The organism is Nocardioides sp. GY 10127 (assembly GCF_004919085.1).
In the GTDB taxonomy this organism is placed as follows: Bacteria; Actinomycetota; Actinomycetes; order Propionibacteriales; family Nocardioidaceae; genus Nocardioides.
The window spans coordinates 402,649-783,123 of the sequence record NZ_STGL01000003.1 but is presented as its reverse complement, the minus strand read 5'-3'; the positions used below and the strand labels follow the sequence as shown (position 1 = coordinate 783,123).

Genomic DNA, 380,475 nt, shown 5'->3' with positions numbered 1-380,475 from the left:
CTCGACCGGCTACTGTCCCACCCACCAAAACATGGTGTTGCAGACGCGGGTTGAATCCACCGCCTCGGTGACGTTGCTGAGCCACCGCTGGTCGGTTGGGCTGGGGTGGGCGGTGTGTGAGCAACCTTTGGCGGGCGCGGCGGGGTTGCTGGGGCACCGCCGGTCGGTCTGCCGCGAGGACATCCCAGCGACCCGCCGGGACGTCATACGAATCGGCCCTGGGGCACCTCGGTTCGTATGACGTCCGGGGTGGGCGAGCCGGGACGTCATACGGAGCGGACGTCCACTCCCTCAGACGTATGACGTCCGCGGCCACCGCTGGCCGCCGGCCGCCGGCTGCCGGTCGACCATCGCCGCGCCGGCGCACCGGCCGCCCGCGCACCAGTTGACCGATCGGCCGACGTCCGGCCACCCCACCCCCACCCAAAAACCAAGCACCCACTCGGGTTCCGTTGACACCCGGTGCGGCAGCGGTCACACTCGTGGTGAATCATCCACGCACTAGTGAATGGATATGCAGATGCTGGCTTGCGACGAGGCGCGGACCGCGTCCTGGCGCGACGCGCGGGCGCGGTTCGAGAAGGCGACCCCGGAGGAGCAGGTCGAGCTGCTCGCCGAGCAGGCACGCCTCACGCGGCTCGACGTCCTCGAGACGATCTCCGGGGCGAACCTGGGTCACATCGGCGGCGACTACTCCGTCACCGACCTGCTCACCACGCTCTACTTCGGCGTCCTCAACGTCGACCCGGCCCAGCCGCGGTGGGACGAGCGGGACTTCTTCGTCCTCTCCAAGGGCCACTGCGCGGCGGCGCTGTACACGACGCTCTCGCACGCGGGGTTCTTCCCTCGCGAGGAGCTGCCGACGTTCGCCCAGCCGCTCTCCGACCTCAACGGCCACCCCAACCGCAACAAGGTGCCGGGCGTGGAGACGAACACCGGTCCGCTGGGCCACGGCCTGCCGGTCGCGGTGGGCTGCGCGTACGGCGCCCGCCTGCGCGGCACGGGTGCCCGGGCCTTCGCGATCATGGGTGACGGCGAGATGCAGGAGGGCTCCAACTGGGAGGCCATCATGTCGGCGGCCCAGCTCGGCCTCGACAACCTCACGCTGGTGGTCGACCGCAACCGCCTCCAGCAGGGCGCGCGCACCGAGGAGACCAACGCCCTCGACCCGCTGGACGAGAAGCTCGCCGCCTTCGGCTGCGAGGTCCGCGTCATCGACGGCCACGACTTCACCCAGATCCTCGCGGCGCTCGCGCCGTCGACGACGGGCAAGCCGGTCGCGATCGTCGCGAACACCGTCAAGGGCAAGGGCGTCTCCTTCATGGAGGACCGCGTGGAGTGGCACCACAAGGTGCCCTCGGCCGAGCAGGTCGAGCAGGCGAGGCAGGAGCTGGCAGGAGCATGAGCACGACCATCGACACGGTGCAGGCCCCCGACCGCACCGCCACCTACGACAACCGCCAGGCGTTCGCCGACACCCTCGTCGAGCTGGCCCGCACCGACGAGCGCATCGTCGCCGTCTGCAACGACTCGGTGAGCTCCTCCAACCTCAAGGCCTTCGCCGCCGAGTTCCCCGACCGCCTGGTCAACGTCGGCATCGCCGAGCAGAACATGGTGGGCGTCGGCGCCGGCCTCGCCAACGCGGGCCTCGTCCCGTTCGTGTGCTCGGCCTCGCCGTTCCTCACCGGCCGCTCGCTCGAGCAGGTCAAGGCGGACGTCGCCTACAGCCAGCACCCGGTGGTGCTGTGCGGCATGAGCCCGGGCATGTCCTACGGCGAGCTCGGCCCCACGCACCACTCCATCGAGGACCTCTCGTGGCTGCGCGCCCTGCCCGGCCTCGACATCGTCTTCCCGGCCGACCGGCAGCAGACCGCCGAGACGGTCCGCCTGGCCGTCGAGCTGCGCCGCCCGCTGTTCCTGCGGGTGGGCCGCTACAAGGTCCCGGACGTCACGCCCGCCGGCGCCACCCTCGAGCGCGGCAAGGTCCAGGTCGTCCGGGACGGCTCGGACGTCGCCCTGGTCGCCACCGGCACGCTCGTGAGCGTCGCGCTGGACGCTGCGGACCTGCTGGCCGCCGAGGGCGTCTCGGCCCGCGTGGTCAACGCCGCCTGGCTGGCCCCGTTCGACGAGGCTACGATCCTCGCCGCCGCCGCGGAGACCCGTGCCGTGGTCACCGCGGAGGAGGCGAATCCGTCCGGCGGGCTCGGCGCGGCGGTGACCGGTCTGCTCGCACAGTCCGGTCCGTCCGTCCGCCGGCCCGTCCGGGTCCTGGGGGTGCCCACCTTCGCACCGACCGGGTCGAACGCGTTCCTGCTCGAGCACTTCGGCCTCACCGCCGCCGGGCTCGCGCAGGCCGCGCGCGACGCGCTCGCCGAGGGCTGAGCGGCACCGGGGAGCAACGGGGGAGCAGCGGAGCCGCACCATGAGCAGCATGAGCGTCACCACCGGGCGGGACGTCGTCCTCGCGATCGACCAGGGCACCGGCTCGACCAAGGCCGTGGCCGTGGACGCCGCGGGCGCGGTCGTCGCCCGCTGCGGCGTGCCCGTGGGCAAGTCCCACCCGGCCCCCGGCCACGTCGAGCAGGACCCGGGCGAGATCCTCGCCTCCGTCCGCGAGGCCGTGGCCGGGGCGCTGGCCGCGCTGCCCGGGGGCGGGGCTCGCGTGGCCGCCCTCGCGCTCAGCACCCAGCGCGAGTCCGCGCTGGTGTGGGACACCGCCACGGGAGAGCCCCAGGGCCCGATGCTCTCGTGGCAGGACAGGCGCACCGCGGGCACCGCGCGCAGCCTCCTGGACGCCGGCCACGGACCGCTCGTGGAGAAGACCAGCGGCCTGCCGGTCGACCCCATGTTCTCCGCGCTCAAGCTCGGCTGGCTGCTCGACCGGGTCGACCCCGACCGCAGCCGGTCGGGCGCCGGCCTGCTCACCGTCGGCACGCTGGACTCGTGGCTGGTCGCCCGCCTCACCGGCGAGCGGCGGATCGAGGTCGGCAACGCCAGCCGCACCCAGCTGCTGGACCTCGACGCGGCCGACTGGGACGCCGGGCTCGCCGCGCTGTTCTGCGTCCCGCTCGCGGCCCTGCCGCCCGTCGTCGCCTCGGACGCCCCCACCGGGCCCGTCCGCGACCTGGCCGGCCTCGAGGGCGTGCCGATCGCCGCGGTGCTGGGTGACAGCCACGCGGCCCTCTTCGGCCACGGCGTCCGCGGCCCCGGGGCGGTCAAGGCGACCTTCGGCACCGGGTCGTCGGTCATGGGTCTCGAGGTCCTGGGCACCGGCCCGGTCGAGGGGCTCGTGCGGACGATCGCCTGGCAGGTCGGCGGCGCCGCGCCGGCCACCGCGTTCGAGGGCAACGTGCTGGCCACCGGCGCGACCCTCGTCTGGCTCGCCGACCTCCTCGGCACCACCGTCGGCGAGCTCGCCGACCTCGGCCACGGAGCCCGGCCCGACCACGGCCTCAGCCTCGTCCCCGCGTTCGCCGGCCTCGGCGCCCCCTGGTGGGACGAGGCCGCTGAGGGCCTGCTCACCGGGCTCACCCTCGGCGCCGGCCGCGCGGAGGTCGCGCGGGCCGGGCTGGAGTCCGTCGTCCTCCAGGTCGAGGACGTGCTGGCGGCGGCGGACGGCGCGGGCGCCCGCGTCGAGGCCGTGCTCGTCGACGGCGGGCCGACCGGCTCCGACGCCCTCGTCCAGCTCCAGGCCGACGTCTCCCGCCGGACGCTGCGGCGCTCCGCCGCGCCCGAGCTGTCCGCGCTCGGGGCCGCCCGGCTGGCCGGCACCGTGGTCGGGCTGTGGGACGACGCGGCCGCGCCCCTCGACGTCCACGACCCCCGTGTCTTCGACCCCGCGCCCCTGGCCGCGGGGGAGGACGACCCGTTCGCCGCCACCCGCGCACGCTGGCGCACCGCCGTCGCCAAGGCGCGCAGCCACCCGCAGACCTGACGCCCGCACCTCCCCGGCAGCACCCACCAGCACCACCAGGGCGCCACTCGGCACCACCCCGTACGACCAGGGCAGAACCCTCGAAGGAGAGACATGAGCAGCACGCAGCGCTTCGGCGCCGGCATCTGGCACTTCGCCACCTACGTGGACCGCTACGCCACCGACGGGTACGGCGAGCCGCGCTCGATCCTGGAGGCGATCGACCTCGCCGGGCAGGTCGAGGACCTCTCCGTGGTGGACCTGAACTGGCCGTTCTTCGGCGAGAGCGTGAGCACCGAGGACGTGAAGAAGCGCCTGGCCGCGAACGACCTCGAGGTCATCGGCATCACCCCGGAGATCTACACCCGCCAGTTCGCCAAGGGCGCGTTCACCAACCCCGACGCCGGCGTGCGCGAGCTGGCCCACGACTTCGTGACCGAGGCCTGCGACGTCGTCCGCGACTTCGGCGCCGACTACGTGAAGCTGTGGCCGGGTCAGGACGGCTGGGACTACCCGTTCCAGACCGACTACAAGCAGCTGTGGACCTACTCGGTCGAGGGCATCGCCCGCCTGGCCACCGAGAACCCCGACCTGAAGTTCGTCATCGAGTACAAGCCGCGCGAGCCCCGGGTGCACATGAGCTACGACTCCGTCGCCCGCACCCTGCTCGGCATCGAGCGCATGGGCGTGCCGAACGTCGGCATCCTGCTCGACTTCGGCCACGCCCTCTACGGCGGGGAGAGCCCGGCGGACTCCGCCCAGCTCGCCATCGACCACGGTCGCCTCTTCGGCATGGACGTCAACGACAACCTCCGCGGCTGGGACGACGACATGGTCGCCGGCACCGTCCACCCGATCGAGCTGTTCGAGTTCTTCCACGTCCTGCGCAAGAACAGCTGGGAGGGCGTCTGGCAGCTCGACCAGTTCCCGTTCCGCGAGGACTCCGTGGAGGCCGCCACCCACGCGATCGACTTCCTCAAGACGGTCGAGCGGGCGCTCGACGTCCTCGACACCGAGGCGCTCGCCGCGGCCCAGGCCAAGCAGGACGCCGTGGGCGCGCTCAAGATCGCCCAGAAGGCGCTCTACTCCAGCTGGTGAGTCGCCTCGTCGGCCCGGCGCCCACCCCGCGCCGGGCCGACGGCACCCGCCACTCAGCCGCCGCCCAGCCGCCACCCAGCCGCCACCGGATAGCCTCCGCACCGTGCCCGCCACCCCCGCCCCCGACCCGCTGCCCGGCCAGCAGCCAGGCCAGTTGCCCGGTCAGCTGCCCAGCCCCGGCACGGGCGTGCGCGGCGCGCGCTCGGGCAGCCGGATGTCGCTGCTGACCAAGGTGGCGCGGCTCTATCACGACGAGGGCGTGCGGCAGCCGGAGATCGCCGCGCGGCTGCACATCTCCCAGTCGCGGGTCTCGCGGCTGCTCAAGGAGGCCGTCGAGATCGGCGTGGTGCGCACGGTCGTGGTCCCGCCGTCGGGCGTGCACCCGGACCTCGAGGACGCCGTCCGCGACGCCTACGGGCTGGCCGACGTGGTGGTCGCCGAGGCGACCGCGCCCGACGACGAGCGCTCCGTGACCGCTGCGATCGGCAGCGCGGGCGCGGCCTACCTGGAGTCGACGCTGGGCGCCGCGGACCGGGTCGGCCTCTCGTCCTGGTCCTCCACGCTGCTGGCGTGCGTGGACGCGATGATGCCCCGCACCGTCCGGCTGGCCAGCGAGATCAGCCAGGTCATCGGGGGCGTCGGGCAGGCCGCCGTCCAGGTGCAGGCCACCCAGCTCACCTCCGACCTGGCACGCATCGCCGGCGCCACCCCCCGCTTCCTCCCGGCCCCCGGGATCGTCGCCACCGCCGCCGTGCGCGACGGGCTGCTCAGCGACCCGCAGATCGCCGACCTGGCCGCCTCCTGGGCCGACCTCACCACCTGCCTCGTCGGCATCGGCTCGCTCGAGCCCTCGCCGCTGCTGGCGATGTCCGGCAACGCCGTGCCCGAGGACGAGCGCGCCACGCTGCGCGAGGCCGGGGCGGTCGGGGACGTCTGCCTGCGCTTCTTCGACGCCGACGGGGAGCAGGTGGACGCCGGGCTGGCCGACCGCGTCGTCGGCATCGACCCGGCCACGCTCAAGGCCATCCCGCGCGTCATCGGCCTCGCCGGTGGCCGCCGCAAGCTGGACGCCGTGCGCGCCGCCGCCCTCGGGGGCTGGGTGCACGTGCTCATCACCGACGTGGTCACCGCCGAGGGGCTGCTCGCGCGGCGATAGTCCCTGACGAACGGACCCCATTTCGGGGCCGGATCGGGTCCGTTGGTCAGGGACTATCTCGTGGTGGGCTCAGAGCTCCACGGACTCGCCGTCGGCGAGCGCGGGGACCTCCATGCCGGTGATCCGCTGGAGGAAGGTGCCGATGGAGCCCTTGCCCTGCGGGCTGAGCATGAGGTCGTGCAGCTGGATGCAGCGGCCGGGCTTCACGGCGCGGACGAAGTCGGCCGCCTTGCCGGTGACGGACCAGGGGCCGCTGGTGGGCACGAGGAGCAGGTCGACGTTGCCGACGACGCCCTCGGGGGCGTGGTAGCTGTCGCCGGGGTGGTAGACGCCGCCCACCAGGTAGGCGACGTTCTCCGGCACCTCGACGTCCGGGTGGATCTCGGCGTGCTCGTGGCCGTGGGCGGTGACGGTGAGGCCGGCCGCCTCGAAGGTGTCGCCGTCGGAGGCGGCCAGGGTGCCCTCGAGGGAGGCGGCGACCGAGGCCGGGACGTGCACGGGCAGCTCCGGCCGCCGGGCCATCTCGGCGCGCAGGGCGTCGACGTCCAGGTGGTCGGGGTGGTCGTGGGTCACCAGGACGGCGTCGGCCTCGGCCAGCAGCGCGGCCGCGTTCGCCGTGAAGCTGCCGGGGTCGATGAGCAGCATGCCGCCGTCGTGGTGCAGCGTGACGGTGGCGTGGGTGTGCTTGACCAGGCGCACGGAGATCTCCTCGGAAGTCGTTGACGCAATCAACCACGAGTGTAGGAGGGACGGCCTCGCCCGGACGGGCGGGTGCGCGGGGCTCAGCCCTCGGCGGGCACCCCGAGCGACTCGAGCAGCGCCAGGACCCGCTCGCGGATCTCGTCCCGGATCGGGCGCACGGCCTCGATGCCCTGGCCGGCCGGGTCGTCGAGCTTCCAGTCCTCGTAGCGCTTGCCCGGGTAGAAGGGGCAGGCGTCGCCGCAGCCCATCGTGATGACGACGTCCGAGGCCTGCACGGCCGCGTCGGTGAGCACCTTCGGCTGGTTGGCGGCGATGTCGACGCCGCGCTCGGCCATCGCCTCGACGGCGACGGGGTTGATCTGGTCCTTCGGCGCCGACCCCGCGGAGAGGACCTGCACGCGGTCGCCCGCCAGGTGGCTCAGCCAGCCCGCGGCCATCTGGGAGCGCCCGGCGTTGTGCACGCAGACGAAGAGGACGGTGGGGGTGGTGGTCATGCGGTCTTCTCCTGGGTGCTGGGCTGGATGTCGGGCTGGATGTCGGGCTGGGCGTCGGTGTGGGAGTCGGCGTGCGGCGGGGCCGGCGGAGCCGGGTCCGGCAGGTCGGCCGGGCTGAGCGTGGGGTAGAGCAGCCGCACGAGCCCGAGGGCGAGGGCTCCGCCGAGCAGCTGGCAGGCGATGAACGGCAGGACGGACGCGGGGGCGATGCCCGCGAAGGTGTCCGAGAGCGTGCGCGCGAGGGTCACGGCCGGGTTGGCGAAGCTGGTCGAGGACGTGAACCAGTAGGCGGCGGTGATGTAGCCGCCCACCGCGAACGCCACCACCTGCGGCCGCCCGGAGCGCACGGTGCCGAACACGACGAGCACCAGCCCGACGGTGGCCACGACCTCCGCGAGCCAGTGGGCGCCGCTGCTGCGGTCGTGGGTCGAGATCGTCACGGCCGGCAGGTCGAACATGAGGTTCGCGACGACGCTGCCGAGGGCCCCGCCGACGACCTGGCAGGCGATCAGCACCGCCGCGGTCGCCGGGCGCACGAGCCCCAGGACCAGCTCGACCAGCGTCACCACCGGGTTGAAGGCGGCCGAGACCGGCTGGAGCGCCAGGATGAGCGCGACGAGCACCGCGCCGGTGGCGAGCGTGTTCTCGAGCAGCTGGAGCCCGACGTCCTCGCTCATCGAGGCGGCCGCGATGCCCGAGCCCACCACGGTGGCGACCAGGAACGCGGTGCCGACCAGCTCCGCGACGCCCTGCCGCACGAGGTGCAGCCGCTCGGGGCTCACGCGCCGCACCCCGTGGCGGGCGCGAGGGTGCCGGCGGCGGTGCCTGCGGGCGCGCTGAGCAGCCCGGCCACGGCGCCCAGGGCGTCCGGCTGGACCCGGTAGTAGGCCCACGTGCCGCGCTTCTCGCGCGTGAGCACCCCGGCCGTGTGGAGCACCTTGAGGTGGTGGCTGATCGTCGGCTGCGCGAGGTCGAAGGCCTCCTGCAGGTCGCACACGCACGCCTCGCCGCCCTCGTGGGCGGCCACGAGGGAGACCAGGCGGAGGCGGACCGGGTCCGCGAGGGCCTTGAGCAGTGGGACGACGGCCTCGGCGCTCTCCGGGGAGAGCGGCTCGGCCGTCAACGGGGCGCAGCAGGCGGCGGCCCGGGCCGCGGGCGCCGCGGGGGCGGGAGGCATCGACACGCGCCGATATTGACGCATGTCGATGGCCGTGTCACGTCCTGGCGGTGAACAGCCGGGGCGCCCACCGTTCTCAGCCGGGCAGCCTCAGCCGGGCAGCCTCAGGCCGAGAAGCCTCAGGCCGGGCAGCCTCAGGCCCGGCCGCCCTCGTGCCCGTCGCGCCGGGCCAGCCCCTGCAGCATCCGGTTGTACGCCTCGAGCTCGGCGTCCCCGTCGGCGTCCGCACGCCGGTCCGCCCGCTTGGCGGCGCGCTGGTCGGAGGTGAACCACTGCGCGAGCACGACGACGAGGACCATCACCATCGGCACCTCGCCCAGGCCCCAGGTGAGCGCCCCGCCGAGCCGCTGGTCGTCGAGGAGGGAGGGGACGTAGGGGAGGTCGAGGATCGAGTAGTAGTCCTGCCCGATGACGTCGTCGGCGCCCATGACGGTGACGGCGAAGAACGCGTGGAAGGGCATGACGACGAGCAGCAGCCCGATCCGGGTGAGGTAGCCGATCCGGTGCGGCAGCGGTGCCGAGCCGACCATGACCTCGAAGAACAGGTAGCCCGCGAGCAGGAAGTGCAGCTCCATGTAGGCGTGCCCGACGTGGGACTCCATGAGGGAGTTGAACAGGCCGGAGAGGTAGATGACGTAGAGGCTGGCGACGAAGTTGATGCCGGCGACCACGGGGTGGGAGAAGAACGCCACCCAGCGCGAGCGCAGCAGGTCGCTGAGCAGCTGGCGGGGGCCGCGGCCGCCCGGCACGTCCGCCCCGGGGAGGGCGTTGAGGGCCAGGACCACGGGGTTGCCCAGCACGAGCAGGATCGGCGCCATCATCGAGATGACCATGTGCGAGGCCATGTGGGCGCTGAACATCACGTGGCTGTAGACGCCCAGGCCGCCGACCGTGGCGTAGCCGACCATGAGCAGGCCGAGGAACCAGCAGATCGTGCGCCACACGGGCCAGCGGTCGCCGCGGCGGTGCAGCGTCAGGAGGCCGGCGACGTAGAGGGACGTGCCGAAGCCGAGCACGGCGAAGCCGACGCCCGAGGACTGGAAGCCGGTGAGCAGCTCGTGCACGCTCGGGGCCGGCGGCACCGGGCCGCCGAGGAGCGACTCCGCGGCCGAGCTGTAGGGCTCACCGACCGGCGGGGGAGTGCGGCTCAGCGCCACGCCCAGCGCCACGGCCGCCGTCATGATGACCAGCTCGATGCCCGTGAGCAGCGCCAGCGGCTTCCAGGCGGGGGACTCGGCGGGGTCGCCGTCCTCCTCGGCCGCGGCGGCGGCCGCCGTCCGGGCCTCGACGAGGGCGCGCAGGCGCTGGGCGACGAGGCCCAGGGCGACGAGCGCGAGGACCTTGAGCAGGGCCACGCGGCCGTAGTCGCTGGTGAACCAGTCGCTGACGGAGGTGAGCCGCACCTGGGCGTTGACCACGCCGGTGGCCGCCACCACGAAGAAGCACCAGGCGGCCAGGGCGGAGAAGCGCCGGGCGGCGATGGCCCGCGGCCGGGGCCGGTCCACCAGGTACCACCACAGCGCGAGGACGCCGCCGCACCACACGCTCACGGCCGCCACGTGCAGCACGAGGCTGACGATGGCCGTGTCGTGGCTGCCCGACGCGCTCGAGTGGCCCGTGAAGGCCGGCGGGATCATCGCGACCACCGCGACGAACAGGCACCACAGGGAGCCGCGGACGGTGAAGACGAAGCGGGAGGCGACGACGAGGACGCCGGCGAGCGCGGCCTGCACCAGGAGCGCCTGCCCCTGGTCGACCTGGGTCGCGAACCCCCACACGGCGGTCCAGTTGAACCCGCTGAGCGGGATGGCGAACTGGTCGGACCAGGTGAGCACGTTCTCGAACAGCGCGAGCAGGGCCCAGAGCAGGGCCAGCAGGCGCACGTTGAGCACGGCGCGTACCGCGCGCCCGGTCAGCTCGCTGGCCGGGCCGGGCAGCGCCAGGACCGGCACGAGCAGGGCGCCGACGGTGGCCACCCCGACGAGGTTGGCCAGGAAGGTGACGACCGGCAGGGCCCAGCCGGTGAACGGGCCCGGGTCCGGGATGCCCGTCGGGGCCGCGACCCAGGCGCCGCCGGCCAGCTCGAGGGCCAGCCAGAGGACGAGCAGGCCGAGCACGACCACCGCGGCCGCGAGCGGGCCGCGGGGCCGTCGGGGCGCCGCCGCGGGGGCCGGCGCCTCGGGGCTGTCCGGGGTGGTCGTGCCGCTCATGAGGAGGACCGGCGGGAGGCGAGCAGCAGGCCACCCGCGACGAGCACGAGGACGACGGGCACGCCGACGGTCAGCGCGTGGTCGGCCAGCCAGGAGCCGCCGTCGCTGCTGTCGGTGCTGCTGTCCGTGCTGCTGTCGGAGGACGCCTCGTCGTCGGTGGCGGTGCCGGTGGAGGCGGACGCGCTGGCGGACGCGCTGGCGGAGGCGGTGGCGGAGTCGGTGGCAGCGGCGGTGGCGGAGGCCGATGCACTGGCCGAGTCGCCCTCCACCGTGAACGAGATCTGCCCGGTGACGGGGTGCCCGTCCTCGGAGACCGCCCGGTAGGCCATCGTGAACGAGCCGGTCTGCCCGTCGTCGGTGAGCTTCTGGGTGACGAGGTTGTCCTTGACGACCGGGTCGCCGTCGGAGAGGTCGGTGCCGTCGGGCGCGGTGACCACGACGTAGGCCGGCGCCGACATGTCCTCGTCGAACTCGAACGTCACCGTCGTGGGGATCGCCTCGAGCGTCGCACCGTCCTCGGGGTCGGTGCCGATGAGGGCCGCGTGGGCGGACGCGGGGCCGGCCAGGAGGCCGACGCCCAGCCCGGCGCCCAGCAGGAGGAGCGCGGGCAGGGCGAGGAGGGCGGCCAGGGTGTGGCGGGTGCGGCTCGCGCCGCGGTGGTGCAGGGTCACAGCAGGGTGCTCCAGTAGCTCCAGAAGGCCTCGAGGATCGCCACGATGAACACGACGTACCAGGCAAGGACGATGGGAAGACGCCACGCCCAGAGGGTGTGGACGAGGGGGCTCGCGGACGACAGGCGCGCGGCGGACAGCGTGGACCACACGAAGAGCGGGATCGTCACGGTCCACACGACCATGCAGTAGGGGCACAGCGCGTGGATGTCGTAGAGGCTCTGCCAGGCGAGCCAGTGGATGAAGATGAGGCCGAGGAAGGTGCCGAGGGCCAGGCCCCAGTGGATCCAGACCGGCAGCCGGACGCCCGAGGCGAGGATGACGCCGACGGTGACGACCACGGAGAAGCCGAGGATGCCGAGGAACGGGTTCGGGAACCCGAAGAGGGCGGCCTGGTCGGTGACCATCACCGAGCCGCACGACAGCACCGGGTTGATGTTGCAGGACGGCACGTAGCTGGGGTCGATGAGGATCTCGACCTTCTCCACGGACAGCGTGAAGGCGGCCAGCAGCCCCAGGGCGCCGAGGACGGTGACGAGCAGGCCGCCGGCGCGCGTCGGCCGCAGGGCCGCCTCGATGGCCTCGTCGTCGAGCTCCAGCTCGTCGTGCTCGAGGTCGTGCTCGTGCTGGTCGCCCGGCTCGGTGGTGTCAGTGGACACGGGGGGTCCTCTCGGGATCAGGGATCAGGTCGCCAGCAGGCGCTGGGCGACGGCCTCGCCCTCGGCGGCACCCGGCGGGACGGCGTAGACCGCCGAGCCGATCGTGGTGATCCACTCGTTGAGGCGGTCCTGCTTCGCCAGCCGGCGCTGGACGGGGACGAACTGCTTCACCGGATCAGCAGCGTAGGCGATGAACACCAGCCCGCTGTCCTCGCCGGTGGAGGTGGACGGGTCCGGCACCGTGTAGTTGAAGGGACGTCGCAGGAACACCTCGTCCGGGGTCTGGGCGTGCGCCCGGGCGATGTGGCTCGCCGGGTCGATGACCGGCAGGCCGAGGTCGTCGGTCGCGCCGAAGTCCGCGGTGTCGGTCTCCTTCGTGCCGGTGAGCGGGGCGCCGTTGTCGAGCGTCCTGCCCACCACGTTCTCGCGGGAGACCCGGTCCACCTTGTCCCAGAGGTCCATGCGGGCGCGGATGCGCCGCACGACCATCACCGTGCCGCCCTCGAAGCCGCTCTCGGCCGACCACAGCAGCCGGTCGTAGTCGGTGTCGGTCTCGGCGGGGTTGACCGTGCCGTCCACCTGCCCCATCACGTTGCGCATGGTGGTGCCGGTGGGCTCGGTGCCGATTGCCCGCCGGTAGCCCTCCTGCAGCCAGCGCACGTCGGCGAAGTCGCGGGCGTCCTTGAGGATCATCCGGCGGCAGTGGGCGAGGGTGAGCGGGTCGTCGCAGCAGAGCTGCACCGCGACGTCCGTCTGCCCCCACTCCTCGCGCAGCTCGTCGGTGGAGAAGGCGGGCAGCGGCTCGAGGGTCATCGACGTGCCGGTGAAGAGGTCCCGGACGACCCGCGGACCGAACCCGAAGGTGACCGTGAGGCTCGAGGGACGCTCCGCGAGCTCCGGCTCGTTGTCGGCCAGGGCGGCCTCGCCCTGGGTGAGGCGGGCGGCGTCGTCGCTGAGCAGGTTCATCATCCGGGCCAGCGCGGCGCGGTCGACGTCGTCGTGCAGGTCGAGGCCGACGAGGGTCAGGTACGCCTGTGGCGTGGTGGAGACGCCCGCCTGGTGGGCGCCGTGGAAGGCGACGGTGCGCAGCCCCTGCTCGGGCTGGACCGTGAGGGTGGCGTCCGCGGAGTCCTCGTGGGACCCGGCGGCGGCCGCGGCGGAGCCCGCGGCCCAGCCGACACCGGTGCCGCCGAGGGCGGCGGCACCGGTGCGCAGCAGCTGACGCCGTCCCCAGGCCCGGGGGCTGTGGGAGGCGTCGGTCATCAGGAGTCGCTGCCCTCGCTGGACATGTCCATGCCGCTCATGTCGTCGCTGGAGTCGTCCGAGCCGTCCGAGTAGCTCTCGTCGGCGCCGGAGTAGTCCTTCACCGTCGCGTCCACGTCGAGCGTGGAGTCGTCGGAGAAGGTGAGCGTCAGCGTGACGGTGTCGCCCGGCTCGAGGGCGTCCGTGACGTCCATGAACATGATGTGGTCGCCGCCGGGGCTGAGCTCGTGGTCGCCGCCGGCCGCGATCGTGAACCCGCCGTCCTTCTCCTGCATCTGCATGGTGCCGTCCTTCTCGACGGTCTCGTGCAGCTGGATGGTGTCGGAGGCGTCGCTGGTGACGCTGACCAGCGTGGCGTCGCTGCCGCCGCTGTTCTCGAGGGTGCCGAACGCGGCGGTCATGCCGGAGTCGACGGCCTTGACCCAGGGGTCCTCCATGGTGATCTCGGAGGCCATGGTGGCGTCCGCCGAGGCGCTGCTGGAGGCGTCGGAGGAGGCCTCGGAGTCGGAGCCACAGGCGGTGAGGCCGGTGCCGAGGGCGGTGACCAGCAGGGCCGTGGACGCGAGCGTGCGCAGGCGCGGTCGGGTGCTGGGGATGAGGGTGAGCATCGGGGTCCTTCGTCGTGTGGGTGGCGACGCCGCGGGCGGCGGGGGCGCGCGTGGCGCGTGGCGCGCTGTGCGTCAGGTGGACGCGGGCGCGGCGCGGTGCTGCCCTGTGCTGCTCGATGGGGTCGCTGGTGGTCGGGGCCACCGGCCACGGCGCGGCACGAGGAGCCGACCGCCGGGAGGTGGTGCGGCTGCGCGGGGTGGCTCGGTCAGGCGGGCAGCGGTGGCCCGCGCAGGACCGGGACCGACCGGGCCCACGACGAGAGGGCCAACGGACGCTTCAGCGCCGGCAGGGCGGGGGCCGGCGGGCGGGGGAGCAGGACGGCGCCGAGCGTCGCCGCCCGGCGGCACAGGGCCACGGGCAGGACGAGTCGGCGACCCGTCAGCGCGAGGACCGTGAACAGGGCGCGCTCGCCGAGGGCCAGCCACAGCCCGACCAAGGCCGCGGCGACCGTGTGGGCCAGCATCATCGGGGCGTGCGCGGAGGCGTCCGCCACGAGGTGGGACAGGCCGAGGTCGGAGACGGCCGGCGTCCCCTGCGCGGTGGCGGCCGAGTAGGCCTGGGCCAGCGAGCCGACGCGGTGGCCGTCGACCACCGGCAGCGTCGGGCCGGTGCCCGCCAGGGCGGTGGTGGTCGCGGTGGTGGCCGCGGCGTCGCCCCGGTGCCCCGCGGTGAGGGAGAGCGCCAGGTGGACGCCGGTCTGACCCAGCACCGTGAGCACCACGACGCGCAGGGCGGACGCCGGTCGGGCCAGCGCGGGCGCCGAGAGCAGCACCGCGCCGGCTGCGATCGCCGCCATCGTGCCGGGCCCGGGCAGCAGCCCGTCCGCGCTCACGTGGCCGACCGAGCCGAGCAGCACCACCAGGAGGCCGAGCAGCCCCGCGCGCGCCCACAGGACCGCGGGGCCGACCTGGCCCGCGCGGCGGTGGGTCCGCGTGCTGCTCACGGGCAGCAGTGTCCCACGCGGGGGTGGCCCCGGCTGAGTCGACGGGGTACCCCCGGACCCTGGCAGCCGCCCGTGAGCGGGGCGTCCGCGGCCCGGGGTGAGCGGTGGCTGAGCAACCTCCCACCGGGACGATTCGGTTGCCGGCACACCGCCGGTGGGCTCGGCCGGGGGTGGGCGGTGGCTGGGCAACCTCCCACGGGCGCGATCCGGTTGCTGACACACCGCCCACACCGGCCCGGGAACAGCACACGGCCGGCACCCGCGTGAGCAGGTGCCGGCCGTGGTGGGACCGGGAGCGGGACGGGGTGCGCGCTGTCCCCTGCGCGGCCCCGGCGGCTCCCGGCGACGGGGTGGCCGCCGTCAGACGGCCATGGCGAGCAGCTCGGCCAGGTGCACGACCTTGGTCTTCAGCTTCCGCTTCCGGATGCCCGTGATGAGCTGCTGGTGGCAGACGACGTTGAGCGAGACCCAGTAGTCCAGGTCGGCGGCCTCCACCTCGTCCACGTGCATGTCCAGGATCGCCCGGGACTCCTTCTTCCGCAGCAGCGAGTAGGTGCCGGCCGCGCCGCAGCAGCGGCCGGACGAGCCAAGCTCGACGTACTCGCCGACGCGGCCGATCAGCTCGCGCGGCGGCAGCGTGACGCCGAGGCCGTTGCGCAGCTGGCAGGAGTCCTGCAGGCCGATCCGGGCCGGCCGGCCGTCGACGGTGAGGGTCGACAGCGCCGGTGCGTCGGGAGCGGAGAACAGCTCGAGGAGCACCTCGGAGATCTCCTTGACCCGCTCGCGGCCGATGCCGTGCGCCAGGTGCGCGCCGCAGCCGCCGGAGGTGGTGACGACGGTGCCGGGCATGACGTCGCCCAGCCGGCGCGCCATCTCCTCGCCGCCCTCCTTGTCGCCGTTGTGACCGAGCACGGCGCCGCAGCAGCCCTGCCCGGACGGCACGTCGACGGCGTCCCCGAGGAGCTTCACGGCCGCCCGGGAGATCCCCGGGAAGGTCGCGCGTTCGGCGCACCCGAGCATGAGGTGGAGCTTCCCCTCCTGCGCCGCCCCCGTGGTGCGGGCCGCGCCGCGGACGGTGCCGGCGGCCGTGATCGCGGGGGTCACCTTCATGGCGGCCCGGGCGGCCCGCGCGATGAGCGGGTCGTCCTTGCCCTGCCACTGGTGGTCGCGCCACTGCTCCAGCAGCTGCCCGTACTGGACGCCGGCCGGGCACACGGTCTCGCACGCACGGCACCCGAGGCACTGGCTGGCCTGCTCGACGAGCACGGGGTCGCGCTCGTCGAGGCGGCCCTCCTCCAGCGCGCGCATGAGCGTGATGCGTCCGCGCGGGCTGGAGCGCTCGTCCTGGGTCAGCGCGTACGTGGGGCAGGCCGGGAGGCAGAAGCCGCACGAGATGCACGCGCTGAGCAGGTCGGGGTCGAAGATCCCACGGGTGCCCGTGGGCTCGGGGACCCCGTGGGCAGCGGGGGAGGCGGAGGAGGGGGCACTCATCAGGAGCCGAGCTTTCCGGGGTTGAGGATGCGGGCCGGGTCGAACGCGGTCTTGATCCGGGACAGCAGCTTGAGCTGGTCGTCGCCCAGGCGGGCGGCGAGCCACGGACGCTTGGCGGCGCCCACGCCGTGCTCCCCGGTGATGGTGCCACCGAGGTCGAGGGCGGCCGCGAAGATGTCGTCGAACGCCTTGACCGCCCGGACCTGCGCGTCGCCGTCGGCCGGGTCGAAGCAGATCGTCGGGTGCAGGTTGCCGTCGCCGGCGTGGCCGAAGGTGGCGCACACCAGGTCGTAGCGCTCGGCGATGGCGTCGATGCGGCGCACCATCTCGGCCAGCTTCGGCCGCGGGACGGTGACGTCCTCGAGCATCGTGATGGGCGCGAGGCGGGCGAGGGCCGGCAGCGAGCAGCGCCGGGCCTCGAGCAGGGCCGTCGCCTCGGCGACGTCCCGGGCCCGGGTGACGCTGCGGGCGCCGACCTCGGCGCAGATCGCGCTCATCCGCTCCAGCGACTGCTCGACGGCGTCGCCGCGGCCGTCGTCGCCGAAGAGGAGCAGCGCGCCGGCGGTGCGGTCCAGGCCCAGGTGGGCGAAGTCCTCGACCGCGTTGATGCACTTGTTGTCGAGGAACTCCAGCGTCGCCGGGAGGGTGCCCGCCCCGATGATCGCCGCGACGGCCTTGCCGGCGGTCGCGAGGTCGTCGAAGTAGGCCACGCCCGTGCTGGACGTCGCGGGGGCCGGCAGGAGGGCCACGGTGACCTCGGTGATGACCGCGAGGGTCCCCTCCGAGCCGGTGAGCAGCCGCGTCAGGTCGTAGCCCGCGACGTCCTTCCAGAGCCGACCGCCGGTGCGGATGACCTCGCCGGTGGCGAGGACGGCCTCGACGCCGAGCACGTAGTTGCGGGTGACGCCGTACTTCAGGCCCCGCAGGCCGCCCGCGCACGTGGCGACGTTGCCGCCGACGGTCGAGACGGTCCGGCTGCCCGGGTCGGGGGCGTAGAGCAGCCCCCGACCCGCGCAGGCGTCGGCCATCTGGGCGGTGGTGACACCGGCCTGGACGACGGCCAGCAGCTCGTCCGAGGAGACCTCGAGGATCTTGTTGAGCCGCGTGAGGACGAGCACGATCCCGCCGTGCTCGGGCACCGTCGCGGCGGCGAGGTTGGACCCGGCCCCCCGCGGGGTGACCGGCACCTGCGCGGCCGTCGCGAGGGCCAGCACGCGGCTGACCTCGTCGGTGGAGCCGGGCAGGACGACGGCGTCCGGGCGCGCCCGGAACAGCGGCGTCGCGTCGCGGCTGTAGGGCTCGACGTCCCCCTCGGAGACGAGGACGTGCTGGGCGCCGACGATCTCCCGCAGCTGGGCGAGGAGGGCGTCGTCGAGGTGGCCGCCGGGCAGGTCCGTGCTCGTCGCGGTCACGGGAGCATCCAGCCCAGGACCGGGGTGCTCTGCAGGAAGACGAGCACCATGAGGAAGGCGAGGAGGCCGAGGCTCCACGGGAGGACGAGGCGCAGGATGCGCGACTCCTGGCCGTCGAGGCCGGCGGAGCTCGCCGCGATGGTGAGGTTCTGCGGGCTGATCATCTTGCCCACGACACCACCGGTGGTGTTGGCGGAGACGAGCAGGGTCGGGTCGATGCCGGCCTTGGCGCCCGCGGTGGCCTGGAGCTTGGCGAACAGGGCGTTCGCGGAGGTGTCGGAGCCGGTGACGGCGGTGCCGATCCAGCCCAGGACCGGGGAGAGCAGCGCGAAGGCGGCGCCGGTGCCGGCGATCCAGGTGCCGATGGCGGTGGTCTGGCCGGACTGGTTCATCACGTAGGCCAGGGCCAGCACGCTGGCGACGGTGAGCACCGCGAAGCGCAGCTTGACGACGGTGGTGACCCAGTCGCGGACGGCGGCGGAGAGCGAGACCCGGTAGAGGAGCGCGGTGAGCACGCCGGCGACCAGCAGGCCGGTGCCGGGGCTGGAGAGCCACTGGAAGTTGTAGACCGTCGAGGTGATCGGGGTGCCGGCCGAGGAGATCACGTGCCCGTTGAGGCCGGGCCACTCGATGAGCCGGTCGGTGGTGCCGAGGAAGGTGGTGACCGGGGTGACCAGCTTCTCGACCGAGAACAGCACGATGACGATCAGGTAGGGCGCGAGGGCCATGAGGACGCGGCCGCCGGTGAGCTGCGCACCGCCGGTGCGCTGCGGGCGGGTGGTGGTGAGCGTGTCGCCGGACGGCGCGGCGGGGGCGGAGCCGCCGGTGCCCGAGGTCGCCTCGTCGCCGAGGTCGGAGGAGCGGGGCTTCCACACCTTCATGAAGGCGACGGTGGCGGCGAGGCCGACGAGCGCGGCGACGATGTCGGTGAGCTCGTAGGAGAGGAAGTTCGAGGTCACGAACTGGGCCAGGGCGAAGGAGAAGCCGGTGACCAGGGCGGCGGGCCAGACCTCGCGCAGGCCGCGGCGGCCGTCGACGACCAGGAGCAGCAGCAGCGGGACGAAGAGCGCCAGGATCGGGGCCTGACGGCCGACGACGGCGGCGATCTCGGTGGCGGGGATGCCGGTGAGCGTGCCCGCGGTGGTGATCGGGATGGCGACGGCGCCGAAGGCGACCGGGGCGGTGTTGGCCAGGAGGACGGCACCGGCGGCGCGCAGCGGGGCGATGCCCAGCGCGAGCAGCATGGTCGCGGTGATGGCCACCGGGGCACCGAAGCCGGCGAGCGCCTCGAGGAGGCCGCCGAAGCAGAAGGCGATGAGGACCGCCTGGACGCGGGTGTCGTCCGAGACCGTGTCGAAGACCGCGCGCAGGTCCTCGAAGCGTCCGCTGGTCACCGTGAGCTGGAAGAGCCACAGCGCGCTCGCCACGATCCACATGATCGGGAAGACGCCGAAGACCGCGCCCTGGGTGGCCGAGAGCAGCGCCAGCTGGGCGGGCATCGCGTAGGCCAGGACGGCGACGAGCAGGGCCGTCACGAGACCGGCGAGGGCGGCCACGTGGGCCGGCAGGCGGAAGGCGCCGAGCAGGACGAAGACGACCAGCAGCGGCAGCAGGGCCACGAGGGCCGAGGCAGCCAGGCTGCCCCCGACGGGGGCCAGCTCCTGGGTGAAGTCGGTCGCGAGGAGACCGACGAGCACGGTTGGGGACACGGGTGGGCCTTTCGGAACGCACCGCCAGGCTCAGCCGTGGCGGTCGGGACGACGGTGGCGTCGCACTGTGATCGGCAGCACCATACATGTGGTCTGACCACACAGTGACGGGGAGCACTGTATGAGCGCCGTCACAGGAAAAGCCAGTCGGGGTCCGGGATCCGTGCGTCCGCGCTCGGTGAGCGGTGTCCTGGGCGCGACGAGCGGTCCTGGACGTCGCGACACGGCCGGGTCTGCCGCCTCGGGCTCGCGGCAGCGTCGCCCGCGGTGCACAATCCGGCCCGTGGACCGGCTCGCCCAGGACGTGCGCCCCGGCGACCCCGACTGGTCGCCGGTCGTCCGCACGCGCACCTACGAGCTCGTCCTCGACCGGATCGAGGAGCAGATCGCCGCCGGGCGGCTCTCCATCGGTGACCGGCTGCCGGGGGAGCGGGAGCTCGCCGCGTCGCTGGGGGTCAGCCGCTCCGCGGTCCGCGAGGCCATGCGCGTCCTCGAGGCGATGGGGCTCATCACCCAGGGCACCGGCTCGGGCAAGGACGCCGGCACGGTCGTGACCGCCACGCCCGGGGACGCCCTCACGCGACTGGTCCGGGTCCACGCCCTGCTCAACAGCGTCGCCGGCCGCGACGTCGTGCGCGCGCGCATCGCCCTCGAGCGGGAGTCCGCGCGGCTCGCCGCCGGGCACGCGTCGGCGGCCGACCTCGCCGAGATGGACGAGCACCTCGCGGTGATGGACGACCCGGCCACCGACGTGGCGGAGTTCAACGAGCGGGACACCGCCTTCCACGTGGCGGTCGCGCGGGCGAGCGGCAACGCCCTGGTCGCGGACCTCACCACGGCGCTGCGCACCGCCATGCGCGGGACGCTCCTCACCGCGCTCCAGCAGGCGCCGGACGTCGAGCCGGTGCGCCGGCGGCTGTGCTCCGAGCATCGGGCCATCGCGGACGCCGTGCGCGGCGGCGACCGCCTGCTGGCCGCCGACCTCGTCGAGCGGCACATCGCCGACTTCTACGTCTTCGCGGCGGACGGGCCCGACACCGCCGACACCGCCGACACCGTCGACACCGCCGACTGAGCCGCCGCGGCTCGCTACCGAGGCTCGGGACAGGGGGCGCGTGACCAGGGCCGTGCGGCCGGTGGGCGCCGCGGCCGGAATCTTTCCGGTCCCGACCGCGGCGTCCTCGATCACCCCTGCGGGTGGAGGAACCACCCGGATGTGGTGACTCACTCGAGGACACCTCGACGGTGCCCCGCTGCGACCCCTTCGAACTCACCCGGTCGGGTAGCGGTCCAGTCCGGCGGACGAAACCGACCGCAGAGGTCCCGCCGTCGGTGCACGTCCTGCCGGGTCTTGTGAGAGCATGGACGGCAGTCGCAGCCCGGCACCTCGGGAGGGGTGCCGCCGACTCCGCCCCCGGGAACCTCCGTGGGCGACCCCGGACCTCCACGGCGCCGTTCGAGCCCCCCGGTCGGACGACGCCCCAGGCCCCGCCACCAGCAGGTGGCTTCGTCGATGCTGCGCATGTCCGGCCTGCGGTGGCCAGGGAGAGACCATCGCGGCTGTCGAACGCCTCGGCCTGCCCCGCGCGGCCGACGAAGGAGGAGCCAGTGGCTCGACGAGCCCAGCGACGCTCGCAGAACGGGCGCACCCAGCGCCGCGTGCGCGACCTGGACAACGAGGGGATCATCCCCGTCCTGGCCCGCGCCGTCCGCGAGGTGGAGGGCGCCGCCCAGCGCGGCCCCGTCAACGGCCAGGGACGGATGAAGTTCCAGGTCGTGGCGCTGCTGGTGCGCGAGGAGCGGGCCCGGCTCAAGGCCGACACCGAGTCGAGCGAGTCGCAGCGCAACGAGCAGCTGAAGCGGCTGGACGGGATCGCCACGATCCTCGCCAAGACCGGCACCCGCGACACCTCCCTCCTCCAGCTCCTCGCCGAGGACGCCGAGATCGGGCCCGACGCCCGGGCGCTGCGCCGCGAGATGATGGAGCGCGCCGGCCTCGAGGTCCCCGACGAGCCCGCGCCCGTGCGTCGGTCCACCGAGAACGGGGACGCCGAGCACCGCCGCGTCACCCCGCCGTCCGTCGTGGCGCGCAAGCTCTCCAACCCGTTCCTGGTGCCGGACTTCTCCGGCGTCGCCCTCACCTCCCGCCCCCGCCGCCTCGCCGGCTGGGAGCTGCTCGGCCCGCTGTTCCGCAGCTTCGAGTACGGCGGAGCGTCCGCCTGCATGCCCCTGCCCGAGCCCGAGTCGCTCACCGCCCCCGGCGGGCACACGCTGATGAAGCACCAGGCGCAGCTGATCAACGCCGCCGGCGAGGGTCACCGCACGTTCCTGCTCGCCGACGAGCCGGGCCTGGGCAAGACCGCGCAGGCGCTGCTCGCCGCGCAGGCCGCGAACGCCTACCCGCTGCTCGTGGTCGTGCCCAACGTCGTGAAGACGAACTGGGCGCGCGAGGCCGAGCGCTGGACGCCGACGCACCCGGCCACCGTCGTCCACGGCGACGGCGACGACATGAACGGCTTCGCCGACATCGTGGTCGTCAACTACGAGATCCTCGACCGGCACGTCGGCTGGCTCTCCGACTTCGGGTTCAAGGGGATGGTCGTCGACGAGGCGCACTTCATCAAGAACAAGACCTCCCAGCGCAGCCAGCACGTCCTGCACCTCTCCGAGAAGATCCGGGCCCGGGGCGGCCGACCGCTGCTCATGGCCCTCACCGGCACCCCGCTCATCAACGACATCGAGGACTTCCGGGCCATCTGGCAGTTCCTCGGCTGGATCGACGACAAGGTGCCGCTCGGCCCGCTCATGGAGTGCCTGGAGGAGACCGGCCTCAACCCGGCCGACGGCCCCCAGTTCTACGGCGCCGCCCGCACCTGCGTGGTCAACCAGGGCATCGTGCGCCGCCGCAAGGTCGACGTCGCCGCCGACATCCCGGCCCGTCGCGTGGCCGACCTCCCGGTCGAGCTCGACGACGCCCTGGGCCGCTCGATCAAGGCCGCCGAGGCGGACCTGGCCAAGCGGATGGTCCACCGGTACAACACCGCCCTGGAGACCCGCATCTCCGGGCGCACGGTCGAGGGCATCGACCACGAGCTCGTCCGCCGCGTCGCCGGCTGGGAGCTCGAGGACTCCTCCTCCAGCTCCGACGGCGAGAACGTGTTCTCGATGGTCCGCCGGATCGGTCAGGCCAAGGCCGGCCTCGCGGCCGACTACGCCGCCCAGCTGGCGCGCAACGTCGGCAAGGTCGTCTTCTTCGCCAAGCACGTGGACGTCATGGACACCGCCGAGCGGCTCTTCGACGAGCGCGGCCTGCGGTACTCCTCGATCCGCGGCGACCAGACGCCCAGCGTCCGGCAGAAGAACATCGACGCGTTCGTGGAGGACCCCGACGTGTCGGTGGCGGTCTGCTCGCTCATGGCGGCGGGCGTCGGTCTCAACCTGCAGGTCGCCTCCAACCTCGTCCTCGCCGAGCTGTCGTGGACCGACGCGGAGCAGACCCAGGCGATCGACCGCATCCACCGCATCGGCCAGGACGAGCCGGTCACCGCCTGGCGCGTCATCGCCGCGCACACGATCGACACCCGCATCGCCGAGCTCATCGACTCCAAGGCCGGGCTCGCGGCGGTGGCGCTCGACGGCTCCGACGCGGAGGTCGGCTCCTCCTCCGACGTCCAGCTCGAGGCCCTGGTCTCGCTGCTCACCTCCGCCCTCGAGGCGGAGGAGAAGGCCCAGGCAGGACGCCGCCGCAAGCGCTCCGTCATCGCGCGCTGACCCGCTGCTGACCCGCTGCTGACCCGCTGCTGACCCGCTGCTGACCCGCTGCTGACCCGCCCGGCACGTCGGGCGGGTCGGCTAGCGTGGCGCCCATGCCGCTGCTGCCGTCCGCGCCCCCGCTGGTGCTGCCCGACCTGACCGGCTCCACCTACGTGGTCACCGGCGCGAACTCGGGCCTGGGCCTGGAGTCCACCCGCGCCCTCGTGGCCGCCGGCGCGCACGTCGTGATGGCGGTGCGCGACCCGGGGCGTGGGGAGCAGGCCGCCGCCCAGGTGGCTGCGGGGGCGGCCGGCGCGGGATCGACGGAGGTCCGCGCGCTCGACCTCGCCGACCTCGCCTCCGTGCGGGCCTTCGCCGACGCGTGGGAGGGTCCGCTCACCGGGCTCCTGTGCAACGCCGGGATCATGATGACCCCGCAGGGGCGCACGAAGGACGGCTTCGAGCTCCAGGTCGGCACCAACCACCTCGGCCACTTCGCGCTGACGAACCTGCTGCTGCCGCACGTGACCGACCGCGTCGTGGTGGTCTCCTCGCTGCTGCACCGGGGCCCGCAGCTCGACCCCGACGACCTCGACGTCACCCGCGGGTGGAGCCCGACGCGGGCCTACCAGGTCTCCAAGCTGGCCAACCTGCTGTTCGTCCTCGAGCTGGACCGCCGGCTTGTCGCCGCGGGCTCACCGGTCCGGGCGCTGGCCGCGCACCCCGGGTACGCCGCCACCCACCTCCAGAGCCACCACGCGAGCCGCTTCGCCGTGGCGGCGATGAGCCTGGGCAACCTCGTGCTGGCGACCCCGGCCGCCGAGGGCGCGCGACCCAGCCTGCTGGCGCTCACCGCTGACCTGCCCGGCAACACGTTCGTCGGCCCGACGCGGCTCGGCGGCTTCCGCGGCGCCCCCGGCCCCGTCGGCCGCTCGCCGCAGGCGCTGGACACCGCCACGGCCACGCGGCTCTGGGACGTCTCCGAGGAGCGCACCGGGGTGCACTGGCCGCTCTGAGCCCTCTGAGCCCTCTGAGCCTTCTGGGCGGCCGGCTCAGTCCCGCTGGAGGGCCGCGCCGAACACGAACCGGCACCCGGTGAGCCGCAGCGCGACCCGGGTCGGGTTCTCCCGCGGCACCCGGTAGCGCTGCGCGTACCGGTCGACGGCCCGCGCGACGTCGTCGGGGTCGTCCGTGACCTCACCGACCGCCTCGAGGGTCGACCAGCGTGCCCCGTCCACCTGGCAGGCGGCGACGAGCCGGGCCGTGGGGTCGGGGGAGGACGCGGCGGCCCGCAGGTTGCGCACCTTGCGCGAGGTGACGCCGGTGATCACCCAGGCGCACTCGCGCTCGGGGTCGAGGGCGACGCCGACGGGCACGACGTGCGGACGGCCGTCGGGGCGGCGGGTGGTGAGCGTGCACAGGTGCCGCTCGGTCCAGAAGGCGGCGAGCGGGGCCGGGAGGTCCCAGCCGTCGCGGTCGGTGCGGTGCAGGGCCATCAGATCCACCTCTCGAACCAGATGCGGGTCAGCCACTGGGCATGGGTGAGCAGCGCGTTGGTGTAGATGGGCCAGAACCACGCGAAGTTGAGGATCGTCAGGACGACGAACGACCCGCCGACCACCACGCCGACCGTCCGCCGGGCCGAGGGCGTGCGTGAGGGCCCGATGAGGTGGCCGATCCCGAGCACCACCGAGGTGACGAGGAACGGCAGCGTGAGGATCGCGTAGAAGATGAAGATCGGTCGGTCGTCGTACATCAGCCACGGGAGCCAGGTGGACGCCGTGCCGACGACCGCGACGCCGTGGCGCCAGTCCCGCGCCAGCACCCACATCACGCACGAGAAGATCAGCGCGACGCAGCCGCCCCACCACAGCACCGGGGTGCCCAGCAGCAGCACCTGGCGCAGGCAGTCGCTGTCCGCGGGCGCGGTGCAGCCCCGCGTCCCGGGCTCGATCCCGGTGTCCGCCGCCACGCCCACCGGCCGGTTGAGCAGCAGCCACCCGGACGGCATCGAGGCATAGGTGTGGGTGGCGCAGTTCAGGAAGTGCGTGTGGAACGTGTAGACGTCCTGGTGGTAGTACCAGAGCGAGCGCAGGGACTGGACGACCTCGCCCAGCCCGGTCGCGTCCGGCTCCGTGGCGGTGGGCCAGCGGGCGTCGGTGTCCGGGTCGTCCGACACGTAGGTCTCGCCGTCGCAGTGACCCGAGCCCGTGTACTGCGTGTACTGGGTGGAGGAGAGGTACTCCTCGTACTGGTCGGCGTGGACCAGCCAGCCCGTCCAGGACGCGACGTAGACGAGCAGCGCGACGACCACGAGCTGGAGGAACGCGCCGAAGCCGTCCACCACGACCGAGCGGAGCCGGGCGGCGCGCACGCCGAAGCTGCGCCGGGCGCCCGCGCTCCACAGCCACACCATGACGCCGAACGCGGCGAGCGGGTAGACCGCCGTCCACTTCGTGCCGCACGCCAGGCCCCAGCAGACGCCCGAGACGAGCAGCCACGGACGGAAGAGCAGGCTGCGGACCGGCCCCCAGCCGCGCAGGCCGCGCCCTTCCACCCGGCCGTCGAGCTGGTCGGCGATCCGGTTGCGGAACCAGTCCCGGTCGACCAGCAGCGCCGCCACGGCGCAGAGCATCCAGAACGCGATGAAGATGTCGAGCAGCGCCAGCCGGGACAGCACGAACTGCATGCCGTCGAACATCAGCAGGACGCCGGCGACCAGGCCGAGCGCGGTGGAGCGGGTGAGTCGACGGACCATCCGGACCATCACGACGATCATCAGCGAGCCGATGACCGCGGCGGCGATGCGCCAGCCGAACGGGTCCATCCCGAAGAGCTTCTCGCCGAGGCCGATCATCCACTTGCCGACCTCGGGGTGGACGATCATCGACGGCTCGCCGTCCCACAGGCCGCGGGTGGTGCCGTCCAGGATCTTGTCGTTGGCGTCGTCGACGTAGCCCATGACGTAGCCGTTGTTGATGAGCGACCACGCGTCCTTGGCGTAGTACGTCTCGTCGAACTCGAACTCCGCGGGCTTGCCGAGGTGCCACAGCCGCAGGAAGAAGGCGAGCAGGCCCAGCGCGAACGCCGCGGCCCAGGCCATGACCGGGTCCTCCCAGCGCAGCCGGTGCCGCGCGCGCTGCCAGGCCGAGGGGACGACGAGGCCGGAGGCGGTCCGCGAGAGCGTCTGCTCCCCGGCGGGGCCGCCCGAGACGTCCTGCCCGTCGCGGTTCTCCCAGCCGTCGGGCTCCCGCTCGAGGTCCGGCTCCCGCTCGTACGGGTCCGGCTCGAGAGAGGGGTCCTCGGGCGCCTGCGTGCTCACGGCGGGCATGGTACGCAGCGCAGGCGTCCGCGGCGGGCACCGCGGGTGCGCCTGCGCGGCGGCCGCAGGGGCGGCCTCACGGGCGGCCCCACGGGCGGCCCCACGGGCGGCCCCTCGACCGACCCACGGGCTCGGGGCCCCGCGTCCGGTGCGGCGCCGGGCCCGGGAGGAGGCAGGATGGGCGCGTGCCAGACCACGAGAACGCCCCCCGGGCCCCGCAGTCGGCCGCGTCGTCGGGCCGCCGGCCGGACCCGGAGCACGGGCGGCTGGTGCTCGCCGCCACCCCGATCGGCCGCGTCGACGACGCCCCGCCGCGCCTGGCCGCGGAGCTCGTGCGTGCCGACGTCGTGGCCGCCGAGGACACCCGCCGCCTCACCCGGCTGCTGCGCGAGCTCGAGATCGAGGCGCCCGGCCGGCTGGTCTCCTACTTCGAGGGCAACGAGGCGGCCCGCACCCCCGTCCTGCTGGAGGCGCTGCTGGCGGGCGAGCGCGTCGTCCTCGTCACGGACGCCGGGATGCCCAGCGTGTCCGACCCCGGCTACCGCCTCGTGGCGGCCGCGGTGGAGCACGACGTCCCCGTCACCGCGGTGCCCGGCCCGAGCGCGGTGCTCACCGCACTCGCCGTCAGCGGCCTCCCGGTGGACCGGTTCTGCTTCGAGGGCTTCCTGCCCCGCAAGGCCGGGGAGCGCGGTCGCCGTCTGGGCGTGCTGGCCGCCGAGGAGCGCACGATGGTGTTCTTCGAGGCACCGCACCGCACCGAGGCGGCCCTGGCCGCGATGGCCGAGGCGTTCGGCGGGGACCGCCGCGCCGCGGTCTGCCGCGAGCTGACGAAGACCCACGAGGAGGTCGTCCGCGGGCCCCTCGCCGACCTCGTCGCCTGGGCCGCCGACGGCGTGCGGGGCGAGGTCACGCTCGTCGTCACGGGCGCCGAGCCGGTCGCGGCCGTCGGGGACGACCCGGACTCGTTGCGCGCCGCCGTCGCCGAGGCCGAGGCCGCGGGGACGCCCCGCAAGGACGCCATCCGCGAGGTCGCCCGCCTCGCCGGCGTCCCCAAGCGCGTGGTCTACGACCTCGTGCACCAGTCCTGAGCCGCACCCTCCACCCCACCCACCAGCCCCATCCACCAGCCCCACCCCACGGGAGGTTCCGATGACCCGACTGACCGAGGTGCCCACGCCGGATGGCCTGGTGCTCGACGTCGACGACGCGGGCCCGCTCGACGGGGTGCCCGTCGTGCTGCTGCACGGCTTCCCCGAGCGGGCGACGTCGTGGCGGCTCGTGGCCCCGCTGCTGCACGCGGCCGGGCTGCGGACCTTCGCGGTCGACCAGCGCGGCTACGCGCCCCGCGCCCGTCCCCGCGGGCGCCGGGCGCACGCCCTGGAGCACCTCGCGGACGACGCGGGCGCGGTCGTGACGGCCGTCCGGGCGCTCACCGGCCGCGACGTGCACCTCGTCGGTCACGACTGGGGCGCGATGGTCGCCTGGGCGCTCGCCGCCCGCCCCGGCGCCGTGGCCACGCTGACGGCGCTCTCGGTGCCCCACCCGGCCGCGTTCCTGCGTGCGTTCACCCGCTCCGACCAGGCCCGGCGCTCCTGGTACATGGCCGCGTTCCAGCTGCCGGCGCTCCCCGAGGCGCTGGCCCGCCGCCAGGGCGGCCCGCTGGACCGTCTGCTCGCCCGTGCCGGGATGACCCCGGACGAGCTGTCCCGCTACCGCGCCGAGGTCGTCGAGGACGGCGCGCTGCCCGGTGCGCTCGCCTGGTACCGCGCCCTCCCGCTGGCGCCCCCGCGCGTCGGCCGGGTGCGCGTGCCCACCACCATGGTGTGGTCCGACGGGGACTCCGCGATCGGCCGCACCGCGGTCGACGGGTGCGAGGCGTTCGTGCGGGCCGAGTACGAGCTCGTCGTCCTGGCCGGGGTGACCCACTGGCTGCCCACCCAGGCGCCCGAGGCGGTCGCGGAGGCGGTCGTCGAGCGGGTGCTGGGCAGGGCCGACCAGGGCTGAGCGGGGCTGACGAGGGCTGACCACGGCACGGCAGAGCAGAGGAAGAGCAGAGGAAGAGGAGAGCGATGAGCGAGGGGCCGGTGCGCAGCCGCGCGGCGACGAGCGAGGACGGCAGCCGCCGCAACCGGGAGCGGCCGCCCGCGCCGGAGCCGCTGCCGCACCCGGTGGTCGACAACCACTGCCACCTCGACATCGCCGACGGCGACTGGCTGGAGACCACCGAGGCGCTGCGCGCGTCGGCCTCGGTGGGGGTGCCCCGGATCGTCCAGATCGGCTGCGACCTGCCGGGTGCGCGCTGGGCCGTGGAGGCCGCGGCCGAGCACGAGGACCTCGTGGCCGGCGTCGCGATCCACCCCAACGACGCGGCGACGCTGGCCGAGCGCGGCGAGCTCGGGGCGGCGCTGGCCGAGATCGAGCGGCTGGCGGGCGCGCACGACAAGGTCCGGGCGGTGGGGGAGACCGGGCTCGACTACTTCCGCACCGGGCCGGAGGGGGTGGCGGCGCAGAAGGAGTCGTTCGCCTTCCACGTCGACCTGGCCAAGCGGCTGGACCGGACGCTGGTCATCCACGACCGGGACGCCCACGCCGACGTCCTCGACCTCCTGGACGCCGAGGGGGCGCCCGAGCGCTGGGTCATGCACTGCTTCTCGGGGGACGCGGCCTTCGCCCGCGCCTGCCTGGACCGCGGGGCCTACCTGTCCTTCGCGGGGCCGGTGACGTTCAAGCGCAACGACGACCTGCGCGAGGCGCTCGCGGTGGCCCCGCAGGACAGGGTGCTGGTGGAGACCGACGCGCCCTACCTGACCCCGCACCCGTTCCGCGGCCGGCCGAACGCCTCCTACCTCGTGCCCGTGACGCTGCGGGTGATGGCCGAGACGCGCGGGGAGGACCTGGGCGAGCTGTGCGCCGCCATCGACGCCTCGACGGACCGGGCGTTCGGGGGGCCCTGGGGGTCGGCGCTGAGGCCGACTCAGTAACCCCAGAAGTCACACTCTTCACACGCGTCACAGCAGGTGGGGCCGCGTGTCGCCCGTGCGGGGCCTGAGAAGCCGTGAAGCGCGCGTGAAGATCCTCACCGGGCAACCGTTTGTCCCGGCTGTGTCGCGGGCGTGGATCGACGCCACGACCCGGCGCGCCGCCGGGCCCGCGCGGCCTCCGTCCTCGCAGGTCGGGCCAGGGGTGGGGGTGTTCACCCAGGTCACGACGGCGTGTCCGGACGGCCCACGGCTGGCCGAGGGGCTGTCCACAGCCTGTCCACATCGACTTGCTTCCCGCCGGGACCGCTGGTCTGCTGGGTCATCGACAGCCGGGAGGGCACGCCACGCGCGCCCCTCGGCAGCGGGCCGCCGCCCACGTCGTCCGGGGGACACCTCCCGAGCGCCGCCGGTGGCCTCGGCCGAGGGCGACCGCCCGGGGCCGGACGCTGCCGGACCGCCCTGCCCGGGGACGCCGACGTTCGGAGAACCGTGCAGCACTCGCTCATGATCCTGGCCCGTAGCCGAGCCCTCCTCGTGACCCTCGCGGTCGTGGCGGTGCTGGCAGTCGCAGGGACCACGGTGGGCTACGCAGCCCTCGGGAAGACCGTCACGCTCAGCCTGGACGGGCACACCGAGACCGTGGACTCCAGGGCCGGGACGGTGGGTGAGCTCCTCACCGCCGAGGGCGTCGAGGTCGGACCGCACGACGTCGTCGCCCCGGGCGTCGACGAGCAGCTCGAGGACGGGTCCTCGATCACCGTCCGCTACGGCCGGAAGCTGACGGTCGACGTCGACGGCGAGAAGCAGACCTACTGGGTCACCGCGACCGACATCGGCTCGGCGCTGGACGAGATCGGCAAGAGCTTCACCAACGCCGACCTCTCGCTCTCCCGCGGCGGCGAGCTCGACCGCTCCGGCGCGACGCTCGCCGTCGTGACGCCGAAGAAGGTCACCCTCCGCGTCGGGGCCGGCAAGGCCCGCACCACCACGCTCACCGTCTCCACCGTCGGCGAGGCGCTGAAGGCGGCCGGCGTGAAGCTCGGCAAGCGCGACTCGGTGACCCCCAAGGCCTCCTCCGAGGTCGAGACCGGCGACACCATCAAGGTGACCCGGGTCGACGTCCGCCTGCGGACCGTCTCCGAGTCCGTCGCCTACTCCACCGTGGAGAAGAACGACTCCTCCTCCTACGAGGGCACCTCGACGGTGAAGACCGCCGGCGTCAACGGCACCCGCGACGCCACCTACCGGGTGGTGACCCGCAACGGCAAGGTCGTGAAGCGGACGCTGGTCAACAGCGTCGTCACCCAGGAGCCCGTCGACGAGGTCGTCGCCGTCGGCACCAAGGCGCGGCCCACCACGTCGTCCTCGTCGTCCTCCTCGTCCTCGAGCAGCGGCTCGTCGGTGTGGGACCAGCTCGCGCAGTGCGAGGCGGGCGGCAACTGGGCCACCAACACCGGCAACGGCTACTACGGCGGTCTCCAGTTCAGCCTCGGCACGTGGCAGGCCTACGGCGGCACCGGGCTGCCGAGCGACGCCAGCCGCGAGACCCAGATCGCCATCGCCACCAAGGTCCGCGACGCGTCCGGCGGCTACGGCGCCTGGCCCGGGTGCGCGGCCGCGCTCGGCCTGCCGACCTGATCGCTCGCCGCTCGCCGGTTCGGCCCCCCGCCTGGTCGGCACTAGCCTTCACCCCATGACAGACACCTCCGCCGGTCCGAGCCTGCTCGGGCCGGCGGAGGTGCGTCAGCTCGCGGACGAGCTCGACCTGCGCCCCACCAAGCAGCGCGGCCAGAACTTCGTCATCGACCCCAACACCGTCCGGCGGATCGTCCGGGAGTCCGGCGTGGGCGCCGACGACGTCGTCGTCGAGGTCGGGCCGGGTCTCGGGTCGCTCACGCTGGCCCTGCTCGAGGTCGTCGGTCGCGTGGTCGCCATCGAGCTGGACGACGTCCTGGCCGGTCGCCTCCCGCGCACCATCGCCGAGCGCGCACCGGGCCGGGAGGACGACGTCGTCGTCGTGCTCTCCGACGCCCTGCGCGTCACCGAGCTGCCCGGCCCGGCCCCGACCGCGCTCGTCGCGAACCTGCCGTACAACGTCTCGGTGCCGGTGCTGCTGCACCTGCTGGCCCTGCTGCCGTCGCTGGAGCGCGGGCTCGTCATGGTCCAGGCCGAGGTGGCCGACCGCCTCGCCGCCCGGCCCGGCTCGAAGGTCTACGGCGTCCCGTCGGTGAAGGCGGCCTGGTTCGCGGACGTGCGCCGCGCCGGCGCCATCGGCCGCAACGTGTTCTGGCCGGCCCCCAACGTCGACTCGGGCCTCGTGGCCTGGGAGCGCCGCGACCCGCCCCTCGGCCCGTCCGGGAGCCCGGTGGAGCGGGAGGCCGTCTTCGCGGTCGTCGACGCCGCCTTCGCGCAGCGTCGCAAGGCCCTGCGGGGCGCGCTGCGGGCGCTGGCACCGGCCGAGCAGGTGGACGCCGCGCTGGCCGCGGCCGGCGTGGACCCGTTGGCCCGCGGTGAGAGCCTGGTCGTCGAGGACTTCGTCGCGGTCGCCGAGGCGCTGGTCGGCACCGGGTGGTCCGCGACCGCCAGGTCGGGCAAGGCCCGCCGCGCGGCCCGGGACGAGGGCCGGGACAAGGCCGCCCAGGACAAGGCCGCCCAGGACGGGGCCCCCCAGGACAAGCACAGCCAGGAGAAGAGCCCCGGGTCGCCGGGGGAGGAGAACGCGTGAGCCTGCTGACCGACGAGCCCCTCGGACCCCAGGTCACGGTGCGGGCGCCGGCCAAGATCAACCTCTTCCTCGGGGTCGCCGCCCTGGCCTCCGACGGGTTCCACCCGCTCACGACCGTCTACCAGGCCGTGGGCCTCTACGACGACGTCACGGTGAGCGAGGCCGGCGAGTGGTCGCTGCGGCTGCTCGGCGACCCGCGGGTGGACCTGGACGCCGTGCCGACCGACGACTCCAACATCGCCCTGCGCGCCGCCCGGGCGCTGCTCGCCCACCACGGCATGGAGCACCGCGCCCTGGCGATGACCATCCACAAGTCGATCCCGGTGGCCGGCGGGATGGCGGGCGGCTCGGCCGACGCCGCCGCCGCGCTCGTCGCCACCGACCGGGCCCTGGACCTCCAGACCCCGGACGAGGACCTGCTCCGGATCGCGGCCTCGCTGGGCAGCGACGTCCCGTTCGCGCTCTTCGGCGGCACCGCGCTGGGCCGCGGTCACGGCGAGGAGGTCGAGCCCCTCGAGGACGCCGGCGGCTGGTGGTGGGTGGTGGTCGAGAGCGACCTGGGCCTGTCCACCCCGACCGTGTACCGCGCGTTCGACGACCTGCACGCCCAGGCGGGGACGAGCGGCCCGGCCGACGCGCCGGCGCTGCCGGCGTCCCTGCTGGAGGCGCTGGTCAACGCCGACGTCGACACCCTCGCGGCGGCCCTGCACAACGACCTCCAGGCGCCCGCCCTGCACCTGCGGGCGGACCTGGGCCGCACCGTCGAGCAGGCGGAGGCGGCCGGCGGCCGGGCGGCGCTGCTCTCCGGCTCCGGCCCGACCGTGCTCGTGCTGTGCGCGAGCCGCGACGAGGCAGACGGCGTCCGTGAGCGGCTGGTCGAGGCCGGCCACGAGCGGGTCACCGCGGTCCCGGCCCCCGTGGCCGGCGTCCACGTGGTGGAGCACGCCTGATGGCCGCGCCGCTCAACCTCCTCAACCTGGAGAAGGTCTCGAAGTCCTACGGCGTCCGGCCGCTGCTCTCCGAGGTCTCCCTCGGCGTCGGCGCCGGCGACCGGATCGGCATCGTCGGTCGCAACGGCGACGGCAAGTCCACGCTCCTGCGGGTCATGACCGGGCAGGAGGAGGCGGACTCGGGCCGCGTCTCGCAGCAGCGCGGCCTGCTCATGGGCTTCCTCCACCAGGGGGACACGCTGGACGACACCCACACCGTGCGCGAGGCGGTGCTGGGCGGCCGGGCCGACCACGAGTGGGCCGCCGACCCGCGCACCCGCGAGGTCGTCACCGAGCTGCTGGCCGGGATCGAGCTCGACCGCGCGGTCGTGGGGCTCTCCGGCGGCGAGCGGCGCCGCTGCTCGCTGGCGTCCCTGCTGCTGGGCGACGACGACCTCATCGTGCTCGACGAGCCCACCAACCACCTGGACGTCGAGGCGGTCGCCTGGCTGGCGCAGCACCTCGCCCGGCGTCCCTCGGCCCTCGTCGTGGTGACCCACGACCGCTGGTTCCTCGACGAGGTCTGCCAGTGGACGTGGGAGGTGCACGACGGCGTCGTGGACGTCTACGAGGGCGGGTACGCCGCCTTCACCCTGGCCAAGGCCGAGCGGGCGCGGCAGGCCGCCGCGACCGAGGAGAAGCGGCAGAACCTGGTGCGCAAGGAGCTGGCGTGGCTGCGCCGCGGCGCGCCGGCCCGCACGTCGAAGCCGAAGTTCCGGATCGAGGCCGCCAACGCGCTCATCGAGGACGAGCCGCCGCCGCGCGACCGCCTCGAGCTGGAGCAGTTCGCCACCCAGCGCCTCGGCAAGGACGTCGTGGACCTGGAGGACGTCGACCTGGTCCGCGGCGAGCGCCGACTGCTCGAGCGCTGCACGTGGCGGCTGGGCCCGGGGGACCGGGTCGGGCTCGTCGGCGTGAACGGCGCCGGCAAGACGTCCGTGCTCAACCTCGTGGCCGGCTCGGTGCCGCCCACGGCGGGTCGGGTCAAGCACGGACGCACCGTCGCGCTCGCCCACCTCACCCAGGCCATCGACGAGGTGGACCCCGAGGCGCGGGTGCTCGGCACCATCGAGCGCACCCGCTCCGAGGTGCGGACCCTCGGCGGCCGAGACCTCTCGCCGACCGCGTTGCTGGAGCAGTTCGGGTTCACCGGCGACCGGCTCACCGCCCGCCTCGGCGACCTCTCCGGCGGCGAGCGGCGCCGGTTCCAGCTGCTGAAGCTGCTGCTGGAGGAGCCCAACGTCCTCCTGCTCGACGAGCCCACCAACGACCTCGACATCGAGACCCTCCGCGTCCTCGAGGACTTCCTCGACTCCTGGCCCGGCACGCTCGTCGTCGTCTCCCACGACCGGTACTTCCTCGAGCGGGTCACCGACGCCACCTGGGCGCTCCTCGGCGACGGGCAGGTCTCGCTGCTGCCCCGCGGGGTGGACGAGTACCTCGAGCGGCGGTCGGCGATGCTGGCCGCGGCGGAGGCGGCTGCGTCCGCGCCGTCCGTGGCGTCCGCTGCTCCCGCCGCTTCCTCTGCCGCCTCGGCGCCGACGGCCGCCCTGCGCGCCAAGGCCGGCTCGGCCGAGGAGCGGGCCGCCCGCAAGACCCTCGCCCGCCTCGACAAGCGGCTGGAGAAGATCGCCGAGCGGGAGGCCGAGCTGAACGCCGCCGTCCTCGAGGCGGCCAGCGACCACGAGGCGCTCGCCCGCATCTCCGCCGAGCTCTCGACGCTGGCTGCGGAGAAGGACGACGTCGAGGCCGAGTGGCTCGAGGCGGCCGAGCTGCTGGAGTGACGCCCGCGGCTGGGAGCTGGACGTCCTCAGACCGGAACAACGGGGCCGCCCCGGGTCCGGGTGCAGGTCGGCAGGCCGATGACCTGCGGCGACGGTGTGCCGCGACGGTGCGTCGCCGGCGTTGTTCCGGTCTGAGGACGGGCCTGCCCGGACAAGAGCCGAGCAAGCGTGTGCGCCGCGTCTCAACCGCCCCGAGCCGCCGCCGATGAGCCACCTGGACCGACCACACCCGCCAGGAGGTGCCCCGTGAAGATGAACCGTGACGTCCTCGTGCTCACGGGCGGAGCCTCGCGCGGCGCCGTCCAGGTCGGGATGATGCAGGCGCTGGTCGATCGCGGCGTCCGCCCGGCCGGCTTCGTCGGCACCTCGGTCGGCGCGCTCAACGCCAGCTACCTCGCCGGGCACGACCCGGTGGACGGTCCGGAGGAGCTCGCCGAGCACTGGCTGCGACTGAGCTCGCGCGACGTCTTCCCGGGCAGCCACTGGGCCCGCCCCTGGCACGTCCTGCGGCACCGCACCTCGCTCTACCGCACGGACGGTCTCGAGCGGCTGGTCGACGACTGGACCGAGCACCGCCGGCTCGAGGACCTCCCCGTCCCGCTGCGCGTGTGCACCACGCGGCTGGAGACGGGCGACGCGGTCTACCACGACACCGGGCTGCTGCGCTCGGTGCTGCTCGCCTCGACGGCCCTGCCGAGCGTCTTCCCGCCCGTCGTCCTGCCGGGCGACGACGGCGAGCCCGGCACGCACGTGGACGGCGGCATCGCCGCCCTCGTCCCGCTGGCCGGCGCCGAGGCGTTGGCGCCCACGCGGGTCTTCCTCCTGGACGCCAGCGTCGGCCCGCGCCGGAGGCAGCTGCGGCACCCCATCGACGTGCTTCTGGCGGCCCTGGCCGTCTCCATGCGCATCCGGCCCGGGGCGGATCTCGGCGCCGGGGTCGAGCTCGTCCACCTCACGGCCCCGGACCTCGACGTCCGCATGCACGACTTCAGCCGGACGGCGGAGCACATCGCCCTCGGCCGCGAGCACGCGGCGGCCGTCCTGGACTCGCGGCTGCGGCTGGTCGCCTGAGGCGGGTCAGCCCCGGTCGGCGGGGCCGGTGCCCTGGCCGGCGCTCGGGCTCGAGAACGGCACCAGCAGCGTCCGCAGGAGGTCGCCGAGCTCGTCGCGGCGGTCGTCGCTGAGCGCGGCCAGCAGGGTGCGCTCGGCGTCGATGAGCCGGGTGAACGCGCGGTCCACGACGGTGCGTCCCTCGGGGGTCAGGCGCACGAGGACGCCGCGGCGGTCCGCGGGGTCCGGGTGCCGCTCCACGAAGCCCTGGGCGGCGAGCCGGTCGACCCGGTTGGTCATCGTCCCGCTCGTCACGAGCGTCTCGCGGATGAGCCGGCCGGGGGAGAGCTCGTAGGCCCCGCCGGCCCGGCGCAGGGCCGCGAGCACGTCGAACTCCCAGGCCTCGATGCCCTCGGCGGAGAACGCCTCGCGGCGGGCGAGGTCGAGGTGGCGGGCCAGGCGACTGATCCGGCTGAAGACGGCGACGGGGGCCAGGTCGAGGTCGGGACGCTCGCGGGCCCAGGCCTCGCTCAGCTCGTCGACTTCGTCCCGCACCCCGTCAGTGTAGGCCAGGCAGACCCGTCGAGATTCTCGATGTCGAGATTTCTTGAGGACGCTCGGAGCGCTCGTTCCGGAGCCTGGAAGCCCTGGAGCAGAGCCGGGTCCGTGTGGTGCTGTCGGCTACCCTCGGCTGTCGTGAGATCCTTGTCGCACGCCTTTACCGTCCGCCTCGGCGGGCGTACAACCCAATACTGGGGAAATTCGCTCAAATCCCCTCCGGGGTACCCGATGGGTGGGCAGGCTGGGGTCACTGTCGTTCGGGCGACAGGTGCACACTGACGGGCGAGTAATTCCATGCCCGGCTGGGCATAACGTCCAGCGACACCAGCCGTTGGAACAAGAGTCGAGAGTCGCCCCGGAGAACGTCACGGGGGAGTGCGGGAGAACGGGACGACCGCTCGACCGCCCACGTAGCCCGTGGGTGCGCAGCACCTCATCCCGCATGCAAGAAAGGCAGTCATCGATGGACAGCAAGCCTGAGCTCGTCAGTGTCGTCAACCGTCTGCGCCGCGCGCAGGGTCAGCTGGGGGGCGTCCTCCGGATGATCGAGGAGGGTCGTGAGACCGACGACGTCCTGAGCCAGCTCAAGGCCGTCTCGCGGGCCCTCGACCGCGCCGGCTTCGCCCTCATCGCCACCGAGCTCCGGCGTTCACTCGCCGACCTCCCGGAGGACGAGGTGGCGCGCCTGGAGCGCAGCTTCCTCTCCATGACCTGAGCCCGGGCCGCGAGACCCGGGGCAACGGCAAGTTACCGATCGGTAGATCCGCTGTACCCTGGGTCACATGAGCCAGGTCCACGCCATGTGGCGCACCACGACGTCCCTGCCGATCGTGGGGCCCACGCTGGGCAAGACGGTCTTCAGCCTCCTCTTCGGCCAGAAGGCCCCCTACTTCGCCACCGTGCGCCCGCGCTTCACGGTGCTCGAGCCCAACCGGGCCGAGCTCGTCGTGAAGCTGCGGCGAGGGGTGAAGAACCACATCGGGACGCTCCACGCCATCGCGCTGTGCAACGGGCTGGAGGCGGCGATGGGCGCGCTCGCCGAGGTCACGATCCCCGCCGACAAGCGGTGGATCCCGCAGGGCATGGACGTCCGCTACACCGCCAAGGCCAGCAGCGACGTCACCTGCATCGCCGAGACCGACCCCGAGCAGTGGACCAGTGACGAGCCCGCCCTCGACGTCCGGGTCAAGGGCGTCCGGGACGACGGGACCGTCGTGATCGAGGGCGTCATCCACCTCTGGGTCACCCCGAGGAAGCCGCAGGGCTGACGTCGCGGCACGCCCGCCGATCGCCAGGCGCCGAGTCGCCGCCGACGGAGACCCGCGCGGAGCGTCCTGACGATTCCCGCTCGTCTGCCGGGGCTCTTACCCTGGTGAGGCCATGACGACCACCGCCGACACCGCCGCCCGCACCTACGAGGTCAAGACCTACGGGTGCCAGATGAACGTCCACGACTCCGAGCGCCTCACCGGGCTCCTCGAGGACGCCGGCTACGTCGCCGCGCCGGACGGCGAGCAGGCCGACGTGGTCGTCTTCAACACCTGCGCGGTGCGCGAGAACGCCGACAACAAGCTGTACGGCAACCTCGGCCACCTCGCGCCGGTCAAGGCGGCGAAGCCGGGTATGCAGATCGCCGTCGGCGGCTGCCTGGCGCAGAAGGACCGCGACACCATCACGGCCAAGGCGCCCTACGTCGACGTCGTCTTCGGCACCCACAACATCGGCTCCCTGCCGGCCCTGCTCGAGCGGGCGCGGGTGAACGAGGAGGCCCAGGTCGAGATCCTGGAGAGCCTCGAGGTCTTCCCGTCGACGCTGCCGACCAAGCGCGAGTCGGCCTACGCCGCCTGGGTCTCGATCAGCGTCGGCTGCAACAACACGTGCACCTTCTGCATCGTCCCGAGCCTGCGCGGCAAGGAGAAGGACCGCCGCCCCGGCGAGATCCTCGCCGAGATCGAGGCGCTGGTCGCCGAGGGCGTCACCGAGGTGACCCTGCTCGGCCAGAACGTCAACGCCTACGGCGTCGAGTTCGGCGACCGCCAGGCCTTCTCGAAGCTCCTGCGGGCCTGCGGCGACATCGAGGGCCTGGAGCGGGTCCGCTTCACCAGCCCGCACCCGGCCGAGTTCACCGACGACGTCATCGAGGCGATGGCCGAGACGCCGAACGTGATGCCCAGCCTGCACATGCCGCTGCAGTCCGGCTCCGACCGCGTGCTCAAGGCGATGCGGCGCTCCTACCGCTCGACGAAGTACCTCGGGATCATCGAGAAGGTCCGCGCGCTCGTCCCGGACGCCGCGCTCACCACCGACATCATCGTCGGCTTCCCCGGCGAGACGGAGGAGGACTTCGAGGAGACCCTCCGGGTCGTCGCCGCGTCCCGCTTCACCAGCGCCTTCACCTTCCAGTACTCCATCCGCCCCGGCACCCCGGCCGCGACGATGCCCGACCAGGTGCCGCCGGCGGTCGTCAAGGACCGCTACCAGCGCCTCGTGGCCCTCCAGGAGGAGATCTCCTGGGAGCTCAACAAGGAGCAGGTCGGCCGCACGCTCGAGGTGATGGTCTCCGAGGGGGAGGGGCGCAAGGACGCCGAGACCCGCCGGCTCTCCGGCCGCGCGCCCGACAACCGGCTCGTCCACTTCGCCGTGCCCGACGCCTCGCTCGGCGAGGTCCGCCCCGGCGACATGGTCACCGTCGAGGTCACCTACGCCGCGCCGCACCACCTCGTCGCCGACACCGTCCTCGGCCTCCGGCGCACGCGCTCGGGGGACGCCTGGGAGCGCCGCACCGCCCAGCCCGCCCAGCCCGCGGGCGTCTCGCTGGGCATGCCGGCCGTCGGCGTCCCCGCGCCGCTGCCGCCCGCCCCGGCCTGCGGCTGAGGCCCGCCACCGGGCCGCGTGGCCGGTCCGGTGCGCCGGCGTGAGGAGACTCCCGGGCACCGCTCGCGACGCCACGTCAGGTGACGGGGTACGGTCGTGCCACTCGACGGCCTGACTCGGAAGGACCGCCCGTGCCTGCTGACGCACCCACCATCCTCGCGACCTCCGGAGGTGCTGTCATGGGCAGCCGCGTCCGCTGGGAGCCCGGCCCGCTCACGGAGCTGGCCGTCGACCTCGCCGGAGTCACCGGGCGTGCACCCAAGGTGTGCTTCCTGGGCACCGCGTGCGGCGACTCGCCGGGCCTGATCCGCGACTTCTACGACGCGGTGCAGAGCCGCGGCTGGACGGGCAGCCACCTCCAGCTGTTCACCATGCCGAACGTCGAGGACATCACCGCGCACCTCCTCGACGCCGACGTCGTGTGGGTCTGGGGCGGCTCCGTCGCCGGCCTGCTCGCCCTGTGGCGCCTGCACGGGGTGGACGCCGCGATGCGCACCGCCTGGGAGGCCGGCGTCGTGCTCACGGGCGTCTCGGCCGGCTCGATCTGCTGGCACACCGGCGGCACCACCGACTCCTTCGGGCCGCAGCTGCGCCCCATCACCAACGGCCTGGGCCTGGTGCCGTTCAGCAACGGCGTCCACTACGACTCCGAGCCGCAGCGGCGTCCGCTCTTCCAGTCGCTCGTCGCCGACGGCACCCTGCCCACCGGCTACGCCACCGACGACGGGGCCGGCGTCCTCTACCGCGGCACCGAGATGGTGGGCGCCTACGCCGAGACCGCCACCGCGGGCGCCTACCTGGTCGAGCAGGACGCTGCGGGCGACGGCGTCGTCGAGACCCCGCTCGACGTCACGCGGCTCTGACCGCGTCCGTCCTCAGACCGGAACAACCGGCCGACCTCAGGGCGGCCGGCGGGGCGGCAGCTCGCTGACCTGCGGCGATCCCGCGCCCGGGTGCGGGATCGCCGGCGTTGTTCCGGTCTGAGGACGGACCTGTGGACGACGCCCGCGCCGCCGAGCCACCGTGGGCAGGCTGGCGTCGTGCCGGTCACCGAGGAGCTCGAGCGACTCGGTGGCGTCGCGCCCTGGGCACGTCTCGTCGCGCTGGTCGGCCGGGCCGAGGCCGAGCGCGCCCGCGACGCCGGTGACGTCGTCCGGGTGGCGCGCGGCCGCTACGCGCTGCCCGGTGCCGGGGCCGCTCGGGTGGAGGCGATGCGGCTGACCGGCGCCGCGTCCCACCTCAGCGCTGCCCTCCTGCACGGCTGGGAGGTCCACCGACCGCAGCCGACGCCGGTCGTCACCGTCGAGCGCCACCGCAGCCTCCGGGGCCTGGACCGTCGCGGGACGCAGGTGCGGTGGGCGCCGCTCTCGCCGCGGGAGCTGGCCGACGGGCTCACCAGCCCGGAGCGCACCCTGCTGGACTGCCTGCGCACGCTGCCGTTCGACGAGGCCCTCTGCGTCGCGGACTCCGCGCTGCGCGCCGGCCTGGCGCCCGAGCGGCTGACCGCGGGGGCGGCCGCAGCCCGTGGCCCGGGGAGCGCCGCCGCCCGGCGCGTGGCCGCGGCGGCGGACGCGCGGGCCGCCAACCCGTTCGAGTCGACCCTGCGCGCGCTCGTGCTCGACGTCCCGGGCCTGACCGTCGTGCCCCAGGTGCCGATCTGTGCGCCACGGTGGCTGGGCCGCCCCGACCTGGTCGACGCCCGCCTGAGGATGGTGCTCGAGGCGGACTCCTTCGCCTTCCACGGCGACCGGGCGGCCCTGGCCCGCGACGCGCGTCGGTACAACGACCTGGTCGTCCACGGGTGGCTGGTGCTGCGGTTCAGCTGGGAGGAGGTCATGCTCCACCCGGCCCGGGTGACGGACGTCGTCCGCCGGGCCGTCGAGCTCCGCACCGCCCGCTGAGGGTCACTCCGGGGCCTGTCGGGAGCGGAGGGTCAGGCCGGCGGGTCGGCCAGCAGCGGGAGGGTGCCGCCGGCGTCGAGGGCGTCCACCCCGCCGGGGGCGACCACCGGCGTCTGCGCCACCGGGTCCGGCATCGGGCCGAGCTCCTCGGCGGCCGCGCTGATCGCGCTCCCGTCCAAGCCGCTGACCAGGTCGTTGCCCAGGCCGCCGTCCGCCCTGTCACTCATCTCGTCCCCCGTCCGTGAGCCGGCCGCGAGGGTCGGCTCAGAAGCCGTGCGTCGTGTACGGCTCCAGCGTGCGCTCGCGCAGGGCCTCCAGCACCACCCGTTCGTGCGGGACGACGGGTCCGGGAAGCGAGTCCAGCGCGTCGAGGGGGCACCACCGCAGGTCGGCGGCCTTGCCCTCCTGGAGGGCGGGCTCGCCCGACCAGGTCCGCGCCGCGAAGAAGAAGTCGACCCGCTCGTCGATGGGCTCCCCGCCGCGCGTGCGCTGCATGGTGGTGAGGAACTCCAGCACCAGGTCGCGGACGCCGATCTCCTCGGCCGCCTCGCGGTGGGCGGCGTCCACGGCGGACTCGCCCCGCTCCACGTGCCCGGCCGCGCCGGCGGCCCAGTGGCCGTCCATGAAGCCGGTGTCCTGACGCAGCTGGAGGAGCACCTCGAGCCCGCTCACGCCGTCGCGGAGCAGGAAGACGTAGGAGGCGGGGACGACGACGAAGCGCCCGCCCACCTCCGGCACGGGGCCGTCGCTCACTGGCTGGGCTCGCCGGTCTCCGACTCCTCGGCGGCGTCGAGCCGCGCCTCGGCGGGCGCGTCCGGGGTGGCGTCGGCGTCGTCCGGGAGGTCCGAGCCGTGCTCGCCGGGCGGGACGATCCCGTCGATCGAGTCCTCCAGGGGAGCGGCGTCGCGGTCCTCGGGGATGGGGGCGGTCATCAGCGGTCCTTCGCGGTCGAGGAGGTCGAGGTGCCGCCGTCGGGGCGGCGGCCGAGGTAGGAGACGCCCTTCTTGGCGCCGGCGACGCCCTGGGCGATGCGGCCCTGGTACTTGCCCTTGGTCCGCTTGTCCGCGGCCGCGGCGGCCTTGTCGAGGCCCTCGCCGATCTTCGCCTCGTTCTTCGCCACCGCGTCGGCCACGCTGCCGCGCAGCTTGAGCAGCCGCTCGCGGTTCTGCGGGGTGTCGATCTGGGCGCGGGCCTTGTCGAGGAAGCCCATGGTGTCCTCCCGGAGGTCTGCTGGTCGGGCGACCGGCGCGATGGGGGCGCCTGGCCGAGGGCTTGCCACACTAGCCACATGACCGGCGCCGAGGACTCGCCCGCACGGGTGCCCGTGCCCGCGCCCGACCCCGCGCTCGCGTCCGTGCCCGTCGTCGCGGTCGTGGGTGCCACGGCGTCCGGCAAGACGGCGCTGTCGCTGGACCTGGCCGAGCGCCTGGGCGGGGAGGTGCTCAACACCGACGCGATGCAGCTCTACCGGGGCATGGACGTCGGCACCGCGAAGCTCCCGGCGGCCGAGCGCCGCGGGGTGCCGCACCACCTCCTCGACGTCCTCGAGGTCACGGAGCCCGCCAGCGTGGCGGAGTTCCAGGGCTGGGCGCGCGGTCTGATCGACGACCTGCGCTCGCGCGGGGTCCCGCCGGTGCTGGTGGGCGGCTCCGCCCTCTACACCCGCGCGGTGCTCGACGAGTTCGAGTTCCCCGGCACGGACGCGGGCGTCCGCGCACGCCTGGAGGCCGAGCTCGAGGACGTCGGGAGCGGCGCCCTGCACGCCCGGCTGGCCGAGGTGGACCCCGCCGCCGCGGCGAGCATCCTGCCCGAGAACGGTCGCCGGGTCGTCCGCGCGCTGGAGGTCGTGGAGCTGACCGGCCGCTCCTTCACCGCGACCCTGCCGCGGCTGAAGTACCACGTGCCCGGGGCCGTGCAGGTCGGCGTGGACATCGACCGGCCGACGCTCGACGCGCGCATCGAGGCGCGGGTGGAGCAGATGTTCGCCGACGGGTTCGTCGAGGAGGTCGCCAGGCTCCTGGACGCCGGGCTGGCCGACGGTCGCACCGCCGGCCGCGCCATCGGGTACCGCGAGGTGGCCGACCACCTGGCCGGCGTCCTGGGCCTGGAGGAGGCGAAGGAGCGGACCGTGATCGCGACGCGGCGGTTCGCCCGGCGTCAGGACGCGTGGTTCCGCAAGGACCCGCGGATCACCTGGGTCCGCTTCGACGACCCCGAGCGCGTCGAACAGGCGCTCGCGGCGGTCGCCGCCGGCTGAGCCGCCTGCTGAGCCGCCGTCCCGGGCCGCCGTCCGGGGTGCCGGGACGAGCCACCCCGGACACGACGAACGGGCGTCGAGACCTCCCCCTTGAGAGGTCCCGACGCCCGTCCTGGTCGGTGCTGAGCCGCGGTGCTGCTGCGGGTCAGCCCATCGCCCGCGCGGACGCGCCGCGCATGGTCTTCTTCGTGCCCTGCGGGTTCTTCGGGCCGGAGTAGACGTTGGTCGGGTCCGAGCCCTTCTTGACCTCGACCAGGTCGGAGCGGCCACCGCGGTCGGTGTCCCAGTGGGTCGGGTCGGTGGCCTTCTTCTTCCAGGCCTTGTTCCGGGAGCCGGTGACCTCGGCCTTGTCGCCCAGGCCGTCGCCGTCGGTGTCCTTGACCAGCGGGTTGCTCTTGCGGACCTTGATCACGTACGAGCCGCTCCGGGTGATCACCTTGGTGCCGATCTTCGAGCCCTTGACCTCGCGGCCGTCCTTGAGCCCGTCCTTGTCGGTGTCGGCCCTGCACGGGTTGGTCCGGACGGTGCGGATCTTCTTCGTGCCGTTCTTGCGGTGCACGGTGAGGCCGATCCGGACGCCCTTGGTCTCGGCGCCGTCCTTGAGCCCGTCGCTGTCGGTGTCGGCGACCAGCGGGTCGGTGGTGCACCCCGGGAAGTTCTTCGGGTGCCCGTTGACCTCGCGGCCGTCGGAGAGGCCGTCGCCGTCGGTGTCGGCCTTGTCCGGGTCGGTGCCGAGCGCGGACTCCTCGCTGTCGGTCAGCCCGTCCCCGTCGGTGTCGGGGTCGACAGGGCCGCCGCCGAGGTCGTCGGAGGCGTCGTTCGGGTCGGTGCCGGCGTTGACCTCGTCGCCGTCGTCCACGCCGCCGCCGTCGGTGTCGGCGACCAGCGGGTCGGTGCCGTAGGTGTTGAGCTCGGCCCCGTCGCCCAGGCCGTCACCGTCGGTGTCGGGGTTGTTCGGGTCGGTGCCCAGGACGGCCTCGGCGTCGTCGGAGAGCCCGTCGCCGTCGGTGTCGGTGGCGACCGGGCCCGCGCTGCCGTCGTCGGCGCCGTCGAGCGGGTCGGTGCCGACGGCGAGCTCGTCGCCGTCCTCCACCCCGCCGTCGTCGGTGTCGGCGTCGAGCGGGTCGGTGCCGGTGGTGTTGACCTCGTCGCCGTCGGTGAGCCCGTCGCCGTCGGTGTCGGCGACCAGCGGGTCGGTGCCGGTGGTGTTGACCTCGTCGCCGTCGGAGAGGCCGTCGCCGTCGGTGTCGGCGACGTCGGGGTCGGTGCCCAGCACGTCCTCGGCGGCGTCGGTGAGGCCGTCGCCGTCGGTGTCGGTGGTGTCCGTCGGGTCGACGCAGCTGACCCCACCGGCCGGCGCCGTGGCGTCGGCGGTGAGGGCGCCCAGCCCGGCGTGCACCGAGGCGACCTGCGTGACGAGCGTGTCGACGGTGAGGTCGATGGAGAGGACGTCGTCCACGACGCCGCTCGCGGTGGCCCCGCTGCTGGAGTCGACCGCGTCGTTGAGGGTGAGCGAGACGTCGGCGCTGAGCAGGCCGAGGTCGACCGGGATGTCGGTGGTGCCGCCGGCCAGCGTGATCGGGGTGGCCTGCCCGGCGACCGTCACGGTCACGACGGGGGCGTCGTAGGCCACGGTGCCGCTGGCGCCGTCCGAGCGGGCCGTGAGCACGGCCGGGCTGCCCACCTGGATCTGCACCGCGCCGTCCAGCAGGGAGACGTCCCCGATGGTCGCGGTGGTGGTGGAGACGAGGTCGTGCTGCCCGCCCGAGTCGACGAGCGAGGTGGCCGCCTCGGTGCTGGAGGCCTCGGCCTCGAGCAGGGTGCCCAGGCCCTCGACACCGAGGACGTCGAGCCCGGCCAGCGTGGTCGTGGACCCACCCAGCTGGCGCACCCCGCCGGACTCGGCCACGCAGGTGCCGTCCGCGTTCCAGGTGGCGGCCGTGTCGCCGGTGATCACCCCGAGCGTGAGCAGGGGCGAGGCGTCGACGGGGAGGAGGGTCTCGGACGCCGGGTCGCTGCTCGGCGGAGCGGTGGCCGTCTGGCTGTCGACCGTGAGCGGGCCGCCGGCGAGGCTGGGGTCGAGGTTGGAGCTGGTCGCGGTGACGACGTGCGTCTGGCCGGAGTCTGCGACCGACTTCGCGTGGCCGACGACGAGGCCGGCCAGGCTGCCGCCCAGGACGTCCACGTCCACGTCCACGATGTCGCCGTGCGCCGAGCTGGTGAACGTGCTGCTGCCCGCGGCGGAGGCGGGGGCCGTGGGCAGCAGCGCGACGGCGGTGAGGCTGGTCAGGGCGGCGGTGGTGAGGGCCACCTGCCGGACGACCGCGCGGCGGGCACGGGTGCTCCGCCGGGAGGTCGTGGGCTGGGAAGGCATAGGGGGGGTTCTCCTTCTGGGGGTGGGGAGGCGCGCGCCATCGCCGGCGACGGGGGAGTCGGCGACGGCGCGACGGGCTCCGGCGGAGGGAGCGGGGGAGCGGCGCCGGGGAAGCGCTGGTCGGGCCCGTCGTCGTCGACCTTACGGAGAACACCGGTGCTCGCGGAGCGGTGGAACGGTCGCGGATGCGTAGTCCGTTCGGGCCATGTCGGCGTAGTCGTTCGGGTGGGCGCTCGTGGACGGGGTGGCCTCGGGATCGGGCCGGGCGGACGTCGTCCGGCTACCGTGGAGCGGTGAGCTACCCGATCCTCAAGGGCCACGGCACCGAGAACGACTTCGTCCTCCTGCCGGACCCCGACCTGCACCTGCACGGCGAGCTGCCGGCGGAGCGGGTCCGGGCGCTGTGCGACCGCCGGGCCGGCCTCGGCGGCGACGGCGTCCTGCGCGTGGTGCGTGCCCGGTGGGTCGAGGGCGCCGATCCCAGCGCCGAGTGGTTCATGGACTACCGCAACGCCGACGGCTCGATCGCCGAGATGTGTGGCAACGGCATCCGGGTGTTCGCCCGCTACCTCGCCACCGAGGGCCTCGTGGACGCCGCGGCACCCGTCCCGGTCGCCACCCGCGACGGCCTCAAGACCGTCGTGTTCGCCGGCGGCGACCCCGAGGGCGAGATCAGCGTCGACATGGGCGTGCCGAAGCTGCTCGGCGACACGAGCGTGAGCGTCGAGGAGCACCGCTGGGACGCCACCGGCGTCGACATGGGCAACCCGCACGCCGTGGCCTTCGTCGACTCCCTCGAGCCGGCCGGCCCGGTGGGCAGCCTGCTGGAGGAGCCGGTCTTCGACCGGGAGCTCTACCCCTCCGGCGTCAACGTCGAGTTCGTGGTGCCGGTCGGCCCCGGGCACGTCGCGATGCGGGTGCACGAGCGCGGCAGCGGCGAGACCCGCTCCTGCGGCACCGGCGCCTGCGCCGTCGCGGTGGCCGCGGCCCTGCGCGACGGGCGCAGCCCCGACGCCGGCGGCGAGACGGTCGGCTACGACGTCGACCTGCCCGGCGGTCGCCTGCACATCGACTGGACGGCCGAGGGCCGCATCGTCATGACCGGCCCCGCCGTGCTCGTGGCGCGGGGCGAGTCCTCGCTGTAGGCGCTCCCGCTCCCGGCGTCGCTCGCTCCAGGGGCCGCTAGAGCGCCGAGGCCACGACGGCCCCGAGCTCCACGGCACCGAGCACCACCACGGCCCCCGCGACGAGCGCCGGGCCCACGGCCGGCGACGGCGACAGGCCTGCGGCCCGGCGACCGGTGCGAGCCGCGGCGCCGCGCGCGAACCAGCCCAGCAGGGCGAGCGCGACCACGAGGTCGACCAGCGCGAGCGGGCCGATCTCGACCCAGGCCAGCCGGGTCGCGGCCACGGCCGCCACCGCCACGGAGAGCCCCGTGCGCTGCCACGCCAGGCCGGTGCGCTCGTGCTGGGCGCCCGGGTCCCGAGGGACCCCGACGGTGGGGTCCGGGCGGCGGGCGCCGCTCGCTGGGTCGCCCACGGGGTCGCCCACGGGTCAGGACGCCACGGCGACGAGGACGACGAGCACGACCGCGGCGACGACCACGACCCCGCCGGTGAGGCCGACCCCGACCCGGTTGTCCGGCAGCGGCTCGCCGCGGCGCATGGCGCGCTCGCCGCGGGCCCACCGCGTCCAGGCCACGGCGGCTCCCGCCATCCCGAGGAGCGCCAGGACGCCGGCCAGCGACTGCTCTGCCCAGCCCGGCAGCCCGAGGTCCAGCGCCCGGACGCCGACCGCGCCGGCCAGCAGCGCCAGGGCGGTGCGGATCCAGGCCAGGAAGGTGCGCTCGTTGGCGAGCGTGAACCGGTAGTCCGGCTCCTCGCCCTCGTCGTAGACCCATCGCGGCCACCGCTGCACTCCGCCAGCCTAGGGGCAAGCCGCCCCGGACGCGGGCGGTCTAGGGTCGGTCCCGTGGACGAGCCGGGCAGCCAGCACGCCCCGCGCGCCGGTGGGGCCGGTCACTGCTGTGCGCCGGCGCGGTCGGGTGCAGGCGGAGCGCCCGCGGCCGGCACCACCGCGGCCGGCGCGCCCGCGGACGGTTCGCCGGGGGTGCACCGCGTCGAGCAGGCGCGGGTGCCGGCCGGCGTCCTGGAGATGGGGGACGCCCGCGGCGACCAGAACCCCGGCGACGGCGAGGTGCCCGTGCACCCCGTGCGCCTGAGCGCGTTCGAGATCGACGCGACCACGGTGACGGTCGCGGACTTCGCGGCGTTCGTCGCGGCCACCGGTTACGTCACGGACGCGGAGTCCTTCGGCTTCTCCGCCGTCTTCCACCTGCTGCTCGACGAGGGCGTGGCCGGCTCGGCGGCCGTGGTCGGGCCGTTCCCGGGCGTCCCGTGGTGGGTCGGGGTGCGGGGTGCCGACTGGCGCCGCCCGGGCGGCCGCGTGGAGCGCACCGACGAGCTCGCCGACCACCCGGTCACGCACGTGAGCTGGCACGACGCGCTGGCCTACTGCCGCTGGGCGGGCCGGACGCTGCCCAGCGAGGCCCAGTGGGAGCTCGCCTCGCGGGGCGGGCTCGTCGGGGCCCGCTACCCGTGGGGCGACGACCTGCTCACCCCGGACGGCGCCTGGCGCTGCAACATCTGGCAGGGCCGCTTCCCGACCGTGAACGCCTGCGAGGACGGCTACCTCGGGACCGCCCCGGCGCGCAGCTACGAGCCGAACGGGTACGGGCTGTGGCAGACGGTCGGCAACGTGTGGGAGTGGACCGCGGACGCCTGGGACCCGCACGCCCACCACCGCCGCGCCCGCGCTGCCGAGGCCGCGGGCGAGCCGCTGCTCGACCCGGTCGGGGGAGCGTCCGCGCCCCTCCTCGGCGACCTGCTCGGCGGCGGCCCGCAGGCGTCCGCGGACGTGCCCCGTGTGACCCGCGGCGGCTCGTTCCTGTGCCACGACTCCTACTGCAACCGGTACCGCAACGCGGCGCGGACGCAGAACACGCCGGACTCCTCCTCGTCGAACACCGGCTTCCGGACGGTCGCGGTGCGCGAGGACCTCGGCCTCAGCGGCTGACGAGCCCCCGCACGCCGCCGCCGACCAGCGTGGCGACGTTGACCATGGCCGTGGGGAAGGCCAGGCCGGGGCGGGTGACGACGTAGCGGGACTCCCACGTGGGGTGGAAGCAGTCCTTGAAGTGCCGCACGCCCTGGAAGTTGTAGTACTTCTCGCCGCGGGTGAAGACGAGCGCGCCGAGGCGGTCCCAGACGCTCGCGCCCTCGCCGGTGGCCAGGCCCGCGAGCGGGGCCATGCCGAGGCTGAAGGTGCGCATGCCCTGCTCCTGGCCCCACTGCATCAGCCGGACGAAGAGGAAGTTCATGACGTTGGCGGGGCCGCCGGAGCGCTGCCGCATCAGGTCGACGGCCAGCGAGCCGTCCTCCTGCCCGATCCACAGCGTGGCGAAGGCGAGCAGGCGGCCCTCGAAGCGCACGGTGGCGACCGGGAAGCGGCGCACGTACTCCTCGTCGAACGGGCCGAGGGAGAACCGCTTCTCCTTCGCGTTGCGCTCGGCGAGCCACTCGTCGGAGACCTGGCGCATCTCGGCCATGAGGGCGTCGGTGACCTGCTCGGGGGCGAGGATCTCGACCTCGGAGCCGGCGGTGACGTTGATGTTCACCCAGCGCCGCATCTTCGCGTAGCGCTTGCCGGTCATGGCGAAGGTGGTGAGGTCGACGACCGCCTCCTCGCCGAGCTTGGTGAGGGTCATCCCGAGCTCGCGGTAGAGGTCGGCGTGCTCCTCGCCGACGCTGTAGAGGACCGGGCGGCCGTCGTGCCGCTCGGCCAGCCGGACGAAGTCGCGCAGCAGGTCGGGGAACGTGCCGGGGTCGCCGACGGGGGCGCCCATGGTGATCCAGCTGCGGCCCTCGACCTGGTACATGAGGAAGGAGGCGCCGTCGGCGGAGAAGAGGAGGCGCTTGTCGCCGGTGAAGGCCAGGTGGGACGTCGCGCGCCCGCGCGTCGAGACGATCTGCTCGGCCTTGGCGAGCTCGTCGGGGCAGCGGGTGGTGCGGGGGCCGGGCACCAGCGGGCGCAGCAGCCGCACGCCGAGGGCCACGACGCCCAGCGTGCCGAGCAGCGCCGCCAGGCGCACGGAGAACGGGTGCTCGGCGCCGATGCTGAGGAGCACGGTGCCGTCGTTGCCCCAGTCGGCGCGCTGGTGGGCGTAGAGGGCCACCGCGACGAGGCCGACCGCCGCCGCCGTCCAGCTCAGCCCGCGCGGGTGGTGGAACGAGCCAGACCTGCGGTGGAAGACGCCGCGGGCCGGAGCGAGGAGGGCGAGGAGGGCCAGGCCCGCGAGGCCCGGCACGGTGGCGTCGAGGACGAGGCACAGGGCTACCTGGCCCAGCAACAGCGCCCGGGTGACGACCCACGCCTCCCGCAGGCGGCGGTGCAGGCCGCGGGCGAGCAGGAGGAGGGCGACCCCGACCAGGCTGACCGAGAACGCCGACCCCGCCGGCAGGGAGACCAGCCACGGGACCTCGCCGGTCGCGACGAGGACCACGCCCAGGCCGGCGACCAGGAGCGCCAGCACGGAGGGCGTGAGGACGCCGACGAGCTCGACGGTCTGGCTGCGGGAGGCGCCCGTCTCGACGTCCCGACCGCGGCGCGCCTCGAGGCCGACCAGGAGGACCGCCGCGACCAGCAGCGGCACGAGGAAGTAGACGACGCGGAACGCGACGAGGGCGGGGGCCAGGGCCAGCGGGTCGATGCTGGTGGAGAGGAGGACGACGAGCACGGACTCGAACACCCCGACGCCGCCGGGCACGTTGCTGACCAGGCCCGCGACCGTGGCGATCGCGAACGCGGCCACGAACGCCACGAAGCCCACCCCGGCGCCGAGCGCGAGGCTCGGGGGCAGGAGGAACCACAGCGCGGCGGCCATGAGCGCGACCTCGACCGTGGAGAGCGCGACCTGCGCGAGCGCCAGGCGGTAGCCCGGCTTGCGCAGCTCGTGGCCCTTGACCACCAGCGGGCGACGTCCCAGACGGGACCACGCGAGGTAGCCGAGGACGGGCGCCAGCACCGTCACCGCGAGGCCGGTGACCACCGGCTCCGGGAGGTGCAGGGCCTGTGCGGCGCGGCCGGGCTGGAACAGCACGCCGCCGCCCGCCAGGACCGCGAAGCCGAGGCCGAGCGTGAGCAGGTTGAAGCCGATGATCCGCTGGATGGCGGCCGCCGGGATCTGCCAGGCCGAGTAGACCCGGGCCCGCAGCGCCGCCCCCACGATCGCCGACGCGCCGAGGCTGTTGCCGAACGCGGTGGCGACCAGCGAGGCCGAGGCGTACCGGCGCCACGGCAGCCGGTCCGGCACGAGGTCGGCGACGTAGCGCAGGGCCAGCGCGTCGTAGCCGGTCATCGCGAGGTACGACAGGGCCGTCGCGGCCAGCGCGGCCGCGACGTGACCGACCCCGATGTCGCTCAGGTCGGCCGGCAGCCGATGCCAGTCATAGCCGCCCATCGAGCGGTGCAGGAACGTCAGGGCCAGCGCGAGGACACCCAGGACACCGAGCGGCGCGAGGACGCGCCGGACCGGCCGGGACGACAGGATCTGCAACGTGTTCATGGCACCTCTGCCATCGGCCCGGTGCTCGGGTGACCCAAGCGTTTGCCCCCTGTCCTTCATGGCGGCTTCACGGGTGGGACGTGGGTCGGCGGCTGTGTCTGCTGCCGGCTGGTGGGACGTCATGCGTCTGGTGTGTTCTGGGGCGAGTTCGGATGACGTCCGGTGCGGACCGCGGTCGGGTGGGCGGTGTGTGGGCAACCGGTGGCGGCCGCCCGGAGGTTGGTGGGGCACCGCTGGTTGGTGGGGCTGGGGGTGGGCGGTGTGTGGGCAACGTGTGGCGGCCGCCCGGAGGTTGGTGGGGCACCGCTGGTTGGTGGGGCTGGGGGTGGGCGGTGTGTGGGCAACGTGTGGCGGCCGCCCGGAGGTTGGTGGGGCACCGCTGGTTGGTGGGGCTGGGGGTGGGCGGTGTGTGGGCAACGTGTGGCGGCCGCCCGGAGGTTGGTGGGGCACCGCTGGTTGGTGGGGCTGGGGGTGGGCGGTGTGTGGGCAACGTGTGGCGGCCGCCCGGAGGTTGGTGGGGCACCGCTGGTTGGTGGGGCTGGGGGTGGGCGGTGTGTGGGCAACGTGTGCGAGTGGCCAGCGGGTTGGTGAGCCACCGCCGGTCGGCACCCGGGACGTCATACGCCCTGGCGCGTCCTGGGGCCGGTTCGGATGACGTCCGGGGCGGGGCGCTGCCGGCGCCGCCGACCGGAACCGGGATGAAAGTGGTTCGCGGGGGCGTTGAAGCGGACCTACTCTGGGACGCACGAGGCGTCCCGCCACGGGAGCCGAGACACCACCGATGCCACGGAGGCACATGAGCAACGCACGCGACTTCTCCCTCGACGCCGAGCTGGCCGAGACGGCCACCTGGGAGGACGACTCCACCGAGACCGCCGACGCCCTCGAGGACGACGGGTTCGAGTCCGGCTACGCCGACGACGAGCCGCACGACCTCGTGGACGCCTCGGGCGACGACCCGGAGGAGGCCGACCCGACCGTCGGCGCCATGGAGCTCGCCGAGCGCTACCAGCTGCGCCGCGTCGCCGGCCTGCGGACCGAGCTCGAGGACATCACCGAGGTCGAGTACCGCCAGCTGCGGCTGGAGCGGGTCGTCCTCGTCGGCGTGTGGACGTCGGGCAGCGTCACCGACGCGGAGAACTCGATGGCCGAGCTCGCGCTGCTGGCCGAGACCGCCGGCTCCGAGGTGCTCGAGGCGATCTACCAGCGCCGCACCTCCCCGGACCCGGCCACCTACATCGGCCGCGGCAAGGTCGAGGCGCTGAAGGAGATCGTCGGCGTCACCGGTGCTGACACCGTCATCTGCGACGGCGAGCTCGCGCCCAGCCAGCTGCGCAACCTGGAGGACCGCCTCAAGGTCAAGGTCGTCGACCGGACCGCGCTGATCCTCGACATCTTCGCCCAGCACGCGAAGTCCCGCGAGGGCCAGGCGCAGGTCGAGCTCGCGCAGCTGCAGTACATGAAGCAGCGACTGCGCGGCTGGGGTGGCAACCTCTCCCGCCAGGCCGGCGGCCGGGTCGCCGGCGGCGCCGGCATCGGCGGCCGCGGCCCCGGTGAGACGAAGATCGAGACCGACCGTCGCCGCATCAACACCAAGATCGCGAAGCTCCACCGCGACCTGAAGCAGATGAAGGTCACCCGCGACGCCAAGCGCGCCGAGCGCCGCCGCCGCGAGGTGCCCAGCGTCGCGATCGCCGGCTACACCAACGCCGGGAAGTCCAGCCTGCTCAACCGGCTCACCTCCGCCGGCGTCCTGGTGGAGGACGCGCTCTTCGCGACCCTCGACCCGACGGTCCGCAAGACCACCACGGCCGACGGACGCGTCTACACGATGAGCGACACCGTCGGCTTCGTCCGGCACCTGCCGCACCAGCTCGTCGAGGCGTTCCGCTCCACGCTGGAGGAGGTGGCGGACGCCGACCTCATCCTGCACGTCGTCGACGGCTCCCACCCCGACCCCGAGGGCCAGCTCACCGCCGTGCGCGAGGTGCTCGCGGAGATCGAGGCCGGCGACGTGAAGGAGCTCGTCGTCATCAACAAGGCGGACGCCGCGGACCCCCTCGTCCTCGCCCGCCTCACCGCCCGCGAGCCGCACTGCGTCGTCGTGTCCGCCCGCACCGGGCAGGGCATCGAGGACGCACTGCGCGTCATCGAGTCGGAGCTGCCGCGGCCCGCGGTGACCTTCCGGGTGCTGCTGCCCTACGAGCGGGGCGACCTGCTCAACAAGCTGCACCAGGGCGGCGAGATCGACTCCCTCGAGCACACGGCGGAGGGGACGGTCGTGGCCGGCCGCGCCTCCGAGCAGCTGGCCGGCGAGCTGGCCCCGTACGCGCTGGACGTCGCGCCCGCCTGAGCCCCGCCTCAGCCCACGTCCGGGCCCACCTGGCCGGCCGCCGAGCGCGCCGGCCAGGTGGTCTGGTCCACGATCCGGTAACGGATCGTCACCGGTTCGTGCACACGCCTGTGGCGGCCCCGGACCGGGTCGCACCATGGTGCTCGTGCCCCTCTCGGACCTCTCGGGTCGCCTCCCCACGCCCTCGCGTCGCCTCGGCGTCCTGCTGGGCGTGCTCGCCCTGCTCGTGGCCGGGCTCGCGGTCGGGGCGGACGTGTGGGGCGGAGCGGCCACGGGCTCCCGGCCCAGCCGCTGTGCGGTGTACGCCACCGACTCCACGGCCCGCGCGGCGACCGTGACCGGGCAGGGCTCCGACGTCCTCGTGGTCGGCGACTCCTGGTCGGCGGGGCTGGGCCTCGCGGACCCCGCCACCAGCTGGCCCTCCCAGCTCCCGGGCCGCGTGCACGTCGCCGCCTTCTCGGGGTCCGGCTGGTCGTCCGGCGCCAGTGCGTGCGGACCGAGGTTCTCCTTCCCGGCCCGGCTCACCGACGCGCTGCTGGGCGTGGCCCCCGAGGCGCCCGTCGTGGTCGCGGGCGGTCTCAACGACTACGACATGAGCGACGCGGCCGTCGCCGCGGGCTTCGCCCGGGTCGTCCGGACCCTCACCGCCACCGACCACCCGTTCGTGGTGGTCGGCCCGGCTCCCGCGCCCTCGCGCCTGGCCGGCGCGGAGCGGGTCGACGCGCTGCTCGCCCGTCTCGCCGCCGATGCCGGCGTCACCTACGTCTCGGTCATCGACGTGGACGACCTGGACTACCTCGACGACGACCTGCACCTCCAGGCCGCCTCACATGTGCGCTTCGGACGGCTAATTGCGCGGCGGATCGCTGGCGCCGGAGTCGCGCTGGGTTGATCGGGCTGGGTTGATCGGGCCGTCATCCCTCCACCACCCGCAGGGCCAGCCGCGGGCAGGCCCGTGCGGCGGTCCGGGCGTCGGCGAGCAGCGCGTCAGGAAGCGGCTGCGCGTCCAGGACCGGGTAGCCCCACTCGTCCAGGCTGACCACCTCCGGGAGCACCTCGTGGCACAGCCCGTGGGCCCGGCAGGCGGGCCAGTCGACCCGGAGCCTCGCCTGCCGGCCGCTCACGACGCCACCCCGCGCAGGCTCGGCCGACCCGGAGAGACCGCCGGAGCAGCTGCCGAGCACCCGCCCCGCTCGTGTGCCTCGATCTCGCGGGGCAGGGCGAGGAGGAGGGAGCGGACGAGCCGGGCCGTCCCGTCCGGGTGCGCGCACGCGCCGCGCCCCGGGAGCAGCCCCGCCAGCGCCTCGGCTCGCTGCCGGGCACCCTCGCGTCCGTGGAGCATCCCGACCACGGCGTCGGCGAGCGCGGGCAGTCCGTGCACGCACGGCCCGCAGCGTCGGGCGCTCTGCCCGGCGAGGTGCTCGACGATCCCGGCGGTCAGCGCGAGGGGGCAGCGACCCGGTCTCTGGACGAGCACGACGCCTGCGCCCAGCGGCGTGCCGTCGACGCGGGAGACCCGGGCCCGGGCGACCTGGTCCGGCGCGAGCCAGGTGCCGTGGAAGCCGCCGAGCAGGAGCGGGGCCTCGACACCCTCGGTGGGCGCCTCGCCGGCGCCCAGCACCTGCGGGAAGGGGGTGCCGTGCTCGGCCTCCACCACCGTCGTGCCCTCCGCGCCCACGACGGACAGCAGGGTCGTGCCGGGCTCGTCGGGGGTCCCGAGCGCCCGGTACGCCTCCGGACCCGACCGCGCCAGCACGGCTAGCTGTGCCCACGTCTCGGCGTTGGAGAGCAGGGTCGGGCGTCCACGCAGGCCGCTCACCGCGTCCGGCGCCCACGCGGTGACGGGCAGCCCGGGGCGGCCGGAGAGCAGCTGGACGACGGCCGTCGACTGCCCGGACACGAACCGCGGCGCGGCCGTGCTGGTCCGCCAGCGCGGCCCCGTCCGGGCGGCCACCGCGGCCGCGGCCACCGCCGCCGTGGCGGGGCGGTCGCCGGGGAGCACCACGTGCACCTCCCGGGCGCCCAGCGCGCGGGCGGCGACCTCGGCCCCGTCGAGGACCAGGTGCGGGTCCCGCGCCAGCAGGACGGCGTCCTTGGCGCTGGCGGGCTCGCCCTCGGCGGCGTTGACGACGACGACCGGACGGCGCCCCCGGCCCGCCGTCGCCAGCTTCACCGCGAACGGGAAGCCCGCGCCGCCGCGGCCGCGCAGCCCGGCGTCCTCGGCCCAGGCGACGAGCGTCGCCAGGTCGAGCGTGGGGACGGCGTGCCGGCGCCCCGCGTCGGCGGAGAGCAGCCGCGGACCCGGCTCGACCCGGAGGTCGTGCGTTCGTGCGGCCGGGTCGAGGGGGCGCAGCGGCAGGCGGGTCATCGCAGGGCTCCCGCGGTGGGGGTGGGGTCGAGGACGTCGCCGGCCGGCCGCCGGACGACCCGGACGCCGACGGCCGCGACCACGAGGGCGACGCCGACGAGGAACGGCGCCTGGGCCCACGAGGGAGCGGTCAGGGACGACCACCCGAGGTCGGTGCCGATCCCCAGCCCGTGCAGGGTGCCCAGCAGCCAGGCGGCGTAGGCGGACAGGTGGACCGCTCGCCACGACCGCCCGCCCAGCCGCGCCCGCAGCCCGGAGGTGACGGCGACGACGAGGATCAGGTCCGTCGCGATCGTCCCCAGCCCCAGCCAGAGCGGTTCCCACCTGGCGACGCCCGGCAGCACGGCGTCCACGAGCCGGATGTCCACGTACTCGTGCGCGACGGCGAGGAGCACGTGCGCCGCCAGGAGCGCCAGCGAGACCAGCGCGAGGTTGCGGTGCAGCGCCTGCGTGGCGAACCGGGGGAGCCTCCCGGCGGGCCGGCCGCCCGAGGTGAGGACGCCGAGCGCGGTGACCGCGCCGAGGAGCAGCACGAGCAGCAGCCCGGTGCTGCGGTCGAGGTACCAGAGGAGGGTGGGGTCCATGGGGGTGTCCGATCCGGAGGGGTGGTGGGGGTCTCGGGGAGAGGGGGCTCGGGAGGGGCGTACTCAGGCCGCGACCTCGCGCGGCCACGAGCCGAGGCGGTGGACCTGGCCGTCGTGCCCCACGAGCCGGGCCGCCACGGCCAGGTGGGGCCGTGCGGTCAGCCAGGGGGCCGCGTCCGCACCGAGCACGAGCGCGGCGGTGGTGGCGGTGTTGGCCGCGACCGCCGTCGGAGCCGCGACCGTGGCCGTCCGCCACGGCCCGGACACCGGCAGCCCCGAGCGCGGGTCCAGCAGGTGGTGCCGCTCGACGCCGCCGAGGCGCCAGCGACGCACGGTCGTGGTGGACGTCGCGAGCCCGCCGTCGGCCAGGCCGAGCGCGTCCTCGGGCGGGCCGTCCGGCGCCTCCGCCACGGCGACCTCGAACGCCCGCTCCCCGTGCACGCGGACGTCGCCGCCCACGGACACGACGGCCGGGCCGAGCCCCGCCGACGCGAACGCCGAGGCGGCGAGGTCGGCGCACCAGGCCTTGCCCGTCGCCCCGAGGTCGAGAGCCGTGCCCGACGGGACCCTCAGCGCCCCGTCCTGGTCGAGGCCGATCTCCTCGTACGACAGGAGCGGGGGCGGGCTCGGTCGGTCGCGGTGGGGCAGGAGGGTGACGTGCCCGTCGGGGCGGGCCCGGACGACGCCCAGGTCGGCGTCATACCCGAGCTCGGCCAGGGGCCGGCCGAGCAGGGGGTGGACGAGCCCGTCGGTGAGCCGGGCCGCCTCGACCGCGACCTGGGTGGCGGCCACGAGCAGCGGGTCGACGGGCACCCACCGGCCCGCGGCCGCGTTGGCGCGGGACAGGTCGCTGTCGGCCCGGAACCTGCTGGCGACCTCGTCCACGTCGCGGAGCACCTGCTCCACGAGTCGTCGAGCCGCCGCCAGCTCTCGATCGTCCAGGACGACGAGGTGCACACCGCAGCCCAGCGCCGACCAGCGCGCGTGCCCGGTCACGAGCCGCTCGTCGTCGGCGGGGGCGGCGCGGGAGCCGGTGCGGGAGCGGGGGCCGGCGCCGGGGCAGGAGCGGGGGCAGGTGCGGGCGCCGGGGCGGAGCCGCCCGAGCTGCCCGCGGACCCGGATTCCGTTGACCCGGAGGAGCTGGAGCCGGAGGAGCCGGACCCGGAGGTGCCGGACCCGGAGGTGCCGGGCGCTGCCGGGGTGACCACCGTGCTGCCGCCCGCGCCTGCGGCGGTGACGTACCGGGTGGTCACGCGGGTCCGGGTGGGGTGGCGGCGCCACACGACCTGCACGCGGCCGCGGTCCTCCACACTCTCCCTCCGGCCCTCCTGGCGGGTCTCCCGCTCGCCCTCGCGCCTGCTCCGCCGCTCGTTCGCGTGCTCGTCAGCCCGGTCCTTGGCCCGGTCCTTGGCCCGGTCCTTGGCGCGGTCCTTCGCGCGGTCCTTCGTTCGGGGGGTGCCGGACGTCGGGTCGTCGGACGGTGCCGGCCGGTCCTGCTGCTCGTCCTGGTGCTGCTGGGCGGCGGCGCCTGCGAGCGCGCCGGTGCCCACGAGCACGCCGGCGGAGGCGAGGCCGGTGAGCACGGTGACCGCGAGGCGGTAGCGGTCGCGGTGGTGGGGGGTCCAAGGCATGGCGCCAGCGTGGGTGGGGGCGCGCCAAGACGTCCTCATGCCGTTGATAAGTCCAGGTCAAGGGATTCCTTGACCTGGACTTAGGGTCCGCGCGAGGTGCGCCTGACGCCCCGCCACGCAGGCTGCGGCCATGACCTCCCAGATCACCCGCCACCTCGGTGGCCTCGCCCGGCGGCTGCGGCTCGCCACCACCTCCGTCGTCGTCCTGACCACCGGCGTCGGCCTCGCCGGCGCCGTCGTCGCCTACCGCGCCACGGCCGGGGAGCAGGCCGTCGCCGGCTCGTCCGCCACGTCGACGTCCGCCTCCTCCGCGGCGGCCGCACCGGCTGCGGGTGCCGCCGGTGACCGCGCCGGCGAGCAGGACGTGCGCACCGTCGTCCGCTTCCGACCCTGTCCACGCGGCCACGAGCTCGAGCACGGGGTCTGCGTGAAGGACGTCGTCCGTACCGTCGTCGTCCCGCCCGCGGCCGCGGCGGGCGTCGCGGTGGCCCGCTCCGGCTCCTCGGCCGGCGGCTCCTCGACCGGTACGTCGGGCGGGGGCAGCGACGACCCCGCCGGCGACGACCACTCCACCGGCTCCACGGGTCACTCGACCGACGACTCGGCGGACGACTCGGTCGACGACTCCGGCCACGACGCCGGCCACGACGCTGGCGACGACCACGGCGGCACGCGCTCCGGTGGCTCCGACGACCCGGCCGGCGACGACCACGGCGGCCGCACGGGCGGCGACGACAGCGGCGACGACTCCGACGACGACAGCCAGGACGAGGCCGACGACGACTCGGGCCACTCCGGCGACGTCTCCGACGTCTCCGACGACTCCGACGACTCCGACGAGGACGAGGGTGACGACGACTGACCTCGGCGTCGCCTCGCGGACCGGCTCAGCCCGGGAGGCGGGGGAGCACGACGTGCACCACCGCGCCCGGGCCGGGCAGCCGGACCAGGCGGCCGCCGACCGACGCGGCCGTCCGGCCGGCGAGATCGAGCCCGAGGCCGGTGCTGCCGGGGCGCTCCTCCCGCACGGGGGAGAACCCCGGCCCGTCGTCCGCGACCTCGATCCGAACGGCCTCGCCCCCGCCCGGCTCCACCGCGCTGCTCACCGCGACGCGGAGGGCCGTGCCGTCGGGGGTGTGGGCGAAGACGTTGTCGAGCAGCACGTCCAGCAGGTCGCGCAGGTCGTCGACGGGCAAGGGCACCCACAGCTTGACGCCGGGCAGCTTCACGTCGGCCAGCGTGCCGTCGGGCAGCGTGACGTCGAGGGGACGCGCTTGGTCCTCGGCCAGGGGCCCCCAGAAGGCGAGCCGCTCGCGCACAACCGAGACCGCGTCGCACCGGGCGGCAAGGTCGGTCCGCACCGGTCGCCGGGCCTCGGCGACCACCGCGTCGATCCCGCGCTGGAGGACGGCGATGTGCTCCTGCAACCGGTCGGCCAGCTCCGGGTCCGCGACCTGCTCGGCATCGAGGCGGAGCGCGGTCACGGGCGTCCGCAGCCGGTGGGAGAGGTCGCCGACGGCGGCCCGCTCGTGGGCCAGCAGCTCGGTGGTGCGTTCCGCGAGCCCGTTGAGCGCGCGGGCGAGCTCCTGTGTCTCCTCGGTGCCGACGACCTCCGCCCGGGCGGACAGGTCGCCCTCGCGCAGCCGGTGGGCCGTCGTCGCCACCGACAGCAGCGGCCGACTGATCCGCCGGCCGAGCCGCATCGCGATCGCGACCGAGGCCGCCATCAGCAGCAGCCCCAGGCTCACGATGCCGATCCAGGCCTGCGTCACCCCCTGGTGCAGCTGCTCGGTGGTCACCGTGGTGCGCACGACGCTCGTGCCGTCGGTCGTGAGCACCGGCTGGTAGACCCGGACGCCGGCGTCGTCCTGGACCCGGAAAGCGGCCCCGGCGAGCGCGCGCTCGACCTCCGCGCCGGTCATCGTCGCGCCCCCGCCGAGCTGCGTCCCGCTCGCCGTGAGGACGCTCGTGGTGGGTCCGTCGGCGGCCAGGCCGCCCAGCATCTCGGCGACCTGGGTGTCGTCGTCCAGGGTCGGCAGCAGCAGGGCCACGTTGCGAGCCTCCTGCTCGGCGGCGGCCACGCCACGGTCCTCGGCGAGCGTGGCCACGAGCAGGCACAGCGGCACGACGAACGAGACGACCACCGCCGACGTGGTCGCGACGACCAGCCATGAGATCCGACGTCGCATCAGCCCGCGTCCCCGCCCGCTTCCTGCTCCGGGGTGGGCTCCTCACCCTGGTCACCTCGGTCGACCTGGTCGGCGGGGTCGACCAGGCGCACGCCGACGCCGCGCACGCTGTGGAGGTACCGCGGTTCGGCCGCGGTCTCGCCGAGCTTGCGGCGCAGCCAGGAGAGGTGGACGTCCACCGTGCGGTCGCTGCCGCCGTACGCCTGCTGCCACACCTCCGCCAGCAGCTCGCGCTTGGTCACCACCTGGCCCCGGCGCTGGGCCAGCAGCAGGAGGACGTCGAACTCCTTGCGGGCCAGCTCCACCGGACGTCCGTCGAGCGTGACGGTGCGGGCGCCCTCGGCGATGACGAGGCCGCCCACCCGGAGCGCGGCCGGAGCGGCCGGAGCCGACGGGCCCCCGCCGCGCCGCAGCACTGCGCGGATGCGGGCGGCCACCTGGTCGGTGCCGAAGGGCTTGACCACGTAGTCGTCCGCCCCGCCGTCGAGCGCCCGGACCATCGTGGGGTCGTCGTCCTGCGCGGTCAGCACGATCACGGGCACCTGGCTGGCCGCGCGGATCATGGAGAGCAGGGTGAGGCCGTCGACGTCGGGCAGGCCGAGGTCCAGCAGGACGACGTCCGGGTGCTCGCGCAGCACGTGCTCCAGCCCCGCCAGACCGGTCGGGGCCGAGGCCACCGCCAGACCGCGCTCGCGCAGGCCACGCGTGACCGCGGTGCGGATCGCCTCGTCGTCCTCCACCAGGAGGATGCTCGTCATGGACGGCAACCTAGCGCCCAGGACAGGATCAGCCCGTGAGGTTCCGAGGCAGGGTCGTCGGACTCGTCGCGATCTGGCTGCTCGTGGTCGCGTTCGGGTCCGGCTTGGTCTGGGGCGTCATCTCCCGCGCGGGTGATGGCGTGCTGAGCTCCGTGGACGCGCCGTCAGCCGTGGGCGGCAGCGCGGGGTCCGGTGGGGCGGCAGCCGGGTCCGAGGGGCCGACGGTCGCCGCGGGGGCGAGCCTGACGAGGTCGGCGAAGCCCCGGCCGTCCCGCCGACCGACTGCCTCCCGACGTCCGGGAGCGACCGCCTCGCCCACGCCCGCGCCCACCGCCGCGGCCAGCACGTCAGCGGGCTCCGGCTCCGGCTCGGGCCCCGGCGGCACGGCCACCGCGACCCGCAGCGCGTCGGCCGCCTCCGGCACCTCCACCAGCGGCTCGGGCTCGGGTTCAGGCAGCGGCTCCGGCAGCGGGTCCGGCGGGTCCGGCAGCGGGTCCGGCAGTGGGTCCGGCAGCGGGTCGAGCAGCAGCGCCGGCACGTCGACGACGTCGGTGCAGCGGACGTGGTCGGGCACGGCCGGGACGGTGACGGTGCGCTGCACGGGCGCCTCCGCCTCGCTGGTCGGTGCGTCGCCGGCATCGGGGTGGTCGGCGCAGGTCGACGACACGGGCCCGGAGCGGGTGGAGGTCGAGTTCGAGCGGACGGGCGAGGCCGAGGGCGAGGCACGGGTCCGGGCGAGCTGCTCTGGGGGCACCCCGCAGTTCTCCGTGGAGACCGGCTGATCGCCGCGACATGAGCCCGACGGGCGGAGGCGCTCAGGCCTCGACGACCCGCAGGGCCAGCCGCGGGCAGGCGCGCGCGGCGGCCCGCGCCTCGCGGACCCGATCGGGCGGGACCGGGGCGCCGTCGACGACGGGGTAGCCCCACACGTCCAGCCCGATGACCTCCGGCAGCAGCTCGTGGCACAGTCCGGCGGCGCGGCACGACGAGAAGTCCACCTCGAGCGTGACGCCCCCGCGTTGGGCACGGCGGTTCAGGAGGCCCATCGGTGCTCCTCCCCGGCGCCCGGGTTGCCGGGGGAGCCGGGTCGCGGGCTGGAGAAGGGGCGCGACTCGGCGGGCGGGCAGCTCCCGGTGGAGTGGGCGTCGATCTCGTCGGCCAGCGCCTGGAGCGCGGAGACCACGAGGCGTGAGGTGCCGTCGGGGTGCGCGCACGCGCCACGGCCGACGACGACGGCGGCGAGCTCGGCGACCGGTCCGCTCGGCACCTCGCGCCCGGAGGTGACCTCGCCGAACGCGGTCGCCAGGGAGCCGAGCCCGTGGACGCAGGGGCCGCAGCGGCCCGCGGACTGCTCGGCGAGGTGACCGAGGATGCGGTCGGTGAGGCCGAGCGGGCACACGCCGGTGCCGGGCACGAGCAGGACGCCGGCGCCGAGGTGGGCGCCGAAGCGGGCGAGGTCGGTGCTGCTCACGGTCGCCTCGGCGGCCTCGGCCGCGGTCAGCCAGGCCCCGTGGAACCCGCCGACCAGTACCGGCACGGGGGCGCTCGCCACCTCGGGCGTGGCCCCGGGCACGGGCAGCAGCGAGGCCACCGAGGTGCCGAACGGCACCTCGCGCACGACCGGGTCGGCGCACCCGTCCTGCGTGACGAGGACGGTGGTGACGAGCGTGGTGCCGGGCTCCTCGGCGGTGCCGTGGGCCAGGGCCGGCTCCGCGCCGTGCAGCGCCAGCAGCCCGACGTGGGCGAAGGTCTCGGCGTTGGACAACAGGGTGGGCCGGCCTCGCACGCCGCGCACGGCGGCGGGCTCGCGGCGGTGCACGGGCAGGCCCTCGCGACCGGCGATGAGCTCGAGCACGGCGCTCTCCTGGCCGGCGACGAACCGGGGCGCGGCCACGTGCACCTGCCAGCGCAGCGGGCTGGCGTCGGCGGTGACGTCCGCCGGGTCGCCGGTCTCGCGGCGCTCGGCCAGCGCGGCGGCCAGCGCGGTGACGACCCGGTGACGCTCGGCGGGCACGACCACGTGGACCTCGTGGGCGCCGACGGCGTGCGCGGCGGCCGCCGCCCCGTCCAGGACGAGGTGGGGCACCGTGCGGAGGAGGGCGGCGTCCTTGTGGCTGGCCGGCTCGCCCTCGGCGGCGTTGACGACGACCACGGGCGGACGCCGGCGACCCCCGCGCTCGGCGACCCGGCGCAGCTTGGTGGCGAACGGGAAGCCTGCGCCGCCGCGTCCGCGCAGGCGCACCTGCTCGGCCAGGACGGCCAGGGCCTCGGCGTCCGGGAAGCCCTCCTCGTGCGGCACCAGGAGCCCGTGCCGTCGGCGGTGCACCGCGAGGCCCGGCCCCTCCTGCACGCCGGCCAGGAGGAGCGGGCCGGGCGCGACCACGACGTCCTCGCCGCAGGGCACCGGGCTGGGGTGCTGCGGCCCGGACACCCCGGGGAGCCGGCGACGGGAGCGCGGGGCGCGGTCGGCACGCTCGGAGCGGCGGCGTCCGCGGCTCATCGGGCGCCGTCCAGCCACTCGAGCGGGGCCTCGTCGACGGGGACGGGGCGGGTGACGGCCGGGCCGGCAGAGGGTCCGGCGGAGGGTCCGGCGGACGGGCCGGCCGGCTCGCCGGTGGGGGCCGGGGACGGGCCGGTGCCGCGCGCGGCCTCGAGCGCGGGTCGCCCCCGCGGCGGCAGGTCCCGGGTGGGGACGGCGGAGCCGGAGGAAGCGGACGCTCCGGGGCGGTGGCCACGGGCGACCACGCGCCCGGGCGCGGGCAGCACCCGGCGGCCACGTCCGCGCAGGACCAGGCGCCAGGCCGCGGCCAGGGCCACGAGCAGGATCGACAGCGCGGTCGGGACCGAGGCCCAGGTGACGCTGCTCAGGGGGTGCGCGAGGTCCGTGCCGACCAGCAGCCCGTGCCCGACCCCGGCGGCCCAGGCGGCCCACGAGAGCAGGTGGACGGCCTGCCAGCCGCGGCGGCCGAGCCGGCCGCGCAGCGCGGTGGTGAGGAGGACGAGCAGGACGAGGTCGGCGGCCAGGGTGCCCAGGCCGGTGCCCAACGGGCGCCAGGCGGCGAGGCCGGGCACGACGGCGTCGAGCCAGGTCAGGCCCACGAAGTCGTGCACCACGGCCGTGACGACGTGCACGACGAGCGCGACCAGGGCGAGCAGGGCGGTGTTGCGGTGCAGGTCGCGGGTGACGAACCGGGGGACGCGCGCGCCCCCGTCGCCGCCCGCCCGGCTTCGCTCGCTGCCGAGGGTGAGGACTCCGAGCGCGGTACTGAGGCTGAGCAGCACCAGGAGGGTCACGCCCGAGCCGCGCTCGAGGATCCACAGGACGGGGCCGTCGGTCATCGGGCACCTCCGCTGCGGGGCAGGTCGGTCCAGCTGGGCTCCGCGGGCGCGGGCCAGCCGGGAGTGGTGACGACCCGGCCGTCGTGGTCGACGAGCCGGGCGGCGCGGCCCTCGGCGGTCAGCCGCGCCACGGCGTCCTCGCCGAGCACGAGCGCCTCGGTGCTGGCCACGTTGGCGGCCACGGTGGTGGGTGCCGCCACGGTCACCGTGCGCCACGGCCCGGTCGTGGGGCGGCCGGTGCGCGGGTCGAGCAGGTGGTGCCGCTCCTCGCCGCCGCGGCGCCAGCGGCGCTCGAGCACGGACGAGGTGGCCAGGGCCCCGACGGCGTCGACGAGCTCGGTGCGCCCCGCGGCGTCCCCGACGAGCCCGGGCCGCTCGGCGACCCGCACCGTCCAGGAGCGCTCACCGAACGTCCGCAGGTCGCCGCCCACGCTCGCCACCGCGCCGCGCAGGCCAGCCGCCGCGAACGCGGCGACCGCGAGGTCGGCGCACCACGCCTTCGCCGTGGCGCCGAGGTCGAGGGTGGTGCCCACCGGCACGCGGATCGCGTCGTCGTCCAGGCCCACGTCGCGCCAGGAGTCCAACGGCGGCGGGGCGGGGAGGGCGCCCAGCCCGGCGTCCCCCGTCTCCTCGCGCAGGCGGACGAGCCGCAGGTCGGCGTCGTAGCCGAGCTCGACCAGGGAGCGCCCGAGCAGCGGGTGGACGAGCCCGCCCGTCGCCTCCGCGGCGTCCAGCGCGACCTGGACCGCCGAGACCAGCAGCGGGTCGACCTGGACCCAGCGGCCGGGGGCGGCGTTGGCGCGGGAGAGGTCGGAGTCGGGGCGGAAGCGGCTGGCCACGTCGTCGACGTCGCGCAGCACCTGGGCGAGCAGGGTGGAGGCGCTCGCGAGGTCCTCCGCGCGCTCGGTGCGCAGGTCGACCGTGCAGCCCAGCGCGCTCCACGACAGCGCGCCGCACGGCCGGACGGGCACGTGCGGGTCCGACAGCGCGACCGGGGTGACGGCCGGCGGGGGCTGGGGGAGGCGTCGGGCGGGGGTCACGGGGCTGCTCGCTGGGCTGCTCACTGTTTGGGTCGCTGGGCGGGTCGTCGGGTGGGTCGCTGGGTGGGTCACGAGGCGCTCGTCGTCGGCGGGGGAGGCGGAGGCGTGGGTGCCGGGGGCGGGGTGGACGTCGAGCCGGAGCCGCCCGAGGACGAGCTGCCGCCCGAGCCGCCGGGGGTGCCCCCGGACGACGTGCCGCCCGAGGAGCCGCCGCTCGAGGAGCCACCGGTGCCGCCGCTCGAGCCGGCGGAGGAGCTGCTGCCGGTCGAGCCGGTGCTCGTGCTGGTGCCCGTGCTGGTGCCCTGGCTCGTTCCCGTGCCGGCGGAGCCGGAGACGCTGCTCGGGCCCCCCTGGGCGGCCGCCTGGACGTAGACGGTGGTGACCCGGGTGCGGGTGGGACGCTCGCGCAGGACGACGCGGGGACGCTCGGCCCGCGACTCCTTGGCGTCGGCGCGGTCCGCCTGTCCACTCGCCTGCCCGCCCGCCTGGTCAGCGGCCTGGTCAGCGGCCTGGGCGGCGGCGGCCACCTGGCGCTCGTACCGCGCGACCTGCCGGGCGTAGCGGCGCTCGGCGCGGGCCTGCTGGGCGGCGGACTGACGGTCGGCGCGGGCCTGGTCGGCCTGCTCGGCGTCGTGGTCACGGGCCGCGACGCCCGCCGCGGCCGCGGTGCCGACCATCGCGCCCGCGGCGCCCAGCCCGGTGAGGGCCGAGACGAGCACGCGGAAGCGGTCCCGCGTCGCGGACGAGTAGGTCATGCCTTCAGTGATCGGCCGTTGCCCGGTCCTGCCCAGCGTCCGTCGGACAAGTTTGGGAGAAGAACCGGGCAGGACGTGCCCGGGTGCTGCACGGATCGGGTCGGCTGCCGATGGGGGAGACGTGCCCGAGACGAGCGACCTCCCGCCGCGCCCCGCCACCGGCGGAGGCGTCGCGCCCGCGCGTGCGGCCGGGCCTGCGCCCTCGACCTCGTCGGCGGTCCCGCCGGCGGCCATGGCCTCGCGCGGCCGCGGTGCGCGCTGGTGGGGGCCGCTCTCGGCGGTCCTGGTCCTCGGCCTGAGCGGCGGCGGGGTGGCCGCGGCCGCGGTCGTCTTCTCGGCCGCGCGGGGGGTCCCCGAGACCTCTGCGCCCCTGCCCGCCGGGCCGCTCGTGGCCGGTGGCCCCGCAGCGCCGGCCGGCCCCGGCGCGCCCTCCACCCGGGGACCCGGCGGCGCCTCCCGCGCCGCGGCGACCACCGCGACCCCCGCGGACCCGGCACCGAGCACGCGGGTGCGGTACGCGCCCTGCCCGGCAGCCGCGGTGCTCGAGGACGGGGTGTGCGTGACGGACGTCGTGGTGACCGTCGTCCTGCCCCCTCCGGCGGGTGGCCCGCCGCCGCCCCCCGACCTGGCGTGGGGCGAGCGCGACCTCGCCTGGGCCGAGGGCGACCTCGGCTGGGCCACCGTCACCCCGGCTCCCACGCCCGACTCCGCGACCGGCGCATCGGCGTCTCCGCCGGCGACCGCGACGAAGCCGAGCCGCCCGGCCGACCCCACGTCGTCTGCAGAGCCCACGTCGTCCGCGGAGCCCACCGTGAGCGCCGAGCCCTCCGTGAGTGCCACGCCCGACCCGACGCCCACCCCGGCGTCCACGCCGGCGCCCGTCCCCACCACTGACCCGACCCCCACCGAGCCGGACCCGAGCGGCCTGCCCACCGAGCCCACCGACGAGCCGACCGACCAGGCCACCGATCAGCCCGCCGCGAGCACCACGCTCGACCCGAGCGCGCTGCCGACGGGGCTGGCGGAGGTCACGCTCACGCCGGAGCCGACGGTCGTCGACCTGCTGCCGGGCGGCTGAGCAGCCCCCGTCGTCCACAGGCGAGGGCGGCGATGCCACCCACCGTCGGTGCCGCGTTCTAGGGTTCTCGGGTGCCCGACGAGCCCACCGACGAGCAGCCCGACAGCCCTCGCCCGCAGAAGCGGTCCGTGGCGTCACCGGAGTCCACCCGCGACTCCGTGGCGGCGCTGCTCGCGCGCGCCGTGGCGCAGCTCGGCGGCGCGGAGCGCGCGGGCCAGGTGGCCATGGCGCAGGCGGTCGGGGAGGCGCTGGTCAGCGAGGAGCACCTGGTCGTCCAGGCCGGCACCGGCACGGGCAAGTCCCTGGGCTACCTCGTGCCGAGCCTGCTGCACGACGACCGCGTGGTGGTCGCGACCGCCACGCTCGCGCTGCAGCACCAGCTCGTGGAGCGCGACCTGCCCCGCCTGGTCGACGCCGTGAAGGACGTCCCGGGCCTCGACACCTCCTACGCCGTCCTCAAGGGCCGCTCCAACTACGCGTGCCTGCACCGCGTGCGCGAGGGCGTCCCGGACGACCAGGGCGCGCTGGTGCAGCTGCCCGAGGGGTCGATGGGGGCGAAGATCCTCGAGCTGCGCGGCTGGGCCGAGAAGGAGGCCGAGGAGGGCGGCACGGGCGAGCGCGATGCGGCCCCCCGCCACACCGACCGCGAGTGGCGCCAGGTCTCGGTCAACCACCGCGACTGCCTCGGCGCGAGCCGCTGCCCGTTCGGGCAGGAGTGCTTCGTCGAGCTCGCCCGTGAGAAGGCGCAGCGCAGCCACCTCATCGTCACCAACCACTCGCTGCTGGCCATCGACGCCGTCGAGGGCGTCCCGATGATCCCGGAGTACGACGCGGTGGTCATCGACGAGGCGCACGAGCTGGTCGCGCGGGTCACCCAGGCCGCCACCGACGAGCTCACCGCCCTCGACGTCGACCGGGCCGCCAAGCGTGCGCAGCGCTACGTGGACGGGGACGCGGCCCACGACCTCGCGGACGCCGGCGACGCGCTGCGCGACGCGATCGCCGCGGCCCCGACCGGTCGCTTCGAGGCGCTGCCCGAGCAGCTCTCCGACGCGCTCCAGCTGGTCCGGGACGCCTCCCGCGCCTGCGTCTCGGCGTTCCCCAAGGAGCAGTCCTCGGACGGCGAGGGCGACCCGGGCCGCCAGCAGGCCCGCGGCGGCGTGCAGGAGCTGTTCGCCACGGCGGAGCGGATGGCGGCCGGGTCGCAGGCCGACGTCCTGTGGCTCACCGACGGCGGCGACCGCGGGCCCCAGCGCCTCTGCGTCGCCCCGCTCCAGGTGTGGGGGCAGATGCGGGACAAGCTGCTCACCGAGAAGACGGTCGTCTTCACCTCCGCCACGCTCATGCTGGGCGGCGACTTCTCCTCCGTGGCCACCAGCGTCGGGCTCAAGCCGAGCGAGCGGGTGGAGGTCGGCTCGGGCGGGCACGACGTGCCGGACGGCGTCCTGCCGTGGCGCGGCCTCGACGTCGGCAGCCCCTTCGACTACGGCCAGCAGGGCATCCTCTACGTGGCCCGGCACCTGCCGCCGCCGGGCCGCGACGGCCTGGTGAAGGCGCAGCTGGACGAGATCGTCGAGCTCGTGGACGCCGCCGACGGCCGCGCCCTCGGGCTCTTCTCCTCGCGGCGGGCCGCGGAGGCGGCGGCCGAGGAGGTCCGCAAGCGGCTGCCGCACCTCACCACGCTCGCGCAGGGCGACGCGCAGCTCTCCGAGCTGTCGGCGCAGTTCGTCTCCGACCCGCACACGGTGCTGTTCGGCACCCTCAGCCTGTGGCAGGGCCTGGACGTCCCGGGCGACACCTGCCAGCTCGTCCTCATCGACCGTATCCCGTTCCCGCGCCCCGACGACCCGCTCATGTCCGCTCGGCAGAAGGCCGCCGACGACGCGGGCGGCAACGGGTTCATGCAGGTGGCGGCCACCCACGCCGCGCTGCTGATGGCGCAGGGCGCGGGCCGGCTGATCCGCACGACGTCCGACCGCGGCGTCGTCGCGGTGCTGGACCCGCGCCTGGCCACCGCCCGCTACGGCGGCTTCCTCAAGGCGTCCCTGCCGCCGATGTGGACCACCACCGACGGCGGCGTCGTGCGCCAGGCGCTCAAGCGGCTGGCCGCCTCCGCGACCTCCTGAGCCGCGCCCGGGCGGGTCCCGGCCCGCACGCAGACAGTCCCTGACCCGCGGACCCTCCCGACGGCGTGTCGGGGGTCCGTGGGGCAGGGACTGTCGGGGAACGGGGCGCTGAACGCCTCAGAGGCGGCGCAGCACGGCGGTCACGACACCGAGGATGCTGGCGTGCGTGCCGTCGATCGGCTCGAAGGCCTCGTTGTGGGGGAGCAGCCAGACCTGGCCGTTCTTGCGGGAGAGCGTCTTCACGGTGGCCTCGCCGTCGATCATCGCGGCCACGATCTGGCCGTTCTCGGCGGTGTTGGCCTGGCGGATGACCACGTAGTCGCCGTCGCAGATGGCGGCGTCGATCATCGACTCGCCCTGGACCTCCAGCAGGAAGAGCTGGCCGTCGCCGACCAGCTGCTTGGGCAGCGGGAAGACCTCCTCGACCTGCTCCTCCGCCAGGATCGGCGCGCCGGCGGCGATCCGCCCGAGCACGGGGACGTAGGTGGCGCTGGGCAGCGCGTCGCCGACCCCGGTCTCGTCGAACTCGGAGTCGTCGGCCGAGGAGATGGCGCGCGGCTTCGCGGACTCCTGAGGCAGGAAGATCTCCATCGCCCGCGGGCGGTGGGGGTCGCGCTTGATGAAGCCCTTCTCCTCCAGCACCTTCAGCTGGTGCGCCACGCTCGAGGTGCTGGTGAGGCCCACGGCGTCACCGATCTCGCGCATGCTGGGCGGGAAGCCCCGGGCCTCGACCGCCTTCTTGATCGTGGCGAGCACCTTGAGCTGGCGCTGCGTCAGCCCCGCGGTGGAGGTGGGACGGTCCGGCAGCTCGGTGACCTTGCCCCGGCTGCCGCGGCCCCGCGTGCCCGTCTCGTCGGCCATCTGCTGCCTTCCTTCGCGCTCGTGGGTGCGTGCCCTCCGGCCGGTACCGGGAGGCTGCGCGCCTGGTGGTGGCCCCGCCGAGCGGGGCAGTGGCACCACCGTAGGGGGTTCGCGGCTCCGACCTCAAACATCTGTTCGAACGGGCGTGTCGGGGTGTCGGCCGTGGGGCCTGCTGGGTCCGTTCGCAGGTCCCGCGCTCGGCTTCGAACACCCGACCATCGAAAATTCGTTCGGTCAGGCCCTTGCGAGTGTTCGAACACCTGCTCTACCTTCGTACCTGTGTTCGATCGAACGCACGATCGAGCGGGACGCCGGCAGGGCCGGTCCAGACAGCCAGTGGCTGCTCCGGGACCCACTGTCGGTGGTCGCGAGTAGACCTTCCTCCCGCACGGCCGAGCACCAGAACGAGACGACCGCCCCAACGCCCCGCGACCGCGGGGCACTTCCCCAGGAGGCACCCAGATGAGCACCGCCACGATCGCCCCGCAGCACGTCACCCGCGTCCAGCGGCCCCGCGCCCCCCGCTCCACGCAGCGGCCGGCCCAGGGCGAGCTGCGGCTGACCCGCCGTGGACGGGTCGTCGTCGTGCTCCTCGGCCTCCTGGTCGCCGCCGCCGTGGCGGTCGCCTTCTCGGCCGTCTCGGCCGCCACCGACGAGGCGATGCCGACGCAGGAGATCGTCGTCGGGTCCGGGGACACCCTGTGGGACATCGCCGGCGAGATCAGTGCGGAGACCGGCGAGAGCGTCACCTCCACGATCTCGCTCATCGAGGACCTCAACGGCCTCGACAACGACATGCTGCTCGCCGGTCAGACGCTCGTCGTCCCGGCGAGCTGACCACCCGCGGCCACCCGGCCGCCGCGGCGCCCTGCGCCGCCCATCGACGTCGCCGGTCGCTTCGACCCCGGCCGGCGACACCAGGGGAACGCCGAGGGGCGGGCCGCGTCACTCACCCGACGCCGTCCGCCCCTCGCGCAATTCGCGGTCGGTGGTCGAGGTGCGGGGCCGGCCACAACCGAGCCTCGGGACGGGTCGGTGGTCGAGGTGCGAGGCCGGCCACGGCCGAGCATCGAGACCGCCCTACTTCTTGCGCCGCCCGCCCGGCGGGGTGCGCCGGACGACGGGGAGCGCCTGGGTCTCGTCGCTGACGGCGGGCTGCTCCGCGGTGGTGTCCGCCCCGCCGGGGGAGGAGTGCCGCCAGCCGCGGTGCCCGGCCGAGCGGTGCCCCGCCGCGCGGTGCCCGGCGGACCGGTGCCCGTTGGTCTCGACTCGGGGCGCGGGCTGCGTGGGTTCTGCCGCCGTGACAGGCGTGGGTGTCGGGGGAGTGGGGGGTGTGGGAGTCACGTACGGGTTCTCGAGCACCGTCGTCGCGTCCCAGCCACCCTCGACGGTCTGGGTCGCCGGGACGACGGCGGGGCCCGAGGTCGCGGTGGAGTCCTCGACTGACTCGGTGGCCGGTCGTGCGCCGGGGAGCGCCGTGAGGGTCCGGACGAGCCGGGCCAGGAGCATGAGCCCCACGAAGAGGCACGCGACGGCGCCGAGGCAGGCCAGTCCCAGGAAAGGCAGCGCGCTGGTGTCGCCGTCCCGCGCCGTGCGGCCGAAGTCGATGGCCGCCCAGACGAGGTAGCCCCACGCGGCGACGGCGAGGGTCATGCCGAGCGCGGGCAGCGCCAGGGCGCGGGCGCTGTTCCGCAGGCCACTCTCGCTGGAACGTGACGTGTCACCAGCGGACTCGTCCGCGGGCGGCGCGGGGGTCGTGGCGCCCTCGGGCTCGGCTCGGCGTGCTCCCCGACGGCGTCCCTCGCTACCCACGGGCCTCATTGTGACTGACGAGGCCAGAGGGCGGGTTGGTGATGGTGGGGACGGGTGTCGTACACCACCTGGGGTACGGCCAGCCCTGTCAGACGCGGGCGCCCCGCCCGGCGTCCGCACCTCCTCCGCGCCGGCTGGCCAGGTCACGACCTCGACACGATGTCAGGGCCGTCGGATGCACATCCGTGCCTCGCGCGCTAGGTTGCCGAGGTGCCCGGACTGCGGTGGGAGGAGTCTGCGCGCGGTGGGAGCACCCCGCGCGCGCCTCTGGGGCGCCTCTCCCGGCTGGACGAGGCGCTGGTCACGGCCGGCGACGTCGACGACGTCGCCCGGGCCGTCCTGCGCGACCTGGGCGCCCTGCCCGGCGTCCGTCGCGTGGGCATCGGCCTGACGGAGGGCGGGGGCCGGCGCGTCCGCTTCTGCGCGCAGGAGCACCTGCCCGCGGCCGGCGAGCCGATCCCGTGGTGCCACATCGACGCCTTCGAGGACGTCCCGGTGACCGCGGTGGTGCGCAGCGGCGAGCCGGTGCTGGCCGCCCTGGACGACGTCCGCGACCGCTTCGCCGCCCTCGTGGAGCGGGAGCTGGACGCGGGGTCGCAGTCCCTGGCCGCCCTGCCGCTGCCCGGCACGGGCTCGCCCATCGGGGCGCTCGTCCTCTTCTTCGACTCCACCGAGGGCTACGCGGGGGTGCGGCGCGAGCTGCTCCTCGCGCTGGCCGAGGGCGTCTCGGACGCCGTGCACCGCATCCACTCCCTGCACGACCGCGAGCAGGCCGCCGAGCTGTCGGAGGCCGAGGAGGAGCTGGAGGGCGACGCGCTGCGCGCCGCCGTCACGCTGCCCCGCGACGTCCGCGCGCCCGGGGTCGCCCGCTCCTTCCTCCGCGACGAGCTCGACCGCTGGGGCCTGGAGGAGGAGGTCGTGGAGAGCGCGCTGCTCTGCGTCTCCGAGGTGGTGACCAACGCGGTCAACCACGCGCACTCGCGCTCGCTGCTGCGGGTGAGCCTGCTCCACGGCGTCCTGACCGTGCTGGTGCGGGACCGGGGCTCCGTCGGCGAGGTCCGGCCCCCGGACGACGTGGACGACCCGCTGGCCGTGTGGGGCCGCGGGCTGATGCTGGTCGAGGCGGTCGCGGACCGTTGGGGCTCCGAGCGCGACGCCGCCGGCACGACCGTGTGGTTCGCCCTCGACGCTGCCTCCTGAGGCCCGCCTGCGCCTGCCCGGGTTCCCTGATTCGCCGGGTCCTCGGCGCGATCTGATCGGTCCACAGGTCCAGTCCCCACCCCGCTGGGTGTCGCGGGGCCTCCTCCACAGCCCGTCCGGGGTCGATCGGGCGTGCCCGAAGGGGTGCCCGCGTCGTCCTGGAAGAGGCGTGACCTGCGGCTTTTGACTTCCTTGACCGCGACGCGCCGAACAGGTTGCACGAGTGGTGGGGCGGAACTAGTGTTCCCACTACATCTAGTACTTACACGGATGTAGTTATCCACATCTAGTTGCACAGCAACCGGGGGATAGCCCACAGGACGGACGAGTTTCTCCACAGAGGAGGGGCTGGTCATCCACATCCGGGTCGAGTCTGGACCGCTCACCCCCCACGCGACGGCTCCCCGCCGCGTGACCCACCAGGACCTGTCGAGGAGGCTCCGAGATGCACTGCCCCTTCTGCCGCGCGAACGACACGCGCGTGGTGGACAGCCGCGTCACGGAGGACGGCTCCTCGATCCGTCGCCGGCGCACCTGCTCGGCCTGCGGCCAGCGGTTCACCACCGTGGAGCAGATGCAGCTGACGATCGTGAAGCGGTCCGGGGCGAGCGAGCCGTTCGAGCGGGAGAAGGCGGTGGCCGGCGTCCGCAAGGCGTGCAAGGGCCGCCCCGTGGACGAGGACCAGCTCGCCTGCCTCGGCCAGGCCGTCGAGGACGCGCTGCGGGCCTCCGGCTCCGCGGCCATCCCGGCCCACGAGGTGGGCCTCGCGATCCTCGGGCCCCTGCGGGAGCTCGACGAGGTCGCCTACCTCCGCTTCGCCTCCGTCTACCGCGCCTTCACCAGCGCGGCGGACTTCGAGGACGAGATCGCGCAGATGCGCCGCGACGGTGCGGCACGTCCCGCCCACGCTCCCGACGAGGCGCCGAGCGCCGACCGGGAGCCCCAGCCCGCCTCGACGGGCTGACCTGACCGCCCGGCCGGGAGTGGGGAAGCTGTCGGCCGGGCGCACCACGAATCCCCCTTCCTCCACCACGCAGCACGCGGACGAACCCCCGCTGTCGGTGGCCTCCGCTAGACCTGGACCCCTACCGGGGCCACGGCGGCGGCCCGCCGGGAGCGGCACCAGCAGGACCAGCACGAACACCCCCCACCAGACCCGGTGGCACGGCACCGGGACACGCACACGCGGGACAGAGGAGAAGCAGGCATGACGGAGACGCAGAGCGGACGCGCCAAGACGGGCACGCGGTCGCGCAAGACCGCTGGCGGTCTGAGCATCCAGCGGGTGTTCAGCACCGAGGGTGTGCACCCCTACGACGAGATCGAGTGGGAGCGCCGCGACGTCGTCCAGACGAACTGGAAGACCGGCGCGACCGTCTTCGAGCAGAAGGGCGTCGAGTTCCCGACGACCTGGTCGCTCAACGCGTCCACCATCGTCACCACCAAGTACTTCCGCGGGGCCGTCGGCTCCGACGTGCGCGAGTGGAGCCTCAAGCAGCTCATCGACCGCGTCGCCCTCACCTACGTGAAGGCCGGCAAGGACTTCGGCTACTTCAAGACCGACGCCGACGCCGAGGTCTTCGAGCACGAGCTCACCTGGCTGCTGGTCAACCAGTACTTCTCCTTCAACAGCCCCGTCTGGTTCAACGTCGGCACGAAGTCCCCGCAGCAGGTCAGCGCCTGCTTCATCCTCTCGGTGGACGACTCGATGGACTCGATCCTCAACTGGTACAAGGAGGAGGGCTTCATCTTCAAGGGCGGCTCCGGCGCCGGCCTGAACCTCTCCCGCATCCGCTCCTCCAAGGAGCTGCTCTCCTCCGGCGGCACCGCCTCCGGCCCGGTCTCCTTCATGCGCGGTGCCGACGCCTCCGCGGGCACCATCAAGTCCGGCGGCGCCACCCGTCGCGCCGCGAAGATGGTCGTGCTGGACGTCGACCACCCCGACATCGAGGAGTTCGTCGAGACCAAGGCCAAGGAGGAGGACAAGATCCGCGTCCTCCGCGACGCCGGCTTCGACATGGACCTCGGTGGCGACGACATCACCTCGGTCCAGTACCAGAACGCCAACAACTCCGTGCGCGTCTCCGACGAGTTCATGCGCGCCGTCGAGGAGGGCACCGACTTCGGCCTGCGTGCCCGCATGACCGGCGAGGTCATCGAGAACGTCGACGCCCGCTCGCTGTGGCGCAAGATCGCCGAGGCCGCCTGGGCCTGCGCCGACCCGGGCCTGCAGTACGACGACACCATCAACGACTGGCACACCAACCCCGAGACCGGCCGCATCACCGCGTCCAACCCCTGCTCGGAGTACATGAGCCTGGACAACTCGTCCTGCAACCTGGCGTCGCTGAACCTGCTGAAGTTCCTCAAGGACGACGACACCTTCGACTCCGAGCGCTTCGCCCAGGCCGTCGAGCTGATCATCACCGCGATGGACATCTCCATCTGCTTCGCGGACTTCCCGACCGAGCCCATCGGCCAGACCACCATCGACTACCGCCAGCTCGGCATCGGCTACGCCAACCTCGGCGCCCTGCTGATGGCGATGGGTCTGGGCTACGACTCCGACGGTGGCCGCTCGATGGCCGCGACCATCACCTCGCTGATGACCGGCACCTCGTACAAGCGCTCCGCCGAGCTCGCGGCCGTCGTCGGCCCGTACAACGGCTACCAGCGCAACGCCGAGGCGCACAACCGCGTCATGCGCAAGCACCAGGCCGCCAACGACAGTGTGCGCACCCTGCACGGCGCCGACGCCGGCGTCCACAAGCTGGCCACGCAGATGTGGGCCGACGTCGTGAAGCTGGGCGAGAAGAACGGCTTCCGCAACGCGCAGGCCTCGGTGCTCGCGCCCACCGGCACCATCGGCTTCATGATGGACTGCGACACCACCGGCATCGAGCCCGACTTCTCCCTGGTGAAGTTCAAGAAGCTCGTCGGCGGCGGCTCCATGCAGATCGTCAACCAGACCATCCCGCGGGCCCTGCGCAAGCTCGGCTACCAGGACGAGCAGGTCGAGGCGATCGTCGACTACATCTCGGAGAACGGGCACGTCGTGGACGCCCCGGGCCTGCGCCCGGCCGACTACGAGGTCTTCGACACCGCCATGGGCCAGCGCTCGCTCAAGCCCATGGGCCACGTGCGGATGATGGCGGCCTGCCAGCCGTTCCTCTCCGGCGCGATCTCGAAGACGGTCAACCTGCCCGAGTCCGCCACGGTCGAGGAGATCGAGGAGGTGTTCTTCCAGTCCTGGAAGCTCGGCCTCAAGGCGACCGCCATCTACCGCGACAACTGCAAGGTGGGCCAGCCGCTCGCCGACGCCAAGGCGAAGAAGGCGGACGCCCCGGCGGACGTCGAGACCGCCGAGGTCGTGGAGAAGGTCGTCGAGAAGATCGTCTACGCCCCGACCCGCAAGCGCCTCCCGAAGTCCCGCGTCTCGCGCACCACCTCCTTCACCGTGGGCGGCGCCGAGGGCTACCTGACCTCGGGTGCGCACGACGACGGCGAGCTCGGCGAGATCTTCCTCAAGCTCGGCAAGCAGGGCTCGACCCTGGCCGGCGTGATGGACGCGTTCTCGATCGCGGTCAGCATCGGCCTCCAGTACGGCGTGCCGCTGGAGACCTACGTCTCGAAGTTCACCAACCTGCGCTTCGAGCCCGCCGGCCTCACCGACGACGCGGACGTGCGGATGGCCCAGTCCCTCATGGACTACGTCTTCCGTCGCCTCGCCCTCGACTACCTGCCGTTCGACGAGCGCCAGGGCCTGGGCATCTACTCCGCCGACGAGCGCCAGCGCTACCTCGAGACCGGCTCGTACGAGCCCGCCGAGGAGACCGGCTCCGCCGCCGAGCTGCTCGAGACCCCGCCGACCGCCAAGGGCGCCCCCGTCGACGCCCCGGCCCCGGTGGTCGAGGAGACCCACGCCGTCCACGGCGAGAAGGCCCCCGAGGGCGCGGCCAAGAAGGCCCACACCTCCGCGGAGCTCCTCGAGGCCATCACCGGCACCGCCGTCGACAGCCCGCTGTGCTTCACCTGCGGCACCAAGATGCGCCCCGCCGGCTCGTGCTACGTCTGCGAGGGCTGCGGCAGCACGTCTGGCTGCAGCTGATCGGCTAGCAGTCACGGTCGGCCGCCCGACGCCTTACCGGCGTCGGGCGGGCGACCGTTGCGGCGTCGTCGCGGACCTTGGCCAGGTAGCGGGCAGGTTCGTCGGTAGTGCGCGCATCGAGATCGGTGCGCCGAGGTGCGGGGTGCGAGTGATGGTGTCTGCAGGCTGGTACGAGGACCCCGAGGACGCGACGCGGCTTCGTTACTGGGACGGTGCGAGATGGACGGAGCACCGTAGCCCTCGCCCTCCTGGGCGCGTCCCGTCGGCTTCAGGGCCGTCCGGCAAGTGGTACTTCGTGACGACCCTGCTGAGCATGGGTGTCCTGACCATCGTCCCGTTCTTCCACGCCGCCTCGCACCTGGGGCGGCCTGCGTTGCAGAAGGCGGGCGTCGCGCTCTCGTCCGTCGCGTTCATCTCGTTCGTGCTGGTGGGCCTGGCTCCCGAGGACGCAGAGGGAACCCCGACGGGCGTGCTGTCCACCATCGGGGCCTCGCTGATCCTGGCGGTGCTCGGCATCGCGTGTGCGTGGCTGATCGGGCTGCGCCGGGAGGTGTACTCCCGAGCGCCCGACGCCCCGAGCGTGCCCGCCGCCGATCCCAATCGCGAAGCGGTGGCACAGGTGGAGGCGCAGCGGCGAAAGCGCGCCGAGGCTCGACTGCTGGCCCAGCGAGACCCCGCGATGGCGCGCGAGCTCGGAGTGGGGGACCCAGGCCGGTCTGGGTATGACGACGGCGGTCTGGTCGACCTCAATGTCGTCTCCGCTGCGGACCTCGTGACCCGGTGCGGACTGTCGGCCGAGGTTGCGGGCAGGATCGTCGAGGCACGGGCAAGGCTCGGCCGCTTTCTCCAGGTGGAGGATGCCGTCCTGTTCGGGGACCTGGAGGAGCGGGAGGCGGCCGCGCTCCGGGAGCGCGGTCTCGTGATCGAGTGACGATCGGACCCTCGGCCAAGATATCTTGTGCGGCATGGACCAGGAGGACGCGCTCTTCGGGACCCCGAACGAGCCCCGCCAGCCCCCTTCGACGGGCCCCACGCCTCTGCCTGAGTGGCAGGTCTCCCTGTTGAGGAAGGCGTTGGACGCTCGCGGGCTGACCGGCATGGCTGAGCGTCAGGCCCTTGTCGAGGAGGTCGTGGGTCGACCGGTCACGTCCTTGCGTGACCTGACCTCCCGCGAGGCGACGGGAGCGCTGGAACGACTGGGGGAGGACCGGCGCCGGGCCGACACGGGGTCGAGCTGGGACGACCGGGTCGAGGACACCTGGATCGACAGGCTCTAGGGACGCCTATCGCTTCTCGATCAAGAAGAAGGGCTCCAGATCCGCGTCGTTTGCGACGACGCGCCACACGTTGCTCATGTCGTGGGACCGCACGTCGGGCCCAGCAGGTTCGAGACCCACGCCCAGGTCGTTGACGACCTCTCGCACGACGACCGCGTCGCCGAGGTCGGGCTCGCTGGCGGCCAGGACCTGGGTGACGGTGTCGGTGGTGGTCGTCTGCCACCAGCTCCGGCGAAACTCCTCGAGGGCCTCCTGCTCGGAGCGGGCCATGACCAGTCCCGTGACCAGGGTCCTGGTCGTCATCGAGATCTCGTACGTCGTGAGGTCTGCTGCCAGCTCGATGATGTCGTCATCCATGCGCGTAGCGTGTCAGACCTCTCGTCGCGTGCGACGCCCGGCCCGGTCCGGCACGTCGTGCGGTCGCTGCCTCCTAGCGCAGCCCCAGCTCCTCGATGCGTGAGCCGAGCGCGACGAGGTCGGGGTGCAGCGGTCGGCCTTCCACCTGCATGGTCAGGACGGCCTGGGCGACGGCTTCATCGATCTGCTTGGGGTCCTGGGGTAGGAGCTTGCGCCTGGTCAGCCACTTCTTGATGTTCCTCGGTCCGTCCGGGCCGGCCTCGCCGTGCCACTGGTCGATGAGGTCCGGCCACGGTCGTGGGGACGACAGGATCGTGTCGGGGTCCAGGTAGCAGATGACGTCCGGCAGGCTGAGGCCGTGCACCCTCACCCGGTCCAGGCGACCGAGGCGCTCGGCCCTGGATGCGAACTGGTGCAGGAAGAGCATCGAGTCGTTGGTCCGACCCAGCTGTCGGACCTCTTCGAGGGCTCGCCTCAGAGTCACCGGGTCATCGTCTCTGGCGGCCAGCGCGATCTGAGCAAGCGCATCGTTGCCCTGCTCACGGTCGAGGTCGTCGAGGACGATGAGCACGGGGGCGTCCGTGCCGTCGATGACGAGACGGGCGTCGGCGAGCGACCCGAGCCGTGTGCCGCCGTGGATGGGGAGGACCCCGGCCAGCGCGGAGTCCAACGAATCGCGGATCAACCCGGTGAACACTGCTTCGTCATGGATGCCCTCGACCACGAGCGTGAGCCTGCTGAGCGAGAGAAGGTCTCCGACCGAGAGCCCCGTGTCCGAGGCGCTCCGTCTGGTCGCGGTTCCGTCGACGAGGCTGAGCGCGTGCGTGACGGGGCGGACCGCGATGTCGTACGTGGCCTCAGGCATCGACACGAACATGGTGCTCACGGACGGGGAAGCAAGTAGCTCTGCCGAGTGCGTGGCGACGACGGCGGCGCCGTCGCGTCCCTGGGTCCAGCGGGTCAGGGCTGTCGGGAGGTGACGCTCCAGGTTCTTGTGGAGACCTGCCTCGGGTTCGTCGCACAGGAGGACGAACGGCACGGGTCGCTCTGCGCGGCCCGTCCACAGACGAAGCTGGCGTGCGATCTCGTGCCGGTGCACGGTGAGTGCCGTCAGGGCGGCGATCCCCGCCCACCGGCGCCGGGCGAACGAGAGGTCCTCCAACGCAGTCGACTCCGAGGACCAACGTGGCAGGCGCCCTCGTATCCAGTCCTCCGGCGTCAAGAGGTCCCAGGTCAGCGACCCCCACGTGGGCTGCAAGCACGAGACCAGCTCGTTGACAGAGGTCTCGATCTGGCGCATCGCCTCTGCTATGTCCTCCATGAGAGCAGTCCCGCTCTCGTCGAGAAGCTCCTCGTGTACGGGGTCCTCCAACGACAGCATGAACGCACGCGTGATCTCGTCAGCGTCCGGCAGGTCGGTGGTGACGTGGACGACGTCGGCGAGCGACATGCCGGCGACCTGGCCGAGGAACAACGAGGGGACCTGGAACGAGCGAGGCAGGGCGGCGAGCGTGCACGGTCGCGCATCGGTGCCCCAGTACGCCGGGTGGAAGCGGTCGTCGAAGGCTCGCGGGTCCGAGGACCGGGGCGAGCGTCGGTGCTGCCACGTCTGGTCCGTGCGGCGGAGAGCCTCCGATCCGAGGGTCGAGGCGGGCGAGCAAGCCAGGAACACCCCCCACGAGGGCGATTCTGAGCCCACCGCCCGGAACGTCAGCCGGCGCTCCGAGGCGGCTTCGCGCCATGCGCCCAGGAGAAGGTCGTCAGTGGGGTCATCGCGCTCCGCCCGGCCGTGAGCTTGGCAGATTCTCTCCACCAGGAGCTGCAGCAGGTCCTGGTCGGGCTCAGGGAACACCTCTCGTCGGTACAGGGCATCCAGCAGGGTCTGGCGCAGCGGGTCCCGTCGCACGCCGTCGCCGTCGGTCACCGGCATGAGGAACCGGGTGTGCACGTCCATCACGACGACGGTGCTGTCGCCGGGACCAGTCTGGTCCCACGGATACGTGCTCCGGCCCTGGAGCGTCATCGCGAGGAGGTTCAGGAGGGTGGACTTGCCAGCACCGTTCTCCCCGTAGAGAGCAGTGACCGTGTCGTCCAGCGGCAGGTGGGTGACCTGCTCCACGGGACCGCACCTCGCGAGCGTCACTCCGATGATCTCCAGCTGCGGTCCCGCGATCGGCATGCGGCGACCCTACCGAGACGTCTTCACGACCCTGACGGCCGGCCGGCCGCGTGGCGAGCCTTCGTGTCGCTGTCGGTCGTGCCGCATACCCTTCGTCACGTGTTCGACTTCGTGGACCTCTTCTCGGGCGTGGGCGGGTTCCACTCCGCGCTCGCCGGGCTCGGTGGCCGGGCGGTCCAGGCGTGCGAGATCGACGATCGGGCGGCCAGCGTCTACGAGCGGTCCTGGGGGCTCGCACCCGACAAGGACGTCCGCGTCCTGGCTCAGGACCCAGCCTCCAAGGTCCCGGACCACGCGGTGCTGACCGGTGGCTTCCCGTGCCAGCCGTTCAGCAAGTCGGGCCGCCAGCTCGGGATCAACGAGGAACGAGGGACTCTGTTCCAGGACGTCCTGGAGATCCTGGAGGTCAAGCAGCCCGCCGTGGTCATGCTGGAGAACGTCCGGAACCTCTCCGGGCCCAGGCAGCGGGGCGCCTGGGAAGCCATCCTCGCGGGGCTGCGGGACGCCGGCTACAAGGTCAACGACCGGCCTCTGGTGTTCTCCCCCCACCTCCTGAGGCCTGAGAGCGGCGGGGCTCCGCAGACGCGGGACAGGCTCTACATCATGGGCGTCCGTGTCGGCGTAGCTCGTGCCAAGGACGAGACCAGCTTCAACAACGCCGTGCTGCACCAGCCCGAGGATGGATGGAACCCAGCGGACTGGGAGATCGAGGGCTTCGTCGCCCGCGCGAGTCGCCACGGTGGTGACGTGGGGAGCTACAAGCTGGAGCCCTGGGAGGACCGCTGGATCGATGTCTGGGACCTCTTCGTCCAGATCCTCGACTCGCGTGGTGTACGCCTTCCCGGACATCCCCTGTGGGAGAAGTTCTGGTACCCGTCGTGGCCCCAGGACGAGCCGCCCTACGAGTCGATGCCGGACTGGAAGAAGCGGTTCGTGGACCTCAACCTGGATTTCTGGATGAGCAATCGTGCGGCGATCGACTTGTGGCGTGAGAGCGCCCCTGTCGAGCTGGCGAGCATGCCGAAGACGAAGCGCAAGCTCGAGTGGCAGGCAGGTCACGACGACGAGCACGGCAACCGCGTCCCCTACTCGATGCGCGAGGACAAGCTTGTCCAGTTCCGGCCAAGCGGAATCCGGGTAAAGAGGGCGAACTGGGCGCCGGCGCTGGTGGCGATGAACCAGACCTCGATCCTTGCGCAGCGGAGTCGGAGGCTCTCGCCCCACGAGGTTGCCCGTCTACAGGGATTCGAGCCTGGCGAGCTCGACTTCGGCGACCAGCCGGACAGTCAGAGCTACAAGCAGCTCGGCAACGCGGTGAACGTGGGCGCGGTGCGCCACGTGCTCCGCGAGTTCGTCTGGCAGAACCGCGACGACCTCCGAGATGCCGACCAGGGCGGCAAGGAGCTCTTCGCGACCCTGTTTCCCGACGAGCCGGCCGAGAGGCAGCGCCGCGGGGCGGCCTGCTGACGGTCAGCGCATGTTCGCGCGGATGATCCGCACGAGCTCCTCGCACGTGTCGAGGTCCAGCTGCACCGTCTGGCTCACCTTGGGCTGGCTCTGTCGCGTGTCGCTGCCGTAGGTGCTGAGCTGGAGCAGCAGCTCGCCCGAGGACGAGCGGACCACCTGCCACTCGCAGTCGACCTCGGTCGGGTGGGCTCGCCCCTGGGCGCTGGACATCTTCAGGCTTCTCACTCGTGCCACGAGCGTGAGGCTAGCCCCGTCCATGAGGTCTCGTGAGTGCTTCCAGCAACCGCCGTCGCTCAGCCTCGACGATGACCGCCGCCAGACTCGGGTCCTCGTGCTCCCAGAAGCGGAGGACCGTCCAGCCGGCCGCCTCGAGCGACGCGGTCGTGTCTGCGTCGCGGGCCCGGTTCCGCTCGATCTTCCACCGCCACCAGTCGGAGTTCGCTCGAGGAGTGCTGCCGTGCTCCGGGCACCCGTGCCAGAAGCAGCCGTCGACGTAGACGGCCAGCCTGACCCGGGTGAGAGCGACGTCGATGGAGCGGCGGCGGTTGCCAGGCACCTTCATCTGCACCCGGTAGCGCAGGCCGCGCGCGTGCAGGGCACGCCTGAGAGCCAGCTCTGGAGCGGTGTCCCTGCGTGCCAGTGTCGACATCTTGCGTGAGAGCGCGCCTCCGGGACTCACCCGGTCCGGCTCCTGCTGAGACATCCCGCCCAGTGTGCCGTTTGTGCTGAACATCGGTGCCCGGACCTCGTAATGTCGTGCCTGCTCCGCCGACGACGAGGGAACGCAGTGACCGACCAGCAGATCAGCATCCGTCCCGGGGTCGGCATGCTCGGCCTCTTCCCCCACATGAAGTACCAGCCCTGGTACGCGCTGGGAGAGCTCGTCGACAACGCCATCCAGAGCCACCTGGCGCACAAGCAGGCGCTGCTCGAGGTGGACCCCGACCACCGCCTCCGGGTCAGCATCCAGATCGACCGCCAGAACAACACGATCACCATCACGGACAACGCCGCCGGCATCGCGGCCCGAGACTGGGAGCGCGCCTTCCGGGTCGCCGAGCCGCCTGAGGACGCCACGGGGCTCTCGCAGTTCGGGGTGGGCATGAAGGCCGCCTGCTGCTGGTTCGCCAAGGTCTGGCAGGTGGAGTCCGTGGCGCTCGGGGAGTCGACGTGCCGGTCGGTGGACTTCGACGTGCCGCGGATCATCGCCTCCCGGGACGAGAGCATCGACGTCGTCGAGACGTACGCCGACATGCGCGACCACTGGACCCGGGTCTCGATGCGCGACCTGCGCCGGCCCGTCGCGGCGCGGACCCTGGGCAAGATCCGCGAGTACCTCGGCGGTATCTACCGCCAGTTCCTCCGGGACGGTGAGCTCGAGCTCACCGTCAACGGCGACCTGGTGCAGCACAAGGACCCTGCGGTCCTGGAGGCTCCCCGGTACAACGACCGAGGCGGGGAGCCTCACCGCTGGTCGCAGGACGTCGACATCACCCTCGACTCGGGTCGGCGCGTCAGAGGTTTCGTCGCGATCCGCGAGAAGGGGGCAGCGAAGTCCGCCGGTCTGGCGCTGTTCTACCGGCGCAAGGTCGTCACCGGCTCCGGCGAGGAGTTCTACAAGCCGGACGACATCTTCAAGGGCGGCAACAGCTTCGAGTCCCAGCGCGTGTTCGGCGAGCTGCACATGGACGACTTCAACGTCACCTACACCAAGGACGCGCTGGTCTGGTACGACGAGGAGGAGGAGTTCCTCGAGAAGCTCCGTGCCGTCATCGACGCCGAGCCCTGGCCCCTGCTCCGCCAGGCCCGGGAGCACCGGATGAAGACGCCGGAGCAGGCGGCTGGCGAGGTGGCGAGCAAGGCGCTGGCCCAGATCGCGACGGCGTTCGTCGACGTCGAGCACGAGGTCGAGCCGGCGACCAGCGAGGAGACCAGTGGCGAGCGCGGCCTGGGCCTGGAGCACCAGGCGCAGACCCTCCCGGTGCCGGGCGAGACCGCCGAGCCGCCCGCCGATCCCATCAGCCGCACCATCGAGCTGTCGGTGCAGGGGAGCACGTGGACGGTCGAGCTGCGGCTCGTCGCGGACGACGCCGTGTCGCGCTGGCTCACGGTCGAGCGGCCGGCTGACGACACCGTGGTGATCACCCTCAACCAGTCGCACCCGTTCATGCGCGCCTGGTGCGAGCTGCCCAGCCAGGAGCTCGAGCCCGTGTGGCGGGTCGCTGTCGCGCTCGGCCTGGGGCAGGAGATGGCGCGCATGTCGGGCGCCGTCATGCCCGGGCTCGTCACCGAGAACGTGAACACGGTGCTCCGCACCGTCCTGTCCCGCAAGAGCTGAGAGAAGAGCAGTGACCCAGCAGCACGCAGAGATCGTCCAGCCGGCCCCGGGCAACCCGCAGGTGCGGTGGTCGCCCGTGGTCGGTCCCGAGACGGAGCGGCTCCTCAAGAGCGTCGGGCTGGACCCCGAGGGCGAGGCGAACATCCGCAAGGAGTCCGTCGGTGTCCTGAGCCGGTGCGCCGACCCCGCGACGCCCGAGTGCCGCACCGGCCTGGTCGTGGGCTACGTCCAGAGCGGCAAGACGCTCTCCTTCACCACGGTGACGGCCCTGGCCCGAGACAACGGGTTTCCGCTGGTCGTCCTGCTGGCCGGCACCAAGCAGAACCTCCACGAGCAGACGGCCAAGCGGCTCTCCTCCGACCTTGGGGGTGGACGCGGGTGACGGCTTCTCGGCGTGGGAGCTGTTCGAGAACCCGAAGATCTCCGGGGCCGCGGACGTGGCCGCCAACGTCGCCTCCATGCAGGACCCGGACCTCCCCGAGCAGTTCCGCAAGGCCACGGTCATCACGGTGATGAAGAACCCGGCCCGCCTCCGCCGGGTGCGCGACCTGATCGACCAGCTGCCGCAGCACGGGGTGGACCTGGCCCAGCTGCCGGTGCTCGTCATCGACGACGAGGCGGACCAGGCGGGTCTCAACGCCGCGGTCGGCGACGACGACGTGTCGGCCACGTACGAGGCCATCCTCGAGCTGCGTGACGCTCTGCCACGGCATACGTACCTGATGTACACGGCCACCCCGCAGGCCAACCTCCTCATCAACCTCGCGGACGTCCTCAGCCCGGACTTCGTGTCCGTGCTGACGCCCGGTCAGGGGTACACGGGTGGCAAGTACTTCTTCGAGACCCACCGCGACCGGTTCGTCCGCCGGCTCACGCCCTCGCAGGCGCAGGAGGCGCTCAGCGCCACGACGGAGCCCCCGGAGACCCTCAAGAGGGCCCTGGCCTCCTACTACCTGGCGCGCGCCCAGCGCGACAAGGGCAGGATGTCGATGCTGGTGCACCCCAGCCACACCCAGGACCTCCAGGGCACGTACGGCGCGTTCGTGAAGACGCTGAGCAGCGCCTGGAAGCTGCTGCTCGCCACGCCGGGCCCCGACCGCGATGAGCTGGTGGCGGAGATCTTCGACCCCGCGTTCCAGGACCTCGTCGACGGCGGAGCGGTCATGAAGCCGCTGGAAAGCCTGCTGACCGGGGTGCGTCACTGGATCGGCGCGACACGGATCAAGGTGGTCAACAGCCAGGCGGACGTCGACTCGGAGGTCAACTGGTCCGCCAGCCCGAGCTGGGTGCTGGTCGGGGGAAACAAGCTGGACCGCGGCTTCACGGTCGAGGGCCTCACCACCACCTACATGCCGCGCGCCATCGGGGCTGGCCAGGTCGACACCGTCCAGCAGCGTGCCCGCTTCTTCGGGTACAAGAGCGCCTACGCGGACCTGTGCAGGGCCTGGCTCAATGCGGACACCGCGATGGCCTTCGAGCACTACGTGCACCACGAGAAGCTGCTGCGCCGCGAGCTCGTGGAGGCTGACGCCGCGGGCATCAGCCTCAAGCAGTGGAAGCGCAAGATGCTGCTGGACCCGACCTTCAAGCCCACGCGCAAGGCCGTCATCGACATCGACTACTTCCACGACCGCGTGCGCGGCGACAGGTGGATGTCGATGGACCGGGTCCCGGCAGCGGCCGGGTCGCGCGGAGGCGCGCTGGAGGGGCTCTGGTCGAAGGTGGCAGGCGCCGCGGAGGTCGACGGCCGCGACGGACGGTCCGGCGAGCACCGCAACAAGCGGGCGGCCGTCCCGATGCAGCTGGTGGTCCGCGCGATCCTGGACTGGGTCACCCCGGAGGACGGCAGTCCCGCCGTGCCGGCGCGCGAAGACGTCGCCCTGCTCAACCAGGTGGCGCTGCTGCTGCAGGCCCGCGTCGACGAGGACCCGTCGCTCACCGTGGACCTCTACTCCATGGACGATGGCCAGGAGCGCTCCCGTACGCCCAACGCCGGTGGCTCGGTCGACCTGCCGACCGGTCGCAGCGCGAGCTACAAGGGCGACGACCACTTCTGGACGGAGGGCGTCACGTCCCTCCAGCTGCACCGAGTCACGGTCATCGGGCAGCACAGGTCGATGCTCGGCGTCCGCTTCCGCGTTCCCCGAGCGCTGGCCGGCGGCGTCCTGGTGCAGGCATGACCACGGTCACCGGGCGCGACCTGGTCGACGAGCTCGCGAAGGTCGTGGCCCCGACCTCGTCGGGCTTCTCGGTGCGCGACGTCCCCTCGGCCCCGGGCTACAAGGTCGGACGCGGCGCCGACGGAGCCGTCGCGCTGCTCACCCCGCCCGACGCCGCACCCGAGCCGCCGACGCGCCTGCGCACCCTCCAGCTGGAGCCGCGGGCGCTCGTGCGGTTCGACGCGGAGGACGGGAGCAGCGTCGAGGCCGAGCACGGTGTGGTGCAGCTGTGGCTTCAGAGCGACGAGCTGCTCGAGCCGTTCCTCGGGGTGGCCGCGACGATCGTCCGCCTGCTCGGGCCGGACCCCGCGCCGGGCGAGGTCAGCGCCGGTCTGCGGCGCCTCGTCCGGATCTTCGACCCCGCCCAGCCGCCGCGCAGCAGCGTCCTGGGGCTGTGGGCCGAGCTGCTGGTGATCGACCTCGCGCGCGACACCGCCGCGATGGTCGACGCCTGGCACGCGCACGTGGACGCACGCTTCGACTTCTCCGCCGACGGCTCGCGCCTGGAGGTGAAGGCGACCAGCAAGGACGTCCGTGTGCACCAGGTCAACCTGCGCCAGCTGCTGCCCGTCGTCGGCGCGGAGACGATGCTGGCCTCGGTGATGACGACCGAGACGAGGGCCGGTACCTCGTTGGCGGCGCTGGTGGACCGGATCGAGCAGCGCCTGGTGGGGGACACCCCGCGGCAGGTCGTCCTGCACGAGGTCGTGGCCGACACCCTCGGCACCGACTGGGTGCGGCACGTCGGCCGCCGCTTCGACGAGAAGCAGGGGCGGGAGTCGCTGGCGTTCCTGGACCCGGCGACGGTCCCGCAGGTCGGCGACGTGCCGCCCGAGGTGCTCGAGGTGCTCCTCACCGTGGACTGCACCGACGTGCCCCAGGTGCGCCCGACGACCGGCTTGGCAGCGTTGGTAGCGTCCCGCCCAGCATGACGAGGACAGAGGGGCAGCACGGCCGTGCGCAGTGACTCGAACCGGTGGGTCGAGGTGGCGCGCTCCGAGCACGCCCACGAGCGCGCGGGGCTCGAGCACGTCCGTGACGCCCTGCCCGACGCCTGGCCCTACTTCGCGTGGAGCAACGTCGAGCTCGTCGCCGTGGACGGGACGCCCTACGAGATCGACCTGATCGTCCTGGGGCCGGCAGGGTTCCACCTCGTCGAGCTCAAGGCGTGGTCGGGCGTCATCGAGATGGACCGCGCGGGCGGTGAGCACGACTGGCTCGAGAACCAGCCGGGCCGCGGCAGGCCGCTTCGCCGCCGCAGCCCCCTGCCGCTGACCCGGCGCAAGGCGCAGGCCTTCCGCTCGTGGCTGGAGCACCATGCCCGCGGCACCGGTACGCGCATCCCGTGGGTCGCCGAGTCGCTGTTCCTCCACGGCGCGAACGTCGACTGCCGACTGCCCGCCCGCATGAAGCAGCGGGTCTTCGGCCTGGAGGGCGCGCAGGGGGACGACGACGGCCTCCTGCCCCTCGTCACCGCCCGTCTCAGCGCGGCGCCCGAGCGTGGCCCCGCCGTCGACGCGGCCTGGGCCAAGGGCCTCGTCAACCTGGTCAGCGCGGGGGGCCTGCGACGCCCGACCGTGGTCCCGCGCGTCGGGCACTGGGTGCTCCAGGGCGACGGCGCCATCGACACCGGCTGGGGCTGGCGCGACGACCTCGCCCACCACGAGCGATTCGCCGACGAGGTCGTGCGGGTGCGCCGCTGGTTCGTGCCGCCGGGCACCTCGGCCACCGACGAGGCGGCGGTGCGACGTGCCGCCGACCGTGAGTACAGCACCCTGCGGGGGCTCGACCACCCGGGCCTCGTCGTCCCGCGGGACTCGTTCGAGGTCGAGGGCGCCGTCGCCGCCCTCGTCTTCGACCACGACCCGGCGGCCGTCCCGCTGCGCACCTGGGTCGCCTCGCCCGACCTCACCCTCGAGTCCCGGCTCGACCTGCTGCGCAGCCTCGCCGAGGTGGTCCGCTACGCCCACGGCCACGGGCTGGCGCACCGCGGCCTCGACCCCGAGGCGGTCCTGGTGGACGTGTCGGGAGCCTCCCCGGCCGCGCGGGTCAAGGACTGGCAGCTCGGCGGCGGCCTGGAGCCGGCGAGCGCCACCGCCACCACGCACGCCCGCGACCTCGTCGTCCACGAGAGCCGCGAGGCCATCGTCTACGCAGCCCCGGAGGTGATCACGGGTGCCGTGGTCGACCGACGCGCGGCCGACGTGTGGTCGCTGGGGGCGCTGGCCCACCTCGTCCTGACCGGTCATGACCCGGCCAGCAACCTCGCCAAGCTCTCCGAGCGCCTGGGGCGGGAGGACGGCCTGGACGTCTCGGTGCACCTGGACAGCCCGCCCGACTCCCTCGTGCTGATGGTCCAGATGGCCACGGCGCCGGTGGTCGGGCGCCGGCTCGGCACCGTCGAGCAGCTGCTCGACGCGCTCGACGCCGTGCTCGACGAGCTGACCCGGCCCGACGACGTGGCGGAGGAGCCGCCTCGCCTCGCCCTGGACCCCTTCGACGCGGCCCCGGGCGACGAGCTCGAGGGCGGGCTCGTCGTCGAGCGGCTGCTCGGGGAGGGCGCGACGTCGCGCGCCTACCGCGTCCGTCGCACCGACGGCAGCACCGCGGTGCTCAAGGCTGCCCGGGACGACGCCCGAGCGCCGCGCCTGCACGAGGAGGCTCACGTCCTGGCCGGGCTGCCCGCGGACCGCGAGCTCGTGCACCTGCTCGACGGCCCGGTGCTCGTCGGCGGCCGCACCTGCCTGCTCGTCGAGCACGCCGGCGACGAGACGCTCGCCCAGCAGCTCGGCGGCCGCAGCCTCACCCTCGACCAGCTGCGACGCTGGGGCGCGGACCTGCTGCGCCTGCTCCAGGTGATCGAGCGGGCCGGCGTCTTCCACCGCGACCTCAAGCCCGCCAACCTGGGCGTCCGCCTGCGCAGCGGCGACGGCCAGAAGCACCTGGTGCTCTTCGACTTCTCGCTCGCCGCCGTCGGCATCGACGACCTCGCGGCCGGCACGGCCGGCTACCGCGACCCGTTCCTCGGTACCGGTCGGCGCCGCGTCTACGACGCCGCGGCCGAGCAGTTCGCCGCCGCGGTCACGCTGCACGAGATGGCCACCGGCTCCCTGCCCACCTGGGGCGACGGCCGCACGCCGCCCGAGCAGCAGGACACCGAGGTCACCCTGCGGCACGGCGCGTTCGACCTCGCGGTCGCCGACGGGCTGCTGGCGTTCTTCCGCCGGGCGCTCGCCCGCGACGCACGCTCCCGCTTCGACAACGCCGAGCAGATGCTCACCGCCTGGGAGCGGCTGTTCGCGGACGCCGACGAGCGGCAGGCCCGCCGCCTCCCGGACGAGCTGGCGAGCGCCGCCACCCTCGCCACCCCCCTGGCCCGCAGCGGCCTGACCCCAGCGGCGGTCTCCGCGGCGGCCGAGCGGCACGGCGTCTCGACGGTGGGCGACCTGCTCGGCGTGCCGGTGTTCGACCTGGCACGCACCAAGGGCGCCACGCAGTCCACCAAGGACGAGCTCACGAGCCGCGTCCGCGCGTGGCGCGAGCGTCTGCTCAGCACCAGCGGCCCCGCGACCCGCTCCGTCGACGCGGTCGTCGGCAGGCTGCTGCCGGCCGGCGACGACGAGGGCGCCCGCGCGGTCCGGCTGATGCTCGGCCAGGACGACCCGGTCTCCGGCGCCTCTGCGCTGCGCTGGCCCACCCAGCAGACCGTCGTCGACGAGGTGCTGTGCGACCGCAAGGTCGTGGCGGAGGCGTGGGCGGCCTTCCTCGGTGCCGTGCCGGAGGCGGAGACGCGCGAGCTGCGTGACGACGTCTCCCGACTGCTCGGTGAGCTGGGCGGTGTGGCGACGGCCGACGAGCTGGCCGCCCGGCTCCTGGACGCTCGAGGCAGCTACGCCGACGAGCCGCTGCGCACGGCCCAGGCGCAGGCGCTGGTGCGCGTGGTCGCCGACGCCGACCAGGGCACGCTGGCCTTCGGTCGCTCGGGCGACACGGTGCTGCTGGCCGGCGGCGACGACCTGCCGGACGGCACGAGCAGGCAGGACGCGCTCGACGTGCTCAAGCGGCTCGGCCACGCCGCCACCGACCTCGCGGCGCGCACGGTGCTCGTCCCCGCCGGCGCCGCACTCGAGGAGCTGCGCGCGGTCGCCCGCCGCGGCCCCCTGGAGGACCTGCCCGACGAGCGGCTCCGCGACGTCGCCGCGGCCGCGGGAGGTGTGGCGGTCAGCGGGCGCGGCGAGCTGTACCCGCGGGGCATGGCGGCCGACCGCGCCGTGCTGCTGTGCGCGCAGTCGCTGGTGCCGGGCCCCGCGGGCTTCTCCGAGGCCTCGGTGGCGCAGCGGGTGCGCGCGCGGTTCCCCCAGGCCAGGCCTCTGCCCGGCCGCCCCCGGCTGGACGAGCTTCTGGCCGTGGACGCGCTCCAGCTGCGCTGGGACGGCAGCGTCTACCGCTCCCGCGTCGCCAGCGCCGGCCACACGACCGGCACGCTCACCAGCACCAGCCACCACGGCGGCGGTGCCGCGGAGGTCGACCGGACCTCGGCCCGTCTCGCCGCCAGTGCCGCGGAGGGTTCGTTCCTGGCGCTGTCGGTGCCGCTGCGCGAGGCGCGCCGCGTCGTCGCCCGGCTCGCGGCGGAGCACGGGGCCGAGGTGCTCGACCTGGGCGTGGCCACGGCCGCCCGGCTGCACGAGCTGGCCGCCGCCAACCGCGCGGACTGGCCCGCCATGGTCGCGCTCGACGCTCCCGGCGCCCCCGTCGACCAGCACCGCCAGCTGGGCTCGCACCTGCGGGCGGTCGCCGAGCGGCTGCTCGCCGAGCGACTGACGACCGACGGGCCGGAGGCGCCGGGGCGGCCGCTCGTGGTGACCGGCGCGGGGCTGCTGGCGCGCCACCGCGCGACCGACCTGGTCAAGCCGCTCGCCTCGCTCCAGCGCGCGCCGGGCCGGGCGGTGTGGCTCGTGGCCCCGCAGCCCACCCGGACCACCACGCCCACGCTCGACGGCGCCGCCCTGCCGCTCGACTCGCCCACCAGCCAGTGGCTCGCGGTGCCCCGCACCTGGGCCTCGCCCGGCACGCTCCTCACCCCGTCGGCCGCGGCCGACCGCACCTGAAGGACCCCGACATGCCCGTCGACCAGCGCGCCCTCCTCGCCGACCTCCAGCGCCAGGTCCGCCTCCTCGAGGACGACGTCCGCGACCGCGCCGCCGCGGACGCCGAGGTGACCGCACGGCTCCAGCGCGAGCACGCCGAGGCCCGCCGGGTCGGGCGCACCGCCACCTCGTTCGGGGAGTTCCGCGACGGCCAGGTGACCCAGGCCGCCGTCGCGTGGGTGCTCGCCACGGTGTTCGTGCGGTTCTGCGAGGACAACCGCCTCGTCGACGACGCCTGGATCAGCGGCCCCGGCGACCGGCTGCGCGAGGCCGGCGAGCGGCAGACCCACTGGTTCTCCCAGCACCCGGCCGACAACGACCGCGACTGGCTGCTCCAGGGCTTCGCCCACCTCGCCGGCCTGCCTGCGCTGGCGCCGCTGTTCGACGAGCGGCACAACCCGCTGTTCCGGCTCGACGTCAGCGCGGACGCCGCCGAGGCGCTGCTCCGCTTCTGGCGCGAGCGGGACGGCGACGGGGCGCTGGTGCACGACTTCACCGACCCCAGCCTCGACACCCGGTTCCTCGGGGACCTCTACCAGGACCTCTCCGAGGCCGCCCGCAAGCAGTTCGCCCTGCTCCAGACGCCGGAGTTCGTCGAGGACTTCATCCTCGGCCTCACCCTCGACCCCGCGATCGACACCTTCGGGCTCGAGGGCCTGCGGATGATCGACCCGACCTGCGGCTCCGGTCACTTCCTCCTCGGCGCCTTCGACCGGCTGTTCCAGGCGTGGTCGCGCGAGCGGCCGAGCCTCCCGACGCGGGAGCGCGTGCGGCTCGCCCTGGACTCCGTGCACGGCGTGGATGTCAACCCCTTTGCCACGGCCATCGCGCGTTTCCGGCTCACTGTCGCGGCGCTGCGTGCGGAGGGCATCACCCGGCTGCGGGACGCCCCCGGCCACCCGATGCACCTCGGCACCGGCGACTCGCTGCTGCACGGCAAGTCCGACCTCGCGGACGGCCAGCTGGACCTGGGTCTGGGGGACCACTCGTTCGCGAGTGAGGACCTGTTCGAACACCCGGACATGCTCAAGGCAGGCACCTACCACGCAGTCGTCGGCAACCCCCCGTACATCACGGTGAAGGACTCGGCCCTCAACGAGGCGTACCGGCAGATCTACAAGTCGTGCGGCGGCACGTATGCCTTGTCAGTGCCGTTCGCGGAGCGATTCTTCGAGCTCGCAGTGATGGACGTCGAACGGCCCGGTTTCGTCGGTCAGATCACCTCGAACAGCTTCATGAAACGGGAGTTCGGCAAGAAGCTCGTCACCGAGTTCCTTCCTCGACACGAGCTGACCCACGTCATCGACACCTCCGGCGCCTACATTCCCGGTCACGGAACGCCGACTGTGATCCTGATCGGGAGACGCAGGTTCCCGCGACGTGACGCGATCAAGGCAGTGCTGGGCGTGAGGGGCGAGCCGTCGGCCCCAGCAGACCCGGCGCAGGGGCTCGTGTGGACGGAGATGGTGTCGAGGCTGGCGGAGACTGACTACGACGGTGACTACATCTCCGTGCGGGACCTTCAGCGCGAGGTGCTCAACGTCCATCCTTGGTCGCTGTCGGGCGGCGGCGCGGCCGAGCTCGTGACGGCGCTCGAGCAGGATTCCCCTAGGCTCCGCTCGGTCATCGCACCACCCATCGGGGGCGCCATCAGAGCGGGCGCGGATGAAGCGTTCATGCGACTGTCTGGGAGCCGGCCCGGCAAGGCGCCGGCAGCGCTGCTCAAGGGCCTGCTGACCGGTGACGTCGTTCGTGACTGGCAGGCGAATCTTGCCGAGACGATCTGGTACCCGTACACGGAGGAGCAGCCTGACGCGCGGGTGGCTGACGAGCTGTGGCCCTGGCGCTCAGTGCTCGCCGCGAGGCGGACGTTCCAGGGCACCATGGAAGAGGCAGGTCTCCGCTGGTTCGAGTACATGCAGCACACCAAGACCCCCTACAGGACTCCGCTCTCCATTACCTTCGCCTTCGTCGCCACGCACAACCACTTCGTCCTGGACCGGGGCGGGAAGGTGTTCAACCGTTCCGCGCCGGTGATCAAGCTGCCGGAGGGGGCGACCGAGGACGACCACCTGGCGCTGCTGGGGGTGCTCAACTCGTCCACCGCGTGCTTCTGGTTGAAGCAGGTGAGCCACAACAAGGGGAGCACGGTGGACCAGCGCGGTGCTCGTCAGGCCACCATCGACTGGGAGAACTTCTACGAGTTCACGGGTACCAAGCTGCAAGAGCTTCCGCTGCCTGCCTCCCTGTCCGCCGAGAGGGCACGCCAGCTGCAGGTCCGAGTCGAGCGTGCGGCGCAGTCCACCCCGGCCGCCCTCGTCGCCGAGGGCGTGGTCGACCGAGCGTCCCTGGCATCGTCCCGGGAGACCCACGAGCAGCGACGAGCCCACTGCATCGGCACCCAGGAGGAGCTGGACTGGGAGGTCTACCGCGCCTACGGATTGGTCGACGAGGACCTGTTCGTCCCGGTCGGGTCCGAGCCCGAGGTGCGGCTGGGGGAGCGGGCGTTCGAGATCGTCCTGGCGCGCAAGGCCGCCCGGGGCGAGGCGGACACGGTCTGGTTCGAGCGGCACCGGTCCACGCCGATCACCGAGGTGCCCGAGCACTGGCCGGCCGACTACCGCGCGCTGGTGGAGCGACGGATCGCGCTGATCGAGTCCGACAAGCAGCTCGCGCTGGTCGAGCGCCCCGACTGCAAGCGCCGCTGGGCCAGCGACCCGTGGGAGACCCAGCAGGAGCGCGCCCTGCGCGGCTGGCTGCTCGACCGGCTCGAGGAGCCGTCCCTGTGGAGGCAGGGCCGCGGCCCGGCGACCCAGTCCGTCGCACAGCTCGCGTCCCGCCTCGCCGACGACGCCACGTTCCTCGAGGTGCTCGAGACCTGGGCGGGCAAGGCCGTCACCGATCCCGCCAAGGAGCTCGCCCGGCTGCTCGCCGACGAGCACGTCCCGTACCTCGCCGCGCTCCGCTACAAGGCCCCCGGCCTGCGCAAGCGTGCCGAGTGGGAGGAGACCTGGGCGCTCCAGCGTCGCGAGGACGCCGGCGAGCCCGTCGAGGTGCCCGTGCCGCCGAAGTACACCTCGGCCGACTTCCTGAAGGCGTCCTACTGGAAGCACCGCGGCAAGCTCGACGTGCCCAAGGAGCGCTTCGTCTCCTACCCCGGCGCCGAGAAGGGCGCCGACACCAGCCTGGTGCTCGGCTGGGCCGGGTGGGACCACGCCGAGCAGGCGCAGGCGCTCGCGATCCTCGTCGGCGACCGACAGTCGCGCGAGGGCTGGCCCGCCGAGCGGCTCACGCCGCTGCTCGCCGGGCTCGCCGAGCTCGAGCCGTGGCTGCACCAGTGGCACGCCGAGCCAGTCCCCGGTGCCCCGCAGGGCCCGGCCGGCGCGATCACCGGCATGCTGGAGCAGCGGCTCGGCCAGCTCGGCCTCCCCCGCGAGGACCTCGCCACCTGGCGGCCGCCGGCACCCACCCGCGGGCGCCGCGCCCGCTCCTGACCCGACCCACCCCGGCTCCGACCAGCGACCCCACCTGGAGACCCCACCCGTGACCATGCTCCGCGACGTCATCACCATTCCCGAGCGGCTCTCGGCCAGCGACTTCGTCGTCGGCCTCGCCGAGGGCGTGGCGGCACGCGAGTCGACCCTGTCGACCTACGTGGTGACCCCGCAGCTGGCCGAGGCGTTCGACCAGGCGCTCGGGCTCGTCGCCGGCGCGCTCTCGTCGCGACGCTCGGCCGCCGCGTTCCTGCACGGCTCCTTCGGGTCGGGCAAGAGCCACTTCATGGCCGTGCTCCACCTGCTGCTCGCCCACGACGCCGATGCCCGGGCCGTGCCCGAGCTCGCTCCGGTGGTCGCCAAGCACGACGCGGTGCTCTCCGGCACCACCGTCCTGCCGCTCGACTTCCACATGATCGGCGCCGAGTCGCTCGAGGCCGCGATCCTCGGCGGGTACGTCAAGCAGGTCGCCGCCACCCACCCGGACGCGCCGCTGCCCGCCGTGCACCGCAGCGACGCGCTGCTCGACAACGCCGACTCCACTCGCCGCAACCTCGGCGACGAGGCGTTCCTCCGCGTGCTCAACGCGGGTGCGTCGCCGGCCGAGCCCGCCGGCGGCGGGATCTTCGGCGACCTCGGCCTGGCCACCGGCGTGGGCGGCGGCAGCGCCTGGAGCGCCGAGACCTACGACGCCGCCCGCCGACAGCCGCAGGGCCACCCAGACCGCGACCGGCTGGTCAGCGACCTCGTCCGCACCCACTTCCCGGCGTTCACCAGCAGCACCGAGTACGTCGACCTCGACACCGGCCTCGCCGTCGTCTCCCGGCACGCGCAGCAGCTCGGCGCCGACGTCGTCGTCCTCTTCCTCGACGAGCTCATCCTCTGGCTCGCCTCCCACCTCGGCGACCGCGAGTTCGTCACCAACGAGGGCGCCAAGCTCGCCAAGCTGGTGGAGTCGCAGGACGCGTCCCGCGCCATCCCGCTCGTCAGCCTCATCGCGCGGCAGCGGGACATCACCGAGTTCCTCGGGGAGCACGTGCCCGGGGCGGAGCGGGCGGCCTTCCGCGACGTGTTCGGCTGGTCGCGCGGCCGCTTCGACGACGTCCGACTGGAGGACCGCAACCTCCCCGTCATCGCGCAGAAGCGCCTGCTCAGGCCTAAGAACGCCGCGGCCGGTGCCGTGCTGGACGCCGCGTTCGCCGAGGTCGACCGACGCCCCGAGGTGTGGGACGTGCTGCTCACCGGCGGCCAGGTCGAGGGCGGCGGCACGGGCTCGGACCAGGCCGCCTTCCGCGCCACCTACCCCTTCAGCCCGGCGCTGCTCTCCACGCTCGTGGCGCTCAGCCAGGTGCTCCAGCGCGAGCGCACCGCGCTCAAGGTGATGCTCCAGCTGCTCGTCGAGGGCCGCGACGAGCTCCAGGTCAACGACCTCGTGCCCGTCGGCGACCTCTTCGACGTGCTCGTCACCAGCGACGTCGAGGCCGTCACCGGAGAGCTCAAGCACCAGTTCGAGACCGCCCGACGCCTCTACACCACCAAGATCCGGCAGGCGCTGCTCGACCGGCACCAGCTCACCGACGCCCAGGCCCGCGACCTGCCGCGCGACCACGCCTTCGTCACCGACGACCGGCTCGCCAAGACGGTCCTCCTCTCGGCGCTCGCCCCCGACGTCCCCGCCCTGGCGAACCTCACCGCCGAGCGCCTCGCCGCGCTCAACCACGGCACCATCTCGACCTGGATCCCGGGCGAGGAGGTCGCCGTCGTCCTCCAGGGGATGAAGGACCTCGCGGCCGCCGTCGGCGAGGTCACCGTCTCCGAGGACGACGACCCCCGGATCAGCGTCGAGCTCACCGACGTCGACCACGAGAGCGTGCTCGAGCGCGCCAGGAACGTCGACAACGAGGGCAACCGCAAGGTGATGCTCCGTCGGCTCGTGTGGGAGCAGCTCAAGGTCGTCGAGGAGAGCACCATCGACGGCGCGCAGAGCCAGCAAGTGGTCTGGCGGGGCCGCCGCACCGCGCTCGACCTCGTGTTCGGCAACGTGCGTGACACCACCGAGATGCCCGACTCGGTGCTCATGGCGGAGGGGGGCCGGTGGAAGGTCGTCGTCGACTACCCGTTCGACACCCAGGGCCAGAACCCCCGCAGCGACCAGGCACGTGTCGAGGGCCTCCAGGGGCGGGGCGTGCGGTCGCAGACGTTGTTCTGGGTTCCGGCGTTCCTCACCGAGCAGCGGATGAAGGACCTCGGCACCCTCGTCGTCCTCGAGCACGTGCTGGCCGGGCAGGGCGACCGGTTCCACCAGTACGCCGCCCACCTCAGCCCGGTCGACCGCGAGCAGGCCAGGAACCTCCTCACCCAGCGGCGCAGCCTGCTGCGCGAGCGCCTCGTCGGCTGCCTGCGCCAGGCCTACGGCGTCGCCGCCCGGCAGGAGGCCGACATCGACGACTCCAGCGCCCTGGCCAGCCCCTTCCTCACCCTCGAGGAGGGCTTCCGCCCGGTCCCGCCGGTCGGCGCCACCCTCGCGGACGCCCTGCGGCACCTCGCCGACCAGGCGTTCTCCCACACCTGGCCCAAGCACCCGCGCTTCGAGCCGGGCGATGTCGAGGTCAAGGTCGGCGACGTCCGCAAGCTCCTCGAGGCGTGCCGCGAGGCCGTGACCCAGCCCGCCGGCCGGCTCAGCCTCGAGCAGCCGCAGCGCGCGCCGTTCCGACGGATCTGCGGCCCGCTCGAGGTCGGACAGGTGCACGAGAACCACCTCCTGCTCGACACGACCACCTTCCCGTGGGCCCGCCGCTTCGACCAGGCGGCGGCCCGCGAGGGGCTCGGCGACGCCCTGCCCGTGGCACGACTCCTGGCCTGGCTCGACGAGCCCGAGGCCCGCGGGCTCGACCGGGCCCTCGCGGGCCTGGTGGTGCACGTGCACGCCTTGCTGGCCGACCTGGCCTGGTACCGCGACGGGGTGCCCGTCGCCGCGCCGGACGTCGACCAGGTCAGTGCGGCCCACGAGCTGCGGCGCCCCGTCCGGCTGCCCGACGACGTGTGGTCCGCCGCGGCCCGTGCCGGCCGCGAGGTGCTCGGCCTGTCCGTCACCGACCTCCAGACCTCGGAGAACGTCGCGCGTCTCGTGGCCGGCGCCCGGGCGGCGGTCACGCAGCACCAGGCCGCCGTGAGCGCGCTCCACCGCGCCCTGCTCGAGCACGAGGCGGCGCTCGGCGCCCGCCCGGACCCGTGGCCGCGGCTGGTCACCGCCGACGAGGTCGGCACGCTGCTCGCGCGGCTCGGCGAGGCGTCCGACGCCGACGTGCCCACCGTGCTCGCCGCCGCTGCCTGGACGTCGTCGGCCGCCGCCGCGCGTCGCTCGATGGAGCAGGCCGGCGCCGTGACCCGGGTGCTCGAGCAGGCCCAGTGGCACGTGTTCGTCAGCCTCGGGGCCATCACCGACGAGCGTGCCGACCGTGCCCGCGACGTCCTCGGCCGCGCGCGCGACCTCCTCGCCCACGACGAGCTGGCCGCCTCCGTCGTCACCGGTCTCGCGGCGCTCGACCGGGAGGCGGTGCGGCTGCTGACCACGGCACCGCCGCCGCCGGTCACCCCTCCTGGCCCGCCTGTCAGCCCGCCCGTCACCCCGCCTGTCCCGCCTCGGCCGGGGGCACAGGTGCGCGAGGTCGACGCCGACAGCGTGGAGCGGGTGCTCGACGAGATCCGTGCCGCCCTCGGCGACGGACGCCTGCGCATCACCTGGGAGCCGACCGAGTGAGCAGCCAGGCACCCGAGCTCGGGCCGCGGGACGTCCGGGCCGTCGTCGACAGCGCCTGGGGCGCCGACGCCCGGCACGAGGCGCCCGACCTCGTCCTGCTCCGGGGGCGGCCGACCTGGACGGGCGACGACCTGCTCGCCGGCCCGAGCGGCCCCGTGCGGGTGTGCACCGCCACCTCGCCCCTCGCCGTCCTGGACCTGATCGGCCAGCACGCGGGGGAGCGGCTGCTCGTCCTGACGGACCTGGAGGAGGCCGAGCTCGGCTCCGACCTGCTCGCCCGGGCGCACCGCGCCAAGGTCGTGCGGCCCGAGCCCTGGGACGCCGTGTCGCTGGCCTTCCGCGTCACCCGCTCGGGAGCGGTCGACCCGCTGCTGGTTCGCGAGGGCGCGCCGGTGGCGCAGGCCCTGCTGGAGATGGCGCCGGCCGAGGGCTGGCCGCCCCCGGCGTCCGGGATCGTGACGCGGGACCACGCGCTGCGCTGCCTCACCACCCACGTGCTCGGCACGCCCCGCGAGGTGGACGCCGCAGGCATCCTCGACTGGAGCACCCGCCCCGAGGGCGGCCTCGCGCTGCGCGACCTGCCCGAGGAGGTGCGAGCCTCCCTGGTGAGGTGGCTCGTCGAGCGCGCGGGCCCGGCCGTCCGACCCGTCCTGCGTCTCGCCGAGAAGGGCGAGGGCCCGGCCGCCGTCGTGCTGGGCCTGGTCTCCCACCTCGCGCTCCAGGCTGCCGGCGGCGGCTTCGCCAAGGGGTCGGTGAGCGCCCGGCTCGGGCAGCCCGCCCTCGGCGACCACGAGCTGCGCGCCTGGGCCGAGCTCGCGCAGGGGTGGACGCTGCGGCAGCTGGCCACCCGGCCGGCCGTTGCCGCCCAGGTGCTCGCCGATGCCGACGAGGAGGCGCGCCAGCTGCGCCTGGAGCAGGCTGTGGCCGAGAGCGACCTGCTGCCCTCGGGCCTCCTGGTGCGGCTCCAGGAGTGCGCGGACGCGCTCGCCGAGGCAGCCGGCCAGCCGACGTCGGCGCGGGTGGCACGTGTCGAGCGCGCGCACGCGCGGGTGGCACGGCACGTCCTGGCGTCCGAGGACCCGGCGTCCGCCGCGGTCCGGATGGCGGTCCGGCTCGTCCGCTGGCTGGCCACCCGACCGGAGCCGGCCGGCGACCTCGGCGCCGCGCTCGTCGGCCACGTCGCCGGCGGCGGGTGGGTGGACCTCGCCCGCCAGGTGGTCGCGAACGGCGTCGCCGACGGCCGGGTGGCTGCCGGTCTCGCGACCGTGCACCAGGCCGCCAGCGCGTTGCGTTCCGCCCAGGACCGTGCGGCTGCGACGCAGCTCGCGGCCTCCGTTCGCGACGACGCCCCGCCCGGCGGCGTCGTGCCTGTCGAGGAGGCAGCCGAGCGGCTGGTGCGCCCGCTGCGCAGCGTCCAGCCGGTGCTCCTGGTCGTGGTCGACGGCATGTCGGCCGCGGTGGCCGCCGAGCTCGTCATGTCCGCGCAGTCGCGCGGGTGGCGCGAGCTGCGACCCGACGCGGCACCCCAGCGCGCCGCCCTGCTGGCCGGGCTGCCGACCGTCACCGAGGTCTCGCGGACCAGCCTGCTCACGGGCAGGCGGGCACGCGGGACCCAGCGCGAGGAGCGGACCGGCGTCGAGGACGCCTTCGGGCGAGGGACCGTCGTCCTGCACCTGGGCGACCTCGAGAGCACGCCCGGGGAGCAGCTGCCGTACGAGGTGCGCGCCACCGTGCAGTCCGGGGAGCACCAGGTCGTGGTCGTCGTCCTCAACGGGGTCGACGACTCGCTCTCCGGCGGCGATCCCGCCCGCACCCGGTGGACCGTCGACGCCGTCCGCCACCTCGGTCCGCTGCTCGAGGGCGCCCGGACGATGGGTCGCGCCGTCGTCCTCACCTCCGACCACGGGCACGTGGTCGACCAGGGGCCGGGCGCCGACGTGCTGTTCCAGCGCTCCGGCGCGGGAGCTCGCTGGCGCGCGGGCGCCGGGGCCGACGTGGGCGAGGACGAGGTCCGTCTGGCCGGCCCGCGGGTCCTGCTCGGCGACGGCGACGTCGTCGCGGCCGTGGGGGAGCGGCTGCGCTACAAGCAGCGCAGCGAGGGCTACCACGGCGGCGCCGCGCTCGCGGAGCTCGCGATCCCGTTCGTCGTGCTCGCGCACTCCAACGTCGAGGTCGAGGGGTGGAGAAGCGCCCCCGCCTCAGCGCCGGCGTGGTGGGACGCCCCGGTGGAGGTGGAGGAGTCGTCAGATTCGGACGACCAAGGTCGGCTGTTCGGCTGAACCGGTGGGGGCCCTCGCCTACGCTGACCCACGTGCACGACGACGTGGGGCCCGAGGGGCAGGACGAGGGAGCATGAACCGGCCTGGAGCCGAACCTCGTGGTCGGGGAGCGCGAGTGAGCAGCGTGGTCGTCGGCGAGCTGTACGACCCGACTCGCACGAGCTGGCCGCACACGGACCAGCTGCGCCTCGGCCCGAGGCTCACGGAGCTGGTGCGGTTCGTCCCCGGCGTCTCCGCCGAGGAGGTGCACCAGCACCGGTACGGCCCGCTGGCCATGGCGGCGGTGGACCTGCGGCCGTTCCAGCTGGTCGTGGCGTTCAAGTTCGGCGAGGAGCCGTGGTGCGACACGCCCTTCGAGGCGCACCGCTTGAACGCCGACCTCCGGGGACGGGTCAGGCTGGACGACGAGGGGTGTCTCGTCCTGAGGACGGTGCTCGTCGACGCCAGCACCGGGATCGTCCAGGTGGTCCGTGTCGACCGACTCTCCCGAGACCTCTCCGGCGTTCTGGCCGACAACGTGGCTGCGCAGCTGGCTGCCCCGTACGACGACGCCAGGGCAGGGAGGCTGCTCGAGCGTGTCTACCAGCGGTGCGCCACCTCCGAGCTGATGGTGCGCGAGATGGCGGACGTGGTGATGTCCGGCAGCGAGCCGTTCGCCCCCGAGGCCGTCCATGACGTCTTCTCGCTGGTGGAGGAGGACCGGGCCGTGGCCATCCTCGACCCGGACGGCTCGGTGACCTGGCTTCCTCACGTCCCGAGCCCCTCGTGGCTGGAGCGGAGGCTCGGTTGCGAGGAGCTGGTGCTGCACCGGCCCGACGACGCCAGCGAGGTCGTGCTCGCGCTGGGGGACGACCTCCAGCCGCCAGGAGCCGCCCCGGAGAACGACCTGGCCGGGTTCTTCGTCTACGCGCTCACCGACGGAGAGGCCCGGCTGCGTCTCCGAGGTGCAGTGGCGGTGATGGGGCTGGCCGACGGCAGGCCCGCGCCGCTGGAGGCATGGGTGTCGGCCGGTCTGGACGGGGTGCTCGACGCGGTCGCGGAAGGCTGAGGAGCGATCTGGGTGCCTCGGACCACGAGCAGCCCGCGGTCTCGGGGCCTGGTCGCGCGAGGCCGCCGACGTCGACCTGCCTGCCGTGGCGGTGGCTCACGTCGCGTGCAGGTAGCCCGAAGCGTCCTCCTTCAGGCGGCCGTGCGCCACGGCGTGCGCCACCCCCGCCTCGAGCCGCGCTGAGGCGGCGGGAGTCATCCGGGTGCCGCCGAAGAGGCGCAGCACCTCCAGGGGCAGGTCCGAGGTGCGGACACCGGCGGAGACCGCGCACAGCGCGACCATCGCGTTGCCCAGCTCCCGCAGGCTCACCTGTGCCACCGGCCGGCTCCCGCCCGGACCTGGCAGCGCGAAGTCGGCCCAGTGCTCCCGGTCCAGGTCGCGGGGCCAGACGAAGCCGTCCTCGTCGACGCGACCCGGCGCCACCGCCAGGATCGCCGCCTGGCGCTTGGCGCTCACCCTGCCCAGGTCGAAGGACGCGGCCACCAGCCGTGCGAGCCGTTCGGCCTGCACCGGTCCCTCGGCCTCCAGCACGTCGCGAGCCACCCCTTCCACGAGGAGGGAGGCCCAGCGGGAGGGCAGCGAGTCCAGGACCTCCCGGTCACCCTCGGCGCGCGGCTCGAAGGGCCTCCAGGAGACCTGGCCAGGCAGGTCCGAGGGAGCCCGCTCGGGTGCGGGTGCGAGAGGCACCGGGGGGGCCTCGTGCGCGATCCGCTCGATCGCTGCGTCGACCAGGTCCTCCAAGGCAGCGAGGGCACCGGTGTCCCCGCTCGTCGCCGCCTGCACGAGCGCGACCTCCTCATCGACCGGCTGCGGCTCGTCGGCCGGCAGGGGCTCCCCTCCTCGGGCGTGCTCGACTGCGTCGACCAGGCGGTCGAGAGCACCCTCCCGGTCCTGGAGCCACGTCGGCAGCCACACCCGCTCCACGCCCGGCCAGCCCATGAGGTTGCGCAGGACCTCGACGGGGAGCCCGTCCCGGTCGCCGACCGTGCGTCGCGCGGCCCACTTGTCACCGTCCAGCAGCACCGCGACCAGCAGCTCGTCAGGAGCCTCGGCGTGGCTGAGCGCGAGGTCGACGCGGAAGTCGGACAGGCCGACGTCGGTCCGGACGACGAGCCCGCGGGCGCGCAGCGCGTCCGCCACGTCGTCGCGGTGCCGGTCCGTCTGGCGTCGCTCGAAGCCCTTGCCGGCCTGCCAGCTCTCCGCGCCGCGGGCCGCGAGCTCGAGGTAGGACTGCAGGTCGCGCATGCCCTGGTAGGACCCCTCCTTCACCGGCATCTGGCCGGGGTCGAAGGAGGTGAAGAGCACGACCTGCTTGCGGGCGCGGGTGATGGCGACGTTGAGGCGCCGCTCACCGCCGGCCCGTGACAGCGGGCCGAAGTTGCCGGGGAGCACGCCCTTCTCGTTGACGCTGAAGGCTGTGGAGAACAGGATGACGTCCCGCTCGTCGCCCTGCACGTTCTCCAGGTTCTTCACGAACAGGCCGTCGGGGGCGTCGAGAGCCTCGGCCACCCGCTCGTCAGCAGCCTCGCGGAGGAGCTGCTCGACCAGGGCGCGCTGCTGCGCGTTGAAGGTGACGACGCCGACGGACGGCACCTCGTCGGGGCTGTCGGAGAACCGGTCGAGGACCTCCGCGACGATCGCCTCGGCCTCGACGGGGTTGGTCCTCAGCGCAGCGCCCTTGCCGCTGCGCAGGAAGGTGCCGTCCACCTTGCGCAGACTGATGCCGAGGCCCCTGGTCGCTGCCGTGGCGGGGGTCGTGGGCGAGGGAAAGGTCGAGAGCTCGTCCCCGTAGTAGAGCGCGTTGGAGAACGCGATGAGGCTCTCGTCCTGGCTCCTGTAGTGCCATGTCAGCGTGCGTCGGCGGACGCGCGCAGCCACGGCCTCGGAGAGGATCGACTCCTGCTCGGCCGGGGCGCGCGAGACGACCGGCCCCTCGTCACCGTCGACCTCGTCGGGCTCCTCGTCCTCGAGCGAGGCGTCCTGCACGGCCGAGACGCCGACCTGCGTGGGGGGCATCTGCTTGCTGTCACCCACCACGACGACGGCGCGTCCCCGGCCCATGGCGCCGACGGCGTCCGCGACCCGGACCTGGGACGCCTCGTCGAAGACGACGAGGTCGAACGTCGTGCCGCCGACGGGGAAGAACCGTGCGACGGAGTCCGGGCTGACGAGCACGCAGGGCATGACCTGCGTGACCAGGTCGCCGAACTGCTCCATGAGGGCGCGCACACCGAGGCCGCCGCGAGAGAGCCCGAGCTGGTAGCTGAGCTCGCCGACGCGTCCCCGCGCCCGCTCGGGGTCGAAGGGGCGCGCCTTCTTCACGTCGTGCGGCAGCACGTCCCGCAGGTGCTGGCGCACCTTGGCCGTCGAGCGGGAGAACTGGGCGACGGACCGCTCGTGGCGGGCTGCGTCGAAGCCGTCGATGCCGGTCGCCTGCGCGCGCTCGACCAGCGAGACCTGGGCGAGGCCGCGTTCCCAGCCGTGCGTCGCGCCCTCGACGTCGCCCTGCTCGCGCAGCAGCCGCCAGGTGTCCGCGACACCGTGCTGGCGCAAGGGGTCGATCGCAGCGAGGAAGGCCGTCCAGCGCACGAGGGTCTGCGGCTCGGGCTGACCCTGGCCGCGCCCCGGTGACGTCGTCGTCCACCGATCGAGGAGACCCTCCTCCCCGCGCCACCTCTCGACCTCCAGCTCCGCACCCGGCCCCGCCTCGGCGACGAGGTGCTCCACGGCCTCGGCCAGGGCGACGAGCCGGGCGGCGACGTCGTCCGGCACGGTGGCCGCCCCCGACTGCAGACGGCCCAGCCACTCGCGGGCGGCGAGGCAGAAGCCGTCGTCGCTCGCCAGCCAGGCACCGCCTTGGTGCAGCAGCTCGGCACGCTCCCGGACGCTGGCCAGGTCTTCCCCGCGCAGAGGGTTCCAGCCCTCGGGAAGGACGATCCCGGGCAGCGCGCTGGCCCGAGCAGCGATCTCCCGTGCCGCGTGCTGGGCGTTCACGAGGCTGGCCAGCAGGGCCGGCAGCTCCTTCGGCCTCACCTCGGCGGCCGGGACCAGCACGGGTGCGAGGTCCTCCAGGACGGCGGAGAGTCGCTTGCCGCGACCGAAGATGCTGGACTCGGCCGCCTCGACGGCACGGGCGTGGAGCTCCTCCAGCGGCAGGCCCAGCACGTCGGGCGTCGTCCTCTCGGTGCCCGGGAGGCTGGTGCCAGCGAACGACTCGAGAGCGCGCAGCAGGTCGGCGCGGGTGGTCTGCCACGCGACGTCCTGCGTGGTGGCCAGGAGCGCGGGGTCGGTGAGCCCGTGGGACAGGAGCCAGGCGAGCGACCGGACCTCCGCCGAGCCCCCAGCAGAGCCGACGAGTCGCGCGAGCTCTGCGTCGGCCCCGAGCGCGGCGGTAGCGGCGTCCAGCTCCGCGGCTGCCCGCACCAGCGGCCCGCACGTCGTCTCCGAGGTGTCGACCCGGGTGACGAACCCCCACGCCCTCCGCACCGGGTGCCCGGGGTCGGTCTCGGCGACCGACCTGATGGCTTCCCGCAGGACGTCGTGGACGGCGGGCGGCTGAGTCAGCAAGGACCGCGGGACCTGCAGCGTGAGCTCGTCCTCGCCGCGGGAGAGCTGCTTCTCGCGCGCGGCGTAGTAGGAGAGCCCAGCGAGGTTCCGCTCGTGGAGCCGCTCGTGGTAGCGGAGCAGCGACCCGCGGGCTGCACGGAGGTCGTCCCTGTCGGTCTCGAGGCCCTCAGCATCGAGCAGGACCTCGTGCGCCAGGGCGGCGCGCAGCTGCGACCGGACCTCGGCCGGCTTGGCCCCCTTGTCGTGCAGGTCCAGGCAGAAGGGCTCCAGCCCCACCGAGCGCAGGCGCGCCGAGACGACGTCCAGCGCCGCTCGCTTCTCGGCGACGAAGAGGACCCGCTTGCCGCTGGCGACCGCCCGGGCGAGGAGGTTGGTGATCGTCTGGGACTTGCCGGTGCCGGGCGGGCCTTCGAGGACGAACGTCTCCCCGGCCACCGCGGCCTCGACCGCCTCGAGCTGCGAGGCGTCCGCCGGGATGGGGCAGAGCGCGTCGAGCGCGTCGAGGTCCCCGACCTGACGGTCCGCCGGGACGGCGTCCTCGAACGCCTCCGTCGGAGTCTCGACCAGGTGCCGGACCAGGCGGTTCTCCAGCAGCTGCTCCCAGTGGTCGTCGAGGTCCTTCCAGAGGCGGTACTTCGCGAAGTCGAGGTGCGCCAGCTGCGCGGACTCCTCGACACGGGCGTCCATCCCCGCCTCGAGCAGCTGCTCGCGCACCCGCTGGAAGGCTCCGGAGACGTCGACGCCGTGCTCGTCGGCCTCCAGCTGGGAGAGGCCGGTGAGGTCGACCCCCATGTCCTGCTTGAGCTTCTCGAACAGGCAGTAGTTGGGGGTGCTCAGACCGGAGTCGTCGACCACGACCTGGTAGGTGCGTCCGCGGTCGCGTGCCACGAGGCGCACGGGGACCAAGATGAGCGGGGAGGAAAGGTCCCGCGTCGACGAGGCCGTGCCGTTCGGGTCCCGGTAGGTCCAGTGCAGCATGCCGAGGGCCAGGTAGAGGTTGTTCGCGCCCGTCTGCTCGACCCCCGTGCGCGCCTTGTTGGCCAGCGATGCGAGCGTCTTCTGGTACGCCTCGGAGGACAGATCCACGTGGAGGACGCGGTGCCTGGAGAGCTCCTCGGACAGGACGTGGTCGGGCAGGTCGAAGGCATTGCCGAGCCCACGTGCGAGGTGGACCTCGTCGAGGGCGTCGCGAGCAGCGAGCGTGACCGGGACCTCGGCGTGCACGAGGTCCTCCAGGTCCGCCAGTCGGCCGTCGGGCACCCGGAGGGCCAGGCCACTGGCGGGCTTGTAGCTCAGCAGCCGGTTGCGCAGGGTGAGGTCGAGCAGGGCGCTCTTCCAGGTCTGCACCCGGCGGGGCACGTTCGTGGCGTCCTGGGCCGGCCGGCGACGGCTGGTGGGCAGCTGGATCGCGGTGCTGTGCTGGCCCGCGTGGTACTCGTGGACGGTCACGGCGCCGTCCTGCTGCACGCGGCGCGCGGGCAGAGGCACGATGCCGTTGCGCCTGGCGGCGACGACGTCCACCACGGCCAGGACGTCGTCGCGTCGCTCCACCAGCCACTTCCGACGGGTGCGCTCGTGGGCGGCCTGCCAGTCGACCGGCCCGCCTCCGGGCACCAGGGTGGTCTCGACGAGCCGCAGCCTTCCGGTGTCCACGAGGTTGGTGACCAGGTTGAGGTCCGTGGTGACGGTCCTCTCCAGCGAGACCTCTTCCGTGCTCCACGAGAGGAACGCGTGCCCCTGGACGACCCACATCTGCGGGAACAGCCCCGCCTGCTCCAACGCCGCCGCGAGCGTGGTCGTGGTGTCGAGGCACGTGCCGGCACGACCCTCCAGGACCTCGGCGGGGGTGCGGACCTTCTGGCCCTTCTCGTGCCAGCTGGCCGGCGGGTTGGTGTAGTGGATGTCGCGTGCCACGGCCGCGTCGAGCACGGCGTCGACGATCAGGCGAGCTCGCTCGGGCCCGGACTGGTACCCCTGCACCGAGCCGCTGCCGGTGCGCTGCTGGAGGATCTCGGAGGCCTCCGCGAGAAGCTCCTCGACGGCGGGGTCGTTGGGCTGCACGTGCGCGGCGAGCATCTCCATCGACAGGTCGCGACCCACGCGCAGCCACTGCCTCGGGGCCAGCACCGTCACGGCCTCGTCCACGGACACCAGCTGCCTGCCCTCGTGCTGGAGGCTGACGCGCACCGTGCCCGGTCGTCTCTCGTCGACCTGGAGCAGCGCGGCCGGGTCGAGCCGGACGTGGGCACGGGCAGGTGTCGCCACGGTGCCGGTGGGCAGGTCCAGGCTGAGGCGAGCGACGTCGCTCAGTGGACCCTCGGCGTCGGCGACCCCCACGACCAGGACGGCTCCGACGAGCGGCGCCCCGGCGTTCGTCACCGAGACGTCGAGGAACGGCGCGCCGTTGTGGGCGAGGGCGTAGCTGAGGAAGCCGGAGGTGCGGACGTCGAGGCTGACGGGTGACGACAAGGGTGCTCCATGATCTGTGCGCTGGCCGCGCGACTGTAGCCCTCCTGGCAGGTGGGACGGTCCGGAACGTGGCTGCTGCGAGATTCCTGACACCGCGTCCTCATCCGGCCAGGAAGACATCTGGACCAGTCGGGCGGGTAAATGTCGGGTCCAGGCGCCCCTGTCAGTGGGCCGACCTACAGTCCAGGATCGTGAGCAAGGTCATCACTGACGCCTGGAGCGAGTACCTGTCCTGGAACGAGGCCATCGCCGAGGTCCTGTTCCCCGAGGTCGACGACCCGCAGCCCGTCTACCTCGACCTCGAGGACGAGGCTGTCGAGCAGCTGGGCCTCGTCATGGACGTTCCCGTCGAGGACGTGCGGGCCCGGCTCGCGGACTCCGTCCGGTCCACCCTCGGCGTAGGGGGCCCGAGCGCGGTCTTCCACGCGCACGAGCGGCAGCTCGCGCGCTGGGTCGGCTCCGGACGGCGGACCGTCCCCCCGTTCCTCGGCGTCCTGGCTGTCTTCTGCGAGGCGGCGGAACAGATGGCGGCGGCCGACGGGATGTCGAGCAGCAACTTCCTCGGACGGCTCCAGACCGTCCTGGGCAGGCCCGGGGACAAGTCGGTGGACCAGGCGTACCGCCGGGTCGCGGAGCTCTGGTGGGGACACCTCAACCGGTGGCTCGTCGACCAGGACGGTGCCCGTGGCATGCCCACGGCGTTCGCACTGAGCCATCGGTTCGTCGGGCTGACGGTCTCGCAGGCGCTGGTCCGCAGCGCGGACCGGGAGAACCTCAAGGACTTCTTCACGCAGTTCGGCCTGGCGCCGGGAGCAGAGCTGCCGCCCTCGGAGCTGACCGGGCTGATCGACACCTGGATGCACCAGGTGCCCTGCCCAGTCTCGGGCGGGCTCTTCCAGCTCTGGCAGAAGAAGGACGCGCGGGAGCGGATCGCCCAGTCGACCTCGGTCGCGCTCAGCACGTGGGACGGGCGCGGGAGGCAGCACGTCGGCCATGTCGGTGGCGGGCCTGGCTCCAGGCCGGCTGCGGCTGGCATCCAGCTCACGCTCAAGATCGACACGTTCCCGCGCAAGAGGCTCGGTCTCGGTATCCAGGTGAGGTTCCCCCGGGCGGACGAGCCTCGGGAGGCGAAGATCGTCACGGCGGAGCCCCCCGTGGCCGTCGACCTCGTGCCTGACCTGCCCGGCAGCCTCAGCATCGGCAGAGGGTCGTCCGTGAGCCCGGCGGACGCGCTCAGGGGGCTCCTGCGGCTCGAGGACTCGCTGACCGGGGCCAGCGCGGAGAGGAAGCCCAAGCGCCTGGTCCTCTTCCGTGAGGACGCCCTGACCCGTCAGTGGGTGGAGGCCCCGCAGGTGATGCTGGGCGAGGACGTCCAGCTGCTGGTCCACGACAGCGTCCGGCCGCGCCTCCTTGAGGTGCTGGTCCAGGTCGCTCGTCCAGGGTGGGTGGTCTCGGACCCCCTGCCGGGACAGCCTGACGACTGGTCCCGTGTGGAGGGCGTCCAGGTGATGACGCCTGTGGGTGACCTGGTCCACCAGGACAGGGTGGACGACCTCCAGCCCTTGGTCCCGCTCACCTCCAGCTCGCTGAAGCTGGCCGGGGGCTTCGCCCTACCTGGGCAGCTGCGGAGCAAGTGGCACGTGTGGGGTCCCCCGGAGATCCGGGCCATCAGCGACAGCGCCAACGGCTTCGTGGTCCGGGTCATCGACCTCGGCCGTTTCGAGGACGGGGACGTCCAGGACCCGGAGACCGTGCTCGAGGAGTGGGTGAGCGACGGCGCCCTGCTCGTCAGGTCCATGGCCGACCTCGACCTCGCCGACGGTGACTACCGGGTCGAGCTCCTGGCGCGTGGGAAGAAGGACCCGCTGACGGCGTCGACGGTGCGCCTACGTTCCTCGGACACCCCGGACCGCCGGCAGTGGTCCCGCGCTGCGGGGGTGTCCTACACGGCGGGTGGAGCAGGGGTCCTGGGAGTCGAGGGGCCGCGCGGCGCCAGGGTCTCCGGGCACGTGGTCGACGGCGAGCGCAGGTCGGCTCCTGACGGGTTGCAGGACCTTCCTCCCGCGGCACCGTGGTGGCGCGCGGGCGAGGGCCCCCGGAGCCACCGGCCGGAGGTCGAGGTCCGGCTGACCACGGTCGACCCGAGCTCGTGCCTCTACACGGGCAGGCACCGAGTCCACGTCGAGACCCCGGACTACCGGAACGGCCGGCCCGTCCAGAGCCGCACCTGGGGAGAGTGCCTCGGGTGCGGGATGCGACGGCTGTACCCCACTGGCCACAGGCAGGCAGTCAAGCTGGAGGTGACCGCCGGTCCCGCCGGCACCCGACACGACGTGACGGAGCTGCCTCCGCGACGCGACTCGGACAACGACCTGACGACCGCGTTCGACGCGCTCCTCCACACAGGGCGAGGCTCGTGGGCCCAGCTGGAGCGCATCCTGTTCCAGGTCGAGCCCTCGGGGCTCTTCGTCGACCAGGTGGCGCGCACGCTGGAGGTGCTGGGGCACCTGGACGTCCGGCGTGATGCGCGGACGTTGGAGCCCGTCGCGTGGGAGGTCGCCCCCACCAGCCTCGTCGGGACCGAGCACGGGACCCTCTTCGGCGGGTTCTGGCCAACGGCGTTGTACACGCTGGTCGGGGAGGAGCTGAGCCGCCGGGGGGCCCAGTTCGACGAGTGCCCGTCCACCGAGGGGGTCACGGGCTACTTCGTGGACCTGGGCGCGGAGCAGCTCCGCACCCCCACGGTGGTCGAGCAAGGGGTGAGCGTCGTCGACACCGCCTGGCGCGACCTCGTCCAGGTGCTGCCGCCGCTCAGCGAGGTCCTCAGGTCGTTGCCGAGGACGACCAACCTTCCGGTGGGCCAGGTCACGCAGTTCGCCGTCAGCGACAACACCTGGCGGCAGGCCGACGGGGCGCACGACGCCGGTGCCTACCGGGTGCGCAAGTTCGCGACCACGGACCTGTTCAGGGCGCCGTCCGACGTGGAGGCAGGCACCTGGGCCCGCTCGACGGTGCAGCTGAGCAAGCACCTGGCTGCACATCTCGTGGGACGTTCGCTCGTCGCGTGGCACCCCGAGGCCCGACGACTCACCGTGCCGCTCGGCGCGGACCTCCCGGGCCTGTACGGCCGCGTGGTGGTCGCCGCGTCCGGTCTCCCACCCGTCGCCGAGCGCAAGGCTCGGCTGCTCCACTACGAGGACGTGCCGGATGAGCTTGCCCGTGCCCTCCAGCACCTCCTCACGCACTGACGCACCCCTCGAGAGGCATCACCGAATGACCCACGTCCCCCCGCCCCGCCAGGTCCTCGACGAGGTCCAGACCGCAGTCCTCAGCTACGTCGACACAGCCTTCTGGCTCCGGGACCGGAACATAGCCGACGAGCGACGTCGGCTCCTGGAGCAACCGGGGGTGCTGTTCCAGGAGCCTCTCCTCGAGCCGGTGCTCCCGTATCCCGGCACGGTCCCGGCCCTGGAGGCCGCGCAGCTGGTGGGCCTCTCCGAGAGCGAGATGGATCTGCTCACCCGAGGACTGTTCGGCCTGCCTGCGCGGGAGATGTCCTTGCGGCAGCACCAGGCTGACTCGTTGGTGACCTCCCTGCGAGGCTGGAAGGGAAAGCGCCACCCCGTGGTGACCTCGGGGACCGGCTCGGGCAAGACGGAGAGCTTCCTGCTGCCAGTGCTCGCGCGGCTGCTCATCGAGTCCAGGTCCTGGAAGCAGGACGGTCGTGCGAACCCGTGGTGGGACGCCGGGTCCTGGGCGCCGAGCAGGCCGCCAGGCCGTCCTGCCGCGGTCCGGGCCATCGTGCTGTACCCGATGAACGCGCTCGTCGAGGACCAGATGAGCCGGCTGCGGAGGTCCCTCCGGCGAATGACGTCGCTCGGGGGGCCCGACCTGTGGTTCGGGCGGTACACGGGGGCCACGATCGGCACGGGCGAGGTGCCGGTCCGTGGAGGGGCCAACGCCAAGGTCAAGGAAGCAGCCGAGCAGCTCCGGGAGATGGTGGCGGAGCGCGACGAGGTCGGGAGCACGGACGAGGAGCTCGACGCCCAGCTGAGCGACCCCCGCGCCGGTGAGATGCTGACGCGCTGGGACATGATCGCGTCGCCGCCTGACGTCCTCGTCACCAACTACTCGATGCTCAACGTGATGCTGATGCGCGAGCGGGAGCAGCCCATCTTCCAGCGCACCCGTGACTGGCTCGCCGAGGACCGCTCGCGGGTGCTCACGCTCGTGGTGGACGAGCTCCACCTGTACCGGGGGACGCAGGGGGCTGAGGTCGCGATGATCGTTCGCAACCTGTGCGACCGGCTCGGCCTGGAGCCCGATGACCCCCAGCTGAGCATCGTGGCCACCTCCGCGTCGCTCGACGAGGACAGGGGCGACTACCTGGAGGGCTTCTTCGGGGCACCCGCCGAGACCTTCCGGCCCATCTCTGGACAGCCCCTCGTGCCCGACGCGTCGATCCCGGTGCAGCCGCAGGACGTTCGCGGCGCTCTCCAGTCAGGTCAGGTGGCTGGGCTCGACCGAGCGGTCGCCGCCTCGTGCCGCGGGGACGACGACTCCGGTCCGCTGCGCGCCACACCGCTGAGCCTGGTCGCACGTCGGCTCCTCGGCCCCGGGGCGGACGAGTCACTTCTCGACGACCTTCTCGAGCTGCTGGGGCGTGGATCGGACGGCCAGGTGCCGTTCAGGGCACACCTCCTGCTCCGCTCCATGCGAGGGATCTGGGCGTGCAGCGACCCGTCCTGCCCCGGTGTCCCGGAGAACGACGGGTCCCGGAGGATCGGCCGGCTGTACACGACTCCTCGCCAGCTCTGCTCCGCCGACCTGGACGGCGTCCCCTGCGGTGCGCGCGTCCTCGACCTCCTGTACTGCGACCACTGTGGCGAGGTCGGGCTAGGAGGGTGGGTCGTCAGCTCGCAGGACGGCGGGGAGTACCTCGCCACCACGCCGGCGGAACCGGAGGCTGAGCTCGAGCTGCCGGTCTTTCGACGACCACGCAGCGCCTACGCCTGGTACGCGCCCGGGGTCGACTCGACCGAGCGGTGGGAGCACCCCGGCCCCGGGGGGAGCAAGGTCGCCTTCGCCTTCGCCCCGGTCGAGCTGCACCCGCGGCTGGGCTACCTCGCTCCCGCCTCACGGGGAGAAGCCACGGGAGTGACCCTGCGGGCCCAGGGCGGGCCGGACGGCTGGCACGCACCGGCGCTGCCCAGCAGGTGCCCCTCGTGCCACCACGCCGACAGGCAGGACAAGATCGCCCACGGGGCCGTGAGGTCGCCCGTACGTGCTCACACGCAAGGCCTGCACCAAGCAGTGCAGCTGTTGGTGTCCCGCATGGTGCGGGCGGTGTCCGCCACCGACGAGACCGAGCGCACCATCGTCTTCACGGACAGCAGGGACGACGCGGCGAAGACCGCCATGGGCCTCGGCGAGAACGGCTTCGCCGACCTGGTGCGGCAGCTCCTGCGTCGTGAGCTGGCGAAGGACGACGAGGTTGTCAGGCTGCTCCGGTCGGGGGGTGTGCCGGGGCGCCTCGACCCTGCGGACATGGCGATCTGGGGCCAGCTGGGCGTGGTGCACCAGCAGGAGGCGGTCGCCTACCAGCGCATCGCGCTCGGTGTGGGCACTGCCGAGGACGAGCTGATGGTCAAGCAGTTCGAGGAGCTGCGAGCCGACAACGCTGTGACCTCGTGGCCCAACCTGGTCGAGTCCCTGGTGGGAGAGCTCGTGAGGCTGGGGGTGCCGCCGGGTGGGCAGAGGGCCTCGGCTCAGTACCTGCACGACGACGAGACCCCCTGGCACGTGCTCTACGACCCTCCGGTCCCCGGGGAGTGGGACCCCTTGCCGGCTGACGACATGACTCGAAAGTCGCAGGCGGAGCGTCAGCGGCGGCTGCTGATCATGGCCCTGGGCGACGCGTTCCTCGGTGGGCGGGGCCGAGACCTCGAGATGAGCCTGGTCGGTCACCTCGCCCTCACCGGGACCGCGGATCTCGAGCCCGTCGAGAACGAGGTGGTGTGCTCGGTGCTCCGCCTGTACGGCCTCAGCAACCGGTGGTCACCCGGTCACAGCGCGGACAGCAAGGCTCGGCCGCGGCGCGTCAAGGACTACGTGGCTCGCGTCGCTGCCGGGGGAGCGCTCACCGCGGAGCGCGTCGAGGACCTGCTGACTGCATGGGTGAGCCCTCTCCTCGAGGCTCAGTCGCTCCCCCTCGACCGGCCGGGTCTCGCGATCGGGGTGCGGGCGCACGGCGACACGGTCTGGGTGTGCGACGTCTGCTCGACCAGGCACCTCCACGGGTCGGCAGGTACGTGCGTGCGCGAGAAGTGCCGCGGGACGCTGCACCCCTCCGCGGTGGAGCCGTTGGCCGAGGGCGACTACTACGTGAGCCTCTCGAAGCTCCGGCCGGCTCGCATGAACGTGGCAGAGCTGACCGGTCAGACGAGCCCACCCAAGAAGGCGCGTGACCGGCAGCGTCGGTTCCGGCGGGCTCTGCTGCCGCCCCCACGGGAGAACGCTCGAACTACTCCCATCGACGTGCTGAGCGTGACCACCACGATGGAGGTGGGTGTCGACATCGGCTCGCTCAGCAGCACGGTGATGGCCAACATGCCGCCGCAGCGGTTCAACTACCAGCAGCGTGTCGGTCGCGCAGGCCGACAGGGACAGCCGTTCTCCTACGCGGCGACGCTGTGCAGGGACCGCTCGCACGACGACTACTACTTCGGGCAGAGCATGCGGATCACCGGCGAGGTCCCGCCCCAACCGTTCCTGGACATGCAACGCGAGGCGATCCTGCGCCGCGTGGCCACGGCGGAGGTCCTCAGGCAGGCGTTCGCCCTGCTGGCGGACAAGCCGCGAGGAAGTGGCTCCGTGCACGGATCCTTCGGCTACGCGGAGCAGTGGCACCAGGTCAGGGACCAGGTCGGCCTGTTCCTCAGCAGATCTGGCGAGGTCTCGCGCGTGGTCGAGCGGCTCGCCGTCCACACCGGTGTGGAGACCCACGTGCGGAAGGCCCTGGTCGACTGGATGCGGTCGGGGCTGGTCGCTGCCATCGACCAGGCGTGCGAGGACCCGCTCCTCACCCACCGGGAGCTCTCGGAACGACTGGCGAACGCTGGCATCCTCCCCATGTTCGGGTTCCCCACCCGGGTCAGGGAGCTCTGGTACACCCCGGGCGGAGGGCAAAGGGCCGTGGAGGTCTCGCAGAGGCCGCTGTCCATGGCGGTCTCCCTGTTCTCGCCGGGCTCGAAGGTCGTGAGCGACGGCTGGGTCTACACCGCCGACGGTCTGGCCACCTTCGCCAGGTTCGGGCAGCGGGCCAACCCCCTCGGCGCCCGAGTCTCGCTGACCAGGTGCGAGCGCTGCACCTTCGCGCGCTCCTCCGAGGGGGAGGAACCGGTCACGTCGTGTCCGGTCTGCAAGCACCTCGTCTCCACCGTCACGATGTACCAGCCTGCGGGCTTCCGCACAGGGGATCGGGACGACCGGCTGGGCGATGACGACGTGTCGACCTCAGCATCCCGCCCCGTGCTGGGCTGGGTCGAGGCGCCGGCGGTGCCGGACCGCGTCGGGAACATGGACACCTGGGTCATGGACCAGGGCAAGCTGCTCACCGTCAACGACAACGCTGGTCGGCTGTTCCGTTGGGCCAAGGAGAAGGACGGCAGCTACGTCGCCAGCGACGACCCGAGCTCAGGCTTCGAGTCGGCCATCGGCGAGGTCCGGGTCACGGATGCTCTCATGGTCCTGCCCAACGGTCTCGACCTCGAGGGCGGGTCGGTCGCGGTCCTTCGCGAGTGCGTCAGCGGGCAGGCAGCCATGACGTCCTTCGCCGAGGCACTCAGACGGGGTGCTCAGGCCGAGCTGGACATCGACTCGAACGAGATCACCGTGGGTCTGCAGCACCGCAGGGTGGGCGACCTCGTCACCTCGGGCATCTTCCTCGCGGACACCCTGGAGAACGGGGCCGGCTACGCCTCAGAGCTGGGCCGGCCCGACCGGTTGCTGCGGGTCGTCACCTCGCTGCTCGACGAGCTGGGCGCCAGCTGGGCGTCCCCGCGCCACTCGTCCGCCTGCGACTCGTCCTGCCCGGACTGCCTGCGGTCCTACGACAACCGGCACATCCACCCGCTCCTCGACTGGAGGCTGGCCCTGGACGTGGCTGAGCTCGCGCTGGGTCGACCGTTGACGGAGTCCAGGTGGCTCTCGGGCGCCTCGTCGGTCGCCCGGTCCTTCGGTCGCGCCTTTGGCGAAGCGTTCGCCGAGCTTCGCATCGAGGACACGGACGGGCTCGTGCACCTGGAGTCAGGCAGGCGTGCGGTGCTCCTTGTCCACCCGTTGTGGCGGACGGACGAGCCCGGGCTGACACCCAGGGTCCGAGCAGTCAGGGACGGGATCGCCGGGAGCGGCACCAAGGTCCGGCTGCTCGACCTACGGACGGCGTCGTTGCTGCCCGAGTCGATCTACAGCGGACTGGTCGGTTCGTGAGCATGACGAACGACGGGACTGCGGGGCACGTGCCAGCCGTCACGATCTCCAGGCTCGTGCCCGTCTCCATCAAGGAGACCTGGCCCACGGAGCCTGGCGGCTTCACCCCGTGGCTGCTCGACCATGCCGATCTCCTGTCAGAGGCACTTGGGATCGAGGTCGAGCTGACGGCCAAGGAGCACTCCGTGGGGCCCTTCAGCCTGGACCTGATCGGGCAGGTCGCAGGCTCGGAGGACAAGGTGATCGTCGAGAACCAGTACGGAGACACGGACCACCAGCACCTGGGCCAGGTCATGACGTACGCCGGGGGCACTGACCCCAAGGTCGTCGTGTGGATAGCCGAGCGGTTCCGGGAGCAGCACCGGGCCGCTCTGGAATGGTTGAACGACATCACCGTGCCTGATGTCAGGTTCTTCGGCATCGCGGTGTCCGTGGTGAGGATGGAACGTGGCGACGACCGGTTGGTGGCGCCCCGCATGGAGCTCGTCGTGAAGCCGAACGACTGGGAGAAGATCGCGAAGATGGAGGCCGCCAGCGCTGCGGCCGGAGTGACCTCGCCCAGCTCCGTGCAGGCGCTCTACAAGCGGTTCTGGGAGCAGCTCGAGGCGCGACTCAAGGCGAAGCAGTGGACGAGTGCCACCGCCCCCGCGCAGAACTGGTGGAGCATGCCCGCCGGCACCACGTCGATGAGCTGGGGCATCTCGTACGCGACCTTCGGGTGTCGCAGCGAGCTCTACTTCCAGCACACGGACGCCAGGGTCAACAGCCATCGGCTGTCAGAGCTCGAGCGACGCCAGCCTGCGCTTCAGGAGGCATTCGGACCCGGAACGCTCCTGTTCGATCACGTGCCGGGCAAGACCGGCGCCCGGATGGAGGTCCGTCTCGAGGGGCCGAAGATCCAGGACGAGTCGAGCTGGGGCGAGGTCCAGGGGTGGATGCTGGACGTGCAGCAGCGGATGCGGTTCGCGGTGTCGTCGACCGGAGGCCTGCCGATGACGGTCCCGAACGACTTCGAGTGATGGTGAGCGGGCTGGCGGCTGTGATCTTCCAGGGACGCGTGCAGGTGAGGGTGGGGACGTACAAGCCCGGCCCGTGGGTGGCCCTGCCGGAGCACGGAAGGCTGTCGGCGGGGCGGACACCGGGCTACGCCCTGCACCTGCCGAGCTCGTGGATACCGCAGAAGCTCTGCCGGTTCCTGCCGTACGAGCTCGGCTGGGTCGTGCAGGTGGGGCCCAGCCCGCGCATGAACGTGCGCTACTCGAGCATGAGCCAGCAGCTCTACCCGCGCCGGGCGGCTGTCGCGCTCCAGCGCGGCACCAGCGTCCTGACCTTCCCCGAGCTCGACGACTTCCTGTCCATCGCCGTCGTCATCGGGCCGGACGCGGCGGTGGGGGCCGAGCAGCGGTGGGACCAGGTCGACGAGTCGGACCTGCCCCGGGTCGGCACGCGCTACGCCGTCGTCGCGGCCGAGCTCACGGACAAGCAGCGGCTGGTCGTCGAGACCACCTACCGCCACCTGGTCACCCGCGAGCCCACGCCGGCCAACATCACCGCCGCGGCTGCGCAGAACCTGGGGACCTCGGAGCAGTCGGTGAAGAACCAGCTCAACGCGGTGATGAAGAAGATCAACAAGGAGCGCTGGGGGCCGGCTCTCCAGACCTGGGAGCAGCTGGGCTCATACCTCTGGATGAGCCACCAGCTGCCCGGGCGCGAGGTCCGGTGACGGGGGCGGGGTTACCCGGGTAACCCCCTGGTCAGAGGCGGTTTCGGCAGCCTTCTGCCATGCGGTCACCGAGGCCGCAGGCAAGGAGGCCCCACCATGATCGACCTGCACGTGGGTCGCGGCACCAGCCGCGGCGCGATCACCGTGTTCCCCCTGTGGAGCGCGACCCCGGCACCCGCCGGCACCAGCGTCCAGTACACCGCGGACCCGCGTCACCTCGACGTCCGCGAGCTCGCCGACGGACCGCAGGTCTCGCTCCTGGACGTCGGCAACACCGCGTCCCGCCCGGCGCTCGTGCTCGGCGGGCAGCTCTTCGAGGGCGGCTGGCAGCACCGGATGGCCCGCCGCTCGACGCTCATCGCGGCGGGGGAGCGTCAGCAGGTGGAGGTGGCCTGCGTCGAGGCAGGACGCTGGAGCGGCGAGTCCGCGCAGCGCAGCCTCGGGCGCCGGGCGACCCCGCTGGTGCGGGACGCCGTCCGCACAGGCCGCGACGTCCAGTCCGAGGTGTGGGGCCGCGTCGCTCGGCACACGGGCCGCCTGCCGGGCGCCGGCAACGAGACCGGCTCGCTGGTCCGTCACCTCGACGCGAGCGAGCTCGACCGGGCCGCGCTCGTGCCCGACGTCCTGCCCCTGCCCGGGCAGGTCGGCGTGCTGATCGGGCTCGGCGGGCAGCCCTACCTCGCCGAGGTCTTCGACAGCCCGGACACCCTCGCCGTCCAGCTGCCCGCCCTCCTGGCCGCCGTGGCCGCGGACGCCGCCCTGGCCCCGCAGGTGCCCACGCCAGGACGTCGCGCGCGCCGCTTCGTCGGACGCGCCCTGCCGCTGGAGCTGCGGGAGACCGGCCCGGCCGGTGTCGGTACCCGGTGCGAGGCTGCCCACGAGCACGTCGTCGCCGAGGCCCTGCGCCACCTGGACCGTGACCTCCACCTGCTCCTGACCAACCCCCGCCACCCGCTGCTCACGCGGCCGATGGCCTGACCGGAAGGCGCTGCGATGACCCTGCGACTCACCTTCGTGCAGCACGACCGCGCGGCCGGCGTCCTGCTCGCGACCGCCAGCGGCGACGCCCTGGGCGTCCCCTACGAGTTCTCCAGCCCGCCCGGGCCCGGCGAGCTCGCCGTCATGAAGGGCGGCGGCCTCGGGCCGTTCGCGCCGGGGGAGTGGAGCGACGACACGTCGATGGCGATGGCCATCGCCCGCGTCGCCGCGGCCGGCGCCGACCTGACCAGCGCGGACGCGCTCGACGCGATCGCCGAGGGGTTCCTCGAGTGGCTCGCGGACGACCCTCGCGACATCGGCATCCAGACGAGCCACGTGCTGCGCTCGACCCACCGCCGACTCGCACCCGGGGACAGCGTCGCCGAGGTGATGAGCACCGAGGCCGCCGCCTACGCTGCCGACCACCGGCACTCCGCCGGCAACGGCGCCCTCATGCGCACCGCGCCCGTCGCCCTCGCCCACCTCGACGACCGCGACCACCTCGCCCGCGCTGCCCGGCTCGTCGCCCGCCTCACCCACGCGGACCCGCTCGCCGGCGACAGCTGCGTCCTCTGGTGCGAGGCGATCCGGGTCGCCGTGCTGGAGGACCGCATCGACGTGCCCGCCGGGCTCGACCTGCTCCCCGACAGCCGCCGCGCGCAGTGGGCCACGTGGCTCGACGAGGCGCTCACCGGCGACCTCGCGAGGTTCACGCCGAACGGCTTCACCGTCACCGCGCTCCAGGCCGCGCTCGCCGCCATCACCGCCACACCCGTGCCTGCGGTGCTGCCGGCGCGCCACCTCGAGGACGCGCTGCACGCCGCCGTCCGCATCGGCGACGACACCGACACCGTGGCCGCCATCGCCGGCGGCCTCCTCGGCGCCCGCTGGGGCGCCAGCGCCGTCCCGTGGACGTCGCGTCGGGCGGTGCACGGCTGGCCCGGCTGCGACGGGCGCGACCTGGTCGCCCTCGCCACGCTCACCGTCCGCGGCGGCGAGCCGGACGGCAGCGGCTGGCCGCTGGCCGACGACGTCGACTACGGCTGGGTCGCGCCGTTCGCGGCGGTGCCTCACCCGCACGACCCGGGCGTCCTGCTCGGCAACGCCGGCACCCGCGGCCACGGCGCCGACGCAGTCGTCTCGCTCTGCCGGGTCGGCCGCGACCAGGCGTGCCTCGACGGCGCGGAGGTGGTCGTGGAGTCCCGGCTCCTCGACACCGAGGACGACGCGGCCGACCCCAACGTCCTGCTCGAGCTGCTCGACGCGGCTCGCGCGGTGCAGGGTCTGCGGGCCGAGGGGCGCACGGTCTTCCTGCACTGCGTCGCTGCTGAGCAGCGCACGCCGTCCGTCGCCGTCGCGTACTCGCTCCTGCTCGGGCACCCGCTGGAGGACGCGCGCGCGGCCGTGCGCCGGGCGCTGCCCGGGGCGCGGGGCCGCGGGCGGGTGTGGGACGCGGCGGGTGACCTCGGCGAGGTGGTTCCGGACCAGTCGTCGGCGCCCTGACGTAGGTTGGCGCCAGCGCACGGGACTGCGGGGTCCGGCCGTGCGGTGAGCGTTCGGGGACGATGCCCCGAGGCGGTCCGGACCCGGGACGACGGAGAAGGGGGACAAATGGACGAGGGCGAGCGGTCGGGTCGGTACGAGGTCGAGCTGGTGGCTGACGATCGGGGCCTGGCCGTGCTCGGGTCGGAGTCCGACGTCGAGCTCTTCCTCGCGTCCGAAGGCCTCGTCGCCACGACGGCGCCGCAGCTGGGGCTGGGGCGGATGAGTCGGCTGCTCGGCACGGGATCGGCCTCCGCGCAAGCGGCTTCCGAGGTGGCCGCCGCCTCTGGCAGGTGGGTGAAGCTCACCGAGGAGTCCGCGGGTGCGGTGAAGAAGTACGGCCTCCGCGAGAGCTCGCGGAGCGGGCTGTCCACCGGCGTCCTCAAGGGGGACAAGGGACGGGTCAAGGGGTTCGTGGAGTTCTCCCGGGGTCCCGGGACAGCGTTGACGAACCCCGCGCTCCTGGCGGGTGCCGCGGGCATCATGGCCCAGCTCGCGATGCACCAGACCATGGAGGAGATCACCGACTACCTGGAGAGGATCGACGCGAAGCTGGACGACGTCCTGCGTGCGCAGAAGGACTCGGTGGTGGCGCGGCTGACGGGCGCGGGGATGGTGATCGACGAGGCCGTGACGGTCAGTCGCGCCCGGGGGCGCGTGGACGCCACGACCTGGTCCAAGGTGCAGGTGCTCGCCTCGACCGTCGCGGAGGTCCAGGGCTACGCGCTCGCCCAGCTCGACGGGCTCGCGGCCCGGCTGGAACGCGCCACCCGCGCGTCGGACGTGGCGGGCGCGGCCACGGACGCGGCCGGGACGACCCAGGAGTGGCTGGCGGTCCTGGCGAGGTCCTTCCAGCTGCTGGAGGCCCTCGACGTCCTCGAGCTCGACCGCGTGCTCGACACCGAGCCCGAGGCCGTCGACGAGCACCGACGTGGCCTCGAGGCGGCACGGGCGAAGCGGGTCGCCGACATCGGCACGGCCACCGTCCGCCTCCTCGGCCGCATCGCGGACGCGGCGGACCTCGCCAACGAGAAGGTCCTGCTGAGCCCGTTCGACCAGCGACGGACGTTCCAGGCCGGCAGCCGGGTCAACGACTCGATCGGGGAGTTCCACCACCTCCTGGGGCTGGAGACGGGCCATACCGAGCTCGAGGCTCGGAGGTGGTCGGCCGCCGCCGGCGAGGTCCGGGACCACCTCCTCGACGCCGGTGCCGAGGGCGTGGCGGGTGCGCGCCGGGGCGGCGGCATCCTCGTCTCGCAGACGCAACGGGCGACCGTCGCGGTCCGGGGCAGGCTGCCGCGGCTGCGCGGTCGGGACAGTGTCCGCGAGCCAGTCAACGAGCCTGTCTCCGACCCGGGTGCGGGAGCCGGCGCCGAGGACCCTCTCGACTAGTGCCTGCACCACCCGCGCGACGTCCGTACCCAATAACGGTGAGAAAAACCGGTTCCGGACTGGGCGGGAACCCCCCGTCCTAGTGTCCCTGTCGCCCCCGGCGCGCCACAGACAGGACGACACGCATGCTGATCCTCAAGCTCCTCAAGACCGTCATCGGCATCGTGGTCGTGCTCGCCGTGGTGTGTGCGGCGTGGGTGGTGGTCTCGGTGACCGGCATGTTCAACCTGCCCGCGCTGCCGTTCCAGACCACGACGATCGACCGCACGGGGCCGTCCGTGCTGAAGTCCCTGACCGACCTGAGCGACTACCACGCCGCCAGCGGCCACTACGAGACCGTCGTGGACCTGGAGAACGACACGTCCTTCATCCCGTCCTGGGTCTCCGGCGAGCGCATCCTCTACGTCGGCAAGGGGGACGTGGACGCTCTCGTGGACTTCTCCGGCCTCGGCCCGGACGCGGTGGCGGTCTCCTCCGACCGGCTCTCCGTGTCGCTGACCCTGCCCGCACCCACCCTCGCGGACCCCGTCCTGGACGTCGAGGACAGCTACGTCGCCGACGACGACAAGGGAGTCGCCACCGCCTTCTCCGGGTCCGACCTGGAGCACGAGGCCCAGGTCAAGGCGATCGACCAGATGGCCGAGGCGGCCGCCGCCGAGGACTCCCTCACCGACCTGGCCGAGACGAACACGACGGACATGCTCACCGGGCTGCTGGAGGCCCTCGGGTTCACGGACGTGACCGTCACCTACGAGTAGGCACGGCGTTCGGTCCCCGGTGTCGGAACCCGCCCCTAGGGTGAGCGCGCCCTAGCCAGCCGACCCAGGAGGCCCCCGTGACCGCACGCTGCATCCCCGAGCACCCGACGTTCGTGACGGGCTCCGAGCGACAGGTGTGGGAGCGGCTGCGCGACACGCTGCCGCCCGACTGCGTCGTGCTCGCCAACGTCCGTCTCACCGACGAGGACAAGGACCACGAGGCCGACCTCGTGGTGCTGATCCCCGAGGCGGGCTTCGTCGTCCTCGAGGTGAAGGGCGGCTCGGTCTGGCACGACGGCGCGGGCTGGTGGATCAGGCGCGGCGAGCACGACGAGCCCTGCTACCCCGTCGAGCAGGCCCGCGACGCCAAGCACGCCATCAAGCGGTACGTCGAGAACGACCCGCGCTGGGGCAGCCGCGGGCACGTCGCGTGGGCGCACGGCGTCGTCCTGCCGCACACGGACCTCGGCAACGACTTCAGCGTCCCCGAGCTGCCCCGCTGGGCGTTCCACGACAAGCACGAGCAGGACGACCTGGCGGACCGCGTCACCACCAACGGCTGGGGCCTCGCCCACGGCCAGCCCGCGCCGAACCACGACGACGTCGAGATCCTGGCCGAGATCCTCGCGGGTCGCTCGCTCCCTCTGCCTGACGTCAACGCCGGCGCGCAGGAGCGTGAGGCCGAGGTCGAGCGGCTCACGCAGGAGCAGATGGTGATCCTGCAGGTCACCCGCATGTTGCGTCGGGTCGAGGTGCGCGGGGGAGCGGGATCGGGCAAGACCGTCCTGGCCCTGCAGAAGGCCAAGGAGCTGGGACGTGGCAGCGCCGGCCGGCCCAGCGAGCGCGTGGCGCTGCTCTGCTACTCGATCGGCCTCGCCGAGTACCTCAAGCGCGTGACGTCCACCTGGAACCGCAAGCACCGCCCGGCCTTCGTCGGTACCTTCGAGGACCTCGCCCGCTCCTGGGGCCTCACCTTCTCCGACGACGCCCCCAGCGAGTTCTGGGAGGAGCGGCTGCCGCTCCTCATGGCCGACGCGGCCCGGCAGCTGCCGCCCGGTCAGCGCTTCGACAGCGTCGTCGTCGACGAGGCGCAGGACTTCGCGGACTCGTGGTGGGCCGCGATCCTCGAGAGCCTGCGGGACGAGGCCGACGGCGGGGTCTTCCTCTTCTCGGACGAGAACCAGCGCCTGTTCGCCCGGTTCGGCGCGCCCCCGGTCCAGCTGGTCCCGCTCGTCCTCGACCACAACCTCCGCAACACCCGGCAGATTGCGGGCTCCTTCGGGCCGCTCGCGCCGTCCCGGATGAAGGCGCTCGGGGGCGACGGCCCGCAGGTCCGCTTCGTCGAGGCGTCGCCCTCCGAGGCGCTGGGGCTGGCCGACGACGTCGTCGAGGAGCTCCTCGAGACGGGCTGGGATCCCTCCCGCGTCTGCCTCCTCACCACCGGCTCGCGCCACCCGGAGCAGAAGGCGCAGGTCGAGCGGCACGGCAAGACCGGGTACTGGCGCTCGTTCTGGGACGGCGACGACGTGTTCTACGGGCACGTGCTCGGGTCGAAGGGGCTCGAGCGGTCGTGCGTCGTGCTCTGCGTGAACGAGGACGGCTCGCGCGACCGCGCCCGTGAGCGGCTCTACGTCGGCATGTCGAGGGCCACCCACGTCCTCGTCGTCGTCGGCGACCCCGCCGTCATCCGCGAGGTGGCCGGGCAGGACGTCGCGCGGCGGCTGGGCTGCTGACGTCCCCCGCACCGGTCTCCAGGTAGCCGAGCCAGAGCCCGTCCCTGGCCCTCGTCATGCCGACGTAGCGCTCGTGGCGCCACCGGTCGACGCGCTCGCGGTGACTCTCGGCGGGCTCGCCGGGTTCCTGCGCCGGGGGCTGTTCCGACAGGTAGGGCAGGAACACGTAGGGGAACTCCAGCCCCTTGGCGCGCTTGACGGTGCCGACCTTGACCTTGTTCGTCGCCGTCCCCCGGTAGGAGTCGAGCAGCTGGCAGGGGACCTTCTGCGCGCGGAGAAGCCTCACCACCCGGTGGGTGTCTGCCCTCGTCTCGGTGAGGACCGCGAAGTCGCCCCAGGGGCGTCCGCGGTGGGCGTGCGAGCGCTCCAGGATGCTGGCGAGCCCGGCCTCGAGGTCGCGCCTGCTCCTGGCGCGGGTGACGATCGGGTCGGGGCCCTCGCGGACGACGTCGACCTCCTCCCCGCCGGCGAGCTCACCGAGGTCCTCGAAGACGTCCCCGTCCAGGACGGCGTGAGCGTGCTCGAGCACCTGGCGGGTGTTCCGGTAGTTGGTCGTCAGGACGGCGGCGCGTCCAGCCACCGACAGGTCGGCCTCGGCCAGTGAGAAGCCACCCGGGTACACGGACTGCCGTCCGTCCCCGACCAGCAGCAGGGACCCGGGGGCGTGCTCCGCGACCGTGGCGAGGAGGCGCATGCCGGCGAGGTTGAGGTCCTGGACCTCGTCCACGACCACGGCTGAGTACCGGAAAGCCTCCGGCGTCCGCCCGACGACGTCGGTGGCGCTCAGCAGCAGGCCCGTGAAGTCAGTCAGGTCCTCGGCCCGCAGCTCCTCCTCGTAGGCGAGGGTCAGGGCCCACACCACCGCCCGCGCCGATGCCCGCAGGGGCGTCACCCGCCCGACTCGGCTCAGCGCGAGGTAGGCGTCCAACCCAGGGAGACGCCGAGGGCGGACGACGTGGTCGACCTCCTCGCGCCAGTAGGACTCACGAGGGTCGATGTCCAGCAGGAGGGCCGCCTCCGGGCAGCTGCGCCACGCGCGGCGGAACGCGGCGTCCGCGCCCGGTCGGCTGACCGAGGGCGGCTCTCCCGCCTGGGCCAGGATCGATCGTGCGAAGGCGTGGACGCCGGTGAATTCGATCCGCTGGGCGACCTCGGGGGCGAGGCGCTGCGCAAGCCCCTCGAAGACCTGAGGAAGCGTTTTCACGAAGCTCACGAACAGGACCGGATCGGTGTGCTGCCGGGCGAGGTGGACCGCACGGTGCAGCGCCACGACGCTCTTCCCCGTGCCCGCCGGACCCCGGATACGACCAGGCCCGCTCCAACCGATCTGGACGAGACGGTTCTGCTCCGGGTGGAGGAAGGTCATCCAGTCCTCCAGCGGCGCAGCCAGCGCCTGGTCGAGCAGCGCTGCGCCCAGGTCGTCCGCGCTGTCGCCGGGAGGGTCGACGTCCTCGCCGACGGCGGGCCGCGCCTCGACGGGCAGAGCCGCGACGGCCTCTCGGTCGGCTGAGGGTGGCATCGGCGGGCTCACGTCCTGCACCGCCGCGAGCAGTTCCGAGACCTGGTCGGCGGACAGGCGACGCGGCAGACGCGCGAGCCAGCCGGCCACCTCGCGCGCGCCCAGGATGGCCAGGTCGTCGAGCCTCTTCGAGACGCGGTGACGGCTGAAGACCAGGGCGGCGCCGACCGCGGCCCGGGTCAGCCCCGTGGGGGCCAGGTGGTCGGCGAAGGTGTCGGCGAGAGCACGGATCTTCGCCACCTCGTCGTCCTCGCGTGCGTCCCCGCGGAACAGCGTTCCGTCCCGCACCTCCAGCTCTCGCCAGTCCTTGACGTCCAGGACCACCACTCCGCCCGGACCGACCATCACGAAGTCGACGTTGGCTCGCCGGGAGCCTGGCCAGCGGCGGTCCTCGAGGACGTGCCACTCCAGCTCGGTGAGCGCAGCGAGGACCGGGCCCAAGCGGTTCTCCGCCCCGCCCCCACGCAGGTAGGACTCCGCCTGACGCCGCTTCACGAGCGCGAGCGCTTCGAGGTCGGCAGCCTCCGCCGCCAGTTCCTCCGCGTGCCTCAGGGCCGAGCCTCCAGCAACCACGAGGACTCCTCCCAGGCGACAGTAGTGACCTGACGGATATCGGCCCGCGGCCCCGGCGGTCTGAGCGGAAGGTAAAGATCCCTCGATCTCGGTATGGGCGGGACTCCCCGCGGACTGGTCTCAACGGCCGCCACCGCTCGACTCCGGCGCCGCTGTCGGCGGCGTCCTCTAGGTTCGTCACTGGCTCACGAGCAGCGACCACAAGCCCTCCGGCTGGTCGCTCGGCTACCTGCCCCCGCGCAAGGTGCCCCCGGAGGAAGAGCCGGCGTCCGCCGTCCGGCGGAGGCAACGCGGGGCCTCGTCGAGGTCCCAGACCTCGAAGGAGAACCGTCATGGGCTGCTGCCCGATGTACCCCGAGCCCGGCGACCCGGTGTCGATGGAGCCGGGTCACTTCCCCACCCTGCACCAGCAGGTCTTCGCCGTCGTCGAGCTCGACGACTGGGTCGACGTCCTCGTCGAGGAGGTCGAGGGCTACGCGCTGCGGATCGCGTCGCTCGCCGGTGAGCGAGCGGTGCTGTGGCACCACCATCCGTTCGACGGATTCGTCGTGCCCGGTCACGCCGCGCGCTACCACCGCACGGCGCACCTCCTGGGCTGGCCCGGGATCGTGCTGAACGTGCGACTGGTCCACGGCGACGTCCCGTCGCTCCAGGTGCCCTCTCCGGGGGCGCCCCTGAAGGTGGACGGCAAGTGGAGCCCGGCGCTGCCGTTCGACCCGGACGGTGACACCGGGCCTCGGATGCCCTGAGCCGACGGCGTCGACAGCGGTGGTCTCGACCATCGGACCGCCGCTGTCGGTGCCGGTGTCTACGGTCCCTGACATCGGGTGGAGGGTCCGCCCGAGGGAAGAGGTGAGGGTGCCCGACGGGGTCGAGGACGAGGGTGCGTGGCACGAGCTGCGCACCCGGCTGGCGCAGGCGCTGGCCATGGTGAGCGGGACGCAGGGTGAGCTGCTCCTGCTGGAGGTGGAGCACCACCCGGACGGCGGGGTGGGGCCCTACGCGCAGGTGCTCGTGCTCCCGGGTGGCCGGCTGCGGTGCGAGGTGGTGAGCAACCACTACCTCGCGGACAGCCACCGACTGGACGACGCCCAGCGAGCGGCGCTGGCCGACCTGGGCTTCCGCGACCCGGACGAATCCGCCGGCACCGAGAACCACTGGATCGACCTCACGTCCGCGGACGTGGAGCGGGTCGCCGACATGGTGGTTCGCGCCCTGCACGAGGTGCACGGCGTGCTCCACCCGGCGTTCCTCACCAGCGACCGCCTGGACCTCGAGGGTCTCCAGTCGGACGAGCCCGACGTCTCGCCCCTCCCCGCGGCGCCGCCGCCCACGATCCCCGCAGGTCCGGAGCACCTCCGCAGCCTGATCGGGTCAGCCCTCGCGTCGGTGTGGGGGAGCGCGCCGCCCCTCAACCGCCTGGGTGCCTTCCCCGTGCCCACCGGCGACGGCGTGGTCTTCGTGAGCCCCGACGAGACGCGGCCGATCGTCCACCTGGTCTCGTACCTGGTGCTCGACGTGGTCGACACCCGCGGGCTGAAGCGGGACCTCGCGGACGTCGCGGCGCGGCTGCCCTTCGTCAGCCTCTCGCTGCTCGGAGCGACGCTCGAGGCCCGCGCCGAGATCCCCGCGGACCCGTTCACCACCCAGCACCTCACCTTCTGGGTCGACCGGTTCGACCGCGAGGCCCAGGCCGTCGCCGACGAGGTCGCGGCGCAATACGGCGGGCGACTGTTCCGGGAGCCGGCGTCCAGCGTCCCCGCTGCGGCCGACACGGAGCCGCAGGAGCGCTCCGAGGAGAGTGCCGAGGCGGCGGGCTCCCACGCCGGACCGCCGGAGCAGGACGCCGGGGAGGCCCGCGAGGTCCGTGTGCTCCGCGAGCAGGACCCGGGCATCACGGCACTCGTCGAGCTCCTCCAGGACGCCGACCTGCCCCCGCGCCACGTCGCGGCGCTGTTCGAGGACGACCGGCGGCGGCTGATCCAGGCCATCGTGCTGCTGCGCACCGGCCGAGGCAGCACGGCGTCGATCGCCCCGGAGACGGTCGTGGCTGCACTGCGCCGCGGGCTCCACGACGCGCTCGACCGGCAGGTCCGACCGTCGTCCGAGAAGCCGCGCTCGAGCCGACGCGACCGGAGCCAGCAGCTCTCCCTCCTCGACGGCCCCGCCGACCAGGACGGACTCTTCGCCGGTGACCCGCCGCTCGACGACGGCGCCGACGGGGACCCGCCCCGCGGACACGCCGTCTAGCCCCACGCCGACCCGATCCCTGAATCGGGCCCGGCTGGTCCGAAGTCGTCGAAAGCCTGACGCCTGTGACCTGGATGACGTACGTTCCGCTCGCCGGCCCGCAAGGTCCGATACGCCCTCTACCTCAGGAGCACCCATGACTGACCAGACGTCCTCGGCTCCCGAGCCGACCGCCTCGGCGCCGGCCCCCGTGCCGGCCCCTCCCGTCGCCCCGCCGATGGCACCTGCCGTCCCCGCGCCGCCGGTGGGTCTGCAGCCCGCCACCGCGTACGCCCCCGCCATGACCCTCGGCCCGGTCGGCAAGCAGCGCAGCACCGGTGTGGCCTTCCTGCTGTCGATCGTCACGCTCGGCATCTACTCGCTGTACTGGTACTACGCCACCAGCGCCGAGATGAAGCGTCACTCCGGCCAGGGCCTCGGCGGCGGCGTCGCGCTCCTCATCGCTTTCTTCTTCGGGATCGTCTCGCCGTTCATCTCCTCCAGCGAGGTGGGTGGCCTCTACAGCCGTCGCGGCCAGGTGCCGCCGGTCAGCGGGGCCAGCGGCCTCTGGGTCCTGCTGCTGGGCTGGTGCCTCGTCGGCTGGATCGTGTGGTTCGTCAAGACCAACAGCGCCCTCAACGCGTACTGGGCGTCGGCGACTCCTCGCTGAGGCAAATGCGGCCCGCCGGACGGACGTCCGGCGGGCCTGTGTGCGTGCCCGGTGACGGTGGCGTCCCGGGCCCGAGTTGCGTCCGTCTCGACGAATCCCACGCGTCCGACCGGGCGGATCTGTTCGCTGAGCGGTGATGCCGCGAGCCCGCCCGTCCCGTGCTGGGTTCATGACCCGGCCACCCTCTCGCGCCGACTGGCGGTGTCGGAGCAACCCAGCTGGCGTGCGGATCGGTTGCTGGGCCACCGCCCACAGCTGCCCGCGGCCACCGGCGGTGTCGGAGCAACCGACGCGACGCCTGAGTCGGTTGCTGACGCACCGCCCATGCCCGCCGCGGCGATCCGCGGTGTCGGAGCAACCCGCCTGACGTCGGATTCGGTTGCTGACGCACCGCCCACAGCTGCCCGCGGCCACCCCAGCGCAGGGGACGTCATGCGAACCGGACGTCCCTCCCCTCAGGCGTATGACGTCCCACGCCGGGGGAGCGGGACGTCATACGCCCTGGTCAGAAGCAGGGTCGTTTCGTATGACGTCCCGAGCTCCCACCAGTCGAGCAACAAGTCCGGGCAGCACAACCGCAGCCCCGCCGAGCACCACGACACCAGCGGGTCGGTGAACACCCGCGCCACCCGGAGGGGTGAGTAGAGGCGTCCGCTGAGCGGGCAGGAGAGTCCGCACAGCGTCAGGTGTGACGGTTGACACAGGTGGTCTGGTCCGGCAAGGTGCCACCTGTCCGCACCTTGTAACCGGTTACAGATACCGGTTACATCCACGAGAGGAGCAGCCGGTGGCCACGATCCGCGACGTCGCCCGCGAGGCAGGCGTGTCCATCGCGACGGTCAGCCGCACGCTGCGCGACCCCGACGTGGTCAAGCCCGACACCCGCGCCAAGGTGCTCGCGACCGCCGAGCGGCTCGCGTTCCGCCCCAGTCACCTCGGCCGCCAGCTCGCCGAGCGCCGGCACGCGGCGGCCGGCGTCGTCTTCCCCGACCTCTCCGGCCCGTACTACGCCGACGTGGTGATGGGGTACGAGTCCGTCGCCGCCGAGGTGGGCCGCTCCGTCCTCATCTGCTCCACCCGGGGCCGCGCGGACGTCGAGAAGCAGGTCACCGAGATGGCGGGACGCTGCGACGGCCTGGTCGTGCTCGGGCCGGCGATCCCCGACGCGCTGCTGCGCGACCTCGCCCGCCAGCACGTCCCGCTGGTCCTGGTGGCTCGCCCGACCAGCCCGGAGCAGGACTCCGTGAGCACCGCCGCCACGGCGAGCGGTCACGCGCTGGTCCGCCACCTGCTCGAGGACGGCGCCCGCCACCTCGTCTTCGTCGGCGACCCGAGCACCAGCCCCGACGTCGCCGACCGCCTGGCCGCGGTCCGGCAGGCGCTGGAGGCGAGCCCGGAGCCCACGACCCTCACGATCCACCCCGTCGACGACCTCGACGAGACCCACGGCCGCGCCGCGGCCGACGCGCTGCTCGCGCAGCCCACCCACGGCGGGGAGCCGGGCACGCTGCCCGACGCCCTCGTCTGCGCCAACGACGAGCTCGCCCTCGGCGTCCTCACCCGCCTCACCGAGGCGGGGCGGGACGGCGAGGTCCGCGTCACCGGCTGGGACGACGTGATGGCGGCCCGTTGGGCCGGACTCACGACCGTCCGCCAGCCCGTGCGCGAGCTCGGTGCCACCGCCGCCCGGCTGCTCGAGGAGCGCTTGGCCGGCACCCGGACGACCCCCCGGCACGAGGTGCTCGAGACCGAGCTCGTCGTGCGCACCAGCAGCACCCTCCTCGGGAAGGACCACGCATGACAACGCACCGGCCGACGACGCCCGGCACCAGCCCCACGCAGAGCCCCACCAAGACCACCCGGAGCACCAGCAAGAGCACCAGCAGGAACAGGAGGCGGACGCTCGTCGCCCTCACCCTCGCCGGCCTGACGCTGAGCAGCCTCGCCGCCTGCGGGCGCGACGCGACCAGCGCCGGCGGCGAGGCCCAGTCCGACGCCATCGACGACAGCCCGGCCACCGGCACGATCGAGGTGTGGGCGATGGGCGCCGAGGGCGAGGCCCTCGACGACTTCACCCAGGCCTTCGAGAAGGAGAACCCCGACGCGGACGTCGAGGTCACCGCGATCCCGTGGGACTCCGCCCACGACAAGATCCAGGGCGCCATCACGTCCGGCCAGGGTCCGGACGTCACGCTCGTCGGCTCGACCTGGATGGGCGAGTTCGGCGCCTCGGGCGGCCTCATGCCGACCCCGGAGGGCCTCGTGGACTCCGGCGACTTCTTCACCGGCGCCTGGGAGGGCAACCAGGTGGGCGGCACCCAGTACGGCGTCCCCTGGTACGTCGAGACCCGCGTCCTCTACTACCGCTCCGACCTGGCCAAGAAGGCCGGGTGGACCTCCCCGCCGCAGACGTGGGACGAGCTCAAGCAGTTCGCCTCCGACCTCCAGACCAAGGCCGGCGTCGACTACGGCATCAGCCTCCAGCCCGGCCAGACCGGCTCGTGGCAGACGTTCCTGCCGTTCGCCTGGTCCGACGGCGCCGAGCTCGCCAACGACGACGGCACCGAGTGGACCCTCGACTCCGACGCCATGAAGGAGTCCCTGGACTACTACTCCTCCTTCTTCACCGACGGCCTCGCCCAGACGCACGTCATGGACGCCGGCGAGCTGGAGTCCGGCTTCGCCGACGGCACCTACGGCTCGTTCGTCTCCGGCCCGTGGCACGCCGCCCTCGTCGAGGACGCCGGCGTCGACCCGTCCGACTACGCCGTCGCCCCCATCCCCGGCCCCGACGGCCCCGGCTCGAGCTTCGTCGGCGGCGGCAACCTGGCCGTCCTCACCGACGCCGAGAACCCCGACGGCGCCTGGAAGCTCGTCCGCTGGCTCGAGCAGCCCGACGTCCAGCAGGACTTCTACGACACCGTCGGCGACCTCCCCGCCAACTCCACCGCGTGGAAGTCCGGGGACCTCGCGGACGACGAGCAGCTCGCCGTGTTCGGAGACCAGCTCGACCGCGCCGTCTCGCCGCCGGCCGTCCCCACCTGGGAGCAGGTCGCGGACGTGATCGACGGCCGCGTCGAGCGCACCACCAAGGGGCTCGAGGACGTCGACCAGGCCGTCGAGGAGATGCAGTCCGAGGCCTCCAGCGTCGGGACGGGTCTCTGAGGCAGTCGCCTCGGGCACCCACCCCGGCTCCGTAGCCACCAGCAGGGAGATGACGACGATGTCCTCCACGCACGCACCACGCCCCACCAGCAACGACAACAGCAACGACGGCAACGACGGCAAAGACAAGACGCCCGGCCGGTCCGGCGCCACGTCCCCGCACCCCTCGCCCGAAGCCCTCGACCTCCCGCGCGCCACCGGCGCCGGGGGGACGGGGACGGCTGAAGCGCAGGGCAGCAAGGGCCGGCAGGGCAGGCCCCGGCGCCGCCACGACCCCACGGCCCGGTCCCAGACCGTCGCGGCCTGGGTGCTCGCCGTCCCGTTCATGGCGGTGTTCCTCGTCTTCACCGCCGGCCCGGTGCTGGCCAGCCTGGGGATGAGCTTCACCGACATCCGCTCCACCGACGCCCGGCACCCGCTCGCGGTCTCGTTCGTCGGCCTGGAGAACTACACGCGCCTGCTCGGCGACGAGCTGTTCCGCAAGGTCGCCCTCAACACGCTGCTCTACCTGCTGCTGGGCGTCCCGCTCACGCTGGTGGTGGCGATGGCGGTGGCGGTCGGCCTCAACCGGGTCACGCGGTTCAAGGGCTTCTTCCGAGTGGGCTTCTACCTGCCGGTCGTCACCTCGATCGTCGCGGTCTCGGTGGTGTGGAAGTTCCTCCTGCGCGAGAACGGCGGCCTGGTGAACTCCGCGCTCGAGGCGGTGGGCCTGCCCGGCCAGGCGTGGCTCGACGACACCCACCTCGCGCTGCCGTCCCTGGTCGTCATGGCCGTGTGGCGCAACTTCGGCACCATGACCGTCATCTTCCTGGCGGCCCTCCAGACCGTGCCCACCGAGATCACCGAGGCCGCCGAGTCCGACGGCGCCGGTGCGTGGGCCCGCTTCCGGCACGTCACCCTGCCGATGCTGCGCCCGACGATCCTGTTCGGCGCCGTCATCACCGGCATCGGCTACCTGCAGTTCTTCGAGGAGGCCTTCGTGATGACGTCCGGCGGCCCGCTCGACTCGACCCGGTCCATCAGCTACTACACCTACGACCAGTTCGGGTTCGGCAACTACGGCCTCGCGGCCGCCGCGAGCTACCTGCTCTTCCTCGCCATCGTGCTGCTGACCCTGCTGCAGTTCCGGCTGCTGCGCTCGAAGGACTGATCCGCATGGCCACCCTCACCGCACCCACCTCGCACGAGGAGCAAGGGAACAAGAAGAAGGGACGCCGGCCGGGCGGCCGCGACGACGCCCGCCTGCGCACCCCGGCCTGGCTCTACGCCGTCATGGTCGCCGGGCTGTTCCTGGTCGTCGTCCCGTTCCTCTGGATGATCGTCTCCTCGGTCAAGCCCAACAGCGAGCTGCGCCAGGTGCCGCCGACGCTGCTCCCGCACGCCCTCACCCTCAGCAACTACGAGGCGCTCTTCACCGACCTCGACTTCCCGCGGTTCTTCCTCAACTCCGCGCTGGTCAGCCTCGGGACGATGGCCGGCAACATGGTCTTCTGCTCGATGCTCGGCTACGCGCTGGCGAAGCTGGAGTTCCGCGGCCGCAACGTCCTGTTCGCGCTGGTCGTGGGCACCCTCATGGTCCCCGGCGTGGTGACCTTCGTGCCCCTGTTCGTGCTCACCACGAACCTCGGCCTCACCAACACGCTGCCGGCGATGATCCTGCCGTTCATGGCCGGCCCGTTCGGGGTCTTCCTCATGCGGCAGTACATCCTCTCGATCCCCGACGAGCTGATCCAGGCCGCCCGCGTCGACGGCGCCGGCGAGCTGCGGATCTTCTTCTCCGTCGTCCTGCCCCTGTGCGGGCCGGCGCTGGCCACCCTGGGCGTGCTCACGTTCCTCTCGTCCTGGAACAACTTCCTCTGGCCGCTCGTCGTGGCCACCAGCGAGGACAAGTACACGCTCCCCGTCGCCCTCGCGCTCTACGCCGTGGGCCAGAACTCCACCGACTACGGCCTGCTCATCGCCGGTGCCGTCGTCGTCGTGCTGCCCGTGCTCGCCGTCTTCCTCGTCCTGCAGCGCCACATCATGCAGGGCGTCGCGAGCACCGGCATCAAGTGACCTGACCCCCCTTCCACCTACCTCAGGAGTCCTCATGCGCAGCTCGGTGCGCACACCGATCCTGGGCGCGCTCTCGGCGCTCGCCCTCACGCTCCCCGTCCACGCCGCGGCCACCGCCGCGCCCGCCACCAGCGCCGGCACCGCCGGCGTGACGACCTCCCAGCAGGACGCCGGCTTCCCGACCGCCCGCAAGGCGGTGCTGCAGCGCTACGTGACCGACACCTGGCACTCGTTCGAGGCCATGGTCGACCCGGCCACCGGCCTGCCCGCCGACAACATCGGCGGCGACCTGACCGCGTCGAGCCGGTCGTCCTACACCTCGCCGACCAACATCGGCGCCTACCTGTGGTCGACGGTGGTCGCCCGCGACTCGGGCCTGATCACCGACGCCGAGGCGCGGCAGCGGATCGGCCAGACCCTCGACACGCTCTCGCGGCTCGACCGGCACGAGGCGTCCGGGATGTTCTACAACTGGTACGACCCCGCCACCGGCGACCGCGTGACCACGTGGCCCGACGACGGCAGCCAGGTCAAGCAGTTCCTCTCCTCCGTCGACAACGGCTGGCTCGCCACGGGCCTGCTGGTCGCCGAGAACGCCGTCCCGGCGCTGCACGACGAGGCCCACGCCCTGCGCACGCAGATGAACTTCGGCTGCTTCTACGACCCGGCCGAGAACCAGCTGCGCGGCGGGTTCTGGGAGACCGACCCGCAGGATGGCGCCGCCGTCACGGGCGACTACTGCGGCATGGGCACCGACGTCTGGTACACCGGCCACCACTACGGCGCGTTCAACACCGAGCCGCGGATGGCGTCCTACCTGGGCATCGCGGCCGGCCAGATCCCGGCCCGCCACTACTGGGGCATGGCCCGCACGTTCCCCAACGAGGGCTGCGACTACGACTGGACCGAGACCCGGGCCGTCGGCGAGTGGAAGACCTACGACGGCGAGCGCGTCTTCGAGGGCGCGCTGCCCTACCGCGGGATGGACATCGTGCCGACGTGGGGCGGGTCCATGTTCGAGGCGCTCATGGTGCCCCTGTTCGTGCCGGAGGAGACGTGGGGCCCCCGCTCGTGGGGCGTCAACCACCCGCTCTACGTGCAGGCCCAGATCGAGCACGGCCTCGACGAGGCCGGGTACGGCTACTGGGGCTTCAGCCCGTCGGACGACCCGGCCGGCGGCTACCGCGAGTACGGCGTGGACCAGCTCGGCATGGACGGCCCCGGCTACACCTCCGACGAGGAGCGCACCACCGTCGACCAGGCCTACGAGGGCTGCCACGACGGCACCGGCGTCTCCGGGGAGTACGGCGACGGCGTGGTCACGCCCCACGCGTCCTTCCTGGCCCTGCGCTACAAGCCGGGCGCCGCGCTGGCCAACCTGCGCAAGATCCGCACCCACTTCGACGCCTACGGCGAGGGCGGCTTCTACGACGCGGTCGCCACGCAGTCGGGCCGGGTCGCCCACGAGTACCTCTCGCTGGACCAGGGGATGATCATGGCCGCCCTCGGCAACGCCCTCGACGGTGACGACGTCCGCGGCTACGCGGCCACCCGCCAGATGCGCGACGCGCTCGAACCGCTCATGCGCCAGGAGGTGTTCGCCTCCGCGCCCCGCGAGGAGTGAGACCCGCACGCCCTCCGAGGTCGTGTGCCTGGACGCCGCCCTGAGCGCCCGCCCAGGCACACGACCTGCCCGAGAAAGACCCTGACCCTCCCCGGAACAGGAGCAACCCCCTCATGACCAGCACGCAGAACCCGACCACCGGACGCAGCACCGGACGCAGCACCGGACCCAGCACCGAGTCCACCCGCACCGACGGCCGCGCGGACGCCCGCGCCGACTGGGAGGCCCGGATCGGCCAGGCCTCGGGCACCGCGTTCGGCGGCAACGCCCCGCGCCTGGACCCGCCCACCGGCCTCGCCGCCACCCCCGGCGGCCACCAGGTGAGCCTGACCTGGGACCTCGTGGACGGCGCCATCGGCTACCAGGTCCACGTCGCCGACTCGCCCGACGGCCCGTGGGGCCCGCTCGACCACGCCGGCCGCGACGTCCTCGCCGTGCCCCACCCGCCCTACGTCGACACCACCGGCACCCCCGGGGAGACCCGCTGGTACGCGGTGACCAGCCTGTCCGACGTCCACGTGGAGGGCCCGCGCAGCGCCGCGGTGACCGCCGCGCCGCTGGCGGCTCCGGTCTCGCTCACCACGGTCGAGGTGGACGCCGGCGGGGACGCCGGTCCGCTGGCCCGGCCGTGGCGCCCGATGATCGGCGCCGAGCACCTCTCGCACGCCCTCTCCACCGACACCACGGGCGGCCGCTCCATCGGCGGCGAGCTCTCGTCCGCGCTCAAGGCGGCGCACGACGAGCTGGGGGTCCGCACCGTCCGCGCCCACGGCATCCTCTGCGACGACAACGCGGTCTACCGCGAGGTCGACGGGGAGCCGGTGCACGACTTCACCGGCGTCGACCGGGTCTACGACCACATCCTCTCCCTGGGCCTGAAGCCGGTCGTCGAGATCAGCTTCATGCCGCGCGACCTGGCCACCGACCCGGACAAGACGGTCTTCGACTACGACGCGATCATCTCCCCGCCGAAGAGCTGGGACCGCTGGTACCAACTGGTCCGCGACCTCACCGCGCACCTGCTGGAGCGCTACGGCGAGGAGGTCGTCACCGACTGGTCGTTCGAGGTGTGGAACGAGGCGAACCTCGAGGTCTTCTGGTCCGGGACGCCGGAGCAGTACCTGCGGCTCTACGACGTCACCGCGGCCGCGGTGCGCGACGTCGACCAGCGGCTCGTCGTGGGCGGGCCCTCCTCGGCCGCCGCCGGCTGGGTCGAGGAGCTGCTGGCCCACGCGGAGCGCACCGGCTCGCCCGTCGACTTCGTCTCCACCCACACCTACGGCAGCCCGCCGCTGGACTTCCGGCCGATGCTCGAGCGGTACGGCCGCGGCGGCACCCCGATCTGGTGGACCGAGTGGGGCGTCACCCCCACCCACTTCAACGAGGTCTCCGACGCGGTCTTCGCCGGGACGTTCCTGCTGCGCGGCATGGCCTCGGCGATGGACCGGATCGAGGCGCTCTCCTACTGGGTCGTCTCCGACCACTTCGAGGAGCTCGGCCGCCCCGAGCAGCTCACCCACGGCGGGTTCGGCCTGCGGACCGTCGGCGAGCTGCGCAAGCCCCGCTGGTGGGCGCTGGCCATGCTGGAGCGGCTCGGCGACACCCGCCTCCCCGTGACGCTGGGCGGGGACGGTGGCGGCTCGCTCGTGGAGGCGGTCGCGGCGAGGCAGGACGACGGGGTGCTCGGCGTCCTGGCGTGGAACCTGACCCTCGACCAGACGAAGGCGTCCGGCGACCCCGCGCTCGCCCGCGAGACCTCCGTGCGGCTCACCGGCCTGGTGCCCGGCGCGCGGTACACGCTGAGCCACGAGCGGGTCGACGCGGACCACTCGGACGTGACCGGCCGCTGGGGCGCCATGAAGGACCCCGACCAGGCCTGGCCGACCGAGGCCCAGTGGTCCGAGCTGCGCGCGCACGACCATCTGGAGCACCTCGAGCCCACCCGCAGCGTCACCGTCGGCGACGACGGCTCGCTCGAGGTGACCACCGAGCTGCCCATGCCGTCGATGTCGCTGCTCACCCTCACCCCCGAGGGCTGAGGGTCGGGGGTGCGGCGCACCTGGTGACCGGGGACAGCGTCGTCCCCGCGCCGCACCACCCGGGCGAGGCCCGGTCCACCGTCTCGGGGTGGACCGGGCCTCGTCGCGTCCTGCCCCGGGGGCGACTGGTGGTGTCGGAGCAACGTGCTTGACGCGCCGATCGGTTGCTGACACACCTCCCCACAGCTGCCCGGGACACCCGGGACGTCATACGAACCGGACGTCCCTCCCCTCAGACGTATGACGTCACGCGCCGGGGGAGCGGGACGTCATACGTTCCGGTCCGGAGAGTGACCGACTCGTATGACGTCCCGAGCCGCCCGAAAGCACAGCGAGCCGCCCCGCAGCAGCCCCGAGGCACCGCTGGAACCAGATGTGGTCACGACGACAACCACAGGCATGAGGGGACGCGGCCGCGACGGTGGTTGGATCGCCACGTGTCCGCCCTGACCCGCCGCGCAGTCGAGTCGCTGCCGGACACGCTCGTGCGGCTGCTGCTGGAGGTGCGCGACCGCGTCCGGGTCAGCGACCCCGGGATGGGTCGGCTGCGGCAGGGCCTGTCCGCGGCGGTGTGCGTCGGCGGCACGATCCCGCTGCAGATGGGCGTGGCGCGAGCGCTCGACTACGACGCCGCCACCTCGCTGGGCGTCGTCATGCTCGGCGCGATCGTCGGGATGCTCGGCTCCAACGCCGTCTTCGGCACCAGCCGCGGCTATGCGTTCCGCACGGCGGTGTGGTTCCCCGTGGCCGTCACGGCGGGGCTGGTGCCGGCCAGCCTCATCGGCGACCGCCTCACCCAGGGCATCGGGTTCGCCGTCGTCCTCTTCGCCGCGGTGTGGGTCCGACGCTTCGGCGGCGCCTGGTTCTTCTACGGCTTCCTCGGCTGGATGGGCTTCTTCGCGGGGACGTTCCTGCAGGTCAGCCCCACGCAGGTGCCGCACATGGCGCTCGCGGCGGCGATCAGCGCCCTGTGGATCGCGACCGTCACGGCCACGATCCTGCACGCCGACCCCCGCCGCGTCCTCCAGGCGACCCTCGCCGCCTTCTTCGCCGGCGGGCGGGCGGTGGCCCGGGAGGCCGCCGACCTGCTCGAGGTCCCCGCCGGCGCGAGCGGTCGCGAGACCCGCGCCGACCGCGCCCTCGGCGCCCGCGTCGCCGCCCTCGGTGAGTCCGCCCTGCTGGTGGAGGCGTGGTCCCAGCAGGCGCACGCCATGCCGGAGGGCTGGTCGGCCAGCGCGCTGCGCCGCCGCACCCTCGAGGCCCAGCAGGCGGCCGAGCGGTTCGCCTCCTCCGCCGAGCAGCTGCACCGCCTCGCCGTCTCCGAGAAGGGCGTGGACGCCGAGCTCCTGGACGAGGCCCGTCGCGCGCTCGACCACCTGGCGGCCCGGCGCGACCTGGCCGCCGTCACGGCAGCCGAACGGCTGACCCGGCGAGGGACCGAGGTGCGGGAGGCCGGGGGAGAGGGCTGGTGGCAGGCCCGCCACCTGGCGCACGGCGTCCGCGAGCTGCTCCGGTTCGACGCGGCCGCCGACGACCCGCCCGAGGTCGACCCCGGCGAGGAGGAGTTCGAGGCGGCCGCCGGGCTGGTCTTCGGCGGGCTGCCCGGCAGCCCCGCCGTCGCCCGTGACGTCCAGGTGCGGGGGAGCCGGCTCAACCCGCTCACCCGCGTCTCCATGACCACCCGGCAGGCGGTGCAGATGGCCGTCGCCGGCGTCCTCGCCCTGCTGCTCGGCACCATGCTCTCGCCCACCCGCTACTACTGGGCGGTGGTGGCGACCTTCGTGACGGTCACCGGCACCGGCACCCGCACCGAGACCGCGCTCAAGGGCACCGCCCGCGTCGCGGGCACCCTGGTCGGCATCGCCGTGGCGATCGGCCTGGCGCACGTGACGGTCGGCGACACCCGCCTCGTCCTCACCGTCATCCTGGTGAGCATCTTCCTGGCGATGTACTTCGTGAAGGTCTCCCAGGCCGCGACCGCCTTCTTCATCACCCTCGTCCTCGGCGAGCTCTACACGGTCCTCGGCACGTTCAGCGACGACCTGCTCGCGCTGCGCCTGGGGGAGACGCTCGTCGGGGCCGTCACCGGCGCGGTGGTCGCCCTCGTCCTCGCGCCCCTCTCGACCCGCGACACCGTCCGCGCCGCCCGCGACGAGCTCTACGACGCCATGGCGGACCTGCTCGAGGGCGTCGCCGCCTACGCCCGCGCCGCCGACCCGCGGCACCCCGCCCACGCGCCCGGCTCGCCGGCCCCAGCCGGCGGGACGGCCCGGCCCGTCGGCACCCCGCTGCGCCCCGACCTCGACGCGCTCGTCCGCGTCGTCGACGACAAGGCCCGCCGGGTCGCCCTCGTCGCCCGGCCGCTGGCGCGGTCGCTGCCGTCGGGCACCGTCAGCCGCGGCACCCGGCGGCGGCTCGGCCTGTACGTCGCCGCCGTCAGCCAGTGCCGGGCGCTCGTCCTCTCGCTCCAGGAGGCGCCGCCCGCGCACCCCGGCGCCACCGCCTCGGCCGCCACCGCGCTCGCCGAGGGCCTGCGCGCGCTCACCGCCACGCGGATCGGCGAGAAGGCGCCGGACGCCGAGGAGCCGCTCTCCCGCGGCGGGCTGGTGCTCTTCGCCGGCCCCGACGCCGACCGCGACGACGACCCCGTCGTCCGGCACCTGCACCACCTCACCTCCAGCCTGGGCGAGCTCGCCGGCGTCGGCGGGTCCGTGGGCTGGCGCAGCTCCTGGAGCTGATCCGTCCCCGCGCCGTGCCACGGAGCGGATAGTCCCTGACGAACGGACCGGTTTCCGGGCGCGTCGAGGGTCCGTTCGTCAGGGACTATCCCCTCGGCCGGCGCGGGTCAGGAGCGCCGCAGGGCCGCCAGGGCGGTGAGCCCGGGGAGGCGGTCGCGCAGGCGGTCGCCATCGGCACCGTGGACGACGGGCACGCCGGCGGCCCGGGCGGCGGCGGTGGCCCGGCGGCGGGCGAGGACGTGGCCGGGGCGGCTGCGCGTGGCGGCCTCGGCGGGCGGCAGGTCCCGCAGCAGGACGGCCGCGACGCGGTCGGGGTGCTCGACGGCCAGGTCGGCGTAGGTCTCCGGGTCGTGCTGCCCGTCGTCCCCGACGAGGACCCAGGTGAGGTGCGGCAGGTCGGCGAGCAGCCGGCGCAGCTCGTTGCGCTTGTGCGCGGTGCCGCTGCGGAACCACCGCCCGGCGGTGGGGCCCCAGTCCGTGAGCAGCATGGGGCCTGCGGGGTAGCGGTGCCGGCGCAGGAAGCGCTCGATGGCGGGGGCGACGTTCCACGCGCCGGTGGAGAGGTAGACGGCGAAGGGCCGCTCGTGGCCGCGCAGGAGCTCGGCGTAGAGGTCGGCCATGCCGGGCACGGGACGGCGGCTGTCCTCGCGGGAGAGGAAGGCGTGCTGGAGCGCCTGGAGCCGGCGGGGGAGGACGGTGACGATGACGGTGTCGTCGAGGTCGCTGACCAGGCCCAGCCGCGCCTCGGCCGCCACGACGTGCAGGGTGGTGGCGACCGGATCCCGGCCGGGCACGCAGAAGGTGACCTCGCAGGGTCCGGCCGGCAGGGGCACCTCGACCCGGGCGTCCACGTAGCCCTCGCGGTTGGTCCGCAGCAGCACGGTGCGGTCGCCGACCCGGGCCGTCACCTCGACGTCCGCGACCGACTGCACGGTGAACCGGCGCCAGCCGCGCGGGGCCTGACGGTCGCCGTCGGCACCCGCCGCACCAGTGGACGCCTGCACACCCGAGGTCTCGTCGGTCGAGCTGTCGGGCTCCGCGGGGGCCGGGGCCAGCAGCACGCGGGCGAACAGTCGTACCCACGCGCCCTCGAGCCCGTAGCCCGGGAAGGCGACGACCCGCTCGGTCCAGCCGCGGCGCCGCAGCGCCCCGACGAGCACGGTGTCCACGGCGTCCTCGAGGCGCGCCGGGAGGCCGAGCGGGACGGGCTGGTCGGGCTGCGTCGTCACGCCCGCATGCTTGCGCACCTGGCGCCCGGGCGCGACCTCCCCCCGGCGCTGTCCCGGGTGCCGGACGGCCGCGCCGCCGGTGGCGGGGCCGCGTCGGAGGGCTCCCTGCCGGGCCGGCCGTCACACCGCCCGGCGGCCACCCCGCGACAGCCCCTCGGCGACCCCTCATCGCCCCCGCGAGGGACCCGCGAGGAGCCGAGGATCGCCCCCGGAGAGCGGTCCGGGCGCGAGCCGGCACCCTCCGCGATGAGACGGGCACCACGCCGGATCGGGCGGATTCTCAGGTTTAGCCCAGAGATGCCCCAGACGGTGGATGCGGAACAGATCACGTAACGCGTTCGACGGTGCGCGTCTCCCACGCCTGGATCCGGCCCGGCGCCCCTCACCCCCGCGGTCCGGAGGCCCAGGTCACACGATTCGTGACTTGATTTGGCCCCGCGCGGCTCGGGAACGTGGTCGAGCCGACGGATCTCGGGCCCGTTCGCCAGCACCACCTGAGCAGCACGCCGCACCACCGCAGCACCACCCCAGCACCACCCCAGCACGCAGCCACCAGGCACCCACCAGTCACGCAGCACGCAGCCAGCGCGCTCCAGCAGACCGCCAGCAGCACACGGACCTGACCACCCACCCCGAACCTCTCGGGACAGGTCCCGGGCCGACGCACCCCTCGCTCGAGGGGCGGCCCCCGCAGCACCCGTGACGGGCCCGAACACCCCCTCGGCGTCGACGACGACGCCCGGGGTCCCTCGGCGTGCCCGTCACCCGCCGTCGCCTGCACCGTCGCCGTCCGGGGCCCCGAGGCCCCCACGTCGCGGTCGCCGCGTCGCACCGTGAGAAGCAGAGCAAGAGGAGCACCAGGAGTACTCGTGTCGATCGAGATCGTCATCCCCGCGCACAACGAGCAGCACCGCATCGGCCAGACCCTCTCGGCGTACTCCGAGCTGGTCGACCCGTCCCTCGTCATCACCGTCGCCCTGGACGACTGCACCGACGGCACCCGCGACATCGTCGCCGCCCACGCCGCCGCCGACCCGCGCATCCGGTTCACCGAGTACCCCCGCCTGGGCAAGGGCGGGGTGCTGGCCGAGGCCATGCGCGCCAGCACCGCCGACCAGGTGGCGTTCGTCGACGCCGACTGCTCCACCCCGCCCGAGGAGATCGCCCTCCTCGCCCGCACGCTCGACGAGACCGCGGCCGACGTGGCCATCGCGTCCCGCTTCCACCCCGCCTCGGTGCTGCCGCGGCCCCGCTCGCTCAAGCGCAAGGTCACCAGCGTCGGCTTCCAGACGGCCGTCCGGCGCCTCTTCGACCTGCCGTTCTTCGACACCCAGTGCGGCGCCAAGGTGCTCACCCGCACCGCGGCCGAGCGGATCATGCCGCTCGTCTCCAGCCGCGACTTCGTCTTCGACGTCGACCTGCTCGTCACCGCCCGGGCCCTCGACCTCACCGTCGCCGAGATGCCGACCGTGTGGATCGACCGGGACGGTTCGCGGGTCGACGCGCTGTCCGACTCGCTGCGCATGGCCGCCTCGCTGGGGCGGCTGTGGCTGCACCACCGGGTCGTCCCGGTGCGGATGCCGGCCAAGCCGCTGGTCGAGTCGCTGCCCGCGGGGGCGGGGGCCTCCTCGCCGTCCACCGGAGCGATGCCCGCGCTGGGACGCCTGCCGGAACCCCTGCCGGAGCACCTGCAGGGACACCTGGCCGCGTCGCAGCACCAGCCCCAGCCCGACCCCCACCGAGAGGAGACCGTCCGTGCCTGATCCCGCCACCGAGCGCCCCGACGTCGCGCTCGTCAGCCTCTACCCGCGCCTGGGCGCGCGCCACGACGGCGAGTCCGGCGTGGCCTCCTACACCGGCAACCTGGCGCACGCGCTGGCCGAGCAGGGCCTGCGGGTCTGCGTGGTCGCGCCGACGCTCGAGGGCGAGCCGGACGTGGGGCACGACGGTCCCGTCGAGGTCCGCCGCGCCTTCACCAGCGGTCGGCCGACCGCCGTCCGCGACGCCCTGGCCGCGGCCCGCGCCACCGGCGCCGCGCAGGTGCACCTGCAGTTCGAGCTGTTCCTGTACCACGGCCCCAGCGGCCTCCCGGTGACGCTGGCGGCCCTGGCCCACCACCGCCGCGTCGGCCCGCCGCTCACCCTGACGATGCACCAGGTCGTCGACCCGGCGAAGGTCACCGCGGACTACACCCGCATGCACCGCATCGCCGTCCCGCCGCTCGCCGCGCGCGCCGCCATCGCGGGCGTGCAGCGCAGCCTGCCGCGGCTGGCGAGCACGACGATCGTCCACGAGCCGGCCTTCGCGCCGCTGGTGCCCGGCGCAGTGGTGGTGCCGCACGGCATCGAGAGCCCGCCGGCAGGCTCCCGCGACGCCGCCCGGCGCCGCCTCGGGGTCGAGGGCGACGCCCTGGTGGCCATGAGCTTCGGCTTCGTGGCGCCCTACAAGGGCCTGGAGACGGTGCTCACGGCCGCCACCCTCACCAAGCAGGACGTCGCGATGGTCGTGGCCGGCGGCACCCACCCGCGGCTCGCCGCGCAGGGCGACGACTACGAGCAGCGGCTGGAGGCCACCTACGGCCACCGGGCCCGGTTCACCGGCTTCGTCCCGGACGGCGACGTCGCCGACTGGTTCCGCGCCGCCGACGTCCTGTGCCTGTCCTACCCCGAGCCGCACGCCTCGTCGGGGCCCCTGGCCCTCGCCCTGGCCCACGGCACCCCGATGCTGCTCAGCCCGCGGCTCGCCGAGGTCGTGGGCGCACCGGAGCTCGCCGTCCGGGCGAGCGGCCCGACGCCCGGCGACCCGGCCGTCGCCGAGGCCGCCGCGTGGGCCGACCGGCTCGACCGGCTGGCCGCCGACCCCGGCGAGCTGGCCCGCCTGCGCGCCGTCACCGACGCGATGGCCGCCGACCGCACCTGGCCCGCCGTGGCCGCCCGCACCGCCGACCTCTACGAGGGGGTGACCCGTGAGCACCGCACTGATCCTGCAGACCACGCCGTGGCGTGAGAACGCCGACGACGCCGCCCTGGCCGTCCTGGCCCGCGAGCTCGAGGGCGTCGACGGCATCGACGTCGTCGCCGCGACGGCCGAGCCCGCCCGCACCCGCCGCGTCACCGGCCTGCCCACCGTCCCCGTCGACCTCGCGCACCTGCTCCGCGTGGCGCCGCGCACCCAGACCCTCGTGGTCCTGGGCGGCCGGCCGCTGGCCGGGCGCCGGGAGTCCCTGCTGTCGCTGCGGGCGCTGACCGCGCTCTCGCACGCCTACCGGGCCAGCGGCCGACGCACCGCCTTCGTGGACGTCGGGGCCGGCCGGCTCTCGGCGCGCCGCGCCACGGCGGCCCGTCGCCTGCTCGCGGGCTCCTCGCTCACGGTGCTCGACTCCGCGGAGTCGGCAGCCCGGCTGGCGGCCATCGGCCTGCCGACGCCCATCCGGGTCGGCGCCCACCTGGGCTGGTTCCTCCTCCAGGACCTGCCCCGGCGCGAGCGCACCGCCGGCCCCCTCGTCGTCGTGGACGACGGCACCCTGCTCGCCGGCGGCGGGCCGGCGGTCCTGGCCGACCGCATCGCCTGGGAGCTGGGTCGCGCACCGGCGAACGGGCTCGCGGGTGCCCCGGACCCGCGCCGTGTCTGCGTGCAGGCGCGCCGCCCCGGCGCCGCGGCGGGGGCCGACCTCGACGCGGCCCAGTCGCTGGCCCTGGGCCTGCGGCACAAGGGCCTGGCGCCGGTCGTCCTGCCGCCCTCGGCGTCCCTGGTCGCCCAGCGCGACCTGCTCGCCACCGGCACCCGCGTGCTCGGCGCCGACGCCGAGACCCTGCTCGCCGCCGCGGCGGCGCAGACGCCCGTCACCAGCTGGCCCACGGGCCAGCGCGCGGGCGGGCTGCTCGCCCACCTCGGCGACCGCGGCCCGTCGGCCGTCCGCGAGCAGGTGGCCGCGGCGGGCGAGGTGCTCGACCTCCTCGTCCTGCTGCTCACCGAGGGCGTGGGCACGACCGCGCACCCCAGCCACCGCTCCCACCTCCAGGCCTCCCGCCTGCGCCCGACGGGGGTGACCCGATGACCGTCGCCGCCACCCCGCGCGCCGAGGCGGGCACCACCCGCGGCCACGCCGGCACCGCCGGACGCCGCCAGGTCGCCGTCCTCGCCGGCCAGCTCACCGCCGGCGTCGGCAACCTCGTCGTCTCGGTGCTCCTGGCCCGGCTCCTGCTGCCGGGCGAGTACGCCTCCTACACCGCCTTCCTCGGCGCCTACGTGCTGCTGCACACCGTCGCCTCGTCGGTGACCGCCGCGATCGCGCTCGACCCGAGCCTGCACGGCCGGCTCCTGCGCCGGGCCCTGCTCGGCTCGCTGGCCGTGGCGGCCCTCGTGGTGGCCGCGTCCCCGTTCGTGTCCGGCGCGGTGGGCCTCTCCACCCTGCTCGTCGCGATGCTCGGGCTCGCCGCGCCGTCTGCGGTGCTGCTCGCCCTGGCCCGCGGCCGGCTCTACGGCACCCACCGCAGCACCGGCGCCGCCCTGACCCTCGCGACCGAGCCCTTCGGCCGCGCCCTGGTCGGGCTCGCGCTCGTTCCCGTCCTCGGCGACGGGGGAGCGGCCATCGGCACCGTCGCCGCCGGGTACGCCGCCCTGACCGTCGCGCTCGTCGCCGGCCGGGGCGCGACGCTGCCGGTCGCGGACGGCGCCGGGGCCCCGGCCGCCGCCCGGCGCGGCCAGTGGGGCACGGTCCTCACGTTCCTGCTGGTCGCCGTCGTGGCCGCCCAGGACGTCCTCGTCGCCAACAAGGTGCTGCCCGGCGGCGAGGCGGGCGTGGTCGCCGCGATCTCCACCATCGGCGGCGCCGCCTACTTCGCCACCGCCACCATCCCGCTCGTGCTCATGCCGAGCCGCGGGGAGGCCCAGCGCGGCTCGCTGCTCGTCGCCCTCGGGGCGGCGGCCGGCATCTCGCTGGCCGCGCTGCTCGTGGTCGCCGCGATCCCGGCGGACGGCTACGCCCTCGTCGTCGGCGAGGCCTACCGCGACGCCGCGACCTACGCCCCGGCCTACGTCGGCGCGATGGCGGCCCTCGGTGTGGCCAAGGTGCTCCTCGCCCGCCTCTGCATGAACGGGAGGGCCTGGGCCGCCGCCGTCCTCGTGGCGCTCGGCGTGGTGCTCCAGCTCGCGCTGCTGCTGCGGGCCACGGACGCCTACGGGATCGTCCTGGCGACCTTCTCGGCCTGCCTCTTCCTCCTGCTCGCCACCGCGGCCGCCAGCCCGTTCGCCCGCCCGTTCGCCCGCCCGTCCACCAGCCCGTCCACCAGCCCGGGCCCGGTGACCGCGACGGTGGGGGCCGTCGGGGCCGCCGGCACCACCTCGACCCCGGCCCCCGACACGATGACGCTGACCTCCGGCACGACCGACCTGCACGGCGCCGCCCCCGGCCCGTCCACCGGCCCGTCCACCAGCCCGACCGACACCCCGACGGGCACCCCGACCGGCACGCCGACCGGCACCCCCGCGCGGCGGCCCGGCCTGCGCGGCCTGCTCGCCGAGCACGGGGTCTTCCTCGTGGCGCTGGCCGTGGGGATCACGCTGCGCCTCCTCGTCACGCGCTCCATCTGGATCGACGAGGCGATCAGCATCAGCCAGGCGCAGATGAGCTACCGGGGGATGATCCACGACCTGGCCACCGCCGACGTGCACCCGCCGGGCTTCCACACGATCCTCTGGGCGCTCGTGCACCTGACGGGCTCGACCCAGGAGTACGTCGTCCGCCTGCCCTCGCTCGTGGCCGGCACCGCGCTCATCGGCGTCGCCTACGGGTTCGCCCGGGACATGTGGGACCGCCGCACCGCCCGGATCGCCGCCGTGGTCTTCGCGGTCGCCCCGGTGGCCGTGTGGTACGCCCAGGAGGCGCGGATGTACGCGCTCTGGATGCTCTTCGCGGCGCTCTCGGCGTGGGGCCAGGTCCGGGTCCTGCGGGACGTCGCGCGCGGTGAGCGCGAGGGCTCGGCCGGCCGCGGCCAGTGGCGCGACTGGCTGCTCTTCTCCGTGGCGGGCGCGATCACGGTCTACCTGCAGTGGTTCGCCATCCTGCCGGTGGTCACGAGCCAGGCGCTGATGCTCCTGTTCTGCCTGCGCCGCTCCTTCCGTCGGATGACCCGACGCTGGGTGCTCTCCGGGCTGCTCGCCGTCGCCCTGGTGCTGCCGCTCGTCCCCTTCGGCCTCGAGCAGCTCGGCACCGTCGTCGCCTCCGGCGCCGGCACGGCGAGCACCCCCAGCCAGGTCGGCGCCGACGCCACCTCGATCTCCGGGGAGGCCCCCAACGTCTACGCCGTCATCGCGAACGCGATCTGGGCGATCTGGGGCTACCACGCGGACAACGTGATGGTGATGATCGCGGCGCTGTGGCCGGTCGTGCTGATCGGCGCCCTGCTCGGGCTCGGCCGCGGCCGCTCCCGCGAGGTGTGGGTCCTGGCGATCGTCACGATGGTGCCCGTCGCGATCCTGTTCGTGATCGGCTTCGAGCGGCGCTCGCTGTTCGAGCTGCGCTACTTCACGGCCGCGGTGCCGCTGACGCTGCTCCTGCTGAGCCGGATCACGGCGAGCTGGGCCCGCGGGCCCGTCGTGCGCGTGCTCCTGCCGAGCCTGCTGGTGGGCACCCTGCTCCTCGGCCTGGCCGACCAGCAGGTCAACCAGTCCAACCCGCGCACCTACGACTTCTCCTCCGCGGTCTCGTGGGTGCGGTCGGAGTCGACCTCGAGCAACGACGTGCTCGTCTACGACCCGATCTACCTCAAGGACGAGATGGACTACTACTCCTCCGGCCTGGCCGCGATCAACGGCGGGAAGATCGACCCCGACTCCGACGACGCGGGCCTCACCGAGGCGGTCGCCGCGCAGGAGAGCGGGGCCGGGACGGCGGTCTCCGCCGCCGACGTGACCACCCCGCACAAGGTCTTCGTCCTCGGCTCCTTCCTCACCGAGAAGGACGTCGCCGCCGACGTCGGCTCCGTGCTCGCCACCCTCAAGCAGCACGGCTACCGGGTCGAGGACACCTACGTCAGCACCAACGTCCGCGTCTGGGAGCTGGTGCGCAAGGCGTCCGGGACCACCGGCCAGGAGACCGGCGCCCAGACCAGCCAGAACTCCGGCCAGAAGACCAGCAGCAAGGAGGGCAGCCGATGACCCCCGCACCGACCTCCCCGTCCGGCTCCGCCGAGCCGGCGCTCACCACCGGGCCGACACCGGGCCTGTCGAGCCAGGTGCTCGGCGAGCAGCGTCCGTGGCTCGTGCGGCTGCTCGTGGCGGCCGCCGCGACGTCCGCCGTCTGGTACTTCGGCTGGCTCCTCGTGCCCGGCCGCGTCGGCAACCCCTGGCTCTACGGGCTGCTGCTGGTCGCCGAGGTGTTCAACCTCGTGCAGGCCGTCGGCTTCTGGTGGACGCTGCTGCACGACCGCAAGGTCCGCCCCGGCGCACCCATCGCGCACTACATGACCGTCGACGTGCTGGTCCCGCGGTACAACGAGCCCGTCTCCGTGGTGGAGCCGGTGCTCGTGGCAGCGAAGCGGCTGCGCGGCGCGGACGTCACGGTCCACCTCCTCGACGACGGCGACGACCCCGAGATGGAGGCGCTGGCCGCCCGCGTCGGCGCCCGGTACGTCACCCGCGAGGTCCACTCCGGGGCGAAGGCCGGCAACATCAACCACGCCCTGGGGCTCGTCGACGGCGAGGCGGTCCTCGTCCTGGACTGCGACCACGTGCCGCACCCCGAGATGCTGCGCCGCACGCTCGGTCACCTGGCCGACGAGCGGATCGCCTTCGTCCAGACCCCGCAGTACTACGCCAACGCCGACCGCAACCCCGTGGCCGCCGCCGCGTGGGCGCAGCAGGCGCTGTTCTTCGGCTGCATCGCCCGCGGCAAGGACGACATGGGCGCGATGTTCTGCTGCGGCACGAACGTCGTGTTCCGGCGGGCCGCCCTCGACGACGTCGGCGGCTTCCCGCAGCACAGCGTCACCGAGGACTTCGAGCTCTCGCTCATGCTGACCCAGCGCGGCTGGCGCACCGCCTACGTGCCCGAGGTGCTCGTGCAGGGCCTCGGCCCGGACGACATGGCCTCCTACGTGGGCCAGCAGCTGCGCTGGGCGCGGGGCTGCCTCTCCGCGCTGGGCCGCGCGCTGGTCTCCCGGGTGCCGCTGCGGGTCAAGGCGCAGTACGCGCTGTCGTCCATGTACTTCCTCTCCGGCTGGACGGTGCTGATCTACCTCTCGCTGCCGATCATCCGCATCCTCACCGGCGAGCAGGCCGTCGCCGCGGCCACCGCGGACTCCTTCCTGCTGCACTTCGCCCCCTACTTCCTCCTGGCCCTCAGCCTCGTGGCCGTCGGCGGCGGGGGCAGCTACACCTTCCAGGCGTTCGCGCTGGCCGCGGCGTCCTCGTGGATCCACGTCGCCGCGACCCTCCAGGTGATCCTGAGGAAGGGCGGGAGGTTCGTGGTCACGCCCAAGGAGGGCGGCGGCATGTGGCAGCCGCTGGCCGTGTGGCCGGGGCTGCTGCTGTGCACCGCGCTCACCGCCACGGGCGTCTACGGCCTCGCCACCGACCGCAGCGCCGGCATGCTCAACAACGTCGCGTTCTGCCTGCTGCACCTGGTCGTCATCGGCACCGGCATCTCGTGGGCCCTGCGCCCGAAGCGGCTCGAGCGCGCCGCGCTGGCCGGGCTGCCGGTGGGCGAGGCCCGCTGGGGGACGCCGGACGGGCTGCCGCCCGAGGAGGACGTGCTCGTCGGTCTGGGGGCCACCCGATGAGCGCCCGGCAGGTGCGTTCCCGCCGGTTGGGCGTCCGGGACCGCACGTGGGCCGCGTTCCGCACGGTCAACGCGTTCGGGGGCCTGCGTCTCCCGCTCGAGGACGACGTGCGGGCGCTGCTGCGCGAGCTGGCCGTGCGCGAGCCGACCCACCCGATCCTCTGCGTCCTGGAGCGGACCCGCACCGGGCCCCGGCTGCGGCCCGCCGCGCCGGCCGGGGGAGCGGAGCTGGAGGCCCACCTCGACCGCGTCCTGGCGGTCACGGACGAGACCGACCCCGGCGCGCTCTCGGACCGGCTCCAGGCGGCCCCCGTCCACGACCTGCCGGTCGTGGTCGTGCTGGGCGTCGACCCGGCCTCCGAGTCGTGGGCGCCCACCGGGGTGCTGGCCTGCTCGGTCGCGCACGTGGTCGGCGACGGCGCCACCAAGAACCGCTGGTTCCGCGGGCTCGCGGGCCTCGACCTCGACCTGCTGCTCACGGAGGGCCAGGCGCGGTACCCGCTGCTCCGCGCGGTGGCCCGCACGTGGGGCCGCCGGCCGCTCGACGCCGTGCGCGCCGTCCGGGCCGCCCTCCCGCTGGGGCCGGGCTCCGAGCCGCTGGCCGAGCCCCGGGTCCCCGGGCCGGTGGGCTCCCCGGTCACCCGCAGCGTCCTGCTGCCGACGGAGGCGGTGGACGCCGTGCGCGCCGAGCGCGACCGCTCCGGCACGACCGCCTCGGTGGCGTCGGTGCTCATGAGCCGCACGGCGTCCGCCCTGGCGGCCGAGGGCCTCACGGGCGCCGGGGTGAAGGTGATGGCCGACTGCCGTGCCGGCCTCGGCCCGGACGCCCGGGTCGGCGGCAACTTCGCCACCGGGCCCTGGCTCGACGTCGACCCCACCGACCCCGTCGCCCTCGGCTCCGCGCTCAAGCGGGCGACCGCCGCCGGCGTGCCGCTGGTGCTGCTGGGCGCGGTGACGCTGCGGACCGGCGTCCGCGCCGCCCTCGCCGGCCTCGGCGCCCTCGAGGTCGCCGGGCTGCCGGGGGAGGGGCGAGGCCAGCGCCTGGACGGCCCCGTGCCGCGCCGGCTCACGCTCACCTACCAGGGCCGGACCGGCTTCGACCGGCTGCCGTGGGTCGACCCGGCCCGCGCCCGCACCGTCATCGCCACCCAGCCCGACGGCCCCGGCGGGCTCACCGTCGCGTTCGCCGGGGGCACGGCCGGGCTGCAGGTGGACGTGTCGTTCCACCCCACGGTCGTCGACCCGGCCGCGGTCGAGCGGGCGCTCGCGTCGCTGGCGGCGGGCGCGGCCGGCACCCGTCCGGCGTCGCCGGTGGGGCAGGGGGCGCGCAGCGCCTAGGGTTGCCCCTCGTGCAGTGCGACTACTTCGACGCGGGGGCGTGCCGCTCGTGCGCGTTCATGGGCGAGCCGCACGCCGCCCAGCTCGCGCGCAAGGACGCGGCGGCCCGGGCGCTGCTGGCCGAGGCACGGCCGGGCGTCGCGACCGCCTGGGAGGCGCCGTTCGCGCCGCCGGAGAGCGGGTTCCGCAACAAGGCCAAGATGGTCGCGGGCGGCACGGTCGAGGCGCCCACCCTGGGCATCCTGGACGCCGAGGGCCACGGCGTCGACCTGCGCGGCTGCGGCCTGCACGAGCCGGCGATCGTCACCGCCCTGCCGCTGCTCGCGTCCTTCGTGACGACGGCCGGGCTCACGCCCTACGACGTGCCGAGCCGCCGGGGCGAGCTCAAGCACGTCCTGGTCACCTGCTCGCCCGACGGTGAGCTGATGGTCCGCTGGGTGCTCCGCTCGACCGAGCCGCTGCCCCGGCTGCGCAAGCACCTGCCCGCGCTCGCGGCGGCGCTCGAGGCGGCCGGGACCCCGCTGCGGGTGGCGTCGGCCAACCTGCAGCCGGAGCACAAGGCGGTGCTGGAGGGGCCCGAGGAGGTGCTGCTCACCGAGGCGTCCACCCTCCCGATGCGGCTCGACGGGCTCACCCTGCACCTGCGCCCGCAGGCTTTCTTCCAGACCTCCACGCCGGTGGCGCGGGCGCTGTACGCGACCGCGGCCGCGTGGGTCGCCGACGCCCGGCCGGCCTCCGTGGTCGACCTGTACTGCGGCGTCGGCGGGTTCGCCCTGCACCTGGCCGCCGCGGGGGCGCCGCGGGTGCACGGCGTGGAGATCGCCGCCGAGGCGGTCGCCGCGGCCCGGCGCTCCGCGCAGGAGGCCGGGCTGAGCGGCGTCACCTTCGCCGCGGACGACGCCACGGCCTGGGCCGCCGAGGGCACCCCGGACCTCGTCGTCGTCAACCCGCCCCGGCGCGGGCTGGGTCCGGCGCTGTGCGGCTCGATCGAGGACGCGGCCCCGCCGCTCGTCCTCTACTCCTCGTGCCAGGCCACGACCCTGGCGCGCGACCTGGGGGACCTGCCCTCCTACGACCCCGTGCGGGCCCAGGTGCTCGACATGTTCCCGCAGACCGCCCACCACGAGACGCTCGTGCTCCTGCGGCGCCGCCCGGGACGCCCGTGAGGCCAGTGACGCCCGTGACGTCGACGCCGCCTCGCCGCCGGGCCGGTGCGCCAGGTAGCGTGCGCACGTGAGCTCCGAGGCTTTCTGCGACCTCTGCGACCTCCCGCTGTCGACGTGCGTGCACGGCATGGCCGCGCCGCCGCCGTCGCCGCACGCGCGGGTGACGCCCCCGCCCAAGGCGACGCCGGTGACGCGCAAGCGGGTGGCCTCGACCGAGCCGAAGGCCCCGCGCGCGCCGCGCGCGAGCACCTCGCGGCCCGCCGCCCCGCCGGCCCCGCCGCGCGCCCTGCGCCGCACCCCGACGGTGGACTTCAAGCCCTACCTGCTCCTGCTGCTCCAGGAGGCCGGCGGCGAGCACGAGGCCGACCTGCTCTACGACGCGCTGCCCGAGCGGATGGCGGAGATCCTGCGTCCCGGGGACCACGAGACCGGCCCCACCGGCGAGCTGCGCTGGCGCACCGCCGCCCGCAAGGCCCGCAAGGAGCTGGCGGACGAGGGGTTCGTCCAGGCGCCGCAGCCCGGCGTCCTCGAGCTCACCGAGCGCGGCCGCGCGCTGCCCCCGGTCTTCGAGGCCTGAGGCCTCAGCCGACCGCGAGCTCGTCGCCCAGGGCGTAGCCCTCGAGCAGCTCCAGGTCGTCGCCCGACCAGAACCGGCCGGGGTCGTAGTAGTTGGTCGGCCTGGCCGCGTCCAGCAGCCCCATCGCGGTGTAGGTGGCGGCCACGACCTCCGCGCAGTAGGTGAGCTCCGGCCCGGCTGCCCGGCGCGCCCGTCCGCGCAGCCAGCGCCCGGCCAGGGCGGCGGTGGAGGGGAACGGGGTGCCGTCGAGGCGGGCCACGGTGCGCAGCACGGCGTCCTCCATCGCGCCGGTGACCTCGGGGCTGAGCTGGCGCATCCAGGCGTCCTGCTCGTAGCGGCCGGTCCACTGGACGACGGCCTCGCGCAGGTCGTGCAGCTGGACGCCGCGGTGGTGGCTGTCGGTCCACACGTCGCGCAGGCCCTTGCCCAGCTCGGCGTGCCACATGAGCGGGGGCAGGTCGTCCAGGACGACCGCCATGCCGACGTGGTTCACCGGCGCGTTGGTGAGCGCCCGGATAGCGTGGTCCGCGGCGGAGTGGCCGCGGAACAGCCACAGGTCTCCGGTGCGGGTCAGCTCGACGGCCTCCTCGAGACCCAGCCGCGTGTCAGGGGTGCTCACGGGGAGGAGTCTGGTCCATGAAGGCCGCGACGGTGTGGAAGCTGGTGGGACTGGCCGGGGTGGCGGGCGTCGCCGCGGGCGGCGCGGTGGTCGCGCGCGACCAGCGCAAGCGGGCACAGCTGAGCCCGGAGCAGGTGCGCGACCGGCTGCACGAGCGGCTGGCGCGGGCCGAGGAGACCGGGGAGGCCGAGGAGGCCACGACGGGCGAGGGGGCCGCGGGCGCGGCGCCGGAGGACGGGCCTGTGGAGGACGCGCACGACGGTCGGTGGTCCCGCCTACCCTGGCGGTCATGGACGTGGGGGACGCCGTCGCGCTGGCGGAGGAGCTCGTAGCCCAGCACGGGCTGACGGGCTGGCGGGTGGAGCTGGACCGGGCGAAGCGCCGGGCGGGGATCACCCGCTTCGGCTCCCGTGTCATCGGGCTCTCCGCGCCGCTGACCGCCCTGGCGAGCGAGGACGAGGTGCGCGACACGATCCTGCACGAGATCGCCCACGCCCTGGTCGGCCCGCACCACGGGCACGACGCGGTGTGGCGGCGCACCGCGCTGTCGATCGGCTCCTCGGGGCGCCGCTGCGTCGACGAGGGCTCGCCCCGCCCCCTCGAGCCGTGGCAGGGCACCTGCCCGGCGGGGCACACCGTGGGTCGCCACCGGCGCCCGGAGCGGGTCTCGACCTGCTCGCGGTGCTCGCCGGGCCGCTTCGACCTCGACCACTTGCTCACCTGGAGCCACCATGGGCGGCCCGTCCCCGCCGAGATGCTGCACCCCAACTACCTGGCCGAGCTCGAGCGGCTGGCCGCCGGGCAGCGGATGGCGGTGCTCGGCCCCGGCCAGCGTGCGCGCATCCTGCTGTCCGGTCGCTACCAGGGGGTCACCGGCACGGTGGTCAAGCGCGGGCGGACCCGCTACCACCTCAAGGTCGGGCGCCAGGTCCTCACGGTCCCGTTCGCGGGCGTGGAGCCGGCCTGACCGACCCGGCCGGCCCGCTCAGAGCGAGGTCATCGCCCCGACGGTCTCGGGGGTGAAGCCCGGGAAGACGGTGGCGGCCGAGGCGCTCGTGCGGGTCGTGACGACCTCGGCGAGCACCGAGCGGTAGTCGGTGGTGACGGTGAGGTCGGCGTCCGTGGTGTTCGCCAGCCCGGGCCACGTGCCGTAGTAGGAGCCCCCGCGCACGCCCGCGCCGAGGAGCAGCATCACGTTGCCCCAGCCGTGGTCGAGGCCGTAGTTCGCGTTCTCCTTGACCCGCCGACCGAACTCGGAGAGCACCACGACGGTGGTGCGGGAGGCGGCGTCGCCGAGGTCGTCCATGAAGGCGGCGAGCGCGGCCGAGAGCCGGCGGGCGTTCGTCCGCATCCCGCCCCAGGAGAGCGTCCCGAGGTCGGTGTGCATGTCCCAGTCGCCCTGGTCGACGGTGAACACGCGGGCCCCGACGTCGCCCTTGATCGTGCGGGCCACGGTGGAGAGCGCCCGCGCGAGGTCGGTGTCGGGGTAGGCCGTCCCGGCGGGGACGTCCTTGGCCGCCTGGAGGTTCGCCACCGCGCCCATCGCGTGCCGCACGGAGGACGCCAGCGGGTGCTTCGAGCGCCCCCACATGCGACGCAGCGAGCGCAGCCGGTCGTCGGTGGGGTCCCACTCGTCGTCCCCGGCGATGACGGCGTCGTCGAGGGAGCTGAACGAGAGGTGGGCCTCGGGGCCGAAGATCTGGGTGGTCTCGTCGCCGACTGCCACGCCCTGGAGCGTCCCGCTGCCCGGCAGGTCGCCGAGCAGCCGGTTGAGCCAACCGATCCGCTCGGTGCTGCCGGGGTTGGCGTCCTCGACCTCCTCCATCGCGGAGAAGTGGGACCGGTTCGGGGCCGGCAGGCCCGTGGCGTGGACGGCCGCGAACGAGCCCGCCTGCCAGTACGGCAGCAGGGGCTCGAGCTCGGGGTGCAGGCCGAAGAAGCCGTCGGAGGCCAGAAGCGAGGACGTCGGCACCGCGATCCGCGGCCGCGCGGCCGCATAGACGGGGTCGCCGTGGGGGACCACCAGCGACAGCCCGTCGGCGGCACCGCGCAGCGAGAGCACGACGACCGTGCCGTCGCGCTCGCCCGCCGCCACCGCCAGCGCGGGGGAGGCCTGGACGACGGCCGAGCCCACCGCGTAGGTCAGCCCGGCGACGCCGAGGCCGCGCAGGACGCCGCGGCGGGTGAGCGCGGTGGCGTCCGCGAGCTCGGAGCAGCAGGCGCTGCGGTGCGGGCTGGTCATCGTCGGCCTCACCGGGAGTAGTGGCGGGGGTGGTCGAGGAGCGCGCCGAGCAGGCGGCTGAAGCGCCAGGTCACGGCCGCGTGGGAGGAGGTGACCGTCGTGTCGGGGTCGGCCTGGACGGCCTCGCAGGCCGCGCGCAGGAGGTTCGCGTTCGACGCGCGGCCGTGGACCTGCCGCGCCAGGTGGTCGACGAGCTGGTCGAAGCGCACCGGCAGCGTCGGGGCCCACTCGGTGGCGGTGCGGTAGGTGATGCCCTTGTTCGGCCACCAGCCGCCGGCGAGGACCCAGTGGATGCTCATCGAGGCCATGGCGCGGCCGGTGGTGGCCCAGGGCTCGTTGTCCAGCGGCTGACCGTCGGGACGGGGCCAGGTCATCGGGACCAGCCCGATCTCCTGGCACTGCCAGATCATGGCGTTGGCGGCGTCGTTGTTCGCGGACGGCTCCGCGAGCTGCACGCCCAGCGCGCGGTAGGTGGCCACCAGGTCCTCGGCGGGGTCGCGGAGCTTGGCGTCCACCGACTCCTTGAACGCCTTCGTGCGCAGCAGCGCGCGGACGACGGGGAGGATCTCGGTGTCGTGGGCCAGGTACACGGCGGCGAGCCGGTCGACGACCGCCTGGTCGACGTCGTCGGCGATGAACTTCGTGCAGAGCTTGCGGGCGAGGCGCTGGGCCGTCTCCGGGCGGCGGGCCAGGTGGCGCAGGAACCGCTCGACCACGGCGCGCCCGTCGACGTCGGTGTTGGCGTCGGTGAAGTCGCCGACGGTGACCCGGCCCGTCCAGTGCTGCGCGGTGTCGTAGTAGGCCGCGAACGTCGTCCACGTCTTCACGCGGTAGCCGGTGAGGATGCGGGCGGCGTTCTTGACGTCGTCCTCGGTGTAGTGGCCGACGCCGACCGTGTGCAGCTCCAGGAGCTCGCGGCCGAGGTTCTCGTTGGGGGCGGACTTCGACGAGGTCGCCTGGTCGAGGTAGAGCAGCATCGCCGGATGGGTGATCGCGGCGACGAGCATGTCGTCGAAGGCGCCCAGGGCGTGGGCGCGGATGGTCTCGCCGTAGTCGGCGCGCCAGGTGGCCTGCGCGTCCCCGGACGCGGTGACGTGCAGGTGCGCCTCGAAGAACTCGGTGAGCACCTCGAGGACCTGGAGGTCGGAGTGGACTCGCCGGGCCAGGAGCCGTCGGGAGTAGTCCCACATGACCTCCCACATGCCCCGGACCTCGTTGGCCTGGTTCTGCCAGACGGTCTGGGCGTCCAGGTGCAGGTCGGGCCACCAGTCCATCAGGACGTCGGCGTCGTCGGCGCGCGTGCGGGCCGCCTCGACCTGCGCCTCGAACCACGCGAGCCCGCCGCCCGCGGCACGCACCTGCTTCGCCAGCGCCGGCGTGACGCCGTAGCTGAACCGGCTGGCCACGTGGCGGGCGCCTCGGCCGAGCACCGGGACGCCCCGGTAGCGGGCAGGGGTGTAGTCGGTCACCGGGTCTCCGGGCTGGCTCAGGGGTCGGGGAACCTCGGCAGGGGCCCGAGGAACGTCCATGGTGGACAGCCCTGATCGGCCGCGGGGGCCGTTCCCTGAGAAGCGGCTCGAAAGGAGCAGGAGGGCCCGGACGCCCGTGGCCCGCCCGGGCCGGGTCGTCTGGTCCGGACGGGCTATGCCCCTGGGGGTGTTCCTGTGCCGGGTCGCGGAGGTGTCAGTCGAGCACTGTCAGTCGAGCACCGTGCGGTAGACCTCGAGGGTGCGGCCGGCGACCGCCGTCCAGGAGAAGTGCGCCTCGGCCCGCTCGCGACCCGCGCGTCCCATCGCCGCCGCCCGGTCGCGGTCGGCGAGCAGCTCGGTGAGCGCGCCGGCCAGGTCGGCGACGTAGCGCTCCGGCTGGAGCGGGGTCCCCGTGCCGTCGTCCGCCTGCTCGATGGGCACGAGCAGGCCGGTCTCGCCGTGGACGACGACCTCCGGGATGCCGCCGGTGGCCGTGGCGACCACGGCCGTCTCGCAGGCCATGGCCTCGAGGTTGACGATGCCGAGCGGCTCGTAGATGGAGGGGCACGCGAAGACGTCGGCCGCGGTGAGCAGGGCCGTCACGTCGGCGCGGGGGAGCATCTCGGCGATCCAGACGACCCCGTCACGCGAGGCGCGCAGGTCGGCGACGAGGCCCTCGACCTCGGCCATGATCTCCGGGGTGTCCGGGGCCCCGGCGCAGAGCACGAGCTGGACCTCCGGCGGGAGGGCGGCGCAGGCGCGCAGGAAGAGCGGCAGGCCCTTCTGCCGGGTGATCCGGCCGACGAACACGACGGTCGGACGGTCCGGGTCGACGCCCAGCTCGCGGACCCGGTCCGGGGCGTGGTGGGGCGCCCAGTCCGCGGTGTCGATGCCGTTGTGCACGACGTGGACGCGGGCGGGGTCGACCGCCGGGTAGGAGCGCAGGACGTCGTCGCGCATCGCGGCGGAGACGGCGATGACGCCGGCGGCCGCCTCGTAGGCGGTGCGCTCGGCCCAGGAGGAGAGCCGGTACCCGCCGCCGAGCTGCTCGGCCTTCCACGGGCGCAGCGGCTCGAGGCTGTGGGCGCTCACCACGTGGGGCATGCCGTGCAGCAGCGAGGAGAGGTGGCCGGCCATGTTGGCGTACCAGGTGTGCGAGTGGACCAGGTCGGCGCCGCCGGTGGCGGCCGCGATCTCCAGGTCGACCCCGAGGGTGCGCAGCGCGGCGTTGGCGCCGGCCAGGCCGACCGGCTCGGCGTAGGAGGACGTCCCGGCCTCGTCGCGGGGGGCGCCGAACGCGTGGACGCGGGCGTCCACCCCGTCCAGGCCTCGCAGGGCCCGGACCAGCTCGGCCACGTGGACGCCGGCCCCGCCGTAGACCTCCGGGGGGTACTCCTTGGACAGCACGTCGACTCGCACGAGCCGGAACCTACTCGCAGACCCACCGGTTGAGTAGGCACGCCCCACCTCATCTGGACGAATGTCACCTCCGGCTCTGCCGCGCGAGCCCTCCGGGGGATAGCGTGCGCACCATGCGCAGAAGCGGGAAGAAGGTGCTGGCCATCGTCCTGGCCGGCGGCGAGGGGAAGCGGCTCATGCCGCTCACCGCGGACCGGGCCAAGCCGGCCGTGCCGTACGCGGGGATCTACCGGCTCATCGACTTCGCCTTGTCGAACGTCGTGAACTCGGGCTACCTCAAGGTCGTCGTGCTGACGCAGTACAAGTCGCACAGCCTCGACCGCCACATCTCCTCCACCTGGCGCATGTCGAACCTGCTCGGCAACTACGTGACGCCGGTGCCCGCGCAGCAGCGCCTCGGCAAGCACTGGTACCTCGGCTCGGCCGACGCGATCTACCAGTCGCTCAACCTCGTGCGCGACGAGCAGCCCGACATCGTGGTCGTGGTCGGTGCCGACCACGTGTACCGGATGGACTTCTCGCAGATGGTGGCGCAGCACGTGGAGTCCGGTGCCGCGTGCACGGTCGCCGCGATCCGCCAGCCCATCGCGCTGGCCCACCAGTTCGGCGTCATCGACGTCGTGCCGGACGAGCCGACCCGCATCCGCGAGTTCCTGGAGAAGCCGACCGATCCGGTGGGCCTGCCCGACGCCCCGCACGAGGTGCTGGCCTCCATGGGCAACTACGTCTTCGACGCGCAGGCGCTGGTCGAGGCGGTCACCCGCGACGCGGCGATGGAGGGCTCCAAGCACGACATGGGCGGCGACATCGTCCCCGCGTTCGTGGACGACAAGGAGGCCGGCGTCTACGACTACCGGGAGAACGAGGTGCCCGGCAGCACCGAGCGCGACTCCGGGTACTGGCGCGACGTCGGGACGCTGCGCAGCTACTACGAGTCCCACATGGACCTCGTGAGCCCGCTGCCGGTCTTCAACCTCTACAACTACGACTGGCCGATCTACACCGCCTACGGCCCGCAGCCGCCGGCCAAGGTCGTCCAGGGCGCCGACGGGACGCCGGCCAGCGCGGACGAGACCGTGCTCTCGCCGGGCGTCGTGCTCACCGGCGGCCACGTCCTGCGCTCGGTGCTCAGCCCGTCCGTGCGCGTCGAGGACGGCGCGGAGGTGACCGGCTCGGTGCTGCTCGACGCCGTGCGGGTCGGGGCCGGCGCGGTCGTGCGCAACGCGATCGTCGACAAGAACGTGATCGTGCCGCCGGGCGCGCAGGTGGGCGTCGACCCCGACGCCGACCGCGCGCGTGGCTTCGTCGTCCAGGAGGGCCTCACCGTCGTCGGGAAGGGCCAGGTCTTCCCGGCCTGACCCGGTACCGGACGCGCGCTGGTCCGCTCAGAGCAGCCCGGCGGCGCGTCCGACCTCGGCGTAGGCCCGCGCCAGGCTGTCCACGGTCTCGTGGGCGTTGAGCCCGGACGGGTTCGGCACCACCCAGAGCTCGTGGGGGTGGTGGGTGCCGGGCATCGGCTGCGGCTGGCGTCCCTGCTGTGCCTTCCGCTCACCGAACGCGGAGCGGTAGGCGGTCACGCCGGCCACCGCGACCACCCGGGGCCGGGCGTCGTCGACGAGCCGGGCCAGGGCCTCGCCGCCCTCCCGGAGCTCCTCGTCGCTGAGCTCGGAGGCCTTCGCGGTGGCGCGGTGCGCCAGGTTGGAGATGCCGATGCCCCGGGCGCGCAGGCGGTCGCGGTCGGCGTCCGTCATGCCCTCGGCGGGGTCGACCGGTTCCGTCAGGACCCCCGCCCTCAGCAGGGCCGGGTAGAACCGGTTCCCGGGGTGGGCGAAGTGGGTCTGCGTCGCCGCCGTCCACAGGCCAGGGTTGATGCCGACGAACAGGAGCCGCAGCTCCTGGTCGGGGCCGGGCAGCAGGTCGGGCACCGAGGTGTCGCGGAACGACTCCAGCTCGGCGCGGGTGAAGCGGGCCACGGCGCCACCGTACCTGCGGCGCTACTTCGTCCAGGTGACGACCAGTGCGTTCGCGACCGCCCGCTCCCGCCCGTCCGACGGCGTGTTGATCGTGCGGAGCCTGCCCTGGCGCCGGACCACCATCGTGGTCGAGCCGCCGCCGTCGAGGTTGAGGGCCTCGTCGGCGCCGAGCTGCTCCATGATGCTCACCAGCTCGTCGAGGGTGAAGCCGCGGCTGCGCGTGGAGCGGCCGTCGATGGCGAGCATGAGGAGCTGACCGGTGTCGCGGTCGATGCCGACGACGGTGCGGGGTGCCGTCTCGGTGTCGTCGAGGGTGGAGAGGCCGACCCCGTCGTTGATGAAGATGCGTCCGCCGGTGAGGGCCAGCCGCGGATGGCCGACGAGACCGCGGCGCACCGTCACCCGCTGGCCGACCTCGAGCGCCCGGAGCGCGGTGGCGCCCGAGCCGCGGCCGATCAGGATGGAGCCCTTGATCGTGCGGCCGGAGACGATCCGGGGGCGGTTGGCGGTCACGCGTCCGTTCTGGATGACGACCATCCGCACGTGCTTGCGGTGCCCCTCCACCACGGCGTAGCCGGGCGAGCCCGAGCCCCAGTGGCGGGTGTAGAGGCCGATGCCCCCGGCGATGACGGTGGCGCTGTTGACGTTGGTGAGCTGCCCGTGCCGGATGCCGACGACCCGGCCGTACAGCTGCACCTTGTCGAAGACGACCCGGCCGCGCCGGTTGACCATGAGGGTCTGGTTCCAGTCCTGCGAGCGCGCGTTGAGCAGCCCGGTGGTGGGGGAGTAGGCGGTGCCGAGGGGCGCGTTGGTGCCCTCGATGTCGAAGAAGTCGCCGTTCACCGCCGCCACGTAGCGCTTGGTGGAGCCCATGAGGGAGCGGACGCTGGAGAGGCCCGTGAGGCTGCTGCCGTCCACCACGTCCAGCCCGATGTGCTTGTTGCGCAGGTCGACGGTGAGCAGGGTGGCGCGGGTGGTGCCGCGGGAGGACGACGAGACGAGCTTGGTGTAGGTGACGCCGGGTCGGACGCGGGAGAGCCTGCTGGTCCGGGCCGAGGTGCCGGAGCCGCCGAGGCCCAGCACGACGTCGTTGCGGCCGCTCACCTCGGTGCCGGACTCGCCGGTCGACGAGATCGCGTCGTGGTCGAGCACCAGGGCGCCCGTGCGGGAGGCGGACCCGCCCGCCGACCCGTCTGCCGACCCGCTCGCCGACACGGCGGACCCCGCTGACCCGGCCAGCGCCGCCGACGCCAGCGCCCCCGCCGCCACCAGCGCGGCCAGCCGGCGCCCGATCGGGCCCCGGTCTGCCCGTCCTGCCCGGGCCGCGCGTCCGACACGCGCCCGGCGCGGGGCGCGTGGGACGCGTGGGGCTGGCGAGAGGGGTGAGGCGGTCACTCGGTGAGGGTAGGTGGGTCCTGGTGGCGACACGCGGTTTTTGCGGCGAGCCGTGTCGTCAGCACTCTCCTGTCGCGGGCTGCTGCCGGGTGGGCGGTGTGTGAGCAACGTGCCTGGTGGGTGGTTCGGTTGCTGGGCCACCGCTGGTGTGTGGCCGGCTGGGTGGGCGGTGTGCCAGCAACGTTCGGGGGCGGTGGATCGGTTGGTGGGGCACCGCTGGTGGGCGGCCGGCTGGGTGGGCGGTGTGTGAGCAACGTGCCTGGTGGGTGGACCGGTTGGTGGGGCACCGCTGGTGGGCGGCCGGCTGGGTGGGCGGTGTGCCAGCAACGTTCGGGGGCGGTGGATCGGTTGCTGGGGCACCGCCGGTGGGCCGGCCGGGTGGGCGGTGTGCCAGCAACGTCCGAAGGCGCCGCACCGGTTGCTGACGCACCGCCACCCCGCCCACCAGCCGCACCCGCCCCGCCAACCCGCCACGCGCCGGCCCCGCAGCAACTAGCCTGCCGACGTGCGGGCGACGAACACGTTCCTCGAGGGCGACAACCTCGACGTGCTCGGTCGGCTCGCGGCACAGGGCCAGCGCTTCGACCTCGCCTACCTCGACCCGCCGTACAACACCGCGAGCGACCTGGTCTACGCCGACGACGTCCGCGGCGACGAGGGGCGCAGCCGCCACGAGGCCTGGACGGCGGACCTGCGACCCCGGCTGGAGGCGGTGCTCGCCCTGCTCGAGCCGACCGGTGCCCTGGCGGTCAGCATCGACGATCACGAGGTCGCCCACCTGCGGCTGCTGCTCGACGACCTGCTGGGGGAGGAGAACCTGCTCGCGCAGGTGGTGGTCAACCTCAACGCGAAGGGTCGTCAGCTCGGACGGGGGTTCGCGCTGAGCCACGAGTACCTGCTCGTCTACGCGGTCGACGCGGCGTCCTGCGTGCTCGACGCGACCACCCGCGACACCGTCGACGAGCGGGACTTCGGCCACCTCGACGACGCCTCCGGCCGCCGCTTCCGGCTGCTGCCCCTGCGGAACACGAACAAGCGGTTCAACCCGGTCAGCGCCCCGACGATGCACTACCCGCTGCACGGCGACCCGGCGACGGGGCGGGTCGCGGCGTCCCCGTTCGAGGGCTCCCGCGAGATCACGCCGGTCTTCGGCGACGGCCGGCCCGCGGTGTGGCGGTGGAGCGCCCCGCTGGTCGAGCAGCGCCCCGACGACCTGGTCTGCCGCACCGTGCGCGGGCAACGCGGCGAGCGCGTCGACGTCTACCAGCGCGACTGGCTGCACGACGGCCGGCGCAAGAAGCTCACCACGCTCTGGCTGGCCGAGGAGGTCGGCTCCACCGACACCGCGGTCGCCGAGCTCAAGGACCTCGTGGGGCACGTCTTCTCCCACCCCAAGCCCACCGGGCTGCTCCGCCGCCTCCTCGGCACGATGCCGGACGACGTGCGCGTGCTCGATCCCTTCGCCGGCTCCGGCACCACCGGCCACGCGGTCGCCCTGCTCAACGCCGCGGACGGCGGCACCCGCACCTGCACCTCGATCGACCGCGCGGTGCCCGTGCGGGCCGACTCGCCCGCCGGGGTCAACGCCCTCGCGGCCGGTCTCGCCACCGTCGCGGACGTCACCCGCGCCCGGCTCCGCGCCGTCGACGCCCGCCTCGGGGGCGGGCTGGTCGAGGGCTGAGCCGGGCCCGAGAGCGAACCGAGCGGGGCGAGGGCGCCTCAGGCCACCCCGACCGCCCGCTCGAGCTCCCCGAGCTCGGTGTCGAGGTGCGTGAGCATCCGCTGGAGCGAGGGGACGGTGCGCCGGCAGCCCGTCACGCCGAACGCCATCTGGCCCGTGTAGGAGGTGCAGGTGATGTTGAGGGCCATCCCCGAGATCGGGATGGAGAGCGGGTAGGTGCCCACGAGCCGCGCGCCGTTCCAGTACAGCGGCTGGCGCGGCCCCGGCACGTTGGAGATGACCAGGTTGTAGGGCGGCCGCACGAGGCGTCCCAGCCCGAGCATCGGCGCGAGGATCGCGGGCGCCTGCCCGAGCGCGCTCATCGCCAGGATCTGTGTCGGCGTCATCGTGGCGAGCGCCCGCTTGCCCTCGCTCATCGAGGCCGAGACCTGCGCGAGCCGGTCGGCCGGGTCCGCGAGGTGCGTGCCCAGCGGCGCCATCACGGCACCGATCGCGTTGCCCCCGCCGGTGGCGGAGAGGTGGGAGCGCGCGGCCCGCAGCGCCACCGGCACCATCGCGACCAGCGGGGTCGGCGGCAGCGCGTCCTGCTCGAGGAGGTAGCGGCGCATGGCGCCGCTGGTCATGGCGAGGACGACGTCGTTGAGGGTCGAGCCGGACGCCTTGCCGACCGCCTTGAGCCGCTCGACCTCCCAGTCGTCGGCGGCGAAGCGGCGCGAGCCGGTGATGGGGCGGTTGAAGAGGGTGCGGGGGGCGTGGAAGCTGAGCGCGCCCGTGTGGTTCGTCGCCCCCTGCAGGACGCCGCGGGCCAGCGCGCCCGGCAGCCCGGCCGCCTCGGTCAGCACGTCCAGCCCGGCCCGTAGGCCGCTGCCGAGCTCCTCGAGGACGTCGCGGGAGGCCAGTGCCGCGTGCAGCAGCGTGTCCGTCCCGGCCGGGAGGGGCTGGACGCCCGGTTCGAGGTCGAGGTCGTGCTCGTCGGGCACCTCGTCCAGCCCGTGCGGCGCCGCGTCGTGCCCTGCGTCGTGCCCAGCGGCGGGGGAGGCGGGGGTGTCCGGGCGGGGAGGCGTGGCCCCGAGGTGCGGGCGGCCGGCCTGCATCGACCAGGGGGCGGGGACGTCGCGGGCGTCCGGGTCGGGGGAGAGGACGCTCTGCAGCAGCCGCATCCCGGCGACGCCGTCCATGAGCGAGTGGTGCAGCTTGGTGTAGACGGCGACCCGACCGTCGTCCAGGCCCTCGATGACGTGGCTCTCCCACAGCGGCCGCTCCCACGCGAGCCGCTGGGAGTGCAGCCGCGAGCACAGCTCGAACAGCTCGCGGTAGCGGCCGGGCCGGGGGAGGGCGTTGTGCCGGACGTGGTGCTCCAGGTCCAGCTGGTGGTCGGGCAGCCACACGAGCTGACCGGCGGTGCGCAGCGACCGGTACGGGTGCCGCACGAACAGGTCGGAGACGTCGCCGGCGTCCCGCAGGGCCTCGTACATGCCGCGGGTCCAGTCGGGCCCCGCGTCGGCGGGCGGCTCGAACAGCTGCAGTGCGCCGACGTGCATCGGCATGGACCGGTTCTCGGCCAGCAGGAACGCGGCCGCGGTCGGGTCGATGAGGGTGGCCACGGGTCCCTTTCCGGTGGCGGGCGGACAAGCGGGTGCTGCGGTGGGGAGCCTGCTGACGATCATGGCGAACCTGTGAGCCCGGCCACAACACCCTCGGCCGTGCAGGGACCGCCTGACCAGTCCGGTCCGGAGGGAGCGTGAGCGGCCGTGACGGCCACGAGGCGTCCACAGGGACGCCGGTCGGGGCGGTCGTCCCCAGCCGGCACCGACCCCGGCCACCGGCGGCCGCCGTCTCCCTAACGTCCTGCTCACCCGCCGGGACCCGCCCGGCACGCGCTTCTCGGGAGGAAGCCATGCTCCGTCGACCCACCGCCGCCCGCACCGCCCTGGCACGCACCGCCCTGCCACTCACCGCTCCGTCACGCACCCCGCGCCACCGCGCGCCCGCGACCCGGACCTCCCCGCGCCGCCGCGGCGGGCTGGTCGCGGCGCTCGCCGTCCTCGCCTCGCTGGTGACGTTCCCGCTCGGGCTGGCCACCGCCGCCGACGGGACCACCGAGGAGGTCCCCGGCGACACGATCGTCCGCGTGACCGGTGACGCCGAGAACGGCTTCGGGGTGAAGTACTTCGACGGCTCGTCGGTGTTCCCGCCCACCCTGAGCGAGGCGCTGGCGGAGTGCTCGGAGTACCACCGGGCCACCCGCCGCGTCCGCTGCCGCACCGAGGTGGTCACCTGGTACCGCGACCTCGGCGACCTCCAGCGGGCGATCGCCTACGCCCGGGCGGACGAGGCGGGCCGGCTGGTGTGAACCTGCTCGCGCCACCCCGGCGGGGCTCCGGCGACCCGGGTCCGGGTGAGAGGATCGGCGGTCGTGGACCTGCGCACGCCGGACGTCTCCCTGCCCTCGGGCGCCGAGGTGCTGCGCCGCAGCCGCCTCTCGTGGCGGGCCCGCCGGGCCCGGCTCAAGGCGAAGGGCTGGCAGGTGGCGCAGTGCGCGCTCGCCGCCGGGGCGGCGTGGCTGATCGCGCACGACCTGCTCGGCCACTCGGCGCCCCTGTTCGCGCCGATCGCCGCGGTCCTCGGCCTGGGCACCACCTACGGCCAGCGGCTGCGCCGGATCGCGGAGGTGACGGCCGGGGTCGCCATCGGCGTGCTGCTCGCGGACCTGCTGGTCGCCTGGATCGGCGCGGGCTGGTGGCAGATCGTCGTCGTGGTCGGGCTGGCCATCTCGGTGGCGGTCCTGGCCGGGGGCGGGGCGCTGCTGGTCAACCAGGCCGCGGTGCAGTCGATCTTCGTCATCGCCCTGCTGCCCACCACGGGCGCCTCGTTCACCCGGTGGATCGACGCGGTGGTCGGCGGCGGCGTGGCGCTGGTGGCGGCGACGCTCGTCCCCGCGGCCCCGCTGCGGCGACCGCGCGAGCAGGCCGCGCGGGTGCTGCGGAAGGTCGCGCTCCTCCTGGGCAACGCGGCGGCGGTGCTGCGCGACGCCGACGCCGAGGGGGGCCTGGCCCTGCTCTCCGAGGCCCGTTCCACCGACGTCCTGGTCCGCGAGCTGCGGGCCGCCGCCGACGAGGGCATGGCGGTGGTCAGCTCCTCGCCGTTCCGGGTGCGCCACAAGGAGGGCATCCGGCAGATGGCCGAGCTGGTCGGGCCGCTGGACAACGCCCTGCGCAGCACCCGGATGCTGACCCGCCAGGTGATGGTGGCGACCCACCGGGACCGGCACGTCCCGCCCGCCTACGTCGAGCTGGTCGACCAGCTGGCGCACGCGGTGGACGCCGTCGTCGCCGAGCTGGCCGCCGACCGGATGGCCGTGGCCGCCCGCCCGGCCCTGATCGCGGTCGGGCGTGCCTCGGGCGAGGTGCCGCGCTCGCAGGAGATGACGGCCGAGGTCGTCCTCGCCCTGCTCCGCTCGGTGGTCGTGGACCTGCTCATGATCACCGGCATGGAGCAGCTCGAGGCCACGGAGACGCTGCCGCCGACCCCGCGGTGAGCGCCTAGAGCCCGGCGCGCAGCTCGGCGACGACCGAGTCGACGACGGCGACGAGGTCCCCGCCCGTGGCGGCGGAGACGGCCCGCTGCCGCTGGTAGGACGCGCCGCGCTCCACGAGGCCGTGCACGCCGGCGAGCTCGGCGGAGCAGCCGAGCCGCTCGGCGACGGGCTCGAGGCGCACGAGCAGGTCCGCGAGGTCCTCGGTGACGAGGCGCTCGCGGGAGTCGGCGTCGAGGATGACGATGGCGTCGAGGCCGTAGCGCGCCGCCCGCCACTTGTTCTCCTGCACGTGCCAGGGCGGCATGGTCGTGAGGGTCTCGCCGGCCGCCACGCGGGTGTCGAGGTCGACCACGAGGCAGTGGCACAGCGCGACGAGGGCGGAGAGGTCCTCGAAGCTCGAGACCCCGTCGCAGACCCGGTTCTCCAGGGTCCCGAGGTGGGCGGCGGGACGCACGTCCCACCGGATCTCGTCGAGCTGGTCGATGACGCCGGTGGTGAGCTGGTCGTGCGCGAACGACTCGAACTCCTCCCAGCGCTCGAACTGGAACGGCAGCCCGGCGGTCGGGAGCTGCTGGAACATCAGCGCGCGGTTGGAGGCGTAGCCCGTGTCGACCCCGGCCCAGATCGGCGAGGAGGCCGACAGCGCCTGGAGGTGCGGGTAGTAGGTGAGCAGCCCGGTGAGCACCTGCATCACCCGGGACTTCTCCGGCAGCCCGACGTGCACGTGGACGCCCCAGATGAGCATCTGCCGCCCCCACCACTGGGTGCGGTTGATGAGCTCGGCGTAGCGGTGGCCCTCGGTGAGCTGCTGGGCGCTCCAGGAGGCGAACGGGTGCGTGCCGCCGCCGTAGAGGTCCAGGCCGAGGGAGTCGGCGGCCGGGACGACGTCGGCCAGCGTCCTGCGCAGGTCGTCGACCGCCTCGCCGGTGGTCCGGCAGATGCCCGTGACGGCCTCGACGGTGTTGCGCAGCAGCTCGGAGTGGAGCTTGTGCGGCTCGGCCATCCGCGGCGTCGCCGCCTCGAAGAGGGCCGTTGCGTCGTTGCGCAGGTCGCGGGTCGTCCGGTCGACCAGGGCGAGCTCCCACTCGACCCCCAGGGTCGGCTCCGGCGAGGCGTGGAAGTCGATGCGCACGGGCCCAGCGTTCCACACGCACGGGCGCGGGCGCCGGGTCCTGCACGATTCGGGGCGCGGCGGTCCTTCCTGCCACGATCGAGCGGTGGTCGATCCAGTGAAGGAGAACGAGGGACGCGGCCGCCAGGAGCGCGACCCGGACACCCGCGAGCTCACGCACCTGGCCGCCATCAGGGAGGCCCAGCAGCGGGAGATCGCCCTGGGCCTCGACCTCTGCCTGCGCATCGGCGAGCTGCTGCTCTCCAGCGGCGCCGGCGCGGCGGACGTCTCGGCGACCATGCAGTCCGTGGCGGCGTCCCTCGGCATCCGCGGGGTCGACGTGGACGTCACCTTCACCTCCCTCCAGCTCACCGCCCAGGGCGCGCCCGACGAGCCGCCCGTGGTCGGCAACCGGCAGGTGCTGCGGCGGGCCCTGGACTACGACCAGCTGACCTCCGTCGACCACCTGGTCCGGACGCTGCTGCGCAAGGAGGTCACCCTGCGCGACGCCCGCGCCGAGATGGGGCGGATCACCTCCACGGGCCGCTCGCGGCCCCGCTGGGCGGTCACGGTCGCCTGGGCCGTCATGTGCGCCGGCGTCGGCCTCCAGCTCGGCGGTGACGCCACCGTCGTCGGGCTCGCCGCGCTGGCCGCCGTCCTCATCGACCGCGTGCAGCTGCGGATGCAGCGCCGCCGCCTGCCCAGCTTCTACCAGCAGGTCGCGGGCGGCCTGGTCGCCACGCTCCTGGCCCTGGCCGTCGCCGCCTCCCCGCTCGACGTCAACGTCTCGAAGGTCGTCACCGCGAACATCATCATGCTGCTCGCGGGCGTCGGCTTCGTGGGCGCGCTCCAGGACGCCCTCACCGGCTACTACGTGACGGCCTCGGCGCGGCTGATGGAGGCCTTCCTCGCCACCGCCGGCATCATCGCCGGCGTCTCCGGCGCGCTGTCCCTGGGCGGGCTGCTCGGCCTCCCGACGCCCCAGCTCAACCCCGGCTCGTACAGCCTGCAGACGGTCGGGATGCTGGCCCTCGGCTCGGCGCTGGCGGCCGCGGGGTTCGCCTACGCCAGCTACGCGCCCCGGCGGGTGCTGGCGCCGATCGCGGTCATCGCCGCCGTCGCCATCGTCATCAGCAGGACGCTGGGGGCGGCCGACCTGGCGCGCGCCTGGTCGGTGGCGCTGGCCGCGACCTTCGTCGGCCTCGTGGCCTATCACGTGGCTGCCCGGCTCCGGGTCCCGCCGCTGGTGGTCGTGGTGTCCGGGGTCGTCCCGATGCTGCCGGGCCTGTCGATCTACACCGGGCTGGCGCTGCTGAGCGAGGGCGACGGCTCGGTCTCGGCCGGGCTGCTGGCGATGGTCGGGGCGGTGTCCGTGGCCATCGCGCTGAGCTCCGGGGTCATCCTCGGCGAGTACATCGCCCAGCCGCTGGGCCGGGAGGCCTCGCGCCTCGAGCAGAGACTCTCCGGGCCGCGCCTCGTCGGCCCGCTCAAGGTCGTCCGGCCGCACCGGCGCCGGCGCGGGTCCGCCTGAGCCCTCCGCCGAGCGGGCGGGCCCTGCGTCAGCGCTTCTTCGCGGGCATGGCGCGCCGGGCCACGGCGGCCACGACGTCCTGGTAGCGGGAGCCGAGGGCGGTGGAGAAGAGGTGCAGGAGGTGCGCGTCGGCACCGACCAGCACCCGCGCCCGGTTGCGCTCGACGCCCCGCAGGATGGTCTCGGCGGCGTCCTCCGGCGTGGTGCGGGCGAGCTTCTTGTCGAAGTAGGCGGCGGTGGCCGCCTGGTCCTCGCGCGCGGAGACGCGCGCGCTGCGGGCGATCGCGGTCTTGATGCCGCCGGGGTGCACGGCGGTGACCCCGACCGGGTGTCCTGCGATGAGCATCTCCTCGCGCACCGCCTCCGTCATCCCCCGCACCGCGAACTTCGCGGCGTTGTACATCGACTGCCCCGGCATCGACATCAGCCCGAAGAGGGAGGAGATGTTGACGAGGTGCCCCTCGCCGGAGGCGATGAGGTGGGGCAGGAACGCCTTCGTCCCGTGCAGGACGCCGGAGAGGTTGATCCCGAGGATCCAGTCGATGTCGTGCCACTCGAGGTCGACCAGGTCGCCCGCCAGCGCGACGCCGGCGTTGTTGACGACCAGGTTGACCCGACCGAACGACTCCGCCACCTCGTCGGCGTAGGCGAGGAACGCTTCGCGGTCGGCGACGTCGAGGCGGTCGGTGCGGACCTTGGGCGCGCCCGCGGCCTCGGCGAGCCGACCGGTCTCGGCCAGCCCCTCGACGTCCACGTCGGAGAGCGCCAGCAGGCTGCCGCGCCGCGCGCAGGCCACGGCGAGGGCGCGGCCGATGCCGGAGCCGGCGCCGGTGATGACGACGACCTTGTCGGAGAGGTCCTGCACGCTGATCACGTCCTTGCTGGAGGGGGAGCGGGGGCCGGGGAGGCCCGTCCCTGGACGGTAGTGGCGTTATTGAACGTCAGTCAATAGACTCCGGGCCATGAGCGCCACTGCGGGTACCGACCGCGACCCCGGCCGTGATCCCGCCAGTGTTCCCAGCCGCGATCCCGCCAGTGACCCCAGCCGCCAGGACGGCCGGGGGGAGGAGGGTCGGGGCGAGGCGGAGAGATCCGGGCGCCGCGTCCGCCTCTCGCCCGAGCAGCGGCGCGCGCAGCTGCTGGACCTGGGCGTCCGGCTGCTCGGCACGCGCCCGCTGGACCAGCTGAGCATCGACGTCCTCGCCGAGGAGGCCGGCATCTCGCGCGGCCTGCTCTACCACTACTTCGGCAACAAGCACGACTTCCACGCGGCCGTCGTGCGCCGGGCCGCAGAGGACCTCCTGGCCCGCACCGAGCCGCCGGCCGAGGGCGAGCCGGCCGAGCGGCTCCGGGCGTCCATGGCCGCCTACCTGGACTACGTCGACGACAGCTACGCCGGCTACCTCTCGCTGGTGCGCTCCGCCGCCGGCGGGGCCGAGCAGCTGCGCGCGATCTACGAGGAGACCCGCGAGGCGCTCGTCGACCGGGTGCTCGCGGGCGAGCCGGCGCTGGTGGCCGACTCCCCGGCGGCCAGGCTGGCCGTGCGGGGGTGGGCCGCCTTCGTCGAGGAGGTCGTGCTCGCCTGGAAGGCGGCGCCCGTGAAGGTCGGCTCGGGCGCGGCGGGGGCGGGTGGACGTCGCGCCGGCCTCACCAGGGACGACCTGGTCGGCCTCGTCAGCGACGCGCTGCCGGCCGTGCTGCTCACGCCCGCCGTCACGGCCTGACCCGCTCCGTCGGCCCCCACGGGCGGCGGCCCGCAAGCGGACGCCACACGCGCCCGGAGGAGTCTCAGGACTCCGGGAGCAGTGTGGCGCCCGCGTCTGCGGGCGCGGGATCGTCGGGGTCTGCGCGTGCCCCGGGCGGCTGGGGAGCCTCGGGGCGAGCCGAGCGTAGCGCGAGCCCGCCCCCACGGGGACGGGCTCGCGGCGAAGGGCTCGGGTGGTCCGGACCTGGTCCGACGGGCGGCCCCACGGCGGGGTCCGTCGGCGGCCGGGCCCGGCCGCGTCGGCGGCGGGTCAGGCCCCGCGGACGACGGCCTCGAGCTGGTCGAGGCCCCAGGTCAGGTCCTCCTCGGAGATGACCAGCGGCGGCGCCAGGCGGATGGTCGAGCCGTGGGTGTCCTTGGCCAGGACGCCGCGGGCCATGAGCGCCTCGCAGACCTCGCGGCCCGTGCCGACGGCCGGGTCGACGTCCACGCCCGCCCACAGCCCGCGCACGCGCACCGCGAGGACGCCGTGGCCGACGAGGGCCTCCAGGCGGGAGCGCAGCACCTCGCCGAGGCGGGTGGCGCGCTCCTGGTACTCGCCGGTGCGCAGCATCGCGACGACCTCGGTGCCGACGGCGCAGGCCAGCGCGTTGCCGCCGAAGGTGGAGCCGTGCTGGCCGGGGCGCAGGACGCCGAGCACGTCGGCGTCCGCCACGACGGCCGAGACCGGGACGACGCCGCCACCGAGGGCCTTGCCCAGGACGTACAGGTCCGGCACGACGTCCTCGTGGTCGCACGCGAAGGTGCGGCCGGTGCGGCCGAGGCCGGCCTGGATCTCGTCGGCGGCGAACAGCACGCCCCGCTCGCGGGTGAGCTCGCGGACGCCGGCCAGGTAGCCGGCCGGCGGGATGACGACGCCGCCCTCGCCCTGGATCGGCTCGATGAGGACGCCGACGGTGTGCTCGTCGATCGCCGCGGCCATGGCCTCGAGGTCGCCGTAGGGGACCATCGTGAAGCCGGGGGCGAAGGGGCCGAAGCCGTCGTGGGCGTCGGGGTCGTCGGAGAAGCCGACGATGGTGGTGGTGCGGCCGTGGAAGTTGCCGGCGGCCACGACGATGGTGGCCCGGCCGGGCTCCACGCCCTTGACCTCGTAGCCCCACTTGCGCATGACCTTGATGGCGGTCTCCACGGCCTCGGCGCCGGTGTTCATCGGCAGGACCATGTCCTTGCCGCACAGGTCGGCCAGGGAGGCGCAGAACTCGGCGAACCGGTCGTGCACGAACGCGCGGCTGGTGAGGGTGAGCCGGTCGAGCTGCTCGTGGGCCACGCGGAGAAGACCCGGGTGGCCGTGGCCGAAGTTGAGGGCGGAGTAGCCGGCGAGGAGGTCGAGGAACCGGCGGCCGTCCACGTCGGTCATCCACGCGCCCTCGGCGTGCTCGAGCACGACGGGGAGCGGCTTGTAGTTGTGCGCGGTGCGCGCCTCGGCGTCCTGGAACGCCCGGGTCGTCCGGTTCTCGGTGGCGGGAGCGGTCATGTCGCACCTCCTGCGTCGGGGCCGGCCTGTGGCCGTGGTCGGGGAGCGGCCGCGGCGTCGCCGGGGTGGCGGGCGCCGCGGGTCGTACCTCCACCAGAGCAGAGATCGGCCGCGAAACCAAGATTGTCAGACAATCTGACGATCTGCGAGTCCTGGACGCGACAGCGCCCTCCCCGCCTCGTGCGGGGAGGGCGCTGGTGGCCGTCGGTGCCCCTCCTCGTGGCGGGCGCGGGGGCGTCAGGACGTGCGGGGCAGCCGGACCTCGATGGTGGTGTCGCCCGGGACGCTGTGCAGGCTCACCGCCCCGCCGTGGGCGGAGACGATCGCGCGGACCAGCGACAGGCCCAGGCCGGCGCCGCCCTCGCGGTTGCGGGCCTGGTCGCCGCGGACGAACCGCTCGAAGGCGTGCCCCACGAGGTCGGGCGGGAAGCCCGGTCCGTCGTCGTGGACGCGGAAGCCGTCGGGCAGCGCGGTGACCGTGATCGTCGAGCCCTCGGGGGTGTACTTGCGGGCGTTGGTGAGGAGGTTGGTGAGCACCTGGTGCAGGCGCATCTCGTCGCCGACCACCTCGACGGCCTCGTCGGCGAGCTCGAGGCGCCAGTGGTGCGAGGGCGAGATGACCCGCGCGTCCGAGACGGCCTCCAGGAGCATCCGGGTGACGTCGACCGGACGCCGCTCGAGCGGACGGCCCGCGTCCAGCCGAGCCAGGAGCAGGAGGTCCTCGACCAGCGCGGTCATCCGCGCCGACTCCTCCTCGACCTTGCTCAGGGCCAGCCGCTGCGCGCCCGCGTCGTCGGGCCTGCGGCGGGCGAGCTCGGCGTAGCCCGCGATCGTGGCCAGCGGAGTGCGCAGCTCGTGGCTGGCGTCCGCCACGAACTGGCGGACCTGCTGCTCGCTGCGGTGCCGGGCCGACAGGGACGTCTCCACGTGCTCGAGCAGGGTGTTGAGGGCGGCGCCCACCTGGCCGACCTCGGTACGGGCGTCGGTGAGGTAGTCCGGGACGCGCTCGTCCAGGTCGATCTCGCCCGAGGACAGCGGCAGGGTCGCCACCGTGTGGGCGGTCTCGGCGACCTCCTTGAGGGGCCGGAGCTGCCTACGCACCAGCAGCAGGCCGGCCGCCGTGGCCAGCACCGCGCCGCCCAGGATGAGGACGATCTCCCACATCACGAGGGTGTGCACCACGTCGTCCACGTCGCCCATGGGGAGGCCCACGACGACGACGCCGATGGCGGTGCTGCTGAGGTAGAAGTCGCCGGCGGCGATCCGGTAGGTGCCGGCGCCCTTGAGATCGACGGTGACGGGGTCGCCGTCCTCGGCGACCTTCTCCAGCGCCTTCATCGCCTCGTCGGAGAGCTGGCTCAGCACGGCGTCGCCGTTGGAGTCCTGGAGGACGATGAACCCGTAGGTGCTCGTCCCGGTCTGCTCGGCCTGGTAGCCGTCGTCGAGGAAGTAGGCCTTGAGCGAGCCGAAGCCCTGGCCGAACCCGCGGTCGTCGTCCGGGATGTCGTTCTTGTCGCCCGGGGTGGCGCCAGTCGGGTCGAAGGCGCGGTTCGAGCGCTGGAGCTGGGCCGCCACGTCGTCGTCCAGCTGGCCCATGAGGTAGGCGCGGACCGCGACCGTGGTGATGCCGCCGATGAGGACGCTGATGGCGACCACGAGCGCGACCGCCGTGAGCACCAGGCGGGTGCTCAGCGGCGCCAGGCGTCGGCGTTGCGCCCACACGGCGCGCGCCGGGCGGGCCAGCGGCGAGGTCGCCAGCGCGGCCGTCAGCCGCTCCCGCCGCGAGACGGTGGGGGAGGGGGTCGACGGGGTCGCGTAGTCGGCGAACGGGGGCGGGGTCGTCGGGCCGCCCGCGCCCGTCGTCACGTCCGTGGGCGGGGCGACGGGGTGCTGGACGGGGTGCTCGGCGGGGTCGGGGTTCTGGTCGGGCACGTCAGGAGTGTGGGGTCGCGGGGGTGGGGGGCGCGAGCCGGCGGCGTCAGGCCGCCGGCTTGAGCACGTAGCCCGCGCCGCGCATGGTGTGGATCATCGGGTCCCGGCCCGCGTCGATCTTCTTGCGCAGGTAGGAGATGTAGAGCTCGACGACGTTGGCCTGGCCGCCGAAGTCGTAGTTCCACACGCGGTCGAGGATCTGCGCCTTCGAGAGGACGCGGCGCGGGTTGCGCATGAGGAAGCGCAGGAGCTCGAACTCGGTGGCGGTCAGGGAGATCTCCTGGCCGGCGCGGAACACCTCGTGGCTGTCCTCGTCGAGGGTCAGGTCCCCGACGCTGAGGACGGAGGACTCCGCCTGCTGCTGGGCGCCGGCGCGGCGCATGAGGCCACGCAGCCGGGCGACGACCTCCTCCAGGGAGAACGGCTTGGTCACGTAGTCGTCGCCACCGGCGGTCAGGCCCGCGATCCGGTCCTCCACCGCGTCCCGCGCGGTGAGGAAGACGACGGGGACGAGGGCGTCGAAGCCGCGGATGCGGCGCAGCACCTCCATGCCGTCGAAGTCGGGGAGCATCATGTCGAGCACGATGGCGTCCGGACGGAAGTCCTTGGCGGTCTGCACCGCCTTGGTGCCGGTGTGCGCGGCCTGCACCTCCCAACCCTCGTAACGGAGAGCCATGGAGATGAGCTCGGCGATGTTCACCTCGTCGTCGACGACGAGGACACGGAGGGGCGTGCCGTCGGGGCGGGTCAGGTCCATGGGCGACACTGTGAGACTCCTGTCTGTGGGATGTCTGTGAAAGTATGCTCCCGTCGCTGAGAAGCCTGTGAGATCCAGACCAGCGCGGGCGGTCGTGCTCCACGTGGTGAGGGGTGGCGGACGCTGCGGGCCGGCCGCTCCCAGCGAGCCGATCAGTGGCGCACAGTGCCACCACAGACCGGGTGAGCACTGTCGAGCCATGGACATCGCGGCGGCACCATCTGCGCCCGAGACGCAGCTGCGCACCGAGGACCGGGACCCCACGCGGTCCCGCCTTCGTACGCAGCTGCGGCGGATGCGCGCCTGTGCCGCGGTGGCCGTTGCCGGAGTGGTGCTGGGCGGACTGGGGGGTCTCGCCCTCGGCATCACGACGGAGAGTCGGGATCCTGGGGGGACGGGTGGTCCAGCCCTCCAGGGTTCCGACCAAGTCTCCACTCGGGTGTCGCTCGGCGGTGCTGCTTCTGCGGCTCCTTCTGAGGCCGGCGCCGAGTCGGTGGCCGCTGTGCTCACGAGCGCCCGGACGGCTTCGGTCCTCGTGACCACGAGGACCGAGGCGCCCTCCGGAGCGGAGAGCTCCGGCTCTTCTGCCTCCGGTGACGATCCCGCTGGCGAGCGCCAGCAGCCCGTCCGCGCCGTCGCCACCCTGCCGACCGTCGAGCCGGCCGCCCGCGTCCGCCCCGAGTCCGAGGGCACCACGACCTCCGCTGCCTGAGTCGACCGGCCGCTGCTGATGGGCGGTGCGTGAGCAACGTGGCCGGGGGCGCGGTCGGTTGCTGGGACACCGCCGGTGCGGCTGTGGCTGAGGGGCGGTGTGTGAGCAACCGTCCGGGTGCGTGACTCGGTTGCTGGGACACCGCCCACTCACGGCTGCCGGCTATGGCAGCGGACGTCATACGTGCTGGCCCTGTGGTGGGCCCAGTCGTATGACGTCCCACGGTCAGCCGGCGAGACACCCTCCCCGAGGTGGCAGCGCACCGGTCCGTGAGTCACGATGGCCTGCGAGATGAGCGACGCCCCCACCCCGCAGGCAGACGCGGTCACCGCCGCCGCCCCGGCCGACCCCGCGGCAGCCGCAGCAGACGCAGCCCCGGCCGCCGCGGACGCCCCGGCCGCCGCGAACGCAACCGCCGACGCAGCATCCGCCGCCGAGACCCCCCAGGCCGCCGCCGAGCACCCCAGCACCCCAGCAACCGACCTGCTCATCACCTACCCCGAGCACCTCCCGGTCTCGGAGCGCCGCGACGACATCGCGGAGGCGATCCGCGACCACCAGGTGGTCGTGGTGGCGGGCGAGACGGGGTCGGGCAAGACCACGCAGCTGCCGAAGATCTGTCTCGAGCTCGGCCGCGGGCGCCAGACGCAGCACACGGCGCGGGACGGCAGGACGCGGGCCCGCGGCGGGCTCATCGGCCACACGCAGCCGCGTCGGATCGCCGCGCGCTCGGTCGCCGAGCGCATCGCCGAGGAGCTGGGCCAGCCGCTGGGCGGCGAGGGCAGCGTCGTCGGCTACCAGGTCCGGTTCACCGACCGCACCAGCCGCGACACCCGCGTGAAGCTGATGACCGACGGCATCCTGCTGGCCGAGCTCCAGCGCGACCGGATGCTCTGGAAGTACGACACGATCATCATCGACGAGGCGCACGAGCGCTCGCTCAACATCGACTTCCTCCTCGGCTACCTCAAGCAGCTCCTCCCGCGCCGCCCCGACCTCAAGCTCGTCATCACCTCCGCCACGATCGACGTCGACCGCTTCGCGCGGCACTTCGCCGACCGCGAGGGCAACCCGGCCCCGGTGGTCGAGGTCTCGGGGCGGACGTTCCCCGTCGAGGTGCGGTACCGCCCGCTGATGGACCTCGACGGCGCGGACGACGCCGACGGCGAGGGCGACGTGGTCGTCCGCGACCAGACCGAGGCGGTCGTCGAGGCCGTCCAGGAGCTGGCCCACGAGGGGCCGGGCGACGTCCTCGTCTTCCTCCCCGGCGAGCGCGAGATCCGCGACACCGCGGACGCCCTGGCGGAGGCCACCGGGTCCGGCGTCCTCGCCCGCGGCGGGGGCACCGAGGTCGTCCCCCTCTACTCGCGCCTGTCGGCCGCCGAGCAGCACCGGGTCTTCGCACCGCACACAGGACGCCGGGTGGTGCTGTCCACCAACGTCGCCGAGACGTCCCTGACCGTCCCGGGCATCCGCTACGTCGTCGACACCGGCGTCGCCCGCATCTCCCGCTACTCCGTGCGCACCAAGGTGCAGCGGCTGCCGATCGAGCCCGTCAGCCAGGCCAGCGCCAACCAGCGCGCCGGCCGCTGCGGCCGCGTCGCGCCGGGCATCGCGATCCGCCTCTACAGCGAGGAGGACTTCGAGGGACGCCCCGAGTTCACCGACCCCGAGATCCTGCGCACCAACCTGGCCAGCGTCATCCTCCAGATGCGCTCGCTCGGCCTGGGCGACCTCGGCCGGTTCCCGTTCGTCGAGCCGCCGGACAAGCGCAACGTCACCGCCGGCGTCCAGCTGCTCGAGGAGCTCGGCGCGATCCGGGTCGGCGAGGCGCGCGCGCCGCAGCCGGCCCCCGCCCGCCGCGAGCGGGGCTCCCGCCCCGAGCGGAACGGCGGCCGCGGACGCGGCAGGAACCAGCGCGAGGACGACGGCCTGACCCCCACCGGGCGCCGGCTCGCCCGCCTGCCCATCGACCCGCGCCTGGGGCGGATGATCCTCGAGGCCGACCGGCTCGGCTGCGTCCGCGAGGTCCTCGTCATCGCCGCGGCGCTCTCGCTGCAGGACCCGCGCGAGCGGCCCGGCCAGGACCACCCGGCCCAGCAGGCGCAGGCCGACCAGGCCCACGCCCGCTACAAGGCCGACGGCTCGGACTTCCTCACCTGGCTCAACCTGTGGCGCTACGTCCGCAAGCAGCAGAAGGAGCTCTCCTCCTCCGCGTTCCGGCGGATGTGCAAGGCCGAGTTCCTCAACTACCTGCGGGTGCGGGAGTGGCAGGACTACGAGTCCCAGCTGCGCCAGGTCTGCAAGGAGATGGACATCGCGATCGGGACGCCGGCCGACGTCCCCGACGCGGACGGCATCCACACCGCCCTGCTCTCCGGGCTGCTCTCGCACATCGGCATGCTGGAGGAGCGGGAGAAGCCCGCGCCGGGCAGCAAGCAGAAGGACCGCCCGCGCGGTCCGCGCGAGTACCTGGGCGCCCGTGGCGCCCGCTTCGCGATCTTCCCCGGCTCGGTGCTGCACCGGAAGAACCCCGCGTTCGTCATGTCCGGCGAGCTGGTGGAGACCAGCCGCCTCTGGGCGCGGCAGAACGCCGCGATCCAGCCCGAGTGGGCCGAGAAGCTGGCCGGCGACCTGGTCAAGCGCAGCTACTCCGAGCCGCACTGGAGCCGCAAGCGGGCCGCGGTGATGGCCTACGAGAAGGTGACGCTCTACGGCGTCCCGCTCGTCGCCGACCGGCTGATCCAGTACGGCACGGTCGACCCGGTGGTGGCCCGCGAGATGTTCCTGCGGTCCGCGCTGGTCGAGGGGGACTGGGCGACGCTGGAGTCGGGCCGGCAGAAGTTCTACGAGCACAACCGGCGCCTCCTGGAGGAGGCCGCCGAGCTCGAGCACCGCGCCCGCCGCCACGACATCGTCGTGAGCGAGGACGCCCTCTTCGACTTCTACGACGCCCGCGTGCCGGCCGACGTGGTCTCCGGCGCGCACTTCGAGCAGTGGTGGAAGAAGGAGCGCCAGCGCAACGCGCGGCTGCTCGACTTCGACCCGGCGATGCTGACCCTCGACACCGCCGACGAGGTCTCCGCCGCCGACTACCCCGAGACGTGGGAGGACGAGGGGCTCACCTTCTCCATCGCCTACCACTTCGAGCCGGGCCACGAGGACGACGGCCTCACCATCGACGTCCCGGTCGCCACGCTCAACCGGGTCGAGGCCGGCGACTTCTCCTGGAACGTCCCCGGCCTGCGCGAGGAGCTCGTCACGAGCCTCATCCGCAGCCTGCCGAAGAACCTCCGGGTCTCCCTGGTCCCGGCCCCGGACAAGGCCCGCGAGTTCCTGCGCACCGTCCCGCCCGGCTCGGAGCCGCTGCTGGACGCCCTGGAGCGCTGGGCGCGCGCCACGACGTCCGTCGTGATCCCCCGCGAGGCGTGGGGCTGGGAGCGCGTGCCCGAGCACCTCAAGCCGACGTTCCGCGTCGTCGACGAGGACGGTCGCGAGCAGGCCCGCGGCAAGGACCTGGAGGCGCTCAAGGAGCCGCTGCGCCCGCAGTTCAGCGAGGCCATGAGCGCGGTGGCCGCCGACTCCGGCCTGGCGCGCACGGGGGAGCGGACCTGGGTCTTCGGCAGCGTCCCCGCCGAGATCACCCAGAAGCGCGCGGGTCACGAGGTGACCGCGTTCCCCGGGCTGGTCGACGAGGGCACGAGCGTGGGCCTCGAGGTCGTCGGCTCCGCGGTCGAGCGGGACGCCCGGCACCGGCTGGCCGTGCGTCGCCTGGTCCTCCTGGCACTGGACGGCGCGGGAGGCGGGCCGGTCGACGACTCGGTCAAGCGGGTGCTCGACGGCCTCGGCAACGCCGAGAAGCTCGGGCTGGCGGGCTCGCCGTACCGCACGGTGGCCGACCTGCTCGAGGACTGCCGCGCCGCGGTCGTCGGCGAGGCCGTGGACGCCCGCCCGGCGGTGCGCGACCAGGCGGCCTTCGACGCGCTGGTGGCCGCCGTCCGCCCCGAGGTGCACGCCCGGCTCAAGGGTCTGCTCGGCGACGTCCTGCGCGTCCTCGACGCGTGGCGGCGCACCGAGAAGGAGCTCTCGGGGCGCACCGAGATGGCGATGCTGCCCGCGCTGGCGGACCTCAACGCCCAGCTGGCCCGGCTCGTCCACGAGGGGTTCGTGGCCGAGGCCGGCCCGACGCGGCTGCGCCGCTACCCGGTCTACCTCCAGGCGATGCGGGTCCGGCGCGAGAAGCTCGGGGAGGGCGCCGGGGCGGTGGGGCGCGACCGCCAGCTCATGGACGCGGTGGCCGGCCTCCAGGAGGCGCACCTGCACCAGCTGGCGGCCCTGCCGGACGGCACCCCGCCGAGCGAGGCCATGAGCGCGGTGCGCTGGATGCTCGAGGAGTACCGCGTCTCGCTCTGGGCCCAGCAGCTCGGCACCGACGGCCCGGTGAGCGACCAGCGGGTGCGCAAGGCGCTGGCCGCTGCCTCCGCGGGCTGAGGCGGACCCACCACCGGGTGGGCGGCCCCGGCGTAGCCTCGTGCGGTGAGCTCACCGCAGTCCCCGCGCCCGCACCACCGGCCGACCCAGAAGACGGCGGCGTTCTTCGAGACCGTCGAGGGCGGCCCGGACCCCATGGTCGTGGGGGAGGCCGCCGACCGCGCCGCCTCCCTCCTCGTCCGCGGCGCGCGGGAGGTCGGGGACGACGAGGTGGCGGACCGGGTCCTGCACCTCGCGGACGCCGAGGGGCTGGAGACCCTCGCCGACCTGTGGGCCGGGGCCCCCGCCGACACGCTCGCCGGCTGCCTGTGGCGGCTCTACCTGCTGCGCTCCTGGGTGCACGCCGACCCGATCGGTGCGGCCCGCGACTTCGAGGCCGGCCGCGCCTCCGCCCAGGTCGCCCGGGTGGTCGCGGGCGTCGCCGACCCGCCCGGACCCGAGGCGCTCAAGGCGATGGTGGACGAGGTGCTGCGCGGCATCGCCACCGGTGACTTCGCCGACGTGCTGTTCCGCGCAGCCGCCTTCGCCCGGGTCGTCGCCGCCGGCCGGGCCACCCGTGAGCAGGCCGAGGACGGTTCCGGCTCGGCGACCAGTGCCGGCGCCGACGTCCGCCGCGTCCTGGCCCTCTCGGAGCAGCTGGAGTCCGCCGGTCACCACGAGCTGCGCGAGCCGCTGGCCTGACCGGGCCACCCCACCGGGGTGCCAGGTGGACGGCGGGGGATGAGATCCCCCCACAGGGGGTTCGGCCCGCACGGCCTTGAGCCCGTGAGGACGTGTCCTAGAATCGACCGGGTACGCCGGGTCGTGGCAGCCCCGGGTCCCAAAATAAGCCGCTTCGAGCGGCCACGCGCCGTGAGGCGCTCCCGGCCCGGCGTACACCTCTCCCACCGGCCCGAGGGCGCCGCGCGCGACGTCGGACGTTGCGGACCCCACCCGTCCGGGTGTCAGTGCCCCGGACTCGCCCCGCGATCGCGACGAGCGACCTAGGCTCTTGCTGTGAGGTCCCTCCTGCGCCGCTCCGCCACCTCCTCGTCGCGCGCTGCGGGCAGCACCGGCAGCACCGGCAGCACCGGCCGGGGAGGATCGCTGGGGGAGCGCCTGCGCCGCGCGGTCGCCCGCCCGCTGCGTCGACCGGTGGATCGCGTGGCCCGCGGCCTCGTCGTCACCTACGCGCCGCGGCCCGACGGCCGGCCGGACCCGGGCGAGGTCGTCTGGGCCTGGGTCACCTACGAGGAGGACCCGCGCCAGGGCAAGGACCGGCCCGTCCTCCTGGTCGCCCGCGACCGCAAGCGCCTCTACGGGCTCATGCTCACCAGCCAGGACCACGATCGGGACGCCGCCCAGGAGGCCCGCTGGGGCCGCTACTGGATGGACGTCGGGTCGGGCGCCTGGGACCGGCAGCGACGCCCCTCGGAGGTCCGGCTGGACCGGCTCATCGAGATCGAGGAGACGTCCGTGCGGCGCGAGGGCGCGGCGCTGGACCGGGCCCGGTTCGACGCCGTCGTCACCGAGGCCAGGCGCTTCCACCGCCTGCTCTGAGCCCGGCGTCACGTCCGCGACGATCCGTCGGCCCCTGGCCCGCCTGGGTATGGTCGGCGTGCCCGGAGCACGCGACGATCACGTCGCCGGCTGCCGTCGGGCACGAGCACAGGAGGACACACTGGTGGGCGCAGCACCCAGGCGCAGGCGGACGACCGCGGCCGTGGCCGTACTTCTCACCGGGCTCCTGCTCGCGGGCTGCACCGGCACGGGCGGCACCGGTGGCAGCGGCGACGCGGACGGCTCCGCCTCCGCCTTGACGTCCGCGTCCTCGTCGGCCTCCACCGCCACGGGGGAGCGCGCCGAGCTCACCCTCGGCCTGTGGGGCGCGAAGCCCGTCGTGCGCGCCTACCGCCGCGCGGTCCAGCGCTACAACGCGCAGTCGGTGCTCGCCCACGTCACCCTCACGGTCTGGAAGGACCGCGAGGACGCGATGTCCGACATCGAGGCCGGGGACGTCCCCGACATCTACCTGGCCAGCCGCCGGGACCTCGCGTGGCTCCTGGACCACGACCTCACGAAGCCGGTCGACGAGCTCCTCGACGAGCGGTTCGTCGACTTCGGTGACGACTACTCCCGCGACGCCCTCGAGGCCTTCTCCTCCGACCGCCGGCTCCAGTGCATGCCGACGACGGTCGACCCGCAGGTCGTCTACTACAACACCGACCTCATCGACTTCGAGGAGATGGCGGCCAAGGGCAAGGACGTGCCCTCGGACCCGTACACCAGCTGGACGTTCGACCAGGCGCTCGTCGCCGCCCGCTGGGCCACCAGCCCCCGGCACGGCGACGCGGAGGCCGGGATCTACATCGACCCCAGCCTCGGCGGCATCGCGGCGTTCCTGTACTCCGGCGGCGGTCAGCTCTTCGACGACGAGGACTCCCCGACGTCCCTCGCCCTCTCCTCCGACTCCGACGTGGACGCGCTCGAGCGCATCCTCAAGGTCATGCGCAGCTCGCGGCTCTCGCTGCCCGCCGACGAGGAGAACCAGGCGGACGCCGTGAAGGCCTTCGAGAAGGGCGACCTGGCGATGATGGTCGGGACCCGCTCGATGGTGCCCGAGCTGCGGAAGTCCGGCGTCAGCTTCGACGTCATGCCGATCCCGGGTCTCGACTCCCAGGCGACGGTGGGGGAGACCCAGGCGTTCTGCCTCGACCCCGGCACCAGCTCGCTCGCCGGCTCGGCCGACCTGCTGGCCTACCTGGTCTCCGACGAGGTCATGCGTCCCGTCGCGGCGACCGGCTACGTGGTGCCCGCCAACCAGTCCGTGGCGCTGAGCAACTCGTTCGTGCAGAAGAGCCAGCAGCCGGCCCACGCCTCGACGTTCACGTACACGCTGCGCCACCTCAAGACGGCGCCGCTGCTCACCGAGTGGGACGAGCTGCTGAGCTCGGTGAACCCGCTCATCGAGGGCATGGTCACGCAGACCGACAAGGTCGACGTACCGCTCCAGACGAGCATCATCGACAGCCTGTCCCGCGAGATCCTCCCGCAGCCGGAGTCCAGCGAGGAGTCCTCCGACGGGGCGAGCGCCGGCTCGGACGGGTAGCCCGGGGCCCTCGGGTCCGCTCCGGCGGTGGGGTCCGCTCAGTCGGTGGGCTCCGCGGGGGGCTCCTCGCCCCCGCGCGGGGTGCCCGGGCCGGACCCGTGGCGCTCGTGCCGGCGAGCGGCCGCCTCGTCGGCGTCCAGGATGGCCTTGACCATCACCGGGCCGATGAGCTCGCGCTGCCAGCGGCGCGCACCGAGCTCGACCAGGCGGCCGTCGACGGCCACCGCGAGGTCCTCCGGGTCGCGCGTGCGCGGCGGGGACCACAGCACCCGACGCAGGTAGTCGGGGGTCAGCAGGTTCTCGGCGGGCACGTGCAGCCGCTCCGAGATCGCGGTGACCTCCTCGCGGGCCTGGTGGAGCCGGTCCGCGGCCACCGGGTCGCGCTCGGCCCAGGCCCGCACCACGGGCGGCCCGTCGCCACGCAGGGCGCGGGGCGGGAGCTCGTCGTCCTCGAGGGAGAGGGTGCGCTGCAGGGCCTCGACCCATCGGGTCGCGTAGCGCTCGGCGCCCCGACCGTTGAAGCCCTTGAGGGTCAGCAGGGACGAGCGGTCCTGCGGCAGCGAGGCGGCGGCGGCGGTGATCGCCGAGTCGGGCAGCACCCGGCTCGGGGTCACGTCCCGCCGCTGGGCGATGCCGTCGCGGGCCTCCCACAGCAGCTTCACGGCGGCCAGGGCCCGGCGTCCACGGAGCCGGTGCACGCCGGAGGTGCGGCGCCAGGGGTCCTCGCGGACGTTCGGCTCGAAGTCCAGCAGCGCCGCGAACTCCTGGGCGGCCCACTCGGCCTTGCCCTGCTCGACCAGCTCGCGGGCGAGGACCTCGCGCAGCTCGACCAGCACCTCGACGTCCAGGGCGGCGTACACGAGCCAGGGCTCGGGCAGCGGACGCGTGGACCAGTCGACGGCGGAGTGCTCCTTCTTCAGACGGCGCCCCAGCAGCTCCTCGACGATGCTGGCCAGGCCCACGCGGGCGTGGCCCAGCAGGCGGCCGGCCAGCTCGGTGTCGAAGAGGGCGTGCGGGTGCAGCCCCTCGGCGCGCAGGCAGGGCAGGTCCTGGGTGGCCGCGTGCAGGATCCACTCGGCCTCGCCGATGGCCTCCTGGAGGGGGCTCAGGTCGTCGAACGCGGTGGGGTCGATGAGGTGCGAGCCGGACCCGGTGCGACGCAGCTGGATCAGGTAGGCGCGGCTGGAGTAGCGGTAGCCGGAGGCCCGCTCGGCGTCGATGGCGACGGGCCCGGTGCCGGCCGCCACGGCGGCGCAGGTCGCGGCCAGCGCCTCGGGGGTGTCGACGACCCGGGGCAGCGGGTCGCGCAGCTCCAGCAGAGGGACGGCGACGTGCTCCGGGTGCGGGGCGTCGGTGTGCGGGGCGTCCGGGTGCTGCGGCTCCGTCTGCGCAGTGGGCTCGGGCTGGTCCGTCGTCCCGCTCATCGGTCGGAGCCGCGACGGATCGGGAGCAGCGCCACGCCCTCGGGCAGCGGCGGGAGGCCCGCCGCCGAGCACAGCAGCTCGCCCCAGGCCGAGACGTGGGCCGCCAGGTCGGGCACGGCGTCCGGGTGGGCGTCCTCGGCCCCGGGCGTCCAGGACGCGCGGACCTCGATCTGGGCGGTGCCGCCCTCGTCCGCCATCTCGCCGAAGGCGTCGGTGGCCACGCGCGTGACCGTGCCGGCGACGTGGTGGTGGGGTGCGCCGTGCGAGGCGAGGGCCTCGGTGAGCCAGGACCAGGCGGCGCCCGGCAGCATGAGGTCGGAGACCATCTCGACCTCGATCTCGGCGCGCGCGTAGGCGACGCAGCGGAAGGTGCCCTCCCAGGCGTCGTTGCCGGCGGGGTCGTGCAGGACGATGATCCGTCCGGTGCCCACGTCGGTGCCGTCGACGACCACGTCGGCCGACATGGCGGCCGCGAACGGGGCGATGCGCTGGGGTGCGGGGGCCGCCTCGACGAGGAGCTCGGGACGGACGCGCGCCCGGCGCATCGCCGCCACCGCCTCGGTGAAGGCGGGAGGCTCGGAGGGCGCGGCGACGCCGCGGCCCGTCTCGTGACGGACGACCATGACGACCACAGTACGACGTGGGGGCCCGCAGAGGATGTGGGAACACGCCGGGGCACCTGCGACGATGGCGGGGTGAGCAGCGCGAACCCCACCCAGGACTCCCCGTTCCTCGCAGCCCTCCGCGGCCAGGAGGTGTCCCGGACGCCGGTCTGGTACATGCGCCAGGCGGGTCGCTCGCTGCCCGAGTACCTCAAGGTCCGCGAGGGCGTCGGCATGCTCGAGTCCTGCATGGACGCCGACCTCATCACCGAGATCACGCTCCAGCCGGTCCGCCGCTACGGCGTCGACGCGGCCATCTTCTTCTCCGACATCGTGCTGCCGCTCAAGGCGGTGGGCGTCGACCTCGACATCAAGCCGGGCGTCGGCCCGGTGGTGGCGAACCCGGTGCGCACGCTCGAGGACGTCGCGGCCATCCCGGACCTGACCCCCGAGCACGTCGGCTTCATCACCCAGGCGGTGCGCAACCTCGTCGCCGAGCTCGGCCCCACGCCGCTCATCGGCTTCGCGGGGGCGCCGTTCACCGTGGCGTCCTACCTGGTCGAGGGCGGGCCCTCGAAGGAGCACGCGCGCACCAAGGCGATGATGTTCGGCGCCCCGGACGTCTGGGACGCGCTGCTGCGCAAGATCGGCGGGATCGCCGCGGCCTTCCTCCAGGTCCAGGTGGACGCCGGCGCGAGCGCCGTGCAGCTCTTCGACTCGTGGGCGGGGGCGCTCACGCCCGCCGACTACGCCGAGCACGTGATGCCGCACTCGGCCCGGGTCCTGGCGGCGGCCGGCGAGCTCGGGGTGCCGCGCATCCACTTCGGCGTCGGCACCTCCAACCTGCTCGACCTCATGGGCGAGGCCGGCGCCGACGTGGTGGGCGTCGACTGGCGCACCCCGCTGGAGCGCGGGATCGCGATGGTCGGCGACCGGGGCGTCCAGGGCAACCTCGACCCGACGCTGGTCTTCGCCCCCACCGAGGTGATGCTCGCGCGCGCCGCCGAGGTCATCGAGGCCGGCCGGGCCGCCAAGGGCCACGTCTTCAACCTGGGCCACGGCGTTCTGCCCTCCACCGACCCGGCGCAGCTCCAGCGGCTCACCGAGTTCGTGCAGACCTACCCGCTCACCCCGCGGGGCTGATCCCGCCCCCGGCGGACGCTGCGGCCCGGCGCCGCCTGCGCACGACCAGGTAGCCGGGGACGCCCACGAGGGCCAGCGGCACCGCGAACGGGAGCACGGCGCCGAGCGCGGTCGCCCCGCCGGTGACCACCCCGACGAGCGCGCGCCAGCCGTGCCGCAGCCCGGCCACGAAGCCGGTCGCGTCCTCCGCCTCACCGACGACGACCTCCTCGGTGAGACGGACGTCGAGCGTGATGGTCGACAGCGACGTCCGGTCGGCCAGGGCCGCCTGCTGGCGCAGGAGGCTGGTGAGCGCCGCCTGACGGCGGGTCAGCTGCGCCTCCACCCGCACGACGTCGCGGATGCTCCGGGCGCGGTCGAGCAGCTCCTCGATGCGCCGGATGCTGCGCCGCTGCACCCGGACCCGCACCGCGGTGTCCACGACCTGGGTGGTGACGTCCTCGCTGGAGGAGGTCGCGTCACGCAGCACCCCCAGGTCGGACAGGCCCGCCATCGCCTCGTCGAAGGCGTCGGACGGCACCCGCAGGGTGAGCCCGGCGCGCTGGACTGTGCCGTCGTGGTCGGCGCGCGTGCTGGCGTCGCTCACGGTGCCCCCGAGGCCCGCGGCGAGGCCACGGGCGTCGGAGACGGCGTCCTCGACGTCGTCGGCGGAGAGCGAGACGTGGCCCGTGGAGATCAGCTGGGGCTCGAGCGTCCCGACCGTCCCGTTCCCCGAGCCCCTCGAGAGCCGGCTGACGGTCGAGGAGGTGACGGCGGCGGTACCCCCGGCGACCGCCGCGTCGCCCTCGCTCACCGCCCCGGCACCGGCAACGGCCTCGGAGTCCGAGGTTCCGACGCCCTCGCTCGCGCAGGCGGCCACGGGGAGGAGGAGGGCCAGGAGGACGGCCAGCCCGGCCGCGCGCTGCGCGGGGCCGGTCCTCCGGGAGGGGCGGGCAGCGCGGGTCGTGCTGGTCGGGTGCGTCATGGTGGTGTGACGCACACCGGCGAGGGGTGGTTCCGGGACCGTCGTCCGCACCCGGCCGGGCCCTCGGTCACCGGTGCGCCGCCGGGGGACCCGACGCTGACGCCTGTCGGGTGTCGCCGTGGCACCCTGGACGCGTGACGTGGGACGTGATCGTCGTCGGAGGTGGCATCGCCGGACTGGCTGCCGCCCGTGAGCTGGAGAAGGCGGGCCGCAGCGTGCTCGTCCTGGAGGGCTCGCCCGAGGTGGGCGGCAAGCTCAAGCGTGCCGATGTGGCGGGGCACCTCGTCGACGTCGGGGCCGAGGCGATGCTCAACCGCCGCCCCGAGGGCGTCGACCTGGCCGCCGAGGTGGGCCTGGAGGTCGAGCACCCGGTGCTCGCCCGGTCCCGCGTCTGGACGCGGGGGGAGCTGCGGCCGTTGCCGCGCTCGCTCATGGGCGTCCCGCAGGACACGTCGGCGCTCGCGGCGTCCGGCATCCTCACGCCCGCGGAGATGGAGCGGGTGCTGGCCGAGCCAGGGCTGCCGCCGCTGGAGCTCGCCGACGACGAGGACGTCTCCGTCGGTGAGCTCGTGGACGCCCGGTTCGGCCACGCCGTCACCGACCGCCTCGTCGAGCCGCTGCTGGGTGGGGTCTACGCGGGCCACGCCCGCGACATCTCCGCCCGGGCGGCCGTCCCGCAGCTGATCCGGATGGCGAAGGAGGGCTCGCTCCTGGAGGCGGGCCGCGCGTCGACGGACACCACGGCCAGCACCTACCAGGCCCCGGTCTTCGCGGGCATCCCCGGCGGGATGGGCCTGCTGCCCGAGCGGCTCGCGGCCGGGCTGACCGTGCGCACGGGCGCCATGGTCCGCGGCCTGGAGCGCGGGGCCGTGGGCGGCTGGCGGCTGCTCGTGGGGCCGGCGAGCCACCCCGAGTGGCTGGAGGCCGACGCCGTCGTCCTGGCGACCCCCTCCCACCCCGCGGCGCGCCTGCTCGCGGACGTCGCGCCGGTCGCGTCCCGTCGCCTCGACGCCATGGAGGCCGCCTCCGTCGCCGTCGTCACCTTCGCCTTCCGGGCACAGGACGTGCGGGCGCTCGACGAGATGGACGCCTCCGGCTTCCTCGTCCCGCCCGTCGACGGCCACCGGATCAAGGCGTCCACCTGGTCGTTCGCCAAGTGGGGCTGGGTCCGCGAGGCGGGGGCGGCCGACGGCCTTGCCTTCCTGCGCACCTCGCTCGGCCGGCACCGCGAGGAGGAGGCCCTCCAGCGTTCCGACGAGGGCCTCGTCGCCCTCTCGCGGATGGACCTGCACACCGCCGTCGACCTCACCGCCGAGCCCGTGGCCACCCACGTGCAGCGCTGGGGCGCCGGGCTGCCGCAGTACGCGCCCGGGCACCTCGACGCCGTCGCCGCGGTACGGGCGGACGTCGCGGCGCTTCCGGGCCTGGCGGTCTGCGGCGCCACCTACGACGGCGTGGGTATCCCGGCCGTCATCGCGTCGGCGCAGCGCGCCGCCCGCGAGGTGCTCGCGCCCGCCGGGGTCTGAGCCCCCTCACGCTTCCTCTCACCGTCGAGACAGAATGGAACCCATGAGCGACACCCAGACCAACGCCGCCCGCCTGCGGGAGATCAACGACACCATCCGCTACACCATGTGGTCGGTCTTCAAGCTGCGCGACGTGCTCGGCGAGGCCGACCGTGACGCCGAGGCCGCCGAGGTCGAGAAGCTCTTCGCCGGCCTGGCCGAGTCGGGCGTCGTCGTCCGCGGCGTCTACGACGTGGCGGGCCTCCGCGCGGACGCCGACCTGATGGTGTGGTGGCACGCGCCGACCTCCGAGGAGCTCCAGGCCGCCTACCACGCGTTTCGCCGCACCACGTTCGGCGCGCGGCTGGAGCCGGTCTGGTCGCAGCTCGCGCTGCACCGCCCCGCCGAGTTCAACCGTAGCCACGTCCCGGCGTTCCTCGCCGACGAGAACGCCAAGGCGCACGTCTGCGTGTACCCGTTCGTGCGTTCCTACGAGTGGTACCTGCTGCCCGAGGAGGAGCGCCGCGCGCTGCTCGTCGAGCACGGCCAGATGGCCCGCGACTACCCGGACGTCCGTGCGAACACCATGAACTCGTTCGCGCTCGGCGACTACGAGTGGATCCTCGCGTTCGAGGCCGACGAGCTGTACCGGATCGTCGACCTCATGCGTGAGCTCCGCGCCTCGGGCGCCCGCCGTCACGTGCGCGAGGAGATCCCGTTCTACACCGGCGCCAAGACGCCGATCGCCGAGCTGGTCGCGAAGCTGCCCTGAGCCTTCCCTGAGCCCGCGCTGGTCCTGCCCTGGTCCTGCCCTGGTCCTGCCCGGCACCGGGGCCCGACGGTGGCCGCCCTAGTCGATCGACAGGGCGGCCACCATCGCGGAGGTCGGGTCGTAGACCGAGCGGATCGTCCGCAGCCGCTGCCACGTGCCGGGGCTGAACGCGGTGCCGACCCGGGCGGCGTCCGGCTCGATGTCGTCGGTGAAGGTGAGGGCGCACGCCTCCACCTCCCACCGCCGCAGGGCGGCGAGGACGCGCTCGGCGACCGCCTCGGCGGCGGCGCCGATCTCGCGGGTGGGGACGAGGGCGATGCAGTGCGCCACGAGCTCGCCCGGCATCGCCGAGAGCGCCCCGCCGTGCGGCGCTGGGCGGGCGATCGCCCCGCCGACGTGGCGCAGCTCGACCGCCATGAGCGGGGCGATGTCGACGGTGGCCGCGAGGAACGCGGTCGCACCCGCCTCGTCCAGCGGCCCGAGCACCGTGTGCGCCGTGAGGCCCGGCGCCGGGTGCGGCGGGTCCATGTGCACGGCGGTCGCCTCGGTGGTGGGCATGCGGTGGAAGGTGTCCATCTCGGCGCCCAGCGCACGCAGCGGCGCCAGCAGGGCCTCGGCCTCGGCGTCGCCGCAGGTGAGGAGCCCGTCGATGACCACCACCCGCCGACCCGAGAGGAACGGGGGCAGGTCGGGGAGCGGGGGGAATTCCATGATCCGCAGGCTCGTGGTGGCGGCCTCGTCGAGCCCCCGCGTCCAGTCGAGCCAGGCGCGGGTGACGGGCTCGGCCTGCGTCCCGTCCCACAGCAGCATCCCCGACACCACGTCGGTGTAGGGGAGCAGATCGATCTCGAGGGCGGTGACGACCCCCAGGTTCCCGGAGCCGCCGCGCAGCGCCCAGAACAGGTCCGGGTTCTCCTCCGCGTCGGCGCGCAGCAGCTCGCCGGTCGGCATCACGACCTCGACGGCACGCACGGTGTTGATCCCGAGGCCGTGACGGCGGCCGTAGAACGACAGCCCGCCGGAGAGCAGGTACCCGACGACGCCCACGTCGGGCGCGGTCCCGTGCGGCGCGGTGAGTCCGTGCGGGGCGGCTGCCTCCAGCACGTCCTGCCACTGCGTGCCGCCCAGCACGCGGGCGGTGCGCGCCTCGGCGTCGACGGTGACGCCGGTGAGCGCCGCCAGCCGTAGCAGCAGGGCGTCGTCCAGGCGACCCGTCAGCGGCCCCGCCCCGTGCCCCGTGTTCTGCGGGGCCACCCGCAGGCCCGCGGCGTGGGCCGCGCGCACCAGGGCCGCCACCTGGCCGGGGGTCTCCGGCACGGCGACGGCGGCCGGACGCTGGTCGAAGGCCAGGTTCCAGGGCAGCCGCTCGGCCTCGTAGCCGGGCTCGCCGGGCAGGTGGACCCGGCCGGGGGCGACGGCGCGGAGCGCGGCGACGCCGGGGCGGGAGGAGAGCGGGGTGGACGTCATGGCGCACCTCGTCGGTCGGGCCCACCGGGTGGGCTCGCGGGCTGGGGCCGAGGGCTCGGCGGCACCACGATGGCGGCGTGGCGCTCCGGGCGGGAACGTCCGTGCCGCCGGGGTGCAGTGCCGGGAAAGGACGCCGACGGCGTCCGTCATCGTGCGTGACTTCGCCGCGTCCGGCTCGTTGACGCTTGTGACAGCCCATCCGCGACCACGGCTCCTGCGGGAGAGACGGGTCCTCTTCCCCGGAGGAACCGCATGACCCGCATCGTGATCGACGACGTCGACGACCTCTCCGACCTGCTGATGGCCCTCGCCTCGGTCCAGTCCGCGTTCGCCGAGGGACGGGCCCGCTTCGGCGCGCACGAGGAGACGTTCAGCAAGAGCGCCACCGCCGGCGCACCGAGGGCCGCCGAGCGCTACGAGGACGAGGACGCCGAGCTCCTCCCGCCGCTGGTCGAGTACGTGCCCTGCCCCCGGCGCGGGACCCACCTGCGGCTCACCGAGTGCTGGATGTGCTGGTGCGACGTCCAGCAGGGGCTCTGTGACGCCCTCGACGCGCTGTCGCCGGTCGCGTGGCCGGCGGCCTCGCTGTCGGGGCCGTTCGGGGAGGCTGGGCGGACTGAGCCGCCCACGGGTGGGCGCTGACGCCGCCGGCGCTCAGCCGGCGACGGGCCCCGAGCCGTCCGCCGGCTCGAGCGTGAGCGAGATGCTGTTGATGCAGTAGCGGTCGCCGGTCGGGGTGCCGTAGCCGTCCGGGAAGACGTGCCCCAGGTGCGAGCCGCAGGACGCGCAGCGCACCTCGACGCGCTTCATCCCGTAGGCGTTGTCCTCGAGGTACTCGACCGTGGCCTCGCCCTGGTCGTCCTGGAGGGGCTGGTAGAAGCTCGGCCAGCCGCAGCCGGAGTGGAACTTCGTCTCGGACTCGAAGAGCTTCGCCTGGCACGCCTTGCACCGGTACACGCCGACGGTCTCGGTGTCGGTGAGGCGACCGACGCCGGCCCGCTCGGTCCCGGCCTGGCGCAGGACGTGGAACTCCTCGGGGGAGAGCTGCTCGCGCCACTCCTCGTCGGTCTTGCTGACCTGGTACCGCTCGGTGTCGCTCGTGTGGTCCGCCATGCCTCCAGCGTACGGAGGCGGGCCAGCCCCGGTCGGGCGGGCGGGATCGTGAGCCAGCCGTGACCTGTCCGGGGGCGGTCCGGCGGCACTCGTCTGCGAGCATGGCCGGGCCATGCGTACTGTCACGACCTCCCGCGCTCCCCGTCCTGCTAGCCGTCCCGCCACCTGGGCCGTCCTCGGTGCCGCCCTGCTCCTGGGCGCCGGTCTCACGGCCTGCTCGGCGGACTCCTCGGACGACTCCTCGGGCTCCTCGTCCGCCTCGGGCTCTTCGGGCTCCTCGTCGGCGCGGGCCGACGCGTCCTCGTCCTCCACCCTCGCCTCCGACGCGGCGACCATGCCGACGTCGGTGCCGAGCACGACGAAGACCCTCATGACGCGCGACGTCGTCCTCGTCCTGGACGACGGCAGCGGGGCCGAGGCCTGCCTGGGCCCGATCGCGCAGACCGTGCCGCCGCAGTGCACCGGCACGCCGCTGGACGGCTTCTCCTTCGCCGACGAGAAGAAGGCCTCCTGGGTCAAGCGCGGCGGGGTCACCTACGGGCAGTTCGAGCTGGTCGGCACCTGGGACGGCGAGACGTTCACCGTCCGGACGGCGACCCCGGCCGCCGACTACGACGGCCCCTCGGTCGCCGTCTCGACGCCCGCCCCGCCGCTGCGCCGCCTCACCGACGACCAGCTCGCGGCGATCTCCCAGGAGGTCAGCGGGGTGCCCGGGGTGACCGGCTCGTACGTGGGGGAGGACAGCCAGGTCGTGGCCACGACTCCCTGGGACGACGGGTCGATCCAGGAGTACTGCAACGTCGCCTACGGCACGAACACCGTCCAGGTCGTCTCCGTCCTGGTCCGCGACCGCACCTGACCGCAGCCGGTCACGCGCCGGTGGTCAGAACCCGGTCGTGCAGCGGGGTTCGGGGCCCGCGTCGTCCGCCATGGCGGCGAACGCCTCGACGCCCGGTCCGGTGACCCGCCCGGCGGCCGCGAGGGTGCCGACGCGGCGGTCGCCGAGGTAGAGCGCGCCGAGGGTCTCCACCGCCAGGTGGACGTCGGCGGGGTCCGTGGTGGGCTCGACCCGGGCGGCGCCCTTCTCGGTGCTCACCCGGAACCGGCCGCCGGCCAGGCCCAGCCGGTCCGCGACGTCCAGGACGACGGAGCCGTCCTCGCGCCAGGGGCGGGCCTCCAGGGCCGTCGGCACGTCGAGGAGCCGGACCCACAGCATGTCGCGCACCGACTCGGTGGCGACGGCGCGGGGGTCGGTCACCGCCACGTCCAGCGGGTCGTCGAGCCGGATCTTGGCCCGCACCGTCTCGGTGAGGTCGACGCCGCCGAGGAACTCCCACAGCCGCAGGTAGGCCGTGGCGGTGAGGGCGAGGAGGCCCTGGACCTCGACCACGCCGCCGCTGAACCCGCTTCCCTCGCTGCGGTGCTTCCACCGGGCGTAGCCGTCGACGAGACCGGCCGCGTCGCGGTGCAGCACGACCCGGGTGGCCCGGTCGGGGCCGGAGGCCTCCCAGTCCCAGCCGGCGCCGAACAGCTCGTAGAACGCCGGGCGGTCGACCTCGCCGCGGGTCGACGCCAGGTGCCGGGCGAAGACCTCGGCCACGTGCGGCTGGGCCTCGGCCGGGTCGAGCAGCTCCAGGGAGCCGTCGTCGGAGAACGGGTGCAGCGCGAAGCGTCCGGGTCGCACGTCCACCGCGACGAGGCGGAAGCGGGTGGCGGCGCCGAACCCGAAGCGTCCGTAGATCCCGCCCTCGGAGACGGTGAGCGCGGCCAGCGGGAGGCCGCGGTCCCGGGCGTCGGTGAGGTCGTCGCGCATGAGGCGGGAGAGGACGCCGCGCCGGCGGTGGGTGGGCGCCACGGTGACGTCGCTGATCAGGTGGGCGGGCAGCAGGCGCCCGTCGCCGACGTTGACCTGCTGGTCCCAGCTGCTGAACGTGCCCACGGGCCGGGGCGAGGAGGCCAGGGAGGACGTCGGGAGGGCGGCCCGCATCGTCACCCGGTCGGCGCGGCTGTGGGCCAGCCACTTCTCGCGCTGCTCGTCGGTGAGCGAGCCCTCGTGGAACCCGCGGGACCAGGCGTCGCCGTAGGCGTCCAGCAGCTCCTTCTCCGGGCCCTCGGTCGCGTCGAGGTCGAGGACGCGGTACTCGAGGTCGGGCCCGTGGGTGCTGTCGGGGGTGCTGTCGGGGGTGCTGTCGGGGGTGCTGCTGGGGGTGCTGCCGGGGGTGGTCACGGGCTCCACCGTAGGCGCCGGGTGCCGGTGGTCGCCACGCGGTTTGCGGGGGCCGGCGGCGGCGAGGTCACCGAGGTGGGTCGGTGCCCGTGACTAGGCTGCCCGTCATGGCGAAGGCGGACGGCGGCGACGGTCCTGGCGGGGGAGCGCGAGGTGCGCGTGAGCAGCCCGGACCGGGTGGTCTTCGAGCCGACGCCCCGCACCCCGGCGATCACGAAGCTGGACGTGGCGCAGTACCTGGTCGCGGTGGAGGACGGCCTGATGCGGGCGCTGCGCGACCGGCCTGTGGCCCTCGAGCGCTGGCCCGGCGGCGTCCGCGAGGGGATGCGCCTGGCGACGGGCCCGCAGGACCGTGACGCCGACGCGTTCTACCAGAAGCGCGTGATGAAGGGGGCGCCCGACTACCTGGAGCCGGTGCGCGTGACGTTCCCGTCGGGGCGCACCGCCGAGGAGGTCTGCGTCACCGAGATCGCGATCCCCGTGTGGTGCGCCCAGATGGGCACCCTCGTCTTCCACCCCTGGCCGGTGCGGCGTGCGGACGTCGACCGGCCCGACGAGCTGCGGATCGACCTCGACCCGCAGCCCGGGACGACCTTCGCGGATGCGGCCGCCGTCGCGGCCGTCGCCCGGGACCTGTTCGCCGACCTCGGGATGCGCGCCTTCGTGAAGACCTCCGGGAACCGGGGCGTGCACGTCTTCGTGCGGATCGAGCCACGCTGGGAGTTCCTCGACGTGCGGCACGCCGCCATCGGCTTCGGCCGGCTGCTGGAGCGGGCCGACGGACGCGTCACCACGGCCTGGTGGAAGGAGGAGCGGGGGGAGCGGATCTTCGTCGACTTCAACCAGAACTGCCGCGACAGGACCATCGCCAGCGCCTACTCGCTGCGGCCGCTGCCCGGCGCACCGGTGTCGACCCCGCTCACGTGGGAGGAGCTCGCGGAGACCGACGACCCGCGGGCGCTCAACCTCACGACGGTGCCCGCCCTGCTCGCGGACCGCGGGGACGCCTGGGGGGAGATCGACGAGGTCGCCCACGACCTCACGCCGCTGCTCGAGGCCTACGAGGAGCTGCCGGGCGGGGAGATGCCCTTCCCGCCCGACCACCCGAAGATGCCGGGCGAGCCGCCCCGGGTGCAGCCGTCGAAGAAGGTGGCCTCGCACTGGGACGCGGACGGCAACCGGGTCGAGGGCTGAGCGGCCCGCGCGTCGTCCTCGCGTCGTCCCCGCGTGGTCCCGCGCGTCGTCCCGGTGGGGAGAAGTTCCTGAAAAACGACCGACCCGCTTGGTGCCGACAGGGACGGTCAGCACCAAGCGGGTGTGTCGTAAACACCGGACATGATTCCCCCAAGAACCATGTCAGGTTTCAGTTGTCAGGGCCCGTACCGTTTCCGCGTTCCCCCCAGAATCGCGGCATGCGGCCGTTTTCCTGCGGAGCCGCCCCCAGCGGCTCCGGTTGACACCAACAGTAAGCCGCATCACTGGGCGTCCGGGCCACCGCAGATCCACAAGATCCCCAGTCTTCGGTAACAGGAGATCCACGAAGGTGACAGGAGATCGACACCCCTGGGGGTAAGGGCGTTCCTGGCTCCCCGAGCGGGTGGTCGACCGGCCCCGGGTGGGGTTCCGAGGTGCCTCAGAAGCCGGAGACGCCCTCGCCCTCGCCGGCCTGCTCGTCGAAGTTCTCGTGCTCCAGCAGGTGCAGCACGGGGACGCCGAGGTGCCGACGGGCCCGCGACGTCCAGTCGACGTGGAAGAACTCGCTGACCACGTGCGGCGCCGTCAGGACGATGACCTCGGCGGCGTCGACCTCCGAGACCTTGGCGACCAGAGCGGTCACGGGCTCGGCGTCCGTCAGGGCGCCCTCCGCGGTGGCCCCGGCCTCGGCCAGCGACTCCAGCGAGGCGCGCAGGTCGCCACCGGCGCGCTCGTGGGCGGCCGCGTCGATCTCGCGCACCTCCTCGGGGGAGAGGAGGTCGGCGGGGCGGCCGGCGCCGAGGTCGCCCGAGAGCGAGCCCATCGCCGCCTGCACCTGCGCGCCGGCGTCCTCGACCGGCAGCACGACGTGGTAGACGACCTGCTCCCCGTCGTCCAGGAGACCCTGGTGCAGGCCTCGCACCCGGTCGGCGTCCGCGCTGCTCAGCGCCTGTTCGATGAGGAGGACCACGTCGTAGCTCACGCCTGTGACGATAGCCCCACGAGGGGGGTGGGGGCGCGGGCCGAGGGGCCCCTCAGCCGCCCAGGATGGCCGCGAGGTCGTAGCCGACGACCTGCTCGAGCTGGTCGTAGCCGCAGGAGGCGGGGTCGCGGTCCGGACGCCAGCGCTTGAAGTGCGCGGTGTGGCGGAAGCGGCGGCCCTCCATGTTGTCGTACTTGACCTCCAGGACCCGCTCGGGGCGCAGGGGGGTGAAGGACAGGTCCTTGCCCTGGCTCCACCGGCTCTGCGTGCCCGGCACTCGATCGGGGTTGGCGATGGCCCACTCCTGCCAGGCGCCCCACGGGTGCTCGCCGATCTCGCAGACCAGCGGCTGGAGCTCGTCGAACAGCTCGGCGCGGCGGGCCGCGGTGAAGCTGGCGCTCACCCCGACGTGCTGGAGGCCGTGCTCGGCGTCGTGCAGCCCCAGGAGGAGCGAGCCGATGAGCGGGCGCTCGGGGGTGGAGGTCTTGTGCTCGCGGTAGCCGGCGAGCACGACGTCCGCCGTCCTCTCGTGCTTGATCTTGAGCATCGTGCGCTTGTTGGGCTCGTAGGCGGCGCCGAGCGGCTTGGCCACCACCCCGTCGAGGCCCGCGCCCTCGAAGCGGCGGAACCACTCGGCGGCCTCGGCCGGGTCGTCGGTGACGCGGGTGAGGTGGCAGGTGGTGTCGGTGCGGCCGGCCAGGTGGGCCAGGGCCTGCTCGAGCGCGGCCCGGCGCTCGCTGAACGGGCGGGCGGTGAGGTCCTCGTCGCCCAGGGCCAGCAGGTCGAAGGCCACCAGCTGGGCCGGCGTCTCCGCGGCCAGCCTCGTGATCCTGGACGCCGCGGGGTGGATGCGCTCCTGGAGCACCTCGAACTCCAGCTTGCCCCGGCCGTCGTCCTGCGGGAGGGCGACGAACAGCTCGGCGTCGAGCACGCACCGCTCGGGCAGCTCGGCCCGCACGGCGTCCACGACCTCCGGGAAGTAGCGGGTGAGCGGCTTGGTGTTGCGGCTGGCCAGCTCGACCTCGTCGCCGTCGCGGAAGACGAGGCAGCGGAAGCCGTCCCACTTGGGCTCGAAGAGCAGGCCGCCGTGCTTGGCGGGGTCCGGCACCCCCGACACCGCCTTCGCGAGCATCGGCTGCACCGGCGGCATGACGGGGAGGTCCACGGGGCGATCCTGCCACTGGGTGGCTGCCCCGGGCTGGTGGGTGCGTTCGGTCCTCGTGTTCGCGAGGACCGCCCGGTGGCTCGGGCTGGCGGGTGGTGGGTGCGTTCGGTCCTCGTGTGGACGAGGACCTTCGGTGGCCTGCGGCGGGTGGCGGCTTCGGTCCTCGTGTCGACGAGGACCGAACGCGTCGGCCCGGGCGGTCGCCGCCGTGTTGCTGCAGGTCAGGGGGTTGTGGCCTGGGCGGCTGGTGGCCTCGGTCCTCGTGGGGGCGAGGACCGAACGCCGGCGCGGGTGGGCGGTGGCTTGGGTCCTCGTGTCGACGAGGACCGAACGCCTCGGCCGGGCTGTCGGAGCGGCCGGCGGGGTGGAGGGCCGACTCAGCCGAAGTAGGCGCGCCCCTTGCGGACGAGGTGACCGCTGAAGACTCCGCCGACCTTCGTGCGGCGGTCGAACCAGGTTGCCTGGCCGTCGGCGGACAGATCCACGGCGACCGGGCGACAGAGGGTGCCGAAAGCGTGGCGCTGGCCCGCGACAGCCTCCTTCGCGACCGCGGACACCTCCTCGCCGACCAGTACCGGGAACACCGCCAGCCCGCTCTGCATGCCGACCGGCAGACCCTTCTTGTTGGCTCGCGCCCAGGCCCAGGCGTCCTCCACGAACGACTCGATCGCCGGGGCGTCGACGCGGCTCCACGGCAGTGCCAGCGTGACGAGGTGGAGTCGGGTGGCCATCCACTGGAGCCTGAAGTCGGCGCGGTGGCCGAGCACGGCCCGGCCGCCGCGCAGCTGAGCCTCCCCGACGGTGCACCCGTCGGCGGCGAGTCGGGCGCGCAGCCCGGACAGGTACTCCTCGTGGGTCGTCATGGGAACCATGCTCCCAAGTCGCCTCGCCCTGCGGACCGCCAGGGTCCGCAGGCTCGGCCAGGTCGTGTGCCTGAGAGTGCACCGGAGACCGCGTCGGGGCACACGACCTCAGGGGTCGGGCCGAGGTGCTGCCCCGCCGGGCGGGCCCGTAGCCTGTGCGCGTCATTCCCCGGTTGGTCTGCCGGCAGGGCCCGCCTGACTTTGAATCAGGACTAGCGACGTAGGTTCGACTCCTACCCGGGGAGCAACGCGCCCTCCGCCTCGACACGGGGTGGTGGACGCCGGCCGGGGCGGCCGCGCAGGATCGCGGGCATGGCCTGCTTCGTCTCGCACACCACCATCGACTGCCGTGACCCCTTCGCCCTCTCGGAGTGGTGGAAGGCGCTGCTCGGCTACGAGGACCTCCCGGGGGACCCGAACCTCCCCGGTCACGAGGAGTGCATGATCCGGGACCCGGAGACCCATCACCAGCTCCTCTTCATCGAGGCCGAGCCGGCGCCGGGCCGCAACCGGTTCCACCTCGACCTGCGTCCGCGCGAGGGCACCCGGGACGAGGAGCTGGCCCGGGTCCTGGCGCTGGGCGCCCGGCAGCTGCACGACCGCCGCAACCCCGACGGCACGGGCTGGGTCGTCCTCGCCGACCCCGAGGGCAACGAGCTGTGCGTGCTGCGCTCGGAGGAGGAGGTGCGCACGGGCCCGCCGCCGCCCTGACGCCGGCCCTGACGCCGGCCCTGACGCCGGTACAGCCGTCCTCCCAGTCGGCACCCCGGCCGCCGTCCCCACCGCGTCCCACCGCACCGAGCCCGCGGCGGGACAAACATGGACGACTCACAGGTTCGGGGGGAGCGTTCAGCAGGTGACGATCACTCTCGGGCGCACGACCCTCGTGCGTGGCGCGCTGCTGGCCGCGCTGGTGCTTCTCCTCGCCGGGCTGCTCCCGGCCCTGCACGGGGACGGCGGCGAGCCCGCCGTCGCCGCCGTCGCCGCGAACGACCCGATCTCCGGTCGCTGCACCGGCGCCCAGCAGGGGGTGATCAAGGGCGACACCACCACCAAGGGACGCGAGGGCACCTACGCGATCACCTCGCTCACCCACGGCCTCGACGTCCCGTTCGACGGCACGAGCGGGGCCGCGACCGGGCGGCTCACGCACGAGCCGGTCGTGATCCGCACGGACGTGAGCTCCGCGACGCCGCTGCTCCTCCAGGCGCTCACCCGGCACGAGCTCCTCACGTCGTGCACGTTCCGTTTCTGGCGGACGGACGCGAAGGGGGTATCCAGGAACTACTTCCGCCTCGACCTCACCGACGCCTACCTCGTCTCCTACCGCCTCGTGGGTCGCCCGGGCGGCGACGACCAGGTCGTGTTCTCCCTCGTCTACGGCTCCGTGCAGTGGACGTGGACCGAGAGCGGCGTCACCACCGGGGCCGAGTGGGGGCAGGAGCAGTGAGGCCGGCCGGGCGCGCGAGGCTGCTCGCCGCCGGGCTCGGCCTGGCCGCGGGCGTGCTGCTCGCGGCCGGATGGCCGGCCCCGGGCACGGCGCTGGAGGGCTCGGGACGGGTGCCCTCCAGCGCCGGGCCGGGGTCGTCCGGGGCGGCGGCACCGCAGCCGGCCACCTACACGCCCGCGCCGTCGGCGGCCGGCGTCCGCACGCCCGTGCTGGGCCTGCAGGCGCCCGCCGTCGGCCCGACCACACTCGCCGACCTCGGCACGCGCGCCACCGCCGGGTACTGGCAGGGCTCGCTCGCGCGGGTCTCGACCAACGCCTCGGGCGCCGGGGCGAACGGCGGCCAGATCGGCAAGTGGTCGGTCTCTCCGGACGGGCACTACGTGGCGTTCTGGTCCGACGCGACGAACCTGGTCGCCGGGGTGCACGACGGCCTGCCCCACCTCTACGTGAAGGGCATCTCCGGCACCGAGAAGGGCCTCATCGGGGTCTTCGACACGGCCTCGGACGGCACCCTGTCCAACGGCTCCGGCGGCGCGAACGCCGAGCAGGTCCAGTGGCGGCCGGACGGCAAGGAGCTGCTCTTCATCTCCGAGGGCACCAACCTCGTGCCCGGGCTCGACCTGCCCAGCGGCCCCTACCTGTACGCCAAGAGCCTCGAGGACGGCTCGACCGGCTTCATCGCGGACGGCGTCGGCGACGGCACCTGGTCCCCGAACATGACGTGGATCGTCTTCGGCTCCCGCCACGACGGCTACTGCACGTTCGTCAGCAGCTCCGGGAACCCGTGCACGCACGTCTCTGATGGCTCCTACCAGCTCTACGCCTGGAAGGTCGGGACGTCGCAGTACCGCCTGGTCTCCGGGGACGCCGACGGGGCGATGCCCAGCGCCATCCCCGACGACTCCTACCGGCCCGTGGTCTCGCCTGACTCGAGGACGGTCGCGTTCGTCTCCTACGCCCGCGACCTCGTGCCGCACGACACGAACTCCTCCACCGACGTCTTCCTCAAGAACCTCTCCACCGGCGCGATCTCCCGCGGTTCCACGACGCCGAAGGGCGGTCAGGCGAACGCCGCCTCGGACTGGCCGGTCTTCAACCCGCGCAACGCCAAGCAGGTCGCGTTCCAGTCCGACGCCGACAACCTCGTGCGGGGCGACGGCAACACCGACACCGACATCTTCCTCAAGAACCTCGGCACCGGCGCCGTCCGTGCGGTCTCCGTGACGAAGAAGGGACGTTTCGTCATCTCGGTCGCGGGCAGCCGGGCCCCGCGGTTCTCCCCGGACGGCACCCGGATCGCCTACACCTCACGGGCGTGGAACCTCGTGCCCCGGGTCGATGCGAACTCCGTGGACGACGTCTACGTGACGACCCTGCGCACCGGTGCGGTGCAGCTCGTGTCCACGCCGCCGAACGGCAAGGACAGCAACGGGGCCTCCACCCTGTGGGGGGCGCCCGGCAGCACCGGCGGGTGGACGAAGGACAGCCGGACGATCGTGTTCGCCTCGGACTCGACCAACTTCCCGGGCAAGGACCGCAACGCCTTCCAGGCCGACCTGTTCGCCAAGCACCAGTAGCCGGGGCCGCCCCGGGCCGGCTCGATCACGGGCCACTCCGCTGCTGTGACCCGTCCTGCCGTCGGCCTTGGGACGCTGACGGCCCGCTGCGGACGACCCGCTGCTGATGACCCCCTGCTGATGACCTCGGGCCGTCCGCACGCGGGTCGACGCGGTCCCCGCGTCCCTGAAGCGTGCGACCCCCGGCCCCCCGCCGCTGTAGCGGGGTCGCACCGGAGAACGTGTCGGGCCCGTGCCGGACGGTCCCGAGGTCGTGAAGCGATTCAAGCCCAGCCCGGGACGTCGGGGGAGGTCGTCCAGGGATTCCGGACGTTTCCGGACACTGCGCGCACGGTCGTGAGCCCGTGACCCAGCGCGCACCGTCCGCGGGTGGTCTGGGTTGGGTGGGGGAGGACCGGCCCCGGACGCCTAGAGTGGGCCGTCTGCCGGTGCCGACCGTCGACACCCCGACCGCCCCCGACCCTCGAGTGGAGCCGCCCCGTGCCCGAGCCGGTGCTCACCGACCTGACCGTCGTCGTCCTCGCAGCCGGCGGGGGTACCCGCATGCGCTCGAGGACGCCGAAGGTGCTGCACGCCATCGGCGGACGCTCGCTGGTCGGGCACGTCCTGGCCGCCGTCGAGCAGCTGGGGCCGCGGCGGGTCGTCACCGTGATCGGGCACCAGCGCGAGCTGGTCGGCCCGCACGTGCTCGAGGTGATGCCGCAGGTGCAGCTCGTCGTCCAGGAGGAGCAGCGCGGAACGGGCCACGCGGTGCGCGTCGGCGTCGAGGCCGCGGAGGTCTCCACCGGCACCGTCCTGGTGGCCTACGGGGACACCCCGCTGCTCACCGGCGAGGCGCTGCGGGAGTTCGTGGCCGAGCACGAGGCCGCCCAGCGGGCGGTGTCCGTGCTGTCCGGGATCGTCGGGGACCCCACGGGCTACGGCCGGATCGTCCGGGACGCCGACGGCGACGTCGTCCGCATCGTCGAGCACAAGGACGCCACGCACGACGAGCGCCTCCTGGGCGAGATCAACTCCGGGATCATGGCCTTCGAGGCCGGGTTCCTCCGCGACGCCCTGCCGCGGCTGAGCGACAACAACGCCAACGGCGAGTACTACCTCACCGACCTGCTCGGCCTGGCCCGGGACGCCGGCCTCCAGATCGGCGCCCACGTCCTGGACGACGTGGTGCAGACCGAGGGGGCCAACGACCGGGTCCAGCTCGCGAACCTGGGTCGCGTGCTCAACGCGCGGGTCCTCGAGCGCTGGATGCGCGCGGGCGTCACGGTCGTCGACCCGTCCACCACCTGGATCGACGTCGACGTGGACCTGGCCCAGGACGTGACGATCCTGCCGGGCACCCAGCTCCTCGGCGCGACCAGCGTCGGCGAGGACGCCGTGGTCGGCCCGGACACCACGCTGCGCGACTGCGAGGTGGGCGCGGGCGCGAAGGTGGTCCGCGTGCACGGCGAGCTCGCCGTCGTCGGTGCCGGCGCGGACGTCGGGCCGTTCTCCTACCTGCGCCCCGGCACCCGCCTGGGCGCCGGCGGCAAGATCGGCGGCTTCGTCGAGACCAAGAACGCCGTGATCGGGGACGGCGCGAAGGTGCCGCACCTGTCCTACGTGGGCGACGCCGAGATCGGCGAGGGCACCAACATCGGCGCGGGCACGATCTTCGCCAACTACGACGGGGTGGCCAAGCACCGCACGACCGTCGGGGCCCACGCGCGCACCGGCTCGAACAACACCTTCGTCGCCCCCGTCGAGATCGGCGACGGCGCCGCGACCGGCGGCGGCACGGTCGTGCGGGGGGACGTCCCGCCGGGCGCGCTCGCCGTGAGCGCCGGCCCGCTGCGGATCATCGACGGCTGGGCGCTGCAGCGGCGCGCGGGCACCGCCCAGGCCGAGGCCGCGCAGGCCGCCCTGGACGCCTCCGCCGACGAGTGACCTTGCTCGCCCCACGCGGGTAAAGCCCAGGTGAGCGGCGGGTGACACCCCCGTGACCTGCGGCTTCGCCGGTGCCCGCGCGAGGGGCGGTCTCACCGGCTGACGCGGAGTTGGCGGCGTCCTCGGGGCCGGGCAGAATCGCCGGAGCCGACGTCGTCAGGAGTGGAGTGCCGCATGACCGGTTACAAGAGGACCACCGAGAAGAACCTCATGGTCTTCAGCGGTCGGGCGCACCCCGCGCTGGCCGAGGAGGTCGTCGAGATCCTCGGCACCGACCTGGTGCCGACCAGCGCGTACGACTTCGCGAACTCGGAGATCTACGTCCGCTACGAGGAGTCCGTCCGCGGGTGCGACGCCTTCGTGATCCAGAGCCACACGGCTCCGATCAACGAGTGGATCATGGAGCACCTGATCATGGTGGACGCCCTCAAGCGCGCGTCCGCCAAGCGGATCACCGTCGTCATGCCGTTCTACGGCTACGGCCGCCAGGACAAGAAGCACCGCGGCCGCGAGCCGATCACGGCCCGCCTCATCGCGGACCTGTTCAAGACCGCCGGCGCCGACCGCCTCATCAGCGTCGACCTGCACGCCGACCAGGTCCAGGGCTACTTCGACGGCCCCGTCGACCACCTCATGGCGCTGCCGATCCTCACCGACTACGTGATGGAGAAGTACGGCGACCAGCCGCTCTGCGTGGTCTCCCCGGACGCCGGCCGGATCAAGGTCGCCGAGCGCTGGTCGGCCAAGCTCGGCGGCGCCCCGCTGGCCTTCATCCACAAGACCCGCCGCACCGACCGGCCCAACGAGACGGTCGCCAACCGCGTCGTGGGTGAGGTCAAGGACAAGATCTGCGTCCTCACCGACGACATGATCGACACCGGCGGCACCATCGTGAAGGCCGCCGAGGCGCTCATGGCGGACGGCGCGGCCGGCGTCATCATCGCCGCGACCCACGCGATCCTCTCCGACCCGGCCGTCGACCGGCTGAAGAACTGCTCGGCCGTCGAGGTGGTCGTCACCAACACGCTGCCGATCCCCGAGGACCGGAAGTTCGACAAGCTCACCGAGCTCTCGATCGCCCCGCTCATCGCCCGGGCCATCCGCGAGGTCTTCGAGGACGGCTCCGTCACCTCGATGTTCGACGGTCACGCCTGAGCGAGCCACGCACCACCCGCTGACCCCGTCGCCCTCAGGGCGGCGGGGTCAGCGTGCGTCGTAGGCCGCCCGCGCCGCCTCGATCTCGCCGATGTGCCGCCGCGACCACGCGTCGAGGGCGGCCACGGCGTCCACGAGCGTCCGCCCGAGGTCGGTGAGCGTGTACTCCACCCGCGGGGGCACCTCGGCGTGCACCTCGCGCACGACCAGGCCGTCGCGCTCCAGGCCTCGCAGCACCTGGGTGAGCACCTTCGGGCTGATCCCCTGGATGGTGCGGCTCAGCTCGGAGAACCGGTGCGTGCGCTCGGCCAGGAGGAGCAGCACGAGCATCGTCCAGCGGTCGCCGACGCGGTCGAGCACCGTGCGCGTGGGGCAGTCCGCGGCGAACGGGTCCGGCGGCAGGTCCAGCCCCGTGACGTCGGAGAGACTGGGGCCGGACGAGGTGCTGGACGAGGTGCTGGGCGGGGGGCTGGTGGCGAGGTCTGTGCGGCTCACCTGGGCACTATGCCACGGGTAACCACGGCACTTCCAAGTCACTGGTCACTTTCGGGAAGCATTGGGGATGACCTGCGGTTGCGACCCCACGTCACCCCCGGCGTCTCGCCGGGACCGAGCCTCAGGGAGGAACCCCATGTCGATCGTCGTCCTCGGAGCCACCGGCCACCTCGGCCGCTTCGCCGTCGAGCACCTGCTGGAGCGCGGCGTCGCGCCCGCCGAGATCGTCGCCACCGGCCGTGCGGTCGAGAAGCTGACCGACCTGGCCGCGCGGGGCGTCGACGTCCGCGCCGTCGACCGGGACGACGAGGCGGCCGTGGCGGCCGTCCTCGAGGGCGCCACCAAGGTGCTCCTCGTCTCCGGCATCGAGCCGCAGCGCCTCGCGCAGCACAAGACCGTCATCGCCGCCGCGGAGAAGGCCGGCGTGGAGCAGCTCGTCTACACCTCGGGCCCGAAGGCCACCGAGTCCGACATGCTCCTCATGGCCGACCACAAGGCCACCGAGGAGGCGCTCGCCGCCTCGTCGGTGCCGAGCACGGTGCTGCGCAACGCCTGGTACGTCGAGAACTACACCGACCAGGTGGGCATCTGGAAGGAGCACGGCTACGCCGGCGCCGCCGACCCGGACGCCCCGATCTCCGTCGCCCTGCGCAGCGAGTACGGCGAGGCCGCCGCCGTCGCCCTCACCACCGAGGGGCACCTCGGCAAGACCTACGAGCTGGGCGGCGAGCAGGTCTCCTCGAACCAGATCGCGGCCACCGTCTCCGCGGTCGTCGGCCAGGAGATCACCTACACCCAGGTGCCGGTCGAGACCTACCAGCAGATCCTCGCCGGCGCCGGCGTCCCCGCGCCCATGGACGCCGTGCTGGCGGACGTCGACCGGGCCATCTCCACCGGCGGCGTGCTCGTGCCGCCGACCGACCTCGAGGCGCTGCTCGGCCGCCCGGCCACCGCCCTGCGTCCGGCGGTCGAGTCGATCCTGGGCTGAGCCGCTCGCACGCCCGGGACGTCATGCGGAGGGGACGTCCGTCCCCTCAGACGCATGACGTCCCGGGCAGCCGCGCTCACGCCAGGTCGTCGAGCGTGTCGTTCCAGAGCCGCGCGAGCACGGTGGGCACGCTGCCGGAGGCGAGCAGGGCGGCGAGCCGCTCCTTCTGGCCGGCGGTGAGCGCCACGGTGGGGAAGGCGCGGCCGACGACGAGGCTGAACCCCTGGCCGCGGCTGCCCGCGATGCCGGGGGCCTGCTCGAGGTAGGCGTCCACGTACTCGCGGACGAGCGAGGGCTCCTCGGCCGACCACAGGCCCGTCGCGCACGCCTCGAAGAGGCGGTTGCCGACGCCGGGCTCCGTCATCGTGGCCCAGGCCTCCGCCTTGGCGGCCGCGGTCGGTCGGGCGGCGAGCGCCCGGGCGGCGCCGAGGTCGCCCGAGGACGTCGGGTCGGCGACCCGCTCCGCCTCGATCCCCTCGGCGTCGAGCTGGCCGAGCTCGGCCAGCCGGGCCACGACCCGCCACCGCAGGGTCGGGTCCAGCGCCACGCCGGCCTCGGTGTGCCCGGCCGCGAGCCAGCCCTCCAGCATCCCCGCGTCGGAGGACGTGGCGGCGAGCCCCTGGGTGAGCGCGAGCGCCACGCCCTCGGTCGGGGCGGCGGAGGAGAGCAGCCCCACCGCGCAGGCGCCGGCGACGGTCGCCACCACGGTCGGTGCGTGCTCGGCCGGGGTCCGCAGGGCCAGCACCGGCCCCAGCGTCCGGCCGACCACCGCCCCGACGAGCGTCGCGTCGCTCTCCCGCGGCAGGTGCTGCCGGACGAGCTCGACGTAGCCCGCGACGTCCAGGTCGCGGGTGTGCACACGGTCGAACGCGTGCGCCCACAGCACGGTGCGCAGCAGGGGGTCCTCGAAGGAGGAGAGGTGCTCGGCGACCGCCGCGGAGGACGCGGGGTCCAGCGCGAGCCGCACGAACGACTCCCCGCCCGCGTTCGGGACGACGGCCAGGCCGGCCCAGTCCGGCAGCGGCACCGGGTCGTCGGCGACGTCCACGAGCGCGCGCGCCACCTCCCGCGGACCGTCGAGGGCCACCACCGCCACCCGGTGCGGGCGGGTGCCCTGGCGGCGCAGCACCGGCACGTCGTCCTGCCCGTCGATGCTCTCGCGGGTGACGGCGAGGATGTCGAAGCCGGTGGTGCGCAGCCACGCCTGCGCCCACGCGGCGACGTCGCGCTCGGAGTGGGCGTCGAGGGAGGCGACGAAGTCGGCCAGGGTGGCGTTGCCGAACCGGTGCGCCGAGAGGTGCGCGTTCACGCCCGCGAGGAAGTCCGGGTCGCCGAGCCACGTGACGAGCTGGCGCAGCAGCGAGTTGCCCTTGGAGTAGGAGATGGCGTCGAAGTTGGCGAACGCGGAGTCGACGTCGGGCACCTCCTCGGGCAGCGGCGCCACCGGGTGGGTGGAGCGGCGCTCGTCGGCGGTGTACGCGCCGGGCTTGCGCCGGCCCTCGTGCCCCACGAGCGTGTCGGGGAACCCGGCGCCGTCGGCGGCGACCCGGTACCCGAGGTAGTCGGCGAAGCTCTCGTTGAGCCAGGTGTCCTCCCACCAGCGCATCGTCACGAGGTTGCCGAACCACATGTGGGCCATCTCGTGGGCGATGGTGGTGGCCCGGCCGACGCGGGCGACCTCCGACGTCCGCCCGCGCGGGAGGTACTCGTCGCGGTAGGTGACGCAGCCCGGCGTCTCCATCGCGCCCCAGTTGTGGCCGGGGCCGAAGAGCTGGTCGTAGGAGTCGAACGCGTAGGGCTCCTCGAACAGCGTCGCGTAGTGGTCGAAGCAGCCGTTGGTGGTCTCGATGAGCTCGGGGGCGTCGCGGTCGAGGTCCGCGGCGAGCGACGCCCGTGCGTGCCAGCCGAACGGCAGGCCCGCGTGCTCCCAGGTCACGGAGTGCCACGGCCCGGCGCAGACGACGAACAGGCTCGGGCAGACCGGGGGAGTGGTCGCGAACCGCCAGCGGCCGGCGGCGCGCTCCTCGGCGTCGGAGACGACGCGGCCGTTGGCGATGACGGTCCACCGGGGGTCGGCCGTGACGGCCAGCGTGAGCGGGCCCTTGAGGTCCACCTGGTCGAAGCAGGGGAAGACCCGCTGCGCCACGTCGAGGGAGAGGTAGGCGGAGGCGTAGGTCTCGCCGTCGGCGGCGTCGGTCATGAGGTGCATGCCGTCGCCGTCGGTCACGTAGGGCACCCGGGCCACGACCTCCAGCACCAGCGGGACGCCGGTGGGCAGCCCGCGCAGCCTCACGCGCCGTCCGTCGTAGGAGTGGTCGACCGGCTCGCCGTCCAGGGTGACGGTGAGGCCCTCGCCGTCCTTGAGCTCCAGGAACGTCTCCGGCTCGGCGGTGGTGACCCCCACCCGCGCCGTGCACCCGTAGGTGCCCTGCGCGGGGTCGGTGAGGTCGAGGTCGAGGTCGTAGGAGATGTTCGACAGGACGGCGGCCCGCGACCGGGCCTCGGCGAGCGTCAGCGACATGGGCCCACCCTAGGGAGGCGCCCCGCGTCCCGCCCGTCCCGCCGGTCCGGGGCCGCCCGGCAGGACGATTGGCCCCAGCCGCGCGAGCCTGCGTATTCTTGTCCGGTTGCCTCGGCGAGGGAGCGGGGGGTCCCACCACGGACCGGCCCCGACTCCGTGATCGACAGGGCGGGACCTCTGGGTCGCGTCGTGTCCGATGCCCACCGCCGGGACGACCACCAGCACCCGGTCACGACTCGTGGCCGACGCAGCCCGCCCGCAGCCCCGAGCAGCACCGAGGAGTCCCGCATGTCCACCGAGAAGATCGCCGCCGAGAAGCGCACCGAGTTCGGCAAGGGCGCCGCCCGCCGCATCCGCCGCGCCGACAAGATCCCCGCCGTCCTCTACGGCCACGGCAGCGAGCCGCTGCACATGACCCTCCCGGGTCACGCCACGATGCTCGCCCTCAAGCACGGCGGCGCCAACGCCCTCCTCGAGATCGACCTCGACGGCGAGTCCCACCTCGGCCTCACCAAGCAGGTCCAGGTCGACCCGATCCGTCGCGTCATCGAGCACCTCGACCTGGTCGTCGTGAAGCGCGGCGAGAAGGTCACCGTCGAGGTGCCCGTGCACGTCGTCGGCGAGGCCGTCTCCGACGGTCTGGTCACCGTCGAGCACCAGACCGTCGAGGTCGAGGCCGAGGCCACCCACATCCCCGAGGCCATCGAGGTCTCCGTCGAGGGCGCCGCGATCGGCACCCAGGTCCACGCCGGCGACCTGACCCTCCCCCAGGGCACCACCCTGGTGACCGACGCCGACGCGCTCGTCGTCCACGTCTCCCAGGCCGCCACCGCCGAGCAGGTCGACGCCGAGATGGCCGAGGCCGAGGCCGAGGCCGGCATCGAGAAGGACGCTCCGGAGGCCGCCGAGGAGGCCTGAGCCCCCTCGCAGCACCCACGCAGCACCCACGTAGTACCCAGCAGCACCAGCGCACGGCCCGGGGGAGCCTGATGACCGACGACACCACGAGCAGCACCTGGCTCGTCGTCGGCCTCGGCAACCCCGGGCCGTCGTACGCCGGCCACCGGCACAACATCGGCTACATGGTCACCGACGAGCTCGCCTCCCGGATGGGCTCGGGGTTCCGCGCCCACAAGTCCGGCCGCGCCGACGTGGTCGAGGGTCGCCTCGGCGCCCCGGGCACCGACGCGCCGCGGGTCGTCCTCGTCCGACCCCGCTGCTACATGAACGACGTCGGCGGGCCGGTGAAGACCCTCGCGACCTTCTACAAGGTGGCCCCGGCGCGCGTCGTCGCGATCCACGACGAGCTCGACATCGACTTCGACACGATGCGGGCCAAGCTCGGCGGCGGCGACAACGGCCACAACGGCCTGAAGTCCATGCGCTCCAGCCTGGGCACCGGCGACTTCCACCGGCTGCGGGTCGGCATCGGCCGGCCCCCGGGTCGCCAGGACGTCGCCGACTTCGTGCTCTCCAACTACTCCACGGCGGAGCGCAAGATCCTGCCGTTCGTCGTGGACACGGCCGCCGACGCTGTGACGTCGCTCGTCACCGACGGCCTCGAGAAGACCCAGCAGCGCTTCAACTCCTGAGCTCGGGCTACGCTCCAGCCGTGACCTTCGAGCCTGGTACCCCGCCCGAGAACGCCGTCGACCACACCCTCGCGACCTGGCTGGCCGAGGCCGCCGGCCGCCGCCTCCTCGAGGTGCGCACCGAGGGCCTCGAGGGCAAGGCCCTCAAGGACGCCGGCGACGCCGCCGCGCACGAGCTGCTCATGAGCCTCGTCGCGCAGTACCGCCCCGACGACGCGGTGCTCTCGGAGGAGGGCAAGGACGACAAGGCGCGCCTCTCCGCCGAGCGCTGCTGGATCATCGACCCGCTCGACGGCACCCGCGAGTTCTCCGAGCCGCCGCGCGACGACTGGGCCGTGCACGTGGCCCTGTGGCAGGGCGGCACGCTCGTCGCTGGCGCCGTGGCCCAGCCGGCGCTGGGGGAGACCTTCAACACCGGCAACCCGCCGGTCGTCCCGCCGTCCTCCTCGCCCGTCCCGCGCATCGCCGTCTCCCGCTCCCGCCCGCCGGCCTTCGTCCAGGCGCTGGCAGAGGAGATGGGCGCCGAGCTGGTCCCCATGGGTTCCGCGGGCGTGAAGATGATGAGCGTCGTCCGGGACGTCGCGGACGCCTACGTCCACGCCGGTGGCCAGTTCGAGTGGGACTCGGCCGCCCCCGTCGCGGTGGCCCGCGCCGCCGGCCTCTTCACCTCGCGGGTCAACGGCGACGAGCTGGTCTACAACCAGGACGACGTGTACCTGCCCGACCTCATCGTGTGCCGCCCCGAGCTGTCCGAGCAGATCCTCGCGTTCATCGCCGAGCACGGCACGGAGTGACGCGGGAGTGACCTCCACGCCGACCGCCGGAGGCGTCCGGCACGTGCTGCTGGACGCCGACGGCGTCCTCCAGCACGGCACGGTCGGGTGGACCGAGGCGCTCTCGCCCTGGTTCACCCCGGCCGAGGCCGAGGCGTTCATGGCGGAGGCGTGGGAGGCCGAGAAGGCCCCGCTCGCCGGCGAGGGGGACTTCCTCGACGTGCTCGACCGGATGCTGCTGGCCCGGGGGCGTCGTGCCCAGGGCGAGCGCCTGCACGAGGCGGTCTGGCGCTCGCTGCACGCCGACCCCGGGTCGATGGCCCTGGTCGCGGCCCTCCGGGCCCACGGCTACGGGGTGCACCTGGGCAGCAACCAGGAGCGCAACCGCGCCGCCCACATGGACCGGACGTTCGGGTACCCGGACCTCTTCGACACCGCCTGCTACTCCTACCTCCTCGGGGTGGCCAAGCCCGACCCCGAGTACTTCCGCCGCTGCCTGGAGCGGATCGGCGCCCCGGCGCACGAGGTGCTGTTCGTCGACGACCGCGAGGACAACGTGGAGTCGGCGCGGTCCGTGGGCCTGCCGGCCCTCCACTGGGACCTGGGCCGCGGCCACGACGAGCTGCTGCGCGGCCTCGCCGAGCACGGGGTCGTGCTGGACGTCTGAGGCGGAGCCTGCCTCGCCGGCCCGGGCCGCCCGCGGCACACCGATGACAGCGTGATCCTGCGGGGCCGCCGGGACCAAGGTCCCGGCGGCCCTAGTCCTTTCGGACGGTTCTCACACCCCCTCCTGGGGTTCTCCTGGGCCCGCGCTCAGCAAGTTCACCCCGATCCGATCACCTGTTCACCGAGCGTTGGCTCAGGTCGGGGCATGAGTTACCGAGGCCGCTCATGATCGTCCTCGCGTCCGGCACACCGGGTCGCCGACGTCCTCACCCGGGCGTCGCCGTCGCGCCTCGGAGGGAACCCGGTGACGATCCTGCCTGCCCACGACACGGCCGCGCCGCGGACGGACCCGGCCTCGGTCCGCCCGCGCGCGCTGTCCAGGAAGGCCACCGGCGCCGACGCCGTGTTCGAGCACGGCGCCCGCCTCGTCGGCGCCTCCGTCCTCGTGGTGACCGGGGGCGTGGCCCTCTTCCTGGGCTGGCAGTCGGTGCCGACGCTGCAGCGCTACGGCCTGGGCTTCTTCACCACGCAGGAGTGGTCGCCCGAGACCGACACGATCGGCATCGCGGCCGTCCTCACCGGCACCCTCACCGTCGCCGCGGTCGCCATGGTCATCGCGTTCCCGCTGGCCCTGCTCACCGCGCTCTTCATCGCCGAGTACGCGCCGGCGCGTGCTCGGGCGACGCTGGTGGCGCTGGTGGACCTGATGGCGGCCGTCCCCTCGATCATCTACGGCCTGTGGGGCGGGCGGCTGATCATGCCGTACGCCGGCGAGCTCGCCCTGTTCCTGCAGAAGCACCTGGGGTGGATCCCCGTCTTCGACGTGCGCGGCAGCGACCCGAACGCGGCGGTCCCCGACGCCACCCGCTACGTCGCGAGCGCGTTCTGCGCCGGCATCGCGGTCTCGATGATGGTGATGCCGATGGCGTGCGCCGTCATGCGCCAGGTGTTCAGCCAGACCCCGCCCGGCGAGAAGGAGGCCGCGCTCGCGCTCGGCGCCACCCGCTGGGGGATGATCTCGGCCGTCGTCCTGCCCTTCGGTCGTGGCGGCATCATCGGCGGGACGATGCTCGCGCTCGGCCGCGCGCTGGGCGAGACGATCGCGGTCGTCCTCATCGTCTCCCCGGCCTTCGAGATCAAGTGGAACGTCCTCGAGATCGGCACCGAGACCGTGAGCGCCCTCATCGCCGGACGCTTCGGCGACGCCAGCACGGGCCAGCTGTCCGCCCTGCTCACGGCCGGGTTCGTGCTCTTCCTCATCACCCTCGTCGTCAACACGCTCGCCGCGATCATCGTCAACCGCAGCCGCTCCGGCGCCGGGGCGGAGGCCTGATGACCACGCTGCCCGCCCCGCCGCGCGCGTCCGAGGCCGACGCGGCCACCGCGCACCAGCCCGCGGCCCACCAGGCCGGCACCCACCAGCCCGGCACCCACCTGCCGCAGGCGGACCCCGACGCCCCGCCGGCGACCCCGCTGGCGACGCTCGGCCGCCCCACGGCGGACGAGCTCTTCCGCCGCTACGGCGCCTGGGTCGCGGCCGCCGGCCTGGCCTACCTGCTCACCCAGCAGGTGCTCCCGCTCCCGGGGGTGCCGTGGTTCCTGATCACGTTCTTCTGCTTCGGCCTGCTCACCACGGCCGTGCTCGCCGCGACGGACGGCGGGTGGATCGAGGTGAAGAACCGGGTGGTCGAGGCGACCGTCACGGGTGGCGCGCTCGTCGTCGGCCTGGCGCTGGTCAGCACGCTCGGCTTCATCCTTCTCCAGGGCTGGCGGCCCCTGCTGCACCTCAACTTCTTCACCCAGGACATGTCCGGCGTCGGCTGGGCCTCGGAGCTCGACCAGGGCGGCATCCTGCACGCCATCGTCGGCTCGCTCATCGAGCTCAGCATCGCGCTGGTGGTCACCCTGCCCCTCGGCATCGGCACCGCCGTCTTCATGACGGAGGTGGGCGGACGCTTCGCCCGGCTGGTGCGCACCGTCGTCGAGGCCATGACCGCCCTGCCCTCGATCGTCGCCGGCCTGTTCGTCTACACCGTCTGGATTCTCACGCTGGGGATGCCGCAGTCGGGCCTCGCAGCCGGTCTCGCGATCTCGGTGATGATGCTGCCGATCATCGCGCGGGCCGCCGACGTCGTCCTCCGCGTCGTCCCCGGCAACCTCCGCGAGGCCAGCCTGGCGCTGGGGGCCTCGCGCTGGAAGACGGTCTGGCACGTCGTCCTGCCGACCGCCCGACCCGGCCTGGCCACCGCCGTGATCCTCGGCGTCGCGCGCGGCGTCGGCGAGACCAGCCCCGTGCTGCTCACCTCCGGCGCCTCGGACTACCTCAACGTCCACCCCACCCAGAACACGATGAACTCGCTGCCGCTGTTCATCTTCAAGCTCGTGCTCTCCGGCGAGCCCAACGCCGTCCTCCGCGCCTACGGCGCCGCGACGGTTCTGCTGCTGCTCGTGCTGGCGCTCTTCGTCGTCGCCCGCGTCGCCGCACGCCCCCGCAAGGGGACGTCGGTCGCCGCCCGCGTCCGCGGGCTCGTGCGCCCCCGGCGGAGGACGGCGGCCACCCCTGACACCACCCCTGGCACGACCCCCGCCTCCACCCCTGGCACCACCCACCCCGACACCCCGTCCGAGGAGACCCGGTGAACCGCTTCCTGTCCGTCCTCGCGCGTGCCGCGACGGCGATCGCCCTGGCGATCGCGTGCGTGGCCGCCGTCCCGGGCACCGCCCACGCGGCCTACGCGCAGATCGAGGGCACGGGCTCGACCTGGTCCGAGCTCATCGTCCAGCAGTGGATCGCCGACGTGGACTCCAACGGCATGAAGGTCGTCTACACCGGCGGCGGCTCCACCAAGGGCCGCAAGGACTTCTCCAACTCCACCAACGACTTCGCCATCTCCGAGATCCCGTTCCAGGGCGTCGACGAGCAGGGCAACGCCGACACCTCCAACGGCCGCGACTTCGCCTACCTGCCGATCGTGGCGGGCGGTACCGCCTTCACCTACCAGCTCACGGTGGGCGGTCAGCAGGTCAAGAACCTGCGTCTGTCCGGGCAGACGATCGCGAAGATCTTCACCAACCAGATCACCAACTGGGACGACCCGGCCATCTCGAAGGACAACAACGGCCGCACGTTCCCCGACCTGGCCATCACGCCGGTCGTCCGCTCCGACGGCTCGGGCACGACCGCCCAGTTCACGGCGTGGATGGACAACCAGTACCCGTCGATCTGGCGGCCGTACTTCGGCTCCTCGGGCCTCACGTCCTACTACCCGAAGGAGTCGGGGAGCCGGATGGTCGGCCAGTCGAGCTCCGACCAGGTCATGAACTTCATCTCGAGCTCCTACGGCAACGGCACCATCGGCTACGTCGAGTACGCCTACCCGGTCAACAAGGGCTACCCGGTCGTGAAGGTGCTCAACAAGGGCGGCTACTACGTCGAGCCCACCCAGTACAACGTCGCGGTCGCGCTGACGAAGGCGAAGATCAACACCACGGACAAGAACGACCCGTCGAAGTACCTGACCCAGATCCTCGACGGCGTCTACACGAACTCCGACCCGCGCGCGTACCCGATCTCGTCGTACTCCTACATGATCATCCCCACCGGCGCGGACGACACCCGGATGACCACGGCGAAGCGGCAGACGCTCGCCGACTTCCTCTACTACGGCCTGTGCTCGGGCCAGTCGAAGGCGGGGGCGTACGGCTACTCGCCCCTGCCGCTCAACCTCGTCCAGGCGGGCTTCGACCAGATCGCGAAGCTCAAGACCGCCGACAGCGCGGTGGACCTGACGGACCGTGACGTCACGAGCTGCGACAACCCGACCTTCGACGGCACGAACCTGTCCAGGAACGTGCTGGCCGAGAAGGCGCCGATGCCGGCCTCCTGCGACAAGGAGGGCCAGGGGCCCTGCGACACCGGGACCGGCACGAACACGCCCTCCACGGACGACTCCAGCAGCGGCACGACGAGCACCACGTCCACCAAGGGCTCGGGCTCCGGCTCGGGCTCGGGCTCCGGCTCCGGCTCGGGATCGGGGACGACGTCCGGCACGTCGTCCGGATCAGGCACCGGGACGGGGGCGACGACCACCGGTGCCACGAGCACGGAGGTCGACCCCGTGACCGGCGAGGTCGTGGGCACCTCGACCACCGCGACGGGTGGTGACGTGGTGGCCGACCCGAGCACCGTGCTGGCGGCGCAGCGCTCCGGCGACAGCCGCGCGTTCGCCTGGCTCGCCGGGCTCATGCTGGCGCTGCTCGTCGTGGCGCCCGGCCTCTACGTCGCCTTCCTCGATGGTCGTGGCCGTGGGACGGGCGGGCTCCGATGAGGCCGCAGCTGCGCGGCCGCGTCCTGGCCGCCCTCGCGGGGCTCGCCTCGGCCGGCCTCGTCACCCTCGCGGCGGTGCCCGGCTGGCTGCCGGCCGCCGCGGCCGACCCGACCACCGCCACCGCGGGCTCGGGCGTCGCCACGCGCCAGCAGGTCGGCTCCGCCGACGACTCGGCCTGGACGCAGACGCAGACGCTCACGCGCACGTTCGTCGACGCCTCCGGCGCCGAGGACGTGGTCGGCTCCTACGACGTCACGGTCTCGGCCGACCAGACCGAGAACCTGCGCGGACGTCAGCGGATCACGATCAGCTGGAGCGGGGCGCACCCCTCCGCCGCCCGCGCCTCCGACCCCTACGGCGAGAACGGTCTGGCCCAGGAGTACCCGGTCGTCATCCTCCAGTGCCGCGGGGTCGAGGACCCGACCGGCGACGAGGAGCAGCTCTCGCCCGACACGTGCTGGACCAACTCGTGGTCGCAGCGCTCCCAGCTGGCCCGCTCCAACAGCGAGTCCACGTGGCGCAAGGACCTCTACGCGGACGAGGCCGACACCGAGCGTGTCTCCGGCGCCGACCCCCTGCCGGACGCGGCGACCTGCCCGTCGCTGGACCTGGGCATCTACTCCTCGCACATCACGCCGTTCCTCGCCGCCGACGGGACGCAGTACGACGCCTGCTCCTCGAGCACCATGCCGCCGGAGGCCGCCGTCGACGCCGCCTACCCGGCGGCCGAGCTGGCCGCGTTCACCGAGACCGACGGCACGGGCGAGGTGCAGTTCGAGGTCCGCTCGGACACCGAGAACGAGTCCCTGGGCTGCAACGACGAGACCGCCTGCTCCATCGTGGTCGTCCCGATCGTCGGCCTGTCCTGCGCAGCGCCGTCGGTGCCGGCCACGAGCACGGACACGGCCTGCCGCAAGACCGGCCGGTTCATCGCGGGCAGCTCCAACTACACCGCCGACGGCGTCGACCAGGCGGTCTCGCCGTCCCTGTGGTGGTCGGAGTCGAACTGGCGGGGCCGGTTCACCATCCCGATCACCTTCGCCCTGCCCTCCGACACCTGCGACATCCTCGACACCCGCTCGGCCACCGGCTTCTACGGCAGCGAGCTCCTCGCCCAGGCCGCCCTCCAGTGGGCGCCGGCCTACTGCCTCTCCGACGACCGGTTCAAGTTCCAGCTGAACCAGATGTCGGACGTGGCGGGCTGGAACCTCATGGAGAGTGGTGAGGGCGCCGCCGCGGAGGTGGCCTCCCAGCGGGAGGAGACGACCGACGACCCCGTCGGCTACGCACCGACCGCGGTGACCGGCTTCGCGATCGGCTACATCATCGACAAGCCGGACAACGCCGGCGAGTACACCCACCTCAAGCTCAACGCGCGCCTGGTGGCGAAGCTGCTCACGCAGTCCTACCTGGGCTCCGACCTGGGGCGCGGCCACGAGGGCATGGGCGACAACCCGCTCTCGATCATGCAGGACCCCGAGTTCATCGCGCTCAACCCCGGGCTGTCGCAGACGAGCCAGGAGGTGGGCGCCACGCTGCTCAGCCTGTCGATCTCCTCCGACGTCATCAGCCAGCTCACGGACTGGATCTCCCAGGACCCCGAGGCCATGGACTTCATCGACGGCGACGCCGACCCGTGGGGCATGGTCGTGAACCCGAACTACGAGGGCCTCGACCTCCCGTTCGACGAGACCCCGCTGCTCGACGACTACGTGCCGACGACCTCGGACGCGTGCCGCACGGCCAACCCGGGCGTCTACTTCAACCAGATCGCGGCCCCGGTCACGACGCTGCGCAAGATCAGCGACGCGCTGCTCAGCGCCTGGCCGAACGTCCAGACGAAGTGTGACTACGACCCGGACACCGAGCTCTACAAGACCGGTCGCATCGCGCGTCAGTCGGTCGGGGCGCGGTTCATGCTCGGGCTGGTCAGCCTGGGTGACGCGGAGCGCTACGGCCTGCGCACGGCCGCGCTGGAGACCACCGACGACCACTACGTGGCCCCGACCGACGCCTCGCTGGCGGCGGCCGTGGAGCTGGCGACCCAGACCGAGGACGCCAAGCCGTTCGTGCTCGACCAGGCGGACGTCCGCACGAGCCGGACCGCCTACCCCGGCACGATGATCGTCTACACCGCCGCCCGGATGCGGAACCTGAAGAAGGCCTGGGCCCGCAACGTCTCGCAGTTCATGCGGGTGTCGGTGACCGAGGGCCAGGTCTCCGGCAGCGGCAACGGCGAGCTGCCCGCCGGCTACCTCCCGATCGAGCCCACCGGCCCCACCGCCAAGCTCTACCGCAGCGCGCGCCGCGTCGCGGCGGAGGTGGCGGCCCAGGCCCCGCTCGACGAGACGGACGACGACGCGTCCGACACTCCCACGTCGACGGCCTCGTCCGGCACGACCACCACCTCGCACACCGGCTCGGGGTCGGCGGGGACGGGCGACTACACGGTCGACGAGGTGCCGTCCGCCGACGCCTCGGCGGACGTGCCGACCGACGCCGCCTCCAGCGACGCGGTCGTCGCGGACGGGACGTCGCTGGGTGCCACCGCCGCGATCTCGTCCGGCTCGGGCGGGATGGTCCTGCCGCTCGCCCTCGTCCTCGGCGCGGCGAGCACGCTCGGCGCCGGTCTCGTGCGGGTGCTCGGCGCCCGGGGGAGGTCCTGAGATGGCAGTGGACACCGACGTGCGTCCCGACGACGCACCGGCACCCGCCCCCGCGGGCCAGGGACGGCGCGTGCGCCGGCCCTGGTGGTCGCGGCCGCTCCAGCCGTCCTGGTGGAAGGGCCTGTCGGCCGGGCTGCTGCAGAGGGTGGGGGACGTGCGCGCCCGGCGCGCCTCCCGGCCCCCGCGTCCGCCGGTGACCGGCACCGCGGCGGCCCTCTCGGCCTCGCTGACGATGATCGGCCTGGTCTGCCTCTGGCTGGTCGTGCAGCTCCTGGGCCTGAGCGCCCTGCGGCACGACCGCGACCAGGCGCTGCTCTACCAGCAGTTCCGCACCGAGGTCGCCTCGGCCACCGCGCCGGTGGGCCCGGTGACGGATCCGGGGGAGCCCGTGGCGCTCCTGCGCATCCCGAGCCTGGGGATCGAGGAGGTCGTCGTCGAGGGGACCGCCTCGGGCGACATGCTCGCCGGGCCCGGCCACCAGCGGAACACGGTGCTCCCCGGGCAGGAGGGCACCTCGGTGATCATGGGCCGCAGCTCGACCTACGGCCGGCCGTTCGCCGCGCTGGCGCAGCTGCGGCCGGGGGACACCTTCCAGGTCGTGGTCGCGCAGGGCACGAAGACCTTCACCGTCCTGGACGTCCGCGGCACGGGTGACCCGCTGCCGGCGGCGCGCACGGCGGGCACCGCCCGGGTCGTCCTGGCGACGGCCACCACCGACGGGCGGCTGGGCGCGCTGAGCCCCGGGGACGCGGTCTACGTCGACGCCGAGGCCAAGAACGCCTTCGCGGCGCCGGCCGGGCTGCCGTCCGCGCTGCCCGACAGCGAGCAGCTGATGGGCACCGAGGCGGACGTCGTCCTGCCGCTCCTCACCGCCTGCCTCGCGGGGCTTGTGGGGCTCGCGCTCCTCCTCATCGCCGCACGTCAGCGGTGGTCCGCGGCCCTGGTGTGGACCGTCGCCTCCCCGGTCGTCCTGGCGTTGGCCTGGGTCACCACCGACGTCGTCGTCAGGTTGCTGCCCAACGTCATTTGACGCGTGGGTGAACAACCCTCCAACGTATCCGAAAATCAGTTCGTTTTACTAGATTTGACCTGGATTTTCAGGTCACACTCTTCCCCGTCCTTCGTCTGCCGCGACTCCTCCGGTGGACGACGCAGGGATCACTCAGAGAGAGAACACGACCATGCTGGTGAGCAAGACCCTCCGCGGCGGCCTCGTCGCCACCGTCCTCGGTGCGAGCCTCGCGCTCGTCGCCACCCCGGCCCTGGCGGCCACGGGCGACTACGACCCGTCCTTCACCCCGGAGTCCTCCGACCTCATCGGCGTCGGCTCGGACACCACCCAGATCGCGATGCACTACGCCGCCGAGGGCTACGGCGACGTCGCCGGCTACAACGCGGGCCTCACCACCGGCCGGATCGCGTCCTTCCAGGCCGACAACGGCGGGACGATCACCCTGCCCTCCGGCGACATCGACCGCCCCAACGGCTCCGGTGCGGGCAAGGCCCTGCTCTACGGCGCCACCGACAACGCCGACATCGACTTCGCCCGCTCCTCCTCGGCGCTGTCGACCACCGAGGTCAACGCCTCGCTCTACGCCTTCCCCTTCGCCGTCGACGGCCTGCAGATGGCCGTGTCGGGCAACGTGGCCACCCACGCGCCCGCCTCGCTGACCGCGGAGCAGATCGTCGGGATCTACGACGGCACCTACACCGACTGGTCCGAGCTCGGCGGCACCGCCGGCACCATCGTCCCGCTGATCCCGCAGTCGGGCTCCGGCACGCGCTCCTTCTTCCTCGCCCAGCTCAAGGCCGCCAACGGCGGCGTCGACGTCACGCTGGCCGGCACGGTCACCGAGACCCAGGAGCACGACCCCACGGACATCGAGGACGACGCCGACGCGATCGCCCCGTTCTCCACCGGTCGCGCCAAGCTGGTCGGCGACGTCATCTCCCTGGAGAACGGCTTCCTGGCCCAGCGCGCCATGTACAACGTCGTCCGCGCCTCCGGCCTGGCCGACGAGGACATCCAGGCCGTCTTCGGCGAGGACGGCTTCCTCTGCTCCGACGACGCCACCGCCCTGATCGAGGCCGCCGGCTTCGAGCAGCTCGCCCGCACCACCGACGACGGCGTCTGCGGCGAGGCCACCCAGGCCGCCACGTCCAACTTCACCGCGAACACCAGCGCGAGCACCGTGGAGACGGCCACCGCGCTCACCGCCACCAACCCGGCGGCCCGCAAGGTGAAGGTGACCGCCGACGTCACCGCCACCGACGCCGACCCGGCCGGCACCGTCGTCTTCGGTGCGGGCAGCACCTCGGTGACCGCCGACGTCGTGGACGGCGTCGCCACCGCGACCCTGACCGGCGTCAAGGGCGGTCAGCAGACCGTCACCGCCTCGTTCGTCCCGACCGACGCCGACGCGTTCACCGCCTCCAGCGACTCCGTCTCGCTGCTGGTCCAGGACCGCTCCGTCACCACCGTGACCGCGCCCAAGAAGGTCAAGGCCGGCGCCGCCTCGAAGAAGGCCGTGGCCGTCAAGGTCGCCGTGAAGTACCAGTCGCGCACCAGCGGCACCGTCGCCGGCAAGGTGAAGCTCCTCAAGGGCAAGAAGGTCGTCGCGACCCTCTCCCTGAAGAAGGGCGCCGCCTCGGCCAAGGTGGTCCTGCCCAAGGGCACGTCCACCCTCACCGCGACGTACCTCGGCAACAAGGCTGCCGCGGCCTCGCAGGACTCCACCAAGGTGTCCGTCGTCAAGTGACGCCGTGGGTGCCGGGGCGGGTCGACCGCCCCGGTGCCCGCACCCGCACGACCCGCTGCACCCGCACCACCCGCCCCGGGCGGTCGCCTCACGGCGGCCGCCCGAGAGGCGTCGTGGGCCCCGTCGGACCCACGCCCTACCCTGATGCCCCGGCGCCTCGGCGCCCCTCCACCCGAGGTCCTCCACACCATGACTGACGACGCCACCACCGTGCTCCCGCCCGTGCCGGATGCCCTCGCGGCCCCGGCCTCCCCGGTGACCCTCGACGCCCCGCTCGCGCCCCCCGCGCGGACGGGTGCGGGCGCGCCGGCGCTGCCGTCGGGCGGCCTCGCGGAGCTGGACGCCCGGGAGATCACCGCCTGGTTCGGCTCGCACAAGGTGCTCGACCGGGTCTCCCTCACGATGCAGGCCGGGCGCATCACCGCGCTGATCGGCCCGTCGGGCTGCGGCAAGTCCACCTTCCTGCGCATCCTCAACCGCATGCACGAGCTGGTGCCGAGCGCCCAGCTCGCCGGCGAGGTCTGGCTGGACGGCGAGGACATCTACTCGCCCCAGAAGCGACTCATCGACGCCCGCCGGGCCATCGGCATGGTCTTCCAGAAGCCCAACCCGTTCCCGGCGATGTCCATCCGCGAGAACGTCCTGGCCGGGCTCAAGCTCACCGGCACCAAGGCCTCCCGCTCGGCCAAGGACGACCTGGTGGAGTCCTGCCTGACGAAGGGCGGCCTCTGGAAGGAGGTCAAGGACCGGCTGGACGCTCCGGGCGGTGGGCTCTCGGGCGGTCAGCAGCAGCGGCTGTGCATCGCCCGCTCCCTCGCGGTCAAGCCCCGCGTCCTGCTCATGGACGAGCCCTGCTCGGCGCTGGACCCGACCTCGACCCGCGTCATCGAGGAGACGATGCTCGAGCTCGCCAGCGAGGTCACCATCGTCATCGTCACCCACAACATGCAGCAGGCCGCGCGCGTCTCCGACCAGTGCGCCTTCTTCCTCGCCTCCCACGGCACGCCCGGCGTCATCGTCGAGCACGGCGACACCTCGGCCATGTTCGAGTCCCCGCGCGACGAGCGGACGGCCGCCTACGTCAACGGCCGGTTCGGGTGAGCCGGTGAGCACGGTCGCGCGGGCGGCCGGACTGCTCCTGCTGGTCGCGGCGGTCGGGTTCGGGGCCACCCACCTCTACGCCCCCGAGCGCACCCTCGACCTCACTCCGGTGAGCGAGACCGTGCCCGCGAAGGTGGGCGGGGACGGGCGCACGGCCGTCGGGCGCTCGGCCGCCCGCGCCGGCACGCAGTCGGTCGACCAGGCCTGGCTGGCCGACACCGCCGCCCTCACGGGCATCCCGGTGCCGGCCCTGCGCGCGTACGCGAACGCCCAGATCAGTGGCGTCGCCGGCTGCAACGTCGGGTGGACGACCCTCGCGGGCATCGGGTGGGTGGAGTCCCAGCACGGCACGATCGGCGGCCGGACGCTGGACGCCGACGGCCGCTCGAGCACCCCGATCATCGGCCCGGCCCTCGACGGCACGGACGGCTTCGCCGCGATCCACTCCGACGCGGAGTCGCAGGCGTGGCACGGCGACACCACGTGGGAGCACGCGGTGGGTCCGATGCAGTTCCTCCGGAGCTCGTGGGACCCCTGGGCCACGGACGGTGACGGGGACGGTGTCGCCGACCCCCTCGACATCGACGACGCGGCGGCCACCGCCGCCCGGTACCTGTGCGCCTCGGGGCAGGACCTCGACAGCTCCGCCGCCTGGACGGCCGCCGTCTACAGCTACAACCACTCCGACGAGTACGTGGCGCAGGTCAACGCCGCCGCCCTCGAGTACGCCGAGCGCGCCGCCGGCTGAGCCCGGGGGCGGGTGGTGGGCGGTGTCTGACCAACCGCCTTGCCTACTTCGGTTGCAGGGGCACCGCCGGTGGTGGGGACGTCATACGTGGCGGTCTGTGTGGGGGTCGTTTCGTATGACGTCCCGGGTCGGCTGTGGGGAGGTCATCCAGGGCGGACGTTCACGGGGTCGTTTCGTATGACGTCCCGGGTCGGCTGTGGGGAGGTCATCCAGGGCGGACGTTCACGGGGCCGTTTCGTATGACGTCCCGGGTCGGCTGTGGGGAGGTCATCCAGGGCGGACGTTCACGGGGTCGTTTCGTATGACGTCCCGGGTCGGCTGTGGGGAGGTCATCCAGGGCGGACGTTCACGGGGCCGTTTCGTATGACGTCCCGGGTCGGCTGTGGGGAGGTCATCCAGGGCGGACGTTCACGGGGTCGTTTCGTATGACGTCCCGGGTCGGCTGTGGGGAGGTCATCCAGGGCGGACGTTCACGGGGCCGTTTCGTATGACGTCCCGGGTCGGCTGTGGGGAGGTCATCCAGGGCGGACGTTCACGGGGCCGTTTCGTATGACGTCCCGGGCCAGCAGCGGGGACGTCATCCAGGGCGGACGCTCCCGGGGTCGTTTCGTCTGACGTCCCGCGGCCACGGGGCCGCCCGGGTGCGTCGAGGAGCCGTCCGAGGGCCTAGCCTGCAGACGTGCTGCTCACGTTCGACACCGCCACTCCCCGCGTCACCGCCGCCCTGCACGACGGCGAGCGAGTCGTCGCCTCGGCGGACGCCGACGTGGCGATGCGGCACGGGGAGCAGCTCGCCCCGCTGATCGAGAAGGTCCTCGCGGACGCCGGCGCCGACCGGTTCGACGTCACCGCCGTGGGTGTCGGGGTCGGTCCGGGCCCGTTCACCGGCCTGCGGGTCGGGCTCGTGACCGCGCGGACGCTCGGCCACGTCCTGCAGGTGCCGGTCTACGGCGTGTGCACCCTCGACGTCCTGGCCGCGCAGGCCGTGGGGACCGGCGAGGTGGCCGAGCCCTTCCTCGTGGCCACCGACGCCCGGCGCAAGGAGGTCTACCTGGCCTCCTACGACGCCGAGGGCAACCGGGTCGAGGGGCCGGTGGTGGTCAAGCCGGCCGCGGCCGCGACCGACGCGCTCGTCGTGGGGGAGGGGGCCGACCTCTACCCGGAGCACTTCGCGCGCACCGCGGGGCCGCGCCGACCCAGCGCCGCCTGGATGGCCGTCGCCATCACCGAGGAGCTCGTCGGCCTGCTCGACCCCGAGCCGCTCTACCTGCGTCGCCCGGACGCCGAGGCGCCGGGCGCCCGCAAGCCCGTCTCGTGACCGTCCGGCCGGCCGGTCCGGCGGACACGGCCGCGGTGGCGGCGCTCGAGGCGCGCAACCTGGGCGTGGACGCCTGGTCCTACGGGCTCGTCGAGGCCGGGCTGTCCGGCGACGTCCCGACGGTCTCGTACCTCGTGGCCACGCGGGCCGACGGCGAGGTGGTCGGCCACGCCGTGGTGAGCCTGGTCGACGTCGCCGAGCTCCAGCGCATCTCGGTCCTGCCGGAGCACCGCCGCTCCGGGCTCGCCACGGCCCTCCTGGACGCCGTGGTCGGGCTCGCCCGCGAAGCCGGCTGCGACCGGGTGCTGCTCGAGGTGCGCGAGGACAACGACGGCGCCCGCGCCTTCTACGCCCGGCACGGGTTCGTCGACCTCGCCCGGCGGAAGCGCTACTACGCGGACGGCGCCACGGCGGTCGTCTGCGAGCTCGCGCTCGAGGGCTGAGCGCGGCGGGCGAGGGTGGATGAGGCGCCCCACCGCCGGACGAGCACAATGGGCCGCGTGAGTCGCGACGAGCCGCTGGTCCTGGGTATCGAGACGTCCTGCGACGAGACGGGCGTCGGCATCGTGCGCGGGCACACCCTGCTCGCGGACGCCGTCGCCAGCAGCGTCGACGAGCACGCCCGGTTCGGCGGCGTCGTGCCGGAGGTCGCCTCGCGCGCGCACCTCGAGGCGATGGTGCCGACGATCGAGCGGGCGTGCGAGACCGCGGGCATCGACCTGCGGGACGTCGACGCGATCTCCGTGACCAACGGCCCGGGTCTGGCCGGTGCCCTGCTGGTGGGCGTCGCCGCCGCGAAGGCCCTGGCGCTCGGCCTGGGCAAGCCGCTGTACGGCGTGAACCACCTGGCCAGCCACGTCGCCGTCGACCAGCTCGAGCACGGCGCGCTGCCCGAGCCCTGCATCGCCATGCTCGTCTCCGGCGGCCACTCCAGCCTGCTCCGGGTCACCGACGTGACCGGCGTGGGCGACGGGACGCCCGAGGGCGCCGGCGTGGTCCCGATGGGGGCCACCATCGACGACGCGGCCGGCGAGGCGTTCGACAAGGTCGCCCGGGTGCTGGGCCTGCCGTTCCCCGGCGGCCCGCACATCGACCGCGCCGCCCGCGAGGGCGACCAGGTCGCCATCGACTTCCCCCGCGGCCTCACCTCGCGCCGCGACCTCGAGCGGCACCGCTTCGACTACTCCTTCTCCGGGCTCAAGACCGCCGTCGCGCGGTGGGTCGAGGCCCGCGAGCGCAGCGGCGAGCCGGTCCCGGTCGCGGACGTCGCCGCGTCCTTCCAGGAGGCCGTCTGCGACGTGCTCGTGCGCAAGGCGCTGGACGCGGCGTCCTCGGAGGGCATCGAGGACCTGCTCATCGGCGGCGGCGTGGCGGCCAACTCCCGGCTGCGGTTCCTGGCCGAGGAGCGCGCCGCGAAGCTGGGCATCCGCGTCCGTGTCCCGCGGCCCGGCCTGTGCACCGACAACGGCGCGATGGTGGCCGCGCTCGGCGCCGAGATGGTGGCCCGCGGCCGGACGCCGTCCTCGCTGGACCTGCCGGCCGACTCCAGCCTGCCTGTCACCGACGTCCTCGCCGGCTGAGAACCCCGGCAGCCGGCGCCGTCCACCGGCGGTGGCTCGGGTCTCACCGGGTTCACCACTCTGCGGACGGTGCCTTCCGTCCGGCGCGCTGATCCGCTTGGCTGGAGGCGATACCCCGCCAGCATCAGGAGGAACCAGCACATGCAGCAGGTGAAGGCCGTCATCGCACGGAGCAAGGGCGCCCCCGTCGAGGTCGTGACCATCAACGTCCCGGCCCCCGGCCCGGGCGAGGCGGTCGTGAAGGTGGAGACCTGCGGGGTCTGCCACACCGACCTGCACTACCGCGAGGGCGGCATCAACGACGAGTTCCCCTTCCTCCTCGGGCACGAGGCCGCGGGCGTCGTCGAGGCCGTCGGCGAGGGCGTCACGGAGGTCGCCGTCGGCGACTCCGTGGTGCTGAACTGGCGCGCCGTGTGCGGCGAGTGCCGCGCCTGCAAGCGCGGCGACCTGCAGTACTGCTTCGCCACCCACAACGCGAAGCAGAAGATGACCCTCGAGGACGGCACGGAGCTCAGCCCCGCGCTGGGCATCGGCGCGTTCGCCGAGAAGACCCTCGTCGCCGCAGGCCAGTGCACCAAGGTCGACCCCGAGGCCCGCAAGGCCGCCGTCGGCCTGCTCGGCTGCGGCGTCATGGCCGGCATCGGCGCGGCGATCAACACCGGCGGCGCGACCCGCGGCCGCTCCACCGCCGTCATCGGCTGCGGTGGCGTCGGCGTCGCTGCCATCGCCGGCGCCGCGCTCGCGGGCTCCAGCCCGGTGATCGCCGTCGACATCGACGAGAAGAAGCTGGCCAAGGCCAAGGAGCTGGGCGCCACGCACACGGTGAACTCCAAGGAGGTCGACCCGGTCGAGGCGATCAAGGAGATCTGCGCCGGCTACTACGACGGTGCCGAGGGCGCGGACCTGGTCGTCGAGGCCGTCGGCCGCCCCGAGACCTGGAAGCAGGGCTTCTACGCCCGCGACCTCGCCGGCGTGCTCGTCCTGGTCGGCGTGCCCACGCCGGACATGAAGGTCCCCGACATGCCCCTCATCGACGTCTTCGGCCGCGGTGGCGCGCTCAAGTCGTCCTGGTACGGCGACTGCCTGCCCAGCCGCGACTTCCCGATGCTGGTCGACCTCTACACGCAGGGCCGCCTCGACCTCGACGCGTTCGTGACCGAGGAGATCGGCATCGACGACGTCGAGGCCGCGTTCGAGAAGATGCACGGTGGCAACGTGCTGCGGTCCGTGGTGGTCCTCTGATGCCGGTGCGCGTGGACCACGCCGTCGTCTCCGGCACCTTCAGCCTCGACGGGCAGACCTACGACGTCGACAACAACGTCTGGGTCGTCGGCGACGACGTCGAGTGCATCGTGCTCGACGCCCCGCACGACGTCAGCGCCATCCTGGACGTCGTGGGGGAGCGGACGCTCAAGGCGATCGTCCTCACGCACGCCCACGACGACCACAGCCGGATGGCGCCGGCGCTGCGCGAGGCCGCCAACGGCGGCTCCGGCGCGCCGATCCTGCTGCACCCCGACGACAAGCCGCTGTGGGACCTCGTCCACACCGACCACCTGTGGGACGTGGACGTGGCCGACGGGATGACCCTCACCGTCGGGGACACCACGCTCACCGCGCTGCACACACCGGGGCACGCCCCGGGGGCGGTCTGCTGGTACGCGCCGACGCTGGGCTGCGTCTTCAGCGGGGACACCCTCTTCCACGGCGGGCCGGGTGCGACCGGTCGCTCCTTCAGCGACCACCCGACCATCGTCCGCTCCATCGCCGAGAAGCTCCTGGCGCTGCCGGACGAGACGGTGGTCCACACCGGTCACGGCGACGACACGACGATCGGCGCCGAGCGGGCCGGGATCGAGGCGGCGCTCTGAGGCAGGCACCTGTGGGGTGCGTCACGAGGGCCGCCGGCGCGGCTCCCCGGGCCTCTCCCGACAGGGTGTCGACACTGCGCTGACCTGCACGTACGTGTCAGGCGACAGTGCGAGGACCTGGGTCTGAGACCCCGTGGACGCGGGGGTGGGACCCAGGTCCTTTCACTTTCACCCATCCGACCCTGAAAGCGTCCTGAGACCCCTCCCTAACGTGACACGTGAAGGGCAGGGACGACGGAGTCCACGCCCACAGGGAGAGGGAGATTCCAATGCGCGCCACGCTCGACAAGTTCGCCTCCACCGTAGGCATCGCGCTCGTCGCGGTCCTGCTCGTCGCGGGCGGCCTGCTCACCTGGGCCAGCGGGTTCATCGGTGACCAGGTGTACAGCCAGCTGTCGGCCCAGAACATCACGATGCCCACCGAGGAGGCCTACGCGGACTTCCCGCAGGCCGACCAGGACGCCCTGGCGCCCTACGCCGGCGAGGCGCTCACCACCGGCGCCCAGGCCCGGGCCTACGCCGACCACTACATCGCCGTCCACATGGACGAGATGGCTGACGGCCAGACCTACAGCGAGATCAGCGGCCAGTACCTGGCCATGACCGACAAGCAGAAGGCCAGCGACGAGGGCGTCGCGCTCGGCCAGCTCCGCCAGACGCTGTTCATGGGCAACACCCTGCGCGGCCTGCTGCTCTACGGCTTCGCCTTCGCCACCATCGGCACCGTCGCCGGCTACGCCGCCGTCGCCAGCTTCGTCGGTGCGGGCATCATGCTGGTCCTCGTCGTCGCCGGCCTGCGGCACGCTCGCAAGGCCCAGGTCGAGGCCCCGGCCCAGACCCCCGCGGCCGCGGCGGTCTGACCCTCCGGCGACAGCCGGCAGCACTCAGCAGCACTCAGCAGCACTCAGTAGAACCCAGCACCACCGGGTGGGGCGTCCTCACACCACACCCGTCACCCAGCGCCGGTCCGGTTCCTCCGGGCCGGCGCTGCCGTGCGTCCGGCCCGGTCCAGGAGTCCGGGTCAGCGGGCCGGGACGTGCGTCTTGAGGAAGGTCTCGCGGACCAGGCCGCTGGAGCCCACCACGGTGACGACGACCCGCGCGGGCCCGGCGAGGACGTCGCGGGGGACGGGGACACGGACCTGCCGGCGCCCCGCGCCGACGTCGGTCGTCCGCTCGATGAGGAGCTGACCCCAGCGCTCGAGCCGGACGGTGACCCGGGCGCGGTCCGGCAGGACCAGGTCGGTGAGGACGCGGCGGCGTCCGTGGTGACGGCCGACCAGGGCCGCCAGCAGCGTCGGTGCCGGCTCGTCGGCGGCCGTCGTGCAGCCGACCGGGGCGAGCGGGGCCACCGCGGTGGAGGCGCACGCACGACTCTGTCGGTTCATGGCTGGCCTCCTCGTCGTCGGGGGCCCGGCGGGCCACCCTGTCTGAGAGGAGTCTCAGCGCCCGTGCTGTGGCGGTGCTGTGGTCGTACTGTCGTGCATGGGAGAACACTCCCGCGCGCCGTGTCAGCGCAGCGGTCGGACCAGCAGCGCGGTGCCCTCGCCCGCCACCCGCGTGAGCACGAGCGTCCCCTCCGTGTCCCCGCTGAGCGCGAGCCGCTTGCGCAGCTGCTCGGGCACGACGTCGACGCCCCGCTTCTTGATCTCAAGCCGGCCGATGCCCCGCTCGCGCAGGGCGGCGCGCAGGGGCTTCTCGCGGTAGGGCAGCTCCTCGAGCACCTCGTAGCCGCGGGCGAACGGGGTGGCCGGCGCCTCGTCGGAGGTGGTGTACGCGAGGTGCGGGTCCAGCAGCCCTCCGCCGGTGGCGGCGGCGACGGCGGTCACCAGCCCGGCCCGGATGACGGCGCCGTCCGGCTCGTGCAGGTAGCGGCCGACCGGGCGGACGCCCACGGCCGCGGCGCCCGGGTCGTCCTCCTCGGTGAGGGTCGCGAGCCCGCCGTCCCCGAGGACCGTGGCCCGGCGGCGGACGGTGGCGAGCCGACCCGACCACAGGGCCGCCTCCTTGACCTCGCCGTGGTCGGAGACCCACTCGGCCTCGACGTCGTCCGGCACGAGCTCGTGCGGGATGCCGGGGGCGACCTTGACGCACGCGTCGCGGCGCAGGAGGCCCTCCACGAACCGCCAGGGCGGCGTCCAGTCGTCCACCGAGAAGGACCGTCCCCGGGCCGAGCGTCGCGCGGGGTCGGCGAAGGCGACGTCGAAGGGGGAGGTGTCCACGGTGGTGGCGTCGGCGACCTGGACGGCGCCGGGCAGCCCCAGCGCGTCCAGGTTGGCCCGTGCCAGTGCGACCCGCACCGGGTCGAGGTCCACCCCGGCGACCAGCGCGCCGGTCTCGGCGGCGGCGACGAGGTCGCCGCCGATGCCGCAGCCCAGGTCGATGACCGTGCCGGCCTCGAACGCCCGCAGGCGGGCGGCGCGGTGCCGGGCGACGGAGAGCCGGGTCGCCTGCTCCAGGGCGTCCGGGGTGAAGTACATCCGGGCGGCCAGGGCACCCAGCTTCGCCTCGGCCCGCCGGCGCAGCCCGGCCTGGCTCAGGGCCAGCGACGTACGGTCGGGAGTGGCGCCGGGCACGGTGGTCCGCCGCAGGGCCGTCTGGGCCCGCAGCGGGTCGGGCTCGGCGTCGACGAGGGCGGTCGCCTCCGCGAGCAGCAGCTGCCCGTCGTCCGAGAGGAGCCAGGCGAGGTCGTCGAGATCCACCCGCAGATCCTGGCACCCGGGCCCCGAGGGCCGCGAGGCCGGTGCGCGGGACGGCGAGTGTCTGGCACTCACTGGGGGTGAGTGCTAGTTTCTCCTCTGGCACTCTCATGCCGAGTGTGCCAATGCTTGCGACTCGGTGCGACCCCCGCGACGGCGCGCCGAAGGGCTCGCAGGCACCTGACGTGAACAACTCACATCCGTGTGCAAGAAAGTGGAGGTCGACACCGTGTCGGTCAACATCAAGCCCCTCGAGGACCGCATCGTCGTCAAGCCGCTCGACGCCGAGCAGACCACCGCCTCCGGCCTGGTCATTCCGGACACCGCCAAGGAGAAGCCCCAGGAGGGCGAGGTCCTGGCCATCGGTCCGGGTCGCATCGACGACAACGGCAACCGCGTCCCGCTCGACGTGACGGTCGGCGACAAGGTCATCTACAGCAAGTACGGCGGCACCGAGGTCAAGTACGCCGGCGCCGAGTACCTGATCCTGTCCGCCCGCGACGTCCTCGCGGTCGTCGGCTGACGCACCTGGCACCCGCCCGGCGGCACTGCCGCCGGGCGCCAGGCACGTCAACCACGACACCACCGAGTGACTAGGAGGCACTGAGATGCCCAAGATCCTGGAGTTCGACGAGGACGCCCGCCGCGCGCTCGAGCGCGGCGTCGACGCCCTCGCCAACGCCGTCAAGGTGACGCTCGGCCCCAAGGGCCGCTACGTCGTCCTGGACAAGAAGTGGGGCGCCCCCACCATCACGAACGACGGCGTGACCGTCGCCCGTGAGATCGAGCTGGACGACCCGTTCGAGAACCTCGGCGCCCAGCTGACGAAGGAGGTCGCCACCAAGACCAACGACGTCGCGGGTGACGGCACCACCACCGCCACCGTGCTGGCCCAGGCGATGGTCCACGAGGGCCTGCGCGCCGTGGCCGCCGGTGCGAACCCGATGGCGCTCAAGCGCGGCATGGACGCGGCGGCCCAGGCCGTCGGCGAGGCCCTGCGCGCCTCGGCCCGCGAGGTCGAGTCGGTGGAGGACATGGCCTCCGTGGCCACCATCTCCAGCCGCGACACCCACATCGGTGACCTGCTCAGCCAGGCCTTCGACAAGGTCGGCAAGGACGGCGTGATCACCGTCGAGGAGTCCTCCTCGATGGGTACCGAGCTCGAGTTCACCGAGGGCATGCAGTTCGACAAGGGCTACCTGTCGCAGTACTTCGTGACCGACCCGGAGCGCATGGAGGCCGTCCTCGACGACCCCTACATCCTCCTCCACCAGGGCAAGATCAGCTCGGTCGCCGAGATGCTCCCCCTGCTCGAGAAGGTCATGGGCACCGGCAAGCCGCTGTTCATCCTCGCCGAGGACGTCGAGGGCGAGGCGCTCTCGACCCTGGTCGTGAACAAGATCCGCGGCACGTTCAACGCCGTCGCGGTGAAGTCCCCGGCCTTCGGTGACCGCCGCAAGGCGATGATGCAGGACATCGCGACCCTGACCGGCGGTCAGGTCGTCGCCCCCGAGGTCGGCCTCAAGCTCGACCAGGTGGGCCTCGAGGTCCTGGGCACCGCGCGCCGCGTGGTCGTCACCAAGGACAACACCACCATCGTCGACGGTGCCGGCGACGCCGCTGCCGTCGAGGGCCGCGTCGCGCAGATCAAGGCCGAGATCGAGAACACCGACTCCGACTGGGACCGCGAGAAGCTCTCCGAGCGCCTCGCGAAGCTGGCCGGCGGCGTGTGCGTGATCAAGGTCGGCGCCGCCACCGAGGTGGAGCTGAAGGAGAAGAAGCACCGCATCGAGGACGCGGTCTCCGCGACCCGCGCCGCCATCGAGGAGGGCATCGTCCCCGGCGGTGGCTCCGCGATCATCCACGCGGTCTCCGCGCTGGACGGCGAGCTCGGCCTCACCGGTGACGAGGCCGTCGGCGTGAAGGTGGTCCGCAAGGCCGTCGACGAGCCGCTGCGCTGGATCGCCGAGAACGGTGGCGAGAACGGCTACGTCGTCGTCACCAAGGTGCGCGAGCTCGGCGTGGGCAACGGCTACAACGCCGCCACCGGCGAGTACGGCGACCTGGTCGCCCAGGGCGTCCTGGACCCGGTCAAGGTCACCCGCTCCGCCCTCGTCAACGCGACCTCCATCGCCGCGATGCTGCTGACGACCGAGACCCTCGTCGTCGACAAGCCCGAGGACGAGGACGCCGCGCCGGCTGCTGCCGGCCACGGCCACGGCCACTGAGCCACCCTCCGCCGGCACCCGCTGCCGGCCCTCACGACGGCCCGTCCCGGCTCCTGCCGGGGCGGGCCGTCGCGCGTCGGGAGGCGACCGGTGACAGGGCCTCCCAGGGCCGTGTCGGCCCTCCGTCGCACGTCACACGGGGTGCGGCGAGGCCTGCCGGCGCGCGTGGGGGAGAATGAGCCGTCCCTCGAGCCAGGAGTTCCCCCATGACGCTGCTGTGGCGAGTCCGTGCCAGCCTGCCCGACCGCCCGGGCGCCCTCGCCGCGCTCGCCCAGCGCTGCGCCGAGGCCGGCGTCGACATCCGCCGGGTCCAGGTGTTCCCCGGCAACGACGAGGTGACCGACGAGCTCGTCCTCGCCACCGACGACACCTGGTCGGAGACCGGGGTGGCGGACCTCGTGACCTCCTCCGGCTGGCACCACCTCACGACCCAGTCGGTGACCGAGGCGGCCCTCACCGACCAGCCGACCCGCTTCGTGCAGGCCGCGCGCAGCATCCTGGCCCGGCCCAACAGCTTCCCCGAGGTCGTCGCGCAGCTCTTCGACGCCGAGACCGAGCCGCGCGACGACGACGGCCCGCCGCTGGACAGCATGGAGATGACCGTGGGCGACGTGCAGGTGCAGGTGCGCCGGCCCGTCCCGTTCACCGACATCGAGCGCGCCCGCGGCCTGGCGATGGCCGACCTCGTCAGCGACGTGCTCCAGCGCAGCAAGGAGAGCGCGGCCATCGCGGCGTCCTCCTCCCACCGCCGCCTCGGCAGCGGTGCCACCCCGAGCTTCCTGCCCGACGGCGACTCCGTCTCCGCCGTCGTGGACGGCGCCGTCGTCGGCCTGGCCACGGTGCAGGACCCCCTGGCCGAGGAGGACGACGTCCGGCCGGTCGCCCTGCGCGTCGACGCGGGCTGGCAGCGCCGCGGCATCGGCACCCGCCTGCTCGTCGACGCCGGCCGCATCGCCCGAGGCCTGGGCGCCAACGAGATCGTGCTGACGACCCGCTCCGACAACCAGGCCGTGCTGCCGATGGTGCTCGCGGCGGGGCTGCGCGGGCGCATCCGGATGGCCGGCGACGTGCTCACCGTCCGCGTCCCGGTGCGCGACCTCAAGCCCCTGGTCTGACCCCGGCCGGGTCAGGGGCCCGGCTCAGTGGGCCCGGGTCAGGGGCAGTGCGGCTGGAGCGCCGGTCGCTGCACGTCGTCCCGCACGTAGACGGCGACGTCGTCGCAGCCCGCGCCGGCGGGGGAGTAGCGGCGGTCGAGCACCGTCTGGACGCGCGCCCCCGGGCCGGGCGTCCAGGCGTCCAGCGGGACCTCGAGGACGACCCACGTCGGCCGGTCCGGGCCGGTCAGGAGCCGCCGCAGCTGCCCCAGGTCGGGGTCGAGCACCCGCATGGGGAGCGACCACAGGTAGGGGTAGGGGGCGTCGAGCCCGCTCGCCAGGACGACGTCCGCCCGACCGCCGTACACCGTGATCGTGTCGCCCGGCTGGGCCGCGGCGCCGACGGCCTCGCCGGTGGCCCACTCCTGCGTGGTGCCGCGCGCGGCGACGGCGCGGGCGCCCCACACGCCCAGCGAGACGACGCAGGAGAGCGCGGCGACCACCGCGGTGACCCGGACGTACCGGCCGCGCCGGGAGGTCCGACGCGCCAGCAGGCCGGTCGCCAGCGCGGCGCCCGGCACGAGCGGGAAGAGGTAGTCGCGCCAGTAGGAGCCGCCGAGGACGAGGGAGACCGCGTCCCAGGCCAGCAGGGCGGCGATCGCGCTGGTCACCACCGGGTCACGGGCCCACTCGCCGCGCGCGTTCGCCACGAACCCGCCGACGACGAGCCCCAGCCCGGCGAGCAGCCCCGCCAGCACGAGGATGCCCGCCCTGGTCAGCGGCGCGTCGGAGGGCTGCGCCGCGAGGACGGTCGCCGCCTCGCCACGGAAGCCGTAGACGGTCTCCCACAGGGTCCCCGGCCGCACGCCGGAGCCCAGCGCCCAGGCCACCTGGGCACCGATCGGCAGCGCGGCTCCGGCCAGCGCCGCGAGGGCCGCGACCACGAAGCGGCGCACCGACATCCGCCGGGACACCACCGCGGCCACCCCCAGGGCGGCCAGCAGCACCAGCCCGCCCGCCAGGTTCTGCTTCAGGCCGAGTGGAACACCAGCGCAGAAGCCCGCGACGAGGGAGAGCGCGGCCGTGACCGGGCGGCTCGGGGGGTGCGGGCCCACGCCCACCACCAGCAGGCCCAGCACCGCGGCCGCGAGCAGGAAGGGGACGGCGAGCACCTCGCCCTTCGTGGAGGCCACGTCGAGCAGCGGCGTGCTCAGGGCGGCGGCCGTGACGAGCGCGGACCAGCCGCCGGCGGTCCGGGTCGGGCGGTCGTCGGCCCAGGACCCGCCCGAGCCGGCTCCCGCGACCAGGCGGCCTGCGGGTGCGGCGAGCAGCACCGCGAGCCCGGACGTCACGGCGCCCAGCGCGCGGACCGCGTGCGTGCCGGCGAGGGCGTCGCCCGCACCGAAGAGCGCGATGACCAGCGGCGGGCGGTCGACGAAGTAGGGCCCGTAGAGGCTGTCCGGCTGCGGGTCCCACGAGCGCGCGACCAGCGTGAAGCCGGCCTCGTCCGCCTGGAGGACCAGCGCGAGGGAGAGCAGCCGCACGGCCACCACCCACGCGGCGAGCACCCAGGGGGCGGCGGGATGGGAGACCGCGCCGACGACGCGGGCCCACAGCGCGCGGGCCCGGGCGTGGTGAGGGGGAGTGGTCACGGGCGGCTCACGGGCCGATGGTGGCACGACGGGGCTGCGGAGCCCGGATCGAGCGGCCCGGGGCGCCCACGGCCACCCGCGGGGATCACGAGCGGATCAGGGCCGGTCCGGGCCGTCCACCAGGTGCAGGCCCGAGGTCATCCGGGCGATGGAGAGGCCGATGGACGAGGGGCTGGCGGTGCGCACGACGTCCTCCTCCTCCGTGGAGATGGCCGCGAGCGACTCGGCGCTGCGTCGGCCCAGGCCGCAGGTGAGGATGCGGATGCCCGCGTCGGTGAGGCGGGCGGCCGCCTGCTGCGCCGGTTCGAGGGGGCCGAGGTCCCCGTCGCAGAAGATCGCCAGGACGCGGTCCCGGGCCGGGGCGGCCGCCAGCAGCGCGTGCGCCCGCTCGAGGCAGGGGACGACGTCGGTCATCCCGCCCGCCGTCGCGGTGGCCAGCAGTCGGAGGGCCGGGTCGGGCTCCGCGGCGGGGGCGCTCTCGCCCTCGACGTCCCCGGACCACAGCAGCAGCCCCGCGAGGTAGCCGCCCTCGGTGGCCTCGCGCAGGAACCGCTCGCTCCCGTGCTGGGCCTGGCGCAGGAGGTGGCCGTGCATGGAGCCGCTCACGTCGAGGGCGAGGACGACGGCGCCCGCGGCCGTCCGCCCGCGCGCCCTGTCGGGCATCCAGCCCGTGGCGGGCGCGCCCGCGTCGGCGCGCAGCGAGCCTCGAGGCGCTGCGTGGTCCACGTGCTGTCTCCTCGTCGGGGCCGGGAGCTGTCGTACCGGGCCAGTATGACAGGGAAACCCCGACGCGGCCGGTGATCGTGCGTGCGGGCCCGCCGGGGTGAACAGACCGTGACGTCGCGTCCTCCCGGTCGTGGGGGCGGCGCGAGCGATGCGGGGATGGGCCGGGTGCGCGGGTAGCCTTGCCCGCGTGGAGCTCGGTGAGAAGTTCGCGACCCTCGGCCTGACCTACGACGACGTCCTGCTGCTGCCCGGCTACTCGGACCTGGCGCCCTCGGACATCGACACGACCTCGCGCCTGACGCGCGAGATCAGCCTCAAGGTCCCCCTGCTCTCGGCGGCGATGGACACCGTCACCGAGTCCCGCATGGCCATCGCCATGGCGCGCCAGGGCGGCATCGGCGTCCTGCACCGCAACCTGTCCATCGAGGACCAGGCGTACCAGGTGGACATGGTGAAGCGGACCCAGACGGGGATCATCTCCAACCCCGTGACCATCGGCCCGGACGCCACGCTCGAGGACCTCGACAAGCTCTGCGGCCAGTACCGCGTCTCGGGCCTGCCGGTCGTCGACGCGGCCAACACGCTCATCGGCATCATCACCAACCGCGACCTGCGCTTCACCCCGGTCGCGGAGTGGGCCACGACCAAGGTCTCCGAGGTCATGACGGCCCAGCCGCTGTTCACCGGCCCCGCCGACATCAGCAAGGAGGAGGCCACCGCGCTGCTGCGTCAGCACAAGCGCGAGCGCCTCCCGCTGGTCGACGCCGAGGGCAAGCTCGCCGGGCTCATCACGGTCAAGGACTTCGTCAAGGGCGAGCAGTTCCCCAAGGCGTCCTACGACGCCAGCGGTCGCCTGCTCGTCGGCGCGGCCATCGGCTACTTCGGGGACGCCTGGGAGCGCGCGACCACGCTCATCGACGCGGGCGTGGACGTCCTCGTCGCCGACACCGCCCACGGCCACGTCCGCATGCTGCTGGACATGGTGCGGCGCCTGAAGTCGGACCCGGCCACCAAGCACGTCCAGGTGATCGGCGGCAACGTCGCCACCCGCGACGGCGCCCAGGCGTTCGTCGACGCCGGGGTGGACGCCGTCAAGGTCGGCGTCGGCCCGGGCTCGATCTGCACCACCCGCGTCGTCACCGGCGTGGGCGTCCCGCAGGTCACCGCCGTGCACGAGGCCTCGCTCGCGGCGACGCCGGCCGGCATCCCGGTGATCGCCGACGGCGGCATGAAGCACTCCGGTGAGATCGCCAAGGCTCTCGTCGCGGGCGCCAGCACCGTCATGCTCGGCTCGCTGCTGGCCGGCTGCGAGGAGTCCCCGGGCGACCTCGTCTTCGTCAACGGCAAGCAGTTCAAGGCCTACCGCGGCATGGGCTCGCTGGGCGCGATGAGCAGCCGGGGCAAGAAGTCCTACTCCAAGGACCGCTACTTCCAGGCCGAGGTCACCAGCGACGACCAGATCGTGCCCGAGGGCGTCGAGGGTCAGGTCGCCTACCGCGGTCCGCTGGCCGCCGTGGCGCACCAGCTCATCGGCGGCCTGAACCAGTCGATGTTCTACGTCGGCGCGCGGACGGTCCCCGAGCTCCAGGAGAAGGGCAAGTTCGTCCGGATCACCCAGGCCTCGCTCACCGAGTCGCACCCGCACGGCGTGCAGATGACGGTCGAGGCGCCGAACTACACGGGCCGCTGAGCCCGCACACGCCGTGACGGACCCGCGCGTCGAGGAGTACCTGGCCGGACTGGCCGACCTCGACGCGCGGGTCCTGCCGCGCGTGCAGGAGGTGCGGTCGATCGTCGCCGAGCTCGCCCCGGAGGCCGTGGAGTCGTTCTCCTACGGCCTCGTGGGGTGGAAGCTGCGGCGCAAGCCGCTGCTCTACGTCGGTGGCTTCGCCCGGCACGTGGGCCTCTACGCCACGCCCTCGGGGCACGAGGCGTTCGCCGCGGAGCTCAGCCAGTACAAGCAGGGCAAGGGCTCCGTGCAGCTCCCGCTGGACCGCGACCTCCCGACCGACCTGGTCCGCCGGATCGTGGCGTTCCGGGTGGAGCAGGTGGCCGGAGGCTGACGGAACGGTGGGCCGGGCTCAGAGCTCGCCGGTCAGGAACTGGGCGCGGCCGTGGCCGAAGCTGCAGTCCTCGCGACCGTTGAGGGAGACGGCGACGACCAGGTCCTGCGGGCGGACGCCGGCCTTCTCCTCCAGCCGCTGCGCCAGCGCCGTGTAGAGGCTGGTCTTCTGCTCGGCGTCCCGCCCCTGCTGGAGGACCTGGACCAGCACCACCCCGTCGGGGTCGCGGTCGATCCCCAGGCCGCTGTCGCCGAGGATCATCCGCCCCGGCGGGTGCTCGGTGATCACCTGGTAGCGGTCGCCGTCGGGGGCGGCGAAGACGTCCTCCATGACTTCCTGGACGGCGTCCGCGAGCGCGCGGACCTCTCCGTCGGTACGACCCTGGACGAGCTCGATGCGTACGAGTGGCATGCCTCCACGTTTCCCCGCGGGGGCCGCAGTCGTGCCGCCCACCCGGGTGTGACCGTGGCCGCACCGCGGGGCAGCCCACCCCAGCAGTCGGGACCAGCAGTCGGGAGCAGCCGCCGGGAGCCCCTGGCAGGAGTGGCCGCCGCTTCCGGTCGGACGGCCCGGCGCGGGTAGGCTGCCAGCCGTGACCGAGATCCAGATCGGGCAGGCCAAGCGCGCCCGCCGCGCGTACTCCTTCGACGACGTCGCCATCGTGCCCTCGCGGCGCACGCGCGACCCCGAGGAGGTCAGCACCCACTGGCAGATCGACGCCTACCGGTTCGACATCCCCGTCCTCGCGGCGCCGATGGACTCCGTCATGTCGCCGGCCACCGCGATCGCCATGGGCAAGTTCGGCGGCCTCGGCGTCCTCAACCTCGAGGGCCTGTGGACCCGGTACGAGGACCCGACCGACCTGCTGGCCGAGGTGGCCGGGCTCGAGGGCCGCGAGGCCACCCGCCGCATGCAGGAGATCTACAGCGAGTCGGTGAAGCCCGAGCTCATCACCGAGCGGCTGCGCGAGATGCGCGCCGCCGGGGTGACGGTCGCGGGCTCCCTCTCGCCGCAGCGCACCAAGGAGTTCGCCAAGACGGTCGTGGACGCCGGCGTGGACATGTTCGTCATCCGCGGCACCACGGTGTCCGCCGAGCACGTCTCCAGCCAGGCCGAGCCGCTGAACCTCAAGGAGTTCATCTACGAGCTCGACGTGCCGGTCATCGTCGGCGGCTGCGCCACCCACCAGGCGGCGCTGCACCTGATGCGCACCGGCGCGGCCGGCGTCCTCGTGGGCTTCGGCGGCGGCGCCGCGCACACCTCCCGCACCGTCCTGGGCATCGCCGTCCCCATGGCCTCGGCCGTCGCGGACGTGGCCGCGGCCCGCCGCGACTACCTGGACGAGTCCGGCGGCCGCTACGTGCACGTCATCGCCGACGGGTCGATCGGTCGCTCCGGCGACATCGCCAAGGCGATCGCCTGCGGCGCGGACGCGGTGATGGTCGGCTCGCCGTTCGCGCGGGCCACCGACGCCCCGGGCCACGGCTTCCACTGGGGCACCGAGGCGCACCACTCCGAGCTGCCCCGCGGCGAGCGCGTCCAGTTCGAGGCGGTCGGGACGATGGAGGAGATCCTCTTCGGCCCCAGCCACGTCGCCGACGGCACGATGAACCTCATCGGCGCGCTCAAGCGCTCGATGGCGACCACGGGGTACACCGACCCCAAGGAGTTCCAGCGCGTGGGCGTCGTCCTCGACGCCTGAGGCCTCGCGGCCCGTGGGCCGGCCCTGCGGGGCCGGTCCGTCGTCCCCGGAAGTCGGTATCCGGACCGCCGTGTCCGTGATTGTGGTCACGTTCGTTCGCAGGACGTCTCTCAGGATGGTCCAGCCCGCCCGTGACTGGCAGGCTTGCGGCCCGTGACGAGACTGGTGGTGGCGGCGGGCCAAGCGGTGCCCGTGCCGGGGGACGTCGCGGCCAACGTGGCCCGCGCGGCGGACCTCGCGCGCCAGGCCGCTGCGCGCGGCGCCCGCCTGCTCGTCCTGCCCGAGGCGTTCCTCACCGGCTACGACCCGGCCGCCTTCGCCCCGGACGCGCTGGCCGCCGCCCCGCACGAGGGCGACCTCGCAGGGGCCTGGGCCGAGCCCCTGCGCACGGCCGCCGGGGAGACCGGCGTGAGCGTCCTCGTCTGCACCCCGCTGCGGCGTGCGGAGGGCACGACCCTCACGCTCCTGCTCGTCTCGCCCGACGGCAGCGTCGAGGCGGTGTACGACAAGCAGCACGTCGACCGCTCCGAGGCCGAGTGGTTCCGCGCGGGCGGCCCCGGCACCGCCGTGCTGGAGGTCGACGGGGTCCGGCTCGGCCTGGCCGTCTGCTACGACTCCCGCTTCCCGGAGCACGCCGCGGCCGCCGCAGCCGCGGGGGCCGACGCCTACGTCGTCTCCGCCGCCTACCTGGAGGGCTCGACCCTCGGCCGGGACGTCGCGCTGCCCGCCCGAGCCCTCGACAACGGCGTCTACGTGGTCGTGGCCGGCGCGCTGGGCGCGTGCGGCGGCGTGCCGCTCACGGGTGGCAGCGCCGTGCTCGACCCCGAGGGCCGACGGATCGCCGGGGTCGCCGACGACGACGGCGCCATGGCGCTGGCCGTGCTCGACACCGAGGTGCTCGCCGAGGTCCGCGCCCGGCAGACGATGGCGGCCGACCGGTTGCTCCCCGCGTCCGGCGACGGTGCGGCGTGAGCGGCGAGGTCAGCGGCACGGCACCGGCCAGGGGAGTGCCGGCCAGGGCGGTGCCGGCCAGGGCGGTGCCGCCCGAGGTGTCCGCGTACCTCGACCTGGTGCTCCGCTCCGACGCCGACGTGCACGAGCACGGCCCCTTCACGCTCTTCGCCGGCCGGGGTGCCTGGCAGTACTACGCCCGACCCCGTCGCCTCGCCGCCGGCGAGCCCACCACCTTCACGGCCGCCGACGTGCGCTCGCTGGGGTGGCTGCAGGACTCACTGGGCCTGCCCGCCTGCCTGGAGTGGCTCGAGGACGAGGCGCCGACCCTGGCCGGGGCCGCCCGCGAGGCCGGCCTCCAGGTGACCTCCCACCCGCTGCTCGTGCTCGCGCCGGGCGTCGAGCCAGTGAGCCCGCCGTGCGACCTGGTCGTGCGACTGCTGGACGCCGACGACCCCGACCTCCCCGCGGTGCACGCCGCCGTCGCGGCCGGGTTCGCCGGCACCGACGACGTCGCGGAGCGGGCGGCCGCGTCGGCGGAGACGGAGGACCCGTCCCTGGAGCAGGTGCGCCGGATGCTGCGCGCGGGCACCCGCGTCCAGGCCGGTGCCTTCGACGCGCAGGGGCGTGCGGTCGCGGGCGCGGCCCACCAGCCGCTCGGACCCGACGGGGGAGCCGCGGCCGGGGTGAGCGCCACCGAGGTCGTGGGCGTCGCGACCGTGCCGACGCACCGCGGCCAGGGTGCGGCGGCTGCGCTCACGGCCCTGCTGGCGCACGACGCCCGCTCGCGGGGGATCGGGACGGTCTTCTGCTCGGCCACGGACGAGGCCGTGGCGCGCGTCTACGCCCGGGTGGGCTTCGTGCGGGTCGGGACGGCGTGGGCCGCCGAGCCCTGCGAAGATCCCTCCTCGTGACCCGGACGGACGAGAACAGCCCCACCCAGCCGCACCCCGAAGACGTCGTCACCGTCCACACCGACGGCTCCTGCGCGCCCAACCCCGGACCCGGCGGCTGGGGTGCCCTGCTCCGCCAGGGCAGCCACGAGAAGGAGCTGTGGGGCGGCGAGGCGAGCACGACCACCAACAACCGGATGGAGCTCACCGCGCCGATCATGGCGCTGCGCGCCCTCAAGCGTCCCTGTCGCGTGGACGTCTACACGGACTCCTCCTACGTCCGCGGCGGGATCACGTCGTGGCTGCGCTCGTGGAAGCGCAACGGCTGGCAGACCTCGGCCAAGCAGCCCGTGAAGAACGAGGACCTGTGGCGGGCCCTGGACGAGGAGTGCGCGCGGCACGAGGTCCAGTGGCACTGGGTCAAGGGGCACGCGGGCGACGAGGGCAACGAGCGTGCGGACCGGCTGGCGAACCGGGGCCGCGAGGAGGCCGTGGCCGGCGGGTGAGAGGGCTCCGCGCCCTCGGCGGGGCGTCCCGTTGCTGAACGGATGTCAACAAGGGTCTCGTCAGGGAGACGGGCGTCACCTACGCTGCCAGGCATGACCGCCCCCCGCCCCGGTGACCCGCTGCTCGACGGTCCGCACGACCCCGAGCACGACCCCCGCGCCTCCTACGTCCTCGAGCCCAGCCACGTGGCCAGCCTGACCGGCCGCATCGTGGCCACCACGGGTCGCACCGCCGAGGTCCGCAGCCCCGTCAACGACGCGCCCCTCGCGCACGTCCCGCAGTCCTCGCCCGAGGACGTGGCGGAGGCCTTCGCACGCGCCCGCACGGCCCAGCAGGTGTGGGCCGGGACGCCGGCCGAGGCCCGCGCCGAGGTGCTGCTGCGCTTCCACGACCTGGTCCTGGAGCGGGCCGAGGAGGTCATGGACCTCATCTGCTGGGAGTCCGGCAAGGCGCGCACCCACGCCTTCGACGAGATCGGCCACGTGGCCCTCACGGCCCGCTACTACGCGCGGACCGGCGCCGGCACGCTCGCCCGGCGCCGGGTGCCCGGCGTGGTCCCCGGCCTGACGCGGGTCGAGGTGAACCGGGTCGCCAAGGGCGTCGTCGGCGTGATCAGCCCCTGGAACTACCCGTTCACGATGGCCCTGTGCGACGGCGTCGCCGCCGTCATGGCCGGCAACGCCGTGGTGCTCAAGCCCGACGCCCAGACGATGCTCACCGCCCTCCTCGGCGTGGAGCTCCTCGAGCTGGCCGGGGCCCCGCGCGGGCTGTGGCAGGTCGTGGCCGGGCCGGGCCCGGAGATCGGTGGCGCCGTCGTCGCGCACGCCGACTACGTCTGTTTCACGGGCTCGACGGCCACCGGTCGACGGATCGCCGCCGGCTGCGCCGAGCGGCTGATCGGCTGCTCGCTCGAGCTCGGCGGCAAGAACCCGATGCTGGTGCTGGCGGACGCCGACGTGGAGCGCGCCGCCGAGGGCGCCGTCCGCGCCTCCTTCTCCAACGCCGGCCAGCTGTGCGTCTCCACCGAGCGGATCTTCGTGGCCGACGCCGTCTACGAGGCCTTCGTCGACCGGTTCGTCGCGCGCACCCAGGCACTCTCGCTGGGAGCGGGCACCGGCTGGGGGATCGACGTGGGCTCGCTGGTCTCCGCGGCGCAGCTGGAGAAGGTGACCGCGCACGTGGACGACGCCGTCGCCCACGGCGCCGCCGTCCTCACCGGCGGACGCCACCGCCCCGACCTCGGGCCGTACGTCTTCGAACCGACCATCCTCGAGGGCGTGAACCCGTCGATGGCCTGCTTCGCCGAGGAGACCTTCGGGCCCGTGGTGGCCCTGCACCGGTTCACCGACGAGGCCGACGCCGTGGCCCGCGCCAACGAGGGCGACTTCGGGCTCAACGCCGCCGTCTTCGGCCGGGACGCCGCGCACGCCCGCCGGGTGGCACGCGCCCTGCACTGCGGCACCGTCAACGTGAACGAGGGCTTCGCGGCCACCTTCGGCTCCATCGCGGCGCCGATGGGCGGCATGCGCTCCTCCGGGCTGGGCCGCCGCCAGGGGGCCGAGGGCCTCCTGCGGTTCACCGAGTCCCAGTCGGTGGCGACGCAGCGCCTGCTGCCGCTCGCGCCCTCCCTCGGCCTGGACGACCGTCGCTACGCCGTCGCGCTCACCGCCGCCCTGCGCGCGATGAAGCGGCTGGGCCGCGCGTGAGCGGGGCGGACGGACAGGGGGGTCGGAACAGGCAGGACGACGGGCGGGACGCTCCCGTCGACGGGCTGGACTGCGACGTCCTGGTCGTCGGCTCGGGCTTCGGCGGCTCGGTCGCGGCCCTGCGGCTGGTCGAGAAGGGCTACCGCGTCGTGGTCGTCGAGGCCGGCCCGCGCTTCGAGGACTCCGACTTCTCCTCGGGCACGTTCGACCTCACGCGCTACCTGTGGGCGCCTCGTCTGGGCTGCTACGGCATCCAGCGGGTGGAGGCGCTCAAGGACACGCTGATCCTCGCCGGGGCCGGCGTGGGCGGCGGCTCGCTCGTCTACGCCAACACGCTCTACGAGCCCCCGCAGCCCTTCTACGACGACCCGCAGTGGCGCGACATCACCGACTGGCGCGCCGAGCTGGCCCCGTACTACGACCAGGCCAAGCGGATGCTCGGCGTGGTGCAGAACCCCGAGACCACGCCGGCCGACGAGGTGATGCGCGCGGTGGCCGAGGACATGGGCGTGGGGGAGACGTTCCACCCCACCCCGGTCGGGGTCTTCTTCGGCGGCCCGGGGCAGGACCCCGACACCGCGGTGCCCGACCCGTTCTTCGGCGGGGAGGGCCCGGACCGGAACCCCTGTCGCAGCTGCGGGGAGTGCATGAGCGGCTGCCGGCACAACGCGAAGAACACCCTGGTGAAGAATTACCTGCACCTGGCCGAGAAGAAGGGCGCCCGCGTCCTGCCGCTCACCACGGTCACCCGCGTGCGGCCGCGTGCCGGTGGCGGCTACGAGGTGAGCCTGCGCTGGACGAAGGCCCGGCGCGCCACCCGGCGCAGCACCCGGGTGGTCACGGCCGGGCAGGTCGTCCTGGCCGCGGCCGCGCTGGGCACGCAGAAGCTGCTGCACCGGATGAAGGACGAGGGCCACCTGCCGGGCCTCTCCGACCGGCTCGGGTACCTCTCCCGCACCAACTCGGAGTCGATCCTCGGGGCGATCGGGCCGGCCGGCTCCGACGTCGACTTCAGCCGGGGTGTGGCCATCACGTCGTCCTGGCACCCGGACGCCGACACCCACATCGAGCCCTGCCGCTACGGCCACGGCTACAACGCGATGTCGCTGCTCCAGACCGTCCTCACCGACGGTGACGGCCCCCGGCCGCGCTGGCAGACGTGGCTCCAGGAGCTCTGGCGGCAGCGCCGGAGCGTGGCGGACCTCTACGACCTGCGGCACTGGTCGGAGCGGTCGGTCATCGCGCTGGTGATGCAGAGCCTGGACAACTCGATCACCACCTACGGCACGCGCGGTCCGCTCGGCTGGCGGCTCACCTCGAAGCAGGGGCACGGCGCCCCCAACCCCACCTGGATCCCGGTCGCCAACGAGGCGGTGCGCCGCATCGCCGAGAAGATCGGGGGCACCCCGGGAGGCACGGTGGGGGAGCCGTTCAACCGGCCGCTCACCGCGCACTTCATCGGCGGCTGCGCGATCGGCAGCACGCCGGAGCAGGGCGTCGTCGACCCTTACCAGCGGGTCTTCGGGCATCCCGGGCTGCACGTCGTCGACGGCTCGGCGATCAGCGCGAACCTCGGCGTGAACCCCTCGCTCACCATCACGGCGCAGGCCGAGCGGGCGATGGCCCTGTGGCCCAACAGGGGGGACGCCGACCCGCGACCGTCCCTGGGCGAGGAGTACCGGCCCGTGGCGCCGGTGGCCCCGCGCTCGCCGGCGGTGCCGCCCTCGGCACCGGCCGCCCTGCGGCTGCCGATCGTCGACGTGAGCTGAGCCGTCGCGCGGCGGCTCCGGGGCACGCCCGTCCACTGGTCTGGACCGGTCCGGAGCCGCCCGTGACCCCTGCCCGGCGGCCTCGTTGACCCGTGCAGACCCGGCCACGCTCCCTCCCACCCAACCAGGCCGGGTCCGTCCCTCGTCCAGGCACCGTCCCCAGCACGGTGCGTGGACGCGACAGGGCCCGGCCACCTCCCTCCCCGGCCGGGCCCTGGTGCATTTCGCTCCGGGGGCGTGGGGACCGGGCCTGGTTAGGGGCAGGCCCGGCACCCACGTCCTCGGAAACCCTGCCCCGCCCACGCGCCTGCCCCGCCCACGCGCCTGCCCCGCCCACGCGCCCGGCCCGTCCACGCCGTCCAGCCTGTGCAGCCCGTCCAGCGGCGGCCGCCGGTGCGGCTCCCGGGAGGGTCCGCGGCTAGGCTTCCGCCATGAGCGAGGCCCCCACGGTGACCCCGGAGCAGAGCGCCCGCGACGAGCACGACCTCGTCCTCGTCGTCGACTTCGGCGCCCAGTACGCCCAGCTGATCGCCCGCCGGGTCCGCGAGGCCCGCGTCTACTCCGAGATCGTGCCCCACACGATGCCGGTCGAGGAGATGCTGGCGCGCCGGCCGGCCGCGATCATCCTCTCCGGTGGGCCGAGCTCGGTCTACGCCGAGGGCGCCCCCGGCATCGACGCCGCCGTCTTCACGTCGGGCGTCCCCGTGTTCGGCATGTGCTACGGCTTCCAGCTCATGGCCCGGGGCCTGGGCGGCGAGGTCGCCGCCACCGGCGCCCGCGAGTACGGCCGCACCCCGGTCTCGGTCTCGGAGTCGGGCACGCTGCTCGCCGGCGTCCCCGCCGAGCACCGGGTCTGGATGAGCCACGGCGACTCCGTCACCGGCGCCCCCGAGGGGTTCTCGGTCCTCGCCTCCACCACCGTCACCCCGGTCGCCGCCTTCGAGGACGTCTCGCGCCGGCTGGCCGGCGTCCAGTGGCACCCCGAGGTGCTGCACTCCGAGCACGGTCAGACGGTGCTCGAGCAGTTCCTCGTCGACATCGCCGGCTGCCGCCAGACCTGGACGATCGGCAACATCGCCGAGGAGCAGATCGCCCGCGTGCGCGAGCAGATCGGCGAGCGCGGCCACGCGATCTGCGGCCTGTCCGGCGGCGTCGACTCCGCCGTGGCGGCAGCCATCGTGCAGCGCGCCATCGGCGACCGGCTCACGTGCGTCTACGTCGACCACGGCCTCATGCGGGCCGGCGAGACCGAGCAGATCGAGCGCGACTTCGTGGCCGCCACCGGTGCCCAGCTGGTCGTCGTCGACGCGGAGAAGCAGTTCCTGGACGCCCTCGCCGGCGTCACCGAGCCCGAGGCCAAGCGCAAGATCATCGGCCGCGAGTTCATCCGGACCTTCGAGGCGGCCCAGGCCGACATCCTCGGCGCGGACCCCGACGCCACCGAGGGCCCCGACAAGATCGCCTTCCTCGTGCAGGGCACGCTCTACCCGGACGTCGTGGAGTCCGGCGGCGGCGCGGGCACCTCGAACATCAAGAGCCACCACAACGTCGGCGGGCTGCCGGACGACCTCGAGTTCGAGCTCGTCGAGCCGCTGCGCGAGCTGTTCAAGGACGAGGTGCGCGCCGTCGGTGCCCAGCTCGGCCTGCCGGACGTCATCGTGCAGCGCCAGCCGTTCCCCGGGCCGGGCCTCGGCATCCGGATCATCGGCGAGGTCAACCGGCACAACCTGGACATCCTGCGCGCGGCCGACGCCATCGCCCGCGAGGAGATGACCCGCGCCGGCCTCGACCGCGACATCTGGCAGATGCCGGTCGTCCTGCTCGCGGACGTCCGCTCCGTCGGCGTCCAGGGTGACGGCCGCACCTACGGCCACCCGGTGGTGCTGCGGCCCGTCACGTCCGAGGACGCGATGACCGCCGACTGGGCCCGACTGCCGTACGAGGTGCTCGAGACCATCTCGACCCGGATCACCAACGAGGTGCCCGAGGTCAACCGCGTCACCGTCGACATCACCTCGAAGCCGCCGGGCACCATCGAGTGGGAGTGACCCCCGCCGCCTGACCGGCTCCGGCCGGTCGTCGGCGCGTGCGAACGGGGAGGTTGCCCGGGACGTGGTCCCGGGCAACCTCCCCGTTCGTGCGTCAGCGCGCCTCGCTCGGAGGGAGCCGGCTCAGCGTCCGGCGGCCTTCGCGGCCTTCCGGCGCTGCTTCTCCACCTTCTTGGCCCGGCGCCGCAGCTGCATGATCCGCAGCGAGCCGCCCAGGGCGGTGAACAGGATGCCGGCAGCGAAGGCCACGAGGATGACCACGGCGACCGGGAACTCCCCGGTCCAGGTGAGGAACGAGACGCTGGTCGAGGCCGTGTTCTGGGCGACGAAGACGACCACCAGGATCAGCACGAGGCCCAGGCCGACCGTGGCGGCGTAGAACGCGCCGGTGCGCGAGCCGCGCAGCGGGTCCTGCTCGGGGTGGGACGGCGCGGTGGGCGTGCTGGAGCGGGGCTCCTCCACGGTGCCGGTGCCGGTGGTCGGCTCGACGGACGCCTCGGGGGCGGTGGTCGGCTCGACGCCGGCGCCCTCGTCGAGGGTGAGGTGCTCGGGGTGGTTGCTGGTCATCGGTCTCTCCTTGCCGCGTGTGGGGCCCGCTGCTCAGGGACGCGCGTGCTCCGCAGGTCTCGTGCCCGGCCCCGCGGCCCCGGAAACCACCCTCGCGGTGGGGGCGGACGACGTCGTGCTGGTCTGGACCGCGACAGGAGATCCTGTCCCCGGCGCCGCGGTTGTTGTACCTTCTACTACGAACCGCTGGTGACCCGAGACGCCAGCGGTTCTCTACTTTTTCCAGGTCCCCCGCGGGTCTCCCGCACGGTGTCGGACCCGGCGGTCGTCAGGTCCTCAGGCGGGGTCTTTCGCCCCTCCGCCGTCTCGCCGGACGGGCGCACAGTGAAGTCATGCTGGTCCATGAGGTCATGACGTCCCGGCCGATCTCCATCGGCCCTCGCACCCGGGTGAAGGCCGCGATGCGGCTGCTGGCGACGAACAAGCTCACCAGTCTCCCGGTCGTCACCGCAGAGGGGGTGCTCGTCGGGATCGTCAGCGAGGCCGACCTCCTGCGCGACGCGCTCTCCCCGGACGTGCGGGCCCGCGTCTGGCCCACGCACGTCCCCGAGCCGACCCACGACCGGCCGGAGCACGTCGAGGACGTGATGAACCCGCACGTCGTGACCGTGCACCCGAGCACCGACCTCGCCGTGGCCGTCGAGCTGCTCACGAGCATGGGGGCCAAGTCCCTGCCGGTGCTCGACGCGGCCGGCCAGGTCGTCGGCGTGATCTCCCGCAGCGACGTGGTGCGGGTGCTGGCCCGCAGCGACGCCGACCTGGAGCGCGACCTCGACGCGGAGCTCGTGCAGCTGGGGCACCCGGACTGGCTGGTCGAGGTCCGCGACGGCGTCGCTCAGGTCGAGGGCCCCATGGGGCCGGGGGAGCGGGCGCTGGCCGAGCTGGCCGGCCACGACGTCCCCGGCGTCACCGAGGTGCACGTCCACTGAGTCAGGCGACGGGTCAGGCGACGGGTCAGGCGACGGGTCGGACGACGGGCCCGGGGACGACAAGAGCCCCGGACGCGTCGCGTCCGGGGCTCCGGCCCCGTTCCGGGCCCGGTGTCCGCGTGCGGTGCCCGCTGAGGGGGTGCCGCACCGGACGCCGGGTCCGGTTCACGAGCGCAGGGCTCGTGCGGGTGCTCACGTGAAGATCGAGACACCGCCCGGGCCCACCAGCAGCCCGACGACGATCAGGACGATCCCCCACAGGATCGCGCCCTTGAACAGGTTGAAGATGCCGCCGATGACGAGCACGACGGCGATGATCCACAGGATGAGGTCAAGCATCGTTCTTTCTTCCTCTCGTTGACCCGGGGGCTCCCTGTCCCCGGGGGTGCGGCGTCACGCGCCACGTGCCGACGGGCCCCTCAGCCCTCCGACACCACGTGCACCGCTGCCTCCTCGGCGGAGGCGGCTGCACCGTCGATCCCCACGTCCTCGCCCACCAGGTCCTTCTCGGTGTCCTCGGTGAGGCCCTCGTCGGGGGCGACCAGACGACCTGCGCGCTCGTCGCCGACCTCGCCGTCGTCGAGGGTCTCCGTCTCGGAGACCTCCGTCGTGACGTCGTAGGGGTCGGCCTCGGGTACCTCCTGGGCGATCCTCTGGTCGAGGGTCTCCCCGGTGGCCTCCTCGTACGGCGTGGTGCCGTGGTCCTGCGCGGTGGAGTACTTCTCGGGCGGCGAGTACCCCCGGTCGAGGGCGTCGACGACGTCGTCGTCGTCGAGCGTGTCCTCGGTCGGGAGCTGGTCGCTCTCGTCCACCGAGTACCCCTCGTAGGTGTCCTCGAGGTCGTGCGGTCCGGTGCTCATGTCTCCGACACTAGGGCGCGGACCGCGGCGGTCCACTCACCCGGCCGGGCTCACCCCCGGGGGTCGGGTTTGGGGTGGCCTCGGGCTCGTTTGTGCAGGTCAGAGAGCGCTCAGCGGTGCTGGTCGACCTCGGTGGAGGCGCCCTGGCGGCCGGGGCTGCCCAGCCCGTCCGTGGGCGAGGTGAGCATCACGCGCTGCGTCGGCAGGCCCTCGGGGTCGTGCTCGCGCACCCACTGGACCAGCCGCTCGCGCACGTGGCACCGCAGGTCGAAGAGCGTGGGGGCGTCGACGGCGGTGACGAGCACGCGCACGTGGACGTAGCCGCCGACCGCGTCGGTGACCTGGAAGTGCGCCACGCGGCCGTCCCACATGGCTCCGGCCTCCTCCATGATCGGGCCCAGGGCCGCGCGCATGCCGGCGGTGTCGACCCGGAAGTCGAGGTCGAGCTCCACCGCGCCCATGAGCTCGGAGGTCTTGCGGGTCCAGTTCTGGAAGGGGGTGCTGGTGAAGTAGGTCGACGGCAGCACCATGCGTCGGTCGTCCCACAGGCGGACGACGACGTAGCTGAGCGTGATCTCCTCGATCCAGCCCCACTCGCTCTCGACGATCACGGCGTCGTCGACCTTGATGGCGTCGTTGAAGGCGATCTGGATGCCGGCGAAGACGTTCGCCAGCGTGGACTGTGCGGCGAGCGCGGCGACCACCGAGATGAGACCGGCGGAGGCGAGGACGGAGGCGCCGATGGCGCGGACGCCGGGGAAGCTGAGCAGGATCGCGCCGACGGCGATGATGACGACGATCGCCACGGTGAGCCGGCGGATGAGCAGGATCTGGGTCCGCACCCGGCGGGCCACCCGGTTGTCCTTCTCGTCGGTGCGCGCCCGCCCGAGGGTCAGGTCCTCCAGGTAGAGCAGCACGCAGGTGAGCAGCCACGCGCCCCCGGCGATCTCGGCGACCCGCAGGGCCAGCCCGATCGCGGTCCACCACCAGGCGTCGCTGTCGCGGGGCTGGATGCTCGAGACCCAGCCGCTCAGCGCGACGAGGACGACGAGGACGCGGAACGGCGTGCGGCAGGCGTCCGCCAACCAGGTCGCCGGCTTCCAGTGCTGACCGAGGATGCGCAGCAGCACGCGGGCGCCGATGATGACGGCGAGGGCGACCACGAGCGCCACCGCGGCGGCCAGGAGGGCGTTCTTCCAGTCTTCGGTGGACATGCGGCCCATGGTGTCCACGGCCCCGCCCGCGAACACCTCCGAGCGGGCGTGAGGTGCCTGTGCGCCTGCCCGGACGATGCCCGCTGAGCGGGGGCCGGAGCGCCCGAGTGGGCGAGGTCACGCCGGACGGTTGACTTTAGTTCGGGTCTCGCACTTAATGGGGGTGTGACGATCGTCATGGGAGTCGACACCTCCACCCAGTCGACCAAGAGCCTGCTCGTGGACGCCGAGACCGGTGAGGTCCTCGAGTCCGCCGCCGCCCCGCACCCCGTCGGCACGGAGGTGGACCCCCGCGCCTGGACGGCCGCCTTCGACTCCTCGGGTGCGGCCCTGCTGCCGCGCGCCGAGGCGGTCTCCGTGGCCGGCCAGCAGCACGGCATGGTCGCCCTGGACTCGGCTGGTGAGCCGGTGCGCGACGCGCTGCTGTGGAACGACACCCGCTCGGCCCAGGCGGCGCTGGACCTGATCGAGGAGATGGGCGGCCCCGCCGCCTGCGCGGAGGTGACGGGCTCCGTCATGGTCGCCTCCATCACGGCGTCCAAGCTGCGCTGGATGCGCGACCACGAGCCGGAGAACGCCGCCCGCACGGCGTCCGTCCTGCTCCCGCACGACTACCTCTCGGCCCACCTCGCGGCCCCGGGCACGGAGCCCTTCACCGACGCCGGCGACGCCTCGGGCACCGGGTACTTCGCCACGGCGCTGGGCGAGTGGCGCCCCGACCTCGCGGCCAACGCCCTGGGCCACGAGGTGGCGCTGCCGCGGATCGCCGGCCCCGGTGCGGTCGCGGCCCGCACCGCCGCGGGGCAGGTGGTCGGCGCCGGCACGGGCGACAACGCGGGCGCCGCGCTCGGCCTCGCGCTGCGTCCGGGCGACGTCCTGCTCTCGGTGGGCACCTCCGGGGTCGCCTCGACCGTGAGCGCCGCCCCCCTTGCGGACCCCACCGGCACGGTGACGGGCTTCGCCGACGCCCAGGGCGGTTTCCTGCCCATGGTCACCACCATCAACGCCGCCCGCATCCTCGACCTCCAGGCCGCGTGGCTCGGGGTCGACGTGCACGGGCTGGCCGATCTCGCCCTGTCCTCCGCGCCCGGGGCCGGGGGAGTGACGCTCTCGCCCTACTACGGCGGGGAACGGTCCCCGAACCGTCCTGACGCCGTGGGCACCTGGACCGGGCTCCGCTCCACCACCACGCGGGCCGACCTCGCCCGGGCCGCCTTCGAGGCCCTCGCCTGCAGCCTGGCCGACGCCGCCGAGCAGCTCCAGGCGCTCACCGGTCAGGAGGCCGGACGAGTCCTGCTCGTCGGCGGCGCCACGCGCAGCCCGGCGCTCCAGCAGATCCTGCCCGCCGTCCTGGGCCGCCCCGTCGAGCTGCCCCCGCCCGGCGAGTACGTCGCCCGCGGTGCCGCCCGGCAGGCCGCCTGGGCGCTGTCGGGCGCCGCGACGCCGCCCGACTGGCCCATGCCCGGGCTGAAGGTCCTCGACGCCGCGCCGACGCCCGGCGTCCGAGAGGCCTACCTGGAGCTCAAGGAGGCGACCGCCACCTGGGCCTGACCAGCCCGGCACCCCTGCCCTGCAGCACCCGGCCACGCGCCACCCGCTCGACACACCTGCTCCACCAGACCGCTCCCACCCCGCGCAGCCGGCGCCGCGTCCTCGCGCCGCCTGTCTGTCGCGCCCTCTCGAGAGGACTCGTCATGCCCCTTCCCACGCCCACCCCCGAGGACAGGTTCTCCTTCGGCCTGTGGACCATCGGCTACGACGGCAAGGACCCGTTCGGCGCCCCGACCCGGCCCGCCATGGACCCGGTGCACATGCTGGAGAAGCTCGCCGAGCTGGGCGCCTACGGCGTCAACTTCCACGACGACGACCTCGTGCCGTTCGGCTCCGACGACGCCACACGGGACGCGATCCTCGACCGCTTCCGCAAGGGGCTGGCCGACACCGGCCTCGTGGTCACCACCGCGACCACCAACCTCTTCAGCCACCCGGTCTTCAAGGACGGGGCGTTCACCTCCAACAACCGCGAGGTCCGCCGGTTCGCGCTGCGCAAGACCATGCGGAACATCGACCTGGCCGCCGAGCTGGGCGCGAAGGTGTACGTGGCCTGGGGCGGGCGCGAGGGCTCCGAGCACGGCGCCAGCAAGGACGTCGCCGACGCGCTCGACCGCTACAAGGAGGCCTTCGACGTGCTCGGCGAGTACGTCACCGACCAGGGCTACGACCTGCGGTTCGCCATCGAGCCCAAGCCGAACGAGCCCCGCGGCGACATCCTCCTGCCGACCGTCGGCCACGCCCTCGCGTTCATCGAGACCCTCGAGCGCCCCGAGCTGGTCGGCGTGAACCCCGAGATCGGGCACGAGGAGATGGCCGGCGTGAACGCCGCGCAGGGCTACGCGCAGGCGCTGTGGCAGGGCAAGCTCTTCCACATCGACCTCAACGGCCAGAACGGCCCGCGCTTCGACCAGGACCTCCGGTTCGGCGCCGGCAACGTCCGCGGCTCCTTCTGGGTCGTGGACACCCTGCTCGCCGGTGGCTACGACGGGCCCGTGCACTTCGACTACAAGCCCTCGCGCACCGAGGACGAGCACGGCGTGTGGTCCACCGCGCGCGCCTGCATGACCAACTACCTCGTGCTGCGCGAGAAGGCGCGGGCGTTCCGGGCCGACCCCGAGGTGCAGGAGGCGCTGGCGGCGGCCGGGCTGCCGGAGCTGGCCGTGCCGACCCTCGCCGAGGGCGAGACCTGGCGCTCCCTGGCCGACGACCCCACGCCGGACGTCGAGGCCCTGGGGGCCCGCGACGCCGGGCTGGAGCACCTCGACCAGCTGGCGCTCGAGCACCTGTACGGCGTGCGCTGAGGCGGACGGCGTGAGCACCGGGCCGCTGCCGGCGGTGACGGCGGGCACGGCGGGCACGGCGGCGACCGCGGGCACGGACGCGCTGCGGCGGGCCAGCACCGCCGCGGTGCTGCGCGCCCTGCGGGCCGAGGGGCCGGGCAGCCGCGCCGAGCTCGCCCGCCGCACGGGCCTGGCCAAGGCCACGGTGGGTGCCGTGGTCGCGGACCTGGTGCAGGGCGAGGTGGTCGTCGAGGCGGCCGCGCCCGCCTCGGGCCGCGGCCGGCCCAGCGTGACGGTCTCCCCGGGTCCGCGCGGGCCCGTGGGGCTCGGGCTGGAGCTCAACGTCGACTACGTCGCGGCGGTGGTCGTCGACCTGGCCGGCCGGGTGACGCACGCGGAGACCCGGCCGGTCGACACGGCCCCGGCGGGCGCGGACGGCCTGGAGACCCTGCTCGACCTCGTCGGAGTCGTCGGTGCCGACCTGGCCGCCCGCGGCGTGCCGGTCGTCGGCGCCGTGCTCGCCCTGCCAGGGCTGGTGGCCGCCGACGGCCGCACGCCGACGTGGGTGCCGCACGTCCCGGTGCCCGCCGAGGGCCCGGCGGACGCGGTGGAGGCGCGGCTCGCCGCCCTGCTCGGACCGTGCCGGGTGGTGCTGGAGAACGACGCCAACTGCGCGGCCTGGGCCGAGTACCGGCACGGCGCGGCACGGGGCTCCCGCGACGTCCTCTACCTCACGGGCACCGTGGGGATCGGGGCCGGGCTGCTCGCCGACGGGCGGCTGCTGCGCGGCGGCCACGGGCTGGCCGGGGAGGCCGGCCACGTGCCGCTGGGGGTGCCGGGGGAGCGGTGCCGGTGCGGGCAGACGGGCTGCTGGGAGACGGGCATCGGGCTGCGGGCGATGCTCGCGGCGGTGGGGGTCGAGGCCACCACGGGCGCCACGCCCGTCGAGGTCGCGGCCGCGGTCGTGCGCCGGGCGGAGACGGACGCCACCGTGGTCGAGGGGCTCCGCGTCGTGGGGCACCGGCTCGGCACCGGCCTGGCGGCGCTCACCTCGCTGCTCGACCCCTCGCTCGTCGTCCTCGGGGGCTACTTCGGGGTACTGGGCGAGCTGCTGCTCGGCCCGGCGCGGGAGGCGCTCGAGGCCGGGATGCCCGGGGCGGGCTCCTCCGGCGACGCGGTCCCGGTGGTCCTGCCCCGACCGCGCCTGGTGCCCGGCGAGCTCGGGATCACCGGCGCGGCGACGGGGGCCGCCGAGCGGGCGCTGGACGGGGTGCTCTCGGGGGCCGAGGGCCTGGACGCCGTCCTGGGCCGGCGCGCCGGGGCCTGAGCCGGCCGCGGCCAGTCGTCAGGGGCCAGTCGCCCGGGATCAGCGGTCCTGGGTCGGTCGTGCGCGGTCAGTCGTCCGGGTCGGTCCCGCTGGTCTCCTCGGCGAGGTCGACCTCGTCTGCGGCGACGAGCAGCGCCCCGAGGAGGCTGGCCCGGTTGCCCAGCTCGGAGACGACCACCGGGGTCAGCGCGACCGAGTCCAGCGCGTGCCGCCGCAGGCCGATGCGGGCGCTCTCCAGGACCAGGTCGCCCGCCAGCGCCATGGTCCCGCCGATGACGACGACGCCCGGGTTGAGCAGGTTCACGATGCTCGCCAGCGCCCAGCCCAGGTGCAGGCCGGCGTCCTCGATGGCGCGGCGCGCGGCGACGGAGCCGGCGTGCGCGGCGTCCACGATCTCCCCGAACTGTGCCTCGGGCAGCTGCCCGGACATCATCTGCTGGACCGTCTCGATGGAGGCGTAGGCCTCGAGGCACCCCCGGCTGCCGCAGCGGCACAGCGGCCCCTGCTCGTCCAGGGTGAGGTGGCCGATCTCCCCGGCGCTGCCCGTGGCGCCGCGGAACAGGCGGTCGTGGATGATCATCCCGCCGCCGACGCCGTGGCTGATCTTGACGAAGAACGAGCTCTCCCGCAGGCGGGCGACGCCGAGGCGGTGCTCCGCGACCGCGCCGAGGTTGGCGTCGTTCTCGACCGTGACGGGCGCGCCGAGCGCGTCCTCCGCGGCGGTGCCGGTGTCGACGCCCTCCCAGCCGGGGAAGATGCTGGCCGAGCCGACCGCGGACCCCTGGATCGGGGCGGGCAGCCCCATGGCGACCCGCCGCAGCGGCGCGATGGGCAGGCCCGCGAGCAGCTCGTCGAGCATGAGGCGCGCCGTGGCCAGGGCCCGGGCGTGGTCGGGCTCGGGGGCCAGGGCCCGCCGGTCCTCCGCGAGCAGCCGGCCGGCGAGGTCGCCGACGGCGACGCCGACGTGGCTGTGCCCGAAGTCGAGCCCGGCGACGTAGCCGGCGGTGTCGGAGAGCCGGACGACGGAGCCCCGCCGGCCCCCGCCGGGGACGGTCTCGAGGACGCCGGCGCGGGTGAGGTCCCGGACGATGTTCGACACCGTGGCGGGCGCCAGACCCGTCTCGCGAGCCAGCCTGGCCTGGGAGAAGTCGTCGTGCTCGTCGCCGTCGAGGGGGTCGCTGACGGCGGCGCGACGCAGCGCGTCGAGCACGCGCCTCCGGTTCGCCGTCCGGAGCGACGACGGTGATCCGGGGGCGCTGACCATGGGCGAACTGTGACGGTCGTCTCAGGTTTCCGTCAACCCTTGTCGTCAACCAATGAAGGTTCTGGTGGGGCGTTACCGGATCGTTATCGGTACTTACCTTCAAGACTTGACGTAAAGCCTGTGACTGAGAACACTCAGTCCCAGTCACCCGGGCAGTGGTGCCCGTCACATGGAGGAGTTCTCGCCTTGTCCACTCGTCTCTCTCGCTTCGCCCTCATCGGGGCGACCGTGGCCCTCACCGCCACCACCTTCGCCGCCTGCGGCGCCAACGACGCCGAGTCCGGCTCCGGCGACTCCGCCAGCGGGGGCGCCACGATCGCCCTGCTGCTGCCCGAGTCCAAGACCACCCGGTACGAGGCCTTCGACAAGCCCCTCTTCGAGGAGGCCGTCAGCAAGCTCTGCTCCGACTGCACCGTCGACTACTACAACGCCGACCAGGACGAGTCGAAGCAGCAGCAGCAGCTCACCACCGCGCTGAACGCCGGCGCCTCCGTGGTCGTCCTCGACCCGGTGAACGGCGACGGTGCCACCGGCATGGTCCAGGAGGCCCAGGGCCAGGACGTCCCGGTCATCGCCTACGACCGCTTCATCGACGGCGCTGACTACTACATGTCGTTCGACAACGAGACCGTCGGCAAGATGCAGGCCGAGGCCCTCGTGGACGCCATGGGCGGCTCCGGCGACATCCTCATGCTCAACGGTGCTCCCTCCGACCCGAACGCCGCCCAGTTCAAGGCCGGCGCCCACTCGGTGCTCGACTCCACCTCCGGCGTCAAGATCCTGGAGGAGTACGACAACCCGGACTGGAGCCCGGAGAACGCCCAGCAGTGGACCACTGACCAGCTGAGCAAGTACGACCCGACCAAGATCGACGGCGTCTACGCCGCCAACGACGGCCAGGCCGGCGGCGTCGTCGCCGCGTTCACCGGTGCGGGCGTCGCCCTCACCGACCTGCCCCCGATCACGGGTCAGGACGCCGAGGTCGCCGCGATCCAGCGCATCCTCGCCGGCGAGCAGGCCATGACCATCTACAAGCCGATCCCGATCGAGGCCCAGACCGCGGCCGAGGTCGCCGTCGACCTCGCCAACGGCGACGACGTGCCGGCCACCACCGACACCGGTGTCGACCAGACCACGTACAACGACGTCGCGTCGTTCATCTTCACCCCGATCGCCGTCACCAAGGACAACGTGGCCGACACGGTCATCGCCGACGGGTTCTACTCCGCCAGCGACATCTGCACCGGCGACTACGTCGACGCCTGCAAGGAGGCTGGCATCTCCTGATGAGTGCCGCAGCTGCGCCGGTCAGGGAGAGCGTCCTCTCCCTGACCGGCATCAACAAGAGGTTCGGCGCCGTCCAGGCGCTGACCGACGTGACCATGGAGGTGGGCGCCGGTGAGGTCGTCGCGCTCGTCGGCGACAACGGCGCCGGCAAGTCGACCCTCGTCAAGGTCATCTCCGGGGTGTACCAGCCCGACGAGGGTGACATCACCTTCGCCGGCCGCAAGGTGCACGTGAGCGGACCGAGCGAGGCCCAGGCCCTGGGCATCGCCACGGTCTTCCAGGACCTCGCCCTGTGCGACAACCTGGACGTCGTCGCCAACCTGTTCCTCGGGCAGGAGAAGCGCCGCGGCGGGCTGATCGACGAGGTCGAGATGGAGAAGGAGTCGTGGCGCCTGCTGCGGACCCTCTCCGCCAAGATCCCGTCGGTGCGGATCCCGATCGCCGGTCTCTCCGGCGGCCAGCGGCAGACGGTGGCGATCGCACGTTCGCTCATCGGCAACCCGAAGGTCGTCATGCTCGACGAGCCGACGGCCGCGCTGGGCGTCGCCCAGACCGCGGAGGTGCTGAACCTCGTCGAGCGGCTGCGCGAGAACGGTCTCGGGGTCATCCTGATCAGCCACAACATGGCTGACGTCCAGGCTGTCTCCGACCGCATCGTCGTGCTGCGCCTCGGGCGCAACGCGGCGGAGTTCGTCACCAAGGAGACCTCGACGTCGGAGCTCGTCGCGGCCATCACCGGCGCGTCCGACAACGTGGTCACCGCACGCGCGGCCCGCACGCAGTCCAAGGGGGAGCAGGCATGAGCGAGGTCAAGACCGACGGGACCGCCTCGGCGATCGCGGCGGACGCCTCGGACGAGCGGCTGATCCGTTCCCAGGGGCTCGCCGGCGCCGTGTCGGCGTTCCTCAACCGGGTCCGCGGCGGCGAGCTGGGCATGATCCCGGTCATCGTCGGCCTCGTCGTCATCGCGATCGTGTTCCAGCTCAACGAGCCGACGTTCCTGTCGTCCCGCAACCTGGTCTCGATCATGCAGTTCGCGGCGCCCGTCGGGGTCATCTCCCTCGGCATCGTGCTGGTCCTGCTGCTCGGCGAGATCGACCTGTCGGTCGGCTCGGTATCGGGCTTCTCCGCGGCGTCCATGGCGGTGCTCATGGACTCCCACGGCTGGAGCCTGATCCCGGCGCTGATCGTCGGCATGCTCGTCGGCACCGCCATCGGCTGCCTGTACTCGGTGCTGTTCGTCTGGGTCGGCGTCCCGAGCTTCGTGTTCTCGCTGGCGGGCCTCCTGGCCTTCCAGGGCGCGCTGCTCTACGTCCTCGGCGACAAGGGCACCGTGGTGCTGCCGCAGGACTCGGGGCTGCGCAGCTTCGCGCGGGACAAGTTCCTCTCCGACGGGCAGGCCTACGTCCTGCTGGTGATCATCGTCGCGGCCTACCTGGCCGTGAACCTGATGACCATCCGCCGGCGCAAGGCGGCGGGGCTGACCCCGCCGTCCCTGGTCGCGGTGCTGATCAAGGCCGGCCTGCTGCTGGTGGGCCTGGGCTTCCTCACCTACTACCTCGGCATCGACCGGGGCTGGAGCTACCTGCCGGTGCTCTTCGCCCTGCTGGTCTTCCTCATGGACCTCGCGCTGCGGCGCACCACGTGGGGCCGGCACGTCTTCGCCGTCGGTGGCAACGAGGAGGCGGCGCGTCGCTCCGGCATCAAGGTGCCGGCGATCTACGCCTCGGTCTTCGCGCTCTGCTCCACGTTCGCGGCCCTGGGCGGCATCCTGATCGCCGGCCAGCTCACGAGCGTCTCGCAGAGCTCGGGCACCACGGACACGAACCTGACCGCGATCGCCGCGGCCGTCATCGGTGGCACCAGCCTCTTCGGTGGTCGCGGCTCGGCGTGGTCGGCGATGCTCGGCATCATCGTGCTCCAGGCGATCCAGTCGGGCCTCAACCTGATGAACGTCGACTCCTCGATCCGGTTCATCGTCACCGGCGCGGTGCTCCTCTTGGCCGTCGCCATCGACTCGGTCTCGCGCAAGGCGCGGACGAGCTCCGGACGCGGCTAGCGCGTCCGGTCGGCACGGAAGGGCGGTCACCCCCCACAGGGGTGGCCGCCCTTCTGCGTCCCTGCTGGCGCTACTGCTCCGTGCCTCTGCCTGTGTCCGTGCCCGTTCCCGCAGCCACGGCGTGCCGGGCGGGCCACCAGATCCGCTCGCCCAGGTCGAGCGTGAGGGCGGTGACCAGCACGGAGCGCACCACGAGCGTGTCCAGCAGGACGCCCAGGGCCACCGCGACCCCCAGCTCAACCAGGAACACGAACGGGATGGACGCCAGCGTGAGGAACGTGGCGGCCAGGACGATGCCGGCGGACGTGATGACGCCGCCGGTGGAGGCGAGGCCGACCAGGGCCCCCTCGCGCGTGCCCCGGACCAGCGACTCCTCCCGCACCCGGGTCATCAGGAAGATGTTGTAGTCGATGCCCAGGGCGACCAGGAAGACGAACGCGAAGAGCGGGAACCCGGGGTCGGACCCGGCGAAGCCGAAGACGTGCTCGAAGAGCCAGGCCGAGACGCCGAGCGCCGCGCCGAAGGACAGCACCACGGTGCCGATGAGCAGCACGGGGGCCAGCAGCGAGCGCAGCAGCAGCACCAGGATGAGCAGGACGACGGCCAGCACGACCGGGATGATGACGGCGGTGTCCCGGTTCGACGCCTCCTTGGTGTCGGCGTACACCGCGGCCCACCCGCCGACCAGGGCGTCGGCGTCCACCGCGTGCGCCGCGTCGCGCGCGGCGGAGACCGTCTCGAAGGTGGAGGCGGCCGCGGGGTCGCCGGCCAGCGGCAGCTCGACGAAGGACGTCGCGTCGTCGACCGGCAGCACCTCGCCCGGCTCGCCCATGCCGTCGACCTGCGAGACGGCCGCAGCCACCTCGTCCACGGAGTCGGAGGGCGCGACGACCTGGAGGGTGTTGGAGGTGTCGACGAGCCCGTGCTCGACGAGGACCCGCTGGCCGAGGATGGAGTCGAAGTCCTTGGTGTAGGTGTCCTCGGTGGAGAGCCCCGCGGTGTTGAGCGAGAACAGGCCGAGGCACGCCACGGCGAGGACGGCGGTGGTGCCGATCCACACCCGACGCGGGTGCGGGGCGATGGCGCCACCGACCCGAGCCCAGATGCCCGACTCGTGCGGCTCGGCGGAGCCCAGGACCGGCCGGGACGGCCAGAAGACCCAGCGGCCGCAGATCACCAGCAGCGCCGGCAGGAGCGTCAGCATCACCAGCAGGGTGACGCCGACGCCGACGGCCAGCACGGGGCCCAGCCCGGCCGTGGAGTTCATCTCCGCGAGGAGCAGGCACAGCATCCCCACGATGACGGTGGAGGCCGACGCGACGAGGGCGGGCGCGGCGCGGTGGAGGCCGAAGGCCATGGCCTCGTGCCGGTCGCCGTGGCGGCGCAGCTCCTCGCGGTACCGGGCGACCAGCAGCAGCGCGTAGTCGGTGCCGGCGCCGATCACCAGGATGCCGAGGATCGCCTGGCTCTGGCCGTTGACGGTCACCCCCGCGTACCGGGCCAGCAGGTAGACCACGCCGCCGGAGACGGTGTAGGCCACCACCACCGAGATGATCGGCAGCAGCCACAGGACGGGGCTGCGGTAGGTGATCAGCAGGATCAGGACGACCACGCCGAGGGTGATGAGGATGAGCGTGGAGTCGATCCCCTCGAACGCCTCCGCCGAGTCGGCCGCCTGGCCGCCGGCTCCCGCCAGGTGCGTGGTGACGCCGTCGATCGCGGCGATCTCGCGCAGCTCGGCCGCCGCGTCCGGCATGGCGGACCAGCCGTCCGCGCCGAAGTCGAAGGTGACGAGGGTGAAGGCGGCCTCCCCGTCCTCGGCGTAGCCGCCCAGCCCGGCGGCGGCCGCCTGACCGGCGCTGACGACGCCGCCCTCGACGACGCCGTCCAGCTCCGCCATGGCGGCGGCCTGCTCCTCGATGGCGGCCTTCGCCGCGTCGTCCAGCGTGCCGGAGTCCGCCTCGTAGACCACGAGGGTGGGGATCTGGTTCGGGTCCGTGACGGGCGCGAGCGCCTCGACCACCTTCGTCGACTCCGCGGACGCGGGGAGCCAGGAGGAGGCCTGGTTGTCCTGGACGTCGACCAGCTTGCTGGAGAGCCCGCCCAGCGCGCCGGCGGCGACCAGCCACGCGACGAGGACGAGCCACTTGGTCACGGGGCCGGTCAGCGATCCGGCGAGCTGTCGGTTCATGAGGTCACTCCACCAAGGTCGGGCCCCGCCGCGCATCGGGGTTTCCCCTGGTTCGACCGCTCCGGCACGGGCTACTCATCGGTGCCCGGCCGGGTGGGTGGGTCAGGCCACCCACTCCTTGAGCCGGGCGATGGTGGCCGCCGGGTCCTCGGTGGCCGGGATGACCTGCAGGTTGGTGACGCCCGCGGCGCGGAAGGCCTCGATCCGGTCCTTCACGTAGCCCTCGCTGCCCACGAGGTTGCCGGCCTGCAGCCAGGCCAGGGGCACGGCGGCCTCGGCGTCCTTCTTGTGGCCGGCCAGGTAGAGCTCCTGGATCTTCGTGGCCTCCTCCTCGTAGCCGTAGGAGCAGGCGAGATCGAAGTAGAAGTTCTTGCCCTTCGCGCCCATGCCGCCCACGTAGAGGGCGTACATGGGGCGGGCGAAGTCGAGCATCCCCTCGACGTCGTCGCCGATGCAGACCATGCCGCCGGTGCTGATCTCGAGCGGCGCGAGGGAGGGGTCCCGCTTGGCCGCGCCCCGGGCGAGGGCGGCGCCCCACACCTCGTCGGCCTTCTCCGGGAGGAACAGGAAGGGCAGCCAGCCGTCCGCCACCTCGGCGGTCATGGCGACGTTCTTCTCGCCGAGCGCCGCGACGTAGATCGGCACCGACGCGCGCTCGGGGTGGGTGAGGATCTTGAGCGGCTTGCCGAGGCCGAGGCCCTGGTCGGCCGGCAGCGGGAGGGAGAAGATCCCGGACGCCGAGAGCGGCTCGCGCCGCAGGCCCGACCGGACCAGCCGGATCACCTCGCGGGTGCGACCGAGCGGCCGGTCGTAGGGCATCCCGTGGAAGCCCTCGATCACCTGGGGCCCGCTGGCGCCCAGGCCCAGCACCGCGCGGCCGCCGGAGACGTTGTCGAGGCCGGCCACCGTCTGGAGGATCGCGCCCGGGGTGCGCGAGTAGACGTTGAGGATGCCCGAGGCGATCTCGATGGTCTCGGTCTTGGCGGCCAGGTAGCCCATGAGCGTGGGGGAGTCGAAGCCGTAGGCCTCCGCGACCCAGACGGTGTCGAGGCCGGCCTTCTCCAGGGCGGCGACCTGGTCGGCCGCCTCCCGGGGGTTGCCGGCGTACATGAGGGGCATCGAGAGCTTCACGGGCTCGCCTTCCTGCGGGCGGTGGCGGGGAGCGGAGGTGTCTCAGGTCACTCCGCGACCGTGACAGTAGCACTGTCACGGTCAGGTGTCAGGGGCGTGGGCGGCTGCTCCGCGTCCTGCTGCGTCCTCCTCGCGGGGTCGCGGAGCGGCCCGCCACCTCTCATGCGACGTTCACCTGGCTGTCGCCGCGCCGTCAGCGTCGCGGCGCACCGTGTGGGTCGTGACCCAGCAGCGCCTGCACCACCCCCGACCGCACACCCCGCTCCTGGTCCGTCGCACCGCCTCCCTCGTCGTGACCCCGGCCGTTGTCGGGCACCGCGGGGCCAGCGGCTACCGACCGGAGCACACGCTGGAGTCCTACCGGCTCGCCATCGCCCAGGGTGCCGACGACATCGAGCTCGACCTGGTGGTCAGCGCCGACGGTGTCCTCCTCGCCCGGCACGAGCCGGACCTGACCTTCTCCACCGACGTGGCCACCCGTGAGGACCTCGCGCACCGGCGCACGGTCCGTACGGTGGACGGCCACCGGGTGGAGAGCTGGTTCGCCGACGACCTCACGCTCGAGGAGCTGCGGAGCCTGAGGGCCACCGAGCGCTTCCCCGACGTCCGCCCCGGCTCCGCCTCCTTCGACGGGTGCTTCGCCGTGCCCACGCTGGACGAGGTGCTGTCGCTGGTGGCCGAGGAGCAGATGGCGCGCGGACGCAGCATCGGCGTGCGCCTGGAGATCAAGGACGCCGCGTTCCTGGCCGCCAAGGGCCTGCCGATCGAGGAGCCGCTGCTGGCGTCCCTGCGCCGGCACGGCCTCGACCACGCCCGCTCGCGGGTGAGCGTCATGTCCTTCGAGCCCACCGTGCTCCAGCGGCTCGCGCCGCTGACCCGAGTGCCGCTCGTGCAGCTGCTCGACGAGCCGCACCTGCGCCCCGCCGACCTCGCCGCCGCCGGTGACCCGCGCACCTTCGCCGACCTCGGCACCCCTGCCGGGCTGGCGGAGATCGAGCGCTACGCCGACGGCGTCGGGCCGCGGCACACCTGGCTGACGCGGCAGGTCACCACGGACGCCGGCCCGGCGCTGGTGCCGACCACGTTCGTGCGCGACGCCCACCGCGAGTGGCTGACGGTGCACACCTGGACCCTGCGGGCGGAGAACCGCTTCCTCCCGGCGCCCTACCGGCTGGCCGACGCGGACGCCGACGTGGCCGGCCACGGTGACCTGGCCGGCTACGCGGCGCTGCTGCTGGGGCTGGGCGTCGACGCGCTGATCAGCGACGCGCCCGACGTCTGCCTCGCCGCGCGGGACGGCGACGCGGCCGTGCCTGCCGGCGACTAGTCCTGCTCGGCCGCCAGTCACCGGCCGCCCCCCGGCCGCGCCGGCTTCGGTCCTCGTGGCCACGAGGACCGAACGCACCCAGTCGCCACCGGCCTGCCCCCGCACCGTCCCCGTGAGGACCGAACGTCCGACTCCTGTCCATCTGGCCAGGTCGCGGGCCGCCGTGGAGGCGTTCGGTCCTCGTCCACACGAGGACCGAACGCGGCCACCCGGCTGCCGCCGGCTGGGTCCTCGTCGCCACGAGGACCGAACACCACCCAGCCACCCGCAGCACCTGCCCGACGTCTAGTCCTGCTCGGCCTCCAGCCACCGGCGGTACTCCTCGCGGCGCGCGGCCTCGGCCCGCTCCTGGCGGCGACGGCCGCCCAGGACAGCGACGAGCAGACCGGCCGAGCCGGCCACCACCCACGGCAGGGGCAGCAGCCAGCGCAGGTCGCCGCCGTGGACGAGGTCGGCCTGGACCAGGGCCCACACCGCCGCCAGCCCGGCGAGGACCAGCCCCATGACCAGGTGCGCGACGTGGACGGGGTGCCGGCCGCCGGTGCTCGCGGGAGCCGGGTCGTCCGGGGACGTGGTCTCCCAGGGGTACCCGGTGATGTTCTCGTGGGCGTCCTTGTGGGCGTCCTCGTGGCTGTGGTCGGTGGTGCTCATCGGGTCGTCACCTCGATCCGGCCCAGGCCGACGCTCGCGTCGATCGTCAGCAGCGGGGCCTCGGTGGTGGGCAGGGAGGCCGCCGGGGAACGGTTGCCGACGAGGTCGCCGGTGCCGTCGCCCTGCGGGTCGTAGACGCGGCGGGTGACCGCGCCGTCGGTGGAGACGCCGTCGTAGTGGTAGCCGAGGAGGTCCAGGTTGCCGGCCCCCTCGACCGAGCCGGTCACGTCGACCGCCAGGCCGTCGGGGACGACCACCACGAGCTCGCCGACGTCGACGGAGAGGTCCAGGGTCCGACCGTCCAGGGCGTCGACCTGGGTGGGGGAGAGGTCGCCCAGGTCGATCTCCAGCCGGCCGATGCCGCGGGTGTAGTCGTTGCCGAGCGCCGCTGCCGTGGTGGGGGCGACGAGCTCGCGCGGGGCGTCGACGTGCTCGCCGGCCGTGCTCACGGCGGTGGCCAGGGCCAGCACGAGACCCAGGGCGATCACCCCGCCAGGGCGGCCCCAGACGGAGCCGACGAGCAGGACCACGGCCGTCACCGCCAGACCGAGGGCCGGGTAGGCGGAGGCGGGCACGTCGACGCCCGCGACGTCCACCATCCCCAGGACGCCCCAGGCGAGCAGCAGCAGAGCGAGGGTGGGCCCGAAGAGCAGCGGGCCGCGCTTGCGGGGGTCGGGGCGGGGCACCGGCGGGGGAGCCAGCGGGGCGAGGGGTGCGGACGGCGCCGGCCCTGCCTGGGTGAGCGGCGGCGGGACCGGGGCCGACGTCGACCACGCGGTGCCGGCCTCTGCTGCCGGGGCAGCGCCCGCTGCTGCGGCCGGGGTCTGGTAGCTCGGGGTCTGGTAGGTCGGCGGCACGGGCTCCCAGGAGCCGCGGGGACGACCGGCGGGGTCCTGCTTGCGCGTCACCAGCCACACGACCACCGCGGCCACCACCAGGAGGCCCCACGGGATGTTGAACACCCCGAAGCTGGAGTCGACGAGGTCGGCCACCAGGGCCAGAGCCGCGACCAGGCCGGCGAGGGCGAGGGCCAGCGCCCTGCTGCGGTCGTCGAGCCGGAGCGTGGCCGGCCGGCCGTCGTCGGTGGGGACGAGCAGCCAGGCGGCCACGTACAGGAGGAGGCCGCTGCCGCCGAAGAACGCCAGGACCGCGAAGGCGACCCGCAGGAGGGTGGGGTCGACGTCCAGGTGACGGGCCAGGCCGCCGGCGACGCCGGCGATGGTCTTGTCGGTGGTCGAGCGGCGGAGCCGGCGCAGGTCGCGGGCCTCGGCCGCGGTGACGCGGGGGCCGCTCTCGCTGCTGCCGCCGTGGGCGCTGCCGGGGTGGGCGCTCCCGGGCTGGGGGCCGCCGGGCTGGGGCTCGTTCGGGTGCTCGGCCCCGGCGTCGTCGCCGGTGCCGTCGGTGCGGGTGGTGTCCATGGCTCCAGCCTGGTGCGGGGCCGGCGCCGGCACCATCAGGGACGTCCCTGGTCCTGCGCGCCTGGACCCCGGGATCGGGCCCGGGACGTCTCCTGGGGGTCGGGGATGACCCTGAGGAGCGGCGACAGGGACCGGGGGCGTCACGGGTCCCGCCCGGCGTCCCGCAGTGGGAGCATGAGGCTGTCATGACCAGCACCGAGCCACGTCCCCCCGCGACCGCGGCCCCCGGCGTCCCGCCCCGCGCCCAGGCCCCCGGGCCCCGGCGCGCCTACCGGGACACCTCGGCCCCGGTGCTCGGCGGCGTCGCGGGCGGCCTGGCCGAGCACCTCGGCGTCGGGGTGCTCGCCGTGCGCGTGGCCTTCCTCGTGACCGCGGTGCTCGGCGGCCTCGGCGTGATGCTCTACGCGGCCCTGTGGATCTTCCTGCCGCCCGCGCGTGAGCAGGTGCTCTCGCCCGGCCTGGCCAGCCACGAGCGGGGCGGGCGACGACAGGCCGGCGGACGCCGCCTGCAGGACGTCGGGCCGCTGGTCGCCCTGGCCGCGCTCGGCGTGGGGGTGCTGCTCCTGCTGGAGTCGGTGCTCGGCCGGGCGGCCGTGTTCTGGCCGCTGGCCGTGGCGGTCGTCGGCGTCGCGCTGCTGTGGCGGCAGGCGGACGAGGCCCAGCGCGCTCGCTGGCTCGACCCCCGCTCCGGGCTCGACCCGGTGCGGATGGTCTTCGGCACCGGCGGCTGGGCCGCGTACGCACGGGTGGCGGCGGGGCTGGCGCTCGTCCTGGCCGCGCTTCTCTGGTTCGTCCTGGGTGACGGGTCCCTGGCCGGCGTCGGGGACCTGGCCCTGGCCGTGGGCCTGGGCTTCGCCGGGATCGCCGTCGTGCTCGGCCCCTGGACCTACCGGCTGGCCACCGACCTCGGTGCCGAGCGCGAGGAGCGGGTGCGCAGCCAGGAGCGGGCCGACATGGCCGCGCACCTGCACGACTCGGTGCTCCAGACGCTGGCCCTCATCCAGCGCTCCGCCGACGACCCCGCGGCCGTCGCCCGGCTCGCGCGGGCCCAGGAGCGCGACCTGCGGGCGTGGCTGTACGCCGACGAGGTGGCGGGGGCCGAGACGCTCGCCGGGGCCCTGCGGGCGCTCGCGGCCGACACCGAGGAGCGGTTCCCGGTGACGGTGGAGGTCGTGGCCGTCGGCGACGCGCCGTTCTCCGAGGCGCTGCGGCCACTGGTCGCGGCCGCGGGGGAGGCGGTGGTCAACGCCGCCAAGCACGCGGACGTCGACCGGGTCGACGTGTACGCGGAGGTCGGCGCGCGGGAGGCCGAGGTGAACGTCCGCGACCGCGGGGTCGGGTTCGACCCGGACCGGGTGGCCGAGGACCGGCTGGGGCTGCGGCGCTCGATCCACGAGCGGATGACGAGGCACGGCGGGCGGGCCGTCGTCCGCACCGCGCCCGGGGAGGGCACCGAGGTCCGGCTGCACCTGCCCCTTCCCCAGCCCGCCGAGCGGGACGACGACCGAGGAGGAGCACGATGAGCAGCGGTAGCGGCAGCGGTGGCAGCGGGGCCGGCGGGGCCGGCGGGGCCGGCGGGGCCGGCGGGGCCGTCAGGGTGGTCGTGGTCGACGACCACGCGATGTTCCGGGCGGGGGTCCGCGCCGAGCTGGGCTCGGCCGGCGCCGGCCGGGTCGAGGTGGTGGCCGAGGCCGCCGACGTGGACGAGGCGGTGGCCGCCGTCGAGGCGCAGCAGCCGGACGTCGTCCTGCTCGACGTGCACCTGCCCGGGGGCGGCGGGGCCGAGGTGATGCGCCGCGCGCGGACGGAGGCCCGGTTCCTGGCGCTGTCGGTCTCGGACGCGGCGGAGGACGTGATCGGGACGATCCGGGGCGGGGCCCGCGGGTACGTCACCAAGACGATCACGGGGGCCGAGCTGGTGGACGCGATCCGCCGGGTCAGCGACGGTGACGCGGTGTTCTCCCCGCGCCTGGCCGGCTTCGTGCTGGACGCGTTCGCGGGCACCTTCGAGGTGGCCCAGATCGACTCCGACCTCGACCGGCTCACCGAGCGCGAGCGGGAGGTCATGCGGCTGATCGCGCGGGGGTACGCGTACAAGGAGGTCGCCGCCGAGCTGTTCATCTCCGTCAAGACCGTGGAGACCCACATGTCGAGCGTGCTGCGCAAGCTGCAGCTCTCCTCGCGCCACGAGCTGACCCGGTGGGCGAGCGACCGGCGGCTGCTCTGATTCGTGCGCGTGCGCGGTGGCGGCTGGTGGCCGCTGGCCGCTGGTGGTGGATGCGGGGTGACGCTGGACCGCTGGGCCGGCGGCGTCCGGCCGGCGCCCGTGACCCCGGAGGGGGTCCGATGGGCCTGACGGTGTCGCCCCCACCTACGCTGACGGGCATGGAGATCCTGCGGCACGCCCTGCTCGTCGTTCACATCCTCGGCTTCGCCGCGCTCTTCGGCGGTCTGTTCGTGCAGCTGCGCGAGCCCACCAAGGTCGTCAACCCCGCGATGCGCGACGGCATCGGCACGGCCTTCGTGGCCGGCCTGGCCCTGGTCGGCGTCCTGGAGGCCACCGACCCCGACCACGTCAACCACGCCAAGATCGGCGTGAAGCTGCTCGTGGCCCTCGTGATCCTCGTCCTCGTGATGATGAACGTGCGCAAGCCGTCCATCTCGCAGGGCCTGTGGGGCGCCATCCTCGGCCTCACGCTGCTCAACATCTGCGTCGCCGTCTTCTGGTGAGCTGACCCCGCCACACCCGCTCGGCTGCCACCGGTGCTCGGTGCGCCTGCGGGTGGCTGCGCCTGCGCGCTGCACCTGCGCTTGCGGGCGGCTCGGTAGCGTTCGGTCCTCGTGGCCACGAGGACCGAACCCGGTGGGCGGGCTGACCCCAGTTCGCTGACCTGCGCCGATGCGGGTCTGGGCTGCTGGGTCCGGCGTTCGGTCCTTCTGGGTGCGGTTCCTGCGAGGAGCGGTGCCACCCCGGTCGGGTGTCTGCGGACGGCGGGGCTGCGGGCGGCTGGTGAGCGTTCGGTCCTCGTGGCCACGAGGACCGAACACAACGGTCGGCCAGGCACCAGGTCGCTGACCTGCGCCGATGCATGGGACGGGTCGGCGTGTCGGGCGTTGGGTCCTGCTGGCCACGGCCCCTGTGGAGAACGAGCGCGTGGCAGGTGCGATCTCCGCCAGCCTGAGGGCATGTCGACCGAGCCCTCCCCGCCGTCCTACGGACCCCTTCCTCCGGTGCCGCTGACGCCCGCCGCGGCCCTGACCCGCGCCGGGGGCGTGGCCACGAGGGCCGAGCTGGTCGCGCTGTGCGGACGGCAGAGGTTCGAGCGGGCCGTCGTCGACGGGGACCTGGTGCGGCTGGTCCGCGACCGGTACGTCGCCCGCGAGCTGTGCCTCGCGACGTCGCGCGCCGTGGAGCTGGGCGGACTGGTCTCGCACCGCAGCGCCGCGCTGCTGCACGGCTGGAAGGTGCTGACGGAGCCGGAGCTCCCCGACGTCCTGCTGCCCAAGGGGAGGACGCCGAGCGAGGAGCAGCGCGGCCGGGTGAGCCTGCACCGCACCGACCTGCGCCCCGGGCAGGCGGCCCGCTGGATCACCACCCCGGAGCGCACGCTGCTCGACTGCCTGCGTCTGCGGCCGTTCGGTGAGGCGCTCGCCGTGGCGGACTCGGCGCTCCGGGCGGGCGTGCGACCCGGTCGGCTGAGGCTGTGGGCAGCCACGCTCCGCGGGCCGTGGAGCGCCCACGCCCGGGTGGTCGCCGACCACGCCAGCCCACTGGCGGCCAACCCGTTCGAGTCGGCTCTGCGGGCGCTGTGCCTGCAGGTGCCGGGGCTGTCGGTGCGGCCGCAGGTCAGGATCATGGACGGGGACGTTCGGATCGGTCGGGTCGACCTGGCCGACGTCCGGCTGAGGATGGTCCTCGAGGCGGACTCGTTCAGTTGGCACGGCGACCGGGCGGCACTCGACCGTGACGCGGTGCGCTACAACGCCCTCGTGGCCGCCGGCTGGCTGCCCCTGCGGTTCAGCTGGGAGAGCGTCGTCATCCGCCCGGAGCAGGCGCTCGCCCAGATCGCCGGCGCCGTCGCGAGGCGGACGGAGGAGCTCGGCGTCCGGCACTCGGCAGCCTGAGGGATCTACTGCCTGCTGCCACCGCCGCGCCTCTGCTCGTGCCGCGCCCGGTCGTGCCCGGCCGCGCACCCTCGCCGCGCTCGGTCCGCGAGGGCTCAGGTGTCTGTCGCGCTAGCTGCCCCGCCCTCCCGGCCGCGCCGGCTTCGGTCCTCGTGGCTACGAGGACCGAACGCACGCGGCCGCCACGGGCCGACCCTCGCACCGTCCCCATGAGGACCCAACGCCCGCCCACCTCGCATCTGTCCAGGTCGCTGGCCGCAGTGGAGGCGTTCGGTCCTCGTGCACACGAGGACCGAACGCAGGCACCCGGCTGCCGCCGGCTCGGTCCTCGTCGCCACGAGGACCGAACACCACCCAGCCACCCGCAGCACCTGTGGAGACGACTCGGCCTGCGTCGGCGCCCCGCCGTAGGCTGGCTGCAGCATGAGCGACACGAACACCAGCACCGACCTGGGCGGCGTCCTGCCCGGTCTCGCGCACCTGACCCCGGAGCCGGCTCGCACGGAGCGGCGCGGCCCCACCCGCGAGCAGCTGCTCGCGGGGCTCAACGAGCCGCAGGCGGCCGCGGTCGTGCACGAGGGGGCGCCGCTGCTGGTCGTGGCGGGTGCGGGCTCGGGCAAGACGCGTGTGCTGACCCGACGCATCGCCTGGCTCATCAGCGAGCGGAAGGCCCACCCGGGCTCGATCCTCGCGATCACGTTCACCAACAAGGCCGCGGCCGAGATGAAGGAGCGCGTCGAGGAGCTGGTGGGCAAGCGGGCCCGGATCATGTGGGTCTCCACCTTCCACTCCGCCTGCGTACGCATCCTGCGCAAGGAGGTCGAGCGAACCGGGCTGAAGTCGAACTTCTCCATCTACGACGCCCAGGACCAGAAGCGCCTCATGACGCTCGTCTGCTCCGACCTGGACCTCGACCCCAAGAAGTTCCAGCCCAACGCCCTGCTCAACTGGGTCAGCGACCACAAGAACGAGCTCAAGGACGCCGAGACGGCCACCGCGGAGGCGAGCAACAAGCTCGAGGAGACCTACGCGGCGGCCTACACGCTCTACCAGCGCCGCCTGCGCGAGGCGAACGCCCTCGACTTCGACGACCTCATCATGACGACGGTGCACCTCCTCCAGGAGAACCCCGAGGTGCGCGAGACCTACCGGCGCCGGTTCCGGCACGTGCTCGTCGACGAGTACCAGGACACCAACCACGCGCAGTACGCGCTGGTCCACCAGCTCTGCGCGGACGCCCGGGAGGACACGCTGGCGGGCGGGGACGCCGGGGTGGACGCCGGGTCCGAGCGGGTGCCGCCCGCCGAGCTCATGGTGGTGGGTGACGCCGACCAGTCGATCTACGCCTTCCGCGGGGCGAACATCCGCAACATCCTGGACTTCGAGCAGGACTTCCCGAACGCGACCTCGATCCTGCTGGAGCAGAACTACCGCTCGACGCAGACGATCCTCACCGCCGCCAACGCGGTCATCGGTCACAACAAGGGCCGCAAGGAGAAGCGCCTGTGGTCCGACGCGGGCGCGGGGGAGAAGATCGTCGGCTACGTGGCCGACGACGAGCACGACGAGGCGCGCTTCGTCTCCTCCGAGATCGACAGCCTCACGGACGCCGGGGGCCGACCGGGCGACGTCGCTGTCTTCTACCGCACGAACGCGCAGTCCCGGGTGTTCGAGGAGGTGTTCATCCGCACCGGCCAGCCGTACAAGGTCGTGGGCGGCGTGCGCTTCTACGAGCGCCGGGAGGTGCGCGACGCGCTGGCGTACCTGCGGGTGCTGGCGAACCCGGAGGACCAGGTCTCGCTGCGCCGCATCCTCAACACCCCCAAGCGCGGGATCGGCGACCGGGCCGTGGCCTGCGTCAACGCCTACGCCGAGCGGGAGCGGATCACCTTCTGGGCGGCGCTCCAGCAGGCCGAGAACGCGCCGGGCCTGGCGACCCGCTCCCTCTCGTGCATCCGCACCTTCACCGACCTGCTGCTGGAGCTCGGCCAGATGGTCGCGGCCGGGGAGCGCGCGGACGTCGTCCTCGAGACGACCCTGGATCGCTCCGGCTACCTCGCGTGGCTCGAGGAGTCCGACGACCCGCAGGACGCCACCCGGGTGGAGAACCTGGCCGAGCTCGTCGCGGTGGCCCGGGAGTTCTCCGACGACCCGCAGGCCGGCCCGTCGGCCGACCCCGCGGACGTCGACGCCGGCACGGTCGCCCCCGGCCTCGGCGACTTCCTCGAGCGCGTCGCCCTCGTGGCCGACGCCGACCAGATCCCCGACGACGAGGAGAACGGGGACGGCGTCGTCACGCTCATGACGCTGCACACCGCCAAGGGCCTGGAGTTCCCGGTCGTCTTCCTCACCGGCATGGAGGACGGGGTCTTCCCGCACTCGCGGGCGCTCGGCGACCAGCCGGAGCTCGAGGAGGAGCGGCGCCTGGCCTACGTGGGCATCACCCGCGCGCGGCAGCGGCTCTTCCTCTCCCGCGCCATGGTGCGCTCCGCCTGGGGCGCCCCCTCCCACAACCCCGCCTCCCGGTTCCTCGACGAGCTCCCCGTCGACCTCGTCGACTGGCGGCGCACCGAGGCCGCCCAGGCCAGCTGGTCGCGCCCGGACCTGTCCGGCTCGTGGGGCGGCGGCCAGGGCTACGGCTCGCGCCAGGGCGGGTACCAGGGCGGCTCCGGGGAGCGCAGCGGCTCCTTCGGCTCCCCGACGGCGGCCGGGCGACGCAACTTCTCGGCCGCCGCGGCCCGCGCCGACGCCGCGTCCAAGTCGCGCGCGTCGAAGGTCGTCCCGAACCTGGACCCGGGCGACCGGGTCACCCACGACTCCTTCGGCCTGGGCACCGTCGTCTCGGTGGAGGGCCAGGCGGAGAAGACCGTGGCGTCCATCGACTTCGGCACCAACGGCGTGAAGCGGCTGCTGCTGCGCTACGCCCCCGTGCAGAAGCTCTGAGGCAGCAGCCCCGAGTCACAAGCACCGCGGCCGAAGTCCTGACTCAACAGCCCTGGGGCCGGCCGCACCGCGGCAGGGCGCGGGGCCGGGAAAGTTCCGCGCCACGGTGTCGACCGTGGCGCGGGCGGGTCACGGGTTCAGGCCGTGGTTGACGAGCCAGGCGTACGGGTCGACCGGGTCGCCGCCGCCGGGGCGGACCTCGAGGTGGAGGTGCGGTCCGGTCACGTTGCCGGTGGCGCCCACGAGGCCGATGGTCTCGCCCGCGGTGACGGTGTCGCCGACGCTGACGTACTGGGCGCTCTGGTGGCAGTACCAGAGCTCCGTGCCGTCCTCGAGCGTGACGACGGTCTTGTAGCCGTAGCTGCCGTCGTAGCCGGCGAAGGTCACGGTGCCGGCGGCGACGGCGTGGATCGCGGTGCCGGTCGGGGCGGCGAAGTCGAGGCCGGTGTGGACCGTCGACCACAGGCTGCTCGTCTCGCCGAAGCGGGCGGTGAGCGTGTAGCTGTCGACGGGGATGACGTAGGCGTCCGCGAGGTCCTTCGAGCGCTTGCTCGCCTGGTCGTCGATCGTCTCCAGGGCCGCGTTCCGCTTGGCGGCCGCCTTGGTCACCGCGGCGGCGTCCTGGTCGTTCTCGCTGCTCGTGCTGGAGGAGTCGGTGTCCGTGCTCGAGACCCGGTCGGTGCTGCGGGAGACGACCTGGCGGTTCTCGCCGACCACCGTGGCGGTGTTGCCGGACAGGGCGCTGATCGAGTCGGTCGTGCTCGCGACGGTGACGGCCTCGTGCTGGGAGGTCCAGGCGACGCCGCCGACGGTGACCGCGAGCGTCGCCAGGCCGGCGACGAGCGGGGCCGAGGGCAGGCGCAGCCGGTTCGTCCGAGCGCTGCGACGGGTCGCGGCGCGGCGACGGCCGGGCTCGGCGGCCAGCAGCGGCAGCACCTCGGTGTCCTCCGAGGCGAAGGACGTCGACTGGTCGCGCGGCTCGAGCTCGGCGAGCACCGCGCGGATCACGCCGGTGTCGACGGTCGCGGGGCTGCTGGGGGCCGTGGTGGAGACGATGACGTCGTCGTGCAGCGGCGCGGCGGTGACCTCGAGCGTCCCCTCGACCAGCGCCGTGAGCTCCTGGGTCGTCGGGGTGGCGAGCTCGCTCACCAGCAGCGGCGCCACGGTCGGCATCGGCTCGGAGGCGAGCGCGGGGGCCGGGGAAGGCGCCGGCTCCGCGGCGCGCCGGCGACCGACGTACTGCGTGGTGGCGACCGGCGCGGACACGGGGGTCACGGCGGGGCTCGCAGCGGCGGCCTCGGCCGGGACGGCGCGGCGACGGCCCACGTAGGCCGACGGGGCCGCGGGGGCGACCGGCGCGGCTGCGGCAGTCGCGGCGGGCGCGGCCTCGACCGGGGCGGCGGCACGCCGGCGTCCGACGTAGGGAGCAGGGGTCGCAACCACCTCGGGCGTCGCGGCTCCGCTGCTGCCGGAGCCTTCCGCTCGGTGCTGACCCATCTGCTACGTGCTCCCCGTTGGTGGTGCGGTCGGCTGTCGATGCTGACCCGGGGAGCGGTGGCTCCCGGTGGGTCCTGCCGCCGGTCTCGACCAGCGGCCTCGGTGACCATAACGGATCAACCCCGGGGAACCTGCACCGTGGGGACAAGTCTTTACCCGCTCCACACGGGTTCCATGCGCATTTCTTCACATGGCCCTCGCGGCATCCCCAGGAGACGGGAAGTACCGCGTGACCTGAGTCACGTAGGTGGGAGCGGCCTCGTCCCTGCGTGTCGCCCCGGACTATGGTGCGCCGCAGACGACTTCGCCCGTCCCTGGCCCGGTCTCGCCCCTTTCGGGTCGCCCCGCCAGGACTCGGGTCGCGACGTCAACGACGACGACGGCGTCAGCCATCAAGGTGCTGAGCGCCACGACGAGAAACTGGTGGATCAGTGGATCTGATGGAGTACCAGGCGAAGGAGCTCTTCGCCAAGCACGGTGTTGCGACGACCCTCGGCACGGTCGTCGAGACCGCGGAGGCCGCCAAGGCCGCCGCCGAGGCGATCGGTGGCGTGACCGTCATCAAGGCTCAGGTCAAGGCCGGCGGCCGTGGCAAGGCCGGTGGCGTGAAGCTGGCGAAGACGGCCGACGAGGCCTTCGAGCACGCCTCCAACATCCTGGGCATGGAGATCAAGGGCCTGACGGTCAACCGCGTCCTGGTCACCCCGGCGACCCCGCCGCAGGAGGAGTACTACTTCTCCTTCCTGCTGGACCGTGCGAACCGCCAGTACCTGTGCATCGCCTCGGTCGAGGGCGGCGTGGAGATCGAGGAGGTCGCCAAGACCAACCCCGACGCCGTCAAGCAGATCGCGGTGGACCCGGGCGCCGGTGTCGACGAGGCCAAGGCGCGCGAGATCGCCACCGAGGCCAAGTTCCCCGAGCCCGTCTTCGAGCAGGCCGTGGAGATGATCCAGGCGCTGTACAAGACCTTCGTCGAGGAGGACGCCACCCTCGTCGAGGTCAACCCGCTCGCGCGTCTCGAGGGCGACAAGCTCGAGGCCCTCGACGGCAAGGTCTCGCTGGACGACAACGCCTCCGAGGTGCGTCACCCGCACCACGAGGAGTTCGTCATCCGCGAGGAGGCCGACCCGCTCGAGGCGAAGGCCAAGGACCTCGGCCTCAACTACGTCAAGCTCGACGGCCAGGTCGGCATCATCGGCAACGGCGCGGGCCTCGTGATGAGCACCCTGGACGTCGTCGCCTACGCCGGCGAGAACCACGGTGGGGTCAAGCCCGCCAACTTCCTCGACATCGGTGGCGGCGCGAACGCCCAGGTGATGGCGAACGGTCTGGACGTCATCCTCAACGACCCCCAGGTCAAGAGCGTGTTCGTGAACGTCTTCGGCGGCATCACCGCCTGCGACGAGGTCGCCAACGGCATCAAGGGTGCCCTGGAGATCCTCGGCGACGCGGCGACCAAGCCCCTCGTCGTCCGCCTCGACGGCAACAACGTCGAGAAGGGTCGCGAGATCCTGGCCGAGCTCGCCCACCCGCTGGTCACCGTCGTCGGCACCATGGACGGTGCCGCCGACAAGGCCGCCGAGCTGGCGAACGCCTGAGCCCTGAGACGAGCGAGAAGAGAGATCTAGAACCATGTCGATCTACCTGAACAAGGACTCCAAGATCATCGTCCAGGGCATCACCGGTGGGATGGGCTCCAAGCACACCACCCTGATGCTCCAGGCCGGCTCCAACATCGTGGGCGGCGTGAACGCCCGCAAGGCCGGCACCACCGTCGAGCTCAACGGCACCGAGCAGCCCGTGTTCGGCACCGTCGCCGAGGCCATGAAGGAGACGGGCGCCGACGTGTCCGTCGTCTTCGTGCCGCCGGCCTTCACCAAGGCCGCCTGCATCGAGGCCATCGACGCCGGCATCGGCCTGCTCGTCGTCATCACCGAGGGCGTCCCGGTGCAGGACACCGCCGAGGTCTGGAGCTACCTCCAGTCCGAGGCGAACCACGCCGGCACCCGGATGATCGGCCCGAACTGCCCCGGCATCATCACGCCGGAGGAGTCGCTGGCCGGCATCACCCCGCACACCATCGCCGGCAAGGGCCCGATCGGCCTCGTGTCGAAGTCGGGCACCCTGACGTACCAGATGATGTACGAGCTGAAGGACTTCGGCTTCTCCACCGCCATCGGCATCGGCGGCGACCCGATCATCGGCACCACGCACATCGACGCGCTCGCCGCGTTCGAGGCCGACCCGGAGACCAAGGCCATCGTGATGATCGGTGAGATCGGTGGCGACGCCGAGGAGCGCGCCGCCGCGTTCATCAAGGACAACGTCACCAAGCCGGTCGTCGGCTACGTCGCGGGCTTCACCGCCCCCGAGGGCAAGACGATGGGCCACGCCGGCGCGATCGTGTCCGGCTCCGCCGGCACCGCCCAGGCGAAGAAGGAGGCCCTCGAGGCCGTCGGCGTGAAGGTCGGCAAGACGCCGTCCGAGACCGCCGAGCTCATGCGCGAGGTGATGAAGGCTCTCTGAGCCCTCACCCCGATCCCGGGGCGACCCGGGTCGACGCTCGTCGCAGCACCCACCGCACCCCCCGGAGCCACGGCTCCGGGGGGTGCGGTGCGTCCGGAGGGAAGAGGGGCGGGGGTCAGCCGCCGTACTCGGCCACCGAGGCGTCGATCGTCGCGATCGCGTCGGCGAGCATCGACAGGGCCAGGTCCTGCGCGACCTGCGGGTCGCCCAGCCCCATGGAGTAGGCGGACAGGACGAGGAGGGCCCGCCCGGTCCGGACGACGACCACCACGTAGCCCTCGCCGCCGTCGAGCACCTGGCTCACGGCCGTGACGGAGTCCGTCCCCGCGTAGCCGTCGCCGAGCCGCAGCAGCGCCTCGTCGGCGGGCACGCCCGCGCGGGCCGTGGCGAGCCCGTCGGCGCAGCCGAGCAGCCGGTCCGTCTCGGCGTCGACAGCGTGGGCGGCGTCCAGGTCGCCCGCGTACACGGCCAGCAGCCGCTGCTCCCCGCCCTCGCTGGGGTCGGTCCAGGTGGCCAGCCGGCTGGCGACCGCCGAGTCGAGCAGGCCCGAGGGCTCGCAGGCGTCGACCGCGAAGTCCAGGGCGTCGGCCGAGCCGGTCGTGGTCCGCAGCGTGCCCCCGGCGGCCGCGTCCGGCATCCCCGTGGTGAGCGGGAAGTCCTCGGGCACGGTCGTGGGCAGGGTGTCGGGATCGGTGCTGGGGCCGGTGCTGGGGTCGCCGCTGGGCGTGGCGGACGACGAGACGGCCACCGGGGGCTCCTGGCCGCCGCGACCCGAGGCACCGGCGACGGCTACGGGCACGCCGACGGCGAGGACGACGGCCGCGACCGCCCCGGTCACCGCCGCGGCGGTGCGGCGGCGCCGCAGGGCGTCCCCTCGGCGCCGGACGTCGGCGGCCGACGGCCGGGGACCCGTGGAAGGGGAGCCGCCGGCGTGGGGATCGTCGCGGAGCACGGCGAACAGGTCCTGGTCGGGGTCAGGCACGGGAGGCTCCTTCGGTCAGGCCGCCGTCGCCCACCTCGGCGAGCAGGGCGGCCAGCGCGGTGCGGCCGCGGCTGAGCCGGGCCTTGACGGTGCCCTCGGGGGCACCGACCTCGCGGGCGACCTCGGCGACCGGCAGGTCGGCGAGGTGGTGCAGGACGAGCGCGCGACGCTGGTCCTCGGGCAGACGCGCCAGCGCGGTCATCAGGGCGACCCGCCGCTCGTCGGGGGCCGGTGCGGTCACGGGTGCCGCCAGGGCCCGGTCGGCGGGCCGGCGTCCACGCACCACCCGGCGCCAGCGGCTCACCGCGAGCCGGTAGGCGGTGGTCCGCACCCAGGCCTCCGGGTGCTCGGCGCTCTGGAGCTTCCGCCGGTGCGCCCAGGCCCGGGCGAAGGCCTCCTGCACGCACTCCTCCGCCTCGTCGCGGCTGCCGATCATGGCGTGGACCTGGCTGACGACACGGGCGTAGGAGGCGGCGTAGAAGTCGTCGAACTCGACCTCGTCCATCTCACGTCCTCTGCTGGGGAGACCTCCGAGCGAGGATCTCAGCAGTGGTACGCCCCGGCGAGCGCTGAGGTTGCACCGCTCCTCGGGAATTTCTCAGCCGGCCTCGACGCCCGCCCGCAGGCGGGCCAGCGCCCGCTCGGCGAGGGCGGTGAAGGCGCCGTCCGCGAACGTGCGCCGGCCGGCCGGCACGAACCCGACCTGCGCGAGGGCGCCGCCGTGCCGCACCAGCGCCATGTCGTAGACGACGCTCTTCCTCGCCGTCACCTCGACCGTCACCCGCCACACCGACACCTGGTCGGCGCCGTCGGTGCGGGTGCGCACGACGCGCACCTTCGTGCCGGGGTCGCGGTCGGAGCAGGAGGACATCCGCGCGGCCACGTGCGTCACCAGCGCCTTGGCCCGGGCCACCGGCAGCGCCCCGACCGTCTCGGTCAGGCCGAACTCCACCGGCAGCTTCGTGGCGTCGGGGATGAGGAAGGTGCGGGTGGCGGTGTCGGTGAACCGCACCCCGCGGTAGCGCCCGGAGAAGGACGTCTCGTCGCACCGGGTCGCGGCCGGGTTGGTGGCCACCTTCGTGTCGGTCTCGGAGCCGGCCCAGTCCGCGGAGACGCCCGTGACGGGCGGCAGGTCGGCGTCCACCAGCATGGTGGGCACCTCGGCGACCGGCACGGGGTCGGTCTCGGTGAGCGTGGGCGAGCCTCCGCAGGCGCCCGCGCCGACGAGCCCGCACAGGCCCGAGACGGCGCTGGAGAGGGTCCGGGCGGCGGCGGGCAGGCTGCCGGTCGCGGTGCCACGGCGCTCCAGCGCCACGACGGTGAGGTAGCGCCCGGTGCGCGCCACCTGGACGACCTCGGTGGTGGTGGGGGAGGACCAGTCGCGCAGGACGACCTGGAACGCCTGGTCGCCGACCCCGGCGACGTCGCGCACGGCGAGGAGCTGGGTGCGGGTGTCGGTGCAGCCCGACACCCACTGCGACCACAGCGTGTACGAGGCCCGGGCGGCCAGCGCGTCGGCGGACTCCTCGGTCATCTGCGTCGCGGTGAGCCGCTCGGCGCCGCTGCCGGCAGAGCGCAGCGTGCGCACGAGGGCGTCCTGGACGTCCTCGTCGGCGTAGCGGGTCTGCTGGCAGGGCAGCACGAGGCCGTCCCCGTCGACGTTGTGGTCGGTCTCGAGGACCTTCCACCCCTTGCCCGCGACGACCCCCTCGAGGTCGTCGGCGGCCAGCATGTCGTCGTCCACGAGGGCCACGGCGTCGGCCGCGGACGTCGAGGAGCCGTCCGCCGAGCCCTCCACCCCGGCACCCGCGCCGGCGGTCGAGACCCCGGTGAGCGCCCGGTCGAGCCGGGGGCGGGCACCGTCGGGGTCGTCCACGACGACGCCGGACACCACGACCGCCGCCGCCACCAGCCCGACCCCCACCACGACGGCGGTGCGGCGCCGGGTGGTCCCGGCACGGCGCAGGCGGGCGGCGCGGCTCCAGCGGACGCCCTCGAGCGCCGGCTCGAGGCCGCGGAGCATGATCGGGACGTGGCTGCTCGGCACCTCGGCGGCCAGGGCCACGGCGGCGGTCGAGCGCTGGAGCTCGGAGGTGAACGCGTCGACGGTCAGGCCGAGCTCGCGGGCGGCGTCCGGCAGCGAGACGGCGGCCAGGTGCACGAGCACCAGCACCCGGCGCTGGGTCCAGGAGAGCGAGGACAGCGCCTCGAGCGTGCGGCGCACGCCGGGGTCCAGGGACTTCTCGCGGTGCCAGACGTGGGTGGTGTGGCGCCGGTGGGCGAGCGCCCAGGCCCGCGGGCGGACCCAGGCCTCGGGGTCGCTCCCGCGGGTGGCCTGGCGCCAGTGCTGCCAGGCGGAGACGAAGGTCTCCCGCACGGCGCCGCGCGAGGCGCGCAGGTCGCCCGTCAGCGCGTAGGCCTGCAGGAGGAGGCGCTCACGGGCCTCGGCGTAGAGGTCGTCGAAGTCCTGCTGCTCGGTCATGGCCCGCCCAGGGTACGGGCGCCACGGCCGGGGTCGGGAACCGGCGAGGCGATGTGACGCGACCGGGGTGACGCGGCGCCCGCGCCCGGCGTGCCTGCCGCGCCGAGGGGGTGTCCCCGGGTGACCATGGACGGGCCATGACGCCTCCCGAGACCTCCACCCTGGACCGCTCCGGCCCCCGCCCGCACGGCCGGCCGGCATCGCGGTCGCCGCGCGCCGGGCGCACTGGCCGCCCTGGGCGCACGCCTCGACGCCCGCGGTCCCTCGCCCTCGTCTCGGTCTGGGGCGGCGTCGTCGCCGCCCTCGGCCCGCTCGTCGGCTGCGCCGTCCTCGGGCTGCTCGGCTGGTTCCTCGCGGACGCCGGCACCCACGGCGCGCCCCGCGACGGGCTGCGCGTGGGGGCGCTCGCCTGGCTGATGGGCCACGGCTCGGGCGTGGTCGTGGACGACGTCCCGGTCACCCTCCTGCCGCTCGGCGTGACGCTGCTGGTCGTGTGGTCGACCTGGCGGCGGTCCCTGCGCACCGGGGTGGCCCTCGCCGGGCACGGCCCGGACGCCGACCGCCTCGCGGACGGCGAGCGGGACTGGACGGTCCCGCTCGCCACCGGCTTCTTCGCGCTCGGCTACCTCGTCGTCGTCCTGCTCACCGAGCTGGCGGCCTGGCCGCTGGCCCCCGTGGCGAACACGTTCCGCCTCGTCCTGCTCACGCTGCTGCTGGCGGCCGGCCTGGGCGGCGCCGGGATCGCCGTCGGCACCGGCCGGGCGGCCGCGCTGGCGGACCGGCTCCCCACCGCGGTGCGCGGTGCCACGGCGGTGGCCCGGCGCGTCCTGCTCGTGTGGCTGGTGACCTGCCTCGGCGTGGTGCTGCTCAGCCTGGCGCTGGACGCCAGCACCTTCGCCAACATCCTCTCGCAGCTGCACGTGGACGCCGGCGACGCGACCGCCTACGTGCTCGTCTGCCTTCTGGTGCTGCCGAACGCCGCCGTGTGGGGCGGCGCCTACCTGCTCGGCCCCGGCTTCGCCGTGGGCACGGGCACCCTCGTGAGCCCCTCGGGCGTCGTGCTGGGGGCGCTGCCGATGTTCCCCCTGCTCGCGGCGCTCCCGGACGCCGGCACCCCCGGTGCGTGGCAGGTCCTGCTCCTCGGCGTCGCACCGCTCTCGGCGGCGGTGGGCTCGGCGCTGACGCAGCGCCGGCACCCGGTGCCCGGACTGGTCGACCCCGCCCTGCGCGGTGCCCTCGGCTCGCTGCTCGCCGGCGTGGTCGTCGGGCTGCTCGCGGCGCTGTCGGGCGGCGCCGTCGGCCCGGACCGGATGGCCGACCTCGGCCCGGCTGCCCTCGACGTCCTGGCCCACGCGGTGCCGGCCTTCGCGCTCGGCGGTGCCGTCGGCGGTCTCCTCACGGCGCTGTTCCAGCGGCACGGGGACCGGCGGCACCGGGACCAGCGGCACGAAGACCGGCGACTACAGTCTCGCCCGTGACCGACCCCGCACGTCCCCGCCTCGTCGTCCTCGTCTCCGGCTCGGGGACGAACCTCCAGGCGCTGCTGGACGCGGCCGCCGACCCGGCCTACGGCGCCGACGTCGTGGCCGTCGGCGCCGACCGCGCGGGCATCGAGGGCCTGGCGCGGGCCGAGCGTGCCGGTGTCCCCACCTTCGTCGAGCGGGTCGGCGACCACGCCTCGCGCGCGGACTGGGACGCCGCGCTCACCGCCGCGGTGGCCGCCCACCAGCCGGACCTCGTCGTGCTCGCCGGCTTCATGAAGCTCGTGGGCCCCGCGTTCCTGGCGGCCTTCGGCGGGCGCACGCTCAACACCCACCCCGCCCTCTCGCCGTCCTTCCCGGGGATGCACGGCCCCGCCGACGCGCTGGCCTACGGCGTGAAGGTCACCGGCTGCACGCTGTTCGTCGTCGACGAGGGCGTGGACACCGGCGTGATCGTGGAGCAGGCCGTGGTCCGGGTCGAGGACGACGACGACGTCGAGAGCCTCCACGAGCGGATCAAGACCGCCGAGCGCTCGATGCTCGTGGAGCAGGTCGGTCGGCTGGCGCGGGAGGGCTTCCGCGTCGAGGGCCGTCGGCTCCTCGTCGGCTGAGCCTCCTCGGTCGAGCCGGGGCGGCTGAGCGGCCCGGACCTCCTCGGCTCGGGTCGGACCGGGGGGATCGCCTAGGCTGGGCCGCGACACGACTGGCGCAGGTGGGCAACCACCAGGGAGTGACGTCGGGAGCATCGAACGCCTGGGTGCTCCTCCTCGCAGCCGACGCAGGAGATGACGCATGTCTGACCCGACCACCGTTCCGACCATCGACCCCACCGCCGGCGACGGCCGCGTGCCGCTGCGGCGGGCGCTCGTCTCGGTCTTCGACAAGACCGGCCTGGAGGACCTCGTCCGCGGCCTCGTGGACGCCGGCGTCGCCCTGGTCTCCACCGGCGGCTCCGCCAAGCTCATCGAGTCGCTGGGCCTCCCGGTGACCAAGGTCGAGGACCTCACCGGCTTCCCGGAGTGCCTCGACGGGCGGGTCAAGACGCTGCACCCGCGCGTGCACGCCGGCGTGCTGGCCGACCGCCGCCTCGAGTCCCACGCGGCCCAGCTCGGCGAGCTCGGCGTCGAGCCGTTCGACCTCGTGGTCGTCAACCTCTACCCGTTCACCCAGACCGTGGCCAGCGGCGCCGGCCCGGACGAGTGCGTGGAGCAGATCGACATCGGCGGGCCGTCCATGGTCCGCGCCGCGGCGAAGAACCACCCGAGCGTCGGCATCGTGACGAGCCCCGAGCGCTACGCCGACGTGCTGGCCGCCGCGGCCGCCGGTGGCTTCACCTACGCCCAGCGCAAGCAGCTGGCCGCCGAGGCCTTCGCCCACACCGCCGCCTACGACGTGGCCGTGGCCTCGTGGATGGGCAACGTGCTCACCGACACCTCCGAGGGCACGGGGTTCCCGGCCTTCGTCGGCGCCACGTGGAGCAAGGCCTCCACCCTGCGTTACGGCGAGAACCCGCACCAGGCCGCCGCGCTGTACACCTCCGCGTGGGAGACCGGCCTGGCCCAGGCCGAGCAGCTGCACGGCAAGGAGATGTCCTACAACAACTACGTCGACGCCGACGCCGCCCGTCGGGCCGCCGGTGACTTCGACGAGCCGGCCGTGGCGATCATCAAGCACGCCAACCCCTGCGGCATCGCGGTGGGCGGCGACATCGCCCAGGCGCACGCCCGCGCCCACGCCTGCGACCCGCTGTCGGCCTTCGGCGGCGTCATCGCCGCGAACCGTCCGGTCTCCGTCGCGATGGCCGAGCAGGTCGCCGACGTCTTCACCGAGGTCATCGTGGCCCCCGGCTACGAGGACGGCGCCGTCGAGGTGCTGGCCCGGAAGAAGAACATCCGCATCCTGGTCTGCCCCCTGCCGGGCAAGGGCGAGGTCGAGATGCGGCCCGTCTCCGGTGGCCTGCTCATGCAGCAGCGCGACCACGTGGACGCGGTGGTCGAGGGCGGCGGGGACGACCCGTCGGCCTGGACGCTGGCCGCCGGCGAGCCCGCCTCGGCCGAGGTCCTCGCGGACCTCGCGTTCGCGTGGAAGGCCTGCCGGGCCGCGAAGTCCAACGCGATCCTGCTCGCCAAGGACGGCGCCTCGGTCGGCGTCGGCATGGGCCAGGTCAACCGCGTCGACTCCTGCAAGCTCGCGGTCGAGCGGGCGAACACACTGGCCGAGGGCGAGGAGCGGGCCCGCGGCTCGGTCGCCGCCTCGGACGCGTTCTTCCCCTTCGAGGACGGCCCGCAGATCCTCATCGACGCCGGCGTCACCGCCATCGTGCAGCCGGGCGGCTCGGTCCGCGACGGGCTCACCGTCGAGGCCGCCCAGGCCGCCGGCGTGACGATGTACTTCACCGGCACCCGGCACTTCTTCCACTGATCGTCCACGGCTCGCCCCGCTCCGGCGGGGCGAGCAGGAACCAGGAGACAGGCACAGCATGACCGCGCAGAAGCTGGACGGCTCGGGGACCCTCAAGGCCATCAAGGCCGAGCTGAAGGAGCGCGTCGCCGCGCTCAGGGCCGCGGGGGTCACCCCGGGTCTCGGCACCATCCTGGTCGGCGACGACCCGGGCTCGCACTGGTACGTGGGCGCCAAGCACAAGGACTGCGCCGAGATCGGCGTGCAGTCGATCCGCGTCGACCTGCCCGCCACGGCCACCCAGGCCGAGGTCGAGGCCGAGGTCGACCGGCTCAACGCCGACCCGTCCTGCACGGGCTTCCTCATCCAGCAGCCCACCGGCCTGGACGAGTACGCCCTGCTCAGCCGTGTCGACCCCGACAAGGACGTCGACGGCCTGCACCCGGTCTCGCTGGGTCGCCTCGCGCTCAACGTGCCGGGCTCGCTGCCCTGCACCCCCGTCGGCTGCCTCGAGCTGCTGCGCCGTCACGGCATCGAGCTGGCCGGTGCCGAGGTCGTGGTCGTGGGCCGCGGCCTCACCGTGGGCCGCCCCATGGGCCTCCTGCTCACCCGCCGCAGCGAGAACGCGACGGCCACGCTGTGCCACACCGGCACCCGCGACCTGGCCAAGCACGTGCGCGAGGCGGACGTCGTGGTGGCGGCCGCGGGCGTGCCCGGGATCATCACCGGCGACATGGTCAAGCCGGGCGCCGCGGTCCTGGACGTCGGGGTCAGCCGGGTCGACGGCAAGATCGCCGGCGACGTGGCGGCCGACGTCTGGGACGTCGCGGGGTGGGTCTCCCCGAACCCCGGCGGCGTGGGCCCGATGACCCGCGCCATGCTGCTGTCGAACGTGGTGGAGATGGCCGAGCGCCAGGCCGGCGTCGCGGGCGCGTGAGCACGCCCGTGGACGCCGTCGGCTCGCCCGAGGACGGCTCGCCCGCCGAGCCCGGGGAGATCGTCGAGACCGGGGAGACCCCCGGCGCCGGGGGCACCGCCGGCGGCGCCGCCGCGGAGGCGGTGCCGAGCACGCACGAGATCGCGGAGGAGATCGCCGAGGTCGAGCCGCGGCGCAAGCCGTCGACCATCGGCGGCGCCTTCTACATCGTCGTGCTGGTGGTGGCCGCGGTCGGGCTCGGCTGGGCCGCCCTGGGCAGCTGGCGCAGCGGCATCACCCTCTTCGCCGGGACGCTGCTGGCGGCGGCCGTGCTGCGGCTGGTCCTCCCGGAGGCGGACGCCGGCATGCTCGCCGTCCGCAAGCGCTGGATCGACGTGCTGCTGCTGGGCGGGGCCGGCGCCGCCGTCCTCGTGCTCGTGCACGCCGTCCCGGGGCGCGTCGGCTTCTGACGCGGTCCCTCGCGTGCCGACGGGCGCGTCGGCACGCGAGGACCTTCCGGCGTGGTGGTGTCGCTGCTGCGGCTCAGATGAGCCCGAGGCCGGTGACGGCCTCCTTCTCCTCGACGAGCTCCGCGGCGGAGGCGTCGATGCGGCCGCGGGAGAAGTCGTCGATCTCGAGGCCCTCGACGATGCTCCAGTCGCCGTCCTTCGTGGTGACGGGGAAGGAGGAGATGATCCCCTCCGGCACGCCGTACTCGCCGCGGGAGACCACGGCCATGGAGACCCAGTCGCCCTCGGCGGAGCCGTAGAGCCAGTCGCGGGCGGCGTCGATGGTGGCGGAGGCGGCCGAGGCGGCCGAGGAGGAGCCCCGGGCCTCGATGATCGCGGCGCCGCGCTTGGCGACGGTCGGGATGAAGGTGCCCTCGAGCCAGGCCTGGTCGCCGACGACCTCGGCGGCGTTGCGGCCGGCGACCTCGGCGTGGAACAGGTCCGGGTACTGGCTGGCCGAGTGGTTGCCCCAGATCGTCATCTTCGTGATGTCGGTGACCGGGGCGCCGGTCTTCGCGGCCAGCTGGCTGATGGCGCGGTTGTGGTCGAGCCGGGTCAGCGCGGAGAAGCGCTCGGCCGGGATGTCCGGGGCGTTGCTCATCGCGATCAGGGCGTTGGTGTTGGCCGGGTTGCCGGTCACGCCGATGCGGACGTCGGGGGCGGCCACCTTGTTGAGTGCCTTGCCCTGCGCGGTGAAGATCGCGCCGTTGGCCTCCAGGAGGTCGCTGCGCTCCATCCCCGGGCCGCGCGGTCGCGCGCCGACGAGGAGCGCGAGGTTGACGCCGTCGAAGACGGTCTCCGCGTCGTCCCCGATCTGCACGCCGGCGAGGCCGGGGAACGCGCAGTCGTCGAGCTCCATGACGACGCCCTCGAGCGCCTTGAGGGCGGGGGTGATCTCCAGCAGCCGCAGCTCGATCGGGCGACCGCCGGTGAGGGCGCCGCTCGCGAGGCGGAACAGGAGGCTGTAGCCGATCTGGCCGGCGGCGCCGGTGACGGCGACCTTCAACGGGGTGGTGCTCACGTCGTCTCCTCGTAGGTATGACGGGCTGTCGGCCCGGCCGAGCCGGGCTCCACTCGCGAACCTAGCAGCGTGTGATGCGCCTCGCGCAGGGACTCTCGTCGCCTTCCCGACCCGTGAACGTCGGGGTCTCCACCCGGACGCGGGCAGGCCCTGCGACCATGGCCGCGTGCGTCCGTCCCCGTCCCGCCGTCCTGCCGTGGCGGCGACGCTCGCGGCCCTGGTCCTGGCCGCCCCCGGGCTGGCGGGCTGCGCAGCCATGGAGCCGCCCCAGGTGTCCGCGACGGGCGTCGACACGCTGGTCTCCCCGCTGACGACCCTGGACGCCCGGGACTGGTCGACCACGCTCGACCACCCCGACCTCGCGCTGGACGCCGTGCGCTCCTTCGACGACGGCTCGACCCTCCAGGTCGCGGCCGGCTCGGTGCAGGTGGGCGGGGTGGCGACCACCGCGCTGGTGGACACCGCCGCCGACGGGAGCACCACGACGCGGCTCGTGGCGCAGGACGTCGAGGGCAACGTGTGGTGGCTGGGGCTGGAGTCCTCGGCCGACCCCGCCTCCGACTGGCTGGCGGGGGAGGACGGCGCCCAGGCCGGCCTGCTGCTGCCCGCCTCACCGCGTCGGGGCGACGGCTGGGCCACGGCCGGCGCCGGCCAGGCGGGGGAGTCGGTGTCCACGGTCATCGCCACCGACGCCCAGCTCACGCTGCTCGACGGTGCGTACTCCGGCGTCCTCGTGATCGAGACCGTGGACGCGGACGGCGACACCGAGCGGCAGTACTACGAGCCCTCCCTCGGCCTGCTCGCCTTCACCGACGGCGGCGTCGTGGTCGGCGCGGTCGACGTGCTCGGCGCGGCCACGGGGTGACGTGGTCCTGTCCGCCTGTCAGGCTGGCGGGGGTCAGGCCCCCGACGCCGTCGGGTATCTTGACGTCAAGAAAGTTTCGCCCTCGATCGCTCCAGGAGCTGCCCGCACCATGGCCAAGATCATCTACACCCACACGGACGAGGCGCCGCTGCTCGCGACGTACTCCTTCCTGCCGATCATCCAGGCCTACGCCGCCAAGGCAGGCGTGGAGGTGGAGACCCGTGACATCTCGCTGGCCGGCCGCATCCTGGCCCAGTTCCCGGAGCACCTGACCGAGGAGCAGCGCATCGGCGACGCCCTCGCCGAGCTCGGCGAGCTGGCCACCAAGCCCGAGGCCAACATCATCAAGCTGCCGAACATCTCGGCGTCGGTCCCGCAGCTCAAGGCGGCCGTCAAGGAGCTCCAGGCCAAGGGCTACGCGATCCCGGACTACCCCGAGAACCCCGTCTCCGACGAGGAGAAGGCCGTCCGCGCCGCCTACGACAAGGTCAAGGGCTCCGCCGTGAACCCGGTCCTGCGCGAGGGCAACTCCGACCGCCGCGCCCCCGGCGCGGTCAAGGCCTACGCCCGCAAGTACCCCCACCGCATGGGCGCCTGGTCCGCCGACTCCAAGACGGACGTCGCGACCATGGGCGAGCGGGACTTCTTCTCCAACGAGAAGTCGGTCGTGCTCGAGGCCGCCGACACCCTCACCGTCTCCCACACCGCCGCCGACGGCACCGTCACGGTGCTCAAGGAGTCCATCCCGGTGGAGGCCGGCGAGGTCGTGGACGCCACCTTCCTGGACGTCGCGGCGCTGCGGACCTTCCTGGCCGCCCAGATCGCCCGCGCCAAGGACGAGGGCGTCCTGTTCTCCGTGCACCTCAAGGCCACGATGATGAAGGTCTCCGACCCGATCATCTTCGGCCACGTGGTGGAGTCCTTCTTCCCGGCGCTGTTCGCCGAGTTCGGCGAGACCCTGGCCGCCGCCGGCATCTCCGCCAACGACGGCCTCGGCGGCCTGCTGTCCGCCTCCGCCTCGCTGCCCGAGGGCGAGGCCATCAAGGCCGCCGTCGCCCAGGGCCTGGCCGACGGCCCGGCGATGGCGATGGTCGACGACCGCAAGGGCATCACCAACCTGCACGTCCCCTCCGACGTCATCATCGACGCCTCCATGCCCGCGATGATCCGCATCGGCGGCCACATGTGGGGCCCCGACGGCAAGGAGGCCGACACCCTCGCCGTCATCCCGGACTCCTCCTACGCGGGCGTCTACTCGGCCGTCATCGACGACTGCAAGGCCCACGGCGCGCTCGACCCGGCCACCATGGGCTCGGTGCCGAACGTCGGCCTCATGGCCAAGAAGGCCGAGGAGTACGGCTCGCACGACAAGACCTTCGAGATGACGGCCGCGGGCACCGTGACCGTCACCAACGCCGCGGGCGAGGTCCTCCTCTCCCACGACGTCCAGGCCGGCGACATCTGGCGCGCCTGCCAGACCAAGGACGCCCCGATCCGCGACTGGGTCAAGCTCGCCGTCACCCGCGCCCGCGCCACCGGCGACCCGGCCGTGTTCTGGCTCGACGAGAACCGGGCGCACGACGCCAACCTCATCGCGAAGGTGAAGGAGTACCTGCCCGAGCACGACACGGACGGCCTCACCATCGAGATCATGGCGCCGGCCGCGGCCTGCACCTACTCCCTCGAGCGCATCCGCAAGGGCCAGGACACCATCTCGGTGACCGGCAACGTCCTGCGCGACTACAACACCGACCTGTTCCCGATCCTCGAGGTCGGCACGTCGGCGAAGATGCTCTCGATCGTCCCGCTGATGAACGGCGGCGGCCTCTTCGAGACCGGCGCGGGCGGCTCGGCCCCCAAGCACGTCCAGCAGCTCCTCGAGGAGAACTACCTGCGGTGGGACAGCCTGGGTGAGTTCTTCGCCCTCGCCGCCTCCCTGGAGCACCTCGCCGGCTACGCGGACAACCCGGGCGCCAAGGTCCTCGCGGACACCCTCGACGCCGCCACCGCGACGTTCCTGGAGAACGACAAGTCCCCGACGCGCAAGCTCGGCGGCATCGACAACCGCGGCTCGCACTTCTACCTGGCCCTGTACTGGGCCCAGGAGATGGCGAAGCAGACCGCGGACGCCGCGCTGGCCGCCGCCTTCGCCCCGCTGGCCGAGAAGCTGGCCGCCGAGGAGGAGACCATCGTGGCCGAGCTGGTCGGTGTCCAGGGCAAGCCCGCCGACGTGGGTGGCTACTACCAGCCCGTCGACGCCAAGGCCGACGACGTGATGCGCCCCTCCGCGACGCTCAACGCCGCCATCGCGGCCCTGTGAGCCCCGCGGACGACGACGCCCGCACCGGCTCCGCCGACCCCGCCCCGGGGTCGGCGGAGGCCGGGGGGCTGCCCGAGGGCGTCCCGGCGGACTGGGACGGTCACGCGCTGAGCAAGCGCGGCTACGTCCTCATGGCCGTCATCCCGTTCCTCGGCGCCGCGCTGCTCTTCGGCCTCGTCACGCTCAACTACGAGCGGGTCGGCACCGACACCGCGACGTCGGTGCGGCTGCCCACGAACAGCTGGCTGCCGGGCCAGGCCGAGGGCACCTCGGCCGTCGAGGGCGAGCTCACCGCCGGCGACGGCGGCTGCGTCTACCTGGCGGCCTCCGACGGCACCACCGTCTGGCCCGTGTGGCCGGCCGGCTGGACCGCCAAGGAGAGCTCGAGCGGCGTCATCAGCATCTACGACGACAGCTCGGACCTCATCGCCCGGACCGGCACGTCGATCGTGGCCACCGGGACCCCGACGACGTCGACCGACTTCACCGCCTCCTCCTGCGCCGCGGACGCCGACTCGTCGGTGCTGATCCAGTCCGAGGTCGCGCGCGAGGGCTGAGGCCCCGCGCTCAGCGCAGCAGCCCCCGCGCGGCGTCCTGGACCTCGTCCAGGACCCGCTCGGGGGTCTGCAGCACGCTCACGATGGCGGGCTCGCCGGGTGCGCTGCCCACCGCCGGCGTGCGCTGCAGGCCGTCGGCCGCGGTGAGCCCGACGTGCAGCACGATCCCGCCGACGAGCAGCGGGAGGCCGAGCCGGTAGGTCAGCAGGACCAGGGGAGCGACGAGGGCCATCGGTGCGTCCTTGCGTGAGCGGGGGCGGCCGCGGGCTCTCGGGCCAGCGGGGACCGCGTCCTCCGCGGTGCCTTCCCTGCCATCGGCGTCGGCGGGCCGACGCCGAGCAAACGGTTGCGAAGATGGCGTGAAGCGTCGTGGAGGAAGCGTGAGGACGCCCCGTCGCGGCGGGGTTCCGGAAGGGACGCGGCGGCGGGGTTCCGTCAGGTGTGGTGCAACACACCGCACCCAGGAATAGCGGTAAACCTCCGGGCCGTTGGACGATGAACACCCCCGAGGCCCGCCCCTGCGACCAGGAAGCTCCCCGCCATGTCGCTCATCGACGTCCGCCCGACCGACGACCCCACCCCCACCGGGGCCGTGCCCGTCGTGCTCGACGACCGACCGGGCCTGCGCTTCTGGGTCGCCGTGGTCGCGCTCGCGACCGGCGGCTTCGCGATCGGCACCACCGAGTTCGTCGCGATGGGCCTGCTCCCGGAGATCTCCGCCGGGATGGGTGTCTCCATCTCCCAGGGCGGTCACCTGATCTCGCTCTACGCGCTCGGCGTCGTCGTCGGCGCCCCGCTGATCGCCGCGCTGGGCGCCCGGTTGCCGCGGCGCGGGCTCCTCGTGGGGCTCATCGCCGCGTACGGCGTCCTGAACCTGGCGTCGGCGGGGGCGACGAGCTTCCACCTGCTCGGGCTGCTGCGGTTCCTCGACGGGCTGCCGCACGGCGCCTACTTCGGGCTCTCGGCGCTGGTCGCCGCGTCGATGGTCCCGCCGCACCGCCGCGGGTTCGCCCTGGCGATGGTGATGATGGGCATCCCGCTGGCGAACGTCGCCGGGGTCCCGCTCGTGACCCTCGTCGGGCAGCACGCCGGCTGGCGCTGGGCCTACGTGGCCGTGGGCGCCCTCTCGCTGGTGACGGTCGTGCTCGTGCTGCTGGCCGTCCCCGCGACGCCGGGGGACCGGACCGCGACCGGCCGCCGCGAGCTGTCCGGGCTCCGCTCGCCGCAGCTGTGGCTCGCGGTGGTGGCGGCCGGTGGCGGGTTCGGCGGCATGTTCGCCCTCGTCACCTACGTCTCGCCGCTCACGCAGGACGTCGGCGGGCTCTCCGAGAGCGCCGTGGCCGTGTTCCTGTTCGCCCTGGGCCTCGGCATGATCGTCGGCAACACCGTGGCCGGACGCCTGTGCGACTGGTCGGTGGAGAACAGCCTGCGCCTGGGCTCGGTGGGCCTGGCCCTCTCGCTGGTGGCCTACTTCGTGCTCGCCCCCACCGGCTGGTGGGCGCTGCTCGCCGCCTTCGCGGTGACGCTGACCGGCTCCGTGCTCGCCCTCGGCTTCCAGATGAGGCTCATCGACGCGGCGGGGGAGTCCCAGACCCTCGGGGCCGCCCTCAGCCACTCGGCCCTCAACATCGGCAACGGCCTCGGTGCCTGGCTCGGCGGCGTCGTGATCGCCATGGGCTACGGGCTGCGTGCGCCCCTCGTGGTCGGCGCCGTCCTGGCGGTCCTGGGCCTCGGGGTCATCGTGCTGGCGCGGGTCGCCGCCCGGCGCGCCGGGGACCACGCCGTCCTCTGACGGCCCGCGGGCGGTGGCCCCGCTCGGGTCGTCCGTCCGTGCCGTGCCCTCGCCCGGGGCCAGGGGGGCGAAGGGTAGGGCTGTGCCCTCAAGGCGCCCGTCTTGTTTCCCTCAAGACGCCCTCCCGCGCCATTCCCGGACAGGGGTGGGCGCGGCTCGTTGAGCGGCAACTGTCGTGCGGGTACTTGAGGTGGGGGCCGAACCTCAAGATCAGCCAAAGATCTACCCAATTTGAGGGTGGTTCGACGCCGAATTGAGGTTCCGGGCGCCTGCGCGGGCGCCCGGGGCGCGTGTCCGGACCCGGGGTGGCTCCGAAGGCGCAGGAGGCCGCCTCCGGGCGTCGTGCCCGGTGCCGGGTCCCGGCCTGCCGGCGTCTCCGTCACCCGCGGGACGATCAGGCTCGACCGCGCCCGGGCCGCTTCGGGCACGCGCTCGGACCGTCCCGCCGAACCCGGTCGGAGACACGTCCGGTCCCGGGCCGCTCCGTCCCGGGCCGTTCCGTCCCGTCCCGCCTGGCTCGTCCCGGCTGGCTGGTTGTCGGCGTCCGGGCCCAGGAGCTCCCTCGCGGCCGCGACCCGCGTCGGCCGGGCGGGCTGGACCAGCGGGTCCTGCTCTGGACCGGAACGGGGTCGGACCTCTGTCTCCGCAGGTGGGCGGGGGTGTGGGCGGAGGCGCTGCCGCCGAGCGACAGCAGGTCTGGACCACCACTGGTCCAGACCGGACAGGTCCAGACCAGTGGTGCGAGTCCAGAGGCCCCAGTGCACCCCTGTCGGTCCCTCGTCCGACCCTTCCGTGCGCGCCCTGCGACCGCCCTGCGACCGCCCCGCGCCCGCCCCGCGCCCGCCTGTGGACCCGCGGGACGACTCGGGCGGCTCATCAGCGAGAATGGGCGCATGGCGACGACGCAGCCCCAGGTCGAGGTCCCTGCTGCCACCGGAGGCGCGCGACCCAGGGTCCTCTCCGGCATCCAGCCGACCGCCGACTCGTTCCACTTCGGCAACTACCTGGGCGCGCTGCGCCAGTGGGTGGACCTCCAGCGCGACCACCAGCCGTTCTTCTTCATCGCCGACCTGCACGCCATCACGGTGGAGCAGGACCCGAAGGTGCTCCGCGAGCGCGCGCTGCGCTCGGCGGCCCAGCTGCTCGCGATGGGCATCGACCCCGAGCGGTCGGCGATCTTCATCCAGTCGCACGTCCCCGAGCACGCCCAGCTCGGCTGGGTGCTCCAGTGCCTCACGGGCTTCGGCGAGGCGCGCCGGATGACCCAGTTCAAGGACAAGTCCGCCAAGCAGGGGGAGGGGGCCGCGAGCGTCGGCCTCTTCACCTACCCCGTGCTCCAGGCGGCCGACATCCTGCTCTACCGCCCGCACTACGTGCCGGTGGGCGAGGACCAGCGCCAGCACCTCGAGCTCACCCGCGACCTCGCCCAGCGGTTCAACAGCCGCTACAAGAAGACGTTCCGGCTCCCGGAGCCCTACATCCTCAAGGCCACGGCGAAGATCACGGACCTGCAGGAGCCCACGGCGAAGATGTCGAAGTCGGCGTCCTCGCCGGCCGGGATCATCGAGATGCTGGACGACCCGGCGCGCTCGGCCAAGAAGATCCGCTCCGCGGTGACCGACTCCGAGGCCGAGATTCGCTTCGACCCGGAGAACAAGCCGGGGGTCTCCAACCTGCTGACCATCTACTCGGCGCTCACCGCCCGCAGCGTCACCGACCTGGTCGAGGAGTACGGCGGGAAGGGCTACGGGGACCTGAAGAAGGACCTGGCGGAGGTCGTGGTCGGGTTCGTGACCCCGTTCCGCGACCGGACGCTCGAGCTCCTCGACGACCAGGCCTACCTCACCGAGGTCCTGCGCAAGGGCGCCGAGCAGGCGCGCGAGGTCGCGGCGGGCACGCTCAAGGACGTCTACTCCCGGGTGGGTTTCGTCGCCCCGCCGGCGTAGAACAGTAGGGACGTGCCCATGCCCACCATCGGCGTCGCCATCGCCGTCCCCGAGCCCTGGGCGAGCGAGCTCCAGGGGTTCCGGGAGGACAACGGCGACGCGAGCGCGTCCCTCATCCCCACCCACATCACCCTCGTCCCGCCGCTCGACGTCGACGACGACGTGCTGGCGGGCGTCGAGGAGCACCTCGGGGCCGCGGCGTCCCGGGTCGAGTCGTTCCACGTCCGCCTCAGCGGCACGGGCACCTTCCGCCCGGTCTCCCCGGTCGTCTTCGTGGCGCTCGCCGAGGGCGAGGGCGGTTGCCGGCAGCTCGAGCACGAGGTCCGCTCCGGCCCGCTGGCCGTCGAGGCCACCTACCCGTACCACCCGCACGTCACGGTGGCCCACCACGTGCCCGAGGAGGCCCTCCAGGCGGCCGAGGAGGAACTCGCCGGGTTCGAGTGCGACTTCGACGTCGCCGACCTCTCCCTGTGGCTCCTGGACGACGAGCGCGGCTGGCAGGTCGCCCGGCGGTTCCCCCTCGCGGCGGCCGGGGGTGCGTCCGCATGAGCCTGTCCGTCTCCACGGTGAAGGACCGTGCCACCGACGGCGTGAGCGAGGTGCGGGAACGTGCCCCCTGGCTCGACCACCTCATCCGCATGCAGCAGCACTACGGCTCCAGCTTCGCCGCGCAGCAGGCCGGCGCCGTCACGTACTTCGCGTTCCTCTCCTTCTTCCCGGTGCTGGCCATCGCCTTCTTCGTCGTGGGCGTCATCTCGAACGTGTGGCCGGACGCCAACGACGCGCTGCGCCAGGCCATCAGCGCCCTGTTCCCCGGCATCATCGGCACCGGCTCGAACCAGCTGGCCCTCAGCGACTTCCGCACCTTCAGCGGCTGGGCCGGCCTCATCGGCTTCGTGGCGGTCCTCTACTCGGGACTCGGCTGGGTCTCGGCCCTGCGCCGCGCCCTGGGCGCGGTGTTCGAGCAGCCGGAGGACGAGCGGCTCGGCTTCGTCCCGGGCAAGCTGCGCGACCTCGTGGCGCTGGCGCTGCTGGGCACGACCCTGCTGGTCTCGGTCGGCGTCTCCGGCATGATCAGCCGCTTCGCCCCGGGCATCCTGTCGTTCTTCGAGCTCGACACGGCGCTGGGCTGGCTCGTCTCGGGCCTGACCTACCTCATCGGCATCGCCGCCAACGTCCTGCTCTTCTACTGGATGTTCCGGCTGCTCGGGGGCCAGGACGTGCCCCAGCGCTCGCTCGTCGGCGGTGCCGTGCTGGGCGCCCTGCTCTTCGAGGTGCTCAAGCAGCTGGCGTCGACCCTGCTGGCCGCGGTCAGCACCCAGGCGGCCGGTCAGGCGTTCGGCATCGCGCTCGTCGTCCTCGTCTGGATCAACTACTTCAGCCGGCTCGTGCTCTACGCCGCCTGCTGGGCGTTCACGACCACCGCCGCGCAGGACGCGCGCGCCCGGCGCCTGCGGCTGGCCGACGGCACCCCCGTGCAGGGCCCGCCCCTGCCGAGTGGGGACGGGACGTCCGTGCTGCCGGTCGAGGAACAGGGACGCGGCTGGCAGGCCCCGTTCGCGGCGGGCTCCGCCACCGCCCTGGCGGTCGTGGCGCTCGTCCGCCGTCTGCGCACCCGCTGACAGGCCCCGGCCCGAGCGGCCCCGGCTCCGCTGAGGCGCCCACCCGCGCCTCCCACGACGACCAAGGCCCCCTCCCGGGACGGGAGGGGGCCTTCGCGCTGAGCGTGTCGGATCAGTGACCGTGCTTGAGCGCGGTGCGCAGGTCCTTGTTGAGCTGCGAGATCACGTCGAGCGGGATCTCCTTGGGGCAGGCGCCCGCGCACTCACCGATGTTGGTGCAGCCGCCGAAGCCCTCGGCGTCGTGCTGGCCCACCATGGAGACCACGCGGTCCCAGCGCTCCGGCTGGCCCTGCGGGAGCTCGCCCAGGTGCGTGATCTTCGCACCGAGGAAGAGCGAGGCCGAGCCGTTGGGGCAGGCGGCGACGCACGCGCCGCAGCCGATGCAGGTCGCCACGTTGAAGGCGCGCATGGCCTTGTCGCGGGGCGCCGGCACCGAGTTCGCCTCGGGCGCGGAGCCCGTGTTGGCGCTGATGAAGCCGCCGCTGGCGATGATGCGGTCGAAAGCGGAGCGGTCGACGATCAGGTCCTTGACGATCGGGAAGGCCCCGGCGCGCCACGGCTCGATCGTGATGGTGTCGCCGTCGTTGAACGAGCGCATGTGCAGCTGGCAGGTCGTGGTGACCTCCGGGCCGTGCGCCTCGCCGTTGATCATCAGCGAGCACATGCCGCAGATGCCCTCGCGGCAGTCGTGGTCGAACGCGACCGGGTCCTCGCCCTCGGTGTTGAGCTTCTCGTTGAGGACGTCGAGCATCTCCAGGAAGGACATGTCCTCGGAGACGCCGTCGAGCTCGTAGGTCTTGAGGGACCCGTCCGCGGTCGCGTTGGCCTGCCGCCAGATCTTGAGGGTGAGTCTCACTTGTAGCTCCGCTGCTTCATCTCGATGGCGGTGTAGATCAGGTCTTCCTTGTGCAGCACCGGCTGGCCGCCGTCGCCGCCGAACTCCCAGGCCGCGACGTAGGAGAACTCGTCGTCGTGACGCAGGGCCTCGCCGTCCTCGGTCTGCGACTCGGCGCGGAAGTGGCCGCCGCAGGACTCGCGGCGGTTGAGGGCGTCGATGCACATGAGCTCGCCGAGCTCGAGGAAGTCGGCCACGCGGCCGGCCTTCTCCAGGCTCTGGTTGAGGCTGTCGTTGGTGCCGAGCACCTTCAGGTTCGACCAGAAGTCGGCCCGCAGCTCGCGGATCTGGTCGATCGCCTTGCGCAGGCCCTCCTCCGTGCGCTCCATGCCGCAGTACTCCCACATGATGTTGCCCAGCTCCTTGTGGTAGCTGTCCACGCTGCGGGTGCCGTTGATCGACAGGAAGGTGTTGATCCGCTGCTCGACGGACTCACGGGCCTCGACCACGGCCGCGTCGGTCTCGTCGACGGCCGGGAAGGGCGCGTCGGCGAGGTACTCGCGGATCGTGTTCGGGAGGACGAAGTAGCCGTCCGCCAGGCCCTGCATGAGCGCGGAGGCGCCCAGGCGGTTGGCGCCGTGGTCGGAGAAGTTCGCCTCGCCGGCCACGAACAGGCCGGGGATGTTCGACTGCAGGTCGTAGTCGACCCAGAGGCCGCCCATGACGTAGTGCACGGCGGGGTAGATGCGCATCGGCGTCTCGTAGGGGTTCTCGCCCGTGATCCGCGCGTACATGTCGAAGAGGTTGTCGTACTTCTCGCGGACCGCGTCCTCGCCGAGGCGCTTGATCGCGTCGGCGAAGTCCAGGTACACACCGCGGCGGAAGTCGCCGACCATCGGGCCGACGCCGCGACCCTCGTCGCAGACGTTCTTGGCCTGGCGGGAGGCGATGTCGCGGGGGACCAGGTTGCCGAAGGAGGGGTAGATCCGCTCCAGGTAGTAGTCGCGGTCCTCCTCCGGGATGTCGCGCGGGTCCTTGGTGCAGTCCTCGCGGTTCTTCGGCACCCAGATGCGGCCGTCGTTGCGCAGCGACTCGCTCATCAGGGTCAGCTTCGACTGGTGGTCGCCGGAGACCGGGATGCAGGTCGGGTGGATCTGCGTGTAGCAGGGGTTCGCCATGTAGGCGCCCTTGCGGTGGGCCCGCCACGACGCGGTGACGTTGCTGCCCATCGCGTTGGTGGAGAGGAAGAAGACGTTGCCGTAGCCGCCCGAGGCGAGGACGACGGCGTCGGCCATGTGGGTCTCGATCTCGCCGGTGACGAGGTCGCGGGCGATGATGCCGCGCGCCCGACCGTCCACGACGATGAGCTCGAGCATCTCGTGGCGCTTGAACTCCTCGACGGTGCCGGCGGCGACCTGGCGCTCCATGGCCTGGTAGGCGCCGATGAGGAGCTGCTGACCCGTCTGGCCGCGGGCGTAGAACGTGCGGGAGACCTGCACGCCGCCGAACGAGCGGTTGTCCAGCAGGCCGCCGTAGTCGCGGGCGAACGGGACGCCCTGCGCGACGCACTGGTCGATGATGTTCGCGCTGACCTCGGCCAGCCGGTACACGTTCGACTCGCGGGCGCGGTAGTCGCCGCCCTTCACGGTGTCGTAGAAGAGGCGGTACGTGGAGTCGCCGTCCTCCTTGTAGTTCTTCGCGGCGTTGATGCCGCCCTGCGCGGCGATCGAGTGCGCCCGGCGCGGGGAGTCCTGGTAGCAGAAGGACTTCACGTGGTAGCCGGCCTCGCCCAGGGTGGCGGCGGCGGCACCACCGGCGAGGCCGGTGCCCACGATGATGACGCTCATCTTGCGTCGGTTGGCCGGGTTGACCAGCCGGTTGTCCATCTTGTGCTTGGTCCAGCGCTCCGCGATGAGGCCCTTGGGCGCCTTCGTGTCGGCGATCTTCTCGCCGAGCGTGTAGTAGCCGCGGGCGTCGTCGGAGTTCTGCTCCGAGGGGGAGTTCAGCTGGGTGAGACCGCTGACGTCGGCAGTGGAAGCCATGGAGGTGTCCTCTCTCAGCGGGGGGTCAGTAGGTGATCACGCCGAAGAGCGTGAAGAGCGGCACGAGCGAGAAGCCGCCGGCGATCACGACCGCCACGACCCAGCCGGCGATCTTCGCGCGGCGGCGGGCCATCGGCGAGCCGGTGAAGCCGAGCGTCTGCATCGCGCTCCAGGTGCCGTGGTGCAGGTGGAGGCCGAGGGCGACCATCGCCACGAGGTAGATGATCGTCAGCCACCACACCTGGAACGAGTCCACGAGGAGCTCGTAGGGGTTGTTGGTGGCGCCACCGGCGACGTTGACCTTGCCGATGGTGAACTCCAGCAGGTGCCAGATCAGGAACAGCAGGATCGTGACGCCGCCCCAGCGCATCGTCCGGGAGGACAGCGAGGAGTGGACGTTCTTCTTCACCGCGTACCTGGTCCGGCGGGCCTCGTTGGAGCGGCGCCAGAGCTGCGAGGCGCTCCAGACGTGGGCCACCAGCGAGACGATGAGGACGATGCGGATGATCCACAGCACGCCGCCGTAGGGAACCATCGGCTCCCCGATCGTGCGCAGGTGCTCCGCGTACTCGTTGAAGTTCTCCTCGCCGGCGAAGGCGTGGAGGTTGCCGTACATGTGCAGGAGGACGAAAGCGATGAAGACCAGGCCGGTGGAGGCCATCAGGATCTTGAGAGCGATCGTCGAGCGCGACGCACGCGCTCCTCGGACGAGAGTCGGTGTTGCCACGGCGAGTACCGTACCCCTCCCTCCGGGTGGGCTTTGCCCGGGGGCCTGTGACATACGCCTCGGGCACGGTGCGGGGCGAGGGGTTGACGGTCCGGCCCCGGCCCGCTCAACGGTAGGGGTGCCTCGCCGCCCAGGTCAGGCCCAGGTCAGGCCCAGGTCAGGCCCAGGTCAGGCCCAGGTCAGGCCCAGGTCAGGCCCAGGTCAGGATGCCGGACGACGCAGGCGCAGCTCGACGAGGACCGGGCCGCGGCGGGCCGCGGACGGGCCGGCGCTGCCACAGCCGGCGCCGCCGTCCGGGTTCCCGCTGGCGCAGGAGCCGCAGCCGCTGGACGGGCACCCGGCGGTGAGCTCGCGGGCCTCGAGGCGGCCCAGCGAGACGAGCCGGTCGAGCGCGGCGTCCACGGCGTCGGGTCGCAGACCGGTGGTCGCGGCGATGCCGGCGCGGGAGGTCGTCCCGCCCTCGACGGCGGCGAGGACGTCGCGCAGCGGTGAGGCGCTCACGCGATCACGCTGCCCACGGTGAAGACGAGCAGGCCGAGGAGCCAGGCGACGCCGAGCTGGACGGCCATGCCGAAGGCGGTCCAGCGCAGCCCCACCTCGCGGTACTGGGCGGCGACGGTCGCCACGCAGGGCGTGTAGGCGAGGAGGAAGACGAGGAACGCGAGGACTGCCGCGGTGGTGTGGCCTCCGGAGGAGACTGCGAAGGCGTTGACCAGGTCGTGCGAGAGGCCGGCCGAGGAGCCGCCGGCGGTCGGGTCGGCCGCCGCGTAGGTCTGGGCCCACGAGGAGAGCACGCCCTCCTTGGCGACGAAGCCGACCACGAGTGCGCCGACGGTGTGCCAGTCGGCGAAGCCCAGCGGGGCGAAGATCGGCGCGATGAAGCCGGAGACGGCGGCGAAGACGCTGTCGGACGGATCGATCTGGCCGAACCCGCCCAGGCCGGTGCCCGTCGGCAGGGCCTGGAGCAGCCACACGACCGTGACGGTGACGACGATGATGCCGCCCGCGGTGCGCAGGAACCCCTGGAGCCGGAGCCACGTGAGGGACAGGGTGAGCCGGAGGGTGGGGCGCTGGTAGGCGGGCAGGTCGAGCACGAGCGGCTCGGAGCCCATGGTGCGCCACAGCGTCCGGCGCATGACGAGGCCGACGCCGATGACGAGCGCGATCGAGAGGACGTAGAGGCCGAACACGACGGTGCCGGCGTGGGCGGGGAAGAACGTCGCCGCGAGCATCACGTACACGGTGAGGCGGGCGCTGCACGAGGTGAACGGCACCAGCAGCGTCACGAGGATGCGCTGGCGGGCGTCGCCGAGGATGCGGGTGGCGGAGATGGCGGGGACGTTGCAGCCGAAGCCGACGACCAGCGGGAGGAAGGCCTTGCCGGGCAGGCCGAGCCGGCGCATCGTCCGGTCGGTGACGACGGCGGCGCGGGCCAGGTAGCCCGAGTCCTCCAGCAGCGCGAGGCAGGCGAACATGATCGCCATCAGCGGGGCGAAGGTGAGGACGGTGCCGACGCCGGCGATCAGCCCGTCGACCACGAACCCGTTCACCCAGGTGTCCCCGAGGCCCACGAGGGAGAGGGCACCGTGCGCCAGCGAGCTCACCGGGCCGGAGATCAGGCGGTCGAGCAGGTCCTGGAGGGGCACCGCGACGGTCGTGGTGGCCTGGAAGACCAGCCACATGACGCCGAGGAAGAAGAGGGGGCCGACGACGGGGGCGGTGAGCCAGCGGTCGACGCGCTCGCCGAGCGGTGGCCGGGCCGAGGAGGACAGCGTCACAGCGTCGGCGCAGGCGGCCTCCACCCACGCGAAGCGCTCGTCGGCGAGGTCGAGCTCGTCGGGGTCCTCGGGCAGCTCGCCGAAGGAGCGTGCGGCCAGCGGGGCGGCGGACAGGGCCGCGCGGGCGGCCTCGCCGAGCAGGTCCCCGCCGGAGCGGCGGCGCGGGTCCAGCGCGACGACGGGGGCGCCGATGCCGGTGGCCAGCGCGGCGGGGTCGACCGAGAGGCCGCGGCGTGCGGCCACGTCCATCATGGTGAGCGCGACGAGCAGGCGACGGCCCTCCTCGCGGAGCTCGGCGACCAGGTGCAGGCCGCGGGCCGGCGCGAGGGCGTTGACCACGACGACCGTGAGGTCGGGCGGGTCCGCCGAGACCAGCAGCTCGCGGGTGAGCGCCTCGTCGGGGGAGGCGGGGGTGAGGCTGTAGGCGCCGGGGAGGTCCAGGAGCTCGGCGGTGAGCGGGGCGTCGCCGGGGCAGCCGCAGGTGCAGCCGGGCGTGCACGTGGTCGCGCAGCCGCAGGCGCCGACCGGCAGGTCCCAGGCGGCGCGGCCGACCTCGACCGTCGTGCCCGGCCAGTTGCCCACCGTCCGGTGGCCGCCGGTGAGGGCGTTGAAGAGCGTGGACTTGCCGGAGTTGGGCGCGCCGACGAGGGCCAGGACGGGGGAGCCCGCCGGGGCCGCACGGCCGCCGGTGTCGCTGTGGCAGGAGGCCGTCGGCGTGACGGTCAGCGCGGAGACGTCGGGGTCGAGGTCGGCGGCGTCGGGGCGGGGAGCGGGGGTGTGCTGCGTGGCCACGGGGCGGCTCAGAGCGCGTGCACGAGCAGCGCACCGGCGGTGCCGGCGTCGAGCGCGGCGTGCCGCGTCCCCGCGTGGTCGAGCGCGACGAGACGTCCGCCGCCGCTGGTGCGGGAGACGACCCGGAGCTCGCTGCCCTGGCGGATGCCGAGCTCGGCGAGGCGGCGCCGGGCGGCCCCGGCGAGGCCGATGCCGGCGAGGCGGACGGTGCTGCCCGGGCGGAACCCGGCGAGGGGAGCCGGCGTCGCCGCGTCCCGCGCGGACCCCTGGGGGGCGCGGACGACGGCGGTCGGGTGCGGTGCCACGATGCTCACGGGATCCAGGTTAGCCCCACCTTCCTAAGGGTTGCCTAGCCTCCGTCCGTACTTCTCAGAAGGGACTCAGGTCCCTGGTCGCCTTCACAGGCGTGGGGCCGGGCCCTCGACCGTCTTGTTCGCGCGCGCGGGCGCGAGGCCTTCGGTCCTCGCCGGGCGGGACGAACGGCGAGGTCGGCGGGGCGTGTTTCCCTCGTGTTGCGCGGCAGGCGTCGAGCAGGTCACAACCTGTGGCGGGCGCCACTTGACGGCCCTAGGGTCCGAGGCATGAGCGAACCCGAGGTTCCCGCCACGCAGGCACCGGACGAGGGCCCCCTCGCCCTCGCCGGCCCGGGCGACGACCGACCCGTCGAGGCCTGGGAGTCGGCGGCCGCCGCCGTGCTCCGCAAGGCCCGCCGGCTCGGCGAGGACGACCCCGACTCCGCGGTGTGGCAGAAGCTGACCCGCCGCACCCTCGACGGCATCGACGTGACCCCGCTGGGCACGGCCGCCGGCGTCGAGGACCTGTGGACGTCGGGTCGACCGGTGCGCCACGGCGCCTGGGACGTCCGCGCGCTGATCGAGCCGCAGGCGCCGGCGCTCGCCCGCGACGCGGCGCTGGAGGACCTGGACGGCGGGGTCACCTCGCTCTGGCTCCAGCTCGACGAGGAGACCGCGACCGGCGAGGGCCTCGCCGAGGCGCTCCTCGCCCGGCTCGACGGCGTGCTGCTCGACCTCGCCCCGGTCGTCCTGGACGCCCCGGCGGCCCCGCTCGCGGTGGCCGACGCCTTCCTCGCCCTGCTGGGGGAGACGCAGGCGGCCCCCGGCACGAACCTCGGCATCCCCGCGGACGCCGCGCCCGAGGCCCTCGTGGCCGGCGCCCGGCTCGCCGCGCAGGCGGACGTGCTCGGCGTCGTGGTCGACGGCACCCGCGTGCACGACGCCGGTGCCTCCGACGCCACCGAGCTCGGCTACGTCCTGGCCGCCGGCGCGCGGGTCCTGCGGGTCCTCGAGGCCGCGGGCATCGCCCCGGCCGAAGCGGCCGGGCTGGTCGAGCTCCGCGTCGCGGTGACCGATGAGCAGCTCGTCTCGCTCGCGAAGGTGCGCGCGGTGCGCCGCCTGTGGTCGCGGGTGCTCGAGCTGAGCAGCGGCGGGGGAGCACTGGGCCCCACCCGCGTCCACGCCGTCACCAGCCGGCCGATGATGACGCGCTACGACGCCCACACGAACATGCTCCGCACCACCGTCGCGGCCTTCGCCGCCGGCGTCGGCGGGGCGGACGCGGTGACGGTGCTGCCCTTCGACGCCCCGCTCGGCCGCTCGGAGTCGTTCGGCCGCCGGATCGCCCGGAACACCTCCCACCTCCTGGTCGAGGAGTCGCACGTCGCCCGCGTGAGCGACCCGGCCGGCGGCTCCTACGCGATCGAGCGACTCACCGACGACCTCGCGGTCGCGGCGTGGGAGGTGCTGGGCGAGCTGGACACCCTGCACGGGCCCAACGCCGCCGTCCTCGCCGAGAAGGTCGCGGCGACGGTGGCAGAGCGCGACCGCCTGGTGGCCACCCGCAAGCGCCCGGTCACGGGCGTCTCGGAGTTCCCCAACCTCGCCGAGGGGCTGCTCGTCCGCGAGCCCTCGGACGCCTTCGCCGACGTCGTCGGGTGGGCCCGCGAGTTCGAGGCGCTGCGCGACGAGCCGGCGATCGGGCACGCCTTCCTGGCCACGCTGGGCACGGTCGCGGCGCACACGGCTCGGGCCACCTTCGCCACCAACCTGCTGGCCGCCGGCGGGGTCGGCGTCGACGTCGCCGGCGCCACCACCGGTCCCGACGACCTGGTGGCCGCGTACGCCGGTCAGCCGGTCGTCGTCCTCGCCGGCACCGACCCGGCCTACGCCGAGTGGGGCGCGGAGGCCGCAGCCGCCCTGCGGGCCGCCGGTGCCACCCGCGTCGTGGTCGCGGGCAAGCCCGCCGACTTCGCCGACGACTCCTGCGCCCTGGGCGTCGACGCCCTGGCCTTCCTCACCCGCACGCGCGACGCGCTCGCCGGAAAGGACCTGTCATGACCGTCCCCTCCTCCTTCGCGGGCAAGCCCCTGTCGGAGCACCGCGGCGCCCGGTGGGACATGGGCTGGGGCGACGGCGAGCCGTGGACCAGCCCCGAGGGCATCCCCGTCAAGCCGCTCTACGTCTCCTCCGACCTGGACGGGCTCGACGCGCTCGACACGCTGCCGGGCCTGAGCCCCTTCCTGCGCGGGCCCTACCCGACCATGTACACGACCCAGCCGTGGACCATCCGGCAGTACGCCGGCTTCTCCACCGCCGAGGAGTCGAACGCGTTCTACCGGCGCAACCTCGCGGCCGGCCAGAAGGGCCTGTCGGTCGCCTTCGACCTGGCGACCCACCGCGGGTACGACTCCGACCACCCGCGCGTGCGCGGCGACGTCGGCATGGCCGGGGTGGCCATCGACTCCATCTACGACGCGCGGACGCTGTTCGAGGGCATCCCGCTGGACCAGATGTCGGTGTCGATGACGATGAACGGCGCCGTCCTGCCCGTGCTCGCCCTCTACATCGCGGCGGCCGAGGAGCAGGGGGTGAGGCCGGAGCAGCTGAGCGGGACCATCCAGAACGACATCCTCAAGGAGTTCATGGTCCGCAACACCTACATCTACCCGCCGGCCCCGAGCATGCGGATCATCTCCGACATCTTCGCGTTCACGGCCGCCCGGATGCCGCGGTTCAACTCGATCTCCATCTCCGGCTACCACATGCAGGAGGCGGGGGCCACCAACGACCTCGAGCTCGCCTACACGCTCGCGGACGGCGTGGAGTACATCCGCGCCGGCCTCGCGGCGGGCCTCGACATCGACGCGTTCGCCCCGCGGCTGTCCTTCTTCTGGGCCATCGGGATGAACTTCTTCTCCGAGGTCGCCAAGATGCGCGCCGCCCGGGCCCTGTGGGCGCGGCTGGTGCGCGAGTTCGACCCGAAGAACCCCAAGTCGCTCTCGCTGCGCACGCACAGCCAGACCTCGGGCTGGTCGCTCACCGCGCAGGACGTCTTCAACAACGTCGGCCGCACGTGCATCGAGGCGATGGCGGCGACCCAGGGGCACACCCAGTCGCTGCACACCAACGCCCTCGACGAGGCGATCGCGCTGCCGACCGACTTCTCGGCCCGCATCGCGCGCAACACCCAGCTGCTGCTCCAGCAGGAGTCGGGCACCACCGGGACGATCGACCCCTGGGCCGGCTCGTACTACGTCGAGAAGCTCACCCACGACCTCGCCGAGAAGGCCTGGGCGCACATCATGGAGGCCGAGGCCGCCGGCGGCATGGCCTCCGCGATCGAGCAGGGCATCCCGAAGATGCGCATCGAGGAGGCGGCCGCCCGCACCCAGGCGCGGATCGACTCCGGGGCCCAGAAGGTCATCGGCGTCAACACCTACCGTCCGGCCGCCGAGGACCACCTCGACGTCCTGCGCGTCGACAACGACGAGGTCTACCGGGCCCAGATCGCCAAGCTCGAGCGCCTGCGCGCCGAGCGCGACGCCGAGGCCGTCTCGGTCGCCCTGGAGCGGCTCACCAACGCCGCGGAGCAGGGCGCCGGCTCCGGCCTGGAGGGCAACCTCCTCGGGCTGGCCGTGGAGGCCGCGCGCGCCAAGGCCACCGTCGGGGAGATCTCCGACGCGCTGGAGAAGGTCTACGGCCGCCACCAGGCCGTCATCCGTACGATCTCCGGCGTGTACCGCGACACCGCCGCCGAGGGCGAGGGCGGCTCCGCCGTCGCCCAGGTCCTGGCCGAGACCGAGGAGTTCGCCGAGGCCGAGGGCCGTCGGCCGCGCATCCTCGTGGCCAAGATGGGCCAGGACGGTCACGACCGCGGCCAGAAGGTGATCGTCTCCGCGTTCGCCGACATGGGCTTCGACGTCGACGTCGGGCCGCTGTTCTCCACGCCCGAGGAGGTCGCGCAGCAGGCGGTCGACAACGACGTCCACATCGTCGGGGTCAGCTCGCTCGCCGCCGGTCACCTCACCCTGCTCCCGGCGCTGCGCGCAGCGCTGGCCGAGCAGGGACGCGGGGACATCATGGTGGTCATCGGCGGCGTCATCCCGCCGGACGACGTCCCCACCCTCAAGGAGATGGGGGCCGCCGAGGTGTTCCTGCCGGGCACGGTGATCGCCGAGTCCGCGCTCCGGCTGCTCGCGGACCTGCGCGCGCAGCTCGGCCACTGATGACGGGCCGTTGATGTCGGGGCAGCCCCTCGACGACCGCTCCGCCGCCCGCGTGGCCGCCCTCGTCGAGGGCGTCCGCGCGGGGCGGCGCGCCCAGGTCGCCCAGGCCATCACGCTGGTGGAGTCCACCCGTCCGCTGCACCGGGCCATGGCCCGGGCGCTGCTCACGGGCATCGCCGACCTCGCCGCCGGCCCGGACGTCGTCCGGGTGGGCATCTCCGGCGTCCCCGGCGTCGGGAAGTCCACGTTCATCGAGGGCCTGGGCGTGCGCCTGGTCGAGGAGGGTCACCGCGTGGGCGTCCTCGCCGTCGACCCCTCGTCGGTGCGCACGGGCGGGTCCGTCCTCGGTGACAAGACGCGGATGGGCCGCCTGGCGTCGGAGCCGGGCGCCTTCATCCGGCCCTCGCCGTCCGCCGGGACGCTGGGCGGGGTCGCCCGCGCCACGGTGCAGGCCATGACGGTGCTCGAGGCCGCGGGCTTCGACGTCGTCCTCGTCGAGACCGTCGGCGTGGGGCAGAGCGAGGTCACCGTCGCCGGGATGGTCGACACCTTCCTCTTCCTCACACTGGCGCGCACGGGGGACCAGCTCCAGGGCATCAAGAAGGGCATCCTCGAGATCGCGGACGTCATCGCCGTCAACAAGGCGGACGGCGACCGGGCGGTCGAGGCCCGGGCGGCGGCCCGCGACCTCGCCGGCGCGCTGCGGATGGTGCGGGGCCACGACGAGTGGGCGCCCCCGGTCGTCACCTGCTCCGGCCTGCTCGGCGACGGGGTCGAGGACCTGTGGTCCCGGGTCGGCGCGCACCGCGACCACCTGGGCACCGAGGGCCTGGCCGCCCGGCGCGCGGCCCAGCAGCTCGACTTCACGTGGGCGCTGGTACGGGACGAGCTGGACCAGCGGCTGCGGCTCTCGCCCGGCGTCCGGGAGGTCAGGGACGACGTCCGGGCCGCCGTGCTCGCCGGCACCCTGCCCGCCACGGTCGCCGCGGACCGGCTGCTGGAGGCCTTCGACGGGGACCGTCCGGCCGTCGGCGGGGCCGACGGGCCGGTCTCGTCCGCGCCCTAGACTGGCAGCCGCCATGTCGACTCCCCCCGCCCTGACCCCGCCCGCCCTCACGCCCGCCGTCGCCGACCTCGTCGCCGGCACCGTGGCCGAGCGGGAGCGGGACCTGGTGGCGCTGCGCCGCGAGCTGCACGCCCACCCCGAGCTGTCCTGGGCCGAGGAGCAGACCACCGAGCGGCTGCTCGCGGCCGTCGGGTCGCTGGGCTGGCGCACCCGCCTGCTGCCCCGGTCGGGCTTCGTCGCCGACCTGGGGGAGGAGGGGCCCCTGGTCGCGCTGCGCACCGACCTGGACGCGTTGCCCGTGCAGGAGGTCTCCTCGGAGCCCTTCGCCTCCACCGTCCCCGGTGTCGCCCACGCCTGCGGCCACGACGTGCACATGACCAGCGTCGTGGGCGCCGCGGCGGCCCTCTCCGCGGTGCACGCGGCCGGGCTGCTGCCGGGACGCGTGCGGCTGCTCTTCCAGCCCGCCGAGGAGGTCATGCCCGGCGGTGCGCTGGCCATGGTCGAGGAGGGCCACCTCGACCGGGTCGAGCGGATCTTCGCCCTGCACTGCGACCCGGCGGTCGAGGTCGGGCGGGTGGCGCTGACGCCCGGCCCGCTCACCAGCGCCGCCGACATGGTCGAGATCCGGCTCGAGGGGGTCGGCGGCCACACGTCCCGACCCCACCTCACCGGCGACCTCACCTTCGCCCTCGCCAAGGTCACGACCGAGCTACCGGCGATCCTGTCGCGCCGGCTCGACCCCCGGGCCGGGGTCTCGGTCGTGTGGGGCGTCCTGCGCGCCGGCGCCGCACCCAACGTGATCCCGCGCGACGGGCTCCTGGCCGGCACGGTCCGCGTGCTCGACCGGGACGCCTGGGCGGAGTGCGAGGACTTCGTCCGCCGGCTCGTCCCGGAGATCGTCCGGCCCTACGGCGTGACCGCCCACCTGGAGTACCACCGCGGTGTGCCGCCGGTGGTCAACGACCCCGCCGCCCACGCGGCGCTTGTCGCGGCCGCCACCGCACTGCTCGGCCCTGGCCATGCCGACAAGGCGAGCCAGAGCCTCGGCGGCGAGGACTTCGGCTGGTACACCGACCGCGTGCCGGGCGCGATGTTCCGCCTCGGCACCCGCGCGCCCGGGGGGCGGGTCTACGACCTCCACCAGGGCGACCTGCACGTGGACGAGGGCGCCATCACCGTCGGCGCCCGGATGCTCGCGGGCGCGGCGGTGGCCGGCCTGGCCTCGCTCGGCGGCTGAGGCGACCCTCCGGCCGACAGGGGACTCCGGACGTTCCCGGAGGCTCGACGGTCCACGCATCACTCGTTGGTAACAACTGCGCAACCATCGCCCTGCTGGCGGAGACCGTCCTGTGGTGGCCACTAAGGTGACGCACAGTCTGCGCGCGGGACCAGATGCGCCGCAGTATGTCCTTCGAGGAGGGATCGTGCGTCGCACGACCAAGATCGCCGCTGTCGCCGTGGTGACGGCCATCGCCCTGACCGGGTGCAGCAAGAAGTCCGACACGTCGGCCACCGACGCCAGCTCGTCGGCGTCCGACGACATCTGCAAGACCGCTGACGGGGACGGGCCGATGATCGGCCTGGCCTACGACGTCGGCGGCCGTGGCGACCAGTCGTTCAACGACAGCGCCTACGCGGGCGTCTCCAAGGCCGTCGAGGAGTTCGACGGCTCCTGCGTCGAGGGCGAGGCCGAGGACGGCGAGGCGGAGTCCGCCCGCGAGGACCGCCTGCGCCAGATGGCCGACGCCGGCGCCACCGCCATCATCGGCGTGGGCTTCGCCTACAGCGACTCGGTGAACGCGGTCGCCCCGGACTACCCGGACGTGAACTTCGCGGTCGTCGACGGCTACGACCCCGACTCGAAGGCCAACGACAACGTGGCCTACTTCTCCTTCGCGGCGAACGAGTCCTCCTACCTGGTGGGCGTCGCTGCCGCGCTGACCACCCAGACCGACGAGGTCGGCTTCGTGGGCGGCGTCCACAACGACCTGATCAAGGCCTTCGAGGCCGGGTACACCGCCGGCGTCCACGCCGTGAACCCCGACATCCAGGTCGACGTGGCCTACATCGAGGAGAGCGACCTCTCGGGCTTCTCCGACCCGGCCGGTGGTAAGACCGCCGCCGCCGGTGAGTTCGACAAGGGTGCCGACGTGGTCTACCACGCCGCCGGCGCCTCGGGCTCGGGCGTCTTCGACGCCGCGGTCGAGGCCGGCGACGGCATGTGGGCGATCGGTGTCGACTCCGACCAGTACCTCACCGCGACCTCCACGCAGCAGCCGCACATCCTCACCTCGGCGCTCAAGCGCGTCGACGTGGCCTCCTACGACTTCATCAAGTCCGTCAACGAGGGCACGCCCGACACCAGCTACGTGACCTACGACCTGACCAACGACGGCGTCGGCTACTCCACCTCCGGTGGGTTCCTCGACGACGTCTCGGACCAGATCGACGAGTACGCGTCGAAGATCAAGTCCGGCGACATCACGGTGCCCACCGCCCCGTGACGAGAGGGCGGTCGCGTGACCGCCCCTCCGCGCTGAAGTAGCGTGCGGGCCCGGGGAGCCACGGCTCCCCGGGCCCGTTCGCCGTGCCCGTCCCTTCCCGGCCCTCCCGGCCGGTCCCGTCCCGCAGGAGGTCCGTTGAGCCCGCAGCAGACCGTCGCCGAGGCCGCGCCCGAGGTGCGGCTCTCCGGCATCGGCAAGCGGTTCCCGGGCGTCGTGGCCAACCACGACGTCGACGTGCTGATCCGCCCCGGCACCGTGCACGCCCTCGTCGGCGAGAACGGCGCCGGCAAGTCGACGCTGATGAAGATCCTCTACGGGGTCCAGAAGCCGGACGACGGCACGATCGAGATCGGCGGCGAGGCCCGCCGGTTCTCGAGCCCGTCGGACGCGATCTCCGTGGGCATCGGGATGGTGTTCCAGCACTTCATGCTGGCCGACAACCTGACCGCGCTGGAGAACGTCGTCCTCGGCGCCGAGAAGCTGCACGGCATCCGCGGCGCCGCCCGCCGCGAGTTCGAGGCGATCTCGGAGCGCTACGGCTTCGGCCTGCGCCCCGACGTCCTCGTCGAGAAGCTGGGCGTCGCCGACCGCCAGCGCCTGGAGATCCTCAAGGTCCTCTACCGGGGCGCGAAGGTGATCATCCTCGACGAGCCCACCGCGGTGCTGGTCCCGCAGGAGGTCGAGGCGCTCTTCCGCAACCTCTCCGACCTGCGCGCGCACGGCCACTCGCTGCTCTTCATCTCGCACAAGCTCGACGAGGTCCTCGCGATCGCCGACGACATCACGATCATGCGGCGCGGCACCACGGTCGGCACCGCGGTGCCCGCCGAGACCACCAAGCGTGAGCTCGCCGAGCTCATGGTCGGCTCGGAGCTGCCGTCCCCGGGCACGGGGGAGTCCACCGTCACCGACGTGGTCCAGCTGCGCCTCGAGGGCCTCGGGCTGGAGGAGGACGGCCGCGCCGTCCTGTCCGGCATCGACCTGACCATCCACCGCGGCGAGGTCCTCGGCCTCGCCGGCGTCGAGGGCAACGGCCAGGCCGAGCTCGTCGAGACCATCATGGGCATGCGCAAGGCCACGGCCGGCCGGATCGTCCTGGGCACCGAGGACATCACCGGCTGGACGACGCGCGAGCGCCGCGAGTCCGGCATCGGCTACATCCCCGAGGACCGCCACCGCCACGGCCTGCTCCTGGACTCCCCGCTGTGGGAGAACCGCATCCTGGGCCACCAGGGGGAGCGGCCGAACTCGCGCGGCCCCTGGATCGACCGCGAGGGCGCGCGTTCCGACACCCGCGCCATCGTCGAGGAGTTCGACGTCCGGACGCCCGGCATCGACACCGCCGCCCGCGCGCTGTCCGGCGGCAACCAGCAGAAGCTGATCATCGGCCGGGAGCTGCGCGGCGAGCCCGTGCTGCTCATCGCCGCCCACCCGACCCGCGGCGTGGACGTCGGCGCGCAGGCGGCGATCTGGGGGCACCTCAGCGCCGCCCGGGCGGCCGGCCTCGCCGTCCTGCTCATCTCGGCCGACCTCGACGAGCTCATCGGCCTCTCGGACCGCATCGACGTCATCCTGCGCGGACGCCTGGTCGGCGAGTTCGACCCCTCCGAGGTCACGCCCCGCGACCTCGGCGCCGCCATGACCGGAGGAGACCAGTGAACGCCCTCAGGAGCCTGTTCTTCGGGCTGCTCGCGCCGGTGATCGCCGTGGCGATCGCCGTCGTGGCGACCAGCGTCGTCATCATCGCCTCGGGCAGCGACTCGGGCGTCGGGAGCTTCTGGTCGATCATGCTGGCGGTCCCGCAGGACCGCATCCTGGTCAACATCGTCAACCAGTCGTCGATGATCTACCTCTCGGCGGTCGCCGTGGCGATCGGCTTCCGGATGAACCTGTTCAACATCGGCGTCGAGGGCCAGTACCTGGTGGCCTCCTACGCCGCCGCGACCTTCGTCGGTGCCGCTCTGCTGCCCGGGTTCGTCAACATCGTGCTCGGCCTCGTCATCGCGATCGCGGTCGGCGCGGCCTGGGCCGGTATCGCCGGCCTGCTGAAGACCTACCGCGGCGTCAGCGAGGTCATCTCGACGATCATGCTCAACGCGATCGCGGGCATCGTCGTCAGCTACTTCCTCGACAAGTACGGCGTGCACGGCGGCAACCAGGTGAACACCGCGACGGCGCCCGAGTCCTCCTGGGTGCCCGGCTGGACGCCCTTCACCTCGGCCGACGGCGCGATCTGGTCGCTGGACCTGCTGGCCGTCCTCGTCGGCGTCGGCTTCTGGGTGCTCCTCTCGCGCACCCGCCTCGGCTTCGACCTGCGCGCCACCGGCGCCTCCACGACCGCGGCCGTCGCCTCGGGCGTGAGCGTGGAGCGGATGACCCTCGTCGCGATGCTGCTCTCCGGCGGCGTCGCCGGCCTCATCTGGATGCCGGCCTACTTCGGCTCCGCGCACGTCTACGGGACGACGTTCCAGGCCGGCCTCGGGTTCACCGGCATCGCCGTGGCGCTGCTGGGCCGCAACCAGCCGCTGGGCATGGTGTTCGGCGCCCTGCTGTTCGCCTTCCTCTCGGCGCAGTCGAACTCGCTGACGCTCCAGACCGACATCTCCTCCAGCGTCGTCCAGATCACCCAGGGCGTCGCGGTGCTCGCGGTCGTCGTGGCCTACGAGCTCGTGCGACGCTCCCGCAGCCGTGTCGAGCAGCGTGCCGTGGCCCGGGCCACCGCGCCCGTCAACCAGGAGGTGGCGGCGTGAGCGCCCCCGCACCGTCCACGACGACCCCGACCGGCGGCCCGTCGCCGCTCGCCCAGCGCTACGCCCGGGCCCGCACCAAGGGCTGGCTGCTCGTCCTGGGCGTGCTCGCGGTGGTCTCGCTCGTGCGGATCGTCAGCGGCACCGACGACATCACCTCCGAGGCGACGCTGCGCGCGGCCATCCTCGCGGCCTGCCCGATCCTGCTCGCCGGCCTCGGCGGTCTGTGGTCCGAGCGCGCCGGCGTCGTCAACATCGGCCTCGAGGGCCAGATGCTGCTCGGCACCTGGGGCGCGGCCTACTTCACCTACTGGTACGGGCCCTGGCACGGGCTCCTGGGGGCGGCCCTGCTCGGCGCCATCGGCGGGCTGCTGCACGCGGTCGCCACGGTCACCTTCGGCGTCGACCACGTCGTCTCCGGCGTCGCGATCAACATCATCGGCCTGGGCGCGACCACGTTCATGGCGGAGGCGTTCTTCTCCGACCTGCAGTACGGCGGACCCCGCCAGCTCACCGGCCTCGACCCGCTGCCCTACGTGACGGTCCCGGGGTTCTCGGACGCCATGGTCTGGCTCAACGACCAGGGCTGGTTCCTCGTCTCGGACGTCGCGGGCTTCCTCGCCGCCCTCTCCACCAAGCTGTCCGTCTTCACGATCCTCATCGTGCTGCTCGTGCTGCTCACCTCGTGGGTGCTGTGGCGCACGCCGTTCGGCCTGCGGCTGCGCGCCTGCGGCGAGAGCCCGTCGGCGGCCGAGTCGCTCGGCGTCAACGTCTACCTCTACAAGTATGTCGCCGTGCTGGTCAGCGGCGCGTTCGCGGGCCTGGGCGGCGCCTTCCTGGCGCTGGTCTCGGCGAGCGGCTTCGTCACGAACCAGTCCGGCGGACGCGGCTACATCGGCCTCGCGGCGATGATCTTCGGCAACTGGACGCCCTGGGGCACCGTCGGCGCCTCGGCGATGTTCGGCTACACCGACGCTCTCCGGCTGCGCAGCCCCGAGGCGGTGCACGCGCTGCTCCTGCTGGTCGCCCTGGGCCTGCTGGCGATGGCCGCGCTGCGCGGCTGGCGCAAGCAGTGGGTCGGCGCCGGCCTCTTCGGGGTCTTCGGCCTCGCCTTCCTGCTCTGGTACCTGCTCACCGACACGGTGCCGCGCGAGTTCACCGGCCTCACCCCGTACCTGGCGACCCTGCTGGTCCTCAGCCTCGCCTCGCAGCGGCTCCGGCCGCCCGCGGCCGACGGCCTCGTCTACCGCAAGGGCAGCGTCGGCTAGTGGACGTCGACTGGGACGGCCTCACCGCGCTCGCGCGGGAGGCCATGGGGCACGCCTACGCCCCCTACTCGGGCTTCACCGTGGGCGCGGCCGCCCGCGTCGACGACGGGCGCCTGGTCTCCGGCTGCAACGTCGAGAACGCCGCCTACGGGGTGGCGCTCTGCGCGGAGTGCGGGCTGGTCAGCGAGCTGCACCGCTCCGGCGGCGGTCGGCTCACCCACTTCGTCTGCGTCGGCGGGGACGGGCGGCTGATCATGCCGTGCGGCCGCTGCCGCCAGCTGCTGTGGGAGAACGGCGGCGCGGCCCTGGAGCTGCTCACCGCCTCCGGCGTCCGGACCATGGAGGAGGTGCTGCCCGATGCCTTCGGCCCCGACGACCTCGATCGACCTCGCTGACCCGGCCTTCGTCGCCGACCCCTACCCCGTCTTCGCGGCGGAGCGGGCCCTGCACCCGGTGGCCTGGCACGAGGCGTCCGGCTCCTGGCTGACGTTCGCGCACGCCACCGTGGGGCAGGTCCAGCGGGACCGCCGGCTCGGCCGGATCTGGCAGGACAAGCAGCCCGCGGACCGGCTCGAGCCGTTCAACCTGCTGCACCGCAACCAGATGATGGAGAACGAGCCGCCGGCGCACACCCGGCTGCGGCGTCCGGTGGCCTCCGCGTTCGCCCGCGGGCACGTGGAGCGGCTGCGCCCGCGCGTGCGCGAGCTCGCCGCCGAGCTCCTGGACGCCGTCGACCCGGCGGGCTTCGACGTGATCGCCGAGTACGCCGAGCCGCTGCCGGTGCTCGTCATCGCCGAGCTGCTCGGCGTCCCGGCCTCGCACGCCGCCGACCTGCGCCACTGGTCGCAGGCGATCGTCCGGATGTACGAGGTCTCCCCGAGCGAGCAGGTCGTGGACGAGGCCGTCCGCGCGGCCACCGACTTCGCCGCGCTGGCCCGCGACCTGGCGGCCACGCGCCGGCGGCTGCCCGCCGACGACCTGATCAGCGACCTGGTGGCCACCGAGCTCACCGACGACGAGGTCGTCGCGGCCATCGTGCTGCTCCTCAACGCCGGGCACGAGGCGTCCGTCAACGTCTTCGGCAACGGCCTCGCGGCCATGCTCGCCCGCGGGCTGCGCCCCACCTCGACCGACGCGGCCGAGCTCGCGCCGGCCGTCGAGGAGATGCTCCGGTTCGACTCCGCGCTCCAGCTCTTCGAGCGCACCGCCACCGAGCCCGTCGAGGTGGGCACGGGGGACGCCGCGGTGGTCGTCGAGCCCGGCCAGAAGATCTGCGCGCTGCTGGGGGCGGCCAACCGCGACCCGGCCGTCTTCGAGGAGCCGGACGAGATGCGGCTGGACAGGGCCGTCAACCCGCACCTCGCGTTCGGTGTCGGCGTCCACTTCTGCCTGGGGGCGCCGCTGGCCCGGATGGAGCTCGCGGAGTCGCTCGGCGCCCTGCTCAGCCGCCACGAGACGCTGCGCCTCGACGGCGACCCCGTGCCCCGTGGCACCTTCGTCCTGCGGGGGCACACGTCCCTGCGGGTGCGGGCGTGAGGCTCCCCAGAACCGGGCCACGCCCACCCCACGCCCACCCCACGACCAACCCCGATCCCGCCCCACCTTCTGCGAGGAACTGACGTGCACGACGCGGTGGAGGTGATCGTCGCCAAGCGCGACGGCGCCGCACTCTCCGACAGCCAGATCGACTGGGTCATCGACGCCTACACGCGCGGCGAGGTCGCCCACGAGCAGATGTCGGCCCTGGCCATGGCGATCCTCCTCAACGGGATGGACCGCCGCGAGATCGCGCGCTGGACGGCCGCGATGATCGCCTCGGGGGAGCGGATGGACTTCTCCGCGCTCTCCCGGCCCACCGCCGACAAGCACTCCACCGGCGGGGTCGGCGACAAGATCACCCTCCCGCTCGCGCCGCTGGTCGCCGCCTGCGGCGTGGCCGTGCCGCAGCTGTCCGGGCGCGGCCTCGGCCACACCGGCGGCACCCTGGACAAGCTGGAGTCGGTCGCCGGCTGGCGCGCGGGGCTCTCCAACGCGGCCATGCTCGCCCAGCTCGAGGACGTCGGTGCGGTCGTGTGCGCCGCCGGCTCCGGCCTCGCCCCGGCCGACAAGAAGCTCTACGCGCTGCGCGACGTCACCGGCACCGTCGAGGCCATCCCGCTCATCGCCTCCTCGATCATGAGCAAGAAGATCGCCGAGGGCACCGGCACCCTCGTCCTCGACGTGAAGGTCGGCTCCGGCGCCTTCATGAAGGACCTGGAGAAGGCCCGCGAGCTGGCGAGGACGATGGTCGAGCTCGGCACCGACGCTGGCGTGCGCACCACCGCGCTGCTCACCGACATGTCCGTGCCGCTGGGCCTCACCGCCGGCAACGCCATCGAGGTCGAGGAGTCGGTCGAGGTCCTCGCCGGCGGCGGCCCCGCGGACGTGGTGGAGCTGACCCTCGCCCTGGCCCGGGAGATGCTCGCCGGCGCCGGGGTCACCGACGTCGACCCCGCCGAGAAGCTCGCCGACGGCTCCGCCATGGACGCCTGGCGCCGGATGATCTCCGCGCAGGGCGGCGACCCGGACGCCCCGCTACCGGTCGCGGCCGAGTCGCACGTGGTCACGGCGCCGACGGACGGCGTCCTCTCCCGCCTCGACGCGATGAGCGTGGGCCTGGCCGCGTGGCGCCTCGGCGCCGGCCGCGCCCGGCAGGAGGACCCCGTGCAGGCCGGGGCCGGCGTCCGCTGGCACGCCCGACCCGGGGACGTCGTGACGGCCGGGCAACCGCTGTTCACGCTGCTCACCGACACCCCGGAGCGCTTCGAGCGGGCCCTGGCCTCGCTCGACGGCGGCTGGGAGATCGCCGCCCCGGGGACCGTCGTCACGCCCGGCCCGCTCGTCATCGACCGGATCGCCTGAGGCAGGCCCCGGCGGGGCTCAGGACGGCTGGGCCACCAGCAGCACCAGCGTCTCGGCGACGCACGCGGGGCGGGGGTGGTCCTCGATCTCCACGGTGTGGACCAGCCGCGCCCGCACGCCCGCGCCGGTCTCCTCGGCGGCGTCGAGCCGCACGTGGCTGCGCACCCGGCGGCCGACCGGCAGGGGGGCGGGGAACCGCACCTTGTCCAGGCCGTAGTTGAGGACGGCGCCGCCGGTGTCGAAGCGGAACACGTCCGCCCCGAGCCGCGGCAGCAGCGAGAGCGTGAGGAAGCCGTGGGCGATGGTGCCGCCGAACGTGGAGGCGGCCGCGCGCTCGGGGTCGACGTGGATCCACTGGTGGTCGCCGGTGGCGTCGGCGAAGGCGTCCACCCGCGCCTGGTCCACCTCGAGCCAGGCGGAGACGCCCAGGTCGGTGCCGGCGGTGGCGATGACGTCCTCGAGGCTGCTGAACACGATCACGGTGAGGTCCCTCCCGGGAGGAGTGCGCGGGTCGGTGACAGGTCGTCGCGGCGGCCCGCGCGTGTGGGGGAGCGGGGCGCCCAGGTGGTTGGATGACGCCATGAGCGTCACCCCCGCGCAACCTACCCCCACCCTCGACCAGGTGCGCCGCGCCCCGAAGGTCCTCCTCCACGACCACCTCGACGGTGGCCTGCGGCCGCGCACGGTGCTCGAGCTGGCCGGCGAGATCGGCCACCCGCTGCCCGCCGACGACGCCGAGGGGCTGGCGACCTGGTTCGCCGAGGCGGCGGACTCCGGCTCGCTGGAGCGGTACCTGGAGACGTTCGTGCACACCGTCGCGGTGATGCAGACGGCGCCGGCGCTCACCCGGGTCGCGCGCGAGTGCGTCGAGGACCTGGCCGCCGACGGCGTCGTCTACGCCGAGCTGCGCTGGGCGCCCGAGCAGCACACCGAGAGCGGGCTGAGCCTGGACGAGGCCGTCGAGGCCGTCCAGCAGGGCCTGGACGAGGGTGCCGCCGAGCAGGGCGGCCGGATCGTCGTCCGCCAGCTGCTCACGGCGATGCGGCACGCCGCCCGCTCCAGCGAGATCGCCGAGCTCGCCAACGCCTGGCGCGGCCGCGGCGTGGCCGGCTTCGACATCGCCGGGGCCGAGGCCGGCTTCCCTCCCACCCGGCACCTGGACGCGTTCGAGAAGGTGAAGCGGGCCAACGGGCACATCACCATCCACGCCGGCGAGGCGTTCGGCCTGCCCTCGATCTGGGAGGCGATCCAGTGGTGCGGGGCCGACCGGCTCGGTCACGGCGTGCGGATCGTCGACGACATCACGGTGGGTGAGGACGGCACGGTCACGCTGGGTCCGCTCGCCTCCTACGTCCGGGACAAGCGCATCCCGCTCGAGCTCGCACCGGCCTCCAACGTGCAGACGGGCGCCGCGCCCTCGATCGCGGAGCACCCGATCGGGCTGCTCACCGACCTGCGGTTCCGGGTCACCGTCAACACCGACAACCGGCTCATGAGCCGCACGTCGATGACCGCGGAGATGGCGGCGCTCGTCGAGGCCTTCGGGTTCGACCTCGACCGGCTCGAGTGGTTCACGATCAACGCGATGAAGTCGGCGTTCCTGCCCTTCGACGAGCGGCTCGCGCTCATCGAGGACGTCATCAAGCCCGCCTACGCGGCGCTGCGGGCCGAGGCCTGAGCGTCATGGGTCCCGTGGACGTCCTGCTCGCGGTCGTGACCGTGCTGCTCCTGGCCGCCGCGGGCTGGCTCGCCCTGCGGGGCGGGCGTCAGCGCGCGGAGGCCCGGGAGTTCGACACCCGTGCCGTCGAGGTCGAGGGGGAGGTCCTGGAGACCAGGGCCAAGGACGTCGCGGTGGCCGGCGAGCCGCGCACCATCTACTTCCACCTGGTGTCGTGGGCCCTGCCCGACGGGCGCACCGTGCGCGCCGAGACGATGACGGGCATCGAGCCGCCGGTGCCGCGCGTGGGCGACACCGTCACGCTGCGCTACGACCGCAGCCACACCGACCGGGTCGTCCTCGCCCGCGCCGACCACGTGACCGGGGCCGGAGCCACGTCCTTCGCCCTCGCGCGGGTGCTGCTCGGGGTCGGCCTGGCCGTCCCGGTGGCGTGGGTGCTCGTGTCGGTCCTCGTGCTCACGCTCTGAGCCCGTCCCGTGGCATGGCCGGTCCCTGCGGCAGCACCGGGAACCACACGCGCGTCCAGCGGCCCAGCGGCAGGTTCCGCTGCTCGACCTGCGCGCGCGTGAGCGCGCCCAGCTCGCCACGGGCGGGGTCGTAGACGGCCCAGTCGTCGCCGGGCGTGCCCACGACCAGCACGACGTGCCGGGGCGTGCGGCGGTCGCCGATGAAGACGGGCACCGGGACGCCGGCACCCGCAGCACGCAGGACGTCGTCGTGCACGCTGCCCCGCCGCACCGCCCGCACCCCGCGCCACCACGACCAGGCGCCGCCAGGCTCCCGGGCCAGCGCCCGGGCGACCGCCCACGGGGGCATGCCGAGCCAGCGGGGCCACCAGCCGCGCTCGCGCCGGTGGACCGTGAGCACCCGGCCGGCGAAGCCGTCCTCGGGGGAGGGCGTGGCGGGGTCGCGGCGTGCGGCCAGCACCCAGCGGGCGAGCACCACCGACGACGGGCCGCACGTGAACGGGTCCGGCTGGCGCAGCCGGGACCAGTCGGGCCAGCGGGGCTCGGCGGCGGTCACCGGCTCAGGCCCGGGTCACGCGGGTCGCGAGCAGGGCCGCGACCTCGGCGCGCACCTCGTCGGGGCTGCGCGGCACGCAGCCACGCTCGACGGCGGCCGCCACCACGCCGCGCTGGGCGCGGGCCAGGGCCAGGCCGCGGCGCACCAGCACCAGCGGCGGCTTGCGGCGCTCCCGGAGGTCGCGGGTGAGGCGGAACCAGAAGGTCCGCACGACGCTGCGCCGCACGCAGTAGGCGGCGGCCAGCAGGCCCTCGGCCGCGGCGGGCCCCACGACGTCCGCGGCGAAGATGCCCTCGGCGACGAAGAGGGGTGCCCCTCCCAGGTCGACCGGGCGGGTGCCGGTGCGCCCGTTGGCCGCGATCTCGTAGACGGGCACGTCGGCGCGGCCCTCGGCGCACAGCCGGCGCAGCGCGTCCAGCGCGTCGTCCAGCAGCCAGGAGTCGAGGCGGTCCCAGTCCACGAGGCCGGCGTTGGCGCCGGTCGCGATGAGCGGGAGTGTCGGGTCGTCGCCGTCCTTGTAGAAGTCGTCGAGCCGCAGCACCGGGAGCCCGAGCCGCTCCGCGAGCCGGGACTTGCCGGACCCCGACGGCCCGGCGAGGACGATCACCTGCGCGCGCACGCGCTCAGTAGCCGGAGGCGGCCTCGCCGGCCGCGTCGGCGAGGAGCGCGCGGCTGCCGGACACGCCGAGACGGGTGGCGCCGGCGGCCATCATGGCCCGCGCCTGGGCAAGGGTGCGGACGCCGCCGGAGGCCTTGACCTCGAGGGCGTCGCCGACGGTCTGCTTCATGAGCCGCACGGCGTGCTCGGTGGCGCCGCCGGCCGGGTGGAAGCCGGTCGAGGTCTTCACGAAGTCGGCACCGGCGGCGGCGGAGGCACGGCACACGCCCACGACCTGCTCGTCGTCCAGGGCCGCGGACTCGATGATCACCTTGAGGACGGTCGGGGCGGGTGCCGCGGCGCGCACCGCGGCCACGTCGGCCTGCACGTCGTCGTAGCGGCCCTCGCGGGCGGCCCCGACGTCGATGACCATGTCGATCTCGTCGGCGCCCAGGCGCACCGACTCGGCCGCCTCGGCCGCCTTGACCGCGGAGGTGTGCTTCCCGCTCGGGAAGCCGCAGACCACGGCCACCTTGAGGCCCTCGGGCACGTCGAGGGGGAGCATGGACGGCGAGACGCACACCGAGTAGGTGCCGAGCTCGGCCGCCTCGGCGACGAGGGCCGCGACGTCCGCGCGGGTCGCCTCGGGCTTGAGCAGCGTGTGGTCGATCGCGCGGGCCACCGCGGCGGGCGTCGGAACGGTGCTGTCCGTGGTGTCAGGGCTGTCGGTGCTCACGACGGGCCAGCATAGGTCCCGGCTGTGCGCAGCGCCCGTCGGCGCGGGGCCTGCGTGATCCTGCGTGGTGGCGGGCGCAGGGCCAGCGCAGGGCCAGCGCAGGGCCAGGGACGGGCGCGCGGGGCGCCCACCCGTAGCCTGGCGCCATGACCGACCCGCGGACCCCGGCCGACCCCACGCAGGTCGAGCGCTTCCACCCCACCTCGGGGCGGCTGCTCGGCTCGATCGGCCTGGCCATCTGCGTCCTGCTGGTCCTGCTCGCGGTGCTCGACGCCGGCGTGACCCCCGAGGTGGCGGCCGTCGCGGCCCTCATCGGCGTCCTCGCCTGGGCCACGATGCTCAAGCCGCGCCTGCGCATCGAGGGCCCCACGCTGGTGCTCGTCAACGCCTTCGACACCGTGCGGGTCCCGCTCGCCGGCATCCGCTCCGCGCTCGTGCAGCAGGTCCTGATCGTCGTCGTGGGGGAGCGCAAGGTCGTCTCGCCCGCCGTCGGCCGGTCCTGGCGCCAGGCCGCCCGCAAGCCCCGCCGGTCCCGCGAGCTGGCGATGAGCACCGTGCCGGGCGAGGGCCTGCCCGGGGACCAGAAGGTCGCCTACGCGGACTTCGTCGAGCAGAGGATCGCCGACCGCGCCCGCGAGGAGCAGGCCGCCCGCGGCGTCACCCCGCGCACGGCGGAGCAGGACGCGCTGGAGTCCGAGGTCGAGCGGACGCCGGCGTGGCTGGAGATCGGCCTGCTGGTCGTCGCCGTCGTCGTCCTCGTGGTGACGCTGCTCGTCTGAGCCGGCTGACAGGCTGGTCGGTTGGTCGGGTGGCTCAGCGCCCGATCAGCACCTGCTCGGCGAGCACCCGGTAGGACTGCGTGTTGCCGGCGGCCCTGTCCTCGGCGTGGACGATCCGCAGCGAGGACGTCCCGAGGTTCTGGGCCGGGAGCAGGAAGCCGCGGACGAAGACGGCCCCGGTCTCGGCGTCCGAGGGCGCCCGCACGGGCAGCACCCCCTTCTCCGCCCATGCCTGGCCGGGCCGGTACGTCCGGGCGGTGCCCTCGGTCTCGATGACGAGGCTGCCCGACTCGACCACCCGGAGGCCGGGCCCCTGGTGCAGGTGGGTGTGGGCCACGCCGCCGGGCGGGAACGTCACCGTGTCGCAGCGCAGGAGCCAGCTGAACCGCTCGTCGAGGTCGACCAGCGTGCCGAGCAGGAGCTCGCTGCGGCACTGAGGCGCGGAGCGGAGGAGGTGGCGGGCCGGGTCCACCTCGGGTGAGGTGCCGTCCTGGACGGGCGCGTCGACCTCCCACCGCCACAGCCGCGCGTCGGCGTCCGCGCTGAGCGTGACCTCCCCGTCGCCCACCCAGCCCGTGCCGGCGGGCAGCCAGCGCGAGCCTGCGGCGTCGGCGACCCGCACGCTGCCGGAGGCGACGTAGAGGGCTCGCACTGCGGCGGGCAGGAACACGGCGGGCGCGCCGGCGGGCAGGTGGTCCTCGCAGAGCGCCATCGGTCTGGTCGTCACGGTCGCATCACACTGCCTGGGCCCGCGCTGGCCCAGCGATGCTTCTCATGAGACGAGAAGACTGTGTGTCCTGCGTCTCTCAGGGACCCCTCCCTCAGAGACACCTCCCTCAGAGGCCCAGGGCCAGCGAGAGGTCGCCGCGGATCGCGTCGAGCCGGGTGGCCGCGGCGACCCGGGCGGCCTCCACGGCGTCCTCGTCGTCGCCACCGACGTCCCCGAGGTCGGTCACCGGCACCACGACCTCGAGGTAGGCCTTGAGCTTGGGCTCGGTGCCGCTGGGGCGCACGACCACGCGCGCGCCGTCGGCCAGCCAGTAGCGCAGGCCCTCCGTAGGCGGGAGGTCCGCCGAGCCCTCCGCCAGGTCGTCGGCCCGTTCGACGGCGAGCCCGCCGAGGTCGGTGGGGGGCGTGGCCCGGAGCCGGGCCATCGCGTCGGAGATGAGGGAGAGGTCGGCGACGCGCACGGAGAGCTGGTCGGTGGCGTGCAGGCCGTGGGTGCGCGCGAGGTCGTCGAGGACGTCGAGCAGCGTGCGTCCCTCGGCCTTCAGCGCCGCGGCGAGCTCGCACAGCAGGAGGAGGGCGGAGACGCCGTCCTTGTCCTTCACGGACTCCGGGTCGCAGCAGTAGCCGAGGGCCTCCTCGTAGCCGAACGCGAGCCCCTCGACCCGGCCGATCCACTTGAACCCGGTGAGGGTGTCGGCGAAGGGCATCCCAGCGGCCGCGGCCATCCGGCCCAGGAGCTGGGAGGAGACGATGGACGTCGCGAGCGTGCCGCTCGCGCCCCGGGAGAGCAGGTGGTGGGCCAGCAGGGCGCCGACCTCGTCGCCGCGCAGCATCCGCCAGCCGGCGTCGGTGGGGACGGCGGCGGCGCACCGGTCGGCGTCGGGGTCGTTGGCGACCACGAGGTCCGCGTCGGTGCGCGCGGCGAGCGCGAGGGCCAGGTCCATCGCCCCGGGCTCCTCCGGGTTGGGGAAGGCGACCGTGGGGAACGCCGGGTCCGGCTCCTCCTGCTCGGGCACCACCTGGGCGGCCGCGAAGCCCGCCTGCTCGAGCACCTGGGCGACCGGCGCGGCGCCGACGCCGTGCAGGGGGGTGTAGACGACGGAGAGGTCGCGGGGGCCGTCCCCGACCAGCTCGGCGACGCGGTCGAGGTAGCGGTCGACCACCGCCTCGTCCAGGGTGCGCCAGCCGTCGCTGCGGGGGACGCCGGCGAGGTCGCCGACCTCCGCGATCCGGGCGGCGATCCCGGCGTCCGCCGGCGGCACGATCTGGGAGCCGTCGCCGAGGTAGACCTTGTAGCCGTTGTCCTGCGGCGGGTTGTGGCTGGCGGTGACCATCACGCCGGCGACGCAGCCGAGGTCGCGGATCGCGAACGGCACCAGCGGCGTCGGCAGCGGACGCGGCAGGAGCAGGGCCCGCAGGCCGGCGGCCTCGACGATCTCGCAGGTGTCGCGGGCGAAGACGTCGGAGTTGCGGCGGGCGTCGTAGCCGACCACGACGCTCGACCGCGGGCCGGCGCCCTCCGCGAGCAGGTAGGCGGCGAGGCCGGCGGCGGCCCGCCCGACGACGACCCGGTTCATCCGGTTCGGCCCGGCCCCGAGCGCCCCTCGGAGCCCGGCCGTGCCGAACTCGAGCGTCCCGTCGAAGCGGTCGGCGAGGTCGGCGACGGCCGCCTCGTCCTGCCGGCCTTCCACCGTGGCCACCAGCGCCTCGAGCTCGGCCCGGGTCTCCGGGTCCGGGTCCCCGGCGGCCCAGGCGCGGGCCTGCTCCAGGAGGGCGGTGAGGTCGACGTCCGCGGCGGTGCTCATGACACGCACGCTAGTGCGCTCCGGGCTGTCGTGCTGAAGCCGCGGCTCGTGGTGGTGTGCCGGCCGGTGGTGGGTGGGCGGTGCGGGCGGTGTGTGAGCAACCGGGCGGCGGGTCGGCGGGGTTGCTCAGCCACCGCTGGTTGGCGGCGGGGCGGTGGGCGGTGTGCGAGCAACCGGGCGGCGGGTCGGCGGGGTTGCTCAGCCACCGCTGGTGTGGTGTGGCTGGCGTGGGCGGTGTGTCAGCAACCGATCGAGTCGTTGGGAGGGTTGGTGGGCCACCGCCGGTCAGCTGTGGGGTGGTGGGGCGGTGCGTGAGCAACCGGGCGGCGGGTCGGCGGGGTTGCTCAGCCACCGCTGGTCGGCGGGCAGCCGGGACGTCATGCGTCGGGGCGTGATGCACGGACGGTTCGTATGACGTCCGGGGCCGGCGGTGGGGGAGCAACCTGCCGGCAGGCGCACTTGGTTGCTGGGGCACCGCTGGTCCGGTGTGGCCGGGGTGGGCGGTGTGTCAGCAACCGATCGAGTCGCTGGGAGGGTTGGTGGGGCAGCGCCGGTCAGTGGCCCCCGGGGACGTCATACATCCGGGCGTGCCGTAGGGCCGGTCTGCATGACGTCCCGGGTGAAAGAGCTGGGACGTCATACGGCCGGGCGTGATCCACGGACAGTTCGTATGACGTCGCGGGGCCGGCGGTGGCGGAGCAACCTGGCGGCAGGCGCACCGGGTTGCTGGGACACCGCTGGTCAGCTGCGGGGCGGTGGCGAGGTGTGTGAGCAACCGGGTGAGTCGGAAGGGTTGCTGGGGCACCGCTGGTCGGCGAACACCCACCCGAAGACCCACCGACCACCGCCGCCTCACGCGTCGATGGTGCTCAGGTCCCCGTACCGGTCCCCGGCGACGGCGCCGCGCGGCACGGCCTGCTCGATGTCGGCGAGGTCCTCGGCGTCCAGACGGACGACGACGTCGACCGCGCCGACGTTCTCCTCCAGGTACCGCACCCGCTTGGTGCCGGGGATGGGCACGACGTCGTCGCCCTGGGCGAGGACCCACGCGAGGGCCAGCTGGCCGGTGGTGCAGCCGTGGCGGTCGGCCACGGCGGTGAGGGCGTCCACGAGGCGCTGGTTGGCGGTGAGGTTCTCCCCGTTGAGCCGGGGGAAGTACGCGCTGGAGCGGGAGTCGCCCTCGGCGGGGGTCCACGCGCCGGTGAGGATGCCGCGGCCGAGCGGGGAGTAGGGGACCAGCCCGATGCCGAGCTCGCGGAGCACGGGGAGGATCTCGTCCTCGAGGTGCCGGGTGAAGAGCGAGTACTCGGTCTGGAGCGCCGTGATCGGGTGGACGGCGTGGGCCCGGCGGATGGTCGCGGCCGACGCCTCCGAGAGCCCGAGGTGACGCACCTTGCCGGCCTGTACGAGCTCCGCCATGGCGCCGACGGTCTCCTCGATCGGCACGGAGAAGTCCACCCGGTGCTGGTAGTAGAGGTCGAGGTGGTCCACCCCGAGCCGCGCCAGCGAGGCGTCGCAGGCGGCGCGGACGTACTCGGGGCGACCGTTGACGCCCAGGCGGGTGCCGTCCTCGGCCCGCTCGTTGCCGAACTTGGTGGCGAGCTGGACCTCGTCGCGTCGGCCGGCGATCGCCCGGCCTACGAGCCGCTCGTTGGTGAACGGGCCGTACATGTCCGCGGTGTCGAGGAAGGTGACGCCCAGGTCGAGTGCCCGCCGGACGGTCGCCAGGCCGCCGGCCTCGTCCGGCGTCCCGTAGAACTCGCTCATCCCCATGCAGCCGAGGCCGAGGGTGGAGACGGTGAGCGGGGAGGCGGTGCCCAGGGTGCGGGTGGTGGTGATCGCGTCGGTCATAGACCCACCGAACCCCCTGGAGCGCGCTCCAGGTCAACCCCGGGCGGGTGAGGAAACGGGTGCGGAAACGGGGGAGGGAGAGGACGAGGGAGGGGCCGAGGACGCGGCACCGACCCGCTCCTCGTAGACCCCGATCTTGGCGTCGATGGCGCCCAGGTGCTCGGTGACCTCGGCCAGCTGCGCGAGCACGTGCCGGCGGTGCTCGCGCAGCAGCTCGAGCCGCTCGGCCTCGTTGCCCTCGCCGGCCCGCACGAGCTCCGCGTAGCGGCGGACGTCGCGGATGGGCAGGCCGGTCGCCCGCAGCCGGGTGACGAGCAGGACCCAGCGCAGGTCGGCGTCCTCGTAGCGCCGCTGGCCCCCGCCCGAGCGGGGGACCGGTCGCAGCATGAGCCCGTCGCGCTCGTAGTAGCGCAGCGTGTCGATGCTCAGCCCGACCGCCTGCGCGGCGTCCGCGATCGACAGCCCGGCGGTGGCGTGCGGGGGCGGGGAGGTCCGGTCGACGGTGCTCACCGGCTCATCCTCGTCCCTGGAGCACGCTCCAGGTCAAGCGCCGGCCAGGGTCACCACGCCGGATCAGGACGGGCTCAGCGCGGGGGATCAGGACGGCCTCACGCTCGGCTCAGCCCGAGCTCGGCGTCCAGCTCGAGGAAGAGCGCCTGGTTCAGTCGGAAGGCCTCCTGCACCTCCGCGACCACGCGGGCGACCTCCTCCTCGGAGAGGTCGAGGGCGTCCAGGCGCGAGCGGTAGCCGTCCTTGTAGGGCTTCGGCTTGGGCACGGCGGGGAACTCGTAGAACGCCACGCCGGCGCCGTCGAGGTCGTAGTGGCGCTCCAGGACGCGGCCGATGGCCTGGCCGCCGGACAGGTCGCCCAGGTAGCGCGTGTAGTGGTGGGCGACGTAGGCGCCGCCCCAGGCGCCGGCGGCCTCGATCCGGGCGACGTAGGCGTCGACGGCGGGGGAGTCGACCGGCTCGTCGAGGTCCGTCGCGCCCGGGCCGGCCGCCCAGTGCTCGAGGTCGGTGTCGATGGCCCCGAGCCGCTCGATCGCGGGGTCGTGGACCGCGGCCACCAGCGGGTCCGCGGCGCACGCGCGGCCGACGCGCTCGAGGGCCTCGTAGACGCGGCGCAGGCGGCGCAGGTAGGCGGCGTAGCCGGACGGCTCGATGCCGCCGTCCAGCAGCGTCGCCATGAAGGCGGAGGACTCGGCGGCCTCGTGCTCGGCGCGGGAGCCGTCGCGCATCGCCACCGACAGGGGTGCGGTGGTGGGGAGCGGGATGGCGGGGGCAGGGGTGCTCATGGGTGCCTCTCGTCTGCCGGGTCGGGCCCGGTGGTGCGGTCACTGTAGTCGGTGAACAGGTTAGGTGAGGGTTGCCTTATTTATGTTAGCCTCACCTAACCCCGATGGGACAGGTGTCGAAAACCTGTCTCGACCAGCGGAACGAGGTCCCCGATGCCCCGCCCGACCAGGCTCCTGACCGGCAGGAGGCGCGCCTGCGTGGCGTCCCTGCTCCTGCTCGTCCCCGTGCTGCTCGCGGGCTGCACCGGGCCCGGCGCCACCAGCGCCACCGACGCAGCCGGCAGCAGCGGGTCCGGCGACGCGGGCGCCGCCACCCCCGCCCTCGCCGACGTCGGGGACGACCTCCTGGACGACGTGCGGGACTGGACCGGGGCGGTCACCGCCACCGTTGCGGACGACTCCCTCGACCCGGTCCGGGCGCAGACCCCGCAGCTGCCCGCCACCGTCACCGACGTGCAGGGCACCGAGGTCACGGTCACCGACGACAGCCGCGTCCTCGCCCTCGACGTCTACGGCACCCTCGCGCGCACCGTCGCGGAGCTCGGGATGCTCGACAGCCTGGTCGGCCGCGACGTGTCGACGACCTTCGACGAGGCCGCCGACCTGCCCCTGGTCACCACCAACGGCCACCAGCTCTCGGCCGAGGCGATCCTGGCGCTGGACCCGACGCTCATCATCACCGACACCTCGCTGGGCCCGTGGGACGTCGTGCTCCAGCTCCGCGACGCGGGCGTGCCCGTCGTGGTCGTGGACTCCGACCGCAGCCTCGACAACGTCGGCGAGCTGACCCAGCAGGTGGCGGCCGCGCTCGGCGTCCCGGCGGCCGGCCGACGCCTGGCCCGGCGTACCCAGGCGCAGGTCGCCGAGGCCACGGCCGAGATCGACGCGATCGCGCCCACGGACGAGAGCGACGAGCTGCGGATCGTCTTCCTGTACGTCCGCGGCCAGGCGAACGTCTACTACCTCTTCGGGGAGGGCTCCGGGGCGGACTCGCTCATCGACGCGCTCGGCGGCTACGACGTCGCCGAGGAGATCGGCTGGAAGGGCATGCGCTCGGTGACCTCCGAGGCCCTCGCCGCCGCCCAGCCCGACCTCGTGCTCATGATGACCGACGGGCTGGAGTCGGCCGGCGGGGTCGACGGGCTGCTCGAGCGGCTGCCCGCGCTCGCCGCGACCCCCGCGGGGGAGAACCAGCGGATCGTCACCATGGACGACTCCGAGATCCTCGGCTACGGCCCGCTCACCGCGCAGGTGCTGGAGGCGCTGGCCGTCGCCGTCTACGCGCCCGCCGCGGCGGCGGGGGCCGACTCGTGACCGCGGTGGAGCCGCGGCCGGCGGCGCTCGACCGACCCGCCTCGGCGGGGCAGGTGGCGGCGCACCCCGCAGCCGGACGCCGGCGGGGCGCCCGTGGCCTCGCGCTCGTCGGCCTCGCGCTGGCGCTGCTGGCCGCCGTCGTGCTGGCGGCCGGGACCGGTCAGCTCGAGGTCCCGCCCAGCGAGGTGCTGGGCAGCCTGCTGCACCGGGTGGGGATCGACGTCCTCCCGCTGCCGACGCACCCGCTGGGCGACGTCACCCTCTGGACCGTCCGCTTCCCGCGGGTCGCGATGGCGGTCGTGGCCGGGGCGGCGCTGGCCTCGGCCGGCGCGCTCATGCAGGGGGTGTTCGGCAACCCGCTGGCCGAGCCCGCCGTCGTCGGCGTCTCGGCCGGCGCGGCCGTGGCCGCGGCGACGGTCATCTCCCTCGGCCTCACCTTCGCCGGCTCCTGGAGCGTCCCGCTGGCCGCGTTCGCCGGGGGCCTGGCCACCACGCTGCTGGTCTACCTGCTCTCCCGCGACCACGGCCGCACCGAGGTGGTCACCCTCGTGCTCACCGGCATCGCGGTGAACGCCGTCGCCAACGCCGGGCTGGCCTTCCTGCTCTTCTGGAGCGACACCTCGGCCCGCGAGGAGATCACCTTCTGGACCCTCGGCAGCCTCAACGGCGCCCGCTGGGCCCAGGTGGCCGTCGTCGCGCCCATGGTGGGCGCCGGGCTGCTCGCCGCGCTCGCCCTCGCGCGGCCCCTCGACCTGCTGGCCCTGGGTGACCGGGCGGCCCGCCACGTCGGCGTGGACGTCGAGCGGCTGCGGCTGGTCGCGGTCGTGGTCGTCGCCGTCCTCACCGCGGGGGCGGTCGCGTTCTGCGGCGTCGTCTCCTTCGTCGGCCTCGTGGTGCCGCACCTGGTCCGGCTCGTCGCGGGGCCGGGGCACCGGTTCCTGCTGCCGGCCAGCGCCCTGGGCGGCGCGCTGCTGCTCGTGCTCGCCGACCTCGGGGCCCGCACCCTCATCAGCTACGCCGACCTGCCCCTGGGCATGCTCACCAGCCTCGTCGGCGGGCCGTTCTTCTTCTGGCTGCTGCGCCGGGCGCGCGCCGGGGCGGGGGGCTGGTCGTGAGGCCCTCGATCCTGTCGCGCGGCGGCACGGACGCCCCCGGTGCCACCGGCGACCACCTGGAGGCCCGCGGCGTCCACGTGCGCCTCGGCGGGCGCCCCGTGCTCCGCGACGTCGACCTCGCGGTGGGGCCCGGCGAGCTCGTCGCGCTCGTCGGCCCCAACGGCGCAGGCAAGTCGACGCTGCTCTCGGTCCTGGCCGGGGACCTCACGCCGGACGCCGGCCAGGTGCTCCTCGGCGGCGAGCCGCTGCACCGGCTCCCGGCCCGGAGGCTGGCGCGCCGCCGGTCCGTGCTGCCGCAGAGCCAGCGCCTGGCCTTCTCGTTCCCCGCCGAGGAGGTCGTCCGGATGGGCCGCTCCCCGTGGTGGCGCACCCCGCACGAGCAGGACGACGACCGGGCGGTCGCGGTCGCGCTGGCCGCCGCCGACGTCCGGCACCTGGCCGTGCGCGCCTACCCGCGGCTCTCCGGCGGCGAGCGGGCGCGCACCGACCTGGCCCGCGTGCTGGCCCAGGACACCGGGGTCGTCCTGCTCGACGAGCCCACGGCCGCCCTGGACCTGCGCCACCAGCAGTCCGTCCTCGCCACCGCCCGTCGGCTGGCCGACGCCGGCGGCGTCGTCGTGGTCGTGCTGCACGACCTCGGCCTGGCCGGGGCGTGGGCCGACCGGGTGGTCGTGCTCCGCGACGGGGAGGTCCGCGCCGACGGCGCCCCGAGCGACGTCCTCGTCCCCGCCCTGGTCGAGGAGGTCTACGGCCTGCCCGTGGCCGTCGTCGAGGTGGGCGGCCGCCCGGTCGTCGTCCCCGTCCGTCGTCAGTCCGAGGAGCGCGCATGACCAGCCCCACCCACCCTGCCGCCCGGCGCCGGGCCGTCGCGCTCGCCGGCCTCGTCGCGCTGCTCGGGCTCGTCCTCGTGCCGCTCGGCGCCTCGCCGGCGTCGGCCGCCTCCCGGGTGAGCGTCACGTCCGCCTCGGGCGGCACCGCGACGGTCGCCGCGGACGGCTCGACGACCCTGCACGTGTCCGGCACCGGCTTCCAGGCGGTGACCGGCGGCTTCGGTGGCGTCTACGTCTTCTTCGGCACCGTCGACGGCACCTGGCGGCCCAGCCAGGGCGGGACGACGGGCGAGGACTACCTCTACGTCGCCGACTCCGAGACCGCCGACAACGCCGGCCACCAGGCGTTCGTCGCGTTCCCCGGGTCGGAGACCGCCTCGTCGGCCACGACGACGATGACGAGGTCGGGCAGCTGGAGCGTGGACATCGTCGTGCCCGGGGCCACGTTCGACGCCACCGACCGGGACGGGAACGACACCACCGTCGACTGCACCGAGGTCACCTGCGGGATCATCACGCTCGGCGCCCACGGCGTCGTGAGCGCGGCCAACGAGACGTTCACCGCTGTCACCGTGAGCACCACGACCTCCGGCTCCGGGGACGCCTCGGGCGGCTCCGCCTCGGGCGCGTCCGGCTCCTCGGGCTCCTCCGGCTCGACGTCCACCTCGAGCGCCGGCTCGGCCGGGGCCGACGGCTCGGACAGCGGCTCGGACAGCGGCTCGGACAGCGGCTCGGACAGCGGCTCCAGCACGGGTGCGGCCACCGAGGAGACGTCGGCGGACGTCACGGGCAAGGGCGCCACCCTGGACGTCGACCGGGCGACCGCGGTGGCCGGGCGCGTCCTGGCGTTCTCGGCCACCGGGCTGACGCCGGGCCGCCAGGTCAGCGTGGTCCTCGACGACGGGGTCGCCGCCGCCGGGCCGTTCGCCGCGGGCAGCGACGGGACGCTCACCGGCGTCCTCACGCTGCCGCTCGAGGTGGCGGCCGGGACCCACGAGCTGCGGCTCTACGCGTCCGGGATGACGAAGGCGCCGACCGCCTCGTTCGCGATCGCCGCGGCCGACGACCTGTCGGCCGGGGCCACCGCGGACGCCGAGGCCTCCGAGTCCTCGGCCGGCAGCCTGGCCGCCCTCGGGGACGGCCGCGCCGCCACCTGGCTGGTCGGCCTCGCCGCGGCCGCCGTGGTGCTCGCCGCGCTGCGGCTCGTCGGGCCCGGGCGGCTCGTGCGGGCCTCGCGGCGGGCGACCGCCCTCGTGGTCACGCGCTTCGGGCGCCGCCGGGCGGAGGCCGGGCGATGAGCGCACCGGCCCGCCGGGGCGGGGGAGCGGCGCTCGCCTGCCTCGGGCTCGCCCTCCTCGTGCTCGGTGTCGCCGGGCTCGTCGGCGTCGGCCCCGCCGGGGCGGCGACCGGCGGCGCCACGGCCACGGCCTCGACCTCGGCCTCCGCCACGGCCACGGCCACGGCCACCGCCACCGCCTCGGCATCGGCCACCACGTCGGCCACGGCGTCGGCGTCGGCCAGCACCTCGGCGTCCGCCAGCGCCTCGGCGTCGGCGTCAGGGGAGTCGTCGGCCACGGACACGACCGCCGGTGCCACGACGACGGTCACGGTGACCGCCGACCCCACCTCGGACGTCCTGGACCTCTCGGGGCTCACGCTGCGCTGGGGGATGAGCCAGGAGGCCTCGAGCGCCTCGTGGCTCGCGGGCGCCTACAACTTCTTCTCCGCGGGCGTCCTCGCGGACCCGGGCAGCGGGGGCGTGCAGATGGACCGCACCGACTGGCACGCCCGTGCGGGCCACGTCCGGGTGGAGAAGTGGGACGGCAGCGCCTGGCACCTCGCGACCTGGGCGGGCCTGGCCACCGACAGCGCCGGGGAGGCGCTGGGCAGCCCGAGCACCGGCTCGACCTCGAACCTCTCCTTCGTCTTCTCGCAGGGCAGCGGCACGATCGACGCCGCAGCCGGCACCGCGGAGCTCTCGTGGACCGGTGACGTGACCGTCGCCTTCTACTCCGGGATGAGCTACTTCGTCCTCTCCGACCCCGTGCTCGAGGTCGCCGACGGCGAAGGGACGCTCACCGCCACGCTGTCCGGCTACGCGTCCTCGCAGAGCGACACCTCGGTGTGGGAGGCGGTCGCCCCGGCCACCGTCACCGTCGCCGACCTGCCGGACGTCGACCTCACCGCCGGGGACACCGCCGACGAGGCCGCGGGCGCAGTCACCGCCGCCCTGGCCGGCGGGCTCGTCCTCGACCCGGCCTACGCCGGCGTCCTCGTGGACGGCGTCGCCCAGGTGACGGACGGCGACGACGTCGGGTCCTTCCCGCAGTCGTTCGTCGACTTCCTCGACGGACTCGGCTCCGCGGCGTTCTGGTACTCCTCCGGCTCCTCGACCGACGCCTGGAAGGCGGCGCTGCCGATCACCGTCGGGCAGGGCGAGGTCGCCGGCGCCACGCCGTCGAGCAGCGCGAGCACCTCCTCGGCCGACGACGACGAGGACTCCGGGGACGACGAGGACGCCGACGACGCGACGGACGACCCGACCGGCACCGCGACCGCCGGCTCGAGCAGCCGCCGAGGCTCCGCGGGCGCAGGCGCAGGCGCCGGCAGCGGCGCGGCCGCCACCTCGACGTCCTCCTCGGGCGTCACCACCGACTCCGGGCCGGCGCTCGCCGCCGTCTCCGGCACGCGGCTGGTCTCCACGACCAGCCCCGTCGTGACGAGCACCGACCCGCGCTGGTGGGTCGGGGGAGGACTGCTGGCGCTCGCCGCTGCCCTCCTGCTCGTGCCGACGCCCCGCGGCCGATGAGCCGCACCCGTTCCACCGACCGATGAACCACCCGCTGCACCGCAGCAGCACCCGACACCGAGAAGAGGACCCACGCATGTCCGTTCCCAGCCCGACCCCCCGCCGCCTCGCGGCGCTGACCGCCACGGCGGCCACCGGCCTCGCCGGCCTCGGCCTGGCCGCGGTCGTCTCCGCTCCCTCGGCCGGTGCCGACGAGGCGACGGTCCCGACGCTGACCTGGGGGCTCTCCAGCTACTTCACCACCAGCCACCTCACCGCCACCGCGAGCGGGGACGCCACCGTCACGGACGGGATCGCGACCTTCCCCGACGGCGAGGGCACCGTGGACCCGGAGACGGGCGAGGCCGAGGTGACCTACGCGGGCACCGTGACCGGCGCCTTCGCCTACGCGGGCAACACCGTCTACAGCGTCACCTTCGCCGACCCCACGCTCGTGGTCGAGGCGGACGGCTCGGGCGAGGTCACCGCCGACGTCTCCTGGTACGTCCAGGGCACGACCGGCGACACCGCCCGGGTCACCCTCACCACGTTCTCGGGCGCGGCCTGGACCGACGAGGACGAGGACGGCGTCGACGAGCTCACGGTCACCCCCGACTGGGAGGGCGTGCTGGAGCCGGGCAGCGACGAGGCCACCGCGCTGGGCCTGACCACGAACAGCAGCGGCACGCCCGTCCCCGTCGACGGCAAGTCCTGGTCGCCCGAGCTCCTGGCCCAGCTCAGCTCGTCCGTCCGCGCGCTCTTCTACGCCTCGGGCAGCAGCAACGACGCCCTCAAGCAGCCGCAGGCGATCACCGCGACGGCCGAGGAGGCCGAGACGGCGGAGGCGGCGACCCCGAGCGTCACCGCCGAGGTCACGACCCAGAACCACGGCACGGTGAAGGTCTCGGTCACCGGCACCGGCTTCACCGCGGGCGAGAACGCCGGCGACGACGGCGTCTACGTCGGCCTGGCCCCGTCCGGCGGCCTGCCCGACACGTCCTCGCAGGAGTCGGCCTCCGCGTTCGCGGCATCGGCCTGGATCGCCGGCTCCGCGCTGGACGACGACGGCGGCTTCACCACCACCCTCACGGCCGACCCGGCCGACCTCGACGCCTCCACCGGCTGGAGCGTCTACACCTGGCGCGCCCACGGCCACTCCGACGACTCGATGGACACCGTCACCGAGGTGTCCCTCGACTGGAAGGCCCTGGGGCTGAAGAAGGCCGCGAGCACCACCACCGCCGCCTGGAAGCGGACCCCCGCCGTCGGCCGGGCCGGCCGACTGCGTGCCGTCGTGAAGGGGGCCTACACCCGGCCCACGGGCACCGTGCGCGTCCGCGTGGTCAAGGCCGACGGGTCGCGGACCGTGGTGCGGAAGGTGTCGGTGAAGAAGGTCGCCGCCCGTCGGGCGGCCGGCGTGGTGACGCTGCCGAAGCTGGGCAAGGGTCGCTGGACGGTGGCCGTGCGCTACCTCGGCTCGGACTACTACCGGGCCTCGACGGTGTCGCTCACGCGCGCGGTGCGCTGAGCGGCGCGGCGGCGGTGCCCCGGCTCGGGCCGGCGGCACCCGCCGCCATCGCCGCCTCGTTCGCCGGGTCGTCCGGGCACGGGAGGCCCAGCCCCCGGAGCAGGAAGCGCTCGAGGACGTCGGCCGGCACGCCCCGCCCGGCCAGGCACGAGCGCACCAGGACGGCGGCCGAGTCGACGTCCAGCGCCAGGTGCCCGGTCGTCGAGACGTCCAGCAGGACGCCGCGCAGGGCCGCGTCCTCGGCTGCCAGCTCGCTCAGGATCTCCTCGCGGGCGCCCGGAGGCAGGACGTCGACGACGCTGCGCCCGAGGATCCACGCGTCGCGGTCGACCAGGTGCAGCGCCAGGTAGCCGCGCAACCGGGCGACGGCGTCGTCGCAGCTGGCCAGCTCCTCCTCGAGGGCGGCCAGGTAGCGCGCGGTCTCGCCCTGCACGTAGGCGACCGCGACCGACGCCTTGTCGGTGTAGTGGTGGTAGATCGCCGTGCGACCGATGCCGGCCCGCGAGGCGATGTGGGCCATCGTCAGCGACTCGTAGGTGCGCTCGCCGAGCAGCAGCGCGAAGGCGTCCAGCACCCGGGCCTGCAAGCGGGCGCTGTGCTCGGCCATGCTGAGGCCGGGCGTCCGCAGGGGCATACGACCACCATAGTGACCGCTGACGGCCTGTCGATGCCGCCCGCGGTACAGGTCACACCGGTACGGACGTCGCGGGAGAACCCTCAGGTCCGGCCCAGGGCTGCCGGTTCAGGGCTGCCGGTTCAGGGCTGCCGGCTCAGGGCTGCCGGCACCGGCGCGGTCAGCATCGCCACCGACATGGCCACGAGGTTCGCCACGAAGTCGTCCTCGTCCAGCTGCTGGCGGTGGTGCGGCCCCGCGACGCCGCGCTCGGCCCGCTCCAGGGCCCGCGCGCGGTCGCTCACGGCCCGCAGCGCGAAGCCGGAGTAGACGTTGAGCCGCTCGCGCAGCAGCGCCTCCGGCATGGCGGGCATGCGCGAGGCGATGAGCTCGAAGACCTGGTACCCGCCGGTGCGCTCGAGCGCCGCGCGGACGTCGGGGTCGTCGTCGACGACCTCGTCCGCGACGAGCTCGGCGAGGATCACCGGGTAGCAGCGCCCGCGCCAGCCGGTGCCCGCGAGCTCCACCATGGGGCGGATCGAGGGCTCCAGCGCGGACGCGAGGTCGTCGTCGGGGCGGCTGCGGGCCACCTGGAGCAGGCGGAGCTCGCGCTCGGCGAGGAACTCCGCGTGCTGGTCAAGGACGGCGGCGAGCAGCTTCTCCCGCGAGCCGAAGTGGTAGTGGACGGCGCCGCGGTTGCGCTGGCCCGCCTGGCGCGTGATGTCGAGCAGCGAGGCGTTCGCGGCACCGTGCTCGGCGAACGCGCGGGTGGCCGCCTCGACTAGCTTGGCCCGGGTGGTGCGACCGAGCTCGCGGGCGTCCTGGGGCCGGGTGGCCTCGTCGGTCCCGGTCCCGGTCCCGGGCTGGCTGGGCTCTGTCACGGTCCTGGCCTCCGTCCTGCTCAGAGGGCCGGGACGACGCGGGCCAGCAGCCCGCCCATCCGCTCGGCCGCGGCCCGGCCGGCCTCGAGCACCTCGGCGTGGTCGAGGGGCTCGCCGGTGATCCCGGCCGCGAGGTTGGTGACGAGGCTGAGGCCGAGGACCTCCATGCCGGCCTCGCGGGCGGCGATCGCCTCGAGGGTCGTGCTCATCCCCACGAGGTGCCCGCCGATCGCCCGGACCATGCCGATCTCGGCGGGGGTCTCGTAGTGGGGGCCGGGGAACTGGACGTAGACGCCCTCGTCGAGGGTCGGGTCCAGCTCGCGGCACAGCGTCCGCAGACGCGAGGAGTAGAGGTCCGTCAGGTCGACGAAGCGCGCACCCGTCAGGGGCGAGCGGCCGGTGAGGTTGATGTGGTCGCTGATGAGCACCGGGGTGCCGGGGGACCAGGTCTCCTTGAGCCCGCCGCAGCCGTTGGTGAGCACGATGGTGCGGCAGCCCGCGGCCGCCGCCGTGCGGACGCCGTGGACGACCGCGTCCACGCCCCGGCCCTCGTAGTAGTGGGTGCGGGAGCCGAACAGCAGCAGGCGCTTGTCGCCGAGCGCGAGAGAGCGGACGGTGCCGCTGTGGCCCGCGACCGCCGCGGCGGAGAAGCCGGGGAGCTCGGTGACGTCGACGACGGCGTCGGGCTCACCGAGGCCCTCGGCGGCCGGCAACCAGCCGGAGCCCAGGACGAGCGCGACGTCGTGCCGCTCGACGCCCGTCAGCTCGGCCAGCCGGGCGGCGGCCTGGTCCGCGAGGGCGTACGGGTCGGTGGTCGCGTCGCTGGTCACCCGTGCACCCTACGCGGCCCGGTCTGGTCCGCTCGTGCCCGACAGGCGTCCTTCACTGCTCCTTCACGTGGGTCGCGCGCGCCGACCGACGCGCCGCCCCCGCCCACGCTCAGGCGGTGCCGGGGCTCAGAGGCCGGTGGAGCGGCAGTCGCGGTTGCGCACCGCGTGCACGTAGTCGGCCGGGGCGCCGGCGGCCTCGGCCGCGTCGGCCAGCACGCCGAGGTGCAGCGCCGAGGGCAGGCCGCCCTCGTAGGCGTCCAGCACGTAGGTCCACACGACCTGCTCGCCGCTCATCGTGCTGATCCGCACCTTGGTCTTGCGGTACAGGCCGGATTCGGCCATCTCCACCTGGTCGAGGACCGACTCGTCCTCGCGCGTCACGTCGTAGACCGCCACGAAGACCTGCTCGAAGGGGTCCTGGACGATGGTCGGCAGCGCGCCGTCCCAGCCGTGCTCCTCGCCGCCGAAGGTGAGCCGCCAGCCGGTCAGCCACCCCGTGGTCTCCAGCGGGGAGTGCGGGCAGCGCTCGCTCATGCGGGCCGGGTCGAGGTTGCTGCCGTAGGCGGCGTACAGCGTCACGGGACCGAAGGTTAACCCGTGGCCCGGGCGCCTCGGACGGAGCACTAGGCTGGGCGCCGTGACCCACTTCGATGTTCTGGTTCTTGGTGCCGGCCCCGGCGGTTACGTCGCGGCCATCCGTGCGGCTCAGCTCGGCAAGTCCGTCGCCGTGATCGAGGAGAAGTACTGGGGCGGTGTCTGCCTCAACGTCGGGTGCATCCCGTCCAAGGCGCTCCTGAAGAACGCCGAGCTCTCCCACGTGCTCACCCACGAGAAGGCCAAGTACGGCATCGAGGGCGACGCCTCGATGTCCTTCGGCCCGACGCACGCCCGCTCCCGCAAGGTGAGCGAGGGCATCGTCAAGGGTGTCCACTACCTGATGAAGAAGAACAAGATCACCGAGATCGACGGCTGGGGCACCCTCACGGGCCCCAAGAGCGTCGACGTCCGCGGCAAGGACGGCTCGGTGACCGCCTACACCTGCGACAACCTCATCATCGCCGCGGGCGCCCAGGTGCGGATGCTCCCCGGCATGACCAAGTCGGCCAACGTCGTGACCTACGAGGAGCAGATCCTCGACGCGAACCTGCCCGGCTCGATGATCATCGGCGGCTCCGGCGCGATCGGTGTCGAGTTCGCCTACGTGATGAAGAACTTCGGCGTCGACGTGACGATCGTGGAGTTCCTCGACCGCATGGTGCCCACCGAGGACGCGGACGTGTCCAAGGAGCTCCTCAAGCACTACAAGAAGCTCGGCATCAACGTGCTGCTCTCGACCAAGGTCGAGAACGTCGAGGACACCGGCTCCGGCGTCCGCGTCACCGTCAGCCCGGCGGCCGGCGGCGACTCCCAGGTCATCGAGGCCGACAAGATGCTCGCCGCCTTCGGCTTCGCGCCGCGGGTCGAGGGCTACGGCCTGGAGAACGCCGGCGTCGCCCTCACCGAGCGTGGCGCCATCGCGATCGACGAGTACGGCCGGACCAACGTCGAGGGCGTCTACGCCATCGGCGACGTGACCGGCAAGATGATGCTCGCCCACGTGGCCGAGGCCATGGGCATCGTCGCCGCCGAGGTCATCGCCGGCGAGGAGACCATGCCGGTCGAGTTCGACTTCATCCCGCGCGCCACCTACTGCCAGCCGCAGATCGGCTCGTTCGGCTACTCCGAGCAGCAGGCCCGCGACAAGGGTTACGACGTCAAGACCGCGACCTTCCCGTTCTCCGCGAACGGCAAGGCCCAGGGCCTGGGCGACGCCGTCGGCTTCGTCAAGGTCGTCGCGGACGCCGAGCACAACGAGATCCTCGGCGCCCACATGATCGGCCCGGACGTCACCGAGCAGCTGCCGGTGCTGACCCTGGCTCAGAAGTGGGACCTCACCGCCGACGAGGTGGCCCGCAACGTCTTCGCGCACCCGACCCTGTCGGAGGCCGTGAAGGAGGCCGTCCACGGCATCACGGGCCACATGATCAACCTGTGACGCACCGGGCCGGGCAGTGGGGAGACCCCCCGCTGCCCGGCCCGTGACACGTCCCCGGGCGTGTCCTGGGGCCGCCCCCGTCGGCCCCGCCCCTCCACCGACCACCCGCAGCACCGGCGCACCGGCCGGCAGCCACGAGCGAGGAGCACCGCATGAACCGGACCGACGAGCGCGTCGTCATCGTCGGAGGTGGCCCCGGCGGCTACGAGGCGGCCCACGTCGCCGCGCAGCTCGGCGCCCAGGTCACCGTCATCGACCGCGACGGTCTCGGCGGCTCCGCGGTGCTCACGGACTGCGTGCCGAGCAAGACGCTCATCGCCACCGCCGGCCTCATGACGGACGTCCGCGCCGCCGCCGAGCTGGGCATCACGCTCGGCTCGCCGGGCCACCGCTCCGGCGACGCCGCCGAGAACGACGGCGTGACCGTCGACCTCGCCAAGGTCAACGCCCGCGTGCTCGCGCTGGCCGCGGAGCAGTCCCGCGACATCGAGGCCCGGCTGCGCCGCGACGGCGTGCAGATCGTCGCCGGCACCGGCCGCCTCGACGGCCCCGGCCGGGTGATCGCCACCGCGGCGGACGGCACCGAGACCGTCCACGAGGCCGACGCGGTCCTGCTCGCCACCGGCGCGCACCCGCGCACGCTGCCCACGGCCCAGCCGGACGGCGAGCGCATCCTGACGTGGGAGCAGGTCTACGACCTGACCGAGCTGCCCGAGAAGCTGATCGTGGTCGGCTCCGGCGTCACGGGCGCCGAGTTCGCCAGCGCCTACCTCGCCCTCGGCGTCCCCGTCACCCTCGTCTCCTCGCGCGACCGCGTGCTGCCGGGCGAGGACGCGGACGCCTCCCGCGTGCTCGAGGAGGTCAGCCAGCGCCACGGCATGGAGGTCATGAGCCTCTCGCGGATGGCCTCGGTGACGCGCGACGGCGACGTCGTGACCGTCGAGCTCACGGACGGCCGCAGCGTCCAGGGCTCGCACTGCATCCTCGCCCTCGGCTCGATCCCGAACACCGCCGGGCTGGGCCTGGAGGAGGCCGGCGTCAGCCTCGACGCCGGTGGGTTCGTCCAGGTCGACCGCGTCTCGCGGACCACCGCCCGCGGCGTCTACGCGGCCGGCGACTGCACCGGCGTGTTCATGCTCGCCTCGGTGGCCGCCATGCAGGGCCGCATCGCGATGTACCACGTCCTCGGCGACGCGGTGCACCCGCTGGACCTCAAGACGGTCTCCTCGAACGTGTTCACCGCCCCCGAGATCGCCACCGTCGGGTGCTCCCAGAACGCCGTCGACACCGGCGAGATCCAGGCCGAGACGGTCATGCTGCCGCTCTCGGGCAACCCCCGCGCCAAGATGCAGGGCGTGCACGACGGCTTCGTGAAGCTGTTCTGCCGCCCCGGCAGCCGCGTCGTGGTCGGTGGCGTCGTGGTGGGCCCGCGCGCCTCCGAGCTCATCCACCCGGTGGCCCTGGCGGTGGCCGAGTCGATCACCGCCGACCAGCTCGCCCAGGCCTTCACCGTCTACCCCTCGCTGTCCGGCTCGGTGGCCGAGGCGGCGCGGCGGCTGCACACCGCCTGAGCCCCGCTCACCCCCCCGTCCGGCCACCTGTCTGGCCCCTGTCCGGCGGGCCCGCGGAACGGACCGAAACGGTCCGTTCCCCGGCGCGGGTTGGACCGACCGGGCATGCTCGATGTCTCATCGTCACCGACCCGCTCGCGTGCGCGAGCACCGTCGAGCAGTGGAGCAGCATGTCTCGGAAGCGCCAGTCCACCCGTCCCACCCAGGCCACCCGCCGGTCCCGCCGCGGCCTCGCCGGCGCCCTGCTGGCGGCCGCGCTGCTGCCCGGCGTCCTGGCCCCGGGGGCCGCCTCCGCCGCGACGGCCGAGGCCACGACGGGCACCACCACCGCCGGGTCCGCCGCCCGGTCCGGCAGCGTCCTGACCCTCCAGGGTCGGGGGTACGGCCACGGCAAGGGCCTGTCCCAGTGGGGCGCCGAGGGCGCGGCGCGGCAGGGCGTGGGGTGGAAGCGGATCGTGCGGTTCTACTACCCGCACACGCGCATCGGGAAGGTGGGCGGCTCGATCCGGGTGCTCGTCACCGCCGACACCGACCGTGACACCCGCGTCGTGGCCACCAGCGGCCTCGTGGTGAAGTCCCTCGGGTCCGGGGCGGTGGTCGACGTGGCGGCCAAGCACCCGCGCGCGGTGCAGTGGCGGCTGCGTCCGGCCTCGAAGAAGCGGACGCTGGTGCAGTACAAGCTCGCCGGCAAGCGCTGGACGTCCCTGCGCACCGTGCCGGGCGAGGCGCAGTTCCAGGCCGACGGCCCGCTCACCCTCGTGACCCCCAGCGGGCGCACCTCCTACCGCGGCGCGCTGCGCAGCAGCGCCGCCGTGACCGGGGGCCGCGACCGGCACACGGTCAACGTGCTGCCGCTCGAGCAGTACCTGCGCGGGGTCGTGCCGCTCGAGGCCTATCCGTCGTGGCACGCCGCGGCGCTGCGCTCCCAGGCGGTGGCGGCCCGCACCTACGCCGCGTTCGAGCGCGCCGAGTACCGCAGCCGGTACTACCAGATCTGCGACACCACCTCCTGCCAGGTCTACGGGGGCGCGGACGCCGAGTACGGCACCACGGACGCCGCGATCCGCGCGACGCGCAAGGCCGCGATGACCCGGAGCGGCAAGCCGATCTTCGCGCAGTTCTCGGCCAGCGACGGTGGCTGGACGCAGGGCAGCAGCCTCGCCTACCAGATCGACCAGAGGGACCCGTGGGACCGCTGGTCGGGCAACCCGTACCGCTCCTGGACGGTGTCCTTCACGGCGGCGCAGCTGCGTGCCGCGTTCCCCGGCGTGGGGGCCTTCCGGCGGGTGAAGGTGCTCGCGCGCGACGGCAACGGCGCCTGGGGCGGCCGCGTCACCTCGATCCGGGTCGTCGGCGCGCAGGGCTCGGTGACGGTCACCGGGGACGCCTTCCGCTCGGCGCTCGGGATGTACTCCACCTGGTTCCGCAAGGCCTGACGGGGCGCGCCGGGGAGCCTGAAGGTTCGGCAAAGGTCTGACCGGTTCGGCTGCCCGCGGCGCCGGGCGCGTGTTCCCATGAGTCCCGTGAACCCCCCTCGCCCCTCCCGCCACGCCCGCCTGCTCGCCGGACTGCTGGTCTCGGGGCTGGCGGCCTCGGCGGGCTCGCTGGGCCTCCTCGCCACGGCGGGGCCGGCCTCCGCGGCGACGGGCAAGCACACCTGGGACGTCTCGGGGACGACGACCCTGCGGCTGCCCGGTCGCGGGTACGGCCACGGCCACGGGATGAGTCAGTACGGCGCGGAGGGCGCGGCGCGCGAGGGGCTCGACGTCGACGACATCCTCGCCTTCTACTACCCGGGCACCACGCAGACGCAGGTCGGCGGGCGACTGCGCGTGCTGATCAGCGACGACACCGACAACCGGCTCGTGGTGCTCCCGGTGGCGCGGCTGGCGGTGCGCGACCTGAGCACGGGGGAGCGGACCCCGCTCCTCGCGCTCGGGGCCGGGCTCGGCAGCCGGGGGCAGGACGCCGACCGCTACCGGCTGCGGCCCCTGGCCGACGGCGGCACCGAGGTGGCCGCCCACGTGACCGGAGAGGGCTGGAGCGTCCTGCTGCGCACCGCGGGCGACGCCCAGCTCGGCGCCGCCGACCACCCGATCACCCTGGTGACGGACGACGGTCAGGCCACGTACCGGGGCAAGCTGCGCTCCGCCACGGTGACCGCGGGCGAGCGCACCCGGGACACCGTCAACGTGGTGAAGGTCGACGACTACCTGCGGGGCGTGGTGCCGCGCGAGATCCCGGCCTCGTGGAGCGCGGCGGCGGTGCAGGCCCAGGCGGTCGCCGCCCGCACCTACGCCGTCTACGAGCGCGAGCACCCCCGCTCGTCCGCCTACGACCTCTGCGACACCACCTCGTGCCAGGTCTACGGGGGCTACGACGCGGAGGTGGCCGCCTCCGACACGGCGGTGGCCGAGACGGCCGGGACGATCCTCACCTACGACGGGGCGGCGGCGTTCACGCAGTTCGCCTCGAGCAACGGCGGCTGGTCCTCGGCGGGCTCCGCGCCCTACCTGGTGGCCGAGAAGGACCCGTACGACGGGTGGTCGGGCAACCCCGTGCACACCTGGGAGACGACCGTGAGCGTGGCGAGCCTGGAGGCCCGCTGGCCCGCGGTGGGGGACCTGGAGAAGGTCGTGGTGCTGGACCGGGACGGCCACGGACGCTGGAAGGGCCGGGTGCTCTCGATCCGACTGGTCGGCAGCGGCGGCTCGGTGACGATGAGCGGCGACACCTTCCGCTCCGCGCTCGGGCTGCGCTCGACCTGGTTCACGGTGCGGCTGGGCTGACCCGGGTCAGCACGGCCCGGACCACGAGGCCCGCGACCAGCGCCCAGAAGCCGGCGCCCACGCCGCCCACGACGACGCCGGAGGCCGCGACGACGAGGCACACCGCCGCGGGCAGGTGGTCCTCCTTCGACTCCAGCGCGCCTGAGAGGGCTGACGCGAGGGTGCCGAGCAGCGCCAGCCCGGAGGCGGCCTGCACCACGCCGTCGGGGGCGGAGGCGACGAGCGCCGTGAGCGCGGCGCAGCCGACGGCGAGCACGAGGTAGCTGACCGCCGCCGAGATCGAGGCGATCCAGCGCTTGTCGTGCCGCGGCCCCGCCTCCGGGCCGGCGCTGAGCGCGGCGGTGATCGCGGCCAGGTTCACCGCGTGGCCGCCGAAGGGGGCGGCGAGGACGGTGCCGAGCCCGGTCACCGTCATCGACTCCCGCCACGGGACCCGGTAGCCGAAGCCGCCCATGACGGCGACGCCGGGGACGTTCTGGCTGGCCATCGTCACCACGTAGAGCGGCAGGGCGACACCCACCAGCGCCGAGACGGACCAGGCGGGCAGCGTGACGGACAGCGACGGCGCGAGGTCGGCGGCCGCCACGCCGTCACCGGCCACCACGACGACGCCGAAGGCGACGAGCAGCGCCGCGGGCACCGCCCAGCGCGGCGTCAGCCGGACCAGGACCAGCCAGGTGAGCACCACCGGCCCCACCAGCAGGGGGGAGCGGACGAGTGCGATGGCGGGTTCCGCGCACAGCGGCAGCAGGACGCCGGCGAGCATGGCGCGCGCCAGCGAGGGCGGGATGCGCCCGACCAGGTTGCCCAGGGCCGGCACCAGGCCGGTGAGGACGACGAGGACGCCGGTCACCACGAAGGCGCCGACCGCGGCCGGCCAGCCGCCGGCGACGGCACCGGTGGACGCGAGCAGCGCGGCCCCCGGCGTGGACCAGGCCAGCGAGACCGGGACGCGGTGGCGCAGCGCCAGCCAGAGCATGCCCAGCGCCTGCGCCACGCACAGGGCGAGCACGCCGCTGGCGGCCTGGGCCGGGGTGGCGCCGACGGCGGTCAGGCCCGCCAGCACCACGACGAAGGAGCTGGAGAACCCGACGACCGCCGTGACGACGCCCGCCGCGACCGGCTGGGCGACGCGGTAGGTCTCGCCGCTCGGGGCGGCCGCGCTCACGCCAGGACGAGGACCAGGTCCCCGCCCTCCACGGCCTGGGTCCCGGAGAGCGCGACCCGGGTGACGGTGCCCGCGACGGGGGCGGTGATGGCCGCCTCCATCTTCATCGCCTCGATGGTCGCGACGGTCTCGCCGGCCTCGACCTTCTGGCCCTCCTCGACGCCGACCGTGACGACGCCCTGGAAGGGTGCCGCGACGTGGCCGGGCCGGGCCGGGTCGGCCTTCTCCGCGGTCGCGACCTTGGCCGAGACCGAGGTGTCGCGCACCTCGATCGGGCGCAGGTGGCCGTTGATGAGGGTCATGACGGTGCGGTAGCCGCGCTCGTCGGGCTCGCTGATCGACTGCAGGCCGAGCAGCAGCGTCTTGCCCTCGCCCAGGCTCACCGTGTGCTCGACGCCCTTGCGCAGGCCGTAGAGGTAGTCCAGCGAGGACAGCTGCGAGAGGTCGCCGTAGGTCTCGACCGTCTCGGTGAAGATCTTCGTCGGGCCGGGGAACAGCAGCTGGTTGAGGGTGGCCCGGCGCTGGGAGACGAGGCCGGCCTCCTGCTCCGGGGTCAGGTCCTCGTTGGGCGGGGTGTAGGCCCGGCCCTCGAGGGCCTTGGTGCGGAAGGGCTCCGGCCAGCCGCCGGGCGGGTCGCCCAGGTCGCCGTGGAGGAAGCCGATGACCGAGTCGGGGATGTCGAACTTGCCGGGGTCCTCGGCGAACGCGGCCGGGTCGGCCCCGGCGCCCACGAGGGCCAGGGCGAGGTCGCCCACCACCTTCGAGGACGGCGTCACCTTCACCAGGTGGCCGAGGATGCGGTCGGCCGCGGCGTACATGTCCTCGACCTGCTCGAACTTCTCGCCCAGGCCGAGCGCCTTCGCCTGGGTGCGCAGGTTGGAGAGCTGGCCGCCCGGGATCTCGTGGGTGTAGACGCGACCGGTGGGGGCGTTGAGGCCCGACTCGAACGGCGCGTAGACCCGGCGGGTCGCCTCCCAGTACGGCTCGAGCGCGTTGACGGCGTCCAGGGAGAGGCCGGTCTCGCGCGGGGAGTGGTCGGTGGCCGAGACCAGCGCGGAGAGCGGCGGCTGGCTGGTGGTGCCGGCCATCGAGGCGCAGGCGGCGTCCACGGCGTCCACGCCCGCGTCGATCGCCGCGGTGAGGGTGGCCAGCTGGCCACCGGCGGTGTCGTGGGTGTGCAGGTGCACCGGCAGGTCGAAGTTCTCGCGCAGGGCGGTGACCAGGCGGCGGGCGGCGGGGGCCCGCAGCAGGCCGGCCATGTCCTTGATGGCGAGGACGTGGGCGCCGGCGTCGACGATGCGCTCGGCCAGGCGCAGGTAGTAGTCGAGGGTGTACAGGTCCTCGCGCGGGTCCGAGAGGTCGCCGGCGTAGCAGAGCGCCACCTCGGCCACCGTGCTGCCGGTGGCGCGCACGGCCTCGATCGCGGGCCGCATCTGGTCGACGTCGTTGAGGGCGTCGAAGACGCGGAAGACGTCGATGCCGGTGGCGGCCGCCTCCTCGACGAACGCGTCGGTCACCTTGGTCGGGTACGGGGTGTACCCGACGGTGTTGCGACCGCGCAGCAGCATCTGGAGGGCGATGTTGGGGACGGCCTCCCGCAGGCGGGCCAGCCGCTCCCACGGGTCCTCGCCCAGGAAGCGCAGGGCCACGTCGTAGGTGGCGCCGCCCCAGCACTCCAGGGACCAGAGCTCGGGGGTCGTGCGGGCCACGTACGGGGCGACCGCGGTGAGGTCGCGGGTGCGGACGCGGGTCGCGAGCAGCGACTGGTGGGCGTCGCGGAACGTGGTGTCGGTGACGGCCACGTCCGTCCGGGCGCGCAGCGCCGCCGAGAAGGCCTCCGGGCCCAGCTCGAGCAGCTGCTGGCGGGTGCCGGCGGGCGGGGCCACCGAGAGGTCGACGGCCGGCAGCTTGGCCCGCGGGTCCAGCGAGAGCAGGGCGGGGCCGTGGGGCTGGTTGACCGTGACGTCCGCGAGGTAGGTGGCCAGCTTGGTGGCGCGGTCGCCCGAGCCGCGCGCGTGCAGGAGCTCGGGGTGGGTCTCGATGAACGAGGTGGTGACGTGCCCCGAGGAGAAGTCGGGGTCGGCCAGGAGGGCCTGCAGGAACGGGATGTTGGTCGCGACGCCGCGGATGCGGAACTCGGCGACGGCCCGGCGGGCCTTCTCGACGGCCTTCTCGAAGGTGCGGCCGCGGCAGGTGAGCTTGGCCAGCATGGAGTCGAAGTGGGCCGAGACCTCGGCGCCGGTGTAGACGGTGCCGCCGTCCAGGCGGATGCCGCCGCCGCCCGGCGAGCGGTAGGTGGTGATACGCCCGGTGTCGGGGCGGAAGTTGTTGGCCGGGTCCTCCGTGGTGATGCGGCACTGGAGGGCCGCGCCGCGCAGCTGGACGGTCTCCTGGGAGAGCCCGAGGTCGGCCAGCGTGGCCCCGGAGGCGATCCGCAGCTGGGCCTGCACCAGGTCGACGTCCGTGACCTCCTCGGTCACGGTGTGCTCGACCTGGATGCGCGGGTTCATCTCGATGAAGACGTAGTTGCCGGCCGGGTCCAGCAGGAACTCGACGGTGCCGGCGCAGGAGTAGCCGATCTCGCGGGCGAAGCGCACCGCGTCGGCGCACATCCGCTCGCGCAGCTCCGGGTCCAGGTTGGGGGCGGGGGCGATCTCCACGACCTTCTGGTGGCGGCGCTGCACCGAGCAGTCGCGCTCGAAGAGGTGGATGACGTTGCCCTCGGCGTCCGCGAGGATCTGGACCTCGATGTGGCGCGGGTCGACGACCGCCTGCTCGATGAAGACGGTCGGGTCGCCGAAGGCGCCGTCCGCCTCGCGCATGCAGGTCTCCACGGCCTCGCGCAGCTGCGCCGGGTCGTCCACGCGGCGCATGCCTCGACCGCCGCCGCCGGCGACCGCCTTGACGAACAGGGGGTAGGGGATGCCCTCGCGCTCGACCTCGGCCAGGAGCAGGTCGACGTCCGTGGACGGCTCGACCGAGCGCAGGGTCGGGACGCCGGCGGCCTTGGCGGCCGCGATGGCGCGGGCCTTGTTGCCGGTCAGCTCGAGCACGCGGGAGGAGGGGCCGACGAAGGTGATCCCGGCGCCCGCGCAGGCCTCGGCCAGCGCGGGGTTCTCCGACAGGAAGCCGTAGCCCGGGTAGATCGCGTCGGCGCCGGCGCGGACCGCGACCTCCACGATGCCCTCGGGGTCGAGGTAGGCCTTGACCGGGTGGCCGAGCTCGCCGATCTCGTAGGCCTCGTCGGCCTTCAGGCGGTGCTCGGACCAGCGGTCCTCGTGCGGGAAGACGGCGACCGTGCGGGCGCCCAGCTCGTAGGAGGCGCGGAGGGCCCGGATCGCGATCTCACCGCGGTTGGCCACGAGAACCTTGGAGAACATGGGGCACACGCTATCCACAGCGGGCCCTGTGACCCGCCTCGTCTCGGGGTGCGGCTCCCACCTGGCGGGAGGCTCCGGCTCAGCGGACGGGGGCGTTCGCTCCCCGGCCCTCCTCGGGCCCGGTCACCTGGGTGAACGGCTCCAGCAGGCCCGGCTGCGCGCGCAGGGCGAGCGCCACCGCGACGTCCTCGGGCACGTCGAGCACGGTGACGCGCTGCGGGCCGCCGGCGGTGGTGGCGTCGAGGCTGACGAGGCCCGCCCGGCGCTGGAACCAGGAGTCCCGCCACGTCCAGCCGATCACGTGGTCGAGGTCGAGGACGTGGGTGCGCTGCACCAGCGACCCCTGGCGCGCGACGAGGTGGCGCTCGGTGAGCGCGTGGCCCAGAGCCCGCGCCCGGGACCGGGCCAGCCACGCCGCCGGGAGCAGCAGGACGGCGCAGGCCACCGGCACCCCGAGGCGCAGCCCGTCGAGCAGCACGCCCGGGGTGGCGTGGGGGAGCAGCAGCGGGACGACGAGGGCGACCGGGGCCACGACCAGCAGCGGCGTGAGCGTCCGCCGCCACCGCCGGCGGGTTGCGGCGGCGCCGTGCCGCGCGAGACCGGCGTCCAGCCGGTCCAGGGGATCGGGGTCGTCGAGCACGGCCGCTCCCGTCGTGCGCAGCACCGCCGCCGGGGCCGGCGGGACGAGCTCGAGGGTGCCCCGGTCCTCGCGGTCGAGGCCGGTGGTCATCGCCTCGAGGCGGCCGGCGCCGACCGCGCGCAGGCCCACCGGGGCGCTGAGCACCACGCCGGAGACGCGGGCGGCGTCGAGGGTCGTCTCGCGGGTGGTGAGCAGGCCCCGGCGCAGCCGCCACACGTCCCCGCGGGGCCCGGCCTCGCGGGTGAGCACGAGACCCCACGAGGTGGCGAGGTAGCCGAGGGCGGCGAGCACCGGGACCGCCACCAGCACCACGAGGAGCAGGAGCACGGTGAGCGCCACGGCGCCCGACCAGGTGTGCGGCAGCCACTCGGGCCGGGGGTTGATGCCCAGTGCCTGGAGCACGGGCACCACCACCTGGCTGCCACCGCCGACCACCACGCCGGACAGGGCCAGGCCCGCCATCGACAGCGGGGCGTAGCGGGCCCAGCGCGGGTCCAGTCGGAGCACCGTGGTCGGGGGCCGGTCGGCGGGGAGGGCGGGGCTGGGCTCGGTGGAGAGGTCGGCTTGCAGGTCGGCGGTGGGCTCGGCGTCCCCGTTGTCGGGCCCGTCCGCCTCCGCGCGCGCCAAGGCCGCCCGCTCCAGCAGGCTGCGGCGCAGCGCCTCCGCCCGGGCGGTGCGCAGGCCGTCCAGCTCGAGGCCGCTGCCGTCGGCGCTGGTGCCGGTGCCGATGCGCACGCTCGCGAGCCCGAGGAGCCGGTGGACGAGGGTGGAGGACAGGTCGACGGTGCGCACCCGGTCCAGCGGGGCGGTGAGCACCCGGCGGGCCAGCAGCCCGCGGCGCAGCTCCACGCGCTCGGGACCGAGGCGGTACTCGGTGGTGAGGTAGCTCCACACGCCCGTCCCGGCGACGACGAGCAGGCCGAGCAGCTCCCAGGGGGCGTTGAAGGGCCCCGAGAGCGCGCGGCCGGCGACCACCACCGGGACGAGCAGCGGCAGCAGCGGCCCGAGCTGCCGGAACGGGTGGACCAGCAGCATCCGCGGGTCCAGCCGCTCCCAGGGCTGCTCGGCGTCCTCCGGCGTCGGCTCCGGCGTCGGCTCCTGCGTCACGTCCCGTCGCCCCCGCTCGCCCGGGCTGCGCGGGTGAGCTCGGCGGCGAGCTGCTCGGCGGCCGGCAGCGCCAGGTAGGGGATGCGCAGGGCGCCAGCGGCGCTGGCGGTGGTCACCCGGACCTCGGCCAGGCCCAGCGCCCGGTCGAGCACGCCCTGGTCGACGTCCACCGTCTGCACCCGCGAGAGCGGGGCGAGCCGCCGCTCGCGGGTCCACCAGCCGGTCTGCGTGTAGACCGCCTCGTCGGTGACCTCCCAGCGGTGCACGCGGTAGCGCCACGGCGGCACCACGAGGGCCTGGACGACGTCCAGCCCGATCAGCAGCCAGGGCAGCCAGGGCGGGACGAACCGGTCGGGCACGAGCCAGACGGCGATCAGCACGATCGCCACGCCGAGGACGACGATCCCGGCCTCGCCGACGTACCAGCGCAGCAGTGCCCGCCGGTCCAGGCGGTGCGCCGGTGGGCGCAGCCGCACGGGGCCGGCGGGCACGGGGCTCAGCCCTTGAGCTCGCAGATGACCTGGCCCTGGGTGACGGTCTCGCCGACCGCCGCCGACAGGCCGGTGACGGTGCCGGCCTTGTGCGCCTTGAGCGGCTGCTCCATCTTCATCGCCTCGATGACCACGACGCTGTCGCCCTCGGCGACCTCCGCGCCGTCCTCGACGAGGACCTTGACGACGGTGCCCTGCATCGGGCTGGTCACCGCGTCGCCGGAGGCCGCGGAGCCGGCCTTCTTGGCGGCACGCTTGGGCTTCTTGGCGGCGGAGGCGGCCGGCGCGGCCCCCACGGAGCCGAGGCCGCCGGGGAGGCTGACCTCGAGGCGCTTGCCACCGACCTCGACGACGACGGTCTGGCGCTCGGCCTCCTCGTCGGCCTCGCCGAAGGCGCCGCTGTAGGGCTCGATCTGGTTGTCGAACTCGGTCTCGATCCAGGTCGTGTAGACGCTGAAGTGACCGGTGTGGTCGTCGCCGGTGCCGATGAACGCCGGGTCGTCGATGACGGCCCGGTGGAACGGGATGACGGTCGGCATGCCGTCGACGACGAACTCGGCGAGGGCGCGGCGCGAGCGCTCGAGCGCGTGCTGGCGGTCGCGGCCGGTGACGACGAGCTTGGCGATGAGGGAGTCGAAGGAGCCGGGGATGGTCTGGCCGGCCTCGTAGCCGCCGTCGACGCGGACGCCCGGGCCCTGCGGCGGCGCCCACGCGGTGAGGGTGCCCGGCGCCGGCATGAAGTTGCGGCCGCCGTCCTCGGCGTTGATCCGGTACTCGATGGAGTGGCCGCGGATCTCGGGGTCGTCGTAGCCGAGCTCCTCGCCGGCGGCGATGCGGAACATCTCGCGGACGAGGTCGATGCCGGTGACCTCCTCGGAGACGCAGTGCTCCACCTGGAGGCGGGTGTTGACCTCGAGGAAGGAGATGGTGCCGTCCTTGGCGACGAGGAACTCGCACGTGCCGGCACCGACGTAGCCGGCCTCCTTGAGGATCGCCTTGGAGGAGGAGTAGAGGCGCTCGAGCTGCTCGGGGGTGAGGTAGGGGGCCGGGGCCTCCTCGACGAGCTTCTGGTTGCGGCGCTGGAGCGAGCAGTCGCGGGTCGAGACGACCACGACGTTGCCGTGGGTGTCGGCGAGGCACTGGGTCTCGACGTGGCGGGGCTGGTCGAGGAACTTCTCCACCAGGCACTCGCCCCGGCCGAAGGCGGTGACGGCCTCGCGGACGGCGGACTCGTAGAGGTCCGGGATCTCCTCGATCGTGCGGGCGACCTTGAGGCCGCGGCCGCCGCCGCCGAAGACGGCCTTGATGGCGACCGGCAGGCCGTTCGCCTCGGCGAAGGCCACGACCTCGTCGGCGCCGGAGACCGGGTCCTTGGTGCCGGGGGCCAGCGGGGCGCCGGCGCGCTCGGCGATGTGCTTGGCCTTGGCCTTGTCGCCGAGCGCGTCGATCGCGGCGGGGGAGGGGCCGATCCAGGTCAGCCCCGCGTCGATGACGGCCTGGGCGAACTCGGCGTTCTCGGCGAGGAAGCCGTAGCCGGGGTGCACGGAGTCGGCGCCGGAGCGCTTCGCCACGTCGATGATCTTGGCGATGTCGAGGTACGTCTCGGCCGGGGTCGCCCCGCCCAGGGCGTAGGCCTCGTCGGCGAGCCGGACGAAGATCGCGTCCCGGTCCGGGTCGGCGTAGACGGCGACGCTGCCGATGCCCGCGTCCTTGCAGGCCCGGACGACCCGGACTGCGATCTCGCCTCGGTTGGCGATGAGGACCTTCTCAAGGGGCTTGGTGGTGGGCACGTGCGCTCCTGCCTGGTGTGCTTCTTCGTCTGTGCATCTCGCTGTATGTCCCGCCCGGTGCTTCTCGCCCGGAGTCCTGCGGGCGGTCCCACGGCTCCGGCGAGCGGCCCGCGGGCGCGGATCCGCGGTCACAGTACCGCCGCGCGCTCCCGGCCGGTGTGGCACATCTGTCTCGGAACTACTTGCGCTCGGGGGCCGGAGCCCTCTCGTCACGGGACGCCGTCCGGCGGGACCGCACCGCCGGACCTCTCAGGTCGGGGGCCGAGGCGCCGATCCCGGCCTCAGCCGGGCCCGTCGAGTGGGTCGAGCAGGGGCCCGCGCCGAGAAGGAGGACGACGTTGTCCGCACCAGTCCTGGAACGCTCCCGTGCCTGGGGACCGCCGACCCCGGTGGACCCCGCCGGCGCGCACGACGCCACGGCGGGGCCCGCGACGCCCGCCCCACGGCGCCGCACCTCGCTGCGTGACCTCCCGGTCGCGGTGCGGGTGCTCGCGTGCGCCGTGGTCGGGCTGGTCGCGGCCGGGGTCGTGGGGGCCGTGGGCCTCGTCGAGCTGGCCGCCCTGGGGGAGGACGTCGACGCCCTCTACGAGCGCAACGTCCGGGCCGGGCTGCTGACGGCCGATCTCGTCGCCGACGTCGACGAGATCGGCATCGCGGTCCGCGAGGGGGCCCTGGAGCCGGACGCCGCGGACACCCGCGACGTCCTCGCCGACGTCCCCGTGCTGGCCGCGGCGGCCGACGAGGACGTCGCCGCCCTCGAGACGCTGGGGCTGGGGCCGGAGGCCGAGGACCTGCTCGCGGAGGCCGGCAGGGAGCTGGACGCCGGCGTGGCGTACGCCGAGGACGTGCTCGCGCCGCTCGCGATCGCGGGGGACGACGCGGCCTGGCTGGCCGCGTCCCGGGCGGACGAGGGCCAGCACCTGGTGACCGCGCGGAGCCTGCTGCACGAGGTCGCCGACCTCGAGTCCGCCGAGGCCGCCGCCACCGTCGCCGCGAGCGACGACGACTACGCCCGGGCCCGGCTCGTCGTGCTCGGCACCCTGGGGCTCGGCGTGCTCGCCGCCGCGGCCGTGGGGCTGCTGGTCTCGCGGCGGATCGGCACGGACCTCGCCGCGGTCGGCGGCGTGGCGGACGCGCTGGCCGCGGGCGACCTCACCGCCTCCTCCGGCGTCGACTCGCGCGACGAGCTCGGCCGGATGGCCGCCAGCCTCGACCGCGCCGCCGACGTGGTGCGCGGGCTGATGCGCACCGTCCACGACTCCTCCGACGCCCTCGCGGCGGCCTCCGAGGAGCTCTCGGCGTCCGCCACCCAGATCGCCGCCGGCGCGGAGGAGACGGCGGTCCAGGCGGTGGTCGTCTCGGACGCGGCGGAGGAGGTCTCCCTGCACGTGCGCACCGTCGCGGCGGGCTCGGAGGAGATGGGCGCCTCGATCCGCGAGATCTCGCAGTCCGCCGGCTCGGCGGCCCACGTCGCGGACGACGCGGTCCGCCTGATGGAGCAGGCCACCGACGGGGTGGCGCGCCTGGGCGACTCCAGCCGGGAGATCGGCGAGGTCGTCCGTGCCATCACCGACATCGCCGAGCAGACGAACCTGCTCGCGCTCAACGCGACGATCGAGGCGGCCCGGGCGGGGGAGTCCGGCAAGGGCTTCGCCGTGGTCGCCAGCGAGGTCAAGGACCTCGCCCAGGAGACCGCGCGTGCCACGGAGGACATCTCCTCCCGGGTCGCCGCGATCCAGGCGGACGCGGCGCTCGCCGTCGACGCGATCGGCGCGATCAGCGGGGTGGTGCACGAGATCAGCGACCACCAGACCTCGATCGCCTCGGCGGTGGAGGAGCAGACCGCGACGACGGCCGAGATGACCCGCACCATCGCGGAGGCCGCGGCCGGCTCGGACCAGATCGCCGGGAACATCTCGGGGGTCTCGGACGCCGCGGGCTCGACGACGCAGGCGCTGGCGCAGACCCGCCTGGCCGTCGACGAGGTGGCGCGGATGGCTGCGGAGCTCCGGGTCGCGGTGACGCGGTTCCGGGTCTGAGCGGAGCCCGCCCCGGCCGGCTTCACGCGCCTGGTTAACAAACGCTAACCGGACACGTAGCCTGCCCCCATGCACGCCTTCGAGCTCTCCCGCGACCACCAGGAGTTCAGGGCGAGCGTGGCCGCCTTCGCCCGCGAGCGGGTGGCCCCGTTCGCGCACGAGTGGGACCGCGCGCACGCCTTCCCCCTGGACGCCGTGCGGGAGATGGGTGAGCTGGGGCTGTTCGGGCTCACCACGCCCGAGCACCTGGGCGGCTCCGGTGGGGACCTCACCAGCCTCTGCGTGGCGATCGAGGAGATCGGCCGGGTCGACCAGTCGCTCGGGATCACGCTGGAGGCGGCCGTCGGCCTCGGCATCGCGCCCCTCCTGCGCTACGGCACCGCCGAGCAGCAGGAGCGGTGGGTCCCCGACCTGGCCGCCGGCCGCGCGCTCGCGGCGTTCGGCCTCACCGAGCCGGGGGCGGGCTCGGACGCCGGGGCGACGCGGACCCGGGCCGTCCTCGACGGCGGCGAGTGGGTGCTCGACGGGGCCAAGCAGTTCATCACCAACTCGGGCACCGCGATCACCTCGCTGGTCACCGTCACTACGCGGACGGGCGAGCGCCCCGACGGGAGCCCCGAGATCTCGGCCGTCCTGGTTCCTGCGGGGACGCCGGGCCTCACCGTGGGGCCGGCCTACGACAAGCTCGGCTGGCACGCCTCGGACACCCACCCGCTGACCCTCGAGGCGTGCCGGGTGCCGGAGGAGAACCTGCTGGGCGTGCGCGGCCGCGGCTACGCCCAGTTCCTCGCCACCCTGGACGAGGGACGCGTCGCGATCGCCGCGCTCGCGGTCGGCTGCCTCCAGGCCTGCCTCGACGCCGCCCTCGTCCAGGCCCGCGAGCGCGAGGTCGGCGGTGCGCCGATCGGACGGCGGCAGGCGGTCGCCTTCCAAGTGGCCGACCTCGAGGCGTGGACGACGACCGCGCGGGTGCTCACCCACCGCGCCGCCGCGATGGTGGACGCCGGGCGGCCGGCCGCCGAGGTGAAGCAGGCCGCGGCCACGGCCAAGCTGGTCGCCACCGAGCACGCCGTCGCGGCCACGCGCGTGGCGACCCAGCTCCTGGGCGGCTACGGGTTCATGGAGGAGCACCCGGTGGCCCGGTTCTACCGGGACGCGAAGGTGCTCGAGGTGGGGGAGGGCACCTCCGAGGTGCAGCGGCTGGTGCTCGCCCGCGGGCTCGGCCTGCCCGTGGACTGGTAGGCGGCCGGCGGCGGCGTGACGTCGGGCACGACGGCGCGCTCGACGTCCCCGTCACCCCCGTGCACTCCCGTACCCTGGTGCGTCATGGGCAACCGATGGCGTCGACTCGTCGCCGAGGCCACCCGGTTCCTGGCCGTCGGCGGCCTGGCGACCATCGTGGCCGCGGTGCTCTTCAACGTGCTCGCGCACGGGGTCGGCCTCATGGACCACGCGCTGCTGGAGGGGCACCCGATCTGGGCCTACGTCGTCGCCAACGTGGTCGGCATGGGGATCAGCTACCGGGGCACGCGGTCGTGGGCGTTCCGGCACCGGCCGACGACCCACGCCGACGGCGGTCGCACGGCCTTCGTGATCATCAACGTGCTCACCATGACGCTGCCGATCGGCTGCCTGTGGACCACCCGGCACCTGCTCGGGCTGGCCGACCCGATCAGCGACAACGTCTCGGCCAACGTGGTGGGCCTGGCGCTCGGCGTCGGCGCCCGGTTCTGGCTCTTCCGCACGTTCGTCTTCACCCACCCCGACCGGGCGGCCGGCAGCGGCGAGCCGCTGCTCAGCGAGGCGCCCACAGGCTCGGCCAGGCATGTCCCAGCCGTCGCACCAGCTGTCGGAGCAGCGGAAGGCTGACGCCGACGACGTTGTGGGGGTCGCCCTCGATACCCGTGACGAACGCGCCGCCGAACCCGTCGAGGGTGAAGGCGCCTGCGACCTGGAGCGGCTCCCCGGTCGCCACGTAGGCGGCGATCTCGCCGTCGTCGAGGTCGGCGAACGTCACGCTCGTGGACCCGCAGCCGCGCGCGGTCTCGCCCGTGGCGACGTCCAGGAGGCTGTGCCCGGTGTGCAGGACGCCGGTGCGACCGCGCATCGCCTGCCACCGGCGCGTGGCGACCTCGGGGGTCCCGGGCTTGCCGAGGGCCTCCCCGTCGAGCTCCAGCACGGAGTCGCAGCCGAGCACCAGCGCGTCGGCCGGCACCTCCGGCCGCCGGGCGACCGCCGCGCACTTGAGGTCGGCCAGGCCCTGGGCCAGGTCGGCGGGGGCCAGGGCGTCGAGCTGGGACTCGTCGACCCCGGAGACGAGGACGAGCGGGTCGAGGCCGGCGGTGCGCAGGGTGGCGAGGCGGGCGGGCGAGGCGGAGCCCAGGACGAGGGTGGTCACGACCCCGACGCTAGCGCCTCGGTGGCGGGCGTCAGGAGCTCGCCAAAGGTGCAGCGGGTGAGGTCGGCGACGGGGGAGTCCTCGCCCCCGAGCGTGGCCGCCGGCGCCCCCATCGAGCCGAGGATCGTGAGCAGCATCCCGTGGGCCAGGAAGTCCCGGGCCGCGTCCGGGGTGCAGCCCGTGCGCTGGACCGTGGCGAAGATCCGCCCCATGGCGCGGCGGCCGACGGCGCCGATCTCGGGCACGGCCCCGGCGGCGAAGCCGTGGAGCAGGACGGGCAGCAGCATCGGGTCGTCGGCGAGCATCGCCTTGTAGGCGTGGCCGAGCCGGCCCCAGTCGTCCTCGTCGTCGGGGTCGAAGGGGCGCTCGTCGACGACCGCGGCGAAGGTGGCGTCCACCCGCTCGCCGACGGAGGCGAAGACCTCGAGGAAGAGGGCGAGCTTCCCGCCGAACATCCGCACGACGTACGGCTGGGAGATCCCGGCCTCGCGCGCGACGGCGTCGGTGCTCGTGCCGTGGTAGCCGTGCGCGGCGAAGGCGCGGGTGGCGGCGGCGAGGATCTCCTCGCGCCGCTCGTCGGAGGACATCCGGGGCGACATGGTTGACAGGTTATCAGTCCATTACTTACCGTCCTTCTCGTTAGTAATCAGTCGATGCCAACCACCATCCGCAGAACGTTCCGGAGGAGAGCACATGACCGCCACCGTCTCGCCGGAGGCCGCGCCGCCCGCCGGCAACGCTCGTCGCCGGCCCCGGCCCGTGTGGGTCGCCGTGCTCGCGGCGTCCCTGCCGATGTTCATGGCGACCCTCGACAACCTGGTGATGACCACGGCGCTGCCCGTCCTGCGCGTCGACCTCGGCGCCTCGGTGGGGGACCTGTCCTGGTTCCTCAACGCCTACACGCTCGCCTTCGCCTCGCTCATGCTGCCCGCCGCGGCGCTGGGGGACCGGCTCGGCCGGCGCCGGATGATGGTCGCGGGCCTCGTCCTGTTCACGCTGGGCTCGCTCGCCGCCGGGTTCTCGAGCACCTCGGGCCAGCTCATCGCCGCGCGGGCCCTGCAAGGCGTCGGCGGCGCCGCGATCATGCCGCTCTCCCTGGCCCTGCTGGCCGACTCGGTGCCGCCCCGCCTGCGCGCGGCCGCGATCGGCATCTGGGGCGGCGTCTCGGGCCTGGGCGTGGCGCTGGGGCCCGTGGTCGGTGGGGCCGTCGTCGAGGGCCTGCGGTGGGAGGCCATCTTCTGGCTCAACGTGCCGGTCGCGCTGGTCGCCCTCCCGCTCCTGCTGCTCGGCGTGCGGGAGTCGCGGGGCGGGCGCACGCACGTGGACGTCGTGGGCACCGTCCTCCTCGGCGGCGCGGTGCTGAGCGGCATCTGGGGCGTCGTCCACGGCAACGACGACGGCTGGTCCGACCCGGTGGTCGTGACGAGCCTGGCGCTCGGCGTCCTGCTGCTGCCCGTCTACGTCCTGCACGCGCGCCGCGCGGGCGACCGCGCCGTCCTGCCGCTGCGGCTCTTCGGCCACCGCGGCTTCGCCTCGGCCAACGTGATCGGGCTCTTCTTCTCCCTCGGCATGTTCGGCGCGGTCTTCCTCCTCTCGCAGTACCTCCAGGTCGTGCAGGGCTACTCGCCGTTCGAGGCGGGCCTGCGGACGCTGCCCTGGACCGCCGCGCCGATGCTCGTCGCCCCCGTCGCCGGGGCGGTGGCGCCGCGGGTCGGCGTCCGCGCCCTCCTCGTGGCCGGTCTGGCGATGCAGACGGCGTCGCTGGTCTGGTTCGCCTGGCTCACCGAGGCGGGCTCGACGTACGGCGCCTTCCTGCCCGCCCTCGTGCTCGCCGGCGTCGGCATGGGGCTCACGTTCGCGCCGAGCGCCACCGCGGTGCTCGACGGGCTGCCGGACACGGACTTCGCGGTCGCGAGCTCGGCGAACTCGACGCTGCGCGAGTTCGGCGTGGCCCTGGGGGTCGCGGTCCTCACCGCCGTCTTCCTGGGCGCCGGCGGGGACGTGACGCCCACCGGGTACGACGGCGCCATCGGCCCGGCCCTGCTGGTGGGGGCCGCGGCGGTCGCGGTCGGCCTCGTCGCCGCCCTCGCGGCGCCCGGCAGGCCGTCCCGGGGCGGTCCGGTCCGTGCGTGACCCCGGGCCGGGCTGCGGCACAATGTGCCCATGCCCGACCCGCGGCCGCGCCGCCTCCCCGTCCGGGGGCTCGTCGTCCTCGCCGTGGTCGTGGCCCTCGTCGCCGTGGCCGGCACCGCCTACGCCTGGCGGGCGGGCCTGGGTCCGTTCGGCGGCGGGGCGCAGGAGCGCAACCGGTTCGCCGAGCAGGGCCTCTACGTCGACCCCGACTCCAAGACGGCCGCCGGCGTGGCGGACGCCGAGCAGGCCGGCCTGACCGAGCAGGCGACGATCCTCGGCGAGCTCGCCGACGTCTCGGCCGGCATCTGGGTCACGCCCGAGGAGCACCCCGTCGGCGAGGTCGGCTCCTACGTCTCAGGGGTCGTGGAGGACGCGGCCGACGACGACCAGGTGGCCGTCCTCGTCATCTACGGCATCCCGAACCGCGACTGCACGGGCGGCTACTCCTCCGGCGGGACCGAGGCGGGGGAGTACGCCGACTGGGTCGGTGAGATCGCGGACGCCATGGCCGGCTCCACCGCCGTGGCGATCCTCGAGCCCGACGCGCTGGCCGGCAGCCTCGCCTGCGGCCTGCGCACCTCCCGCGTCACCCACCTCGCCGACGCGGTCGACGTCCTCGTCGCCGACGACGTGACCACCTACGTCGACGCCGGTCACTCCGACTGGGTGGCCCCCGCCCGCATGGCGCGGCTGTTGCGCGCGGTGGGCGTGGGGAAGGTGCGCGGTTTCGCCACGAACGTGGCCAACTACCAGACCGACGACGACGAGCTCGCCTACGCCGAGAAGCTCTCCTCCCTCCTGGGCGGCAGCCACTGGGTGACCGACCGCGGCCGCAACGGGAACGGCGCGACCCGCGTGTGGTGCAACCCGCGGGGGCGGGCCCTGGGGCTCAAGCCGGGCTACGTCGAGGACGACACCGGGCTCGACGCCTACTTGTGGATCAAGCCGCCGGGCGAGAGCGACGGGACGTGCCGGGGCGGCCCGGCCGCGGGCGAGCTCTGGGCGGCCCGCGCGGTGGCCCTGGCGCAGGCCGCGGGCTGGAGCTGAACCCGCTGCTCCGGGCTTGCCGGGTCGGCGCAGGTGAGCGGTGAGGCTGCTATAGGCTCTGCGCCATGGCAGACGGTCAGGACTGGACCGCGGTGATCATCGAGGACGACCCCGATGTGCGCGACCTCATCGACATCGTTCTCACGCAGTCCGGTTTCAGGACCGTCCTCGCTCGCGACGGGTTCGAGGGGGTCGAGGCCGTGCGGCAGCACAACCCCCTCATCACCACCCTCGACGTGAACATGCCGGGCATGGACGGCTTCGCCGTCGCCAAGCGCGTGCGCGAGTTCTCCAACACCTACCTGATCATGATCACGGCGCTGGCCGACGAGATCGACGTGGTGCAGGGCTTCGAGGCCGGCGCGGACGACTACCTGGTCAAGCCGTTCCGCCCCCGCGAGCTCCGGGCGCGCGCCGACTCGATGCTGCGCCGCCCCCGCTCGCGCCAGGACGTGGCGGAGGAGCCCAAGCAGGGCTCCACCTCCTGGGCCACCCAGGCCGCGCGGGACCTCCAGCAGAACCCGCTGCGCCCGACCCACCCGCCGGTCGCCCCGGCGCCGTCGCCGGTGGCCGACAGCGCGCCCGGCAGCACCCCCAGCAACACCCCCAGCAACGTGGCGCCCCTGCGCCCCGGGCAGCCGACCGAGGCACCCCGCCCCGTGCAGCCGCCCGCGCAGGCACCCGCCCAGCCGCCGACCCAGCCCCCCGCGCAGCCGGCCGCGCCGGCCCCCGGCCCCACCCCGGACCAGCCGGTCTACCTGCACGCCGTCCCGCACCAGCCGGTGCCGCCCCAGCCGGCCGGCAGCGCCGGCCCGGTGGCGGCCGAGGGTGGCTGGGTGCACTTCAACGGCCTCGCGCTCAACAGCGAGACGCGCACCGTGACGGTGGCGGGCAACGGGGTCGAGCTGACCCGCACCGAGTTCGACCTCATGGCCTCGCTGCTCAGCACCGGGCGCCGCGTCCGTTCCAAGGCCGACCTCGTCCTCACGATGCGCGGCCAGCAGTACGTCACGTCGTACTTCGTCAACGAGGCCGACAAGCGCTCCGTCGAGGTCCACATCGCCAACCTGCGCCGCAAGCTGGGTGACGACTCCACCAACCCGCGTTTCGTCGAGACCGTCCGCGGTGTCGGCTACCGGCTGGCCCAGGCGCTCTGAGCAGCGACTCCGAGCAGTCACTCCCGACGCATCACGAGGCCCGGCCCCCTCGGGGGCCGGGCCTCGTCGCGTCCGGGGCCGTGCCCGGGATTTCCCGGGCCGGGGGTCAGTTGGCGTCGACGGGGATGTCGGCGACGGCGGTCTTCTCCTCGCTGGCGAAGATCGTCATCGGCACCGTCTGGGTGACGGTGCGGGCCAGGTAGGTGGAGCTGCCGGCCTTCTTCTCGACGTGCACGGTGGCGGTGAACGTCAGCTTCACCGCGGTGGTGTCGAGGGAGGACGGCTTGATGCGCTGGTTGCGCAGCTCGAACGCGCCCTTGGGCGAGGTGATGAGCATGCCGTACTTCGTGGTCACGGGCTCGGGGTCGAGCGTGATCTTCTTGGCGACCGCGTTGAGCGTGTACGGGTGCTGCACCTTGCTGCCCGCGGTGACGGTGACCGAGGAGACCTTGATCCGGTCGAGGTAGACCATCCGCTTGGTGGCGAACGGGTCACGCAGCCCCTGCGCCAGGTCGTAGGCCTGGAAGGTGAAGGTGAAGTACTTCGAGCCCCGCGGGTACCACTCGTTGGTCCGCGGCGTGGCCTTGGTCGGGTAGACGGTGAAGACGAAGTCGACGTCCTTGGCGCCCGGCACCGAGAGGTGGGACTGGAACGTCCCGTCCCGCGTGAACTGGGTCTCCTTGGTCGTCTCGGTGTCGCTGGAGGCGCTCGCCGAGGTGGTCTCCGCCGGCTCGGGGTCGGCCGAGTTGGGGTCGAAGAAGCTGCACCCCGAGGAGAGCAGCAGGACGAGTGCGAGCAGGACGGACCCGGCGGCCGCACGGCCGCGCGGGTGGCGGCGGATCATGCCTTGTACCCCCGGTAGCGCTTCGACGCCTTGATGATCATCCAGGCGGTCTGCAGGACGGTGACGACGGCGAGCAGCCGCCAGCCGACGAAGAGGACGTCGGACTTGAGGTCGGGCGTGAGCGGCCCGTACTGCCACCCCGCCCAGGCCGCGGCCCAGACGACGGTGGCCAGCGCGAACGGGTACATCCACGCGACGCCCTTGCCGCGCTCGGCCTTCGCCTGCGCGGCCCAGTTGTCGGTCTGCGCCTTGGAGAAGAACTTCCACCAGGCGCGGACGAAGTGGCCCATCCGGATGAGCATGTAGAGCTCCGCGGGGAACACGAGGAGCACGAACAGGTAGTCCTTGATGTTGCGGAAGTGCATCGAGTGGGCGACCCGGAAGTTCAGCCAGACCGCGGCCACCGGCGGGACGAGCCACCAGGGCGTGAAGACGAAGGCGTGGAACGCCAGCGCCCAGGTGAGCATGACGACGAACATGAAGCGCGTCGTCATGTTGAGGACCATGGAGAGGTGCTCGAACCAGCGCAGGCGCAGGTTCGGGTGGAACGGTTGGCCGCGGGTGTCGCCGCGCTGGCCCGGCCACATCAGGTCGATGGCGCCGAAGTTCCACTTCACCTGCTGGGCGTCCAGGGAGCGCAGCGTGTCCATGCCGCCGACGTGCGCGCGGGCCCGGGCCGAGATCTTGGTGAGGTAGCCGGCCGACTTGATCTGCAGGGAGAGCAGCGAGTCCTCGACCTCGGAGTCGTTGACCCAGGGCGTGCGCTGGTGGCTGTCGCGCAGGACGTCGCGCAGCGCCTGGGTGGAGAAGATGGAGAACTGGCCGCCGAGGACCGCCATGTTCCGGCCCTTCAGCAGGTTCTGCATGTTGAAGGCCGAGAACTGGGCCCGCTGGCCGGCGATGAGGAACTTGGCCACGAGCCCGTCGATGGCGGAGTCGTCGATCGAGTAGATCGCCGAGATGCCGCCGATCCGGTTGTCCGAGCTGATCTCGGCCACGAGGTGCTCGATCGCGTCGGGCTCCGGCGTGGTGTCGCCGTCAACGCCGAGCAGGTAGTCCATGTGCTCGACCAGGGAGTAGCCGTAGTTGAGCGCCCCGACCTTCTTGTCGGGGTTCTTGCCGATGTCGTGGACGTACACGACCGTGCTCTGCTCGCCGGTCGGCGTCATCCGGGTGTGGGGGCCGGCGTAGTGGCTGGCGATCTCCACGGAGTCGTCCGAGGTGTTGTTCACGACGAGGTGGATCACGTCGGGGAGCCGGGTCTGCATGAGCAGGGAGTCGAGGACGCCGGCGATCGTCTCGGCCTCGTTGTAGGCGGGGATGATGCAGCCGACGGTGGGGCGGACGGGCATCGAGTCCAGGCCGTCCATGAACGTCTCCGCGTAGGCCTGCATCCCCGGGTCGGACTGGCGGACGAAGCCGTCGGGTGCGCCGGCCTCGGGGGCGCCGAGCCCCGTCGCCTGGGTGGGGGAGTACCCGTTGTCGTCGTTCACACTCGTGCTCTCTGCTCGGGGGGCCGCACCGGGAGGTGCCGTGTGACAAGCCTGTCCGTCCATGCTCAAGGTGAACGGCCGTGTGCACTCAAGATTCTTGCGGGGCTTGCTCAAGAATTGCCAGAGCGACGGCCGTCGCAGCGTGCGGACGTGGGCCAGGTCACAGACCGGAGCGGTCCACCCTCAGCGGGGCAGGCCGCTCGCCCGCCACGCGCCGCGACCGTGGCTGACCGGGGTGCGCAGGAGGAGCGCCGGGTGGTTCCACGCGCGGCGGCGGGGCCGGGCGGCCGCCGGGGCGGTCGCCGCCGCCACGGCGGAGACCACGGCGACGACGGCCGCGATCTCCTCCGGCGTGGCGTGCGGGGTGAGGACGCGCAGGACCGGCCGCTCGTCCTTCTGCTCGTCCTTCTGCACGGTCGGCTCGCCGCTCACAGCGGGATGTTCCCGTGCTTCTTGGCGGGCAGGGTCGCCCGCTTGCTGCGCAGCAGGCGGAGCGCCTTGACCACCTGGGCGCGGGTCTCGCGCGGGGCGATGACGGCGTCGACGTAGCCGCGCTCGGCCGCGATGTACGGGTTGGCCAGCGTCCGCTCGTACTCGTCGATGAGCTCGGCGCGCTTGGCCTCCACGTCGCCCCCGGCGTCCGCGACCTTCTTGAGCGTCTTGCGGTGCAGGATGTTGGCGGCGCCCTGGGCACCCATGACCGCGATCTGGGCGGTGGGCCAGGCGAGGTTCACGTCGGCACCGAGGTGCTTGGAACCCATCACGTCGTACGCGCCGCCGTAGGCCTTGCGGGTGATGATCGTGACGAGCGGGACGGTGGCCTCGGCGTAGGCGTAGATGAGCTTGGCGCCGCGGCGGATGATGCCGTCCCACTCCTGGTCGGTGCCCGGGAGGAAGCCCGGGACGTCGACGAAGGTCAGCACGGGGATGTTGAAGGCGTCGCAGAAGCGGACGAACCGGGCGGCCTTCTCGGAGGCGGCGATGTCGAGCGTCCCGGCGAACTGCATCGGCTGGTTGGCGACGACGCCGACCGGCGAGCCCTCGACGCGGCCGAAGCCGACGACGATGTTGGGCGCGAAGAGCTCCTGGACCTCGAGGAACTCGCCGTCGTCGACGACGGCCCCGATGACCTCGTGGATGTCGTAGGGCTGGTTCGGCGAGTCCGGGATGATCGTGTCGAGCGCCAGGTCGGTGTCGCTCGGCTCGAGGTCGGCGACCTCGTCGAAGACGGGGAGCTCGTCGAGGTTGTTCTGCGGCAGGTAGGAGATGAGCGCCTTGACGTACTCGAGCGCGTCGGTCTCGTCCGAGGCCATGTAGTGGGCGTTGCCCGACTTGGTGTTGTGGGTCCGGGCGCCGCCCAGCTCCTCCATCGACACGTCCTCGCCGGTGACCGTCTTGATGACGTCCGGGCCGGTGATGAACATGGCGGAGGTCTGGTCGACCATCACGGTGAAGTCGGTGACGGCGGGGGAGTAGACGTGGCCGCCGGCGCAGTTGCCCATGATGAGGCTGATCTGCGGGATCACGCCGGAGGCGTGGACGTTGCGCTTGAAGATCTCGCCGTAGAGGCCGAGGGAGACCACGCCCTCCTGGATGCGGGCGCCGGCACCCTCGTTGATGCCGATGATGGGGCTGCCGGTGCGGATGGCGAGGTCCATCACCTTGGTGATCTTCTCGCCGTACACCTCGCCCAGCGACCCGCCGAAGACCGTGAAGTCCTGGGAGAAGACGCAGACCTGGCGGCCCTCGATGGTGCCGTAGCCGGTGATGACGCCGTCGCCGTAGGGCCGGTTCTTCTCCAGGCCGAAGGCGGTCGAGCGGTGGCGCGCCAGCTCGTCGAGCTCCACGAAGGAGCCCTCGTCGAAGAGCTGCTCGATGCGCTCGCGGGCCGTCTGACGGCCCTTGGCGTGCTGCTTCTCGACGGCCTTGGCCGAGCCCGCGTGCACGGCCTCGTCGATGCGGCGCTCGTAGTCCGCCAGCTTGCCCGCCGTCGTGTTCAGGTCCGGGGCGTCCGCCCCGGTGGGGACCTCGGTGCCCTCGCCCGGCATCGCGCTCACTTCGTCTCGACCTCCTGGTGCCTCGGCCGCCCGGCGCAGGTGCTCCCTGCGAGACCTGGTGCGGCCGTGCGTCAATGTAGTCCCCGTGCCACACGATCCTGAGCGACTCCCGTCATTGCCCCACGGCGCGCCGTTCGCTAGCGCGCGTGCGCGCGCGTGCGCGCCCGTGGACCCCGACGCCCTGGCGTCCCTCCTGCCGCTCGGTGTCCGGGCCGAGGTCCTGCCCACGAGCCCGTCGACGAACGCCGAGGCGGCCGCCCGCGCCCGGGCCGGGGAGCCGGGGCCGCTCGTGCTCGTGGCCGAGCACCAGACGGCTGGCCGGGGGCGGCTGGACCGCGCCTGGACGACGCCGGCCGGCACCGCCCTCACCTTCTCCCTGCTCGTGCGCCTCGCCGTGCCGGTGCAGCACTGGCCGTGGCTGCCGCTGCTTGTCGGCACGGCCGTCTCGGACGCCCTCGCCGGCCTGGGTCACCCGGCGCGGCTGAAGTGGCCCAACGACGTCCTGCTCCCGGTGGAGGGGGAGACCCGCAAGGTCGCCGGCATCCTCGCGGAGCGGGTGGACGCCCCCGTGGGCGCGCCGGCGGCCGCGGTCCTGGGCGTCGGGCTCAACGTCGGCCTGGCTCCCGACGAGCTCCCGGTGCCGACCGCCACGTCCCTGCTCGTGGAGGCCTCGGCCCGGGCGGGGGAGGGGGAGGAGCCGGACGTCGTGGACCGCACGCACGTCCTCGGCGCGCTCGTGCCCGCGCTCACCGCCGCCCTCGCCTCCTGGGAGGCCGCCGGCGGGGACGACCCGGGCCTGCGCGAGCGCTACGCGGCCCGGTGCTCGACGCTCGGCCAGGACGTCCGGGTCTCCCTGCCCGACGGCTCGGCCCTGCTGGGCCAGGCGGTGGGCATCGACGAGCACGGCCGGCTCCTGGTGTCCGGCTCGGACGGCGTCGTGCCGGTGGGCGCCGGGGACGTCGTGCACGTGCGCCCGGCCTGAGCCGCAGCGGGGCCGCGACGTCCCGGGTGAGAGACTGGGCGCTCCGAGACGGTCGAGAGCAGGGACGGAGGCGCGGGTGGCGCGCGAAGAGGAGCACATCCCCAGCCCGCTGGAGCAGGCGATCCTCGGAGACCTCCCGGTGCTGACCTCCCCGGAGGTGGCCGAGTGGGCGGGCGTCCCGCCCGAGCAGGCGCGCCGGCTGTGGCGTGCGCTGGGCTTCCCGGAGTACGGCGAGGACGTCGCCGCCTTCCTGCCGTCGGACGCGGAGGCGGTCCGGACGCTGGGCGAGGTCACCCGGTCCGGGCTGCTGAGCTTCGACCTGGCCGTGAACCTGACGCGGGCGCTCGGCCAGACGATGTCGCGGCTGGCCGACTGGGAGGTCTCGGCCATGGTGCAGCGGGTCGAGGAGATGCAGGCCTCGGCGCCCGACCAGCGCAGCCGCGTCGACGCCGCCATCGAGCTGGTCTCCGGCTTCTCCAAGCCGTTCGAGGACCTGCTGATCTACGCGTGGCGCCGGCACCTGGCGGCGGCCGCGGGGCGGATCGAGGCGCTCGGCTCGGAGGACTCCGACCTGCACTCGGTCACGCAGTCGGTGGGGTTCGCCGACATCGTCGGGTTCACCGCGCTCTCGAACACGCTCACGCAGGAGAAGATCGGCGACCTGGTCGAGCTCTTCGAGGTGCGCTGCGCCGACGTGGTGGCCGCGCAGCGCGGGCGCGTCATCAAGTCCATCGGCGACTCGGTGCTCTTCGTCAACGACGACCCGGAGCGGGCCTACGACACCGCCGAGGGGATCATCAACGTCATCGGCCGCGACCCGCGGATGCCGGACGTCCGCGTGGGGCTGGCCACCGGCCTCGTCGTCATGCGGATGGGCGACGTCTTCGGGCCCCCGGTCAACATGGCGGCCCGGCTCACGAACGTCGCGCGGCGCAACCGGATCATCGTGGACGCCACCACGGCCGACCACCTCCCGCCCGACCGGTTCGAGACCCGGCGCATGGCGGCGCGGCCCGTCCGCGGGTTCGGGATCGTCGAGCCGTTGGCCGTTCGTCGTCGCTGACCGACCGCTCGTCGTGCGAGCCCGACCGGCGTGCGGTCGGCAGCGGTCCGATTGTGAGGTGGACGACTGTGCACCTTTCCCGCGACAGCGTGTCGGACGAAAACGGTGACGTGACGTCCGTCGCGTACATCTGTCAGGCTTGACCTGCGTTCTGACCTGCAATGATGCGTTCACGTTGCAGATGGCCTGACGATCTGGCCTTTACCTGCCGTCTTCACGTTGCGTGAACAGTTGTCGCGCGGACGTGGCCTCAAGATGACACTGCCGGATCAGGACAACATCTAGGAGCCGCCCGGGTTCTTTGCCTACCCTGAGCGGGTGATCAAGGTTCAGAACATCTCCCTCGACCCCGACACGCGTCGCGCGTGGAAGGGGCAGGACGAGGTCGCGCTCTCCCGCAAGGAGTTCGACCTGGTCCACGCGCTCATCACTCGCGCAGGCGACATCGTCACTCGTGACGAGCTCATGCGCGACGTCTGGCACACCAGCTTCTGGACGTCGTCGAAGACCATCGACGTCCACCTCGGCTGGGTCCGCCGCAAGCTGGGTGACGACTCGCGTCGTCCCCATCTCATCACCACGATCCGGGGCAAGGGCCTGCGGTTCGAGAAGTCCGAGCCGGCCGCCTGAGCCTGCGCACGACGAGGCCGGCTGACCTCTCGGGGGTCGGCCCGCCTACGCTGAGCCCGTGTCAGACGCGTCCCCCGACAGCATCCCCACGCCCCCTGCCCCGAGGCCTGCTGCCTCGCCGCTGGCCCCCACGCTGGCGGTGATCGGCGGCGGTCAGCTCGCCCGCATGATGGCGCAGCCGGCGATCGCGCTCGGCCTGCCCCTGCGGCTGCTGGCCGAGGCCCCGGGCGTGTCCGCGGCCCAAGTGGTCGTCGACCACACGGTGGGCGACTACCGCGACCTGCCGACCCTGCGTGCCGTCACGGCCGGCTGCGACGTGGTCACCTTCGACCACGAGCACGTCCCCACCGAGCACCTGCGCGCGCTGGAGGCCGACGGCGTCGCCGTCCGCCCCGGCCCGGACGCGCTCGTGCACGCCCAGGACAAGGCCGTGATGCGCGAGCGCCTGGCCGCGCTCGGCGCGCCCTGCCCGCGCAACGCCGTGGTGGCGGACGCCGACGAGGTGGCCGCCTTCGGCTTCCCCTGCGTCCTCAAGACCACGCGCGGCGGCTACGACGGCAAGGGCGTGTGGGTCGTGCGCTCCGCCGAGGACTGCGCCGAGCCGTTCGCCGCGGCCGAGGCCTCGGGCGTCCGCATCCTCGCCGAGGAGCTCGTCGACTTCACCCGCGAGCTCAGCGCGCTGGTCGCCCGCGCGCCCTCGGGGCAGGCGGCCGCGTACCCGGTCGTGCAGACCACGCAGCTCGACGGCATCTGCCACGAGGTGGTCGCGCCCGCCCCGGACCTCTCCGAGGAGCTGGCCGGTGAGGCCCAGGCCCTCGCGCTGCGGATCGCCGGCGAGCTCGGCGTCACCGGCATCCTTGCCGTGGAGCTGTTCGAGACCTCGGACGGGCGCATCCTGGTCAACGAGCTCGCGATGCGTCCGCACAACACCGGTCACTGGACCCAGGACGGTGCAGTCACGTCCCAGTTCGAGAACCACCTGCGCGCCGTCATGGACCTCCCGCTCGGCTCCCCGGCCCCGCGGGAGCGCTGGTCGGTGATGGTCAACATCCTCGGCGGCCCCGACCCGGAGGCCGGCGGCGAGGGCGTCGGCCGGCTCTACGACGGCTACCCCCACGCCCTGGCCCGGGACCCGCGACTGCGGGTGCACCTGTACGGCAAGGAGTCCCGGCCCGGCCGCAAGGTCGGCCACGTCAACACCTACGGCGACGACCTCGAGGACTGCCTCGAGCGCGCCCGGCACGCCGCGGCCTGGTTCCGCGGCGACCTGGGCAACGAGAGCGAGTGAGCATGAGCGAGACCACCCCGACCCCGCGCGTCGGCATCGTCATGGGGTCCGACTCGGACTGGCCCGTGATGGAGGCCGCCGCGAAGGCGTGCGAGGAGTTCGGCGTGGCCTACGAGGCCGACGTCGTCTCCGCCCACCGGATGCCGACCGAGATGCTCGACTACGGACGCGAGGCCGCCGGCCGCGGCCTGCAGGTGATCATCGCCGGCGCCGGGGGAGCGGCCCACCTGCCGGGCATGCTCGCGGCCCTGACCCCGCTGCCCGTCATCGGCGTGCCCGTGCCGCTGAAGTACCTCGACGGCATGGACTCGCTGCTCTCCATCGTGCAGATGCCCGCGGGCGTCCCCGTGGCCACGGTCGCGATCGGCAACGCCCGCAACGCCGGCCTCCTCGCCGTCCGCGTGCTCGCCGCCTCCGACGCGGGGCTGCGGGAGAAGATGGAGGCCTTCCAGGCCGAGCTGCACGCCACCGCCACCGCCAAGGGCGAGGCCGTGCGGCGCGCGTCCGCGCCGTCCACCCGCCTGGGCTTCTGAGGGCCTGAGGGCGCGGGTCCGGCTCCGGGACGGGGACGCTGCCGTGGCCTCCGCCCCGCGCCTGCTCGGCGTCGACGCCGCCCGGCTGGTGGCGCTGCTGGCCATGATGGCCACCCACCTGGTCGGCGTCCGCGCCGACGACGGGACGCTCACGGACGTCGGCTGGTGGTGCGCCGGACGTGCCTCGGCGCTGTTCGCGGTGCTGGCCGGCGTGAGCCTGGCGCTGGTCTCCGGCCGCGACCGGCCGCCCCACGGCCGCGCGTGGGCGGCGAGCGCGGCGGGCGTGGTCGCCCGCTGCGTCCTGCTCGCGTTCGTGGGGCTGCTGCTGGGCGCGCTGGACTCCGGGATCGCGGTCATCCTGGTCGACTACGCGCTGCTGCTCTCGCTGGGGGCGCTGCTGCTGCCCCTGCGCGCCAGGACGCTCGGCCTGCTCGCCGCCGCCTGGGTGCTGGTCGGGCCGGTGCTGCTCCAGCTGCTGCGGCCGCACCTGCCCGCGAGGGGGTGGAGCAGCCCCGAGCCGGGGATGCTCGCGACGCCGGGCAGGCTCGTCTCGGAGCTGCTCGTGACCGGCTACTACCCGGTCCTGGCGTGGCTGGCCTACCTGCTCCTCGGCATGGCGCTGGGCCGCTGCGACCTGGCCCGGGTCCGCACCCGCGTGCTCGCGGCCTGGGCGATCGGCGGCGTGCTCGTCGCCTGGCTGGTCACCGCGGTGGCGCACCGGGTGATGGCGCTGCCGTCCGTGCTGAACGCGCTCGCCGCCGACGCGCCGCTGGGCCAGGGCGACCCGGCGCAGGTGCTGCGGCTGCTCGTCGACCCCGGCCTGGCCGGCCAGACGCCGGCCGACGGCTCGTGGGCCTGGCTCCTCGTGCTCGCCCCGCACGCGAGCACGCCCCCCGACCTGCTGGCCACGATGGCGAGCTCGGTGGCGGTGCTCGCCGGCTGCCTCCTCGCCGAGCGCGGGCTGCTCCGGCTGGGCCCCGGCTGGCACCGGGCCGCGGGCGTGGTGTGCGGGGCGGGCGCGGCGACGCTGAGCGGGTACACGCTGCACGTGGTGCTCACCGACGTGGTCGGCGTGGGCGCCGGGGTCCGGGCCTGGCTCGACCAGGCCCTGCTCCTGCTGGTCCTGGGGGCGTTCCTGGCGCTGAGCGGCCGCCGGGGGCCGTTGGAGGCGGTCGGCGCCCGGCTGGCCGACGCCGCCCGCACCCTCGTCCTGGGCGGCCGGTCGGTCTAGACCGCTCCCGGCGGCGGCGCATGTCGCCGACGTCGTCGGGTACGGCCCCCTCGACCGGTTCCCCTCGTCCCCCACCCCAGTCCCGGGTGGCCGGTCGTCCCTCCGCCCCGGGCGGCGCCCTGCCCCCTCCCCCCTCGGGCCGGCGCCGCCCGGGCGGATCAGCTCCTCGTCCCCATCCCCTCGTCCCCAGCGCCGTTCACCCGGCCGGGTGGGATCACCGCCGCGCCGACGGGGCACTGGAGAGACATGGCTACCGCACTCCACTACACCGCACCCGGCCTCGACCCGGCGGACGCCGAGCGCGTCGTCGAGCTGCTCCAGGGTCGGCTCCACGCCTGCAACGACCTCCACCTCACGCTCAAGCACATCCACTGGAACGTGGTGGGGCCCCACTTCATCGCCGTCCACGAGATGATCGACCCGCAGGTCGAGGCCGTCCGCGGCTTCGCCGACGACCTGGCCGAGCGCATCGCGACCCTCGGCGGCTCGCCGCAGGGCACCCCCGGCTCGATCGTCGGGGCCCGCGACTGGGACGACTACTCCCTGGGCCGCGCCGGCACGCAGGAGCACCTCGCCGCGCTGGACCTCGTCTACCAGGGCGTCATCACCAGCTACCGCGCCGGGCTCAAGGAGCTCGACGACCTCGACCTGGTCACCCAGGACATGTTCATCGCCCAGACCGAGCAGCTCGAGCTGTTCCACTGGTTCGTGCGCGCGCACCTGGAGGACAAGGGCGGTCGTCTGGCCACCGAGGACGCGACCTCCGAGAAGGACGCCGCGGCCTCCGTCTGAGCCACCCGGACGAGCCGGCTCGACCGAGCCGGCTCGACCGATCCCGCTCGACCGATCCAGCTCGACCGATCCGGCACCGCGACGGCGGTCGGCCCCGTGAGGGGGCCGGCCGCCGTTCTCGTGCCGTGGGGCGCCGCATCTGCCGCATCTGGGGGATGACGTAATTCATCCCCGTCGTCCGCCAATCGTCGAAGACTGCTGCGGGGGAGTCCGCTCTTCTGCCACGATCGACGCGAGATGGACCGCGCCGTGGTCGGCGTCGTCCCTGTCGACGCGTCGGAAGCGGTGGTCGGTGTGGCAGGCGGAGACGCCCGCGTGCGCGCCTCGGCTGCCGCGCGCCGCCAGTTGCGCACGGCCCGGCTCCTGCTCCGCGCACGGGCCGTCGCGCCGGAGGACCGCGAGACCTACGAGAAGGCCGTGGTCGAGCTGCACCTGCCGCTCGCGGGCGAGCTCGCCCGGCGCTACCGCGGCCGCGGCATCGCCGACGAGGACCTGCAGCAGGTGGCCTACCTCGGCCTGGTCAAGGCCGTCCATGGCTACGACCCCACGCGCGGCCACGACTTCGTCGGCTACGCCGTGCCCACCATCCTCGGCGAGCTGCGCCGCGGCTTCCGCGACACCGGCTGGACCGTGCGGCCCCCGCGCTCGCTCCAGGAGCTGGTCGTGCGACTTCCCGCGGCCGAGGCCGAGCTGCTCCAGCGGCTGGGCCGCACGCCCTCCGAAGCGGAGGTCGCGGAGCTCCTCGGCGTCGCAGCGGACGACGTGCGCGCGGCCCGTGGCGTGGCCGGCTGCTTCCGCACCGACTCCCTGGACGAGCCGCTCGGCGACGGGGACGACAGCCCGGCGTCCAGCACCCTCGGCGAGCCCGACCCCGGCTTCGACCACGCGGACGCCCGCATGGCCCTGGCGGCCGCGATCGGCGTGCTCGACCCGCGCGAGCGGGCCATCGTGAGCATGCGGTTCTTCGAGGGCCGCACCCAGGCCGACATCGGTGCGGTGCTCGGCGTCAGCCAGGAGCAGGTCTCCCGGCTGCTCTCGGGCATCCTGCGGCGGCTGCGCGCCGAGATGGACCGCACGGGCGCCGCCTGAGCGGCGCCTGCGTTTCCTCCCCGGCGCGCTGGCCGCGCCGGTTCCGGCTCAGTTGCCGTCGTTGCCCTCGAGGCCGCTCGCGGTGCACAGGTCGTCGCCGATCGACTCGGTGTCGTCGTCGATGATCGCCTGGAACATCTCGGTGCTGCGCTCGGGGTCCCAGTGCACGGCGAGGTCGGAGATCGGGACGCCGCAGGTGAGGCCGTCGTCCCCGTTCACGCTCGTCATCGCCATGGCCCACAGGCCGGCGTTCCACCAGTGCATGCCGTCGCCGAACGTGAAGGTCTGGGTGACCGCCATGTTGAGCTTCCAGTAGCGCACCGGGTTGATGAAGGTCCACGGCGAGAGCACCTTCGCGCCGACCGCGGAGACGACCTCGCGCTGGTGCTTGGCGCGGTCGATGTCGCCGAGGCCGGAGACGTGCCGCGAGCGGGCGTAGGCCAGCGCGGTGGTGCCGTCGACCTCCTGGCAGCCCTTCTTGATGTCCAGGTTGGCGAGCTTGTCGACCATGTTCTGCTCGGGGCAGATCTCGATGCCGCCGACGGCGTCGACGACGTTGACGAGCCCGCCGAGGCCGATCTCCACGTACTGGTCGATCTTGATGCCGGTGTTCTGCTGGATCGTCTTGACCAGCAGCTTCGCGCCGCCGTAGGCGTAGGCCGCGTTGATCTTGGTCGTGCCGTAGCCGGGCACGTCGACCAGCGAGTCGCGGGGGATCGACATGAGCAGGTTCGGCCCCGAGCCGGTGTGCAGCAGCATGATCGTGTCGGTGCGCTGGCCGGAGGCGTTGCCGGTGCCGTACTCCTTGCGCTGCTCGGCCGTGAGGCCGGCGCGCGAGTCGCTGCCGACGAGCAGGTAGGTGGTGCCGGGCTGGTCGTCGAGCTTGGAGGCGGTGGGGGAGAAGGCCACCTCGTCCGCCTTGGTCCACGCGTAGATCGGGGTGCCGACCAGGAACGCCAGCCAGAGCACCAGCGGGATCAGCAGGTACCGGGGGCGGAAGCGGCGGCGGCCGTGCACGGTGCCGCGGGACCCACCCGAGCCGCCGGCGCCGCCGGAGCGGCGGGGCTCGCGCGGCGTCGGGGCGAGGCGGACGGGCGGCTCGTCCTGCGGCCGGGGTGCCTGCGCGGCGGGGTTGTGCGCGGCGGGGTTCTGGGCGCCGGGGTCCTGGGCGGCCGGGCGCGGCGCCGGGTCCCGCGGCTGGACGTTCATCACGCGGGTCTCGTCGGGGTCGCCGGGGGCGCCGTCGCGGCCGTAGAGCCAGTCGAAGCCGAGGGGGTCCTCGCCGTCGGAGGAGTCGGAGCCACCACCGGTGGGACGCTGAGCCATGACAGGGAAGTTACCGTGCGCCCATGCCTGACGAGCCACTCCGCCCCGACACCCCGGCCGCAGAGGGGCAGGGCCGCCCGCCGTCCTACGGCAGCGTCTCGCTGGCGGTGCTGATGTCGACGGCGCAGGCCAACCTGCTGGGCAACATCCACGGCGGCGAGGTCGTGAAGCTCGCCGACTCGACCGCCGGGGCCGCGGCCCAGCGGCACTCGGGCGGGCCGTCGGTGACGGCCGCCCTGGACGAGATGGTGTTCCTGGAGCCGGTGCACGTGGGCGACATCGTGCGGACCACGGCCTCGGTGAACTGGGCCGGCCGCTCCTCGATGGAGATCGGGGTGCGGGTCGAGGCGGCGCCCTGGAACGACCCGCAGGCGCCGGCTCTGCACGTGGCGTCCGCGTACTTCGTGTTCGTGGCGGTGGACGCCGAGGGGGCCCCGCGCCCCGTGCCTCCCCTCGTGCCCGAGACCGACGAGGAGCGACGGCGGTACCGGGAGGCCGAGATCCGCCGGGCCCACCGGCTGGCGCGCAAGCGCGAGATCGAGGCCGGCCGGGCCTGAGGCCCCACCCCCGGGGGTGAGCTGGCTCGCCCTGCCGGGCGGGAGCGGGGCATCGGGGCGCGACACCCCGGCGCGCCTGCACCTGTGTGACTGCTGGGACTGGTGATACTTCCGTCCATGCCACCCGTTCCTTCCCCCGGGTCGGTCGAGACGTTCCGTCGCAGCGCAGCAGAACGCGCGGCGCGGGTCCGGTTCCGGCGCGCCCTCTCGCTCATGGCGATGACCCTCGTCGTCCCC

The 380,475-nt window shown here is 73.9% G+C and carries 314 protein-coding genes, 1 tRNA gene and 2 riboswitches (1 of these 317 only partly in view); of the genes, 195 read left to right on the top strand and 120 right to left on the bottom strand.

Annotated elements, in window-relative coordinates; all coding sequences use genetic code 11:
* Window positions 1–514: 514 nt before the first annotated feature.
* The 5 genes from E8D37_RS07070 (at window position 515) to E8D37_RS07050 (ending at window position 6,167) form a co-directional block, all read left to right on the top strand.
* On the top strand, window positions 515–1,405 hold the full coding sequence (locus E8D37_RS07070) for a transketolase (protein ID WP_206055602.1): 891 nt from the start codon (window positions 515–517) through the stop codon (window positions 1,403–1,405).
* Window positions 1,402–2,382: a transketolase C-terminal domain-containing protein gene (locus E8D37_RS07065; RefSeq protein WP_136569013.1), complete on the top strand. Its 981-nt coding sequence runs from the start codon at window positions 1,402–1,404 to the stop codon at window positions 2,380–2,382. Before E8D37_RS07070 ends, E8D37_RS07065 begins: the two co-directional genes overlap by 4 nt.
* Window positions 2,383–2,431: 49 nt before the next feature.
* Window positions 2,432–3,934 carry an FGGY family carbohydrate kinase gene (locus tag E8D37_RS07060; protein WP_168929664.1) on the top strand — a complete coding sequence of 501 codons (1,503 nt, stop codon included), beginning with the start codon at window positions 2,432–2,434 and terminating at the stop codon, window positions 3,932–3,934.
* A 93-nt stretch (window positions 3,935–4,027) separates the two neighbouring features.
* A complete protein-coding gene (locus E8D37_RS07055) occupies window positions 4,028–5,011 on the top strand; it encodes a sugar phosphate isomerase/epimerase family protein (protein WP_136569011.1) in 984 nt (327 codons plus the stop codon).
* 103 nt (window positions 5,012–5,114) lie between these two features.
* Window positions 5,115–6,167, top strand: coding sequence for a sugar-binding transcriptional regulator (locus E8D37_RS07050; protein ID WP_206055601.1), 1,053 nt, complete (start codon window positions 5,115–5,117; stop codon window positions 6,165–6,167).
* A gap of 69 nt (window positions 6,168–6,236) precedes the next feature.
* Here E8D37_RS07050 and E8D37_RS07045 read toward each other — a convergent pair whose 3' ends face one another.
* The 13 genes from E8D37_RS07045 to E8D37_RS06985 all read right to left on the bottom strand — a co-directional run bounded on the left by E8D37_RS07045 (window position 6,237) and on the right by E8D37_RS06985 (window position 19,507).
* A complete protein-coding gene (locus E8D37_RS07045) occupies window positions 6,237–6,866 on the bottom strand; it encodes an MBL fold metallo-hydrolase (RefSeq protein ID WP_136569010.1) in 630 nt (209 codons plus the stop codon).
* Between the two features lie 83 nt (window positions 6,867–6,949).
* Complete coding sequence (locus E8D37_RS07040) at window positions 6,950–7,363, bottom strand: arsenate reductase ArsC (RefSeq protein ID WP_136569009.1); 414 nt, start codon at window positions 7,361–7,363, stop codon at window positions 6,950–6,952.
* A complete protein-coding gene (locus E8D37_RS07035; protein ID WP_240770235.1) occupies window positions 7,360–8,145 on the bottom strand; it encodes an aquaporin in 786 nt (261 codons plus the stop codon). Before E8D37_RS07035 ends, E8D37_RS07040 begins: the two co-directional genes overlap by 4 nt.
* Entirely contained in the window at window positions 8,142–8,540 is a 399-nt protein-coding gene (locus tag E8D37_RS07030) for a metalloregulator ArsR/SmtB family transcription factor (protein ID WP_136569093.1), read from the bottom strand. The genes E8D37_RS07035 and E8D37_RS07030 overlap by 4 nt, the downstream gene beginning before the upstream one ends.
* A gap of 134 nt (window positions 8,541–8,674) precedes the next feature.
* Window positions 8,675–10,750: a cytochrome c oxidase assembly protein gene (locus E8D37_RS07025; RefSeq protein WP_136569008.1), complete on the bottom strand. Its 2,076-nt coding sequence runs from the start codon at window positions 10,748–10,750 to the stop codon at window positions 8,675–8,677.
* The gene (locus E8D37_RS20065; protein ID WP_206055600.1) at window positions 10,747–11,421 is read right to left on the bottom strand and encodes a copper resistance CopC family protein; all 675 of its coding nucleotides are present in this window, start codon (window positions 11,419–11,421) and stop codon (window positions 10,747–10,749) included. The genes E8D37_RS07025 and E8D37_RS20065 overlap by 4 nt, the downstream gene beginning before the upstream one ends.
* A complete protein-coding gene (locus tag E8D37_RS07015; protein WP_240770234.1) occupies window positions 11,418–12,080 on the bottom strand; it encodes a vitamin K epoxide reductase family protein in 663 nt (220 codons plus the stop codon). Before E8D37_RS07015 ends, E8D37_RS20065 begins: the two co-directional genes overlap by 4 nt.
* A 24-nt stretch (window positions 12,081–12,104) precedes the next feature.
* Window positions 12,105–13,343 carry a Dyp-type peroxidase gene (locus tag E8D37_RS07010; RefSeq protein WP_136569006.1) on the bottom strand — a complete coding sequence of 413 codons (1,239 nt, stop codon included), beginning with the start codon at window positions 13,341–13,343 and terminating at the stop codon, window positions 12,105–12,107.
* Window positions 13,343–13,951, bottom strand: a complete 609-nt coding sequence (locus E8D37_RS07005; RefSeq protein ID WP_206055599.1) for a copper chaperone PCu(A)C — start codon at window positions 13,949–13,951, stop codon at window positions 13,343–13,345. Before E8D37_RS07005 ends, E8D37_RS07010 begins: the two co-directional genes overlap by 1 nt.
* A gap of 206 nt (window positions 13,952–14,157) precedes the next feature.
* Window positions 14,158–14,895, bottom strand: coding sequence for a hypothetical protein (locus E8D37_RS07000; RefSeq protein ID WP_136569005.1), 738 nt, complete (start codon window positions 14,893–14,895; stop codon window positions 14,158–14,160).
* A gap of 360 nt (window positions 14,896–15,255) precedes the next feature.
* Window positions 15,256–16,386, bottom strand: a complete 1,131-nt coding sequence (locus E8D37_RS06995) for a (Fe-S)-binding protein (protein WP_136569004.1) — start codon at window positions 16,384–16,386, stop codon at window positions 15,256–15,258.
* On the bottom strand, window positions 16,386–17,798 hold the full coding sequence (locus tag E8D37_RS06990; protein ID WP_206055598.1) for an FAD-linked oxidase C-terminal domain-containing protein: 1,413 nt from the start codon (window positions 17,796–17,798) through the stop codon (window positions 16,386–16,388). The genes E8D37_RS06995 and E8D37_RS06990 overlap by 1 nt, the downstream gene beginning before the upstream one ends.
* Window positions 17,795–19,507 (bottom strand): L-lactate permease, encoded by a 1,713-nt coding sequence (locus E8D37_RS06985; protein ID WP_240770233.1) that lies wholly within the window; start codon window positions 19,505–19,507, stop codon window positions 17,795–17,797. Before E8D37_RS06985 ends, E8D37_RS06990 begins: the two co-directional genes overlap by 4 nt.
* A gap of 283 nt (window positions 19,508–19,790) precedes the next feature.
* Between E8D37_RS06985 and E8D37_RS06980 the strand changes: the two genes are divergently transcribed.
* From E8D37_RS06980 to E8D37_RS06970, 3 genes are all read left to right on the top strand, one after another.
* Window positions 19,791–20,582, top strand: coding sequence for a FadR/GntR family transcriptional regulator (locus tag E8D37_RS06980; RefSeq protein WP_206055597.1), 792 nt, complete (start codon window positions 19,791–19,793; stop codon window positions 20,580–20,582).
* A gap of 533 nt (window positions 20,583–21,115) precedes the next feature.
* The gene (locus E8D37_RS06975; RefSeq protein ID WP_136569002.1) at window positions 21,116–23,278 is read left to right on the top strand and encodes a DEAD/DEAH box helicase; all 2,163 of its coding nucleotides are present in this window, start codon (window positions 21,116–21,118) and stop codon (window positions 23,276–23,278) included.
* Between the two features lie 95 nt (window positions 23,279–23,373).
* Window positions 23,374–24,276 carry an oxidoreductase gene (locus E8D37_RS06970; protein ID WP_136569001.1) on the top strand — a complete coding sequence of 301 codons (903 nt, stop codon included), beginning with the start codon at window positions 23,374–23,376 and terminating at the stop codon, window positions 24,274–24,276.
* 36 nt (window positions 24,277–24,312) lie between these two features.
* On the opposite strand, the gene E8D37_RS06965 is transcribed toward E8D37_RS06970, so the two are convergent.
* Together E8D37_RS06965 and E8D37_RS06960 are read right to left on the bottom strand one after the other, a co-directional pair.
* The gene (locus E8D37_RS06965) at window positions 24,313–24,756 is read right to left on the bottom strand and encodes a pyridoxamine 5'-phosphate oxidase family protein (RefSeq protein ID WP_136569000.1); all 444 of its coding nucleotides are present in this window, start codon (window positions 24,754–24,756) and stop codon (window positions 24,313–24,315) included.
* Window positions 24,756–26,582, bottom strand: a complete 1,827-nt coding sequence (locus E8D37_RS06960; RefSeq protein WP_240770232.1) for a phospholipid carrier-dependent glycosyltransferase — start codon at window positions 26,580–26,582, stop codon at window positions 24,756–24,758. The genes E8D37_RS06965 and E8D37_RS06960 overlap by 1 nt, the downstream gene beginning before the upstream one ends.
* A 266-nt stretch (window positions 26,583–26,848) precedes the next feature.
* Here E8D37_RS06960 and rsmI point away from each other — a divergent pair, with 266 nt between their 5' ends.
* The 8 genes from rsmI (at window position 26,849) to E8D37_RS06920 (ending at window position 36,132) form a co-directional block, all read left to right on the top strand.
* Window positions 26,849–27,670, top strand: coding sequence for a 16S rRNA (cytidine(1402)-2'-O)-methyltransferase (gene rsmI / locus E8D37_RS06955; RefSeq protein ID WP_206055624.1), 822 nt, complete (start codon window positions 26,849–26,851; stop codon window positions 27,668–27,670).
* A gap of 61 nt (window positions 27,671–27,731) precedes the next feature.
* On the top strand, window positions 27,732–28,586 hold the full coding sequence (locus E8D37_RS06950; RefSeq protein WP_136568997.1) for an alpha/beta fold hydrolase: 855 nt from the start codon (window positions 27,732–27,734) through the stop codon (window positions 28,584–28,586).
* A gap of 65 nt (window positions 28,587–28,651) precedes the next feature.
* Complete coding sequence (locus E8D37_RS06945) at window positions 28,652–29,563, top strand: TatD family hydrolase (RefSeq protein ID WP_136568996.1); 912 nt, start codon at window positions 28,652–28,654, stop codon at window positions 29,561–29,563.
* A gap of 489 nt (window positions 29,564–30,052) precedes the next feature.
* Window positions 30,053–31,201, top strand: a complete 1,149-nt coding sequence (locus E8D37_RS06940; protein ID WP_276606468.1) for a resuscitation-promoting factor — start codon at window positions 30,053–30,055, stop codon at window positions 31,199–31,201.
* A gap of 55 nt (window positions 31,202–31,256) precedes the next feature.
* Entirely contained in the window at window positions 31,257–32,288 is a 1,032-nt protein-coding gene (gene rsmA / locus E8D37_RS06935; RefSeq protein ID WP_136568995.1) for a 16S rRNA (adenine(1518)-N(6)/adenine(1519)-N(6))-dimethyltransferase RsmA, read from the top strand.
* A complete protein-coding gene (locus E8D37_RS06930; RefSeq protein ID WP_240770231.1) occupies window positions 32,285–33,238 on the top strand; it encodes a 4-(cytidine 5'-diphospho)-2-C-methyl-D-erythritol kinase in 954 nt (317 codons plus the stop codon). Before rsmA ends, E8D37_RS06930 begins: the two co-directional genes overlap by 4 nt.
* A complete protein-coding gene (locus E8D37_RS06925) occupies window positions 33,238–35,061 on the top strand; it encodes an ABC-F family ATP-binding cassette domain-containing protein (protein ID WP_136568994.1) in 1,824 nt (607 codons plus the stop codon). The genes E8D37_RS06930 and E8D37_RS06925 overlap by 1 nt, the downstream gene beginning before the upstream one ends.
* A 252-nt stretch (window positions 35,062–35,313) precedes the next feature.
* Window positions 35,314–36,132, top strand: coding sequence for a patatin-like phospholipase family protein (locus tag E8D37_RS06920; RefSeq protein ID WP_240770251.1), 819 nt, complete (start codon window positions 35,314–35,316; stop codon window positions 36,130–36,132).
* Window positions 36,133–36,138: 6 nt separating this feature from the next.
* Here the strand turns inward: E8D37_RS06920 and E8D37_RS06915 are convergent, their stop codons facing one another.
* Window positions 36,139–36,666 carry a MarR family transcriptional regulator gene (locus tag E8D37_RS06915; RefSeq protein ID WP_136568992.1) on the bottom strand — a complete coding sequence of 176 codons (528 nt, stop codon included), beginning with the start codon at window positions 36,664–36,666 and terminating at the stop codon, window positions 36,139–36,141.
* A 469-nt stretch (window positions 36,667–37,135) separates the two neighbouring features.
* Here E8D37_RS06915 and E8D37_RS06910 point away from each other — a divergent pair, with 469 nt between their 5' ends.
* The 5 genes from E8D37_RS06910 (at window position 37,136) to E8D37_RS06890 (ending at window position 41,447) form a co-directional block, all read left to right on the top strand.
* Window positions 37,136–37,387 (top strand): metal-sensitive transcriptional regulator, encoded by a 252-nt coding sequence (locus E8D37_RS06910; protein ID WP_136568991.1) that lies wholly within the window; start codon window positions 37,136–37,138, stop codon window positions 37,385–37,387.
* 67 nt (window positions 37,388–37,454) lie between these two features.
* Window positions 37,455–37,940, top strand: coding sequence for a hotdog fold domain-containing protein (locus tag E8D37_RS06905; RefSeq protein WP_136568990.1), 486 nt, complete (start codon window positions 37,455–37,457; stop codon window positions 37,938–37,940).
* Between the two features lie 112 nt (window positions 37,941–38,052).
* The gene (gene miaB / locus E8D37_RS06900; protein ID WP_136568989.1) at window positions 38,053–39,546 is read left to right on the top strand and encodes a tRNA (N6-isopentenyl adenosine(37)-C2)-methylthiotransferase MiaB; all 1,494 of its coding nucleotides are present in this window, start codon (window positions 38,053–38,055) and stop codon (window positions 39,544–39,546) included.
* 131 nt (window positions 39,547–39,677) lie between these two features.
* A complete protein-coding gene (locus E8D37_RS06895; RefSeq protein WP_136568988.1) occupies window positions 39,678–40,409 on the top strand; it encodes a peptidase E in 732 nt (243 codons plus the stop codon).
* 177 nt (window positions 40,410–40,586) lie between these two features.
* Window positions 40,587–41,447: a DUF559 domain-containing protein gene (locus tag E8D37_RS06890; protein ID WP_136568987.1), complete on the top strand. Its 861-nt coding sequence runs from the start codon at window positions 40,587–40,589 to the stop codon at window positions 41,445–41,447.
* A 32-nt stretch (window positions 41,448–41,479) separates the two neighbouring features.
* Here the strand turns inward: E8D37_RS06890 and E8D37_RS06885 are convergent, their stop codons facing one another.
* Genes E8D37_RS06885 through E8D37_RS06870 form a run of 4 tightly spaced genes read right to left on the bottom strand, consistent with a single transcriptional unit; the run spans window position 41,480 to window position 42,657 of the window.
* Complete coding sequence (locus E8D37_RS06885) at window positions 41,480–41,674, bottom strand: hypothetical protein (RefSeq protein WP_136568986.1); 195 nt, start codon at window positions 41,672–41,674, stop codon at window positions 41,480–41,482.
* A gap of 37 nt (window positions 41,675–41,711) precedes the next feature.
* Window positions 41,712–42,200, bottom strand: a complete 489-nt coding sequence (locus E8D37_RS06880) for an NUDIX domain-containing protein (RefSeq protein WP_240770230.1) — start codon at window positions 42,198–42,200, stop codon at window positions 41,712–41,714.
* On the bottom strand, window positions 42,197–42,379 hold the full coding sequence (locus E8D37_RS06875; protein WP_136568985.1) for a hypothetical protein: 183 nt from the start codon (window positions 42,377–42,379) through the stop codon (window positions 42,197–42,199). Before E8D37_RS06875 ends, E8D37_RS06880 begins: the two co-directional genes overlap by 4 nt.
* A complete protein-coding gene (locus tag E8D37_RS06870; protein ID WP_136568984.1) occupies window positions 42,379–42,657 on the bottom strand; it encodes an Rv0909 family putative TA system antitoxin in 279 nt (92 codons plus the stop codon). Before E8D37_RS06870 ends, E8D37_RS06875 begins: the two co-directional genes overlap by 1 nt.
* A 78-nt stretch (window positions 42,658–42,735) precedes the next feature.
* On the opposite strand from E8D37_RS06870, the gene miaA reads away from it, so the two are divergent.
* Window positions 42,736–43,704: a tRNA (adenosine(37)-N6)-dimethylallyltransferase MiaA gene (miaA, locus tag E8D37_RS06865; RefSeq protein WP_136568983.1), complete on the top strand. Its 969-nt coding sequence runs from the start codon at window positions 42,736–42,738 to the stop codon at window positions 43,702–43,704.
* 145 nt (window positions 43,705–43,849) lie between these two features.
* Here miaA and E8D37_RS06860 read toward each other — a convergent pair whose 3' ends face one another.
* Complete coding sequence (locus E8D37_RS06860) at window positions 43,850–46,078, bottom strand: hypothetical protein (RefSeq protein WP_136568982.1); 2,229 nt, start codon at window positions 46,076–46,078, stop codon at window positions 43,850–43,852.
* Between the two features lie 293 nt (window positions 46,079–46,371).
* On the opposite strand from E8D37_RS06860, the gene dapF reads away from it, so the two are divergent.
* Window positions 46,372–47,223 carry a diaminopimelate epimerase gene (dapF, locus tag E8D37_RS06855; RefSeq protein WP_240770229.1) on the top strand — a complete coding sequence of 284 codons (852 nt, stop codon included), beginning with the start codon at window positions 46,372–46,374 and terminating at the stop codon, window positions 47,221–47,223.
* Between the two features lie 37 nt (window positions 47,224–47,260).
* On the opposite strand, the gene E8D37_RS06850 is transcribed toward dapF, so the two are convergent.
* Window positions 47,261–47,617, bottom strand: a complete 357-nt coding sequence (locus E8D37_RS06850; protein ID WP_136568980.1) for a DUF202 domain-containing protein — start codon at window positions 47,615–47,617, stop codon at window positions 47,261–47,263.
* 15 nt (window positions 47,618–47,632) lie between these two features.
* On the bottom strand, window positions 47,633–47,995 hold the full coding sequence (locus tag E8D37_RS06845) for a DUF202 domain-containing protein (RefSeq protein ID WP_136568979.1): 363 nt from the start codon (window positions 47,993–47,995) through the stop codon (window positions 47,633–47,635).
* Window positions 47,996–48,049: 54 nt separating this feature from the next.
* Between E8D37_RS06845 and E8D37_RS06840 the strand changes: the two genes are divergently transcribed.
* A complete protein-coding gene (locus tag E8D37_RS06840; protein WP_136568978.1) occupies window positions 48,050–49,153 on the top strand; it encodes an SUMF1/EgtB/PvdO family nonheme iron enzyme in 1,104 nt (367 codons plus the stop codon).
* Here E8D37_RS06840 and mprF read toward each other — a convergent pair.
* Window positions 49,143–51,701, bottom strand: a complete 2,559-nt coding sequence (gene mprF, locus E8D37_RS06835) for a bifunctional lysylphosphatidylglycerol flippase/synthetase MprF (protein WP_136568977.1) — start codon at window positions 51,699–51,701, stop codon at window positions 49,143–49,145. The two genes, E8D37_RS06840 and mprF, sit on opposite strands and share 11 nt — an antisense overlap.
* 796 nt (window positions 51,702–52,497) lie before the next feature.
* On the opposite strand from mprF, the gene hflX reads away from it, so the two are divergent.
* A complete protein-coding gene (gene hflX, locus E8D37_RS06830) occupies window positions 52,498–54,054 on the top strand; it encodes a GTPase HflX (RefSeq protein WP_206055596.1) in 1,557 nt (518 codons plus the stop codon).
* 145 nt (window positions 54,055–54,199) lie between these two features.
* Entirely contained in the window at window positions 54,200–54,946 is a 747-nt protein-coding gene (locus E8D37_RS06825) for a GDSL-type esterase/lipase family protein (RefSeq protein ID WP_168929663.1), read from the top strand.
* Window positions 54,947–54,968: 22 nt separating this feature from the next.
* Here E8D37_RS06825 and E8D37_RS06820 read toward each other — a convergent pair whose 3' ends face one another.
* The 5 genes from E8D37_RS06820 to E8D37_RS20060 form a co-directional block, all read right to left on the bottom strand.
* A complete protein-coding gene (locus E8D37_RS06820; protein ID WP_136568975.1) occupies window positions 54,969–55,178 on the bottom strand; it encodes a ferredoxin in 210 nt (69 codons plus the stop codon).
* The gene (locus E8D37_RS06815) at window positions 55,175–56,422 is read right to left on the bottom strand and encodes an NADH-ubiquinone oxidoreductase-F iron-sulfur binding region domain-containing protein (RefSeq protein ID WP_136568974.1); all 1,248 of its coding nucleotides are present in this window, start codon (window positions 56,420–56,422) and stop codon (window positions 55,175–55,177) included. Before E8D37_RS06815 ends, E8D37_RS06820 begins: the two co-directional genes overlap by 4 nt.
* Window positions 56,419–57,006, bottom strand: a complete 588-nt coding sequence (locus E8D37_RS06810) for a ferric reductase-like transmembrane domain-containing protein (protein ID WP_136568973.1) — start codon at window positions 57,004–57,006, stop codon at window positions 56,419–56,421. The genes E8D37_RS06815 and E8D37_RS06810 overlap by 4 nt, the downstream gene beginning before the upstream one ends.
* Before the next feature lie 63 nt (window positions 57,007–57,069).
* Window positions 57,070–58,002, bottom strand: coding sequence for an FAD:protein FMN transferase (locus E8D37_RS06805; RefSeq protein ID WP_136568972.1), 933 nt, complete (start codon window positions 58,000–58,002; stop codon window positions 57,070–57,072).
* Window positions 57,999–58,637: a hypothetical protein gene (locus E8D37_RS20060; RefSeq protein ID WP_206055595.1), complete on the bottom strand. Its 639-nt coding sequence runs from the start codon at window positions 58,635–58,637 to the stop codon at window positions 57,999–58,001. Before E8D37_RS20060 ends, E8D37_RS06805 begins: the two co-directional genes overlap by 4 nt.
* A gap of 130 nt (window positions 58,638–58,767) precedes the next feature.
* Between E8D37_RS20060 and E8D37_RS06795 the strand changes: the two genes are divergently transcribed.
* Window positions 58,768–59,499: a hypothetical protein gene (locus E8D37_RS06795; protein ID WP_136568971.1), complete on the top strand. Its 732-nt coding sequence runs from the start codon at window positions 58,768–58,770 to the stop codon at window positions 59,497–59,499.
* 25 nt (window positions 59,500–59,524) lie between these two features.
* Here the strand turns inward: E8D37_RS06795 and E8D37_RS06790 are convergent, their stop codons facing one another.
* From E8D37_RS06790 to E8D37_RS19765, 8 genes are all read right to left on the bottom strand, one after another.
* Window positions 59,525–60,826 (bottom strand): HAMP domain-containing sensor histidine kinase, encoded by a 1,302-nt coding sequence (locus tag E8D37_RS06790; protein WP_136568970.1) that lies wholly within the window; start codon window positions 60,824–60,826, stop codon window positions 59,525–59,527.
* Window positions 60,826–61,584 (bottom strand): response regulator transcription factor, encoded by a 759-nt coding sequence (locus tag E8D37_RS06785; protein ID WP_136568969.1) that lies wholly within the window; start codon window positions 61,582–61,584, stop codon window positions 60,826–60,828. The genes E8D37_RS06790 and E8D37_RS06785 overlap by 1 nt, the downstream gene beginning before the upstream one ends.
* Before the next feature lie 28 nt (window positions 61,585–61,612).
* Window positions 61,613–62,338 (bottom strand): hypothetical protein, encoded by a 726-nt coding sequence (locus tag E8D37_RS19770; RefSeq protein ID WP_168929662.1) that lies wholly within the window; start codon window positions 62,336–62,338, stop codon window positions 61,613–61,615.
* 61 nt (window positions 62,339–62,399) lie between these two features.
* Window positions 62,400–62,630, bottom strand: coding sequence for a ferredoxin (locus E8D37_RS06775; protein WP_136568967.1), 231 nt, complete (start codon window positions 62,628–62,630; stop codon window positions 62,400–62,402).
* On the bottom strand, window positions 62,618–64,084 hold the full coding sequence (locus E8D37_RS06770) for an NADH-ubiquinone oxidoreductase-F iron-sulfur binding region domain-containing protein (RefSeq protein WP_136568966.1): 1,467 nt from the start codon (window positions 64,082–64,084) through the stop codon (window positions 62,618–62,620). Before E8D37_RS06770 ends, E8D37_RS06775 begins: the two co-directional genes overlap by 13 nt.
* Window positions 64,081–64,923: a hypothetical protein gene (locus tag E8D37_RS06765; RefSeq protein ID WP_136568965.1), complete on the bottom strand. Its 843-nt coding sequence runs from the start codon at window positions 64,921–64,923 to the stop codon at window positions 64,081–64,083. The genes E8D37_RS06770 and E8D37_RS06765 overlap by 4 nt, the downstream gene beginning before the upstream one ends.
* A complete protein-coding gene (locus E8D37_RS06760) occupies window positions 64,920–65,963 on the bottom strand; it encodes an FAD:protein FMN transferase (RefSeq protein WP_168929661.1) in 1,044 nt (347 codons plus the stop codon). The genes E8D37_RS06765 and E8D37_RS06760 overlap by 4 nt, the downstream gene beginning before the upstream one ends.
* Window positions 65,964–66,031: 68 nt before the next feature.
* Window positions 66,032–66,718, bottom strand: a complete 687-nt coding sequence (locus E8D37_RS19765; protein ID WP_168929660.1) for a hypothetical protein — start codon at window positions 66,716–66,718, stop codon at window positions 66,032–66,034.
* 121 nt (window positions 66,719–66,839) lie between these two features.
* On the opposite strand from E8D37_RS19765, the gene E8D37_RS20530 reads away from it, so the two are divergent.
* Both E8D37_RS20530 and E8D37_RS06745 read left to right on the top strand, forming a co-directional pair.
* Window positions 66,840–67,796, top strand: coding sequence for a hypothetical protein (locus E8D37_RS20530; protein ID WP_136568963.1), 957 nt, complete (start codon window positions 66,840–66,842; stop codon window positions 67,794–67,796).
* A 224-nt stretch (window positions 67,797–68,020) separates the two neighbouring features.
* Window positions 68,021–69,922 carry an ATP-dependent DNA helicase gene (locus E8D37_RS06745; protein WP_240770250.1) on the top strand — a complete coding sequence of 634 codons (1,902 nt, stop codon included), beginning with the start codon at window positions 68,021–68,023 and terminating at the stop codon, window positions 69,920–69,922.
* Window positions 69,923–70,039: 117 nt separating this feature from the next.
* Here the strand turns inward: E8D37_RS06745 and lexA are convergent, their stop codons facing one another.
* Window positions 70,040–70,783: a transcriptional repressor LexA gene (gene lexA, locus E8D37_RS06740; RefSeq protein WP_136568962.1), complete on the bottom strand. Its 744-nt coding sequence runs from the start codon at window positions 70,781–70,783 to the stop codon at window positions 70,040–70,042.
* Between the two features lie 462 nt (window positions 70,784–71,245).
* Here lexA and E8D37_RS06735 point away from each other — a divergent pair, with 462 nt between their 5' ends.
* Window positions 71,246–71,620 (top strand): LysM peptidoglycan-binding domain-containing protein, encoded by a 375-nt coding sequence (locus E8D37_RS06735; RefSeq protein WP_136568961.1) that lies wholly within the window; start codon window positions 71,246–71,248, stop codon window positions 71,618–71,620.
* A 243-nt stretch (window positions 71,621–71,863) separates the two neighbouring features.
* Here the strand turns inward: E8D37_RS06735 and E8D37_RS06730 are convergent, their stop codons facing one another.
* Complete coding sequence (locus E8D37_RS06730) at window positions 71,864–72,595, bottom strand: hypothetical protein (protein WP_136568960.1); 732 nt, start codon at window positions 72,593–72,595, stop codon at window positions 71,864–71,866.
* Between the two features lie 210 nt (window positions 72,596–72,805).
* Here E8D37_RS06730 and E8D37_RS06725 point away from each other — a divergent pair, with 210 nt between their 5' ends.
* From E8D37_RS06725 to E8D37_RS06705, 5 genes are all read left to right on the top strand, one after another.
* Window positions 72,806–73,795 (top strand): ATP-binding protein, encoded by a 990-nt coding sequence (locus tag E8D37_RS06725; protein ID WP_136568959.1) that lies wholly within the window; start codon window positions 72,806–72,808, stop codon window positions 73,793–73,795.
* 445 nt (window positions 73,796–74,240) lie between these two features.
* Window positions 74,241–74,759: a transcriptional regulator NrdR gene (gene nrdR / locus E8D37_RS06720; RefSeq protein ID WP_136568958.1), complete on the top strand. Its 519-nt coding sequence runs from the start codon at window positions 74,241–74,243 to the stop codon at window positions 74,757–74,759.
* A 243-nt stretch (window positions 74,760–75,002) separates the two neighbouring features.
* A complete protein-coding gene (locus E8D37_RS06715) occupies window positions 75,003–77,903 on the top strand; it encodes a vitamin B12-dependent ribonucleotide reductase (protein ID WP_136568957.1) in 2,901 nt (966 codons plus the stop codon).
* Between the two features lie 295 nt (window positions 77,904–78,198).
* The gene (locus E8D37_RS06710; RefSeq protein ID WP_240770228.1) at window positions 78,199–78,834 is read left to right on the top strand and encodes a helix-hairpin-helix domain-containing protein; all 636 of its coding nucleotides are present in this window, start codon (window positions 78,199–78,201) and stop codon (window positions 78,832–78,834) included.
* Window positions 78,835–79,000: 166 nt separating this feature from the next.
* Window positions 79,001–79,180 carry a hypothetical protein gene (locus tag E8D37_RS06705; protein ID WP_136568955.1) on the top strand — a complete coding sequence of 60 codons (180 nt, stop codon included), beginning with the start codon at window positions 79,001–79,003 and terminating at the stop codon, window positions 79,178–79,180.
* 6 nt (window positions 79,181–79,186) lie between these two features.
* Here the strand turns inward: E8D37_RS06705 and E8D37_RS06700 are convergent, their stop codons facing one another.
* Window positions 79,187–79,537 carry a hypothetical protein gene (locus E8D37_RS06700; RefSeq protein WP_136568954.1) on the bottom strand — a complete coding sequence of 117 codons (351 nt, stop codon included), beginning with the start codon at window positions 79,535–79,537 and terminating at the stop codon, window positions 79,187–79,189.
* 73 nt (window positions 79,538–79,610) lie between these two features.
* Window positions 79,611–81,716, bottom strand: a complete 2,106-nt coding sequence (locus tag E8D37_RS19760) for an ATP-binding protein (protein ID WP_168929659.1) — start codon at window positions 81,714–81,716, stop codon at window positions 79,611–79,613.
* A 99-nt stretch (window positions 81,717–81,815) separates the two neighbouring features.
* Between E8D37_RS19760 and dcm the strand changes: the two genes are divergently transcribed.
* A complete protein-coding gene (gene dcm / locus E8D37_RS06695; protein ID WP_168929658.1) occupies window positions 81,816–83,183 on the top strand; it encodes a DNA (cytosine-5-)-methyltransferase in 1,368 nt (455 codons plus the stop codon).
* Window positions 83,184–83,186: 3 nt separating this feature from the next.
* Here dcm and E8D37_RS06690 read toward each other — a convergent pair whose 3' ends face one another.
* Together E8D37_RS06690 and E8D37_RS06685 are read right to left on the bottom strand one after the other, a co-directional pair.
* The gene (locus tag E8D37_RS06690; RefSeq protein WP_168929657.1) at window positions 83,187–83,393 is read right to left on the bottom strand and encodes a hypothetical protein; all 207 of its coding nucleotides are present in this window, start codon (window positions 83,391–83,393) and stop codon (window positions 83,187–83,189) included.
* A 34-nt stretch (window positions 83,394–83,427) separates the two neighbouring features.
* Window positions 83,428–83,916, bottom strand: a complete 489-nt coding sequence (locus E8D37_RS06685) for a very short patch repair endonuclease (protein ID WP_240770227.1) — start codon at window positions 83,914–83,916, stop codon at window positions 83,428–83,430.
* A gap of 54 nt (window positions 83,917–83,970) precedes the next feature.
* On the opposite strand from E8D37_RS06685, the gene E8D37_RS06680 reads away from it, so the two are divergent.
* The 9 genes from E8D37_RS06680 to E8D37_RS06640 all read left to right on the top strand — a co-directional run bounded on the left by E8D37_RS06680 (window position 83,971) and on the right by E8D37_RS06640 (window position 103,468).
* Entirely contained in the window at window positions 83,971–85,521 is a 1,551-nt protein-coding gene (locus E8D37_RS06680) for an ATP-binding protein (protein WP_168929656.1), read from the top strand.
* A 10-nt stretch (window positions 85,522–85,531) separates the two neighbouring features.
* Window positions 85,532–85,903 (top strand): hypothetical protein, encoded by a 372-nt coding sequence (locus tag E8D37_RS06675; RefSeq protein ID WP_136568950.1) that lies wholly within the window; start codon window positions 85,532–85,534, stop codon window positions 85,901–85,903.
* Window positions 85,890–87,701 (top strand): Z1 domain-containing protein, encoded by a 1,812-nt coding sequence (locus tag E8D37_RS06670; RefSeq protein ID WP_240770249.1) that lies wholly within the window; start codon window positions 85,890–85,892, stop codon window positions 87,699–87,701. The genes E8D37_RS06675 and E8D37_RS06670 overlap by 14 nt, the downstream gene beginning before the upstream one ends.
* The gene (locus E8D37_RS06665) at window positions 87,698–88,672 is read left to right on the top strand and encodes a PD-(D/E)XK motif protein (RefSeq protein WP_136568948.1); all 975 of its coding nucleotides are present in this window, start codon (window positions 87,698–87,700) and stop codon (window positions 88,670–88,672) included. Before E8D37_RS06670 ends, E8D37_RS06665 begins: the two co-directional genes overlap by 4 nt.
* 24 nt (window positions 88,673–88,696) lie before the next feature.
* Window positions 88,697–92,848 carry a BREX system serine/threonine kinase PglW gene (gene pglW, locus E8D37_RS06660; RefSeq protein ID WP_136568947.1) on the top strand — a complete coding sequence of 1,384 codons (4,152 nt, stop codon included), beginning with the start codon at window positions 88,697–88,699 and terminating at the stop codon, window positions 92,846–92,848.
* A gap of 11 nt (window positions 92,849–92,859) precedes the next feature.
* Entirely contained in the window at window positions 92,860–96,381 is a 3,522-nt protein-coding gene (pglX, locus tag E8D37_RS06655) for a BREX-2 system adenine-specific DNA-methyltransferase PglX (RefSeq protein WP_136568946.1), read from the top strand.
* 49 nt (window positions 96,382–96,430) lie between these two features.
* Entirely contained in the window at window positions 96,431–100,141 is a 3,711-nt protein-coding gene (locus E8D37_RS19755; protein WP_168929655.1) for a phage resistance protein, read from the top strand.
* Window positions 100,138–102,420, top strand: coding sequence for a BREX-2 system phosphatase PglZ (gene pglZ / locus E8D37_RS06645; RefSeq protein ID WP_168929654.1), 2,283 nt, complete (start codon window positions 100,138–100,140; stop codon window positions 102,418–102,420). Before E8D37_RS19755 ends, pglZ begins: the two co-directional genes overlap by 4 nt.
* 115 nt (window positions 102,421–102,535) lie before the next feature.
* Window positions 102,536–103,468 carry a hypothetical protein gene (locus tag E8D37_RS06640; RefSeq protein WP_136568944.1) on the top strand — a complete coding sequence of 311 codons (933 nt, stop codon included), beginning with the start codon at window positions 102,536–102,538 and terminating at the stop codon, window positions 103,466–103,468.
* Between the two features lie 96 nt (window positions 103,469–103,564).
* Here E8D37_RS06640 and E8D37_RS06635 read toward each other — a convergent pair whose 3' ends face one another.
* On the bottom strand, window positions 103,565–109,504 hold the full coding sequence (locus E8D37_RS06635) for a DUF4011 domain-containing protein (protein WP_168929653.1): 5,940 nt from the start codon (window positions 109,502–109,504) through the stop codon (window positions 103,565–103,567).
* 191 nt (window positions 109,505–109,695) lie between these two features.
* Between E8D37_RS06635 and E8D37_RS06630 the strand changes: the two genes are divergently transcribed.
* The 9 genes from E8D37_RS06630 to E8D37_RS06590 all read left to right on the top strand — a co-directional run bounded on the left by E8D37_RS06630 (window position 109,696) and on the right by E8D37_RS06590 (window position 126,120).
* On the top strand, window positions 109,696–112,752 hold the full coding sequence (locus E8D37_RS06630) for a hypothetical protein (protein ID WP_136568942.1): 3,057 nt from the start codon (window positions 109,696–109,698) through the stop codon (window positions 112,750–112,752).
* A gap of 25 nt (window positions 112,753–112,777) precedes the next feature.
* Window positions 112,778–117,994, top strand: a complete 5,217-nt coding sequence (locus tag E8D37_RS06625; RefSeq protein ID WP_168929652.1) for a DEAD/DEAH box helicase — start codon at window positions 112,778–112,780, stop codon at window positions 117,992–117,994.
* A gap of 2 nt (window positions 117,995–117,996) precedes the next feature.
* A complete protein-coding gene (locus tag E8D37_RS06620) occupies window positions 117,997–119,013 on the top strand; it encodes a DUF4268 domain-containing protein (RefSeq protein ID WP_136568940.1) in 1,017 nt (338 codons plus the stop codon).
* Window positions 119,014–119,015: 2 nt separating this feature from the next.
* Window positions 119,016–119,717: a hypothetical protein gene (locus E8D37_RS06615; protein WP_136568939.1), complete on the top strand. Its 702-nt coding sequence runs from the start codon at window positions 119,016–119,018 to the stop codon at window positions 119,715–119,717.
* Between the two features lie 96 nt (window positions 119,718–119,813).
* On the top strand, window positions 119,814–120,695 hold the full coding sequence (locus E8D37_RS06610) for a DUF6569 family protein (RefSeq protein ID WP_136568938.1): 882 nt from the start codon (window positions 119,814–119,816) through the stop codon (window positions 120,693–120,695).
* A gap of 15 nt (window positions 120,696–120,710) precedes the next feature.
* Window positions 120,711–122,198 (top strand): ADP-ribosylglycohydrolase family protein, encoded by a 1,488-nt coding sequence (locus E8D37_RS06605; protein ID WP_136568937.1) that lies wholly within the window; start codon window positions 120,711–120,713, stop codon window positions 122,196–122,198.
* Between the two features lie 108 nt (window positions 122,199–122,306).
* Window positions 122,307–123,629: a hypothetical protein gene (locus E8D37_RS06600; protein WP_136568936.1), complete on the top strand. Its 1,323-nt coding sequence runs from the start codon at window positions 122,307–122,309 to the stop codon at window positions 123,627–123,629.
* Window positions 123,630–123,754: 125 nt separating this feature from the next.
* Window positions 123,755–124,387 (top strand): DUF4230 domain-containing protein, encoded by a 633-nt coding sequence (locus E8D37_RS06595; RefSeq protein ID WP_136568935.1) that lies wholly within the window; start codon window positions 123,755–123,757, stop codon window positions 124,385–124,387.
* A gap of 77 nt (window positions 124,388–124,464) precedes the next feature.
* Window positions 124,465–126,120, top strand: a complete 1,656-nt coding sequence (locus tag E8D37_RS06590; protein ID WP_206055594.1) for an NERD domain-containing protein — start codon at window positions 124,465–124,467, stop codon at window positions 126,118–126,120.
* On the opposite strand, the gene E8D37_RS06585 is transcribed toward E8D37_RS06590, so the two are convergent.
* A complete protein-coding gene (locus E8D37_RS06585; protein WP_136568934.1) occupies window positions 126,071–128,212 on the bottom strand; it encodes a 3'-5' exonuclease in 2,142 nt (713 codons plus the stop codon). The genes E8D37_RS06590 and E8D37_RS06585 overlap by 50 nt on opposite strands.
* Before the next feature lie 183 nt (window positions 128,213–128,395).
* Window positions 128,396–128,509, top strand: a riboswitch (SAM riboswitch).
* A 35-nt stretch (window positions 128,510–128,544) separates the two neighbouring features.
* On the opposite strand from E8D37_RS06585, the gene E8D37_RS06580 reads away from it, so the two are divergent.
* The 10 genes from E8D37_RS06580 (at window position 128,545) to E8D37_RS06535 (ending at window position 142,732) form a co-directional block, all read left to right on the top strand.
* Window positions 128,545–128,961 (top strand): hypothetical protein, encoded by a 417-nt coding sequence (locus E8D37_RS06580; protein ID WP_136568933.1) that lies wholly within the window; start codon window positions 128,545–128,547, stop codon window positions 128,959–128,961.
* A 109-nt stretch (window positions 128,962–129,070) separates the two neighbouring features.
* A complete protein-coding gene (locus tag E8D37_RS06575) occupies window positions 129,071–130,462 on the top strand; it encodes a hypothetical protein (RefSeq protein ID WP_136568932.1) in 1,392 nt (463 codons plus the stop codon).
* Window positions 130,463–130,598: 136 nt separating this feature from the next.
* Window positions 130,599–131,111 carry a DUF4234 domain-containing protein gene (locus tag E8D37_RS06570; protein ID WP_206055593.1) on the top strand — a complete coding sequence of 171 codons (513 nt, stop codon included), beginning with the start codon at window positions 130,599–130,601 and terminating at the stop codon, window positions 131,109–131,111.
* A gap of 787 nt (window positions 131,112–131,898) precedes the next feature.
* Entirely contained in the window at window positions 131,899–132,912 is a 1,014-nt protein-coding gene (locus E8D37_RS06565; protein WP_136568931.1) for a LacI family DNA-binding transcriptional regulator, read from the top strand.
* Window positions 132,909–134,276, top strand: a complete 1,368-nt coding sequence (locus E8D37_RS06560) for a sugar ABC transporter substrate-binding protein (RefSeq protein ID WP_136568930.1) — start codon at window positions 132,909–132,911, stop codon at window positions 134,274–134,276. The genes E8D37_RS06565 and E8D37_RS06560 overlap by 4 nt, the downstream gene beginning before the upstream one ends.
* 58 nt (window positions 134,277–134,334) lie before the next feature.
* Window positions 134,335–135,426, top strand: a complete 1,092-nt coding sequence (locus tag E8D37_RS06555) for a sugar ABC transporter permease (RefSeq protein ID WP_136568929.1) — start codon at window positions 134,335–134,337, stop codon at window positions 135,424–135,426.
* Window positions 135,427–135,431: 5 nt separating this feature from the next.
* On the top strand, window positions 135,432–136,331 hold the full coding sequence (locus tag E8D37_RS06550) for a carbohydrate ABC transporter permease (protein ID WP_136568928.1): 900 nt from the start codon (window positions 135,432–135,434) through the stop codon (window positions 136,329–136,331).
* Window positions 136,332–136,365: 34 nt separating this feature from the next.
* Complete coding sequence (locus tag E8D37_RS06545) at window positions 136,366–137,955, top strand: glucoamylase family protein (protein ID WP_136568927.1); 1,590 nt, start codon at window positions 136,366–136,368, stop codon at window positions 137,953–137,955.
* Window positions 137,956–138,068: 113 nt separating this feature from the next.
* Window positions 138,069–139,994: a glycosyl hydrolase gene (locus tag E8D37_RS06540; protein WP_136568926.1), complete on the top strand. Its 1,926-nt coding sequence runs from the start codon at window positions 138,069–138,071 to the stop codon at window positions 139,992–139,994.
* Window positions 139,995–140,431: 437 nt separating this feature from the next.
* Window positions 140,432–142,732 carry an FUSC family protein gene (locus E8D37_RS06535; protein ID WP_136568925.1) on the top strand — a complete coding sequence of 767 codons (2,301 nt, stop codon included), beginning with the start codon at window positions 140,432–140,434 and terminating at the stop codon, window positions 142,730–142,732.
* Window positions 142,733–142,839: 107 nt separating this feature from the next.
* On the opposite strand, the gene E8D37_RS06530 is transcribed toward E8D37_RS06535, so the two are convergent.
* The gene (locus E8D37_RS06530) at window positions 142,840–143,961 is read right to left on the bottom strand and encodes a phosphatase domain-containing protein (RefSeq protein WP_136568924.1); all 1,122 of its coding nucleotides are present in this window, start codon (window positions 143,959–143,961) and stop codon (window positions 142,840–142,842) included.
* An 869-nt stretch (window positions 143,962–144,830) separates the two neighbouring features.
* Between E8D37_RS06530 and E8D37_RS06525 the strand changes: the two genes are divergently transcribed.
* The 8 genes from E8D37_RS06525 to E8D37_RS06490 all read left to right on the top strand — a co-directional run bounded on the left by E8D37_RS06525 (window position 144,831) and on the right by E8D37_RS06490 (window position 155,821).
* Entirely contained in the window at window positions 144,831–145,724 is an 894-nt protein-coding gene (locus E8D37_RS06525) for a glycosyltransferase (protein WP_168929651.1), read from the top strand.
* Complete coding sequence (locus E8D37_RS06520; protein ID WP_136568922.1) at window positions 145,717–146,967, top strand: glycosyltransferase; 1,251 nt, start codon at window positions 145,717–145,719, stop codon at window positions 146,965–146,967. The genes E8D37_RS06525 and E8D37_RS06520 overlap by 8 nt, the downstream gene beginning before the upstream one ends.
* Entirely contained in the window at window positions 146,927–148,018 is a 1,092-nt protein-coding gene (locus E8D37_RS19750) for a hypothetical protein (RefSeq protein WP_168929650.1), read from the top strand. Before E8D37_RS06520 ends, E8D37_RS19750 begins: the two co-directional genes overlap by 41 nt.
* A complete protein-coding gene (locus E8D37_RS06510) occupies window positions 148,015–151,119 on the top strand; it encodes a glycosyltransferase family 39 protein (RefSeq protein ID WP_136568921.1) in 3,105 nt (1,034 codons plus the stop codon). The genes E8D37_RS19750 and E8D37_RS06510 overlap by 4 nt, the downstream gene beginning before the upstream one ends.
* Complete coding sequence (locus E8D37_RS06505; protein ID WP_136568920.1) at window positions 151,116–152,741, top strand: glycosyltransferase; 1,626 nt, start codon at window positions 151,116–151,118, stop codon at window positions 152,739–152,741. Before E8D37_RS06510 ends, E8D37_RS06505 begins: the two co-directional genes overlap by 4 nt.
* Window positions 152,738–154,078: a hypothetical protein gene (locus E8D37_RS06500; RefSeq protein ID WP_136568919.1), complete on the top strand. Its 1,341-nt coding sequence runs from the start codon at window positions 152,738–152,740 to the stop codon at window positions 154,076–154,078. The genes E8D37_RS06505 and E8D37_RS06500 overlap by 4 nt, the downstream gene beginning before the upstream one ends.
* 11 nt (window positions 154,079–154,089) lie before the next feature.
* The gene (locus E8D37_RS06495) at window positions 154,090–155,244 is read left to right on the top strand and encodes a methyltransferase domain-containing protein (protein WP_136568918.1); all 1,155 of its coding nucleotides are present in this window, start codon (window positions 154,090–154,092) and stop codon (window positions 155,242–155,244) included.
* A gap of 67 nt (window positions 155,245–155,311) precedes the next feature.
* The gene (locus tag E8D37_RS06490) at window positions 155,312–155,821 is read left to right on the top strand and encodes a hypothetical protein (RefSeq protein ID WP_136568917.1); all 510 of its coding nucleotides are present in this window, start codon (window positions 155,312–155,314) and stop codon (window positions 155,819–155,821) included.
* A gap of 4 nt (window positions 155,822–155,825) precedes the next feature.
* On the opposite strand, the gene E8D37_RS06485 is transcribed toward E8D37_RS06490, so the two are convergent.
* Window positions 155,826–156,440 carry a hypothetical protein gene (locus E8D37_RS06485; RefSeq protein WP_136568916.1) on the bottom strand — a complete coding sequence of 205 codons (615 nt, stop codon included), beginning with the start codon at window positions 156,438–156,440 and terminating at the stop codon, window positions 155,826–155,828.
* A gap of 17 nt (window positions 156,441–156,457) precedes the next feature.
* On the opposite strand from E8D37_RS06485, the gene E8D37_RS06480 reads away from it, so the two are divergent.
* Both E8D37_RS06480 and E8D37_RS06475 read left to right on the top strand, forming a co-directional pair.
* Window positions 156,458–156,772 carry a hypothetical protein gene (locus E8D37_RS06480; RefSeq protein WP_136568915.1) on the top strand — a complete coding sequence of 105 codons (315 nt, stop codon included), beginning with the start codon at window positions 156,458–156,460 and terminating at the stop codon, window positions 156,770–156,772.
* Complete coding sequence (locus tag E8D37_RS06475) at window positions 156,730–157,407, top strand: SprT-like domain-containing protein (RefSeq protein WP_136568914.1); 678 nt, start codon at window positions 156,730–156,732, stop codon at window positions 157,405–157,407. Before E8D37_RS06480 ends, E8D37_RS06475 begins: the two co-directional genes overlap by 43 nt.
* A gap of 18 nt (window positions 157,408–157,425) precedes the next feature.
* Here the strand turns inward: E8D37_RS06475 and E8D37_RS06470 are convergent, their stop codons facing one another.
* The 3 genes from E8D37_RS06470 to glgA all read right to left on the bottom strand — a co-directional run bounded on the left by E8D37_RS06470 (window position 157,426) and on the right by glgA (window position 161,570).
* A complete protein-coding gene (locus tag E8D37_RS06470) occupies window positions 157,426–158,682 on the bottom strand; it encodes a DUF1501 domain-containing protein (RefSeq protein ID WP_136568913.1) in 1,257 nt (418 codons plus the stop codon).
* Between the two features lie 8 nt (window positions 158,683–158,690).
* Complete coding sequence (locus tag E8D37_RS06465) at window positions 158,691–160,151, bottom strand: DUF1800 domain-containing protein (protein WP_168929649.1); 1,461 nt, start codon at window positions 160,149–160,151, stop codon at window positions 158,691–158,693.
* A 228-nt stretch (window positions 160,152–160,379) separates the two neighbouring features.
* Window positions 160,380–161,570 (bottom strand): glycogen synthase, encoded by a 1,191-nt coding sequence (gene glgA / locus E8D37_RS06460; RefSeq protein ID WP_136568911.1) that lies wholly within the window; start codon window positions 161,568–161,570, stop codon window positions 160,380–160,382.
* A 113-nt stretch (window positions 161,571–161,683) separates the two neighbouring features.
* Between glgA and glgC the strand changes: the two genes are divergently transcribed.
* Window positions 161,684–162,928, top strand: coding sequence for a glucose-1-phosphate adenylyltransferase (gene glgC, locus E8D37_RS06455; protein ID WP_136568910.1), 1,245 nt, complete (start codon window positions 161,684–161,686; stop codon window positions 162,926–162,928).
* 27 nt (window positions 162,929–162,955) lie between these two features.
* On the opposite strand, the gene E8D37_RS06450 is transcribed toward glgC, so the two are convergent.
* Together E8D37_RS06450 and E8D37_RS06445 are read right to left on the bottom strand one after the other, a co-directional pair.
* A complete protein-coding gene (locus E8D37_RS06450; protein ID WP_136568909.1) occupies window positions 162,956–163,543 on the bottom strand; it encodes a mismatch-specific DNA-glycosylase in 588 nt (195 codons plus the stop codon).
* Between the two features lie 21 nt (window positions 163,544–163,564).
* Window positions 163,565–164,695: a phosphodiester glycosidase family protein gene (locus E8D37_RS06445; RefSeq protein WP_136568908.1), complete on the bottom strand. Its 1,131-nt coding sequence runs from the start codon at window positions 164,693–164,695 to the stop codon at window positions 163,565–163,567.
* A 748-nt stretch (window positions 164,696–165,443) separates the two neighbouring features.
* On the opposite strand from E8D37_RS06445, the gene E8D37_RS06440 reads away from it, so the two are divergent.
* The gene (locus E8D37_RS06440; RefSeq protein WP_136568907.1) at window positions 165,444–166,619 is read left to right on the top strand and encodes a DNA methyltransferase; all 1,176 of its coding nucleotides are present in this window, start codon (window positions 165,444–165,446) and stop codon (window positions 166,617–166,619) included.
* Window positions 166,620–166,657: 38 nt separating this feature from the next.
* Here E8D37_RS06440 and E8D37_RS06435 read toward each other — a convergent pair whose 3' ends face one another.
* Entirely contained in the window at window positions 166,658–168,223 is a 1,566-nt protein-coding gene (locus E8D37_RS06435; protein ID WP_168929648.1) for a wax ester/triacylglycerol synthase family O-acyltransferase, read from the bottom strand.
* A gap of 293 nt (window positions 168,224–168,516) precedes the next feature.
* Here E8D37_RS06435 and E8D37_RS06430 point away from each other — a divergent pair, with 293 nt between their 5' ends.
* Together E8D37_RS06430 and E8D37_RS06425 are read left to right on the top strand one after the other, a co-directional pair.
* The gene (locus E8D37_RS06430) at window positions 168,517–168,972 is read left to right on the top strand and encodes a hypothetical protein (RefSeq protein ID WP_136568905.1); all 456 of its coding nucleotides are present in this window, start codon (window positions 168,517–168,519) and stop codon (window positions 168,970–168,972) included.
* Window positions 168,973–169,035: 63 nt separating this feature from the next.
* Complete coding sequence (locus E8D37_RS06425) at window positions 169,036–170,157, top strand: FUSC family protein (protein WP_240770226.1); 1,122 nt, start codon at window positions 169,036–169,038, stop codon at window positions 170,155–170,157.
* A 4-nt stretch (window positions 170,158–170,161) separates the two neighbouring features.
* Here the strand turns inward: E8D37_RS06425 and E8D37_RS06420 are convergent, their stop codons facing one another.
* Entirely contained in the window at window positions 170,162–171,289 is a 1,128-nt protein-coding gene (locus E8D37_RS06420) for a glutamate--cysteine ligase (RefSeq protein WP_206055592.1), read from the bottom strand.
* Between the two features lie 85 nt (window positions 171,290–171,374).
* On the opposite strand from E8D37_RS06420, the gene E8D37_RS06415 reads away from it, so the two are divergent.
* Window positions 171,375–172,799 (top strand): threonine/serine exporter family protein, encoded by a 1,425-nt coding sequence (locus tag E8D37_RS06415; RefSeq protein ID WP_168929605.1) that lies wholly within the window; start codon window positions 171,375–171,377, stop codon window positions 172,797–172,799.
* A 28-nt stretch (window positions 172,800–172,827) separates the two neighbouring features.
* Here the strand turns inward: E8D37_RS06415 and E8D37_RS06410 are convergent, their stop codons facing one another.
* The gene (locus E8D37_RS06410) at window positions 172,828–173,673 is read right to left on the bottom strand and encodes an SDR family NAD(P)-dependent oxidoreductase (protein ID WP_240770225.1); all 846 of its coding nucleotides are present in this window, start codon (window positions 173,671–173,673) and stop codon (window positions 172,828–172,830) included.
* A gap of 88 nt (window positions 173,674–173,761) precedes the next feature.
* Between E8D37_RS06410 and E8D37_RS06405 the strand changes: the two genes are divergently transcribed.
* Window positions 173,762–174,523 (top strand): TetR/AcrR family transcriptional regulator, encoded by a 762-nt coding sequence (locus tag E8D37_RS06405; RefSeq protein ID WP_136568902.1) that lies wholly within the window; start codon window positions 173,762–173,764, stop codon window positions 174,521–174,523.
* 291 nt (window positions 174,524–174,814) lie between these two features.
* Here the strand turns inward: E8D37_RS06405 and rocD are convergent, their stop codons facing one another.
* The 3 genes from rocD to E8D37_RS06390 all read right to left on the bottom strand — a co-directional run bounded on the left by rocD (window position 174,815) and on the right by E8D37_RS06390 (window position 178,727).
* Window positions 174,815–176,038: an ornithine--oxo-acid transaminase gene (gene rocD, locus E8D37_RS06400; RefSeq protein WP_136568901.1), complete on the bottom strand. Its 1,224-nt coding sequence runs from the start codon at window positions 176,036–176,038 to the stop codon at window positions 174,815–174,817.
* Between the two features lie 237 nt (window positions 176,039–176,275).
* Window positions 176,276–177,970 carry a HAMP domain-containing sensor histidine kinase gene (locus E8D37_RS06395; RefSeq protein ID WP_240770224.1) on the bottom strand — a complete coding sequence of 565 codons (1,695 nt, stop codon included), beginning with the start codon at window positions 177,968–177,970 and terminating at the stop codon, window positions 176,276–176,278.
* 46 nt (window positions 177,971–178,016) lie between these two features.
* On the bottom strand, window positions 178,017–178,727 hold the full coding sequence (locus E8D37_RS06390) for a response regulator transcription factor (protein ID WP_136568900.1): 711 nt from the start codon (window positions 178,725–178,727) through the stop codon (window positions 178,017–178,019).
* Between the two features lie 535 nt (window positions 178,728–179,262).
* Here E8D37_RS06390 and E8D37_RS19745 point away from each other — a divergent pair.
* From E8D37_RS19745 to E8D37_RS06370, 5 genes are all read left to right on the top strand, one after another.
* Window positions 179,263–179,439 carry a hypothetical protein gene (locus tag E8D37_RS19745; RefSeq protein WP_168929647.1) on the top strand — a complete coding sequence of 59 codons (177 nt, stop codon included), beginning with the start codon at window positions 179,263–179,265 and terminating at the stop codon, window positions 179,437–179,439.
* A gap of 291 nt (window positions 179,440–179,730) precedes the next feature.
* On the top strand, window positions 179,731–183,930 hold the full coding sequence (gene hrpA, locus E8D37_RS06385) for an ATP-dependent RNA helicase HrpA (protein ID WP_168929646.1): 4,200 nt from the start codon (window positions 179,731–179,733) through the stop codon (window positions 183,928–183,930).
* A gap of 45 nt (window positions 183,931–183,975) precedes the next feature.
* Window positions 183,976–184,611 (top strand): hypothetical protein, encoded by a 636-nt coding sequence (locus tag E8D37_RS06380; RefSeq protein ID WP_136568898.1) that lies wholly within the window; start codon window positions 183,976–183,978, stop codon window positions 184,609–184,611.
* A gap of 315 nt (window positions 184,612–184,926) precedes the next feature.
* Window positions 184,927–185,469 carry a type II toxin-antitoxin system PemK/MazF family toxin gene (locus E8D37_RS06375; protein ID WP_136568897.1) on the top strand — a complete coding sequence of 181 codons (543 nt, stop codon included), beginning with the start codon at window positions 184,927–184,929 and terminating at the stop codon, window positions 185,467–185,469.
* Between the two features lie 163 nt (window positions 185,470–185,632).
* On the top strand, window positions 185,633–187,018 hold the full coding sequence (locus E8D37_RS06370) for an extracellular solute-binding protein (protein ID WP_168929645.1): 1,386 nt from the start codon (window positions 185,633–185,635) through the stop codon (window positions 187,016–187,018).
* Between the two features lie 38 nt (window positions 187,019–187,056).
* Here the strand turns inward: E8D37_RS06370 and E8D37_RS06365 are convergent, their stop codons facing one another.
* Window positions 187,057–188,442, bottom strand: a complete 1,386-nt coding sequence (locus E8D37_RS06365) for a ribonuclease D (RefSeq protein WP_136568895.1) — start codon at window positions 188,440–188,442, stop codon at window positions 187,057–187,059.
* Window positions 188,439–189,065 carry a DUF3000 domain-containing protein gene (locus tag E8D37_RS06360; RefSeq protein ID WP_136568894.1) on the bottom strand — a complete coding sequence of 209 codons (627 nt, stop codon included), beginning with the start codon at window positions 189,063–189,065 and terminating at the stop codon, window positions 188,439–188,441. The genes E8D37_RS06365 and E8D37_RS06360 overlap by 4 nt, the downstream gene beginning before the upstream one ends.
* A 72-nt stretch (window positions 189,066–189,137) precedes the next feature.
* Between E8D37_RS06360 and hemE the strand changes: the two genes are divergently transcribed.
* Window positions 189,138–190,187: a uroporphyrinogen decarboxylase gene (gene hemE / locus E8D37_RS06355; RefSeq protein WP_206055591.1), complete on the top strand. Its 1,050-nt coding sequence runs from the start codon at window positions 189,138–189,140 to the stop codon at window positions 190,185–190,187.
* Here hemE and E8D37_RS06350 read toward each other — a convergent pair.
* Window positions 190,171–191,166: a DUF4349 domain-containing protein gene (locus E8D37_RS06350; protein WP_168929644.1), complete on the bottom strand. Its 996-nt coding sequence runs from the start codon at window positions 191,164–191,166 to the stop codon at window positions 190,171–190,173. The two genes, hemE and E8D37_RS06350, sit on opposite strands and share 17 nt — an antisense overlap.
* Before the next feature lie 119 nt (window positions 191,167–191,285).
* Here E8D37_RS06350 and hemG point away from each other — a divergent pair, with 119 nt between their 5' ends.
* A complete protein-coding gene (gene hemG / locus E8D37_RS06345; protein WP_240770223.1) occupies window positions 191,286–192,677 on the top strand; it encodes a protoporphyrinogen oxidase in 1,392 nt (463 codons plus the stop codon).
* A 43-nt stretch (window positions 192,678–192,720) separates the two neighbouring features.
* The gene (gene hemQ / locus E8D37_RS06340; protein ID WP_206055590.1) at window positions 192,721–193,428 is read left to right on the top strand and encodes a hydrogen peroxide-dependent heme synthase; all 708 of its coding nucleotides are present in this window, start codon (window positions 192,721–192,723) and stop codon (window positions 193,426–193,428) included.
* Between the two features lie 78 nt (window positions 193,429–193,506).
* On the opposite strand, the gene E8D37_RS06335 is transcribed toward hemQ, so the two are convergent.
* Complete coding sequence (locus E8D37_RS06335; RefSeq protein WP_136568890.1) at window positions 193,507–194,895, bottom strand: FAD-binding protein; 1,389 nt, start codon at window positions 194,893–194,895, stop codon at window positions 193,507–193,509.
* 252 nt (window positions 194,896–195,147) lie between these two features.
* On the opposite strand from E8D37_RS06335, the gene E8D37_RS06330 reads away from it, so the two are divergent.
* Complete coding sequence (locus E8D37_RS06330) at window positions 195,148–195,537, top strand: hypothetical protein (protein ID WP_136568889.1); 390 nt, start codon at window positions 195,148–195,150, stop codon at window positions 195,535–195,537.
* 12 nt (window positions 195,538–195,549) lie between these two features.
* On the opposite strand, the gene msrB is transcribed toward E8D37_RS06330, so the two are convergent.
* On the bottom strand, window positions 195,550–196,008 hold the full coding sequence (gene msrB / locus E8D37_RS06325) for a peptide-methionine (R)-S-oxide reductase MsrB (protein ID WP_136568888.1): 459 nt from the start codon (window positions 196,006–196,008) through the stop codon (window positions 195,550–195,552).
* A 112-nt stretch (window positions 196,009–196,120) separates the two neighbouring features.
* Between msrB and E8D37_RS06320 the strand changes: the two genes are divergently transcribed.
* Window positions 196,121–196,867: a hypothetical protein gene (locus E8D37_RS06320; RefSeq protein WP_136568887.1), complete on the top strand. Its 747-nt coding sequence runs from the start codon at window positions 196,121–196,123 to the stop codon at window positions 196,865–196,867.
* Between the two features lie 24 nt (window positions 196,868–196,891).
* Here the strand turns inward: E8D37_RS06320 and E8D37_RS06315 are convergent, their stop codons facing one another.
* A complete protein-coding gene (locus tag E8D37_RS06315; protein WP_168929643.1) occupies window positions 196,892–198,235 on the bottom strand; it encodes a GNAT family N-acetyltransferase in 1,344 nt (447 codons plus the stop codon).
* A 159-nt stretch (window positions 198,236–198,394) separates the two neighbouring features.
* On the opposite strand from E8D37_RS06315, the gene E8D37_RS06310 reads away from it, so the two are divergent.
* Window positions 198,395–199,429 carry a DNA primase small subunit domain-containing protein gene (locus E8D37_RS06310; protein ID WP_240770222.1) on the top strand — a complete coding sequence of 345 codons (1,035 nt, stop codon included), beginning with the start codon at window positions 198,395–198,397 and terminating at the stop codon, window positions 199,427–199,429.
* Window positions 199,430–199,868: 439 nt separating this feature from the next.
* Here E8D37_RS06310 and E8D37_RS06305 read toward each other — a convergent pair whose 3' ends face one another.
* The 3 genes from E8D37_RS06305 to E8D37_RS06295 form a co-directional block, all read right to left on the bottom strand.
* Window positions 199,869–200,411: a hypothetical protein gene (locus tag E8D37_RS06305; protein WP_136568884.1), complete on the bottom strand. Its 543-nt coding sequence runs from the start codon at window positions 200,409–200,411 to the stop codon at window positions 199,869–199,871.
* 52 nt (window positions 200,412–200,463) lie between these two features.
* Window positions 200,464–201,576, bottom strand: coding sequence for an ATP-dependent DNA ligase (locus tag E8D37_RS06300; protein WP_136568883.1), 1,113 nt, complete (start codon window positions 201,574–201,576; stop codon window positions 200,464–200,466).
* A 377-nt stretch (window positions 201,577–201,953) separates the two neighbouring features.
* Window positions 201,954–202,439 carry a levansucrase gene (locus E8D37_RS06295; RefSeq protein WP_136568882.1) on the bottom strand — a complete coding sequence of 162 codons (486 nt, stop codon included), beginning with the start codon at window positions 202,437–202,439 and terminating at the stop codon, window positions 201,954–201,956.
* Window positions 202,440–202,605: 166 nt separating this feature from the next.
* Between E8D37_RS06295 and E8D37_RS06290 the strand changes: the two genes are divergently transcribed.
* The 6 genes from E8D37_RS06290 to E8D37_RS06265 all read left to right on the top strand — a co-directional run bounded on the left by E8D37_RS06290 (window position 202,606) and on the right by E8D37_RS06265 (window position 208,547).
* Window positions 202,606–202,684 (top strand) — tRNA-Gln (locus tag E8D37_RS06290).
* A 67-nt stretch (window positions 202,685–202,751) separates the two neighbouring features.
* A complete protein-coding gene (locus tag E8D37_RS19740) occupies window positions 202,752–203,150 on the top strand; it encodes a VOC family protein (protein ID WP_168929642.1) in 399 nt (132 codons plus the stop codon).
* A gap of 145 nt (window positions 203,151–203,295) precedes the next feature.
* A complete protein-coding gene (gene tssD, locus E8D37_RS06280; protein ID WP_136568880.1) occupies window positions 203,296–203,889 on the top strand; it encodes a type VI secretion system tube protein TssD in 594 nt (197 codons plus the stop codon).
* On the top strand, window positions 203,886–205,466 hold the full coding sequence (locus E8D37_RS06275; protein WP_136568879.1) for a PD40 domain-containing protein: 1,581 nt from the start codon (window positions 203,886–203,888) through the stop codon (window positions 205,464–205,466). The genes tssD and E8D37_RS06275 overlap by 4 nt, the downstream gene beginning before the upstream one ends.
* A gap of 480 nt (window positions 205,467–205,946) precedes the next feature.
* Entirely contained in the window at window positions 205,947–207,392 is a 1,446-nt protein-coding gene (gene glmU, locus E8D37_RS06270; protein WP_276606467.1) for a bifunctional UDP-N-acetylglucosamine diphosphorylase/glucosamine-1-phosphate N-acetyltransferase GlmU, read from the top strand.
* Between the two features lie 174 nt (window positions 207,393–207,566).
* Window positions 207,567–208,547 (top strand): ribose-phosphate diphosphokinase, encoded by a 981-nt coding sequence (locus tag E8D37_RS06265; RefSeq protein ID WP_136568878.1) that lies wholly within the window; start codon window positions 207,567–207,569, stop codon window positions 208,545–208,547.
* Between the two features lie 48 nt (window positions 208,548–208,595).
* On the opposite strand, the gene E8D37_RS20250 is transcribed toward E8D37_RS06265, so the two are convergent.
* Window positions 208,596–209,042, bottom strand: coding sequence for a helix-turn-helix domain-containing protein (locus tag E8D37_RS20250; RefSeq protein WP_240770221.1), 447 nt, complete (start codon window positions 209,040–209,042; stop codon window positions 208,596–208,598).
* Window positions 209,043–209,178: 136 nt separating this feature from the next.
* On the opposite strand from E8D37_RS20250, the gene E8D37_RS06255 reads away from it, so the two are divergent.
* A complete protein-coding gene (locus tag E8D37_RS06255) occupies window positions 209,179–210,030 on the top strand; it encodes an NmrA family NAD(P)-binding protein (RefSeq protein ID WP_136568877.1) in 852 nt (283 codons plus the stop codon).
* A gap of 76 nt (window positions 210,031–210,106) precedes the next feature.
* Here the strand turns inward: E8D37_RS06255 and pepN are convergent, their stop codons facing one another.
* A complete protein-coding gene (gene pepN / locus E8D37_RS06250; protein WP_136568876.1) occupies window positions 210,107–212,551 on the bottom strand; it encodes an aminopeptidase N in 2,445 nt (814 codons plus the stop codon).
* Between the two features lie 288 nt (window positions 212,552–212,839).
* Between pepN and E8D37_RS06245 the strand changes: the two genes are divergently transcribed.
* The 18 genes from E8D37_RS06245 to E8D37_RS06160 all read left to right on the top strand — a co-directional run bounded on the left by E8D37_RS06245 (window position 212,840) and on the right by E8D37_RS06160 (window position 232,813).
* Window positions 212,840–213,469, top strand: coding sequence for a 50S ribosomal protein L25/general stress protein Ctc (locus tag E8D37_RS06245; protein WP_136568875.1), 630 nt, complete (start codon window positions 212,840–212,842; stop codon window positions 213,467–213,469).
* Window positions 213,470–213,540: 71 nt separating this feature from the next.
* A complete protein-coding gene (gene pth / locus E8D37_RS06240; RefSeq protein ID WP_136568874.1) occupies window positions 213,541–214,143 on the top strand; it encodes an aminoacyl-tRNA hydrolase in 603 nt (200 codons plus the stop codon).
* Window positions 214,144–214,163: 20 nt separating this feature from the next.
* On the top strand, window positions 214,164–214,937 hold the full coding sequence (locus E8D37_RS06235) for a 3'(2'),5'-bisphosphate nucleotidase CysQ (RefSeq protein ID WP_136568873.1): 774 nt from the start codon (window positions 214,164–214,166) through the stop codon (window positions 214,935–214,937).
* Window positions 214,938–214,944: 7 nt separating this feature from the next.
* Window positions 214,945–215,583, top strand: a complete 639-nt coding sequence (locus E8D37_RS06230) for an HAD-IA family hydrolase (RefSeq protein ID WP_136568872.1) — start codon at window positions 214,945–214,947, stop codon at window positions 215,581–215,583.
* Between the two features lie 303 nt (window positions 215,584–215,886).
* Entirely contained in the window at window positions 215,887–216,915 is a 1,029-nt protein-coding gene (pstC, locus tag E8D37_RS06225) for a phosphate ABC transporter permease subunit PstC (RefSeq protein WP_240770220.1), read from the top strand.
* Entirely contained in the window at window positions 216,915–218,222 is a 1,308-nt protein-coding gene (gene pstA, locus E8D37_RS06220) for a phosphate ABC transporter permease PstA (RefSeq protein ID WP_136568871.1), read from the top strand. Before pstC ends, pstA begins: the two co-directional genes overlap by 1 nt.
* A complete protein-coding gene (locus tag E8D37_RS06215; RefSeq protein WP_240770219.1) occupies window positions 218,219–219,910 on the top strand; it encodes a phosphate ABC transporter substrate-binding protein PstS in 1,692 nt (563 codons plus the stop codon). The genes pstA and E8D37_RS06215 overlap by 4 nt, the downstream gene beginning before the upstream one ends.
* Window positions 219,907–222,576 (top strand): hypothetical protein, encoded by a 2,670-nt coding sequence (locus tag E8D37_RS06210; RefSeq protein WP_136568870.1) that lies wholly within the window; start codon window positions 219,907–219,909, stop codon window positions 222,574–222,576. Before E8D37_RS06215 ends, E8D37_RS06210 begins: the two co-directional genes overlap by 4 nt.
* 1 nt (window position 222,577) lies before the next feature.
* Complete coding sequence (locus E8D37_RS06205; protein WP_136568869.1) at window positions 222,578–223,606, top strand: sortase; 1,029 nt, start codon at window positions 222,578–222,580, stop codon at window positions 223,604–223,606.
* Between the two features lie 157 nt (window positions 223,607–223,763).
* Window positions 223,764–225,335 carry a substrate-binding domain-containing protein gene (locus tag E8D37_RS06200; RefSeq protein WP_136568868.1) on the top strand — a complete coding sequence of 524 codons (1,572 nt, stop codon included), beginning with the start codon at window positions 223,764–223,766 and terminating at the stop codon, window positions 225,333–225,335.
* A gap of 189 nt (window positions 225,336–225,524) precedes the next feature.
* A complete protein-coding gene (locus tag E8D37_RS06195; protein ID WP_136568867.1) occupies window positions 225,525–226,436 on the top strand; it encodes a phosphate ABC transporter ATP-binding protein in 912 nt (303 codons plus the stop codon).
* 4 nt (window positions 226,437–226,440) lie between these two features.
* On the top strand, window positions 226,441–227,184 hold the full coding sequence (locus tag E8D37_RS06190) for a lytic murein transglycosylase (RefSeq protein WP_136568866.1): 744 nt from the start codon (window positions 226,441–226,443) through the stop codon (window positions 227,182–227,184).
* Between the two features lie 679 nt (window positions 227,185–227,863).
* Window positions 227,864–228,502: a tRNA (adenosine(37)-N6)-threonylcarbamoyltransferase complex dimerization subunit type 1 TsaB gene (gene tsaB, locus E8D37_RS06185; protein ID WP_136568865.1), complete on the top strand. Its 639-nt coding sequence runs from the start codon at window positions 227,864–227,866 to the stop codon at window positions 228,500–228,502.
* Window positions 228,499–228,945 (top strand): GNAT family N-acetyltransferase, encoded by a 447-nt coding sequence (locus tag E8D37_RS06180; RefSeq protein WP_136568864.1) that lies wholly within the window; start codon window positions 228,499–228,501, stop codon window positions 228,943–228,945. Before tsaB ends, E8D37_RS06180 begins: the two co-directional genes overlap by 4 nt.
* 57 nt (window positions 228,946–229,002) lie before the next feature.
* Window positions 229,003–230,082, top strand: coding sequence for a tRNA (adenosine(37)-N6)-threonylcarbamoyltransferase complex transferase subunit TsaD (gene tsaD / locus E8D37_RS06175; RefSeq protein ID WP_240770218.1), 1,080 nt, complete (start codon window positions 229,003–229,005; stop codon window positions 230,080–230,082).
* A 141-nt stretch (window positions 230,083–230,223) separates the two neighbouring features.
* Window positions 230,224–231,324, top strand: a complete 1,101-nt coding sequence (locus E8D37_RS06170) for an S-(hydroxymethyl)mycothiol dehydrogenase (RefSeq protein ID WP_136568862.1) — start codon at window positions 230,224–230,226, stop codon at window positions 231,322–231,324.
* Window positions 231,324–231,953: an MBL fold metallo-hydrolase gene (locus E8D37_RS06165; RefSeq protein WP_136568861.1), complete on the top strand. Its 630-nt coding sequence runs from the start codon at window positions 231,324–231,326 to the stop codon at window positions 231,951–231,953. The genes E8D37_RS06170 and E8D37_RS06165 overlap by 1 nt, the downstream gene beginning before the upstream one ends.
* A gap of 269 nt (window positions 231,954–232,222) precedes the next feature.
* On the top strand, window positions 232,223–232,813 hold the full coding sequence (locus E8D37_RS06160; RefSeq protein WP_136568860.1) for a hypothetical protein: 591 nt from the start codon (window positions 232,223–232,225) through the stop codon (window positions 232,811–232,813).
* Window positions 232,814–232,974: 161 nt separating this feature from the next.
* On the opposite strand, the gene E8D37_RS06155 is transcribed toward E8D37_RS06160, so the two are convergent.
* Window positions 232,975–233,340 carry a hypothetical protein gene (locus tag E8D37_RS06155; RefSeq protein WP_136568859.1) on the bottom strand — a complete coding sequence of 122 codons (366 nt, stop codon included), beginning with the start codon at window positions 233,338–233,340 and terminating at the stop codon, window positions 232,975–232,977.
* Window positions 233,341–233,463: 123 nt separating this feature from the next.
* Complete coding sequence (locus E8D37_RS06150; protein WP_136568858.1) at window positions 233,464–234,654, bottom strand: class I SAM-dependent methyltransferase; 1,191 nt, start codon at window positions 234,652–234,654, stop codon at window positions 233,464–233,466.
* A gap of 226 nt (window positions 234,655–234,880) precedes the next feature.
* Here E8D37_RS06150 and groES point away from each other — a divergent pair, with 226 nt between their 5' ends.
* From groES to E8D37_RS06135, 3 genes are all read left to right on the top strand, one after another.
* Entirely contained in the window at window positions 234,881–235,174 is a 294-nt protein-coding gene (groES, locus tag E8D37_RS06145) for a co-chaperone GroES (protein WP_136569072.1), read from the top strand.
* A gap of 85 nt (window positions 235,175–235,259) precedes the next feature.
* Window positions 235,260–236,879: a chaperonin GroEL gene (gene groL / locus E8D37_RS06140; protein WP_136568857.1), complete on the top strand. Its 1,620-nt coding sequence runs from the start codon at window positions 235,260–235,262 to the stop codon at window positions 236,877–236,879.
* A 206-nt stretch (window positions 236,880–237,085) separates the two neighbouring features.
* Window positions 237,086–237,994 (top strand): GNAT family N-acetyltransferase, encoded by a 909-nt coding sequence (locus E8D37_RS06135; RefSeq protein WP_136568856.1) that lies wholly within the window; start codon window positions 237,086–237,088, stop codon window positions 237,992–237,994.
* Between the two features lie 38 nt (window positions 237,995–238,032).
* On the opposite strand, the gene E8D37_RS06130 is transcribed toward E8D37_RS06135, so the two are convergent.
* Both E8D37_RS06130 and E8D37_RS06125 read right to left on the bottom strand, forming a co-directional pair.
* Complete coding sequence (locus tag E8D37_RS06130) at window positions 238,033–239,625, bottom strand: hypothetical protein (protein WP_136568855.1); 1,593 nt, start codon at window positions 239,623–239,625, stop codon at window positions 238,033–238,035.
* Window positions 239,626–239,721: 96 nt separating this feature from the next.
* On the bottom strand, window positions 239,722–240,351 hold the full coding sequence (locus tag E8D37_RS06125) for a vWA domain-containing protein (protein ID WP_136568854.1): 630 nt from the start codon (window positions 240,349–240,351) through the stop codon (window positions 239,722–239,724).
* A 187-nt stretch (window positions 240,352–240,538) separates the two neighbouring features.
* On the opposite strand from E8D37_RS06125, the gene guaB reads away from it, so the two are divergent.
* Window positions 240,539–242,041: an IMP dehydrogenase gene (gene guaB / locus E8D37_RS06120; protein WP_240770217.1), complete on the top strand. Its 1,503-nt coding sequence runs from the start codon at window positions 240,539–240,541 to the stop codon at window positions 242,039–242,041.
* A gap of 13 nt (window positions 242,042–242,054) precedes the next feature.
* Window positions 242,055–242,414, top strand: a complete 360-nt coding sequence (locus E8D37_RS06115) for a DUF1801 domain-containing protein (RefSeq protein ID WP_136568852.1) — start codon at window positions 242,055–242,057, stop codon at window positions 242,412–242,414.
* An 18-nt stretch (window positions 242,415–242,432) separates the two neighbouring features.
* Here the strand turns inward: E8D37_RS06115 and E8D37_RS06110 are convergent, their stop codons facing one another.
* The gene (locus tag E8D37_RS06110) at window positions 242,433–242,825 is read right to left on the bottom strand and encodes a tautomerase family protein (RefSeq protein WP_136568851.1); all 393 of its coding nucleotides are present in this window, start codon (window positions 242,823–242,825) and stop codon (window positions 242,433–242,435) included.
* A gap of 181 nt (window positions 242,826–243,006) precedes the next feature.
* Between E8D37_RS06110 and E8D37_RS06105 the strand changes: the two genes are divergently transcribed.
* From E8D37_RS06105 to guaA, 7 genes are all read left to right on the top strand, one after another.
* Window positions 243,007–244,116 (top strand): GuaB3 family IMP dehydrogenase-related protein, encoded by a 1,110-nt coding sequence (locus E8D37_RS06105; protein WP_136568850.1) that lies wholly within the window; start codon window positions 243,007–243,009, stop codon window positions 244,114–244,116.
* Window positions 244,117–244,269: 153 nt separating this feature from the next.
* The gene (locus E8D37_RS06100; protein ID WP_168929641.1) at window positions 244,270–245,088 is read left to right on the top strand and encodes a carbon-nitrogen hydrolase family protein; all 819 of its coding nucleotides are present in this window, start codon (window positions 244,270–244,272) and stop codon (window positions 245,086–245,088) included.
* Window positions 245,085–245,981, top strand: coding sequence for a GNAT family N-acetyltransferase (locus E8D37_RS06095; RefSeq protein ID WP_136568848.1), 897 nt, complete (start codon window positions 245,085–245,087; stop codon window positions 245,979–245,981). The genes E8D37_RS06100 and E8D37_RS06095 overlap by 4 nt, the downstream gene beginning before the upstream one ends.
* Window positions 245,978–246,466 carry a ribonuclease HI gene (gene rnhA, locus E8D37_RS06090; protein ID WP_136568847.1) on the top strand — a complete coding sequence of 163 codons (489 nt, stop codon included), beginning with the start codon at window positions 245,978–245,980 and terminating at the stop codon, window positions 246,464–246,466. The genes E8D37_RS06095 and rnhA overlap by 4 nt, the downstream gene beginning before the upstream one ends.
* A gap of 93 nt (window positions 246,467–246,559) precedes the next feature.
* Window positions 246,560–248,173: a succinic semialdehyde dehydrogenase gene (locus E8D37_RS06085; protein ID WP_136568846.1), complete on the top strand. Its 1,614-nt coding sequence runs from the start codon at window positions 246,560–246,562 to the stop codon at window positions 248,171–248,173.
* A 65-nt stretch (window positions 248,174–248,238) separates the two neighbouring features.
* Window positions 248,239–249,942: a GMC family oxidoreductase gene (locus E8D37_RS06080; protein WP_136569071.1), complete on the top strand. Its 1,704-nt coding sequence runs from the start codon at window positions 248,239–248,241 to the stop codon at window positions 249,940–249,942.
* Window positions 249,943–250,373: 431 nt separating this feature from the next.
* Window positions 250,374–251,990 carry a glutamine-hydrolyzing GMP synthase gene (gene guaA, locus E8D37_RS06075; RefSeq protein WP_136568845.1) on the top strand — a complete coding sequence of 539 codons (1,617 nt, stop codon included), beginning with the start codon at window positions 250,374–250,376 and terminating at the stop codon, window positions 251,988–251,990.
* A gap of 123 nt (window positions 251,991–252,113) precedes the next feature.
* Here guaA and E8D37_RS06070 read toward each other — a convergent pair whose 3' ends face one another.
* Window positions 252,114–252,557: a LapA family protein gene (locus E8D37_RS06070; RefSeq protein ID WP_136568844.1), complete on the bottom strand. Its 444-nt coding sequence runs from the start codon at window positions 252,555–252,557 to the stop codon at window positions 252,114–252,116.
* Window positions 252,558–252,889: 332 nt separating this feature from the next.
* On the opposite strand from E8D37_RS06070, the gene E8D37_RS06065 reads away from it, so the two are divergent.
* Window positions 252,890–253,486 carry a CBS domain-containing protein gene (locus E8D37_RS06065; RefSeq protein WP_136568843.1) on the top strand — a complete coding sequence of 199 codons (597 nt, stop codon included), beginning with the start codon at window positions 252,890–252,892 and terminating at the stop codon, window positions 253,484–253,486.
* Between the two features lie 192 nt (window positions 253,487–253,678).
* On the opposite strand, the gene E8D37_RS19735 is transcribed toward E8D37_RS06065, so the two are convergent.
* From E8D37_RS19735 to E8D37_RS06055, 3 genes are all read right to left on the bottom strand, one after another.
* On the bottom strand, window positions 253,679–253,825 hold the full coding sequence (locus E8D37_RS19735; RefSeq protein ID WP_168929639.1) for a GPGG-motif small membrane protein: 147 nt from the start codon (window positions 253,823–253,825) through the stop codon (window positions 253,679–253,681).
* Between the two features lie 80 nt (window positions 253,826–253,905).
* A complete protein-coding gene (locus E8D37_RS06060) occupies window positions 253,906–254,346 on the bottom strand; it encodes a DUF5709 domain-containing protein (RefSeq protein WP_136568842.1) in 441 nt (146 codons plus the stop codon).
* Window positions 254,347–254,456: 110 nt separating this feature from the next.
* On the bottom strand, window positions 254,457–255,560 hold the full coding sequence (locus tag E8D37_RS06055) for a mechanosensitive ion channel family protein (protein ID WP_136568841.1): 1,104 nt from the start codon (window positions 255,558–255,560) through the stop codon (window positions 254,457–254,459).
* Window positions 255,561–255,737: 177 nt separating this feature from the next.
* Here E8D37_RS06055 and E8D37_RS06050 point away from each other — a divergent pair, with 177 nt between their 5' ends.
* The 3 genes from E8D37_RS06050 (at window position 255,738) to E8D37_RS06040 (ending at window position 259,721) form a co-directional block, all read left to right on the top strand.
* Entirely contained in the window at window positions 255,738–257,111 is a 1,374-nt protein-coding gene (locus E8D37_RS06050; protein WP_240770216.1) for an FGGY family carbohydrate kinase, read from the top strand.
* A gap of 143 nt (window positions 257,112–257,254) precedes the next feature.
* Window positions 257,255–258,415 carry a xylose isomerase gene (xylA, locus tag E8D37_RS06045; protein WP_136568839.1) on the top strand — a complete coding sequence of 387 codons (1,161 nt, stop codon included), beginning with the start codon at window positions 257,255–257,257 and terminating at the stop codon, window positions 258,413–258,415.
* 10 nt (window positions 258,416–258,425) lie between these two features.
* A complete protein-coding gene (locus tag E8D37_RS06040; protein WP_136568838.1) occupies window positions 258,426–259,721 on the top strand; it encodes an ROK family transcriptional regulator in 1,296 nt (431 codons plus the stop codon).
* Window positions 259,722–259,788: 67 nt separating this feature from the next.
* On the opposite strand, the gene E8D37_RS06035 is transcribed toward E8D37_RS06040, so the two are convergent.
* A complete protein-coding gene (locus E8D37_RS06035) occupies window positions 259,789–260,985 on the bottom strand; it encodes an ROK family transcriptional regulator (protein ID WP_136568837.1) in 1,197 nt (398 codons plus the stop codon).
* A gap of 186 nt (window positions 260,986–261,171) precedes the next feature.
* Here E8D37_RS06035 and E8D37_RS06030 point away from each other — a divergent pair, with 186 nt between their 5' ends.
* The 3 genes from E8D37_RS06030 to E8D37_RS06020 are packed head-to-tail and all read left to right on the top strand — an operon-like array spanning window position 261,172 to window position 264,331.
* Complete coding sequence (locus tag E8D37_RS06030; RefSeq protein WP_136568836.1) at window positions 261,172–262,272, top strand: substrate-binding domain-containing protein; 1,101 nt, start codon at window positions 261,172–261,174, stop codon at window positions 262,270–262,272.
* A complete protein-coding gene (locus E8D37_RS06025; RefSeq protein WP_136568835.1) occupies window positions 262,272–263,075 on the top strand; it encodes an ATP-binding cassette domain-containing protein in 804 nt (267 codons plus the stop codon). Before E8D37_RS06030 ends, E8D37_RS06025 begins: the two co-directional genes overlap by 1 nt.
* Entirely contained in the window at window positions 263,072–264,331 is a 1,260-nt protein-coding gene (locus tag E8D37_RS06020) for a sugar ABC transporter permease (protein ID WP_136568834.1), read from the top strand. The genes E8D37_RS06025 and E8D37_RS06020 overlap by 4 nt, the downstream gene beginning before the upstream one ends.
* A 70-nt stretch (window positions 264,332–264,401) precedes the next feature.
* Here the strand turns inward: E8D37_RS06020 and E8D37_RS06015 are convergent, their stop codons facing one another.
* Both E8D37_RS06015 and E8D37_RS06010 read right to left on the bottom strand, forming a co-directional pair.
* Window positions 264,402–266,522, bottom strand: coding sequence for an MMPL family transporter (locus tag E8D37_RS06015; RefSeq protein ID WP_136568833.1), 2,121 nt, complete (start codon window positions 266,520–266,522; stop codon window positions 264,402–264,404).
* Between the two features lie 102 nt (window positions 266,523–266,624).
* Window positions 266,625–267,653: an LLM class F420-dependent oxidoreductase gene (locus E8D37_RS06010; RefSeq protein WP_136568832.1), complete on the bottom strand. Its 1,029-nt coding sequence runs from the start codon at window positions 267,651–267,653 to the stop codon at window positions 266,625–266,627.
* A gap of 220 nt (window positions 267,654–267,873) precedes the next feature.
* On the opposite strand from E8D37_RS06010, the gene E8D37_RS06005 reads away from it, so the two are divergent.
* On the top strand, window positions 267,874–268,980 hold the full coding sequence (locus E8D37_RS06005) for a glycerophosphodiester phosphodiesterase family protein (protein WP_168929638.1): 1,107 nt from the start codon (window positions 267,874–267,876) through the stop codon (window positions 268,978–268,980).
* Window positions 268,981–269,265: 285 nt separating this feature from the next.
* Here the strand turns inward: E8D37_RS06005 and E8D37_RS06000 are convergent, their stop codons facing one another.
* Window positions 269,266–269,631 carry a hypothetical protein gene (locus tag E8D37_RS06000; protein WP_136568830.1) on the bottom strand — a complete coding sequence of 122 codons (366 nt, stop codon included), beginning with the start codon at window positions 269,629–269,631 and terminating at the stop codon, window positions 269,266–269,268.
* On the bottom strand, window positions 269,628–271,049 hold the full coding sequence (locus E8D37_RS05995) for a PspC domain-containing protein (protein WP_136568829.1): 1,422 nt from the start codon (window positions 271,047–271,049) through the stop codon (window positions 269,628–269,630). Before E8D37_RS05995 ends, E8D37_RS06000 begins: the two co-directional genes overlap by 4 nt.
* A gap of 185 nt (window positions 271,050–271,234) precedes the next feature.
* Between E8D37_RS05995 and E8D37_RS05990 the strand changes: the two genes are divergently transcribed.
* From E8D37_RS05990 to pcrA, 5 genes are all read left to right on the top strand, one after another.
* Window positions 271,235–272,572, top strand: coding sequence for an ATP-binding protein (locus E8D37_RS05990; protein ID WP_136568828.1), 1,338 nt, complete (start codon window positions 271,235–271,237; stop codon window positions 272,570–272,572).
* 98 nt (window positions 272,573–272,670) lie between these two features.
* Window positions 272,671–273,276 (top strand): response regulator transcription factor, encoded by a 606-nt coding sequence (locus tag E8D37_RS05985; protein WP_240770247.1) that lies wholly within the window; start codon window positions 272,671–272,673, stop codon window positions 273,274–273,276.
* A gap of 158 nt (window positions 273,277–273,434) precedes the next feature.
* The gene (locus tag E8D37_RS05980; protein ID WP_136568826.1) at window positions 273,435–273,779 is read left to right on the top strand and encodes a hypothetical protein; all 345 of its coding nucleotides are present in this window, start codon (window positions 273,435–273,437) and stop codon (window positions 273,777–273,779) included.
* A 456-nt stretch (window positions 273,780–274,235) separates the two neighbouring features.
* A complete protein-coding gene (locus tag E8D37_RS05975; RefSeq protein ID WP_136568825.1) occupies window positions 274,236–275,174 on the top strand; it encodes a DUF559 domain-containing protein in 939 nt (312 codons plus the stop codon).
* 423 nt (window positions 275,175–275,597) lie between these two features.
* Window positions 275,598–278,117 carry a DNA helicase PcrA gene (gene pcrA, locus E8D37_RS05970; protein ID WP_136568824.1) on the top strand — a complete coding sequence of 840 codons (2,520 nt, stop codon included), beginning with the start codon at window positions 275,598–275,600 and terminating at the stop codon, window positions 278,115–278,117.
* Window positions 278,118–278,246: 129 nt separating this feature from the next.
* Here pcrA and E8D37_RS05965 read toward each other — a convergent pair whose 3' ends face one another.
* On the bottom strand, window positions 278,247–279,614 hold the full coding sequence (locus E8D37_RS05965) for a M23 family metallopeptidase (RefSeq protein ID WP_206055589.1): 1,368 nt from the start codon (window positions 279,612–279,614) through the stop codon (window positions 278,247–278,249).
* A gap of 431 nt (window positions 279,615–280,045) precedes the next feature.
* Between E8D37_RS05965 and sucC the strand changes: the two genes are divergently transcribed.
* Together sucC and sucD are read left to right on the top strand one after the other, a co-directional pair.
* On the top strand, window positions 280,046–281,212 hold the full coding sequence (gene sucC / locus E8D37_RS05960) for an ADP-forming succinate--CoA ligase subunit beta (protein WP_136568823.1): 1,167 nt from the start codon (window positions 280,046–280,048) through the stop codon (window positions 281,210–281,212).
* Window positions 281,213–281,246: 34 nt separating this feature from the next.
* Window positions 281,247–282,140, top strand: coding sequence for a succinate--CoA ligase subunit alpha (sucD, locus tag E8D37_RS05955; protein ID WP_136568822.1), 894 nt, complete (start codon window positions 281,247–281,249; stop codon window positions 282,138–282,140).
* A gap of 115 nt (window positions 282,141–282,255) precedes the next feature.
* On the opposite strand, the gene E8D37_RS19730 is transcribed toward sucD, so the two are convergent.
* From E8D37_RS19730 to E8D37_RS05940, 3 genes are all read right to left on the bottom strand, one after another.
* Entirely contained in the window at window positions 282,256–283,122 is an 867-nt protein-coding gene (locus E8D37_RS19730; RefSeq protein ID WP_168929637.1) for a hypothetical protein, read from the bottom strand.
* Complete coding sequence (locus E8D37_RS05945; RefSeq protein WP_136568821.1) at window positions 283,115–283,627, bottom strand: sigma-70 family RNA polymerase sigma factor; 513 nt, start codon at window positions 283,625–283,627, stop codon at window positions 283,115–283,117. The genes E8D37_RS19730 and E8D37_RS05945 overlap by 8 nt, the downstream gene beginning before the upstream one ends.
* A gap of 93 nt (window positions 283,628–283,720) precedes the next feature.
* Window positions 283,721–285,604, bottom strand: a complete 1,884-nt coding sequence (locus E8D37_RS05940) for a hypothetical protein (RefSeq protein ID WP_136568820.1) — start codon at window positions 285,602–285,604, stop codon at window positions 283,721–283,723.
* 137 nt (window positions 285,605–285,741) lie between these two features.
* Here E8D37_RS05940 and E8D37_RS05935 point away from each other — a divergent pair, with 137 nt between their 5' ends.
* From E8D37_RS05935 to E8D37_RS05915, 5 genes are all read left to right on the top strand, one after another.
* Window positions 285,742–287,082: a DUF6350 family protein gene (locus E8D37_RS05935; protein WP_206055588.1), complete on the top strand. Its 1,341-nt coding sequence runs from the start codon at window positions 285,742–285,744 to the stop codon at window positions 287,080–287,082.
* A complete protein-coding gene (gene purN / locus E8D37_RS05930; protein ID WP_136568819.1) occupies window positions 287,079–287,696 on the top strand; it encodes a phosphoribosylglycinamide formyltransferase in 618 nt (205 codons plus the stop codon). The genes E8D37_RS05935 and purN overlap by 4 nt, the downstream gene beginning before the upstream one ends.
* A gap of 78 nt (window positions 287,697–287,774) precedes the next feature.
* Window positions 287,775–287,851: riboswitch (ZMP/ZTP riboswitch) on the top strand.
* Between the two features lie 26 nt (window positions 287,852–287,877).
* Window positions 287,878–289,506, top strand: coding sequence for a bifunctional phosphoribosylaminoimidazolecarboxamide formyltransferase/IMP cyclohydrolase (gene purH, locus E8D37_RS05925; RefSeq protein ID WP_136568818.1), 1,629 nt, complete (start codon window positions 287,878–287,880; stop codon window positions 289,504–289,506).
* 58 nt (window positions 289,507–289,564) lie between these two features.
* Window positions 289,565–290,422, top strand: a complete 858-nt coding sequence (locus tag E8D37_RS05920) for a bifunctional methylenetetrahydrofolate dehydrogenase/methenyltetrahydrofolate cyclohydrolase (protein WP_136568817.1) — start codon at window positions 289,565–289,567, stop codon at window positions 290,420–290,422.
* Window positions 290,419–290,871, top strand: coding sequence for a DUF3017 domain-containing protein (locus E8D37_RS05915; RefSeq protein WP_240770215.1), 453 nt, complete (start codon window positions 290,419–290,421; stop codon window positions 290,869–290,871). The genes E8D37_RS05920 and E8D37_RS05915 overlap by 4 nt, the downstream gene beginning before the upstream one ends.
* Window positions 290,872–290,944: 73 nt before the next feature.
* Here E8D37_RS05915 and E8D37_RS05910 read toward each other — a convergent pair whose 3' ends face one another.
* Complete coding sequence (locus E8D37_RS05910; protein ID WP_136568816.1) at window positions 290,945–291,931, bottom strand: malate dehydrogenase; 987 nt, start codon at window positions 291,929–291,931, stop codon at window positions 290,945–290,947.
* A gap of 166 nt (window positions 291,932–292,097) precedes the next feature.
* On the opposite strand from E8D37_RS05910, the gene E8D37_RS05905 reads away from it, so the two are divergent.
* The 3 genes from E8D37_RS05905 to E8D37_RS05895 all read left to right on the top strand — a co-directional run bounded on the left by E8D37_RS05905 (window position 292,098) and on the right by E8D37_RS05895 (window position 295,673).
* The gene (locus E8D37_RS05905; protein WP_136568815.1) at window positions 292,098–292,796 is read left to right on the top strand and encodes a hypothetical protein; all 699 of its coding nucleotides are present in this window, start codon (window positions 292,098–292,100) and stop codon (window positions 292,794–292,796) included.
* Window positions 292,797–292,905: 109 nt separating this feature from the next.
* Window positions 292,906–295,116, top strand: coding sequence for an NADP-dependent isocitrate dehydrogenase (locus E8D37_RS05900; RefSeq protein ID WP_136568814.1), 2,211 nt, complete (start codon window positions 292,906–292,908; stop codon window positions 295,114–295,116).
* Window positions 295,113–295,673, top strand: a complete 561-nt coding sequence (locus E8D37_RS05895; protein WP_136568813.1) for a hypothetical protein — start codon at window positions 295,113–295,115, stop codon at window positions 295,671–295,673. The genes E8D37_RS05900 and E8D37_RS05895 overlap by 4 nt, the downstream gene beginning before the upstream one ends.
* 10 nt (window positions 295,674–295,683) lie before the next feature.
* On the opposite strand, the gene E8D37_RS05890 is transcribed toward E8D37_RS05895, so the two are convergent.
* Window positions 295,684–295,905 (bottom strand): hypothetical protein, encoded by a 222-nt coding sequence (locus tag E8D37_RS05890; protein WP_136568812.1) that lies wholly within the window; start codon window positions 295,903–295,905, stop codon window positions 295,684–295,686.
* 309 nt (window positions 295,906–296,214) lie between these two features.
* Between E8D37_RS05890 and E8D37_RS05885 the strand changes: the two genes are divergently transcribed.
* From E8D37_RS05885 to E8D37_RS05870, 4 genes are all read left to right on the top strand, one after another.
* Window positions 296,215–297,465: an MFS transporter gene (locus E8D37_RS05885; protein WP_136568811.1), complete on the top strand. Its 1,251-nt coding sequence runs from the start codon at window positions 296,215–296,217 to the stop codon at window positions 297,463–297,465.
* A gap of 893 nt (window positions 297,466–298,358) precedes the next feature.
* On the top strand, window positions 298,359–299,411 hold the full coding sequence (gene trpS, locus E8D37_RS05880) for a tryptophan--tRNA ligase (protein ID WP_136568810.1): 1,053 nt from the start codon (window positions 298,359–298,361) through the stop codon (window positions 299,409–299,411).
* Window positions 299,412–299,429: 18 nt separating this feature from the next.
* Window positions 299,430–299,960: a 2'-5' RNA ligase family protein gene (locus tag E8D37_RS05875; RefSeq protein WP_136569068.1), complete on the top strand. Its 531-nt coding sequence runs from the start codon at window positions 299,430–299,432 to the stop codon at window positions 299,958–299,960.
* Window positions 299,957–301,033 carry a YihY/virulence factor BrkB family protein gene (locus E8D37_RS05870; protein WP_136568809.1) on the top strand — a complete coding sequence of 359 codons (1,077 nt, stop codon included), beginning with the start codon at window positions 299,957–299,959 and terminating at the stop codon, window positions 301,031–301,033. Before E8D37_RS05875 ends, E8D37_RS05870 begins: the two co-directional genes overlap by 4 nt.
* A 112-nt stretch (window positions 301,034–301,145) precedes the next feature.
* Here E8D37_RS05870 and E8D37_RS05865 read toward each other — a convergent pair whose 3' ends face one another.
* From E8D37_RS05865 to E8D37_RS05840, 6 genes are all read right to left on the bottom strand, one after another.
* Complete coding sequence (locus E8D37_RS05865) at window positions 301,146–301,889, bottom strand: succinate dehydrogenase/fumarate reductase iron-sulfur subunit (RefSeq protein ID WP_136568808.1); 744 nt, start codon at window positions 301,887–301,889, stop codon at window positions 301,146–301,148.
* Complete coding sequence (locus tag E8D37_RS05860) at window positions 301,886–303,910, bottom strand: fumarate reductase/succinate dehydrogenase flavoprotein subunit (RefSeq protein WP_136568807.1); 2,025 nt, start codon at window positions 303,908–303,910, stop codon at window positions 301,886–301,888. Before E8D37_RS05860 ends, E8D37_RS05865 begins: the two co-directional genes overlap by 4 nt.
* Before the next feature lie 25 nt (window positions 303,911–303,935).
* Entirely contained in the window at window positions 303,936–304,637 is a 702-nt protein-coding gene (locus tag E8D37_RS05855; RefSeq protein ID WP_136568806.1) for a succinate dehydrogenase cytochrome b subunit, read from the bottom strand.
* 201 nt (window positions 304,638–304,838) lie between these two features.
* Window positions 304,839–305,138: a FeoC-like transcriptional regulator gene (locus E8D37_RS05850; protein ID WP_136568805.1), complete on the bottom strand. Its 300-nt coding sequence runs from the start codon at window positions 305,136–305,138 to the stop codon at window positions 304,839–304,841.
* Entirely contained in the window at window positions 305,135–307,207 is a 2,073-nt protein-coding gene (gene feoB, locus E8D37_RS05845) for a ferrous iron transport protein B (RefSeq protein WP_240770214.1), read from the bottom strand. Before feoB ends, E8D37_RS05850 begins: the two co-directional genes overlap by 4 nt.
* An 8-nt stretch (window positions 307,208–307,215) precedes the next feature.
* Complete coding sequence (locus E8D37_RS05840) at window positions 307,216–307,521, bottom strand: FeoA family protein (protein WP_168929636.1); 306 nt, start codon at window positions 307,519–307,521, stop codon at window positions 307,216–307,218.
* A 267-nt stretch (window positions 307,522–307,788) separates the two neighbouring features.
* Between E8D37_RS05840 and E8D37_RS05835 the strand changes: the two genes are divergently transcribed.
* The 11 genes from E8D37_RS05835 to E8D37_RS05785 all read left to right on the top strand — a co-directional run bounded on the left by E8D37_RS05835 (window position 307,789) and on the right by E8D37_RS05785 (window position 322,215).
* Window positions 307,789–309,561, top strand: a complete 1,773-nt coding sequence (locus E8D37_RS05835) for a methylmalonyl-CoA mutase family protein (protein WP_136568803.1) — start codon at window positions 307,789–307,791, stop codon at window positions 309,559–309,561.
* On the top strand, window positions 309,558–311,729 hold the full coding sequence (scpA, locus tag E8D37_RS05830; RefSeq protein ID WP_136568802.1) for a methylmalonyl-CoA mutase: 2,172 nt from the start codon (window positions 309,558–309,560) through the stop codon (window positions 311,727–311,729). Before E8D37_RS05835 ends, scpA begins: the two co-directional genes overlap by 4 nt.
* Before the next feature lie 13 nt (window positions 311,730–311,742).
* A complete protein-coding gene (gene meaB / locus E8D37_RS05825; protein WP_136568801.1) occupies window positions 311,743–312,795 on the top strand; it encodes a methylmalonyl Co-A mutase-associated GTPase MeaB in 1,053 nt (350 codons plus the stop codon).
* 13 nt (window positions 312,796–312,808) lie between these two features.
* On the top strand, window positions 312,809–314,032 hold the full coding sequence (locus E8D37_RS05820) for an amidohydrolase (RefSeq protein ID WP_136568800.1): 1,224 nt from the start codon (window positions 312,809–312,811) through the stop codon (window positions 314,030–314,032).
* 187 nt (window positions 314,033–314,219) lie between these two features.
* Window positions 314,220–315,299, top strand: a complete 1,080-nt coding sequence (locus E8D37_RS05815; protein ID WP_136568799.1) for a BMP family ABC transporter substrate-binding protein — start codon at window positions 314,220–314,222, stop codon at window positions 315,297–315,299.
* A gap of 135 nt (window positions 315,300–315,434) precedes the next feature.
* A complete protein-coding gene (locus tag E8D37_RS05810; protein ID WP_206055587.1) occupies window positions 315,435–316,958 on the top strand; it encodes an ABC transporter ATP-binding protein in 1,524 nt (507 codons plus the stop codon).
* A complete protein-coding gene (locus tag E8D37_RS05805) occupies window positions 316,955–318,049 on the top strand; it encodes an ABC transporter permease (protein ID WP_136568798.1) in 1,095 nt (364 codons plus the stop codon). Before E8D37_RS05810 ends, E8D37_RS05805 begins: the two co-directional genes overlap by 4 nt.
* Window positions 318,046–319,314, top strand: coding sequence for an ABC transporter permease (locus E8D37_RS20055; RefSeq protein ID WP_136568797.1), 1,269 nt, complete (start codon window positions 318,046–318,048; stop codon window positions 319,312–319,314). The genes E8D37_RS05805 and E8D37_RS20055 overlap by 4 nt, the downstream gene beginning before the upstream one ends.
* Window positions 319,314–319,709: a cytidine deaminase gene (locus E8D37_RS05795; RefSeq protein ID WP_206055586.1), complete on the top strand. Its 396-nt coding sequence runs from the start codon at window positions 319,314–319,316 to the stop codon at window positions 319,707–319,709. Before E8D37_RS20055 ends, E8D37_RS05795 begins: the two co-directional genes overlap by 1 nt.
* Entirely contained in the window at window positions 319,672–320,850 is a 1,179-nt protein-coding gene (locus E8D37_RS05790) for a cytochrome P450 (RefSeq protein WP_136568796.1), read from the top strand. The genes E8D37_RS05795 and E8D37_RS05790 overlap by 38 nt, the downstream gene beginning before the upstream one ends.
* Window positions 320,851–320,934: 84 nt before the next feature.
* Window positions 320,935–322,215: a thymidine phosphorylase gene (locus E8D37_RS05785; RefSeq protein WP_136568795.1), complete on the top strand. Its 1,281-nt coding sequence runs from the start codon at window positions 320,935–320,937 to the stop codon at window positions 322,213–322,215.
* 18 nt (window positions 322,216–322,233) lie between these two features.
* Here E8D37_RS05785 and E8D37_RS05780 read toward each other — a convergent pair whose 3' ends face one another.
* Complete coding sequence (locus tag E8D37_RS05780; RefSeq protein WP_168929635.1) at window positions 322,234–322,695, bottom strand: MaoC family dehydratase; 462 nt, start codon at window positions 322,693–322,695, stop codon at window positions 322,234–322,236.
* 100 nt (window positions 322,696–322,795) lie between these two features.
* Between E8D37_RS05780 and E8D37_RS05775 the strand changes: the two genes are divergently transcribed.
* Entirely contained in the window at window positions 322,796–323,893 is a 1,098-nt protein-coding gene (locus E8D37_RS05775; protein WP_136568793.1) for an adenosine deaminase, read from the top strand.
* Window positions 323,894–323,898: 5 nt separating this feature from the next.
* Window positions 323,899–324,360, top strand: a complete 462-nt coding sequence (locus tag E8D37_RS05770; protein WP_136568792.1) for a DUF3592 domain-containing protein — start codon at window positions 323,899–323,901, stop codon at window positions 324,358–324,360.
* Here E8D37_RS05770 and E8D37_RS05765 read toward each other — a convergent pair.
* The 3 genes from E8D37_RS05765 to deoC are packed head-to-tail and all read right to left on the bottom strand — an operon-like array spanning window position 324,350 to window position 326,250.
* Complete coding sequence (locus E8D37_RS05765) at window positions 324,350–324,916, bottom strand: hypothetical protein (RefSeq protein ID WP_136568791.1); 567 nt, start codon at window positions 324,914–324,916, stop codon at window positions 324,350–324,352. The genes E8D37_RS05770 and E8D37_RS05765 overlap by 11 nt on opposite strands.
* 4 nt (window positions 324,917–324,920) lie before the next feature.
* A complete protein-coding gene (locus E8D37_RS05760; RefSeq protein WP_136568790.1) occupies window positions 324,921–325,535 on the bottom strand; it encodes an ATP-binding protein in 615 nt (204 codons plus the stop codon).
* A gap of 4 nt (window positions 325,536–325,539) precedes the next feature.
* Window positions 325,540–326,250: a deoxyribose-phosphate aldolase gene (gene deoC, locus E8D37_RS05755; RefSeq protein WP_136568789.1), complete on the bottom strand. Its 711-nt coding sequence runs from the start codon at window positions 326,248–326,250 to the stop codon at window positions 325,540–325,542.
* Between the two features lie 146 nt (window positions 326,251–326,396).
* Here deoC and E8D37_RS05750 point away from each other — a divergent pair, with 146 nt between their 5' ends.
* Window positions 326,397–327,029: a hypothetical protein gene (locus tag E8D37_RS05750; RefSeq protein ID WP_136568788.1), complete on the top strand. Its 633-nt coding sequence runs from the start codon at window positions 326,397–326,399 to the stop codon at window positions 327,027–327,029.
* A 34-nt stretch (window positions 327,030–327,063) separates the two neighbouring features.
* Here E8D37_RS05750 and E8D37_RS05745 read toward each other — a convergent pair whose 3' ends face one another.
* From E8D37_RS05745 to E8D37_RS05725, 5 genes are all read right to left on the bottom strand, one after another.
* Window positions 327,064–327,756 (bottom strand): hypothetical protein, encoded by a 693-nt coding sequence (locus tag E8D37_RS05745; protein WP_136568787.1) that lies wholly within the window; start codon window positions 327,754–327,756, stop codon window positions 327,064–327,066.
* A gap of 109 nt (window positions 327,757–327,865) precedes the next feature.
* The gene (locus E8D37_RS05740; RefSeq protein WP_136568786.1) at window positions 327,866–329,563 is read right to left on the bottom strand and encodes a phospho-sugar mutase; all 1,698 of its coding nucleotides are present in this window, start codon (window positions 329,561–329,563) and stop codon (window positions 327,866–327,868) included.
* A gap of 852 nt (window positions 329,564–330,415) precedes the next feature.
* Complete coding sequence (locus tag E8D37_RS05735; protein ID WP_136568785.1) at window positions 330,416–331,414, bottom strand: aldo/keto reductase; 999 nt, start codon at window positions 331,412–331,414, stop codon at window positions 330,416–330,418.
* 33 nt (window positions 331,415–331,447) lie between these two features.
* On the bottom strand, window positions 331,448–331,924 hold the full coding sequence (locus tag E8D37_RS05730) for a MerR family transcriptional regulator (protein WP_206055585.1): 477 nt from the start codon (window positions 331,922–331,924) through the stop codon (window positions 331,448–331,450).
* A 98-nt stretch (window positions 331,925–332,022) separates the two neighbouring features.
* Window positions 332,023–332,709 (bottom strand): biliverdin-producing heme oxygenase, encoded by a 687-nt coding sequence (locus tag E8D37_RS05725; RefSeq protein WP_136568784.1) that lies wholly within the window; start codon window positions 332,707–332,709, stop codon window positions 332,023–332,025.
* A 198-nt stretch (window positions 332,710–332,907) separates the two neighbouring features.
* On the opposite strand from E8D37_RS05725, the gene E8D37_RS20050 reads away from it, so the two are divergent.
* From E8D37_RS20050 to E8D37_RS05695, 6 genes are all read left to right on the top strand, one after another.
* The gene (locus E8D37_RS20050) at window positions 332,908–334,023 is read left to right on the top strand and encodes an ABC transporter substrate-binding protein (protein WP_240770213.1); all 1,116 of its coding nucleotides are present in this window, start codon (window positions 332,908–332,910) and stop codon (window positions 334,021–334,023) included.
* Window positions 334,020–335,138, top strand: a complete 1,119-nt coding sequence (locus E8D37_RS20045) for an iron ABC transporter permease (RefSeq protein WP_240770212.1) — start codon at window positions 334,020–334,022, stop codon at window positions 335,136–335,138. Before E8D37_RS20050 ends, E8D37_RS20045 begins: the two co-directional genes overlap by 4 nt.
* Window positions 335,135–335,968 carry a heme ABC transporter ATP-binding protein gene (locus E8D37_RS05715; protein WP_240770211.1) on the top strand — a complete coding sequence of 278 codons (834 nt, stop codon included), beginning with the start codon at window positions 335,135–335,137 and terminating at the stop codon, window positions 335,966–335,968. The genes E8D37_RS20045 and E8D37_RS05715 overlap by 4 nt, the downstream gene beginning before the upstream one ends.
* A complete protein-coding gene (locus E8D37_RS05710; protein WP_136568783.1) occupies window positions 335,965–337,266 on the top strand; it encodes a hypothetical protein in 1,302 nt (433 codons plus the stop codon). The genes E8D37_RS05715 and E8D37_RS05710 overlap by 4 nt, the downstream gene beginning before the upstream one ends.
* Window positions 337,263–338,777 (top strand): HtaA domain-containing protein, encoded by a 1,515-nt coding sequence (locus tag E8D37_RS05700; RefSeq protein ID WP_168929634.1) that lies wholly within the window; start codon window positions 337,263–337,265, stop codon window positions 338,775–338,777. The genes E8D37_RS05710 and E8D37_RS05700 overlap by 4 nt, the downstream gene beginning before the upstream one ends.
* 76 nt (window positions 338,778–338,853) lie before the next feature.
* The gene (locus tag E8D37_RS05695; RefSeq protein ID WP_168929633.1) at window positions 338,854–340,284 is read left to right on the top strand and encodes an HtaA domain-containing protein; all 1,431 of its coding nucleotides are present in this window, start codon (window positions 338,854–338,856) and stop codon (window positions 340,282–340,284) included.
* Here the strand turns inward: E8D37_RS05695 and E8D37_RS05690 are convergent.
* The 4 genes from E8D37_RS05690 to E8D37_RS05675 form a co-directional block, all read right to left on the bottom strand.
* Window positions 340,265–340,918 carry a TetR/AcrR family transcriptional regulator gene (locus tag E8D37_RS05690; RefSeq protein WP_136568780.1) on the bottom strand — a complete coding sequence of 218 codons (654 nt, stop codon included), beginning with the start codon at window positions 340,916–340,918 and terminating at the stop codon, window positions 340,265–340,267. The genes E8D37_RS05695 and E8D37_RS05690 overlap by 20 nt on opposite strands.
* Before the next feature lie 122 nt (window positions 340,919–341,040).
* Entirely contained in the window at window positions 341,041–341,778 is a 738-nt protein-coding gene (locus E8D37_RS05685) for a TetR family transcriptional regulator (RefSeq protein ID WP_136568779.1), read from the bottom strand.
* Between the two features lie 20 nt (window positions 341,779–341,798).
* The gene (locus E8D37_RS05680) at window positions 341,799–342,608 is read right to left on the bottom strand and encodes a purine-nucleoside phosphorylase (RefSeq protein ID WP_136568778.1); all 810 of its coding nucleotides are present in this window, start codon (window positions 342,606–342,608) and stop codon (window positions 341,799–341,801) included.
* A gap of 126 nt (window positions 342,609–342,734) precedes the next feature.
* A complete protein-coding gene (locus tag E8D37_RS05675) occupies window positions 342,735–343,187 on the bottom strand; it encodes a gamma-glutamylcyclotransferase family protein (RefSeq protein WP_136568777.1) in 453 nt (150 codons plus the stop codon).
* Between the two features lie 58 nt (window positions 343,188–343,245).
* Between E8D37_RS05675 and lpdA the strand changes: the two genes are divergently transcribed.
* The 4 genes from lpdA (at window position 343,246) to E8D37_RS05655 (ending at window position 349,003) form a co-directional block, all read left to right on the top strand.
* Window positions 343,246–344,643: a dihydrolipoyl dehydrogenase gene (lpdA, locus tag E8D37_RS05670; RefSeq protein ID WP_136568776.1), complete on the top strand. Its 1,398-nt coding sequence runs from the start codon at window positions 343,246–343,248 to the stop codon at window positions 344,641–344,643.
* A gap of 152 nt (window positions 344,644–344,795) precedes the next feature.
* Window positions 344,796–346,214 (top strand): NAD(P)H-quinone dehydrogenase, encoded by a 1,419-nt coding sequence (locus E8D37_RS05665; protein ID WP_136568775.1) that lies wholly within the window; start codon window positions 344,796–344,798, stop codon window positions 346,212–346,214.
* Window positions 346,215–346,384: 170 nt separating this feature from the next.
* On the top strand, window positions 346,385–347,650 hold the full coding sequence (locus E8D37_RS05660; protein ID WP_136568774.1) for a SpoIID/LytB domain-containing protein: 1,266 nt from the start codon (window positions 346,385–346,387) through the stop codon (window positions 347,648–347,650).
* Between the two features lie 87 nt (window positions 347,651–347,737).
* Window positions 347,738–349,003 (top strand): SpoIID/LytB domain-containing protein, encoded by a 1,266-nt coding sequence (locus E8D37_RS05655; RefSeq protein ID WP_168929632.1) that lies wholly within the window; start codon window positions 347,738–347,740, stop codon window positions 349,001–349,003.
* Here E8D37_RS05655 and E8D37_RS05650 read toward each other — a convergent pair.
* From E8D37_RS05650 to E8D37_RS05630, 5 genes are all read right to left on the bottom strand, one after another.
* On the bottom strand, window positions 348,984–350,171 hold the full coding sequence (locus E8D37_RS05650) for a benzoate/H(+) symporter BenE family transporter (protein ID WP_136568772.1): 1,188 nt from the start codon (window positions 350,169–350,171) through the stop codon (window positions 348,984–348,986). The two genes, E8D37_RS05655 and E8D37_RS05650, sit on opposite strands and share 20 nt — an antisense overlap.
* Window positions 350,168–353,551, bottom strand: coding sequence for a pyruvate carboxylase (locus E8D37_RS05645; protein ID WP_136568771.1), 3,384 nt, complete (start codon window positions 353,549–353,551; stop codon window positions 350,168–350,170). The genes E8D37_RS05650 and E8D37_RS05645 overlap by 4 nt, the downstream gene beginning before the upstream one ends.
* 79 nt (window positions 353,552–353,630) lie before the next feature.
* Complete coding sequence (locus E8D37_RS05640) at window positions 353,631–355,298, bottom strand: PH domain-containing protein (protein ID WP_136568770.1); 1,668 nt, start codon at window positions 355,296–355,298, stop codon at window positions 353,631–353,633.
* On the bottom strand, window positions 355,295–355,789 hold the full coding sequence (locus E8D37_RS05635) for a PH domain-containing protein (protein WP_206055583.1): 495 nt from the start codon (window positions 355,787–355,789) through the stop codon (window positions 355,295–355,297). The genes E8D37_RS05640 and E8D37_RS05635 overlap by 4 nt, the downstream gene beginning before the upstream one ends.
* Before the next feature lie 5 nt (window positions 355,790–355,794).
* Window positions 355,795–357,579 carry a biotin carboxylase N-terminal domain-containing protein gene (locus tag E8D37_RS05630; protein WP_136568769.1) on the bottom strand — a complete coding sequence of 595 codons (1,785 nt, stop codon included), beginning with the start codon at window positions 357,577–357,579 and terminating at the stop codon, window positions 355,795–355,797.
* 338 nt (window positions 357,580–357,917) lie between these two features.
* Here E8D37_RS05630 and E8D37_RS05625 point away from each other — a divergent pair, with 338 nt between their 5' ends.
* The 3 genes from E8D37_RS05625 to E8D37_RS05615 all read left to right on the top strand — a co-directional run bounded on the left by E8D37_RS05625 (window position 357,918) and on the right by E8D37_RS05615 (window position 361,487).
* Window positions 357,918–359,618, top strand: coding sequence for a methyl-accepting chemotaxis protein (locus tag E8D37_RS05625; RefSeq protein ID WP_206055582.1), 1,701 nt, complete (start codon window positions 357,918–357,920; stop codon window positions 359,616–359,618).
* A 69-nt stretch (window positions 359,619–359,687) separates the two neighbouring features.
* Window positions 359,688–360,860 (top strand): acyl-CoA dehydrogenase family protein, encoded by a 1,173-nt coding sequence (locus E8D37_RS05620; RefSeq protein ID WP_136568768.1) that lies wholly within the window; start codon window positions 359,688–359,690, stop codon window positions 360,858–360,860.
* Window positions 360,861–360,944: 84 nt separating this feature from the next.
* Window positions 360,945–361,487, top strand: coding sequence for a GtrA family protein (locus tag E8D37_RS05615; protein WP_136568767.1), 543 nt, complete (start codon window positions 360,945–360,947; stop codon window positions 361,485–361,487).
* Here the strand turns inward: E8D37_RS05615 and E8D37_RS05610 are convergent.
* Together E8D37_RS05610 and E8D37_RS05605 are read right to left on the bottom strand one after the other, a co-directional pair.
* Window positions 361,414–362,016, bottom strand: a complete 603-nt coding sequence (locus E8D37_RS05610; RefSeq protein ID WP_136568766.1) for a nucleoside triphosphate pyrophosphatase — start codon at window positions 362,014–362,016, stop codon at window positions 361,414–361,416. The genes E8D37_RS05615 and E8D37_RS05610 overlap by 74 nt on opposite strands.
* Window positions 362,013–362,615, bottom strand: a complete 603-nt coding sequence (locus tag E8D37_RS05605; protein WP_240770210.1) for a TetR/AcrR family transcriptional regulator — start codon at window positions 362,613–362,615, stop codon at window positions 362,013–362,015. The genes E8D37_RS05610 and E8D37_RS05605 overlap by 4 nt, the downstream gene beginning before the upstream one ends.
* Before the next feature lie 94 nt (window positions 362,616–362,709).
* On the opposite strand from E8D37_RS05605, the gene E8D37_RS05600 reads away from it, so the two are divergent.
* The 3 genes from E8D37_RS05600 to E8D37_RS05590 all read left to right on the top strand — a co-directional run bounded on the left by E8D37_RS05600 (window position 362,710) and on the right by E8D37_RS05590 (window position 366,353).
* A complete protein-coding gene (locus E8D37_RS05600) occupies window positions 362,710–364,149 on the top strand; it encodes an MFS transporter (RefSeq protein ID WP_136568765.1) in 1,440 nt (479 codons plus the stop codon).
* 30 nt (window positions 364,150–364,179) lie between these two features.
* A complete protein-coding gene (locus tag E8D37_RS05595; protein WP_136568764.1) occupies window positions 364,180–365,196 on the top strand; it encodes a glycoside hydrolase family 6 protein in 1,017 nt (338 codons plus the stop codon).
* Window positions 365,197–365,261: 65 nt separating this feature from the next.
* Window positions 365,262–366,353: a response regulator transcription factor gene (locus E8D37_RS05590; protein WP_136568763.1), complete on the top strand. Its 1,092-nt coding sequence runs from the start codon at window positions 365,262–365,264 to the stop codon at window positions 366,351–366,353.
* A gap of 106 nt (window positions 366,354–366,459) precedes the next feature.
* Here the strand turns inward: E8D37_RS05590 and E8D37_RS05585 are convergent, their stop codons facing one another.
* The 4 genes from E8D37_RS05585 to E8D37_RS05570 all read right to left on the bottom strand — a co-directional run bounded on the left by E8D37_RS05585 (window position 366,460) and on the right by E8D37_RS05570 (window position 370,738).
* The gene (locus E8D37_RS05585; RefSeq protein ID WP_136568762.1) at window positions 366,460–367,197 is read right to left on the bottom strand and encodes a hypothetical protein; all 738 of its coding nucleotides are present in this window, start codon (window positions 367,195–367,197) and stop codon (window positions 366,460–366,462) included.
* Entirely contained in the window at window positions 367,194–368,690 is a 1,497-nt protein-coding gene (locus tag E8D37_RS05580; RefSeq protein ID WP_240770209.1) for a glycosyltransferase family 2 protein, read from the bottom strand. The genes E8D37_RS05585 and E8D37_RS05580 overlap by 4 nt, the downstream gene beginning before the upstream one ends.
* 183 nt (window positions 368,691–368,873) lie before the next feature.
* Entirely contained in the window at window positions 368,874–369,122 is a 249-nt protein-coding gene (locus tag E8D37_RS05575) for an acyl-CoA carboxylase epsilon subunit (protein ID WP_136568761.1), read from the bottom strand.
* Window positions 369,119–370,738, bottom strand: a complete 1,620-nt coding sequence (locus tag E8D37_RS05570; RefSeq protein ID WP_136569057.1) for an acyl-CoA carboxylase subunit beta — start codon at window positions 370,736–370,738, stop codon at window positions 369,119–369,121. Before E8D37_RS05570 ends, E8D37_RS05575 begins: the two co-directional genes overlap by 4 nt.
* 175 nt (window positions 370,739–370,913) lie before the next feature.
* Between E8D37_RS05570 and E8D37_RS05565 the strand changes: the two genes are divergently transcribed.
* From E8D37_RS05565 to E8D37_RS05530, 8 genes are all read left to right on the top strand, one after another.
* On the top strand, window positions 370,914–371,729 hold the full coding sequence (locus tag E8D37_RS05565; protein WP_136568760.1) for a biotin--[acetyl-CoA-carboxylase] ligase: 816 nt from the start codon (window positions 370,914–370,916) through the stop codon (window positions 371,727–371,729).
* Between the two features lie 76 nt (window positions 371,730–371,805).
* Entirely contained in the window at window positions 371,806–372,792 is a 987-nt protein-coding gene (locus tag E8D37_RS05560; protein WP_240770208.1) for an adenylate/guanylate cyclase domain-containing protein, read from the top strand.
* 318 nt (window positions 372,793–373,110) lie between these two features.
* Window positions 373,111–373,422, top strand: a complete 312-nt coding sequence (locus E8D37_RS05555; protein WP_136568759.1) for a winged helix-turn-helix domain-containing protein — start codon at window positions 373,111–373,113, stop codon at window positions 373,420–373,422.
* Window positions 373,423–373,543: 121 nt separating this feature from the next.
* On the top strand, window positions 373,544–374,710 hold the full coding sequence (locus E8D37_RS05550) for a 5-(carboxyamino)imidazole ribonucleotide synthase (protein ID WP_136569055.1): 1,167 nt from the start codon (window positions 373,544–373,546) through the stop codon (window positions 374,708–374,710).
* Between the two features lie 2 nt (window positions 374,711–374,712).
* On the top strand, window positions 374,713–375,243 hold the full coding sequence (gene purE, locus E8D37_RS05545; RefSeq protein WP_136568758.1) for a 5-(carboxyamino)imidazole ribonucleotide mutase: 531 nt from the start codon (window positions 374,713–374,715) through the stop codon (window positions 375,241–375,243).
* 43 nt (window positions 375,244–375,286) lie between these two features.
* Entirely contained in the window at window positions 375,287–376,474 is a 1,188-nt protein-coding gene (locus E8D37_RS05540; protein WP_136568757.1) for a heparan-alpha-glucosaminide N-acetyltransferase domain-containing protein, read from the top strand.
* 246 nt (window positions 376,475–376,720) lie between these two features.
* The gene (locus E8D37_RS05535) at window positions 376,721–377,266 is read left to right on the top strand and encodes a DNA starvation/stationary phase protection protein (protein WP_136568756.1); all 546 of its coding nucleotides are present in this window, start codon (window positions 376,721–376,723) and stop codon (window positions 377,264–377,266) included.
* Window positions 377,267–377,581: 315 nt separating this feature from the next.
* Window positions 377,582–378,355, top strand: coding sequence for a sigma-70 family RNA polymerase sigma factor (locus E8D37_RS05530; protein ID WP_168929631.1), 774 nt, complete (start codon window positions 377,582–377,584; stop codon window positions 378,353–378,355).
* 48 nt (window positions 378,356–378,403) lie between these two features.
* On the opposite strand, the gene E8D37_RS05525 is transcribed toward E8D37_RS05530, so the two are convergent.
* Window positions 378,404–379,681, bottom strand: a complete 1,278-nt coding sequence (locus tag E8D37_RS05525) for an LCP family protein (RefSeq protein WP_240770207.1) — start codon at window positions 379,679–379,681, stop codon at window positions 378,404–378,406.
* Window positions 379,682–379,704: 23 nt separating this feature from the next.
* Here E8D37_RS05525 and E8D37_RS05520 point away from each other — a divergent pair, with 23 nt between their 5' ends.
* On the top strand, window positions 379,705–380,238 hold the full coding sequence (locus tag E8D37_RS05520) for an acyl-CoA thioesterase (protein ID WP_136568754.1): 534 nt from the start codon (window positions 379,705–379,707) through the stop codon (window positions 380,236–380,238).
* 117 nt (window positions 380,239–380,355) lie between these two features.
* On the top strand, window positions 380,356–380,475 hold the 5' portion of the coding sequence (locus E8D37_RS05515) for an LCP family protein (protein WP_136568753.1). Its footprint extends 1,326 nt past the window's final position; only the first 120 of its 1,446 coding nucleotides appear in the window; its start codon is at window positions 380,356–380,358; the stop codon falls past the right edge of the window.

Excerpts from the sequence above, each read along its gene's own strand:
- E8D37_RS06600 (WP_136568936.1), top strand. The coding sequence starts at position 122,307 with ATGGACGAGGGCGAGCGGTCGGGTCGGTACGAGGTCGAGCTGGTGGCT.
- E8D37_RS06060 (WP_136568842.1), bottom strand. The coding sequence starts at position 254,346 with ATGAGCACCGGACCGCACGACCTCGAGGACACCTACGAGGGGTACTCG.
- E8D37_RS06295 (WP_136568882.1), bottom strand. The coding sequence starts at position 202,439 with ATGACGACCCACGAGGAGTACCTGTCCGGGCTGCGCGCCCGACTCGCC.
- scpA (WP_136568802.1), top strand. The coding sequence starts at position 309,558 with ATGACCGTCCCCTCCTCCTTCGCGGGCAAGCCCCTGTCGGAGCACCGC.
- E8D37_RS05590 (WP_136568763.1), top strand. The coding sequence starts at position 365,262 with ATGGCAGACGGTCAGGACTGGACCGCGGTGATCATCGAGGACGACCCC.
- E8D37_RS06330 (WP_136568889.1), top strand. The coding sequence starts at position 195,148 with ATGACCCGCATCGTGATCGACGACGTCGACGACCTCTCCGACCTGCTG.
- E8D37_RS05980 (WP_136568826.1), top strand. The coding sequence starts at position 273,435 with ATGGAGATCCTGCGGCACGCCCTGCTCGTCGTTCACATCCTCGGCTTC.
- E8D37_RS06165 (WP_136568861.1), top strand. The coding sequence starts at position 231,324 with ATGCCGGTGCGCGTGGACCACGCCGTCGTCTCCGGCACCTTCAGCCTC.
- E8D37_RS06195 (WP_136568867.1), top strand. The coding sequence starts at position 225,525 with ATGACTGACGACGCCACCACCGTGCTCCCGCCCGTGCCGGATGCCCTC.
- purE (WP_136568758.1), top strand. The coding sequence starts at position 374,713 with ATGAGCGAGACCACCCCGACCCCGCGCGTCGGCATCGTCATGGGGTCC.
- E8D37_RS06625 (WP_168929652.1), top strand. The coding sequence starts at position 112,778 with ATGACCCACGTCCCCCCGCCCCGCCAGGTCCTCGACGAGGTCCAGACC.
- E8D37_RS05995 (WP_136568829.1), bottom strand. The coding sequence starts at position 271,049 with ATGGACACCACCCGCACCGACGGCACCGGCGACGACGCCGGGGCCGAG.
- E8D37_RS06050 (WP_240770216.1), top strand. The coding sequence starts at position 255,738 with ATGGGAGTCGACACCTCCACCCAGTCGACCAAGAGCCTGCTCGTGGAC.
- E8D37_RS05900 (WP_136568814.1), top strand. The coding sequence starts at position 292,906 with ATGGCCAAGATCATCTACACCCACACGGACGAGGCGCCGCTGCTCGCG.
- E8D37_RS06870 (WP_136568984.1), bottom strand. The coding sequence starts at position 42,657 with ATGGGCTTCCTCGACAAGGCCCGCGCCCAGATCGACACCCCGCAGAAC.
- E8D37_RS07005 (WP_206055599.1), bottom strand. The coding sequence starts at position 13,951 with ATGCTCACCCTCATCCCCAGCACCCGACCGCGCCTGCGCACGCTCGCG.
- E8D37_RS05570 (WP_136569057.1), bottom strand. The coding sequence starts at position 370,738 with ATGCCGGGCGAGGGCACCGAGGTCCCCACCGGGGCGGACGCCCCGGAC.
- E8D37_RS05945 (WP_136568821.1), bottom strand. The coding sequence starts at position 283,627 with ATGGACGAGGTCGAGTTCGACGACTTCTACGCCGCCTCCTACGCCCGT.
- pth (WP_136568874.1), top strand. The coding sequence starts at position 213,541 with ATGACCGACGACACCACGAGCAGCACCTGGCTCGTCGTCGGCCTCGGC.
- pstA (WP_136568871.1), top strand. The coding sequence starts at position 216,915 with ATGACCACGCTGCCCGCCCCGCCGCGCGCGTCCGAGGCCGACGCGGCC.
- rsmA (WP_136568995.1), top strand. The coding sequence starts at position 31,257 with ATGACAGACACCTCCGCCGGTCCGAGCCTGCTCGGGCCGGCGGAGGTG.
- E8D37_RS06945 (WP_136568996.1), top strand. The coding sequence starts at position 28,652 with ATGAGCGAGGGGCCGGTGCGCAGCCGCGCGGCGACGAGCGAGGACGGC.
- E8D37_RS06405 (WP_136568902.1), top strand. The coding sequence starts at position 173,762 with ATGAGCGCCACTGCGGGTACCGACCGCGACCCCGGCCGTGATCCCGCC.
- E8D37_RS06110 (WP_136568851.1), bottom strand. The coding sequence starts at position 242,825 with ATGCCACTCGTACGCATCGAGCTCGTCCAGGGTCGTACCGACGGAGAG.
- E8D37_RS06770 (WP_136568966.1), bottom strand. The coding sequence starts at position 64,084 with ATGAGCCGCGGACGCCGCCGCTCCGAGCGTGCCGACCGCGCCCCGCGC.
- E8D37_RS06560 (WP_136568930.1), top strand. The coding sequence starts at position 132,909 with ATGACAACGCACCGGCCGACGACGCCCGGCACCAGCCCCACGCAGAGC.
- pglX (WP_136568946.1), top strand. The coding sequence starts at position 92,860 with ATGCCCGTCGACCAGCGCGCCCTCCTCGCCGACCTCCAGCGCCAGGTC.
- E8D37_RS06685 (WP_240770227.1), bottom strand. The coding sequence starts at position 83,916 with ATGTTCAGCACAAACGGCACACTGGGCGGGATGTCTCAGCAGGAGCCG.
- miaB (WP_136568989.1), top strand. The coding sequence starts at position 38,053 with ATGACGACCACCGCCGACACCGCCGCCCGCACCTACGAGGTCAAGACC.
- E8D37_RS06705 (WP_136568955.1), top strand. The coding sequence starts at position 79,001 with ATGGCTGAGCGTCAGGCCCTTGTCGAGGAGGTCGTGGGTCGACCGGTC.
- E8D37_RS05660 (WP_136568774.1), top strand. The coding sequence starts at position 346,385 with ATGTCTCGGAAGCGCCAGTCCACCCGTCCCACCCAGGCCACCCGCCGG.
- mprF (WP_136568977.1), bottom strand. The coding sequence starts at position 51,701 with ATGAACACGTTGCAGATCCTGTCGTCCCGGCCGGTCCGGCGCGTCCTC.
- E8D37_RS06605 (WP_136568937.1), top strand. The coding sequence starts at position 120,711 with ATGACCCTGCGACTCACCTTCGTGCAGCACGACCGCGCGGCCGGCGTC.
- E8D37_RS06665 (WP_136568948.1), top strand. The coding sequence starts at position 87,698 with ATGACCACGGTCACCGGGCGCGACCTGGTCGACGAGCTCGCGAAGGTC.
- guaA (WP_136568845.1), top strand. The coding sequence starts at position 250,374 with ATGAGCGAGGCCCCCACGGTGACCCCGGAGCAGAGCGCCCGCGACGAG.
- E8D37_RS05535 (WP_136568756.1), top strand. The coding sequence starts at position 376,721 with ATGGCTACCGCACTCCACTACACCGCACCCGGCCTCGACCCGGCGGAC.
- E8D37_RS07040 (WP_136569009.1), bottom strand. The coding sequence starts at position 7,363 with ATGACCACCACCCCCACCGTCCTCTTCGTCTGCGTGCACAACGCCGGG.
- E8D37_RS06700 (WP_136568954.1), bottom strand. The coding sequence starts at position 79,537 with ATGGATGACGACATCATCGAGCTGGCAGCAGACCTCACGACGTACGAG.
- E8D37_RS06550 (WP_136568928.1), top strand. The coding sequence starts at position 135,432 with ATGGCCACCCTCACCGCACCCACCTCGCACGAGGAGCAAGGGAACAAG.
- glgC (WP_136568910.1), top strand. The coding sequence starts at position 161,684 with ATGCGCAGAAGCGGGAAGAAGGTGCTGGCCATCGTCCTGGCCGGCGGC.
- E8D37_RS05775 (WP_136568793.1), top strand. The coding sequence starts at position 322,796 with ATGAGCGTCACCCCCGCGCAACCTACCCCCACCCTCGACCAGGTGCGC.
- E8D37_RS07065 (WP_136569013.1), top strand. The coding sequence starts at position 1,402 with ATGAGCACGACCATCGACACGGTGCAGGCCCCCGACCGCACCGCCACC.
- E8D37_RS05890 (WP_136568812.1), bottom strand. The coding sequence starts at position 295,905 with ATGGCCCTCGTCGCTCCCCTGGTCCTGCTGACCTACCGGCTCGGCCTC.
- E8D37_RS06085 (WP_136568846.1), top strand. The coding sequence starts at position 246,560 with ATGACCGCCCCCCGCCCCGGTGACCCGCTGCTCGACGGTCCGCACGAC.
- E8D37_RS05710 (WP_136568783.1), top strand. The coding sequence starts at position 335,965 with ATGACCAGCCCCACCCACCCTGCCGCCCGGCGCCGGGCCGTCGCGCTC.
- E8D37_RS06255 (WP_136568877.1), top strand. The coding sequence starts at position 209,179 with ATGTCGATCGTCGTCCTCGGAGCCACCGGCCACCTCGGCCGCTTCGCC.
- groL (WP_136568857.1), top strand. The coding sequence starts at position 235,260 with ATGCCCAAGATCCTGGAGTTCGACGAGGACGCCCGCCGCGCGCTCGAG.
- E8D37_RS05870 (WP_136568809.1), top strand. The coding sequence starts at position 299,957 with ATGAGCCTGTCCGTCTCCACGGTGAAGGACCGTGCCACCGACGGCGTG.
- hflX (WP_206055596.1), top strand. The coding sequence starts at position 52,498 with ATGAGCAACGCACGCGACTTCTCCCTCGACGCCGAGCTGGCCGAGACG.
- E8D37_RS05690 (WP_136568780.1), bottom strand. The coding sequence starts at position 340,918 with ATGCCCCTGCGGACGCCCGGCCTCAGCATGGCCGAGCACAGCGCCCGC.
- E8D37_RS06795 (WP_136568971.1), top strand. The coding sequence starts at position 58,768 with ATGACCTCCCAGATCACCCGCCACCTCGGTGGCCTCGCCCGGCGGCTG.
- E8D37_RS06775 (WP_136568967.1), bottom strand. The coding sequence starts at position 62,630 with ATGGGCCTCCTGAACCGCCGTGCCCAACGCGGGGGCGTCACGCTCGAG.
- E8D37_RS05750 (WP_136568788.1), top strand. The coding sequence starts at position 326,397 with ATGACCGACCCGCGGACCCCGGCCGACCCCACGCAGGTCGAGCGCTTC.
- E8D37_RS05975 (WP_136568825.1), top strand. The coding sequence starts at position 274,236 with ATGTCGACCGAGCCCTCCCCGCCGTCCTACGGACCCCTTCCTCCGGTG.
- E8D37_RS05520 (WP_136568754.1), top strand. The coding sequence starts at position 379,705 with ATGCCTGACGAGCCACTCCGCCCCGACACCCCGGCCGCAGAGGGGCAG.
- E8D37_RS06545 (WP_136568927.1), top strand. The coding sequence starts at position 136,366 with ATGCGCAGCTCGGTGCGCACACCGATCCTGGGCGCGCTCTCGGCGCTC.
- E8D37_RS05665 (WP_136568775.1), top strand. The coding sequence starts at position 344,796 with ATGAACCGGACCGACGAGCGCGTCGTCATCGTCGGAGGTGGCCCCGGC.
- E8D37_RS07060 (WP_168929664.1), top strand. The coding sequence starts at position 2,432 with ATGAGCGTCACCACCGGGCGGGACGTCGTCCTCGCGATCGACCAGGGC.
- E8D37_RS05835 (WP_136568803.1), top strand. The coding sequence starts at position 307,789 with ATGAGCGAACCCGAGGTTCCCGCCACGCAGGCACCGGACGAGGGCCCC.
- E8D37_RS06860 (WP_136568982.1), bottom strand. The coding sequence starts at position 46,078 with ATGCCTTCCCAGCCCACGACCTCCCGGCGGAGCACCCGTGCCCGCCGC.
- E8D37_RS05875 (WP_136569068.1), top strand. The coding sequence starts at position 299,430 with ATGCCCACCATCGGCGTCGCCATCGCCGTCCCCGAGCCCTGGGCGAGC.
- E8D37_RS06055 (WP_136568841.1), bottom strand. The coding sequence starts at position 255,560 with ATGTCCACCGAAGACTGGAAGAACGCCCTCCTGGCCGCCGCGGTGGCG.
- E8D37_RS06510 (WP_136568921.1), top strand. The coding sequence starts at position 148,015 with ATGACCGTCGCCGCCACCCCGCGCGCCGAGGCGGGCACCACCCGCGGC.
- hemQ (WP_206055590.1), top strand. The coding sequence starts at position 192,721 with ATGAGCGACACCCAGACCAACGCCGCCCGCCTGCGGGAGATCAACGAC.
- E8D37_RS06360 (WP_136568894.1), bottom strand. The coding sequence starts at position 189,065 with ATGGTCGTCCGTCACGAGACGGGCCGCGGCGTCGCCGCGCCCTCCGAG.
- E8D37_RS06815 (WP_136568974.1), bottom strand. The coding sequence starts at position 56,422 with ATGACCCGCCTGCCGCTGCGCCCCCTCGACCCGGCCGCACGAACGCAC.
- E8D37_RS06745 (WP_240770250.1), top strand. The coding sequence starts at position 68,021 with ATGGCGCAGGCGGTCGGGGAGGCGCTGGTCAGCGAGGAGCACCTGGTC.
- E8D37_RS06735 (WP_136568961.1), top strand. The coding sequence starts at position 71,246 with ATGAGCACCGCCACGATCGCCCCGCAGCACGTCACCCGCGTCCAGCGG.
- E8D37_RS06480 (WP_136568915.1), top strand. The coding sequence starts at position 156,458 with ATGAAGGCCGCGACGGTGTGGAAGCTGGTGGGACTGGCCGGGGTGGCG.
- E8D37_RS05820 (WP_136568800.1), top strand. The coding sequence starts at position 312,809 with ATGTCGACTCCCCCCGCCCTGACCCCGCCCGCCCTCACGCCCGCCGTC.
- E8D37_RS06430 (WP_136568905.1), top strand. The coding sequence starts at position 168,517 with ATGCTCCGTCGACCCACCGCCGCCCGCACCGCCCTGGCACGCACCGCC.
- E8D37_RS05645 (WP_136568771.1), bottom strand. The coding sequence starts at position 353,551 with ATGTTCTCCAAGGTTCTCGTGGCCAACCGCGGTGAGATCGCGATCCGG.
- nrdR (WP_136568958.1), top strand. The coding sequence starts at position 74,241 with ATGCACTGCCCCTTCTGCCGCGCGAACGACACGCGCGTGGTGGACAGC.
- E8D37_RS05605 (WP_240770210.1), bottom strand. The coding sequence starts at position 362,615 with ATGTCGCCCCGGATGTCCTCCGACGAGCGGCGCGAGGAGATCCTCGCC.
- xylA (WP_136568839.1), top strand. The coding sequence starts at position 257,255 with ATGCCCCTTCCCACGCCCACCCCCGAGGACAGGTTCTCCTTCGGCCTG.
- E8D37_RS05885 (WP_136568811.1), top strand. The coding sequence starts at position 296,215 with ATGTCGCTCATCGACGTCCGCCCGACCGACGACCCCACCCCCACCGGG.
- E8D37_RS05990 (WP_136568828.1), top strand. The coding sequence starts at position 271,235 with ATGACCAGCACCGAGCCACGTCCCCCCGCGACCGCGGCCCCCGGCGTC.
- E8D37_RS06580 (WP_136568933.1), top strand. The coding sequence starts at position 128,545 with ATGGGCTGCTGCCCGATGTACCCCGAGCCCGGCGACCCGGTGTCGATG.
- E8D37_RS06365 (WP_136568895.1), bottom strand. The coding sequence starts at position 188,442 with ATGAGCGGGACGACGGACCAGCCCGAGCCCACTGCGCAGACGGAGCCG.
- E8D37_RS06905 (WP_136568990.1), top strand. The coding sequence starts at position 37,455 with ATGAGCCAGGTCCACGCCATGTGGCGCACCACGACGTCCCTGCCGATC.
- pepN (WP_136568876.1), bottom strand. The coding sequence starts at position 212,551 with ATGTCGCTGACGCTCGCCGAGGCCCGGTCGCGGGCCGCCGTCCTGTCG.
- E8D37_RS07030 (WP_136569093.1), bottom strand. The coding sequence starts at position 8,540 with ATGCCTCCCGCCCCCGCGGCGCCCGCGGCCCGGGCCGCCGCCTGCTGC.
- E8D37_RS06790 (WP_136568970.1), bottom strand. The coding sequence starts at position 60,826 with ATGCGACGTCGGATCTCATGGCTGGTCGTCGCGACCACGTCGGCGGTG.
- E8D37_RS06555 (WP_136568929.1), top strand. The coding sequence starts at position 134,335 with ATGTCCTCCACGCACGCACCACGCCCCACCAGCAACGACAACAGCAAC.
- E8D37_RS06995 (WP_136569004.1), bottom strand. The coding sequence starts at position 16,386 with ATGAGTGCCCCCTCCTCCGCCTCCCCCGCTGCCCACGGGGTCCCCGAG.
- E8D37_RS05935 (WP_206055588.1), top strand. The coding sequence starts at position 285,742 with ATGACGCCTCCCGAGACCTCCACCCTGGACCGCTCCGGCCCCCGCCCG.
- E8D37_RS05595 (WP_136568764.1), top strand. The coding sequence starts at position 364,180 with ATGCCCGACCCGCGGCCGCGCCGCCTCCCCGTCCGGGGGCTCGTCGTC.
- E8D37_RS06210 (WP_136568870.1), top strand. The coding sequence starts at position 219,907 with ATGAGGCCGCAGCTGCGCGGCCGCGTCCTGGCCGCCCTCGCGGGGCTC.
- E8D37_RS06715 (WP_136568957.1), top strand. The coding sequence starts at position 75,003 with ATGACGGAGACGCAGAGCGGACGCGCCAAGACGGGCACGCGGTCGCGC.
- E8D37_RS06070 (WP_136568844.1), bottom strand. The coding sequence starts at position 252,557 with ATGACCAGCAACCACCCCGAGCACCTCACCCTCGACGAGGGCGCCGGC.
- E8D37_RS06690 (WP_168929657.1), bottom strand. The coding sequence starts at position 83,393 with ATGTCCAGCGCCCAGGGGCGAGCCCACCCGACCGAGGTCGACTGCGAG.
- purH (WP_136568818.1), top strand. The coding sequence starts at position 287,878 with ATGTCTGACCCGACCACCGTTCCGACCATCGACCCCACCGCCGGCGAC.
- E8D37_RS07055 (WP_136569011.1), top strand. The coding sequence starts at position 4,028 with ATGAGCAGCACGCAGCGCTTCGGCGCCGGCATCTGGCACTTCGCCACC.
- E8D37_RS06620 (WP_136568940.1), top strand. The coding sequence starts at position 117,997 with ATGACGAACGACGGGACTGCGGGGCACGTGCCAGCCGTCACGATCTCC.
- E8D37_RS06065 (WP_136568843.1), top strand. The coding sequence starts at position 252,890 with ATGCTGGTCCATGAGGTCATGACGTCCCGGCCGATCTCCATCGGCCCT.
- E8D37_RS06205 (WP_136568869.1), top strand. The coding sequence starts at position 222,578 with ATGGCAGTGGACACCGACGTGCGTCCCGACGACGCACCGGCACCCGCC.
- rocD (WP_136568901.1), bottom strand. The coding sequence starts at position 176,038 with ATGACCGCTCCCGCCACCGAGAACCGGACGACCCGGGCGTTCCAGGAC.
- E8D37_RS05735 (WP_136568785.1), bottom strand. The coding sequence starts at position 331,414 with ATGACCGACGCGATCACCACCACCCGCACCCTGGGCACCGCCTCCCCG.
- E8D37_RS20060 (WP_206055595.1), bottom strand. The coding sequence starts at position 58,637 with ATGCCTTGGACCCCCCACCACCGCGACCGCTACCGCCTCGCGGTCACC.
- E8D37_RS06020 (WP_136568834.1), top strand. The coding sequence starts at position 263,072 with ATGAGCGAGGTCAAGACCGACGGGACCGCCTCGGCGATCGCGGCGGAC.
- E8D37_RS06015 (WP_136568833.1), bottom strand. The coding sequence starts at position 266,522 with ATGAACCGACAGCTCGCCGGATCGCTGACCGGCCCCGTGACCAAGTGG.
- E8D37_RS06170 (WP_136568862.1), top strand. The coding sequence starts at position 230,224 with ATGCAGCAGGTGAAGGCCGTCATCGCACGGAGCAAGGGCGCCCCCGTC.
- E8D37_RS06810 (WP_136568973.1), bottom strand. The coding sequence starts at position 57,006 with ATGGACCCCACCCTCCTCTGGTACCTCGACCGCAGCACCGGGCTGCTG.
- E8D37_RS06765 (WP_136568965.1), bottom strand. The coding sequence starts at position 64,923 with ATGACCGACGGCCCCGTCCTGTGGATCCTCGAGCGCGGCTCGGGCGTG.
- E8D37_RS05790 (WP_136568796.1), top strand. The coding sequence starts at position 319,672 with ATGCCTTCGGCCCCGACGACCTCGATCGACCTCGCTGACCCGGCCTTC.
- E8D37_RS06885 (WP_136568986.1), bottom strand. The coding sequence starts at position 41,674 with ATGAGTGACAGGGCGGACGGCGGCCTGGGCAACGACCTGGTCAGCGGC.
- E8D37_RS05700 (WP_168929634.1), top strand. The coding sequence starts at position 337,263 with ATGAGCGCACCGGCCCGCCGGGGCGGGGGAGCGGCGCTCGCCTGCCTC.
- pcrA (WP_136568824.1), top strand. The coding sequence starts at position 275,598 with ATGAGCGACACGAACACCAGCACCGACCTGGGCGGCGTCCTGCCCGGT.
- lexA (WP_136568962.1), bottom strand. The coding sequence starts at position 70,783 with ATGGCCGACGAGACGGGCACGCGGGGCCGCGGCAGCCGGGGCAAGGTC.
- E8D37_RS06035 (WP_136568837.1), bottom strand. The coding sequence starts at position 260,985 with ATGGTCAGCGCCCCCGGATCACCGTCGTCGCTCCGGACGGCGAACCGG.
- hrpA (WP_168929646.1), top strand. The coding sequence starts at position 179,731 with ATGAGCGACGCCCCCACCCCGCAGGCAGACGCGGTCACCGCCGCCGCC.
- E8D37_RS06910 (WP_136568991.1), top strand. The coding sequence starts at position 37,136 with ATGGACAGCAAGCCTGAGCTCGTCAGTGTCGTCAACCGTCTGCGCCGC.
- E8D37_RS06155 (WP_136568859.1), bottom strand. The coding sequence starts at position 233,340 with ATGAACCGACAGAGTCGTGCGTGCGCCTCCACCGCGGTGGCCCCGCTC.
- E8D37_RS06390 (WP_136568900.1), bottom strand. The coding sequence starts at position 178,727 with ATGGACCTGACCCGCCCCGACGGCACGCCCCTCCGTGTCCTCGTCGTC.
- E8D37_RS19740 (WP_168929642.1), top strand. The coding sequence starts at position 202,752 with ATGGCCTGCTTCGTCTCGCACACCACCATCGACTGCCGTGACCCCTTC.
- E8D37_RS06950 (WP_136568997.1), top strand. The coding sequence starts at position 27,732 with ATGACCCGACTGACCGAGGTGCCCACGCCGGATGGCCTGGTGCTCGAC.
- E8D37_RS19735 (WP_168929639.1), bottom strand. The coding sequence starts at position 253,825 with ATGCTTGACCTCATCCTGTGGATCATCGCCGTCGTGCTCGTCATCGGC.
- E8D37_RS06505 (WP_136568920.1), top strand. The coding sequence starts at position 151,116 with ATGACCCCCGCACCGACCTCCCCGTCCGGCTCCGCCGAGCCGGCGCTC.
- meaB (WP_136568801.1), top strand. The coding sequence starts at position 311,743 with ATGTCGGGGCAGCCCCTCGACGACCGCTCCGCCGCCCGCGTGGCCGCC.
- E8D37_RS06470 (WP_136568913.1), bottom strand. The coding sequence starts at position 158,682 with ATGACCAGCCCGCACCGCAGCGCCTGCTGCTCCGAGCTCGCGGACGCC.
- E8D37_RS06245 (WP_136568875.1), top strand. The coding sequence starts at position 212,840 with ATGTCCACCGAGAAGATCGCCGCCGAGAAGCGCACCGAGTTCGGCAAG.
- E8D37_RS05985 (WP_240770247.1), top strand. The coding sequence starts at position 272,671 with ATGTTCCGGGCGGGGGTCCGCGCCGAGCTGGGCTCGGCCGGCGCCGGC.
- E8D37_RS06160 (WP_136568860.1), top strand. The coding sequence starts at position 232,223 with ATGCGCGCCACGCTCGACAAGTTCGCCTCCACCGTAGGCATCGCGCTC.
- E8D37_RS05860 (WP_136568807.1), bottom strand. The coding sequence starts at position 303,910 with ATGGCTTCCACTGCCGACGTCAGCGGTCTCACCCAGCTGAACTCCCCC.
- E8D37_RS07070 (WP_206055602.1), top strand. The coding sequence starts at position 515 with ATGCAGATGCTGGCTTGCGACGAGGCGCGGACCGCGTCCTGGCGCGAC.
- E8D37_RS06875 (WP_136568985.1), bottom strand. The coding sequence starts at position 42,379 with ATGACCGCCCCCATCCCCGAGGACCGCGACGCCGCTCCCCTGGAGGAC.
- E8D37_RS05615 (WP_136568767.1), top strand. The coding sequence starts at position 360,945 with ATGGGCAACCGATGGCGTCGACTCGTCGCCGAGGCCACCCGGTTCCTG.
- E8D37_RS06265 (WP_136568878.1), top strand. The coding sequence starts at position 207,567 with ATGACCGGTTACAAGAGGACCACCGAGAAGAACCTCATGGTCTTCAGC.
- E8D37_RS06925 (WP_136568994.1), top strand. The coding sequence starts at position 33,238 with ATGGCCGCGCCGCTCAACCTCCTCAACCTGGAGAAGGTCTCGAAGTCC.
- E8D37_RS07025 (WP_136569008.1), bottom strand. The coding sequence starts at position 10,750 with ATGAGCGGCACGACCACCCCGGACAGCCCCGAGGCGCCGGCCCCCGCG.
- E8D37_RS05620 (WP_136568768.1), top strand. The coding sequence starts at position 359,688 with ATGCACGCCTTCGAGCTCTCCCGCGACCACCAGGAGTTCAGGGCGAGC.
- E8D37_RS06610 (WP_136568938.1), top strand. The coding sequence starts at position 119,814 with ATGATCGACCTGCACGTGGGTCGCGGCACCAGCCGCGGCGCGATCACC.
- E8D37_RS19760 (WP_168929659.1), bottom strand. The coding sequence starts at position 81,716 with ATGCCGATCGCGGGACCGCAGCTGGAGATCATCGGAGTGACGCTCGCG.
- E8D37_RS06965 (WP_136569000.1), bottom strand. The coding sequence starts at position 24,756 with ATGGCCCTGCACCGCACCGACCGCGACGGCTGGGACCTCCCGGCCCCG.
- E8D37_RS05585 (WP_136568762.1), bottom strand. The coding sequence starts at position 367,197 with ATGATCCGCCGCCACCCGCGCGGCCGTGCGGCCGCCGGGTCCGTCCTG.
- E8D37_RS05920 (WP_136568817.1), top strand. The coding sequence starts at position 289,565 with ATGACCGCGCAGAAGCTGGACGGCTCGGGGACCCTCAAGGCCATCAAG.
- sucD (WP_136568822.1), top strand. The coding sequence starts at position 281,247 with ATGTCGATCTACCTGAACAAGGACTCCAAGATCATCGTCCAGGGCATC.
- E8D37_RS19765 (WP_168929660.1), bottom strand. The coding sequence starts at position 66,718 with ATGACCTACTCGTCCGCGACGCGGGACCGCTTCCGCGTGCTCGTCTCG.
- E8D37_RS05525 (WP_240770207.1), bottom strand. The coding sequence starts at position 379,681 with ATGGCTCAGCGTCCCACCGGTGGTGGCTCCGACTCCTCCGACGGCGAG.
- E8D37_RS07010 (WP_136569006.1), bottom strand. The coding sequence starts at position 13,343 with ATGACCGACGCCTCCCACAGCCCCCGGGCCTGGGGACGGCGTCAGCTG.
- msrB (WP_136568888.1), bottom strand. The coding sequence starts at position 196,008 with ATGGCGGACCACACGAGCGACACCGAGCGGTACCAGGTCAGCAAGACC.
- E8D37_RS06025 (WP_136568835.1), top strand. The coding sequence starts at position 262,272 with ATGAGTGCCGCAGCTGCGCCGGTCAGGGAGAGCGTCCTCTCCCTGACC.
- E8D37_RS05965 (WP_206055589.1), bottom strand. The coding sequence starts at position 279,614 with ATGGGTCAGCACCGAGCGGAAGGCTCCGGCAGCAGCGGAGCCGCGACG.
- E8D37_RS05740 (WP_136568786.1), bottom strand. The coding sequence starts at position 329,563 with ATGAGCACCGCCGCGGACGTCGACCTCACCGCCCTCCTGGAGCAGGCC.
- E8D37_RS05600 (WP_136568765.1), top strand. The coding sequence starts at position 362,710 with ATGACCGCCACCGTCTCGCCGGAGGCCGCGCCGCCCGCCGGCAACGCT.
- E8D37_RS06785 (WP_136568969.1), bottom strand. The coding sequence starts at position 61,584 with ATGACGAGCATCCTCCTGGTGGAGGACGACGAGGCGATCCGCACCGCG.
- E8D37_RS06595 (WP_136568935.1), top strand. The coding sequence starts at position 123,755 with ATGCTGATCCTCAAGCTCCTCAAGACCGTCATCGGCATCGTGGTCGTG.
- E8D37_RS06570 (WP_206055593.1), top strand. The coding sequence starts at position 130,599 with ATGACTGACCAGACGTCCTCGGCTCCCGAGCCGACCGCCTCGGCGCCG.
- E8D37_RS06970 (WP_136569001.1), top strand. The coding sequence starts at position 23,374 with ATGCCGCTGCTGCCGTCCGCGCCCCCGCTGGTGCTGCCCGACCTGACC.
- E8D37_RS06540 (WP_136568926.1), top strand. The coding sequence starts at position 138,069 with ATGACCAGCACGCAGAACCCGACCACCGGACGCAGCACCGGACGCAGC.
- E8D37_RS06000 (WP_136568830.1), bottom strand. The coding sequence starts at position 269,631 with ATGAGCACCACCGACCACAGCCACGAGGACGCCCACAAGGACGCCCAC.
- E8D37_RS05940 (WP_136568820.1), bottom strand. The coding sequence starts at position 285,604 with ATGACCGAGCAGCAGGACTTCGACGACCTCTACGCCGAGGCCCGTGAG.
- E8D37_RS06135 (WP_136568856.1), top strand. The coding sequence starts at position 237,086 with ATGACGCTGCTGTGGCGAGTCCGTGCCAGCCTGCCCGACCGCCCGGGC.
- E8D37_RS06320 (WP_136568887.1), top strand. The coding sequence starts at position 196,121 with ATGCGTACTGTCACGACCTCCCGCGCTCCCCGTCCTGCTAGCCGTCCC.
- E8D37_RS06475 (WP_136568914.1), top strand. The coding sequence starts at position 156,730 with ATGGACGTGGGGGACGCCGTCGCGCTGGCGGAGGAGCTCGTAGCCCAG.
- E8D37_RS06920 (WP_240770251.1), top strand. The coding sequence starts at position 35,314 with ATGAACCGTGACGTCCTCGTGCTCACGGGCGGAGCCTCGCGCGGCGCC.
- E8D37_RS05770 (WP_136568792.1), top strand. The coding sequence starts at position 323,899 with ATGGGTCCCGTGGACGTCCTGCTCGCGGTCGTGACCGTGCTGCTCCTG.
- E8D37_RS06335 (WP_136568890.1), bottom strand. The coding sequence starts at position 194,895 with ATGACGTCCACCCCGCTCTCCTCCCGCCCCGGCGTCGCCGCGCTCCGC.
- miaA (WP_136568983.1), top strand. The coding sequence starts at position 42,736 with ATGACCGGCGCCGAGGACTCGCCCGCACGGGTGCCCGTGCCCGCGCCC.
- E8D37_RS05695 (WP_168929633.1), top strand. The coding sequence starts at position 338,854 with ATGTCCGTTCCCAGCCCGACCCCCCGCCGCCTCGCGGCGCTGACCGCC.
- E8D37_RS05725 (WP_136568784.1), bottom strand. The coding sequence starts at position 332,709 with ATGAGCACCCCTGCCCCCGCCATCCCGCTCCCCACCACCGCACCCCTG.
- trpS (WP_136568810.1), top strand. The coding sequence starts at position 298,359 with ATGGCGACGACGCAGCCCCAGGTCGAGGTCCCTGCTGCCACCGGAGGC.
- E8D37_RS06500 (WP_136568919.1), top strand. The coding sequence starts at position 152,738 with ATGAGCGCCCGGCAGGTGCGTTCCCGCCGGTTGGGCGTCCGGGACCGC.